The organism is Sinorhizobium sp. B11, assembly GCA_039725955.1.
Lineage (GTDB): Bacteria > Pseudomonadota > Alphaproteobacteria > Rhizobiales > Rhizobiaceae > Rhizobium.
In genome coordinates this window covers 2426837-2864555 of sequence record CP091034.1, presented here as the reverse complement: position 1 = coordinate 2864555, position 437719 = coordinate 2426837, and the positions used below count along the sequence as shown (strand labels likewise).

Annotated in this window: 464 protein-coding genes, 11 pseudogenes and 1 riboswitch (2 of these 476 cut by a window edge); of the genes and pseudogenes, 222 read left to right on the top strand and 253 right to left on the bottom strand. The window is 61.9% G+C overall.

Features of this window, described 5'->3' with window-relative positions; translation table 11 throughout:
* The 4 genes from gndA to pyrE form a co-directional block, all read left to right on the top strand.
* On the top strand, positions 1-1393 hold the 3' portion of the coding sequence (gene gndA, locus LVY75_24280) for an NADP-dependent phosphogluconate dehydrogenase (protein ID XAZ21926.1). 38 nt of this gene lie to the left of the window's left edge; 1393 of the gene's 1431 nt are visible here — the last part of the coding sequence; the start codon falls outside the window, past its left edge; its stop codon occupies positions 1391-1393.
* Between the two features lie 94 nt (positions 1394-1487).
* Positions 1488-1886, top strand: coding sequence for a VOC family protein (locus LVY75_24275; GenBank protein ID XAZ21925.1), 399 nt, complete (start codon positions 1488-1490; stop codon positions 1884-1886).
* A 171-nt stretch (positions 1887-2057) separates the two neighbouring features.
* The gene (locus LVY75_24270; protein ID XAZ21924.1) at positions 2058-2759 is read left to right on the top strand and encodes a hypothetical protein; all 702 of its coding nucleotides are present in this window, start codon (positions 2058-2060) and stop codon (positions 2757-2759) included.
* Between the two features lie 116 nt (positions 2760-2875).
* Positions 2876-3415, top strand: a complete 540-nt coding sequence (pyrE, locus tag LVY75_24265) for an orotate phosphoribosyltransferase (protein ID XAZ21923.1) — start codon at positions 2876-2878, stop codon at positions 3413-3415.
* 98 nt (positions 3416-3513) lie between these two features.
* Here pyrE and LVY75_24260 read toward each other — a convergent pair whose 3' ends face one another.
* Positions 3514-4554, bottom strand: a complete 1041-nt coding sequence (locus LVY75_24260) for a LacI family transcriptional regulator (protein ID XAZ21922.1) — start codon at positions 4552-4554, stop codon at positions 3514-3516.
* 454 nt (positions 4555-5008) lie between these two features.
* Here LVY75_24260 and LVY75_24255 point away from each other — a divergent pair, with 454 nt between their 5' ends.
* The 11 genes from LVY75_24255 (at position 5009) to LVY75_24205 (ending at position 18158) form a co-directional block, all read left to right on the top strand.
* Positions 5009-6244, top strand: a complete 1236-nt coding sequence (locus LVY75_24255) for an ABC transporter substrate-binding protein (GenBank protein ID XAZ21921.1) — start codon at positions 5009-5011, stop codon at positions 6242-6244.
* 210 nt (positions 6245-6454) lie between these two features.
* On the top strand, positions 6455-7360 hold the full coding sequence (locus tag LVY75_24250) for a sugar ABC transporter permease (protein XAZ21920.1): 906 nt from the start codon (positions 6455-6457) through the stop codon (positions 7358-7360).
* A 4-nt stretch (positions 7361-7364) separates the two neighbouring features.
* On the top strand, positions 7365-8297 hold the full coding sequence (locus LVY75_24245) for a carbohydrate ABC transporter permease (GenBank protein XAZ25817.1): 933 nt from the start codon (positions 7365-7367) through the stop codon (positions 8295-8297).
* 4 nt (positions 8298-8301) lie between these two features.
* Positions 8302-9393 carry an ABC transporter ATP-binding protein gene (locus LVY75_24240; GenBank protein ID XAZ21919.1) on the top strand — a complete coding sequence of 364 codons (1092 nt, stop codon included), beginning with the start codon at positions 8302-8304 and terminating at the stop codon, positions 9391-9393.
* A gap of 125 nt (positions 9394-9518) precedes the next feature.
* Positions 9519-11984 (top strand): glycoside hydrolase family 2 protein, encoded by a 2466-nt coding sequence (locus LVY75_24235; GenBank protein XAZ21918.1) that lies wholly within the window; start codon positions 9519-9521, stop codon positions 11982-11984.
* A gap of 39 nt (positions 11985-12023) precedes the next feature.
* A complete protein-coding gene (locus LVY75_24230) occupies positions 12024-12788 on the top strand; it encodes a sugar phosphate isomerase/epimerase (GenBank protein XAZ21917.1) in 765 nt (254 codons plus the stop codon).
* 8 nt (positions 12789-12796) lie between these two features.
* Positions 12797-13930 carry a Gfo/Idh/MocA family oxidoreductase gene (locus LVY75_24225; GenBank protein XAZ21916.1) on the top strand — a complete coding sequence of 378 codons (1134 nt, stop codon included), beginning with the start codon at positions 12797-12799 and terminating at the stop codon, positions 13928-13930.
* Positions 13931-14205: 275 nt separating this feature from the next.
* Positions 14206-15237 carry an L-glyceraldehyde 3-phosphate reductase gene (mgrA, locus tag LVY75_24220; protein XAZ21915.1) on the top strand — a complete coding sequence of 344 codons (1032 nt, stop codon included), beginning with the start codon at positions 14206-14208 and terminating at the stop codon, positions 15235-15237.
* An 89-nt stretch (positions 15238-15326) separates the two neighbouring features.
* Positions 15327-16940 carry a glycoside hydrolase family 43 protein gene (locus LVY75_24215; protein XAZ21914.1) on the top strand — a complete coding sequence of 538 codons (1614 nt, stop codon included), beginning with the start codon at positions 15327-15329 and terminating at the stop codon, positions 16938-16940.
* A gap of 6 nt (positions 16941-16946) precedes the next feature.
* A complete protein-coding gene (locus LVY75_24210; GenBank protein ID XAZ21913.1) occupies positions 16947-17447 on the top strand; it encodes a GNAT family N-acetyltransferase in 501 nt (166 codons plus the stop codon).
* Between the two features lie 378 nt (positions 17448-17825).
* Positions 17826-18158: an RcnB family protein gene (locus tag LVY75_24205; GenBank protein ID XAZ21912.1), complete on the top strand. Its 333-nt coding sequence runs from the start codon at positions 17826-17828 to the stop codon at positions 18156-18158.
* Positions 18159-18235: 77 nt separating this feature from the next.
* On the opposite strand, the gene LVY75_24200 is transcribed toward LVY75_24205, so the two are convergent.
* On the bottom strand, positions 18236-18907 hold the full coding sequence (locus LVY75_24200) for a 5-formyltetrahydrofolate cyclo-ligase (protein ID XAZ21911.1): 672 nt from the start codon (positions 18905-18907) through the stop codon (positions 18236-18238).
* 117 nt (positions 18908-19024) lie between these two features.
* On the opposite strand from LVY75_24200, the gene LVY75_24195 reads away from it, so the two are divergent.
* Both LVY75_24195 and LVY75_24190 read left to right on the top strand, forming a co-directional pair.
* A complete protein-coding gene (locus LVY75_24195) occupies positions 19025-19921 on the top strand; it encodes a LysR family transcriptional regulator (GenBank protein XAZ21910.1) in 897 nt (298 codons plus the stop codon).
* Between the two features lie 45 nt (positions 19922-19966).
* Entirely contained in the window at positions 19967-21088 is a 1122-nt protein-coding gene (locus LVY75_24190; protein ID XAZ21909.1) for an HPP family protein, read from the top strand.
* A 27-nt stretch (positions 21089-21115) separates the two neighbouring features.
* Here LVY75_24190 and LVY75_24185 read toward each other — a convergent pair whose 3' ends face one another.
* The 4 genes from LVY75_24185 to LVY75_24170 form a co-directional block, all read right to left on the bottom strand.
* A complete protein-coding gene (locus LVY75_24185) occupies positions 21116-21415 on the bottom strand; it encodes a hypothetical protein (protein ID XAZ21908.1) in 300 nt (99 codons plus the stop codon).
* 248 nt (positions 21416-21663) lie between these two features.
* Positions 21664-21843: a hypothetical protein gene (locus LVY75_24180; protein ID XAZ21907.1), complete on the bottom strand. Its 180-nt coding sequence runs from the start codon at positions 21841-21843 to the stop codon at positions 21664-21666.
* Entirely contained in the window at positions 21840-23045 is a 1206-nt protein-coding gene (gene zigA / locus LVY75_24175; GenBank protein XAZ21906.1) for a zinc metallochaperone GTPase ZigA, read from the bottom strand. Before zigA ends, LVY75_24180 begins: the two co-directional genes overlap by 4 nt.
* Before the next feature lie 177 nt (positions 23046-23222).
* Entirely contained in the window at positions 23223-24227 is a 1005-nt protein-coding gene (locus tag LVY75_24170; GenBank protein XAZ25816.1) for a zinc ABC transporter substrate-binding protein, read from the bottom strand.
* 114 nt (positions 24228-24341) lie between these two features.
* Here LVY75_24170 and LVY75_24165 point away from each other — a divergent pair, with 114 nt between their 5' ends.
* The 3 genes from LVY75_24165 to LVY75_24155 are packed head-to-tail and all read left to right on the top strand — an operon-like array spanning position 24342 to position 26522.
* Positions 24342-25319, top strand: a complete 978-nt coding sequence (locus LVY75_24165) for a metal ABC transporter ATP-binding protein (GenBank protein XAZ21905.1) — start codon at positions 24342-24344, stop codon at positions 25317-25319.
* Complete coding sequence (gene znuB / locus LVY75_24160) at positions 25312-26127, top strand: zinc ABC transporter permease subunit ZnuB (protein ID XAZ21904.1); 816 nt, start codon at positions 25312-25314, stop codon at positions 26125-26127. Before LVY75_24165 ends, znuB begins: the two co-directional genes overlap by 8 nt.
* Positions 26124-26522, top strand: coding sequence for a transcriptional repressor (locus LVY75_24155; GenBank protein XAZ21903.1), 399 nt, complete (start codon positions 26124-26126; stop codon positions 26520-26522). Before znuB ends, LVY75_24155 begins: the two co-directional genes overlap by 4 nt.
* A gap of 33 nt (positions 26523-26555) precedes the next feature.
* Here the strand turns inward: LVY75_24155 and LVY75_24150 are convergent, their stop codons facing one another.
* Both LVY75_24150 and LVY75_24145 read right to left on the bottom strand, forming a co-directional pair.
* Positions 26556-26822 (bottom strand): hypothetical protein, encoded by a 267-nt coding sequence (locus tag LVY75_24150; protein ID XAZ21902.1) that lies wholly within the window; start codon positions 26820-26822, stop codon positions 26556-26558.
* A gap of 355 nt (positions 26823-27177) precedes the next feature.
* Positions 27178-27924, bottom strand: coding sequence for an aminoglycoside phosphotransferase family protein (locus LVY75_24145; protein XAZ21901.1), 747 nt, complete (start codon positions 27922-27924; stop codon positions 27178-27180).
* Positions 27925-28128: 204 nt separating this feature from the next.
* Here LVY75_24145 and LVY75_24140 point away from each other — a divergent pair, with 204 nt between their 5' ends.
* Positions 28129-28869 (top strand): gamma-glutamylcyclotransferase, encoded by a 741-nt coding sequence (locus LVY75_24140; GenBank protein ID XAZ21900.1) that lies wholly within the window; start codon positions 28129-28131, stop codon positions 28867-28869.
* Positions 28870-29020: 151 nt separating this feature from the next.
* Here the strand turns inward: LVY75_24140 and LVY75_24135 are convergent, their stop codons facing one another.
* Positions 29021-30052: an aldo/keto reductase gene (locus tag LVY75_24135; GenBank protein XAZ21899.1), complete on the bottom strand. Its 1032-nt coding sequence runs from the start codon at positions 30050-30052 to the stop codon at positions 29021-29023.
* Positions 30053-30220: 168 nt separating this feature from the next.
* On the opposite strand from LVY75_24135, the gene LVY75_24130 reads away from it, so the two are divergent.
* On the top strand, positions 30221-30841 hold the full coding sequence (locus LVY75_24130; protein XAZ21898.1) for a TetR/AcrR family transcriptional regulator: 621 nt from the start codon (positions 30221-30223) through the stop codon (positions 30839-30841).
* Between the two features lie 25 nt (positions 30842-30866).
* Here LVY75_24130 and LVY75_24125 read toward each other — a convergent pair whose 3' ends face one another.
* The 5 genes from LVY75_24125 to LVY75_24105 all read right to left on the bottom strand — a co-directional run bounded on the left by LVY75_24125 (position 30867) and on the right by LVY75_24105 (position 35274).
* The gene (locus tag LVY75_24125; protein ID XAZ21897.1) at positions 30867-31832 is read right to left on the bottom strand and encodes a DMT family transporter; all 966 of its coding nucleotides are present in this window, start codon (positions 31830-31832) and stop codon (positions 30867-30869) included.
* Positions 31833-31906: 74 nt separating this feature from the next.
* Positions 31907-32407 carry a DUF4405 domain-containing protein gene (locus LVY75_24120; protein ID XAZ21896.1) on the bottom strand — a complete coding sequence of 167 codons (501 nt, stop codon included), beginning with the start codon at positions 32405-32407 and terminating at the stop codon, positions 31907-31909.
* 667 nt (positions 32408-33074) lie between these two features.
* A complete protein-coding gene (locus LVY75_24115) occupies positions 33075-33305 on the bottom strand; it encodes a hypothetical protein (GenBank protein ID XAZ21895.1) in 231 nt (76 codons plus the stop codon).
* A gap of 145 nt (positions 33306-33450) precedes the next feature.
* Positions 33451-34176: a hypothetical protein gene (locus tag LVY75_24110; GenBank protein ID XAZ21894.1), complete on the bottom strand. Its 726-nt coding sequence runs from the start codon at positions 34174-34176 to the stop codon at positions 33451-33453.
* 189 nt (positions 34177-34365) lie between these two features.
* Entirely contained in the window at positions 34366-35274 is a 909-nt protein-coding gene (locus tag LVY75_24105; GenBank protein ID XAZ21893.1) for a LysR family transcriptional regulator, read from the bottom strand.
* Positions 35275-35403: 129 nt separating this feature from the next.
* Here LVY75_24105 and LVY75_24100 point away from each other — a divergent pair, with 129 nt between their 5' ends.
* The 3 genes from LVY75_24100 to LVY75_24090 all read left to right on the top strand — a co-directional run bounded on the left by LVY75_24100 (position 35404) and on the right by LVY75_24090 (position 38410).
* Complete coding sequence (locus LVY75_24100; protein ID XAZ25815.1) at positions 35404-36117, top strand: SDR family oxidoreductase; 714 nt, start codon at positions 35404-35406, stop codon at positions 36115-36117.
* Positions 36118-36121: 4 nt separating this feature from the next.
* Entirely contained in the window at positions 36122-36502 is a 381-nt protein-coding gene (locus tag LVY75_24095) for a glyoxalase (protein ID XAZ21892.1), read from the top strand.
* Positions 36503-36676: 174 nt separating this feature from the next.
* Complete coding sequence (locus LVY75_24090; GenBank protein XAZ21891.1) at positions 36677-38410, top strand: PAS domain-containing methyl-accepting chemotaxis protein; 1734 nt, start codon at positions 36677-36679, stop codon at positions 38408-38410.
* A gap of 100 nt (positions 38411-38510) precedes the next feature.
* Here LVY75_24090 and LVY75_24085 read toward each other — a convergent pair whose 3' ends face one another.
* On the bottom strand, positions 38511-39161 hold the full coding sequence (locus LVY75_24085; GenBank protein ID XAZ21890.1) for a dihydrofolate reductase family protein: 651 nt from the start codon (positions 39159-39161) through the stop codon (positions 38511-38513).
* A gap of 146 nt (positions 39162-39307) precedes the next feature.
* Between LVY75_24085 and LVY75_24080 the strand changes: the two are divergent.
* Positions 39308-40074, top strand: a pseudogene (locus LVY75_24080) (prolyl oligopeptidase family serine peptidase).
* Positions 40075-40095: 21 nt separating this feature from the next.
* On the opposite strand, the gene LVY75_24075 reads toward LVY75_24080, so the two are convergent.
* On the bottom strand, positions 40096-40722 hold the full coding sequence (locus LVY75_24075; protein XAZ21889.1) for a TetR family transcriptional regulator: 627 nt from the start codon (positions 40720-40722) through the stop codon (positions 40096-40098).
* Positions 40723-40813: 91 nt separating this feature from the next.
* Between LVY75_24075 and LVY75_24070 the strand changes: the two genes are divergently transcribed.
* Together LVY75_24070 and LVY75_24065 are read left to right on the top strand one after the other, a co-directional pair.
* A complete protein-coding gene (locus LVY75_24070) occupies positions 40814-41470 on the top strand; it encodes an O-methyltransferase (protein XAZ21888.1) in 657 nt (218 codons plus the stop codon).
* Between the two features lie 77 nt (positions 41471-41547).
* Complete coding sequence (locus LVY75_24065) at positions 41548-42414, top strand: SDR family oxidoreductase (protein ID XAZ21887.1); 867 nt, start codon at positions 41548-41550, stop codon at positions 42412-42414.
* A 117-nt stretch (positions 42415-42531) separates the two neighbouring features.
* On the opposite strand, the gene LVY75_24060 is transcribed toward LVY75_24065, so the two are convergent.
* From LVY75_24060 to LVY75_24045, 4 genes are all read right to left on the bottom strand, one after another.
* Positions 42532-44016, bottom strand: coding sequence for a DHA2 family efflux MFS transporter permease subunit (locus LVY75_24060; GenBank protein XAZ21886.1), 1485 nt, complete (start codon positions 44014-44016; stop codon positions 42532-42534).
* Positions 44017-44244: 228 nt separating this feature from the next.
* Entirely contained in the window at positions 44245-45381 is a 1137-nt protein-coding gene (locus tag LVY75_24055; protein XAZ21885.1) for a hypothetical protein, read from the bottom strand.
* Positions 45382-45489: 108 nt separating this feature from the next.
* Positions 45490-45753 (bottom strand): DUF982 domain-containing protein, encoded by a 264-nt coding sequence (locus tag LVY75_24050; GenBank protein ID XAZ21884.1) that lies wholly within the window; start codon positions 45751-45753, stop codon positions 45490-45492.
* 668 nt (positions 45754-46421) lie between these two features.
* The gene (locus LVY75_24045; protein ID XAZ21883.1) at positions 46422-46622 is read right to left on the bottom strand and encodes a hypothetical protein; all 201 of its coding nucleotides are present in this window, start codon (positions 46620-46622) and stop codon (positions 46422-46424) included.
* Between the two features lie 218 nt (positions 46623-46840).
* Here LVY75_24045 and LVY75_24040 point away from each other — a divergent pair, with 218 nt between their 5' ends.
* Both LVY75_24040 and LVY75_24035 read left to right on the top strand, forming a co-directional pair.
* A complete protein-coding gene (locus tag LVY75_24040; GenBank protein XAZ21882.1) occupies positions 46841-47014 on the top strand; it encodes a hypothetical protein in 174 nt (57 codons plus the stop codon).
* Positions 47015-47148: 134 nt separating this feature from the next.
* Positions 47149-47379: a hypothetical protein gene (locus LVY75_24035; GenBank protein ID XAZ21881.1), complete on the top strand. Its 231-nt coding sequence runs from the start codon at positions 47149-47151 to the stop codon at positions 47377-47379.
* 222 nt (positions 47380-47601) lie between these two features.
* On the opposite strand, the gene LVY75_24030 is transcribed toward LVY75_24035, so the two are convergent.
* The 6 genes from LVY75_24030 to LVY75_24005 form a co-directional block, all read right to left on the bottom strand.
* Positions 47602-48237 carry a DUF1109 domain-containing protein gene (locus tag LVY75_24030; protein XAZ21880.1) on the bottom strand — a complete coding sequence of 212 codons (636 nt, stop codon included), beginning with the start codon at positions 48235-48237 and terminating at the stop codon, positions 47602-47604.
* On the bottom strand, positions 48224-48790 hold the full coding sequence (locus LVY75_24025) for a sigma-70 family RNA polymerase sigma factor (protein XAZ21879.1): 567 nt from the start codon (positions 48788-48790) through the stop codon (positions 48224-48226). Before LVY75_24025 ends, LVY75_24030 begins: the two co-directional genes overlap by 14 nt.
* 211 nt (positions 48791-49001) lie before the next feature.
* On the bottom strand, positions 49002-49529 hold the full coding sequence (locus tag LVY75_24020; protein ID XAZ21878.1) for a DoxX family protein: 528 nt from the start codon (positions 49527-49529) through the stop codon (positions 49002-49004).
* The gene (locus LVY75_24015) at positions 49522-50325 is read right to left on the bottom strand and encodes a DNA-binding domain-containing protein (protein ID XAZ21877.1); all 804 of its coding nucleotides are present in this window, start codon (positions 50323-50325) and stop codon (positions 49522-49524) included. Before LVY75_24015 ends, LVY75_24020 begins: the two co-directional genes overlap by 8 nt.
* Positions 50312-51238, bottom strand: coding sequence for a DUF692 domain-containing protein (locus LVY75_24010; protein ID XAZ21876.1), 927 nt, complete (start codon positions 51236-51238; stop codon positions 50312-50314). Before LVY75_24010 ends, LVY75_24015 begins: the two co-directional genes overlap by 14 nt.
* 43 nt (positions 51239-51281) lie before the next feature.
* Positions 51282-51596 (bottom strand): DUF2282 domain-containing protein, encoded by a 315-nt coding sequence (locus LVY75_24005; protein ID XAZ21875.1) that lies wholly within the window; start codon positions 51594-51596, stop codon positions 51282-51284.
* A 224-nt stretch (positions 51597-51820) separates the two neighbouring features.
* On the opposite strand from LVY75_24005, the gene LVY75_24000 reads away from it, so the two are divergent.
* On the top strand, positions 51821-52153 hold the full coding sequence (locus LVY75_24000; GenBank protein XAZ21874.1) for a low molecular weight protein tyrosine phosphatase family protein: 333 nt from the start codon (positions 51821-51823) through the stop codon (positions 52151-52153).
* 41 nt (positions 52154-52194) lie between these two features.
* Here LVY75_24000 and LVY75_23995 read toward each other — a convergent pair whose 3' ends face one another.
* Positions 52195-52935 carry a carbon-nitrogen hydrolase family protein gene (locus LVY75_23995; protein ID XAZ21873.1) on the bottom strand — a complete coding sequence of 247 codons (741 nt, stop codon included), beginning with the start codon at positions 52933-52935 and terminating at the stop codon, positions 52195-52197.
* 212 nt (positions 52936-53147) lie between these two features.
* On the opposite strand from LVY75_23995, the gene LVY75_23990 reads away from it, so the two are divergent.
* Positions 53148-54053: a LysR family transcriptional regulator gene (locus tag LVY75_23990; GenBank protein XAZ25814.1), complete on the top strand. Its 906-nt coding sequence runs from the start codon at positions 53148-53150 to the stop codon at positions 54051-54053.
* Here the strand turns inward: LVY75_23990 and LVY75_23985 are convergent.
* Entirely contained in the window at positions 54042-54986 is a 945-nt protein-coding gene (locus tag LVY75_23985) for an alpha/beta hydrolase (GenBank protein XAZ21872.1), read from the bottom strand. The genes LVY75_23990 and LVY75_23985 overlap by 12 nt on opposite strands.
* A gap of 263 nt (positions 54987-55249) precedes the next feature.
* Between LVY75_23985 and LVY75_23980 the strand changes: the two genes are divergently transcribed.
* The 3 genes from LVY75_23980 (at position 55250) to LVY75_23970 (ending at position 57947) form a co-directional block, all read left to right on the top strand.
* Positions 55250-55690 carry a VOC family protein gene (locus LVY75_23980; protein ID XAZ21871.1) on the top strand — a complete coding sequence of 147 codons (441 nt, stop codon included), beginning with the start codon at positions 55250-55252 and terminating at the stop codon, positions 55688-55690.
* A gap of 83 nt (positions 55691-55773) precedes the next feature.
* The gene (locus LVY75_23975) at positions 55774-57087 is read left to right on the top strand and encodes an epoxide hydrolase (GenBank protein XAZ21870.1); all 1314 of its coding nucleotides are present in this window, start codon (positions 55774-55776) and stop codon (positions 57085-57087) included.
* Between the two features lie 83 nt (positions 57088-57170).
* Positions 57171-57947: a hypothetical protein gene (locus LVY75_23970; protein XAZ21869.1), complete on the top strand. Its 777-nt coding sequence runs from the start codon at positions 57171-57173 to the stop codon at positions 57945-57947.
* 56 nt (positions 57948-58003) lie between these two features.
* Here the strand turns inward: LVY75_23970 and LVY75_23965 are convergent, their stop codons facing one another.
* The 3 genes from LVY75_23965 to LVY75_23955 are packed head-to-tail and all read right to left on the bottom strand — an operon-like array spanning position 58004 to position 60962.
* Positions 58004-58756, bottom strand: a complete 753-nt coding sequence (locus LVY75_23965) for an ABC transporter ATP-binding protein (GenBank protein ID XAZ21868.1) — start codon at positions 58754-58756, stop codon at positions 58004-58006.
* A complete protein-coding gene (locus tag LVY75_23960) occupies positions 58750-59820 on the bottom strand; it encodes an iron ABC transporter permease (GenBank protein ID XAZ21867.1) in 1071 nt (356 codons plus the stop codon). Before LVY75_23960 ends, LVY75_23965 begins: the two co-directional genes overlap by 7 nt.
* Before the next feature lie 5 nt (positions 59821-59825).
* Entirely contained in the window at positions 59826-60962 is a 1137-nt protein-coding gene (locus tag LVY75_23955) for an ABC transporter substrate-binding protein (protein XAZ21866.1), read from the bottom strand.
* Between the two features lie 114 nt (positions 60963-61076).
* Here LVY75_23955 and LVY75_23950 point away from each other — a divergent pair, with 114 nt between their 5' ends.
* The 4 genes from LVY75_23950 to LVY75_23935 all read left to right on the top strand — a co-directional run bounded on the left by LVY75_23950 (position 61077) and on the right by LVY75_23935 (position 63983).
* Entirely contained in the window at positions 61077-61865 is a 789-nt protein-coding gene (locus tag LVY75_23950; protein ID XAZ21865.1) for a class I SAM-dependent methyltransferase, read from the top strand.
* A complete protein-coding gene (locus LVY75_23945; GenBank protein ID XAZ21864.1) occupies positions 61804-62172 on the top strand; it encodes a hypothetical protein in 369 nt (122 codons plus the stop codon). Before LVY75_23950 ends, LVY75_23945 begins: the two co-directional genes overlap by 62 nt.
* Before the next feature lie 241 nt (positions 62173-62413).
* Entirely contained in the window at positions 62414-62803 is a 390-nt protein-coding gene (locus LVY75_23940; protein XAZ21863.1) for a response regulator, read from the top strand.
* 256 nt (positions 62804-63059) lie between these two features.
* Positions 63060-63983, top strand: a complete 924-nt coding sequence (locus LVY75_23935; protein ID XAZ21862.1) for a hypothetical protein — start codon at positions 63060-63062, stop codon at positions 63981-63983.
* Positions 63984-64030: 47 nt separating this feature from the next.
* On the opposite strand, the gene LVY75_23930 is transcribed toward LVY75_23935, so the two are convergent.
* The 4 genes from LVY75_23930 to LVY75_23915 all read right to left on the bottom strand — a co-directional run bounded on the left by LVY75_23930 (position 64031) and on the right by LVY75_23915 (position 67437).
* Entirely contained in the window at positions 64031-65899 is a 1869-nt protein-coding gene (locus tag LVY75_23930) for an ABC transporter ATP-binding protein/permease (GenBank protein ID XAZ21861.1), read from the bottom strand.
* A 134-nt stretch (positions 65900-66033) separates the two neighbouring features.
* Positions 66034-66453: a GFA family protein gene (locus tag LVY75_23925; protein XAZ21860.1), complete on the bottom strand. Its 420-nt coding sequence runs from the start codon at positions 66451-66453 to the stop codon at positions 66034-66036.
* Between the two features lie 208 nt (positions 66454-66661).
* Positions 66662-67135 (bottom strand): VOC family protein, encoded by a 474-nt coding sequence (locus tag LVY75_23920; GenBank protein ID XAZ21859.1) that lies wholly within the window; start codon positions 67133-67135, stop codon positions 66662-66664.
* Between the two features lie 92 nt (positions 67136-67227).
* Positions 67228-67437, bottom strand: a complete 210-nt coding sequence (locus tag LVY75_23915) for a DUF1127 domain-containing protein (protein XAZ21858.1) — start codon at positions 67435-67437, stop codon at positions 67228-67230.
* A gap of 100 nt (positions 67438-67537) precedes the next feature.
* On the opposite strand from LVY75_23915, the gene LVY75_23910 reads away from it, so the two are divergent.
* Complete coding sequence (locus LVY75_23910; protein XAZ21857.1) at positions 67538-68410, top strand: LysR family transcriptional regulator; 873 nt, start codon at positions 67538-67540, stop codon at positions 68408-68410.
* Between the two features lie 170 nt (positions 68411-68580).
* Here the strand turns inward: LVY75_23910 and LVY75_23905 are convergent, their stop codons facing one another.
* A complete protein-coding gene (locus LVY75_23905; GenBank protein ID XAZ21856.1) occupies positions 68581-69570 on the bottom strand; it encodes an SDR family oxidoreductase in 990 nt (329 codons plus the stop codon).
* Positions 69571-69853: 283 nt separating this feature from the next.
* Here LVY75_23905 and LVY75_23900 point away from each other — a divergent pair, with 283 nt between their 5' ends.
* Entirely contained in the window at positions 69854-70231 is a 378-nt protein-coding gene (locus LVY75_23900; protein XAZ21855.1) for a VOC family protein, read from the top strand.
* 64 nt (positions 70232-70295) lie between these two features.
* On the opposite strand, the gene LVY75_23895 is transcribed toward LVY75_23900, so the two are convergent.
* Positions 70296-72344 (bottom strand): PAS domain-containing protein, encoded by a 2049-nt coding sequence (locus tag LVY75_23895; GenBank protein XAZ25813.1) that lies wholly within the window; start codon positions 72342-72344, stop codon positions 70296-70298.
* Positions 72337-73845, bottom strand: a complete 1509-nt coding sequence (locus LVY75_23890; protein XAZ21854.1) for an AAA family ATPase — start codon at positions 73843-73845, stop codon at positions 72337-72339. Before LVY75_23890 ends, LVY75_23895 begins: the two co-directional genes overlap by 8 nt.
* A gap of 165 nt (positions 73846-74010) precedes the next feature.
* Here LVY75_23890 and LVY75_23885 point away from each other — a divergent pair, with 165 nt between their 5' ends.
* On the top strand, positions 74011-74712 hold the full coding sequence (locus LVY75_23885) for a class I SAM-dependent methyltransferase (GenBank protein ID XAZ21853.1): 702 nt from the start codon (positions 74011-74013) through the stop codon (positions 74710-74712).
* On the opposite strand, the gene LVY75_23880 is transcribed toward LVY75_23885, so the two are convergent.
* The 7 genes from LVY75_23880 to LVY75_23850 form a co-directional block, all read right to left on the bottom strand.
* Positions 74684-75481 carry an ABC transporter ATP-binding protein gene (locus LVY75_23880; protein XAZ21852.1) on the bottom strand — a complete coding sequence of 266 codons (798 nt, stop codon included), beginning with the start codon at positions 75479-75481 and terminating at the stop codon, positions 74684-74686. The two genes, LVY75_23885 and LVY75_23880, sit on opposite strands and share 29 nt — an antisense overlap.
* Positions 75482-75489: 8 nt before the next feature.
* Positions 75490-76524 carry an iron ABC transporter permease gene (locus tag LVY75_23875; protein XAZ21851.1) on the bottom strand — a complete coding sequence of 345 codons (1035 nt, stop codon included), beginning with the start codon at positions 76522-76524 and terminating at the stop codon, positions 75490-75492.
* Positions 76521-77525, bottom strand: a complete 1005-nt coding sequence (locus LVY75_23870) for an iron ABC transporter permease (protein ID XAZ25812.1) — start codon at positions 77523-77525, stop codon at positions 76521-76523. Before LVY75_23870 ends, LVY75_23875 begins: the two co-directional genes overlap by 4 nt.
* Positions 77526-77544: 19 nt before the next feature.
* Positions 77545-78513 (bottom strand): ABC transporter substrate-binding protein, encoded by a 969-nt coding sequence (locus LVY75_23865; GenBank protein XAZ21850.1) that lies wholly within the window; start codon positions 78511-78513, stop codon positions 77545-77547.
* Between the two features lie 84 nt (positions 78514-78597).
* A complete protein-coding gene (locus LVY75_23860; GenBank protein ID XAZ21849.1) occupies positions 78598-79767 on the bottom strand; it encodes a M20 family metallopeptidase in 1170 nt (389 codons plus the stop codon).
* The gene (locus LVY75_23855; protein XAZ21848.1) at positions 79764-81002 is read right to left on the bottom strand and encodes a Zn-dependent hydrolase; all 1239 of its coding nucleotides are present in this window, start codon (positions 81000-81002) and stop codon (positions 79764-79766) included. Before LVY75_23855 ends, LVY75_23860 begins: the two co-directional genes overlap by 4 nt.
* Positions 80999-82198, bottom strand: coding sequence for a diaminopropionate ammonia-lyase (locus tag LVY75_23850; GenBank protein XAZ21847.1), 1200 nt, complete (start codon positions 82196-82198; stop codon positions 80999-81001). Before LVY75_23850 ends, LVY75_23855 begins: the two co-directional genes overlap by 4 nt.
* Positions 82199-82301: 103 nt before the next feature.
* On the opposite strand from LVY75_23850, the gene LVY75_23845 reads away from it, so the two are divergent.
* Positions 82302-82778, top strand: coding sequence for an Lrp/AsnC family transcriptional regulator (locus tag LVY75_23845; protein XAZ21846.1), 477 nt, complete (start codon positions 82302-82304; stop codon positions 82776-82778).
* Positions 82779-82814: 36 nt separating this feature from the next.
* Here the strand turns inward: LVY75_23845 and LVY75_23840 are convergent, their stop codons facing one another.
* Entirely contained in the window at positions 82815-83651 is an 837-nt protein-coding gene (locus LVY75_23840; protein ID XAZ21845.1) for a hypothetical protein, read from the bottom strand.
* Positions 83652-83936: 285 nt separating this feature from the next.
* On the opposite strand from LVY75_23840, the gene LVY75_23835 reads away from it, so the two are divergent.
* The 3 genes from LVY75_23835 to LVY75_23825 all read left to right on the top strand — a co-directional run bounded on the left by LVY75_23835 (position 83937) and on the right by LVY75_23825 (position 85999).
* On the top strand, positions 83937-84503 hold the full coding sequence (locus LVY75_23835; protein XAZ21844.1) for a helix-turn-helix transcriptional regulator: 567 nt from the start codon (positions 83937-83939) through the stop codon (positions 84501-84503).
* A gap of 68 nt (positions 84504-84571) precedes the next feature.
* Positions 84572-85087, top strand: a complete 516-nt coding sequence (locus LVY75_23830) for an AAA family ATPase (protein ID XAZ21843.1) — start codon at positions 84572-84574, stop codon at positions 85085-85087.
* 102 nt (positions 85088-85189) lie between these two features.
* Positions 85190-85999 (top strand): pirin family protein, encoded by an 810-nt coding sequence (locus tag LVY75_23825; GenBank protein XAZ21842.1) that lies wholly within the window; start codon positions 85190-85192, stop codon positions 85997-85999.
* A gap of 15 nt (positions 86000-86014) precedes the next feature.
* Here LVY75_23825 and LVY75_23820 read toward each other — a convergent pair whose 3' ends face one another.
* Positions 86015-86776: a sulfite exporter TauE/SafE family protein gene (locus LVY75_23820; GenBank protein XAZ21841.1), complete on the bottom strand. Its 762-nt coding sequence runs from the start codon at positions 86774-86776 to the stop codon at positions 86015-86017.
* 248 nt (positions 86777-87024) lie between these two features.
* Between LVY75_23820 and LVY75_23815 the strand changes: the two genes are divergently transcribed.
* From LVY75_23815 to LVY75_23805, 3 genes are all read left to right on the top strand, one after another.
* Positions 87025-87762: a carbonic anhydrase gene (locus LVY75_23815; protein ID XAZ21840.1), complete on the top strand. Its 738-nt coding sequence runs from the start codon at positions 87025-87027 to the stop codon at positions 87760-87762.
* Positions 87763-87817: 55 nt separating this feature from the next.
* On the top strand, positions 87818-88624 hold the full coding sequence (locus tag LVY75_23810) for a class I SAM-dependent methyltransferase (GenBank protein XAZ21839.1): 807 nt from the start codon (positions 87818-87820) through the stop codon (positions 88622-88624).
* 302 nt (positions 88625-88926) lie between these two features.
* Positions 88927-89817 (top strand): class I SAM-dependent methyltransferase, encoded by an 891-nt coding sequence (locus LVY75_23805; protein ID XAZ21838.1) that lies wholly within the window; start codon positions 88927-88929, stop codon positions 89815-89817.
* 51 nt (positions 89818-89868) lie between these two features.
* On the opposite strand, the gene LVY75_23800 is transcribed toward LVY75_23805, so the two are convergent.
* On the bottom strand, positions 89869-91212 hold the full coding sequence (locus LVY75_23800; protein XAZ21837.1) for an FAD-binding oxidoreductase: 1344 nt from the start codon (positions 91210-91212) through the stop codon (positions 89869-89871).
* Between the two features lie 253 nt (positions 91213-91465).
* On the opposite strand from LVY75_23800, the gene LVY75_23795 reads away from it, so the two are divergent.
* The 6 genes and pseudogenes from LVY75_23795 (at position 91466) to LVY75_23770 (ending at position 96867) form a co-directional block, all read left to right on the top strand.
* On the top strand, positions 91466-92200 hold the full coding sequence (locus LVY75_23795) for a glycosyltransferase family 25 protein (GenBank protein XAZ21836.1): 735 nt from the start codon (positions 91466-91468) through the stop codon (positions 92198-92200).
* A gap of 315 nt (positions 92201-92515) precedes the next feature.
* Complete coding sequence (locus LVY75_23790) at positions 92516-93658, top strand: glycosyltransferase family 4 protein (protein XAZ21835.1); 1143 nt, start codon at positions 92516-92518, stop codon at positions 93656-93658.
* Positions 93636-94568: a glycosyl hydrolase family 43 gene (locus tag LVY75_23785; protein XAZ21834.1), complete on the top strand. Its 933-nt coding sequence runs from the start codon at positions 93636-93638 to the stop codon at positions 94566-94568. The genes LVY75_23790 and LVY75_23785 overlap by 23 nt, the downstream gene beginning before the upstream one ends.
* 117 nt (positions 94569-94685) lie before the next feature.
* A complete protein-coding gene (locus LVY75_23780) occupies positions 94686-95450 on the top strand; it encodes a sugar phosphate isomerase/epimerase (GenBank protein XAZ21833.1) in 765 nt (254 codons plus the stop codon).
* 170 nt (positions 95451-95620) lie between these two features.
* Positions 95621-96568 (top strand): glycosyltransferase, encoded by a 948-nt coding sequence (locus tag LVY75_23775; protein XAZ21832.1) that lies wholly within the window; start codon positions 95621-95623, stop codon positions 96566-96568.
* A gap of 2 nt (positions 96569-96570) precedes the next feature.
* Positions 96571-96867, top strand: a pseudogene (locus LVY75_23770) (glycosyltransferase).
* Between the two features lie 13 nt (positions 96868-96880).
* On the opposite strand, the gene LVY75_23765 reads toward LVY75_23770, so the two are convergent.
* Positions 96881-97147 carry a hypothetical protein gene (locus LVY75_23765; protein ID XAZ21831.1) on the bottom strand — a complete coding sequence of 89 codons (267 nt, stop codon included), beginning with the start codon at positions 97145-97147 and terminating at the stop codon, positions 96881-96883.
* The gene (locus LVY75_23760) at positions 97144-97383 is read right to left on the bottom strand and encodes a hypothetical protein (GenBank protein ID XAZ21830.1); all 240 of its coding nucleotides are present in this window, start codon (positions 97381-97383) and stop codon (positions 97144-97146) included. The genes LVY75_23765 and LVY75_23760 overlap by 4 nt, the downstream gene beginning before the upstream one ends.
* A 203-nt stretch (positions 97384-97586) precedes the next feature.
* Between LVY75_23760 and LVY75_23755 the strand changes: the two genes are divergently transcribed.
* Positions 97587-97988, top strand: a complete 402-nt coding sequence (locus LVY75_23755; GenBank protein XAZ21829.1) for a GFA family protein — start codon at positions 97587-97589, stop codon at positions 97986-97988.
* 432 nt (positions 97989-98420) lie between these two features.
* Here the strand turns inward: LVY75_23755 and LVY75_23750 are convergent, their stop codons facing one another.
* A complete protein-coding gene (locus LVY75_23750; protein ID XAZ21828.1) occupies positions 98421-99572 on the bottom strand; it encodes a hypothetical protein in 1152 nt (383 codons plus the stop codon).
* Positions 99573-100273: 701 nt separating this feature from the next.
* Here LVY75_23750 and LVY75_23745 point away from each other — a divergent pair.
* The 3 genes from LVY75_23745 to LVY75_23735 all read left to right on the top strand — a co-directional run bounded on the left by LVY75_23745 (position 100274) and on the right by LVY75_23735 (position 102790).
* Positions 100274-100450 carry a hypothetical protein gene (locus LVY75_23745; protein XAZ21827.1) on the top strand — a complete coding sequence of 59 codons (177 nt, stop codon included), beginning with the start codon at positions 100274-100276 and terminating at the stop codon, positions 100448-100450.
* Positions 100451-100779: 329 nt separating this feature from the next.
* Positions 100780-101082: a UBP-type zinc finger domain-containing protein gene (locus LVY75_23740; GenBank protein ID XAZ21826.1), complete on the top strand. Its 303-nt coding sequence runs from the start codon at positions 100780-100782 to the stop codon at positions 101080-101082.
* A gap of 10 nt (positions 101083-101092) precedes the next feature.
* A complete protein-coding gene (locus LVY75_23735) occupies positions 101093-102790 on the top strand; it encodes an FAD-dependent oxidoreductase (protein XAZ21825.1) in 1698 nt (565 codons plus the stop codon).
* A 7-nt stretch (positions 102791-102797) separates the two neighbouring features.
* Here LVY75_23735 and LVY75_23730 read toward each other — a convergent pair whose 3' ends face one another.
* Positions 102798-103730 (bottom strand): LysR family transcriptional regulator, encoded by a 933-nt coding sequence (locus tag LVY75_23730; GenBank protein ID XAZ21824.1) that lies wholly within the window; start codon positions 103728-103730, stop codon positions 102798-102800.
* A 178-nt stretch (positions 103731-103908) separates the two neighbouring features.
* Here LVY75_23730 and LVY75_23725 point away from each other — a divergent pair, with 178 nt between their 5' ends.
* Positions 103909-105072, top strand: coding sequence for a mandelate racemase/muconate lactonizing enzyme family protein (locus LVY75_23725; protein ID XAZ21823.1), 1164 nt, complete (start codon positions 103909-103911; stop codon positions 105070-105072).
* 17 nt (positions 105073-105089) lie between these two features.
* On the opposite strand, the gene LVY75_23720 is transcribed toward LVY75_23725, so the two are convergent.
* A complete protein-coding gene (locus LVY75_23720; GenBank protein XAZ21822.1) occupies positions 105090-105668 on the bottom strand; it encodes a TetR/AcrR family transcriptional regulator in 579 nt (192 codons plus the stop codon).
* A gap of 137 nt (positions 105669-105805) precedes the next feature.
* Here LVY75_23720 and LVY75_23715 point away from each other — a divergent pair, with 137 nt between their 5' ends.
* From LVY75_23715 to LVY75_23705, 3 genes are all read left to right on the top strand, one after another.
* Positions 105806-106537 (top strand): SDR family NAD(P)-dependent oxidoreductase, encoded by a 732-nt coding sequence (locus tag LVY75_23715; GenBank protein XAZ21821.1) that lies wholly within the window; start codon positions 105806-105808, stop codon positions 106535-106537.
* Positions 106538-106717: 180 nt separating this feature from the next.
* Positions 106718-107263 (top strand): ATP-binding protein, encoded by a 546-nt coding sequence (locus LVY75_23710; protein ID XAZ21820.1) that lies wholly within the window; start codon positions 106718-106720, stop codon positions 107261-107263.
* A 431-nt stretch (positions 107264-107694) separates the two neighbouring features.
* Positions 107695-109449 carry an acetolactate synthase 3 large subunit gene (locus tag LVY75_23705; protein XAZ25811.1) on the top strand — a complete coding sequence of 585 codons (1755 nt, stop codon included), beginning with the start codon at positions 107695-107697 and terminating at the stop codon, positions 109447-109449.
* 58 nt (positions 109450-109507) lie between these two features.
* Here LVY75_23705 and LVY75_23700 read toward each other — a convergent pair whose 3' ends face one another.
* Both LVY75_23700 and LVY75_23695 read right to left on the bottom strand, forming a co-directional pair.
* Positions 109508-110377, bottom strand: a complete 870-nt coding sequence (locus LVY75_23700; protein ID XAZ21819.1) for a Na+-dependent transporter — start codon at positions 110375-110377, stop codon at positions 109508-109510.
* Positions 110378-110577: 200 nt separating this feature from the next.
* On the bottom strand, positions 110578-111219 hold the full coding sequence (locus tag LVY75_23695) for a dihydrofolate reductase family protein (GenBank protein XAZ21818.1): 642 nt from the start codon (positions 111217-111219) through the stop codon (positions 110578-110580).
* Between the two features lie 89 nt (positions 111220-111308).
* Between LVY75_23695 and LVY75_23690 the strand changes: the two genes are divergently transcribed.
* The gene (locus tag LVY75_23690; protein ID XAZ21817.1) at positions 111309-111830 is read left to right on the top strand and encodes a helix-turn-helix transcriptional regulator; all 522 of its coding nucleotides are present in this window, start codon (positions 111309-111311) and stop codon (positions 111828-111830) included.
* Positions 111831-111872: 42 nt separating this feature from the next.
* Positions 111873-112208: a hypothetical protein gene (locus LVY75_23685; GenBank protein XAZ21816.1), complete on the top strand. Its 336-nt coding sequence runs from the start codon at positions 111873-111875 to the stop codon at positions 112206-112208.
* Between the two features lie 71 nt (positions 112209-112279).
* Here the strand turns inward: LVY75_23685 and LVY75_23680 are convergent, their stop codons facing one another.
* Positions 112280-112885: a TetR/AcrR family transcriptional regulator gene (locus LVY75_23680; GenBank protein XAZ21815.1), complete on the bottom strand. Its 606-nt coding sequence runs from the start codon at positions 112883-112885 to the stop codon at positions 112280-112282.
* Between the two features lie 158 nt (positions 112886-113043).
* Here LVY75_23680 and LVY75_23675 point away from each other — a divergent pair, with 158 nt between their 5' ends.
* The gene (locus LVY75_23675; GenBank protein ID XAZ21814.1) at positions 113044-113802 is read left to right on the top strand and encodes an SDR family oxidoreductase; all 759 of its coding nucleotides are present in this window, start codon (positions 113044-113046) and stop codon (positions 113800-113802) included.
* A gap of 57 nt (positions 113803-113859) precedes the next feature.
* Here the strand turns inward: LVY75_23675 and LVY75_23670 are convergent, their stop codons facing one another.
* Complete coding sequence (locus LVY75_23670; protein ID XAZ21813.1) at positions 113860-114759, bottom strand: SDR family oxidoreductase; 900 nt, start codon at positions 114757-114759, stop codon at positions 113860-113862.
* A 97-nt stretch (positions 114760-114856) separates the two neighbouring features.
* Here LVY75_23670 and LVY75_23665 point away from each other — a divergent pair, with 97 nt between their 5' ends.
* Positions 114857-115690: a helix-turn-helix transcriptional regulator gene (locus tag LVY75_23665; protein XAZ21812.1), complete on the top strand. Its 834-nt coding sequence runs from the start codon at positions 114857-114859 to the stop codon at positions 115688-115690.
* On the opposite strand, the gene LVY75_23660 is transcribed toward LVY75_23665, so the two are convergent.
* Both LVY75_23660 and gcvA read right to left on the bottom strand, forming a co-directional pair.
* Positions 115687-116805 carry a metallophosphoesterase gene (locus LVY75_23660; protein ID XAZ21811.1) on the bottom strand — a complete coding sequence of 373 codons (1119 nt, stop codon included), beginning with the start codon at positions 116803-116805 and terminating at the stop codon, positions 115687-115689. The genes LVY75_23665 and LVY75_23660 overlap by 4 nt on opposite strands.
* 131 nt (positions 116806-116936) lie before the next feature.
* On the bottom strand, positions 116937-117830 hold the full coding sequence (gene gcvA / locus LVY75_23655; GenBank protein XAZ21810.1) for a transcriptional regulator GcvA: 894 nt from the start codon (positions 117828-117830) through the stop codon (positions 116937-116939).
* 117 nt (positions 117831-117947) lie between these two features.
* Here gcvA and LVY75_23650 point away from each other — a divergent pair, with 117 nt between their 5' ends.
* The gene (locus LVY75_23650) at positions 117948-118652 is read left to right on the top strand and encodes an SDR family oxidoreductase (GenBank protein XAZ21809.1); all 705 of its coding nucleotides are present in this window, start codon (positions 117948-117950) and stop codon (positions 118650-118652) included.
* Positions 118653-118775: 123 nt separating this feature from the next.
* The gene (locus LVY75_23645; protein ID XAZ21808.1) at positions 118776-118991 is read left to right on the top strand and encodes a hypothetical protein; all 216 of its coding nucleotides are present in this window, start codon (positions 118776-118778) and stop codon (positions 118989-118991) included.
* 46 nt (positions 118992-119037) lie between these two features.
* Here LVY75_23645 and LVY75_23640 read toward each other — a convergent pair whose 3' ends face one another.
* From LVY75_23640 to aztD, 6 genes are all read right to left on the bottom strand, one after another.
* The gene (locus tag LVY75_23640; protein ID XAZ21807.1) at positions 119038-120171 is read right to left on the bottom strand and encodes a transporter substrate-binding domain-containing protein; all 1134 of its coding nucleotides are present in this window, start codon (positions 120169-120171) and stop codon (positions 119038-119040) included.
* A 192-nt stretch (positions 120172-120363) separates the two neighbouring features.
* Positions 120364-121137 carry a methyltransferase domain-containing protein gene (locus tag LVY75_23635; GenBank protein XAZ21806.1) on the bottom strand — a complete coding sequence of 258 codons (774 nt, stop codon included), beginning with the start codon at positions 121135-121137 and terminating at the stop codon, positions 120364-120366.
* Positions 121138-121140: 3 nt separating this feature from the next.
* Positions 121141-121905, bottom strand: a complete 765-nt coding sequence (locus LVY75_23630) for an ABC transporter ATP-binding protein (protein ID XAZ21805.1) — start codon at positions 121903-121905, stop codon at positions 121141-121143.
* The gene (locus LVY75_23625; GenBank protein XAZ21804.1) at positions 121902-122942 is read right to left on the bottom strand and encodes an iron ABC transporter permease; all 1041 of its coding nucleotides are present in this window, start codon (positions 122940-122942) and stop codon (positions 121902-121904) included. The genes LVY75_23630 and LVY75_23625 overlap by 4 nt, the downstream gene beginning before the upstream one ends.
* Positions 122939-123955, bottom strand: a complete 1017-nt coding sequence (locus LVY75_23620) for an ABC transporter substrate-binding protein (protein XAZ21803.1) — start codon at positions 123953-123955, stop codon at positions 122939-122941. The genes LVY75_23625 and LVY75_23620 overlap by 4 nt, the downstream gene beginning before the upstream one ends.
* A gap of 170 nt (positions 123956-124125) precedes the next feature.
* Positions 124126-124376: riboswitch (cobalamin riboswitch) on the bottom strand.
* Positions 124377-124433: 57 nt separating this feature from the next.
* Positions 124434-125666 (bottom strand): metallochaperone AztD, encoded by a 1233-nt coding sequence (aztD, locus tag LVY75_23615; protein ID XAZ21802.1) that lies wholly within the window; start codon positions 125664-125666, stop codon positions 124434-124436.
* 304 nt (positions 125667-125970) lie between these two features.
* On the opposite strand from aztD, the gene LVY75_23610 reads away from it, so the two are divergent.
* Positions 125971-127029 (top strand): NAD(P)-dependent alcohol dehydrogenase, encoded by a 1059-nt coding sequence (locus LVY75_23610; GenBank protein XAZ21801.1) that lies wholly within the window; start codon positions 125971-125973, stop codon positions 127027-127029.
* Positions 127030-127035: 6 nt separating this feature from the next.
* Here LVY75_23610 and LVY75_23605 read toward each other — a convergent pair whose 3' ends face one another.
* Entirely contained in the window at positions 127036-127935 is a 900-nt protein-coding gene (locus LVY75_23605; protein XAZ21800.1) for a LysR family transcriptional regulator, read from the bottom strand.
* Positions 127936-128110: 175 nt separating this feature from the next.
* On the opposite strand from LVY75_23605, the gene LVY75_23600 reads away from it, so the two are divergent.
* Positions 128111-128455 (top strand): YidB family protein, encoded by a 345-nt coding sequence (locus LVY75_23600; protein XAZ21799.1) that lies wholly within the window; start codon positions 128111-128113, stop codon positions 128453-128455.
* Positions 128456-128534: 79 nt separating this feature from the next.
* Positions 128535-128993 (top strand): hypothetical protein, encoded by a 459-nt coding sequence (locus tag LVY75_23595; GenBank protein ID XAZ21798.1) that lies wholly within the window; start codon positions 128535-128537, stop codon positions 128991-128993.
* Between the two features lie 280 nt (positions 128994-129273).
* Here the strand turns inward: LVY75_23595 and LVY75_23590 are convergent, their stop codons facing one another.
* From LVY75_23590 to LVY75_23565, 6 genes are all read right to left on the bottom strand, one after another.
* The gene (locus LVY75_23590) at positions 129274-129993 is read right to left on the bottom strand and encodes a hypothetical protein (GenBank protein ID XAZ21797.1); all 720 of its coding nucleotides are present in this window, start codon (positions 129991-129993) and stop codon (positions 129274-129276) included.
* A 27-nt stretch (positions 129994-130020) separates the two neighbouring features.
* Positions 130021-130641: an ATP-dependent Clp protease proteolytic subunit gene (locus tag LVY75_23585; GenBank protein ID XAZ21796.1), complete on the bottom strand. Its 621-nt coding sequence runs from the start codon at positions 130639-130641 to the stop codon at positions 130021-130023.
* A 47-nt stretch (positions 130642-130688) separates the two neighbouring features.
* On the bottom strand, positions 130689-131060 hold the full coding sequence (locus tag LVY75_23580) for an SRPBCC domain-containing protein (protein XAZ21795.1): 372 nt from the start codon (positions 131058-131060) through the stop codon (positions 130689-130691).
* Positions 131057-131371, bottom strand: a complete 315-nt coding sequence (locus LVY75_23575) for a metalloregulator ArsR/SmtB family transcription factor (protein ID XAZ21794.1) — start codon at positions 131369-131371, stop codon at positions 131057-131059. Before LVY75_23575 ends, LVY75_23580 begins: the two co-directional genes overlap by 4 nt.
* Before the next feature lie 54 nt (positions 131372-131425).
* Positions 131426-131716 carry a hypothetical protein gene (locus tag LVY75_23570; protein ID XAZ21793.1) on the bottom strand — a complete coding sequence of 97 codons (291 nt, stop codon included), beginning with the start codon at positions 131714-131716 and terminating at the stop codon, positions 131426-131428.
* 152 nt (positions 131717-131868) lie between these two features.
* Positions 131869-132768, bottom strand: coding sequence for an AraC family transcriptional regulator (locus LVY75_23565; protein XAZ21792.1), 900 nt, complete (start codon positions 132766-132768; stop codon positions 131869-131871).
* 169 nt (positions 132769-132937) lie between these two features.
* Here LVY75_23565 and LVY75_23560 point away from each other — a divergent pair, with 169 nt between their 5' ends.
* The 11 genes from LVY75_23560 (at position 132938) to LVY75_23510 (ending at position 141991) form a co-directional block, all read left to right on the top strand.
* Entirely contained in the window at positions 132938-133891 is a 954-nt protein-coding gene (locus LVY75_23560) for an aldo/keto reductase (GenBank protein ID XAZ21791.1), read from the top strand.
* A gap of 274 nt (positions 133892-134165) precedes the next feature.
* Positions 134166-134342 carry a hypothetical protein gene (locus LVY75_23555; GenBank protein XAZ21790.1) on the top strand — a complete coding sequence of 59 codons (177 nt, stop codon included), beginning with the start codon at positions 134166-134168 and terminating at the stop codon, positions 134340-134342.
* Positions 134343-134512: 170 nt separating this feature from the next.
* On the top strand, positions 134513-134788 hold the full coding sequence (locus tag LVY75_23550) for a hypothetical protein (GenBank protein XAZ21789.1): 276 nt from the start codon (positions 134513-134515) through the stop codon (positions 134786-134788).
* A gap of 102 nt (positions 134789-134890) precedes the next feature.
* Positions 134891-135298, top strand: coding sequence for a hypothetical protein (locus LVY75_23545; GenBank protein ID XAZ21788.1), 408 nt, complete (start codon positions 134891-134893; stop codon positions 135296-135298).
* Between the two features lie 88 nt (positions 135299-135386).
* On the top strand, positions 135387-136757 hold the full coding sequence (locus LVY75_23540; protein ID XAZ21787.1) for a PepSY domain-containing protein: 1371 nt from the start codon (positions 135387-135389) through the stop codon (positions 136755-136757).
* A 7-nt stretch (positions 136758-136764) separates the two neighbouring features.
* On the top strand, positions 136765-137685 hold the full coding sequence (locus tag LVY75_23535) for a copper uptake system-associated protein (protein ID XAZ21786.1): 921 nt from the start codon (positions 136765-136767) through the stop codon (positions 137683-137685).
* Positions 137682-138281, top strand: a complete 600-nt coding sequence (locus LVY75_23530) for an SCO family protein (GenBank protein XAZ21785.1) — start codon at positions 137682-137684, stop codon at positions 138279-138281. Before LVY75_23535 ends, LVY75_23530 begins: the two co-directional genes overlap by 4 nt.
* Before the next feature lie 164 nt (positions 138282-138445).
* Entirely contained in the window at positions 138446-138811 is a 366-nt protein-coding gene (gene copC, locus LVY75_23525) for a copper homeostasis periplasmic binding protein CopC (GenBank protein ID XAZ21784.1), read from the top strand.
* Complete coding sequence (gene copD, locus LVY75_23520; protein ID XAZ21783.1) at positions 138811-139698, top strand: copper homeostasis membrane protein CopD; 888 nt, start codon at positions 138811-138813, stop codon at positions 139696-139698. Before copC ends, copD begins: the two co-directional genes overlap by 1 nt.
* An 81-nt stretch (positions 139699-139779) precedes the next feature.
* Positions 139780-140604 (top strand): arginase family protein, encoded by an 825-nt coding sequence (locus tag LVY75_23515; GenBank protein XAZ21782.1) that lies wholly within the window; start codon positions 139780-139782, stop codon positions 140602-140604.
* A 469-nt stretch (positions 140605-141073) separates the two neighbouring features.
* Positions 141074-141991 (top strand): MBL fold metallo-hydrolase, encoded by a 918-nt coding sequence (locus LVY75_23510; GenBank protein XAZ21781.1) that lies wholly within the window; start codon positions 141074-141076, stop codon positions 141989-141991.
* A gap of 91 nt (positions 141992-142082) precedes the next feature.
* On the opposite strand, the gene LVY75_23505 is transcribed toward LVY75_23510, so the two are convergent.
* From LVY75_23505 to LVY75_23495, 3 genes are all read right to left on the bottom strand, one after another.
* On the bottom strand, positions 142083-142508 hold the full coding sequence (locus LVY75_23505) for a GFA family protein (protein ID XAZ21780.1): 426 nt from the start codon (positions 142506-142508) through the stop codon (positions 142083-142085).
* On the bottom strand, positions 142505-143179 hold the full coding sequence (locus LVY75_23500; protein ID XAZ21779.1) for an acetyltransferase: 675 nt from the start codon (positions 143177-143179) through the stop codon (positions 142505-142507). The genes LVY75_23505 and LVY75_23500 overlap by 4 nt, the downstream gene beginning before the upstream one ends.
* A 174-nt stretch (positions 143180-143353) precedes the next feature.
* On the bottom strand, positions 143354-143845 hold the full coding sequence (locus tag LVY75_23495) for a hypothetical protein (GenBank protein XAZ21778.1): 492 nt from the start codon (positions 143843-143845) through the stop codon (positions 143354-143356).
* 295 nt (positions 143846-144140) lie between these two features.
* On the opposite strand from LVY75_23495, the gene LVY75_23490 reads away from it, so the two are divergent.
* Positions 144141-145943 (top strand): tetratricopeptide repeat protein, encoded by a 1803-nt coding sequence (locus LVY75_23490; GenBank protein ID XAZ21777.1) that lies wholly within the window; start codon positions 144141-144143, stop codon positions 145941-145943.
* Between the two features lie 68 nt (positions 145944-146011).
* On the opposite strand, the gene LVY75_23485 is transcribed toward LVY75_23490, so the two are convergent.
* The 3 genes from LVY75_23485 to LVY75_23475 all read right to left on the bottom strand — a co-directional run bounded on the left by LVY75_23485 (position 146012) and on the right by LVY75_23475 (position 148660).
* The gene (locus LVY75_23485; protein ID XAZ21776.1) at positions 146012-146422 is read right to left on the bottom strand and encodes a hypothetical protein; all 411 of its coding nucleotides are present in this window, start codon (positions 146420-146422) and stop codon (positions 146012-146014) included.
* A gap of 130 nt (positions 146423-146552) precedes the next feature.
* Entirely contained in the window at positions 146553-147749 is a 1197-nt protein-coding gene (locus LVY75_23480) for a TCR/Tet family MFS transporter (GenBank protein XAZ21775.1), read from the bottom strand.
* A gap of 8 nt (positions 147750-147757) precedes the next feature.
* Entirely contained in the window at positions 147758-148660 is a 903-nt protein-coding gene (locus LVY75_23475) for an NADP-dependent oxidoreductase (GenBank protein XAZ21774.1), read from the bottom strand.
* Positions 148661-148842: 182 nt separating this feature from the next.
* On the opposite strand from LVY75_23475, the gene LVY75_23470 reads away from it, so the two are divergent.
* Positions 148843-149496, top strand: coding sequence for a TetR/AcrR family transcriptional regulator (locus LVY75_23470; GenBank protein XAZ21773.1), 654 nt, complete (start codon positions 148843-148845; stop codon positions 149494-149496).
* Positions 149497-149802: 306 nt separating this feature from the next.
* On the opposite strand, the gene LVY75_23465 is transcribed toward LVY75_23470, so the two are convergent.
* Both LVY75_23465 and LVY75_23460 read right to left on the bottom strand, forming a co-directional pair.
* Entirely contained in the window at positions 149803-150447 is a 645-nt protein-coding gene (locus LVY75_23465) for a pyridoxal 5'-phosphate synthase (GenBank protein XAZ21772.1), read from the bottom strand.
* A 46-nt stretch (positions 150448-150493) separates the two neighbouring features.
* Entirely contained in the window at positions 150494-150790 is a 297-nt protein-coding gene (locus tag LVY75_23460) for a hypothetical protein (protein ID XAZ21771.1), read from the bottom strand.
* 81 nt (positions 150791-150871) lie between these two features.
* On the opposite strand from LVY75_23460, the gene LVY75_23455 reads away from it, so the two are divergent.
* Positions 150872-152416, top strand: a complete 1545-nt coding sequence (locus tag LVY75_23455) for a DHA2 family efflux MFS transporter permease subunit (GenBank protein ID XAZ21770.1) — start codon at positions 150872-150874, stop codon at positions 152414-152416.
* 146 nt (positions 152417-152562) lie between these two features.
* Here the strand turns inward: LVY75_23455 and LVY75_23450 are convergent, their stop codons facing one another.
* The 4 genes from LVY75_23450 to LVY75_23435 form a co-directional block, all read right to left on the bottom strand.
* A complete protein-coding gene (locus tag LVY75_23450; GenBank protein ID XAZ25810.1) occupies positions 152563-153333 on the bottom strand; it encodes a glucose 1-dehydrogenase in 771 nt (256 codons plus the stop codon).
* A gap of 307 nt (positions 153334-153640) precedes the next feature.
* Positions 153641-153913, bottom strand: a complete 273-nt coding sequence (locus LVY75_23445; GenBank protein XAZ21769.1) for a hypothetical protein — start codon at positions 153911-153913, stop codon at positions 153641-153643.
* Positions 153914-154024: 111 nt separating this feature from the next.
* Complete coding sequence (locus LVY75_23440; GenBank protein XAZ21768.1) at positions 154025-154801, bottom strand: molybdopterin-binding protein; 777 nt, start codon at positions 154799-154801, stop codon at positions 154025-154027.
* On the bottom strand, positions 154798-155652 hold the full coding sequence (locus LVY75_23435) for a cytochrome b/b6 domain-containing protein (GenBank protein ID XAZ21767.1): 855 nt from the start codon (positions 155650-155652) through the stop codon (positions 154798-154800). Before LVY75_23435 ends, LVY75_23440 begins: the two co-directional genes overlap by 4 nt.
* A 224-nt stretch (positions 155653-155876) precedes the next feature.
* On the opposite strand from LVY75_23435, the gene LVY75_23430 reads away from it, so the two are divergent.
* Positions 155877-156575 (top strand): DUF1223 domain-containing protein, encoded by a 699-nt coding sequence (locus LVY75_23430; protein XAZ21766.1) that lies wholly within the window; start codon positions 155877-155879, stop codon positions 156573-156575.
* 37 nt (positions 156576-156612) lie between these two features.
* Here LVY75_23430 and LVY75_23425 read toward each other — a convergent pair.
* Positions 156613-156720: pseudogene (locus LVY75_23425) on the bottom strand (gamma carbonic anhydrase family protein).
* A 289-nt stretch (positions 156721-157009) separates the two neighbouring features.
* On the opposite strand from LVY75_23425, the gene LVY75_23420 reads away from it, so the two are divergent.
* Entirely contained in the window at positions 157010-157861 is an 852-nt protein-coding gene (locus LVY75_23420; protein XAZ21765.1) for a hypothetical protein, read from the top strand.
* 1 nt (position 157862) lies between these two features.
* Positions 157863-158789, top strand: coding sequence for a pentapeptide repeat-containing protein (locus LVY75_23415; GenBank protein XAZ21764.1), 927 nt, complete (start codon positions 157863-157865; stop codon positions 158787-158789).
* Positions 158790-158873: 84 nt separating this feature from the next.
* On the opposite strand, the gene LVY75_23410 is transcribed toward LVY75_23415, so the two are convergent.
* The 4 genes from LVY75_23410 to LVY75_23395 form a co-directional block, all read right to left on the bottom strand.
* Positions 158874-159404: a gamma carbonic anhydrase family protein gene (locus tag LVY75_23410; protein ID XAZ21763.1), complete on the bottom strand. Its 531-nt coding sequence runs from the start codon at positions 159402-159404 to the stop codon at positions 158874-158876.
* Positions 159405-159414: 10 nt separating this feature from the next.
* Complete coding sequence (locus LVY75_23405) at positions 159415-160107, bottom strand: fumarylacetoacetate hydrolase family protein (GenBank protein ID XAZ21762.1); 693 nt, start codon at positions 160105-160107, stop codon at positions 159415-159417.
* A gap of 223 nt (positions 160108-160330) precedes the next feature.
* Positions 160331-162355 (bottom strand): adenylate/guanylate cyclase domain-containing protein, encoded by a 2025-nt coding sequence (locus LVY75_23400; protein XAZ21761.1) that lies wholly within the window; start codon positions 162353-162355, stop codon positions 160331-160333.
* Positions 162355-166110, bottom strand: coding sequence for a FecR domain-containing protein (locus LVY75_23395; GenBank protein XAZ21760.1), 3756 nt, complete (start codon positions 166108-166110; stop codon positions 162355-162357). The genes LVY75_23400 and LVY75_23395 overlap by 1 nt, the downstream gene beginning before the upstream one ends.
* 130 nt (positions 166111-166240) lie before the next feature.
* Between LVY75_23395 and LVY75_23390 the strand changes: the two genes are divergently transcribed.
* Positions 166241-166780: a DUF5706 domain-containing protein gene (locus LVY75_23390; GenBank protein XAZ21759.1), complete on the top strand. Its 540-nt coding sequence runs from the start codon at positions 166241-166243 to the stop codon at positions 166778-166780.
* 38 nt (positions 166781-166818) lie between these two features.
* On the opposite strand, the gene LVY75_23385 is transcribed toward LVY75_23390, so the two are convergent.
* The 4 genes from LVY75_23385 to dusA form a co-directional block, all read right to left on the bottom strand.
* Positions 166819-167658, bottom strand: coding sequence for an SDR family NAD(P)-dependent oxidoreductase (locus tag LVY75_23385; protein ID XAZ21758.1), 840 nt, complete (start codon positions 167656-167658; stop codon positions 166819-166821).
* A 27-nt stretch (positions 167659-167685) separates the two neighbouring features.
* Positions 167686-168189, bottom strand: coding sequence for a GNAT family N-acetyltransferase (locus tag LVY75_23380; GenBank protein ID XAZ21757.1), 504 nt, complete (start codon positions 168187-168189; stop codon positions 167686-167688).
* Between the two features lie 164 nt (positions 168190-168353).
* Positions 168354-168872, bottom strand: coding sequence for a DUF992 domain-containing protein (locus tag LVY75_23375; protein XAZ21756.1), 519 nt, complete (start codon positions 168870-168872; stop codon positions 168354-168356).
* A gap of 136 nt (positions 168873-169008) precedes the next feature.
* Positions 169009-170046: a tRNA dihydrouridine(20/20a) synthase DusA gene (gene dusA, locus LVY75_23370; protein ID XAZ21755.1), complete on the bottom strand. Its 1038-nt coding sequence runs from the start codon at positions 170044-170046 to the stop codon at positions 169009-169011.
* Between the two features lie 290 nt (positions 170047-170336).
* Here dusA and LVY75_23365 point away from each other — a divergent pair, with 290 nt between their 5' ends.
* The 3 genes from LVY75_23365 to LVY75_23355 all read left to right on the top strand — a co-directional run bounded on the left by LVY75_23365 (position 170337) and on the right by LVY75_23355 (position 172633).
* The gene (locus tag LVY75_23365; GenBank protein XAZ21754.1) at positions 170337-170540 is read left to right on the top strand and encodes a hypothetical protein; all 204 of its coding nucleotides are present in this window, start codon (positions 170337-170339) and stop codon (positions 170538-170540) included.
* Between the two features lie 347 nt (positions 170541-170887).
* A complete protein-coding gene (locus LVY75_23360) occupies positions 170888-171082 on the top strand; it encodes a hypothetical protein (GenBank protein ID XAZ21753.1) in 195 nt (64 codons plus the stop codon).
* 207 nt (positions 171083-171289) lie between these two features.
* Complete coding sequence (locus LVY75_23355) at positions 171290-172633, top strand: hypothetical protein (protein XAZ21752.1); 1344 nt, start codon at positions 171290-171292, stop codon at positions 172631-172633.
* Between the two features lie 70 nt (positions 172634-172703).
* Here the strand turns inward: LVY75_23355 and LVY75_23350 are convergent, their stop codons facing one another.
* The 8 genes from LVY75_23350 to LVY75_23315 all read right to left on the bottom strand — a co-directional run bounded on the left by LVY75_23350 (position 172704) and on the right by LVY75_23315 (position 178450).
* Positions 172704-173042, bottom strand: a complete 339-nt coding sequence (locus LVY75_23350) for a hypothetical protein (GenBank protein XAZ21751.1) — start codon at positions 173040-173042, stop codon at positions 172704-172706.
* A gap of 70 nt (positions 173043-173112) precedes the next feature.
* Positions 173113-173454: a hypothetical protein gene (locus LVY75_23345; GenBank protein ID XAZ21750.1), complete on the bottom strand. Its 342-nt coding sequence runs from the start codon at positions 173452-173454 to the stop codon at positions 173113-173115.
* Between the two features lie 260 nt (positions 173455-173714).
* Positions 173715-174506, bottom strand: coding sequence for a hypothetical protein (locus LVY75_23340; protein ID XAZ21749.1), 792 nt, complete (start codon positions 174504-174506; stop codon positions 173715-173717).
* 404 nt (positions 174507-174910) lie between these two features.
* Complete coding sequence (locus LVY75_23335) at positions 174911-176986, bottom strand: DUF5906 domain-containing protein (protein ID XAZ21748.1); 2076 nt, start codon at positions 176984-176986, stop codon at positions 174911-174913.
* Between the two features lie 21 nt (positions 176987-177007).
* The gene (locus tag LVY75_23330; protein XAZ21747.1) at positions 177008-177448 is read right to left on the bottom strand and encodes a CHC2 zinc finger domain-containing protein; all 441 of its coding nucleotides are present in this window, start codon (positions 177446-177448) and stop codon (positions 177008-177010) included.
* A gap of 105 nt (positions 177449-177553) precedes the next feature.
* Positions 177554-177955, bottom strand: coding sequence for a helix-turn-helix domain-containing protein (locus LVY75_23325; GenBank protein XAZ21746.1), 402 nt, complete (start codon positions 177953-177955; stop codon positions 177554-177556).
* A 62-nt stretch (positions 177956-178017) separates the two neighbouring features.
* Positions 178018-178230 carry a hypothetical protein gene (locus tag LVY75_23320; protein XAZ21745.1) on the bottom strand — a complete coding sequence of 71 codons (213 nt, stop codon included), beginning with the start codon at positions 178228-178230 and terminating at the stop codon, positions 178018-178020.
* Positions 178223-178450 carry a hypothetical protein gene (locus LVY75_23315; protein ID XAZ21744.1) on the bottom strand — a complete coding sequence of 76 codons (228 nt, stop codon included), beginning with the start codon at positions 178448-178450 and terminating at the stop codon, positions 178223-178225. Before LVY75_23315 ends, LVY75_23320 begins: the two co-directional genes overlap by 8 nt.
* 270 nt (positions 178451-178720) lie before the next feature.
* On the opposite strand from LVY75_23315, the gene LVY75_23310 reads away from it, so the two are divergent.
* The 3 genes from LVY75_23310 (at position 178721) to LVY75_23300 (ending at position 183477) form a co-directional block, all read left to right on the top strand.
* Positions 178721-179341: a helix-turn-helix domain-containing protein gene (locus LVY75_23310; protein XAZ21743.1), complete on the top strand. Its 621-nt coding sequence runs from the start codon at positions 178721-178723 to the stop codon at positions 179339-179341.
* 484 nt (positions 179342-179825) lie between these two features.
* Positions 179826-181565 carry a PAS domain S-box protein gene (locus tag LVY75_23305; protein ID XAZ21742.1) on the top strand — a complete coding sequence of 580 codons (1740 nt, stop codon included), beginning with the start codon at positions 179826-179828 and terminating at the stop codon, positions 181563-181565.
* Between the two features lie 424 nt (positions 181566-181989).
* Positions 181990-183477, top strand: coding sequence for a SulP family inorganic anion transporter (locus LVY75_23300; protein ID XAZ21741.1), 1488 nt, complete (start codon positions 181990-181992; stop codon positions 183475-183477).
* Between the two features lie 164 nt (positions 183478-183641).
* Here LVY75_23300 and LVY75_23295 read toward each other — a convergent pair whose 3' ends face one another.
* Both LVY75_23295 and LVY75_23290 read right to left on the bottom strand, forming a co-directional pair.
* Positions 183642-184175, bottom strand: coding sequence for a DUF1269 domain-containing protein (locus tag LVY75_23295; GenBank protein ID XAZ21740.1), 534 nt, complete (start codon positions 184173-184175; stop codon positions 183642-183644).
* Positions 184176-184306: 131 nt separating this feature from the next.
* The gene (locus LVY75_23290) at positions 184307-184645 is read right to left on the bottom strand and encodes a YciI family protein (GenBank protein XAZ21739.1); all 339 of its coding nucleotides are present in this window, start codon (positions 184643-184645) and stop codon (positions 184307-184309) included.
* A gap of 194 nt (positions 184646-184839) precedes the next feature.
* Between LVY75_23290 and LVY75_23285 the strand changes: the two genes are divergently transcribed.
* The 4 genes from LVY75_23285 to LVY75_23270 all read left to right on the top strand — a co-directional run bounded on the left by LVY75_23285 (position 184840) and on the right by LVY75_23270 (position 189160).
* Positions 184840-185472 carry a CatB-related O-acetyltransferase gene (locus LVY75_23285; protein ID XAZ21738.1) on the top strand — a complete coding sequence of 211 codons (633 nt, stop codon included), beginning with the start codon at positions 184840-184842 and terminating at the stop codon, positions 185470-185472.
* Between the two features lie 363 nt (positions 185473-185835).
* A complete protein-coding gene (locus tag LVY75_23280; GenBank protein ID XAZ21737.1) occupies positions 185836-188550 on the top strand; it encodes a PAS domain-containing sensor histidine kinase in 2715 nt (904 codons plus the stop codon).
* A 168-nt stretch (positions 188551-188718) separates the two neighbouring features.
* Positions 188719-188961, top strand: coding sequence for a DUF1902 domain-containing protein (locus LVY75_23275; GenBank protein XAZ21736.1), 243 nt, complete (start codon positions 188719-188721; stop codon positions 188959-188961).
* A gap of 4 nt (positions 188962-188965) precedes the next feature.
* On the top strand, positions 188966-189160 hold the full coding sequence (locus LVY75_23270) for a type II toxin-antitoxin system HicA family toxin (protein ID XAZ21735.1): 195 nt from the start codon (positions 188966-188968) through the stop codon (positions 189158-189160).
* Between the two features lie 46 nt (positions 189161-189206).
* Here LVY75_23270 and LVY75_23265 read toward each other — a convergent pair whose 3' ends face one another.
* The 6 genes from LVY75_23265 to LVY75_23240 all read right to left on the bottom strand — a co-directional run bounded on the left by LVY75_23265 (position 189207) and on the right by LVY75_23240 (position 192139).
* Positions 189207-190016: a transglutaminase family protein gene (locus LVY75_23265; GenBank protein ID XAZ21734.1), complete on the bottom strand. Its 810-nt coding sequence runs from the start codon at positions 190014-190016 to the stop codon at positions 189207-189209.
* A 68-nt stretch (positions 190017-190084) separates the two neighbouring features.
* Complete coding sequence (locus tag LVY75_23260; protein XAZ21733.1) at positions 190085-190984, bottom strand: transglutaminase family protein; 900 nt, start codon at positions 190982-190984, stop codon at positions 190085-190087.
* 63 nt (positions 190985-191047) lie between these two features.
* Positions 191048-191293, bottom strand: coding sequence for a hypothetical protein (locus tag LVY75_23255; protein ID XAZ21732.1), 246 nt, complete (start codon positions 191291-191293; stop codon positions 191048-191050).
* A gap of 81 nt (positions 191294-191374) precedes the next feature.
* Positions 191375-191557, bottom strand: a complete 183-nt coding sequence (locus tag LVY75_23250; GenBank protein ID XAZ21731.1) for a hypothetical protein — start codon at positions 191555-191557, stop codon at positions 191375-191377.
* A gap of 65 nt (positions 191558-191622) precedes the next feature.
* A complete protein-coding gene (locus tag LVY75_23245) occupies positions 191623-191835 on the bottom strand; it encodes a hypothetical protein (protein XAZ25886.1) in 213 nt (70 codons plus the stop codon).
* Between the two features lie 7 nt (positions 191836-191842).
* Positions 191843-192139 carry a hypothetical protein gene (locus LVY75_23240; protein ID XAZ21730.1) on the bottom strand — a complete coding sequence of 99 codons (297 nt, stop codon included), beginning with the start codon at positions 192137-192139 and terminating at the stop codon, positions 191843-191845.
* 221 nt (positions 192140-192360) lie between these two features.
* On the opposite strand from LVY75_23240, the gene LVY75_23235 reads away from it, so the two are divergent.
* Positions 192361-192984 (top strand): LysE family translocator, encoded by a 624-nt coding sequence (locus tag LVY75_23235; protein ID XAZ21729.1) that lies wholly within the window; start codon positions 192361-192363, stop codon positions 192982-192984.
* A gap of 103 nt (positions 192985-193087) precedes the next feature.
* Positions 193088-193645 carry a hypothetical protein gene (locus tag LVY75_23230; GenBank protein ID XAZ21728.1) on the top strand — a complete coding sequence of 186 codons (558 nt, stop codon included), beginning with the start codon at positions 193088-193090 and terminating at the stop codon, positions 193643-193645.
* A 78-nt stretch (positions 193646-193723) separates the two neighbouring features.
* Here the strand turns inward: LVY75_23230 and LVY75_23225 are convergent, their stop codons facing one another.
* Positions 193724-194323 (bottom strand): NAD(P)-binding domain-containing protein, encoded by a 600-nt coding sequence (locus tag LVY75_23225; GenBank protein XAZ21727.1) that lies wholly within the window; start codon positions 194321-194323, stop codon positions 193724-193726.
* 131 nt (positions 194324-194454) lie between these two features.
* Here LVY75_23225 and LVY75_23220 point away from each other — a divergent pair, with 131 nt between their 5' ends.
* The gene (locus LVY75_23220; protein ID XAZ21726.1) at positions 194455-195384 is read left to right on the top strand and encodes a LysR substrate-binding domain-containing protein; all 930 of its coding nucleotides are present in this window, start codon (positions 194455-194457) and stop codon (positions 195382-195384) included.
* Here LVY75_23220 and LVY75_23215 read toward each other — a convergent pair.
* The 17 genes from LVY75_23215 to LVY75_23135 form a co-directional block, all read right to left on the bottom strand.
* Positions 195345-195659 (bottom strand): hypothetical protein, encoded by a 315-nt coding sequence (locus tag LVY75_23215; protein XAZ21725.1) that lies wholly within the window; start codon positions 195657-195659, stop codon positions 195345-195347. The genes LVY75_23220 and LVY75_23215 overlap by 40 nt on opposite strands.
* 160 nt (positions 195660-195819) lie before the next feature.
* Positions 195820-197046, bottom strand: a complete 1227-nt coding sequence (locus LVY75_23210) for a biotin/lipoyl-binding protein (GenBank protein XAZ21724.1) — start codon at positions 197044-197046, stop codon at positions 195820-195822.
* A gap of 2 nt (positions 197047-197048) precedes the next feature.
* Positions 197049-197795: a hypothetical protein gene (locus LVY75_23205; GenBank protein XAZ21723.1), complete on the bottom strand. Its 747-nt coding sequence runs from the start codon at positions 197793-197795 to the stop codon at positions 197049-197051.
* A 221-nt stretch (positions 197796-198016) separates the two neighbouring features.
* A complete protein-coding gene (locus LVY75_23200) occupies positions 198017-198955 on the bottom strand; it encodes an AraC family transcriptional regulator (protein ID XAZ25809.1) in 939 nt (312 codons plus the stop codon).
* Positions 198956-199040: 85 nt separating this feature from the next.
* A complete protein-coding gene (locus LVY75_23195; protein ID XAZ21722.1) occupies positions 199041-199868 on the bottom strand; it encodes an oxidoreductase in 828 nt (275 codons plus the stop codon).
* A 436-nt stretch (positions 199869-200304) separates the two neighbouring features.
* A complete protein-coding gene (locus tag LVY75_23190; GenBank protein XAZ21721.1) occupies positions 200305-201339 on the bottom strand; it encodes an aliphatic sulfonate ABC transporter substrate-binding protein in 1035 nt (344 codons plus the stop codon).
* A gap of 29 nt (positions 201340-201368) precedes the next feature.
* Entirely contained in the window at positions 201369-202226 is an 858-nt protein-coding gene (locus LVY75_23185) for an ABC transporter permease (protein ID XAZ21720.1), read from the bottom strand.
* 16 nt (positions 202227-202242) lie between these two features.
* The gene (locus tag LVY75_23180; protein XAZ21719.1) at positions 202243-203079 is read right to left on the bottom strand and encodes an ABC transporter ATP-binding protein; all 837 of its coding nucleotides are present in this window, start codon (positions 203077-203079) and stop codon (positions 202243-202245) included.
* A 13-nt stretch (positions 203080-203092) separates the two neighbouring features.
* On the bottom strand, positions 203093-203419 hold the full coding sequence (locus tag LVY75_23175) for a ferredoxin family protein (GenBank protein XAZ21718.1): 327 nt from the start codon (positions 203417-203419) through the stop codon (positions 203093-203095).
* A complete protein-coding gene (locus LVY75_23170; protein ID XAZ21717.1) occupies positions 203416-205047 on the bottom strand; it encodes an FAD-binding protein in 1632 nt (543 codons plus the stop codon). Before LVY75_23170 ends, LVY75_23175 begins: the two co-directional genes overlap by 4 nt.
* A 62-nt stretch (positions 205048-205109) precedes the next feature.
* Positions 205110-205697, bottom strand: coding sequence for a thioredoxin family protein (locus LVY75_23165; protein ID XAZ21716.1), 588 nt, complete (start codon positions 205695-205697; stop codon positions 205110-205112).
* A 207-nt stretch (positions 205698-205904) separates the two neighbouring features.
* Positions 205905-206711, bottom strand: a complete 807-nt coding sequence (locus LVY75_23160; GenBank protein XAZ21715.1) for a hypothetical protein — start codon at positions 206709-206711, stop codon at positions 205905-205907.
* A 209-nt stretch (positions 206712-206920) separates the two neighbouring features.
* Positions 206921-207316 carry a hypothetical protein gene (locus tag LVY75_23155; GenBank protein XAZ21714.1) on the bottom strand — a complete coding sequence of 132 codons (396 nt, stop codon included), beginning with the start codon at positions 207314-207316 and terminating at the stop codon, positions 206921-206923.
* Positions 207313-207516, bottom strand: coding sequence for a hypothetical protein (locus LVY75_23150; GenBank protein ID XAZ21713.1), 204 nt, complete (start codon positions 207514-207516; stop codon positions 207313-207315). Before LVY75_23150 ends, LVY75_23155 begins: the two co-directional genes overlap by 4 nt.
* Positions 207517-207664: 148 nt before the next feature.
* The gene (locus LVY75_23145; protein ID XAZ21712.1) at positions 207665-207916 is read right to left on the bottom strand and encodes a hypothetical protein; all 252 of its coding nucleotides are present in this window, start codon (positions 207914-207916) and stop codon (positions 207665-207667) included.
* A gap of 55 nt (positions 207917-207971) precedes the next feature.
* Positions 207972-211811, bottom strand: a complete 3840-nt coding sequence (locus LVY75_23140) for a hypothetical protein (GenBank protein XAZ21711.1) — start codon at positions 211809-211811, stop codon at positions 207972-207974.
* 32 nt (positions 211812-211843) lie between these two features.
* A complete protein-coding gene (locus LVY75_23135) occupies positions 211844-214156 on the bottom strand; it encodes a hypothetical protein (protein ID XAZ21710.1) in 2313 nt (770 codons plus the stop codon).
* A 77-nt stretch (positions 214157-214233) separates the two neighbouring features.
* Here LVY75_23135 and LVY75_23130 point away from each other — a divergent pair, with 77 nt between their 5' ends.
* The 3 genes from LVY75_23130 (at position 214234) to LVY75_23120 (ending at position 215943) form a co-directional block, all read left to right on the top strand.
* Positions 214234-214575 carry a hypothetical protein gene (locus tag LVY75_23130; protein ID XAZ21709.1) on the top strand — a complete coding sequence of 114 codons (342 nt, stop codon included), beginning with the start codon at positions 214234-214236 and terminating at the stop codon, positions 214573-214575.
* 115 nt (positions 214576-214690) lie between these two features.
* A complete protein-coding gene (locus tag LVY75_23125; protein ID XAZ21708.1) occupies positions 214691-215404 on the top strand; it encodes a hypothetical protein in 714 nt (237 codons plus the stop codon).
* A 14-nt stretch (positions 215405-215418) separates the two neighbouring features.
* On the top strand, positions 215419-215943 hold the full coding sequence (locus LVY75_23120; GenBank protein XAZ21707.1) for a hypothetical protein: 525 nt from the start codon (positions 215419-215421) through the stop codon (positions 215941-215943).
* A gap of 58 nt (positions 215944-216001) precedes the next feature.
* Here the strand turns inward: LVY75_23120 and LVY75_23115 are convergent.
* Together LVY75_23115 and LVY75_23110 are read right to left on the bottom strand one after the other, a co-directional pair.
* A pseudogene (locus LVY75_23115) lies at positions 216002-216995 on the bottom strand (carbon-nitrogen hydrolase family protein).
* Between the two features lie 259 nt (positions 216996-217254).
* Positions 217255-218133 carry an aldo/keto reductase family oxidoreductase gene (locus tag LVY75_23110; protein XAZ21706.1) on the bottom strand — a complete coding sequence of 293 codons (879 nt, stop codon included), beginning with the start codon at positions 218131-218133 and terminating at the stop codon, positions 217255-217257.
* A gap of 118 nt (positions 218134-218251) precedes the next feature.
* On the opposite strand from LVY75_23110, the gene LVY75_23105 reads away from it, so the two are divergent.
* Entirely contained in the window at positions 218252-219169 is a 918-nt protein-coding gene (locus tag LVY75_23105; protein XAZ25808.1) for a LysR family transcriptional regulator, read from the top strand.
* A gap of 105 nt (positions 219170-219274) precedes the next feature.
* On the top strand, positions 219275-219946 hold the full coding sequence (locus LVY75_23100; GenBank protein ID XAZ21705.1) for a VOC family protein: 672 nt from the start codon (positions 219275-219277) through the stop codon (positions 219944-219946).
* A gap of 76 nt (positions 219947-220022) precedes the next feature.
* On the opposite strand, the gene LVY75_23095 is transcribed toward LVY75_23100, so the two are convergent.
* Both LVY75_23095 and LVY75_23090 read right to left on the bottom strand, forming a co-directional pair.
* Complete coding sequence (locus LVY75_23095) at positions 220023-220439, bottom strand: hypothetical protein (GenBank protein XAZ21704.1); 417 nt, start codon at positions 220437-220439, stop codon at positions 220023-220025.
* Positions 220436-222049 (bottom strand): hypothetical protein, encoded by a 1614-nt coding sequence (locus LVY75_23090; GenBank protein ID XAZ21703.1) that lies wholly within the window; start codon positions 222047-222049, stop codon positions 220436-220438. Before LVY75_23090 ends, LVY75_23095 begins: the two co-directional genes overlap by 4 nt.
* A 193-nt stretch (positions 222050-222242) precedes the next feature.
* Between LVY75_23090 and LVY75_23085 the strand changes: the two genes are divergently transcribed.
* Positions 222243-223898, top strand: coding sequence for an alpha/beta-hydrolase family protein (locus tag LVY75_23085; protein XAZ21702.1), 1656 nt, complete (start codon positions 222243-222245; stop codon positions 223896-223898).
* 58 nt (positions 223899-223956) lie between these two features.
* On the opposite strand, the gene LVY75_23080 is transcribed toward LVY75_23085, so the two are convergent.
* Genes LVY75_23080 through LVY75_23060 form a run of 5 tightly spaced genes read right to left on the bottom strand, consistent with a single transcriptional unit; the run spans position 223957 to position 230194 of the window.
* Entirely contained in the window at positions 223957-226497 is a 2541-nt protein-coding gene (locus LVY75_23080; GenBank protein ID XAZ21701.1) for a hypothetical protein, read from the bottom strand.
* Positions 226498-226504: 7 nt separating this feature from the next.
* Positions 226505-227017 carry a hypothetical protein gene (locus LVY75_23075; protein ID XAZ21700.1) on the bottom strand — a complete coding sequence of 171 codons (513 nt, stop codon included), beginning with the start codon at positions 227015-227017 and terminating at the stop codon, positions 226505-226507.
* Positions 227010-227486 (bottom strand): hypothetical protein, encoded by a 477-nt coding sequence (locus LVY75_23070; GenBank protein ID XAZ21699.1) that lies wholly within the window; start codon positions 227484-227486, stop codon positions 227010-227012. The genes LVY75_23075 and LVY75_23070 overlap by 8 nt, the downstream gene beginning before the upstream one ends.
* Positions 227467-229566: a hypothetical protein gene (locus tag LVY75_23065; GenBank protein ID XAZ21698.1), complete on the bottom strand. Its 2100-nt coding sequence runs from the start codon at positions 229564-229566 to the stop codon at positions 227467-227469. Before LVY75_23065 ends, LVY75_23070 begins: the two co-directional genes overlap by 20 nt.
* Complete coding sequence (locus tag LVY75_23060; protein XAZ21697.1) at positions 229559-230194, bottom strand: hypothetical protein; 636 nt, start codon at positions 230192-230194, stop codon at positions 229559-229561. The genes LVY75_23065 and LVY75_23060 overlap by 8 nt, the downstream gene beginning before the upstream one ends.
* Positions 230195-230590: 396 nt before the next feature.
* Between LVY75_23060 and LVY75_23055 the strand changes: the two genes are divergently transcribed.
* Both LVY75_23055 and LVY75_23050 read left to right on the top strand, forming a co-directional pair.
* Entirely contained in the window at positions 230591-231478 is an 888-nt protein-coding gene (locus LVY75_23055; protein XAZ21696.1) for a LysR family transcriptional regulator, read from the top strand.
* A 137-nt stretch (positions 231479-231615) separates the two neighbouring features.
* Positions 231616-232353: an SDR family oxidoreductase gene (locus LVY75_23050; protein ID XAZ21695.1), complete on the top strand. Its 738-nt coding sequence runs from the start codon at positions 231616-231618 to the stop codon at positions 232351-232353.
* Positions 232354-232468: 115 nt separating this feature from the next.
* On the opposite strand, the gene LVY75_23045 is transcribed toward LVY75_23050, so the two are convergent.
* The 3 genes from LVY75_23045 to LVY75_23035 all read right to left on the bottom strand — a co-directional run bounded on the left by LVY75_23045 (position 232469) and on the right by LVY75_23035 (position 234551).
* Positions 232469-232945: a hypothetical protein gene (locus tag LVY75_23045; GenBank protein XAZ21694.1), complete on the bottom strand. Its 477-nt coding sequence runs from the start codon at positions 232943-232945 to the stop codon at positions 232469-232471.
* Positions 232946-233125: 180 nt separating this feature from the next.
* On the bottom strand, positions 233126-233923 hold the full coding sequence (locus LVY75_23040; protein ID XAZ21693.1) for a class I SAM-dependent methyltransferase: 798 nt from the start codon (positions 233921-233923) through the stop codon (positions 233126-233128).
* Between the two features lie 442 nt (positions 233924-234365).
* Entirely contained in the window at positions 234366-234551 is a 186-nt protein-coding gene (locus LVY75_23035) for a hypothetical protein (GenBank protein ID XAZ21692.1), read from the bottom strand.
* Between the two features lie 380 nt (positions 234552-234931).
* Here LVY75_23035 and LVY75_23030 point away from each other — a divergent pair, with 380 nt between their 5' ends.
* Positions 234932-236965 (top strand): response regulator, encoded by a 2034-nt coding sequence (locus tag LVY75_23030; protein XAZ25807.1) that lies wholly within the window; start codon positions 234932-234934, stop codon positions 236963-236965.
* Between the two features lie 162 nt (positions 236966-237127).
* Here the strand turns inward: LVY75_23030 and LVY75_23025 are convergent, their stop codons facing one another.
* Positions 237128-238072, bottom strand: coding sequence for an AEC family transporter (locus LVY75_23025; GenBank protein ID XAZ21691.1), 945 nt, complete (start codon positions 238070-238072; stop codon positions 237128-237130).
* 107 nt (positions 238073-238179) lie between these two features.
* On the opposite strand from LVY75_23025, the gene LVY75_23020 reads away from it, so the two are divergent.
* Entirely contained in the window at positions 238180-239076 is an 897-nt protein-coding gene (locus LVY75_23020) for a LysR family transcriptional regulator (GenBank protein XAZ21690.1), read from the top strand.
* A gap of 32 nt (positions 239077-239108) precedes the next feature.
* On the opposite strand, the gene LVY75_23015 is transcribed toward LVY75_23020, so the two are convergent.
* The 4 genes and pseudogenes from LVY75_23015 to LVY75_23000 all read right to left on the bottom strand — a co-directional run bounded on the left by LVY75_23015 (position 239109) and on the right by LVY75_23000 (position 243879).
* Positions 239109-239930, bottom strand: a complete 822-nt coding sequence (locus LVY75_23015; protein XAZ21689.1) for a M15 family metallopeptidase — start codon at positions 239928-239930, stop codon at positions 239109-239111.
* 52 nt (positions 239931-239982) lie between these two features.
* A complete protein-coding gene (locus LVY75_23010) occupies positions 239983-240927 on the bottom strand; it encodes a DUF3616 domain-containing protein (protein XAZ21688.1) in 945 nt (314 codons plus the stop codon).
* A gap of 387 nt (positions 240928-241314) precedes the next feature.
* A pseudogene (locus tag LVY75_23005) lies at positions 241315-241443 on the bottom strand (helix-turn-helix transcriptional regulator).
* A 2268-nt stretch (positions 241444-243711) separates the two neighbouring features.
* Positions 243712-243879 (bottom strand): annotated as a pseudogene (locus tag LVY75_23000) (ATP-binding protein).
* Positions 243880-244034: 155 nt separating this feature from the next.
* Here LVY75_23000 and LVY75_22995 point away from each other — a divergent pair.
* Both LVY75_22995 and crcB read left to right on the top strand, forming a co-directional pair.
* The gene (locus LVY75_22995) at positions 244035-244322 is read left to right on the top strand and encodes a DUF4242 domain-containing protein (protein XAZ21687.1); all 288 of its coding nucleotides are present in this window, start codon (positions 244035-244037) and stop codon (positions 244320-244322) included.
* A 503-nt stretch (positions 244323-244825) separates the two neighbouring features.
* Positions 244826-245257, top strand: coding sequence for a fluoride efflux transporter CrcB (gene crcB / locus LVY75_22990; protein XAZ21686.1), 432 nt, complete (start codon positions 244826-244828; stop codon positions 245255-245257).
* 31 nt (positions 245258-245288) lie between these two features.
* On the opposite strand, the gene LVY75_22985 is transcribed toward crcB, so the two are convergent.
* The gene (locus LVY75_22985) at positions 245289-246371 is read right to left on the bottom strand and encodes a MerR family transcriptional regulator (GenBank protein XAZ21685.1); all 1083 of its coding nucleotides are present in this window, start codon (positions 246369-246371) and stop codon (positions 245289-245291) included.
* A gap of 261 nt (positions 246372-246632) precedes the next feature.
* Between LVY75_22985 and LVY75_22980 the strand changes: the two genes are divergently transcribed.
* Complete coding sequence (locus LVY75_22980; protein ID XAZ21684.1) at positions 246633-247058, top strand: GNAT family N-acetyltransferase; 426 nt, start codon at positions 246633-246635, stop codon at positions 247056-247058.
* A gap of 186 nt (positions 247059-247244) precedes the next feature.
* On the opposite strand, the gene LVY75_22975 is transcribed toward LVY75_22980, so the two are convergent.
* On the bottom strand, positions 247245-247949 hold the full coding sequence (locus tag LVY75_22975) for a hypothetical protein (GenBank protein ID XAZ21683.1): 705 nt from the start codon (positions 247947-247949) through the stop codon (positions 247245-247247).
* A 264-nt stretch (positions 247950-248213) separates the two neighbouring features.
* Here LVY75_22975 and LVY75_22970 point away from each other — a divergent pair, with 264 nt between their 5' ends.
* Both LVY75_22970 and LVY75_22965 read left to right on the top strand, forming a co-directional pair.
* Positions 248214-248972 carry an SDR family oxidoreductase gene (locus LVY75_22970; GenBank protein XAZ21682.1) on the top strand — a complete coding sequence of 253 codons (759 nt, stop codon included), beginning with the start codon at positions 248214-248216 and terminating at the stop codon, positions 248970-248972.
* Between the two features lie 140 nt (positions 248973-249112).
* Positions 249113-249439, top strand: coding sequence for a hypothetical protein (locus tag LVY75_22965; protein XAZ21681.1), 327 nt, complete (start codon positions 249113-249115; stop codon positions 249437-249439).
* A 37-nt stretch (positions 249440-249476) separates the two neighbouring features.
* On the opposite strand, the gene LVY75_22960 is transcribed toward LVY75_22965, so the two are convergent.
* Both LVY75_22960 and LVY75_22955 read right to left on the bottom strand, forming a co-directional pair.
* Positions 249477-250115, bottom strand: a complete 639-nt coding sequence (locus LVY75_22960; protein XAZ21680.1) for a glutathione binding-like protein — start codon at positions 250113-250115, stop codon at positions 249477-249479.
* 209 nt (positions 250116-250324) lie between these two features.
* Entirely contained in the window at positions 250325-251569 is a 1245-nt protein-coding gene (locus tag LVY75_22955) for an MFS transporter (GenBank protein ID XAZ21679.1), read from the bottom strand.
* 69 nt (positions 251570-251638) lie between these two features.
* Between LVY75_22955 and LVY75_22950 the strand changes: the two genes are divergently transcribed.
* Both LVY75_22950 and LVY75_22945 read left to right on the top strand, forming a co-directional pair.
* Positions 251639-252052: a helix-turn-helix domain-containing protein gene (locus LVY75_22950; protein XAZ21678.1), complete on the top strand. Its 414-nt coding sequence runs from the start codon at positions 251639-251641 to the stop codon at positions 252050-252052.
* Between the two features lie 165 nt (positions 252053-252217).
* The gene (locus LVY75_22945; protein ID XAZ21677.1) at positions 252218-253591 is read left to right on the top strand and encodes a TIGR02594 family protein; all 1374 of its coding nucleotides are present in this window, start codon (positions 252218-252220) and stop codon (positions 253589-253591) included.
* A 61-nt stretch (positions 253592-253652) separates the two neighbouring features.
* Here the strand turns inward: LVY75_22945 and LVY75_22940 are convergent, their stop codons facing one another.
* A complete protein-coding gene (locus tag LVY75_22940; GenBank protein ID XAZ21676.1) occupies positions 253653-253985 on the bottom strand; it encodes an HNH endonuclease in 333 nt (110 codons plus the stop codon).
* A 301-nt stretch (positions 253986-254286) separates the two neighbouring features.
* Between LVY75_22940 and LVY75_22935 the strand changes: the two genes are divergently transcribed.
* On the top strand, positions 254287-254835 hold the full coding sequence (locus tag LVY75_22935) for a phosphatase PAP2 family protein (protein ID XAZ25806.1): 549 nt from the start codon (positions 254287-254289) through the stop codon (positions 254833-254835).
* A 265-nt stretch (positions 254836-255100) separates the two neighbouring features.
* Here LVY75_22935 and LVY75_22930 read toward each other — a convergent pair whose 3' ends face one another.
* From LVY75_22930 to LVY75_22910, 5 genes are all read right to left on the bottom strand, one after another.
* Complete coding sequence (locus tag LVY75_22930; GenBank protein ID XAZ21675.1) at positions 255101-256306, bottom strand: DUF2961 domain-containing protein; 1206 nt, start codon at positions 256304-256306, stop codon at positions 255101-255103.
* A gap of 18 nt (positions 256307-256324) precedes the next feature.
* On the bottom strand, positions 256325-257173 hold the full coding sequence (locus tag LVY75_22925) for a carbohydrate ABC transporter permease (protein XAZ21674.1): 849 nt from the start codon (positions 257171-257173) through the stop codon (positions 256325-256327).
* Positions 257166-258134: a sugar ABC transporter permease gene (locus tag LVY75_22920; protein XAZ21673.1), complete on the bottom strand. Its 969-nt coding sequence runs from the start codon at positions 258132-258134 to the stop codon at positions 257166-257168. Before LVY75_22920 ends, LVY75_22925 begins: the two co-directional genes overlap by 8 nt.
* A 53-nt stretch (positions 258135-258187) precedes the next feature.
* On the bottom strand, positions 258188-259549 hold the full coding sequence (locus tag LVY75_22915; protein XAZ21672.1) for a sugar ABC transporter substrate-binding protein: 1362 nt from the start codon (positions 259547-259549) through the stop codon (positions 258188-258190).
* Between the two features lie 62 nt (positions 259550-259611).
* Positions 259612-260616 carry a LacI family transcriptional regulator gene (locus LVY75_22910; GenBank protein XAZ21671.1) on the bottom strand — a complete coding sequence of 335 codons (1005 nt, stop codon included), beginning with the start codon at positions 260614-260616 and terminating at the stop codon, positions 259612-259614.
* 198 nt (positions 260617-260814) lie between these two features.
* On the opposite strand from LVY75_22910, the gene LVY75_22905 reads away from it, so the two are divergent.
* Positions 260815-261258: an SRPBCC family protein gene (locus LVY75_22905; GenBank protein XAZ21670.1), complete on the top strand. Its 444-nt coding sequence runs from the start codon at positions 260815-260817 to the stop codon at positions 261256-261258.
* Positions 261259-261341: 83 nt separating this feature from the next.
* Here the strand turns inward: LVY75_22905 and LVY75_22900 are convergent, their stop codons facing one another.
* On the bottom strand, positions 261342-262667 hold the full coding sequence (locus tag LVY75_22900) for a DUF2254 domain-containing protein (protein XAZ21669.1): 1326 nt from the start codon (positions 262665-262667) through the stop codon (positions 261342-261344).
* A gap of 253 nt (positions 262668-262920) precedes the next feature.
* Here LVY75_22900 and LVY75_22895 point away from each other — a divergent pair, with 253 nt between their 5' ends.
* The 3 genes from LVY75_22895 to LVY75_22885 all read left to right on the top strand — a co-directional run bounded on the left by LVY75_22895 (position 262921) and on the right by LVY75_22885 (position 264795).
* Positions 262921-263595: a VIT1/CCC1 transporter family protein gene (locus tag LVY75_22895; protein ID XAZ21668.1), complete on the top strand. Its 675-nt coding sequence runs from the start codon at positions 262921-262923 to the stop codon at positions 263593-263595.
* 158 nt (positions 263596-263753) lie between these two features.
* A complete protein-coding gene (locus LVY75_22890; protein XAZ21667.1) occupies positions 263754-264272 on the top strand; it encodes a cytochrome P460 family protein in 519 nt (172 codons plus the stop codon).
* A gap of 76 nt (positions 264273-264348) precedes the next feature.
* Positions 264349-264795: a DUF4952 domain-containing protein gene (locus tag LVY75_22885; GenBank protein XAZ21666.1), complete on the top strand. Its 447-nt coding sequence runs from the start codon at positions 264349-264351 to the stop codon at positions 264793-264795.
* A gap of 40 nt (positions 264796-264835) precedes the next feature.
* Here LVY75_22885 and LVY75_22880 read toward each other — a convergent pair whose 3' ends face one another.
* Complete coding sequence (locus tag LVY75_22880) at positions 264836-265342, bottom strand: hypothetical protein (protein XAZ21665.1); 507 nt, start codon at positions 265340-265342, stop codon at positions 264836-264838.
* Positions 265343-265581: 239 nt separating this feature from the next.
* On the opposite strand from LVY75_22880, the gene LVY75_22875 reads away from it, so the two are divergent.
* Complete coding sequence (locus LVY75_22875) at positions 265582-266988, top strand: adenylate/guanylate cyclase domain-containing protein (GenBank protein ID XAZ21664.1); 1407 nt, start codon at positions 265582-265584, stop codon at positions 266986-266988.
* Positions 266989-267118: 130 nt separating this feature from the next.
* On the opposite strand, the pseudogene LVY75_22870 reads toward LVY75_22875, so the two are convergent.
* A pseudogene (locus tag LVY75_22870) lies at positions 267119-269034 on the bottom strand (adenylate/guanylate cyclase domain-containing protein).
* A gap of 1224 nt (positions 269035-270258) precedes the next feature.
* Here LVY75_22870 and LVY75_22865 point away from each other — a divergent pair.
* The 6 genes from LVY75_22865 (at position 270259) to LVY75_22840 (ending at position 273615) form a co-directional block, all read left to right on the top strand.
* Positions 270259-270543 carry a GlsB/YeaQ/YmgE family stress response membrane protein gene (locus tag LVY75_22865; GenBank protein XAZ21663.1) on the top strand — a complete coding sequence of 95 codons (285 nt, stop codon included), beginning with the start codon at positions 270259-270261 and terminating at the stop codon, positions 270541-270543.
* Between the two features lie 5 nt (positions 270544-270548).
* Positions 270549-270815 carry a DUF982 domain-containing protein gene (locus tag LVY75_22860; protein ID XAZ21662.1) on the top strand — a complete coding sequence of 89 codons (267 nt, stop codon included), beginning with the start codon at positions 270549-270551 and terminating at the stop codon, positions 270813-270815.
* 33 nt (positions 270816-270848) lie between these two features.
* Positions 270849-271094, top strand: a complete 246-nt coding sequence (locus tag LVY75_22855; GenBank protein XAZ21661.1) for a DUF3302 domain-containing protein — start codon at positions 270849-270851, stop codon at positions 271092-271094.
* Positions 271091-272032 carry an efflux RND transporter periplasmic adaptor subunit gene (locus LVY75_22850; protein ID XAZ21660.1) on the top strand — a complete coding sequence of 314 codons (942 nt, stop codon included), beginning with the start codon at positions 271091-271093 and terminating at the stop codon, positions 272030-272032. Before LVY75_22855 ends, LVY75_22850 begins: the two co-directional genes overlap by 4 nt.
* 154 nt (positions 272033-272186) lie before the next feature.
* Positions 272187-272522, top strand: a complete 336-nt coding sequence (locus tag LVY75_22845) for a hypothetical protein (protein ID XAZ21659.1) — start codon at positions 272187-272189, stop codon at positions 272520-272522.
* Between the two features lie 154 nt (positions 272523-272676).
* The gene (locus LVY75_22840) at positions 272677-273615 is read left to right on the top strand and encodes a hypothetical protein (protein XAZ21658.1); all 939 of its coding nucleotides are present in this window, start codon (positions 272677-272679) and stop codon (positions 273613-273615) included.
* 345 nt (positions 273616-273960) lie between these two features.
* Here the strand turns inward: LVY75_22840 and LVY75_22835 are convergent, their stop codons facing one another.
* The 8 genes from LVY75_22835 to LVY75_22800 form a co-directional block, all read right to left on the bottom strand.
* A complete protein-coding gene (locus LVY75_22835) occupies positions 273961-274845 on the bottom strand; it encodes a tetratricopeptide repeat protein (GenBank protein XAZ21657.1) in 885 nt (294 codons plus the stop codon).
* A gap of 258 nt (positions 274846-275103) precedes the next feature.
* Complete coding sequence (locus LVY75_22830; protein XAZ21656.1) at positions 275104-275931, bottom strand: shikimate dehydrogenase; 828 nt, start codon at positions 275929-275931, stop codon at positions 275104-275106.
* Positions 275924-276979: a Gfo/Idh/MocA family oxidoreductase gene (locus LVY75_22825; GenBank protein XAZ21655.1), complete on the bottom strand. Its 1056-nt coding sequence runs from the start codon at positions 276977-276979 to the stop codon at positions 275924-275926. The genes LVY75_22830 and LVY75_22825 overlap by 8 nt, the downstream gene beginning before the upstream one ends.
* A gap of 27 nt (positions 276980-277006) precedes the next feature.
* Positions 277007-277735, bottom strand: coding sequence for an amino acid ABC transporter ATP-binding protein (locus LVY75_22820; GenBank protein XAZ25805.1), 729 nt, complete (start codon positions 277733-277735; stop codon positions 277007-277009).
* 82 nt (positions 277736-277817) lie between these two features.
* Positions 277818-278462 carry an amino acid ABC transporter permease gene (locus tag LVY75_22815; GenBank protein XAZ21654.1) on the bottom strand — a complete coding sequence of 215 codons (645 nt, stop codon included), beginning with the start codon at positions 278460-278462 and terminating at the stop codon, positions 277818-277820.
* 7 nt (positions 278463-278469) lie between these two features.
* The gene (locus LVY75_22810; protein XAZ21653.1) at positions 278470-279138 is read right to left on the bottom strand and encodes an amino acid ABC transporter permease; all 669 of its coding nucleotides are present in this window, start codon (positions 279136-279138) and stop codon (positions 278470-278472) included.
* On the bottom strand, positions 279135-279587 hold the full coding sequence (gene aroQ / locus LVY75_22805; protein XAZ21652.1) for a type II 3-dehydroquinate dehydratase: 453 nt from the start codon (positions 279585-279587) through the stop codon (positions 279135-279137). The genes LVY75_22810 and aroQ overlap by 4 nt, the downstream gene beginning before the upstream one ends.
* 110 nt (positions 279588-279697) lie before the next feature.
* Positions 279698-280528, bottom strand: coding sequence for a transporter substrate-binding domain-containing protein (locus LVY75_22800; GenBank protein ID XAZ21651.1), 831 nt, complete (start codon positions 280526-280528; stop codon positions 279698-279700).
* Between the two features lie 242 nt (positions 280529-280770).
* Here LVY75_22800 and LVY75_22795 point away from each other — a divergent pair, with 242 nt between their 5' ends.
* Positions 280771-282660: a sugar phosphate isomerase/epimerase and 4-hydroxyphenylpyruvate domain-containing protein gene (locus LVY75_22795; GenBank protein ID XAZ21650.1), complete on the top strand. Its 1890-nt coding sequence runs from the start codon at positions 280771-280773 to the stop codon at positions 282658-282660.
* 280 nt (positions 282661-282940) lie between these two features.
* Here the strand turns inward: LVY75_22795 and LVY75_22790 are convergent, their stop codons facing one another.
* Positions 282941-283633, bottom strand: a complete 693-nt coding sequence (locus LVY75_22790; GenBank protein XAZ21649.1) for a GntR family transcriptional regulator — start codon at positions 283631-283633, stop codon at positions 282941-282943.
* Positions 283634-283640: 7 nt separating this feature from the next.
* Positions 283641-284333: a GntR family transcriptional regulator gene (locus tag LVY75_22785; protein ID XAZ21648.1), complete on the bottom strand. Its 693-nt coding sequence runs from the start codon at positions 284331-284333 to the stop codon at positions 283641-283643.
* Positions 284334-284584: 251 nt separating this feature from the next.
* Here LVY75_22785 and LVY75_22780 point away from each other — a divergent pair, with 251 nt between their 5' ends.
* From LVY75_22780 to LVY75_22770, 3 genes are all read left to right on the top strand, one after another.
* Entirely contained in the window at positions 284585-284848 is a 264-nt protein-coding gene (locus LVY75_22780; GenBank protein ID XAZ21647.1) for a KTSC domain-containing protein, read from the top strand.
* 110 nt (positions 284849-284958) lie between these two features.
* A complete protein-coding gene (locus LVY75_22775; protein XAZ21646.1) occupies positions 284959-285465 on the top strand; it encodes a hypothetical protein in 507 nt (168 codons plus the stop codon).
* A 58-nt stretch (positions 285466-285523) separates the two neighbouring features.
* On the top strand, positions 285524-286045 hold the full coding sequence (locus LVY75_22770; GenBank protein XAZ21645.1) for a hypothetical protein: 522 nt from the start codon (positions 285524-285526) through the stop codon (positions 286043-286045).
* 56 nt (positions 286046-286101) lie between these two features.
* Here the strand turns inward: LVY75_22770 and LVY75_22765 are convergent, their stop codons facing one another.
* On the bottom strand, positions 286102-286305 hold the full coding sequence (locus LVY75_22765; GenBank protein XAZ21644.1) for a hypothetical protein: 204 nt from the start codon (positions 286303-286305) through the stop codon (positions 286102-286104).
* A gap of 321 nt (positions 286306-286626) precedes the next feature.
* Between LVY75_22765 and LVY75_22760 the strand changes: the two genes are divergently transcribed.
* From LVY75_22760 to LVY75_22730, 7 genes are all read left to right on the top strand, one after another.
* Entirely contained in the window at positions 286627-286977 is a 351-nt protein-coding gene (locus LVY75_22760) for a hypothetical protein (protein ID XAZ21643.1), read from the top strand.
* A 235-nt stretch (positions 286978-287212) separates the two neighbouring features.
* Positions 287213-287935: a GDSL-type esterase/lipase family protein gene (locus tag LVY75_22755; GenBank protein ID XAZ21642.1), complete on the top strand. Its 723-nt coding sequence runs from the start codon at positions 287213-287215 to the stop codon at positions 287933-287935.
* Positions 287936-288402: 467 nt separating this feature from the next.
* Positions 288403-289869: a calcium-binding protein gene (locus LVY75_22750; GenBank protein ID XAZ21641.1), complete on the top strand. Its 1467-nt coding sequence runs from the start codon at positions 288403-288405 to the stop codon at positions 289867-289869.
* Positions 289870-290066: 197 nt separating this feature from the next.
* A complete protein-coding gene (locus tag LVY75_22745; protein XAZ21640.1) occupies positions 290067-291710 on the top strand; it encodes a calcium-binding protein in 1644 nt (547 codons plus the stop codon).
* Between the two features lie 155 nt (positions 291711-291865).
* Positions 291866-292129: a DUF982 domain-containing protein gene (locus LVY75_22740; protein ID XAZ21639.1), complete on the top strand. Its 264-nt coding sequence runs from the start codon at positions 291866-291868 to the stop codon at positions 292127-292129.
* 207 nt (positions 292130-292336) lie between these two features.
* On the top strand, positions 292337-292558 hold the full coding sequence (locus LVY75_22735; protein XAZ21638.1) for a hypothetical protein: 222 nt from the start codon (positions 292337-292339) through the stop codon (positions 292556-292558).
* A 548-nt stretch (positions 292559-293106) separates the two neighbouring features.
* Positions 293107-293457 (top strand): hypothetical protein, encoded by a 351-nt coding sequence (locus LVY75_22730; GenBank protein ID XAZ21637.1) that lies wholly within the window; start codon positions 293107-293109, stop codon positions 293455-293457.
* 510 nt (positions 293458-293967) lie between these two features.
* Here LVY75_22730 and LVY75_22725 read toward each other — a convergent pair.
* From LVY75_22725 to LVY75_22690, 8 genes are all read right to left on the bottom strand, one after another.
* Positions 293968-295614, bottom strand: coding sequence for an SGNH/GDSL hydrolase family protein (locus tag LVY75_22725; GenBank protein XAZ21636.1), 1647 nt, complete (start codon positions 295612-295614; stop codon positions 293968-293970).
* A 173-nt stretch (positions 295615-295787) separates the two neighbouring features.
* Positions 295788-296093, bottom strand: coding sequence for a hypothetical protein (locus LVY75_22720; GenBank protein ID XAZ21635.1), 306 nt, complete (start codon positions 296091-296093; stop codon positions 295788-295790).
* On the bottom strand, positions 296086-296496 hold the full coding sequence (locus LVY75_22715) for a hypothetical protein (GenBank protein XAZ21634.1): 411 nt from the start codon (positions 296494-296496) through the stop codon (positions 296086-296088). The genes LVY75_22720 and LVY75_22715 overlap by 8 nt, the downstream gene beginning before the upstream one ends.
* 61 nt (positions 296497-296557) lie before the next feature.
* Positions 296558-297592: a hypothetical protein gene (locus LVY75_22710; protein ID XAZ21633.1), complete on the bottom strand. Its 1035-nt coding sequence runs from the start codon at positions 297590-297592 to the stop codon at positions 296558-296560.
* On the bottom strand, positions 297555-298265 hold the full coding sequence (locus LVY75_22705) for a hypothetical protein (GenBank protein XAZ21632.1): 711 nt from the start codon (positions 298263-298265) through the stop codon (positions 297555-297557). The genes LVY75_22710 and LVY75_22705 overlap by 38 nt, the downstream gene beginning before the upstream one ends.
* Positions 298266-298281: 16 nt before the next feature.
* Complete coding sequence (locus LVY75_22700) at positions 298282-298635, bottom strand: hypothetical protein (GenBank protein ID XAZ21631.1); 354 nt, start codon at positions 298633-298635, stop codon at positions 298282-298284.
* Positions 298635-300320, bottom strand: a complete 1686-nt coding sequence (locus LVY75_22695) for a portal protein (protein ID XAZ21630.1) — start codon at positions 300318-300320, stop codon at positions 298635-298637. Before LVY75_22695 ends, LVY75_22700 begins: the two co-directional genes overlap by 1 nt.
* Positions 300321-300333: 13 nt before the next feature.
* Positions 300334-300573 carry a hypothetical protein gene (locus LVY75_22690; GenBank protein ID XAZ21629.1) on the bottom strand — a complete coding sequence of 80 codons (240 nt, stop codon included), beginning with the start codon at positions 300571-300573 and terminating at the stop codon, positions 300334-300336.
* A gap of 766 nt (positions 300574-301339) precedes the next feature.
* Here LVY75_22690 and LVY75_22685 point away from each other — a divergent pair.
* The 4 genes and pseudogenes from LVY75_22685 to LVY75_22670 all read left to right on the top strand — a co-directional run bounded on the left by LVY75_22685 (position 301340) and on the right by LVY75_22670 (position 304295).
* A pseudogene (locus tag LVY75_22685) lies at positions 301340-301715 on the top strand (DNA adenine methylase).
* A gap of 253 nt (positions 301716-301968) precedes the next feature.
* Entirely contained in the window at positions 301969-302976 is a 1008-nt protein-coding gene (locus LVY75_22680; protein ID XAZ21628.1) for a hypothetical protein, read from the top strand.
* 93 nt (positions 302977-303069) lie between these two features.
* On the top strand, positions 303070-303357 hold the full coding sequence (locus LVY75_22675; GenBank protein XAZ21627.1) for a hypothetical protein: 288 nt from the start codon (positions 303070-303072) through the stop codon (positions 303355-303357).
* Positions 303354-304295, top strand: a complete 942-nt coding sequence (locus tag LVY75_22670; protein XAZ21626.1) for a hypothetical protein — start codon at positions 303354-303356, stop codon at positions 304293-304295. Before LVY75_22675 ends, LVY75_22670 begins: the two co-directional genes overlap by 4 nt.
* A gap of 309 nt (positions 304296-304604) precedes the next feature.
* Here LVY75_22670 and LVY75_22665 read toward each other — a convergent pair whose 3' ends face one another.
* Positions 304605-304925 (bottom strand): cupredoxin family copper-binding protein, encoded by a 321-nt coding sequence (locus tag LVY75_22665; protein ID XAZ25804.1) that lies wholly within the window; start codon positions 304923-304925, stop codon positions 304605-304607.
* Positions 304926-304939: 14 nt separating this feature from the next.
* On the bottom strand, positions 304940-305461 hold the full coding sequence (locus LVY75_22660) for a DUF4142 domain-containing protein (GenBank protein ID XAZ21625.1): 522 nt from the start codon (positions 305459-305461) through the stop codon (positions 304940-304942).
* 148 nt (positions 305462-305609) lie between these two features.
* On the opposite strand from LVY75_22660, the gene LVY75_22655 reads away from it, so the two are divergent.
* Both LVY75_22655 and LVY75_22650 read left to right on the top strand, forming a co-directional pair.
* Positions 305610-306290: an RNA polymerase sigma factor gene (locus LVY75_22655; GenBank protein XAZ21624.1), complete on the top strand. Its 681-nt coding sequence runs from the start codon at positions 305610-305612 to the stop codon at positions 306288-306290.
* Between the two features lie 349 nt (positions 306291-306639).
* The gene (locus LVY75_22650) at positions 306640-307059 is read left to right on the top strand and encodes a nuclear transport factor 2 family protein (GenBank protein ID XAZ21623.1); all 420 of its coding nucleotides are present in this window, start codon (positions 306640-306642) and stop codon (positions 307057-307059) included.
* Positions 307060-307096: 37 nt separating this feature from the next.
* Here LVY75_22650 and LVY75_22645 read toward each other — a convergent pair whose 3' ends face one another.
* The 3 genes from LVY75_22645 to LVY75_22635 are packed head-to-tail and all read right to left on the bottom strand — an operon-like array spanning position 307097 to position 309636.
* Positions 307097-308065, bottom strand: a complete 969-nt coding sequence (locus tag LVY75_22645) for a quinone oxidoreductase (protein XAZ21622.1) — start codon at positions 308063-308065, stop codon at positions 307097-307099.
* A 12-nt stretch (positions 308066-308077) separates the two neighbouring features.
* The gene (locus LVY75_22640) at positions 308078-309169 is read right to left on the bottom strand and encodes a Gfo/Idh/MocA family oxidoreductase (GenBank protein ID XAZ21621.1); all 1092 of its coding nucleotides are present in this window, start codon (positions 309167-309169) and stop codon (positions 308078-308080) included.
* Complete coding sequence (locus LVY75_22635) at positions 309166-309636, bottom strand: nuclear transport factor 2 family protein (GenBank protein ID XAZ21620.1); 471 nt, start codon at positions 309634-309636, stop codon at positions 309166-309168. Before LVY75_22635 ends, LVY75_22640 begins: the two co-directional genes overlap by 4 nt.
* Positions 309637-309739: 103 nt before the next feature.
* Between LVY75_22635 and LVY75_22630 the strand changes: the two genes are divergently transcribed.
* Together LVY75_22630 and LVY75_22625 are read left to right on the top strand one after the other, a co-directional pair.
* Complete coding sequence (locus LVY75_22630; protein XAZ21619.1) at positions 309740-310699, top strand: AraC family transcriptional regulator; 960 nt, start codon at positions 309740-309742, stop codon at positions 310697-310699.
* A gap of 31 nt (positions 310700-310730) precedes the next feature.
* Entirely contained in the window at positions 310731-310934 is a 204-nt protein-coding gene (locus LVY75_22625) for a flagellar biosynthesis protein FlhA (protein ID XAZ21618.1), read from the top strand.
* A 6-nt stretch (positions 310935-310940) separates the two neighbouring features.
* On the opposite strand, the gene LVY75_22620 is transcribed toward LVY75_22625, so the two are convergent.
* Both LVY75_22620 and LVY75_22615 read right to left on the bottom strand, forming a co-directional pair.
* Positions 310941-311807 carry a LysR family transcriptional regulator gene (locus LVY75_22620; protein ID XAZ21617.1) on the bottom strand — a complete coding sequence of 289 codons (867 nt, stop codon included), beginning with the start codon at positions 311805-311807 and terminating at the stop codon, positions 310941-310943.
* Between the two features lie 256 nt (positions 311808-312063).
* Positions 312064-312984, bottom strand: a complete 921-nt coding sequence (locus LVY75_22615) for a LysR family transcriptional regulator (GenBank protein ID XAZ21616.1) — start codon at positions 312982-312984, stop codon at positions 312064-312066.
* Positions 312985-313069: 85 nt separating this feature from the next.
* On the opposite strand from LVY75_22615, the gene LVY75_22610 reads away from it, so the two are divergent.
* Complete coding sequence (locus LVY75_22610) at positions 313070-313870, top strand: SDR family NAD(P)-dependent oxidoreductase (protein XAZ21615.1); 801 nt, start codon at positions 313070-313072, stop codon at positions 313868-313870.
* A gap of 43 nt (positions 313871-313913) precedes the next feature.
* Here LVY75_22610 and LVY75_22605 read toward each other — a convergent pair whose 3' ends face one another.
* The 4 genes from LVY75_22605 to LVY75_22590 form a co-directional block, all read right to left on the bottom strand.
* Positions 313914-314801: an alpha/beta hydrolase gene (locus tag LVY75_22605; GenBank protein XAZ21614.1), complete on the bottom strand. Its 888-nt coding sequence runs from the start codon at positions 314799-314801 to the stop codon at positions 313914-313916.
* A gap of 75 nt (positions 314802-314876) precedes the next feature.
* The gene (locus LVY75_22600) at positions 314877-316226 is read right to left on the bottom strand and encodes a chloride channel protein (protein XAZ21613.1); all 1350 of its coding nucleotides are present in this window, start codon (positions 316224-316226) and stop codon (positions 314877-314879) included.
* Positions 316227-316354: 128 nt separating this feature from the next.
* Complete coding sequence (gene mscL / locus LVY75_22595; GenBank protein ID XAZ21612.1) at positions 316355-316795, bottom strand: large conductance mechanosensitive channel protein MscL; 441 nt, start codon at positions 316793-316795, stop codon at positions 316355-316357.
* Positions 316796-316890: 95 nt separating this feature from the next.
* Entirely contained in the window at positions 316891-317682 is a 792-nt protein-coding gene (locus LVY75_22590; protein ID XAZ21611.1) for a potassium channel family protein, read from the bottom strand.
* A 294-nt stretch (positions 317683-317976) separates the two neighbouring features.
* Between LVY75_22590 and LVY75_22585 the strand changes: the two genes are divergently transcribed.
* Positions 317977-318177 (top strand): hypothetical protein, encoded by a 201-nt coding sequence (locus LVY75_22585; protein XAZ21610.1) that lies wholly within the window; start codon positions 317977-317979, stop codon positions 318175-318177.
* Positions 318178-318335: 158 nt separating this feature from the next.
* Positions 318336-318560: a hypothetical protein gene (locus LVY75_22580; protein XAZ21609.1), complete on the top strand. Its 225-nt coding sequence runs from the start codon at positions 318336-318338 to the stop codon at positions 318558-318560.
* 224 nt (positions 318561-318784) lie between these two features.
* Here LVY75_22580 and LVY75_22575 read toward each other — a convergent pair whose 3' ends face one another.
* On the bottom strand, positions 318785-319144 hold the full coding sequence (locus tag LVY75_22575) for a DUF3140 domain-containing protein (protein XAZ21608.1): 360 nt from the start codon (positions 319142-319144) through the stop codon (positions 318785-318787).
* The gene (locus LVY75_22570) at positions 319131-319346 is read right to left on the bottom strand and encodes a hypothetical protein (protein XAZ21607.1); all 216 of its coding nucleotides are present in this window, start codon (positions 319344-319346) and stop codon (positions 319131-319133) included. Before LVY75_22570 ends, LVY75_22575 begins: the two co-directional genes overlap by 14 nt.
* A 369-nt stretch (positions 319347-319715) precedes the next feature.
* Between LVY75_22570 and LVY75_22565 the strand changes: the two genes are divergently transcribed.
* A complete protein-coding gene (locus LVY75_22565; protein XAZ21606.1) occupies positions 319716-320660 on the top strand; it encodes a hypothetical protein in 945 nt (314 codons plus the stop codon).
* Positions 320661-320884: 224 nt separating this feature from the next.
* Positions 320885-321283, top strand: a complete 399-nt coding sequence (locus LVY75_22560; protein XAZ21605.1) for a hypothetical protein — start codon at positions 320885-320887, stop codon at positions 321281-321283.
* A 21-nt stretch (positions 321284-321304) separates the two neighbouring features.
* Here the strand turns inward: LVY75_22560 and LVY75_22555 are convergent, their stop codons facing one another.
* The 5 genes from LVY75_22555 to LVY75_22535 form a co-directional block, all read right to left on the bottom strand.
* A complete protein-coding gene (locus LVY75_22555; protein ID XAZ21604.1) occupies positions 321305-322654 on the bottom strand; it encodes a carbohydrate porin in 1350 nt (449 codons plus the stop codon).
* Positions 322655-322818: 164 nt separating this feature from the next.
* A complete protein-coding gene (locus tag LVY75_22550; GenBank protein XAZ21603.1) occupies positions 322819-323454 on the bottom strand; it encodes a hypothetical protein in 636 nt (211 codons plus the stop codon).
* Positions 323455-323997: 543 nt separating this feature from the next.
* Positions 323998-324390 (bottom strand): hypothetical protein, encoded by a 393-nt coding sequence (locus tag LVY75_22545; protein ID XAZ21602.1) that lies wholly within the window; start codon positions 324388-324390, stop codon positions 323998-324000.
* Between the two features lie 92 nt (positions 324391-324482).
* Entirely contained in the window at positions 324483-325001 is a 519-nt protein-coding gene (locus LVY75_22540; GenBank protein XAZ21601.1) for a hypothetical protein, read from the bottom strand.
* A gap of 335 nt (positions 325002-325336) precedes the next feature.
* Positions 325337-326314 carry a nucleoside recognition domain-containing protein gene (locus LVY75_22535; GenBank protein XAZ21600.1) on the bottom strand — a complete coding sequence of 326 codons (978 nt, stop codon included), beginning with the start codon at positions 326312-326314 and terminating at the stop codon, positions 325337-325339.
* A 119-nt stretch (positions 326315-326433) separates the two neighbouring features.
* On the opposite strand from LVY75_22535, the gene LVY75_22530 reads away from it, so the two are divergent.
* From LVY75_22530 to LVY75_22515, 4 genes are all read left to right on the top strand, one after another.
* Complete coding sequence (locus LVY75_22530; protein XAZ21599.1) at positions 326434-326886, top strand: Lrp/AsnC family transcriptional regulator; 453 nt, start codon at positions 326434-326436, stop codon at positions 326884-326886.
* Positions 326887-327016: 130 nt separating this feature from the next.
* Complete coding sequence (locus LVY75_22525) at positions 327017-327727, top strand: phosphatase PAP2 family protein (GenBank protein XAZ21598.1); 711 nt, start codon at positions 327017-327019, stop codon at positions 327725-327727.
* A 115-nt stretch (positions 327728-327842) separates the two neighbouring features.
* Positions 327843-328910: a cyclic nucleotide-binding domain-containing protein gene (locus LVY75_22520; GenBank protein XAZ21597.1), complete on the top strand. Its 1068-nt coding sequence runs from the start codon at positions 327843-327845 to the stop codon at positions 328908-328910.
* Positions 328911-329511: 601 nt separating this feature from the next.
* Entirely contained in the window at positions 329512-331194 is a 1683-nt protein-coding gene (locus tag LVY75_22515; GenBank protein ID XAZ21596.1) for an arylsulfatase, read from the top strand.
* 286 nt (positions 331195-331480) lie between these two features.
* Here the strand turns inward: LVY75_22515 and LVY75_22510 are convergent, their stop codons facing one another.
* A complete protein-coding gene (locus LVY75_22510) occupies positions 331481-332863 on the bottom strand; it encodes a HAMP domain-containing histidine kinase (protein ID XAZ21595.1) in 1383 nt (460 codons plus the stop codon).
* Between the two features lie 72 nt (positions 332864-332935).
* Entirely contained in the window at positions 332936-333613 is a 678-nt protein-coding gene (locus LVY75_22505) for a response regulator transcription factor (GenBank protein ID XAZ21594.1), read from the bottom strand.
* Between the two features lie 279 nt (positions 333614-333892).
* On the opposite strand from LVY75_22505, the gene LVY75_22500 reads away from it, so the two are divergent.
* The 4 genes from LVY75_22500 to LVY75_22485 all read left to right on the top strand — a co-directional run bounded on the left by LVY75_22500 (position 333893) and on the right by LVY75_22485 (position 336270).
* Positions 333893-334162, top strand: a complete 270-nt coding sequence (locus LVY75_22500) for a hypothetical protein (protein XAZ21593.1) — start codon at positions 333893-333895, stop codon at positions 334160-334162.
* Between the two features lie 74 nt (positions 334163-334236).
* Positions 334237-335010, top strand: coding sequence for a hypothetical protein (locus tag LVY75_22495; protein ID XAZ25803.1), 774 nt, complete (start codon positions 334237-334239; stop codon positions 335008-335010).
* A 292-nt stretch (positions 335011-335302) separates the two neighbouring features.
* Entirely contained in the window at positions 335303-336055 is a 753-nt protein-coding gene (locus LVY75_22490; protein ID XAZ21592.1) for a TMEM165/GDT1 family protein, read from the top strand.
* Positions 336052-336270, top strand: a complete 219-nt coding sequence (locus LVY75_22485) for a hypothetical protein (GenBank protein ID XAZ21591.1) — start codon at positions 336052-336054, stop codon at positions 336268-336270. Before LVY75_22490 ends, LVY75_22485 begins: the two co-directional genes overlap by 4 nt.
* 245 nt (positions 336271-336515) lie before the next feature.
* Here LVY75_22485 and LVY75_22480 read toward each other — a convergent pair whose 3' ends face one another.
* Both LVY75_22480 and LVY75_22475 read right to left on the bottom strand, forming a co-directional pair.
* Positions 336516-337034: a hypothetical protein gene (locus LVY75_22480; protein ID XAZ21590.1), complete on the bottom strand. Its 519-nt coding sequence runs from the start codon at positions 337032-337034 to the stop codon at positions 336516-336518.
* 134 nt (positions 337035-337168) lie between these two features.
* Entirely contained in the window at positions 337169-337432 is a 264-nt protein-coding gene (locus LVY75_22475) for a hypothetical protein (GenBank protein ID XAZ21589.1), read from the bottom strand.
* 63 nt (positions 337433-337495) lie between these two features.
* Between LVY75_22475 and LVY75_22470 the strand changes: the two genes are divergently transcribed.
* Positions 337496-338296 (top strand): hypothetical protein, encoded by an 801-nt coding sequence (locus LVY75_22470; GenBank protein XAZ21588.1) that lies wholly within the window; start codon positions 337496-337498, stop codon positions 338294-338296.
* A gap of 149 nt (positions 338297-338445) precedes the next feature.
* A complete protein-coding gene (locus tag LVY75_22465; GenBank protein XAZ21587.1) occupies positions 338446-338742 on the top strand; it encodes a YkgJ family cysteine cluster protein in 297 nt (98 codons plus the stop codon).
* A 66-nt stretch (positions 338743-338808) separates the two neighbouring features.
* On the opposite strand, the gene LVY75_22460 is transcribed toward LVY75_22465, so the two are convergent.
* From LVY75_22460 to LVY75_22440, 5 genes are all read right to left on the bottom strand, one after another.
* Positions 338809-339099 (bottom strand): type II toxin-antitoxin system RelE/ParE family toxin, encoded by a 291-nt coding sequence (locus LVY75_22460; GenBank protein ID XAZ21586.1) that lies wholly within the window; start codon positions 339097-339099, stop codon positions 338809-338811.
* Complete coding sequence (locus LVY75_22455) at positions 339087-339365, bottom strand: CopG family ribbon-helix-helix protein (protein ID XAZ21585.1); 279 nt, start codon at positions 339363-339365, stop codon at positions 339087-339089. Before LVY75_22455 ends, LVY75_22460 begins: the two co-directional genes overlap by 13 nt.
* Before the next feature lie 200 nt (positions 339366-339565).
* Positions 339566-340039: a DUF3597 domain-containing protein gene (locus LVY75_22450; protein ID XAZ21584.1), complete on the bottom strand. Its 474-nt coding sequence runs from the start codon at positions 340037-340039 to the stop codon at positions 339566-339568.
* Positions 340040-340145: 106 nt separating this feature from the next.
* A complete protein-coding gene (locus LVY75_22445; protein XAZ21583.1) occupies positions 340146-341495 on the bottom strand; it encodes a prolyl oligopeptidase family serine peptidase in 1350 nt (449 codons plus the stop codon).
* Between the two features lie 550 nt (positions 341496-342045).
* Positions 342046-342633, bottom strand: coding sequence for a transglutaminase-like cysteine peptidase (locus LVY75_22440; protein XAZ21582.1), 588 nt, complete (start codon positions 342631-342633; stop codon positions 342046-342048).
* A gap of 190 nt (positions 342634-342823) precedes the next feature.
* Between LVY75_22440 and LVY75_22435 the strand changes: the two genes are divergently transcribed.
* Together LVY75_22435 and LVY75_22430 are read left to right on the top strand one after the other, a co-directional pair.
* Positions 342824-344683, top strand: a complete 1860-nt coding sequence (locus tag LVY75_22435; protein XAZ21581.1) for a hypothetical protein — start codon at positions 342824-342826, stop codon at positions 344681-344683.
* 712 nt (positions 344684-345395) lie between these two features.
* Positions 345396-345632: a hypothetical protein gene (locus tag LVY75_22430; GenBank protein ID XAZ21580.1), complete on the top strand. Its 237-nt coding sequence runs from the start codon at positions 345396-345398 to the stop codon at positions 345630-345632.
* Between the two features lie 213 nt (positions 345633-345845).
* On the opposite strand, the gene LVY75_22425 is transcribed toward LVY75_22430, so the two are convergent.
* The 4 genes from LVY75_22425 to LVY75_22410 all read right to left on the bottom strand — a co-directional run bounded on the left by LVY75_22425 (position 345846) and on the right by LVY75_22410 (position 348689).
* A complete protein-coding gene (locus tag LVY75_22425; protein ID XAZ21579.1) occupies positions 345846-346217 on the bottom strand; it encodes a DUF1330 domain-containing protein in 372 nt (123 codons plus the stop codon).
* A 54-nt stretch (positions 346218-346271) separates the two neighbouring features.
* Entirely contained in the window at positions 346272-346988 is a 717-nt protein-coding gene (locus LVY75_22420) for a YafY family transcriptional regulator (GenBank protein ID XAZ21578.1), read from the bottom strand.
* A gap of 277 nt (positions 346989-347265) precedes the next feature.
* Positions 347266-347703, bottom strand: coding sequence for a hypothetical protein (locus LVY75_22415; protein ID XAZ21577.1), 438 nt, complete (start codon positions 347701-347703; stop codon positions 347266-347268).
* A gap of 332 nt (positions 347704-348035) precedes the next feature.
* Positions 348036-348689 (bottom strand): hydrolase, encoded by a 654-nt coding sequence (locus LVY75_22410; GenBank protein ID XAZ21576.1) that lies wholly within the window; start codon positions 348687-348689, stop codon positions 348036-348038.
* Between the two features lie 172 nt (positions 348690-348861).
* Here LVY75_22410 and LVY75_22405 point away from each other — a divergent pair, with 172 nt between their 5' ends.
* Both LVY75_22405 and LVY75_22400 read left to right on the top strand, forming a co-directional pair.
* Positions 348862-349761, top strand: a complete 900-nt coding sequence (locus tag LVY75_22405) for a LysR family transcriptional regulator (protein ID XAZ21575.1) — start codon at positions 348862-348864, stop codon at positions 349759-349761.
* 118 nt (positions 349762-349879) lie between these two features.
* Positions 349880-350161, top strand: a complete 282-nt coding sequence (locus LVY75_22400; GenBank protein XAZ21574.1) for a GlsB/YeaQ/YmgE family stress response membrane protein — start codon at positions 349880-349882, stop codon at positions 350159-350161.
* Positions 350162-350208: 47 nt separating this feature from the next.
* Here the strand turns inward: LVY75_22400 and LVY75_22395 are convergent, their stop codons facing one another.
* Together LVY75_22395 and LVY75_22390 are read right to left on the bottom strand one after the other, a co-directional pair.
* Entirely contained in the window at positions 350209-350781 is a 573-nt protein-coding gene (locus tag LVY75_22395; protein ID XAZ21573.1) for a hypothetical protein, read from the bottom strand.
* A 430-nt stretch (positions 350782-351211) separates the two neighbouring features.
* A complete protein-coding gene (locus LVY75_22390; protein ID XAZ21572.1) occupies positions 351212-352087 on the bottom strand; it encodes an NmrA/HSCARG family protein in 876 nt (291 codons plus the stop codon).
* 89 nt (positions 352088-352176) lie between these two features.
* Here LVY75_22390 and LVY75_22385 point away from each other — a divergent pair, with 89 nt between their 5' ends.
* Positions 352177-352590 carry a helix-turn-helix transcriptional regulator gene (locus LVY75_22385; GenBank protein ID XAZ21571.1) on the top strand — a complete coding sequence of 138 codons (414 nt, stop codon included), beginning with the start codon at positions 352177-352179 and terminating at the stop codon, positions 352588-352590.
* A gap of 47 nt (positions 352591-352637) precedes the next feature.
* Here the strand turns inward: LVY75_22385 and LVY75_22380 are convergent, their stop codons facing one another.
* The gene (locus LVY75_22380; GenBank protein XAZ21570.1) at positions 352638-354137 is read right to left on the bottom strand and encodes a terminase; all 1500 of its coding nucleotides are present in this window, start codon (positions 354135-354137) and stop codon (positions 352638-352640) included.
* A gap of 1 nt (position 354138) precedes the next feature.
* On the bottom strand, positions 354139-354696 hold the full coding sequence (locus LVY75_22375; protein XAZ21569.1) for a terminase small subunit: 558 nt from the start codon (positions 354694-354696) through the stop codon (positions 354139-354141).
* Positions 354697-355014: 318 nt separating this feature from the next.
* Here LVY75_22375 and LVY75_22370 point away from each other — a divergent pair, with 318 nt between their 5' ends.
* From LVY75_22370 to LVY75_22360, 3 genes are all read left to right on the top strand, one after another.
* The gene (locus tag LVY75_22370) at positions 355015-355272 is read left to right on the top strand and encodes a KTSC domain-containing protein (protein XAZ21568.1); all 258 of its coding nucleotides are present in this window, start codon (positions 355015-355017) and stop codon (positions 355270-355272) included.
* The gene (locus tag LVY75_22365; GenBank protein XAZ21567.1) at positions 355269-355685 is read left to right on the top strand and encodes a KTSC domain-containing protein; all 417 of its coding nucleotides are present in this window, start codon (positions 355269-355271) and stop codon (positions 355683-355685) included. Before LVY75_22370 ends, LVY75_22365 begins: the two co-directional genes overlap by 4 nt.
* A 742-nt stretch (positions 355686-356427) precedes the next feature.
* Positions 356428-359979: a hypothetical protein gene (locus LVY75_22360; protein XAZ21566.1), complete on the top strand. Its 3552-nt coding sequence runs from the start codon at positions 356428-356430 to the stop codon at positions 359977-359979.
* 26 nt (positions 359980-360005) lie between these two features.
* On the opposite strand, the gene LVY75_22355 is transcribed toward LVY75_22360, so the two are convergent.
* Positions 360006-360599, bottom strand: coding sequence for a hypothetical protein (locus LVY75_22355; GenBank protein XAZ21565.1), 594 nt, complete (start codon positions 360597-360599; stop codon positions 360006-360008).
* A 260-nt stretch (positions 360600-360859) separates the two neighbouring features.
* Here LVY75_22355 and LVY75_22350 point away from each other — a divergent pair, with 260 nt between their 5' ends.
* From LVY75_22350 to LVY75_22335, 4 genes are all read left to right on the top strand, one after another.
* Entirely contained in the window at positions 360860-361462 is a 603-nt protein-coding gene (locus tag LVY75_22350; GenBank protein ID XAZ21564.1) for a dienelactone hydrolase family protein, read from the top strand.
* 14 nt (positions 361463-361476) lie between these two features.
* A complete protein-coding gene (locus LVY75_22345) occupies positions 361477-362073 on the top strand; it encodes a hypothetical protein (protein ID XAZ21563.1) in 597 nt (198 codons plus the stop codon).
* Positions 362074-362155: 82 nt separating this feature from the next.
* Positions 362156-362674: a hypothetical protein gene (locus LVY75_22340; GenBank protein XAZ21562.1), complete on the top strand. Its 519-nt coding sequence runs from the start codon at positions 362156-362158 to the stop codon at positions 362672-362674.
* Between the two features lie 331 nt (positions 362675-363005).
* The gene (locus LVY75_22335) at positions 363006-363236 is read left to right on the top strand and encodes a hypothetical protein (GenBank protein XAZ21561.1); all 231 of its coding nucleotides are present in this window, start codon (positions 363006-363008) and stop codon (positions 363234-363236) included.
* Positions 363237-363289: 53 nt separating this feature from the next.
* Here LVY75_22335 and LVY75_22330 read toward each other — a convergent pair whose 3' ends face one another.
* Positions 363290-365041 (bottom strand): hypothetical protein, encoded by a 1752-nt coding sequence (locus tag LVY75_22330; protein XAZ21560.1) that lies wholly within the window; start codon positions 365039-365041, stop codon positions 363290-363292.
* A 330-nt stretch (positions 365042-365371) separates the two neighbouring features.
* Here LVY75_22330 and LVY75_22325 point away from each other — a divergent pair, with 330 nt between their 5' ends.
* The 7 genes from LVY75_22325 (at position 365372) to LVY75_22295 (ending at position 378436) form a co-directional block, all read left to right on the top strand.
* Complete coding sequence (locus LVY75_22325) at positions 365372-365902, top strand: dihydrofolate reductase family protein (protein ID XAZ21559.1); 531 nt, start codon at positions 365372-365374, stop codon at positions 365900-365902.
* Between the two features lie 236 nt (positions 365903-366138).
* Complete coding sequence (locus LVY75_22320; GenBank protein XAZ21558.1) at positions 366139-367275, top strand: acyltransferase; 1137 nt, start codon at positions 366139-366141, stop codon at positions 367273-367275.
* A gap of 504 nt (positions 367276-367779) precedes the next feature.
* A complete protein-coding gene (locus LVY75_22315) occupies positions 367780-373089 on the top strand; it encodes a DUF4082 domain-containing protein (protein XAZ21557.1) in 5310 nt (1769 codons plus the stop codon).
* Between the two features lie 120 nt (positions 373090-373209).
* Positions 373210-374442, top strand: coding sequence for a GTP-binding protein (locus LVY75_22310; GenBank protein ID XAZ21556.1), 1233 nt, complete (start codon positions 373210-373212; stop codon positions 374440-374442).
* 49 nt (positions 374443-374491) lie between these two features.
* Positions 374492-374803, top strand: a complete 312-nt coding sequence (locus tag LVY75_22305; GenBank protein ID XAZ21555.1) for a hypothetical protein — start codon at positions 374492-374494, stop codon at positions 374801-374803.
* Positions 374804-374843: 40 nt separating this feature from the next.
* Positions 374844-376988 (top strand): peptidase domain-containing ABC transporter, encoded by a 2145-nt coding sequence (locus LVY75_22300; GenBank protein XAZ21554.1) that lies wholly within the window; start codon positions 374844-374846, stop codon positions 376986-376988.
* Entirely contained in the window at positions 376985-378436 is a 1452-nt protein-coding gene (locus tag LVY75_22295; GenBank protein XAZ21553.1) for an HlyD family type I secretion periplasmic adaptor subunit, read from the top strand. The genes LVY75_22300 and LVY75_22295 overlap by 4 nt, the downstream gene beginning before the upstream one ends.
* 442 nt (positions 378437-378878) lie before the next feature.
* Here LVY75_22295 and LVY75_22290 read toward each other — a convergent pair whose 3' ends face one another.
* Both LVY75_22290 and LVY75_22285 read right to left on the bottom strand, forming a co-directional pair.
* Positions 378879-379988 carry a sulfite oxidase gene (locus LVY75_22290; protein XAZ21552.1) on the bottom strand — a complete coding sequence of 370 codons (1110 nt, stop codon included), beginning with the start codon at positions 379986-379988 and terminating at the stop codon, positions 378879-378881.
* Positions 379989-380315: 327 nt separating this feature from the next.
* Complete coding sequence (locus LVY75_22285; GenBank protein ID XAZ21551.1) at positions 380316-381212, bottom strand: LysR family transcriptional regulator; 897 nt, start codon at positions 381210-381212, stop codon at positions 380316-380318.
* Between the two features lie 140 nt (positions 381213-381352).
* Between LVY75_22285 and LVY75_22280 the strand changes: the two genes are divergently transcribed.
* The 3 genes from LVY75_22280 (at position 381353) to LVY75_22270 (ending at position 383623) form a co-directional block, all read left to right on the top strand.
* Positions 381353-382051 (top strand): SDR family oxidoreductase, encoded by a 699-nt coding sequence (locus LVY75_22280; GenBank protein ID XAZ21550.1) that lies wholly within the window; start codon positions 381353-381355, stop codon positions 382049-382051.
* 225 nt (positions 382052-382276) lie between these two features.
* Positions 382277-382975, top strand: coding sequence for an HAD family phosphatase (locus tag LVY75_22275; protein ID XAZ21549.1), 699 nt, complete (start codon positions 382277-382279; stop codon positions 382973-382975).
* Positions 382976-383128: 153 nt separating this feature from the next.
* Entirely contained in the window at positions 383129-383623 is a 495-nt protein-coding gene (locus LVY75_22270; protein ID XAZ21548.1) for a hypothetical protein, read from the top strand.
* Positions 383624-383977: 354 nt separating this feature from the next.
* Here LVY75_22270 and LVY75_22265 read toward each other — a convergent pair whose 3' ends face one another.
* Positions 383978-385189, bottom strand: a complete 1212-nt coding sequence (locus LVY75_22265; protein XAZ21547.1) for a beta-lactamase family protein — start codon at positions 385187-385189, stop codon at positions 383978-383980.
* 671 nt (positions 385190-385860) lie between these two features.
* Between LVY75_22265 and LVY75_22260 the strand changes: the two genes are divergently transcribed.
* A complete protein-coding gene (locus tag LVY75_22260; protein ID XAZ21546.1) occupies positions 385861-386190 on the top strand; it encodes a glycerol-3-phosphate acyltransferase in 330 nt (109 codons plus the stop codon).
* 165 nt (positions 386191-386355) lie between these two features.
* Here the strand turns inward: LVY75_22260 and LVY75_22255 are convergent.
* A pseudogene (locus LVY75_22255) lies at positions 386356-387298 on the bottom strand (NmrA family NAD(P)-binding protein).
* A gap of 74 nt (positions 387299-387372) precedes the next feature.
* Here LVY75_22255 and LVY75_22250 point away from each other — a divergent pair.
* Complete coding sequence (locus LVY75_22250; protein XAZ21545.1) at positions 387373-388173, top strand: helix-turn-helix transcriptional regulator; 801 nt, start codon at positions 387373-387375, stop codon at positions 388171-388173.
* 186 nt (positions 388174-388359) lie between these two features.
* Here LVY75_22250 and LVY75_22245 read toward each other — a convergent pair whose 3' ends face one another.
* The 9 genes and pseudogenes from LVY75_22245 to LVY75_22205 all read right to left on the bottom strand — a co-directional run bounded on the left by LVY75_22245 (position 388360) and on the right by LVY75_22205 (position 396814).
* Positions 388360-388806 (bottom strand): DUF2721 domain-containing protein, encoded by a 447-nt coding sequence (locus tag LVY75_22245; protein XAZ21544.1) that lies wholly within the window; start codon positions 388804-388806, stop codon positions 388360-388362.
* Positions 388807-388978: 172 nt separating this feature from the next.
* Positions 388979-390814, bottom strand: coding sequence for a PAS domain S-box protein (locus LVY75_22240; protein ID XAZ21543.1), 1836 nt, complete (start codon positions 390812-390814; stop codon positions 388979-388981).
* A gap of 185 nt (positions 390815-390999) precedes the next feature.
* Positions 391000-391242, bottom strand: a complete 243-nt coding sequence (locus LVY75_22235) for a hypothetical protein (protein ID XAZ21542.1) — start codon at positions 391240-391242, stop codon at positions 391000-391002.
* 228 nt (positions 391243-391470) lie between these two features.
* Positions 391471-391625: pseudogene (locus LVY75_22230) on the bottom strand (IS5/IS1182 family transposase).
* 72 nt (positions 391626-391697) lie between these two features.
* Entirely contained in the window at positions 391698-392123 is a 426-nt protein-coding gene (locus tag LVY75_22225) for a hypothetical protein (protein ID XAZ21541.1), read from the bottom strand.
* Between the two features lie 80 nt (positions 392124-392203).
* Positions 392204-392512, bottom strand: coding sequence for a hypothetical protein (locus tag LVY75_22220; GenBank protein ID XAZ21540.1), 309 nt, complete (start codon positions 392510-392512; stop codon positions 392204-392206).
* A gap of 155 nt (positions 392513-392667) precedes the next feature.
* On the bottom strand, positions 392668-394374 hold the full coding sequence (locus LVY75_22215) for an adenylate/guanylate cyclase domain-containing protein (protein ID XAZ21539.1): 1707 nt from the start codon (positions 394372-394374) through the stop codon (positions 392668-392670).
* Positions 394375-394578: 204 nt separating this feature from the next.
* Positions 394579-396252, bottom strand: coding sequence for a dihydroxy-acid dehydratase (gene ilvD, locus LVY75_22210; GenBank protein XAZ21538.1), 1674 nt, complete (start codon positions 396250-396252; stop codon positions 394579-394581).
* Between the two features lie 124 nt (positions 396253-396376).
* Positions 396377-396814 (bottom strand): VOC family protein, encoded by a 438-nt coding sequence (locus LVY75_22205; GenBank protein ID XAZ21537.1) that lies wholly within the window; start codon positions 396812-396814, stop codon positions 396377-396379.
* Between the two features lie 208 nt (positions 396815-397022).
* Here LVY75_22205 and LVY75_22200 point away from each other — a divergent pair, with 208 nt between their 5' ends.
* Positions 397023-397289: a DUF2277 domain-containing protein gene (locus LVY75_22200; protein XAZ21536.1), complete on the top strand. Its 267-nt coding sequence runs from the start codon at positions 397023-397025 to the stop codon at positions 397287-397289.
* Between the two features lie 21 nt (positions 397290-397310).
* On the opposite strand, the gene LVY75_22195 is transcribed toward LVY75_22200, so the two are convergent.
* Complete coding sequence (locus tag LVY75_22195; protein XAZ21535.1) at positions 397311-398273, bottom strand: hypothetical protein; 963 nt, start codon at positions 398271-398273, stop codon at positions 397311-397313.
* A 379-nt stretch (positions 398274-398652) separates the two neighbouring features.
* Between LVY75_22195 and LVY75_22190 the strand changes: the two genes are divergently transcribed.
* Positions 398653-399561 (top strand): DUF1003 domain-containing protein, encoded by a 909-nt coding sequence (locus tag LVY75_22190; protein ID XAZ21534.1) that lies wholly within the window; start codon positions 398653-398655, stop codon positions 399559-399561.
* Positions 399562-399816: 255 nt separating this feature from the next.
* Complete coding sequence (locus tag LVY75_22185) at positions 399817-400839, top strand: hypothetical protein (GenBank protein XAZ21533.1); 1023 nt, start codon at positions 399817-399819, stop codon at positions 400837-400839.
* A 94-nt stretch (positions 400840-400933) separates the two neighbouring features.
* Here LVY75_22185 and LVY75_22180 read toward each other — a convergent pair whose 3' ends face one another.
* Positions 400934-401296, bottom strand: a complete 363-nt coding sequence (locus LVY75_22180) for an oxidoreductase (GenBank protein XAZ21532.1) — start codon at positions 401294-401296, stop codon at positions 400934-400936.
* A gap of 184 nt (positions 401297-401480) precedes the next feature.
* Between LVY75_22180 and LVY75_22175 the strand changes: the two genes are divergently transcribed.
* On the top strand, positions 401481-401705 hold the full coding sequence (locus LVY75_22175; GenBank protein XAZ21531.1) for a hypothetical protein: 225 nt from the start codon (positions 401481-401483) through the stop codon (positions 401703-401705).
* 37 nt (positions 401706-401742) lie between these two features.
* On the opposite strand, the gene LVY75_22170 is transcribed toward LVY75_22175, so the two are convergent.
* The 3 genes from LVY75_22170 to LVY75_22160 form a co-directional block, all read right to left on the bottom strand.
* Entirely contained in the window at positions 401743-402117 is a 375-nt protein-coding gene (locus tag LVY75_22170; protein ID XAZ21530.1) for a hypothetical protein, read from the bottom strand.
* A 205-nt stretch (positions 402118-402322) separates the two neighbouring features.
* Complete coding sequence (locus LVY75_22165; GenBank protein XAZ21529.1) at positions 402323-402643, bottom strand: DoxX family protein; 321 nt, start codon at positions 402641-402643, stop codon at positions 402323-402325.
* Between the two features lies 1 nt (position 402644).
* Positions 402645-403025, bottom strand: coding sequence for a DUF4267 domain-containing protein (locus LVY75_22160; protein ID XAZ21528.1), 381 nt, complete (start codon positions 403023-403025; stop codon positions 402645-402647).
* Positions 403026-403144: 119 nt separating this feature from the next.
* Here LVY75_22160 and LVY75_22155 point away from each other — a divergent pair, with 119 nt between their 5' ends.
* Both LVY75_22155 and LVY75_22150 read left to right on the top strand, forming a co-directional pair.
* Positions 403145-403738, top strand: a complete 594-nt coding sequence (locus LVY75_22155; protein XAZ21527.1) for a TetR/AcrR family transcriptional regulator — start codon at positions 403145-403147, stop codon at positions 403736-403738.
* A gap of 247 nt (positions 403739-403985) precedes the next feature.
* Positions 403986-404411, top strand: a complete 426-nt coding sequence (locus LVY75_22150; GenBank protein ID XAZ21526.1) for a pyridoxamine 5'-phosphate oxidase family protein — start codon at positions 403986-403988, stop codon at positions 404409-404411.
* Positions 404412-404536: 125 nt separating this feature from the next.
* Here the strand turns inward: LVY75_22150 and LVY75_22145 are convergent, their stop codons facing one another.
* The gene (locus LVY75_22145) at positions 404537-406144 is read right to left on the bottom strand and encodes a GMC oxidoreductase (protein ID XAZ21525.1); all 1608 of its coding nucleotides are present in this window, start codon (positions 406142-406144) and stop codon (positions 404537-404539) included.
* 170 nt (positions 406145-406314) lie between these two features.
* A complete protein-coding gene (locus LVY75_22140) occupies positions 406315-407085 on the bottom strand; it encodes an alpha/beta hydrolase (protein XAZ21524.1) in 771 nt (256 codons plus the stop codon).
* Between the two features lie 201 nt (positions 407086-407286).
* On the opposite strand from LVY75_22140, the gene LVY75_22135 reads away from it, so the two are divergent.
* Positions 407287-408282 carry an AraC family transcriptional regulator gene (locus LVY75_22135; GenBank protein XAZ21523.1) on the top strand — a complete coding sequence of 332 codons (996 nt, stop codon included), beginning with the start codon at positions 407287-407289 and terminating at the stop codon, positions 408280-408282.
* Positions 408283-408431: 149 nt separating this feature from the next.
* Positions 408432-408980, top strand: coding sequence for an isochorismatase family protein (locus LVY75_22130; protein XAZ21522.1), 549 nt, complete (start codon positions 408432-408434; stop codon positions 408978-408980).
* 17 nt (positions 408981-408997) lie between these two features.
* On the opposite strand, the gene LVY75_22125 is transcribed toward LVY75_22130, so the two are convergent.
* A complete protein-coding gene (locus tag LVY75_22125; GenBank protein XAZ25802.1) occupies positions 408998-409774 on the bottom strand; it encodes a phosphodiester glycosidase family protein in 777 nt (258 codons plus the stop codon).
* Positions 409775-410281: 507 nt separating this feature from the next.
* On the opposite strand from LVY75_22125, the gene LVY75_22120 reads away from it, so the two are divergent.
* Positions 410282-410821 (top strand): GrpB family protein, encoded by a 540-nt coding sequence (locus tag LVY75_22120; GenBank protein XAZ21521.1) that lies wholly within the window; start codon positions 410282-410284, stop codon positions 410819-410821.
* Positions 410822-410845: 24 nt separating this feature from the next.
* Here the strand turns inward: LVY75_22120 and LVY75_22115 are convergent, their stop codons facing one another.
* Both LVY75_22115 and LVY75_22110 read right to left on the bottom strand, forming a co-directional pair.
* On the bottom strand, positions 410846-411220 hold the full coding sequence (locus tag LVY75_22115) for a hypothetical protein (GenBank protein ID XAZ21520.1): 375 nt from the start codon (positions 411218-411220) through the stop codon (positions 410846-410848).
* Between the two features lie 223 nt (positions 411221-411443).
* Positions 411444-411956 (bottom strand): GNAT family N-acetyltransferase, encoded by a 513-nt coding sequence (locus LVY75_22110; GenBank protein ID XAZ21519.1) that lies wholly within the window; start codon positions 411954-411956, stop codon positions 411444-411446.
* Between the two features lie 512 nt (positions 411957-412468).
* Here LVY75_22110 and LVY75_22105 point away from each other — a divergent pair.
* From LVY75_22105 to LVY75_22090, 4 genes are all read left to right on the top strand, one after another.
* On the top strand, positions 412469-412678 hold the full coding sequence (locus LVY75_22105) for a cold-shock protein (protein ID XAZ21518.1): 210 nt from the start codon (positions 412469-412471) through the stop codon (positions 412676-412678).
* Positions 412679-412826: 148 nt separating this feature from the next.
* A complete protein-coding gene (locus LVY75_22100; protein ID XAZ21517.1) occupies positions 412827-413117 on the top strand; it encodes a cold-shock protein in 291 nt (96 codons plus the stop codon).
* Between the two features lie 28 nt (positions 413118-413145).
* Positions 413146-413388, top strand: coding sequence for a 30S ribosomal protein S21 (rpsU, locus tag LVY75_22095; GenBank protein XAZ21516.1), 243 nt, complete (start codon positions 413146-413148; stop codon positions 413386-413388).
* A gap of 39 nt (positions 413389-413427) precedes the next feature.
* Positions 413428-413634, top strand: a complete 207-nt coding sequence (locus LVY75_22090) for a hypothetical protein (GenBank protein XAZ21515.1) — start codon at positions 413428-413430, stop codon at positions 413632-413634.
* Between the two features lie 190 nt (positions 413635-413824).
* Here LVY75_22090 and LVY75_22085 read toward each other — a convergent pair whose 3' ends face one another.
* The 3 genes from LVY75_22085 to LVY75_22075 form a co-directional block, all read right to left on the bottom strand.
* Positions 413825-414028: a hypothetical protein gene (locus LVY75_22085; GenBank protein ID XAZ21514.1), complete on the bottom strand. Its 204-nt coding sequence runs from the start codon at positions 414026-414028 to the stop codon at positions 413825-413827.
* Positions 414029-414148: 120 nt separating this feature from the next.
* Entirely contained in the window at positions 414149-414442 is a 294-nt protein-coding gene (locus LVY75_22080; protein XAZ21513.1) for a hypothetical protein, read from the bottom strand.
* Positions 414443-414576: 134 nt separating this feature from the next.
* Positions 414577-415638, bottom strand: a complete 1062-nt coding sequence (locus LVY75_22075; protein ID XAZ25801.1) for a class I SAM-dependent methyltransferase — start codon at positions 415636-415638, stop codon at positions 414577-414579.
* A gap of 335 nt (positions 415639-415973) precedes the next feature.
* Between LVY75_22075 and LVY75_22070 the strand changes: the two genes are divergently transcribed.
* The gene (locus LVY75_22070; protein ID XAZ21512.1) at positions 415974-416510 is read left to right on the top strand and encodes a BA14K family protein; all 537 of its coding nucleotides are present in this window, start codon (positions 415974-415976) and stop codon (positions 416508-416510) included.
* Positions 416511-416543: 33 nt separating this feature from the next.
* Here the strand turns inward: LVY75_22070 and LVY75_22065 are convergent, their stop codons facing one another.
* The 3 genes from LVY75_22065 to LVY75_22055 all read right to left on the bottom strand — a co-directional run bounded on the left by LVY75_22065 (position 416544) and on the right by LVY75_22055 (position 418273).
* The gene (locus tag LVY75_22065) at positions 416544-416735 is read right to left on the bottom strand and encodes a DUF6494 family protein (GenBank protein XAZ21511.1); all 192 of its coding nucleotides are present in this window, start codon (positions 416733-416735) and stop codon (positions 416544-416546) included.
* Between the two features lie 184 nt (positions 416736-416919).
* Positions 416920-417804 carry an AraC family transcriptional regulator gene (locus tag LVY75_22060; GenBank protein XAZ25800.1) on the bottom strand — a complete coding sequence of 295 codons (885 nt, stop codon included), beginning with the start codon at positions 417802-417804 and terminating at the stop codon, positions 416920-416922.
* Between the two features lie 100 nt (positions 417805-417904).
* Positions 417905-418273, bottom strand: a complete 369-nt coding sequence (locus LVY75_22055) for a helix-turn-helix transcriptional regulator (protein ID XAZ21510.1) — start codon at positions 418271-418273, stop codon at positions 417905-417907.
* 124 nt (positions 418274-418397) lie between these two features.
* Here LVY75_22055 and LVY75_22050 point away from each other — a divergent pair, with 124 nt between their 5' ends.
* Positions 418398-418982 (top strand): glutathione binding-like protein, encoded by a 585-nt coding sequence (locus tag LVY75_22050; GenBank protein ID XAZ21509.1) that lies wholly within the window; start codon positions 418398-418400, stop codon positions 418980-418982.
* Between the two features lie 65 nt (positions 418983-419047).
* On the opposite strand, the gene LVY75_22045 is transcribed toward LVY75_22050, so the two are convergent.
* Positions 419048-419470 (bottom strand): RidA family protein, encoded by a 423-nt coding sequence (locus LVY75_22045; protein ID XAZ21508.1) that lies wholly within the window; start codon positions 419468-419470, stop codon positions 419048-419050.
* A 93-nt stretch (positions 419471-419563) separates the two neighbouring features.
* Here LVY75_22045 and LVY75_22040 point away from each other — a divergent pair, with 93 nt between their 5' ends.
* Together LVY75_22040 and LVY75_22035 are read left to right on the top strand one after the other, a co-directional pair.
* On the top strand, positions 419564-420283 hold the full coding sequence (locus tag LVY75_22040) for a WYL domain-containing protein (GenBank protein XAZ21507.1): 720 nt from the start codon (positions 419564-419566) through the stop codon (positions 420281-420283).
* 200 nt (positions 420284-420483) lie between these two features.
* Positions 420484-420888, top strand: a complete 405-nt coding sequence (locus LVY75_22035; GenBank protein ID XAZ21506.1) for a PAS domain-containing protein — start codon at positions 420484-420486, stop codon at positions 420886-420888.
* Between the two features lie 45 nt (positions 420889-420933).
* On the opposite strand, the gene LVY75_22030 is transcribed toward LVY75_22035, so the two are convergent.
* A complete protein-coding gene (locus tag LVY75_22030) occupies positions 420934-421380 on the bottom strand; it encodes a MarR family transcriptional regulator (GenBank protein XAZ21505.1) in 447 nt (148 codons plus the stop codon).
* Between the two features lie 68 nt (positions 421381-421448).
* On the opposite strand from LVY75_22030, the gene LVY75_22025 reads away from it, so the two are divergent.
* The 5 genes from LVY75_22025 (at position 421449) to LVY75_22005 (ending at position 424032) form a co-directional block, all read left to right on the top strand.
* On the top strand, positions 421449-421823 hold the full coding sequence (locus LVY75_22025; protein ID XAZ21504.1) for a VOC family protein: 375 nt from the start codon (positions 421449-421451) through the stop codon (positions 421821-421823).
* A 137-nt stretch (positions 421824-421960) separates the two neighbouring features.
* Positions 421961-422194 carry a hypothetical protein gene (locus LVY75_22020; GenBank protein XAZ25799.1) on the top strand — a complete coding sequence of 78 codons (234 nt, stop codon included), beginning with the start codon at positions 421961-421963 and terminating at the stop codon, positions 422192-422194.
* A gap of 132 nt (positions 422195-422326) precedes the next feature.
* The gene (locus LVY75_22015; GenBank protein XAZ21503.1) at positions 422327-422527 is read left to right on the top strand and encodes a DUF3237 domain-containing protein; all 201 of its coding nucleotides are present in this window, start codon (positions 422327-422329) and stop codon (positions 422525-422527) included.
* 109 nt (positions 422528-422636) lie between these two features.
* Complete coding sequence (locus LVY75_22010; GenBank protein XAZ21502.1) at positions 422637-423431, top strand: transglutaminase domain-containing protein; 795 nt, start codon at positions 422637-422639, stop codon at positions 423429-423431.
* Between the two features lie 100 nt (positions 423432-423531).
* Entirely contained in the window at positions 423532-424032 is a 501-nt protein-coding gene (locus tag LVY75_22005; GenBank protein XAZ21501.1) for a GFA family protein, read from the top strand.
* Positions 424033-424047: 15 nt separating this feature from the next.
* Here LVY75_22005 and LVY75_22000 read toward each other — a convergent pair whose 3' ends face one another.
* Positions 424048-424785: a hypothetical protein gene (locus tag LVY75_22000; GenBank protein XAZ21500.1), complete on the bottom strand. Its 738-nt coding sequence runs from the start codon at positions 424783-424785 to the stop codon at positions 424048-424050.
* 111 nt (positions 424786-424896) lie between these two features.
* Here LVY75_22000 and LVY75_21995 point away from each other — a divergent pair, with 111 nt between their 5' ends.
* Positions 424897-425349: a helix-turn-helix transcriptional regulator gene (locus tag LVY75_21995; protein XAZ21499.1), complete on the top strand. Its 453-nt coding sequence runs from the start codon at positions 424897-424899 to the stop codon at positions 425347-425349.
* Positions 425350-425358: 9 nt separating this feature from the next.
* On the opposite strand, the gene LVY75_21990 is transcribed toward LVY75_21995, so the two are convergent.
* From LVY75_21990 to LVY75_21975, 4 genes are all read right to left on the bottom strand, one after another.
* The gene (locus LVY75_21990) at positions 425359-425808 is read right to left on the bottom strand and encodes a thioesterase family protein (GenBank protein ID XAZ21498.1); all 450 of its coding nucleotides are present in this window, start codon (positions 425806-425808) and stop codon (positions 425359-425361) included.
* Positions 425805-426572 (bottom strand): class I SAM-dependent methyltransferase, encoded by a 768-nt coding sequence (locus LVY75_21985; protein ID XAZ21497.1) that lies wholly within the window; start codon positions 426570-426572, stop codon positions 425805-425807. Before LVY75_21985 ends, LVY75_21990 begins: the two co-directional genes overlap by 4 nt.
* The gene (locus LVY75_21980) at positions 426565-427044 is read right to left on the bottom strand and encodes a MarR family transcriptional regulator (protein XAZ21496.1); all 480 of its coding nucleotides are present in this window, start codon (positions 427042-427044) and stop codon (positions 426565-426567) included. Before LVY75_21980 ends, LVY75_21985 begins: the two co-directional genes overlap by 8 nt.
* Positions 427045-427188: 144 nt before the next feature.
* Positions 427189-427530 (bottom strand): helix-turn-helix transcriptional regulator, encoded by a 342-nt coding sequence (locus tag LVY75_21975; protein ID XAZ21495.1) that lies wholly within the window; start codon positions 427528-427530, stop codon positions 427189-427191.
* Between the two features lie 128 nt (positions 427531-427658).
* Here LVY75_21975 and LVY75_21970 point away from each other — a divergent pair, with 128 nt between their 5' ends.
* A complete protein-coding gene (locus LVY75_21970; GenBank protein XAZ21494.1) occupies positions 427659-428387 on the top strand; it encodes an SDR family oxidoreductase in 729 nt (242 codons plus the stop codon).
* Between the two features lie 120 nt (positions 428388-428507).
* Here LVY75_21970 and gltS read toward each other — a convergent pair whose 3' ends face one another.
* Positions 428508-429713, bottom strand: coding sequence for a sodium/glutamate symporter (gltS, locus tag LVY75_21965; protein ID XAZ21493.1), 1206 nt, complete (start codon positions 429711-429713; stop codon positions 428508-428510).
* A 137-nt stretch (positions 429714-429850) separates the two neighbouring features.
* Positions 429851-430555: an LssY C-terminal domain-containing protein gene (locus tag LVY75_21960; protein XAZ21492.1), complete on the bottom strand. Its 705-nt coding sequence runs from the start codon at positions 430553-430555 to the stop codon at positions 429851-429853.
* 212 nt (positions 430556-430767) lie between these two features.
* Here LVY75_21960 and LVY75_21955 point away from each other — a divergent pair, with 212 nt between their 5' ends.
* From LVY75_21955 to LVY75_21940, 4 genes are all read left to right on the top strand, one after another.
* Positions 430768-431448: a GntR family transcriptional regulator gene (locus LVY75_21955; protein ID XAZ21491.1), complete on the top strand. Its 681-nt coding sequence runs from the start codon at positions 430768-430770 to the stop codon at positions 431446-431448.
* An 82-nt stretch (positions 431449-431530) separates the two neighbouring features.
* Positions 431531-432055 carry a flavin reductase family protein gene (locus tag LVY75_21950; GenBank protein XAZ21490.1) on the top strand — a complete coding sequence of 175 codons (525 nt, stop codon included), beginning with the start codon at positions 431531-431533 and terminating at the stop codon, positions 432053-432055.
* A gap of 11 nt (positions 432056-432066) precedes the next feature.
* The gene (locus LVY75_21945; GenBank protein ID XAZ21489.1) at positions 432067-433548 is read left to right on the top strand and encodes a 4-hydroxyphenylacetate 3-monooxygenase; all 1482 of its coding nucleotides are present in this window, start codon (positions 432067-432069) and stop codon (positions 433546-433548) included.
* Entirely contained in the window at positions 433545-433931 is a 387-nt protein-coding gene (locus LVY75_21940) for a cupin domain-containing protein (protein XAZ21488.1), read from the top strand. The genes LVY75_21945 and LVY75_21940 overlap by 4 nt, the downstream gene beginning before the upstream one ends.
* Positions 433932-433981: 50 nt before the next feature.
* On the opposite strand, the gene LVY75_21935 is transcribed toward LVY75_21940, so the two are convergent.
* Both LVY75_21935 and LVY75_21930 read right to left on the bottom strand, forming a co-directional pair.
* Positions 433982-434638 carry a glutathione S-transferase family protein gene (locus LVY75_21935; GenBank protein ID XAZ21487.1) on the bottom strand — a complete coding sequence of 219 codons (657 nt, stop codon included), beginning with the start codon at positions 434636-434638 and terminating at the stop codon, positions 433982-433984.
* A 222-nt stretch (positions 434639-434860) separates the two neighbouring features.
* Positions 434861-435322, bottom strand: coding sequence for a DUF805 domain-containing protein (locus LVY75_21930; protein ID XAZ21486.1), 462 nt, complete (start codon positions 435320-435322; stop codon positions 434861-434863).
* A gap of 239 nt (positions 435323-435561) precedes the next feature.
* On the opposite strand from LVY75_21930, the gene napE reads away from it, so the two are divergent.
* The 4 genes and pseudogenes from napE to napA form a co-directional block, all read left to right on the top strand.
* On the top strand, positions 435562-435771 hold the full coding sequence (gene napE, locus LVY75_21925; protein ID XAZ21485.1) for a periplasmic nitrate reductase, NapE protein: 210 nt from the start codon (positions 435562-435564) through the stop codon (positions 435769-435771).
* A gap of 9 nt (positions 435772-435780) precedes the next feature.
* Positions 435781-436299 carry a ferredoxin-type protein NapF gene (gene napF, locus LVY75_21920; GenBank protein XAZ21484.1) on the top strand — a complete coding sequence of 173 codons (519 nt, stop codon included), beginning with the start codon at positions 435781-435783 and terminating at the stop codon, positions 436297-436299.
* Entirely contained in the window at positions 436292-436573 is a 282-nt protein-coding gene (locus tag LVY75_21915; GenBank protein XAZ21483.1) for a chaperone NapD, read from the top strand. The genes napF and LVY75_21915 overlap by 8 nt, the downstream gene beginning before the upstream one ends.
* Positions 436548-437719: pseudogene (gene napA, locus LVY75_21910) on the top strand (periplasmic nitrate reductase subunit alpha) (it continues 1334 nt past the right edge of the window). Before LVY75_21915 ends, napA begins: the two are co-directional and overlap by 26 nt.

The following is a 437719-nucleotide window of genomic DNA, read 5'->3' as shown; positions in this document are numbered from 1 at the left end:
CATGGGGTCCAACCTGGCTCTCAACATTGCGGAAAAGGGCAACAAGATCGCGGTTTTCAACCGCACGCCTGAAAAAACGGATGAATTCTACGAGAGTGCCGGTGATCTGAAGAAGCAGATCATTCCCTGCAAGACGATCGAGGAGTTCGTCGAGGCGATCCGCCCGCCGCGTCCGATCATCATCATGATCAAGGCCGGCGAGCCTGTCGATCAGCAGATGGAGGCGCTGCGCCCGCATCTGGAAAAGAACGACATCATGATCGATGCCGGCAACGCCAATTTCCGCGATACGGTTGCCCGCTTCGACCGCCTGAAAGATACCGGCCTGACCTTCATCGGTATGGGCGTTTCGGGCGGTGAGGAAGGTGCCCGCCACGGTCCGTCGATCATGGTCGGCGGCAAGGAAGAGTCCTGGAAGCGTGTCGAGAAGGTTCTGACCTCTATTGCCGCCAAGTATGATGGCGATCCGTGCGTTGCCTGGCTCGGCAATGACGGCGCCGGCCATTTCGTCAAGACGATCCATAACGGCATCGAATATGCCGACATGCAGATGATCGCCGAAATCTACGGCATCCTGCGCGACGGCCTCGGCAAGAGCGCATCGGAAATCTCCAGCATCTTCGGCGAATGGAACAAGGGCCGCCTGAACTCCTACCTGATCGAAATCTCCGAGAAGGTTCTGGCCGCCACCGACCCGATCTCCAAGACGCCGATGGTCGACATGATCCTCGACAAGGCCGGCCAGAAGGGCACCGGCAAGTGGTCTGCGATCGAAGCGCAGAACATGGGCATTCCGGCAACCGGCATCGAAGCCGCCGTTGCCGCCCGCAGCCTGTCCTCGATGAAGGAGCAGCGCGAGGCCGCTCAGAAGATCTTCGGTGATCTGGGTGCTGCCTTCCCGGTCGCCTACGGCCCCGAGTTCAACAAGGATCTGGAACTGGCGCTGTTTGCCGGCAAGATCGGCGCCTATGCGCAGGGCTTTGCGGTGATGGCGGAAGCTTCCAAGGAGTTCAACTGGTCGCTGCCGATGCCTGTCATCGCCCGTATCTGGCGCGCAGGCTGCATCATCCGTTCGCAGTTCCTCGACGAGATCACCAAGGCCTTCACCGATGCGCCTGACGCGGCAAACCTCATCGTCACGCCGGCCTTCTCGGCCATGGTCAAGGAATCGATCCCGGCGCTTCGTCGCGTCGTGACCGCAGCATTGGCCGCCGGCCTGCCGGTTCCGGCGCTGGTCTCGGCGCTCAGCTATTTCGACGCCTACCGCCAGGGTCGAGGCACTGCCAACCTGATCCAGGCCCAGCGCGACTTCTTCGGCGCCCACGGCTTCGACCGCCTCGACGGCAAGGACTTCCACCACGGCCCCTGGGGCAGCGGTGCATCGACCTTCTGAGGTTTGTGAAAACAGAGTTGAAAGCCCGGCCATTGTGCCGGGCTTTTTGTTAGCCTGCCGCGAAGCGGCTGATTGCAATCGGGAGGTCCATAATATGCTCCACCATGCATCTTTCGGGGTGGCCGATATCGAACGAGCCGCGCGGTTCTATGATGCTGCCCTCGGCGCGCTTGGCTATGTCAGGGTCTGGGAGGATCTGCGCCCCGGCGAGGCCGGACAGGCCGTCGGCTATGGTGTGCCCGGCGGCGGCGACAAGCTGGCGATCAAATCGGTCGAGGCGGGGCAGGGTGCGCCGGGTGCGGGCTTCCATCTGGCCTTTGCCGCGCCGGATCAGCGGTCGGTCATTGATTTCCATGCTGCAGCGCTTTCCCAGGGTGGCGTCGATAATGGTGCGCCGGGGCTCAGGCAGCATTACGGGCCGAATTACTTTGCTGCATTTGTCATCGATCCCGATGGATATCGTATCGAGGCGGTTTTCAATCAGGTGAGGTGAGGCTGGCGCGCGCTGATTGGAACAGAGCTGCGGACGTATATCCGGCATGCCTCGGTTCACGTTGTGATGTGGACTACCCCCTCCAGACGTTAGAACGAGCCTGCACAACACTCGCACAAGCTCGCCGCCGCATTTAGGTTGAGGCCGACCCGCCGGACAGAGGGGACCATCATGCGACCGATTTCCACCTTTCTCATTACCTTCTGCCTCGGCCTCCTCTTCACCGCATCAGCAGAAGCCGCGGGCTTCAATTGCGCCAAGGCAGCCAGCGCCGACGAAAAGATCGTCTGCGGCGATACTCAGCTTTCCCACCTCGACGATGTCTTCAATGCCCGCTATGGCGCGGCACGCAAGACAGCTCCCGATGAGGATGATGTCGTCCACTCGGCCCGTAATTTCCTGGCCGACCGGCGTGATTGCGGTAACGACCGGGCCTGTATCCTCAGCACCTATCTCGCCATTCTCTGGGAGATATCACCGGACAAGAGCAGCTTCATGCAGGGCATCTCCGCGAAGTCGCTGACGGGCGGCAAGCAGCCCGGGACTTCGGACATCCCGACAAAGCCCGGGCAATGCGCTGCAACCACGATCCTGGCGGTGCATCCGCGCGTCGAGAGTGGCGACGCACCCGTGACCGATGAGGATTTTGGCAATGGCACGGGCATCGATTATGCCAATGACGGCTACCAGGTCTCGTATAACCGCGAGCAGATGCTGATCCGCTCCAAGCCCGGCGATCCGGTCACCCAATGCCTGGTAGAGATCGATCGCGACTGCGAGCCGGATGAGGATGGCCGGCTTTTCCTCGTCACCAATGGCAGGACGAAAGAAAGCTGGATACTGCCCGATGCGCAGCACAAGTGCGGGGGCTGAACGGCTTTCCGTATCTCGTCTCTTGCCGCGCGCTGCCTATTCTGAAAGGGCAGGGCCGGGATCTTATGGCTTAAGGCGAGCAAGCGCCGTCCGGACTTATTTTGGCAGGGGATAAAATGATCAAGGAATCCATCGACCACGCGGCTCTCGCCCGGCAGATCGCCGACATCGCCACGCTGGAGGGCGAATTCGTGCTCCGCTCCGGCCAGGTATCGCACCGCTATTTCGACAAATACCGTTTCGAAGGCACGCCGGCTCTCCTGAAGCCGCTGGCGCAGGCAATGGCAGCCCTTCTGCCCGCCGATACCGAAATCATCGCCGGGCTGGAACTCGGCGGCGTGCCGCTCGCGACCGCGATCTCGCTGGAAACCGGCCTGCCCGCCGCCTTCATCCGCAAGGAAGCCAAGACCTATGGCACCTGCCGGGCGATCGAGGGGCAGGACGTGGCTGGCCGGCGCGTGACCTTCATCGAGGATGTGATCAGCACTGGCGGTGCCGTGAAGGATGCCTACCAGCTGGCGATCGGGGAGAAGGCAGAGGTGCTTGGTGTCGTCTGCGCGATCTGGCGCGGCGAGGGCGCCGCGCGCATCGATGGCGTGCCCGAGCTTGGGGTATTTCCGGTGTTTACGCGGGCGGATCTGGAGAACGCGCGGTAGGCAAGTACGGCTCCGGGTTCCGGCATGGGACGGCCCGGGCAGCCGGTCGCCTTACGCCGGCCTGGAAAAACCTTAGCCGCGACAAGTGACCAGCCGTTCTACCGCCCGTCCGGCCATTCCGGCTTGCTGATGCTCTGCAGCAGTTCGGCATCCACGCCATCGATGCGCGCAATCACCTGCTTGGCCATCTCGCGCCCGGCGTGGCGGACGTCTTCGTGAGCGGTGATGATCTCGGGTCGGATCCAGTTGAGGATAGACGCGGATTGCTTGGAGACGAGGTCGACGTCGTGGCCGAGGCGTTTGCCGGCGGCTTCGATGCCGGCGTTGACGGCGATGGTGGCGCTGCCGGCCGACGAGACAATCCCATCGGGGGCGCCGGGGGAGCGCATCAGCTGCTCCACGGCGTTGCGGATTTCGGCGAGCGGGGCGTCAATGTTGACACGCAGCGGCACTTCCTCGGCGCCGTAATCGTGCAGGCCGGTCTGAAAGCCTATGCGGGTATGCGTGTAGTAGGTGAGCTTGCTCGGCGGCTGCAGGAGGGCGATGCGCTTGCGGCCGCGCTTGACCAGCTTCTCGACGGCCTGATGAGCATAAGCCTCGTTGTCGAAGTCGTGATAGGGGTGGACGAGGCCGGCATCGGTGCGGCCATGGGTGGTAAAGGGCATGCCGCTTTCGGCGAGCAGGCGCACGCGCGGATCGTCAGGCTCGACGCGCGAGATGATGACGCCGTCTGCGGAGCCGGTGTCGAGGATATAGCGCACCGGCAGCATGGGATCCTTGCTGTGCGAATGCGGGGTGACGACGATATGGTAGGGCGTGCCGGTCAGGACCTCGGAAATGCCGAAGACCATCTGGCTGGAAAAGCCCATGATCTCCTCGTCGATGCTGAGCACGAGGGCGATGACATTGGTCTTGCCGGTTCTCAGGCGCACGCCGGCCCGGTTCGGCTGGTAGCCGAGCTGACGGGCGACCATGCGCACGCGTTCCTTGGTTTCCGCGCCAATATCCGGTGCATCTTTCAGTGCCCGCGATACGGTGGTCACGCCAAGGCCCGTCATGAAGGCGATCGTCTTCAATGTCGGGCGCTCGCGCGGAACGGAACCGGATGCCGCTCCGCCGAAATTTCCGTTGTTTTCCATCCCTCTAGGCCTGCCTCGCGCGATTTGCTTCGCCTTATAGAGGCTTTTCGCCGCGCTGTAAGTACGCCGCTGCGGAAAAGCTCTCCTCCCTGAGCCAGACAATCTGTAACGATACAGTAGAAATGTCGAGCGCTTTTTCTGACCAGCGTTGCATAGGGATCCTCTCTGGTTGAATCGCCTGTCCCGCACGCGATTTTTTGCACCTGCGAAGCCAGGAAAGGTTGAAATTATCAGATTAATCAAAAATTAGTAAGTAAAATCAAATGTATAATACAATGCCGCAATTGCGAAATTGCTTGCTTACGCTTTTCTTGTGAAGCAAAGGTAGAGCCGTTGATTGCCCTCATAGGATGTAATGGTGACTTTCACAGAAAATTTTACGAGCGGGCGGTTGCGCGGATAAATCGATTGCTCTAAGTTTTTCCGGCAACGTTTCAGTGAGGGAGGAGAACTCATGAAAATCCGTATTATGGCGGCTGTGCTTGCCGCTTCCGTAGCTATTCCTTTTGGCGCCGCAAAGGCTACCGATCTCGAAGTCACCCATTGGTGGACCTCTGGCGGCGAAGCTGCCGCCGTGGCTGAGCTGGCAAAGGCATTCGACGCCACCGGCAACCACTGGGTTGACGGCGCAATTGCCGGTTCCGGCAGCACCGCACGCCCGATCATGATCAGCCGCATCACTGGCGGTGACCCGATGGGCGCGACCCAGTTCAACCACGGCCGCCAGGCCGAGGAACTCGTCCAGGCTGGCCTGATGAAGGACCTGACCGATGTGGCGACCGCAGGCAAATGGAAGGACATCATCCGTCCGTCGACCCTGCTCGATTCCTGCACGATCGACGGCAAGATCTATTGCGCACCGGTCAACATCCACTCCTGGCAGTGGCTGTGGCTGTCGAATGCAGCCTTCCAGAAGGCTGGCGTTGCGGTTCCGAAGAACTGGGATGAATTCGTCGCTGCCGCTCCGGCCCTGGAAAAGGCCGGCATCGTTCCTCTCGCTGTCGGCGGTCAGGGCTGGCAGGCAAGCGGCGCCTTCAACGTTCTGATGATCGCCATCGGCGGCAAGGACAACTACCTGAAGGTCTTCAAGGACAAGGATGCCAAAGTGGCGGCCGGCCCCGAGATCGCCAAGGTGTTCAAGGCTGCCGACGATGCGCGCCGCATGTCCAAGGGCAGCAACGTGCAGGACTGGAACCAGGCCACCAATCTCGTCATCACCGGCAAGGCCGGCGGCCAGATCATGGGTGACTGGGCGCAGGGCGAATTCCAGGTCGCCAAGCAGGTTGCCGGCAAGGACTATACCTGCCTTCCGGGCCTCGGCGTGAACGAGATCATCTCGACCAGCGGTGACGCCTTCTACTTCCCGCTCCAGAAGGATGCCGAGAAGGCGAAGGCCCAGGACGTGCTTGCCGCCACGCTTCTCGACCCGAAGACGCAGGTTGCCTTCAACCTGAAGAAGGGCTCGCTGCCGGTTCGCGGTGACGTCGATATCTCGGCCGCCAACGACTGCATGAAGAAGGGTCTCGAAATCCTCGCCAAGGGCAATATCGTCACCAGCTCGGATCAGCTCGCTTCGCCGGATACGACAAAGCAGATCGAAGACCTCTTCGCCGAGTTCTTCGCCAATACCACGATGACGCCCGACGCAGCGCAGAAGCGCTTCGCCGACATCATCGCCGCCGCCGACTGATCCTCGGTCCTCAAGCCCATCAGGTCCGGTCCTGCGCATTGCAGGACCGGATCGCGCCGCCCTGATCTCCGGTCCTTCCGGCGACGTCACGTCACACCCGGGTGCGATCGCGCCAGGACCGCGTTGCGGTCGAGACGGGGGGCGGGAAGGGTGGCCGTCTTCGGATGGAGCCCCGATCACCGAAGCGACCGTGCTTCAGGAGGAAACTCAATGACAGGTCAAGCGAAAGCCGGCCGACCGTTTAAACTATTCCGCAATCTGAATTCTAAGATTGCCTCCATTCCCATGATCCTCACCGCCATGGTCATCTTTCTCGGTGGCACGGTCTGGACGGTGGTTTATTCCTTCACCAATTCCAAGCTCCTGCCGCGATTGAACTTCGTCGGTATCGAGCAATATCAGCGTCTCTGGGCCGCCCCGCGCTGGGTCGTGTCCATCGAGAATCTGGCGATCTACGGCATTCTGTCGCTGATCTTCAGCCTGGTCATCGGTTTCATGCTGGCGGCTCTCATGGATCAGAAGATCCGTTTCGAGAACACGTTCCGCACGATCTTCCTCTATCCTTTCGCGCTGTCCTTCATCGTCACCGGTCTCGTGTGGCAGTGGATCCTCAATCCGGAATTCGGGGTTCAGGCGGTCGTGCGGTCGCTGGGATGGACGAGTTTCAGTTTCGATCCGCTCTATACGTCCGAAATCGTCATCTACGGGGTATTGATCGCCGCCCTCTGGCAGGGCACCGGCCTCGTGATGTGCCTGATGCTCGCCGGGCTTCGCGGCATCGACGAGGATATCTGGAAGGCTTCCCGCGTCGACGGCATTCCGATGTGGCGGACCTATCTCTTCGTCGTCATTCCGATGATGCGCCCGGTGTTCATCACCACGCTCGTCATCATCGCCAGCGGCATCGTCAAGGTCTACGACCTCGTGGTCGCCCAGACCAGCGGCGGTCCGGGCATCTCGTCGGAAGTGCCGGCAAAATACGTCTACGACTACATGTTCCAGGCGCAGAATCTCGGTCAGGGCTTCGCGGCTTCGACCATGATGCTGGTGACAGTAGCGATCATCATCGTTCCCTGGGCATATCTGGAATTTGGCGGAGGGCGCAAACGTGGCTGACAATATCGCTCTCAAGGCCGTTAACGACGGCGATACTTCCCTCCAGAAGGGGGCGGTTTCCGGTCCGGCCGGACCAAAGCCGCGGCCGGTGGTTTCGGCCCGCAACATCATCGTCTACGGCACGCTTTTCGTGGCCGCCGTCTACTATCTGATCCCGCTCTACGTGATGGTCGTCACGTCGCTCAAGGGGATGCCGGAGATCCGGCTCGGCAACATTTTCGCACCGCCGATGGAAATCACCTTCGAACCCTGGGTCAAGGCCTGGGCGACGGCCTGCACCGGCCTGAACTGCGATGGTCTTTCGCGCGGTTTCTGGAACTCGGTCCGCATCACCGTTCCTTCGGTCATCGTTTCCATCGCGATCGCCTCGGTCAATGGTTATGCGCTGGCGAACTGGCGCTTCAAGGGATCGGAATTCTTCTTCTCGGTCCTCATCATCGGCGCCTTCATTCCCTATCAGGTCATGATCTATCCGATCGTCATCATCCTGCGCGAGATCGGCATCTACGGGTCGCTCACCGGTCTCATCATCGTGCATTCGATCTTCGGCATGCCGATCCTGACGCTGCTGTTCCGCAACTACTTCGTGTCTCTGCCGGAGGAACTGTTCAAGGCGGCGCGTGTCGACGGGGCGGGCTTCTGGCAGATCTTCCTGCAGATCATGCTGCCGATGTCGCTGCCGATCTTCGTCGTCGCGATGATCCTGCAGGTCACCGGCATCTGGAACGACTTCCTGTTCGGCGTGGTCTTCACCCGGCCGGATACCTATCCGATGACCGTACAGCTCAACAACATCGTCAATTCCGTCCAGGGCGTGAAGGAATACAACGTCAACATGGCCGCAACGATCCTGACAGGACTCGTGCCGCTCGTCGTCTATTTCGTGTCGGGGCGACTTTTCGTCCGTGGCATCGCCGCTGGCGCAGTGAAGGGTTGATCCAATGAACATGAATGCAAGTGTCTCCATCAAGGACCTGTCGCTGAACTTCGGCGCGGTCAGCGTGCTCAAGGATCTGAACCTCGACATCAACGACGGCGAATTCCTGGTGCTTCTCGGCTCCTCGGGATGCGGCAAGTCGACCCTGCTGAACTGCATTGCCGGGCTGCTCGACGCCTCGGAAGGGCAGATCTTCATCAAGGGCAAGAACGTCACCTGGGAAGAGCCCAAGGACCGCGGCATCGGCATGGTGTTCCAGTCCTACGCGCTTTATCCGCAGATGACTGTCGAAAAGAACCTCTCCTTCGGTCTTCGCGTCGCCAAGGTGCCGCAGTCCGAGATCGACAAGCGCGTGGCGCGTGCCTCCGAGATCCTGCAGATCCAGCCGCTCCTGAAGCGCAAGCCGGCCGAGCTTTCCGGCGGCCAGCGCCAGCGTGTGGCGATCGGCCGTGCCCTGGTGCGCGATGTCGACGTCTTCCTCTTCGACGAGCCGCTGTCGAACCTCGACGCCAAGCTGCGCTCGGAACTGCGCGTCGAAATCAAGCGTCTGCACCAGTCGCTGAAGAACACGATGATCTACGTCACGCATGACCAGATCGAGGCGCTGACGCTCGCCGACCGTATCGCCATCATGAAGAGCGGCATCATCCAGCAGCTCGACGATCCGACGACGATCTACAACAGGCCGCGCAATCTCTTCGTCGCCGGCTTCATCGGCTCGCCGTCCATGAATTTCCTGCAGGGCGAACTGGTGAAATCAGGCGATGGCATTGCTTTTGCCGCCAACGGCGTGAATTTCTCGCTCGCCGCCTATGACGGCGTGGAGAAGCTGCAGCCCGGCCGCAAGGTGGTGCTCGGCGTTCGCCCCGAGCATATCAAGGTCAACGAGAATGCCGGCGGCGAAGAACACGACGCCACCGTCGACATCGAAGAACCGATGGGTGCGGACAATCTTCTCTGGCTGAAACATGCCGGTCACACGATGTCGGTACGCATCAATGGTGCGCGCCGCTTCAATGTCGGCAGCAAGGTGAAGCTCAGCTTCGACATGGCGCTCGCCTCGGTCTTCGATGCCGAAAGCGAGCTGCGCCTCTAGAAAGTTCTGCGGGCGGCGCCGGAAACGGCGTCGCCCGATCCTCCAATTGGCCGTCTGGCCAGCCAATTTCGGCCGCAGTCCGGCTTGCCCGGCACTCCCAGGAGCGGCGCGATCAGGATAAGACTATGACATCCTTGCCGAAGAACGGTTTCAACATCGAACTTTCGGGTTCGTGGCAGCTTGCTTCCGCCGATGGCGAGATCCGCAGCGTCATCACGCTGCCGGGCGACGTGCACACGGCGCTGCACCGCGCGGGACTGATCCCGGATCCCTATTTCGGCCGAAACGAGGAAAAGGTGCAGTGGGTCGCCGAGCGCGAATGGACGGTGGAGCGCAGCTTCACGCTTCCTGACGCCGAGGGCGACTGGTATCTCGACATCGATTATCTCGACACGGTCGCCAGCGTCCACGTCAACGGCTTCCTGGCGCTCGAAGCCGATAACAGCTTCCGCCGCTACCGGCCGGATGTTTCGAGCATGCTGAAGAAGGGCGAGAACACGATCCGCATCGTGTTTGCTTCCAACGTCGCAGCCGGTGCCGCGCGGCAAAAGCAGCAGCCCTTCTATATTCCCTACAGCACTGGCAACTCGCCGATCCCTGACGGCAACATGCTGCGCAAGGCGCAGTGCCATTTCGGCTGGGACTGGAATATTGCCATTGCCCCGCTCGGGCTTTACGGCACGATTGCGCTGAAGAAGCTGGAGACTGCGCGCATCGAGCATGTGCTGACGCGCCAGACGCACAATTCCGACGGTTCGGTGGAACTGCAGGTTACGGCGACGCTTTTTGCCAAGGATCCCGGCATCGCGCAGCTTTATTTCGATCTCGACGGCGAGCGCGTAAGGCTCGATGTCGGCGTCAGTGCCGGCGAGACCAATGTCAATCATGTCTTCCAGATCGACAATCCGCGCCTCTGGTGGCCCTCGGGCAGCGGCGAGCAGGCGCTCTATACGCTGACCGTCGAACTGCCGTCCGACAGCGTGACGAAGCAGATCGGGTTGCGTACCATCGAGCTCATCACCACGCCGGATGCTGCCGGCAGCCGCTTCGCCTTCAAGGTCAACGGCCACGAAATCTTCTGCCGCGGCGCCAACTGGATTCCGGCGGACGCGCTCTTCTCGCTGTCATCAGAGGAAAAGACAGAGGATCTCTTACAGTCGGCCAAGGCCGCCAACATGAACATGATCCGTGTGTGGGGCGGTGGCTTCTACGAACACGACTGGTTCTACGATATCTGCGACCGGCTCGGGCTCATGGTCTGGCAGGACTTCATGTTCGCCTGCAACCTCTATCCCTCGACCGAGGATTTCCTGGAGAATGTTGCAGTCGAAGTGGATTATCAGGTTCGCCGGCTCTCTTCGCATGCCTCGATTGCGCTCTGGTGCGGCGATAACGAGCTCGTCGGCGCGCTCACCTGGTTCGAGGAGTCCCGCAAGGATCGTGACCGCTATCTCGTCTCCTACGATCGCCTGAATCGCACCATCGAAGTGGCGGTGAAGAAGGCTTTGCCCGGCGCCCTCTGGTGGCCGTCGAGCCCGGCCTCCGGCTATCTCGATTATGGCGATGCGTGGCATGCCGATGGTTCCGGCGACATGCACTACTGGTCGGTCTGGCACGAGAACAAGTCGTTCGACAATTACCGCTCGGTGCGCCCGCGCTTCTGCTCGGAGTTCGGCTTCCAGTCCTACACGTCGCTGCCCGTCATCAAGACCTATGCCGACGCCAAGGACATGAACGTGGCATCGCCCGTCATGGAACTGCACCAGAAGAATGCCGGCGGCAACGAGCGCATTGCCGGCACGATGTTCCGCTACTTCCGCTTCCCGAAGGATTTCCCGAATTTCGTCTATCTCAGCCAGATCCAGCAGGGTCTCGCGATCAAGACGGCGGTGGAATACTGGCGTTCGCTGAAGCCGCATTGCATGGGCACGATCTACTGGCAGCTCAACGATACCTGGCCGGTCGCGTCCTGGTCGAGCCTCGATTACGGCGGGCGCTGGAAGGCGATGCACTATCTCGTCAAGCGCTTCTTCCAGCCGGTGGCGGTGGCCGCGATCCCCTCGGAGGACGGCAAGTCGATCCGCTTCTCGCTGGTCAATGACACGCTTGAAGATGTCAGCGTCGATCTTTCGATCTCGATCCTGACGATGAAGGGCGAGCGCAAGCATCTGAAGAATTTGCAGGCCATGTGCGCGCCGGATGCGGCCTGCACTGCCACCACGCTCGACGTGTCGGAGATTCCGGAGGGCACACTGCTTGCCTGGCACTTCACCGCTTCGAACGGCATGGGCGGCGAGGGGCATTTCGTCAATGGCACCTACAAGGCGCTGGAACTGGAGCCGGCGGGTCTTTCCGTTGTCCGCGAATTCGTCGAGGAGAACGGCTCGATCGACCTCGACGTCACCGCCAAGGGCCTGGCGCTCTTCGTGATGATCGAGACGGATGTTGACGGCAAATATTCCGACAATGCCTTCGACCTGGCTGCCGGCGAAAGCCGCCGCATCACCTTCACCCCGGCAAAGCCTCTCGAAAAGGGCAAGCTGCCGGAATTCCGCTTCTATGACCTGCATTCCTGCCAGTCGGCAGATTGATCTTACGTGAGAACGGGCACGAGGCCCGAGGAGGATGACATGACCAAGCTCAGCTATCAGCTCTATAGCGCCCGCAATTTCCCGCCGCTTTCGACGATCTTCGAAAAGCTCGGCAAGGCGGGTTACGCCGAAGTCGAAGGTTTCGGCGGCATCTATGCGGAACTCGATGAGGCTGGCCTCAAGAGCCTGCGCGCCGATCTCGACAAGAACGGCCTCGTGATGGCGACCGGCCATTTCAGCCCCGATTTCCTCGACGGCAATGTCGAGAAGTCGCTGCAGATCGCCAAGATCCTCGGCATGGATTCGATCTATGCGCCGCACCTGATGCCCGACCAGCGCCCGACGGATGCAGCCGGCTGGCTCGCCTTCGGCAAGCGCCTGCAGGAAATGAGCAAGCCCTACAAGGATGCGGGCTATGAATTCGGCTGGCACAATCACGACTTCGAATTCGTGAAGCTTTCGGACGGTTCGCTGCCGATCGAGCGCATCTTCGAAGGTGCGCCCGGCATCACCTGGGAAGCGGATATCGCCTGGGTCGTTCGCGGCGGTGCCGATCCCTATGCTTGGGTCGAAAAGCTCGGTGACCGTATCAGCGCGGTCCATGTCAAGGATATCGCACCGGCTGGTGAAGCCACGGACGAGGGCGGCTGGGCCGATGTCGGCCATGGCACGATCGGCTGGGCGAAGCTGCTTCCGGTCGTCAAGGCAAAGACCAAGGCCAAGCATTTCGTCGTCGAGCACGACAATCCCAATGATATCGACCGCAACATCACGCGCTCGATCGCTTCCTTCAAGACCTACTGAGGCAGATCATGACCAAGGAACTTGGCGTCGGCATCATCGGATGCGGCAACATCTCCACCACCTACTTTTCGCTGTCACCGCTCTTCAAGGGGCTGAAGGTGCTGGCCTGCGCCGATATCAACGCGCAGGCTGCAAAGCAGCGCGCCGAAGAATATGGCGTTGTCGCGCAGACGATCGAAGAGCTTCTCGCCAATGACGAGATCGACGTCGTCGTCAACCTGACGATCCCGGATGCGCATTATCCGGTGTCGAAGGCGGCGCTCGAGGCCGGCAAGCACGTCTACTCGGAAAAGCCGCTCGTGCTGACGCTCGAGCAGGGCGAAGAGCTTCGCCGCATCGCCAAGGAAAAGGGCCTCGCCGTCGGCTGCGCGCCCGATACATTCCTCGGCGGCGCGCACCAGCTTGCGCGCAAATTTATCGACGACGGCGGTATTGGCCGCATCACGTCGGGCGCCTGCTACGTCATGGGCCCGGGCATGGAAATGTGGCACCCGAACCCGGACTTCTTCTTCCTGCCGGGCGGCGGCCCGATCCTAGACATGGGGCCGTATTACATCGCCAACCTGATCAACCTGGTCGGTCCGGTGAAGCGCGTTGCCGGCCTGACTTCGATGGCGTCGGAAACCCGCACGATCACCAGCCAGCCGCGCAATGGCGAGATCATCCCAGTCAAGACGCCGACGACGATCCAGGCGCTCCTGGAATTCGTTTCCGGCGCCACCATCACGCTGACGGCAAGCTGGGATGTCTGGTCGCACCGCCATGCCAATATGGAGCTCTACGGCACGGATGGTTCGCTCTACGTGCCGGACCCGAACTTCTTCGGCGGCGTCGTAGAGGCCAGCGGCCGCGACAAGGACATCAAGGCGCTGGAAGCCTGGGACCACCCGTTCGGCAAGTTCAACCAGGAAAGCCCGAACGGCCCGCGCGCCAACTACCGCACGGCCGGCCTTGCCGACATGGCCATGGCGCTGATCGAGGGCCGCGATGCACGCTGCTCGCTCGACCGCACGCTGCACGGCGTCGACATCATGACTTCGATCCTGAAGTCAGGTGCAGAAGGCCGGTTCGTGGATCTCACCACGACCTGCACGCAGCCGGCGGCGCTGGGTATCGAAGAGGCGCAGGCGCTCTTGAAGTAAGGTAAGCGGTGCGTCGTACGCTTGTCGTGCGGCGCACCCCTCCGTCATCCTGGGGACAAGCCCGAGGGTGACGACAGGCGGGGAGGGCCGGCCCCAAAGCTGGCTCCGTTGAAGTTGTCGAGAACACGCGCCACGCGCTTGCCGTATCGGTGTGCTTGATCCAATAGTGCCGTCGCGCCCGGCCCCATACGAGGGGCAGCGACGTTTTCAGCTTTCGACTGCCGCCTGATGCGGTCGCGAAAGAGAAGCACTTTTACAGGTTGAGGAGACCTCAGATGAGCTGGCAACCGGCCGAAGACCGTTATTCGAAGATGAAATATAACCGCACGGGCCGTTCCGGCCTGAAGCTGCCGGCCGTTTCCCTCGGCCTGTGGCACAATTTCGGCGGCGACACCCCGCATGACCGCAAGGTCGACATGTGCCGCACGGCTTTCGATCTCGGCATTACCCATTTCGATCTCGCCAACAATTACGGCCCGCCTCCCGGCAGCGCCGAGACGGCGTTCGGCGAGATCCTGCGCACCGATTTCGCCGGCCTGCGCGACGAGCTGATCATCTCTTCCAAGGCCGGCTACGACATGTGGCCGGGTCCTTACGGCGAGTGGGGCAGCCGCAAGTATCTCGTCGCCTCCTGCGACCAGAGCCTTGAGCGCATGGGCCTCGATTATGTCGACATCTTCTATTCGCACCGTTTCGACCCGGAAACGCCGCTGGAAGAAACCTGCGGTGCGCTCGACTATATCGTGCGCTCCGGCCGCGCGCTCTATGTCGGCATTTCCTCCTATAATTCGCAGCGCACCCGCGAGGCCGCCGCGATCCTGAAGGATCTCGGCACGCCGTGCCTCATCCACCAGCCGAGCTATTCCATGCTCAACCGCTGGGTCGAGGACGACAAGCTGCTCGATACGCTCGATGAGGTCGGCATGGGATCGATCGTGTTCTCGCCGCTCGCGCAGGGCATGCTGACGACGAAATATCTCGGCGGCATTCCCGCCGACAGCCGCGCGGCGCAGAACCACTTCCTCAAGAAGGACTTCATCCGTCCCTCGATCATCGACAATATCAAGAAGCTCAACGAGATCGCCGAAAAGCGCGGCCAGACGCTGGCGCAGATGGCGATCGCCTGGGTGCTGCGCGGCGGACGCGTGACCTCGGCGCTCATCGGCGCCAGCCGTTCCTCGCAGATCGTCGATTGCGTTGCCGCACTCGGCAATCTCGAGTTCTCGGCAGAGGAGCTGAAGCAGATCGATGTCTATGCCAAGGAGGCCGACATCAACCTCTGGGCCAAGTCCGCAGAGCTGGAATAGTTTTGATCGCCCGGGGCAAAACCCCGGGCGTTTTTCTGGTATAGTTTGACGTACGTATAGCAAGAGCCTTGCTCAACGGAGGAGCCGCCATGATCCGCAATCCCATCCTGCCCGGGTTCAATCCCGACCCGTCCATCTGCCGCGTCGGTGACGATTATTACATCGCGACCTCGACCTTCGAATGGTATCCGGGTGTGCAGATCCATCACTCGCGCGATCTGGTGAACTGGAAGCTGGTGCGGCGGCCGCTGGAGCGGGCTTCGCAGCTCGACATGCGCGGCAATCCCGATAGCTGTGGCGTTTGGGCGCCGTGCCTTTCCTATGCAGACGGACAGTTCTGGCTGGTCTATACCGACGTCAAGCGCTTCGACGGCAACTTCAAGGACGCGCATAATTACATCGTGACCTCGCCCACGATCGAGGGCGAATGGTCCGAACCCGTCTACGTCAATTCCTCGGGCTTCGACCCGTCGCTCTTCCATGACGAGGACGGGCGTAAGTGGTTCGTCAACATGCAGTGGAACCATCGCACCGAGAGCTATGGCGGCTCGCCGAAGTCTCCAGCCTTTGACGGTATCCTGCTGCAGGAATGGGATCCGCAGACGAAGGCGCTGAAGGGCCCGATCAAGAACATTTTCGCCGGCAGCCCGCTCGGCCTGGTCGAGGGGCCGCATCTCTTCCGCAAGAACGGCTGGTACTACCTGACGACGGCCGAAGGCGGCACCGGTTACGACCATGCGGTGACGATGGCGCGTTCGCGCAATATCGACGGCCCCTATGAGCTGCATCCGAACCGGCACTTGATCACCTCGAAGGACAATCCGGAAGCGGCGCTGCAAAGGGCAGGGCACGGGCAATACGTCGAGACACCAGATGGCCAGGTCTATCACACGCATCTTTGCGGCCGGCCGCTGCCGCCGAAGCGTCGGTGCACGCTGGGGCGCGAGACGGCTCTGCAGAAATGTGTCTGGCGCGAGGATGGCTGGCTCTATCTGGAAAACGGCACTGTTGTTCCCGATGTCGAGGTGCCGGGTCTTGGCGATGCAAAGCGCGCTGAAAAACCTGTTCGCAGCGAGTATAGCTTCGATGGCGGCAAGTTGCCGGGTGATTTCCAGTGGCTGCGCACGCCGCAGCCGGAGCGCATCTTCAACCTGACGGAGCGCCCCGGCCATCTGCGCCTGATCGGCCGCGAGAGCATCGGTTCCTGGTTCGAGCAGGCGCTCGTCGCCCGCCGACAGGAGCATCACAGTTTTCGCGCGGAAACGGTGGTGGAGTTTGCGCCGGATACCTATCAGCAGGTCGCCGGCCTGATACACTATTATAACCGCCACAAGTTCCATGCCGTCGTCGTAACCCTGCATGAAAAGCTCGGCCGCTGTGTCACGATTTTCTCCTGCGACGGCGATTATCCGCATGGGCGCATGAGCTTCCCGGCGGAAGCCGGCGTCGCGATCCCGGCTGAAGGGCGCGTGCAGCTCTCCATGGAGATCCGCGAAAACGACCTGCAATTCTTCTGGCAGACGGAAGGCAAGGGCGCCTGGCAGCCGATCGGCCCGGTTCTCGATGCCGGCGTCATCTCGGACGAGGGCGGGCGCGGCGAGCATGGCTCCTTTACCGGCGCCTTTGCCGGTGTTTTCGCCTTCGATACGTCGGGTCGGGCAAAGACGGCCGATTTCGACTGGTTCAATTACGACGAGCTTTGAGGGCTTATGGCTGGCAATACCGACATCGAGCGGCTGAACGAAACGCATGTCGAGGGCTTTCACCGGGCTCTCGACATTGTGGCGCGCGAGCGGAAATTTCTGAGCCTGCTTGAAGCCCCGCCGATGGAGGAGACGCGCAGGTTTGCGCTGTCTTCCATTGCCAGCGGCAACGTGCACTTCGTCGCCCTCGATGGCGGCGAGGTGATCGGCTGGTGCGACATCCGCCGGCATCACTTTCCCTCGCACGCCCATCGCGGCACGCTCGGCATGGGCCTGCTTCCCGCCTACCGCGGACAGGGGCTCGGCCGCCGGCTGATCGAGGCTTCGATTAAGGGCGCGCGGCAGGTGGGCATGCTTCGTATCGAACTTGGCGTGCATGCCGACAATGCAAGGGCGATCCGGCTTTACGAGGGGATCGGCTTCGTACGCGAAGGGGTGAGCCGCGATGCGTTTTGCGTCGATGGGGCTTATAAGGACGTGATCGAAATGGCGTTGATTGCGCGATAGGTTTCGAGCGGCGGCTGCCGGGTTTTCGCTTCCCCATCGGAGAGACCGTGCCGGCAGGGGCTGTGGAAGCAATGGGCGTGGCCTGCTCATTCGACGCTTTACGCCACCGACCAGGGTCGAGCCACGGGTCTCGACCCGTCCTTCGAACCCCCGCTGGAGAGAGGGGAAAACCGCCCGTTCAAACACCGTGTCATCACGCCCGATTACGCAGACGTGATATCCTGCAACATGATCTCGCCACCTTCCGTTATCCTGAAATTAGGATATTAGGAATTGCGCATAAGTGCCCGATTCCATTACAGATCTTTAATTTTATTTTCAGATTCCGTTCATTTTCAGGGACGTAATTTCGGGGCGTGTTCAACACGAGGAAACCCCATGAAAAAGATCTTCGCAGCACTTCTTTCTACTTCTTTCCTGCTCTCGCCGATCGTCGCATCGCAAGCCAGCGCCGCCGATCATCGCCGTCCGCCGGTCGTCGTTCACGAGAAGGTCATCGTCCACAAAAAGGTCATCCGTCCGCATTACTGGGCTAGGGGTTACCGCATGTCGGCTGCCGAGCGCGGCCGCTACGGCGAAGTTCGCGACTATCGCCGCTATCGCCTGGCACCGCCGCCGCGCGGCTATCACTGGGTGAGGGCCGATAACGACTACCTTCTCGTCGGTATCGCCAGCGGCGTGATCTCCAGCATCATCGCCGCCAATCGCTGAGTTCACGCGCAATCCCGAAAAAAGGGCGGCTTCGGCCGCCCTTTTTTGTTCGCCGCGCGAATCGCGGTCCTTGGCCGTCAGGCCAATGCACCGCCGGGGCGCATGATCACGCCATCCTCCGTGACGATTGCATCCATTGGAATATCGTGCGGCTGCGGCTTGATCGTTCGGATTTGCTGTTGCGAGTATCCGATGCCGATTGCGAGCGGTTTGGGGGAGAGGGCGGCCAATGTCCGGTCGAAATAACCGCCGCCGACACCAAGGCGATAACAGCCGCGGTCGTAGCCGACCACAGGTGCAATGACGATATCGGGCCGCTGCTCCTCGCCGCCGGTGGGAATGAGAATGCCGAGCACGCCGCGCTCCAGCTTGGCTCCCGGCGTCCAGGCGCGGAATGTCAGCGGACCCGCTTTTTCTGCCACGACAGGCAGAAGGCAGGCCGCGCGCCCGGCGATTTTCGTCATCCAGCCGCGCAGATCCGGCTCTCCCTGAAAGGGCCAGTAGACGCTGACGGATTTTCCCGCGACGACAGGACCCAGAAGCCGGTCGAGCTGCGCCGATATCAGCGCCGTCTTCTGCTCCCGATCGGTTGATCCTATCGATTTGCGGGCGTCGATCAGGCGCCTGCGCTCGCCACGGCGCCATTCCCGCACCACCTCCCACGGCTCTTCGAGACCCATATAGGCGGGATCGACTTCGTGCATCAGGCATGCGGGCGAGGCATAGGCCTCTGGTTCGTCTTTCTGCATCTGGCGGTCCGATCGGAAGAAGTTTTCAGTTCATGTGACGATTTTGGGCCGTGGGACGATTGCGATCATTCTCTGATTTGGAATAATAGACAAGTTCGTTCATCAAGCGAGATCGATGTGGATCTGTCTTCCCTGGAAATTTTCCTTGCCGTCGCCGAAGAGGGCAGCGTGACCCGCGCAGCCAGGAGGCTCTCGCGCGCGCCGTCCAACGTCACGACCCGTATCCAGGCCCTGGAAGGGCAGATGGATGCGGTGCTGTTCAGCCGCGATGGCAAACGCATGACGCTGACGCCGGAGGGCCAGACCTTCCTTTCCTATGCGAAACGGCTGACGGCCCTGGCCGGGGAGGCGCAGCTTGCGCTCAAGGGTATCCGTCCGCAGCCGGTGCTGCGTCTCGGTACAATGGAAAGCACGGCCGCAAGCCGGCTTCCGCCTGTACTTGCCCGTTTCAACGAGCAGAACCCGGATATTGCCCTGAAGCTCACGCTTGGCGCCACGCGGGAGCTGACAAAGGCGGTTTTATCCGGCGATCTCGATTGCGCGCTGATTGCCACACCACAGGGCGAACCCGGCTGGCTGTCATCCGCAGGTCCGGATGCCGGCGATCTCCATTCTGCGCGCGTCTACGAGGAGGACCTTCTGCTGGTGCTGCCGCCGCATCATGCCTCGGTCGAAGTACCTCAGGATATCCGCCTTCCGGCGCTCGCCGCGCTTGAGCCGGGCTGTACCTACCGGCAGATTGCCGAGCGATGGATGCGCGCCGGCGCCAATCTGCCGACGGTGGAGATGACGTCCTATCATGCAATCCTTGCCCAGGTCATCGCCGGCAATGCCGTCGGCGTCATGCCGCGCTCGGTGCTCGACATGCTGCCCTGGAACAAAGAGGTTACCATCCACCGGCTCGGCCTGGTCGATACGCTCTTGATTTCCAGGCGGCAGCAGCGATCCGATCCGTTGCAGGCCTTCGAGCAGGTCATGCTCATGTCGGCCAATCCGCCCGCCATGCTGCAATAGCAGCGCCTTTCAATTTCGTTCGCAGTCGTCTTCAAAGAGTTTCTCATGCGCTTACCAAATCCCGACGAGCCCCGCCGGTCCTCCATTTCGCGGCTCTTCCACCCCATTCTTGCCGGTGCGACGCTGCGCGACCGGCTGCTGGCCTGTCTCGGCGCGCTTGTCTCCATTGCGCTGACGGGCCTGCTCTGCGGCGCGCTTTTCGGCGAAGGTTCTCATCTGCCGCTGATCGTGGCGCCCATGGGGGCGTCTGCCGTTCTGCTCTTTGCGGTGCCGGCGAGCCCGCTCGCGCAACCCTGGTCGATCATCGGCGGCAATACGATCTCGGCGATCATGGGGGTGGTGGCGGCGAGCCTGATCCATGATCCGATCATTGCAACCGGGGTCGGCGTGTCGCTGGCGATCGCCGCCATGTCCTTCACCCGCTGCCTGCATCCTCCCGGCGGGGCGGCGGCACTGACGGCCGTGCTCGGCGGTCCGGTTGTCGCCAGCTGGGGCATGCTCTTTCCCTTCGTGCCGGTCGCGCTGAATTCCTGCCTGCTGGTGGTGCTCGGCCTCGTTTTTCACAAGCTGTCGCGGCACAATTACCCGCATGTGGTGGCAGTACCCGTCAACACGCACCTGACGGCGGACCGGCCGGCAGCTGAACGCACCGGCTTTCAGGAGGAGGATATCGATGCGGCACTCGCCAAGCTGAACGAGACCTTCGATATCGATCGCGCCGATCTCGGCCGGCTGTTGCGCCAGGTGGAGTTTGAGGCGGTTGCCCGTTCGAATGCCGAGATCCGATGTGCCGATATCATGTCGCGCGATGTGATCGCGATCGATGCCGATGCAACGGTCGAGCAGGCGCGCTGGCTGCTGCTGAACCACAATATCAGGACATTGCCGGTGCGCGACGAGGCCGGAAAGCTGATCGGCACCGTCGGCCTGCGGGAGCTCGCAGTCGCCGCCGGTTCGGTCGAGCGGCTGGTCTCGCCGGCCACGACTGCGCGTGCCGATGACGTGGCGATGGGCCTGCTGCCGGATCTGACGGACGGGCGCACCCATGCCGTCATTATCGTCGATGGGGAGAGGCGTATTCTCGGATTGATTTCGCAGACGGATCTGCTGAGCGCTGTTGCACGGGCTTTACCGAAGGGTGGCAAGCGGCCGGAAGTCGCGGCCTAAAGCAAATCCGGCGAGCGCGACGCGCAATCAGCGCAGGCCGAGATAGACGAGAAGGCATGCTGCCGCAACGGTGACGGCAAGTTTCGGCCACCTGTCGTCAAAGACGAAGGCGAGCAAGGCTCCGCCGGTGAGCGTTACGCTGGCGCTCCAGAAACTCTTGTCGGCGCAAGTGAGCGCGAGAGCGGCGAGGAATACCGCGCTTGCCACCATCGTTACCGGTGCCGACGCCCGGACGATGTCATCCTCCACCACATAGGGGAGAATGAAGCGCCGCAGGCTGAGGGCGAGGGCGGCTCCGAGCAGGAGGTCGGTAAAGACAGGCGGCATGGCACATCCGATTGTTTCGAGTGAAACCGTTGCAAGCGGTGTGCCAGTCGCGGGAATTTCGGCCGAGCCCCGCAGCTGTGGGAGATCGGCTCGGGGAGCGCCTGCAATTTTGGGGTTCGTGCCCATTTATTGATTTTGGGATGATGAAAAAAAGATCATAAGGTCGATCTGCGCAAAATTTCATCCGAGGGGCAGCCTGCCAGGGCGGGTCTCGACCCGGCAGGCGCAGGTGCGACCCTGTTCAATGCCTAGTCCCGCCGGCGCGAAGGCATGACCAGTTCGGCGATGGTTCTTAGGACAGGCTTCGGTTTGCTTGCTTCATTCCCGGTTCCATCTCCGTAAGTGAGCGGATGCAGCCCCTCGATCGGCGGCAGCGGTTCGCATTCGATGCACAGGCAACGATGGGGCCTGATCGCCGTCGCCTTCATGCTGCCTGCCGGCTCCAGCTGGCGAAGGGGTCGGGCAGATTGCGCCAGCGCTCCGGCGTGAAGCTGACGCTCTCCACCAGGCAGGCGTCGAGCTCCCGCCTGATCCAGGACTCATCCATCGGATCGGCGCCGATGAAGACGATTTCCTGGCGGCGATCGCCCCAGACGGGGTCGAGATAGTGGCCGATGGCGCTGAGGAAGGCGGTTTCCTGCGGCCATTGTTCACGCGGGACGGCCGCCCACCAGAGGCCCATCTTGCCGGTGCGCACGATCGCGCCGGCCTGGCTCATTTCGCCGACATAATGCGGGCGCGTGGCGAGCCAGAAGAAACCTTTGGCGCGCACCACGCCCGGCCAGGATTTATCGAGGAAGGCCTGCAATCTGGCTGGGTGAAAGGGGCGTCTTTCGCGATAGACGAAGGAGCGGATGCCGTATTCCTCGGTTTCCGGCACATGATCCTTGAAGCCGTGCAGTTCCTTGTACCAGAGAGGGTGGGTCTCGGCCCTGTCGATATCGAAGCGGCCGGTGCCAAGCACATCCTTCAGCCCGACCTTGCCGAAATCCGTCTCGATGATGCGGGCATCGGGGTTGAGGCCGGTGATAATCTTTCTTGCCGCATCGCTTTGCTCCTCGCTTGCCGTGCCGATCTTGTTCAGAACGACGATATCGGCGAATTCGATCTGCTCGACGAGGAGATCGACGATCGTCCTGTTGTCGCCGTCACCGGCGGTTTCGCCGCGGTCGCCGAGGAAATCGGCCGAGGCGTAGTCGGCAAGCAGGTTGGCGGCATCGACGACGGTCACCATCGTATCGAGACGGGCAATATCGGAGAGGCTCAGCCCATTCTCGTCACGGAATTCGAAGGTGGTGGCGACGGGCAGGGGCTCGGCAATGCCTGTCGATTCGATCAGCAGGTAGTCGAAGCGGCCCTGTTCGGCGAGCTGGCGGACTTCCTTCAGAAGATCGTCGCGCAGCGTGCAGCAGATGCAGCCATTGGTCATTTCCACCAGCTGTTCCTCGGTGCGGGAGAGATTGGCGCCGCCATCGCGCACAAGGGCGGCATCGATATTCACCTCGCTCATGTCATTGACGATGACGGCGACGCGCATGCCTTCGCGATTCCCGAGCACATGATTGAGCAGCGTCGTTTTCCCGGCGCCGAGGAAGCCGGAGAGCACAGTAACCGGAAGTCTCTTGTCCATGATATCATCCTATTATGTTATAACATTACATATGAGCCGACAAAAAAAGGCGGAACGGGGGTGTCGCCGCCTTCTTTCGCCGCAGCGCTCGCGGGGGCGGGCTGCAAGTTCGACAGGGTGCCTCTTGGGCGTTCCTTACTTGTAGAATGCGCTCATCGCTGCCGACCCTCGTTCGGACTATGCGCTGGCAAGGCAGTTCCGCATGCTGTCGGCGATGCCGCGCATGAGGGAGAAGTAGAGATCGGGGCCGGCAGGCAGGGTGGCGGCTTCGGGGTCGAGCACACCCGACTTCGCTTTGGTGCCTTCGATGACCACGTTGACGAGACGCGGCTCGAATTGCGGCTCGGCGAAGACGCAGGTTGCGCCGAGATCGCCGACTTTCTTGTGGATCTCCGAGATGCGCTCCGCACCCGGGATGGTTTCCGGGCTGACGGTGATCGAGCCGGCGACGCGGATATGGTAGCGGTGCTCGAAATACTGATAGGCATCGTGGAAGACCACGAAAGGCTTGTCTTTTACCGGCGCAACGGTCGCGGCGACTTCCTTGTCCAATGCATCCAGCTTGTCGTCCAGCGCCTTTGCATTGGCCTCATAGGTCAGAGCGTTGGCGGGGTCGGCGGCAACCAGCGTGGTGGTGATCTCGGCTGCCATGGCTTTCGCATTCATGGGATCGAGCCAGAGATGGGTATCGAAGCCGTGGTGGCCGTCCTCATCGTGAGCGTGGGCGTCAGCTGCGTGGTCATGGCCGGCTTCGCCGTGCTCGTGAGCGGAAGCACTATCGTGCTCCGCGGAAGCACCATCGTGGTCCGCGTCGTCGTCGTGAGCCTCGAACGCGCCGCCTTCGCGGAAGGGCAGCTTCACCAGGCCCGGCGCATCGTCCAGGCGCGCGACGATGGCGTCGGAACCCAACGATTCCAGCGGCTTTTCGAGGAAGGCTTCGAGGCCGGGGCCGACCCAGAATATCACCTTGGCTTCCTGCAGGGCGCGGGCGTTGGAAGGCTTCAGATTATAGGTGTGCGGGGAGGCGGCGCCATCGACGATCAGCTCAGGCTTGCCGACGCCATCCATGATGGCGGATACCAGCGAATGGATCGGCTTGATCGAGGTGACGACGACAGGTGCATCGGCCGCCTGAAGAGCCCCGGCGATGAGGAAGGCCGGGATCGCGAGGGTAATGCCCATCGCCAGTTTCATCAGCATGCTCCGCTTGAATTGCAATTGTTATGTTATTACATCAATTGCGTTATGCTATAACGTGTGCAATAGCAGGACGCAACAGCACTTTCGGAAAATTTGATGCTCTCTCCCGCAAATACCCCTGCTGGTATGAAGGCCGAACCGCTGGTTTCGCTTGAGAATGTCGGCATTCGCCGCGGCGGCCGGTGGCTGGTGCGCGGTGTGGATTTCTCCGTTTCTCGCGGCGAGATCGTCACGCTGATCGGCCCGAACGGCTCCGGCAAATCGACGAGCGCGAAGGCGGCGATCGGCGTCCTGAAGGCGGATGAGGGCAGGGTGACGCGCATTGCCGGCCTCAAGGTCGGCTATGTGCCGCAGAAGCTTGCCGTCGACTGGACGCTGCCGCTTTCGGTGCGGCGACTGATGTCGCTGACTGGGCCGCTGCCCGAGGCCGATATCATGGCCGCGCTTGAAGCCTCCGGCATGGCGCATATGCTGGATGCGCAGGTGCAGCACCTCTCCGGCGGCGAATTCCAGCGCGCGTTGATGGCGCGCGCCATTGCCCGCAAACCCGATCTTCTGGTGCTCGACGAGCCGGTGCAGGGCGTCGATTTCGCCGGCGAGATCGCGCTTTACGAGCTCATCAAGTCGATCCGCAATACGACCGGCTGCGGCATCCTGCTGATCTCGCACGATCTCCATGTCGTCATGGCGGAAACGGATACCGTGATCTGCCTCAACGGCCATGTCTGCTGCCGCGGCACGCCGCAGGCCGTCAGCCAGAGCCCGGAATATGTGCGCCTCTTCGGCAGCCGGGCTGCGCCGACGCTCGCGGTCTACAGCCACCATCACGACCATACGCATCTGCCCGACGGGCGCGTGCTGCATGAAGACGGCTCGGTGACCGATCATTGCCATCCCGACGATGGGCATCATCATGATCACGGGCACGCGCATTCGCACGCTCATGCTCATGCGCAGGCTGATGGCGATCATCACCACGGGCATGCGCATGGGGAGGCTCACGCCCATACGCACACGCATTCTCAGAGTGGCGCGCAGAGCACGGCCAGCAGCGGGGAGGACCGTCATGCTTGACGATTTCTTCGTGCGCGCCATTCTTGCCGGCGTCGGTCTGGCACTGACGACCGGGCCGCTCGGCTGCTTCATCATCTGGCGGCGAATGGCCTATTTCGGCGATACGATCGCCCATTCGGCGCTGCTCGGCGTGGCGCTCTCTCTGCTTTTCGAACTCAACCTGACGCTTGCCGTCTTCGTGGTGGCCGCTGTCGTCTCGATCCTGCTTCTCTTCCTGCAGAAGCGTCAGGCGCTGTCGGCCGATGCGCTGCTCGGCATTCTCTCGCATGCGACGCTTGCGATCGGCCTCGTCATGGTCGCCTTCATGACCTGGGTGCGTATCGATCTCATCGCCTTCCTGTTTGGCGATATTCTGGCGGTTTCCACCACGGATATCGCGCTGATCTGGGGCGGCGGCGTCTTCGTGCTGGCGGCGATCGCCTGGCTGTGGCGGCCGCTGCTTGCGGCCACCGTCAATCCGGAACTGGCTGAGGCCGAAGGCCTTCGACCGGAGCGCGCGCGGCTGTTCTTCATGCTGTTGATGGCGGTCGTCATTGCCATTGCCATGAAGATCGTCGGCATCATGCTGATCACCTCGCTCTTGATCATTCCGGCGGCAACCGCGCGGCGCTTTTCCTCGACACCGGAACTGATGGCCGTGCTTGCCTCGCTGATCGGCGCTGTCGCCGTCGTCGGCGGGCTCTTCGGCTCGCTGAGCTATGACACGCCATCAGGCCCGTCGATCGTGGTGGCCGCCCTCATTCTCTTCATTCTGAGCCTGCTTCCCGCCTGGCGCGGGCGCAGGGACCTGCAAGGACAAGGCTCATGACTGCACCGCAAATGACCCGCAACCAGGCGCTCGTTTTCGACGTGCTCGAAAAGGCCGAGGGACCGCTCAGCGCCTATACGATCCTCGACAAGCTGCGCGACCAGGGTTTTCGAGCACCGCTGCAGGTCTACCGGGCGCTGGAAAAGCTGCTCGAATATGGCGTCGTGCATCGCCTCGAAAGCATCAATTCCTTCGTCGCCTGCGCCCATCCGGGCGAGGATTGCCACAGCCACGGCATCGTCGCCTTCGCGATCTGCGAAAGCTGCGGCCAGGTGATCGAATTCCACGACCATGAGGTTGACCATCGGCTGATGGGATGGGTGCGCAGCCAGAAGTTCAAGCCGGCGAAAACGACGATCGAAATCCGCGGCACCTGCGAGGCTTGTGCGGCCTGAACCGGAAACGGGGCCCGGTTACAGGGCCGATGCTCAGTGGACCGTCGATTCATCAGGGCGGATAAAATCGGCCTGTCCGACCATCTTTATCGCTTCAGCGATCCGGTTTGCGACCTCATCTGCGTCGCCTGAAATGGACTCGTAGTTCTGCAGCAGGTCGGCAATGTTCTCCATTGCCTTTGACAGGCTATTGCTTTCGTCGAGGGCGGTCGAAGAGGCGTGGAGCATGTTGCTGAGCTTCAGCAGCAGCCGCTCGATCTCTTCCCTCGTCATTTCGTCGATACCCTTGGTCTGAGCCACGACCGCCCCCAACGATCAATCCGGAATCTGCTTGAAATGCGATTGCTAATCACTTGCATTAGCAAAACATAATTGCGAACTATTCGCAACAGAAAACGAAGGAATCTGCTGCCCTGTCGAACCGAAGGTGTAATCGGGAAGGGGCATTGAGAGGGCCGTCACGTCTTTTATGATCAAGCACTGGCGCTGGGGCGGGCGGAGACCGCCGCGTACCACCGGCTGAGCTGCGTGGCGCTCTTGACCGCCTGTGCCGAAAACGTCCTTCCCTGGTCCGTCACGAGCCACCCGCTGAAAGGCGAACCGCCGACGATCGATGCAGACGGCGAAAGGCGATGCGAGTTAGGAGGTGGCGTGGCTATCCGTCGACAGGGGCGAGCGCTGCAAGATGCAAGAGATCTTCGTTCTCCTCGGGCACTTCCTCTGCCAGGCGGGCTGCGGCGATAACCGGCAGCCAGGTGAAGATCTCGTCCGCGGGTAATTCGGCCGCCTTCGCATAGGTGACGACATAGGCCTCGGCGATTGCCGGGAGCACGCGGCGCATCAGGAGGTAGGTGCGGCAGACATCGGCGGCCGGGTTGCCGCTGCAGGCATCGAGCCAGTCGACGATCATCGCGTCACTGCCGGAGCCCAGGATATTCCAGGGATGGAAGTCACCGTGGCAGACCCTGTCGCTATCGGGCAGGGCGGCAAGTGTGAGAAGCAGCCGGTCGCGCAGGTCTTGTGTCAGGGATTCGGCGCTTTCGATATTGGCCGACAGTCTCGATTTCAGCGAGGGGAGGCCGGTGCCGGGTTCGCGGTGCAGGCGCAGGTGGAGCGCGGCCATTTCCTTGATGGCTGAGAGTGGCGGCTCGGGCGCCATCTCATCGGCAAGGCTTGCCCCGGTCACGCGATCCATCAGAAGGCCCCAACGGCCGTGATAATCGCCGACGACGTGAACTCTGGGCGCTGGCAGCGACAGTTTCTCGGCGATCGCCAGACTGGCGGCTTCGCGAAAGGCGGGGGCTTTCGGCCGGCCGGGCTTATAGAGCTTCAGCGCCAGCGTGCCATGTTCAAAGACTTCCGCTTCCTTGCCGGCGCCGAGCAGACGGCCGATTTCGCTCATGTCGGGCTCCCGTTCATTGAGTCTCTTCGAGAAACATGTGGTGCTGATCTTTGCGGCGGGAAGAGGGAGGCGCCCATGCGTCGATTGTTGCGGCTGCGGAGACACTGTGTCTGTGCCGACGGGCTTTATCCGGCGCGCGAGGCGTGGATGATGGCGACGAAATAAGGCCGTTGACGATGTCCGCGGCCGGTATTTGGGGGTGTCATGACCATCAAGAATAAAAACTCGGAAACGGTCGCCTGCTGCGGCGAGGAAATCCTGTCGCGCGAACTGCTGCTGAGCGGCGTTTTCGCAGACCTGATTGCCGGGGCGGCGCCGACGCTGCGGCTTCTGAGCGACGAGGAGCGGCAGGCGTCGCTCGCATCGATCCTTGCCGAACGGCCGGAAGGCCCTGTCTGGATTTTCGCCTATGGCTCGCTGATCTGGAATCCGATCATTCTGAGTGTTGAAAGCCGGAAAGCCCGTATCGAGGGCTGGCGCCGGTCCTTTTGCCTTGCCACCGCATCCGGACGCGGCTCGCCGGAAAATCCGGGCCTCGTGCTCGGGCTGGATGCGGGCGGCAACTGCGACGGCGTGGCCTTGCGCCTGGAGGAAGACGATCTCCTGCACGAGCTCGAACTGCTGTGGCGGCGGGAGATGGTGGCCGAGGCCTATATTCCGCGCTGGGTCGACCTGCTTGACGAAGACGGCGCGCGTTTTGGAAGCGGCATCGCTTTCACCATGAACCCGCTGGCAAATACCTATGCCGGCGGCCTTTCCAGGGAAGCGACCGTACAGCGGCTTGCCACGGCGGCAGGCAGTATCGGCAGTTCCGCCGATTATCTGTTTCGTACACGTGAAGGCCTGCGCGCGCTCGATATGTGGGACGAGCTTCTGGAAGGGCTTGCGATCGAGGTGGAAGAGGCGCAGCGCCGGCTGCAGCAATTGCCTGCCGCAGACCTTTGATCAGCCCGATTTTCGAGACCGCTTCGGCAAGCATGCGCCGAGCCTGGTTCCGGCGAACTGGCCCCGGTCAATCATGGCCTTGTTCCCGACCATATTGCCGATGTGCTGAAGGCCCCGCCGGAATGGCGGAGCCTTCGACCTGTGTTGCCGATCAGCCGGCGGCGCGTTCGGCGGGCGGACGGCGGCGCAAGCTCGCGGTCTTGATCGCCGGGGGCTGGTAATTGGCCTCCAGCGGGCCGGTTTCGGTGCCTGGAGGTACGATGGCGTCGATGGCGTCGAGCAGTTCGTCGCTCAGGCGCACTTGCGCGCCCGCCAGGAGATCGTCGAGCTGTGCCATGGTGCGCGGCCCAAGGATCGCCGACGTAACGCCCGGATGGGCGATGACGAAGGCAAGCGCCATGTGGGTGAGCGAGATGCCGGCGCCTTCCGCGAGCGGAATGAGCTGCTCGACCGCATCGAGGCTGTTCTCGTTCGACATCTGCTTCGGGAAATAGGCAACGCGGGTGCTGTCCGGCTGGGCCGCACCCCTGCGGTAGCGGCCGGTCAGCATGCCCATGGCGAGAGGGCTCCAGACCAGCGCGCCCATGCCGTAGCGTTCGAGGGCGGGGAGGACTTCGCGCTCGATGCCTCGATGCAGGATGGAATAGGGCGGCTGCTCTGTGCGGAAGCGGGCGAGCCCCCGCTTTTCGGCCACCCATTGCGCCTCGATGATCTCGGAGACGGGGAAGGTGGAGGAGCCGATGGCGCGGATCTTGCCTGCGCGCATCAGGTCGGTGAGGGCCGAGAGCGTTTCCTCGATATCGGTGTCCGGCGCCGGGCGGTGCATCTGGAAGAGGTCGATATAATCAGTCTGCAGGCGGCGCAGAGAATCTTCGACGGCGCGATAGATCCAGCGGCGCGAGCTGCCCTGCTGGTTCGGATCCTGGCCCATCGGGATGAAGCATTTGGTGGCGAGAACCACATTGTCGCGCCGGCCTTTCAGCGCCTTGCCGACGATCTCCTCGGATTCGCCGTGGCTGTACATGTCGGCGGTGTCGATGAAGTTGATGCCGGCGTCGAGGGCCTTGTGGATGATGCGGATGGAGTCATCGTGATCGGCATTGCCGATGGCGCCGAACATCATGGCGCCAAGGCAATAGGGGCTGACCTTGATGCCGGTGCGGCCAAGGGGACGATATTGCATCTTCGTTTCCTTCGAATCTTGGACTGCTCGCGGGAGCAGGTGAATCTTGAACTGTCCGTCAGGCAGGCTTTGCGGCTGGCAAAGTCCTGGCAAACGAGGTATAAGGGCGCATCCGGAACGCGGTTCCGTTTATACGGAACAATGTTCCGTTTTGCAAGAGGTGTTGATGTGACTGACCGGACGGACCGCCCGGGCGAGGCGCGTGAGGCTGATGGCGGCCATGAAAGGCCTGTAAGGGCGGATGCGCGGCGCAACCTGGATTTGCTGCTGAAAGCCGCCTTGGATGTATTTGCCACTTCCGGCATGGATGCGCCGGTGCGCGAGATCGCCGACAAGGCAGGAGTGGGCGTCGGCACGCTCTACCGCCATTTTCCGCAGCGCTCGGATCTCATCAAGGCGGTCGTGCGCAACGAGATGGATGCCTGCGCCGATGCCGCCGTGACGCTTGCCGCCGAACACGAGCCGGGAGAGGCGTTGTCGCGCTGGATGCTGCGCTTTACGGATTTCATCATGGCCAAGCGCGGCCTTGCCGCAGCACTCCATTCCGGCGACCCGGCCTATCAGGCGCTGCCCGTCTATTTCGAGCAGCGCATGATCCCGGCGTTGCAGGGCCTGCTGGACAGGGCCGTTGCCGCCGGAGCCGCACGCGGCGATATCGAGGCGAGCGAACTCCTGCGTGCCGGCGCACAGCTTTCCAATCTCGGGCAGGGGGATGACCCGGCGACGACGCGGCGGATGCTTGCCTTGCTGGTGGACGGGCTGCGCTATGGGGCGGGCGTGAAGGGCTGAGGGTCCTGATCCTCGCCGCCTGTCTTCAGGCCGCCGCTGTCTTTTCCTTCGGTTTCAGCAAAATGATCAGCAGCAACCCGGCGATGATGAGGGCCGCACCTTCGAGGTGATAGGTCTGCAGCTTTTCACCGAGGATCAGATAGGCGAGCACGGCGATGAAGATCGTCTGTATGTAGAGGAGCACGCCGGCGCGGGCGGCACCCAGTGCCTCGATGCTTCGGTTGAAGAGATAGTACATGAGCGCGCCGCCGGGGATTGCCACATAGGCGAGCGCGATGAGACCGCTCGTATTCAGCGTCGTGCGTTCGTCGGCAGTAAGCTCGTAGAGGTAGAAGGGCAGTGCGGTCAGCGCCGCGGCACCGAGCAGCAGGACGAGCAGGGCAAGGCGGTTCAGGTCGAATTTCGCGCGCCGCAGCAGCACCGTATAGAGGCTGAAGCAGAAGGCGCCGGCGACGATCCAGAGTTCGCCGGGATTGAAGTCGAGGCGCAGCAGCGCATCGGGGCTGCCTTTGACGATGATGAGGAGGATGCCGAGGAAGGCAAGGATGGAGCCGACCACCTGCCAGCTTCCCATCGGCTCTGACAGCATGACGCGGGCAAGGATCATGGTGATGATCGGGATCAGTGCGATGATAATGCCGGCGGTGGTGGCATCGGCATGTTCGAGGCCGACGAAGATCATGCCCTGGCAGATGGCAAGCCCCATGCCGCCGATGAAAAGCAATTCCAGGCCGCGTGCCCGCACCAGCACGAGCATCTCTGAAAAATGGCGTTGGACGATCGGCAGCAGGATCGCGAAGGCGATCAGCACGCGCCAGAAGCAGAGCGCCCAGGGCGGCATTTCGGTGGAGACCCATTTGGCGGCGATATAGACGCCGGCTGAGAGGAGCCAGCAGAGAACGCCCACGGAATAGGCGCCTGCAAGCGAGCCGCCTGCCGCCCGTTCCGTCCCGACACTATCACCATGGACTGCCAAGACATGTATCGCCATCGCCCAGTTATGCCACAAATTCCTGGCGCCGCACAGGTGAAGGCGCTGTCGGCAATAAGCGGTAGGACGCAGGCTTATCCTTCCACGCCGAAGATGATCGCAAGAGCGCGGTTCTCATCGATGCCGTGCAGGCGGGCGAGATCTCCGACGGATTGATCCGCCTCCGCCTCTATGCCCTGCTGCCTGAGCCTGGCCAGGAGATCGGCCTGTGACTGGCCGGTGACATCGGCAAGGGCCGAGAGAGGGGCGTAGACAAGCGCCTGTTCGATCGGGCGTTCCAGCTGCGGCCCGGTGATCTGCCCCCAGCTGAAGACGGAAGCGGCAAGCACAATCGCGAAAACCGCAATGCTGTAGCGGCCCCAGCGCGCCTTCAGATGCGACTGGAAGGGCTTGATGTTGGCGACTATGTGGCCGATGGCGCCAATAACGAAAAACCAGGAGAACCATTGGTGGACGACGGTCATCAGGCCTCGTTCCCACTCGAAGAACATCATGACGCCGGTGCCTGCCATCAGCAGGAAGGAGCCAATCGTCAGGGGTGTCGCCCAGCTGCGTGTTGTGATCCTAGCGGCCATCGGAGCTGCTCCCGATGATTGCCGCGCGCGGTTCTGCTGCGCCGGCGCCGCACTTGCGTGCGCCGGTTGAGATTTGCTGTGCCATATCCACTCCATTATGTGTATAATGCACATATATCAGGGGTGGAGCATGCCGTCAATGAATATGTGTAAAATGCACATATCTTCATCCGCCGACGATTGTCGGCAGGGACGACGAGAGGATTGGCAGAAGCAGCTGGCGATGAAGGGGCGGGGCTGGCATAGCCCCGTCCGAGTTACGATTGATGCGCGGCTTGCGGTCGTCGCTGAAATCGCCGTCAAGGTTTCCGCATCGCGGCCGTAGATGTCGTCGAAATAGTGGAATGACGCCATCATCCGTCGGCCATGCAGGTGAAATAGGAGACGTAGACCGGAACCTTGTTCCGGAACCGGCCATGTCCTTCTTGGCGCCATCGGCGATCTGCTGGGTCGACGAACTCGACCGGAGGTCTTGAGGACGGCGGCGGCCATCGCCTTCGGGTTTTCCAGTCGCACGCAGCCATGGTCTGAACATGCGGTCCTGCGAGGCGAATTTACCGCGGGCAGGGGTGTCGTGCATGTAGATGTCGTGCGAGTTCGGGAAAAGGATCTTCAGCTGGCCGAGCGCATTATCGGGACCGGGCGGCCTGGGACGACACCGATATTCTCAAGTGGCTGCGACCAGTCGACCTTGGCCGATGGCATGGTCTTGCCCTTGACCGAGACCACATAGCCTTCCTTGTCGAGATAAGCGGGGGTCGCGCTTCAGATGCGGCAGCATCTCGTTGCGGATTGATTCGATTGCGGCACGCCCCAGTCGGGGTTGAATTCGAACCGTCTTGATCGAGGCGTCGAAGAAGTTGGTCTGGTGGTCCTGCTGTCCGATCACCGCCTTCATCGAGAGTGGTCAGCGTGCCGTTTTCGTAATAATTAGGCCATGTAGGCCGGCTGGTTGATGAAGACGTAGCGCTCCGGGAATTCCTGCGGCAGCCAGCGCATTTCCTCCATCGCCACGATCACCTTGTTGATGTTGGCGGCAGTTGTCACCGCCCTGGCCCCGAGGTGCGCAGGTAATGCAACTCGGCGGCAAGCTGGGCGAATTTCGGATTGCTCGGCAGAAGGCGGTCGAAGACCACCATGAGGTCGGGCTGTGGCCTGAGAGTTGGGCGATCGTCGCCCTCAGATCGACCGGCTTGCGGCTTGAAAGTCATAATAGTTGGACAGCTTGTTGGGATCGATGCGGCCGCGGAAATTATCCTGCAGGATACATCAGCATCTTGGCCGAGAGGGAGGCTTCGAACTCGGCCAGTGCTCTCGCGCGGTCCGATCCTTGAGGAGGAGCAACGGCCATAGTCGCCGGCATTCAATCCCCAGTCCTCAGCCTGCTTCAGGAGGCTGAGCGCCTGTGCTGCCTTGGGGGTCGGTCCCTTGCCATCGACCCAGATGAGCTTTGCCTTCGGCTGGGCGTAATAGGCCTCGACCGCCTCGGCGATGTCGTTGTTCATCAAGACTTGGAGGCCGTCCATCTCGTTCAGCACCTTGGCCTGATTGCCGCTGGCTGAATCAAAGAGGGCCGACAGCGACGCGCCCGTATCCTGCCGGAGGATATGGACGGGGCGGCGGGCTGGAACCGTATAGTTGGGCCTCGGGCTCGCCTGGGTGACGGGCGATGCCGGCAGCGGCTCGGCGCGCACGGCAATTGCACTCCCCGAGAGCACCAGAAGACCGGCGAGCGGTGCGATCCAGCGGGAAGATGTTTTCAGCGACATTCTGACGTCCTTGAAAGCTGATTGAAACACTGTCTCGGCGCGCAGTCTTGGGCCCAGCGCGCGCGGGCAGTCTGAGTGGGGGCATTGGCTGACTAAAGCGCCACAATCGGGCAGAAGATGGGCATTGCATGCGTCTGGCAAGTCCACATAAGCCAGAAGTCTTTGGAACGAAATCACTTTTTCGACAAATCAGCTGTGATCCGTCGACACTTCCGCCGGCGATGCCTTGCGCAGTCTCTGCGACAGGAAATCGATGCAGAGGCGGACCTTGGCGGCGGCAAGCCTACTGTGAGGGAAGACGGCATGGATCGGGGCGGCGGCGAGCCTTGCCTCCGGCAGGACGATCTCCAGCGCACCGCTGTCGATGTCGTCCTTGACGTCCCAGATCGACTTCAGCACGAGCCCGGCCCCTAGACGCGCCCAGCGATGGGCGAGCTCGCCATTGTTGGTGGTGAGCCTGGCGGTGACATTGGCGCTGCGCCCATCAGCAAAGGTCCAGTGCGTGTTGGGCGGCTCGCCGAAAGCGATAACGTCGTGCGCGGGCAGATCGTCGATCGTCTCGGGACGGCCGCGGCGGTCGAGATAGGCAGGGGAGGCGCAGATGACACGACGGTTCGGCGCGATCTGCCGGGCGATCAGGCTGGAGTCGGACAGCGCGCCGAAACGAATTGCGAGATCGTAGCCCGCCTCGACGATGTTCACCAGGCCGTCCTCGGTATCGAGGTGGATGGTGAGATCGGGATGGGCCTCCCGGAATTCATGCAGGAGCGGTGCCAGCCAGCGGCGGCCGAAGGCATAGGTGGCGGTGACTTTCAGAAGGCCGCTTGCCGTATCCCTGCCGCTTGTCGCCTCGGTTTCGGCATCGTCGATCTCGGTCAAGATCTTCGAGCAGCGTTCGTAGAAGCGCGCGCCTTCCTCGGTGAGGGAGAGGGAGCGTGTCGTCCTGTTGACGAGGCGCACACCGAGCCTTTCCTCCAGACGCGACAGCTTGCGGCTGACGACGGTCAGCGAGAAGTTCAGATCACGGGCCGCACCGGAGAGGCTGCCGGCTTGAACCACTCGTACGAAGACCAGCATGTCGAGGAAGTTGTCGCTCATATTCTTGCTGATATCGCAAGAGACAGTCTACGACAATATCCATTCCGGCAAGAGCTCTGTCGCGCTAACTTCCAGCCATCGAAACAGGGCGGGATCGCCGCAAACCGGAGAGAAAAGATGACTTCGACCATGAAATCCTTGGCCAAACAACGCGTTCTCGTCGTCGGCGGGAGCTCCGGCATCGGCCTTGCGGTCGCGCAACAGGCGGCAGCTGCCGGTGCTGAGGTGACGATCGCTTCGCGATCGGCAGACAAGCTTGCCGAGGCTGCAAAGTCGATCGAAGGCAAGGTCGAGACGGCAGTGCTCGATACCGGCGATAACAGCAGTGTCGAAGCTTTCTTCGCTTCGCACGAGGCATGGGATCATGTTGTCATCTCCGCCGCCCAGACGCCGAGCGGGCCGGTGCGCAAGCTTTCACTCGATGATGCTGCGCGGGCCATGGACAGCAAGTTCTGGGGCGCTTACCGGGTTGCGCGGGCGGCACGGTTTGCCGAGCGCGGCACGCTGACCTTTATTTCCGGCTTCCTCAGTGAACGTCCGTCTGCGTCTTCCGTCTTGCAGGGCGCCATCAATGCCGCACTGGAATCCCTGGCCCGTGGCCTGGCACTGGAATTGTCACCAGTCAGGGTCAACGCGGTTTCGCCCGGTCTGATCGACACGCCGCTCTGGTCGAAAATGGATGAGGGCAACCGCAACGCCATGTTCGAGCGCGTCGCAGGCTCGCTCCCGGCAAAGACGGTCGGGCAGGCCTCCGATATAGCCAATGCGGTGCTCTTCCTCGTGACAACGCCCTTTGCCACCGGCTCCACGGTGCGCGTCGATGGCGGCGGAGTGATCGGGTGATGCCATGCAACTCGATCATGTGACTTTGCGCACGGCGGATCTGGAAGGGACGCGACAGTTCCTCCAGGACCTGCTGGGCCTGACGGTCGGCTACCGTCCGAATTTCGGCTTTGCCGGCTATTGGCTCTACAATGACGGGGAACCCGTCGTGCATCTCATTCCGGGCGGCGGCAGGGCCATCGGCCGGGATGTTGAGGCGATCGACCATATCGGCTTCCGGCTGGAAGGTTATGATGCCTTCCGGGCTCGGCTCGACGGTGACGGGATTGTCTATTCCACCATGGATCTTGTCGAGCTTGGCGAACGGCGCCTCTTCGTGCGCACGCCGGGCGGCATCCTGCTGGAACTCGTTTTTCGCGAGGGCGGGATGTCAGCGGCAAGGTAAGCCTAGCGCGCGCTCCAGGCGAATTCGACGCGGCAGGACGGCTTTCGATGCGCGACCAGGCGGCATTTTCAGATATGCTTAATGGCTAATTAAGGGTGTCCGACTAATGTCTTGAGAAAGTGCTGCGGCTACCCGAAGTGGTCCGGTTCTTCCCACCTCTGAGGGTCCAAAGGCATGTCTCGCTTTCCCATACCCGGCCTCGACGCATCGGCCGTGCTTGATGCCCTGAGCCGGTCGCAGGCCATCATCGAGTTCGACCTTACCGGCACTATCCTGACGGCGAACGAGAATTTCTGCAGAGCGGTCGGTTATCGGCGCGAGGAAATCGTCGGACGCCATCACAGCCTGTTCGTGCTGCCGGAGGAGGCGGCCTCCAGGGAGTACAAGGCCTTCTGGGCGAAGCTGGCGCGCGGCGAGTATGACCAGTGCCAGTATCGCCGTCGGGCCAAGAATGGCCAGGAAATCTGGATCGAGGCCTCCTACAATCCGGTCTTCCGCTTCGGCAAGCCATACAAGGTGGTGAAGATCGCTACCGACATTACGGCAATCAAGCGCAAGAGTGCCGAAGACGAAGGCAAGCTTGCGGCGCTGTCTCGGGCGCAGGCCGTTATCGAATTCACGCCCGACGGCAAGATCCTCGGTGCCAACGAGAATTTCCTCGCCGCACTCGGCTACAGCGCGGAAGAGATCATCGGCAAGCACCACTCGATGTTCTGCGAGCCCGACTATGCCCGCTCCGCCGAGTATCGCAGCTTCTGGGATGAGCTGCGCGCCGGCAAATTTGCGACCGGCCAGTTCATGCGGCTCGGCAAGGATGGCAAGCGCGTCTTCATCCAGGCATCTTACAATCCGATCATCGATCACCGAGGTCAGGTCTTCAAGGTCGTCAAATTCGCGATCGACGTGACCGACCGGATGGATGCGGTCGAGGAACTGGGAGCGGCACTCGAGCGGCTTTCCGAGTGCAATATCCGCATTACGCTGGACAAACCCTTCGTCGGCGAGTTCGAGCGGCTGCGGCGCGATTTCAACAAGTCGATCGGCGAATTCCAGAAGACGCTGGTCAATGTGCTCGGCCAGACCGGCGACCTTTCGAAAAGCAGCCAGGAAGTGCGTGAAGCTTCCGAACATCTCGCCGAACGCTCCCGCGAGCAGGCCACGGCGCTGGAAGAGACAACGGCGGCACTGGACGAGATCACCGCCACCGTGCGCTCATCGAGCGAGAACACGAAGGAAACGCGCCAACTCGTGCAGAGCGCCCGCGCCTCGACGGCGTCCTCGACCGAGGTGGTGCGCCAGACCGTCAATGCCATGCAGCGCATTGAGACGGCGTCGGGCGAAATCAGCAAGATCATCGGCGTGATCGACGAAATCGCCTTCCAGACCAATCTTCTGGCGTTGAATGCCGGCGTGGAAGCCGCGCGTGCGGGCGAGGCCGGCAAGGGTTTTGCCGTCGTCGCGCAGGAAGTGCGCGAACTCGCGCAGCGCTCGGCCAACGCCGCCAAGGAGATCAAGGCGCTCATCAACAATTCCGGTGCGGAAGTTCTCGAAGGCGTGCGCCTTGTCGGCGAGACCGGCGAGGCGCTGAAGCAGATCGATGTGCTCGTGCGCCAGATCGACGGCAATGTGGACAGGATCGCCAGGGCCGCAGACGAGCAGACGACAGGTCTTGGCGAGATCAGCAAGGCCGTTTTGCGGCTCGATCGCCTGACGCAGGACAATGCCGCCATGAGCGCACGCACGACCGTCATCAGCGCCACGCTTGCCGTCGGTGCCGATGCGCTCGCCCAGCTCGTCAGCCTCTTCAAGCTCAACCGCCGCGCCGTCCAGCGCGAGGACGGATCGTCCGTCAAGTCGAACTGGACCGGCAATCGCGGCGGGCAGGAGCAGGGACGCAACGCAGCCTGAGGCGAAGGTGGCTTTTCACAGGCGTCGTGAAAAGCCACGTTTCGCGGCAGCATGAAGGCCTCTTTTTCGGGGCAGGCAGGATACCGCGAAACGAATGCGACTACTTCCAGATCCGCCGGCGTTCCAGCTCGGCCTCGGACGGATTGTCGTCGGCAAACGAGCCGGTCGGGACTTCGCCGCTCCGCTCATAGGTGGCGATGATGACGCCCTTGCTTGAGATCGACGAGCGGTTAAGCTTGAGGGCGCCAGGCGTGGCGCCGCCCTCGAACAGGCGCTTGCCCTTGCCGAGGAGGAGCGGGAAGGTCATCACCGTCATTTCGTCGATCAGGTCGTTGGCAAGCAGGGTCTGGATGAGATTGCCGGAGCCCTGGATGAGCAGGTCGGGTCCATCCTCCTGTTTGATCTTCTTCAGGCTGGCGACGATATCGGAGCCGAGGGCCTTGCTGTTTTCCCATGTGAGCGTATCAGGCCGGTGCGTCGCCACGTATTTGGTCGCGGGGTTGAAGACCGCGGAGATCGAGTCATCCTGATAAGGCCAATGGGCGGCGAAGATATCGTAGGTCTTGCGGCCTAGCAGCAGGGCGAAGGGCTTTGCGAAAAGCTCGTCGATCACCTTGCCGGATTCCTCGTCCCAGTAGTGGAATACCCAGCCGCCGAAATTGAAGCCGTTGACGGGATCTTCCTGCGGGCCGCCCGGAGCCTGCATGACGCCGTCCAGGCTGACGAAGGTAGAGGCTATGATCTTTCTCATTATGGTCTCCTCGTGGTGATGATATTTCAGATGATCTCGGCCACAGGACGAATTGGGCGAGGGCTAGCCGACAAATACTGCGAAAATTTATGGAGACCGCGCCGTCTGCGCATGGCAGTTTCGGCGGATCGAAGGGCGGGGTGGCGATGCCGGATGTGACGCGACATCTGATCGATAGGGGCGACGGGGCGACGGGGCGAGGGTCGAGCTTTTTCAGGCGCAGCCTGAAAGCACCACGCCTGCCGGCGCAATCCTGTTTGTCCACGGCAACCAGGGTGGCCGCCTGATCGGCGCGCAGGAGGCGGTCGATAGCGGCACGCTGCTTCGGTTCTGCTCCGGTTTGAATATCACCGCGGCGGCGGTCTCGCAGCCGGGCTTCGGAGCTTCTGACGGACCAGCGGATTTCTGCGGTCCAAGCACCCAGCGAGCAATCATGGCCGCACTCTCCTTCCTGCGGGAGCAGCCCTCTGTCGATGCCGGCCGGATCGTTCTTTACGGCAACAGCCGGGGGGCGGTTGCCTCGGCCATGGTCGCGGCCCAGGTTCCCGATCTCAGGGCCGTCATTCTGCGCAGTGGGGTCTACGATCTCAAGGCTGCCTATGAGGCGAGTTCGAAAGGTTTGCGGTGGACGATCGAGCAGGAGGCCGGCCTTTCGAGCGAAGCCTTCCTGGTCCGCTCGGCCCTGCATCACGTATCAAAAATCCGGGCGGAAGCCCTGTTGCTGCACGGGAGGCTCGACGAGCGGGCTCCCGTTGCCCAGGCCGAACGGTTCTCGGATGCGCTGACCGACGCCGAGGTGCCGGTGACGCTCCATGTCTTCGAGTGCGGGCACGACATTCCCCGGGAATATGCGCAGGCCGCGCAGCGCTCCTTCCTGCAAAGGATGTTCAATCCCGTCGTGACCTATCATTGAGCCGGCAGCCAGCCGCGCTGGTCAGTTGAGGCTGCGGAGGTAGGCGCAGAACATGTCCGACATCGCGTCCGCGTAGGCTGAGATCTCGTTCTCGGCATGCGCTGCTTCGGAAAAATCCTTTCCGACCGTGCTCATCGTCGCCATGATCAGGTCTCCGGCCATGGTCCGGATTGCGTCCGAGGCATCGGGCAGCGCTTCCCGCATGAACTGCTCGATAATGTCATCGGCAGCGCCCCGTGCCTCCTGCGCTTCGGGAGCGTCGCGATAGAGGGGTGCGGCATCGTTCAGCGCGACGCGGACGGCGGCTTCCTCGCATTCGGAGCGGATGAAGGCGTGGACCAGAGAGCGCAGCCGGTCGAGCGGCGGACGGGCCTCGTCACCAAGGACGTCGCCCAGCAGATTCGAGGTCTGCCGCCATTCGTCGCTCTGCAGCCGGAAGAGGATGGCCGCCTTGTTGGGGAAATATTGATAGAGCGAGCCGACGCTGACGCCGGCTCTTTCGGCTACGCGAGCGGTCGTAAAACGCTGCGCGCCTTCCTGCTCCAAAACCTGAACAGCGGCTTGCAGAATGGCGTTTACGAGCTCGTTCGAGCGCGCTTGTCGCGGCGATTTTCTTGAGGAGATTCCGTGGCTTGGACGTTCTGCCATATTGACGTTCCGCAAATGCGATTAGCGAATGCGACGGATTATTCGTATTTTCATTTCGAAAGCAAGCCATCCGAAATGAGGGATTTTCCTGATGAACACCATGACAAGCGCACCGCTCGCGCCGCTTCTCGATCAGCTGTTTGCCGAGGCCGACAGAGCCACCAGCCCGGCCATGGCCGGGCTCTCGCACGACGAGCGGGAGCGGCTGATACACAGCAAGACCGAATATCTCGATTTCTACGGTCGCCTGAAGGATCTGTGGCTGCCCGTCTCGCGCCAGACCGGAGAGCTGCTCTACATGCTGGCGCGCAGCACCAACGCGAAGACCGTCGTCGAGTTCGGTACGTCCTTCGGCATCTCGACGCTCTATCTTGCCGCTGCCCTTCGCGACAATGGCGGCGGGCGGTTGATCAGCAGCGAATTCGAGGTCTCGAAGGTTGCGCGGGCTCGCCGTAACATTGCCGAAGGCGGCCTTGCCGATCTCGTCGAAATCCGCGCAGGCGATGCGCTCGAGACATTGAGCGCCGATCTTCCTGACAGTATCGACCTGCTTCTGCTTGACGGGGCGAAGTCGCTCTATCCCGAGGTGCTGGCGCTGGTCGAAAGCCGGCTTCGGCCTGGGGCGCTCGTCATTGCCGACGATGCTGATTATTGCCCGCAATATCTCGACCACGTCCGTTCGCCCACGAGCGGATACATGTCCACGCCCTTTGCCGACGACATCGAGCTGTCGATGCGCGTGGCCTGACTTCGACTAGTCTTCGCACAACGAAATAACCTCAACACCGGCTGCCTGACGGCAGTCCGGCAATGGAGATCTCAGCAATGCACATATTCGTAACGGGTGCGACCGGCTGGGTCGGCACCGCCATCGTCGAGGAACTGGTCCGCGCCGGCCACAAGGTCAGCGGGCTGGTTCGCTCGATCGCAAAAGCGAAGGCGATTGCGGTCATCGGGGCAAAGCTCGTTCCAGGATCGCTCGATGACCTCGACCTTCTCGCCGAGACCGCGTTGAAGGCCGATGCGGTGATCCACACCGCCTTCAATCATGACTTCTCGAAATTTTTCGACAATGCGGCGCAGGACGAGCGCGCGATCCATGCGCTCGGGAATGCGCTTGCCGGGTCGAATCGCCCGCTCATCGTTACATCGGGCCTGCTGGGCTTTCCGCGGGGCGCCACGGAAGCGGACCTGCCGAACCCGGCGTCGCCGCGCAAATCGGAAGCCGCCGCCCGTGCGCTTGCCGGGCAGGGGATCCGTGCGGCGACGATGCGGCTTGCCCCGAGCGTGCATGGCATCGGCGATTACGGCTTCATCCCGATCCTCGTGCGCATCGCCCGCGAGACCGGCGTATCCGCCTATCCTGACGATGGGACGAATTGCTGGTCGGGCGTGCATCGGCTGGACGCGGCCCGCCTCTATCGCCTGGCGCTCGAAAGCGGCGTGACCGAAGCGGCCTATCATGCTGTTGCCGACGAGGCAGTGCCGTTCCGAGAGATCGCCGAGGTGATCGGACGCCAGCTCGGCCTGCCGGTGGAGTCTCGCCCCCGCGAACATTTCGGCTGGTTCGCCACCATGGCAGCAACGAACATGGCAGCCTCCAGCGCCCATACGCGCTGGCTGCTCGGCTGGCAGCCGACCTGCCGGGGCCTCATCGACGATCTCGATCAGCCTGGCTATTACGCGCGTTAGAACATTTCCGTTTTTCTTCGAAACACGGAAATGTTCTAACTCTTTGTTTTGACGCAATTCCGGACACAAAACCGCTGCGCACTTTTGTTGGAATTGCTCTAGGCTCGTCGGAAGCGTTCAATGCCCGCCCATCGGCTGGCCGTCAGGCTGGTTGGGCGGGCGTCTCACGTAAAGGGATGCCACGACCGCTGCCAGCGAAATCAGCGCGCCGACGAAGAAGGCGGACTGCATGCCGCCGACGGTTGCCGTTGCGGCATCTGCCTCACCTTGAGTCAACACGCCGGCACGCCAGGTCATGATGGCGACATAGAGCGTGGTGCCGGCGGCACCGGCGACCTGCTGGGTGGTGCCGATGATGGCGCTGCCGTGAGAATAGAGGTTCGGCGGCAGCGAGCCGAGGCTGACGGTGAAGAGCGGCGTGAACATCAGGGCAAGGCCGATGCTGAGCACGATATGGATGGCGAGCACGACCCAGACCGGAGTCGTCGTGGAGATGAAGGTCAGGCTCCACATCACGCCGCTGAAGAGAATGGCGCCGGGGATGACGAGGCGGGCAGGGCCGTAGCGGTCGAAAAGCCTGCCGACGAAGGGGGCGCAAAGGCCCATGATCAGGCCGCCCGGCAGAAGCAGGAGGCCTGTCGTCAGCGTTGTCTGGCCGAGGACTGACAGAAGATAGATCGGCAGCAGGATGAAGACGCCGAACATCGACATCATCAGGATCGCCATCATGCCTGCGGCGATCGTGAAGGTCTTCGTCTGAAGAGTGCGCAGGTCGAGAAGCGCCCTTTCGTGCTTCTGGAGATAAAGCTGCCGCCAGATGAAGATGGCGATGACGGCAGCACCGGCAACAAGCATGACGCGGGGATCGAGCGGCGTCGAACCGCCCTCGGGCGCACCGAGCTCGCTGATGCCGAAGACGAAACTGCCGAAGCCGATAGCCGAGAGTATGACCGAGAGAATATCAAGCGGTGCCTTCGACGGCACGGTGACGTTCTCGATTTTCGCAGCACCCAGTGCCAGAGCCGCAAGCGCGATCGGCAGCACCAGCAGGAAGAGCCAGCGCCAGTCGAGCGAGGAGAGGATGAGGCCCGAAATCGTGGGGCCGATGGCCGGCGCGACGGATATGACGATCGAGATATTGCCCATCGTCTTGCCGCGCGAATGCGGCGGCACGAGGTTCATGATCGTGGTCATCAAGAGCGGCATCATGATCGCCGTGCCCGAGGCCTGGACGATGCGGCCGACGACCAGCATGGGGAAGCCGGGGGCAAGCGCGGAGACCAGCGTGCCGGCGGAAAAGAGCGCCATGGCGAGGATGAAGACCGGCCGCGTGTTCAGTCGCTGCAGGAGATAGCCTGTCACGGGAATGACGGTGGCCATGGTCAGCATGAAGGCCGAGGTCAGCCATTGGGCGGAGCTCGCGGGGATCTTGAGATCGGCCATCAGGTGCGGGATCGCCACACCCATGATGGTCTCGTTGAGGATGACCACGAAGGCGGAGACGAGCAGCAGGCCGATCACCAGCCTGTTGCGGGCGCTATGGTCCTCGACCGGCAATTCGGCCTGTTCTTCGATCGCTGAAAGCAAAGGTTCACTGGTCATGGCGTTCCTATATCCATATCTGAAAGAAGGAGTTCTGCCTTAAGACGAAAGTGCCGGGCTGATTGCGACACGGGGTATGCGTATTTCCTATGTCTTTATGCTGTCGCTGGGATGCAAGGCGTTTTCTAGCGGAATCTGACCAAGTCTCTTTTCGATAGGTATGCCATAGGGGCTCCGGGCATGACTGCCAACAGTGTCCACGGCACAGTGCAAGCTCACGCAACTGCATCACCGCAGCGCCGGCAGGCCCCATTCGTCCAGCGAAAAGGCCGCGGCCGGCAAGCGCATTTCGGAGAGATCGACCGGGCGGCGGCGGAATGATGTGGCGGTGTAGGGGAAGGCCAAATTCATGCCGCTGGCATCCAGCTTGAGCGGCAGGCCGTCAGGTGTGAGGCACTGCCTGTTTCCCGCGTCCTGAACTCCCGGCATCAGATCGAACCATTCGCAGGTCTCGCCGAGGATTGTTTCGCTTCTGTCGAGCGAAGTCCTTCCGGTTGCCTCATCGACTATCAACGACGATGAGCCGTCGTCTGCCGGATGTGCAGCCGTGAGCCGGCGATAGCCGTCTGCCTGCTGATAGGAGATGCCCTGATCTTCGCGCTTGTTCCAGATCTTGATGCTGACGGAGCCATCACCATGCCGCTGTTCCCGGTAGTGCCAGGGATAATGCCGCAACAAGCGGATCGTCGCGCCGCCGGTGCTCTCCAGCGTGATGTCGAAATCGGGCTGTGAGGGATCGGCATTACTGCTCCGGCTCGGTCTGAGCCAGTATTCCGGGGTGAGGATTTCCAGTGGCGGAAGGACCTCGGCGGGGGCGACGTCACGGCGGTCAAGGCTGACGAGACGGGTGTGGTAGATCGGCACGTCGTTCGGGGTCAGCAGCCTTGTTTCGATGACGATGCCGTCCTTGGTGGCGCAATTCTGCTCGCGCGAAATGAACGTCCCTGGTGACGGCGGCCTGCTTACCGTTTCGCTCCATGTGCAGCCTTCGCCGGCAATGGACGAGACCGCCGCGAGTGGCTGCGGCGCATCCGCTTTCGCAATTTCAGGTTTGCGGGCGCGAAGAAGAAGCTCGAGATATGTAATTTCACCATCCGCCTGCCTGCTCCAGCGCAGAACGGGCCTGGCCTCATCCGGTCCGAAGCCGATGCTGGTCCGGCCGCCGCGCAGCGTCTCGCTCAGAAACATGCCGTCGTGATGGATGATGGTGACAGTCGGATCGACCGGCTTGCCATCCTTGTCGAGCGCTTGCATCACGGCGACGTAGTCCGGCTGGAGCGGGGATGCATCGAGCGTCGATTGTGCAACCGCGGCCTGCGTAAAGGCCATGCAGGCGATTGCCCCTGTTATTGCTGCTGTCTTCATTGCCTCTCGGGTCTTCGAACCTGCGCGCGTCATGGCGCCACCGAAGCAGATGACGGTTCTAGCGAGAAAATCAATGCAGTCTATGTCTTTTGCCCCAAAAGGCGTCCTTCAATGGACAATCGTCAGCGCCGCGATACCCGCCTCGTCGGCGGCGCGCAGAAATGCTTCCCGGAACTGTTCCGGAGCCACTTCTCCACAGATGGCGTCGATGCAGGCTTTGACGGCGATCATGTATTCCTCGCCATCATCGAAAGGCCAATCCCGGATCAGCAGATATGCGGCATCGCCGAGGGTACGCACGACAGTGTGCGTCTCCCGACCGCGCAAAACCAGCCCGACCGGCGCGAATACCGATGACGTATTCCAGCTCATTGTCCTCGACCCCTCAAGGCACGGAGATTGAGACCCTCAAACACACTATACGCGTGAATTATGAAATTCGGAATTGCGGAATGCGTGAATGTTGAGTGCGTGACTTATTTGCCGCGGCCAAAAGAAAGGGCGCTCCACGACCTGATGTCGGAGCGCCCTGTGGCTGCATCGGCGTCAGTTGCGGCGGAGGCCGATGGCAGGCGAGATCAGAAGACCGCATTTGGAACGAAATGGCAACGCTCGGCGCCCGGCGACGCCTGCAAGCGGTCTGCAGTCCACAAGATTTCCACAGGTTATCCACAGGCACGGCCCGATCTCGACCAACGCTTTCAACAACATATGCCAGATCACGACCGGCGTGCTCCAGATGGGTGATGTGACTCTCGGACGACACCGGGAATATCTTCCGGGCAAACTGCCCTAAAGGCCACAATGCCGGGCTATGGTGTCCCTCCCTCCTTGAGCGCTGGGCGGCGGACGCTCGGAGGCGGGAGGCGGCAGGCATACATGAGGGCCTGCCGCCTTCATCATCTGCCATCTGGGCCGGATCCGCGGATTTCAATGGAATTTTCGAGGTTTGCGTCTTCGCAAATAAAAAGGACCCGCTCACCAGGGAGCGGGCCTCAGGGGTGCCCGGAGTCGGACGGGCATCGCGGAAAAACGGTCGGTCAGATATAGGCCGCGGCATCGAAGGTCCAGGTTTCCGGCATCTTGGATGTCGGGAAGCTGCCATCGCCTGCGGGACGGGCGTGCTGACGGGCTGCAGCGTCGAGCAGGGCTGCAAAGGTTGCCAGACTGATCTTGTCAGCGCGAAGCATCTGGCGGATCAGTGGATCTCTCAGCATTTCCGATGGTGTCATCTCGTGCATGGTTATCTCCAGTGACTGGTTTCCGACGCTTGCGGCATCCTAGATCCGTATTGCTATCAATGCATGTCGCAGCGATGGCGAAAAGACGGCATTTGAGGTTCATTCGGGCTAGCTCCAATGTGCGATTGGTCTGCCATTTTATCGGATGCTACCGTAGCGCCTGAGAAGAAACCGTAGGGGAGGACGGTCATATGGAAGGCAGGCATGGGGGAGCAAGAATGTTCGACGAGATCATCATGCGGGTGGCCCCGCGAGAGACTGACAGCAGCACGACCAACGGCAAACCCCTGCCTCTCATGGACTTGATGTATGCGCCGGCCGTATTGAAGGCCCGGCCCGCAAAGGTGCGCAAGCGCATCGGCAAGAGGAGAATGGCAAAGCTGGACCTATGACATCAGGCATTGGCAACGCAATTTTGACCATGAACGTATTTTCTGACGTTCACTCACATTTCGCCGATTGCATGTCTGCGGGAAAGCCGCTTTCTTGTCATCCTCATCCCTCTTTCAGAGACCTCACGACCGCAATGAACCGTTACGACATCGAGCGCCGGAATGACGACGACTGGACTGTGATCGACCGGCTGACGGGCGCACCCGTGCCGCATCTGCCGGAAAAACTCGGAAGCAGGCTTGAGGCCCAGGCGCTCGCCGATTTTCGCAACCGGCTGGCCATCCCGCAGCAGGAGCGCATACGCTCCCGCCTCGATACGCTGCGGCTCGCCTGGCAGGCGCTGACAGGCAAGCGCATACGCTAGAGCGTTCTAGCCGCCGGGCATAAAAAGGCCCGCCGAAGCGGGCCAACAATTGGGAAACAACAGGCTGGATCGCACGACGCCCCGTGTGGTGCATGCTTTTATCAAAGAAAAGGACGCCGTACGGTCCGGGTATCAGACTGGGAGCGGCGCCAAAAAGTTCCCGGTGGTTGGCGATATTTTGCCACGTCCGCGCGGCATCGATCGATGCAGACCTCGCGCGCCTCACCAGCGAAGAATTTTCCGGCCAAGCAGGAACCCGGCTGCCGTCGCGACCAGGATGCCGATCGAGTACCATGTCGCCAGAAACAGCGGGCTGTCATCGGGGCAATGCCAGGCATAGATGGCGGCCGCAATGCCGCCTGCGGCAAGACCCGCCACCGCGCCCGCCGTGCCCGGATTTTCCGGCGCCCCCTGACGGACCGAATAGAGGATGGCGGCAAGCGGCGCGATCGAAAGCGTCGGCACGAAGAACAGGCAGAAGGCGGAAAAATGCCCCTCCATCCTCGCCGCCCAGTCCGCCTGCGGCACGACGAAGAGCTCGGTCGCAATACCGGCGATCAATACCACCAGCGGCAGGATGAGTGTCAGGGCCGCGGAGCGCAAGGACAGGCCGGGTTTGCCGATCCGGAAGGCAAGGCGGGTGGCCGTCACGGCGATCAGCAGGGTGGTGCCCAGCTTGAAGAGGACGCGCGGCGTCTCGATCATCTCGGCCATATTTCTGCGGATGCCGATGGTGGAGATGAGAAGTGCGGCTGAAATCACCACGCTGATGGCAAGCGCGATCATGAAGACGCGACCGAAGCGGATGCGGACGCGCGCATCCTTTGCCAGCATGTTGATCAGGTCATCCGTTTTCACGCGTATTGCTCCGATAGAGGGCCGCCAATCCCTTGAGCGCCCTGTGCAGCGCCACTCGCACGGCGCCTTCCGTCATCTGTAGCCGCTCGGCCGTTTCGCGGATGCCGGCGCCGCCGAGCGAAATGGATCGCACGATTTCGCGCTGCGGGTCGCGCAGGCCTTCCAGCATGCGGTCGACATCGATGCGGTCGGCGCCATCCTCCTGGTGGTCGGCTTCGAGCGTCTCCATCACATCCTCGATCGGGACCGAGACATGGCGGCCGCGCCGGCGCAGGCTGTCGATCAGCTTGTTGCGCACGATCGTCGAGAGCCAGGGACCGATGGGGCGGGAAATATCCCAGGTCCCGCGCTTCAGGTGCACTGCCAGCAGAACTTCCTGCACCACGTCTTCCACCTCGCTCGGCGGGGCACCGAACTGGTCGCAGCGCCTGCGCGCAATCGAACGCAGATAAGGTGTCACGGCCTTCAGGAAACGGTCATAGGCCGTTGCGTCGCCGGCGATCGCCGCGCGCATCCAGGCCGCCCATTCCTCTTCGCGGGCCGAATATTTCATCCGCTACTCACCTCTACGCACGGAGCCACGTGTTTGTTACCGTCATCCTGAAAAATTTGATGACGCGGCGCGTGAGGCAGAGCCGGCGTCGGCGCCTATTGAGCGCATCGGCGGGCAAACGGCAAGAGTGGTGCGGCAACAAAGCGCAAAAGCCGCCCGGCGCGATGAGGAGCCGGGCGGTTGATCATGTCGATGGCTGACGTCGAGTGTTCTAGCTTTTGGCAGTGCCTGACATCCGCACGATCAGATAGTCGAGCGACAGGCGGCCGGGCCCGTAGCGCATGATGGCAAGGGCCATTGCCGCCCAGGTGATATGGATCGGCCAGCCATCGGGCACTGTCAGTTCGACGATCAGGGTCATGAACAGCAGGCCGAGACCGGCAAAGCGGGTAGCAAGACCGAAGACGAGCAGCGTCGGAAAGGTGATCTCGCCGCAGCCGGAAAGGAAGGCCATGACCGCGGGCATCGGGAAGGGATAGGGGCCACCCGGCAGGTGCAGCATGAATTCCTGGGTGAAGAGATCGATTGCCGTATCGTTCAGCTGCAGGAAGCCATCCCATTTCAGGATGCCGGAACGCCAGAAGGGAACGGCAAGCGCCACGCGGATGACGGCCTGGACGATATCGGGCTGGGCGACGGCCCGGACAAGTCCGTCGGCCGTCGCCACCAGCCTCGCCAGCGGGGAGAGAGCGCCGTTGCGAGGCTTGTTGTGGGCATTGGAGTCAAGCATATCAGACATTGGAATTCTCCAGTTCGATCGCGGAAAAAGCGCCGGCTGCGATCGTCTCGCCGATGGCGGCGGACAGATCGAAGGCAGGCCAGGCGTCGAGGCCGGCTGCCACGGCTGCGGCAAGGCATTCGCGCGAGAGCAGCGCATTGAAGAAGGCGGCTCCGCCCGGCGGCAGGAGGCGTACTGTGACTTCGTCATCGATACGGGTGATCAACCCGTCCTCGGGGTGATTTTCGACGCGGGTAACGGGATCCGTGCCGCGATTCATGGCAAAGATGGTGACGGCCGGATAGGCGGATGAAACCAGCCGCGTTGCCGGATGCGGACGAAATGTTACGCCGCCCAGTTCTTCCTGCGGCACGGCGGCGAGTGTTTCGGCCGTCAATGCAGCCGCATCGGCGGCGTGATAGGCATCCAGCCAGGCGCGCTCGATGCGCGCCACGTCCGAAAGCCAGGGCATTTCCTGCGCATATTCGTAGCGGTCGATGAAGTCGGGAAAGTCACGTCCGTATTCGAACAGCAGCCGCGAGGAGGGCGGCGTCTCGCGCACATGAAAGCGGGCCATGGCGCGGAAGAAATCCGGCCCGGTGATACGCTCGACCGCCGGGAAGATCGACGACAATGCGGCAATCAGGCTGACGGTGACATTGTTGCGATAGACATTGTATCGCTTCTCCGCCCGTTTGCCGCGCGGGCCGGTGACCAGAGCGGGCGCCGGGGCATCCGGATTGAGCAGCGTGGCGGAGAACTGCCCGGCGAAATCTGGCAGCATTGGCCGGATCGGCACGATTTCAGCCGATCGCATGGGCAGTTCCCCTGTTATTGGCATGGCGATCCAGAATGGCTTGCGCAGCCAGGGCCTCGGCGCGCAACACCGGCCAGTCGGGGATCTTGCTGTCCCATTCGATCAGGGTCGAGATCGGCCCGCATCTGGCAATGACGATCTCGTAAAGCTGCCAGACGGCATCGGCGACCGGGCCGTCATGGCTGTCGATCAAGAGCAGCTCGCCCTCGTCATCCTCCTGTTCGGCGTGGCCGGCGAGGTGGATCTCGCCGACCTGAGACAGCGGGAAGTCACGCAGATATTCCAGCGCCGAAAAGCCGTGATTGGTGGCGGACACGAAGACATTGTTGATGTCGAGCAGCAGGCCGCAGCCGGTGCGCCGCGCGATCTCGCGAATGAAATCCGTCTCGCTCATCGAGGATTCCGCAAAGAGCACGTAGGTAGATGGGTTTTCCAGCAGGATCTGCCGGCCGATCGCGTTCTGCATCTCGTCGACGTGGTCGCAGACATGGGCGAGTGTCGCACCGGTATAGGGCAGCGGCAGCAGGTCGTTCAGATAGGTATCGACATGCGTCGACCAGGCGAGATGCTCTGAAATCAGCGCCGGCTCATAGCGGTCGACGAGGTCCTTGAAACGCCTGAGGTGTAGCTTGTCGAGCGGCTGCGGGTCGCCGAGCGACATGCAGACGCCGTGCAATGAAATCGGGTGGTCGCGGCGCACTCTTTCGAGTGCGCGATGCGGCGGGCCGCCGGCGCCCATGTAATTCTCGGCATGGATCTCGAAGAAGCCTTGGGGGCCGGATATGGCCGAGATCGCCGCAAGATGCTCCGGCTTGAAGCTGGTGCCGGCCACGCCGGCAAGCTGATATGTCGGAAAGCGGAGGGTGCTCTCCGTCTCCATGGGAAGGTTGGACGCCTTGTCGACGTTTTTCATCTTCGCCTCCGCTTTCCTTTATCCTGGTCTGATTGCGGGCGGCTTAGATGTCGCGCGTCAGCGGCTTCAGCGAACCGTGACGGCCACCTGGAATATCGAGCGAGGCGCAGGTTCCGCCCTGGACGAATTTCCACGAATTGCCCTGGAAGTCTTTCACCGAAGTTCCCTGGCAGGTCGTGCCCGGGCCGGCGGCGCAATCGTTCTGACCCTTGAGCGCAACGCCGTAGCACTTCTCCTTGTGGGCGGCGGTTGCAGCAGCAGCTTCAGCCTTGGTCAGCGGGGCGGCACTGGCCATCGTGGCAAGAGCTGACGTGATCGCGCCGGCAAGAAGGGCGGTGCTGATGGAAGTCTTCAACATTGGTAGTCTCCGTTGCTTGAAACGCCCCTGTTTCAGCGGGGCACGTCGATGTATTCGCAACGGGAAAGCGGGTTGTTACAGGCGTGGCGGTAACGAAGGCGTGATGTTGTTTTGGGGTGCTGGAAGGGTGCTTCGCCGCAACGGAATCGTTTTGCGGGGCGCAAGGATGATGCTTATGCTGGTGCAATCATCAGTTCGATCCCAGTTTGCGGTCAGGCTCCTATATGTCGGTCAAACCTCGAAACGTGCTGTTTGTCTGCAGCCAGAACAAGCTCAGAAGCCCCACTGCCGAACAGGTGTTTTCTACGCGCGAGGACATCGAGGTATCGTCGGCAGGAACAAACAACGACGCCTGCAATCCGCTCGATGCCGAACAGGTGGAGTGGGCCGACATCATCTTTGTGATGGAGAAGGCGCATCGTGGCAAAATCACCCGCAAATTCCGCAAGTCGCTGAACGGCAAGCGCATTATCTGTCTCGACATTCCCGATGACTACGAATTCATGGATCCGATGCTGGTCAGCCTATTGGAGCGCAAGGTTCCCAGATATCTGTGAACCGACTGATCTGGTCGGACATCCAGCAGTGCTGCTGCGCTCTACATATCTCCGGCGATATCGAACACGAGCAGACCGGGGGCTTCGAGTGGGAGCTGTGCGACAACGTCTCCCGCAGGGTTCAACACAGCCGTCGGTCCCCAGGAAATGCGTCCCTCGCGTTCGCCCGTCACGTCGGCGGAGATGAGCCACAGGCCGGTTTCCCGGCAGCGCTCGCCTCTGGCGGCGTTGTGCACGTCCCGGAATTTTTCGGCATTGGCGCGCGGCATCATGTTGTTGGCGCAGCAGACGAGGAGGGATGCGCCTGTGAGTGCGACCTTGCGGGCAGCCTTGGGGAAGCCGGTATCGTAGCAGATATTGATGCCGAAGCGCAGGCCATCGACCGTGAAGACGGGTGTCTCGGCGCCCGGCTGGAAGAAGCTTTCTCCCTTGAGCAGGTGCGCCTTGCGATATCGGCCGATCAGCGTGCCTTTTTCGATGACGACGGCGGTGTTGAACAGCGCTTCGCCTTCAGCCTCGATCATGCCCATGACGATCATGGGGCCGGCATCGGCGAGCCGGCTCATGACGGCGGCGAATGCCGGGGATCCGAGATCCATGGCGGCTCGTCGTGCCGTTTCGGGCTCAGTCAGATAGCCCTGCAGAAAACCTTCGGGAAAGATGAGGAGGCGGGCGCCTTCCGCTTCGGCCTGACGGATCATATCGAGAGCGCATGTCAGGGCGGCCTCGACATTTTCGCGATATTCCAAGGTCTGGGCGGCGGCGATGCGGACGGTTTTCATTCCGGGTTCCGGTTGTTCTCGCAATTATCCGTATCCGAGCAGGCGAGCATCCGTCCACCATGATCGCCACTTCCCATGCCGAGGCCGAAGAGATCGTTTCCGCGCTGTCGGGCGGAGCGGATGAGTTGACCGCGATCGGCAGCCACCCATCTATCGGTCGGAGTTTCGAAGGTTTAAGATTTCCACGGGGAAGGCGGGATAAGGCTGCGGGGATGGATCGGCTTGATGCCATGCGCGTGTTGCTTGCCGTTGTCGATGCCGGCAGCCTGTCGGCGGGCAGCAAGCGGCTGAATGCGCCGCTGCCGAGCGTCAGCCGCAAGGTGGCCGAGCTGGAGCGGTCGCTCGGCGCCAGTCTCGTCATCCGCACCAGCCGGAAACTGCAGCTCACCGATGCCGGGCGCGACTATGTGGAGGCGGCGCGCAAGATCATTGCCGATATGGAGGAGGCGGAGCGCCGGGCTTCCGGCGAATATCAGCGGCCGCGGGGAACGCTGACGATCACCATGCCGGTGGAATTCGGCAATCGTTATGTGCTGCCGATCGCGCTGGATTTCATGGCCGAGCATCCGGAGGTTTCGCTGAACCTGCTCTCGCTCGATCGCACCGTTCATCTCGTCAGCGAACAGGTGGATGTCGCCATCCGGCTGGGGGCGCTGGCGGATAGTTCGCTCTATGCCGTCAAGGTTGCCGAGTTTCGGGTTCTGACCTGCGCGAGCCCGGATTATCTCAGGCGTTGCGGGTGTCCGCAGCATCCGGGCGATCTGCCCGATCATGACGGGATCATCTTCAACAGCAGGACATTCTTCTGGACCTTCGATATCGATGGCCGGCCGGTGGAGGTGGTGCCGCGCCATCGCATAGAGGTCAATACGGCGGCAAACTGCGTTGCCGCCGCCGTCGGCGGAGCCGGTATCGCCAGGCTTTTCGATTACCAGATCCCCGGCGAACTTGCCTCCGGTTCGCTCGTGCCTGTACTTGATGGTTACACTGGCGGGCCGCAGCCGATCCATATCGTCTATTCGCGCCAGGGCTTCCTGGCGCTCAAGGTGCGCTCCTTCATCGACTGGACCCTGCCACGGCTGCGCGAAGCCTGCCGGAGCTATGGTTCAATCCAGTAAGGCACGGATTTCGGCGACAACGCGTTCTGGCGCCTGCAGATGCGGATAGTGGCCGATGCCGGGCAGGACGTCGAACGGCGCGCCGGTCCTTTCGGCAAATTCTGCGCCCATGCGGCTGTCGATATAGATGTCCTTTTCGCCCCAGATCACCTTTACCGGCGTCCGGAGCCTGCCGAGGTTTGCTTCCAGAAGATCCTGGTCGCGGGTGAAGGCCGCGTAATAGTGGTAGAAGGCATCGGCGGAAGTGAGGGCGCCGTTGCTCCAGCCGCGGACCATGTCTTCCTTCACGCCGGCAGCGAGATCGAACTGCTCGTCCTCTGCCAGACCGCGCCTGTAGACGTTTTGAAGGATCTCGTCGCTCGTCTGGTTCATGACGGCGCGGGTAAGGGACGCCGCCGGCTCGCTCTTCAGGTTCTGCAGTCGCTCATGCATATAGGCCGGCCGGTTGAAGGGGGCGAAGTCGCCGACGATAATGCGCCGTGCGATATCGGGCTCGTCGAGTGCCAGGAGCAGGGTGGGCAGGGCGGCGATATCGGCGGCATAGATGGTCAGCTTCGAGCGGTCGATGCCTGACTTGTCGATATAGGCCTTCAGCACATCGGCATAATCACGCGGCGAATAGGAGAAGTTTTCGGGCCGCGACGACAGGCCGTATCCCGGCCAGTCGAAGGCGTGCACTTCGAATTCGTCGCCAAGCGCGGCTGCAATGTCGCCCCAGACGGCAGCGGTTTCGGGAAAGCCATGCAGGAAGAGCACGATACCTTTCGCGGCCGGATTATGCACGACGAACCGCCTGAGGGTGATATCGCCGCTGATGGCAATGGTGCCAGCTTCGGGCTTTGCGGCTGCAATCGCGCCGGCGCTTGCGGGTGTCAGTGTCGCGCCTGTGATTGCGGCTGCGGCGAGCAATGCTCCAACTGACGATGTCATCATGTCCGTTGTCCTTCTCTCCGGCGGCCGTGCTGGCTGTTGTTGAGCCTCGTGGTCGCGACCGGGTGAATTCTCGATGACAAGGATCGTGCATCGCGCCTGGCGCCGGTAGAGCGCATCGGTGAGAGCCTGCCTCTCACTTTCCCGCAGTACCGGATGATCCGTCCACGCCGTAAATCGTCTCCATCCGCGGCGCCGGGGAATGGCCCGCGTCCAACGCAGGCAGCAGGCAGAGGCCGTGCTGTCGCATGAAAGGATGATGAGACATGAACGACATGACCGTAAATCTGAAAACTGCCGAGCCTCAAAGAGTGCGCGGCCTGCCGGGTCACTCGACCGTCGGCACCAATAATCTCGAGGCTGCGGCCGAATTCTACGACAGGCTGATGGCCGTCTTCGGCATTGGCCGGTTTCTGGTCCAGCCCGGCAGGGCCGTCTATTACGGCGAGCGCACGCTGGAATTCGGCGTGATAAAGCCCTTCGACGGCCGGCCGGCCAATGTCGGCAATGGCGGCATGGTGGCTTTCGAGGCACGCTCCCGCGCTCAGGTGCGCGAAGTCCATGCAACCGCGCTGCAGGCAGGCGGTTCGGACGAGGGCGCGCCGGGGCCGCGCGGGGAGAACGGCGAGGGGCCTTACTGCGCCTATTTCCGCGACCCCGAGGGCAACAAGTTCCTGGTTTACCGGGCCGGGCCTGACGAAGCCTGAGATCGCTTCCGGTCCATTTCAGGCGCATGATGTCAGGCGTCTGAAATGTGGCCGCGAACCTTCCGATGGAATGGAGGCATGTCATGAAATCAGGGCAATCAATCGAGACATTGAAGATGTCACGGCGTTCGCTGCTATTTGCAGGCGCGGCGGCCGGGGTTGCGGCGACGTTTGCTTCGGTTGCGGCTGCGGCCGATCCCGTCGCGGCGGAAGCGCCGGCCGGCGAAATCCGGGCGTTCCGGGCCAATATCCCCGAGGCGGCACTTGCCGATCTCAGGCGCCGGCTTGCCGCCACCCGCTGGCCTGACGGGGAAACCGTGCGTGACCGTTCGCAGGGTGTGCAGCCGGAGCGGCTGAAGGCACTCGTGGACGAGTGGCAGTCTTCCTACGACTGGCGCAAGGCGGAGCAGAGGCTGAATACCTTTCCGCAATTCATGACAGGCATAGACGGGGTGGATATCCACTTCATCCATGTGCGTTCCCGCCATGAGAACGCCCTGCCGCTGATCATGACGCATGGCTGGCCGGGATCGGTGTTCGAGCTGATCGACGTGATCGGCCCGCTGACCGACCCGACCGCGCATGGCGGTACGGCCGGCGATGCCTTCCATCTGGTGATCCCGTCGATCCCCGGCTTCGGCTTCTCCGGCAAGGCCTCGGAAAAGGGCTGGAACCCGCAACGCATCGCGGCCGCCTGGGACACGCTGATGAAACGGCTCGGCTATACGAGCTATGTCTCGCAGGGCGGCGACTGGGGCGCGATCATCAGCGATGCGCTGGGGCGGCAAGCGCCGGAGGGACTGCTCGGCATTCACGTCAACAGGGTCGAGCGCGCCACAACCTTTCCCCCTGACGCCGCTCAGGCGCTGATGAGCGGTGCGCCGGCGCCCGACAGCCTGTCACCGGAGGAGAAGGTGATCTTCGCAGAAGCCCGGGATTTCCTCGCCAATGGCTTCGGTTATGCCGCAATCATGGGAACGCGGCCGGAAACGATCGGCTACGGGCTTGCGGATTCTCCCGTCGGGCTTGCGGCCTGGCTCTATGACAAGATTGCCGACTGGGTGTTTACCCGCGGAGATCCCGAACTGGCGCTCGGCCGGCAGGCCATTCTCGACAATATCACGCTCTATTGGCTGACCAATACCGGGCCTTCGAGCGGGCGCATTTACTGGGAGAATGTCGCAGGGGGAGCGAAGCTGGAACCGGTCAAGGTTCCGGTCGCCGTCACGGTCTTTCCCGGCGAGGTCTACCGCCCGCCGCGGCACTGGCTCGCCAGGGCCTACCCGCAGCTGATCTATTACAATGCGGCTGAAAAGGGCGGGCATTTCGCCGCCTGGGAGGAGCCGGAACTCTTCGCCGGGGAGGTCCGGGCCGCGTTCAGGACATTGCGCTCCTAGAAGATCGCATTTCTCCACATGGATGGGGAACATCGGGCTTTTTCGTCCGTTTGCGGAGAGGAAAACCTGGAGGAGGAATCCCGATGAGCAATCTCCGCAATGACAGCGCTCCCGCATTCTCAGGCGGCGGGGGCCACAGTACGCTCAGTGCCTTCTTCGACAGCCGTGACGACGCCGAGCGTGCGATCGACCGGCTGAAGAACCTCGACATCAGCAATGTCCGAATGATGCCGGGATATGAAGCCGACGGCGACAAGGCCGGCGTTGCCGGGGACGACCGTGGCGGCTTCTGGTCGAAGCTGGAGGACTGGCTTTTCCCTGACGAGGACCGGTCGGTCTATGCCGAGGGCCTGCGCCGTGGCGGCTTTCTTATCTCGGTCGAGGTCGACGACGCGACCTACGGCATCGCCCACGATATCCTCGATGACGAAGGCTCAATCGACATGGATGAACGTGCCGACCTCTGGCGCGCCGAGGGCTGGAACACGAGCAAGTCGAACGAGGCTTTCGCAACATCGCAATATGATGCAAGCAGGGCTCGCGAGGCGGATGAGGCCGAGCGGGCGCGGCAGGCGCGTGCCGCACAGGACGACGTCTTTGCCGCCGATGCCGCAGGCGTTGCCGACCCGGCGATGCCTGCCGGACACTACACCCGCCGGCTCGATCCCAACTCCCCGCGCGTCCGCGCCTATGATCTCGACGACGAGGCGCCGCTCGATCAGGATCTGCGCGACGACATCGCGCCGACAGGACATCACCGCACGGTGGAAGAGTCCCAGGAGCGCGCGGAACGCGAGCTTCGCCAGGCTCAGGATATCGACGGGATGCGGCAGGACCAGACGCTGCCGCGGGGCCGATAGCGATTATAAATCAGTGATGCATTGACATAAGGGCGCGCCGTTTCAGCGGTGCGCCTTTAATGCGCCGTGCCGTCCACGATGACGTGGTCGTGATCCCTGGAGCATTTCTCGATGCGGGCGTGGATCTTGTAAACCTCGCGCAGCATATCGACGGTCACGACGTCGCGCGGTTCACCGCAGGCACGCATGCGACCGTTCTGGATGATCAGAACCTTGTCGGCGAAGCGCAGCGCCTGGTTCAGATCATGGATGGCGATCAGCACGATCATGCCGCGCTTGCGGGCCTGTCGCTGCATGAAATCCAAGACTTCCACCTGGCGGTGAAGATCGAGCGCGCTGGTCGGCTCGTCCATCAGCATGATTTCGGGCTCACGCACCAGCGCCTGGGCGATGGAGACGAGCTGGCGCTGGCCGCCGGAGAGTGCGCCGAGATCGCGAAAGGCGATCGCCTCGATGTTGAGCGCCTTCATGATGTCGTCGATCAGCCGCAGTTCCTGATCGCTGACGCCCCAGGAGTGACCCTGCTTGCGAGCAAGCAGGATGGATTCATAGACCGTCAGCACGGCATTGGCCGACGTATCCTGCGGCATGTAGCTGATGGCGTTTTTCGTCCTGGCGCCCTCGACCAGCACGTTTCCCGGGCCCTTCAGCAGGCCGGTGATGCGCTTGAAGAGGGTCGATTTGCCGGCGGCGTTCGGGCCGATGACGGCGATGAGTTCGCCGGCATTCATCTTCGGCGTGGTCACGTCTTCGACGAAGAGCTTGCGGCCGTGATAGGCGCCGACCGACTGCAGCTGAAGCGCTACCATGAGCGGCTCCTGTTCGAGAGGATGAGCGAGAAGAAGAAGGGTACGCCGACGAGTGCGGTGATGATGCCGATCGGGAAGACGACGCCCGGAATGATCGACTTGGAGACGATCGAGGTGACCGACAGCAACAGCGCGCCCGAAAGGATCGAGCCCGGCAGGAAGAAGCGCTGATCCTCGCCGAGGATCATGCGGGCAATATGCGGGCCGACGAGGCCGACGAAGCCGATCGTGCCGACGAAACTGACGGGCACGGCCGCCAGCAGCGAGATGATCAGCATCGTCTCCAACCGGATGCGGCGGACATTGACGCCGAAGCTTGCCGCCTTGTCCTCGCCGAGGCGGATCGCCGTCAGCGCCCAGGCATGGCGGGCAAAGAGCGGGAGCGCAAAGAGCAGTACGGCAAGGGTGATCCAGATCTTCGGCCAGGTGGCCTTGGTGAGGCTGCCCATGGTCCAGAAGACGACGGCCGAGAGCGCCTGTTCGGAGGCGAGATATTGCAGGAAGGCGAGAGCCGCATTGAAGGTGAAGACAAGCGCGATGCCGAGCAGCACCACCGTCTGCACCGAGACGCCGCGCGCCTGCGAGATGAAATGGATGAAGAGGGTTGCGACCAGCGCCATGATGAAGGCATTGACCGGCACGAGCAGGCCGGCGGCAACGGGCAGGATCGGCACGCTGGTGACGATCGCGAGTGCTGCGCCGAAGCTTGCGGCGGCGGAAATGCCGAGCGTGAACGGACTTGCCAGCGGATTGGCAAGGATCGTCTGCATCTGCGCCCCCGCGACCGAGAGCGAGGCACCGACGACGATCGCCATGACGGCGACCGGCATGCGGATATCCCAGACGACGGCGCGGACCTGCGCCGAGACGGCGTCGGGATCGAAGAGGGCCGTCACGACCTCGTCGAGACCGTAGCGGGCCGGCCCCCAGGCGAGATCGACGGCGAAGGACAGGCAGAGCGCTGCCGTCATGGCGACGAGGATCAAAAGCTTGCGGCGGGCGAGAGCGCGGTAACGCGCCCTGCCTTCCTCGGCTTCGATCGGCATAGCGGCGATCTCTGCCATTGGCCTTACTTTCCGGCCTTGGCGTCGACCCAGTAACCCGGCTGATACGCGACGGGCAGGAACTTCTCGTGGAATTCCTTGAAGGTCGCATCCGGATCGAGATCGGCGAAGAGGTCCGGATGGAACCACTTGGCCATCTGCTGTACGGCGACGAACTGGTAGGGGCTCGTGTAGAACTGGTGCCAGATCGCGTGAACATTGCCATCGGCAACGGCCTTGGAGCCGGTGAAGGCCGGGTTCTGCACGAGTGCATCGAGCGCCTTGCGGCTGTCGTCGATGGTGGCGGCAGCGGCCGGGCCGACATTGACGTAGTCCTTGGCGTCCTTGGTCTGGCTCCAGTTCGAGCCGGTGACGACGACGACGTCAGGATTGGATGCGACGACCTGTTCGGCATTGATCGAGCCGGTATAGCCGGGCAGGAAATCGGAGCCGAGATTGTGGCCGCCGGCCCAATCGACCATCAGGCCGAAATTGTCGGGACCGAACGTGCCGCAGCACTCGACGAGGCCGGCGGCGCGATACATGAAGACGTTGGGCTTCTTGGGATTGGCTTGCTTCAGCTTGTCGGTGACGCGCGCCATCTGCTCTTTCCAGTAGGCGGCGACGGCTTCGGCCCGGTCTTCATGGCCGAAGAGCTTGCCGAGGATTTCCAGGCTCGGCTCGGTATTGGCGAGGATGTGTTCGCGGAAATCGATATAGACGATCTTCACGCCGATCTTGTTCAGCATGTCCTCGAGCTTCACCTCGTCGGCCGCCTTCTTGTTGCCGATCGGCAGCAGCATGACGTCGGGGTGAAGGGCGACGACGGTCTCGGTCTGCAGCGTGCCGTCCGTCAGGTTGCCGAGGAAGGGCAGGTCCTTACCCCTAGGGAATTTCTCGACATAGGCGTTGAAGCCATCCTTGTCGGTGGTCCAGAGATCGTTGCGCCAGCCGACGATCTTGGCGAAGGGATCATCCTTCTCGATCGGGGCGACGGCATAGAGCATGCGGCCTTCGCCGAGGATCACACGCTCGACCGGCTTGTCGAAGGTGACCTCGCGGCCAGCCACATCCTTGATGGTGAAGGGCTCGGCCATAGCCTGGAGTGGCAGAATGGTTGCAACTGCAACTGCGGATAGTCTAAGCAAACTCAAAATATTCAACTGGAAACTCCCCCGGTCCTTGGTAATGTCCCGAGGCATAGAAAAACTGACTTTCGGAATCAAGTTTTATGTTTTAGAGCATTTCCAAAGTAGTACGGCGCCTGGGTGCAGATAATGAACACGATGAACACAAATTACTCTATTCGCGATGAAATCCGGGACTTCTGGTCTGAACGCGCAGCGACATTCGACGAGAGTGTAGGCCATGAAATCTTTTCCGAAGCCGAGCGCGCCGGCTGGCAGCGGTTGATCCGCAAGCATCTCGGCGAGGGGCAGGGGCGGGCAGCGCTCGATCTTGCCTGCGGCACGGCTGTCATTTCGCATCTCATGCATGGGGCGGGTTTCAAGGTGACGGGGCTCGACTGGTCGGATGCGATGCTGGCGCAGGCGCGCGCCAAGGCCAACAAGCGCGGCACCGATATCCGCTTCGTCTCGGGGGACGCGGAAAACACAATGGAGCCGAAGGATAGCTACGACGTGATCACCAACCGGCACCTTGTCTGGACGCTGGTCGATCCGGCCTCGGCCTTCCGGGAATGGTTCTCCGTGCTGAAGCCCGGCGGCAAGGTACTGATCGTCGACGGCAACATGGGCAAGGAGACCTGGGTCAAGAGCCTGCAGAAAGTCTGGACGAAGCTGACGGGCAAGGCGCCGGCAAGCCACATGAAGCCCGAGATGATGGCCCGTCACCAGGCGATCCGCTCGCGTGTCCATTTTTCCGACAAGATGCCGGCCGAAGCGATCGTCGAACTGCTGCGCCAGGCGGGATTCGACAATATCGTCGTGGACCGCAAGCTTTCGGACATCCATTGGGCGCAGGCGCGCAAGATGCCCTTCCTGCGTGGGCTCGAGCGCATGGTACAGGACCGTTTTGCGATCTGCGCGACGAAGCCGCTGGCCTAGGTTTTGGCGGGGGGCGGTCGCGATCAGCATCGCGACCCAGACGCTGGAATCGGCCGCCTCGCCGGAGGCGTTTTACGCAGCCCTCGTCGGCCGGCTTAAAGCCATGTCGCGGACCTACGGCCTGCTTTCACGCGAGAATTGGAAAGAGGCGTCGGTGCAAGAGCTGATTAGCCAGGAACTGACGCCATTCGGCACCGATAGGGTCACGCTCGACGGCCCGGAATACAAGCTCATTCCGCCACGCGGGCTTGCGCTTGGAATGGTCATCCATGAGCTTGCGACCAATGCTGCCAAATACGGGCCTTGAGTAATGGCGAGGGGCACATAGATATCCGCTGGCAGCTCGGGAATCACTCCTAAATCCTCGACTGGAGCGAATGCGGCGGTCCGGCAGTCAGGGAACCGCAGGCGGACGGTTTTGGCATGTCGCTGATGCAGCGGGAGATCGGCTACCGGCTTGGCGGACAGGTTGAAACTAATTTCGCTCCCGGTGGTTTAGCCGTCAGTCTCTCGTTCCCGCTCAGCTAGCGGCCAGGTGGAGTGAGCCATTGAAATCCAGCTTTCCCAGGAGTTCCCTCTTTGCAGGAAAGCGGGTGCTTGTCGTCGAGGACGAATTTCTGCTCGCAGAGGAAACCCGCAGGGAGCTTGTCAAGCTCGGTGCGGTCGTGATCGGTCCGACGCCACGCGTCGACGATGCGCTTTTCTTGATCGAAGAGGAGCAGATCGATGCCGCAATCCTTGATGTTTTTCTGTCCGACGCGCGGGTCTTTCCCGTGGCAGAACGGCTCGAAGAGCTCGGCATACCTTTCGTTTTCGCCACCGCGTATGACCCATCCATCATTTCGGAGCGGTTTGGTGGCTATATTCTCTGCGACAAACCGATAGAGCTGGAGAATATCGCTCAGGGCCTTTTCGGATCGCCGGTATCGGATGCGTGATGATTGCGGACCGGTGCGGCATTTTGATCGGTCTTGCGCCAAAACCGGTCCCGGCGGGATGGATGGCTGCAGTTTGCAATTCTATTTTAAGGGACATAGTGCAGCAGGTGATGGCCGACTGCCGGCGAAGCTTCGCGTTCAAGAAAGTGCGCGCACGGGAGCTTGGGGCGGGCAAGGGCATACCAACGCCGCGAAGGCCAGCTGCAGGTCGCTCAGGCCGTAGTTTGTCCAATTCGAACTTGCCTGGAGAGATCCGTTGACGTCGATACCAGCCGCAATGCGCTCCGCCACTGATGCGGCGGAGGTTCTGACCGTCGAAGCCATTGTGGAAAATCGCCTTTACGCGCTCGCCCTGAAGGATGCGGCGCTGAAACTCATCGCCATGCACGACGCCGCGCCCCGTATCGTGCGCTATACCGCCGACATGAAACGATGGTTGCTGACCCAGTCAATTCTGGCCTTTCATTTTCGGCGTGTCACGTCGCCATCCCACCCAGGCCTGACGGCTGCCAACCTGAAGGCCCTCATCGCCGAGAGTGACATTGCCTCCAAGAACACGGTATTCGCGCATCTGGCCGAGATGCGCAATTACGGCCTCCTGGTCGATGTTCATGAACGCGCGGACAAGCGCGCTCGCCCGCTCAGAATTTCCGAAACTGCCGAAACCCTGATTCGGGAATGGTTCGACGAACATCTGAAATCGCTCGACATGCTCGATCGGGGCACCCGGTTCCAGCGATCATCGGCCGATCGGCGCTTGCTGTGGTATGCGCAGCCGAGAATGTCGGAGAGCCTCTTTCACGACCCGAACTGGGCCAGCCCTCCGCAAAGCGTGGATACTTTCGTTCGAACCGCTTCCGGCAGCAACATCCTGCACGACCTGATGTCTCGATTGCCGACGGAAAAGGAGCTGGAAACGCGCATGTCCATCGGGCCTTTGCGCGTCGGAGAATTCTCCAAGCGCTACGCCATCTCCCGAACCCACGCGCGGCGCCTTTTCGAGCGTGCTCAGGTGCTCGAAATTGCCGGATGGGACGCTTCCGGCGACCGCGGCGATTTCTGGATCTCGGCAGAGCTGGTCCGCGATTATCGGTATTGGCAGGCGGTCAAGTTTGCGGCCATCGACGAAGCGTTCGAATGGGCGCGTTGTCATGTGCCCGAGCAGGCTGGCGAGCAATAGGGGTTCAAGCTCTCCGGCGTCGGCGCAATTACTGCCCGCCGCTGCCGCTAACCCGACGCACCCTCTTCAATCTCTTCCGGAATGAAACCACCCGTCTGGCGCCGCCACAGGCGCGCGAACAGCCCGTCGCCTTCGATCAGCTCTTCCGGCCTGCCTTCCTCGACGATGCGGCCGTGGTCGAGCACGATGATGCGGTCCATGCTCGATATGGTCGACAGGCGGTGGGCGATGGCGATGACCGTCTTGCCTTCCATCACCATGTTCAGACGCTCCTGGATGGCGGCTTCGGATTCGCTGTCTAGAGCCGAGGTGGCCTCGTCGAGCACCAGGATCGGGGCATTCTTGAGGAGTACGCGGGCGATCGCCACGCGCTGGCGCTGGCCGCCCGAGAGTTTTATGCCGCGGTCGCCGACATAGGCTTCGTAGCCCGTGCGGCCTTCGCTGTCGGCGAGATCGGCGATGAAGAGATCGGCGCTTGCCATCTTCGCCACATCCTCGATCTCTTCCTGCGTGGCCTCCGGCCGGCCGTAGCGGATATTGTCGCCGACCGAGCGGTGCAGCAGCGCGACATCCTGGGCGATGACGCCGATGGCGCGGCGCAGGCTCGACTGGGTGACCGAGCGGATATCCTGCCCATCGATCCGGATCACGCCGTCCTTGATGTCGTAGAAGCGCAGGAGCAGGTTGGCGAGCGTCGTCTTGCCGGCGCCTGAGAGGCCGACAAGGCCGACTTTCTCGCCGGGACGGACAGTCAATGACAGGTTGTCGATGACGGGCTTGCCGGATTTGTAGGCGAAACCAACGTCGTCGAAGCGGATTTCGCCGTTCGGGACGACAAGGTCCTGCGCATCCGGCCGGTCGGTGATGGTGGGCGGTGTCGTCATGACCGGCATGGCGTCCTTGATCGTGCCGATCGCCTGGAAAATCTGCTGGCCCATCTGCAGGAATGTAAATGTGTGACCGGACAGCCGGTTGAGAACATAAACGGCGGCGGTGAATTCACCGATCGTGACGAAGCCGTCAACGAGCCCGGTAAAGCCGATCGACAGGATGGCCAGCCAGTGCGTCACGTTGAGGACGACGACGATGACCTCCGCTGTCCGATAGATACGCTGTTCGCTTTGCTGGGCCTTGATCGCCTTGCCGATGATGCCTCGGATAGTGCCCGCCTCGCTGTCTTCGGCGGCGAATTGTTTCACCATCTGCATATTGGCGTAGAGATCGGTAATGGCGCCGGAAATCAGGCTGCGGCGCTTGGCGGAGCGGCGTGCCCGTTCGGTGAAGACAGGCGCCAGCCTGACGGCGAGCACTACGTTGAGCGTGATCCACACGATGGTCGGCAGCGCAAGCTGCCAGGACAGTGCGCTCAGAAGGATGACGGAGCCGACCATCTGCATGATGAAGCGCGGGATGGACTGGAAGGCCGATATAACCTGCTGCTGGACGGCGGAGGCCACCTGCTGGAGGCGCGAGGCGACCTGGCCGGCATAGAGATCGTGGAAGAAGGCGAGATCCTGTCGCTCCACCGCCCGGTGGCCCTGCCACTGAATGGCAGCCGGCATGCCGATGCCGAGCGTATGCGAATTCAGCGTGTTGACGAGGAAGGAGGCAATAGGGATGGCAGGGAAGAGCATCAGGCCGAGCAAGATCAGCAGCGGCCGGTCATTGCGCAGGAAAGCCGAGGCACCCTGCTGCGTGACGCCATCGACGATCACCGACAGGCCCCAGACGATCGTCAGATTCATGGCCTCGATCGCCATGGTGCAGAGAGCGAGCGCGATCAGGATGCCGCGAAACATCGAGATGAAGTGCAGCAGCACTGTCACCGGCCCTTTCGACGGCAGCGGACGGTAGGGGATATCGAGCGGCCGGATCAGCGTTTCGAAGGGACGGTAGATCGCATCTGAAATCGACATGATCGACTTGAGCCTCTCGGGTGCGGCATCGGGAAGAGGGCGGGCGTATCAGGCGACGCGGGTGGCATGGAATCATCTTCCGGCTGCAATCTCAATCAGAAATTTTGGAAATCTCGAGATCGCGGGGCGAAGTATCAACTCGACGTCCGCACGACGCTGCCTTGCCGGAAGTGCTCGCCGGCAGCGTCGATACCCACCCAATGATGTTTCGATTGCTCGAAGATCGATTTGGCAGGTGCCGGGAGCTCGCTCACGTCGGTCAGGGCTCCCAAAGCCACGCCGATCATGGAGGGCAGGTTGTCGGCTGTCCAATAGACCGAGGAGCCGCAGTTCGGGCAGAAGTAGGAATGCACCTTTCCGCCGCTTGCCGCATCGCGCGTGTATTGCTTGCCGAGACCGGTCACAGTGACGGCTTCGGCGGGATAGAAGGCACCGGCGCCGAAAGGGGCGCCTGTCCGTCGCTGGCATTCGATGCAGTGACAGGCAATCACCGCATGTGGTTTATCCGGCAGCGCCAATCTGAGCGCTCCGCAGCTGCATCGGGCATCGGCCATCGGAAACTCCTGTTTTCGGGGGGATTGAACATCGCGATTTCGGGGAAGGTGCCGGGTGTGGCGCTTGCGAGCGGCGGCGGCACTTTCGAATGTGCCACGAGCGGAGGATCAGCTCAATATGCCCATGACAGGCCATGCTGGAAGCGATCCCCGCCTGGAAAGACGATGCCTGGAGAACAGGCGCCGTTTGCGAGCCTGCGATTGCGCCTCAGCCGCGGCGGGCTGCTTCTATTGCCGCGACGTCAATCTTGCGCATGGTCATCATCGCGTCGAAAGCACGCTTGGCCTCGGCTCCGCCAGCCTGCATCGCTTCCATCAGAACGCGCGGGGTGATCTGCCAGGAGACGCCCCATTTGTCCTTGCACCAGCCGCATTCGCTTTCCTGACCGCCATTGCCGACGATTGCGTTCCAGTAGCGGTCGGTTTCTTCCTGATTTTCGGTCGAGATTTGAAAGGAGAAGGCTTCGCTGTGCTTGATCGAGGGACCGCCGTTGAGCCCGATGCAGGGGATTCCGGCAACCGTGAATTCCACCACCAGCACGTCTCCCTGCTGGCCGGCGGGATAATCGCCGGGGGCACGATGGACGGCGCCGACCTTGCTGTCCGGAAAGACCCCGGCATAGAAGCGGGCGGCCTCTTCGGCGTGTTTATCATACCAGACGCAGATCGTGTTCTTGTGCATTGCGCGTTCCTCCGTCGCTTTCTCCCTGATGGCAGAGACATAAGGGGGAAAGCGTTTTTCTCCAGTCCGGCCGCGCGACAAAACCGCGACCGCTACCCCCAGAACCAGGATTTGCTGACCTCGTTCCTCGCCTCGGAAGGGCTGACGCCGATATCGCGAAGCTGATCATCGGACAGATGGGAAAGGACCTGTCGCTCACGGCGCTTGCTGAAATAGAGGGTAAGGCGCGTCAGGCAGCGCCTGGCGATGCCGCCGCTCGGGGCGCGATCCATTGTTATCGGCAGTTCTACGTCAGTCGCCATCGGGCATCTCCAGCATTCATCTCGGGCGCCTTGAAAATGGACTGGCGAACGCCTGTAAGGAAGCTTATGGTTTTTATGCAATCCATAAGGAATTCTTCTGATGTTGAATCTCGACCAGCTTGCTGCCTTCGTCAGCGTCGTCGATCTCGGGAGTTTCACCGCTGCGGCCGAAAGGGCAGGGCTGACGCAGCCGGCAGTCAGCCTGCAGGTCAAGCTTCTGGAACAGCGGATGGGGGTTCGGCTGATCGAGCGCGTCGGGCGCCGGGCGCAGCCCTCGGCGGCGGGCGTCGAACTGCTTGCCCACGCACGCCGGATCGTCGGCGAATGTGCGGCGGCCGAGGAGGCGATGGCGCCCTACAGGCAGGGGGCGGTGGGGCGCGTGCGGATCGGCAGTGGCGGCACGGCCTCGATCCACCTGCTGCCGCGGGCGATTGCCGCCGCCAAGAAGCGCATGCCGGGTCTGGAGATCGTGGTGCGTGTCGGCAATACCGACGAGATGGTGCGCGATCTCGAAACCAATGCGCTCGATATCGCCGTCGTCACGCTGCCGGCTTCCGGCCGCTCCATCGAGATCGAGCCCTTTTGCGCGGATGAGCTCGTCGCCGTGGCGCCGAAGGGCAGCGCGATGCCGCAGGACGGGCCGACGCCCGACTTCTTCAAGGACAAGACCATGATGCTCTACGACGGCGGCAATACGCGTCGCATGACCGACGACTGGTTCGCTGCTGCCGGCCTCAGGAGCGAACCTGCGATGGAGTTCGGCAGCGTCGAGGCGATCAAGGAGCTGATTGCCGCGGGGCTCGGATGGTCGGTACTCCCCGGCCTTGCCCTGAAGCGCGACCGGGGCCGGTTCGTCACGTCCCCCGTCCAGCCGCCGCTCGTGCGCCAGCTGGGCATCGTGATCCGGCGCGACAAACATCTGACGCGGGGGCTGCGCGAGGTCATGAAATGCTTGCGCGCAGTCGAGACGTAACAGATATGCCCCTAAGCGGCGACCTCGCCGATGAGGTTGCAAGGACCGTGCTGTTCCCTGCTTCCAGCGATGCGAATTACGTGACGGGTGCGGAGCTGACTGTCGATGGCGGCTCGACGCAGATATGCGAGGGCACCCGGCGCTTGTTGACGGGCGCCGGGTCCAGAGAGTTACGCCTGGCCGAGAGCGCTCTGTTCGGTGCAGATCCTGTCGATCAGGGCGTCGAAATCGCCTTTCGGCGGACGGCCCTTCGCGAAGCGCTGCTTGAGGTGCATGATCGGCTCGGCGAGGATCTCGTCCAGGCTTTGGGCGCAGGTGAAGTCGCCGGCAACACTCTTAACCTTGGAATTATCGAAAATCGCAGTCCAGGCCTTGTCGCCGGTCAGCGGGCCGATCCATTCCGGATTATATTTGACGAGCGTGTCTGTCGGCACATGCACGATCTTCGCCTCGACGCCCAGCAATCTGGCGATCGCCTTTTGGATGTGATCCCAGATATGCGCGTGGTCGTTGGTGATGTGGAAGATATCCTGCAGCGCCTTCTGCTTGCCGAACAAGCCGACGAAGGGCACGGCGAAATCGACCGAGCGGGTCAGCGTCCAGGGCGTGTGGCCGTCGCCGGCAACGATGGTCGGCTCGCCGTCCAGCATGCGCCGCGCCATGACATCGCTGTCGCCCATCATGATGGGCAGGCCGGTGCGGACAGTGTGGCTGGGGCGCACGATCGTCCAGGGGAGATTGTTCGCCTTCTTCAGCAGTTCCTCGCAGGCGATCTTGGCCTGGCTGTAGGGCCAGTAGGGGTTGATCGCCGGCGTCTTCTCCTCGGTGATGATGTAGTGGCGGGCCGGCTTTTCGTAGACCGAGGCCGACGAGATGAAGATGTACTGGCCGCAATGGCCGGAGAAGATCTCGATATCGCGGGCGATCTGATCCGGCGTGAAGGCGATGAACTGGGTGACGACGTCGTAATTGGCCTTTGCGAGATCGGCATAGGCCGATGATCCCAGTTCGCCGACGATGGAGGTGACGCCGGAGGGCAGCGGATCGCCCCTGAGGCCGCGGTTGAAGACGCTGACCTGATGGCCCTCAGCGACCGCGCGCTCGACGCAGGGATAGGAAATCTGGCCGGTGCCGCCGATGAAAAGGATCTTCAAAGCCATAAGGGATCTCCGTGTCGGATGGGGCGGGATTATCGATAATCTTCATAGCGCGAAAGAGATGGGACGTCTTCTGCAAAATGGCCGGCATGGTGACGCAGCAGGCGTTCTGCACGGTTTCGCGCTGCGGCGAGGCAAGAGATGGGCCCTGCCTCTTCTCAGGCAAGCGGTTTCGCGCTAGATCTTTCCTGTTGGCACCGTCCATCTCATTCCAACATCGAAGCGCCTCATATCGATCCAGCACCGTCTGAACTGTGAGCGTGGCTTCGCAAGCAGAGGTTATGCGATGAATGAAATCGCTGATCACGGTGTCCGTTTCGGTCGGATTGCCGCTATGATTCCCGTCAAGGACATGGAAAAAGCCTATGGCTTCTACGCCAATGTTCTCGGCTTTCACAAAGTCTTCGAAAATGGAAATCCCGTCGGTTTCATGATCCTGAAGCGGGATGGCGGCGAGCTGCATCTGACCTTGCAGAAAACTCACAAGGCTGCGGACTTCAACGTTGCCCACTTGCTGGTGGACGATGTCGATGCGTTGCATGCGGTTTGCAAGCAGCATGGCGCAAGGATCATCAAAAACCTGCAGAACAAGGATTATGGCCTGCGTGCTTTCGTCTTTGAAGACATCGACGGGAACCGTATCGACGTCGGACAGGTAATCTAAACCCGACATCGGATTCGGGTGGCTATTGAGCCATCCGGATTCGGTGCGCAAGATGCGCGTCGGCTCAGTGGGCGACCATCAGCTTGCCGATCTCCTGCGCAAGTTGATCCTGGGTGTAGGGCTTTCCGAGCTTGGCGACGTCGAGGTCCAGTCCGGGCGGGAGTTCGGCATAGCCGGATGCGATGAGGATCGGCAGGCCGGGGGCGATCGTGCGGGCGGCTTTGGCGAGGTCTCCGCCGGTCATGCCGGGCATGGAGTAATCGGTGATCATCAGATCGAAGTCCGCGCCGCTGCCCAGGCACTCGAGAGCTTCCTTGCCCGAGTGGGCCTCGACCACCTCATGGCCGAGATCGGTGAGCATATCGGCCGAACTCATGGCGATCAGGACATCGTCGTCGACGAGCAATATGCGCTTCGGGCCTGACAGCATGTCCGCGTCTGCGGGCATTGCCTCATCCGGCTCGGCGTGTACGCTGGCCGATGTGGAAACGGGCATCCAGAGTTCGGCCGTCGTGCCCTTGCCGGGCGCGCTTTCCAGTTTCAGGTCGCCCTTCAATTGCAGGGCGAGGCCATGGATCATCGAGAGGCCGAGCCCTGTTCCCTTTCCGAGTTCCTTTGTCGAAAAGAACGGTTCGATCGCCTTCTGCAGCGTTTCCTTGTCCATGCCATAGCCCTGGTCGGCGACGGTCAGGACGACGTAGCTGCCGGCGGCAAGTTCATCGGTCGGCGCAATCTGCTCCGCCTGCTTCAGCGCAATGCGGATCGTGCCCCCGTCCGGCATTGCGTCGCGGGCGTTGACGGCGAGATTGAGAAGGGCCAGTTCGATCTGGTTGGCATCGGCGGACACGAGAGGAAGATTTTCGGGAACCGTGGTTTCGATCACGATGGTGGAGCCGACGGAGCGCTTCAGCAGGTCCGTCATGCCGAGCACGAGGGTGCGCATGTCGACGGGGTCGATATGCAGGTCCTGCCGCCGGGCGAAGGCAAGCAGTCTCTGGGTGAGGGAGGCGCCACGTTTTGCCCCCTGCAGGGCGCCGTCGATCAGGCGGGCGGCCCTGATATCGTTTCCGACATATTTGCGCAGCAGTTCGAGATTGCCGAGCACGGCCATCAGCAGATTGTTGAAGTCGTGCGCAACGCCGCCCGTCAACTGGCCGATCGCCTCCATCTTCTGGGCCTGGCGAAGCTGTTCTTCGGCGCGTTCGCGCTGGCTGACTTCCGCCATGACCACGGCATGGGCCTGTTCCAGCTCACGCGTGCGCTCGGCGACCCTTTCCTCCAGTATTTCATTGATCTGGCGCTGATGTTCCTCCGCCTTCAGGCGCGCGGTGATATCGGCCGACACGCCCACAAGCTTGATGCCCTTGCCGGAGCGGTCCCGGTAGAGCTGTGCCCGGATTTCGGCCCAGTGGACGGAGCCATCCCTCCAGACCGTGCGATATTCGATCGAATAGTCCGCGCCGGTTTCAACGGTCCTGCTCACGGCCGCCTGCATGCGCTCCCTGTCGTCAGAGTGAATGGAACGCTGCAAATCCTCATAGGTGAAGGGTTCTTCGGGACGACGGCCGAAGATGGCCTTGCAGGTCGTCGATGTCGTCAGCACGCCTGAGGCAAGGTCGAGTTCCCATGCGCCCAGCCGTCCGGCTTCCAGCGCGGTCTGCAGCCGGCGCTCGCCTTCATCGAGGGCTTCCATGCGGGAGCGGGCCTCGAACTGTCGTCGCCGTCCGCGCATGGCGGAGCGGGCAACGCTGATGAAGGTGGTTGCGTGGAACGGGCGCTCGATGAAGCTGACATTGCCAAGGACTTCGGAAAGCCTGGCGGCTGCGGGATTGCGTTCCGGACCGCCGCCTCTGTTGGTCAGAATGATGAACGGCAGGTCGGACCAGCTCGGCTGCTCCTCGATCCAGGCGGAGATGGCGCGAAGGTCGGCTGATCGCAACGCCTCCTCGGTGGCAATGGCAAAGGCGACATTGTCATCGAGGCTTTCGACGAAGGAGGGAAGATCCGGCGCCGCTTTTGATTTAATACCCGCTTCCTGCAGAAGCGAAGCGGCAATCTGCGCATCACGCCCGATGGGGGCATGGATCAGGCCGATGGCTTCCCTGTTAGGAATTGTCCCCGTCCTCTTCTGACATTTCGAGAAGCGGCTGTCTTTCGCCGACAAATGTCGGAACGCCGCGAAGCACGCCCTGGAAGCCGGAAAGCGGCTCACCCAGAGTCAATCCGGCACCTGTGATCCGGAATTCCCTGATGGTCTCCTCATGTCTGCCGGTTCGTTTCTTGACGACGGAAATCGCCCGGCGCACCTTGCCCAGCGCCTCGAAATATCGCAGCAGCACCACGCTGTCAGCGAGATAGGTGACATCGACGGGCGACTTCATGTCGCCGACAAGGCCATGCTGGGCGACGGTGAGGAAGGTATTGGCACCCTGCCGGTTCAGATACTGAAGAAGCTCGTGCATGTGGAGGATGAGGGCGTTTTCCTCCGGCATCGACGCCTGATAGCCATTGACGCTGTCGATCACGACGGTCTTGGCATTGTAGCTTGCAACCCGGTCCCGGACACGCTGGGCAAATTCTCCGGGGGAAAGTTCGGCCGCATCCAGTTGCTCGATGTGGATCAACCCTTCGTCGCTCATCTTCTCAAGGTCGATGCCCATCGATTTTGTCCGCGTGAAGAGCAGTCCAAGCTCCTCATCAAAGATGAAAATCGCGGCCTTTTCGCCGCGTTTGACCGCCGCATCGACGAATTGCAGGGTAAACAGGCTTTTGCCGGTGCCGGCCGGGCCGATCAGCAGCGTGCTCGAGCCGCGCTCGATGCCGCCGCCCAGGAGGTCATCGAACTCCGGGATGCCGCTTGAGAGTGTCGTCCTCTCAAAGTCCGTCTTGTGCTCGATTGCGCGCAGACGCGGAAAGACCGCGACGCCGCCGGTCTTGATGATGAAATCGTGGTAACCACCGCGAAAGGACTGGCCGCGATATTTGATCACCCGCAGCCGCCGGCGCTCCGAGCCATAGTCGGGTGCCAGCTGTTCCAGATGAATCACGCCGTGAACGACGCTGTGGACGGTCTTGTCGAGATTGTCCGACGTCATGTCGTCGAGGAGCAGGACCGTGGCGTCCGACCGGGAGAAGAAATGCTTCAGCGCAAGGATCTGACGGCGGTAGCGTAGCGAGCTCTGGGCGAGGAGCCTGATTTCCGAGAGGCTGTCGATAACGACCCTTTGCGGCCTAATCCGCTCGAAGGCCTCGAAGATCAGCTTGGTGGTTTCGCCCAGCTCCAGGTCCGACGAATAGAGAAGGCTCTGCTGCTGGTCGGCATCGAGCAGGCTCTCAGGCGGCACGAGCTCGAAGATTTCGATGCCGTCGCCAAGCTCCATTCCATGCGAGGCGGCGCTGTCGCGCAACTCTTCCTCGGTCTCGGAAAGACTTATGTAGAGACAGCGCTCGTTCAGGATCGCGCCTTCAAGCAAAAATTGCAGCGCAATCGTTGTTTTTCCAGTGCCGGGCGAACCCTCCAGCAGGAATACATGCCGACGTGTAAATCCGCCGACCAGTACATCATCCAGACCTTCTACGCCGGTCTTCGCCTTCTTGCTCAAAACTTGGTCCATACTGTCTCCTAAATCAGTCAGGGAATTAGGGCAGCAGGTGTGAGGAACAAGGCTGCTGATAACGTTGGCGCGAAACGTCATTCGAGCCGGAGTGGGTACCGACCTTTTCACACCGTCTTCGCCGCTTTATGAACCTCGCATCGAATGAAACGCGTCGGAGAAACAATGAGCAATGATGTCCGCAAAACCATAACCACCTGGTATGTCGATCCCGACGCAGAAGATCGGATGGCGGATGGGCATGCGCCGATCTGGCGACACCTCATCGACATCATCACCGAGCGTGACCTTTCGGAAAAAAGCGTTCTCGATTTCGGCTGCAATCAGGGCGGTCTGCTGCGGCACCTCTATGCCATCCGCCCGTTTCGCAAGGCGCTGGGCATCGATATCGCCGAGCAGTCGGTCGCCAAGGCCGAAGCGCTCAAGGGCAACCTTCCTGTACAGCATGCGGTCGGCGGAACACTTGACGGATGGGTGGAGGAATTCGATCTGGCGATCAGCCACGAAGTCATCTACCTCGTCGAGGACATCGATGCGCACGCTGCCGATATCTGGAAGTCGCTCAAGCCGGGTGGCGTCTATTATGCGGTGACCGGGTGCCATACCGACAATCCACTTTGGCCGAAATGGCGTGAGCTTGTCGCCAAGCGGACGAACACGGTGGTGCAGGATCGCTCGATCACCGACTACGGACGCGCATTTGCCAAGGCTGGCTTCCAGGTTTCCGGCAGGAAGCTGGAATATGACGGTTTCATCCCCTTCGTCGAGGATGGCTGGACACCCGATTTTGCCGATGCGCTGGATTACTACACCCAGACCAAGATCGTCTTCCGGCTCGTCAAGCGCCCGGACGGGCGAGCCGCGTAAGTTCGACGTCGAAATGCGGCGGCTTGTCGGGATCGACCTCGACGAACCGCCCTTTGACCCGGAACGTTTTTTCGATCAGGCCGCTTTCTGCGAGCGCTCTCGGCTCACCATCGAAACGCAATTCTCCCCGCTCGAGAAGTGAAATGCGGTCGCTGACGGCGATCGCCTGATTGATGTCGTGGATCGCCATGACGATCGTGACGCCCTTTTCCCGGCTGAGGCGGTGGATGAGATCGAGGATCTCCACCTGATAACCGATGTCGAGGAAGGAGGTTGGCTCATCGAGGAGCAGGATGCCGGCTTCCTGCGCAAGGGCCGCCGATATCCATGCCCGCTGGCGCTCGCCTCCGGACAATTCCCGCAGTGCCCTGTCCGCCAGGCTCGTCAGGCCGGTGCTGTCGAGCGCCCATTCGATGGCCTTTTCGTCCTTGCCGTCATAAGAGCGAAACAGGCCGACATGGGAAAACCGGCCCTGGCGCACGAGCTGCGCAATGGTCATTTCGTCAGGGGCCGAAGGCTGCTGCGGCAGGAAGGCAAGCTTCCGGGCGATGGCGCGCCGTGACATCGAAGCGACCGACAGATCCTCGATCGCGGCAGATCCTTCTGCCGGTTTGATCAATCCGGCGAGCGCTTGCAGCGCGGTGCTCTTGCCTGAGCCATTGGGACCGATCAGCGCGCGGATTTCGCCTTTTTCCATGGAGAGGCGAAATCCGCTGAGCGCCTTACGGCGGCCGTAGAAAACAGATAGTTGCGAACAGCTCAGCGGCATGGGCGATCTCAGGGAACTTTGCGGAGAAGGGCAAGAAGAACGGGCACGCCGAGGATTGCGGTGACCACGCCGATCGGGATTTCTTCGGCGCCCCCGACGAGGCGGCCAACGAGATCGCCGAGCGTGACGAGAACCGCGCCGAGGACGATCGTCAGGGGAATGACCAGCGGGAAATGGCGTCCGGCCAGGAAGCGGGCGAGGTGGGGGACGACAAGCCCGATGAAGATGATGGGGCCGACTGCGCCGACCGCGCTTGCCGCAAGAGCGCAGGACACCAGAAGCACCAGGGAGAATTGCCTGCGGTAGGAAAGGCCGAAGGAAGCGGCGACCGAGGCATCCAGTTGCAGCAGGACCAGTGGGCGATAGATCAAGGGCAGGACGGCAAGGCCTGCTATCGTGAACGGCAGGAGAAAGAGCGCGTGATCCCAGGTGCGGGCATAGAGACTGCCCGAGAGCCATTCGAGAATGATTTCTATCCTCGCCGAACCCCAGCCTGCGATCAATCCAATGGCGAGCGCATGCAGAACCGCTCCGATCGCAATGCCGCAGAGGGTGATCCGGAGGGGGCTGAGATCGAGCCGGAAGGCCAGCAGATAAATGATCCCGCCTGCCGCCAGACCGCCGGCCAGGCCGGCCGCCGGCAGCCATGCGATCGGCAGTTCGGCGAGCGTGTTCGAGCCCGGTTCGAAAATATAGACGGTGAACAGCAGGAATATCGTCACCGTCAGCGTCGCGCCCTGCGAGACACCCATCAGGGAAGGGTCTGCAAGAGGGTTCCGGGTGATGGTTTGCAGCAGGAGGCCCGCGACGGCGAACTGAATGCCCGCCAATATGCCGGTGACGATCCGCGGCAGGCGGATTTCGATGATGATCGAACGGGCTTCCGGGGACCCATGTCCGCTCAGGGCGGCGGCGATATCTGCGGCTGGAATATCCACCACGCCCAGAAAGACCGCGGCGACGAGAGACAGGACGACAAGCGCAAGGCCTGATGGCAGCAGCCAGGCGGCCGATCGGGTCTGTGCCGGGGACGCCATGATCATGCGACATCCCGCTGGAAGTCGAGGCGGCCGCGCTGGATCAGGTAGACGAAGACCGGCCCGCCAAGGAGCGCGGTGATGATGCCGACCGGCAATTCCTTGGGAATGGCGATCGTTCGAGCAACCAGATCCGCGCAGGTCACGATAAATGCTCCAGTTGCCGCCGTGAGCGCGATCTCCCAGATCGTGCCCTGCGGCTTGAGAAGACGAGCGATGTGCGGGGCGGCAAGGCCGACGAAGGCGACCGGGCCGGCCACCGGAGCGACGCCGGCCACGGGACAGATTGCGAGAACAAGCAGGACCGGCTTCCAGACGTCGAGCTGCAGACCCATGGCCGCGGCCGCGTGTTCGCTCAGCGCAAACATGGCGATGACCCGGTGCAGCAATAGGGCTCCGACAACGCCGACGCCGATCCACGGCAGCATATGGATGAGGTGCGACCATGTGCGGCCCTGGAAGCCTCCTGATAACCAGAAGAGAAGGGCGGTCGACTGCGGCCCTGCGAGCAGCAGGACATAGATCGTGATTGCGCCAAGGAAGAGCGAAACGCTGACGCCGCCGAGCGCAAGGTGCAGCGGGCGTCCGTTGCCGCCTCTGGCCACCCAGAAGGTGACGGAAGCAGCAGCCAGTCCGCCGGCGAGGCCAACCAGGGGGTAATAGGCAGACGAGATCCAGGGCAGGAGAACGAAGCACCCGACGATCGGCGCGACAGCGCCCGCAGTGACGCCGGTAATGCCGGGATCGGCGAGCGGATTGCGCGTCAGCGACTGCAGAAGGTAGCCCGACACGGCAAGACCTGTGCCCGCGACGGCGGCTGCAAGGCTGCGCGGCAATCTCAGGGTCCAGACGAGGATCGAGTCGATCTTTGCATCCGGGGCAAAGAGCGCGCGCAGCACAGTATCGAAGGAGAGCATCTTTGCGCCCGGCAGCAAGCCAGCGAGCACAATCAGCAGTGTCGCGGCGACGACGAACCCAATGGCAAAAGAGGATTTGCGAGCGTTCATCGTCGTCGCGATCAATCGGTTATCTCTGTGCTTCGGCCGGAATGATCCTGGCGGCTTCCGCCCGCACGTCGACTGCCGGGAACGTCTCCGGATAGAGGTAGTGAGCCGCCTCGCGCAGCACGACCTCGCGCGCGATCGGGCCGTTCGTTTCGACCCACTGGTCGCCGACATAGAACACCCGCTTGTTCTTCACGGCAGTCAATTCCTGCCAGATCGGGTTGTTTTCATGCGGCCGGTCGGGACCTGAATCGTAGATGAAGAGGACTTCCGGATTCTTCTCCAGCATGGTTTCCAGGCTGAGATCGATGCCGAACTCACCACCCGGCGTCATGTTGCCGGCGATATTGTCGCCTCCAATGGCTGCCAGGATCGAAGCGGAGGTGTTTTCGGTGTGGAACGCGAACGGCGTTTCGCCGCCCCACATGATCGCGAAACGAGGATGGACATCCTTGGGGGCTTTGGCGGTATAGTCCGCGAGATGTTCCCGGAATTGCTTGTTCAACTGAACGCCGCGCTCCGGGTTGCCGAGGATTTTCGAAAGCTCGGCGATCTCGCGATCGCTGCCATCAAGCAGTTCCATATTGTAGGCGACATAGGGGGCGATCTTATCGAGCTGCGGCGCGTTGCCCACCGTGTAGCGGCGGATAGCCACGATCAGGTCGGGCTTTGCTTCGGACAGAAGCTCGAGATTGGGTTTTGCCCGCTGGCCGATCTGCTTCATGCCGGCAGTCATGCCGAGAAGGAAGTCCGGCTCGCGCCCTTTTGTCATGTAGGTGCTGGCCACGGGCTTGATGCCGAGAGCAAGGGCGACGTCATCCGCGAAATAGGAAATTGCCGCGATCCGCTTGGGCTGGACCGGAACCTCGACCTTGACGCCACGGTCGTCGATTACAGAGATGGTCTTACCATCCTCAGCGAATACGGGGGCACTCGCCATCGCGGACAAGAGGCCGATGAGAGTTGCGAATTTCCGGACGTTGGTGGCCATTGCGTATCCTCCACAGACTAGGCGGAGTCGCTTTAGGCGTTAAAGAAGAGTTCTGCAATCCACTTTTAGATCCGACGCCGACAATTATTTCGGGTCAGCATGTGAAAGGCGGCGGCGGACGATGCTCGCGTGCAACCTTGCACCGTGGAGCAGCCCGTCATCATTGAAATCGAAGGTCGGATTGTGCAGCGGTGCGGAATCCTCGCCATTGCCGAGGAAGACGTAGCAGCCGGGTGCCAGGCCAAGGAAACGGGCGAAATCCTCCGAAGCCGTCATCGGTTCCTTCCGGATCTCGATGCTGTCGGGATCGAAGACGTCGCGGGCGGCGGCGAGCGCCTCTTCGGCAAGGGCGGGGTCGTTCAGCAGAGGAACGAACTCCCGTGTGTAGGTGATCTCGGCAGAGAGGTTGTAGGTGAGCGCTGTGCCTTCGGCGATCACACGCATCTGCTTTTCGATTTCGGCGCTGACATCGGGGTGGAAGCTCCTTGCGTCGCCGAAGATGCGGGCAAGGCCGGGCAGGGCATTGCGGGTGCCGTCGGTCAGGAGTTCGGTGACGGAAACGACGCCGATATCGGTGGGGTCGAGGCGGCGAGAGACGATGGTCTGCAGGTTCATGACCAGTGCGCAGGCGGCAACCAGGACTTCGTTCGTGGCGTTCGGGCGGGCGGCATGGCCGCCGGTGCCCTTGAGCACGATTTCGAAATTGTCTTCCGCCGACATGAGGGCGCCCGGGCGCGTCTGGAAATGGCCGACGGGCAGGCCCGGCAGGTTGTGGATGCCGTAGATCTCGTCGAAGGGGAAGCGTTCGAAAATCCCGTCCTCGATCATGGCGAGCGCGCCCTTGCCCCATTCCTCCGCGGGCTGGAAGATGAAGCGCACCGTGCCGTCGAAACCGCCGTCTTCGGCAAGCATTCTGGCCGCACCGAGCAGCATGGCGGTGTGGCCGTCATGGCCGCAGGCATGCATGACGCCGGGATTGCGGGAAGCATGGGGCCGGTCTGCCTGTTCGGGGATGCGGAGCGCATCCATATCGGCTCTGAGCGCAATCGAGCGGTTGCCGCTGCCGCGCTTCAGGGTGCCGACGACGCCGGTGCCGCCGATCCCTTCGGCGACATCGTCGAGGCCGAATTCGCGGAGCTTTTCGGCGACGAAGGCCGAGGTCTGCTTCTCCTCGAAGCCGAATTCCGGATAGGCATGGAGATGGCGTCTCCATGCGCGCATGTCGGCGGCCAGTCGGTCGAGATCCATAGTCATTTCTCCTCCGTCAGGCTGGTGACGACATCGAGCAGGATGTCGGCGCCGGCGACAAGATCATCATTTTCGGTGAATTCCCTGGGATTGTGGCTGATGCCGCCCTTGCTCGGCACGAAGATCATGGCCGATGGCGCGATGCGGGCGATCATCTGGGCATCGTGGCCGGCACCTGAGGTCATGCGCCTGCAGGGGAGAGCACGCGCTCGGGCGGCGGTCTCGATCGCGGCGACGATCCGCTCGTCGAATTTGACCGGCTCGAAGCGGGCAAGCCGCTGCACGGAGATTGCGACCTGCTCTTCGGCCGACAGGCTTTCGAGGAAGCGGGCAAGGGCTGCCTCTTCCTCCCGCAGCCGGTCCTCGTCCGGATCGCGCAGGTCGACCGTGAAAATCGCCTTCGAGGGGATGACGTTGATGGCGTTCGGCTGGAATTCCATGCAGCCGACGGTCGCGACCGTCGGCGTGTTCGATGCCATTGCCCGCTCGCGCAGGAAGGTGATGACGCGGGCGCTCGCATGGCCGGCATCGCGCCGCATGGTCATCGGTGTGGTGCCGGCGTGGTTGGCGTCGCCCTCGATCGTCACGCGCTGCCATGAAATGCCCTGCAGGTTTTCGACTGCGCCGAGGGACAAACCCTCGCGCTCCAGAACCGGACCCTGCTCGATATGGAGTTCGATATAGGCATATGGCGTGAGGAAACCCGGTTTCCTGTCGCCCGCATAGCCGATGCGCTTCAGCTCGTCACCGAGCAGTGACCCGTCCGTTCCCGTGGTCGCCAGCGCTGTCTCCGCATCGAGCCCGCCGGCATAGACGAGCGAGCCCATCATATCGGGCGCATAGCGTACGCCTTCCTCATTGGTGAAGGCGGCAAGGGCGATGGGGCGGGACGGCGCAAAGCCCGATGCCTTCAGCGTTTCGATGACTTCGAGGGCCGAGAGCACGCCGTAACAGCCGTCATAGATGCCGGCGTCGATGACGGTATCTATATGCGAGCCGAGCAGAAGCGGGGCGCGATCCTGCGTGCCATCGGGCACCCAGATACCGAAGATATTGCCGATCCGGTCGATGGCGAGCTCCAGTCCGGCGGCTTCGATCCAGGCGACGAGACGATCGCGGCCAAGTTTGTCCGCGTCGGAGGCGGCAAGGCGCACCAGCCTGCCATCCGCATCGCGGCCGATCGCGCCGAGTTCGGCAAGCCGGCCTAGGAGCCTCGATGCATCAATGGATGTCTTGCTCATTCCGCACCTCGCGACAGGACCGCATCCGGCGAGCGTCCGACGATTTCCTGATATCGGCCGGGATCGGTGGCGCCTTCCGTGTTCACCACGAAGATGCGCGAATCCGGGCCAAGGGAAAGGGCGGATTTCGCCGCAGGGTCGGCGAGCGCTTTCAGGAGACCGGCAAGGCCGACACCACCACTTTCGCCGGCGACGATGGCAGGATCTCCATCCAAGGGCTCGGCAAGCCGGCGCATGACGGAGACCGCGTCTTCCTCTTCGACGGTCATGAAAGCATCGGCGGTGCGTGAGAGGATGCGCCAGGCGACAAGCGAGGGCTCGTAGCATTCCAGCATCGCCATGACCGTCGGTTCGCCATGGGCAATGGTGACGGGATGGCCGGCGCGCGCGGTTTCGAACAGGCAGGCGGCGCGGGCGGGATCGACGACGGTGAAGACCGGACGCTGTGCGTCGAGCGCGATCGCCAGATGGCCGGCGACGGCAGCGGCGATGCCGCCGACGCCGGACTGGATGAAGACATGGGTCGGCGGCTGCGGCATCTGTTTCAGCGCTTCGCGCACCAGGGCGATATAGCCCTGCATGACGAGACCGGGGATACGCTCATAGCCGGGCCAGGACGTGTCGGACACGACGGTCCAGCCGCGTTCTTTTGCGACGCGGGCGGCTTGCCTGACAGAATCGTCATAGCTGCCATCGACCCGGATCATCTCGGCGCCGAAGCGGGCGATTGCGGCGACGCGTTCGTCGCTGACGCCGGCATGGACGAAAATTGCAGCGCGCGCGCCGACAAGGGCTGCGCCCTGGGCGACCGAGCGGCCGTGATTGCCATCGGTAGCGCAGGCGAAGGTCATGGTCTCCGCGAGTTTTCGCAGGTCCGGGGCATGCAGGTCGGCCATCTCGACCTTGCGTCCGAGCTTTGCTTCCGCCGCTTCCAGAACGAGGCGGATGACGGCATAGGCACCGCCGAGCGCCTTGAAACTGCCGAGCCCGAGCCGCTTTCCCTCATCCTTCACATGGATCGCAGCGACGCCTGACGCGGCGGCAAGCGCCGGCAGGGAGACGAGCGGCGTTGGCGCATTGTCGTCGCGATAGCGCAGGTGGTCTTCGACGGCCGCGGCAGCGGCAATGCCCAGTGTCTCCGCGTCCGCCGCTTCAAGCGGATGTCGATAATCGCTTGTCGTGTTGAGAATGAACATGAAGGCCTCGCTTGCTTCCCGCATGGAAACATATTGCAGAGCGAGCGAAAAATGCGCTGATATTGAAGGGCGTTTTTGCAAGTTTGTTTCATGAGGGATGCCCATGCCTGTCTCTTCGATATCAGCGCTCGATGCCTTCGACCGCAAGATCCTCGAGATCCTCCAGCGCGACAATACCACGCCGCAAAGGACGATCGGCGAGGCCGTCAACCTGTCGGCGCCGTCAGTGCAGCGGCGCATCAAGCGGATGACGGAGGAAGGCGTGATCAGGGCCAATATCGCCGTGCTCGATCCCGCCGCCGTCGGGCAGGCCATCACCATTTTCGTCGAGATCGAGGTCATCAGCGAAACGGCCGAGCAGATCGAAGCGGCGAAGCGGGAATTCGCCGCCGCTCCGGAAATCCAGCAGTGTTATTACGTGACCGGCGAGGCCGACTTCGTGCTCGTCATCGTCGTGCCCTCGATGGCCGATTACGAGGCGCTGACGCGGCGCCTGTTCTTCGGCAACAACAATGTGAAGCGGTTTCGCACGTTCGTCGCCATGGACAGGATCAAGGTGGGCCTCAGCGTTCCTGTCTGAGGGCCTCCGGGCTTGAGGCCCGGAGATATTTCGCCGTCACACGGCAAGGGCAGCCGCATTCCGCGTACGCCTCAGCAATTGGCGCAGTGAAAGCGCATGCAGGACGAGAGAGGTGGGCACGGTGAAGGCCGGAATTATGGCGGTGGGGTAGGTCCCGGTCGTCAGGTTGGGATGATCGAGGGCGAGCTGCTGCAGGGGGCCGGGCGTCGTGAGGGCGCCGAGCGTGACTGCGACGACGAGATCGGCCATGCCGAAGAGATTCCAGAACAGAGCCGCCCGGGCGCTGCCTGGCCGGCCGCTTGCAAGCAATACGGCTGTCGGCAAGGCCATCAGGCCGGTGATCACATCACCTGTGCCGGCAGGAAGGGCAAACACGCCCGGCGCCGTGCCGGCCAGCCAGTTGGCGAAGAACACGCCGCCGATCACCCTGTAGGCCTGCAGGCCGATCAGCCAGCTGGCGGGCATGGCGTCGAGCAGCAAACCGATCCGGTCCGAGCGCGACAGGATCGTGATGACGACCGTCGTCGGCACCACGATCATCAGCGGCAGCAACGGGATTGAAATTGCTCCCGGCAGGAGTAGGCCATCGGCGACAATGATCCAGGCCGCGCCGTGCCATAGGGTGAGCGGAACTGCGATCGCCAGCCAGGTCCACGTCCGCTCCGACGTGGTGAGGGCGGTGCGCGACAATGCTGCCCAGGTTCCGCCGAGCACGATGAGATGGACTGCGATGCGCGCGACGAAGATGGACAGGTCCGAGCGCTGAAGCTCCGGTATTGCGACAAGGGCAGCGAACCAGAGGGCTGTTGCCGCCGCGCTGCCGGCAAATGCAAACGTCGGGGTAATGGAGGTTGGGGTTGAGTTCGGCGCCAATGTGAGATCCTCCCGTTTTGGCAAAACCGGTGATGTGTTGCAGCGACCCGGCTCGATCTCGATCGGGCATCGGCCCGCATGGCTGCGGTCAATGGGCGCGTGTCACTCGCCAATGACGTTTATAACTCTTATAATAAGAGTTATTGTGCGGCAAGCGGTTTGCCGGTCCGGTTCGTCGCGGGCGTCGTGGCTGTCGAGCTTTCTTGAAACGGACATTCCGGCAAACTAGTGTGGCTCTCATGATGAGAGGTGCCGGCAATTACGCGGGTGCCGGGAAAGGGTCCGATGCGGTCGAAGGGTTTCGATGGAATGGTGTGCTCGATTGCCGGCGTCATGGCGGCGATCGGCGATCGGTGGGGCTTGCTGATCCTGCGCGATCTCGTCTGCGGTCTCACCCGCTATGAGGATTTTCGCCAGTCGTCGGGCGTGACCAATGCGACGCTCAGTGACCGGCTGAAGCACCTGGAAGCCAATGGCCTCATCGAGCGGCGGCGCTATCAGGTGAACCCGGAACGGTTTGAATACCTCCTGACCCGAAAGGGCTGGCAGATCGCGCCCATCATGCCGGTGCTCGCCCAGATTGGCGACAGCCTGGGTATGTCAGGTGCTTCGGGACCGCCCATGACCTTCGTCAATCGCAAGACGGGCGCTGAGATTCGCTGGGGGTTCATCGATCAGAAAACCGGCGAGGCGGTGAGCCCGGTGGATCTCGAGATCAGGGAAGGCGATGGTGCGGATGACGCCGTTCGCTGGCGATTGTCCCACGCTGCGGACCGTCGCCAGGCCCTGGACGATATTCTTGCTGCCTCGGGTGAGGCAACGAAGGGGCAACCGCAGAAGCCTGCGAGGTAGGCGCGGTTCCCGATTGGGATCGACGATCGAATTCACGCGGTTCATCAGCAAGCGGGAGGTGCCTATTCATGCTGATCATTTTCGGTGGTTTGCCGGGGTCGGGAAAGACGACGATTGCGCGTGCCCTGGCGAGGGAGCTTGGGGCGGTCCATCTGCGTATCGACACGATCGAGCAGGCCATACGGGCATCGGACATGTTGAGATCGGAGGTCGGCCCGGCAGGCTACATGGTCGGATACGGGCTCGCCGAAGACAATCTCACGCTAGGCAAGATTGTCGTGGCGGACTCGGTCAATCCCCTGAAGGTGACCCGGGATGCCTGGCTGTCGGTTGCGGCGAAATCGGGCGTGCCGGCCATCGAGATCGAAATCGTCTGCTCGGACCGGGATGAGCATCGCCGACGGGCGGAGACGCGTGCAAGCGATGTTCCGGGGCTGAGAAAGCCGAGCTGGGAAGAGATCGTCACACGCGACTATGAGGATTGGGGCGCAAGCCCGATCGTGATCGACACTGCGAAGCAGAGTCCGGATCAAGCGGTTGCCGAACTGATATCAAGGCTTGGAGCGGGCCGACATCCGCAATAATGGCGGGACCTGCGCCCGCCAGGAGCCTGCTTCATTGACCTTGAACGGCGTCCGGGCGCTAATGGACCGGTATCGTCACCGCCTGCAGGCAAGGAGGATGCGATGCTGCTCAAGGGCGAACGAACCTTTGTCGTGCGCGACGCGGGAGGGTTTGTGGCGCATGTCAACATGCCCGGATGGATAAAGCCTAAGCCTGGGGACCATGGCCACGGGCCGCTGGCGATGGTGGTCGAGTCCATCCTGCATCCGGGCCGGCGCGTTGCCATGCACGAGCATCGCAACGACGAAATCATCTCCTGGGTGCCTGAAGGCGTCATGCGCCATGAAGACAAGGCGCGGGGCCGGCTGGTATGCGACAGCGGGCACCTGATGGTCATGAATGCCGGCCGTGGCTTCTGGCATTCCGAGGAGACGCTGGCCTCCGATCCGCCGCTGCGCATGCTGCAGATCCTGGTGCGGCCCGATGCAGTCGACCTCGAACCCGGCATCCAGTATGGGGCAGCGCCTGACGGCGCGCCCAATTGCTGGCGGCACCTTGTCGGGCCGGAAGGCGGCGATGCGCCGTTCTTCGTTCGCAACCGGATCGACTTCTTCGATATCCGGCTGGGGGCGGGCATGCGGGTGGAGTTCCCCCATAAGCAGGGGTGCGACCTGTATTTCTACGTGTTCAGCGGCGCGGTTCTCGCCGGCGGGCAGGCCTTTGGCGAAGGCGAGCAGGGGCTGCTGCTGTCGGACGAAGTTTTGAAGGCAGAGGCGGCGAGCGACTGCGTGATGGTGGCCTTCCTGATCGATCCACGAGCGCCTGTCACGCGGCATGGCACGGTGGCCGACACCAGGAAGATCCCGCCGCCCATCGTGATCCGTATCGTGAAACGGTGGAAAGGGTTGAAGCGGTTCTGGCGGCTGGGGTGAGGATCGCGACGGGCCTTAGCTCCAGTATTTGACCGCGTAGACGATCGTCATCGCAGCGCCGGTGACGATGACGAACCAGCGGACCACGATGGCCGGCAGCACGCGCACGAGGGTGCCTCCGAGATAGCCGCCCACCAGGGCGCCAGACAGCATCGTCAAGGTCTCCGGCCAGCGGACGGCGCGCTCGGCGATGAAGATGACGACGGCTGCCATGCTGACCGAGGTCGCAAGCAGGTTTTTCAAGGCTTTCACCCGGCGGATATCGTCCGGGTCGGCAATCGAGAGAACCGCCGTCAGGATGACGCCGAGGCCGGCGCCGAAGAAGCCGCCATAGATCGACGAGAGGCCGAGGACGGAAAGGCCGAGGCCGCGTGAGGGCTCGGCATCCCCGCGCCTTGCTTCCGCCCAGGCGGCGATGCGCGGCGAGAAGAGGAAGAGCAGGGTGGCAATGCCGATCAGGGCCGGAACGGGCAGGACGAAGAGCCGCTCGGGCAAGGCGAGCAGCAGCAGCGCGCCGATGGCGCCGCCGAGGAGACAGACGAGCACGGACGACCAGAGTTTTGCGTCGAGTGGCAGTACCTTGCCGCGGTCGGCGAGGACGGCGAGCAGATGGCCCGGCACGATCGCTACCGCATTCGAGGCATTGGCGGTAATGGGCGGCAGGCCGGCTGCGAGCATGGCGGGGAAGGTGAGCAATGTCGCGCCGCCGGCGAGCGCATTGATCACGCCACCTGCGACGCCCGATAGAAACAGCAGTAAAACGATGCCCGATGTCATTGGCTGCCCCCATCTCCCCGACGTGTCTTTGGATGCATCAGGGGGCATGGAAAGGACAAGCCGCCGATAGGCCGAGGGCGTTCGCGCAGTGAAATATTCCGGAGGGGGCGCCGTGTCATGTGCCGATAACGGCTGATTGTGCCTCACCCGTTTGGGCGACTTGCACAAGCTCGGCGCTCGCGCTGCCATGAGCAAGCGGGCTGCGGGTTTCGGCATGTCAATCGTGGGTTCAACCCGGGGAGGGGAAGATGCATGATCTCAAGCAATATTCCGGCGTGGCTTGCAGCTGCGGCAGCTGTCCCGATCTGCCCGACGATCAGGGGCGGCGGCGTTTCCTGTGCAGTGCGCTGGGAGGTGCGGCGTTGGCGGCGGGGATTGCCGTCGCATCCGCCGGGCCTGTTTCGGCGCAGAGTACGATGATGCCGGACGAAGCGCTGAAGGCGATGATGGAGGGAAACAAGCGGTTCACCGAGGGGCGTCTCCAGTCGCTCAACGAAGACCTTTCGATCCTCAAGGCGAAGACTGCGGAAAAGCAGGAGCCTTTCGCGGCGGTGCTCTCCTGCGCCGATTCACGCGTGCCCGTGGAGTTCGTCTTCGACCAGAGCATCGGCCAGCTCTTCGTCGTGCGCGTTGCCGGAAATATCGCCACGCCCGAGATCATCGCCAGTCTCGAATATGGCGTTGCCGTTCTCGGCGCGCGGCTGCTGATGGTGCTCGGCCACAGCAATTGCGGCGCGGTGAAAGCCACGATCGACGGCAAGGCCGTGCCCGGCCAGATTGGAGCCCTCTATGCGCCGATCTGGCCTGCGGTAAATGCTGCGGGCAATGATCTCGAGGCTGCCGTCGACGCCAACGCCAAGATGCAGGCGACGCTGATCAGCCGGAGCTCGACCGTGATTGCGGGTGCTGCCAAGGAGGGAAAGCTCAAGGTCGTCGCGGCGCGCTACGATATCGCGAGCGGGGTGGTGTCCCTGCTTGGTTCGTGAATGCGCTTTCTTGCGGAATGGGATAGGTCTACGGGCTGTCAGCGCGGAGATCGTCATGTCTGGTGACATCCTTGCCCGTTCGTTCGGCCGGCAAGCTTTTGGACTGAGCCCTGAAAACTATCAGTTGGCCCGGCCACCCTATCCTTCTTCGGTGTGGGAGGTGTTGCGGCAGCGGGCGGGTTTGCGATCCGGTGTTTCGGTACTGGAGATCGGCGCAGGAACCGGGCTTGCTACCGAGCATCTTCTGGATCAGGGGCCGCAGCGGCTTCTGGCGGTCGAGCCGGACAGGCGGCTTGTGGAATTCCTGCGGGCGCGGCTGCATCGCCCCGAACTCGAGGTGATCGAGCAGCCTTTCGAGGAACTGAACGAGGCTCCGGACTCCTTCGATCTCGTCGTCAGCGCAACGGCATTTCATTGGCTCGATGCCGTTCCGGCGTTGCGGCATATCCATGCCTTGCTTCGGCATGGCGGCGCGGTCGCTCTGATCTGGAACGTCTTCGGGGACAATATCAGGCCCGATCCCTTCCATGAGGCGAGTGCGCATCTCTTTGCGGGGCATCGCGCAAGTCCATCGGGCGGGGGAACGACGCAGACGCCTTACGGGCTCGATAGCGAGGCCCGGCTCCGGGATTTCGAGGCGGCCTCATTCCATTGCGATCCGCCTGTCATGTTCGAGTGGACGCTGACGCTCGATCCGCCCGCGGTGCGGCGGCTCTACGCGACCTATTCGAATGTCGTGGCATTGGAGGCGGAGAAGCGGGAAGAGCTGCTGGACGCGCTGGAAGATCTCGCAAGGGGTGATTTCGGCGGTGTCGTCACCAGGAACATGACGACATCGGTTTTCATCGCGAGGCGGAAGTAGAGCGGCAATAGAATAGCAGTAGTCTCAGGCAGGCTCGCTCCGGCGCTACTTCCGATGGGCATTGCCATCCCTCACGACGTTGCCGCATCTAAGCCCTTGGGTGGCACTTGCCCCCCAAAGGTTGGTGGCCGGTCTAGAGAATTTGTCCTTAAGAGCATGTGTGCTGCGTGCCTATTGGCCGGTAGCCTAGTGATGATGGCCTAGGGCGAAGGAGGCCGCGTTGGGCGGCCTTGCGTCCAGTGAGCCGGGCAAACAGTCTGGCGCTTTGAGTGCGCGTGGTTGATAGTTGAGGGTGGGTTCCCATGGTTTCAGTTCAGTATCCCAATTCCGCACGCATCAGCGATACCTATCTCCGGCATCGCTCCGATGAAGATAACAATGCGTCAGAAAGCCATCTGCCGTCGCGCTACGTCGCCCAGGATACGGTCGACTGCCTGCATCACGACCGGATGTATGCGTCGCTCAATCCGCTCCTCAGCCACGCTGCAGGCACGAGCTGGATGACGGTCGGCGATGGACGCTTCGGGACCGATGCCAATTTCCTGCGGCCGCACGTTCAATCGGTTCTTGCAACCAGCATATCCGCATCGACGCTCGAAATTGCCAAGCGGCGAAACTGGATCGACGGCTATTCGGAAGAGAATGCCGAAAAGATATCCTTCGACGACGAGCAATTCGACTATGTGCTGTGCAAGGAAGCCTATCATCACTTCCCGCGGCCATCCGTCGGCCTCTATGAGATGCTCCGCGTTTCCCGCCTGGGCGTCGTGCTCATCGAACCATTGGACGGCCATTCGCCGCTTGGAAACCTCAAGAGAAGCATCAAGCGCTTCCTGCGCGGCGAGCATGCCTATGACCAGTTTGAACCTGTCGGCAATTTCGTCTTCCGCCTGTCGCGATCGGAAACATTCAAGATCATGACGGCGCTCGGATATTACGGGATCGCCTGGCGGCCCATGAACGGCTTCTGGTGGGGGCCGCTCAGCGGCGCAAGCAAATCGAAATCTTCTGCGCGGCTGGCGGGTTACTGGTCAGGCATTTATGCGCAGGATATGGCTTGCAGCCTGCGGCTGCTGTCGCCGGGGCTGGTGACCATGATCTGCCTGAAGAAACCGCCTGCTCCGGAGCTTCTTCGCGACCTGAAGAAGCAGGGCTTCCGGATCGAGGTGTCGCCGAAAAATCCCTATACTTGATCATCCGGTAATCTGTCCTGCCCGGGCAAGGTGGCAGGCATTCGCGTCGGATCAGATCGCCGGCCCCGGCCGGATGCGGCTGCCGTCGGTGAAGCGCGACAGCCGGAAGCGGTTGAGATCGTGGCCGGGGGCGTTGCCCTGGATCAGGTCGGAGACGACGCGGCCGATGCCCGGGCCGATACCGAAGCCGTGGCCGCTCATGCCTGTTGCGACGAAGAGGCCGGCGATGGCCTCGGCGCGGTCGACGATCGGCACGATATCGGGCATGGCGTCGATCATGCCGGCCCAGCTTGCCTTCAGGCGCACGGTTCCGAATTGCGGAAAGAGGCGCTGGAAATCGCGCCTGATCGCTTCGAGGCTGGATTGTTCGGGGGCGGGGTTGAGCAAGCGCATCCGTTCGAACGGGCTCTCTGCATCCGCAGTCCAGTCGCGCGGGGTCGACCAGCTGTCCGGAAAGCCTTCGGGAGCCGCGGGCGAATAGCGTGTGCCGAACGGGTGAGCCATGAGCGCCGGCAGGTATTTTGTCGCGTGGCGGAAGGCATCGGGGCCGAGATAGAGGCGATGGTCTCTCGGCGCCAGCGTGTAGCCGCCATCCTGCCTGCGGCGGAAGGCGACATCGGCGCCGGCGGCCGCACCTGCGTGGATTTCGGCCAAGGGCTCGGTTGCGGCAACGGTGGCGCGGACGGCGAGCTGCGGGATGGAGACGCCGTGTCTTCTCAGGAAGAGCGACGACCAGGCGCCGCCGGCGACGAGCACGGTCGAGGTCTCGATGCGGCCGGCCTCGGTCCAGACGCCGCTCACCTTGCCCGAGGAGATATCAAGGGTTCGCGCCGCGCAGTTCTCGATGATCGTGACACCCAGACGGACGGCGAGCCTGGCAAGAGCGGGCACGGCGAGCCATGGCTCGGCGCGCATGTCCGACGGCGTCGTCATGGCGCCTGCGAATTTGCGGGACATGCCCTGGAAGAGGGAAGCCGTCTGCCCGCCATCGAGCAGGCGGGTGTCGAGATCGTAGGCGCTCGCGAGCTTCATGAAGGTCTCGAAGCCGGCCATCTCCTTGTCCGAGTTGGCGAGATAGGTGACGCCGGTCTTGAAAAGGCCGATATCCTCGCCGCATTCTGCCGCAAGCTCTTCCCAGAGGCGGCAGGCCTCGATGACGATGGGCAGTTCGTCCGCATCACGCCCCTGCTTGCGGATCCAGCCCCAGTTGCGCGAGGACTGCTCGGCGGCAATGCGGCCCTTCTCGATGAGCGTCACGGAAATCTTGCGCTTTGCCAGGAACAGCGCCGTCGAAACACCGATGACGCCGCCGCCGATGATGACGACGTCGGAGGTTTTCGGAAGAGGGCCGTGATGCTGGATGGGGTCGTTTAGCGAGAAGGGGAAGGCGGGCAAGTCATGCGTCCTGAAATGCTGTTCGATGGGGTATGAGTGCTAGAGGCTCCGCTCCCGCAATTCAAGCCGATGTCATCGCGGTCGCGGACTTGCTCCTGGTCGAATAACGAGAAATTCGTCACCAACATCGCTGTCATGCAACGACGACAGGTTGCATAGCCGGCGGGGGAAGTGCTAGGCGAACTTTCATGACGGGACGCCCGGCCTCGGGGAGGCCTGTGGCTGCCCTGGGCTGCAGAACCACGGTTGGGCGATGACGACCTGCATTTATGTGATCAATCTCGACCGCTCCACGGAGCGGTGGAATGCCTTGTCCGGTCAGGCCGAAGCCCTGCAGTTCGATCTCATTCGCGTTGCCGGCGTCGACGGTCGGGAGGTTCCCGCAGATCAGCGCGTGGCCTGTGACGAGCGCGCCTTTCAGCGCAACAATGGCCGCACCATGCTGCCCGGCGAATACGGCTGCTACCGGAGCCATCTGAAGGTGCTCGAAGCCTTTCTGGAGACCGACAAGGCCGCCTGCATCATCGTCGAGGACGATATCATTCTGTCTGCCGATCTCATCGCGCGTGCCGAAGCGGCAATCGCGGCGGTGCCGGGTGCCGATGTGATCAAGCTCTTCAACCACCGCATCGTCGGTTTCAGGCCGGTTGCCGCCTCGGCAGTCGGCGATGAGATCGGGCGCGCAACGCATGGTCCGCAGGGGTCGGCCGCCTGCTATGTCGTAACGCGGATGGGCGCCCTGAAGCTCCTCAAGGCGATCGGCACCATGCGGTTTCCCTGGGATGTCGAACTGGAGCGGGGCTGGGCGTCCCGGGCGCGGATCTACACGACCCGCCAGAATGTAGCCGTCGTAAAAGAGGGCGGTTCGAACATCGGGACACGGTCAGTCTACAGGGCCACCAAATTTCCTTGGTGGAGGCGATTGCCTACCTATGCGATCCGCATCGCCGAGACGGCCCGCAGGATCAACTACGCATTGAAAAAATAAGGCGCCCGGACACGGACCCGCTTTTCAGGGCGCGCAAACGTGCAATTGCCGGCAAGGTCGGTCACACGACTTTTTCTGGCACTTTGGCAGGCTGTTTTATCGGCGTTACAGTCGTGCGGGATACTGCCGCAATTTTTCAAGAATTAGTTCAGCGGGTTACCCAGAAAATGGTTATTCCGTGGCTAAAAGCTTACGATTCTGTATAGTTACGCAGTCTTGTTTGCGTAGGTTCTCCGATGTAAATCATCGTCGAAACCTATCGAGAAGTGTTTCGCCAACAACTCAACTCGGTCGGCTATCGGTCTGAGGTGTATTGTGAGCGCTCGAAAAGATTTCGTGGGTGAGTTGCATCCGCGCGCCTATGAGGCTGTCGATGCGGCAGCGTCTCATAAGTTGAAAATCCTGCATGTCCTGTTCTCCTCCAGGGTCGCTGGATCGGAACGATACTGCGCCGATCTTGCCAACGGGCAGGCTGCCCTTGGCCATGAGGTTCACGTTGCGGGACGATACGGCTCGCCGATTGCCGGCCTGCTCTCGAAAGAGGTGGCTTTTCACGGTTTCGCTTTCCCGTTTCTGAGAGGCCCGAGGCTGCGGCGGCTGATGGATCGGGCGGGAATCGAAATTGCGCATGGGCATCTCAGCCACGGCTGCAAGGCGCTTGCCGCAGCGCGCGACAGTGTCACCAGGGTCGCGACCCTGCATGTCGGCTACAAGACCAGGCAGCATGCCGGCCTCGACGGAGTGATCTGCGTCAACACTGCCCAGTCGGCGCGGCTCGGCACATTTGACGGTCAGTCGACGCTGATTTCCAACTGGCTGCCCGATGTCACATCGACCGAGAGCATGGATCTGCGCGCGCAGCTGAACTTGCCGCGCGGAACACGGCTTGTCGGCAGCGTCGGGCGTCTGCATCCCAGCAAGGGATATGATGTGCTCGTATCGGCCTTCCGGCAGTCGGCACCCGACAATGCCGTTCTCGTCATCGTCGGCGAGGGGCCGCATCGCGCCGCGCTGGAGAAGCTCGCGAAGGGCGACAGCCGCATCCACCTGCTCGGCTATTGCAACAATGTGCCGGGGTTCCTGCGCAACCTGGATCTCTTCGTGTCACCGTCACGAGAAGAGTCTGCAGGGCTCGCCATTCTCGAAGCCATGTACGAGGGGCTGCCGATCGTTGCCACGGCCGCCGAAGGCCCGTCGGAATATCTGCGCGAGCAGCCGGTGACGCTGGTCGCGCCGGGCTCGATCGATCAGCTGGCCGAAGCGCTTGCCGATGTCTTGCGGGAACAGCCCGTTGTCCGCCTGTCGCGCGTAGGCTACGACTTGGCTCCTTTCTCCCGTCCGGCAGGTATTGCGAATGTTCTCGATTTCTATTCCCGGCTTGCCCGCGCAGCCGCAGTGCCGGCCGCGCCCGACATCGATCCGCCGCGGTTGATCTATGCGTCTGAAGCCCAAGAGTGATTTCTGGCAGGTGGGCATCGTCCCGGCGCCCGCCGATACGCTGCTCGATGCCAAAGCCTTGGCGAGTTCTTCCGATCGCATCACATGGTTGCCCGATCCCGGGCCGTGGCGATATCTTGCCGATCCCTTCGCCGTGAGGAAGGGCGATAGCCTGCACGTTTTCGTGGAGGCCTATGATTACCATACCAAGCACGGTTTCATCGAGCGCCACGAACTGGTGGGGCCGGACCTCAAATGGCGCGGCAAGGCGGTGGCGCTCACCAGGCCTTTTCATCTCTCCTATCCCTTCCTGATCGAACAGGAAGGCGAGGTGCTGATGATGCCGGAAAGCCATAAGGCGGGGGAGGTCGCTCTTTACCGTGCCCGCTCGTTCCCGGATGACTGGGTGCGGGAAACGGTGCTGCTGACCGGTATGCCCGTTGCCGAGGCCTGCCTCATCGAGCATCAGGGCAAGTGGTGGATGTTCTACACGCTCGTCGGTGCAGGCGCGCGCGACCAGCGCGAGCTGCATATCGCCTTTGCCGATCGGCTGACCGGCCCGTGGAAGACCCATCCGCAAAATCCGGTGCTTGTGGATCGCTCCGGCGCCCGGCCTGGCGGCACGCCCTTTATCGGCGCCGATGGGCAGGTCATCCTGCCGGTCCAGGACTGCAGCGTCAGCTATGGCGGCGGCCTGCGCTTCCTGCGCTTCAGCCTGCTCAGCGAAACGCATGTGACCTGCGCGCATCTGCCGGCGCAGTTGACGGGCGATCTCGCCACTGCCGACTATCCCGACGGCCTTCACACGTTTTCCGCCTGCGGGAACCTGACGCTGATCGATGTGAAACGCATCGACAGATCCTTCGGCCGCCATATCGTCAACCTGAAGCGCAAGCTGTCGCCAAAGACCGCCTTGCCGGCATTGGGGTGATCTCGGCGTTTTACCCTCGCAATCTGTCTCGACACAGGCGAAACTGTGCCCGGATTCGATAAAGGGAACGGTCAAGATGCCTTGCCGGCGAGGGCGACAGTGGTCTGGGGATGAGCGATGACGAAGCCGTTGCTTTCGCTGCAGCTCTATTCGATGCGCGGTCTCGGAGATCTCGGCACGCAGCTTGAAAAGGCGGCGAGCGCCGGTTACGGCGCCGTGGAGCCGCTCGAGGGGCATCTGCGCGATGCCGATAATCTGCAGGCCGCGCTTGTGAGGAACGGGCTTTCGGCGCCATCCGCCCATGTCGGGCTGGAAGCGTTGCGCAGCGAGCGGCAGCGCTTTGTCGATGCCTGCCAGCAATGCGGCATCGGGCAGCTTTTCGTTCCGCATCCGGCGCCCGCGACGGCGAAGGAAACGAAAGCCGCATGGCAGCGGATCGGCCACGAGCTCGGGTCGCTTTCGGAGCAGATGAAGGCGGAAGGCATCGTGCTCGGCTATCACAACAAGATGGCGGGCTTCGAGCGCACCATTGGCGGGCGCTACGGTTTCGAGCTGATGTTCGAGGCAGCCAGGGGCAGCCCGCTTACCTGGCAGGCGGATATTGCCTGGCTGGCGCGCGCCCAGCCCAATGCCATCGAATGGATCAGGCATTATGCGTCGGTGCTGGTCTCCGTGCATGTCAAGGATCAGGCACCCGACGATATGGACCCGGACGAGGACGGCTGGGCGAATGTCGGCTCCGGCGTGCTGCTCTGGCCGTCGCTCTGGCGGGCAGCGGTTGCAAGCGGGGCGCGGCTCTTCGTCGTCGAGCACGACAATCCGCGGCTGCCCTTCGAATTTGCGGCGCGTAGCTATGCCTATCTCAGCCGGTTCCTGACGTAGACCTGCCGGCCCTTCGCTGCCGCTCATCGATGGAAATGTCGGGAAATTATGCAGCCGGGAAAAATCATCGTCCCTGCCATGCCTTTAGATATGGCGCAGGGGGGACTTGCGGCAAGACCCCGGTCGAGGCGTAGAACGCTTATCCTGATCAACAGCATCGGGAGAAGAGCATGCGTGTATTGCTTTCCACATACGGGTCGCGCGGAGATGTACAGCCATTGGCGGCGCTGGCGGTTGCCTTGCAGAGACTTGGCGCAGAGGCGGTGGTCTGCGCGCCGCCGGATGCGGAGTTTGCCGGGCTGCTCGAGCGGCTCGGCGTTCCGCTCGCGCCAGCAAACACGCCCGTGCGCCAATGGGTGAGCGAGGTGATGAAGAGCGCCGAGAGCAATACGCGGGAGCGTTCGGCCGATGGCATTTCCGAACGCGCAGCCGGGATATTGGCGGGCCAGTTCGAGGCGCTTTCGGCAGCTGCGGAAGGATGCGATCTCATCGTCGCGGCGGGGCTGTTTCCGGCGATGGCGGCGGCACAGCTGGTGGCAGAGCGGGCCGGCATCGGCTATTTCGGGGCGACATTCTGCCCGATCTTCCTGCCGTCGCATCATCACAAGCCGCATGAATTCAAGGGCCGAGCGCATCCACCCGGCGTGACCGACAACCGGGTCCTCTGGGACTATGATATTGAAACGAAGAATGTGATCTTCGGCGGGGCCTATAATCGGCTGCGCGCGTCGATGGGCATGGCGACGGTGGACAATGTGCGCGATCCGGTCCTGACACGCCGGCCGTTGCTTGCGGCCGATCCTGTGGTCGGGCCGCTGCTTGCGACGGATCTGATCGACGCGGTGCAGACGGGCGCCTGGATGCTCGATGACGACCGGCCGCTGCCGGCGGCTCTGGAAGATTTTCTCGATAATGGAACAGCGCCCGTCTATGTCGGCTTCGGCAGCATGCCGATGCATGCGCTGAAGGATGCCTCGGGCGTCATCCTCGCTGCGATCCGCGCTGCGGGGCGGCGTGCGGTGCTGTCGCGCGGCTGGGCCGGGCTGGTGACTGATGATGGCGCGCGCGCGACTGCTTCGTCATCGAGGAGGCCAATCATCAGGCGCTCTTTCCGCTGACTGCGGCGATCGTCCATCACGGAGGGGCCGGCACGACGGCGGCCGCTGCCCGTGCCGGCGTGCCGCAGGTGGTCGTGGCGCAGATAGCCGATCAGCCCTATTGGGCGGGTCGTGTTGCCGCACTCGGCATCGGCGTCGCGCATGAGGGGACGATACCGACGCTGGAGACCTTCTCCGCCGCGCTTTCGGCGGCATTGCAGCCCGACATGCGCCAGCGCGCCGGGGCTGTTGCCCCCACGATCCGAACCGACGGGGCGATGGTGGCGGCAAGGCTGCTGCTTGCCTCGGCCGGCAGATAAGCGGGGATTGCGGTCAATCGCGTGGCAGCCTGCCAAGCAGCAGCTGGTTTCCCGTGCGGTTGCCGCAACCGCTGCATTTCAGGCGAAGGCTGATCCTCGCCAGCGATATGTCCTTGCCGTAGCGGTAGGCGAGCACGCGCCGGTCGATCCTCGTCTCGCGCTGACAAGCCGGGCATTGGGCTTGGATGACATACCATTGCGGCAGGGTGGCGAGCGTCTCCCTGTCGGTTGCGACCTCCTCATGGCTGGCGACGAGATCGATGCTGCGGCGGTGTTTCATGTCCGGTCAAGGGAGGAGCGCTCGAAGGAAGGCCGCCAGCCGCGGGTCATGCCCCGGCTGAGGGCGCCTTCGGCAAGCGCAAGCTGCTGGCGCAGGTGGCGACAGTCCTGCAGAAGCGTGGCGATAGCTGCCTTGGCATCCTCGTCGTGCCAGGAGAGCACTGCCTCGACCTCCCAGCTCAGGTCTTCGTTTGCGATCACATCACCATCGGGTTTGGGGGCCAATTGCGGACGCATGTTCTCATTCTCCTTGCCGAGCATTTCAGTTCCAGATTGTCGGGATGGCGGCCGCAGCGCCAAGGATGTTCTTATTATGTTCTCATTTCGGGAGGAGTCAAGGCATGATCTGACTTGCAGGCTGCAGGGGCGGAATTTGCAGGTGGCGCCCGATTGAGGCAGGATGGATCCTTCCAAACAGGCAGGGATGAAACGGTGCGCTGATGCTGGTCGGCTCATGTCATTGCGGCAAGGCGGGCTGGACGCTGGAAGGCGATCCGGGCTCGATCACGGCGTGCAACTGCACGCTCTGCCGGCGCTATGGAGCGCTCTGGGCCTATGATTACGAAGGCGAGCGGATCACCGTCAGCGGCGAGACCGGCTCCTATACGCGGACCGGCCGGGAGACGGCGTCGCTGGAAATATTGTTCTGCCCGACCTGCGCCTGCGTGCTCAGCTGGCGCGGCCTGAGGCTCAACAGGGATGGCCGCCGGCGGATGGCGGTCAACCTGCGGCTGGCGCCGCCGGATCTCGTTTCCGATCTGCCGATCGATCACTTCGACGGGCTGGAGACATTTGACGACCTGCCCTCCAAGGGGCGGTGCGTGCGCGATCTCTGGTTCTGACGGTTCGGGGTTCTGACGGTTCGGGATGATTGCAGGCTGCCGATGTCCCGATCTTCCTCAAATCGGGAAATGCCGCTGAACGCGTTTGACGGAGTTGCTCTAGACCAGTCCATGGCCTCCGATAAAGAAGATCGCCGCGCACAGGATCAAGATCGCGGCGACCGCATGGACCCGGGAAAAACCATGTCCATGAGTTGGAGCCTCTGCACCATAACCAAGACTACGATGGTCTTCTTCGAAATTTGACAGCAAATCGCGCATTTCATGCCCCCCAGCATCCGGCCTGAATCTTATTTGCCAGGCTCAAGGGTAGCATGCGCTCGTTCGCGCGATTTGGGCAGATCGCTAAAGGTTCAATCACCTTCCGGTGGATGCTCCATACCCTGCGAAAACAGCCGGTAAACCGGCCGTTTTCAGATGCGGGGCGTGCGGTCAGACGAGCAGGGAGCTGTTTGCCAGGACGTCGGTATTGTCGAAGAACGTCTTGTTCACGCCGATGAACGCGATGTCCTGGGCAGCATGGGTCGTGCCGGCGCCGTCGGCGTCGTAGGACAGAATGCCGGTTGCGGAATTGTAGGTCAGCTCGGGGCCGGCCCTGGTTCCGCCGGCACCCAATTTGTTGACGATTTCGAACGAGGCTGCGTCCACCACGCCGTTATTGTCGACATCGAGGCCGGCGAAGGCCGGGCCGAGGCTGATCTTGTCGTCCGAATCGAAGTCCCAGATGAAGTCCTTGCTGGCTGCGCCCATGTCATCGAAATGGAACGTGTCGGCGCCGCCCTTGCCGTAGAGGCTGTCATTGCCGGCACCGCCGGCGATGAGATTGCTGCCGGCATTGCCGGTGATCATGTTGGCAAGGTCGTTGCCTGTCGCATCGATATCCGCCGTAGCGTTCAGCCGCAGGTTTTCGACAGGCCCCTGGTCACGCAGATCCACGCTGACCGTCGTCCAGATCGTGTCTATGCCGCCATCGGGAAGGGTGAGCAGCGGCCCTGAATAAATCGTGACGCGATCGCCCGTATCATCGAATATGTAGGTGTCGTTGCCAGTCGTTTCGAAGAAGGTATCGGCCCCGCCTTTGCCATCCAGCTGGTCGTCACCGGCATTGCCGACCATCCGGTCAGCGAAATTCGAACCGATGACCGAGACATGCTCGACATCAGGTTCGATGAAGAACTGGCCTGCATAACTGCCGTCTGCGTGGGTCAGGGCCAGGATGGATGTGAAGGTGCCCGGCCCGAAATTCGTGAAATCGACGTCGAGAGCTCCCATCGGCTGAAAGTTCAGGTATGCGGAATCCGTTCCTGCGTTGCCGAAGAACGTGACGTCGATCTGGCCGGGAAAGTCATGAGGAGGCGCAAAGATCAGGGTGTCGTTATCCGCTCCCCCGAAAATATCGTTTGATGTTTCCAAGAGATCCGGCAAGTCGAAAGTCGACGTCGCGATGCGAAAGGTGTCGTTGCCTTCATCGCCGAGGTAAACATCACTGTTCTCGAAGATAATTCCTGCCTCTGGGATTATTATAAGAGTAGAGTTCAGCGTGCGAAACACATCATCTCCAGGTGTGCCGTAAAAGGCGCTCATGCGTCTTCCTCCGTTTGCTGTTAAATCCGGATATTGTTGAGTGCCTCCTGCCGGGGCAAGTGAAACTACAATGACATTCACGTACCTATTCTGGCCGTCACCCTAGCATGTGGCGAAGTAAATGGCTACCTTGGGTTGATCTGATTGACGGCCGGAGGCAGTTCGGTGATGGGCAAGATCGTTTAGGTAGCTTTGATCACCATCAGTGTTGTTCAGGGGCACGCCAGTCGATGATGGGGCTTGAGAGGACCGCGCGCTCGCGCCAACGGAGCGGCAAGTATAATTCTTTCGATGCTGCCCGTTTTATCCGGTCGGCCTATTTTTCCACCTTTTTGCTATGTGGGTGATAATAGTAAATCGGCTAACTTTGCGATATCTGTGAAAATAAGGACGTTATTATGTGCCTGGATGCACAGAATAATTCTGACGTTTTGGCTTAGTAAAAGCTGATTCCGAAGGGAAACTATGAGGATCTACTGTTTTATCATTGCGCTTCAGCTCGGCCTGCTAATGTGGGTTGCGGCCTACTATAGCGTTCAGGGGCTTTATCTCTCGCTGAATGCTTCGCACTCCCAGACTGTTACCCTTGCTTCAGCCAATATCGCGGCGCTCCCTGGTGACGCCCGATGACAACGACTCCACACCGGCCGTGACGGCCCTGAAATCCGTGTCAAACCAAGAAACCTGAAAAAGACGCCACCGTGAGACCGCTGAATTCCCTCCTGATCGTCTATCTTGGCCCGCCGCTGATGGCAGCGGCGCTTCTTCTGTTCATGGTGTCATGGTTCGGCGACACGCCGTCCGACGCGCGGCAGGACACGGTGAGCAGCGTGCGAAAAGGCGGCAGGATCGGCAGTCACGTCGAAATGTTCCGGTAAACGGACGCATCACGCCATCATCGACAAGGGAAAAACGAGAAGGGCCACCAAGTGGGGCCCAGCGACCCTTCTCCAGCTGGTAGGTGCAGCATCCAGCGGCGGCAAAATACAAGCAGTAGCTGTTTCCGATAGTGACCGCGGTCACAGCGCTGCAATATTTTCTAGCGGAAGATGAACTAACCGGTCTCGCCTGCATGGCGGGCGCGGCCCTCTCGCTGCATATTGGCCGGCGAGGGGAACGGTTCTGCGCCTGGTTATGCTAGAGAAAATCGTCTTTTGATCTATCTTCCTCCGGCAGGCGCGAACTTCAAGAGAAAGAGGAGATGCAGATGTCGGTGTGCAAACATGTCGCAGCCGTTCGACCCGTCGAGCCGAGGACGCTCGGCTGCGAGGAATGCCTGGAGGAGGGACAGGAATGGGTCCATCTCCGGCTTTGCCGGGAATGCGGCCATGTCGGGTGCTGCGACCAGTCGATCGGGAAACATGCGACGGCGCATTTCCATGCCACGGGACATCCCATCATCGAAGGCTACGACCCGCCGGAAGGCTGGGGCTGGTGCTATCTCGACGAGACGATGGTGGAACTGCCGGATCAGACGCCGCAGCGCGGCCCGATCCCGATCTATTATTGAGCGTGCCGAGATGAGCTCCGACAGTCTCGAAACCCGCCGTCACCAGATGTTTCCGGTGCTGAGCGCCGCGCAGGTCCAGATGGCCGGGCGTTTTGCCAGCAGTGGCCCGCATTCCTTTACTCCCGGCGAGATCGTCTCGCAGATCGGCGACAGGCATTCGCCGGCATGGCTGATCCTTTCCGGCCGGCTCGACGTCTTCAGGCATGACGGCTTGTCGATGCCGGAAGCCCTGATCACGAGCCATGATGCAGGGCAGTTTTCGGGAGAGGTCAGCCAGCTTTCCGGGCGGCCGGTGCTTGCGGGCGGGCGTGCCGGGCCGGAAGGATGTGTGGCGCTGGCATTCGATGCTGCGCATCTGAAGGCTCTCATCATCGGATCGGCCGAGATCGGCGAGATCATCATGCGCGCCTATATCCTGCGGCGTGTGGAACTGATCAATTTCGGCGGCGCCGGCTCCGTTCTGATCGGCCATCCCGGAGAGCCCAATCTGGTTCGCCTGCAGGGCTTTCTGACCCGAGGCGGTTATCCACATGTCGTCCTCGATGCGGCCTCGGACCATGAAGGCCGGGGCCTGGTAGAGAGGCTTGGGATCCTGGCGAGCGAATTGCCGCTCATGGTCTGCCCCAGCGGCACGGTGCTCAAACATCCGACAGATGCCGAAGCAGCCTGCTGCCTCGGCATAACGCCGGAACTCGATCCGGAAACCGTCTATGATGTGGCGATCGTCGGGGCCGGCCCGTCGGGCCTGGCTGCTGCGGTCTACGCGGCATCGGAGGGGCTCAGCGTCATCGTCATCGATAACCGTTCGATCGGCGGGCAGGCCGGCAGTTCCTCCCGCATCGAAAACTATCTCGGCTTTCCGACCGGAATTTCAGGCCAGGCGCTCGCCGGCCGCGCCTTCAATCAGGCGCTCAAGTTCGGAGCGGAGATCGCCTTGCCGCTTGATGTGAACGAGCTCATTCCGGCCCCGGCCGGCAAACGCAGGACCGACCCTATGGTCTTGCGGATTGACGGGGACAGGGCGGTCAAGGCACGGACCGTCGTCATTGCCTCGGGCGCCAGGTATCGCAGGCCCGATATTCCCGACATAGCGCGCTTCGAGGGCGCCGGCATTTCCTATTGGGCATCCGCGATCGAAGCCAAACTCTGCGAAAACGACGATATCGCGCTCGTCGGCGGCGGCAATTCGGCCGGCCAGGCGATCGCATTCCTCGCGCCGCGGGTGCGGCGTCTCCACCTGGTGATCCGCCGAAGCCTGGCCGAGACCATGTCCACCTATCTCATCGATCGCATCGCTGCGCTGCCGAATGTGGAGATGCATCTCGGATGCGAGCTGACGGCGCTGTCGGAAGACCCGCATGGCCGGCTGGCGGCAACCATCACTGAGCTCAGGGCACAGTCCGAGAAGAACTTCGATCTTCGCCGCGTCTTCATGTTCATCGGCGCCGACCCGAATACCGACTGGATCAAATGCCGCATCAAGACGGATGACAGGGGCTTTATCAGGACCGGTACGACCTTCAGCCCTGAGGTCGAAGAGGAGCTCGGAAGGCGCGCCCTGCAGCTGGAGACCAGTCTTCCGAACGTCTTTGCGATCGGCGATGTCCGGGCCGGTTCGACGAAGCGGGTAGCGGCGGCCGTCGGCGAAGGTGCTGCCGTCGTCAGCGATATTCACGCGGCGCTGAGACAGGCTCCGCTCATGAAATGAGCCGGAGTCATGACGAACCACGATGGGCGGGTTGAATGCCAGCCTTGCCTTGAACGAGGTTCCAGAAGCTCTCGGCAATGTCGGTCATGCGCGCCCTTGGCCTGATCAGCACGATCCTGACCTCGACCACCCAATCATCCGATCCGGCTGAGGTTAGTCTTCCAGCCGGTCCCATCTCATCCGCCGCCAGGCTCTCCGGGATCCAGGCCACACCCTTTCCCTCGATCGCAAGTGCCTTCAGCGCCATTGCCAGATGCGAGGTGAAGACCGTCGAGAATTGCAGCGAAGATGTCCTGGCGGAAAGGGCGGATGACAGGATGCGGCCCATGCCCGACGTTTCCTCGAAGGCAAGATGGGGGATAGGGCGATCCGCGATCTCCGAAATGCTGTGGAGCGGCCGGCCATCCCGGTCCCGCCCGCTGACGGGGATCAGGCGGTCGGTCGCAAGCTCCACCTGCCTGTAGGCGTTCATGTCGAGGCGGATTCTGCTGTTTCGATGGTCGTGGCAGAGCAGGAACTGCGCGCGCCCCTCCATCATGATCCGCTCGCATTCGTTCATATTGTCGGAGAGGAGGCGGATGGGCATCGTCGATGCCTCGTGGCCGAGGCCTTGAATCCAGCCGGGAAAGAAGATGAACGACAGTGCGTGGGTGGCGGCAAAGGTCACCGTCGAGGTCGCCGCCCGCATCTGTTCGATTTCGCTGATGGCGCGCTCCAGACGGGCGGTGACATCATCGGCCGCTGCCAGCATGGCTTCGCCCGCGGGGGTCAGCTTCAGGCGGTGCGTGGACCGATCGACGAGTTCGGCGCCGCACCAGTCCTCCAGCGATTTGATGCGGCGGCCGAAAGCGGGCTGCGTGATATGGCGCTTTTCGGCGGCGCGCGAAAAGTTCAGGGTTTCCGCGAGTGCCTTGAGGTCGGCAAGCCAGGCCGTTTCCACTGATGTCGATCCGTTTTTGGTGATGCTTTGATGGCATCGAACAAATGGCATCCTGTCGATTATTTCAAGCGATTTCGAGATTCTCTATGCCGTATCGGCATTGAAAGAGCCCGGATCGGCATTGGACGACAGGGCGCCTGACTCGTAGAACATCGGCATCTGAAGAATGGAGACTGCCATGCGCATCATCGATGTCCGCGAAGTGACGAAGCCGATCGCTTCGCCGATCCGAAACGCCTATATCGATTTCAGCAAGATGACGACGAGCCTTGTTGCCGTCGTCACGGATGTCGTCAGAGACGGGCGGCGCGTGGTCGGCTACGGCTTCAATTCCAATGGGCGATACGGGCAGGGCGGGCTGATCCGAGAGCGCTTCCGGGACCGTATCCTGGAAGCGGCACCCGACAGTCTCGTCAACGATGCCGGCACCAATCTCGATCCGCAGCGGATCTGGGCAGCGATGATGAAGAACGAGAAGCCGGGCGGCCACGGCGAGCGTTCAGTCGCAGTCGGCACGATCGACATGGCGGTGTGGGATGCCGTTGCCAAGATCGAGGGCAAGCCGCTCTTCCGGTTGCTGGCGGATATGAAGGGCAGGCAAGCCGATCCCAGGGTCTTCGTCTATGCCGCCGGCGGATATTACTATCCCGGCAAGGACAATAGCGCGCTGCGCAAGGAGATGCGCACCTATCTCGACCGCGGCTATACCGTGGTCAAGATGAAGATCGGCGGGGCTTCGATCGACGAGGATCGCGGCCGTATCGAATCCGTGCTCGAGGAAATCGGGCCTGAGGCGCGGCTTGCCGTCGATGCAAACGGGCGTTTCGATCTGGAAACCGGCATCGCCTATGCCAAGATGCTGCGCGACTATCCGCTCTTCTGGTACGAGGAAATCGGCGATCCGCTCGATTATGCGCTGCAGGCGGCGATATCGGAATTCTACGATGCGCCGATGGCGACCGGCGAAAACCTGTTCTCGCATCAGGATGCCCGCAACCTCCTGCGCTACGGCGGCATGCGCGCCGACCGCGACTATCTGCAATTCGACTGCGCGCTGTCCTATGGGCTCGTGGAATATCTGCGTACACTCGATGTGCTGCGCCAGTTCGGCTGGTCGCCCTCACGCTGCATTCCGCATGGTGGCCACCAGATGTCGCTCAACATTGCGGCCGGCCTCGGCCTTGGCGGCAATGAGAGCTATCCGGATCTCTTCCAGCCCTATGGCGGATTCCCGGATGGGGTAGGGGTCATCGACGGCCACATCACCATGCCGGAACTGCCCGGCATCGGCTTCGAAGGCAAGTCGGACCTGATCAAGGTCATGCGGGAACTGGCGGAGTAGGACGCAGGCCGGCGATTTCAGGCCGCAATTCTCGCAGCATCCAGATAGGTGCAGAACATCAGCGTCAGCTGAGTCTGCAAACCGCCGTCGATGAGCAGTTCCGACATGTGACGGTCGAAGACATTGCGGACGGTGCCGCAGAGCACGTTCAGCATCATCACGTTGACGGTGGCGAGATTGTCGAACTCTGCGTCCGAGGCGGTGGCGAACATGGCATGGCTTGCCGCTTCGATGCGCTGCGACATCGCCTCGACGATGCCGGCGACATCGATCTCGGCGGCGGCGCGGTAGAGGGCGATCGTGACGTCGCGGCGCTCGATTTTCACCTCGATATAGGTGCTGACGAGGGCATCAGCCATCTCGGCATAGCGCGCGCCGCGATGGGCAAGGCAGGCGGCTTCCACGCGTTCGGCCAGCATCGTCAGGTACCGCTCGTTGACGGCGTGGAACAGCGCCTGCTTGTTCGGGAAATACTGGTATAGGGAGCCAACGGAGACGCCGGCTCTTTCGGCGACCCGCGTCGTCGTCAGGTCACCCGGGCCGTCCGCTATCAAAACCTGAATCGTCGCTTCGAAAATCGCCTCGACGGTGTTCACCGACCGCGCCTGACGCGGTGATTTGCGGGCATTTGCGGCTGATACCTGCGCGGAAACCATATGCGAATTCAAAACCTGAAGAATCCTTCTTATTTTCAATCTGCGCGCACCGATCGAGATTTTCAAGGAACTTCAGGATGAACGACACTGGACGTATCGCGCTCGTGACAGGCGCAAACAAGGGAATTGGATATGAAATCGCCAGACAGCTCGCCGGATCAGGCGTGTCTGTTTTCCTCGGCGCACGCGATGCCGGGCGCGGCCAGGCCGCGGCGGATGACCTCGCCGGGCAGGGGCTCGACGTAGCGTTCATCCGGATCGACGTCTGCGATGCGGGGAGCATTGCGGCCGCCGCCGCGGAGATCGATGCGCGGCACGGCCGCCTCGATATCCTCGTCAACAATGCCGGCATTGCCGACTATACGGACGGCGCGCCCGGCAAGGCTTCGCTCGATGCCGTGCGCAGCGAACTGGAGACCAATTTCATCGGGGCGCTCGCGGTGACGCAGGCGATGCTGCCGCTTTTGCGCAAGGCCAAGGCCGGGCGCATCGTCAACATGACCAGCAGCCTCGGCTCCCTGACGCTGAACGGCGATCCGAGCTGGCCGTTCTATGGCGTGCGGCTCATCGGCTACAATGCGTCGAAGGCGGCGCTGAACATGCTGACGGTCCAGCTCAATGCGGAGCTCAGCGATACCGGGATCACCGCCGTATCGGCTTGCCCCGGCCTCGTCGCCACCGACCTCAGCGGCCATCGCGGCGATCGCACGCCCTCGGAGGCTGCGGCTTTTCCGGTGCGAATGGCCTTGCTTCAAGGGCACGACCTGAAAGGCATTTGCCAGAGCGAGCAGGGCGCTGTCCCCTGGTGAGGGCCTTCTCGTTCACAGTCCACGGAAAGCGTGTCGGCCGCTGACACATTGTGTGAGCAAGTTCAGAGGGATAGAAATAGGCACATAGGTGGTGGCCGGCTCTTGCCAGTCGAGGCGTGAGGCACGATGTCAAACGCGGAGGTTCGTCGCCGATCAGGATCGCAGGGAGGCGGGTTTCGGATGGTGATGTCCTATCGGCAGGCAGTGGCCGCCGCCGAAGATCTGGTGCGAACCGAGCCGCGGATCGTGTTCATGATGTGCGGTTTGGCAGGTTCCGGCAAGACGACCTTTGCACAGCGGCTGGAGGCGCTCGGATGTGAGCGTTTCTCGATCGACGAAGAGGTCTGGCGGCATGACGGGCGTTTTGGCGTCGATTATCCGGAAGCTGCCTATGCCGATCTGCAGGCCGCCGCCGAAACGCGGCTGCGGCTCCGCCTTGAAGACCAGCTCATGCGCGGCACGAAGGCAGTGATCGATTTTGCCTTCTGGAATGGGGCGGTTCGCGCCCGCTACCGTGGGCTTGTCGAAGCTCGGGATCACCGGTGCTGCATCATTTATCTTCAGGTGGACGAGGCGATTTTGCTCGGCCGTTTGAGAGAACGCTCGGTACGGCGTGATGCAAATGCCGCGTTTCCGATAACGGACGAGCTGCTCGCGAAATATGTCCAAGGCTTCGATATTCCGAGCGGAGAAGAGGCATGGATCGTGCAGGCGACATTCGATTGAGAAAGCCTCCCTGCGAGGGCGCGACGAAAGCCGCGCCCTCAAAATGTCAGGCGTCAATCGCGACCGCCGTGCGATATGCATGAGGTGGACGCAGGTATCGGATGATCTAACCGCCGGCGTTGGCACGACATGCGGGCAGCGACAGCGCAATAGGGCAGGCAGAGATGCGATTGACGGACCGCAAATTTGCGGTTAGCTCTTACGCCCATGAAAATCGCAATGGTTCTCGTCGTGGTGATATCGCGCATGGGCAGGACGGTGTAACCGTCCGGCATCAGCCACCCATGCGCCGAACACAAGGTCCCTGACGGGGCCTTTTTTTGTGCCCCGTCGCAACCCAATCACCCTATCAACGACGGAAAATTGCTATGACCGGCGATAAGGCCAGCTTTACCCAAAATTCCCCCAATCCTTCTTCTTTCGGCCCCCTGATGAACGGCGGCGAGATCGTGCTGCGGGCGCTGCGCGACAATGGCGTCGAGCACATATTCGGCTATCCGGGCGCTGCCGTCCTGCCGATCTATGACGAGATCTTCCAGCAGGACGAGATCAAGCACCTGCTGGTGCGCCACGAGCAGGGCGCGGGACATGCCGCCGAGGGCTATGCGCGTTCGACCGGCAAGGTCGGCGTCATGCTGGTCACATCAGGACCGGGTGTCACCAATGCCGTCACCGCGCTGCAGGATGCGCTGATGGATTCCATTCCGCTCGTCTGCCTGACCGGGCAGGTGCCGACGACGCTGATCGGCACGGATGCCTTTCAGGAATGCGATACGGTCGGCATCACGCGGCCCTGCACCAAGCATAATTTCCTCGTCGATCACATCGACGATCTCGCAAGGACCATCCATCTCGCCTTCAGGATCGCGACGTCAGGCAGGCCGGGGCCGGTTCTGGTCGACATGCCGAAGGATGTGCTGTTTGCGAGCGGGCTTTATGTCGGGCCGCAGGAGGTTTCGATGCCTGCGAACTATAAGCTGCCGAGGTGCGGCGATCAGGAGGCGATCGCTGCCGCGATCAGGCTGATGGCGCAGGCTGAGCGGCCGCTCCTCTATACCGGTGGCGGCGTCATCAATTCCGGACCGGAGGCCTCGCGGCTGCTGCGGGAACTGGTGGAGCTCGCCGGCTTTCCCATCACCTCGACGCTGATGGGGCTCGGCGCCTATCCGGCGAGCGGACCGAACTGGCTGAAGATGCCCGGCATGCACGGTTCCTATGAGGCAAACATGGCGATGCATGATTGCGACCTGATGATTGCCATCGGTGCGCGTTTCGACGATCGCGTCACCTCGCGTGTCGACAGGTTTTCGCCGGGGTCGAGGAAGATCCATATCGATGTCGATCCATCCTCGATCAACAAGAATGTATCCGTCGATATCGGCATAACCGGCGATGCGGCCGATGTGCTGCGGGATCTGATCGAAGCCTGGCGGGCGCTTCCGGCCCGACCGGAACGCGGGCGGCTGGATGCCTGGTGGGGCGAGATCGCGCGATGGCGGGCGCGAAACTCCTTTGCCTATGAGATGCGCCATGATGCGATCATGCCGCAATATGCGCTGGAGCGGCTGCATGCGCTGACGACCGATCTCGACCCTATCGTCACGACCGATGTCGGCCAGCATCAGATGTGGGCGGCACAGCTCTTCGGTATCGAAGGGCCGAACCGCTGGCTCACCTCGGGCGGGCTCGGCACGATGGGTTATGGTCTGCCGGCGGCGATCGGCGCGCAGATCGCCCATCCCGGCCGGCTGGTTCTCGGCATTGTCGGCGATGGTTCGGTGCAGATGACACTGAAGGAGCTTTCGGCGGCCATGCAGCACCAGGCGCCGGTCAAGATCTTCATCCTCAACAATGCGCAGCTCGGCATGATCCGGCAATGGCAGCAGATCCTGCATGGCAACCGGCGGGATAAATCCTACTCCGCCTCGCTGCCTGATTTCGTCAAGCTGGCGGAAGCCTATGGCGCTGTGGGCCTGCGCTGCGAGAGGCCGGAGGAGCTGGATGAGAAGATCCGCGAGATGATCGCCACCGACCGGCCGGTTCTTTTCGACTGCCGGGTCGCGGCGCTGGAAAACGTCTATCCGATGGTCCGCAGCGGCCGGCCGCATAATGACATGCTGTTCGGCGAGGATGTCAGCGCGGCGGAAGCGGAGGGCGAATTCGGCTTCAGCCAGGGGCTGGTCTGAGCCTGCCGCGGCATCGGCCGGTGCCGAGAGCATCGGCCGATGCACCTGCTGGAGGATATTACGTGTCGAGGCTTTCGGCAGGTGCCTCGTTGACGCGGGCGAATTTCAGATAGGGTATCGCGACGAGCGCAGCGATGAAAACATGCAGCAGCACCACTGCTACCGCCGCCTTCTCGTCCGGAAAATTGTAGGCGGCGATCGCCATCGCGACGCCTGGATGGCGCGCGCCCGTCGCCAGTGCCAGAACCACGCGATCGTGGGCATGCGGCCCGCCCATGGCGTGGCCGACCAGCAGCCCGAACGCGGTAAAAAGTGCCAGAGACAGGATGAGCCCGTTGCCGACAAGCGCCCAGGTCGCAGGCAGCGTCACGATGAGGACCGGCAGAGCCGCCAGAATGAGCAGGGCGGTTCCGAGCCGTGCGATCGGTTGCACGAACTGCCGCGCAAGGACGGGGGCAAAGCGCTCGACCACCATCCCGAGCACGAGCGGCAGGATGACAGAGACGAGGACGATCGGCACGACACGGATGGCAGGCATCTGGTAGCGCTCGCCAAGGACGACATCTGCCAGTGCGATGGCGAGCGGAACGAGGACGACGGCGAGAAATGACGCTGTGACGCAGAGGCTGATCGCGTAGGAAGACGTCCCGGCCGCCTTACTCTGCCTTATCGTCAGGATCGGTGGAACGGGCGCCATTGCAAGGCCGATGAGGGCAATCTTGAGCGGCAGGGGCAGCGGAAACAAGAACGCGGCCGCCAGGGCCAAACCCAGCATGACGATGTTCATCGACAGGATGGATTTGAACAGCAGGACCGGGCGGGCGAGCAAGTAGGTGACGTCGCTGAACGTTGCCCGCAGCCCGAGCGCAAAAACGATCAGGAACAGGCTGGCCTTCAGAGTGAGCGTGACAAAATCCGCAAATGTCATTGCTGCTCCCCACCGGATTGATCGTGCGCGGTGTTGACCGTACGGATCGATCGGTAGGGAAAAACAGCGGGCCGCGGAAGTACGTTACGGTAAATGCCTGGTAACGGCGGCTTCGCGCCTGTAATGCCTGTCGCGCTCCTCCAAAAAAACCGGACGCTCGATCGCGCCCGGCGGATGCGCCGGTGGTAGTCTGTTGCGCCCTATTTCGACAGCACGACATGCGCCGCCAGTTCCGTCATCTCGTGGGATCTGACGGAGAAGCCGAGTGCGGGCAGATCGATGCCTTCGAACATGGCTTCACCCTTGCCAAGGACAACCGGAGAGATGGCGAAATGCATCTCGTCGACCAGGCCGGCCTTCAGATATTGCCTGACAGTACTGACGCCGCCGCCGATCTTGATGTCCTTGTCGCCGGCTGCGGCCCTGGCTTTTTCCAGTGCCTCCTCGATGCCGCCGGTGACGAAATGGAAGGTGGTGCCGCCTTCCATGACGATGGGCTCGCGGGCATGGTGGGTGAGGATGAAGGTCGGCGCGTGGTAGGGCGGGTTCGGCCCCCACCAGCCTTTCCACGCGTCGTCCGGCCATTCGCCCCGGATCGGGCCGAACATGTTACGGCCGAGGATGAAGGCGCCGAAGCCGGTATTGCCGGTCGAGGCATATTTCTCGTCGGTGCCGGTGGAGCCGGCATCCTTGCCGATCATGGCGCGGAAGGTGCGGGTGCCGAAGAACCACTGGTGCAGTTCCATGCCGCGCTTGCCGAGGGGATTTTCAAGACTCTGGTCCGGACCGGCGCCGAAACCATCGACCGAAAGGGAAAATGCAGCAACGCGTACACGTGCCATGTCAGCCTCCATCTGATTGCATTTTAAAATCAGTTGTCTTGTCGCATGACTGATCCTATAATGCAACTGGTTTTCTCACGGAGTCGAATATGGATATCGAGATACGGTCGGGCTGCCCGATCAACCTGACGATGGAGGTGCTGGGCGACCGATGGAGCCTTGTCATCATCAGGGATATCATGTTCGGCAATCGCCGGCACTTTCGCGAGCTCCTGACGCAATCGGAGGAGGGCATCGCCTCCAATATCCTTGCGGCGCGTCTCAAACGGCTGATGTCCTGCGGGCTGATCACCAAGCTCGACGATCCCTCCCACAGCCAGAAAGCGATCTACAGCCTGACGGAAGCTTCCATCCAGCTCGTACCCATGTTTGCGATGATCGGCGCCTGGGGGCGGCGGTTCCTGCCTGTGAGCGAGGATCTGAGCATCCGCGCCGAGCTGCTGGAGGAGGGCGGGCAGAAGCTGTGGGACGAGTTCATGGAGGACCTGAGACGGATCCATATCGTGGACCCGATCGGCGGGGCGAATGGATCCGTGAAATCGCCGGTCCTGGCGCGGCTGACGGCGGCCTTTCTGGACGTGCGCGCTAGGATGGATGCGGCGGCGGGATAGGCTGTTGATCAAAAATTAGAGCCAGTGAGGCTGAGCAATCAGATGGCAAATGTCGATGTGATGCCCTGGGCGGAGCGTGAATTCCTGATCTATCTTTCGTCCGTTCCAGATATTCCCGAGCAGATCGGCTTTGGCCGATACTATGAAACTAGCTGCGAAATCGTTCTGGAAGGCGGCGAGATTATCCGTCAAAACTGTGCCGTCCATCGACCGGCCGACATGCGAAGCGTCGTCGGCGAGCGGATCATCGACTGGCTGCTACTTTTGATCAGGACCGACCTTACCTCGACGCAGCTTTCCCGAGCCACATTCAGCATTGGGCAAGACTGCATTGCACTAAATGAAGCTGAAGCGCGGGCACGCTGGAGCAGAGGTTAAAGCGCGGATTATCGGGCGCGTGAAGCATTTATGGAGCGTTTGCTGCAACGTGCTTCTCCCGGCGACTATGATCAATTTTCGGAAAAATTGGCATGACCTGTCGGCCAGGTGGATAGCGCCTGATCGGCAACGGCATTCAGCATCTCGCGGCTGAAGCCGGCCTTGGCCTGTACCGCCATGCCGTGGGTCATGGCCATGATGAATGCCGCAAGGGCTTCCGTATTGGCCGTTTCCGGCAGGTCGCCTTCCGCCTTCGCCCGCTCGAAGCGCTCCTGAAGCTGCGCCTGGCCAGCTGCGCGAAAATCGATCAGCGCCTGCCGTACCGGTTCGGCCTCGTCGGATCCTGCAACCGCGCCATTGATGCCAAGACAGCCCGTATGGTTGGGAAAGCGGGTATTGAGGTCAACCGCATTGTAGAGGATGTGGGCGGCGACCTCGCGTGAGGTCGGCAGTTTCAGCGCCACCGGGAGGTAATCCAGATAGCGCTCGGAATAGCGGTCCAGCGCCTTGCGGAAGAGGGCTTCCTTGTTGCCGAAGGCGGAATAGAGGGCGGGGCGCTCGATGCCGGCGGCCTCCGTCAGGTCAGCATAGGACGTGCCTTCGTAGCCCTTTCGCCAGAAGAGGCACAGGGCGGAATCGAGCACTTTTTCCACGTCAAATTCGCGATGGCGTCCCATCAGGTCAGTCCGGTCAATTTCATAACGACCGTTATTAAACTACTTGACACGCGTTGTCTACATTTCATACCAATCGTTACCGTAACGATCGTTACAGAAAAATGCGCAGCCTGCCGATGACGGCAGGCGGGCGCCTGGACGGGGTAGAAAGGACACTCATGTCTCAGATTTTGAAGGGAAAGGTCGCTCTCGTGACCGGTGGTTCGCGCGGACTTGGAGCGGCGACGGCGGAAGCGCTGGCCGATCAGGGCGCTGATGTTGCGATCAGCTACGTGGCCTCGGCCGGGAAGGCGGAGGCCGTGGTCGAGAGGCTGCGGGCGAAGGGTGTGCGGGCTCTGGCGATCCAGAGCGACCAGGCCGATACGGCCGCTGCCAAACCGCTGATCGACACGGTCATTGCCACTTTCGGCAAGCTCGACATCCTCGTCAACAATGCGGCGATCGCCGTACAGGGCAAGACGGTCGATGATCCCGAACTCGACGTGGTCAATCTCGACCGCCAATGGCAGACCAATGTGCTGGGGCCGGTGTCGGTGACGCGGGCGGCGGCTCCGGTGCTGTCCGATGGCGGCCGGATTCTCTTCATCGGTTCGCTGTTCGGTACACGCGTGCTGGTTCCGGGTGTCGCCGATTATGCCGGTACGAAGGCCGCGCTCATCGGCTATGCGAAGGGTGTGGCGCGCGATCTCGGCAGGCGCAACATCACCGTCAACGTCGTCCAGCCCGGCGTGATGCCGACCGACATGTCCGTCGAAGCGCTGGGAGACACCGTGCCCGACGCACTTCTCGACCTGCATCCCATCAGGCGCATTGCGACGCTTGAGGAGGTCTCCGCGCTCATCTGCCATCTGGCGGGGCCGCATGGCGGTTACATGAGTGGCGGCGTCATCGATGTCGCCGGCGGACTTGGGATCTGACGACTTGGAACGCTCTGCACCTGCGGGACTGAAAGGCCCCGCAGGTGCATTTGCGGCTCAGGCTGCGAGAGCGCCATAATCCATCGCGTCGAGATCGGCGATCAGGCCGGGTCCGACCGGGCTCCAGCCGAGGATGCGGCGGGTCTTTGCGCTGGAGGCCGGGAAGTCGAGGCCGGCGAAAATCGCCATCCAGCCGAAATGCTCGGCCGCCTTTTCCGGCGCGACCGAGATGACCGGCAGCTTCAGGCCGCGGCCGAGGGCTTCGGCGATCTCGCGGGTGGCGATGCCTTCTTCGGCAACGGCATTGTAGCGGGCGCCTGATACGGCTCTTTCGATGGCAAGCCGGTAGAGGAGGGCAACGTCCAGCAGGTGGCCGGCCGGGAAGCGGTTGCGGCCTTCGCCGACATAGCCGACAGCGCCATTCCGCCGGGCGATTTCGATGAGCGGGGAGACGAGGCCCTGCTTGAACGTGTTGTGAACCTGGGGAAGGCGCATGACCGAGACGTTGACGCCCTGGTCGAGAAGCGCATTGCCGGCCCGTTCGGACGCGATGCGCGGGTTGGGATGCTCGTCATTGAAGACGTCCTCGCTCGCGGGTTCGCCGAGATGGGCATTGCCGATGCCGGTGCCCGAGGTGATCAGCAGCGGGCGGTTGGTGCCCTTCAGCGCCTCGCCCATGGCGGCAATGACGCGGCTATCCTTCTGGCAATTCTCGACGAAGCGGGAGAAATCATGGTCGAAGGCCGTATGGATGACGGCATCGGCCTTTTCGACGCCGCGACGGACAGTCTCGGGTTCTTCCAGCACACCCTTGTGAGCTTCGACGCCTGCCTCTTCGAGCGCTTTGGCGCCGGCGTCAGAGCGGGTCATGCCGATGACATGATGGCCTGCCTTCAGGAGTTCGGGGACGATGGCCGAGCCGATGAAGCCAGTGGCGCCGGTGAGGAAAATGCGCATGTCGTGTCTCCTTATTGCGATGAAGCCCACTATTGCGCTATGTTTTATGCTGTTAAAGTAGTGACGTTATCCTATTATAATGGCTAACAGGAATATTATGAGCACTGACGTCAACTCCCTCGGCACCTTCCTTCGCGACCGCCGCTCGCGCCTCGATCCGGCTGTATTCGGTTTTTCCGGGCGACGGCGCACCCCGGGCTTGAGGCGGGAAGAGGTGGCACAGCGCGCCAATATAAGCCCGACCTGGTACACATGGCTGGAGCAGGGGCGGGGCGGAGCGGCATCGGCCGATGTCCTGAACCGGATCGCCAGTGGCCTGATGCTGACCGAGCCGGAGCGCGAGCATCTCTTCATCCTCGGCCTCGGCCGGCCGCCCGAGGTGCGCTACCGTGCAGTGGAGGGCATCAGCCCGCGCCTGCAACGGCTTCTCGATACGCTCGAGGTGAGCCCGGCGCTGGTGCGCACGGCGGCCTGGGATATCGTGGCGTGGAACCGCGCGGCGACCATCGTCATGACCGACTATGGCAAGCTTGCGCCTGATGACAGGAACGTCTTGCGCCTGCTGTTCTCCAATCCCGGCGTCCGTAACGTCCAGCACGACTGGGATGCCATGGCGCGTTTCGTCGTCGGGGCCTTCCGGGCGGATGCGGCGCGGGCGGGGGCGACCTCGGAAATAGCAGATCTGGTGGAGGAACTTTGCCGCACGAGCGCCGAGTTCAAGCGGATCTGGGAGGAGAACGAGGTGATCGCCCATGGCGAGGGAACCAAGCGGCTGAGACATCCCGTTCTCGGCGATATCGAGCTTGAATATTCCGGCTTTGCAATCGACGGCAGGCCGGATCTCAACATGGTCGTCTATAATCCCGTCGATCCGGATCTCGCCGAGCGTATTCGCCTGATGGTGAGAGACGCAAAACCCGAGCGGGATTAGGCGCGTCTGCGCAGCGTGAATACCGTCAGCTCCGAGGGCCGGCCGAGCCTCAGCGCAAAGCCCGGCCAGAGCGCGGTGCCGTTGTTGACATAGAGCTGCATGCCGCCGACGTGGTAGTGGCCGGAGACGAAACCGCCATTGGCGCGGGCGACCAGACGGTCGAGGCCGAACACCATGCCGCCATGGGTATGTCCCGACAGCTGCAGGGCAATGCCTCTCTTGGCGGTCTCGGCTGCCATTCTCGGCTGATGGTCGAGGAGGATGATCGGGGCTTCGGGCGGAGCGCCGTTCAATGCCGCGGCAAGGTCCGGGTTCGGCATGGTTCTGCCGAAAGCCGCAAGATCCGTCACGCCGGCAATGACGATGCGGCTCGCCTCGCGCTCGATGACGGCATGCTCATTCATCAGCATGCGCATGCCGAGACTGGCGTCGTGCTGCATCCACTCGTCGTAGCCGAAATAATATTCGTGATTGCCGGGGATGGCGAAGATGCCATCGGGAGCCTGAAGCTTCGCCAGGGGGGCGACATCCGCCCGCCGTTTTTCAAGGCGGCCGTCGATGAAATCGCCGGTCACGACGATCAGGTCGGTTTTCAGCTCATTGGCCCTCCTCACGAGGGTTTCGGCCCAGGAGGCCGGGAATAGGCGGCTGAGATGCAGGTCGGTCAATTGCAGCAGGCGGTAGCCCTCGAAGGCTTCGGGCAGGTCCCGGATCGAGATCTCGACATTTTTCACCGGCGGAATGCGCACGGCTCCGGCAACGCCGAAAGCGGCCAGACCGAAGGCTGCAAGCCCGATGATATAGCGGACTTCGGGGGGCACGGCCGGAAATCGGCCCTCCATGAGGGCAAGGACAAGCGACACGACATCGAGCGCGATCTGGAAGACGGCGAGCAGGAGCGTGGCGCCGAAGAGGAAATTCAGGACGATAATCAGCGGGCGCGGATATTCGGGCGCGAAGACGGAACCCGAGGATATACGGTTCAGCAGCACCTGCTGCGAGGCGATGAGGAGCAGGCCGGCAAGCAGGGCCTTGGCGGGCCAGATCCATGGCAGGGGGAGAATGAACCTGAGGACGACGACGAGCCAGGGGAGCCCGAGAACGAAATGGAACATCAAATAGGCCTGTGATTATCGATGCTTATCGGAGGCAATGAAGAGATTGAATCTGGTGTCTCCGGCGTTCTGCACAAGGGGTTCATCAGTTGATATGTTCGCCAGCCTGGCCCTGGCCCAGGCGCGAGTGCTCAGCCTGGCGTCTGCGCTTCGGCGAACAACCATCCGATCACGGTTTCCCGCGCGGCAGATTTCCGGTGGCGGGGCCAGACGAGGTAGATATCCGAAGGGCCGCGCAGCCTGGCTTCGAAGACACGCACCAGCCGGCCCCGGGCGAGGTCTTCGGTGACGAAACCGCCATTGGCAAGAACGATGCCCTGTCCGGCAATCGCCGCCTCGATGGCGTGCGCGGTCTGCGAAAAGCTGATGCCTTTGAAGGTGGGGCTGCTGCTGTTGGCGAGATGGCGCTCGACGAATTCCGGCCAGAGATTGTGAGCATCGTGCAGCAGCGGATAGGCCGAAAGCTCCTCGGCCGTGCGCGGCGGGTTGCGGCCGGCAAGCAGCAGCGGGCTGCAGACGGCGATGACCTCTTGTTCGAACAGAAGCTCGGCATTCAGCCCCGGTCCGAAGGGCGGACGGCCATAGCGGACGGCGAGATCGACGCCATCGGCGGCGAAATTCGAGATGCGCTCGGTCGCCAGGATATGCAGGTCGAGATCGGGATGCAGGGCGGTGAAGTCAGGCAGGCGCGGGATCAGCCATTTCGATGCAAAGGTCGGCGTCGTGCTGATGGTGAGCTTGATCGCCTGCGGCTTCAGCTCGTCTGTTGCGCGGGCGATGATCTCGAAGGCGCGCCTGATATCGGCGATGTAGCGTCTGCCCTCGGCCGTCAGCGCCAGCGTGCGGGGAAGCCGTTCGAACAGGGTCATGCCGAGTTGCGCCTCCAGCCCGCGGACCTGCTGGGCGACGGCGCCCTGCGTGACACCGAGCTCTTCGGCGGCGAGCCTGAAGTTGAGGTGTCGCGCGGCGACCTCGAAGGCTCTGAGGCCATTGAGGGAGGGAAGCTTTCCCGGGATATCGCTCATCGAGTAGTTTTTCTACTGGCAAAGAAGAGGAGAACTGTTTCGCGCTCGCGCAGTGAAAATGATACCCTCCGCGCAGACACCAATCAATCGACGATATCGTTTCAGGAGGGCACCGGCATGTCAGTAGAAAAAGTGGCTGTAATCACGGCAGGCGGCAGCGGCATGGGAGCCGAAAGCGCAAGACGCCTTGCGGCCGATGGCTACAAGGTCGCGATCCTGTCTTCATCCGGCAAGGGCGAGGCGCTTGCCAAGGAACTCGGCGGTGTCGGCGTGACCGGCTCCAACCAGTCGAACGACGATCTGAAGCGGCTGGTCGATGCCGCGATGGGCGCCTGGGGGCGCGTCGACGTTCTCGTCAACAGCGCCGGCCACGGGCCGCGCGCAGCGCTCAACGAGATCACCGACGAGCAGTGGCATACGGGCATGGACGTCTATCTGATGAACGTCATCCGCCCGGTGCGGCTGGTCACCCCGATCATGCAGGCGCAGAAGAAGGGCGCAATCGTCAATATCTCGACGGCCTGGGTCTTCGAGCCGTCAACGATGTTCCCGACTTCGGCGGTCTTCCGCGCCGGCCTTGCCGCCTATACCAAGCTCTTTGCCGACACCTATGCGGCCGAAAACATCCGCATGAACAACGTGCTGCCCGGCTGGATCGACAGCCTTCCGGCTACCGAGGCGCGACGCGAGACCGTGCCGATGCAGCGCTATGGCACGAGTGCGGAAGTGGCGGCGACCATCGCGTTTCTGGTGTCCGATGGGGCGGGGTATATTACCGGCCAGAGCCTGAAGGTGGATGGCGGGTTGATGCGGTCGGTTTGAGGGGACCGGATGGCGGACGGCTGGTTGTCGAGGGCAGGGTAGCTTGAACTATTCCGCTCTCAGCCTATTGTCAGGCGGTGGACATTGCGCCCATGCCCGCGACGATCGAGAAGGCCAGATGCCATGAACAAGTTCACCGTAACCATCACGCGAGAGATCGAGGCCGATACCGCCGAGGAGGCTGCGCTTCTCCTGTATCAGGAGCTTGCCAGGGACGCGGCGCCGCTTCGCTATCTGGTTGCCGATGAGACGAAGCGGACGCGGACTGTGACGCTCGATCGGGCAAAGGCGGATGAATTCGCAGCCGTCGATCACACTGCCGATCCGGGCAACTGGTAGGCGGGATGGCAAGTGCCGGGGCGGGGAGGGCCTCTCGCCCGGGCGATCATTTTTTCTCCCCGAGATACTGAAACAACGTCTCCTTCCACGCCTCGTCGTGGATCGCTTCGAGAATGGCGACATCGATAGGCTTGCGGTAGCGGCTGCCGGCGGGCATTGCCATGCCGTAGTTCTGTGGCTCGAAGACGGTGTCCAGTACTTGCACGCTGGTCGGAAACTGCTGTTCGGCCGTCCAGGCAAGCAGCGGCTTGTCATAGACGAAGGCATCGATCGAGCCTGATGTCAGCGCCCGGAAGCCGTCCTGCACATTGGCGAAATCCCGATGCCTGATGCGTTCGCCGTCGAGAAATCCTGTGGTCGCCGATCCCGACACGGCACCGACGCGTGCCCGCGGCAGGTCTTCTGCGCCGTTCACCAGTCCCCTGATCTGACGCGTCGTGAGCGCGGAGGTGACGCTTGCGGTGAAGACGGCGATGGTGATGATCGACATGACCATCCAGAGGATCGCGAGCGTTCGTCCTCCGAGCGTCTTAGGGCCGCGATGACCGGTACTTGCCTGCGTCATGGCTTCAGCCGACCACCAGATGCTCGCGCCGAGCCCCCTGGCGGCGCCGCCGCCGAAATCCTCGTTGTGGCGGTGCTCGAAGAGCCAGATCAAGGCGCCAACGGCCAGCGAGATGCCGATGAGGGCGCCGACCGCCTGCAGGAAACCGAGGGAAGTCATCGTCTGGGTGATCTCGTACCAGACGGAAGCGCTGTGGACGGAGACGGCGATGCCGAGGCCGGTATTGTAGAATGGCTGGGAGAAATCGACATTGCGCTCCCGGTCGGCCGTGATGGTGATGGCGGCGACGGAGAGATCGTAGTCGCCGCGCTTCGTCGCCTCGATCAGGCTCTGTACCGAGGGTTCCTCGACCAGCCGGTATTTGAGCCCGAGTTTTTCCGCGACCTGGCGCCAGAGTTCGATCGAGAGACCTGTCCAGCTGCCATCCGGTCCCTTCATGGCAAAGGGCGGAGCCTCCTTGGTGCCGACCACCAGTTCGCGGACCGGAAATTCGGGCGGGGCGGCAAACGCGTGCCGTGGGAAGGATCCGGCCAGACAAAGGAAAAACGCCAGAATGGCGAACGGCAGAGCGCGGCGCCTGCTTTTGCCGGATGAGGGCGCGGTGGTCTTTGCCATAACACCTTTCCCTTCCTGCATCAGGCGAACTGCCGCTTCGTTCGTGGATCATCCTGAACGGCTGACGGCGTCCGACAAGTACGCAACGGTAAATGCATCGATCATTTACGGTGGCGGGCATTCGGCACAGGCTGGTTTCAGATCTCGGCAAATCGCGACGCATCCAGAATGGACGTGCGGCAAATGCAGGCATCAGGGCCGCCGGCAGGCGAGGATGAAGCGGCGGTAGACGAGGGTTCGGAGCCTATTTCGGAGATTGGCATTCTTGCGCTGCGCCCTCGCGATCGGGGCGTGGGAGTGAAGCGCGATGTCCGTAAAGCCTACCGATCTCAAGAGCGGCAGCAGCATGTCGGGGCGGAGACCCTGGCCGAAGGGCAGGGCTGACATGATGCGGGCGTGGCGGGTGCTGAGCGCGCCGTCATAGTTCTTGTCGGCGCCGATGAGGCGGTCTATCCAGGAGATCAGCAGGCTGGCGATGCGGCCGGTCGGTTTCGGGCTTGCCCAGTCACCATCGAAGAAGAGCAACAGGCCGCCGGGCTTGAGGATGCGGAACCATTCGCGAAAGGTTTCCTGCGGCCGGGTCAGCGTCCAGACGAGGTGGCGGCAGATGATGGCGTCATAGCTCGCGTCCGGCTCCAGGGTGTTTTCGGCGTCTGCCAGGATGAAGCGCAGGCGCTCCTTGCCGGCGTGTTTGGCGCGGGCAACCTTCAGCATCGCTTCGGAGAAATCGAGGGCGGTGACGTCATGGCCTAGATCGTGGATCAGGCGCGTCACTTCGCCGGTGCCGCAGGCAAGTTCCAGCACGCGTTTCGGTTCGGGGCCGAGGGTATCGCGGATCGGCTTCTGCCAGGCGTCTGCCTCCGGGCCGGGGGCGATCCTGTGGCCGAAGGCGAGGTCGAAGGTTTCCGAGCGCTTCGACCAGTAGTCGCGGATTTCTTCCTTAAGATCGAAATTCACTCCATCCATGTCTTACCCCATCCGATACTGGATATGTGCGCGGCCATGCACGGGTGATTTTTCGATATGGGCGCGCACGCCGAAGACGCGGGCGATCAGCGCTTCTGTCAGCACCTCCTCGGGCGTGCCTGCGGCCACGACCTCGCCCTTCTGCAGCACGGCCAGGTGGTCGCAGAACATCGCTGCCAGATTGAGATCGTGCAGCGCGATGATGGAAGTGAGGCCGAGTTTGGCGACCAGCGCCAGGATATCGAGCTGGTGCTGGATATCGAGATGGTTGGTCGGCTCGTCGAGCAAGAGTTCGCTTGGGGTCTGGGCCAGCGCCCGGGCGATATGCACCCGTTGCCGCTCGCCGCCCGACAGTGTCTGCCAGAGCTGGCCGGCGCGTTCGCCCATATCGACGCGAGCGAGTGCTTCTTCGACCGCGGCATCGTCATCGGGTGCCCAGGAGGAGAGGAGGCCGCGATGCGGCGTGCGGCCGAGGCGGACGATATCGCGCACGGTGAGCTGCGTATCCGTCGTCGTCTGCTGCTCGACGAAAGCGATGCGGCGGGCAAGGGCGGCGCGCGAAAGGCCGGAGACATCATCGTCGCCGAGGCGGATGATGCCGGATCTGACTTGCCGCAGCCGGCAGATCAGGCGAAGCAGGCTGGATTTGCCGGAGCCGTTCGGCCCGAGCAGGCCGAGCACCTTGCCCTTTTCGACCGATATGCTGACGCCGTTGACGATGACGGTATTGCCGGCGGCATAGGTGACCTTGTCGACTGATATGCTCATGCGCTTCTCCGCACGCGATAGAGGATGATGGCGAAGGCCGGTGCGCCGAAAAGCGCGGTGACGACGCCGATCGGAAGGATCTGCTGCGGAATGATGATGCGCGAGACGATGTCGGCGCCGACCATGAAGATCGCCCCGCCAAGCGCTGTCGCCGGCAGCAGGCGGCCATGTGCGGGGCCGACGAGAAAGCGGGCGGCATGGGGAATGACGAGGCCGACGAAGCCGATTGAGCCCACCATGCTGACGACGCCTGCGGTCATCGCCGCTGTCACGCCGAGCAGGGTGAACTGTACGCGGCGCACTGCAATGCCGAGGGAGGCTGCGGCATCCGTGCCGAAGGCGAAGGCATCCAGTGCACGCACATGGGCAAGGCAGATCACGAAGCCTGTCAGTGCGACTGGCACGGAGAGATAGACATCCGGCCAGCGCACGCCGCTCAGCGACCCCAAGAGCCAGAAGAGCACGCCGCGGGCCTGTTCGGCATTGGCCGAGGTGGTGACGATGTAAGAGGTCAGCGCATTGAAGAGCTGCGAGCCCGCCACGCCGCAGAGAATGATGCGCTCGCTGGTGCCGCCCACACCGGCCGCCAGAATGCCGACCAGCAGGAAGGCGATGAGAGCGCCCATGAAGGCGCCGGCGGAGAGGCTGAGCACGCCATAGCCGAAGCCAAGGATCATGACGCAGACGGCCCCGGTGGAGGCGCCGGCCGAAATGCCGAGCACATAGGGCTCGGCGAGCGGATTGCGCAGCAGCGCCTGCAGCACCGTGCCGCACAGTGCCAGCGATGCGCCGGCACTGGCCGCCACCAGCGCGCGGCTGAGGCGGTAATCCCAGACGATGCCCTGATGGATGCGGCTGAGCTCGAATGCCGTGCCGAACAGGCGGTTGGAGACGGCTTCTGCCGTGGTGGCGAGCGGGATTGATATCTCGCCGATCGATACGGCGAGACTGATCATGATACCGAGCAGGAGGAGGGCGGCGATGGTGAGCGTGGCAAGCGCCCACCATGTCCTCTGTGGCGAAAGCGCCTGGCTCACTGGGCCAAACCGAAGGACTTGATGCCCTTTGCCAGCGTCTCGATGCCGTCGATGGTTCTGATCGTCGGGTTCATCGACTGCGCGTCCATCATGATGAAGCGTTTGTTCCTGACGGCATCGAGCTCTTTCGTAACCGGATCGTTTTCCAGGAAATCCACCTTCACCTTGGGATCATCGGCGGCATAGCGGCGGCGGTCCATGGTGGCGATGACGATGACGGCGGGATTGGCCTGCGCAATCGTTTCCCAGCCGACGAGGGGCCATTCCTCTTCCGTCGTGACGACGTTCTTCGCCCCGAGCGTCTTCAGGATATAGGCTGGCGCGCTGTTCTTGCCGGCGATGAAGGCATCGCCTTTCACTTCCTTGCTGGAGAACCAGAAGACGACCGGCAGGTTCTTGGCTGCTGCACCGGCAACGGAGGCCACGGCATCGGCCTCGCGCTTTTTCAGATCGGCGATGACAGCGTCGCCGCGGTCTTTCACGTCGAAGATCTCGGAGAGTTCGGCGATTTCCTGATAGATCAGGTGCATCGTGAACAGTTCCTTGCGCACGCCATCGCCGCCATCGGTATTGATCTTGGCGACGCAATCGGCCGGCGCGACATAGGTGTTGATGCCGAGATCCCCAAACTGCTCGCGCTTGCCGACGGAGCCTTGCGTGCCGACATGCCATTCGAATTCGGCAGCCACCAGATCGGGCTCCGCGCCGACGACGGATTCGAAGCTCGGGTCATTGTCGGCCAGCCGTTTGATCCTGCTGTTAACATCGGCATATTGCGGCAGGACCGGGCCGACCCAAACGGCCGTGCCGGCGATCTTGTCGGCAAGGCCGAGCGAGAACAGCACTTCGGTCATGCCCTGGCCGATCGAGACGATCCTGGCTGGCGCCTTTTCGAAGGTGACCTGCTGGCCGCAATTGGTGAGGGTGAGGGGATATTGGGTGGCGGCAAGTGCGGGCGCAGCAAAGCCGGCCAGCCCGAGCGCGAGGGAAAAGCTCTTCAGAAGCTGTCGCATGGAAAACTCTCGATCAAAGGAAAAGGGCTAGCGGATGCCGGCGCGCGAACGATGGCCAGCGAGCTGGAGGCTAGCGGCGGATCGTCCAATCGAGACGGATGGATGGCGGCAGGTGGGGAGGGATCTTGTCAATCATGTCTGCTCCTTGTCCGGGCATCCCCGCCCGGCTTGATTGGATCGTGATCGACGGCAGGTCTCCTGGCTCGCGAATATGTGCCGGTCATCTGCCTTCCCGCGAAATCGCAGTGGCACGGCCCTGAGGCCGAGGGCGTGATCGCTGAAGCGATCAACCCCGAGATCGACAATCCGCTTACAGTTGCGGGGGCAGCCACGGTCTCGGTCCCTCTTGGGTCGTCCTCACCGTGTTCCCTATTATTCCCCTCGGAGTTCTCTTCGGGGAACCGTCGCCTCGATCTATGACGCCGCCATGGGCGACGTCAAGCGCCGGAATGCGAAGTGTGTCGGGTCCAAGGCCGCCTTAGTGACTGGCGCCCGAGCCGCCGGCGGCGACAAGCGCGAAGGGCTGGCCCTCGACGGGGATCGTACGCACCTCCTTCAGCGTCTGCGTGCTGACGAGGCGAATCAAGCTGTGGCGAGGATCGGTGATGGCGATATCATCGCCGGCAACGGCCAGCCGCGGGCGGGCATCGCGCCAATGGCCATCCTTGCTGTAGGGCTCGGTCACGGTTTGCGATCTGACGATCTCGCCCTTGACCGTATCGAGCAGATGCAGCCTGCCGTCTTCGGTGAGGATATAGGCATTCTGGAACTTTTCCGGATCGAGCGCAAAATCGACGCGCCGTGTCGGAAGGTCGATGAGGCGGTAGGGCGCCTCGGTGCTGTCAGGATCGATCAGTACCACCTTATCCTCCCCGTAATTGCCGAGGAAGAACTGCATCGAGCGGCCGCCGAGCAGCGTCGAGACCTTGCCCCGCGGCAGCGATGCGCCATAGGCGAGCATTTCCACGCTCGGGCCTTTCGCGCCGCCGGGGCGGGCGATGAGCACGCCTTCCTCGCAACCGAAGGCGACGAGGCGGGCGGAGGTCGCCTCGCCATGCAGGCCGGTGCAGGGCGCGACATCGCCGATCTGCCGGCCATCCCGGTCGAGCACCCGCAGGCCAAGGCGCGGCGGCAGTTCGCCCTCCTTGACCGGCGCCTGCATGTTCGGCGCCGAGACCAGCAGGTGATTGCCCATCGGCACCGCGACGCCATGATGGGCCGCGATGGTGTTGACAGCCTTCGGCTCCGGCTTTTCCTGCAGCAGGCTGCTTTCCTTCAGGAGATCGAAGCGGTCGGTGCGATCATAGAAGATCGCCACGTCATCGCCATTCGTCACCACATGGCCCGGCTTCTCGCCCTTTATTGTCGTGCCGATCAGCTTGGGTGGCGCCACCTCGAGATCGCGATGCTCTCCATGATCGGAAAGGGCAATGCCGGTATCGATGACGTGAACGACATTCTCTTCGCCCTGGACGGCAAAGACCGTGCGCCCGGTCTCGCTCAGCGACAGGGCGGCATAACCCTTGAGATCGAAGCGACCGATCTGTCTCCCGCTCGCAAGATCGATGGCGTGGACGACCGGCAGGCTGTGATCAGCCACGAAAAGCCGCCAACTCTCATGCTGTTCCTCCTCGGCGCGGGAAGCCGATGGCAAGGTGGCGGATGTGAGCGCAGTGGCGACTGCGAAGATAGCGAAACGGTGCCGGGACATGAAATCTCCTTTAATGTAATAACATTACATCACCGTTGTTATAAAGTTACATTTGCCTTGTCCAGTCGCGATTATCGGATTTTTGAGAAATTGGGGGCGCCGGCCTTGTTCGATGTCTGGCCGGCTTTTCATCATGACCGGATAGCGGTGTATGACGCAGGCCATCGATAAGCGATTGCTGAGCCCGGCTCACAAGCCTTTCCCGCATTCCTCGTCTAATCCGGATAATCCATCGACGCTATATCCCATCCGGCACAGCTTCCGGTGCCCGTCAGCATTCAATAGCCTTGCAGGGGATAAACCATTGAGAACATCAGCATTTGCCGCAACCGATGCGAATACGCCGTTGCAACCTTTCTCCTTCGATCGCCGGGACCTGCGTCCCGAGGACGTGGCGATCGATATTCTCTATTGCGGCGTCTGCCATACGGACCTGCACATGGCCCGCAACGATTGGGGCTTTTCGGCCTATCCGGTCGTGCCGGGCCATGAGATTGTCGGGCGGGTGTCTGCCGTCGGGAGTGCGGTTTCACGCTTCAAGGCGGGCGACAATGTTGCCGTCGGCACGATCGTCGACAGCTGCATGGAGTGCCCCAACTGCCGGCGCAACGAAGAGCAGATGTGCTACAAGGGCGTGACCGTCACCTATAACGGCCAGGACCGGGTGACGGGCGAGACCACCTATGGCGGCTATTCAGACCATATCGTCGTGCGCGAGGAATTCGTTCTCAGCGTGCCCGACGGGCTGGACCTTTCGCGGGTCGGGCCGCTGCTCTGTGCCGGGATTACCACCTATTCGCCACTGCGCACGTGGAATGTCGGCCCTGGCAGCCGGGTGGGCGTGATCGGGCTTGGCGGGCTCGGGCATCTCGCCGTCAAGTTCGCTTCGGCGCTGGGTGCCGAGGTGACTGTTCTGACGCGCTCGGCTGACAAGGCCGCGACGGCGCGCGAACTCGGTGCCGACAAGGTGCTGCTGTCGACCGATGCCAAGGCGATGGAAGCTGCCGCCTTCGCCTTCGACGTGATCATCGATACCGTGCCTTACGAGCATGATCTCGGCCCCTATCTCGACACACTCGATTCCGACGGCACGCTGGTCATTGCCGGCTCGCTGGTTGATACGCCGAAATTCAGCAATCTGCCGCTGATCAGCGGGCGTCGGCGCATTGCCGGCACGCCGAGCGGCGGGATCAGGCAGACGCAGGAAATGCTGGATTTCTGCGGCCGCAAGAACATCCTGCCCGAATGCGAGATGATTGCCATGGGCGATATCGCCAAAGCCTTCGAGCGGCTGGAGCGCGGCGATGTGCGCTACCGTTTCGTTGTCGACATGGCAACGATGCCGGCGGCGCAGGCGGCCTGACGTCGCTCACCGTTTCGGAATGGCGCGCAGCGCTTCCACGAAGACAGAAAGGGCCGGTGGCATCTGTCGCCGGCTCGGATAATAGATGGAATAGCCGGTGAATGGCGGGCAATAGTCTTCCAGCACACGGATCAGCCGGCCGCTTTTGATATGCTCGGCGGTAAAATCCTCGAAGACATAGACGAGGCCGGAGCCTGACAGCGCCGCTTCGATCATCATGTCCGAATCGTTGACCATGAAGCTGCCGGAGACCTTCACTTCGATATCGCGGCCGTCCTCGGTGAATTCCCAGGCATAGGCGCCCCCTACAGAGGTCATGTAATAGGTCACGCAATCGTGGTCGGCGAGGTCGCGCGGGGTTTTCGGTATCGGGTGGCGGGCGAAATAATCGGGCGAGCCGACGATCGCCGCGCGGATATCCGGCCCGATGCGCAGGCCCACCATATCCTTGTCGATGCGTTCGCCGAAGCGAATGCCGGCATCGAAGCGCGAGGCGACGATATCCTCGAACCGGTCGCCGATGATGAGCTCCACGCGGATATCCGGATAGGTGCGGTGAAACGCCGGCAGGATCGGCATGACGAGCGATGTCGCGGCATGTTTGCCCGCGGTGATGCGCACGGTGCCGGAGGGCTTTTCCCTGAGATCGCCGAGTTCCTGCAGGCCGCGATTGATCTCGGCAAAAGCGGGCTGGAGGGTCAGGAGCAGGCGCTCGCCAGCCTCTGTCGTGGCCACGCTACGGGTGGTGCGGGCAAGAAGGCGCATGCCGAGCCGCTCCTCCAGCTGGCGCATCATGTGGCTGAGACCGGAGGAGGAGATGCCGAGCCGGGCGGCGGCCCTGGTGAAGCTGCGCTCCTCGGCAACGATGAGGAAGGCGGCGAGATCATCGAAATCGTGACGCTTCATTGCTGATCTGTCTTCAGGAGTGAAAGGGAATGCGGCGGCTGCCTCACATATTTAGGGCAGGGGCGAGGGTGCCTGCAAGATCGGCGCCGGTGCGACCCTTGGTCCTGCAAATCCGCAATGACAGTAATTTGACTTCGTGCTAATGTAGAATCTACTGATGGTCGGAGGAGCAACCATGAGTATTTTCGATGGCTTAGGCGGCGTTCTCTCTGATGTGCTTGCCGGCAGGCAAGTCGATTACGTCGCAGTTGCAACCAGAATATTCGACAATGCCGGCGGCCTGCAGGGCATTGTCTCCCAACTCAATTCGGCGGGTCTCGGCCAGCAGGTTTCATCCTGGATCGGCACCGGCCACAATCTCCCGGTATCGGCAGAACAGATCGAGGCGGCCTTGTCCTCCGATCAGCTGCGCGACCTTGCCGCCAAGTTCGGCGTCAACACCGACGAGGTCTCCAAGCTACTTGCCGAGCATCTGCCGCAAGCGGTCGATGCGGCAACGCCCAATGGTACCGTTTCGTAAGCCTGGAAGATGCGGGGCCACGGTGATGCGCGGCCCCGATGACGTGCGTGCCTTGACTGCCCCCAACCGAGGATATCCCATGATTGCGAGATTGCTTGTGCCCGCTTCCGCCGGAGCGTTGATTGCCGCCGCCTTCTTCGTCTCCCCGGCCTCCGCGCTGACCATGAAGGAATGCAGCGCCAAATATCAGACGGCCAAGGCCGATGGCTCGGCCAAGGACATGAAGTGGAACGATTTCCGGGCGAAATTCTGCGGCGCGGATGCGGCCGCTGAAGATGCCGCCGATGACAAGGCAGTCGCCGCAACCACGGACAAAGAGCCCGCAAAGGCGACGATGAAGGCGCCCAAGGGCGTGACCATGCCGAAGGCGATCGACAAGAAATATGCAAGCGAAACGCCTGCCAAGGGCCGGCTGCATACCTGCGTCGACAGCTACCATGCCAACAAGGATGCCGGCACGCTCAACGATCTGAAGTGGATCCAGAAGGGCGGCGGGTATTGGAGCCTTTGCAATACGGCGCTGAAGGCTGGGACTTGAGGCTGTCCAGATAGGCCGGTGTGCGCGTTTGCGCGGGATGATTGTCGGCTTTGTCCCGTGTGGCACCCCCCTCTGTCCTGCCGGACATCTCCCCCACAAGGGGGGAGATCGACAAGCGGCGTGACCTTCGCACATCTCTGACGTTGCGCCGATTGCAATGCTTGTTGTTTGGGGAAATTCGAACTCCCAGCCAATCTCCCCCCTTGTGGGGGAGATGCCCGGCAGGGCAGAGGGGGGTGCCCCGGATTGCCGTCCGTCGCTGCACCTCTGCCTTACGCCCCTAGTTCAACGTCATGCGTCTTTTACAATAGCGCTGTCGCTGCGTCTCAAACGACTCCAGTCGGTCGAGGATGAAATCGTCTTCCTGCGGCACGGTTTCGCGAATTTTCAGAGCTGGCTCTCCGTCACGCAAGAGTTGAGCGATAGACAGGGTGCGAAGCCCTCGTTTCAGCTCCGACGATTGCCATCTCTTGAAAGTCGTCGCCGTCGTTCCAGCCTCGACAAGGCGAGTGACGTGATCGAACCTTTCATCGGCGGTCGTAACCGCCCACCCGAGTGCCATGTTTCGCACGAGGAGATCGTAATCGGACATGCACGCTGCAAGGCTGTGCGCAATTCCATCATTGTAGATGAGTGTGTTTCTTACGAAGCTGATGAAGGCCCGTCGTGCCCAGCCGAGCGGGTCGCCTCCCAGTTCTTCGACCGCCGCATTCAGATCGGTATCGTCGGGATAATCGACATCGAAAAGGCAGGATATCCCGTAGGCCTGCGTTGGCGAATGATTGGATTTCAGGAGATCGACGAGATGTTTGACGTCGATACCATTGCTCCACCTCTTCAGAAGGCATTGAAAGATATCGTAGGCGAGGCTTTCATCGTTTCGGAGGCGAAGAAGTTCCTCTGTCTCAAGCAGAGAAAGATCAGGTTTCATTTTGGAAACCGGCTCTGATGCCGTTATGTTGAACGCGCCATCGCTAGCAGGCAAGCCCGGCGCGGGCAAGCCTTCCGCTCGCCCTGCCTTCGGCGGTCATAGCGGCATGGTCTCCGCGGTCTCGTCGCGTTGCTGCAGGATGCGGTCGATCAGGCCCCATTCCAGGGCTTCCTCTGCCGTCATGAAGCGGTCGCGATCCATGGCGTTCTCGAACTCATCATAGGATCGCCCGCAATGCTCGGCGTAGAGGCCGGTCATGCGCAGCTTGATCTTCCGGATTTCCTCGGCATGGATGAAGATATCGGAAGCCTGTCCCTGGAAGCCGCCGAGGGGCTGGTGGATGAGGATGCTGGCATTGGGCAGTGCCGCCCTCTCGCCCGGCTGGCCGGCCATCAGCAGGAAGGAGCCCATCGAGCGCGCCGTTCCCATGCAGAGCGTGTGCACCGGCGCGCGGATGAAGCGCATCGTGTCATACATGGCAAAGCCGCTGGTGACGACGCCGCCCGGCGAGTTGATATAGAGATTGATCGGCTTCTTCGGGTTTTCCGCTTCGAGGAACAGAAGCTGGGCGCAGACGAGGGCGGAGACCGTGTCGTTGATCTCGCCGTTCAGGAAGATGATCCGCTCGCGCAGGAGGCGGGAGTAAATGTCGAAGGATCGCTCCCCTCGGGAGGATTGTTCTACGACCATAGGGACGAGTTGCATCGCTTCGCGCATCGGCGAACTCCAATTTTCCGGTGATTGATGGGGAGAGGCCTGCCGCGTCAGGCGGCGAGCATCATGGTCCGGCTGTTGCCGTTGGCGACCGATTTCCTCAGCTGCTCGACAGTGGCGCCGGTCAGCTCGTGGACGATCCGCAGACTGGTTCCGCCGGCTGCATTCGGCGCGATCGTGAAGGTGACTGTGCTTTCGAGGTAGGGCGGGGCATCGTCGCGCAATCGGTAGCGGATTTCCTTGCCCGGCGTCTCCGAGACGGATTGGGGCTCGGCAAGCGCTTCCTTCGGCAGCCATTTCTCGCGGAATTCCGCAATGCTGATCGCCCGCCAGACCTTTTCCGGCGGCGCATCCAGCTCGTATTTCTGTTCGAACCCGGTTTGCGGCGCCCTGGCCTGTATCTCGGCCTTCATCTCATTCATTGGTCCATATCCTTCAGCAAGAGCTTCAGAGCATCGATACGGGCTGGCCAGTAGGCGCGGTATTTCGCCAGCCATTGGGCGATGAGGGCAAGCCCCTCGGGATCGACCTCGTAATTCACGAAACGGCCCTCCTTCTGTTCGCGCACCAGCCGTGCCGACCGCAGCACCGCGAGATGCTGGGACATGGCCGGCTGGCTGATATCCATGCCCTGGCGAAGGGCGCTGGCATTCATGCTGCCGTTCGCCAGCTTTTCGAAGATCGTGCGGCGGGTAGGGTCGGCGAGCGCGCGAAAGATATCATGTTCCATCATGACAACACATAAGCACACACTTATGCGATTCGCAAGAGGGCCGCATGGACAGGCTCACTCAGCGCGGTGCAGCTTCTGTCTTGCGACATCCAGAATTTCCTCTGCCATCTCTTCGCTGGTCGCGATGCGCGCCAAGGTCAGCGCGCCGACGAGCGTGGCGAAGGCGGCTATTCCCTTGCGGCGGATGGCCCTGGTGCCGGAGGGGCCGGAGCGGGCGAGTTCGCTGCCGAGGGAGGAGATGGGGCAGGAGGGTACGGCCTTGCCGCCGGCGCGGGTGCCTTCGATATAGGCATTGACGGCCTCGTCGAAGCCAGCCTCGCCGATGACGATCGAGGCCTTTGTCACCCAAAACCGCGCGGTTTTCGAGCCGACGGCCTAGGGCCTGCGGTCAATCGGGCCAAGCATCGCTTCCGGCGAGGTAAAGCCGCCGGGAAGTTTGCCGCGGTCGTGCCCAACAAGCCCGGTCGCTCGAGCGGCGCTGGCCGCTGGAGCCGAACTCAAGCGACCACGGCCAGGCCGGGCGAAGCGCGGAGGCGGGCTATGTCGCGCGCCGGTGGCTCGCCAAAGTGGCGGCGATATTCGCGACTGAACTGCGAAGGGCTCTCGTAACCGACGAGGAAGGCCGCAGTCGCGATGTCCATGTCCTGGACCAGCATCAGGCTGCGCGCGTCCTGCAGACGGAGCTGCTTCTGGAATTGCAGCGGCGTCATCGCCGTTACAGCGCGGAAGTGCTCGTGCAGGCTTGATGGACTCATGCCGACTTCCGCGGCAAGCCGCTCGATGCTGAAGCGTTCCCGGAAATTCTGCCCGATCCAGGCGATGGCGCGGCCGACCTGGGCCACACGACCCTGGCTGGAGGTGATGTAGCGCATCCTGGCGCCATCAGGGCCGGCAAGCAGGCGATAGAGAATTTCCTGCTCGGCAAGCGGCCCGAGCACGGGCAGCGCCGCCGGATCGTCGAGCAGGCGCAACAGGCGCAGCGCCGCGTCGAGCAGGCCGGCGCCGGCGTCGGACACGGTCTTGCCGATGGGCTGGAAGGGCGTTCCCGGCGGTGGTGGCACGCGCAAGGCCAACTCCCCCAGCATGACCGGATCGAAATCGATGAACAGGCAGAGATAGGGCTTGTCAGGCGTCGCCTCGACAACCTGGCCCGTCACCGGCAAGTCGTAGGTCACGATCCCGTAGCGGCCCGGTGCGTATCTGAACACGTGGCTGCCCAGCGTGACCTCCTTTTGCCCCTGAGCGACGAGACACAGTTGCGGCCGGTAAACATTCGGCATCGGCATCGTCACCGTGGAGGATCGAGCAAGCGTCACACGTTCGATCGGGGTGGCGTGGAAGCCATCCTTCGAGACGTGCCGGGCAATCAACGCGGAGATTTCGGTCAGTATGTCCATATGGCGACCATTGCATATGCGCGGAAGGGCGGCAATGCGAGCAGCGGCTTCTGGAGGATTGGGCAGTAATCCCGGTGCATCAGGCTAACGGTGCGGTTTCGCTGCGCATCATGATGTCAGCACTGCCCGGGTCACAGCAAACCTGGCGGCAGAACAAGCAGGAGCGAACATGACATCAGATAATCTGGAGATCCCCCCGGTCGCACTGGGGACCTGGGCCTGGGGCGACAGCGGCGCGACCGGCGACGGCTACTTCGGCAGCCCTTTGACCCGGCACGGCCTGGAAGACATTGCCGACAAGGCGCATGCGGCCGGCTTCACCCTGTGGGACACCGCCATGGTATACGGCATGGGCCGTTCGGAGACCGTGCTCGGGGAGGTCCTGAAACGCTACGCCCGCAGCGACTACCAGCTCTCGACGAAGTTCACCCCGCAGGCTGCGGGGACCGGCGATGATCCCGTGGCAGACATGCTGGAGCAGAGCCTGGTGCGCCTCGGCACCGACTACATCGACCTTTACTGGATTCACAATCCGGCAGATGTGGCGCGGTGGACTCCCTACCTGATCCCGTTGCTCAAGAGCGGTAAGGTCAGACATGTCGGCGTCTCGAACCACAACCTCGGCGAAATCGAGTTCGCCAACCGGATCCTCGGAGAGGCCGGGTTCCGGGTCGAGGCCATCCAGAACCACTACAGCCTCCTTTACCGCGGCTCCGAGAACGCCGGCATCCTGGACTACTGCCGCAACCAGGGTATTCCGTTCTTCGCCTATATGGTGCTCGAACAGGGAGCCCTCAGCGGCAAATACAGCCCTGAGAACCCGCTGCCGGAAGGCAGCAACCGGTCGAAGGCCTATAATGGCATGCTGCCCCAGCTAAAGGCGCTGACGGGCAAGCTCGTCTCGATCGGCCAGAGCCGAGGTGCGGCAGCTTCCGATGTCGCGACAGCCTGGGCGATCGCCAAGGGCGCGACGCCGATCATCGGCGTCACCAGGCCCGACTATGTCGATGGTCTGGCCCGAGCCCGCACCATGACGCTCTCCAGCAACGATATTGCGGAACTGGAAGCGCTCGCTGACGCCGCCAACGTGAACACTCGCGGCTGGTGGGAGCAGGAAATGTGAGTTGAAGGGCAGGCTACGACAGGCCCAGGGGCAGCGCGGGACAGACCGCGCTGCCAGCGCTCTGTAGAGCTGCGGCGGCGGATCTTTTTCTGCAGCAGCAAGCTGGTCCTGTAAATCCGCAGGAAGCAGGCTTTCCCTTCGAAATGGCTTTTGAAACTGATGAGGCGGCCGAGGTTCCCGCCGGCCTGGAAGAGATTCCCTCTCTGGAACATTGCAGCTCCAGCCCCGTTGCGTTCGTCATGAAAGCCTGTCACGCGAGTCGGAGGATGAGACCATGACAAGTCCTGTCACAGCCATCAGGATCCTGGCGCCGGAACCTCCGTCGGTCCCCGTTCCGCCACCCGGAAAACCCGCTCCGCCCGTCAAGGAGCCCGCGCCGGACAAGCCTGACAATGACGAACCGTCGCCCGATCCCGGCGAGGGCGGGATACCCGTGGAGGCAGCGCCATGACGCCGGCAGCAAAATATCAGGTCAAGCATATGTCGATCTATATCGGCCTGATCGTGTCGGTGGCTGTCGTCATTACCGTCGGCGCATTCATCGCCGCCGGCTGAGGGGTTTTCTGGAACAAAGCTACGGCGGGGCGGTTCGGCTCGATCATCATCAGTGGGAGCATTGTCATGACCGGACATCCGCAAGGCGCGAATTTCGCGCTTGTGCCGTCAGGCGAGCCGAATATCTTCCACCTGACTGTCGAAGGCCAATATGTCGGAACCATCGCCGGCAGCAGCGAGAGCCTGTCGATGGCAAAACCCTGGGGGTGGCGCCTGCTGATTGCCGATGGGACGCTGGGCGATCTGCCGCTGGCCGGCCGGTCGCACAATATCGACGAAGCGCTGGCCGATGCCAGGCACGCCTACGAGCGGCATCGGGACGAGCTTTCGCATCGCATGTGAACCGTTCTCGCTGCGGCGAACGAATGTCGCATTGAGCTTTCCCTCCGATGCCGCTATCACGGATTCGATGCTGAGGTAGGGGCCTTTCGGCGCAGGGGAACGATGCAACACCGTCTGAACGGGATCGAGCAATGGCTGGTGCGCATTCTGTGCACCATCGCGCTCGTCTTCGTCGGTCTTGCACATCAGATTCCCGCCGCTGCCGAAAATGACCTGAGCCCTGCGGCGCTTGCCCAATATGTGCTGCCCGACGGTACGCTGCCCACGCTTTGCGTCACCGTCACCGACGACAGTGGCAAGGAACACGGCAAGATCGCGCATCTCAATCCGTGCGAAGCCTGCCGTATCAGTGCCTCCGTCGTGCTGCCGCAGCCTGCCGATATCACCGGTGCGCGGATTGGCTTCACGGTCGCCGTCGAACTGCCGCGCCGCGTCGAAGCCTTCCATCGCGAGCTTTTCCCGCCGAATACGGGGCCGCGTGCCCCGCCTGCCAATCCGATCCTTGCCTGAACCCGCATTGCGGCACGGGCCGTGATGCGTCCTGCAATCATGGCCGGGCCGTATTGATGCCGCCGGCCGAGGATCCGGATCTATTTCCATGTCTATCATCACTGCCACTGAGGCAGAAAACGCCGTCTCGGGCGTTTCGCTCTATCGCGCGATCTGGCGCTGGCATTTTTTCGCCGGCCTGCTCGTCATTCCCTTCCTGCTGAATCTTGCCATTACCGGCTCGCTCTATCTCTTCAAGGACGAGATCAACAATTCGGTCTTTGCCTATCGTTACGTCGTGCAGCCTGCAGGCGAGCCGCTTGCGCCGCAAAGGATCGCCGATCTGGCGGCGGCAGCCGTACCGGGCTCGGTTGCGAGTTCCTACAAGGATCCGGCAGGGCCCGACCGGTCGGCGATCGTCACGGTGTCTTCGGAGGCCGGCTCGACGCTGGTCTTCGTCAATCCCTATGACGGCAAGGTGCTGGATACCGTCGGAACGACCGAGGAATTCAATTATGTCGTCAAGCGCATCCATAGCCTCGCGCTCTTCGGGGGCATGCCCAACAAGCTGATCGAGATCACCGGCGGCTTTGCCATGGTACTGGTCGTGACCGGCATCTATCTCTGGTGGCCGCGACGGCAGGCGGGCGGGGTGGTCACCATGCGCGGCACGCCTTCGCGGCGGGTCTTCTGGCGGGATCTGCATGCGGTGACGGGCGCATTTGCCGGTATCCTGATTTTCTTCATGGCGATGACGGGCATGCCCTGGTCCGGCTATTGGGGAGCCAATGTCAATGCCTGGCTGACGAGCCACGATCTCGGCTATCCCGTGCAGCTCTGGGATGCCGTGCCGAAATCGCAGAAGGTGACCGAGGATATCCTGCCCAAGGCTGGCTGGATCGTCGAGAAGGCGCCGGTGCCGCTGTCGGAGATTGCGGCCGCGCAGTCGAAGAAGCCGATCGGGCTCGATCGGGCGGTGGAGATTGCCCGGGGTCTCGGCATGGCGCCGGGCTTCGATCTCGCCATTCCCGGCAGCGAGAGCGGCGTCTATACGGCGGCGATCTATCCTGACGACCTGGCCAACGAGCGCACGCTTCACATCGACCAGTATTCCGGCAAGCCGCTCATCGATCTCTCCTTCGGGCAGTATCCTTTCCTCGGTCGGGCGATCGAATGGGGCGTGAACGTGCATCAGGGGCAGGAATTCGGGCTCCTCAACCAGGTGCTGATGCTGGCGACCTGCCTCGCCATCATTCTCTCCTGCGTGACCGGCATCGTCATGTGGTGGAAGCGGCGGCCGGCCGGCCGGCTCGGCGTGCCACCCATGCCGCCACGGCGCTCGGTCTATTTCGGTCTGTGGACCATCGTGCTCGCCTTCGCAATCGCCTTTCCGATGAGTGGCCTCACGATCCTGCTGATGATCGCCCTCGACCAGACGGTGATCCGCTTCGTGCCGCCGCTGAAGCGCGCCTTTGCCTGAGGAGGGGATGATGAAGACGTTAGTTTCTCTCGTTCTTGGCCTGCTGATTGCGACCGCTGCGGCAGCGCAGGACACTATCCGCATCGATCATGCGGCCTCGCATTCCATGGTGCCGGGCGCCAAGGTCGGCGACGGCTATCTCGTTATCACCAATAGCGGCGGTGAGCCGGATCGGCTTGTTGCCGCAAGCTCGGATCGGGCAAGGACGGTGCAGCTGCACCAGATGACCATGGCGAACGGCATCATGACGATGCGCGAGCTGAAAGGCGGGCTCGCCATTCCGGCCGGGCAGACAATCACGCTCGCGCCAAACTACCACCTGATGTTCCAGGACGTGGCCAAGCCCTTCAGGCAGGGCGAGACGATCCGCGCGGTGCTGCGTTTCCAGAAGGCCGGTGACATCACCGTCGATTTCGCCGTCGGCAAGATCGCCGGGCCGCTCGACGATGTCGGCGGTGCCGGGGGCATGGACCATGGCAGCATGGACCATGGGGCGATGAATATGCCTGGCATGGAAGGCATGGAGATGTCGGGGCCGCCGCCTGAAGAGGCGATCCCCGAGACGCTGAAAACCATGTTCGAACGTCCGGACAAGCCGCTGACAATCCTGCCCGTGGTCGTCAGGAACGACTGGGCGATCGCCGGCTGGCAGCAGGATGGGCGCGGCGGCCGCGCACTGCTGAAGAAAGGTCATCATGGCTGGAGCGTCTTTCTCTGCAGCGGTGACGGCATCCGGGAGGCCGCAGCGCTGGAGAAGGCCGGGCTTTCGGCTGACGATGCCAGGGCGCTGGCGGCGGATCTCGCCGATGCTGAGGCCAGGCTCGACCCCAAGGTGCTGGCGACGTTTGCGAGCTTCGAGGGCACCGTCATGATGGCGGGCGAGGCAGGCGACGCCGGTCAGGGCGGCCATGAGGGCCATGGGCAATGAGACAGAAGAGCCTTGCCATCACGGGCCTTGCCGCAAGTGCGGTCTTCGTCAGCGCGCTCGTCGCGCTGATGGTTTCGCTCTATCTTTCGGAGCCGCGGACGGGGCCTTTCGACCGGCAGTTTTCGCTGGTCGACGACAGGGGCAACGTGGTCGACCAGTCGATCTTCCGGGGCCATCCGGCACTCGTCTATTTCGGCTATACCCATTGCCCGGAGGCCTGCCCGACGACGCTTTACGAGGTTGCCGACTGGCTGGGCACACTCGGTGATCAGGGCAGGGCGCTGAAGGCCTATTTCTTCTCCATCGATCCGGAGCGCGACACGCAGGAGGTGATGCATGATTATGTCACCGCCTTCTCGAGCCGGATCATGGGCATTACCGGCACGCCGGAAGAGATGAGGAAGGTTTCGGACGGCTGGTTCATCCATGCGGCGAAACTGCCGTCCGAGGACGGCAATTATCACATGAGCCATACGGTTTCGCTGCTGATGATCGGTGCCGACGGGCGGCTGAAAGGGTTGATTCCGTATGGAACGGATCGTGACGAGGCGCTGGCGAAGATCCGTGATGCGTTGCTGGGCGGAGGAGGCGCGTGAGATGGCCCGAGCATGGCGACGAGCAAGGGGATCACACCGAGTGAAAAGCGGTTCTCAGCAACAAACTCCGGCATCGAGCGGAATAAATCCGCTCTCCGACTGTCTAACTCAGCGAGGGCCAGACGCGCCATCGCCTGTCCCCATGAACCGAAAGGCATAATCCGATGTCACGACTGACCCGCATTCTCTCCGTTGCCACCGTCGCAAGCATTGCCCTTGCCGGCCAGGCATTCGCCCATGCGCATCTGAAAAGCTCCGTGCCGGCCGACAAGGCAGCCGTTGCATCCCCCAGCGAACTCGATCTCACCTTCACCGAGGAACTGAACCTCAAGTTCAGCGGCGTCACCGTCACCGGCCCCGATAAGGGCGCGGTCAAGCTCGGCGATGTCATGCTCATGGACGGCGACAAGGTGCTGATGGTGCCGGTGTCCGACAGGCTCGCGCCCGGCAGCTATACGGTCGACTGGCATGTGCTTTCGACCGACGGGCACAAGACAGAGGGCAACTTCACCTTCACCGTAAAGCCCTGATGACACCGGATATCGCCAACATCGCCTGCCGTTTCGTCTTTGACGGAGCTGCCCTGTTTCTCTGGGGCAGCGCTGCCTATCTGTGGCTGCTCGTGCCGCAGCGCCTGAGCGGCAGCATCTGGGCCCGGCTTGCGGCCTGGCGGATTGCGGCGGTGGTGCTGATCGTGCTTGCGACGCTGGTGCTGCTGCCGGTGCGCTGTGCCATGATCGGCAATGGCTGGGCAGACGGGCTGGACGGCGATGTGATGATATCGGTGATGACGGCAACGTCCATCGGTACGGCCTGGGCCTGGCAGGCGGCATTTGCCGCTCTTCTCCTTCTGGTGACATTGCTGCCGTTGCGGCGGAAGGTTGCCGCGACGGCGATCGTCTCGGGCCTGCTGCTCTGCGGCCTGTCCCTGACGGGTCATGCGGCGATGAACGACGGATGGCTGCGGGTGCTGCACCGGGCGAACGACATGGTGCATGTGCTCGCGGGCGGCGCCTGGGTGGGCGCGCTGATCCCCGTGGCGCTCGTGCTTTGCCGGCGTGGAGACGGGATGGCGGGAGCGGATGCCCTGATAGCGCTGATCCGCTTCTCGAGGGCGGGGCATGTGGCCGTGGCGCTGGTCATTTTATCGGGCGTGGCAAACAGCCTGCTGATCATCGGCGGGCTGCCGCTCGACTGGAGCGTCGCCTATCAGCGGCTGCTCTCCCTGAAGATCGCGCTTGCCATGCTGATGATGCTGATCGCCGTCTTCAACCGCTACGGGCTGGTGCCGCTGATGGGCCGGTCGCATTCGGCCGGAAAAGCGCTGGCGGCAGGGACCGTAGGGGAGATCATGATCGCCGTCTGTGTTGTCGCGCTCGTTGCCTGGTTCGGGACGCTGGAGCCTTTCCCGGGCTAGGGCAGCACCTGCAGACCGTCTCGCTTTCCGCCCGGAAACCGGCTAAACGGGAGGGAACAACACATTGCAAGGTTGCAGGCGGTGGCTGGAAAAGCTGAATACACCGTGTTCCAGGGGCGCGCAGGAGATCACAACGATCTCGCGATGCCGGGTGCCAAGGCGATCGGCGAGGAATTGCAACGCCGGACCGGCATTTCTCCGACAGTCATCGGCACTCCCGAACCCGCCACGAATGGCGGGTGGCGCGAAGAGCTCGACGCGGCCCTGCCTTCGCTCAAGAAGTTGCAGTCCCGATTTGAGGATGTGCTGGCCGCAGGCGCGGTATCGATTGCCGCCACCAGCCGGTGTGCGGTCTCGCTGGCGACCCTTCCGGCTGTTGCGAAACATCGTCCCGGGGCCTGCATCGTGTGGTTCGATGCGCATGGCGACCTGAACCCGCCGGAGGCCAGCCCCACCGGTTATCTCGGCGGGCTGGCGCTTGCCGGGCCGCTTGGCCTCTGGACGTCCGGTCTCGGTGCAGGTCTCGGCCTGGACCAGGTCGTTCTCGTCGGTCAACGTGACCTCGATCCCTATGAGCTGGATCTGATTGCGAAACACGGCATACCGCATATCAAACCCGGGGCCGATCTTGCGACCGACCTCAGGACCGCGATCGCCGGCCGTCCCGTCTACGTGCATTTTGACTGCGATGTTCTGGAGCCGGGCATCGTGCCGACAGACTATCAATGCGAAGGCGGCCTGTCGCTGGAGGATGTGCGGGCCTGCTGCGAGGTTATCGCCGAACAGGACTTCGTCGGGATAGAAATCGCCGAGTTCCAGAACGCATGGGATGCTGATGGCCCGCCGGTATCACCCGGCGCTCTGCTCGATGCTCTCGAGCCGGTTTTGGCGGCGGGCTCTCGCTAGGCGAATGCTGACCGCCGTTCGTGGGCGGGGCATCGCCATGTTCAGACGACAGACGGGAGCGAGCCCTACGCATCTGGCGCCCAACTCTGCTCGATAGCTCCTTGATAGTGGGAATGCACACGAGCCTGGCTTTGATGGCAAGGGCCTGATTTCGTTTCCTGTTTGAACCGGATGCCGATGCCTTTGAAACCGCGATCCAAAGGCCGCATCCCGTCGGCCGTTGCTTCTTAAACGTAAGTTTGGATTACGGGCGCCCGAGGGCGGCTGTACTTGTTGGGGGCAGCCACAGAAGAAGCGCTCGAAAAAGGAAGCGTCTGGAACGTGAGATTCGAGTGCCGGATCCATGCCGATATGCCACGTCTGCGTATCGGCGAATGGAGAGTGACGGGCTGATGTCCACACAACACAGGAGTGCGTGATGTCGCAGTTAGAAACAAAAGCCCGGAGCGCCGGGCCGCAGCAGACACATATGTCCTCGCAAAACGCTTCGCCCTCCGTTGGAGCGAAGATCGGCGAACTGGTTCCGTCGCGCTATGCGCTTAATATCGGCGAGATCGAGGTGATGGTGGTCAGCGACGGGGTGCTGCCGCTGCCGACCAAGATGCTCGGCCACAATGCCGACCCGGCCGTGCGGGCCGGCTGGCTGGGCGGCATGTTCCTGCCGCCGGATGCTTTCGACTGGTCGCTGAACGTGGTCGTGGTGCGCAGCGGCGACCAGACCATCCTCGTCGATGCCGGCCTTGGGATCGACCCGGACCTGAACCTGCCGCGGGCAGGGCAGCTGATCAAGCGATTGGAGGCTGCTGGCATCGATCTTGGATCGGTGACCGACGTCGTGCTGACCCATATGCATATGGACCATGTCGGCGGGCTGCTGGTCAAAGGGGTCAAGGAAAGGCTGCGCAAGGACCTGCGGATCCATGTCGCTGCCGCAGAGGTCAAATTCTGGGAAGCGCCGGATTTCTCGCACGTTTCCATGCCGCCGGGCTTTCCGGATGCGCTTCGGGCGGCTGCCAAGCGCTTCAGCACGGAATACCAGAGCCAGCTGCGGCTGTTCGACGAGGAATACGAGGTGGCGCCGGGCGTGGTCGTCTCCCGCACCGGCGGTCATACGCCCGGCCATAGCGTCGTCCGGGTGGCCTCCGGCGGCGACAAGCTGATGTTTGCCGGCGATGCCGTGTTCGCGGTCGGGTTCGAACATCCCGACTGGTTCAACGGTTTCGAGCACGACCCCGAGGAGGCGGTCCGCGTCCGCGTCCGGCTTCTGCGCGAGCTGGCAGCGACCGGCGAACTGCTGGTGGCGACCCACCTGCCGTTCCCGTCCATCGGCCATGTGGCTGTCGACGGCGACGCCTTTCGCTGGGTGCCGATCTTCTGGGACTACTGACGGGCACGGCCACGTATCCGCAATCAGCGAGGCCCGGCGAATGCCCGGGCCTCGTCTCACGCCAGCAGTGCAAAAGCCGGCGTGGCGACGCTCACTTTGCCTGTTCGAAGCGGATAATCCCGGCGACCCTTGCGGCGGAGCCGGAATCCGAGGGATGGGAGACACCGTCCATGACCTGTACCTCCGGAAAATCGAAGGGGCTGAAGCCTTCGATGCAGGCGACATTGATGCCGAACTGGTTTGGATTGGAGCGGCGCTGGTGATGGGTGTAGATGCCGCAGGTCCTGCAGAAATAATGCTTCGCCGTCCGGGTGTTGAATTGATAGAGCGTCAGGTTATCTTCGCCCTCCACGAACTCGATATCCTTGAGATCGGCAGAGACGGCGATGGCGCCGCGCATGCGGCAGTAGGAGCACGTGCAGCGGCGGATCGTGTTGAACTTATCCGCCAGCCGGACCCGGAATTTCACGCGGCCGCAATGGCAGGCCGCACTATGCTGATGTCTTTCATCGCTCATGAACGGCGATCCTCACTCTCTTGCGCAAGATGGGCAGGCTCGGACCAGCGCTCGCAGAAAGCCTCGATATTACTGGATTGAAATTCGGCGAGACGCTCCATGATGGTCTCGAACGGCCAGTCCCACCAGGCGATGACGGCAAGTTTTTCGGCTGTCGTTCGCGAGAAGCGCTCGCGGATGAATTTGGCGGGAACGCCGCCGACGACCGTATAGGGCGCGACGTCCTTGGTGACGACGGCGCCCGCCGCAAGCACGGCGCCGTCTCCGACCGTCACGCCCGGAAGCACGATGACGCCGTGGCCGATCCAGACGTCATTGCCGATGATGGCGCGGTCCGCCTTTCTGTCGGCGAAGAAAGAATGATCGCGCACGGCATCGGCGGAGTAATATTCCGGGCAATAGGTGAAACGGTGCATGGACGGGCGGTCCATGGGGTGGTTGGGCGCGCCGATCCTGACCTCTGCGGCGATGGCGCAGAATTTCCCGATCGAGGCATCGCCGACGATGCAGCGCTGGCCGAGATAGGAATAATCGCCGAGGTCGACCGTGTGCAGGGAGGTCTGCTCCAGGATCTCGCAGCATTTGCCGATGCTGGAATCCCTGAGGCTTGCCGTCGGGTGGATGACGGTTTCGGCGATCTTCGGGCGGTTTGGCTGGGTGGTCGTGTCCATGGTCAGTCTCCGGATTTCGGCCTGCCTAGCCGGGGACGATGAAGGATATGTGACGCGGCAACGTCTGGTGATCAGGGCATGTGTTCAATGCGCCGCGGCTGCCCATCCGGCGATAGTGTCGAAGTTCTCTGCGCAGAAGACGTGACCGTGGCCAATTGTCTTCGGGCAATTCTCTCACAGTCCGAAAATGATCTGGCAGGTCGAAGTATTCGACGGAAAGAACCCGTCTTCGCCAACCGGAACGACCCTGTCGCTTAGCGGTTTCACCCGCGTGATCATTCCCGATTTTGCGGTGACGGCAACGGTGCAGGATACTTCCTGATCATGTTCCGGTGAGAAGATCCGCTTGGTCAGGACCATGTTGCCGACATACTCCGTCCGGTCATAGGTTCTTGCGGGTATCCGCACCACGCGCGATCGCTGCCAGGTCAGCACAGGCGTTCCGCCTGCAGCGCTGCGGTCCGTCGGCTCCCCGAACTTGCTTTCGAATGTCGCGATCGGTTTGCCACGCCACTGGCTGTCGACCTTGGTATAGGGGGCGGTCAGGGCGGTCCCGAGGTCATCTGTAAGCTTGGCAGCCCCAGCCTGAAGAGACTTGGCCGCGCCGCAGCCGCAAAGCAGCATCGGCAAGGCGGTGATGACCATAAACTCTTTCAAAAGGCGCATTTCAAAATTCCGATTTCACAATGACTTAGTAGAGGGATTTTGGCACAGGCATTTGCGATAACGACCGATTACCAGCCGGCTCTTAACAGGCGCCAAAAACTATCGGTAAAATTGAATATCGAAAATATCCATAACTTGTAGCGGTGCAAATCCCGCTGACCAAGTCGTGTGTGCCGCTGCGACGACAACCATGCCGAAGGCGGTCACTCATCCATTCGTGTAAAACCCTATGAATTTGGTGAAATCCGCGCATATTCATCCCAGGGTACGATACTCCGCAGGAGCAACCACCACCGTGGATCGAAAGCTCGCAGCCATCCTTTCCGCCGATGTTGCCGGTTTCAGCCGCCTTACGGCGCTGGATGAGGAGGGCACGATTCATGCCCTCAACCTGTGCCTCAGCCTGATAGCCGAGATCGTGCGCGAGCATGAGGGCCGCATCTTCGGCACAGCAGGTGACGGGTTTGTCGCCGAATTCGCAAGCGCTGTTCAGGCTGTCAGGTGCGCGGTCGAAATCCAGCGGCGCCTTGCCGGCAATCCGCAGGACATGCCCGCGGAACGCCGTCTTGAATTCCGCATCGGCGTCAATCTGGGCGATGTCATCGTGTCGGGCGACGATCTGCTCGGCGACGGCGTCAATATTGCCGCGCGCCTGCAGGAGATGGCGCCGCCGTCGGGCATCTGCATTTCCGGGTCCGTGCGCGAGCATCTCTATGGCAAGGTTCCGTTCGTGCTGACGAGCCTCGGCGAACGCGCCATGAAGAACATACCCCGGCCGATATCCGTCTTTCGGGTCGACTGGCTGCTGGAGGCGCCTGAAGGCGGGGATGCCGGACCAGCGCGCGGGGCGGGGCCAGCGCAGGGGACAGGGCCAGCAACGCCATCACCTGCTCAGCGCTTCGGCAGGGACCAGCCGTCGATCGTCGTCATGCCCTTCGACAATCTCAGCGGCCAGGGCGATGAGTATTTCGTCGATGGCGTCGTGGAGGAAATCACCGCGGCGCTTTCGCGCGTTCGCGAGTTCTTCGTCATCGCGCGCCAATCCGCCTTCACCTACAAGGGCCGCTTCGTCGACGTGCATGACCTTGAGAGCGAACTCGGCGTCAATTACGTGGTCCAGGGCACCGTGCGGCGCGGCGGAGACCGCCTGCGGATCTCGGTGCAACTGGTCGACACCGAGACGCGCACGCAGTTCTGGTCCGAACGTTACGAGGGGGCGACCGAGGATATTTTCGAGCTTCAGGACAGGATCGCCGCGCAGGTCGCCGGCGCCATCCATCCGGCCATCCGCAGCGCTGAAACCGAGCTTTCGAAGCGCAAGCCGCCAAACAGCCTGCGGGCCTACGATCTCGTTATGCGCGCCTATCCCTACCTTTGGGGGCAGAGCAAGGCGACGAACGAGCGAGCGATACCATTGCTGCAGGATGCGATCGCGATCGACCCCGCTTACGGCCGCGCTCACGCCTTTCTGTCATGGTGCTACGCACAGCATCTCGGCTACATCTGGACCGACGAACCCGCGCGGGACCTCGAACGCTCCTTGAAGGCGGTCGAGGCCGCAGTGGGCTCCATCGATGATGATCCGACGGCGCTGACGGCGGTCGGCGGGGCTCTCAGCCATTGCGGCGATCAGGAGCGTGCGGCCGCCTATCTCGAAAGGGCCCTTGCGCTCGATCCGAACAATGCCTGGGCATGGGCGCGTTATGGCTGGGTTGCAAGCTACAAGGGCGAGCCCGGTGCTGCGGGACGGTTCGAACGGGCTCTGACGCTGAGCCCGGCAGACCCGCTGACATTCAACATGCGGATGGGCATGGCCCTTTCGCTCGCCATGGCAGGTTCCCTTTCCGAGGCAGTCGCCATCGCCCGCGAGGTCGTCAACAAACATCCTGATGTCACCTGGTGTTACCGGATGATGGCGGCCTGGGCGGCGATGAGCGGCGACCTGACGACGGCCAGGTGGGCCGCTGGTAAGCTGCTGCAGATCGAGCCTCACTTTACAATCGAGCGATATCTGTCGAGGCCCGTGTTTCGGGGCGTGCCGCAATGGGCAGACCGGACGGCCGAGGGCTTGCGGGAGGCGGGGCTGCCCGAGCGCTAACAGCGGCTTTGGACATGCAAGGCGAGCCCGGGCGCTAGCCACGACCACCTATTGCTTATCGACGTGACCTATCTCAATTCGTAGCATTTTGAGGAGACATGGAGTGTCGCTCCCCAATCCTGCTGAGCCATGGTGGCAAAGTTGCCGTAGTGTAGTTCGTCGCCGTAGTTCCAAATGCAAAGCACTATGGTTTCACTACTATTGAAAGCTAGTCCGACCGCAATATTGTTGCCGTCCAGAACCTCGTTCACCGTCACGATCTCGCAGCCTAAGATCGCATCGTCGAAGTGGTCTGTAAGCTGCTGAACTTCAATCTTCCCAAGCTCTGCCATATCGGCAGGACCTTCGAGAGGTTGATCATCCACGGTTATGCTCTCTCCATCACTGGAACCGCGTATTCTGATTGCAGAATTATTGGAAAGCTCGACGCGGATGGCGACGGGATTTGCCCGATCAACATTTCCATCGAAGCTAAACAAGTCTGCGCAAATCGACCGTATCTTCATTTGACTATGATATGCATACTTCATGTGATGCGGACAAGAATGGCGTCTCGCGGCAGGCAGGACTGCCCGAAAGCTGCCAGCGGCTTTGGGTCACGCAAAGTCCTCAAGCATTTACGGCCTCTCCAATGGCACGGGTTCTCGTGCTCATCAGCACCAACGGCACTGCGACTGCATAAAGCGCGATCACCGAGAGCCAGATGCCGCCCGGCCATTTCTCCCGCGTGAGAAAATAGAGGGCTGAGAAACCGAGCGGCGCGATGATCGAGGCGAGGCTGATCGTGGAGGCGAGCAGGCCCTGCAGCTCGCCCTGCCGGTCGGGAGCGACCTTGCTTGTGGCAAGCGCCTGGAAGGCGGGGTTGCCGATGCCGACGAGGGTGAAGACAGGCATGATGGCGAAGATCATCCAGCCCTGGTTCGCGAAGGCCATGACAACAAGGGCGAGGCAGGCAGCGGCGATGCCTGTGAGCACCGACCAGCGCTCGCCGAGCAGGCGGGTGGCGGGGCCGGGGAGGAAGGCCTGGCAGACGGTCTGGCAGATGCCGAAGGCGCCGAGCGACAGGCCGATCGAGACGCCGTTCCAGCCGAAGGCATCGAAACCCCAGAGCGCCCAGCAGGTGCCGTAGGATTCGCCGGCCGCGCTGAAGACGAAATAGACCAGCACGATCGGCAGCAGTGCCTTCATCGAGACGAGCCGTTTGAAGGGCGCAAGCGGATTGAGGGCTGCGATATTTATCGTCCGGCGGGAGGGCGCCCGGGATTCCGGAAGGACGAAGAGGGCAAGCAGCAGGTTTGCGGCGTTGAGCACGGCGGCGGCGATGAAGGGCAGGCGCAGCCAGTAATCGCCGAGCAGGCCGCCGAGGACCGGTCCAATGATGAAACCGGCGCCGAACATGGCATTGAACAGGCCGAAGCGACGGGCGCGCTGATCGGCGGGCGAAATGTCGGTGATATAGGCGGATGCGACCGACATGTTGGCGCTGGTGAGGCCAGCGATGGCGCGGCCGGCAAAGAGCAGGGAGAGCGAGGGCGCAAAGGCCATGATGACGTAATTGACGGCAGCGCCCGCAAGCGAAATCAGGAGCACCGGACGGCGGCCGATACTGTCGCTGAGTGCGCCGAGCACGGGGGCGAAGACGAATTGCATGGCGGCATAGAGCGCGGTCATGATGCCGATATAGAAGGCGATATCGGCTGAATGCGTCACCTCCTGAAGCAGGCGGGGGAGGATCGGGAAGATCAGGCCAATGCCGACGGCATCGAGGCAGATGGCGGTGAAGATGACGATGAGGGGTCTGTTCATGGTCTGACTCATGGGGAAATGATGAGTTTGCCGGTGACGCGGCCGGCGGCGCTGACGGTCTGGGCAGCGGCCGTCAGTTCGAGCGGAAAGCTTCGCTCGATGTGCAGCCGGAACTGGCCCCTGGAATAGAGCCGTGCCACATCGGCGAGCACTCGTTCGGGCTCCTTCGGCGGGCCGTGCGAGAATTTCGCGCCATATTCCTCCGCCGAGAAATCGGCGACGGACAGCACACGGGCGGGATCGCCGGTCAGTGCGATCAGCTCGGGGATGATGCCGGAGCCGGCGATATCGAGCGCCGCATCGATCCCCTCGGGCGCGAGCTGGCGCACGCGATCGGCGAGGCCCGGCCCGTAGGTCGTCGGGATGGCGCCAAGGCTCTTCAGGTAATCGTGTTTCTGCGGGCTTGCCGTGCCGATTACGGTAATGCCCCGGATGCGCGCCAACTGGATTACGGCCGAGCCGATGCCGCCGGCGGCGCCGCTGACGAGCAGCGTCTCACCGGCTTCGATGCCAAGCTCATCGAGGCCGCGCCAGGCGGTCTCCGATATCACGGGCAGGCCGCCGGCGATCTCGAAGGGCAGGTCGTCGGGCTTGTGAACCCAGTGGGTGAGGATGGCATATTCGGCCATCGTGGCCCGGCCATAGCCGAAGACGGCATCGCCGACCAAAGTGCTCGCGACGCCGGCGCCGACTTCATCGACGATGCCGGAGGCCTCGACGCCGACGCGGGAGGGAAAACGGACGTCCTCGAAAGCGCGATATTGTCCCTCGCGCCGCTTCCAGTCCGAGGGATTGACGCCGGCTGCACGCACCCTGATGCGCAGCTCTCCGGGGCCGGGATGCGGTGGATCGATCTCGACGATATCGAGGACTTCGGCGCCGCCATAGCGGCTGAACTGAATGGCTTTCATTGGGGATTCTCCTTTCGGCGGATGCAGACAAGGCTCGACCGATCGCGGTCCCGGGCACGGATCCACGTCCATCTGCTATCGATGTACCGCATATTAATTTGTACTGAGTACAGTAATAGGCTGCGAAACACTGCCTGTCAACATAGGTGTACTCAGTACATGAATCCTGTTATGGAAGCCGCATGACGACGCCATCAGACGAAGCACCCTCGGATCGCAGATCCCGCAAGCGCCTTGCGACCCGGCGCGCCATCTCGCTTGCCGCCGACCGGCTGTTTTTCGAGCGAGGCTTCGAGAATGTAACGGTCGATGAGATTGCGGCGGCCGCCGATGTCGGGCGAATGACAGTCTTCAACCATTTCCCGCGCAAGGAAGACATGTTTTTCGATCGCGACGAGGAGGCGCGCGAGACACTTCGCGAGGCCTTGCGGCAGCGCGATGGCGGGGTGCCGCCGATCGAGGCATTGCGGCTGCTGGCGCATCAGCTTGTGCGACAGCAGACGCCTTATCTGCTGTTTTCGGCGGCGAGCCAGACTTTCATCGAGACGGTGGAAAACAGCGAAACGCTGAAGGCGAGGGCGCGGGCAATCCGGGACGAGATTGCGGGGGAACTGGCAGTGGCACTTGCCGAAACTGCGGGGCGACCGGCTGACGATCCCGCGGCAAGGCTTGCGAGCGCAATGCTGCTTGCCACCTGGAGCGTCGCCTTCATCGAGGCGCACCGAAGCTTCCGGCAGCACGGCGATACGGGGAAGGCGAAGGCCCTGTTTCTGGAACTCACCGACCAGGGCAGTCTTGGCGTGAAGGCGTCGCTCGAGGGTACGCCTTACGCCTGAGGCGGAGGCCACGAGCCGGAATCAAAAGGGCGCTCGACCCTTGCGGGGAGCGCCCTTGTCCTGTGAAGCTCGAACGCGGCTCGACCGACGTCGATACCAAGCGCAAGTTCGTTTTCAGGTGAAGCCGGGATATGATGCTCGTCACGACCGATTGCAAGAGGCAGGTTCCGGAAATCTTGATTATTTTGTCCTGGCGTTGCTCTCATCGGTCCGGCAGCCGTTTGCCCCGGTACTTGCGGTAAGGTGCGCCTCGGGCCGCCGACGCTGGTAAAGGCCGCGGTAATCGCCTGCCTGACCAGGAAAGGCCTAGGGCCAGAGGCTTTCGCGCCGCCAGCCGGCCTTTTCCCGCCGATAGAGCAGGCGGTGATGCAGCCGGTCCTCTGCACCCTGCCAGAACTCCACCTCATGCGGCATGGCGATGAAGAGCTGCCAGTTCGGCGCCACGAGATCCGGCTCGGCGTGGATGCGCCGGACCTGTTCGTCGATGGCGGCGTGGAGTTCGCTGCGGGAGGACAGCGGCTCGCTCTGCCGGCCGGCAAGGGCTGCGGCCCGTGCACTTGCCGAGCGGCTGCGGAAATCGGCCATGCGCTCCGGCTCGCCGGCTTCGAAAGCCGTGCCGCGCAGCCGCACCTGGCGGCCGAGCGCCGGCCAGTAGAAGGTCAACGCAACGTAAGGGTTGAGGGCGATCTGGCGGCCCTTGGGGCCGTTGCCTGACGTTGCGAAATGCCAGCCCCTGGCGTCGAGGTTTTTAAGGATGAGAAGGCGGGCATCGGGCGCGCCGTTCCCGTCCACCGTCGAGAGCACCATGGCATGCGGTTCGCGGATGCCTGCCGCTATCGCATCGCGCAGCCAGTCGGAGAAGAGAACGCGCGGGTCGTCGGGCACGGCATCGGCATCGAATGGCGGGAAGGGGCCGGCAAGCGAAGCCAGCGCGCGCAGTTCATCCTTCATGGCATTTCCTCTTGCGGTCGTGCGGGCGTGGTCGTGCCGGAGCCGTTCACGGCAGCGCTGTTGTTCCCGAATGGATCAGATCGTTTGTGCGGGGGGCATGAAACATGCTTTGCGGCAATGTGAAAACCGATATGATCGAACACATGATGTTCGCAAAACGCACATGGTGCGGCTTGTCACCCATGCATGGCTGCCGCGAACGGAAGCGCCGTTTTTCGATGGCCGGGCACGGCCTGCTCAAGACCCATGCGCCCGTCGTGACGCGGCTGATAATGGGGTTCCGCAGCGCGTCATCGGCGCGGCGAAGCGGCTCCTGCCATTGTGTTTTGGCATGCCGCGCCATGCCCTGCTATTGTCGCCTGCCATGCGTTGATTCCGGCCATCCAGGCCGCGCCTGAGAACGACGCTTTTGCAGGATCATTGCATGCCCGACCGGTCTCAAACCGTTTTATCAGCAGTTCCCCACAGCCTCCGGTGGATCGGCTTCATGGCGATGTGCCTCGGCATGTTCATGGCCATCCTCGACGTTCAGGTCGTCGCGACCTCGCTGCCGACCATCCAGTCGGCACTCGGTATCCATCCGGATCAGATGAGCTGGGTGCAGACTGCCTATCTCATCGCCGAAGTGGTGGCGATACCGCTGACGGGTTTTCTCACGCGCCTGTTGACGATGCGCTGGCTCTTCGTCGTGTCGCTGTCGCTCTTCGTGATCGCCTCGGCGGGCTGTGCGGCGAGCGACAGTTTTGGCGGGCTCGTCGCGTGGCGGGTCATCCAGGGATTTTCCGGCGGCACGCTCATTCCCTCGGTGTTTTCGGCCGTCTTCATCCTGTTTCCGGACGAACGGCAGGCGCTGGCGACGACGATCGCCGGCGTTCTGGCAGTGCTTGCGCCGACCATCGGGCCGATCGTCGGCGGCTGGCTGACCGAGACCTATTCCTGGCACTGGCTGTTCCTGATCAATATCATCCCCGGCATTGTCGCGGCACTCGTTGCCATGCGCGCGCTTCCGCGCGACGGCGTCAATCTCTCCGAGCTGTGGCATCTCGATATCGTCTCGCTGCTCCTGATGGCGGCGAGCCTTGCGGCACTGGAACTCGGCCTGAAGGAAGCGCCGACGAGCGGCTGGACCTCGCTTTACGTCGCCGGCCTCATCTGCCTGTCGGTGGTTGCGGGAGCTGTCTTCGCGTGGCGGTCGCTGCATCGCGCCTTACCCGTGGTCGAACTCGGGAATTTCGGGGACAGGAATTTTCTGGCGGGTTCGGCCATGAGCTTCATTCTCGGCATCGGCCTCTTCGGCTCGGTCTATCTCATGCCGGTCTTTCTCGCCTTCGTGCGCGGGCACAACGCGCTCGAAATCGGCATGACGATGCTGGTGACGGGCATCGCCCAGCTCATCACCGCGCCGATCGCGGTGGCGCTCGAAAAGCGGATGGATGCGCGGTTGCTGTCTGCGGCCGGTTTCACGCTTTTTGCCATCGGCATCGGCATGAGCGCCTTTCAGGACCCGCAGACCGATTTCGACGCGATGTTCTGGCCGCAGGTCATCCGCGGCACCGCCATCATGTTCTGCCTGCTGCCGCCGACGCGCCTCGCGCTCGGCACGCTGCCGCCGGAGCGCATTCCAGACGCCAGCGGCCTGTTCAACCTGATGCGCAACCTTGGTGGGGCAATCGGCATCGCACTGATCGACACTATCGTCTATACGCGCTCGGGACCGCTCGGCGACAGCCTCTGGGAGCGGCTGAAGGCGGGGGACACGGGCATTGCCGCCTTTGTCGGCGCACCGCTGCAGGCGGTCGCGGGCCACCACGGCGAGTTCGACGCGGAAACGACGGCGATGCTCGATCCGCTGGTGCAGACGGCGGCGAGTGTTCAGGCGATCAACGAGGCATGGATGGTGGTTGCGGTGCTGACGGCCTGTGCGCTGCTGTGGGTGCCGTTTGCGAGGAAGGTAAAGGTGGCCGGGTGAGGGGCCGCGTGACGGACTGAAAAATTGCCAGTGCGATGGTCGAAATGCCAGATCGCCATCGCCTTTGCAGATGACGTCAGGCGGTCATTGTCACCGAACGTCGCTTCCGCTTGCCTAAGACTTGTGCTGCGAGGCCCCGCTCGGTCTCAGGCGACGGACCATCCGCCGTCCACCAGCAGGTTCGCGCCGGTGATCAGGCTTGCAGCCGGCGATGCAAGGAAGACTACGGCACCCACCACATCATCGGTTTCACCGATCCGGCCGAGCGGAATATGACCGAGGGTCGCTTTGTGATTGTCGGCATCGGATAGAAAAGGTGCTGTACCGTCGGTATGAATGAAAGTCGGCGATACGGTATTCACGGTGATATCGTAGCGTGCCCATTCGGCCGCGAGGCAGCGCGTGAGGTGATTGATTGCCGCCTTGCTCATGCAATAGACGGCCTCGCCACGCAGGGCCACGGTACCGGCCTGCGAGCTGATATTGATGATCCGGCCCCCATTGCGCTTGATCATGTGACGGCCAACCGCCTGGGTCATCAGAAAGGTGCCCTTGATATTGACGTCGAGGATCTCGTCAAGGTCCTTCTCCTCGACGAGTTCCGCGAGATTGCCCGGAGCTACGCCGACATTGTTGACGAGGATGTCGATCCGACCGAACGTGGCCAGCGCCGCGGCGACGGCCTGTGCGATATGGGCCTTGTTGGGAATATCCAGTTCAACCGGGAGAATTTTTCGGCCCGTGCCCTCGAGTTCGGCAACCAGGCCCGCTGAGGCGGCGACATCACGGACCCCCAGGACAATATCGGAGCCTGCTGCGGCACAGGCAAGTGCGCAAGCCCGGCCGATGCCACGGCTCGCTCCCGTCACCAAAGTCACCTTGCCCGCAAGGCTGAAGTCCGGCGCGTTCTTCTGCATCATGATGCCTCCCTCGATGAAGCTCATTTATGCCAGCGTCGGTGTGCGGATGCCAGATGTTCCGCGCATAGCAATGCGCTTGCCCGGCGCTCGGGCAGCACGAGCGTTGCGCGCCCGACGGATTGCGCCGACTCCTCCAGCGTAAGGGATGGCATGGCCGGGTGAGCCGGCGATCAGGCCGTTGTCTGGGAATTCCGTTAGTTCAGCGGCGAACACATTGGCGCCGGTGGGGCGGTTGCCGCCGATCGCGCAGCGGCGTTCATGCCGCGGGCAGCCCCCAGGGCCGCCCGCATCTGTCCGGCAGGCTTCACATGTTGCTCATGCTTTTCATGGCTTTTTCCATGTGCGTCTTGCATTCTTCCATCTTGTTGGCCTTCATGGAATCCTTGGCCATCATCATTTCCTTGGACGCCATTTCCTTCTTTTCCTTCATGGCAGGATCCGTCATGGCATCCATGTCGGCCTGCATTTTCATCATCGAAGCCTCGTCGCATTTCGCCGACATCATCGCGTCCTGTGCAAAGGCAGGCAGGGCGAAAGCTGCTGTCAGGACGATTGCTGCTGCTGTACATTTCAACATGATCTTCTCCTCCTCCTTGCGGGCGCCATTGCCCTTTGCAAGTCTGTCGCGCGGCAAGTCTGTCCCGGGGCAAGACTGTCCCGCAGTAAGACTGTTCGGGGGCACGAGTGCCTAGATTCCGGCGTACCATTCGTAGCCCCGGTCTTCCCAGAAGCCGCCCTTGCCGCCCCACAGGCCGGCGAAGCTGTCCTTCATCTCGATCCGCATCAGGTATTTGGCATGCTTGTAGCCAAGCTGGCGCTCGACGCGCAGGCGAAGCGGGGCGCCGTGGGCGACCTCCAGATCCTTGCCGTTCATCTGGTAGGCGAGGATGGTCTGCGGGTGGAAGGCGTCGATGAGATCGATGCTTTCGTAATAGGTTCCGCTACCGTCCAGCGTCTGCTCGAGCTGGTCTGCGCAGTAGAAGACGGCATAGCGGGCTTGCGGTTTCAGCCCCACGCTCTGCAGGAGCGGTCCGAGCTGCGCGCCCGTCCACTTGCCGATCGCGCTCCAGCCCTCGACGCAGTCGTGGCGGGTGATCTGGGTGCGCGAGGGCAGCTTCTTCAGATCTGCGAGCGAAAGCTCGACGGGACGCTCTACCAACCCGTCAATCTTCAGTCGCCAGTTGGCGAAGCCGGTTGCCATCATCTGCGCATAGGCTTCGCTGTCTGGCTGGCTGGTGCCGTTCGGCCGGAATGTCGGCGAGATATCGGCTTCGGTATATTCGGGCGCCAGCTTGTCCTTGGGAACGAGCAGCCGCTGGCTTTTCATCGTCAGCGTCTCGGCCATGTCGAGAACGGACTGGACGTTGGGGTTCTGGACGACATCGTCGCAGCCGGTCAGGCCGAATGCACCGAGTCCGGCAGCCGATCCGATCAGCAGGCCGCGGCGTGTAATGGAGAAGGTCATCGATCGTCCCTTTCGGTTTCGATCACGTAGCGGCCCGTTATCATCGAGCGCATGTTGTTCCAGAGGCCGGACAGGATCACCATGGCGATATGCACGAAAACGAAGAGGACGATCGACCAGGCGCAGATGAAGTGGATCGACCGGGCCGTTTGTCTGCCGCCGAACAGCTCGAGCAGGAAGGGATAGCCGGCATCCATGGCGGGTGACATGGTCAAGCCCGTTGCAAACATCAGCGGCAGCAGGATGAAGATGACGATCAGGTAGGCGAGTTTCTGCAGCACATTGTAACGCCTTGCTTTTTCACCCTTCGGGAAGCGCAGGCGCGCGTGGTCGGCGATCTCCTGGCCCAGATGGTGCGGCGAGATCTCTTCGCCGCTCGGCGCCAGATCGCGGCGGAAATGGCCCGACAGGAAACCGATGAGCGCATAGATCGATCCGTTGATGACGAAGAGCCAGGCAAAGAACAGATGCCAGCGGCGGCCGGTTGCTAGATCCTGGTAGCTCGGAATGGTGATCCAGGAAGGGAAGCCACGCTCGGTCGCATCATCGCCCGTTCCCGAAACGCCGAGAACGCCTGTCGTGGTGATCTGCAGATTGCCGATGCGAAGCACGCCGCGCGTGCCGCCATCGACGGCGCCGATCGACAGCCAGGAGGGGTCTGCATCCGCACCGTACTGGCCCCAGTAAAGCGCCGGGTGGGCATTGAAAATCTGCAGCCCGCTCATCAAAAGCAGGCTGAGACAGAGAACGTTGATCCAGTGTGTAATGCGGGTTGCCAGCGAGTGCCGGCGGATGACTGTTATCGTCGGGCCTGCTGGAGTGGCCTGGCTGTGATCGTCGAGTGTTGCCATGATCGTTTTCGATGTCCGATACCGTCACGCCCCTACTGCATGTACGTAGGCGAAGCGGGATTTGTTACAGGCGTCCCGAAGTTTTTTCGCTGCCGCCGGAGGCCTTTGGCCGGGAAAGGCTGGCGGCGCGGCTTTCCGGACACCGTCACAAGTGCGTGAGGCTGTAACGAATGGCGTTCCGCCCGCGAAGGAGAACGAGATGCAGATCATCAGGGAGCACCGCCATGACATATTCAGCCCCGTTCAATCTTGCGATCATCGCCGCAATCTTCGGCCTTGGTTCCACCTCTCAGGCCTCCGCCGGGCAATCGCCTGCGGTCGTGGAATTGTTCACCAGCCAGGGCTGTTCCTCATGCCCTCCGGCCAATGCCAATCTCGTCAGGCTCAGCAACGATCCTGATGTGCTCGCCCTGAGCTTCTCGGTGACTTATTGGGACTATCTCGGATGGAAGGACATTTTCGGGAAGAAGGAATTCACCGACCGGCAGGTGACCTACGAGCCCGCACTCGGCCAATCCGGCCCTTTCACGCCGCAGATGGTGGTCAACGGCCACCAGTCGACCGTCGGCTATGATCTCAACCAGATCCGGCGCGTGATCGCGTCCGAGCCCGCACTGTCAGGCCCCGGGATCGCGCTGGCCCCGAACGTGGCTGTCATCGACGCTGCGAAGGGCCGCGCTGCCGCGGCCAACGTCTGGCTCGTCCGCTACGCTCCGGGCACCGTGCAGGTTCCGGTCGCCAGAGGCGAGAATGCCGGCGAGACATTGCCGCACGCTCATGTCGTGCACGAGTTGACGCGTCTCGGCACCTGGGACGGCAAGATGCTGAAGCTGCCGATCCCGGCTACGGCCGGCGACCTCAAGAGCGCCGTCATCGTCCAGGAGCCGAGGGGCGGCAGGATTCTCGCGGCAACGACCGACTGAAAACGGCCGCGCTGTCAGATCTTCCCGCGGTCGACTATCAATCGATCCGCTCGAGATCCCGCGCAAAGCGCTGCCAGTTGCCGACATACTTCTTCGCGGACTGGGTGATCCTGGCGATCGCCTCGTTATCCAAGGTGCAGATCGCCTGATAGACACAAAATCTTTGCTGACCACAGAACGTTTTGAGAGAAAATCCAAATAGTGTCGATGGTCTATCTGGTTTCTCCAAGTGTATGACGAAGTTCTGTATTTATATATGCGCGACTAAAGTGTGGAATTTTATACAGAAATCTAAATGTAGTTTCAGGCGTACAGAAAATATGGGGAGGAGACGACTCAGATGGAGCGGTTTTCGATATTTAATACAACATACCTCGCTCGATCCGAGAAAAAATAGTAAATTACGGATAGCTGCGGAAGCGCGAGGGCGGGAAATGTTCTGGAAGAAGACGGAATATGGAGAGATCAGCAGAGAAGCTCTGGCAGAGACCGATGTTGTATTTCCCGATTTTTCGGCTGCTCAGCGTACTGCAGAGGGGTTTATCCTTGTCGGGACCGTGCACTTCAATCCAGGCTCAATAGATTTCGATGAAGGTCGCGCCGAGTTTGCCCTTACTCGCGGGCGCATTAGCGCGCACGGACTGGGTTGCGTATGTGAACCCGAGAGCATTGCATATGTCGTTCGCTCGGATGAAACACAGGATTTGAAGGTCAAGGTAACGAAAACAGTCGATAGCGAGAAGGGTGGGGAGGCGCAAGTCGCGGCGCAGGCCGAAGTCGGTTTATGGAAGGGGTTCTCGGCTGAGGGAAGGACCGATGGTAAGTTGCGGCAGGCGTTCGGCAAACACGAGGTGCATGAGCTAACCCAGGAAACGGAAGGTAAGAGAAGCCTTATTTCCGCATTCTTGAAGAAGCGCTCGGACGGTAAGGTGGGGCAGGTTGATTGGCTCATTGAGCCAGATCCTCTGACCCCATATGAGACCTCCAGCGGCAATGTTTTTGTGCTTATCGGCGAGCGAATGCGGTCTGCAAGCGAAGGCGCGGGCTTGGCTCGGATTTTGATGATTGAGCCCGATGGCTGTATCGAGATGCGGTTGGAAGTTCGTGCACGCGATTTCCACTGGACCGAAATCGAGTTCAATGAACTTAGCCCTATACATCAGCATGGAAAGCGATTGGTCGATGGGCGAGAAAAACGCGACATCGTCGGGCGCTTGGCGCTTGGCAAGATCCTCGCAGGCACGGTGATGCTGCAAAGGCTGCCGCTGCAATCGGGAGGAAACTGACATGCCAAGATTAGAGGCGGCGGTAGAGAGGCTATATGAGAATTGTTCGGACACGGACAGTCTTGTGCGGCTGGCTGAGTTGGCAGGGCTTGCGCCCGATGTGGATTTCGAAGGCGCGGATTTGCGAGAGTTGAAAGTCGCTGGAGAGGATTTGACAGCGTTCAGCTTCCGGGACGCGGACCTTCGCGGCAGTGATATGAGGGGCGCGCGGTTGAGCCGGACCGCGCTCGAAGGCACATTGTTGGAAGGTGCTCTACTAGACGAAATCGTCTGGGTGGGGGGCGCCGAGTTAGACCGCCGACTGTTGGGCGGGAGCGGTAAAAACTGGTCCGAGATATCAGCGAAAACTTTGGAGGATTGGATCGCCCGAGTTGCGCCAGTGGATGGCAAATACCGTATGAGCCTAGAGACGACCCGAGGCTTTCAGCGAGGACTGCCGTTTTACGAAAATACGAAGATGTTCGCATTTACCGACGAGAGCTGGGGAAATAGAGACCTTATAATCTACTATCTTCAGGATGAAGGAGACGTATTTCGTCTTAATGGAACTAGCCCGCCAATTCATAAGGTGAACGCTAAGGCGCCGATTCACCTCAGTGAAGATAACATATTGGATTACGTTCGTTTTTTCTGCTCGATGGTGCATGGGGAAGAGGGGCCGTTTTGCGTCTTAGAAGCGGGCGACGACCCATTTTTGCCAGAGGAGATGGACGACAAAACACGTCATATAATTGCGGGTTCAGCGCGTCCCGCAACTTATGACGGGATGACCGAGAGCGGAAATTATCTGGTGGCGGCGACCATCTTTTATTCAAATGCTCTCTTCGTCGCGAATTTCGTGGTGGAGCCCACAGGTATGATTAGGATGAATGACGACGAGCCGGTGGCGGCTGGCTTGCCTGTGCGCATTAAAATGCCACTGGCGTGACTCCGGCCATGACCGCATTTCTTAGGAAAGAGAGTTCAAAAAACGTCAAGAGCGGCAATAATTGAGCTGAACCAATCGTAGACGCTAATCGATCCGCTCGAGATCCCGCGCAAAGCGCTGCCAGTTGCCGACATATTTCTTTGCCGACTGGGTGATCCTGGCGATCGCGTCGTCGTCCAGCGTGCGGATCGCCTTGGCGGGTGAGCCGACGATGAGGGAATTGTCGGGGAATTCCTTGCCTTCGGTGATGAGCGCATTTGCGCCGACGAGGCAGTTGTTTCCGATCCTGGCGCCGTTCAGGATGGTGGCGCCCATGCCGATGAGGGTGTTGTTGCCGATCGTGCAGCCGTGGATGATGGCGTGGTGGCCGATGGTGCAGTGATCGCCGATCGTGGTGGGGAAGCCGGGGTCGGTGTGGACCATGACGCCTTCCTGCAGGTTGGTGGCCTTGCCGATGACGATGGGTTCGTTGTCACCGCGCAGGACGGCACCGAACCAGATGCCGACTTCTTCGGCGAGTTCCACATGGCCGATCACATGCGCTTCGGGGGCGATCCAGAAGGTGCCGTGCGGCGGCAGTTTCGGGTGCTGGCCTCCGAGCGCATAGATTGCCATGTCTTCCTCCTCAGACCACGTTCAGCGAGAGCGTCGCGATACTGTCGACGCCGCAGGAAATGCTGTCGCCCTTGTTGATGGCGGCAACACCGGCGGGGGTGCCGGTCATGATGATATCGCCGGGCGCCAGAACGAAGAGTTTCGAAAGCTCTGCAATGATTTCCGGGACTTTCCAGATCATCTGGTTTAAGTCGCCATCCTGTTTGCGGTCGCCGTTGACATCAAGCCAGACGCGGCCATTTACGGGATGTCCGAGGCGGCTCGCGGGGACGAGTGGCGAGACCGGGGCAGAATGTTCGAAGGCCTTGGCAAGCTCCCACGGGCGGCCGAGTTTCTTGGCTTCGGCCTGCAGGTCGCGGCGGGTGAAATCGATCCCGACGCCGTAGCCATAGATACAGTCGAGCGCTTTTTCCGAGGGTATATCGGCGCCGCCGGCCTTCAGCGCCAGCACGCATTCGACCTCGAAATGCACGTCATTCGACAGCGGCGGATAGGGGAAATCCTTGCCGGAGAAGAGGTTGTCAGCGTTCTTCTGGAAGAAGAAGGGCGGTTCGCGGTTGGGGTCATGGCCCATTTCAATGGCGTGATCGGCATAGTTGCGGCCGACGCAATAGACGCGGCGGACCGGAAAGGCCTCGGCGCTGCCTTCGACGGGCAGGAGAACAGGCTGCGGGAGTGGAATGACGGTGGCGGGAAGGGACATGATGGGACTTCTTGGCTGATTGATCTGGGCGAGTCTGAAGATATCGTAAAGCATGTCGCGCAAAACTGCGCGGCGGTTTTGCGATAACGACATGCGCAAGACGAAGAACTAGAGCGCGGCAGGCGGATATGAAAGATCGCAACGCGCTTCCAAGTGCAAAAGGCGCGGAAGGAACCACCTTTGTTCTGACCGGAAACCGCTGCGCTCTTTGGCTTTAATCGCTCTAGGGGGCCGCGATGTCCTGTGCGAGGCTGCCGCGCACCAATGCGTAATAGGCCGAAAGCTCAGGAATGGCCTTCGGCAGGCTGTCGAAGGCGGGGTCGGAGATGCTGAGCGTGCCCGCGTATTTTGCATCGAGGAAGGCGTTATGCTCCGGGAGCGCCGCGCGGTGCGAGCCGTAGAGCACGGTGAAGACGGGCGAGGGCACGGTGCGGCCCTTGACGATGATGCGGTCGAGCTCGACCACAGCGTAATGTTCGGCCACGAGGCGGGCGGTTTCCTCGCCGAGCAGCAGGGCGACGCCATAATTCTTCGAGGCGCCTTCCAGGCGTGAGGCGAGATTGACGCTGTCGCCGAGGCAGGAATAGTCGAAGCGCCGGGTCGAGCCCATATTGCCGACGATGCATTCGCCGGTATTGATGCCGACGCCCATTTTCAGGATATGCAGCGGCCGGCCGGTGGCGGCCACTTCCCGCTCCAGCTCGCGGTTCAGCGTGCCGATCGCATCCTGCATGGCGATCGAGGCCTTGACCGCATGCAGGGCATGGTCGGGGTCGTCGAGCGGCGCATTCCAGAAGGCCATGATGCAATCGCCCATATATTTGTCGATCGTGCCGCCATGGTCCATGACGACATCCGAGAGCGGCGTCAGCAGGCGGTTGATCAGCGTCGTCAGCTGCTCGGGATCGTCCTTCATGGTTTCGGCAATGGTGGTGAAGCCGCGTACGTCGGAAAACAGGACGGTCAGGGTTCGCCGCTCGCCGCCGAGCTTCAGCTGCGAGGGATCGTTGGAGAGGCGCCTGACGAGATCGGGCGAGATATATTGGGCAAAGGCGAGCGTGATCTGGCGCTTCTGGTGGCGCTCCTGCGCATAGTCGAAGGCTGCCTGGCCGAAGGCGACGGCGATGAAGGCGACGGTCGGCCCGAGCGGCGAGACGAAGACATGGGTGAAGCGGATGCCGGCATAGCTTGCCGCGGCGAAGGCAAGGACGGCGGCGGCGGTCGCGACTAGCGTGCGCCAGCTCGTGGCCTTCCAGACCGTTGCGGCGGCGAGCACGACGGCAACGAGGATGCAGATCGCAACGACCGGCAGGCCGGCTTCATTGATGGCGAGGCCATGGACGATATTGTCGTAGATGGTGGCCTGCACCTCGACGCCGGAGATCAGCTTGCCGGTGTGGACGGTGTAGGGCGTGGCATAGGCATCGACGCCGCCCTGGTCGATCTCGGGCGCATTCTGCAGGCTGAGGCCGACCAGCACGACGCGATCCTTGAAGATATCGGGCGGCAGGAAATTCTTCGGGTCGAGCGCCTGATAATAGGAAACGGTGGGATAGGAGCGGGCCGGGCCGAGGGACTGGACGAGCGCGCCTGCCGGCAGATGCGGCGCCTTCATGCCCGCGGCCTTTGCAAGCTCCATGGCAAAGCCATCCTCATAGGATGGAATGTTGCGGAAGATGCCATCGCCACTCAGCGCGATCGAGGCGATGCCGGTGCGCGCGCCGGCTTCCGTCATCTGCGGCAGCGGCGTGGTGCGTACCAGCTGATCGGCCTGCGGCGCCTCGATCAACGTTTCGTCGCCGGCAAGCACGATGTCCGGGCCAACGGCGGAGGTTATCGCCTGATCGTTTTCAGCCGTCGAAGGCTCGGCCATGATGATATCGAGCGCGATGGCCTTTGCGCCGGCGGCGCGCAACTGCTTGACGAGCTCGGCATGCAGGCTGCGCGGCCAGGGCCACTGGGCGTTGATATCGGCAAGCGCCGGCTCGTCGATCGCCACGATGATCGGGCCGCCGGCCGGCGGCGAGGGATCGTCGATCGTGGAGAGATAGTCGAAGGTGCGCAATTCCGTCAGCGCCCAGGCGGGCAGGCGGGAGATCAGCGAAATCGTGACCAGCGTGACCAGGGCCAGCACGAGAAGGCGGATGCCGCGGCTGGAGAAGGGCCAGCCGGGCGGGCGCTGCTGCCGGCCTGTGTCGATGGCGCGCTCTGCCTGAAGCCGTTGTAGGGCGGTCGAGCGCGCCATCATCAGAATCGGATCTTCAGGCTGCCCTTGAAGGCGCGGCCCCAGCCGGGTACACCGGGAGTGATCTCGAAGTCCTCGTCGAGAAGATTGTAGGCCGCGGCTTCGAGCGCGATGCGCTTGTCGAAGGGCTCCCAGATCAGATGGGCGTCGAGGCTCCAGTAGTCGTCGAGCTTGGTGCCGATATCGTCGCCGTGTCGCTCGCCGATATAGTTGGCGGCGACGGTGGCCTTGACCTTGGCTTCATTGACCCAGGTTAGCGCGATCTGGCCGGAGTTTTGCGGGATATATGGCAGGTTGCCACCGAAATTCAGCGTTCCCGGATCCTTGTTTTCGGAATCCATGTAGGCGTAGGTGGCCGAGAGGCCAAAACCTGCGCCGAGCGCAACGTTGGCGGTGACGGCGGCGCGATCGATCGAGCCGCGCGAGAGCGGCAGGCTCTCGATCGCCGGAAGGGCGATCAACGGCAGGTCGATCGAGAAATCATGCAGCTCCTGGTGCTGGTATTCGACCGAGGTAAAGAATTTGTCGGTCCACTCTGCGTCCCACTGGAAGGCTGCCGTGTCCGCATAACCTTCGGCACTGACCGAAAACTGATTTGCCTGCAGACCAAGAATGCCGATCGGGGCAAGGGTGGGAACGCCGAGATCGAGGCTCTGGCGCATGAAGGCGGCGCGCAGCCAATGGTTCTGGACCGGTGCCCAGGCAAGGCCGAAGCGCGGTTCCAGCCGGCTTATATCGACGCCGTCGCCTTCCATGCGGGTTCCAAAGAGAGCGTATTCGCCTTTGAGATCGGGGGTAATGTCGTGCAGAACGTCGATATAGGCGCGACCGATATTGACGGTGTTGCTGACGGTGTTCGGGCCGTCGGTGGTTGCCGGGAGAACCGGAAATCTGGGAAAGAGTTCATGCAGACGAGAGGACGTGGTCGTACTGCCATCGATCCAGCCGCCTTCAATGCCGTATCGCCACGTCAGGGGACCGTTGCCGATGGAATGGCTCAGGGCTCCGATATAGGTCTTCGAGGATGTTTCCTCCGTGCCGTCCAGGAAGGGGATGACGTCCGGATCGGGCAGGCCGAAGAGCGGTGCATCATCCACGCTCAGGAAGTTTTCTGTCTTCGACTTGGTTTCCGAATAGAGGATGGCGCCGTTCAGGATGTTTTCGTAGCCGAACGTATGGCTCCAGCCGATACCGGCATTGGTTATCTCGGCATCCACGAGCCGAGTGGAATATTGCGAGGTCACGATATCCGGAAGGCCGGCGCCAAAAAGATTGAGGAAATCCGTCAGCGCCGTGCCCTGTGACAGCGCATTCAGCGTTCCGTCGTTCTTGGCATGGTTGACATAAGCCACCACACGATCGTCGGGCGTCACGGTCGCCGTTATATAGCCGTTGCCACCGAGCAGCTTGTTCTCGGTCGCATAGCCACCGAAGCTGGAATAGGTGCCGTCGAGCGCGAGCTCCTCCCAGGTCAGGTTGCCGTAGAAGCTGATCGGAATCGTGCTGTTCGAATAGCCCTGGATATCGGCTTCGCCGGTACGGCGCGTATGGCCATCGACGCTGTTGATGCCGCCGCCGACCGAGCCTTCGATGAAGGGCACGTCGAACAGCGTTGCTGCGCGTGAACGGCCGGACAGCACGTGGGGAGAGAGCAGCAGCCCCTGGATGAAGGACGAGTAGCTCGATGCATTGCCGCGGTTCTGGATGATATTGTCATCGCTGAAGCTCGTCGCGTTGACGAAGGGGAAGATGCTGCCCTTGATCGACTGGTCGATATAGCTGCTGCCCTTGAAGGGATCGAAGACGGCATCGCCGTAGTAGCGGCCCCAGGCATCCAGACCCTGCAGGCGGAAGGCGTTGTTCAGCGTCGAGCCGGCGCTGGCATTGGCGCCGAGGCCGCTGAAATCGCCGCCGCGGGCGCGCGAGCGGCGCAGGAATTCCTGCGCGTTGGCGATCGCACCATCGGCATTGTAATCGTCGATATCGACGGCGGTGCGGAAGGCGGAGATGACAGGATCGTTGTCATCCAGACGGTTGGCATTGTCGAGCGCCTGTTCGGAGGGGAGGCGATCGCCCTTTTCGTAATGGGCGGCGGCAAGCATCAGCTGCGATTGCGAGTGACCGGGATTGGCGGTGCTGGCAGCGAGCAGATCTTCCAACGCCTTGTCGCGCTCGCCGGTCTGCAGATAGTAGCGGCCGCGGGCGAGTAGAGCGATATCGAAGGACGGATCGAGGGCGATTGCGGTGTCGATCTCGCGCTTGGCCTCCTTCATGCGGGCCTGGTCGAGATAGAGGATCGCAAGGTTTGCATGCAGCAGCGGGTCCTGCGGGTCGAGCTCGATCGCCTTCTTGAAGGCTTCCTCCGCCTCGCCGTTGGCATCACGCGAACTCTGCAGCAGGCCGAGCGAATTGAGCGTGCCCGAGGCGCCGGGCGCAAGTTCGATCGCGCGGTTCAGGTCCGCGAGCGCGCCGTTGATATCGCTCTCATAGGCCGCCCTGTAACCGGCACGGGCGGCAAGGGCCATCGGATGATCGGGATCGAGCGACAGCGAGCGGTCGGCTGCTTCCTTCATCTGGGCGCGGTCGTCGATGAGTTGCGCCAGCTGGGCGCGGATTGCCGGCAGGGTCGGATCGTCGGGATAGCGCTGTTCCGCTTTCCGGATGATCTCGATCGCGGCGCGCGGGTTTTCCAGGAAGCCTGTCGTATAGGCCTGCATGATGGCGCCATAGGGACCGGTCGTGTTTGCCGGCGGCGGTTCGAAATGAGAGGGGTCGGCCAGCGAGCGGGCGAAATAGCCGCCATATTGCGCCATGTTGCGGCGTGTCGGGTCGAGATGCGGCAGCGCCCTGGCGAAAAGCTTTGCGGCGTCGCCATAGCGCTTTTCGGAACCGGCGATGGTGGCATCGAGCAGGTCGACGCGCGCCTGCTGGGCCACCGACAGTTTGCGGCCGCGGATGTTCTGCAATGTTGCAGCTGCGGCTTGACGCCCGTCGAAGGCGCTCTGCACCTCGGCAAGCTCCAGCCAGTCTTCCGTTGTGCGGCGCCCTGGCGGCAGGGCAAGCAGGCGGCGCCGTTCCGTCGCCATGCGGTCGGCGCGCAGCGGTGAAGTGGGCATCAGGCCGAACCCGTCGCGCAGGTCGAGATAGAAGAGCATCTGCTCGCGGTCGTCAGGATTGACGCTGATGAGCTTGTGCGGCGCCTGGCCGATGGTGGCCACAGCCCCTTCGCCCTCGTTGACGTCGACGCTGCCCTGCGGGTTGGTCAGCGAGACGCGGCCTTCGAGCACGATCATCGAGGTCCTGGCGCCTTCGACGGTCATCGTCCAGTCTGTGCCGCGGATAGCGGCGGCGGCGGCCGGGGTTTCGACCGTCAGGCCCTGGCCGCCACGCTGGGCGCGGGCCCAGATGGTGCCGGATTGCAGGTTGAGGATCGTGTCGCCGGTCGCCGACATCTTCTTGACCTGCAGCGCGGAATTACGGCCAAGGCGGATCTGCGTGTGGTCGGAAAAGAGGATGGCGAGCTGGCCGGTGGCGTTGGTGCGCAGTACGTCGCCATCGAGCAGGTCCTGGTTGAGATCGACGACGCGCCAATTGGTGACATCGACGAAACGCACTTCCTCGCCGGTCTTGCGGGCGATGACGGAGCCTGCAACCGGCGTCGAGCGCTGAACCGGTTCGGCCGCAACCGGAAATGAAAGTAACGTTGACATGAGCGCAAGAGACGTACTTGCGCACAGAACAGACCTCAGCCCCGACATTTCAGATACCCCCGCATCTTTTCCCCGTTTGGCCAAGTGCGGTGTAAAAGTCAAGTCGGGTGCACACGTGTTCTTGCTTTCGCGGTCAAGTGTATTATTAGGGAAACACTATTGCGGGGTGGGGTTTCCTTTGAGCGAGTTTGAAAATTTTGCGGAGCTGCCTTCCAGCTCTCCGTCTACGGACGATGTCGACTCGGAATATTTCGACCATATCAAGAAAATCAACGATATATTCTACGATCAGATCAAGATATCGGACCAGAAGGCTGCGTATATCTTTACTTTCATGCTCGCCTTTCTTGTGAGCTCCGTCGAAGTGAGGGCGGTCTTCACCTGGGCGCGCTATGCGCAGGGCACGCCGCAGGCCATTCTCTTCTCCGGGCTCCTGGCTGCGGCCTCGGTCTTTTCGATTCTGGCGGCGATCCTCGTCGTGCTGCCGCGGCGGCTCGACAAGTCCACCTCGATGTTCTGGGGCGCGTGGCCCAGGCATCGCGACGCCTTCTACGACGCGGCGAACCGGCGCGACGAGCGCTATCTCTTCGATCAGTATGTGGAAAATGCCGATATTCTCTCGCATATCGCGCGCAGCAAATACCGCTTCGTAACGATCGCGTTTCGCGGCCTGATGGTGACGGTCGTGGCCTATGTGCTGCTCTTGGTGGCAGCCTGAAGCCACGCTCCGGCTTGCCGTCGCTCCCGGCAATGACTTCAGCTTTTGGCAAAGTCGGCTGCTGTGAGGGGAACAGGTCTATAGCCGTTGACGTCGGCTATATCATATTCCTGGCCGAGTTCGGCCGCGACCAGGACATGACCGGATTTCGACATCAGCGCCTGGTCTCGCCAAAGGCCAGATATGACGTGGCCGATGAATTGCGGTGACTCGGAATTGGACAGGTCGAAATATTCGGCGTTCTGCATGACTGCTTCGGTGCGGACCAGCCCGGGATAGAGGGCGACAGCGGCGACATTGTGCGGGCGCAGATCATGGGCGAAGTCTGCGGCCATCTTGTCGGCAGCGGCCTTGGCCATGCCGTAGATCGCGTTGCCATCGTAGAATTGCGCTGCCCAGAAGGAAATATTGACGATCAGGCCGCGCTGCGCCTGGATCATGACGGGTGCCAGAGCACGCGACATCAGGAAGGCCGCCCGCAATGCGGTGCCCATCATCGCGTCCCACCGCCAGAGGGGCTGCTCCCAGAAGGCGCGGGGCCAGGTAAAATCGCCGTCCTCGACCATGTTTTCATAGCCGGGCCACGCATTGTTCACGAGAATGTCCAGCCTGCTGCCGGCTTTGATTTCTTCGGCCACGCGCTCGGTCTCGGCGTCATTGCCGTGGTCGCAATGATGAAGGATCAGGCGTCCGGGCAGGTTCTCGGCCTCGACCGCGAGGCCCTCCAGCGAGCCTGCGCGTTTGCCAGCGCTTGCCTCCGCCTCCGAACGTGTCCTGCCGGTCACGTGGACCGTGGCGCCCTCGGCGAGCAAGGCAAGCGCAATCCCGCGGCCGACACCGCGGCTTGCGCCTGTTATCAACGCGACGACATCTCTCATGCTGGCTGGCCTCCCATATGTCGAGTATCAGAATGGCAGAACCATGCCAATGCGGCGGAGCGGATCGAGGCCCTTTTCGGCTTCAGCATCGAGGATGGCCCGAAGGCGCGGGGGGCATTCTTGCTTTTCGAGGAGCCGAAAGCCAAGCGATGCATAGAAAGGCGCGTTGAAGGGGGCGAGGCGGTCTGTCGTCAGCGTTGCCGCGGCAAGCTTTCGCAAACGGCCTTCTGCAAGAAGCGTTTCCATGAGCCTGCGGCCGAGGCCTTTTCTCTGGAAATCCGGATGAACGTCCATTTCGCCGATATGCAGGCATCCCTCCGCGACATAGGCGCCGGCATAGCCGACGGGGATGTCATCCTGATCGCATGCGGCATAGAGGAGGGCGTGGTCGAGATAGTGCTGCAGTTCGGCGTCGCTGCTTGCTTCCGGCTCTCCGCCGACGGCGCCTGTGGCGCGCAGCGTTTCGAAAGAGGCCAACTCTATCGATCGCAAGATGTCGAAATCGTCCCGAGTTGCCTGTCTGGTCCGCATGTCCGTTCCTGCCTGAGATCGGGCACCGGATTACGACAATTCCCGGGAAACGCCAATGGCATTGGGCAGGACGGCTTGCGCCGGATGAAACGCGCGGCTGGCATTGTCCGGTCGGGTAGTCGCGGAAAATACCGGCGGCGACCGGTGGCCGCCGCCGGCAGGACTTAGCGCGTTGCCTTCAGCTGGAGGCGAGAGACGCCTGCGGCCACGTTGACGCCGGTTCCGGTTTCGCCGCTGAGCGGCTGCAATGCGAAATTCTTCGAACTGCCGCCCACAAGCGCGTTTGCTCCGAGACCGACGCCGACGGAAGCGCCGGCAGAGGCGCCGACATAGGTGCCGGCAAGAGCGCCGTCGCCGACGCGGGTGGGGGCGGTGTTGACGACGATCCAGCTGAGATAGGATTTGCCGGTGACCCCGACATCGAGACCGAGCTTGCCGATCGTGCCGGAATAGTGCTCGACCTTGCCGGTGTTCTGCTTGAAGCTGCAATCGATCGCCTTGCTGGAGCCGATGATCATGCCGGCCCCGCCGGCAACGACGCAGGAGAGGGTGCCGAGACGTTGCTGCGGCTCATTTGCGACCTGCTGGGCGGCATGTTTCGGCTGCTTATGCTGGCTCGCGGCCTCAGCCACGGGGACAAAGCCGAGGGAAGCGGCGGCGACTGTTATCATGAGGGTTTTCATGAGCGGTTCCTTTCACCTTCCTTCGTGGGGGATCGTTATAAACGCGTTCAGCCGAACTTCGTTCAAACATGGAAGGGAAACGGACCGGTCTGTCCGCGCATGATTGCCTATGGCCGCAGCATGGTCCTGACCAGCCTCAGGCGCTGACGGCTTCCGTCGCACCCGAGAAATCGACAGCGGCGAAGGCTGCGGCGATCACTTCCGGGCCGGCGTTCGGCTTTGCCGCATCTGTCGAGAGGATCTGGCGGTAGCGGCGGGCGCCGGGCAGGCCGGTAAAGAGGCCGACCATGTGGCGGGCGACATGCTGCAGGCGGCCGCCCGAGGCGATATGGCCGGCAGCATAGGCCATCATGCGGTCGCGCAGCGCATTCCAGTCGGGCTCGGATGCCGGGGCGCCGTAGAAGCGCTGGTCGACATCGGCGAGAATAGCGGCATTCTGATAGGCGGCGCGGCCGAGCATGACGCCATCGACATGGGCGAGGTGAGCTTCTGCCTCATCCAGCGTGTGGATGCCGCCGTTGATGCCGATGAAGACATCGGGGAAGCGCTGCTTCATGCGATAGACGATATCGTAATCGAGCGGCGGGATCTCGCGGTTTTCCTTGGGGCTCAGGCCCTTCAGCCAGGCCTTGCGGGCATGGATCCAGATGGCATCGGCGCCGGCATCGAGCACGCGGGTCATCAGCGCGGGCAGGGCCGCTTCCGGCTCCTGCTCATCGACGCCGATGCGGCATTTGACGGTGACCGGGACGTTTGCGACCTTCTTCATGGCGGCGACGCATTCGGCAACCGTTTCCGGCGTCAGCATCAGGCAGGCGCCGAACGTGCCGGACTGGACGCGATCCGAGGGGCAGCCGACATTGAGGTTGATCTCGTCATAACCATAGGGCTCGGCAATGCGCACGGCTTCTGCAAGCTTGGCCGGATCGGAGCCGCCGAGCTGCAGGGCTGCGGGATGTTCGGCCGCATCGAAGGAGAGCAGGCGCTCCCGCGGGCCATGGATGATGGCGTCGGCGACGACCATTTCCGTATAGAGCAGGGCATTGCGGCTGATCTGGCGGTGGAAATAGCGGCAGTGGCGATCCGTCCAGTCGATCATGGGCGCAACCGCGAAAACCGGCGCCTTGAAATAGCGCTGGATGCCTTCGGATGCAGCCGTCTTTGCCGTGGTCATGATCTCAAGTCTTCTTTCGTCAGGTCGCGGGCCCCGTGGCCTTATCTCGTAGCGGAGGCCTTATCCTGCAAGCCCTTGCCGGTGATGGGCCGGAACCGGGCTTGGCAACGGGACGAGGGCTTATACATGAGAGATGGAGATAAAGCGAGATCGCGCATTCGAGGGTGTCTGCCGTCATTTGCCCGCAGGGGCTTCCGCCCTTGACGCAGGTGCCGTTTTCCCGGAAGGCAGCGAAGGAAGGTCCCGATATTCCCGATATAGGGATCACGCAAAGGAGTAAATTCAGCGTCATGACCGACGATAGCGCAGGGATCAAGGCATTGCTGGCGATGCCGAGGCGAGACAACAGCGCCTATCTGGAAACGCTCCGGCTGGTGAAGGAGGCGTTTGCCGAGGCCGAGGCGGAATTTGCCGGCAAGGTGATCGCGACGACAGACAGCGCCCGGGACGAAGCCGGCAACATCGTCATCATGACCGTGATCAGGCCGGCATAGGCAGGCAGCGCCCCGGTCATGGCGGCAAATCACCTTAAATGGAGGGCAATTGAACCAAAATCCTCCTGCCGCGTTTCTGCCACAAATAGGAGGATTTCGATGGACAACCTGCTTCTGATCGCCACGCTTTGCGGCCTGATGTCTTTCGCCATGGTGTGGCTGCAGACCAAAGAATAGTTTTTCGCGTCAAAGACTTGGCGCGTTCCCATCTATTTGCCGGCACCGCTCTTCCCGCGCCGGAACCCTACCTTTTGTATTGCCCTGAAACGATCGTCTTGACTTCTCTGAAAATGAGAACAAAATGAGAACAAATAAACGTTCTCATCTATGTTCTGATGGAGAGTTCGATGGCAGCAAGCCCGAGTTATTCAGGAGCAGCAGACAAGGCCATGGCCTTTGCCGCGCAGCTGCGCGCAGACCGCGAGCGTCACGAAGCGCGCAGGCGGGAAGAGCAACGCCGCATCGAGGCGATGCGGCCGATCAACAAACATGTGCTGAAGGTGTTTGGCGGGCAGCAGCTGGCGCTGAAGCTGAATAGCTGAGGTGGACTATCCTTGTGAGTGCCCGAACGGGCGGCCGGAATCTGCCGTTCGATATCATCTGTGGGGGCTGACGCTGCGGGATGTGCAAGCCGCCGCCGCCGAGGCATCGCGCGCATTCCCCTGATATTTTTACCATTTTCCGAGTGGGCCGTGGACGGCCTGGAATTTCACACATAAAAGAATTGCAACTATTTGGGGTGGGGTTTCATGAAGAGATTATTGTCGCTGGTGGCTGCGATGGCGTTGCTTGGTTCGGGCGCAATCGCGCAAGGTGCCAAGGAAGATCCTGTGGATATGGTGATCCGATTGACCGGACGGACAGATCCTTATCTACAGGCCATTTATCGGGATCACAGGGATATCGTACTGGAAGTCTACGCTGAGCTGAGCCGTCAGCTATGGGTTGAACAAAAGAAAACCCTTGCGACGGTCATCGACAGGTATGGCACTCCGGCCCTCTCGCGCGCAGGCGACAGTGCCGTGATTGCAGTCATGGACAAGACGGCCGCGCTTACCGATATCGTGGCCGCCAAATATCCCGAAGGCTGCGAGTATTTCTTCACCGGCAATATGCCTGACTGGTATTCCGTTGTGGAAGTCAGAAACGGTCGGATGGATGATCGGCGAGCGAAAACCTATGCTTATGAGGATGGGAAATTCCGCGCTCCGGTTGCCTTGATGTCCGGCGAGGAGCAGTACTGGATCATGACGCGGTACCTGGGAATGACCGGGAGCGAGATAGACAAGGCGCTGAAAGCTCCTGCCGGGGTCAGCGACCAAGACATGTGCTCAATCGCAAAGAAACTCTATAACGTACGCGCTTTGCCGAAAGAGCTGCAGGGCGATTGGGGCAGGGCGTTGCTCTCGCTCGGTCCGTCCCCGGAGAAGCAAAAGCCTGCCGCAGATGCGAAGCCCGCATCCGACTCGGCTGCGCAGGAAAAGAAGGCTGGCTCCTTCGAAAAGGAGATGAAGGTCCTCGCCGGTATCAATCCTTTCGTTCACGCGGTCTTCATGGATCACGAAGCTGAAACGCGGCAGCTGTTTGCCAAGGTCGAAGCCTCGGGGGGCAAGATCGATCCGCGAGCGCAAGTAGCTGCCATGGTGGCGAAATACGGCAATCCTGCGCTGTCGCGGGCAAGCGATGCCATTGCTATCGATGTCTTGAAGAAGACAGCTGCGCTCAACGAGGCTCTCGCGCGATATTATCCGCAGGGCTGCAAGGATCTCATGAGTCTGCGGGTGTCTCAGTCCGCACAGGCTGTTCCCCAGATCAAGGAGAGCTATTGGCAAGTTATGGAAGCCAAGCGCCTGGCCTATGAGGACGGAAAGATGCGGGAGCCTGCGGCCGTTACGCTGACCGCTGAGGAGATCGTGCAGATGATCACGCAGCGCCTGGGCGTGACCACGGACGAATTGAACAAGCTGGCGAAACTCGCCGAACTCAGCGACGAAGAGGTTTGCTCGATAACGATGAGGCTCAACAGGATCGATCCCGTTCCGGAGGCGCAGCGCGGCAACTGGGCGAGGACTGCCATGTCGTGGAGCGGCTGAGTCTTGCCGCCCTGCGCCCGCCCTTCCGTTCGCAAGGGCGGGCGCATTGCGACATTTGACGCTTTCCGCCTTAGCGGTCCTGGAAGATCTTGATGACTCTCGGCGTCATGCGGTTGTTCGTGATGTCGACCGCATCCTGATAGGTTGCCCGGCCGGAGACCAGAGCTTTTTGCATGCGCGCGCAGCCGACCCGAGGCGCATCCTTATCCGAGACGTTCATGAGAACGGCGCCGTCGTGAAGTGTGCTCTTGTCGAGCCTGCTCAGACGCTGGACGCAATTGTTAAGCGCCTCCGTCCTCAACCGAGGACTGCCTTGCAGCGCCGTGACAGTGGCTTGATATTCCTGCTGCGTCGGCGCGCAGCCTGCGAGCAGTCCGGCAATCAATGTTATTGCAATAGTGGCACGCATGATTATTCCTCAATTATGCTGCGGACAGTGTTTTTTGCTGTGATTGGCGAGGCATCTCGAAGCGTCTGCCTCAACCGCCCCGGAAGATCTTGATCAGCTTCGGGGTGTAGCGGTGATTTTTGATGTCGAGCATATCCTGGTAGGTTATGTCGCCGGAAACGATCGCATTTGTGTATCGGCCACAGGCAATCTTCGGAGCGTCCTTTTCTGCCACGTTCAGGAAGAGTGCGGCGTTATGGCGGGACTTCGTGTCGGATAAGCCGAGCTGCCTGATGCAATCGTTCAAAAGCCCGTTTCTCTGACTCTCGCTGCCCCGCGCCACTCTGACAGCTGCATCATATTGTTTCTCGGTCGGCACACAGCCGGTGAGCAATCCGGTGGCGATCAATGTCAATGCAATATAGGCGCGCATGATTATCCCTCAATTATGCTGCGCACAGCCTCTTGTGCTGTGATTGGCGGGGTATCTTTATTTTGATTCTCGTGCTGCGGGAATTATGTTCTTCGAGATTTCTTTTTTCTTCTAGATATGGTTGAAAACATCATGAGTGGACGACGTGTGTGTAGTCGCGAGCGACAGCCCCTTTCTCGGAAGCACCTTGGGGGATAAGGGATGTATGCGCCGCTCAGCGAGCCGGTGACGTTCACATCCGAGGGGACCAGCTTCCGTCGCTACCGCCCGGCCGCCCGGTATGCCTCTGCGCGTTGCTTTTCTCTTGCGGCCTTCACGACCAGCATACCCGCCACGACCAGTCCAAGAACCATCACCACGCCAAGCACGAGCAAATTCGGCTCGGCTGGCAGCGCCGCGCCCGTGCCAGCGCCGCCCGATGCCGACACGGCGATTGCGGCGCCCGCCTTCTGCAGCGTACCCGCCGACTTCTCCGCCTTGTCCGCCTCGTCCGCCAGCACGGCCTTGGCATCCACACCCGGCTGTCCACGGAGATACATCGCCACGGCTTTCGCCTCGATCTTCGCCACGCGTGCGCTCCAGCCCTTGCCGTAGGTTTTCCAGATGGCCAGGCTCTGCATGAAGCCCAGCCTTCTCGCGCAGAGCGACTTGATTTCCTTCACGCCGGCAGTGGCTGCGTGCAGGCGGGTGATGGGGCCGGTTTTGCCGTCGGCGGGGGCGCCGATCACGGTCTGGGCGTCGCGGAGGGCCCGGGCGGGGCCGGAATTGACGGCGTAGTCGAAGGTGGCGAGGTCGAAGCCGGGGGGCAGGGTGTCGCCGCCGACTTCGTCCCAGTATTTCGCCTTGTAGATGGGTCTGACGTCGTCGAGGGTGAGGTTGCGGATGTCGAGATTTGGGAAGGCGGCGGCCGAGATACCGTATTTGGTGCCTTTCAGCGTGCCCTTGCCGATCCTGCCGCCGGTCCAGTTGCCGGGGTCGGTACGCTCGGTGGAGAGGCCGCCTTCGGATGCAAGTGTGATGGAGAGGCATTCGGGAAAATTTGCCGCGGTCATGTCACGTTCCTTTGTCGGTCGGATCGCGACAACCTTCCGACGGCAACAGTTGCAGCCGTGGCATGGTGACCGCAGGCGGAGCGGCCGGCAAATCAGGTGTTGAAGCGGCAATGCGGCGGCTCTTGCCGATGTGAGGAAGCGGGGCCGGATGCAGGGCCTGGCCGGCATCTTCGATGGCCGTTCGGGACGCGAGGATCGCGGCGCGCCTGCGATGTGGCTGAAGGGAAAAGAGTGGCCGCCGCCTCCGCTACAGGAAGGCGGAGTGGGGCGCGGCGGCCGGCCACTGAGGGGCCGACAAAACAACCCGAATTCCGGGCGGATCGTTCCTAATCATATTGGGCTAGGGAGGCGTTCGCCTTCTGCGGCAGAGCGGAAGGCGGGAGTTTCACACCACACGGCAGGGCTCAGAACACGTCGGCATAATTGTTGGCAGCGGCAAGTGCGGCTTCCTTCAGGATCACCCCTTGGGCCACCATGCCGTTTGCAAACCGTACCAGGCGCACGTCGGGCATGGATTTCAGGCGCTGGGAGAAGGTGTTGACGGGCGGCAGGAAGTTTTCGCGGTAGCCCTGGTCGATCGCCCATTTGCGGAAATCCTCGAAGAGTTTGGCCGTGCGCAGCCAGCCGCCCGATGGCTCAGTTTCCGCGGGCTCGATGCGGATATCGAACCATTCATTGAGCGGGTCGAGCAGCAGCCAGGCGTTCAGCGCCTCCTTCGAGCTTGCGGGAATGGTGTAGTGGCCGTTGCGCTTCAGCCGCTGGGCGCCCGATACGGCAAGGCCGAGCAGCAGTTCCAGCTCTTCGCTTGCGATGCGCTCGGCAATATCGGGAATGACCTCATGCTCGGGAATGCTGCGATTGAACTGGATGACGACGAGGCGGCGGCGCAGGCCTCGATCTATGCCGCCATTGAAGCGGGGCAGGGTATTGGTCGTGAAGCAATGCAGCGCCCGGGGGATGAAACTCTCGACATCCTTGTAGAGGCTGCGGCCCTCAATCGGGTTGCCGGTGACGGCTGCCTTGAACTCTTCGCCCGCGATGGCCGCAGCACTCAGCTCGTCTGCGACGTTCGCCGCCTTGCCGGCGAGATTGATGATGCGCTTTTCATCATTGAAGAAGGCGGGCGAAATGGAGGAGACGGCTCCTTCCGGCAGCAGCGCGCGAAAGAGCGAGGCGATGGTGGATTTGCCATTGCTGGCGGTTTCGCCGAGCAGGATGAAGGCTTTCGGCTGGCGGATGCGGGTGGCAAGGCCGAAGGCGGCCGCTCCCAGCATTTCGGCCACGAGGTCGATCTTGCCGGCGGCATCGGGATCGCCCTGAAAGGCGCCGTGGAGCAGCTTGTGCAGGAGCGAGCCCTCGGGCGGATGGCTTTCGGTATGCAGGTTGTAATCCGCTGCGATCGTGAAGCGGAAGCGGTCATCAGGGTCGTGCGCGCGGCAGGTCACCTTGCCAGCCTCATCGAGAGTGATGGTGCAGTTCAGCGCATTGACGCCGATGGCCGAATTGCCGAAGAAGCCGGCCTCGGTGGTGCGCGTGCCGAATTCGTTGACGATGCCGTCGATCATGTGCCGGCCGAGCTTCAGCGGCTTTTCCTTCGGGCCGATACCGATGGCATCGAAGGCATGCATGGCAAGGCGGATCTTCTGTTCGGAGATCGAGCGCCAGGCGGAGGGGCCATAGGCCCAGAACCTGCCGTCGGCGCGCACGATCCGCCCGCCGCAGGCTTTCGCCAGATGTTCGTTGAAGATGCGCGCCAGCCAGACTTCGGAGCCGAAAGGCTGGCTCGGAAACCATTCCGGCATGCTGTCTATGCCATCGGCGCCCGCGGGCGGGGCATTCGGTGCGCTCTGCTCCGGTTCTTCTGTCGCCGGCGGCGGCTCGACCGGCGCGGCCAGGTGGCGGCGGATCGTGGCGCGCATGAAGGCATCGAGATCGAGGCGCGTCCAGCCGGCATCGACGGCATCGGCGCTGTCCCAGCCGCGGCAGGGAAGACGGCCGGCCTGCCAGTCGGCATAGCTGAAATGGCCGAGATCGGAGGCTGCTCCGGCATCGGTAAGACCCGTCAGCCGGACGCGCGCGCCGAGGCTCAAGAGGATGGCGGCGATCTCGTCTGCCGTCGAAAGGCCGGGCGCATCGAAATCCGGCCAGATCACCACGTCGCGGCCCGATAACGGCGACCAGTCCGTATGTTTGACGCCCTGCGTGCCGCCGGCCCAGGAAAGAACGATGCGGCCGGATTTCTTCGCCAGCCGGTCGCGGCATTTCTCGCCCTCGACGACGATCACCTGCTTTGTCTTGCCGAGCGTTTCGAGGCCGTAGAGCGGGCGCGGCCTGGGAAAAGGGTAACGGCACCAGGTCTCCTTGCCGTCCGGCAGGCGGACGAACATGACCATCGGCGTTTCCTTGCCCTCGTCGGGCAGGTCATGGCGCAGCACATAGCCGATCAGGGCGCCATCGGCCTGCCGATAGGGAAAGACCATGGAGGGAGCGAAAGCGCCCCATTAGGAGCGGTCGCCCTTGCGCTTGGGGTTGTAGAGGCGGATGCGGACGCCGGGTATGACCGGCTCGGAGGGAGGCGGAAGCGGCGTGATGCCTTCATAGGGATCGCGCACCTGCTGCGCGCGCGGGGTTATGTTCGGCCTGATATGCCCGGCGCCATCGGAGCGGCTGCCGCCGTCGAGAAGGCGGATGGCTTCCGCCAGATCGACGCCCTTGATCTGCCGCACGAAATCGAGCACGTCGCCGCCGGCGCCGCAACCGAAACAATGGAAGCGCTCGATGCCGTCCTGCCCCCTGAAGATGGTGAAGGAGGGCGTTTCCTCGGCATGGAAGGGGCAGCAGGCGATATGCTCATGCCCGTTCCTCTGCAGCCTGCAGCCATAGCGCGCCGCCGTCTCAGACAGCGACACATCGCGGCGAAGCCGTTCGAGATCTGCAGGCATGTTGCGGCTCTTGCAAGGAATGTTGTCGTTATCGCAACATGGCCGGCGCAGTGCGGGCGGCGGCCATGGTCATTTCGCGCTTTCGGGGATTGTCGAGTGGGCGGCTTATCGCGAGGAGGAATTGGGAAACTTGCCTTCCAGCACCAGCCGGTAGCCGCGGCGATAGCCGACATTGGCAATGCCGATGCCGGAGCCTTCCAGCTTCTGGCGCAGGTGGCAAAGGGCGACCTTGAAGGCGAGATACATCTTGTCCGGCGAAGGGCCGCCATCGGGATCGTCGATATACATGGCGGTGAAGATGCGCTCGGTGATGACGGGCATGCCCTTGCCCTTCCAGACCGCATGGAAGATGCGGCCTTCCATCGGCGTCAGGCCGAAGTGATCGATGACGATCTCCGGCTGCGGCGCGGTGACCGGCTGCTTGCAACAGGGGCAGAGCAGGGGCCTGACGATGGTGAGTGGGGCGGGGGTTGCCGATGGGGTCGGGCGTGTGGTGATCGTCTGCATATGGAGCCTCACTGGATCTGGAATTCTTGTGACAATGCGAATTGGTGCCGGTGCGGCAGCGCCTAGGAAGAGGCCATCACCATCGCCCGGATACGGTCTTCGAAGAGGGCAAGGCGGCGCAGCCGGCTGGCGAGATGCACGAGGTCGTCGACATCTTTGCGATCGATGGAAAGCAGCGTTTCTGCGGCGACCGCCCCGCCGCGCATGACGCAGCGCCCGACGAGCGCATCGATCAGCTCCGACTGCGCCAGCATGGAGAGCGGTTCCTTACGCATCCTCTTCCTCCGGCATGAGGTCGGCGAGGGTGAGCGAAACGCCAAGGCGCCTTGCCGCCTGCAGAAGCATCAGCTGGTCGCGACCATTGATGAGGCCGCGCTCATCCCTCAGCGCCCGCGAAATCTTGGAGCGATGGCGCTTGAGCTCGGCTGCAAGCCCGCTCGGCGTCAGCGCCAGTTTGGCGGCAACCTTCTGCCAGGGCGTCCGGGCCTTTGCCATGCTGATCTTCCTCCTGCCGTGCGGCTCTTGTTGTTGTGGTTGAGATTATGTTGTCGAAATCGCAACGTCAATCCGAAATAGGAAAAAATACCTATCTTTTATTTTTTGACGCCTGTAACGCCGTTTCTCACCGAAATTGCGGGCGATCCTGCAACTTGAACAGATCAACCATGTCAAAGGTTGACGCTAAAAAGCCCGGTGCGGTTGCTTGCGCCTTGTTGCGTTTTTTGCAACAAATGAGCAACGCTGCATATTGCATGGGGACGCTGAATGGCTGAGATCGATGGCAGCTGGTTTCACAGCCAGCTTGATGACAGGGGGCAATCGCTGCGCTCGCTCGCCCGCCATCTCGGCAAGGATGCGTCTGCCGTTTCCCGCACTTTCTCGGGCAAGCGCCGCATGACGATGGAGGAGGCGGCCGAGATCGCCGGCTTCCTTGGCGTAGCCGTGACCGAGGTCATGCACCACGCAGGAATTACACGCGAAGGCGAGGGGCTGGGGCCGAAGATCCTGCTCTCGGCCGTGATCGGCGAGGATGGCGAAGTCCGTTCGCTCGCCGAGCCGCAGCCCTTGCCGCAGGCCGTGCTCGACAAGGCGCAGCTTTCGATCGGCGCCAGCCGCAACCGGCGGATCATCGCCGCTGAGGTGCGGGCCTCCTCCGGTCCGCTGTCGATCTGGGACGATGCGGTGCTGCTCTTTGCGCCGGCCGACGGCATCGAGCCCGGCGCGATCGGCGCGCTTTCGATCTGCGGCCTTGCCGGCGGCAGGCAGATCCTCGCCAGGCTCGACCGCGCCCGCAAGACCGGCGAGGCGAGGGTGGTTTTTCCTGATGGCGGGATCGGGGAGGCGGTGCTCACGACGGCGACGCCGGTGCTGGCGGTGGTGCCCTAGGGGGCGGTGGCGGAGGCATAGATGTGTGGAAAGAGAAAAGCACGGGTACACCGCGACGCACCCCCCTCTGTCCTGCCGGACATCTCCCCCACAAGGGGGAGATCGACAAGCGGCCTGACCTTCACGCATCTCTGACGTTGTGCAGTTGTTAACGCCGATTGTTTGGGGAAACCGGTGCGCCCAGTCAATCTCCACCCTTGTGGGGGAGATGTCCGGCAGGACAGAGGGGGTATCCCACGGCACGCCGTTCGACGGGCTAAAAAGCGACACGGATCTTTCGCGTGGCGCGACACGCCCCAAAAACCTCCCTTGGAAATAATCCGCCCAGCGCTAATTCCTGCTTGAGGAATGGCCGTTCATCAGCCCGGGCGATCAGCTGTCGATGCATCTGCATCCAGCCATGTGCCTGTGGCGGGTGCAGACAGGAGCGGCCTCGAAGGCGGGTTGGATAGGTACCGGGTCAAATGGCTCCGGTCGGGCGGGAATGGCAGAGAACGAAAGCGAACATCACTACCGGGTTCTCTTCGATTCCATCGATGATGGTTTCTGCACAATCAAGCTGTTGTTCGACGAAGAGGGGCGGGCGCGGGACTATCGCTTCCTGCTCATCAACCCGGCCTTCGAGCGGCAGACGGGGCTGACGGGCGCGGCCGGGCGGACGATGCGGGAGCTTGCGCCCGACCACGAGGAATTTTGGTTCGATGTTTACGGCAAGGTTGCGCTGACGGGCGAGCCCGTCCGCTTCGAGCATCAGGCCGATGCGCTCGGCGGGCGCTGGTTCGAGGTCTATGCCTTCCGCATCGGTGCTGCCGAAGAGCGGCAGGTCGCCATCATCTTCCGTGACATCAAGGAGAAGAAGCAGGCGGAAGAAGCATTGCGCGAAAGCGAGGTGCAATACCGGGCGCTGTTTGATTCCATCGACGAGGGCGCCTGCATCATCGAGCGGCTGCCTGTCGGCGCCGATGGTCTGCGCGATTATCGCTATATCGTCATGAACAAGGCGATGCAGACAATGTTCGGCATCGCCGATCTCAGCGGCCGCACGATCCGCGAATTCTTCCCCGACGAGGTGGAGGACTGGTACGACGATTACGACCGGGTGCTAGAGACGGGCGAGCCCATCCGCTTCGAGCGGGAGTCCGAGCCGCAGGAGATGGTGCTGGAAATGTTCGTCTCGCGCCTCAGCCAGAAACCGCCGCGGCTCTTGACCGTGATGCAGGACATCACCCAGCGGCGGCGGGCGGAGGAAGCGATGCGCCGCAGCGAGGAGCGCACCCGCGCGCTGATCAATGCTACCTCCGATGCCGTCTACCGCATGAGCCCGGACTGGCAGGAAATGCGCCAGCTCGACGGCCGCGGCTCCGATGTCGAGGGGCCGACGGTGCGCTGGATCGAAGACTATCTCTTTCCCGAGGACCGGTCGCGGCTCCGCTTAGCGGTTGCCCATGCCATCCGCGAAAGGCGGCCCTTCGAGCTTGAACATCGCGTGCGCCGTGCCGATGGCGAGGAGGGCTGGACCTTCTCGCGCGCCATCCCGATCTTCGACGACAAGGGCGAGATCGCCGAATGGTTCGGCATGGCCGCCGACGTGACCGAGCGGGTGAACGCCCGCCAGCGCCAGCAGATGCTGAACCACGAGCTCGGCCACCGGCTGAAGAACGTGCTGAGCCTCGTGCAATCAATCGCCAACCAGACTTTTCGCCAGGCCGACAATCTCACTGAGGCGGCCGAGACCTACAGCGCGCGGCTCGTCTCGCTCGGGCGCGCGACCGATATCCTGACGGAGACGGCTTGGGCGGATGCGAGCCTGCGCAGCCTCGTCCAGGCATCCCTGATCTCGGTCGGCGATTTCAGCGAGCGCATCCGCATCTCCGGCCCCGATCTCGACCTTGCGCCGCAGCAGGCGCTGATGCTGACGCTGACACTGCACGAGCTTGCGACGAACAGTTTGAAATATGGGTCGCTGAGCAGTGAGGCGGGGGTGGTGGATCTCGTGTGGGGCGTCAGGAGGGATGAGGCGGGTGAAGGGCAGTTCACGCTGGAATGGCGAGAGAGCGGCGGGCCTGAGATCAGCGCGCCGGCGCGGGACGGGTTCGGGACGCGGATGATCGGACGCTTGCTGCCGGCTTCGTTTCAGGGGAAGGCGGAGCTGAGTTATGCGGCGGCGGGGTTTGAGTTTCGGCTGGAGGCGCCGTTGGGAGAGGTGATCAAGGTTAGGGGGTGAGGGAGACGTCGGGAGGATTCAGTGCGAAGTTGTCATGACACATGCTCACGGGAGAGGTGGAAAGCTCCTAGTCCGTCCTTCTCCCCGTCATGCTGCTTGGCTGTAAATACGGCGGGAGCAATGGCAACCTTTCTAGTCGAAACGTTTATCAACCAGGTTGAACAGGCTAAATCGGACAGAGTTTGAATACCGCGACATAGGCGCCTTTTCCGCCGCGAGTTGCAAGGTCCGCCCAACGACAATACTACTCCATCAACCATTGCGTCCCCACCCAATCTCCGCTACCAACGCCCCATCCACAAGGACCCGGTGAAACTCCGGGTGGCTCTTCTGGCCGCCGATCCGCCAGACAACACGTGAACGCAACCTTACCTCCCAGGACCGGTCCCTCCGGTCGTTGCCTTCAACTGTGAAAAATTCTCAGATGCGATCTCTTTCAAACTACCGGCTGGAGTGGTTCTCCAACATTCGTGCCGATATTCTCTCAGGTATTGTCGTGGCGCTTGCGCTGATACCGGAGGCCGTCGGTTTTTCTGTCATTGCCGGGGTCGATCCCAAAGTCGGGCTGTTTGCCTCCGTCGCCATTGCCTGTGTGACGGCGATTTGCGGCGGGCGACCTGCGATGATTTCGGCGGCGACAGCTTCTACTGCGGTGCTTATGGGGCCGCTGGTGCGCGAGCATGGCATCCAGTATCTGTTTGCGGCGACCATTCTGATGGGCGTCTTGCAGATCATTGCCGGCATGCTGAAGCTCGGGCGGCTGATGCGATTCGTGTCGCGCTCCGTCATGACCGGCTTCGTCAATTCGCTGGCAATCCTGATCTTCGTGGCGCAGCTGCCGCAGCTGATCGGCGTGCCTGAGGTGACCTATCTGTTGATCGCCATTGCGCTTGGCGTGATCTATCTCTTTCCTTACGTGACCAAGGCCATTCCTTCGCCGCTGGTGGCGATCGTCGTCGTGACCTGCATCGCGCTCGGCTTCGGTATTCATGTGCATACGGTGGCCGATCTCGGCGAGATGCCGACGGCGTTGCCGCCGTTTGCCTTGCCCGCCGTGCCGCTGACATGGGAAACGTTTCGGATCATCTTTCCCTATTCGGTGGCGCTTGCTGCCGTCGGTCTGCTGGAGTCGCTTTTGACGGCGCAGATCGTCGACGATCTCACGGATACGCCGAGCAACAAGAGCCAGGAATGCATGGGGCAGGGTGCGGGCAATATCGTCTCGGCGCTCTTCGGCGGCATGGGTGGCTGCGCGATGATCGGCCAGTCGGTCATCAACGTGACCTCGGGCGGTCGCGGGCGTCTCTCTACCTTCGTGGCCGGCGCCTTCCTGCTGGTGCTGCTTTTGGTGCTCGACGATATACTTCGTATCGTGCCGGTCGCGGCTCTCGTTGCCGTCATGATCATGGTGTCGATCGGCACCTTCTCGTGGAAATCGATCGTCGATCTGAAACGGCATCCCGGCACATCCTCCATCGTCATGCTGGCGACGGTCGCGACCGTGCTTGCGACGCAGGATCTTTCCAAGGGCGTGGTGGTGGGCGTGCTCTTGTCCGGCATCTTCTTTGCCAGCAAGGTGGCACGGCTCTTCAGCGTTGCGAGGCGGGAGGACAGTCAGACCGGTATCGTGACCTATAGCGTCGAAGGGCAGGTCTTCTTCGCCTCGGCGGAAAGCTTCATCGGCGCTTTCGACTTTGGCGATGCCGGCAGCAAGGTCGTCATCGATGTCAGCGGTGCGCATCTCTGGGACATCACCGCCGTCGGTGCGCTCGACAAGGTGGTCCTCAAGTTCCGCAAGGCGGGTGCCGATGTGCAGGTGCTTGGCTTCAACAAGGCGAGCGCCGACATGGTCGATCGTTTCGCGCTGCATGACAAGGATGAGCGGGCGGCAGCCAGCGCCTCGTTGCATTGATGCAGGAGTTTACAGGCCGGGACAGTTTGCACCCGGCCTGTCATTCTCAGAGGTCGTACAGGCCTTGGCTCAGCGCTGCGGTAGGGTACCCAGGCTGAGGCCCACATTTCGCGATAGCAGAAGCCGGGGTCAGACATCCGCCCGGCGCACCGCTTGTCTGATGTTCAGGCGGCAGGCGTTGCGACAGCAGGCTCCGTCGCCATCGCCTTGCGCAGCTGCTCTTCCTGCTCCGGCGAGAGCGAGGAGCGCAGGATGGTGGCGTGTTCGCCCTTGAATTCGGCCAGCACCTTTTCGGGCTGCACCTTCCGCAAAAGCAGGAAGAGGGCGGAGCTGTTGACGGGGATGGTGTCGGCGAGTTTCTTGATGAGGTCGTCGTCGATGCCGTAATCGGTCATCGAGCCCGCAAGCGCGCCGGAGCCTGCGCCGAAGGCGCCGCCGAGGACCATGCCGGCGAGTGGATTGAGGAAGAGCAGGCCGACGAGCGAGCCCCAAAGCGCGCCGGAGAGGCCGCCGCGTGCAGCACCCGTGGCGGTAAGATTGACGCTCTGCTTGAGGCGCACCTTGCCGGCGGGATCGCGAACGGCGACGACGGCGTCTTCGAGATCGACGAGATATTCCTTCTCAAGCTGGACGAGCCTGTTGAGCACGGCATCCGCCTTGTCGGCGGTATCGAAACCAAGCACCACGAGTTCTGACATGGCTTTCCCTCCTGTTGAATTTACACATGCGGCAGATAGGCGTCGGCGGCGCTCTGTCCAGAAGGCGGCCGCCATTTGCTTTCGCTAGCACTCGCATGTGAGACGGCGATGAAGGGGATCGCCTGTGGGCGTCAATTAAACGCGCGCACCTCGACCGGCGCGCGGCAGGCGATGGCGGCCTTGCGGCCCCAGGCGAGGGCCTGTTCCATGTCCGCGCATTCCAGCACCCAGAAGCCGCCGATATGCTCCTTGGTTTCGAGATAGGGACCGTCGGTGACGAGCAGCTTGCCGTCGGGCGCGGTGCGCACCGACATTGCCTTGCTGACCGCTTGCAGGCCGCCGACGAAGGTCCTGATGCCGGCGGCCACCATCTCCTCGTTCAGCACGTCGATATCGCGGCGCAGCGAATCGTCTTCCGCGCAGGGGGCGTAATCGTCGGGGAGGTGGATGGCGACCAGATATTGCGGCATCTTGTTTCTCCTGTGGTGGTGACAGCCGGGCGGCGTGCTGCTTTCATCTTACAGACGAATGCGCGGCATGGAATTCGACAGGTCGTTTCAGAGATTTTGGTTCCTGCCGATGGATCGGCTATAGGAATCCTGCTTCCGGATTCTGGCCGGCGGCGGCGCCCGCTGCCGTAAAACCCTCGCGCAAAGGTCTTTTCATGCCGCTTCTCGATGCGAATTCAGCCTTTCCCGTCACCCATCCCGATGGCAGGGTTTCGAAGACGACGATGTATCTGAAGAATGTGATCGATCATCCGCGCATCGAGGTCGGCGATTACAGCTACTTCACGCATTACGGGAAGCTGGAGGAGACGGCCGAGATCCTGGCACCCTATCTGGGGCCGGGCTGTCGGGAGCGGCTGGTGATCGGCAAGTTCGTGCAGATTGCCCGCGGCAGCTATTTCATCACCAGTTCGGCCAATCACCCGATGGGCGGCATCACCACCTATCCGTTCCGCATCTTCAAGCCGGAGACCTTCGGCTACAAGGACCTGCCGGTGAAGGATACCGTGGTCGAGCACGATGTCTGGATCGGCCATGACGCCGTCATCATGCCGGGTGTCAGGATCGGCGCCGGGGCGATCGTCGCGGCTTCCTCGGTCGTCACCCGCGATGTACCGCCCTATGCGGTCGTCGGCGGAAATCCGGCGAGCATCATCCGCATGCGCTATCCCGTCGAGATCATCAGCGAGATCCTCCAACTTGCCTGGTGGGACTGGCCGATCGACAAGATCGAGGCCAATCTGCCGGCGCTGGAAAGCGGCGATCTCGCGGCGCTGAAACGGGCCTGATCACAGGCGCTTCCTGCGACTGCCGGAGCCCTTCCAATTGCTTCGGGTGGCGCTATCCTCGGCAAGGACTGGATATTGCAATCGGACATGATGGGAACAGATCGAGCCATGCCTCCATGCGACCGGACGCCAAGGGCGAAAACCGGTGCCAATCGCTTTCAGCCTGTGCCCGATAGCGGGGTGAGCGCATGCTGATGCCGGATGTTTCTCGCCGGCGACTGGGCTTTGCCGTCATCGCCTGCCTTGTCGGCGTTGCCGTATCCTGGGCGACATCGTCGCCGCTCGGGCTGATCGGTCCCGTCGCTGCCGTTTTTTCTCTGTGTGCGGGGCGGTGCTGCGAAGTTCCTCTATGCGGTTCTGGCCGTGGCCGTTCTCGGCGCGCTGCTGGCAGCACTGTTCGATGCGGAGCTGCGCGAACCGGCTTTCACATGGGCGGCTTTCCTTGCGCTATCGCTGTCTCTCGGCCCGGTCGTTTCGGAAAACACGCCTGCAAAACCCGATGCCGATGCGGTGCGGGCGGCCAAATCGGTCGAGCGGCTTACCGGCGTTGCCTGGGCCACCGATGCCGACGGTATTTTCCTCTATGTGACGCCGAGCGTGCTTGCCTTTCTCGGTCTCGGGCTCGACGATTTCAATGCCAATGATGACGGCAAGGGTTTTGGGTGGAGGCGGGCCATCCACCCTGATGATTACGAGGTTTCTGCAGCGCTGTGGCGGCGCTGCCTGCAGACGGGCGAGCATTACAGCGTCGACAACCGCATGCTGCGGCCGACCGGCGGCTATGGCTGGACACGCAGCACGGGTCAGCCGATGCGCGACGGCAATGGTGTCATCACCGGATGGTACGGCACCGTCATCGATGCCGAGAGCGCGCCCCTTGCCGGCGGCATTGCGGCCGATGCGCCCGATGGTTCTCCCGACGATATGACTGCGTTTCCGCCGATGGCCGACGTTCATCCGCATGACCGGGCAACGGTGGAGCAGGCGCGGGCGCGGGCTTTCTTCCACGGCATTCCCCAGGTCAGCAGCTACCGGACGCTTCAGGCCGACGGCAGCTACCAGTGGGTGGAATTCCGGGTGGAGCCGAAATACGGCACCAGCGTCGAGGTCGATCCGGCGGTCGCACGGCAGGACGAGCGCTGGACGACGGCGAGCTCTCTCGGCGAGACCGGCGAGGCGGTGCGCGCCGCACTCGCCATCGAAAACCTCTATGGCGGCGCCTGGGCGATGGATGCTTCAGGCCAGTTCACCTATGCGACGCCGACCGCGCAGACCTCGATCGCCATGGCGCTCGAAGACCTGAACCTGCTTCTGGACGGCAAGCCTTTCATCGAGGGTGGACGGCAGGGCTGGCAGCGCGGCGTGCATCCCGATGACAGCGAGGAGGCGGGCGAGACGCTGCGCCATGCGCTGAGGACCGGCGAGCACTGGAATTTCGAATACCGGGTTCTGCGCGCCAATGGCGCCTATGTGTGGCACCGGGCGGCGGCGCGGCCAACACGGGACGGGCAGGGGCGCATTACCGGATGGTATGGCGTGACTGTCGATATCGACGCCTACAAGCGCACGGAGGCAGCACTGCGCGAACGCGAGCGGCAGCTGCAATTGCTTGTCGATACCGTGCCGGCGCTGATGTGGACCACTTCGGCCGAAGGACTGCCGACCTATGTCAACAAGCCCTTTACCGAGGTGACGGGCGCCACGCTTGAAGACATCACTGCGCAGGATGGATCGCCGTCGCTCAGCGTCATCCATCCCGATGACCGGGAGGCGGCGCGTCAGGCGGTACGCCACTCCTTCGCCACCGGTGAACCCTATGTCCAGCGATACCGCCAGGCCCGCGCCGACGGCAGCTACCGTTGGACCGAGACGCGGGCGGAACCGCTGCGCGACGCCTCCGGCGCCATCCTGCAATGGTATGGCGTCAGCACCGATATCCATGATCTGCTTGTCACCCAGGAGGCCCTTCGCGAGCAGGAGCGCTTCCTGCGCCAGCTGGTGGAAACCCTGCCGGCGATGATCGATTGCGCCACGCCCGACGGCGAACCGATCTTCCGTAGCCAGAGACTGCGGGATTTCCTCGGATACGATCTCGATGTGCTCGACGGGACGGGCAAATCCCGGCTGGCCGGCACGCTGGACGCCGGCGTGCATCCTGACGAACTCGCCGCCGTGAAGGAGAAATATGCCCATTCGCTGGCAACGGGCGAACCCTATGCCCGCAGGCATCGCCTCAGACGTTTCGATGGCGAATATCGCTGGGTGGAGACGCGCGCAGCACCCATGCGTGATGCCGAGGGGGCGATCGTGCAGTGGAATGTCGTCTGCCTCGATATAGACGGCGAGGTGCGGGCGCAGGAGAAGCTGCTTTCGGCGCAGGAGAGCCTGGCGCGGGCCAGCCAGGCCGCCAGCCTTGCGGAGCTGTCGGCCTCTATCGCCCATGAGGTCAACCAGCCGCTCTCGGCGGTGATGAGTTCTTCCGATGCCTGCCGGCGCTGGCTGATGATGGATCCGCCGAATATCGAGCGGGCGCAGAAAACGCTGGAGCGCATCATCGTCAGCGCGCATTCGGCAAGCGACGTCGTCACGCGCGTGCGCGCCCTGTTCAAGCCCGCCGAGGACAAGCGGGATTGCGTGACACTCGGCCGTGTCATCACCGAGGTCGGCGATCTTCTCGCCGAGGAGGCGATGCGGCGCGGCGTTCGCATCGATATCGAAGGCGCGGATACCGTGCTCGGTGCGGCCTTCGACCGGGTGCAGATCCAGCAGGTCGTCATCAACCTCATGCGCAACGGCATGGATGCGATGGAGGCCGTTGCCGGTGACAGGGTACTCGATGTGCGCCTGCGCAAGGCGGACGGGATGATGCGCATCGAGGTCAGCGACCGGGGCGCGGGCATCGAATTTCCCGACAAGATATTCGAGCCGTTCTTTTCCACGAAAGAGCAGGGCATGGGCATGGGACTTGCGATCTGCCGCTCGATCGTCGAGGCGCATGGCGGGCAGCTGTGGGCGGAAGGCAACGAGCCGCACGGAACGCGGTTCGTGTTTACCTTGCCGGATGAGGGGGAGGTGTGAGGGTGGCGCTTCGAGCGTTCCGAACGAAGCACGAAACCGCTAGATCGCGCTCTACTAAAAAATTCACTTTCTTTCCGCTATATATGTGCACTATGACACCGTAGCGAGCCATACTGTTGGTGCGTGAACGTGTTGGACAAACTATGTCCGATTTGGAGAAGTCATCGTATGAAGCACGTATCGATCGTTGTGCGGGCGGAGTGGGATGAAGAGGCTTCCGTTTGGGTCGCCAGCAGCAGCGACATCGATGGACTGGCTGTTGAGGCTGATACTCTGGAAGCTCTCGAGCCCAAGGTCATCGCTGCCATAACGGATCTTTTCGAGCTGAACGGATTTACGTCTGACCTGCCGGAAATCCCTGTTCATATCATGGCAGAGCAGCTCGTTCGCATCCCCAATCCCAGCTATTGACTGCATGGCCGGCTATCTCAAGGAACTCAAAGAGTTATTGTCGAAAGCCGGCTGCACATATGTTCGGCCAGGAAAGGGCGATCATGAAATCTGGTTCAGTCCGATTTCAAATCACCATTTCACCGTCGATCATGGGGTCAAATCCCGCCATACAGCCAATGAGACGCTGAAACAGGCAGGTCTTCCAAAAGCGTTCTGAAGCAGCCCTTTCATGGCTGCGGATGTGTGACCAAGCCTCAACCACATCAACCTGGCATCTCCTCCGTGATCACCTCGAAGCGCTTGAGCACCGCGGGGCCGAAGGCCGTCGACATGGCGACGTCGGTGGCGTCGCGGCCTGTCGCCATCAGGATGCGGCCGATGCGGGGCGTGTTGTGGCGGGCGTCGGCCGTGTACCAGCGGCCGCTGAGATAGACTTCGAACCAGGCGCTGAAATCCATAGGGTTCGGATCCCTGGGCACGCCGATATCGCCGAGATAGCCGGTGCAGTAGCGCGCCGGGATGTTCATGCAGCGGCAGAGCGTGATGGCGAGATGGGCGAAGTCGCGGCAGACACCTGTGCGGTCGGTATAGCCGCCGAAGGCGGTGCGCAGCGGATCGGCCTTCCGGTAGTCGAAGGCAATGCGCTTGTGGGTGAAATCGAGGATCGCCCGGATGCGCGGCCAGCCGGGTGCTGTCTTGAAAAAGGTCTTCCAGGCGAAATCGGCGAGGCGATCCGTGTCGCAGTAGCGGCTGCCGAGCAGGTAGACGAGCACATCGTCAGGCAGATCGTCGATCGCGTGCTGAAGGGCGTCTTCGGGCACGGGATCGGGCAGACCGTTGTCATAGATTTCGAATTCGGTGGAGATGGTCGTCAGGCCCGGCGGCGCCGTGATGCGGCTGCAGGAATTGCCGAAGCCATCCACATAGGACCAGGCCTCGATCGGCCGGTCGAAGATCAGGGCCTGTTCCGTCATGAGATCCACACGGCGGGAAGGGTGGATGTTGAGGACCAGCAGCATGGGCGTTTCGTGTTTGCAGTGATAGCCGATATGAAAGCCTGCGCGGATCTTCATGGGGGCGTGGTCCCTTCGGTCGGATGAAATGTCCTGCAGGCGAATGCACGAGCGGGGAAGGCGTTCCGTCACCTGCCGCTTGCCGCATCGAATTCCTGTTCCGTCGTGACGTTGACCTGTACGCGCATGCTGTCGAAATCCTGCGATCCGCCGTCATAGCTGCCTGAAAGCGGCACCGCCTGGCGCGGGTCGCGGGCCACACCGACGCGGATCAGGTCGCGGTTTCCGACAATGCCGTTGGTGGGGTCGAACTCCACCCAGCCGGCACCCGGCAGATAGACCTGGCACCAGGCATGGGTCGCGCCGCCGCCGAGCGTGATGGAGCCATCGCGATCGGGCACATAGACATAGCCGGTGACGAAACGGGCGGCGAAGCCGAGGGAGCGGGTCGCCTCCATCATCAGCAACGCGAAATCGCGGCAGGTGCCGCTGCGCAGGAGCAATGTCTCGCCGGGCGTCTGGGTGCCGTGCTCGAAGCGCCTGACATAGCTGAAGCTCTCATGGATTGCATAACAGAGCGTCATCAGGATGTGGCCGGTGCGCGGCTGATGAACAAGCGGCACGAATTGGCGCGCCCATTTACCGACCTCGTCTCCGGCATCGGGATAGTGCCTGGCGATGGTCCGTTCGAGATCGATCGCCTCGTCCTCGTCATAGGCGAAGGGAAAGCGCAGCGCCTTGCGATCGATCTCCAGATCGAGCGGAACCTGCGCCGTATGGTCGAGGCGGATGACGGTTTCGAAGCGCAGCTCGGCGGCGGCCGACGCGATATCGACGAGTGCGATGCAATTGCCGAAGACATCGTGGATCCAGCGCACGGAAGCAGGCCGCGGAGAGACATCGAGGCTGCAGCCCAAAAGCGTCTGGTCGAAGCTGTCGCGCGGGCGAAACATCAGCCGGTGCTGGCCGAAATGCACCGGCTTTTTGTAATGGTAGGATGTGATGTGGCGGACGGAGAAGATCGTCATCCTGCCTCCCTGATTATACGAGGCGGCACGCGAATGATCGCGGCGACATAACCGCTGTGCCCGTTACTTCTCTCTGCGCAAGAGCGGATAGGCGGGCGCTTCGTAGAGCATGCGGATCTGCCTTTCATCGAAGCGGGCTTCGTTCACTTCCAGCACGCAGCCGCGCAATTGCGAGCCGGGCATGTCTTCCATGGCAAAACGCACCGCTTCGGCGGCGGTTTCGAAGCGTTTGTAGCGCGGGGCACGCGTGCCGCGCAGGGTCTTGCCGCTGTAGAGGCCGGCTTGCATCGTATAGTCGAATTCTGCCACGTGGATGGTCCTTGCTCGTTCCTGGCATGGACAAGCCATTCCAGGGTCTTCCAGCTTTTCAGATTTTCGGAGGCCGCGGTTTCAGGATGAAGCGGCGGGCAGGCCCGCTCGCGTCTTCTGGCGCTGACGGCGCTCGTCCTGCCTGGTTTCGCGTTGTCTCAGGCGCAGTCGCCTGCGGACATCCTGAAGCTTTTCGGCATCGGAAGCCTTGTCTGGCTGCGGCGGGCGGAAGAGATGTTCCGCTGCGCGCTTGTCGGTGGTCATCTTGATATCCTTTGGGGACGATGGGCGGGGCGACCGAAGGGCCGCCGCGCCGGAGCGGGCGGGCGTTATTTCTTCTTGTCGCCGCCCGCGTTGCTGCTCGCCATCTTGACCTGCGTGCCGGGTGCGGCGGCAGGGGAGGCTGAGGCAGATCGGTCTTTCTTCGGCTTGCGGGTTTCCTTGTTGCTGCGCACTTGGCCCTTGGCCATGGTTTCCTCCTGGTGTGGTGATGCGGGGCAGTTCAGATATTGCAGGCCGCTGCCCGCCGGCAGCGCGGTCACCGCAGTATCAAAGGGGCCGGGGGCCGGGGCCGGAACGTTCGTCGAGAAAGGCCGCCAGTGTGGAAAGAGGCAATTGTCCTGCGGCGTAAACGCGCCGCCTATGTGTTTCCAGGCGGGTCTGCGCTTCGCCGCTGAAATCGGGAAAGGCCGCGAAACTTCCGATCGCTTCCGAACGATTACCCGGGTTCCTGGCGGTGTCCGTGGCGCGATCGAGAATCCCGAGCGCCACGTTCTCACGATAGGCGAATGCGCCGGTTCGGATGAGATTGCGCGACAGGCTTGATGGATAAAAGTCGGAAGACATGACGTCCCCCTTTCGTTGGGGCCAGGGCTTGCACCCCGAACCGGCAGGGCCCTTGAAGTGGCTGCCAGCGTTCGAATGCTGCGCCTATTCCGTGCTTTACGCAAGGGCGTTCTCGCGAGACGAGGGCTATGGCACCTGCCGCAGCGTAAACTTTTCGAATATTGCACCGACAGCCGAAGTCGTTAGTCTGACGGTCGCTATTTCAGATATGGAAATCGAAGATGAGTATCGCTGTTTTGACGACCTATGTTCTCGTCGTGCTCGGGCTGATGGTGATTCCGGGGCCTGCGACGCTGCTGGTTCTCGCCCGGTCGGTGAGCGGCGGCAGGCGGGCCGGCATTGCAACGGGGCTCGGCATCGGGGTCGGCGATCTCATCCATTCCACCATGGCGACTTTCGGCCTTTCGGCCTTGTTTGCGACTTCGGCACTCGCCTTCGAGGTGGTGAAATATATCGGCGTGGCCTATCTCATCTATCTCGGATACCGGGCCTTCATCGAAAAGTCGGGCAATCTCGATATGGCGGCGGCGCCTGAGATCAGCCCCGGCAAGGCTTTCCGTCAGGGGATCTTCACGGAGATCCTGAACCCGAAGACGGCGCTCTTCTTCCTCGCCTTCCTGCCGCAATTTATCCATCCCGAAAGCGGATCGGTGATCGGGCAATTCGCGCTGCTCGGCATCATCTTCGTGGTGCTCAGCATCTGCGTGACTTCAGCGCTCGCGATCAGTGCCGGTTCGGTACGCGGCTGGCTCAACAGGAACCGGACGATCGGCCGCTGGCAGGGCAAGGTGATCGGCTCGATCTACATGGCGCTCGGCGTGCGGCTGGCGTTCCAACAGCAGTAAACGGACTGATGCTCGTTCATATTGGCGGAGGGCACAACCACTGGTATCGTGACTGGGGAGCCCGTATCGGGGGATTCGGCGCGAGGGTGCGAACGGGGGCACCATGGACAGCCTGACTGCCAGCAAAAACGGCGAGGAAGCATATAAGCTGCTTGAGGCGGGGAATTATGAGCAGTCCCTGGCGATCTATCTTGAGCTGCTGGCTGAAGGATATGGTCCGTGCTCCTCGCACATTGCCTATGCCTACGACAACATGCAGCCGCGAGACGTGCAAAAAGCCAAACACTATTATGGGCTTGCGGTGGAGGAAGGCGATGCCTTCGGCATGTATGGGCTTGCCGGGTTACTGGCGGAAGAAGGCAATTTCGCCGATGCGGCTCCTCTGTATGATCGGGCGGCCAAGAGTGGCGAGACGGATTGCTACTACCCTCTTTACATGGCCCTCAAGAGGCTGGGTGCGATTTCGGATGCGAACGCGGCTCTCGATGCCGCGGCGGCACACGGAAGCCCCTTTGCCATCCGAAACCAGAGTTTCCGTAGGCTCTCCGGCAGAGACGGGTTCCGGAACATTTTTCGGGGCGCCGCCCAATATGTCCGAAATCTTCCTGCTCTGATTCGGGCGGCGAACGAGCTCTACGTACGCCGCCACAGGGGCGGATGATTGAAGGCGGCTACCGCTTGATCGCAGCCAGTTGCCGAAAGATCCTTGCGACCTCCATCGGTGTCATATCAACTTCCTTCAGCCGAACTTGACGAGGTTGAGGGCCGGCAGTGGGCCGCCGGGGAATTGCGTCAGGCTGGCGCCGATCTTGAGCGGGCCGAGGTCGACGCCGGCAAAGCCGAGGCGCGTGATGATTTCGGCGACTTCCGCCTTCGCCTTGATATCATCGCCCGAGTAGAAGAGCACGCGGCTGCCGCCTTCGGCGTGCGGGTCGGCCGAGACGAGATTGGCGAAGAGGTGGTTGAAGGCTTTGACGAGACGGGCGCCGGGCACGAGGCCGGCGACGATCTCGCTCGACAGCCGGCCGCCGAGCTCGGCCGGCTTGAAGAGAGGCGCTTCGATCGGGTTATTGGCATCGATGACGATGCGGCCGGCCCAATCCGGCAGGCCGGACAGCGCTGCCGGCAGCTTCGACCAGGGCACGGCGATGAGGACGATATCGGCCTTGGCTGCCTCCTCGATCGTGCCCGCTGTGATATGCGGAGCGAGCTCGGCGGTGAGGTCCCCGAGCGTTTCAGGGCCGCGGCTATTGGCGATGGTGGCGGAGATGCCACTGCGGGCGAGGGCGCGGGCGAAGGCTGCACCGATATTGCCGGCGCCGATGATGCCGATGGACATGGCAAGTTTCCTTTCTGCGTGTCGTGTTCGTTTCGATGAAGGCAATATCGCGATCTCATTCCTGTTTGATTAGAGGGGAGTGGGTGGTATCAGTTTCAAGTTTTCCTTGAAGGTGATGAGGGGCTTGCGGGATGGAGAGTTTGGCAAATCTGGAATCCTTCGTGCGCAGCGCCGAACTTGGCGGCTTTTCGGCGGCCGCACGTCGTCTCGGCCTCACGCCGGCCGCCGTCAGCCGCAATGTGGCGGCGCTCGAGGCCAATCTGAAACTCCGGCTCTTCCATCGCAGCACGCGCAGCCTGACGCTGACGGAGGCGGGCGAGCGCTTTCTCCTTTCCGTACGCGATCATCTGGAGGGGTTGCAGGGGGCGATTGCCGGGATATCCAACGAGCATGCGGAGCCGGCGGGCGTGCTGAAGGTCAGCCTGCCGCCGGGTTTCGGCACGGGCTATATCCTGCCGATGCTCCCCGGTTTCATGAAACGTTATCCGCTGGTGCAGCCGGAATGGATGTTCGAGAACCGGCCGGTCGATCTCATCGCCGAAGGTTACGATGCGGCCGTCGGCGGCGGCTTCGAGCTCGCTTCGGGCGTGGTGGCACGCACGCTGGCGCCGGCCCATCTCGTGGCGGTGGCGTCACCGGCCTATATGGCCGGCCGCCGGCCGCCGGTCGATCCGGCCGGGCTCTCAGCATTTGACGGTATCGTCATGAAATCATTGAGCACCGGGCGCCTGACGCAACGGCAGATGCGCAATGCCGCCGGCGAGGAGCAGTCCGCCGATCTGCCGGCCAGGATCGTCGTCAACGATCCGACGGCGATGTGTGCCGCCGCCCTTCTCGGGCTTGGGGTGACTGTCATCGCCAAGCCCGATGCGCTGCCTTATCTCGACAGCGGCGAGCTGATCCGCCTCTTGCCTTCCTGGTATGTGGATGCTGGACCGATCTCGATCTATTACGCCAGCCGGACGCTGCTGCCGCTGAAGACGCGGGCCTTCGTCGATTTTGTCACCGAAGGTTTTCAGCGTCAGAGGCTTGCCGAACGCTTTGCCGGCAGTATCGGTTGATCCTGCCTGTCCGGCCGATAGCCGAGCACGAAGGCGATGACCTTCGCGGAGGACATTTCACAGGGCTTCAGCGTGCTGCCGCTCTCCGCCAGGAGATAGAAATTGAAGCTGACGATATCGGTTCCAGCGAGATCCTCGGCATAGAGCCAGATGCGTTTGCCGTCGGGCGAGCGCTTCACGGTGGCGCCCCAGCGGCGGTTGTCGAAGGCACCTTCGCTATAGCCTTCGGGGATGAGGGCAAGGGCGTGGGTGAAGCTGTCGTCTGCTGGATACACAGTGGCTTGTCCGGAGCGGGGTTTTCTCCATAGGTGGCGGAGCTGGCGGCGGTTAGCAAGGCCGGAGCGTCCGGCTTTATGCTTGATATCGCCCACCGCAGATGCTCGGGACAGGCCCGAGCATGAGGGAGGACTTACGGGCTGCAAGTGTGAAGCTACCTCAATGCCCCGTCAGCACCAGGGTCTGTACCGGCAGCAGCATGGCCTGCATGCGCAGGATCATGGCATGCACGACGCCGACCGTATCGATGACATGCAGGCCGATCGATTTGAGGGTGCCGATATTGGGGTCGGCCAGCGCATCGTGGTTGTTGGTATAGGCATTGGCGATGCAGCTGCCGCCGGGCGGCACGCCGTCGAGGCCGCCGGGGAAGAGCGGCTGCAGGAAGACGGTCAGCGTGCCGGGCTGTGTCAGTTGCGCAACGTCGAGGAGCTGGTCGGTCGGGCGCAGCTGGCCGGCGGCGATCACGTCCTGCACCTCGGTGACGACGAGCGGGATGATGGTGAAGGGTTTGCCGACGCAGGTGGCTTCGGCCACCATGCCGGGCTTCATGACCTGCGCCTCGATCTGGCCGAAGCCGGCAACCAGCGTGCCTCGGCCGGCCGTTTCAGGCACAAGGATGCCGGCCGGGCGCAACATGGTGTTCAGCACATCACCCTTGCGCAGCGTGAACTGCTGGACGGTGCCGGCGACACCGGCCTTGACGACCGTCTTGTCGAGCTCCACCTGAGCCTGGTTGAGCGCTGCATCGGCGCTCGCCTTCTGTGCCGGCAGGAGCACCTTGAGCTTGGTCTGCAGCGTCTCCTTGTTGGCATAGGCGGCGCTGACCATGCCGCGCTGGCTTTCCACGGTATTGGTGAGCCGGTCTACTTCGCGGCGGGCAACGGCATCGTTCTTCAGGAGCTGGGTCTTCATCTGCAGCTCGTCGATCGATACCTGCAGGGCGCCTTCCGCCTGCCGGATCACGCCGTCGGCACTGGCAAGCTCGCTCTCGGCGACCTTTGTCTCAGCCTCGACCTCGGCGATCTGCTTGTGCGCCACATCGAGTGCGGCCTTCTGGGCGGAATCGTCGAGCCGGAAGAGCGGCGCGCCGGCCTCCACCTTCTGGTTGAGGCCAACATAGACTTCGTCGACCCGGCCAATGGTTTCCGGCAGGATGGTTACGGTACGGAAGACGGCGGTGACGCTCTTCGTCGCCGGGTGGAAATAGAAGATCATGGTGATCAGCGATATGGTGAGCAGCAGGCAGGCGGTAATGCCCCAGCGCAGCTCGTACCACATGCTGTAGAGGGTGATCTCGCGGCCGATGCGCTTGTCCTGGACATAACGGCGGAAGAGATAGTCGGGGAGGATGGTCAGCATCGAGCAAAGCATCAGTTCGAGCATGGTCAGATACCCCTTTCGTGCGGGCCGGTCCTTATCGCATTTTCGGCAGGTTGCTGTGCGTTCGTCTGGCCGGATGGCTGCGGATGGGAAGCAACCGGCACTGGGGCAATCGGGGCGCCCGCGGTCGGGGTTTTGGCGCTTGGGGCTGCAGCGATCGGGGCTGCGGTGGCCGGTGCAGGGTTGACTGGCGCGGAGTGGACTGGTGCAGGGTTGACTGGTGCGGGGGCGGGCGGCTCGTGGGCCGTCGGCGAATGGGCGACTGGCGCCGCCGCGCTGTCGATCTCAGCGGGATCGCGGTTGGCGAGCCGCGCCATCGACCGCGCGATCGAATAGATCGGCGTCGAGAAATCCGGAATGCGGATGAACGCAAGCAGCAGGCCGATGATCCAGTAGATGTGGTTGTGCGTGAAGAGCGATATCAGCGCCAGTACCGCGACGATCTCCATCTGCACCTTGTTCGTCTTGTGCGCGATGCGCTCGGGAACGGCATGGAGCTGGAAATACAGGTTGCCGATGACGAGAACGACCGCCAGCAGAAACACGATGACGATAATGAAGAGAATGTCGGTCTGCCCAGGCGCGGTGATGAAACCGGGCACATGGTTGGTGAGAGCGTCATGATAGGGTTGCGGTGCTGCCGCATCCTCGGCCGCTGCATTTTGAGCGGCCAGAAGCGCCGTTATGGCCGCCGTGCCAACGGCGGTCCTGCGGCTGCTGCACCGCCTTGTGGTATTGCCTTGAAGCCCCATGCCAATATCCCCCTCGGACGGCATTTTAGTCTTGTCTCAATTTTAAGCCCTTTGTGCGCGGCGCGAAAGTACGTAACGGTACTATCGGCGTAAATTCGGGGGCGCCGGGCGGCGTCTGCGCGGGCAGGCAAGCGGAGACGGGAGCTATCGGCGTCGGGCAGCCGAGAACCGGGATTTCTGTCGTGCCGAAACCGACCGAGGGGTGGCGCCCGATCAACCTTTCAGTGAAGGTCTCGCCACGCTGCCGGCGTAAGTCCTTCCCATGCACGGAAGGCCCGATAGAACGAGCTCGTATCCTGAAAGCCGAGCAGAAAGGCGATCTCGTCGATGCCGCTCTGTCCGTCGGACAGCAGCTGGCGGCCGAGTTCGCGCCGCGCCTCGTCCAGCAGGCCGCGATAGCTCGTGCCCTGTTCGGTGATGCGGCGCTGCAGGGTGCGCTCGCTCATGCCCATTTCGCGGGCCACATCGGCAATATCGGGCTTGCCGCTGGCGATGCGGCGCTTGATCAGGATCTTCACCTGATCGGTCAGCGAGGATTGCGCTTCGATCTCGCCAAGCGATGCGGCAAGGGACGGGTCGAGGATCGCAAGCAGTTCGGGGTTATATCCTGCGAAAGGCAGGTCGAGGTCGGCGCGATCCAGCACCAGCGCATTCTGCGCGCAGCCAGTACGAACAGGGGCATCGAAATAGGATCGGTGCACCTCGGTCACGGGCTCGGTTCTGGTCATCTCGACCCGGATCGGCGTGAGGTGCCGCCCCGTTCCCCGCCGTCCGAGCTCGAGGATTGCCGCAAAGGTGACGTCGGCTGCCGCATCCGGTTCGGCCTCATCGGTATGAAGCCAGCGCACCGCGACCCGGCATTCGCTCCCGCTCTCGGCTGCGGTCAGTTCCTCCGGGGTGCAGAGCCGCTTGAACCGCGCCAGCCGGTGCAGCCCATCCCGGTAATCGCGCGCGAAGAAGGCCGACATCGTGGAGGGCGGGTGCAGCGAGGTATCGGTCTCGGCGGTCATCCTGAGGCCGATCGCGGGATCTTGCGAGAGCGTTTCGACCGCACGCCACAGCGCAAAATACTGTGCGGTGGACAGCCACGTCTCGGGCGCAATGTGCAGTGTCGCCGGCAGCCTGGCCTGCCGCAGCAGGACCGGGGCGGGCAGGCCCATGCGCTCTGCCGCCCGCCAGAAGGCCTGCGGCAGCCGGCACCTGTCGCCCGTGTCCCTGGTCATCGCTGCATCCTCCGCCTGGCCGTCACATCTGGCTCTTGATCAGCCGGTCGAAGACGCGGTCGCCCAGCCACTTGCGCACCCAGATCATCATCCTTGCGTATTTGCCCGCTGCGTAGCGGGTTTTGGGCCGGGCCGACAGGAGGGCTTTGCTGACGACATCGGCGATGACCTTCGGGTCGGTGCCTTGGCCGCGGCCATAGCTCCTGTCGATGGAGGCTGCCACGCGCTGCGCGAGCTTGCCGTAGGGACCGGTGCCGGACCGTTCGAGGATGCCTCTGGACGCTGCATCGCCAAAGCCCGTCTCGATAAGCCCCGGCTCGATCACGATGACGCGGATGCCGAAGGGTTCGAGCTCCAGCCGCAGACTGTCCGACCAGCCCTCCAGCGCATGTTTGGTGGCGTGATACCAGGCGCCCAGCACCGTATAGATCTTGCCGCCCATCGAGGTGATGTTGACGATGGTGCCTGCGCCGCGCGCCCGCATCGCCGGGAGCAGAAGCTGGGTCAGGCGCGCGGGGCCGAAGACATTGACCTCGAACTGGTAGCGCGCCTCATCGAGCGGGATCTCCTCGACAGGGCCGTAGAGACCGAAGCCGGCATTGTTGACCAGGACATCGACACCACCAGATTTCTCGGTGATGGTGCGCACCGCGGCCACGATGTCGTCTTCCTTGGAAATATCCATCCGCAGCGGGATTGCGCCAAGCGCTGCCAGGTCGGCCATCTTCTCGACGCTGCGGGCGGCGACATAGACTAGATAGCCGTCAGCGATCAGGCGTCCGGCGATGGTTTTTCCCATGCCGGATGACGCGCCGGTGACGAGGGCCGTGGGTTGGGATTTGCTGTTCATGAATGCACCTTTTGCTCTTGCATGGAACGCAAGGTAACAGGCGCATCATGCCAGATCAGTTGCGCACGACGCCAGAGATATTGCGAAAGGCGCCAATTCTCCGATATTCACAGCGACATCGCGGCTGACGGCGGCACTCGACGCCGACGATCTCGTCGCGGCATCAAAAATCGTCCGTGCAGGGGCGAACCCCGAGCTTCATCAGACGTTTGCGGTCACCTATCGGCAGGTGATCGTGAAGCTGGCGGGGTAGGCTTCCTTGTTGCCGACTGCCGGAAGAGCAGAGCGCCGGCTTTGGCGCGGGTTCAATCTGTCGGCAAGGCCTTTGCCGCCAACTCAATGTCATCCTCGGCCTTGCGCCTGATATCGAACGGCAGCAGATATCAGGGACAGGCCGAGCATGACGGCGGAGAGGTTGGCGGCGCTGCCCCGTTGGTCAGTTCGACTTCTTGGCGTCGACTTCCTTGTAGGCTGCGTCGAGGAAGCTGGTATCGATCCACTTGTCGTAGTCGACGGAGCCCTTGAGCAGTTTGGCATCGGCCATGAACTGTTCCTCGCTCTTCAGCGAGGCGAGCGCTTCCGGGGTGATCTTCGGATCCTGGTAGAAGACGTTGTCCTTGTAGGTTTCGCGGACGGACTTTTCCGAGGACTTGGTTTCATCGACGAAGATCCTGATCGTGTCTTCCGGGTGGGCATCGGCCCAGCGGGCGGTTTCAATGTCGACCTTCAGGAGGCGTTTGACGAGATCGGGGTATTTTCTAGCGAATTCGCCGTTGGCGGAGATGACGAAGGGGGCGGACCATTCCGGATGCGAGGAAGCGTCGAGGATGACGCGGGCCTGGCCGGTTTCGACGAGCTTGGCGGCGACATCGCCGCTTTCGACGACGGCATCGACATCGCCGCGTACCAGCGCCGGGCCCGAGGCATCGAAGGCGAGGTTGAGGGATTCCACATCGGTGAGAGACAGGCCAACGGACTTCAGCGCCTTGGCGAAAGTGGAGTGGCGCACGGTGCCGGCGAGATAGGCGACCTTCTTGCCCTTGAGATCGGCGAGCGACTTGATCGGCGAATCCGCCTTGACGATGATCGCCGAGCCGTTGGCTTTTACATAGCTCGAAAGGCCGATGGCCTTCACGTCCGCGCCGGCAGCGGCGACGCGCAGCGCCGGGTTATTGCCGGTGTAGATGAATTCGACGGCGCCGGTGGCAAGCGCGGTCGTGGCTTCCGAGCCGCCATTGGTGAAGGCGATGAACTCGACCTTGATGCCGTCCTTTTCGAACTCCTTGGCGAGCGAGCCGCTATGGCGTTCGAGGATGAATTTCAGGTGGCCGGGGGCCGTGCTGCCGATGCGGATGATTTCGGGCTTGTCTTCGGCGAGAGCCGGGCCGGTGAGGGCGGCGCTGCCGAGGGCGAGGGCCGCGAGGCCTGATAGCAGCGTGCGGCGCAGGATCGATGGGTTGAAGTTTGTCATGTGATGTCCCCTTCAGAAACGGTATTCATTCAGTTGTGAGAGATTTCGTAGCTGCCCTTCCAGGCAGTCGCCCAGCGCTCGAACCAGACGAGCAGGTAGTTCACGAGCAGGCCGATCGCGGTCATGGTGATGATGCCGGCATACATGTCGGCTGTTTCCATCATCAGCTGCGACTGCTGGATCAGGAATCCGAGGCCGGATTTGGCGGCGAGCATTTCCGCGCCGATGACGGCGAAGATCGAGGATTTGACGGCAAGGCGCATGCCCGAAACGATCGAGGGAATGCTGGCCGGCAGGATGACCTTGCGGAACATGTCGAGATCGGACGTGCCCATGGAGCGGGCGGCTTTCAGGAGCAGCGGGTCGACTGACTTGACGCCCGAGATCGTGTTGATCAGCAGGAAAAAGACCGACGAATAGAAGCAGATGGCGATCTTCGATGCCTCGCCGATCCCGAGCAGCAGGATGAAAACAGGCAGAAGGGCGAATTGCGAGGTGTTGCGCAGCGTCTGGACGAGCAGGTCGGAGACCTTTTCGAAGAGCGTGTAACGCCCCATGAGGAAGCCGAGCGGCACGGCGACTACAACGGCAAGCAGAAAGCCGATGGCGGCGCGCTCAAGGCTGATGCCGATATTGGCCGAGAGCGTGCCGTCGAGCAGCATCGCATACCAGGCTTCCAGCACTTCGCTGAGCGGCGGGAAGAAGATGCGGTTCAGCCAGCCGAGACGCGGCGCGATCTCCCAAAGGCCGAAGAAGACGATCATCAGCGGCAGGCCATAGGTGGCGGCGCCGAATTCGATGCGGCGTTTGGCGCGCGGGGCGGCACGCTTTTGCCGGGCGGGAAAAGGCTCGGCGCCGAGGACGGTCTTGTCGGTAACATAGGCCATATCAGTTCTCCCGGTTTCAGTGGGCGTAAGCCGGTGAAAGCGCCCAATCTTTCTGCGCCTTGTTCACTTCGTCCCTAAGGGCTTCCCAGACGCGACCGCGATGGGCGTTGAACTCCGCACTTGCTCTGATGTCGCCATCGCGCGGGCGCGGCAGGTCGATATCGATGATTTCCTTCACCGTGCCGGGGCGCGCCGTCATGACGACGATGCGGTCGGCGAGGTAGATCGCCTCGTCGATCGAGTGGGTGACGAAGACGACGGTCGTGTTGATCTTCTCCCAGATGCGCAGAAGCTCGGTCTGCAGGATCTCGCGGGTCTGGGCGTCGAGTGCTGCAAAGGGCTCGTCCATCAGCAGCACTTCCGGATCGGTCGCGAGCGCGCGGGCAATCGCCACGCGCTGCTGCATGCCGCCGGAGAGCTGGTTGGGGAAACGATCCTCGAATCCGGAGAGCCCGAAGAGCGAGAGGAAATAGCGGGCCTTTTCGGTGCGCTCGCGCTTGGGAACGCCGTGGACCTCAAGCGCATATTCGATATTGGCAAGGGCCGTGCGCCAGGGAAAGAGCGCATATTGCTGGAAGACATAGCCGGTCTTCGGGTCCGGCTTGACGATGTGCTTGCCATCGATCCGAACAACGCCGTCGGAGGCTTCGGTCAGGCCGCCGATAATGTCGAGAAGCACGGATTTTCCGCTGCCGCTCGGGCCGACGAGGGTGATGAACTCCCCCTTGCGGATGGTGAGATCGATGCCGTTCAAGACCGTGACGCGGTCGGAGGGGCGGCCGTCGATCTGTACCGTCTGGCCGGGCTTTAGCTGGAAGGTCTTGCGGACATCGGTGACGGTGATGCGGTCCATGGGCTTCTCCAATTCAGACTTGCGCGACGCGGATGCGGTGGGTGGGGTCGAGTTGCGATCCGCCCGGTTTGCCGCGCTTCCAGCCAAGCGCGCGGGAATAGCTGCCGAAGAGGTTGCGTTCCTCGACCTCTTCTTCAGTGATCGACAACGGACCGTCGGCGCGCTCGGCGACATAGAGCGCGTCGGTCGGACAGTAGATTTCGCAGAGGAAGCAGGTCTGGCAGTCATCCTGGCGGGCGATGACGGGCACGCCATCGGTGGCGTCAAAGACATTGGCGGGGCAGACCTTCACGCAGATATCGCATTCCACGCAGCGGCTTTCGGAGACGACTTCGATCATGATGCGATCTCCCGGCGGCTTTCTGCCTGTGCGCTGACCACAATGTCATCGACGCCGCGCACGGTGATGGAGTGGGCGAAGGCCGGGTCGTTACCCCTAAAATCCGAGCGGCGGTGCATGCCGCGGCTTTCCTTGCGGGCAAGGGCCGAGGCGAGCGACCAGCGGCCGTGGGCAGCGATGGCGGCAGCCTCGCGCGCCTTCAGCCTGTCGAGGCCGGTGCCGGAGAGATGGTTTCTGACATCCGACCAGAGCGTGTCGAGCTTGTCCTGGCTCGCCTGCAGGCGGCTGCCCTCGCGGAAATAATTCTTCTCCAGAGGCGTGACTTCGGCGCGCACGCTGTCGATGACATCCTTTGCCGTCAGCGTGTCCTTCACCGTGCCGCCGGGGCGCAGGCCCGCCTGGCCGAGCGGGCTGGAACTGGCGCGGAAGGCCTTGTCACCGCGGCGTTTGGCATGGCCGGCCGCACCCTGGCCGGACCACCAGCCGCTGGCGATGGCCCAGGAGGAATTGGGGCCGCCGCCGCCAGACATGGCGCCCGCGAGCGCTTCGCGGCTTGCGGCATCGCCGGCGACATAGAGGCCCTGCACATCGGTGCCGCAATCGGATGTCGCGATGCGGATGCCGCCGGTGCCGCGCACGGTCCCTTCGGCGCGGAAGGTGACGCGGAACATCTGGCTGAATGGATCGACCGGGGTGCGGTCATAGGGCACGAAACAGTTTGGCTGGCCACGGCGCAGCCAGTCCTGCAGGGCGGGTTCGGCCTGATCGAGCACGGCATAGACGGGGGCTTCGATCATGGCCCGCGCGATTTCCTTCTCGCGCTCGCCGATGCCGTTCTGCAGGTGATTGCCGTCGCTATCGAGGATCGGCGTGCCATCCTCGCGGTAAAAGGAGGCCCAGCGGAAGGGCAGGCCCTTGTTGAGCGAGGAGCCGTAGGGGGCGAGCGTATATTTGCCGGTGAATTCCATGCCCGAGAGGCTGGCGCCGGCTTCCGCCGCCATCAGGTGGCCGTCGCCGGTCAACGCTGCGGCACCGAGGATGCGCTCATGGAAGGCGCAGCCGCCGGTCGCCAGCACGACGGCGCCGGCATCCACCCGCCAGTCGCGGTCGCTCTGGCGGTCGATGCCCGCGGCACCCGTGACGGCTTCGCCATCGAAATAGAGCTCAAGGGCAGGGTGGTGATCGAGAACGGTGATGCCGGCCTTGAGTACGCGGCGGCGCATGAACGCCATGTAGTCAGGCCCGCGCAGATTGGCGATATAGAGTTTGCCATCCTCATCATCGGGGAAGGGGTAGCCCCATTCGGCAAGCTTCAGCAGGTTTTCATAGGCCTGGTCGACGGTGCGCAGCATCCAGCGCTGGTCGGCGAGATTGGCGGTGCGCTGCCAGCGGCGCTCGATGATCTGGGCGCGGTTTTCGCCGGGCGGCACCAGCCATGTGCCGGTATTCGACGGGGCCGTCGCGCCGCTGGTGCCGAGGTAACCCTTGTCGGCGAGGATGACGCGGGCGCCGTTCTGCGCCGCCGAAAGGGCAGCCCAGGCACCGGCCGGCCCGCCGCCGATGACGAGCACGTCCGTCTGCAGATGCAACGGGCCGCTGCCCGCCAAGTCGTTACGCTTCAGCGACATCAGAAAATCTCTAGGTGATGATAAAAGAGCGCGGCAGCCACAGAGCTGCCGCGTTGGACCTATCAGGCAGCGTTGGAGAACCAGGAGGGTTCGTTGCCCGCAGTCCATTTGATGTTGCAGCCGATCGACGCTGTCTGTTCCTGCGCGGGCCGTGCGCCGGCGAGAACGGCGTCTGCCGCAGCGCGCAGATCCTTGCCGGTGACGGGCTTGCCATTGCCCGGGCGGGCATCGTCGTACTGGCCGTGATAGGCAAGCTTGCGGGCGCCATCGAAGAGGAAAAGATCCGGCGTGCAGGCTGCGCCATAAGCCTTGGCAACCGCCTGCGCCTCGTCCTTCAAATAGGGGAAGGTGTAGCCGATCGCTTCGGCCTCACGGCCGACGGCGGCGAGGCTTTCTTCCGGATGCGCCTCGGTATCGTTGCTGTTGATGGCGATGACCCGCAGGCCCCTGGCCTCATAGTCCCGGGCGAAGGCTGCGAGATCACTGCGGATCAGCTGCACGAAGGGGCAGCGATTGGAAATGAAGGCGACGAGCAGCGCCGGCGTGCCATCGAAATCCGAGAGCTTGTGGAGCACGCCCCTCGCATCCGGAAGAATGAAGTCCGCGGCGCGGGTGCCGAGCTCGATGGGATTGGATGCAGTCTTCGGCATGGATATCCTCCTGATTGATTCAAAAAAGATATAATCTATAAATTTGATGAAGTTTAAACCCGAATACTTTCGCTTCGATGGCGCTTTAGCGAAATAGCTTTCTGCTATGCAGGATGATCGTGGAAAGTTTTTGGGGGAGGCTGGGAACGCGATGTGGTGGTGTGGGGAGGAGTCGGTTCGGAGATATGCCTGACGGTCAGTCCGGCATCAGCGCCAGGAATCCTCCAGCCTATGCCGCATCCAGATATTTGGTTCGTCATAGAGGCCGGTGCCGCTTTCGCAATCGGCGATCAGCGGCGCGAGACCGCCCTCCACATGATACGGCCCCGAGACGGGAAAGCGCAGGCCGCTCCACTCCGTCCATTGCGATAATGGCGCTGCGACGCGCATGGAGCGCGGGGCGATTTTCGCGATCCGCGCGCCGAGCTGCCAGTGTTTGCGCACCCAAGGGTCGAACGGGGCGCCGTCGGCGGTCGTCCAGCCCATGTAATCGGCGAAGGACGTCAGCGGATAGGCCGGCTTCTTCGTCGGGCGAACGGGGGCGACGAGCGCATCGAGGCCGTTTTTCCGGGCGCTTGTCTTCATGTTGGCGATCAGGCGTTCGGCGAGATCCGAGCCGCGCATGGCGGGCGAGACGACGATGGCGAGTGCGGAGAGGGCATTGGGTTTCTGCCCGGACCTGATGGCTTCGACGCCATCAGCAAGGACGGCGTCCCATCCCGCGTCGGGAAGGGAGGCGTCGTCATCGGGATTGGGCCAGCGGAAGGGAATGCTGTTCGATGTCGCCAGAACCTGTTCGTGTCCGTGACTGTCAATGCCGAGGGCGAGAAACTGATGGCGGCGGAGGGCTTCTGAAAAGAGGCTGCCCCAGTATTTGACGACGGCTGCGTCGCCACCGATGAATTTCGGCCAGACGGCGGAACCGAGCTCGTCGAAAGCCGGGATCAGGTCCGGCCGCTCTTCGGCGGAGACCAGGGTGACCTGGCCATGGGCTTCTTCTGGAGTTGCGGACATGTTCAACGTCTTCGATCTCGCGTGACGCCGAATTGCGGCGTGGAGATCCTATACGCGAGCAAGGACGCTTCTCGGAAGGGGGAGGCATCAAGAGAGCGCCTGGCTCCGGCCGAAGGCGTTTCGCAAGGTCACCGGAGGAATTCGGCCCCCAACCCAACGCTCTCTTGATGGGATGATAATGGCAGGCAATGGTTGAGGCGCTGTCCCGCCTATCTGTTCAGCCGCCGTGCCAGCAGCGCGCTGGCGTCGCCGATGACGATCGCAGGGATCAGCACCAGCGCCATGTCATTGATGCGCGGCGGCACGTCGATGACGACCAGGGAAAGGCCGAACCAGGGATTGAGGATCTGCACCATGTAGATCGCCGCCCACCAGAGCCCGAAGGGGATGACGATGAGCAGGCGGCCGATGCGGGTGGCGCTCCAGCGGTCGGCGGCCTCGGTGACCGCAATATCGCGGGCGGACTCGATGCCCTTGATCACTTCCGCTGCGGCAAGCCGCTGCTGGTCGGTTTCGGCCGCGAGTTTGGCCTGATAGGCAGCGAGCAGCGGGCCGGTGAATTTCTCGATGATGCCGCCGAAGAGCAGGTCGGTCAGCCACTTCATTTCGCCCATCCAAACTTGTGAGCGAGGAAATACCAGCCCTCCGCCACGGCGGCTATGAGCGCGCCCGAGGCGACCTGAAGGGCCATGGCGACATCGGGATCGCGCGAGATCATCTCGCCGAGATCGGGTGCAAGGAGGCCACGAGTGACGAGGATAGCGGCGAGGTAACGCAGGAGAATGCGGATGAAGACGAGGGTCATATGTGCTGCCCGGTTGAAGAGGGCGGCAGGATGGGGTGGAAAGGGTTGTCAGACTGAACTCAGGGATTGAATCAGGTAAGTGCTCTATCTCTTTGTTTTGATGCAATTCCGGACGCAGAACCGCTCAAGCACTTTTACTGGAATTGCTCTAGAGAAAGCGGGCGAGCGTGCCGGACGCAATTGCTTTGATCAGTAGGCCTGCGAGCGGTGTCAGCACGATCGCGACGACTGCCCAGAGCGCTTTGCCGATGCGGTTTGCGAGCTTTTCGACGCTGCCCTCGATGCGCAGCAGGGCGGCATTGATATGTGGTTGCTGCGCTTCCAGCGAGACGACGCGCTCCTTCAGATCGTTGATCCTGCCATGCAGCTTTTCAAGCTCGTTGCGGGTGGTCTCATCCATGATGCCATTCCTTGTTTGGCATCATGGATAGGGGGCGAACGGTTGAGATCGAAAATCACGACCGACCGATCTGCTTGAGGCCGGCATAGACCTTGCGGGCAATTTCATCGGTTGGTGACCCCGCCACAAGGCCGGTGGCCTCGAGGATCTCGGTCACATGCTGGCGGTCGATGCCGAAGTTGCCGAATGGCGGATGGATGGCATTTGAAAGTGCCCTCGCGTCGCTCTCATTGCCGGCCGGCGGGTTTTGCGCATCGCGGATCAAGGGCAGGGCGGCCATGACGGAATAGCCGGTGTGCTGGGCCAGGAAGGCCTGCCATGCAGGGTCATGATCATGCCCGCCGAGGGCGGTGGTGAAGACCATATCCGTCATGGCGAGCGCGGTCAGATCCATGGCGAGTGCGATGCCCCGCCGGGCGGCGGCTGCCGCATCCTGATCGGCGGCTTCGGCGCCGGCTTTGAACTTTGCGCCGAGATGGGCGCCGAGAGTCTTGAAGAGCCGCAGGGTTTCGCCACCGTCGGGATGGGCCGGGAACGGGTCCAATATCGCCTGCTGCATGCAGGCGTCGGCATGGGCGATGGCCTTTGCTTCATCGCTGCCGAATTGCTTGAGACCCTTGTGATAATGGGCAAGCCAGGCCGGTCTCTCGATGAGATGGAATCGCAGTGTTTCCGCAAGCCAGCCGGCCATCGTTTCCCATGCTGTTTTGCCTTCCGAAAAAGAGCTACGGCCGAGCATGATGTGCGAGCGGCTGGTGACCTCGGCGATGATATCGGGACCGAAGGCATTTTGAAGCGCGGCTGCGAAATCGTCCCTGCCTGTCGCGCCGATGATGTCGTCCAGCCGGTAGCGTCGCGAAAGCGAGGTCGCGAAATCATTCGCAAGGCTTGTCGCGGTGGCGTTCTTTCTCATCAGGCGGGCCATGCGGCCGATGCTGTCTGCGGCGCGCAGCTCGCCGGTGCCAGTTTCGCTGAGCCAGGCCTGCAGGGCCTCCAGGTCGAGCGAACGACCGCCTTCCTCGAAGGCAGTCTTAAGACTGACATCGTCAAGCAGACGCTTTGCATTCGAGAGCGGCTCGCTGAATTCAAGGTCGTGGAGCAGGCGATTGACGTGCCGGTGCAGGACAGCGATGTCGAGATCGAGCGGCCGGGCGGTGAGGTCGACGCGGGACCGGCCATGACCGGCCTCGGTTTGCGACCTGGCGAAGCGGCCCGATAGCAGGGATTGCGCCAGATCCGGGGCGGTATCAACGCCATCATAAGCCAGCGGATAATAGCCGCCTTTCAGCGCCTTGCCGGCGATGGTGACGGAGATGGGCTGCACCCATTGAGGCTCGATGCCGGTCACGCGTTTCTCGCGGGCAGTGATATCGGGCTCAAATTCAGCGAGATAATCCCAGACGGATTGCACGAAGCCGGCATCGCGCGGATCGAGCGAGGCGAGCACGGCGGCCAGCCCGGCTTCGTCCAGGGCGCCTTCGATGCGGCTATCCGTCAAGCGCCGGCGGCTGGCCTCGTTGCCGGTATTCAGCGCAATGGCGATGACCTCCCATTTCGACAGGGACTGGCCGAGGGCCGGGAGATAGCGGGGGCTTGCCATCTGGCGTCGCTCCTCGCCGGAATAGACATCGTAGAGCGCTTTGAGATCGGCAGCAGCCTGCTGTTTGCGCTGTGCAAGGCGGCCTGCGGCGGCTTCGAGCGGCGCCTTGATGGCCTGATGGGCCGGGCCGGCAGGGGTGGCGTCGAGCTCAAGCAACAGGGCATCCGCCGTGCGGGCCGGATCGAGGGGAGAAGGCTCGCGCTTGTCCAGGCCTGCTGGTCGCGGCCTTTTCAGGGCGCCGGCAAGGCTCGCAACGGTCTGCTCGAGATCGGCTTCGTGACCGGCATCGACCAGCCTGCCGGCGCGTCGCGCCGCATGTTCCAGATTCTTCAGCGCCGCGGCGACGGCGCGGAACCACTCCAGCGTGATCTCCTTGTAGGACTGGCGGCCGGAGCCGATCAGCACACTATCGGGAATGGCAAGCTCGTTTTCCCGGCCTGCCGCCTTCATGGCGAGAATATAATCTCTGAGGGCGATGCGCGGATCACCCTGTCCACCCGGTTGACCTCCGGTCTGACGATCCGCCCGTCCTCCGAGACCGTAGCGGTCGAGCAGGGCGTCGATCGCGCCGACATAATCGATACGGCCGTTGTCTCGAAAGACGGCCGCGGCGAGCCTTTCGCGCGCGGGGCCGCTTACGAGGCTTTGCGCTTCGGCCTCGAATTTTTCCACCTCGCCGATAATGTCGAGGCTTTCTGCATAGATCGCGTGATTGAGAAGCTGGCGGCGTTTGGCGGTGATCAGCCTAGCGATACGATCGTCCTGTCCGTGAGGGGCGGCGTCTGCATCGCCGGCAGCTTTGCGGCTTGCCCTCTCGCGCCAGGCCTCATCCTGCGCCAGTTCGTCACCCAGCCTGATAGCCTCGATCGCGGTGCGCCGGCCGGCCGCGAGAAAGCGCGCGCCGTCCATGGCATCGGCCACCTCCATGCCCGCGGTTGCCGAGAGCGCATAGGCCCTGGCTTCACTCGCCGTCAGCCCATCGCCCGAGCCTGCAACCTCGATGAGGGCCGCAAGCTCGGCCGCCAGCCATTCGGCCCGCCTGTCATTGTGCACGGCCGCGATTGCCCGCTCCTCGGCGGAACCATCGATCAGCATGTCGCCGTGACGTTGCAGCATCACGCGGTCGACCTCGAAAGCGATCGCATCCGCGCGAGGCGGGGCCAGCGTCATGGCCGCCACCAGCTCATCGCCGGAGCCGAGGTCGAAGAGATCGGCGACGATATCCGGATCGAGCCCGCCGTCATCGGTATAGAGCGGGTGCTTGCCCTGCGGCAGAGCTTCGAGGATGGCGGCGCCATAGCGCGCCACGAGAGTGGCCTTGTCGAAACGGATGTCACCTGATGGTGGCAGCGTTTGAGCATCCAGCCATCGGCGGTTCGCCATCCATTCAATGGCGCGGTAGAGGCCGGTGGCGTCGCTCTCTTTTTCGACCTCGCGCTGTACGGCAGCTTTTTCCGCCTTGTAGGCCTGCTGTTCTTCGCGCCGGACTGGCTCCATCATCTGCCGCAGAAGGCGGGCTTTTGCTTCCTGTGAGGCCAGCGCGCGCAGTTTTAGCAGCCGATCGTAGTGCGGCTGTGTCAGGCCGGCATCGTGCGCATTGGCAAAGACGGGTTCATCGCCGCCGACATTCTGTTCCGCCATCTCGATTGCGGTGTCGCTGGCGAGCATCCGAAAGAAGATGGCGGCGATGTCGGGGGCGAGGGAGATATCGAGGGCGACGAGGCGGCGATAGATCGACAGCAACCAGTCGCGGAATTGTTCGAAGACGCCGCGTATCTCGGGTGACGGCGCCTGGGCTTCGATCAGATAGGTTTCGGCGGCGCGGGCGAAATGGGACTGCATGCCGGCGTCGATGGCGGCGTCTTTATGAAGACTGCCGGTAGTGCCGTGGTCGAGGGCGGCGAGTATGTCTTTTGTGGTGACTTTGATGCCGGATGCCGCGCGAGCGGCATCGGCGGCCACGGCGCGGGCGTTTGCGCGCCACCAGTTTTCGACATGGGCGAAATCTTCGGTCACGATGGGGATATCGTGTGCCGCCATGTCCCGCATGGTTTGAAGGAAATAAGCGCCTGCTCCGGACAGTAGGGTGGAGAGATCAGGCTTGCGGAAGATATCTAGGGTCGCCAAGCCGTCGGTGCTGTTCAGAACGTGGGGCGCGACATCGAAATTGCGGTCTTGATCGCTAGAGACGAAGTTGGCTACCCGGGGAATATGTGCTCCTGCCGTTTGGCTCTCGGGCAAAGTCTTGGCGGACAGTACTTCGCTACCGGCGGAATTGTTGGTCAGATTGTTCAAAACGGGAATCCTCTCGGGAACTCGGCAGGCGTTCAGGGCTGTGGGCGGGTGCTGGTGATGCTCAGCCCGCTGGGGTTGCGCTTCGTGTTTCCTGAATTTCCGACGCGCCCCATCTTCTTCGCGGTGGGATCGGCATTGGGAGAATGCGAAACCGCGTAATCATCGACCTTTTGGTTGCCCACGTATCCAGTGGCGATGTAGGGGCCGTTCTGCTTAACTCTCGGATTGAGACCGGGCGCAGGCACGCCGATATGCGAAGCAAGGGCTTCGGAATGGTTGAGGGCGTCGGCGCCGAATCGCATACTGTCCCTGAAGTCCGCGTCCGCTTTGGAAGGAGTGGATTTGGCCAGGTAGTCGGTAGTTGGGATCTTCAGATCGCTGCCGGTATCTTTTGCCACCTGCATGGCGGGAGTGTCGTTCAGACCGAACGGATCCGCGCCTGTCGCCTTTCCATAGTTGTCCACACTCTCGGGCGACGTGTAGAAGTGCTCGACTTTGGTGTCTTTCAGCACTTCGGCGGTGTGCTCTCGATGCCCTTCAGGGTCGCGCTGGCGAAATTGAGACGACTCTGCTGTCGTCGCCAGTTCTTCAAATTGCTGGCGGTCCTGAATCGCCGCTTCGGGGCGGGAGGCAGAAATATGCGCAGAACCGCGACCGCGCGTGAGGGCCTTGATACCTATTTCGCCGAGGTCCACTAAAATTTCTTTTCCCACGCCGGCAAGGCCGCCTGCGATGAACGTCTCCTTGAACTTTTCGAATATCTCCTGCTTGGGGTCGATCAGGTAGTGCTTGATGGTGTTCTGGGCGAGAAGTTGACTTGCCTGTGCTGCGCCTTCCTTGAAGATTGTCTTGGCCAAATGTCGCACGACTGTGTTCAAGGGAAGGTGCTTCAGTACAAACGAGGCAGCTTCTCCGAATGGGATGCGATCAACGAGCGCGGTCGGCGCGTAGGACATTGCCGCCATGGTTTGCTGGTCCTCTGGCCGGTTCGCTTCTCTCGCAGCAGCAGCTCCGTCTCCTGCTGCTCGCGCCGATTCTACAACAAGGCCGGCTGCTGGACCGAAAACAACGGTCGCCCCGGCTCCGAGCAGCGCCTGACCCAGGGTTTCCCCGCTCACTCGGCCGACGCTGTTTTCATACCCCGGTGCCGCTGGCAGCATGGTCTTGCCGTAGTCGGCGAGGTGTTGTCCTCCGGATTGCAAGGCTTCAGACACCCCTTGCAGCAAAGGGGCAAACCGCTGCTCGACATCCTCAGGTACCGTGTCCCCCGCCAACACCTCAGACATAACCCTCTGCGCAAGATCCCGCGGAAGGATGTTTTGCTGATCGATTTTCAAACGTAATAGATCGACCTCATGAGGTGATAGCGACGCGGCTCTGGCGATCTTGACCATGAGTGCCTTTTGCGCTTCCGACTGGCTGCTATTGATAAGTTGACCGGGGCCTTCCATTATGCGACCGGCGCCGACAACGACACCTGTGGCAGTGCCCTTCCCCAGCTCCTTGAAATTCTGGACACCGCTCTCGGTTGTTACCTTGCTGTGCCGAGATTGCAGCTGCGCATAAATGTCATTGATGTCATCCGCCGTAGCCCTTCCTTCATAGACGGCCTCTAAATAGAGATTGGCGGTAGTTGCATCGAACCACGACTGTGTCCGGACTCTTTCCTTGAGTGCTTCATATTCTTCAGTAGACAAGCCCCCCGCATTGCGGATCTCGGCAATGAGTTCCTCTTTTTTTTGCTCGTCATCGCTGAGTGCCTCATTGGCTACTGAGGTCGCAGTGCCCGTGGTTGGCGCGGTCGCTGGTACGTCGCTGACTACGGTCTCCATCATCGCGGTACCGCCGGCTGGAGTGACGGATTGCGCTATTGGGGCGACGCGCCCCCGAGATTGGGCAACGGGGCTTGCAGATGGCGCGGCAGTTCGGCTGGCTTGAGCGACGGGTTCTGCGGCCGGAGTACTCGTTTGAGGGATGGCCTTCGGCGTCTCTCCGAACCTTTGCGCTGCGTGTTCGAGTGAGCCTAGGTTGTGGATATCATCCTTCGCCAACACCGCTGCGGTGGGGTTTTCGCTGAGCCAGGTTGCCGTCCGCGGTGACAAAGACAGAATAAGTCTGTTGCGTTCGGCCTCAATAATTCCCTGAAGAAACTCGCGATTCCCCGGCATCATCTGGCGAGGTGGGGGTGGGTTTCCGGTAACGCGCACATACGTGACCGCGAGATCCCTATCTTCTGCAACTTGATCTGGATTTTCATCCGATGATTGAATAATGCTGCTTGCAGTGGCGGCGGCCTGCCGAGCTTGCTTCCGCGACAAGGCGTTATTGTTCTGCACACTGTCCATGACTGTCCCCCGTTCGGCCGAGAGACAGGGGTAGATGCGGAAGGGTTATTTTATAAATCGGGGGAGGAGTGCCGGTGGTGAATGGGACTGATATGCGTGGGGCTTCGGCTGGTGGCAAAGGTGGTATGGGATCGGGAATTGCGATCCTGGCGGCGGCCGCGCTGGTCTGCATTGTGGTGCGCCGTATCGTTGCGGCGACGGCCTATCCGGCGTCGGCAGGGCCGCGACTTATCGGCGAGATCATCGGCGGCTCGCTGCCGTCGTTTGTCGTCGGCCTGATCGTTCTCTTCATCGTTCGCTTCGTCAGGCGCAAAAGCGGCGATCGCTTTGCCGGCGTGCTGTCCGGCCTGATCGCCGTGCTCGTGCTTTCGGGCCTCGGCTATCTCGGTGACCTCAATCATCTGAACGATTTTCGGTAGAGACATGATGCGTCATGGCGGCAAGACGGCTTGAAGGGGAGAGATGGATAACGCGCGAGGCCGAGGTGACGGAAGCGTCTGCGGGCGCCAGGGGTGGTCTGTGAGGGGCATGTTTTTGAGGAGCTTCGCTCGTCGGCTGGGGGCTGCGGGCGTTGGCCTGTTTCTGTTTTTCCTGCCATCGGCTTCCCCTGCGGCGGAGCCTGAAAATGGCGGGCCTGCGGAGTTCATATTCGGCGTGCGGATAGGGGATGCCTATGAGAGCATCCTGTTGCAGCAGGGCTGGTATGCCTGCGATGTCGGAGAGCGGAAAAGCGTGTGTTTCGATGAAGTTGAGGTCGGCGATCAGATCGGCACGTTCCGGATCGGCATGCTGGATGGCCGCGCACTTTACGGAGAGTTCACGCCCAATCGCGCCGACAGCTTCTGGGAGATCGTCGGTTCATCAGGCTTTTCCCATCAAAACGAGGATGTGCCTGTCCATCTTGTGACCAGGAATGTTACGATCGACATCATCAAAGCTGTCCATGATCTGGGCGAGGAGGAGGCCAAGAGGCGGTTTTCCGGTTATCTGGCCAAGGACAATCAGAGCCTGCAGGCAATCAGCTTCGTTGCTTCCCGAGCGACGAAGCTGCCGCGGCCTGGTGCTGCCTTCCCCAATGGCGATGCCTACCTCAACAGCCTGCCGGCCGGAATGTTTCTTGTCTCAGTCAGCAGGGCGGGGAATGTCACCACCGTCATGATCTACCCCACACTGGCAAGCGCGAGCGCGGCCTTCCCGCAATATTGCCGTGACGGCTGCAAGAGCTGGTCGCCGCCCGACCAGCGCTAGGGGGCCGAGCGCGCATGACTTCCAATCTGGGCTTTGCCTCCACCCTCGTGCCCACCTTCATGGCGGCTTGGTTTGGGGCGAGATATTGGGCGCGGCTATTGCCGAAGGGGCAGCTCTATTCGCTGCTGGCCTTTTTCTGCGTGCTGACCGGCGCGATCCTTGTCTATGTAACGTGCATCATATGCCTCTGGCAGGTGGATCTGGCTTCTCACTCAATAAGCGATGAACGGACCGATTATCTGGGGCGGGGGCTTGGGTGGTCCGGTCTCATCATGATGGTGGTCATCGTTTCGACAAACCGGTTTCGGCTAAAATTCCACCCTCCTGAAGAGATCAGGCCTTCTGATGGCGTGGATGAGAAACCAATCGACAAGTGGCATTTTTTGGTAACCGGTCTCGTGGGATGCATAGTCTCAGGATTTGTGGAACTACCATCCGGCTGGGAATATGCATTTCCAACCGCTTGCGTGTATGCAGCTATGGTGCTGATCTACGGGGTTGGCGCGGGGCTTGCCGTGACCGGTCTTTTCCTGAAGTGATCAGCATGCAATTCCAGCACAATCGCTGCACGGTTCTGCCGGAATTGCCCCTGCCGCTTCAGAAAGCCTCGCGGCTGTCGCTCCTCGGATCTCCCTCGATCTGGTGCGGCCGGTAGAGATCGCCGCGGGCGGTGCGCCGCCAGGGGCGGGCGAGATTGGCCGGGTCGGTGGTGATTTCGGCGATTGCGATGCCGGGTTTGCCATCATCAGGGCAACGAGCTGCCCACTGGCCCTTGGGGCCGGCGATGCCGCAGGGGGCGATGACGCTTTGCGGCGCATGGGCAGCGTAGCTCACCCAGAATGTGTTGCTGGCCGCAACTCCCAGGACTTCAGCAGCGAAGGGAGGAGCGGCGGAGGGGACTTCGCCCGAAGTGGAGAAGAGCACGCAATCGACGTCGAGCCGCTCATATTCGGTGAAGATCTCGTGATAATGCGACTCTATGCCGGCAGCGCAGCCGAAGCGCATGCCGTCCACCTCGAAGGTGACGGGGATTCTGCCCGGCGAATACATGAAGGAAATCTTGGTGTGGGAAAGCAGGCGCTCGTCATAACGCGTCACCAGCTCGCCCCGGTCTGAAATGACATAGAGGCTGTTATGCGGCCGGTGCGGCGGGGTCAGCCTGTGCGGCGCGCCGAAGACCGTCCAGAGCTTCAATTCCCTTGCGTGATTTCTCGTCTCCTCCAGCTCCTCGCGCAGGACCTCCCATTGGTAACGGCTCCAGTCGGCAGCGCCGATCTCCCTTGGGCCGATTTCGGAAAGGAGGCGCTTGCTCGGAAAGCAGAGCGTTCCCTCCGGGAAGTGGATCAGGCGGACGCCGGCCTTGCTCGCTTCACCCATGAGGCGACGCATCTCGGCGGCCGTTGGCGCGGAATGCCGAGGCATCGCATGGATCGAAGCAAACAGAAGTCTGGGCCACGGCTAGCCGCAGGGATTTCCCGGCGGGCTCATCCGGATTTGGTTTGCGGAGACTGGCGAGGGCTGAGGTGTAGGATTCGCCGGTTTTTGCAGCGCGGGCGCGAACCCTGCGTTTGAGATTTCCGTTCTGGGTCATTGTCTGGCCTTTCCGTCACGGACGCATGTTCCCCGGCAACCACGCCCGAGCGATCGGACCTAGGTTTTCGAACCCGAGACGGAAGTCCCTTTGCCTCCGTTTTGAAGACCCTGCCGGGGAGGATCGCTGGAGGTTGGGCGCAGGCCACGCCTGAGCGAAAGATGTCGTTGCCGGCGCGATTCGTCAATCTGGGGAGGGGCCGTAATGTGGGCTTCGAAACGCGGCAGGTGATCCGCCGCGTTCCGTACCTTCCGTTGAGTCAGGCGCCTTTCGCTGCGGCAATGCCGTCGAGTTGCGTCATGACCTCGGGCGACAGTTCGATATCGGCCACCGCGAGATTTTCCCTGAGATGGCCGCGCGAAGACGTGCCGGGGATCAGCAGGATGTTCGGCGCGCGTTTCAGGAGCCAGGCGAGTGCCACCTGCAGCGGCGTGGCATTGAGGCGGGTGGCGACCTCGGAGAGCGTCGAGGACTGCAAGGGCGAGAAGCCGCCGAGCGGGAAGAAGGGCACGTAGGCGGTGCCTTCCGAGACGAGCTTGTCGATCAGCGCGTCATCGCCGCGGTTGGCGAGGTTGTACTGGTTCTGAACGCAGACGATCTCGGTGATCCTGCGGCCGTCATCCACCTGTTTTGCCGTGGCATTCGACAGGCCGATATGTTTGATCAGGCCCTGCTGCTGCAGCTCGGCCAGAACCGTCAGCGGCGCCTCGAGCGAGCCTTCGGCCGGGCCGTGCACATCGAACATGGCGCGCAGGTTGACCACCTCGATCACGTCGAGGCCGAGGTTTTTCAGGTTGCTGTGGATCGCCGCGGTCAGCTCTTCCTTCGAAAAGGCCGGGTTCCAGGAGGCGTCGGATCCGCGCAGCGCGCCGACCTTGGTGACGATGACGAGATCATCTCCATAGGGATGCAGCGCTTCCCTGATAATCTCATTGGTGACGTAGGGGCCGTAGAAATCGCTGGTATCGATGTGGTTGACGCCGCTTTCGACGGCTTCGCGCAGCACGGCGATGGCTTCATCGCGATCCCGTGGCGGGCCGAAGACGCCCTTGCCGGCGAGCTGCATGGCCCCATAGCCGAGGCGCTTTACCACGCGATCGCCGAGCTTGAAGCTTCCGGAATTTTCGACAGTAGACATGAAATCTCATCTCCGATTGAAGGCAGGAAAGCAGATAGGCCTGTATCACTTCCCGGACAATCGGCTATAATCCGGACGGGCTGTCCAGCTTGCAGGACAATCAATGGGAACTCAGACTATGAAACAGGGTGTGCCTGAGATCAGCGATGTCAGCGCCTTTCTCGTCGTCGCAAGGGCCGGCGGTTTTCGCGAGGCAGCGCGGGTGAGCCATATGAGCTCCTCGGCGCTCAGCGATGCGGTGCGCCGGCTGGAGGCGGAGCTTGGGGTGCGGCTCTTCAACCGCACGACACGCAGCGTGGTGCCGACGGAGGCCGGTCGCGGCCTGATGGAGCGGCTCGGCCCGGCCTTCGGCGAGATCGATGCCGCGCTCGACTTCGTGAAGGATTTTCGCGACCGGCCGGCGGGTTCGCTAAAGCTCAATGTGCCCGTGAGCGCAGCGCGGCTGGTGCTGCCACGCATCGTGCCGGCATTTCTGAGAGCTTATCCGGATATTCGCCTCGAAGTCGTTACCGAGGAGAATTTCGTCGATATCATCGCCGCCGGCTGCGATGCCGGCATCCGCTATGACGAGCGGCTGGAACAGGACATGATCGCCGTGCCGATCGGCCCGCGTCTCCAGCGTTATGCCGGTGCGGCTTCAGCCGCCTACCTGGAAGAGCACGGCCGGCCGCAGCATCCGCGCGACCTGCTTCACCATGCCTGCATTCGCGGCCGCTTTGCCGGCCGCGCCATCCCGGTCTGGGAGTTCGAGCGCGACGGCGAGATCGTCAGGGTTGATCCGCCGAGCCCGCTGATCGTCCAGAATGGTGGCGGCACGGATCTCGCCGTTGACGCGGCGATTGCCGGCACCGGTATCGTCTTCACTTTCGAGGATTGGCTGAAGCCCTATTTTGAAGGTGGCGTGCTGGAGCCTGTGCTGGAGCCCTGGTGGCAGAGTTTCTCCGGTCCCTTTCTCTATTATCCCGGCCGGCGCCTGGTGCCGGCGCCGCTGCGCGCCTTCATCGATTTCATCAAGGCGATGCCGCGGGAGCCGTGAAGAGAGATCATCGACCCGCAACGTGGTAGAGTGGAGCGGGCGATGCATCTGCCGCATCGCCGTCATCATCAACACCATCGTCGTGACGATGGGAGGGGGAAGATCATGAGCGATGCAAGCAACAGGGCCGGCAACGGCACGAGCGAGATGAAGCTGGAGATCATTGTCGTGCCCGTTTCGGATGTCGATCGCGCCAAGGCCTTCTATGGCGGGCTCGGCTGGCGCCTCGATGCAGACTATTCCTCAGGTGAAGACTACAGGGTGATCCAGTTCACCCCGCCGGGCTCGAACGCATCCGTCATCTTCGGGAAGAACGTTACGCCGGCGGCACCTGGCTCCGCACAGGGGCTCTATCTCATCGTCTCCGATATCGAGGCGACCAGAAAGGAGCTGCGGGAGCGCGGGGTAGAGGTCAGCGAGGCCTTTCATCCCGAGGGAGAGGTCTATGGCGGGCCTGACGTGCCCTATCTCTTCGGCCGGCGCCGGGTCAATGGCCCCGATCCCGACCGCAGCAGCTACCGCTCCTTCGCGGCCTTCAACGACCCTGACGGCAATGGCTGGCTCTTCCAGGAAATCACCGCCCGGCTGCCGGGGCGAATTACCTCCGACCTTGCCGCTTTCGGTACCGCGAAAGACCTCGCCGCGGGGCTGCGCCGGGCGGCCGAAGCCCATGGCGAGCATGAGAAGCGCAATGGCGGCAAACATGACGAGAACTGGCCGGACTGGTATGCGGAATACATGATGGCCGAACAGACCGGCAAGCCGCTGCCGCAATGAGGTGGTTGTGAAGTGATTGGCGAGCGGGGCAAGCCGGATTGGCCGGTCCCCGCCGACTGTTTTTCGACAGCTCAGATCATAAAGGCTCGATGCAAGCCGCCCATCTCCAGAGATCGTCCATCTGGTTCGGCGGAATGCCCATGGCCACCGCGAGCAGATCGATGCGGGGATCTTCTCGCGAATATTGCTGGGCGTCCTCGACCATGATGCGCACCGTTTCCTTGTCTTTGAACGACATGTCGGGCATGTCGTTGATGGTCGCCAGAATATCGGCCTTGGCAATCGGCGGTTCGAGTTCGAGTGCGGCGATCCAGAGTTGCCATTTCTTGAGGGGCGGGAAGCGCTCTTCAAGGCCGAGTGGGTCCCGGAGGTATTTGGCGATCGGGGGCTCCTGGTCGTCGTGGGGAATCAGATCAGGCATTCCCGGCTGAGAGGCCCCCAGAATTTCGAGGATTTTTCCGTCATTATCCCGTCGTACATAAACTGTTGTCATGCCCAAAGCCTCTTACATTGCCAGTCATCCCAACCTGCCAAATATGCTGCCACACTTGCTGTGCCGGTTATGTCCACCTCGCGCATTACCTGAGCCGACGCATTCGTTCTAACCGGAGTTAAGGCGCCGAGTTCGGTTCCGCCACCTCCCGCGTTGCCTGTGGCGCGGCTGCGAGCGATCATTAAGCCGGTAAAGAGAGGGGATATTGGGCCTATAGCCGAGATTGCGTCACCGTTTGTTCCTGTGCTTACATCGATAAATACCAAGGCATCTACCGAGATGCCCATCGGACAACTGGAAAGATTGAGGAGTGTCCATGTCGCATTGCCCGCTGTGTTGGAATAGAGCAAGTTATTCCCGACAAGTACCCGGTTGCCAGACTGCTGGAACGTGACGATGTTCCCGAAACTGTTCGTCAAGATAATGCCTAGCCGGCTGCCAGAGAGTAGTTCCCAGCCCAAGGGCACCGCGACCCCGCTTTCGATGGCCGACAACGAGGCGACGAACTTGGTCGTCCCCTCTGTGAGACTTTTTACGGCGTACACGAAGTAGGTCCTGCCGGCCTGCATCGAGCCGGTATCGAGACAACCTTGCCCAGTGCCGAAGATAGTAGCGAGACTACATGTGACGTCCCCAGCCGTGGTATGCTTCTTGCCTCCGAAAAGCCCAAAGCCGCCTCCTACGGTAAAGGTTGTAGCAGTGGAATAGACAGGCACGAAGCCGACCATGAAGTCCAGCTTGACCGCTGACACCACATATTTGACGATACTACCCGCGAGAACCTTCTTCAGTCCCCAGCCTGCCGCGCTGTCGGCGATGGCGAATTCGTCGCTATCGACGATGTCGGTCTTTGCGGCTGCGCCGTGCAACCAGCCGGCCAGGGTATTGGCGATGTCGTTGTATATCGCCAGCGTCTTTCGGTACCAGTGAAAGGCGGAAAACAGCCCGCCTGAACCGGGAACCGACACATCTTCCGGATTTGCTGCATAGGCGGCTGCGAGCCCAGCGCTGGCATTTGCGGCTGTCGCCGATTGGGCGGCTTCCGCTGCCTTTTGCTGGGTGGTCTCAGTGAGGCCGGCAACATCGGGAATGTCACCGGCTATATCAGCCACAGTTTCCAGATATTGCGAGACGGCGGCAACGGCCTCCAGCGCATCGCCTTTGTCACTGAGGGTCAGGACGTCTGCGATGAGCTTGTCTATCGTTGCCGAATCGAATGACGGCGGAATGGTGACGGCGCGGGCCGCTCTTTCCTTAAGCTGCTGGAGCCTCATCACGACGAGGTCGAGAGCCTGCTCCACCGTCTCGGCATAATAGGCACCCTGGTTTTCCAGGTCGGTTTCCTGGGTGAAGGGCACATCGAGCAGCAGGGTGACCCTGCTGCCGGCTGCCGGGGCAGGGGTGATGACCGCGCTGCCGCCGCCATCATTGCCGACCCCGGTCACGGTGTAGTCTGCATCCAGCACCAGGATCGTATCCGTGCCGGACGCGTCCGTGCGGATCACCTGCAGATGCCGGGGTTCGAGGATCTTGAATTTATAGTCGAAAGCCGTAGTGGCGCCGTCCCCGCTATAGGGGCCGGACCGGTTTATCTCGCTTGAAATGGTCATGGATCACGCCTCTGGTTTTGCCGACCATAGGCGTGGGAAGGTTGTCGGCGTGACAGGGCTGGGAGATCGCCGCAATCAGCCGCACTTTCCCCTATGCGGCGGCCCGTGACGTCAATGGCATAACGCTTCTGGATTGTATGCAGGACCTGTCATAAGACAGGGGGTGCAGCGTTTGCGAGCTGGGAGGATGTTTATGCGGCATTCCATGACAAGTTTCGTCAGGCCTCTTTCCTGGCCGGCGCTGTTTTTCGCGCTGCTCGGCTTTTGCCTATCGCTGACGCCGAGCCTCATGCCGCGCGCCTGGTTCGTGCAGGGCGCGCTTTCGGGCACCTGTGCGGCTGCCGGCTATGGCTGCGGCGCCTTCCTGCAATGGCTTTGGACGTATCTTGAAATCCCCCGTCTGCTGCCCGCTGCCGGACGCATCGTCCGGTCCGTGGCACTGTTGGGCGGCGCCGCGGTCGCCACGGTATTCGTCTGGCAATCGTCCTCGTGGCAGAATTCTGTCCGCGCGCTGATGCAGCTTGCCCCGGTGACCACGGCAGAACCATTGCTGCTGGTGCTGATGGCCGCAATCGTCTTCATCCTGTTTATTGCCCTCGGTCGGCTGTTCAGGCTGATGGCGCTTGCCTTTTATAACAAAAGCAGCCGGTTCATTCCGCGCCGGCTCGCAGCCGTTGCCGGAATCTTGCTGGCGATCCTGGTCTTTTCGGCTGTCGCCAATGGACTGCTGTTCCATCTGGCGCTGCGTATGGTCGACTCCTCGTTCCGTGAGGCCGATGCGTTGATCGATGACGACACGCCTGTTCCCACCGACCCGGCCAGAACGGGAAGCGCCGCATCGCTGGTCAACTGGGATGAGCTTGGCCGGCAAGGCCGCCATTTCGTCACGTCAGGCCCGACGGCGGAAGAGATCGGCGCTTTCCTGCAGTCGTCCGCACCGTCGCCGATCCGGGTCTATGTCGGCCTGAACAGTGCCGATGACGCCGAGGCACGCGCCAGCCTGGCGCTTGCCGAACTCAAGCGTCAGGGCGCCTTCGAGCGCTCCAACCTCGTCGTCATCGTGCCGACGGGCACCGGCTGGATCGATCCGGAAGCGATGGATACACTCGAATACCTGCTGCATGGCGATGTGGCCGAAGTCGCGGTGCAATATTCCTATCTCAGCAGCTGGCTGTCGCTGATGGTCGAGCCGGAATACGGGGCCGATACTGCGCGCGCCTTGTTCAGGGAAATCTATGCCTATTGGCGCACGCTGCCGCGCGATCATCGCCCGAAGCTCTATCTGCATGGGCTCAGTCTCGGGGCGCTGAATTCGCAGCTCTCCTTCAATCTCTACGATGTCTTCGCCGATCCCTTCCAGGGGGCGCTGTGGAGCGGGCCGCCCTTTGCCAGCGCCACATGGGCCCACGTGACCGCAAACCGTAATCCCGGATCGCCGGCCTGGCTGCCGCAATTCCGCGATGGCAGCATGATCCGCTTTGCCAACCAGCAGACATCTGCCGATCAGCTGGACAAGCCCTGGAGCGCCGTCCGTATTGTCTTCCTGCAATATGCCAGCGACCCCGTCACCTTCTTCGACTGGCGCGCCCTCTACCGCGAGCCGGACTGGATGAAAGGGCAAAGAGGCCCCGATGTCTCGCCGGCCTTCCGCTGGTATCCCGTCGTCACTGCCTTGCAGCTCGGCTTCGACGCGATGATCGCCACGACCTCGCCGATGGGCTACGGCCATGTCTATGCGCCGCAACACTATATCGATGCGTGGCTTGCGGTGACGGACCCGTCGGGGTGGCCGGCTGGAGAGGTGGAGCGCCTGAAGGCTCGGTTCGAGAAAAGTTCGACAGGGAAGTGAGGTGTCGGCCAAGCGTTCCCGCGATGCCGGGCCGCCTGGTTTTTCCTAACGCGCTTTGTCAGCGATTGAGCATGAAGAGTTCGTATTCATTCGCGATTTCATCCTGCGACGGCTTCTTGCTGTTTTTCTTTGTCAGATCGGCCTCGATTGCCAGCCTGAGATCGCGTGGAATATCCTCATATTGCACGTCGATATCGTAGCTCTGATCGTCGGTGAGTGAGTTGGCCTGATAGAGGTAGCCGTGGGTCTTTGCGGGAGTCCCCATGCTGACGAAAGAGCTCGGCGTGCTGATGACGATCGGGAACAGCAGGCGGTTGATCATTTTCTGGATGTCGCTCTGGGTCGGGTTCTGGCCGTCGTTCTTGTCCTTGAACTCATCCATCTGATCGAGGAGTGCTGACCGGAACTGGGCGACGCGGCGCGGGACACTATAGGAGGTTGCGTAGCCGCCGTCCTGGGTGAGGAGGCCCAGCGCTTCGAGTTGGGGTTTGGCGAGTTCGAAAGCTGTGTTGATATCGAGGCTCTCGAGCCGGGCCTTGCGCTGGTCGGTCGCGGCCATTTGCTGCCAGCCGGTGACTTTTTCCCAATCCTTGTCTGAGAGCTTGGAGCGGTATTCGAGGAGATCGATCTGCGAGAAGGCGGCAGGATCCCTGGCGAATTCGGTCTGCAGGTCGTAGAGCGTCTGCGTATCCGTCAGCGGCTGGCCGTAGGCGCGGACCTTTTCCTTGTAGTCGCGCAGCGTGAGCAAGCCGGAGGGGCCGATCGCCTGCTGGATGTCGAGGGGCAGTTTCGTCGGGTCGAAGGTCGGGTCGGCGATGACCTGGTTATTGGCCCATTCCTGCACCTGGATGCGTCGAGCGTCGAGTGCCTTTTTCTGGGAGACCATGTAGCCGCTGAGTTGCGCTTCGGTGGCGGCGCGCAGCGCCGGGTCGGCGATGTTGTTCAGGCTCTCTTCGATCCGGCGCAAGCTCTCGGGATTGTAGTTCGGCAGGGTCGTGGTCTTCTCATCGACGGTGCCGGATGTGCGGAAGCTGACGACCTCTTTTGCTGGGTGGGCGGTGAGCGCGGTATCGCCGGCACGTCTCGGATCGGGGCCGAGCACGAGGATATTGCCGTCCGCATCGTAACCGCGGAAGAAGCCGATGCGGCCCTTGTCGTTGCTGCTGTTGCTTCCGGCGCCTTTCTTCTGCTGCGGGCCGAGGACGACGATGTCGCCGGGGCGAGGTGTCTGCGTCGGCAGGCCGAAATGGCGGAATCTTGTGGCATCGACGGCAGCGCTTCCAACGAGATTGGCAGGCGCCCCGGCGATACCGAGGAGGGCGCCTGTGACATCGCTCAGCCACTCCCTAAGTGAAGGATCGACCGTGCTGCCGGCAGCATTTTTAACGAAGCCTGCCAGTGCCGGATCGTCCTTCGCCTTGCCAGGGAAGGCGATCGTGGCGGCAACGGTGCGGAAATCCTCGGGGCCACTCGGCTGGCGGGGTGGAGTGCGAGGGGCGGCCGACACCTGCGGGCCGGCGGTTTGGGGGACTGCGCTTCGATTGCCGGCGGGTTGCAGGGCTGCGGCCTTGCCCGCCGAAGGCTGTGCGCCAAGCGTGCGTGGTGCCCCGGTTCTGCTTCCGGCGCCATCCATTTCGAGGCCATTGCCTCTTGCGCCCGCTACGGTCGTCTGGCCGGTCTTCACGGTCTGCTGCGGGCCTGCACCCACATCGGCGTTTCCAGCCGACGCTACTGGCGAGGCGGCGCCATTGGCATCCGGCGCGCCGGTATAGGTCGGCGGCAGGCCGGCGATGATGTCGGTGGTGTTCTGCCGCGCCTTCTCGTCGGTCACGGCGGTTCGCAGCGATTTAAGGATGGCGGTGCTGTCGGCCGGCAGCATCCTGTCGCCGGCGGCTTTGATATATTGCTCGGCCTTGATGGCACTGTCGTCGGCTATGCGCAGCGCAACGTTCTTCATCGTGTCGGAGACGTATCGGGTGCGTTCCCGGTCGAGCTTTTCCTCGCTCCAGCCGTGCATGCGGCCCTGATGCTCGATCTCGACAACGCCCTTGTTGATCTCGGCATCGACTTTAGCAGGATCGCTGTAGACGGCCACCGCATTCTCGCCCGAGGATTTGATGCTCTTCTGAGAGGTCTCGGAAAACCATGCCTTGCGCTGGTCGAATGTGTGGCGGATCGTGGTGTCCAGCAGGGTCTTCATGCTGGCGCGGCTGGTCTCTTCGTAGGTACGGGCAGCACCCGGCGTCAGGCCCTTGCCGAATTCGGCGCGCTTCTGCTCGGCCTGCTTTTCGAAGGCGGCGCGGCCTTCCACGGCGGCGCGGCCGGTCAGCGTCAGGAAGCCGCTCTTGCCGTAAAGCGCGTCACGATCCCAGTCGTTGAGCTTCGTCTGCGCATCCTTGGCGGCATTGTCATTGTCGAGCTTTTCCACCTCCACCACGGCCTCGCCGAGCGTGCCCATGCCGGTTGCAAGGCCCTGCATGCCCTTGCCGATGGCGGAGCCGAATGCCTCGGCATCGGCCTTTACCGTGAAGCCCTCGGTATATTCCGGGCGCAGTGCTACGTGCTGTTGCGTATCCTGATAAGTCGGAACAGTCGGCATCAAACCCTCACTTGAAGTAACCGAGGGCCTTGCCCTGCGTATAAACCTTGCCTGTGCCGCCGAGGATCGTGCCGACGGCGTCGAGATAACCGCCTTTCACAGCGGCATCAGCGCGCATGCGGTCCAGCTTGGCGCTTGCCAGCTGGTTGGTGCCCTGCACCTTGTAGCCATAGGCTTCGCGATAGGTATTGGTGCGCACATTGAGCGCATCGATTTCGCCCATCTTGGCGGTATCGACGATCGTATCCAGCGGCGAGCCGAAGGAGAGGTCGATACCGTTTGCGGCGATCGCGGCTTTCTGGCGTCCTTCCAGCTGCGCCGTCTGCAGGCGCTTCTGCTGCTCTTCCTGCTTTCCGCGCTCGATCGCGTCTTTCGCCTGCTTGTCGGCAATCTCGGCATTCATTTCGGCGACCTGGGCGTTGTATTTGTTTGCCTCCGCCGTCGCCTTCGCCTGCTGCACCTGGCCGGCAGCACCCAGCAGCGTCGAGCCCAAAGTCAGCGCCAGACCAAGATCACACATCCGTGTCTCCCATTTCGAACAGGTGGAATGGATGGCCGTTGATCTCGACAGGGTCTGACAGCCGGAAGCCCAGCCATTCGAGCCAGCGGATGGAGATCGTGTTGCGCGCATCCACGAGGTTTCTGAGCAAGCGATAGCGGCCAAACAGTTGAGACGGCCAATGTCTCGAAATCCGCAGGAAGCCGTGGACGTTCTTGTCCACCGCATCGGTGCCGAGCAGCCAGGGCGCGCCGATGCCGGTAAGGATGTTGAGATCGCCGACACCCCACATCACTTCCGGACGCCCATCGAAGAGAGCGGTCCAGACGTGAGAAGAGTGGCGGTAGGAGAAGGAGAGTGCCGAGAGTGGCGAGCGCCCGGAGGCGGCGAATATCTCCGCGCGGTCGGCCGCGCGCATCCGTTCGGCAATCTCCCGGATGTGCCCCGGCCGCGCCGTGACAATGCAGATTTCAGCGGCCAAGGGTGACATCCGGCATGATGGAAAGGATGGTCATCGGCAGCGGATCGAACTGTTTCACCCACATGCTGCCGCTGGTGCTCCAGTCCCAATAGGGCGTGACGGTCAGATCGCCGGTATAGAGGCTGATCGCCTCGTTCCAGTTTTCGTTGCGGCGCTGCTTGTATTCCACCAGCGTGCCGCCATCCCGCTCGCCATCCTCCGGCCCCGTGAAGATGCCGCGCGTATTCTCCACCCGGAAGGTCACTTCGGAGACGGATTTCGAGCGCCCCTGCACGGTGCCGAGGCCCTGCACCTGGCCGACATCGAGATCGAGCGTCTCAATCGCCGCCGTCACCGGCAGGCCGATATGGATTTTCGATGCCGCATTCTGCAGCCGCACCGCGCCGCCGGTGACGACAAGATTGCGTACGACATTGCCGTCGGCGAGCGCCACGAGTGTTTGTCCCTCGAGATGGCCAAGGCCGGAAATGGTCGTGGCCGGCGGTCCGGAATAGGTCAGCCCGCAATCGACGAAGAAGGCATCCTGCACATCCTCGAAGGCGCGGCTGTGCAGCCGCTCGATGTAGCGCTTGCGCGTGCCGTTGACGGTACGGCGCACGATGAAATAGGGCACGTCCTCGCCATCTTCCTCGATCACGGTGACATCCTCGAAGAAGGCATCATTGCCGGGGCCGCTCTCATGGCGGGTCCAGGCCCAGACATCCTGCTCCTTCATGTAGGTGAGCGAGACGAGCGCCCCGTCATCAAGCACCACCCAGACCACGGAATCCGGCGCCTGGGCATAATCCCAGGCCGATATCTCGCGGCCCTTGAAGAGATGGCGGGCAAGGATGGTCAGGTCCTTCCCGACATAGCTGTCCTGCGTATAGTCATAGGAGAAGTCGCGCACGACGCCGCCAAGGCGCTGGGCAAAAAGCACGGTATTGCCGACGACGATCGGCTGCACCTTGGCCGCACCGCGATAGCCCTGGTTATCGAGCTTGATGGCGGAGGGCGAAATCGCATCCGAGGTCGAGCCGCCGGTGACGATCCATTCTGAACCTGACGTCAGGAGCAGAAGGCCACGCACGGAGATCATCGAGCGGATCTCGTTCACCTGCCGGGCGCGGATACGGAAGGTTACGGCGTCGCTTGCCTTGGCGGGCGAGGAGACGCCGAAATTCTCGTAATTGGCGGATTGGCTGAGCCACACGGCCTGCGGATCGTTCTGTGTGGAGGCAAAGGCCAGCCGCTGCTCGATGAAGGTCACGCAGCGCGGATAATTACCCGCGGCATTGAAAGGGTTGCGGCCGGCCTGCGGCGTGTCGGAGAGATCGGGAGTGATATTCTCATCATCGAAGGTGAGGCCCGTCGTGCCCCCGACATAGCCGAAAATGCCGTTATCGTCGCGGTAGACGATGTAGCGCGCCGCACCCGTGACGGCAGTCCAGGTTACGCGGTTGATGCCGCCCTGGATGGCGAGATCGTTGACCACGGAGCCGGCGTTGGAGGGTAGACTTTCCTCGCCGCTATCGGCAACGGCAGAGACGCGGTAGCGATAGGTCGTCGCCACATAGCCGGTCTTGCCTGATGTATCGCCGGGCTTGGTGACGACAGGCGTTCCCGCCGGTGGATTGATCAGCGGCTTGAACAGGACTGTCGTAAGCGTCCAGTTATTGTCGGCCAGCCGCCCCAGCTTGCGCACGGGATGATCGACATGGCAGAGATAAAGCACATCGGCTTCCTGCACGAAGACGAGGTTCTGCACCTGAGCGGCCGTATAGGCGCTGGCCACCTCGTAAGGGGCCGCCCCTGAGAGCACCAGCCCGCCATCGCGGAAGATGCGGATATAGAGATCGCCGAATTCGAGAATATAGGTCTGCTCGGTATTGAACTGGAAGCGGATCAGCCGCGCCCGCTTGGCGCTGTCCTTCACCTCGCTGACGAATTGCAGTCCGGCCCTGTTGGAGACGCCGCCATGCGGATGCACGAAGACATTCAGCGCTGTGCGCAGGCCGCTCTGGTATTTGGCGAGATCGACGCGGGCGCCGAGGGCGGGTGAAAGCTCGCCGCCGGTAAAAGAAGGCTGGTAGGCGCGAAAATCAGCCATGGGCGCGCACCGCGATCAGTTCGCTGACAAAATCCGCGCTCGTATGCCTGATCTGATTGGCCTCGGCCTGCTCGGCGGCGGCCTGCGTGCTTTGGGCCAACGCCATTGCATCGGCGCGGATCTTCGGATCGCGCGTCAGCGGCATGGCAAGGCGCACGGCAAGGTGCCAGGAGAGCGTCTCGAGGAAGAGCGGCGAATATTTCGTCGGGTCGGTAAGGCGGCTGGTATAGCGCAAGAGCGCCGGCGAAAGATCGCAATAGAGACGGTCGCCTTCGAGGGCGTAGGGATACTGCATCTCGCGCCCGGCCTCATCGAGATCGGGCGTCGGCGTCTCGATCGGCGCGGACGCATCGGCCGGATAGCCCGACCTGATCCAGCGGATCTGCAGGCAATCGGCCGGGCGCGCATAGGAATGACGCCAGACGCCCGGCTTGTCATTATCGAGAGCGCCGAGCGCCACCGTCTTGCCAGCCATGGCCCAGGGGAAGGATTGCAGCAGCACGTCGCGCGTCTGCGCATAGAACTGATTGCAGGCGCGCGCCTCCGCGCTCTTTTCGGTGAGGTCGTTGATATTCTCCTTGCCGATATTGGAAAGGGCGAGATTGCAGATAGAGACGACGGTAGCCATGAACCAACCTCCTGGGTTTGAGCTCATGGGTAGGGTGGGGATGGTTGTGGGGGTGAAACGCCTCTTTCCTGATCTCTATGCCCTCGTGCGAGCCCCGGGGGCCACAGAGTCGAGGGAGGTATTTGTTCGAGTCCGGAGCCCCCTCATCCAACCCTTCGGACCACCTTCTCCCCAGTGGGGAGAAGGTGATGAGCAGCTCTGTCTCCGCATATTGCGAGGCGTCGTATGCCACGTCCCCTCTACCCAGCGGGGAGAGGGTTAGGGTGAGGGGGCTCCGGTGTACAGCATTCCTTTCTATCCAAATGAAAGCCACCATTTCCATTCCCTCAGAGAATACCCACACCCGCCCTGACATGCTAAAACCCACCCACACCCATCTGCGCACGGAGCGCCGCATTGGACAGACTCGCAGCCATGGAAACCTTCGTTCGCGTGGTCGAAACCGGCTCCTTCTCGGAGGCAGCGCGGCAGATGCATGTGGGGCAGCCCGCCATCTCCAAGACCATCGCGCAACTGGAGCAACGGCTCGGCATCCAGCTGCTGCTGCGCTCCACGCGCGGCCTTACACCCACCGAAGCCGGAGAGAGCTATTACGAGCGGGCCAAGCGTACCATCGAGGAGGCTGATGAGGCCGAGCATGCAGCGCGCGGCGCCGGTGCCAGCCTTTCCGGCCGGCTGCGCGTCAGTGCAGCGCCGGCCTTCGCCAGCCTGCACATCATCCCGCATCTCGGTGAATTCCTGGGCATGCATCCCGGCCTCGACATGGAAGTCGTGCTTGATGACGAGCGCATCGACCTGATCGAGGAGGGCATCGACATAGCCCTCAGAATGGGCGATCTGCCGGATTCTGCGCTCACCGTGCGCAAGATCGGCCAGTCGCCGCGCATCGTCGTGGCAGCACCCGCCTATATCGACGGGCATGGCGAACCAAGCCATCCCGCCGAACTCGGCCAGCACCAGAGCGTGGTCTATGCCAAGGGTTTTGGCCGCGATGCCTGGCTCTTCCGCCAGGATGGAGCGGAAGTGCCTGTCACCATACGGGGACGCCTGCGCGTCTCGGCCGCAGAGGGCGTGCGTTCGGCGGTACTGTCGGGCATTGGCCTTGCTGTCGCCTCGGAATGGATGTTTGCGCCCGAACTCGCCGATGGCCGCGTCAAGCTGCTGCTGACGGACTGGAGCCTTGCGCCGCTCGATCTCTGGGCCGCGTTTCCGGCAGGCCGTGGTGTGAGCGCCAAGGCGCGCGCCTTCCTGGCCTTTGTCGAGGAAAAGCTCAGCGCGGCCTGAAACGTTCCTTCCATTCCTGACGGGAATAAGTCCTAGTCGCGCCGGCTTTCTACTTCGCCCGCACCAAAGCCCATAATTTCTGCCTCGTGTTCAACGGGCGACGGCAAGAGCCGGCGCTGTGCAGAAGGAATGAGAACATGAGCAGGAAGCTGGAAAACAAGGTCGCCGTCATCACCGGCGGCAGCGCGGGCATCGGTCTCGGCGCGGCAAAACGCTTCGTCGAAGAGGGTGCCAAGGTATTCATCACCGGCCGGCGACAGAGCGAACTCGACAAGGCCGTGGCCGAGATCGGCGGCGATGTCACCGCCATCCGGGCCGATGCCGCAAGGCTTGCGGATATCGACCGTGTCTACGAGATCGTCGGGCAGAAGGCCGGCCGCATCGACGTACTCTTTGCCAATGCCGGCATTTATGAATTCGGCCCGCTCGGCGAAATCACCGAGGAGCATTTCGACAAGACCTTCAATACCAATGCGCGCGGCGTGCTCTTTGCCGTGCAGAAGGCGCTGCCGCTTCTGTCCAGGGGATCGTCTGTCATCCTCACCGGCTCGATCGCCTCGATCAAGGGCTTCCCGGCCTTCTCGGTCTATGATGCGACGAAGGCGGCGATCCGCTCGTTCGCGCGCGGATGGATCATCGATCTCAAGGGCCGCGACATCCGCATCAATGTGCTAAGCCCCGGCCATACGGAAACGCCCGGCCTCTCGACACTCGCCGACCAGAATGTGCGCGACATGATGAAGGCCAATGTGCCGCTGGGGCGTATGGGTACTTCAGATGATCTTGCAAAGGCTGCGGTTTTCCTCGCGTCCGAGGACAGCAGCTATATCACTGGGATCGAGCTGTTCGTGGATGGTGGTGTGGCGCAGTTTTGAACCGTGGGATTGGGAGAGGTGAGGCGGGACGACCGCCGAACCTCCCGCATTCCCTCGTAGTGCAGGCACGAGGGATGGTTCAGGAATGACGAAAAGCGGGGGCGCGTGCAGCCTATCAGCCGTAACCAATCATGCTGCAGGTATATTTGCTGTAAGTGCCATAGTCCGTGATCCAGCCATCGTCCTCGAATTCCGGCTTGCGCCCGGCTTCGGTGATGACCTTCAGATCCTTGCCGGTGCGCTGCAGGATATTGTCGTGCACCGTCTTTGCTTTTTCCGGGAAAGTGAAACTGTAATAGAAATCCGACATGCAGCCACCACCGGCGTTGAGAGCGTAGATCGGCAGAGTGAACTGGCTGAAGCGGCTTCCGAAATATTCTCCAACCGTATTGACCACCACGGGTGGTCCTTCCTTCGAGGTGCAGGTTGCCGAAATCCTGCTTTCCATGGCCTTCAGGCTTTGCGTCGTCTCGACGGGCAGGGCGAGGTTGTTGATCAGCATTTCCTTGTTGTCGGCGTTATAGGAAAGCCCGCCTTCGCCAAAGGCACAATCAACAGGATCGGGGAAGAGCTTTTCCGCCCATTTGTCCACGGCAATTCTTGACGTAGGAAGAAGAGCGGCAGTCGAGAAAAGCATTGCAACCGACATGCCCTGTAAACTGAAAAGAAATGAAAGCATTTATATTTACCCCAAACCCCAGATGCAGGTTGCACGGCGGGAGCGAATTTTCAACACGAAATTTCTCTCGGAATCTTGGGAGAAGAGTTGCGGTTAGCCCGCCTTGCGGCTGAGAAACAATCCCGTCTCCTTGCCCACCTCCAGCACGCCGCCGCCGGCCCGGAACGCCTCCGATATCGCTGCCCGAAACGCCGCAAGCTCGGCTTCGCTCGCCCTGTCGCCGGGCGGATAGGAGGTCAGCGCCAGGAACACGTCTTCCGGCTCCGTTATCCGCATATGGGCCGGGTGTTCCGCCATCGTCACGTTGCCGAACTGCGCCTGCATCAGTCGTTCGGCCGTCTCATAGCCGAAAGCTGCACCGGCGGGGTCGCAGGGCGGGCTGCCGAAGGCCGTCGTCAGTTCGTACATGCCGCGCATGTTGTTCGCACCATTGGTCGTCACCGCAAGGTGACCGCCCGGTTTCAGCACGCGGTGCATTTCGGCAAGCGCCTTGGCCTGATCGGCCACGTGGTAGAGCATGTGCATGGCGATGATGGTGTCGAAAGAACCGTCTTCGAAGGGTAGGGCGGCGACGTCGGCCTGCTGGCCGGTCACGCGGACAAAGGAGAGCGGGTGGCAGCGTTCGAGCGCTTCCTGCAGCATGCCGGGGGAGAGATCGGCGAGCGTGAGGTCGAGATTGTCGGGCAGGTCGGCGGCGACCGAAGCCCAGAACCAGCCGGGGCCGCAGCCGATATCCAGCAGGCGATCGCCGGCTTTAAGGGGAAGCTGCTGCGCCACCCAGGGAAACCAGCCGGTTTCGGCAATTGTATATTCCCGGTTCAGGCGCCCGCGCGCGGCAAGTTTCTTGCTGTCGCTATATTGCTCGGCATTGCCCGTGGTGATGGATGGCATGATCGGCCCCTGCTCCCCTCAGCGTCGCATGGCATGAATGCGGCGGCCTATTCTGCAACTTTGCGGCGTAGCAGACAATTGCCATATCTGGTGCCATATCTGGCCTCGACCGCGACCGCACGGTTGCCGCTCTCAATCGCAACTGCTACCCCACGCGCACGGCCATCGCCGGCCTTGAAGGAGATATTGTGAAGAGCCCCATTTTTCTCGTCATCGCGAGCGTCGTCATTCTGGTGGCGATCGCCGGCCTTGCGATCAGCTCCGCCCGACTGATCGGATTGTTCTAGATCCCTGACAGGCCGGCAGGCGCCCAGTCGCTGGTGATCCGGTGACCAAGGAGGCAAAGGCCGCAAAGCTTCAGCCCCCGTCCTGTCGGAGCGGATCTTTCAGTGTAATCACGTTGTATTGGCGATCTTTTTTTCGCAGAGGGCGCGGCTGTCGGCTAGCGGAACTTCGGCTCGCGGCGGGCGTTGTGCAGGAGTTCGCTGGCGGTCGCGAAGCAGCCGAAGAGTTGCAGCAGCCGCTTTTCCTCCTGGCTATCCAGCCGGTGCCGGCTGCAGAATTCGGTCACTGACCAGACTTTGGTAAGGGCATCGGCATCGACATGGGTTGGCTCTACGCGTTCCATTGCTGAGTCCTCCTAGGGTCCAAGATACCGATGCCATGGCAAATGGCGACTAACGAAAAAGGATTAGTCATAAACATGCTGCAGCGCAGCGCGCCTTCAAGGCCCGGAGTGGTGGTAAAATGCGCGAGAGCCGTGCTGCATGCCGAAATCATAAATCTTCGCCCGTCGACCCATTGCAGTCATGCGGCCCTGAACTAGTTTCCCCGCCTGTCGTCGCCTAGGCGGATCATACCGGTCACAAAGGTCTATTCTTGAATCAGGATATTTCATCGCCCTCCGGGGAGGGACTGGGAGAGGAAGCGCAGCGCCTGAAAGCGCAGGTGCCTGCAGGGGCGAATGAAGCCGATGGTGCGCTTCGGGACGCCGGCGATGACGCGCAGATGCGAAGCGAAGCGCGCTATCGCGCCCTGTTCGAAGCGATCGACGACGGTTTCTGTATCATCGAATTCATCGACGGCCCCGAGGGGCCGCTCAGCGACTATGTGCATATCGAGGCAAATTCCGGCTATGAGCGTCATACCGGCATTTCCGATGTCGTCGGCAAGCGGCTGCGTGAGATCGAGCCCCATAATGCCGAGCAATGGCTGAAGCTCTACGGCGGAGTGCTGGCCAGCGGGCGGTCGATCCGCTTCGAGCAGCATTTTGTGGCGGCGGGCCGCTATATCGAGGTTTCATCCTCCCGCGTCGAGCCTGCCGGCCTGCGCCAGGTCTCGGTCCTGTTTCGCGACGTCACTGCGCGCAAGCTCGCCGAGGCGGCGCTGCGCGCCAGCGAAGAGATTTCGCGCGAGAATGTGCAGCGCGTAAACCTGGCACTCGCGGCCGGGGCGATTATCGGCACATGGCTCTGGGACGTTCAGACAAACCGGTTCACGGTGGATGAGGCTTTCGCTCTGGCCTTCGGCCTCGATCCGGCTCTCGGCAGCCACGGCCTCAGCCTGGAACAGGTGATCGACACGGTTCACCCTGATGACAAGGCCGGGCTTGTAACCGCGATGAACGAGGCGCTTGGTCGCGGCGGAGCCTATGCCCACCAGTATCGCACGCGCCGCGCCGATGGCCATTACTACTGGCTGGAAGCCAACGGCCGCGTCGAGCTTGCTGCCGATGGAACGCCGCTGAGCTTTCCGGGCGTGCTGCTCGATATCGAGGAACGCCGCGCCGTCGAAGCCGAGCGCGACCGGGCCGCTGCCGCGCTTCGCGGCCTGAACGATACGCTGGAACAGCGTGTGGCCGAGCGCACGGCCGAGCTGATGCGCGCCGAAGAACAGCTGCGCCACTCGCAGAAGATGGAGGCGGTCGGCCAGCTGACCGGCGGGCTCGCACATGATTTCAACAATCTCTTGGCCGGCATATCCGGCTCGCTGGAGCTGATGCAGACGCGACTGGCGCAGGGTCGCATCGGCGATCTCGACCGTTATCTGACCGCCGCGCAGGGTGCAGCCAAGCGGGCGGCGGGCCTGACGCAGCGCCTGCTTGCCTTCTCGCGCCGCCAGACACTCGATCCGAAACCGGCTGTTATCAATCGGCTGGTTTCTGGCATGCAGGATCTGATCGCCCGTAGCGTCGGTCCGACGATCGCGGTCGAGACAGCCCTTGCCGGTGGCCTCTGGGCCACTTTCGTCGATACCGGGCAGCTGGAAAACGCGCTCCTCAATCTCTGCCTCAACGCCCGCGACGCCATGCCGGAAGGCGGCAAGCTCACCGTCGAAACGGCCAATCGCTGGTTCGACGAGCGGGCAGCGCGCCAGCGGGGGCTCGCTCCCGGCCAGTATGTCTCGCTCTGCGTCAGCGATACCGGCTCCGGAATGGCGCCCGATATCATCGAGCGCGCCTTCGATCCGTTTTTCACCACCAAGCCGATCGGGCAGGGGACGGGTCTCGGCCTTTCCATGGTGCATGGCTTTGCGGGCCAGTCTGGCGGCACGGCGCGCATCTATTCCGAACTCGGCAAGGGCACGATGATCTGCATCTATCTGCCCCGCCATCTCGGCGAGGACAGGCACGAGGATGAGGTGGCCGACACCGTGACGGAGCCGCTTTCCGCCGGTTCCGAATCCATTCTCGTCGTCGATGACGATCCGCTCGTGCGCATGGTGGCTGTCGAAATCCTCCAGGAACTCGGCTACCGGGTGCTGGAAGCCGGAGATGGATCTTCGGCGATGCGTATCATCAATACCGGCCAGCCGATCGATCTCCTGATTACGGATGTCGGTTTGCCCGGCGGCATGAACGGCCGCCAGCTGGCCGATGCCGTGCGCTTCAGCCGCCCGGATCTGCGCGTGCTGTTCATCACGGGCTATGCGGAGAATGCTGTGCTGAACCACGGCCATCTGGACCATGGCATGCAGGTGATGACGAAGCCGTTCCTGAGCGACGCGTTCGGGCGGCGGGTGAAGGATCTGCTGGGGAAGTAGGGCAGCGATCTTGCCGTCGGAATGAGGAAGGTTGGGTTGGCGCCCGAATGAGGGGGGCACGGGCACTGCGTGCACCTTCGACTATTCCTGTAACAAGCACACGGGGATGACGGGAGCGGAGGTCGGCCGCCTGCCCAAGGCAGGTCGCAGATCAAAATCGCGTTACACCCGTCCCGCCAGCGCCAGATAGGCTGAAATCGTCAGCACCGAAAGCACGGTCGAGGCGAGCACGACGCGGCCTGTCAGGCTTGCCTCGCGGCCGTAGAATTCCGCCAGCATGAAGGGGCCGGTACCGGTCGGCAGGGCCGCGAGCAGCACGGCGGTATGGGTGGCGGTCGGCGGCAGGTTGAGGAGGGGCGCGGCGATGACCCAGGTGACGGCGGGCTGGGCAATCAGCTTCAGGCCGACGATTATGCTTGTCGTCGTTGCGCGGGCGCTGGTTTCACCGGCCCTGGTGCCGGCCAGAAACAGGCCGAGGGCGATCAGCGCGCAGGGCGAGGCGGCGCCGCCGAGCAGCTTCAGAAAGGCATGAACGGGAGCGGGGAGCGTCACACCCGAAAACATTACCAGCGCGCCGAGGGCGGGTGCGACAAGCAGCGGGTTTTTCGCAAGCGAGCGGGCCGTCTTGATGGCGATGTCGCGCCGCCGGGTCTCCGATTGCAGCCCGCCTTCGATGAGGATGATGGCGACGGCAAAGAGCACGCAGACGGTGAGGATGGTGGAGATCAGCACCGGCGCCATGCCGGTGTCGCCGATCAGTGACAGGACGAGCGGAAAGCCGATGAAACCGGTATTGGCATAGCTGGCATTCAGCCCGTCGATCGCCGCATCGGCGAGATGCCGGCCTTTGGCGATGCGCCAGAAGAGCGTGGCGCAGAAGATGACGGCGCAGCCTGCGGTAAATGCCGTCATGAAGCCCGGCTGCCAGATCTCGGCGGGTTTGGCATTGGCCATGATATCGAAGAGCAGCGCGGGCAAGGCGAGATAGACGACCAGCCGGTTGACCTCGCGCGTGGCATTTTCACTGAGCGCCCCGGTCTTGCGGGCGATCCAGCCGGCGAGGATGAGGGCAAAGATCGGCAGGACAATCGAAAGGTTCGTCAGCATCAGGTGTAACTCGGGGCAGGTCGCTTGAGGGCGATCCTTGCCTAGCGTGCGGGATCAAGATAATCCAATGTCATCTTGAGCATTGATTGATACTTTTGAGGTATCGAATGGACACGCGTCATATGCGCTATTTCGTGGCGCTCGCCGAAACCCTGCATTTCGGCAATGCGGCCCAGCGCATGAACATGAGCCAGCCGCCCTTCAGCCGGCAGATATCGGCCATCGAAAAGACGCTTGGCGTGCAGCTCTTCGAGCGCAATTCGCGCAATGTCGCGCTCACACCAGCCGGCCAGCATTTCCTCGCCGATTGCCGCGCCGTTCTCGAAGGCTTCGATGCCGCCTGCCGCGATGTGCAGCTGGTTGCCAGCGGCATGAAGGGCGAGCTGAAGCTCGGCTTCATGATGCATGCCGCTCATAGCGTCATTCCAGCTCTCGTGCGGCTCTATTCGCAGGCGCGGCCGGATGTGCGCCTCATCCTGGAAGAGCGCATTCCGACCGATATCGAGGAGATGCTGGCAGAGGGAACGCTTGATGCCGCCGTCACTTTCGGCGGGGGTCCCGCGCCGCATCTGCGCACGCTGCTGCTTGCCCGCGATCGGCTGTGCCTGATCGTGCCCCGGGGCCATCGGCTGGCCGGGGCCGAAACCATCGGACCGCAGTCGCTTGCGGGCGAAAGGCTGATCGCAGCACCCGCGACCGTCGCGCCGACGCTGCGCACGGCAATCGTCCATTATTGCGCGGCTGGCGGCGTCGTGCCGAACTTTGCCTTCGAGCCGCGCCTGCAGCACACGATCATCCGGCTGGTACAGGAGGGGCTGGGCGTGGCGCTGATCCCGCAATCGCTGTGCGATGATCTGGCCGAGGGCGTGGTGTCGAGGACGCTCGACGACGCCCCGGAATTCGATGTCGTGCTCTGCGCGCCGCGCGCCGCCAGGAACCCGGCCGTGCCGCAGTTGTTCGAGGTGGCGGGCCACACGGGCAGCACCGAGAACAAGGCCGGCTGACGCCGCCGGCCGAGGACATCTGAAAGAAAAGCTCAGAGGCTTTCGGCGGCGACTTCGAAATGCATGCCGTCTTTCGTGGTGAAATAGCCGCCCCAGTAAAATCCATTGGCATTGGCAATCGCGACCATCTCGCGCACGCAGCCGCGGTCTCCCATCAAAGCGGGTATGGTTCCCCGCGCGTTCCACGTCGCGTTGATGTCGAAGGCGGTTCCCCATGCGTGATTGGATAAATTCTCCGGAGCAGCTTTCGTCTTGCCCCGCTTCAGGCGGGCATTGAAACTGCCGTCGAAGGTCTGGATCCGGTTTGCCAGCCCGGCCGCGGCCCATTCAGAGAAAAGCTTGGCGAGCCGCGTCGTGTGGTTCTTGTGGAAACGGATGCGTCCGTCGGTTTTCGTGACGCCCGAATCCAAGGGAATGACGCAATCTTTCAGCTCCGGAATGTTCACGGTCGTTATATTGCTCGCCTCGAAACCGTTGGTGATCGTGATGTGCTCCGGATTGCCGGAAACCGGGCTATGATTGAACTTTATGACACCGCATTTTGACTGCATGTCCGCGGCGCTTGGCGATGACAGGCCCGGCTTCTTCTTTGGCCAGTCGATACCCTTTTTTGCCGGATCCGGATCGAAATCGGGTTTGATATCGGCGTGCGCTTCGGAAATCGCGAAACATTGGTCGTCAAATGTCGGACTTTCCGGAAGCCCGAACTTCCTCCGGAAGCGGATAACCTCTTCCTTGGTTTTCCCGCCGTAGGAGCCGTCCGTGCCCAAGGACGCCGATAGCTCCTGATTGAGATATTCCTGAAGACGGCGGACGTCGTTACCGAACGCGCCGACGGACAAAATGTAAGCCATGCCTTTCCCCTCCCGATGGCACTTGCCTTGCCGGATCAAACACTGGCGAAACTCAGAATTTCACGTCGATGGCCGGAAAGAACGCGTCCTTGGGTGGATCCTTGTCGGCGCAGGCCACTCCCTTGATCATCGCGCCGCCGCTGTCACTGAGGATTTCGCCCTCGTGATCGTTCCAGACCATGATCGCTTCCGGCGTCATTCCGGAGAAATCCGCATCGGGACCCGGTGTCACGCGGCCATCGGCATTTCCGTCCCACCAGAAAAGCTTGGGCGGAGGATTGCCGCCATCGGGTTCGGAGCCGGCAAGCACGAGATAGCGGTTGCCGACACGCTCAATGTCACGCACGCCGCGGCCTGTCGTTGCCGGGCCGTCGGAAAGGTCCATCGTGACGACCTGGGTAATTATGGGAGAGCCCACGTCGCCGGGACCCAGCTTGACCAGCGGCATCGGATTGGCGAGCTCGAGCACGATGGCGCGATTATCGGGCACGGGTCCGCGCAGGCCGATCAGGAGATGCCCTTCCGGTGTCGCCGCCAGGCCCTCGATGTTGACGTGGGTCTTTAAATCATCCTCGCTGAGCTTGAGCGCTGCGGCCATGTCCGCACGAAGATTGCGATAGACCTCGCCGGAACCGGACAATGTCCCGTCGGCCGATACGGTCGTTGCAAACAGTTCCTTGCGCTTTTTCTTGTCTTCGCCGCTGCTGTTCAGCGAATGGGACGTCAGCCAGAATATGGTGTCGCCGATACGCGCGGCGCCTTCGATGTCAGTCACATCGTCGACCGGGAATTTCGCCACCGGCTCAGGCTTCTCCCGCTCATAGATCATGATCGCGGAGAAATCATCGCTCGCGACCGCCATATGCGACTTGTCGACCATGGCTGCGGCCGAGGCCTCGCAAATGCCTTGATATGGATGGTTCGCCGCATTGGCCGCCAATGGGCCAAGGAAGGATGAAAATGCGGCCAAGAGGATCACGCGGCTCTTATTGCTCATGCGACAAGCCCCCGTTTCAATGTCCACCCTCTCGGTGGGGTGGCATTTTGTAATTAAACTATCGCGGAAGGTGCGCGTCAAGATAATTTTTAATAATTAATCTTGCTATACTATAGCTGTGCGGTCGGAAAACTTTAGGTCAATCTATAGATTTGTGAATAGCTCGGCAGGCGCAAATAAAAATCCTCCATTCGAGCTTGTTTGCAATATGTCCGGATTAGAAAATCTTATCGGCATTGCGCAAGGCGCTGCATCGGCAATGGCCGTTGCTGGCCGCATTGCGGAGTGATCCTGATGGACGGCGCGGTCCGGGCAGGGGCGTCCTTTCTACTGCAATAGCCGCAGCCTGCGCCCCTCGGCCGCCGCTTGGCCCCTCGATTTCGCATTCAGCTTGGCGAGGATCGAGGAGATGTGGTGATCGACGGTTTTGGCCGAAACGAACAGGCGCGCGCCGATCTCGGCATTGGAGCGGCCCTCGTCGATCAGCCGCAGCACGTCCATTTCCCGCGTGGTGAGGCCGGCGGCGTTGGCCTGGGTGCTGGCGCGGGGGCCGCGCGTCGCAAGCCGGCCGCCGCGCTTGCGGATCAGTTCCTTCACGTGGGTGACGACGGGAGTGGCGCCGAGGGCCTCCAGCGTCGCCAGGGCCCGGTAGAGCGCGTCATTGTCGCCGTCGAGCAAGGCGAGGGCGGTGAGATAGGGCGCGCGGCGGTCCGTCCAGATATCGGCAGCCTCCTGCCATCGGCCTCTCAGCATGGCGATCACGGCTGCGTCGCCATCGTCGCCGTCAGGCGCAAGGCCGGTTTCTTCGAGAATATGCGCCCAGAAGCCGATCATCGAGCCGGCGGCATCGTCGCTGCAGAGGGAAGCGGCCTGCCGCAGACCGGCGAGCGCCTCCTCCCGGTCGCAGAGGCCGAGCCAGGCGCGCTCGGCCACCAGCGCGGCATGGGCGGACAGGCGCTGGAACTCGAAGGTGTTTTCGAGGAATTTCGCCATTTCCTGCAGGAGCTCGTCCGCTGGTTCGCCGCGCCGCGTTTTCAGCGTCGCCAGCGCCACGAGCGAGGGGTAGCGGCATAGCGCCGGGGCGTTCTGGTTGTCGACCACGGCTTGCGCCGCGGCCGTCGCTTCGTCCCAGCGGCCGAGGACGGTCAGCAGTTCCGCAAGCTCGCCGCGCATGTAGTCGCGCCATGTATCGAGGTCATGCTCGATGCAATAGGCGATGCCCCGCGTCAGCACATCCTCGGCGGCATCAAATGCGTGGAGCCGGATTTCCACCCAGGCGCGGTTGGTGAAGGCACGGGCAGCATGCTCCTGGAAGCCGTGGTCGAGAGCGATCGCCAGCGCCTGATCGAGCGTTTGGCGGGCGCGGTCCGGCTCGCGCCAGCAGATGGCGGTGCCGACATTGTTCAGCGCATGGCAGAGGACCTCGGGCCTGGCGATATCGTCCGATGTCACCAGCGCGATGGCGCGCTCGCCGTAGAGTGTGGCGGTTTCGGCGTCACCGGCCAGCATGCCGAGCTGCGACAGGTTGGAATAGCCCATGGCGAGTTCGGCGGGGCTTGCGGCCTGCTCCAGCACGTCAACCGCCTCGCGGCCGAAGGCATCGGCGCCCTTGCGGTCTCCGGCAAGATAGCTCAGCCGCGACAGCCAGCGCAGGTTGTCGCCGACATGCCTGATGTCGCTGAGCGCGCGGTAGAGCGCAAGCGCGCTGGTTTGGGCGGCAATGGCCCGTTCCATCTGGCCGGTCAGGTGGCATTCGAAGGCATAGCCCTCGTAGAGGCAGGCGCGGGTGGCATCGCTCAGGTCGCCGGCATGGGCGAGCGCCAGCTCGTAATGGCGCATCGCCTGCCGGTGGGCGCCGAGCCTGCCGGCATCGGCCGCAGCCTTCGGGGCAAGTTCCGAGATCGCGCTCATGTCCTGCGCCTCGTTGGCATGGTGGACCATGCGCGCGACCGAGGCCTCCGGCCGGTCGCGGAAATAGGCGAGCGCCTTTTCATGCAGCGCCCGGCGGCGCAGCGGCGGCAGCGATTGCTCGATGGCCTGCCTGGCGATCTCATGGCGGAACATGAGGAGGTTGCTGCCCTTGCCACCGGCTGGCACCAGAAGCCCGCAGGCGGTGCAGGCCTCGAGCGAGGCGCGGGCGGTGCTGCCGCAGATCGCCTCGATCAGTTCGGGCGCAAAGGCATCGGGCGAGGTTGAGGCGGCCCAGAGCGCTTCCCTGTCATGCTCGTCAAGGATATCGGCCCGCGCCAGCACGGCATCGCGGATGGTTGCCGGCAGCTGGTCGCGGTTGAATGGAGGCAGGCTGTCGCTGCCGGCGCAGTCCACGAGCTCGCTGACGAAATAGGCATTGCCGCCGGTGGCGCTGAAGATCGCTTCGCCATCGAGGCCCTTGCTGTCGGCAAGCTCCAGCACGGCCGCCTTCGATAGCGGCGGGACGGTGATGCGCAGCCAGTGGGCGGGCGGAATATCGGCCAGCAGCCGCCTGAGTCGCGTCTGGCCCGGCGTATCGTCATTCCGCGCTGTTGCGACCAGCAGCAGGCAGGTGTGGCGGATGCGCCGGCCGATATAGCGGATGAGGTTCAGCGTGGCGTCATCGGCCCAGTGAATATCCTCGATGACGAGCAATGTCGGCCGGCCACCATCTGTCAGGAGATCGAGCACTTCGGAGAAAAGGGCGATCCAGTTGCCGCCGGTGACCCTTGTCAGCGACCAGCGGGCTTGCCGGGCAATATCGCGCCAGGGGCCGAGCGGCTCGGCCGTGCCGAAATTCTCGCAGGCGCCGGAGAGAACGCGGGTATCCTCGGGCACGGCGCCGGCGAAGGCTGCGGCGAGGGAGGATTTTCCCGCACCCGCTTCCCCTTCCAGAAGCACGACCCTGCCACTGCCGTCGGCGGCTTCGCGCAACAACGACTGAAGATGATCGAGATTGGGGGCGCGCTCGATTAGCCGCATGGCGGATTATTGCCAGCATCGTCGGCGGCTGGGAATAGGGGAGCGTGTCAAAATAGGGCGGCGAGCGCCAGAAAATGGGGAGATATCCCGATGCGCCGACCCCGGCATAGGCCTAGCGTCCGTCTCGTCAACATGGATGCGAACAGGAGGTCGCCATGCCCAGATATCTTATCGAACGCAATATTCCCGGCGCAAGCAAGCTCACCTCGGAAGACCTGTGCAACATTTCCGCCAAGTCGAACCAGGTCGTCGAGGGCCTCGACCGGCCCTATACCTGGATCACCAGCTATGTCGCCGGCGACAAGATCTACTGCGTGCATGAGGCCGATAGCGCTGAAACCGTCTACCGCCACGCCCGCGAAGGCGGCTTCCCGGCCGATCTCGTGAGCGAGATCGCCTCGGAGTTCGGTCCCCAGACGGCCCGGCAGACCATGCGCGCATGAGTTACCCCGCCGGCTGCAACGCGAGGGGCGGCGGCCGGCGCTTACCTCGTTCCCTCCTCGGGCAAGACCGGGGAGGGAATGGGGGGATGAAAGTGCAACAGAAGGAGCTGCATTCGACACCGCCACCCTGTTTCCTCGTGCTGGCACGAGAGATCTCAAAGCGACCAGCCTGCCCAAGTCCTTGGCCAGGAAAGATTTTTTTCCACTCCCATGGTAGATGAGTCTCTCGCCGCGCTGGTGCGCCGCTGCCCGATCTCTTTGACAGCTCTCGTGCCCGCATGAGGAAACAGGAATGGGGAGGGTTCGAGCCTGCACTGTCACGCAGTCCACCCCTTGCCACTTCATGGCAGCTCGCGTTATAGATCGCACCGATGGGGATGGAGTGCCCCCGAAACCGCCCACAAGGCTGATGACTCCTACCGTGTTTAACCGCGGTGGGAATCTGTCCGGAGCCCGCCGCAAGGCGGGTTTTTTATTGCCCGCCCTGATATTTTGGAGCGAGCATGTCCTTCTATACCTGCCTTATCGTCATGGCCGGCGGTGCCCTCGGCACCTTTGCGCGTTACGCCGTATCCGTCCTCGCCATGCCCGTCAGCCGCGATCTGCCCTGGGGCACCGTTATCATCAATGTCACGGGCTCGCTGATCATCGGCCTGTTCAGCACGCTGACGCTCGCCAATGGCCGTTTTCCGGTCTCCGACAATATGCGCCTCTTCGTGATGATCGGCCTCTGCGGCGGCTACACCACCTTCTCCTCCTTCAGCCTGCAGACGCTCGACCTGCTGCGCTCGGGCGCCACGGTGCGGGCCTGCATCAATGTCGCGGCCTCCGTCGTGCTCTGCATCGGGGCGGTGGCGGTCGGACATCTGATCGCCACACGGATCAATGGCGGGGCGGCTCAAGTGGCGCAGGCGGCGATCGAGGAGCAGGCTTGAGGCGGGGCAGGGACGTCTGCCCCGTGACTGATCACAGCGAGGGGCGAATGAAGATGCCTCCGAATCTTCCGTCTGCCGCCAGCGCGAAACCCCATTCGAGATGGCCGTTGTCGAAGGTCACGTCGTAGACATCCCAGCCTTCTGCGGTCACGCCCTTGAAGGATATGTCCCTGAGCGGCCCCATGCGATCGAGATCGGCCTTGATCATGGCAGCTTGTTCGCGTGCGAGGGCGGCGAGCGGCGGGCTCATCCGCTCATAGTCGGGTTCGCCGCGCTGGTGCTGTTCGATGACCTGTTCCAGCAGCGCCTTGCTGTTTTCCACCGGCTGCTTGTCGCGGATGCGCGTGGCAATCGCCTCTTCCAGATCGGTCGCGGCGCGTTCGTCGATGCGGGATGCTGCCTGTTCATAGCCGTGCTGGTGCAGCACGAGGCCGGTGACAGCGCCGCTTTCGTTGCGGGTAAAGGTGATCTGTGCCTGAACCGCCTTGTAGAAGAAGCGGTCGGCATCCTCGGCGAAGATTTCCAGCTCCGGCTGACCGGTCAAGCGCGTGAAGAGCCGCCCGTCGCGCAGGCTTACCACATAGGCCGACGTATCCAGATGATAGTGTCCGGCATAATCGGCATAGAGCGCAGGGTCGATCTTCTGTTCGGTGCGCGGTCGCGCCTGCTCATAACGACGCCAGGCTATGGCATCGGCTGAGGTATCGGTCATGTTCGTGTCCTTTGCGAGCTTCAGCAGTTCATCGATCGAGAGAATGTCGCCTGCAGCCATCTTCGCCCGCAGCGCGTCTGTCACGGCGAGGCTGTGCTGCGTGCGGGTCAGTTGCTCCTGCAGGGCGTGGTTCTGCATGGCGAGCATGCGGTCGAGATCGGTCGCGTGGCCGGCGAGCAGCCGGGCGATGTCCTGCAGGCTGAGCCCCAGCCGCTTCAGCGCCAGGATCTCGGTGAGCCGTGCAATTTCCCTTGTTCCGTAAAGCCGCCAGTTCTTTCCCGTACGCGGCGGCCGGATGAGCCCGGTTTCTTCATAGAGCCTCAGCGCGCGCACCGTGATGCCGATCCGCTCGGCGCATTGCGCCGCCGTCAGCCAGTTTTCGTCCCGTCCCTTGGCGTCCATCAGGCCTCCCGCGATCTGTCGGAACCGTTTCTAAGCTATGACGCTGGGTCCGGCTCAAGAGATTTTTTGCGGGTTTTCCGGTTTCGGCTCGATACCGGGCAAGGCTCAGGTGGTCGTGACGAGAAAATATCGGTTCATGGTCTCTGCCCGATGTTGGCCAGAGGCGTCTATTGCAGGACAGGGTGGGATCAGTACGGTACGGCAAATCCACGCGTAGATGACGGTTGCGATCAAAATGACTGAGGCAAGCAGGCGATGAAAATGCAGTTGCTGCAGGTGCAGGACAGAAACCAGTGGCAGGCATATCACGCGATCAGACGTCACGTTCTCTTCGAACTGCGTGGCCAGGCGGGCTATGATGAGGATCATCCGGACGAGCATCGGGAAAATCATCTTCCGCTGCTGTTCATCTACGACGATGTCCCGGTTGGCACTGTCCGGCTGGATATCGGGCTCGTGGGTGGCGACCCTGCAACCGTGCGCCTCGTCGCAATCATTCCGCAATATCAGCGGCAGGGAATTGGCAGAGCCATGATGGAGGCTCTTGAACGGCTCGCCACCGACAGAGGCATCACGCAGCTGGAAGTTCACGCCGCACCGGATGCGGTGGCCTTCTACGAAAAGCTTGGTTGGCTGCTCGTCGATGCGGACAGGGCCGTTCCGCTCCTTGCAAAGCAGATTTCCTGAAGCGGCATCTGCGCCGGCGCCGATCTTTGCAAAGCTAGTCGAAAGAGATTCGAGTCGTGGCGCTCTGGCGCGCGTCGGCGCGGCGAATGGGAATTGCGAGGGGGAAGAAATTATCCTGACCGTGGGAAAACCCATGACAGGTGCAATCGATCCGCCGGGTATGCCGCCCGGCGGATCGAGCGGCCGTTAATTCCCTGCCGAGGTCGGGGCGGAGTCGGACAGGGATTCACGGATCTGGTCAATCTTGCCGTCGGCATCACCGACGCCCAGAATGGCCTTGGCCTCGGCGAGGACCGCCGGGCTCACTTCGCCATGACGCGTGGCGGAAGCGAGCGCATCCTCCAAGGCGTCATCGCCGAGGACGGGATCGTCGACCGAGGGTTCAATGCCGTTGTCGAGTTCGAACTGGGCATAGGCAACCGCGTAGGCAGCAATCGCGGTCATCTTCGGATCGGACGTGTGCAGATAGGCCTTGTAGCTGCGGTTGAGAGAGTTGAGGCCCTTGAACTCGGAGGCGAGGTTCTTGTGCCTGATCTCGGCAGGCGCGTTTTTCGCTGCCAGCGATTTTGTCTTCGCTTCGCCGGATTTGCCCCTGGCCTCGTTTTCGGATTTCGAATTGTCGTGCGATGAGTTGCCCGTCTTCGAATTGCCGGACTGGTGGCCGCGGTTCTCGTGGCTGCCGCTTTGTCCGCCGCCATTGCCGCCACTGTTGCTGCTGCCGTTACCGCCACCGTTGCCGCCGCCATTACCTCCACCATTGCCGCCGCCGTTGCCGCCACCGTTTCCACCGCCCTTTGCCATCGCGGCAACATCGGTGCCGGTGATCGTCAGCGGGCTGGAAGCCATGGCAATCGAAAGCGCGGCTATGGACGCAAGAGTTGCGATACGCATCCGGGTCTCCCTCGCAGGATAATTCATCGAAAATCGTGAGATGGCCGATTCTGGAAAGCGGCCATCAGGATGAGAACGATGTTAGGCGCGAAACGCGGAGCGTGCATCGGACCGAGGTCCGTCATTCGTCGGACCATAGTCCTAGAGAGCGGGAGATGGTTAACGGGTTCCTCGTCGGGTGGCGGGTCGCCGATCCGGAATCGGGTGGCTGCCGCTTCTCATATTTCCTACGCCTCCGTTGCCATGAAAACAGGAGGCTCGGATATGGAACTCGAAGACAAGGTCATCATCATTTCAGGTGCAAGCAGCGGCATCGGGGCGGCTGCCGCCCGGCTGTTTGCGGCGAAGGGCGCACAGCTCGTGCTTGGTGCGCGGCGGGCGCAGACCCTCTCGGAGCTCGTTTCCGAGATCATCGAAATGGGCGGCATGGCAACGTCTCTGGCCGGTGACGTGCGTGATGAAGCCTATGCGCAGGCGCTCGTCGACCGGGCGCTCGATGCCTATGGCCGGCTCGACGGCGCCTTCAACAATGCCGGCATCGTCGGCGAGATGGGGGCGTTTTCGGAGATGAGCGCTGCCAATTGGGAGGCGGTGATGTCCACCAACCTGACGAGCGCCTTCTTCGCGCTGAAGGCGCAGCTGCCGGTGATGAAGGCACAGCGCAGCGGCTCGATCGTCTTCACCTCGTCCTTCGTCGGATACAGCAATGGCGGCCTGCCCGGCATGGGGGCTTACGCAGCCTCCAAGGCAGGCCTGATTGGCCTCGTGCAATCGGTCGCCGCCGATTACGCGGCCGACGGAATCAGGATCAACAGCCTGCTTCCCGGCGGAACGATCACGCCGGCAGGTGGAGAGAACAACCCCGAATTCCTCGATTATATCTCGGGCCTGCATCCGATGAAGCGGATGGCCGCAGCGAAGGAGATCGCACAGGCAGCGCTCTTCCTGCTGTCGGACCAGTCGAGCTTCATGACCGGCAGCCCGATGATCGTCGATGGCGGCATGTCGGTCCGGCTGCTCTAGCCGCATTGGTCTCGGGCGGTGGTCGCGCCGCCCGAGGCGGGAAAGTTCGCGGCCATTCCAGTAGGTCGCCAGCGCTTCACGCCGCGCTCGATTCCTGACATATTCGCCGCGGGACAGCCAACCGGTGTGGATATTGCCTCATGAATTCGCAGACACGTGAAAAAAGCAATTTGCGTGCGCCTACCGGGTCGGTCACGGGGCTCTGCTCCGCATCCGCCACCATGTTTGCGGTCGGAATGGCCTTTCTGGGTTACTGGGGTGTCTATGAACAGGGGAGCTGGCGTGCCGTCGATTATCTCGTGCTGATCGTCGCCGTCCTCGGATTTGCCGCACTTGGTTGCGTGCCCTGGATCGTGACCACGCCTGTGGCGGAGGACGAGCCAGACAAGGTCGCCGTCGCCAGGCGAGCGATGGTACTGGGGACGGGGTTGCTCTGGACCGCCGTCTGCATTGCCGTATTTACCTGAGCTGCCTTGCCAATCTTCGCATGATGCAATTGAAATTCTACTTCCAGAGGGATATTCCTTCCTGCGATATGGCTCGCTGTACTGCCGCGCGGCCCTCCAGGCGGCGAGCATGGGAGGTCCAGGCAGGGTAGGCATTCTGCATATCTATGGCCATGCGATTTCCCCATCTGAAGAATACGAGCAGATAGGGATCAACAATCGAGTAATGCTCTCCGACTGCCCAAACCCGGTCCTTCAATCTGGTTTCTACAAGTGCAAAAGCGGAGGTTAAATGCTCTTTTCCCTTGTCTACCAGGGGCGGGTGCATCGATTCATCCGGTAAGAAAAAGTCGGCACGCCAGATCATGCGGACGGCGACGGCGTGAACCGCGCTCGACAGCCAGTTAAACCATTCGACGGAACGGACGATGTCGATCGGATCCGTTCCCAGGAGCCCGGAATCGGGATTTTCCAGACCGAGGTGCAACAGGATTGCCGGCGCTTCCGTGAGGATGAAATTCTCGGCAGCAAGAACAGGGATTCGCCCTTTCGGGTTCAATCGACGGAATTCCTCAGTCTTGGTTTCTGGATGGCCTGGAGACATTAACGCCAGCGAATAGGGCTTCCCTATTTCCTCCAACAGGATGTGAGGCGCAAAAGCACAGGAGCCGGGCGCCGCATGAAGTGTGTAGTGCATCAATTCCTCCGAAGGCTGTATCGCGCTTCAATGCGTCCTTGTCGTCAGCGTCATATGGTTGCACCTGCAAGAGGTTTTTGGAAGGGTTGGACCTCTCGGACTTCATGACAGACAGCTCGACAATCGTCGATGGCGGCATGTCGGTGCGGCTGCTTTGGTAATGGCAACCCGGACGGTGCGGCGCTCCGCCCGAGACAGGTCGGCAATTGTCATGCTCTGGCCGATCTCCGCTCAAAGGCGCCAGCGAAGACGACTGCGATGGCGCCAATCATCAGCCCGCCGGCGAGCAGGAAGGTCAGCTGCATGCCGGCCGAAATCGCGGCCGGTGCCGCATGAATGAAATCCCCGGTGCCGGCGCCATAGGCAAAGACCGCGCCCATGAGGGATGCGCCCGCCATCAGGCCGATATTGCGTGACAGTCCGAGCAGGCCGGAGGCCATGCCGCGCCGCACCTTCGGCACATCGGCGAGGGCGGCGGTATTGTTGGCGGCCTGGAAAAGCTGATAGCCGGGCGTCAGCACGATGATGGCGGCAATATAGCCCGCGACATCCAGGATCTGCGGGAGGATCGCCAGCAGGAAGGCGCCGGCGGCGAGCAGGGCGAGGCCGATCGAAAGCACGGCGCGCGCGCCCCAGGCATCGACCAGCCGGCCGGAGGGAACACCACTGACGATGGAAATGACGGGGCCGACCGACATGACGAGGCCGACCGAAGCGGCTTTCAGACCGAGTGCCAGGCCGAGATAGAAGGGGCCGACCACCAGCGTCGCCATCATCACGGCCGCCACCACGATATTGACGACGAGATTGGGGAGGAGGCGCCTTTCCATCACGGCAAACATATTCGCCGGGCGTGCCTTGCCCCTGGCCCTGTCAGCCGGCAGCGCCGCGATCGCCAGGGTCAGCGCAAGTGCCGCCAGCGGAACCTGGACCCAGAAGATGCCGCGCCAGCCGGCAAGGGGGATCAGCGCGCCGCCGAGCGAGGGCCCGAGCGCCGTGCCAAGGGCGGAAACGGTGCCGAGCAGGCCCATGGCGCGGCCGATGCGCGCCTCGCTTGCGGTCTCGCGCGTCAGCGCCATCGAGATCGTCATCAGGAAGGCCGCACCGACGCCTTGAACCGCGCGGGCCGCCATCAGCAGCGGCAGATCGGGTGCCATTGCCGAAAGCAGCGAAGCCACGGCAAAGAGAGTAAGGCCCGCAAGCTGCATGCGCTTCAGCCCATAGAGATCGCCGAGCCGGCCGGCGACGACGACCGAAATCGTCAAGGCTGCGAGATAGCTGACGACGACGCCCTGCACCTCCGCAAAGGGTGCCGAAAAGGCCTTTGCCAGATCGGGTAGGGCGATGTTGGCGATGCTGGTGCCGAGCGAGGCGAGCAGCATGGAAAGCGAGAGCGCCAGTGTGGCGCCGCGTCTTTCCCTTCGCTCCGATCCATTCATTTCCGCCTGATCCATATCGATGTCCTCTTGCTTGAAATGTCGTTCAGGAGCAGGCTACGAATTCAAGCCGACTTGAGGTCAAGCATGAAATTTCTGGATATCGGAGAAGTCTGCGCACGCAGCGGAATCAAGCCTTCGGCGCTGCGCTACTATGAGGAGGTCGGGCTCATCACCTCTGTCTTCCGCCACGGGCTGCGCCGCCAGTTCGCGCCAGATGTGCTGTTGCAGTTGAAGCTGATCGCCATGGGCAAGACGGCCGGATTCTCGCTCGAGGAAATATCGGACATGGTCGGCAAGACCGGCGCGCCGGACCTGCCGCGCGCCGCGCTGCACCAGAAGGCCGACGAGATCGACCGCCAGATCCGGGAGCTGACCGCGCTCAGCGATACGCTGCGCCACGTCGCCGAATGCTCCGCACCCTCCCATATGGAATGCCCGACTTTCCGGCGGCTGGTCGAGGTGGCGGGCAAGCGCGCCCGGAAGGGCAAGGGCAGGTAGTGCTGCGTATCCTGTCCTGTTGCGCCAGTATAATTCCAAGATTTCATTTAGGTTCTGGCAAAGAAGTGAAAAGATATTCTGCAATATATATTGCACCTTATAAGTGTATCTGGTAATTCTATTTGGCTTCAGCCAGTTTTTCAAAATCGTTTGGGGGGAATCGACATGCACAAGGTCATCGATAGCCCATGGGAATTGGGCCAATACGCCAACGAACTGAAAGCCGAAGGCGTCGAAACCATCATTCGCTACTATAACCATACCAATTCGAACAAGCTGCCGCAGAAGCGGATCGAAAAGGCCGAATACGACAACATTCTCGATGCGGGCCTGTCGCTGGCCATCGTCTTTCAGCAGCGCGGCGGTGCGGGCGGCAATATTGGCGATCTCGATGCCGAGTCCGGTGCGAGGGACGCAGCCCGTGCCCTCGATCTTGCCGAGAGCTACGGGCAGCCGCGGAATTCGGCGATCTATTTCTCAGTCGATCACGATTATTACAAGGCGCCGGACCTGGCGTCGATCAGGGCCTATTTCCAGGCTGTGTCGCAGGCGCTGCTCGGCCGTCATCGTGTCGGGGTCTATGGTTCGGGTGCAGTCGGTGCCGCCGTTCGCCAGGCGGGCTTTGCGGACTTCGTCTGGCTGGCAGCGGCAACCGGCTGGTCGGGCACGAAGGACATGTTGAAGACCGACCAATGGGCGCTCTACCAGGTGCATCCGCCGCTGGCCTACAAGGGGGTCGGTTACGACGGCAATATCGTCGGCGGAAAATGGAAGGATTTCGGGCAGTTCCGCGCCAGCGCGGTTTCCGAGGCCCCGATGCTCGGCGCTTCGCCGCTGCTTGCGGCTGCGGTCGAGATCCATTCCGAACTGGCCGAAGTCAGCGCCACCGGCGGGCTCAACCTGCGCCGTGGGCCGGGCGAGAGTTTCGCAGTGGAAAAGGTGCTTGCGCTCGGCACGCCGCTGACCATCCTGGAGCGCAACGGCGACTGGGCCAAGGTCGATCTGAACGGCGACGGCGCTGCCGACGGCTACACGCACGCAACCTTCCTCAAGGTGCTGTCGGGCGGGTTCCCGCTTGCATCGACGGTCGGTGCCACGCCCTATGATAAAGCCAGGGAAGAACTGGCGGAGGGTGTCGCCGAAGTTCCCGGCAGCGCCAACAACCCGCGCATCGTCATGTATCACAAGACCACCAATCACTGGTCCGGAACCGACGACAGCGTCGCCTGGTGTTCCTCCTTCGTGAACTACTGCGTCGAACAGGCCGGCATGATCGGCACCGACCGGCAGGATGCGAGAAGCTGGAAGGACTGGGGAGAGGATGCGAGCGACGACCCCAGGGAAGGCGACATCGCCGTCTTCGCCCGCGGTCCGGCAGGCGGAACGAACGGCCATGTGGGGTTCTTCGTCGAGGACCTCGGCGCAAAGCTGAAGATCCTCGGCGGCAATCAGGGGAACAGGGTCTGCTACCAGAACTATCCCAAGAACGGCGATCTCGGCAGCGAGCACTACAAGCTGCTCGGCATCCGCAGAGGCTAGCGACAGGCAGGACCGACGAGATGCCGGCGCGGCGATGAAAGCGCGCGGAGCAACCGCCGCCTTACTCCCGTCGCCGGTTGCTCCGCCGTGTGCCGTCGTAAAAGCCGGGCGGCTTGTTCTTCACCCAGGCGACGAAGGTCTGGATGGCGGGATGGGCGAGCAGGGCCTCGACGGTTGCATAGGAACGCTCCAGTTCCGCTTCGGAAAACTGTGCGTGGATCTGGCGATGGCAGATGCGGTGCAGGACCTGCGTTTCCCGTCCGCCGCGGCTCTTGGGCACGAGATGGTGTTCGTCGCGCTGCTCGGCCGGAACGACCCGGCCGCAGAGCGGGCAGATATCCGGCGCTGGCGCCTCATACCAGGAGGTGACGTCTTGGTTTCTCTTTCGCGGCATGTGGCAAGATTAACGGCAAGCCGGACCGGCGGGCAACCGGGCATCGGCTCGTGACGGGTTCAGGCCGTCCGCCGCCAATGGCCCCGGTCGTGGGAACGTCCCGCGTCCAGGCGCCGCAATGGCCTCCTTCTTTTGCTGGTCTCGGAGAGGTGACAGCGAGATTTCCACATTGTGAGACGGCCAGCGCAGCGGTTCGATGGAGATTTCAGGTGCATGTCAGACAATAGAGCTATGTGCTCCGGCTGAGAGATATTTCGGGATTGGTAGGAATGTCTCACAGAGAAAGCAGGGAAGGCATCACATGTATGAACTCGACGCGACAATCACCGGATGGATCAACGGACTGTCCGGGAGTAGCGCCCTGGATCAAATCATGATCATTGTCTCCGCCTATGGTGTACCAATGCTCGTCGTTGCCGTCGCCGCTCAGTGGTGGATCGGCTCGGAACGGTTGAAGACCCGACATGCCTTAGTCGCCGCCGGCCTGACCTTCTTGATCGGCCTTGGCATCAACCAGATCATATTGCTCTTCGACGACCGCATCCGGCCGTATGATGCGGGAATTACGCGACTTCTGATCGAGCGCAGCGGCGACCCGTCATTTCCTTCCGATCATGCGACGGCGACGTTTGCGATTGCCGCGGCCTTCCTTCTGCACAATCTGCCAAAGCGCGCGCTTCTCTTCTTTCTGGCGGCAATTCTTGTGTCCTTCTCGCGCCTCTACATTGGGATCCACTACTTCAGCGATGTGCTGGGTGGAGCCTTGACGGGCATCCTCGCGGCCCTCATCGTCAAAACCTTCTACAAGCCGGAAACGCGCGTGGACCGCTTTATCACTGGCATTCTCTGAACCCACAAACGGGCTTGCCATCATGCGCTGGGTCGAGGCGATTTCTGCCTTTGTGGGTGCCTATCTTCAAATTGCATATGGGGTTGTCAGCCGTTGCGGGCGCGATCATCGGCGACGGTTTCTCGTTCTGGCTCGGCCGTCATTACCATAGCGAGATCCTCGGACGCTGGCCGTTCCGAAGACGAATCCTCGACGTTTCGAGAGGAACGAGGCGGCGCCCCGGTTTAGCCCCTCCCACCTGTGGGGAGGGGTCTTTCTCCTCGCTCTACATGCCACCCTTCTTCGCTGCCGCTGCGGCGGCATTCCAGTTCTGATAGGGCCGCCGGAAGGTCGGAACGCGCTCTTCCATCGCCGGCAGCGGATCGAACGGCTTGTGCGGTTCGGCCTGGTACCAGAAGGCGACGGAGGAAATGTCGTCGGAGCGCCGGTTGGCGTGGCCGTGTTCGATCGTCACGCGAATGCGCTTCTGGAAGATCGCGGGGTCTTCGAGGTGCCAGCGGTAGAGGGTGACCGGCTCGGTCCAGTTCGGGCCGCCGGCGGAGATGATGCCGTGATAGGGGCCGCTATAGTCCTGCGTCGGGCACCAGGCGGTGTTGAAATAGTCTTCCGTGCCGGTGCCGTGCAGGGTAGGCGGCCAGGCGTCGTTGGCCCCTAGGCTGCTTTCGCCGCGCGGCTCGATGAGGGCTGCTTTCGGGCCGATGCGCGGATCGGGCTTGCGCACCGTATCCGGCACGGAAAGGCCCGGCTCGCCATCGATGAAGATCATGTCGTCGCCTTCGCCGTACCAGTCCCAGACATCGGAGCGGCGGCGCGAATAGACGGAAAAGAGCACGCCGACATAGTGGCCATGGCCCTCGGCCTCCAGGATCGTATAGTTCTCCTTGCCGTCGGTCGTCTCGCCGCCGAAGAGGAACTGTTCGTTGGTGAGACCCGCCTCGCTTTCGCCCTCGGGGCGCGCCTGTCGATACTGCGCGTGGAAGCGGCCGAGCCCATCTTCCAGCCGGTCATGCAGCTCGAGATCGACATAGTAGTAGAAGAGCAGGTCGTGCTCGGCTTCATTGGTGATGGTGAAGCGCATGTAGCTGCCAAAGGGCATCGGGAAATAGCAGTTGAAGGCCTTGCCGTCCTCGGGGCTCGCCTGCATCGGCAGGCTGGCATAATTGCCTGTTTGAGCATGGCCCATGCCGAAGAAATCACCGATCGGCGCTTCGATGCTGGGGCTGTCTTCGCCATCCCAATAGGCGCGCAGCACGATCTTGCGCAGGAAGCTCTCGCTCTCGCAGGCGAGCGTCGCCCAGATGTGGGTGACGATGCCGGCGCCCGCATGTTCGGCGATGACGACCGTCTTGCCGGGCTCGATATGCAGCCTGTCGTCATTGCCGCCGGTGCGGTCGTAGCTGGAGAAGCGGCGCGTCTTCGCCTTTCTCAGTGTCGCAAGCCCGCGCAGCGGCGAAATGCCAGCCTGGGTCATTCAAATCTCCTCTCGATGTTATTTCAGTCCGCTGGTTTTCAGCGAATCCATGATCTGGCGCTGGAAGATGATGAAGAGCACGAGGGTCGGGATGGCGACGATCGTGGAGGCCGCCATCATGTAATTCCACGAGGCGGAATACTGGCTCTTGAAGTTGGCGATGCCGACCTGGACCACCCAGAGGTCGGCCTTGGAGGCGACCGTCAGCGGCCAGAGGAAGGCGTTCCAGTTGGCCAGGAAAAACAGGATGGCGAGCGCTGCCATGATCGGCCGGCTAAGCGGCAGGATGATGCTCCAGTAGATGCGCCAGTAGCCGGCGCCATCGACAATCGCCGCTTCCTCGATCTCGCGCGGCAGCGACAGGTAATATTGCCTGAGAAGGAAAATGCCGAAGGCGTTGAAGATCGCCGGTACGATCAGCCCGGCATAGGTGTTCAGCATGCCCATGGCGCGCACGATGACGAAGAGCGGCACGATGATGACGGGCAGCGACACGAGGAAGGTGGAAAAGATCGCGAGGAAGATCACCTCGCGGCCTGGAAAGCGCAGGCGCGCCAGCGCATAACCCGCCATCGTGTGGAAGAACAGCGCGATAACAGTGACGCTCGCCGACACGAAGAAGCTGTTGGCCATGTAGCGCAGGAAGGGAACGCCGGTCAGCACGTATTTGAAATTGTCGAGGGTGGGATGTTCGGGGATCAGGTTGGCGGAGAAGGATTCGGCCGGCGTCTTGAAGGCGATCGACACCATCCACAGAAGCGGAAAGAGGATCATCAGCGCCAGGATCGCGGTCACGAGCATCCAGAGGACGCGCACGATCGTCACCTGCGAGTTGGACGGATAGGATGAAGCGCGGGCCTCAGTCATAGTTGAAGCGGCCTCCCTTGGTCATGACGAAGAAAATGGCGGTGACCAGCATCAGCACGACGACCAGCACCGAGGACATGGCGGCGGCATAACCGAAGGCGCCGAAGGAAAAGGCCTGCTGGTAGATGTAGACGATCAGCACCGAGGTGGAATTGGCCGGCCCGCCCTTGGTCATCACGTAGATGATGTCGAAGGCCTGGGCGCCGGCGACGGCCGCCACCATCGAGACCATCAGCACGAAGAAGCTCGTGGGTTTCAGGAGCGGCAGGGTGATGTGCCAGAAACAGTGGAAGGGGCTTGCGCCATCGATCTTCGCCGCCTCGTAATATTCTTTGGGAATATCCTGCAGCCCGCCGAGGAAGATCAGCATGTAGAAGCCCATCAGGAACCAGAGGCTGACGAAGACGACGGTGACGAGGGCAAATTGCGGATCGCCGAGGAAGGAAATGCCCGATATGCCGAGAAGCGGCGTCAGCTTGTTGATCACGCCGATCTTGTCGACCACCATGAACTGCCAGACGACGGCGACGACGACGAGGCTGACCATGTGCGGCGCGAAGAACATGGCCCGCATGACCGCGTTGAAACGGTTGGTCTTCTGCACGAGCAGGGCAAGGCCGAGGCCGCAGACATAGAGAAGCGGCACGAGCAGGACGGCATAGAGCGCGGTGACGCGGGCCGCCTGCCAGAAGAGCGGGTCCTTGCCCATGCGCAGGAAATTGGCAAAACCGACAAAGCGATAGCCGCCGAAGCCGTTGACCTCGAAGAGTGCCAGCACCAGCGAAAGAGCCATCGGCAGGCCGAGGAAAATCAGAAGGCCGATCGCATCCGGCAGCACGAAGAGATAACCCGCCACCCATTCGCGATGTTTGGCCGACAGGCCCTTGCGGCGAAGGGGCGTGCCCGGATCGGCCTGGCTTTGATCCGGCTTGTTCTGGTGTGGCCTCATACCCGTATCCATCTGCATCTCCCGAAAGACCGCACGCGAGGGTTCGCGTGCGGCCCGCTTCTCAGCTAGAGGATCGGCGCGCCGCTATAGGAGGCGAGGAACGCGTCGAGCTGCTGGGAAGCTGCGGTCGCCGTCTGTTGCGGATCGGCGCCGCCAAGCTGGGTCTGCTGGATGGCGTCGGAGATGATCTTGTAGACCTCCGGCGGCACCCGCGGTTCAGCCCTTGTCCCGGGGTGAATATCCTTCGCAAAGGTGCCGATATTGCCGGCAGTGAAGGCATCGCCTCCGGCCTTCAGCGCGCTGTTGCGCGGCGGCATGTCGGATTTCGCCTTGGTGCACCAGTCGGCGACGCGCTGCACGGAGCCCTTGTCCATGGAGGCGAGCGCCCAGGCGCAGAATTCGGCCGCCGCATCCGGGCTCTTGCCCTTGGCATTGGCAACGAAGGCCCAGCCGCCGCCGACGGTCACATATTTGCCGTTGGCCGGCGTCGGCAGCCTGAAGACGCCGTAGGGGAAATCCTTGGCATTGCCGGCGAGCTGCGAAATGCCCCAGATGCCGACATTCTGGATGGCGCAATAGCCGGCGGCGAGATTGGCCACCGTGTCGTTGGCGCCGTTGCCGAGCACCTGGCGAGGGGCGGCACCGCTATTGACGGCATCCTGCCAGAATTTCAGTGCCTGTACGGTTGCCGGTGAATCGAAGGCGCTCTTGCCATCCTTCGTCTGGAATTCGCCGCCGCCCTGCCAGAGGAACGGGTACCAGGTGAAATTCTGGTAATAGCCGGGCGTGGTCTCGAAGAGCACGCCGTAGCGGTTCGGCGTCGTCAGCTTCTTGGCGATTTCGAGCAGCTCGTCCCAGGTCTTGGGCACATCGTTTTCGTTAAGACCGGCCTCTTCGAATGCCTTGACCGAGTAATACATGGCCATCGGCTCGACTTCCATCGGCACGCCGTAGATCTTGCCGTCCACCATGCGGTTGGCGATGACGCTTTCGGGGAAATCCGCCTTGGTGGCGTCGTCGATATGCGGTGTCAGGTCCTGCAGCACGCCGCCATTGTAATAGCGCAGGAAATCGCCGGGCGAGATCAGGAAGATATCGGGGCCTTCATTGGAGGCGAAGGAGGTGGCAAGCTTGGGGCCGTTGATATATTCGGCGTTCGGAACGTATTCGAGCTCCACCTTCTGCTCGTGGCTGTCGTTCCAGGCGGTGATCATCTGGGTGAACCAGTCCACCTGGCTGGCGACCTGGCCGCCCGGCGCATAGAACTGCCAGAATTTCAGGGATGCGGATTGAGCGCGCACCGCCATCCGGTTGATATAGGGAAAGCCGGTCAGGCCGGCGGCAAGCCCGGCGCCGGTGAACAGCGCACCCTTGCGGATCAGCTGCCGGCGGGAAATGCTCTTTGCAGGCGTCTTGATATCGGTCATGTCTTCCTCCCGTTGATGGACCTGCAGGCCGGCTCCTCTTCCGGCAAGCAGGCGGTTTTTGTTCATGCGGTATCGAAAGGCTGAAGGCTGCAGGCGATGATTTCCGAGCGCGGCGGCCCGTCATAGCGTCCTGACATGCGCTCGAGCAGCATGGCGGTGGCGCGCTCGGCGAGCGCTGCCGGCGGGCGGCCGACGCGGGTCAGGCGCGGGCGCACATATTCGAGCTGCGTCTGGTCGCCGAAGACGGCAACGGCCATGTCCTGCGGTATCTTGATGCCTCGATCGTAGAATTCGGCAAGCGCGCCCGAGGCCATCAGGAAGTTGGCGAAGAAGACGACCGAGGGCAGGGCGCCCCTGTGGTGTTCAAGCAGCCACTCGACCGAGGCCTGGCCCGAGGGACCGAGATAGCTGCCCTCGAAGCGCAGGGCGGGATCGGGCTCGACGCCGCCATCGCGCAGGCCCTGTTCGAAGCCTGCCGCCCGCGCCATCGCTTCGGCAAAGAAGGAGGGGCCGGTGACATGGGCGATGCGCCTGTGGCCCTTGGACGCCAGATAGTGTCCCATCAGCCGGCCGCCGCCGAAATCGTCGATCTTCAGGCTGTCGACGGCCTGGTTCGGCAGGTCGCCGATGAAGACCGTCGGCAGGTCGATGCCCAAGAGGGCGTCGTGCATGCCGTGCAGGGCGAAATCGCCGACGATCAGGCCGTCGATGCGGCGGTTGCGGATCTGGCGCAGATATTCCCGCCCGTGCTCCTGCGAATGGCCGCCCGGCACGTCGGTATTGAAGATCAGCATGTCGAGGCCGGCCGCCTCCATCTCCGACTGCGCCGTCTTGACGAGCTCGGGATAGAAGGGGTTGCGGATATCGGGGATCAGCATGGCGACCAGATTGGTCTTGCCGGTGCGCAGGCTCTGGGCCTGCGGGTTCGGCACGTAGCCGAGCTCTTCGACCGCCGCGAGCACTTTTTCCCTGAGCGCCTGGGAGACGCGATCGGCATGATTGAGCACATGCGAGACTGTCGTCCGCGATACTCCTGCCCGTTCTGCGACCTTGCCTATCGTGCTCATGAATGCATCAAAACACACAAAAAATCGATTTGCAAATCGATTTGCAAAAATCAAAACAGCTTTTTGCCGTCGAGTTTTTGAACGGTTGCCCTATGATCAGCGAAGGGGCGGAAACAAAAAAACAGTCGCAATGTCGGATCGGGAAGACCAGGCCCGTCCTAGAGGCATTGCCAAAGTTCAATCCAAAGGAGGATCATCATGCCGAGCACAATCAAACTTCACCGCGTCCTTGCGACCACGCCAGACAAGGTCTATCGCGCCTTCCTGGAAGCCGATGCCGTGGCCAAATGGCTTCCGCCAAACGGTTTCACCTGCACTGTTCACCATCTGGAGCCCGTCGTCGGCGGAACGCACAGGATGTCCTTCCGCAACTTCACGACCGGCCACAGCCATTCCTTCGGCGGCGAATATCTGGAGCTCGTTCCCGGCCAGCGGATCCGCTACACCGACAAGTTCGACGATGCCAACCTGCCCGGTGAAATGGACGTGACCGTGACCCTGACGAAGGTTTCAGTCGGTACCGAACTCAACGTGGTGCAGGCCGGCATTCCGGACCTCATCCCGCCGGAAGCCTGCTATCTCGGCTGGCAGGAATCGTTGCGCAATCTCGCACGCCTGGTCGAGCCCGATATCCAGCAGTAAGCGCGAAAACCCGAGGGAAGGCCGGACCGGCGGAAATCCCGAACCCGCCGTCCGGATCGGCACAGTCGCAACAGCGTCGATCGCTATTGACGAAAAGGGGTGACGGAGCCGGTTGCGGGCTGCGCTTTCGGGGGAAGGGATTTCGAACCGCCGAGGCCCTGCGTGTCCGGCATTTTGGCAAGTTCCAGATCCTCCGGAAAGTCGTAGATCTGGGCGAGCCGCCGATCGAGCAGAGCCATCTCCGTTTCGAGAGCAGGCCGGCGGAATTCGGGCAGGACCTGCAGCCCATATTCCAGCACGGCACGCAGGCGGCGGGCGATCTGAAAGTTCTCGGCGCCGTAAAGCCTGATCTCGCTGAAGGTGAGCTTCACGAAATCCTCCCAGTCCGGGGTCCTGCAGATGACCCGCAATTCGCCGGCCGGGTTGAAGATCTCCTCCTTGCCGAGGTCGCGTTTGCCGGCGAAGCAGAGCAGGCGTTGCAGCTGATCGATCGCGAGCACGGCCGTCGTCGGATCGTTGATCGCTTTCGAAAGCGCCTTGATCGCGATGTCGACGACGATGCGGAAGGCGAATGTCGCGTCCTGTTCGAGGGTCCGCTCCGGCCCGAAGGCAATCAACGATTTCAGCTTGTCTTCGTCCGGCGACAGGATGCCATAGAGCCGGAAGAGGGGCTCGCCGGAGGCGACGAAATCGCCGATGCGCGGAACCAGCTCGATGACGGAGCGTGTTTTCTCGGCCTGTGCCAGCAGGGCTTTCTTGTTGATGGCGACGATGATGGCGGGCCGCCCCCGGTAGAGGATGATTTTGTCCGGCTCGATGCCGGGGCGCAGGTAAGTGGGGGTGGTGTCGGCCGCGGCCTTCGCCATGGCAGGGTAGACATCCTCGATCACCGCGCGGCCTTGCTCGCTCACGCGCAGGATAATGCTCACCGGCCGCAGCAGCCGTGCTGCATAGTCGATCAGATAGAGGAAGGCGGCGATGGACAGAAAACCGAGAAGGCCGGCGATCTGGACGATGGCCTGCGGGACGGCTGCTTCCAGCCGCACCAGCGCGCCGGTCGCAAAGAGCAGGGTGAATGTGAAAAGCCCGACGGTGAAGCGGATGGCGTTATCGCTCAGCAGGGTCGTCGCGATGATCCTCGGCGTCAGTTGGCCGCCTGCGATCTGGATCGCCACCAGCAGCGAGCCGAAGGTGAAGACCACGAAGGTGAGCGTCATCGTGACGATCGTTTCGAGCAGCCTCTGGGTGCCTTCCATGCCCCATGGCCATGCTTCGATCGAGACGAGCCACGGCTCCAGCAGGGAGGCGCTGCGAATTGCCAGGATATAGAGGAGCAGGGCGATGAACGGCACCAGCCACAGCGACGACTTGATGTAGCTCTTCAGGCTATACAGCCGGTTCCAGCCCATGTTCGGCCCCCTCAGTGCCCGGCCGTCGCCGGATATAGCCGGCGAGATCGACCCTGCAATTATGCACGAACCGGCTCAACAGCTACGTATATTACTGTAGGACACGCGCGCAGGACGCGCGGTCGCCGGCTCCCGACGCAATGCCGAACCTCCACTTGCCAGGCGCTCGTTGTGTCGGTCTTGATTCAACGCAATGAAGAGATCCGCCACTTCGATCATAGTTCCCGGGCTGCGACCTGCCCGGAGCCATTCCATGAAGCCGACGGGGATCTTTTCCATCTTCGAAAATCTCGATCCCGGCGATGCGCTCGGCGAGGTGCTTTTCGGGCTGATCATGGCGCTGACCTGGACGATCGGTTCGAGGCTCGTCCTGCGTGAGGAAGGACTGGTCGTGCGCGACCTCGTCGTTGCGACGATCGGATGCAATCTCGCCTGGGGAATTATAGACGCCATCCTGTTCACGCTCGGAACGACGTTTTTCAGAAGCAGACGTCTGCGCCTGTTCCGGCAGGTCAAGACGGCGAGGGACGAAGGCGCCGCACTCGCGGTACTCGCGAAGGAGTTTCCGATCGAAGGCACGCCGCTCTCCGCAAAGCCTGCCGACGCGGAAGCGCTCTATCGGTCGCTGCTGGCGCTCACAACCCGTGCCGATCCGGTGAAGGTGCCGCTGACGAGAGACGATCTGTCGGCCGCAATTGCGATCTTTATCCTGGTCTCGGCCACCGCCCTTCCTGCGGTCGTCCCGTTCTTTCTGATCGACGATGCCAACCGCGCCCTGAGAGCGAGCAACTTCCTTCTGATCGCACTGCTGTTCGTGACCGGCTATGCGTGGGCACGGTTTTCGGGCGGCCGTCCGTTTTATGCTGGCATCACCATGACCTGCCTCGGATTGTTCCTGGTTGCAATCGCGGTCGCCCTGGGCGGCTGAGGAAACGCGCCGCTTCACCGGCGGAACTGGCGCGGCACTCACGCCTGTCCGCGGGCCCTTAGACTTGCAGCGGGACTGTTCTACCATATCAAGGTATGATTTCGCCGGCGGCAATATCTGCGAATGTTGCTCCGCATTTGATCGCAGGAGAGCATTCAATGAAGCAGATTATCGTGGTGTCACTGGCCGTTGGTCTGGTTACCGGCCTCGTCGGTTACAATGCCGCCGCATCCGGGGCCGATGAGGGACGTGCGCCGGCCCTGTCGGAGCTGCCTGCCGGCTACCGCGACTGGCCGCTGATCACCGTGGCGCATGAGGAAGGCAAGCTCAACGATATCAGGGCCATCCTCGGCAATGATATCGCGATCAAAGCCTTCCGGGAGGGGGCCACCACCTATCCCGACGGCACCATCATCGGGCGCCTGGCTTGGGATTATCACCCGCTGGAAGAGAGCGAGGCAGCCTTTGGCGCCGCCCAGTCATTCGTTGCCGGGTTGCCCAAGAACGGCGTTCAGTTCATGGTCAAGGACGCGAAGAAATATGCTTCGACAGGCGGCTGGGGATATGTCGAGTTTGACGACGGCAAGCCCTCCGCAAAAGCAATGCCCGAAGCATGTTTTACCTGTCACTCGGTCGTCAAGGACCGCGACTTCGTGTTCAGCCGCTACGCATCCTGACCGGCATATCTGTCCCCGAGCCGATTATCCGCTATAAGGCTCGATGCCGGCATCGGGTGTCCGGACGGGGCTGGTCATGAAGTTTGCCGCTTGTCTTCTTGCCATATGGTCGCTCGGCAATATGGCTGCGCCACCGCTGATGGCAGCGTCCGCACCCGCGCCGGTGACGGCGCAGGGTTGCGGCGATTTCCTGGCGCAGATCAGGAGGAAGCCTGCTCATGTCGAATTCGCTGGCTGCAACTATGCCCCGGATCGGCAGGGCAAACCGCTTGAGGCGACATACCGCGTCTCCGGCCGGTTTGCGGCTGCAACCGAGGCCTATCTCATCAAGGCCGTGGGTTTGAACCGGCTCAAGCGCTCCTGCTGCCTGTGGGATTCTCCCGCCAGCCAGTATCGTGATTCAATCGGCCGCGACTTCCTGATCTCCATGGTTTCGGAGGAAACCATGGTGTCCAGCCGCAGCGGGTGGCCGCAGATCGTCGTCTTCGAGATCACGGTCGAGACGTTTACCGAGGATATGTGACGAGGCGGATCTCAATCCGCAGAGCCGAGCCGCCGGGCCTTCATTCGATCTGCTCGTCCAGCTGTTTCGCCACGCTTTCATAGTGGCGGGACGAGGCGGCGTTGCCCTGTCTGGCGTAGAGGCCGGCAACGTCACGGGCGGCCTTTGCGGCTGCGCGGAACGCGTCGAGCCTGACCTGAGGGTCCAGTTCCGCATCGCCCCCGATATCGCCACCCCTAAACTTGCCGACGCGGTAGCCTTCGTCGTCGATCACGCCGATGACGGGCAGGCCGGCCTGCATATCCCCATAAAAGGCAGGCCCGGCGCGATCGCCATCGCGGCGGCGCAGCATCCCGGGTCCTGAAGCCTTGTTATCAGGGCATGCGCCGGTCCAGTATGTCGGACCTGCAGTCAGGGACACGGGGGAGACGAATTCGCAATGGCTGGCCGGATCACTGGACCACGCCAGGCCGCCAGCCGAGTCCTGCGCCTGCAGAGGGGATGTGCACCACAGGGATGCGACGGCCGTCAGGGCGGGTGCAATCTTCAGTGACTTTCGCTGCTGCAACTTTCTTGTCTCCCTTGCCCGATCCGGGCCTGACCTTCTAGCGGGAGATTGTGACGGGCGACAGCCTGATGTCGCGGATTTCCAGAGCCGGACGGCACATGGTTTCGAAAAAATCCGGCATTCGATCGGGTGTTGCGCGGCATCCTGCCATACCGATTTCTATCAGCACGTTCCGTGATATAATTTCAGCCTGATACGGCATCATCAGCCGTGGCGTTGCGTGCACGGAGACCTGTGCGATGAGCGAAGTGGACGTTCTCTTTTCGGCCCTGAGACAGGCGGCCGATCCGCAGGCGGTCGAGTGCATCGAGAATATCGTCCGGCACGGCGCCGATCGCGACCTCAACCGCATGAATGCGCTGGCCTTCGCCAAGGCACACGATCTCGATGAAGAGAGGTCGATCGCGGCCTTTCTGCACGCAGCCCGCATCGGCGCCTTCGAGATGACCTGGAATGTACTCTGCCCGGGATGCGGCGGCGTGCTCGATACCGGCGCCACCCTGAAAGCCGTCGACCGGGAGGCCTATCATTGCGCGCTGTGTGCGGCCGGATACGAGCCGACGCTCGACGAGATGGTCGAGGTCACCTTCACCGTCAGCCCGCGCGTGCGCCGGATTGCCGGCCACGACCCGGACCGGTTGCCGCCCTTCGAATATTACCGGCAGATCTTCTTCTCCTCCGGCGTCGACCTGCCTGACGATCTCGAGGAAAGGTTTGCACGCATCTTGCTTGAAATGATCGAGCTCGATCCCGGCGAGAAGGCCTTCGTCTCGCTGCAGCTGCCGGCGGAATTCATCATCATCTTCGATGCGGTGACGCATTCGGCGCAGTTCATCGATGTGAAGGGCGAGCCGACCAGCGAACGCCAGAACCTCTCGATGGTCCTCAGCCACGGCCATGCACAGCAGGATACGCTCGTCATGCATCCCGGCGTGCTGCGCCTGACGCTGGAAAATCACACCGATCGCCGCGTGCTGCCGAATGTCTGCATCGCGGCAGACGAGATGCACGACATTCTCGGCCGCAGGCGGCCCTTCCTGACGGCCAAGCGCCTGCTGACCAACCAGAGTTTTCGCGACATCTATCGCACCGACACGCTCGATGTGGACCAGCGCCTGAAGATCACCAGCCTGACCTTCCTTTTCACCGACTTGCGTGGCTCGACGGCGCTTTACGAGCGCGTCGGCGATCTCGCCGCTTTCGACCTGGTGCGCACGCATTTCCGGGTCCTGCACGAGATCGTCGCCACGGAAGCCGGGGCGGTGGTCAAGACCATCGGCGATGCCGTGATGGCGACATTCCCGAGCCCGGACCGCGCGGTGGCGGCAGCGCTCAGGATGCGCGAGGCAATGATGCGGCTGAATGCCGAGCGCGGCAGCGAGGACCTGCTCCTGAAGATCGGCATCCACGAGGGACCATGCCTTGCCGTCAGCATGAACGACCGGCAGGACTATTTCGGCCAGACCGTCAACATCGCCTCGCGCGTGCAGGGCCTTGCCGAACCGCAGGTGATCCTGACGACGGAGGCGGTGGTCGGCAACGAGCAGGTCTCGGAAATGCTGCGCGACAGCGGCATCACCTCTGCCTCCCGCATGGAGGAGCTGCAGGGCATCGCGCGCGAGGTGAGGATATTCGCGCTGTCGTGAGGATCGGCCGTCGGCGTCTTCGATGTGGCGGCTTAAAGGCCCGCTCCGCGCCAGAGATCGACGATGCCGAGCGCCCAGTGCGTGTCGGAGCTACGGTTGTCTCAGCCAATTGCTCGCCCACAATACAGCACTAGCCGCCGCTCTCCCCAACAAGCTCCCACAGATCCACCTTCTCAGCGCGGCCCTTCACCTGCACCAGCCCCAGCGGGCGAAAGCCGAACCGGCTTCCGACCGCGTCGTGGATCGCTGCGCTCACCAGGATCGAGGTGCCGAATTCCTTGTTCAGGCCTTCCAGGCGCGAGGCGACGTTGATCGTGTCGCCCATGGCCGTGTATTGCTGGCGCGAGGCGGCGCCGAAGCTGCCGACGACGGCGGGGCCGGTGTGGAGGCCGAAGCGGGTGATGAGTTCGGGGCGGCCGTTTCTGGCGTTCTCGTCGTTCAGGCCATCGATCGCCGCCCGCATGGCGAGCGCGCAGCGGCAGCCGTGTTCGGCATGCGCGGGATCTTCGACAGGCGCATTCCACATGACGAAGATGGAGTCGCCGAGATATTGCACCACCGTGCCGCCATGGCGCTCGGCGATGGTGTTCAGAAGCTCGAAATAGGCCGACAGCGTATCGACCACGTCTTCGGGCGAGTGCTGCTCCGATATGGCGGTGAAATCCCTGATATCGGTGAAGAGCACGGTCACATCCTGGCGCGTGGCCTTGACGACGGCCCGGCCGCCGGGGCTTACGATGCGCCGGACCACCTCGCGCGGCACATAGAGGGCAAACTGGCTGATGGCGTGGCGGCTGGCGGCAAGGGCTGTCGCCAGCGTGTTGATCTCGGTAATCAAGGAGTGCGAGACGGCTTTCTCGCCGACATCGAGATCACCGATCCTGCGGGCCTCGTCGGCCAGCCGATAGAGGGAGCGGCTGACCATGCGCGACAACAGCACCGAAGCTGCGACACCAGCAAGCACCAAGCCCGCGGCGATCAGCAGATTGTGCAGGAGCAGCCGGTTGGCCTCGGCCACCAGATCCTCCATCGGCACGATGATCACCGCCGTGCTGCCCTTGAACAGGCCGGAGACGCTGACGGGGGCGATCTGCACGAGATGGCTTTCGCCGTCGAGCTCGATGCGTGCCAGGCCGCCATTGGCAAAGGCCGGATCGCGCCTCAGCCTCGCCACGGTCTCGATGCTCGTCTCGAAGCCGTTGGCCGTGGCGTCGAGCGTGCCTGCCGTTCGCGACCAGATGGCGATGATCCTGCTCATGATATCGGGGTTGGAATGGGCGATGAGATCATCGCCGGCATCGATGATATAGGCGCGCGCGCGCGCGGCGAGATCCCGCGCGCGTCCAGCAGCCGGCTGATGGTCTCCAGGTGGATGTTGATGCCGACCACCACCTTGGCATCGCCGCGCATGGGCGCTGCGATCGTCAGCGTCGGGACACCCAGTGTTCCCGCAACATAGGGCCCGACGGAGACCGGCATGCCATCCTGGACGACGGATTGATACCAGGGGCGCTGGCGCGGATCGAAGGAGGCGTAGTCCACCTTCCGCTCGCCGATAGGCCTTGTCTCGCCATCGAGAAACTGCAGCGTCGAGACGACGTCGGCGCTTTGCCGCCCGGCGATGGTGCGGATCGCGAAAGCCGTCCCGTCGGGGGCTGCAAGCGTGCGGCGGGTATCCTGCCTTTCGGTATTGATGACCTGCAGGTAGGAGCCGTCAGGATAGCCGGTATAGACGCTGGTCGCATTGGGGACGTTGCGCAGAACCTCCAGAAAGAAGTCCTGCTTTGCCTTGATATCCTGAGGCGGCGGGGAGGCGAGCTGGGGCAGGGTGGAGGCGAGCGCCGCCGCTTCCATGCCGCCCTCCAGCGTATTGCGGTATCCCTCGATCAGCCGCAGGCTCATGCCGCGCATCTGCTGCACGCCGGCGCTGACGGCGGCCTCGCTTCCGCGGCTGAAGGCCAGCCAGATGATCGGCATCGACGTGCAGAGCAGCGATGCGACGACCAGGACGCCGAGATGCAGCCTTAAGGGTTTGGACCAGCCCACGGAACTTCCCTCAAAATGCGGGCCTCAAAATGCGAGGACTCGAAATGCGGGGCCGCCACATGCCGGGCCTCGACATGCGGGCGCACTCGACCATGCGGAATGAGCGTACCCAACTGCCGCAGCTAACCGCTTTTTGACGGGTTACACAAGGCACCGATAGGAGTACTCCTCTTGGTTGCACCCGATCGGGGTGCGGGCTGGCGCTGACGCCTCGCCTTCATGCCATCAGGCGATCCCTCCGGCGATCGTCCAGCAAGAGCAAGAAGGGCGCGCGCGACCTCAGTTACCCGGCGCGCCCGAGGGCTTCCTCTTCCGGTCCTTCGCGGTCGCGGCGGTACAGGATGCGGAGAAGAACAGCCGTCACGGGGAGGCGCTGCAGGCGGTATCGCGCGGCGGGCGCAGGGCGGCGATCGGATGACGGCGCGCGGGGATCAGCGAAAAATGGCGCGTGCCGAATGGGATATTGCCCGGTCGGCCGTGTCACACACTTTTCACGCGACTTCGGCCTTTATTCATGGTTGTTTCGCGCGCTAAACGCGTTTTTGGCGGACTGAGCAGGTATAGAGGCTCGCGAACGTATGGCGTGGCGGGCCCTATAACTGGCTTCAAATTCACAGCAGATTTCAGCCTTTCCCTGTCTCATTTTCTCGCGATACCACGGTCCCGCCCGGCGGCCGCGCGCCTCCGATCATGACCCTCACTTGCGATGCTGGATGGCTGCGCGATACAGGCGGCGGACGGGCCGGAGCATGGCTCAAGGCCTGCCGATACGATAATGGCCGCTTCAGGCGGAAGCGGCCATTGATCATTCGCCCGCGCTCTGCACGGCGCAGGCATCAACAATTGAAGGGCTTCCACTCGATACTCGGCAAGCCCCCCGCATCGGTTTCGGTCCAAGTAATCCTACTACCGCCGCCTAGCTACTTTCGTCGAGGTTCGGACGATTCGCAATTCATCCAAAAGGGTTAGGCCGAAACTGGCCCGCGCATGCCCGCCGGCCGCCCCTCATCATTCCGTTGCAGGGGGTAGATGAAGCGGCTCTTCTGGCTGCGAGCCGGCGCCTTCTGCCCGCCGATTACGGCCCGTAACGACCGTGCCGCCGGCGCCCGCCGGATGTCCGCAATGCTCGATCGCAACGTAAATGAGGCCCCGCATTTACCGTTACGTACTTCCCACGGCATGCGACCGCGCTATCGTCCGGGCGAACGCCGATGGAGAAGACCGATGAACGAAGGACCGGTCGACTGGGGTAGCGCTATCCTGATCGGCGGCATGGCCGGGTGGATGGCAAACAAGTTCATGCATGCGCATGCCCATCTGATTGTCGATGTCGTGGCGGGCGTTGCCGGCGCCGTCCTGCTCAATGCGATGTTCGAGGGGCTCGGCTTTCATTATGGCGGCTGGGTGGAATTCCTGGCGCTCGGTTTCGTCGGGGCGTGCCTGCTGCTGGCGCCGGTGCGGTGGATGCGCGTGCGCCTGCGCAAGCCGCGCCCGCCGAACGACTGGTGAGCGCCATGGCCAAGGATGGTGGAGGCGATGATCTCAGTCCCGGTCCGTGGAACGTATGCGTGCTCGTTCGCAGTGCCGAGCACGACGGCTTCGAGTTCGTGAGTTCGGCAAGGCAGGCGCTGGCCCGCCTGGCAGACAGGTGGCCGGTGCGCGAAGCGGCCTATCGCCATGCCGTCGCCACTTGCGGCGATGTCTTGAAAAGCTGGTCGCCCAGCTACCTGGCGAGGATCGCTTTCGAGGACGCTGTCCGGGAAGCCGGTTTGTCCTGGTAAAAATGCCGTCTGGTATCGTCAACGGAGTGAGGGATGAGTGGCATCGATATCTTCGCCTGGATCGTGCTGATCGTGCTGATCGCCAGCACGGTCTTCGTCGTCGTCTTTCTGGCGATGCTTCCCGGCATGATCGCCAGGCGCCGCGACCATCCCTGGAAGGAGGCGGTCACCGTCGGCGGCTGGGTGACGCTCTTTCTCGGCTTTGCGCTCTGGCCGCTCGTTCTCATCTGGGCCTATGTCGATATTCCCCGCAAGGCGGCGCCGGAGCGGGCGCCATGATCGTCGTCCTGCTCAACACCTATCTCGTGATCCTCTTCCTGCTGGTGAAGCTGAATATCATCAGCTTCAACCTGTTCTGGAAGATCTCGCCCATCCTCGTCTTCCTGTTTCTGCTCGTCGGCCTGTTCATTCCCATGGGCTGGGGCGCGCCGCAGGGCAATGCGCTCGTGGTGCGCAATTCGGTGGCGATCGTGCCCAATGTCGCGGGTGAGGTGACCGATGTGCCGGTCAAGGCGAACGTGGCCCTGAAGGCCGGCGACACCCTGTTCAGGATCGATCCGCAGCCCTATCAGGCCAAGCTCGATGCACTGAAGGCGCAGCTCGGCCTCAACCGGCAGCGGCTGGAAGAAACCACGCGGCTGCAGACGACGGGCGCGGGGCGCGCCTATGATGTCGAGCAGCGGCAGGCGGAGGTGGAGCAGCTGACCGCCGAAATCGCCGGCGCCCAATGGGATCTCGACAAGACGGTGGTGCGCGCGCCGGCCGATGGCTATGTCACCAATCTGGCGCTGCGCTCGGGAGCGCGCGTCTCCAGCCTGCCGCTTGCGCCCGTCATGGCCTTCATCGATACGTCGGATACGCTTATCGGGGTGGAGATCGCCCAGATCAACGCGCGCTATATCGAGCCGGGCCAGGCCGTGGAAATCACCTTCAAGTTCGCGCCCGGCCGCATCTTCACCGGCAAGGTGGAAACGGTCATCCAGGCCGTCGCCAGCGGCCAGACCCAGACATCCGGCAGCGCCATCGCCCCATCGGCGATCCTGACCGCGCCGCTCGTCGTGCGCGTGCGCCTCGACGACCAGGCCTTCGCCGCCAGCCTGCCGGCCGGCGCCACCGGCACGGCGGCAATCTTCACCGACCATGTGAAGGCGACCCACATCATCCGCCGCGTGGTGCTGCGGCAGGTGGCGATCATGAATTACATCAATCCACTTTGAGGGCCTCTCCGAGGGGCGGGTGCACCTGAACGGCAGGGCCGGCGGCCGAAAAGCCGCCGGCGGCACCCGATAATTCTCCTGTGGTTGTTCCTGTCAGTTACTCGCGCCAGGCGGGCGGCAATGCTAGAAATCGGCCGCTAACTGGGGTTATCTAATGAAAAAACTCATTCTCGCCGTGGCTCTTGCCGCGACACTCGCCGCTTGCGCGAAAAGACCTGACGCCATCGTCCAGGCCGACATCCCGATGCAGGCCTATACCAATCTCGGCTGCCCGCAGATCGCCCAGCTCCACACGACGGAAAAGAAGAAGCTCGACGACCTGTCGAAGCAGCAGATCTCGGCGGCCAATGGCGATGCTTTCGGGGTGTTTCTGGTGGGTGTGCCGATCGGGAGTGTGGCCGGCGGGGACAAGGAAGGCGAGGTCGCGGTGTCGAAGGGCAAGGTTTCGGCGATGGAGAGTGCGGCGCTTTCGAAGGGGTGCAAGTTGTAGGCGAGGGTGAGGAGAGGGTCTGACACCCATCCGTTGATAATGGGTGATGGTTCAGGTGAGGCCGAAATCGGACGTCAGCGTGAGGCAAGCTTGAGATTCCAACTTTTATCGGGCAAGCTAAGGTCAAAGCGCATAATGCGCTTCTGAGGGGGCAATGGACGTTTTTCTGTACAACGGCGAAATCAGCCGCCGCGCCGATTTGCGGTTCATCAACATGGTCGCGGAAACAAAGAAGTCCGACGAATGTATGGTGGTGATGGTGACAGGCGGGGGCGACCCAGACGCCGCATATAAAATGGCTCGCTATCTACAGCATAGGTATGACCGATTTTCAGTTTTGATCTCTGGTCTTTGTAAGAGTGCTGGTACGTTGTTTGCGATTGGAGCGCACGACGTGATTTTCGCGCCGTACGGCGAGCTTGGTCCGCTGGACATACAATTGACCAAAACAGACCAGTTGGCAGGAATGGAATCCGGCCTGAACATCAGTGAGGCGTTCTCCGCCCTTGAAACCCGCGCTCGCGATACTTTTATCAGTTCTACGCTTGAGATAATCAGCTCAAGCGGCGGTGTTGTTTCATTCCAGACTGCCTCGCATGCCGCAACGGAAATCGTGGGCGCTTTGTATGGTCCAGTTTTTGCTCGGATCGATCCCGAAGAAGTCGGCTCGCGATCAAGAGCGATGCGTATCGGGGAAGACTACGGAAAACGGCTGAACCTCAAGTGGAACAACATGAGGCCGGACGCGTTGGATCTGCTCTCGCAAACGTATTCAAGTCACGCCTTTGTTATCGATTCGTTAGAGGCTCAATCGCTATTCAATAGGGTAAGAATGGCCGAAGATGCTGAGATGAATCTTGTGAAGGAGCTTGGCGATTTAGCGAGGCACCCGCAAAGGAATTTGACTCTTCGGAAGCTTGAGACTATTGGCGCCGCAACCAACGAAGGTGACACCGATGACGAAACAGCAGAAGAACAGCAGCAAGAAGCAGGATCAGCAGTCGATGGACTCGATCTTGAAGCAGCAGTCGAAGCTGAACGTGCTGCGTCCGGCGGAGACAAAAAGCCGAACGGAGCAGTCGCTTCGAAATAATCGTCGAAAGGCCGCCTCGACAGAGGCTTACGCCGCACAATGACAGAAACCCCGCTTCGGCGGGGTTTTTCTTTGCTAATTTTCACCTAGAGCGTGTCACCACCCCATCACATTTACCGACGACGGCACTGTGGCGAGTGCGGAAGATCTGCTCCTCGCCAAGCATTCTGCATTTCCTATCCCAAGCGACCGAAAGCGATGCAGATGGTGCCCTTGCCGCTCTGCAAAGATAGACATAAGGCGACGTATGCGTGCTAGGTGGAGAGTATGGAGCGAATTTACGGACGTGACCACGTGCTGCGTCAAAAGCTCCGCTACAAGCGTCTTCGTTAATCTGTTGACGGGCTACGGTTTGGAACCTTGAGTAGGTGTAAGTGCCATCGCGGGCACTGTTACCACTGTCGGTAAACTCGCTCCTGAAAAGATTTGATTCCTCGCTTGCGAAACCTGAGATTTTAGCAATTCAGAACCGGCACCAAGTGGAAGGGTCAACGCGATTTGATCCGCACGTTCGAGGTGTTGACGGGCTATATCAAAGGAGTTTGTGCTCGCTTCTGACATGGCCCAATTGATCTCAGTCAGCGCATTAGTCGATGCTTCGGTGAAGTTATCGAAGCCTTTGTACTTGGCGAAAATGTCGAGAGCTTTTTGATACGTGGCCCTTCCGTCGCCGACTCTTCCAGTCAGGAACATCAAATTAGCCAGATTTCGCAACGAACCGACTTCGTCATCCAAGCCGTTTGCGGCTTCCAACGCCTTCGCAAGCAATTTCATCGCAAGGTCGTAATAACGAGAATTTGTTAAAGCTGTTGCTACCGCAAAATAGTCGGTAGGCGAAATGCGATATGCGGGCAATCTGCTTATTGTATCTTCAGCCTGCTTTGATAGCAGATTGTTTTCCTGAGCAATGAAGCCAGACACTAGTCCAAAAGCCAGTGGATCGTCCTTGTATTTCTTAAAGGCCTCCAGATTTTCCTTAGGTAATGCCACAAGGCGCTGGAGCATTCCTCTTAACTCTGTCCTTAGATTCTGAATATCTTGCTCTGTTGTGTGTTTGTATGAAACATAAGTTGTTCCGAATGAAAACAATAATGCCGCAATCGAAATAAAGGTCGGTACGTGTTTATACCAAGTTTGTTCGTTTTTCTGCAGAGATTGATCTAGATTATCTAGTCGTTTCGATAGATCATCAACTTTTGATGAAAGTATCTCTAAATTTTCCGTTTCCATCGTTGCGCCCTCTCACATCGTGCAAAGACGTTATCTTTCGTCCTCTGCAACTTTAACGATGTCAGATATGCGATATCCCGTCTGCTACCCAATTGGGGTGAGTCCGCACCTCACTAGGCTCACCTCTGTGATTTGAACGCGGAACGATCTGTTGAAGCAACGTGCACCGATTCGCAGATGTTGGAGGCATCAAGACCTCCAAGCGGCTTGCAAGTCTGTACCCGTCTAACGCGCGACAGATTTGCTGCGCGTCTCCCCTCACAACCGCGCCACCCGCCGCAAATGCTCCGCGGTCGTCGTCGCAAACCCAAAAAACTCCAGATAGGCCGGTATCTGCTCAAACAGCATATCCGTCCCCACCTGATACCGGCATCCTCGCTCCCGCGCCGCCGCCAGAAACGGCGTAATCTCCTCCTTCATCACCACTTCACCCACGAAAGTCCCGGCCGAGAGCCTGCTCACATCCAGCGGCAGCGGATCATCCTTGCGCATGCCGAGCGGTGTGGCGTTGATGACGATGTCGAATCCTTGGGGGTCGCTGGAGCCTGTCGTGACCCTTGTTGCGGGATACCAGGTGTTGAGGCGGGTCTTCAAGCCTTCCAGCGCCGCCTTGTTGTCGTCGTGGAGGGCGAGGTGGCCGATTTGGGCGGAGGCGAGGGAGGCGGCGATGGCCGAGCCGACGCCGCCGGCGCCGATGAGGAGGGCTTTGGCGCCTGATATCGTCTGGCCCTTGCGCTTGAGGCCCCGCACGAAACCTTCGCCGTCGAACATGTCGCCGATCAGTTTTCCGTCGGGGCCGAGCTTGATGGCGTTGCAGGAGCCGGCGACGCGGGCGTTGGTGGAGATTTCGTCGAGCAGATCCATGGTCGGGATCTTGTGCGGCATGGTGATGAGGGCGCCGTGGATGTTGGAGAGGCGGAAGACGAGTTTCAGGAAGGCGGGGTAGTCTTCCGGCCGGCAGCCCATGGGCACGACGACGGCGTCGATGCCCTGTTCCTCGAAATAGGGATTGTAGATCAGCGGCGCCTTGAAGCTTTCCGTCGGATAGCCGAGATGGGCGATCAGCCGTGTGGTGCCGCTAATCATGGGATTTGCCTTTTAGGAATATAGTCCTTCCGGTGTTGGCGGAGGCCTTGATCGCCTCGATGACCTCGAGCGTGGCGAGGCCTTCCCGGCCGCTGACGAGGGGGGTGGCCGTACCTTCGATGACATCGCAGAAATGCCGGAGCTGCAGGGTGAGCGGGTCGGCCGGGGTGACGGGCAGGCGCTCTTGCGTCAGCTTCTCGCGCCAGTCGGGGCGGCCTTCATTGCTCCAGAGGGTGAGATCGGGGATCGTGAGCGCGCCCTCAGTGCCGCCGATCTGGTAGCAGGACTGGTTTTCCCTGGGGAAGCCGGGGTTTTCGCCCGAGCTCCGCTCCCAGCTCCAGGGCGAGGGCACGGCGTCGGTGGCGCTCAGTGTGGCGAGCGCGCCGTTTGTAAAACGCAGGAGCACGGTTGCGGTATCCTCGACCGCATGGCCGCGCGCGGCATTGCTTTCCATCGCATGCACGCTTTCGACTTCGCCGATGAGATGGCGGAAGAGATCGACATCGTGGATGAGGTTGATGAAGATCGGGCCGGCGCCGGGTTCGCGGCGCCATTTGACCTCGAAATAGTCATCGGGCTTGGCGACCCAGAAGCTGCCGTTGATGGAGCGGATGCGGCCGAGCCGGCCGCTTTCCATCAGGCGCTTGGCTTCCCGGATGATCGGGTTGTGGCGGCGGTGGTGGCCGACGAGGATTGGCACGCCGGCTTCTTCCGCGCGGCCGACAAGGCCGGCTGCAGCCGCCGCATCGTCGGCAACAGGCTTTTCGATGAGGACGGGGATGCCGGCTGCCACCACATCGTCGGCATTTGCCACATGCAGCTGGTTGGGGGTTGCGACAATGACGCCATCGGGGCGGTTTTCAGCGAGCGCCTCGGCAAGGCTTGCAAACCAGGGCAGGCCGTTTGCGCGGGCTTCGTCACGCGCGGCGGGCGAGGGGTCGATGATGGCGGCAAGGGTGGTGCGCGGCTCGGCCAGCACGCCTTCGATATGGCGCTTGCCGATCAGCCCGGCGCCCATGACGGCGATAGCAAGGGGGCGTTTTGACATGGAGCTTCTCCCGGTCTTCGCGCAGAGCTAGTTGCGCAGGATTTCGCCGAGGAATTTGCGGGTGCGCTCGTGGCGCGGATTGGTGAAGAATTCGGCCGGAGGCGCCTCTTCCACGATCGCGCCGCTTGCCATGAAGATCACCCGGTTGGCGACCTGGCGGGCAAAGCCCATTTCATGGGTCACGCAGATCATCGTCATGCCTTCCTCGGCAAGGCTGATCATCGTATCCAGCACTTCCTTGACCATCTCGGGGTCGAGTGCTGAGGTCGGCTCGTCGAAGAGCATCACCTTGGGGCGCATGCAGAGCGCGCGCGCGATCGCCACGCGCTGCTGCTGGCCGCCCGACAGCTGCACCGGATATTTCTCCGCCTGTTCGGAGATTTTGACGCGGGCAAGCAGGGTCCGCGCCCGCTCTTCGGCTTCGGCCCTGGCGACGCCGAGTGCGCGCATCGGCGCCAGCATGCAGTTCTGCAGCACGGTCAGGTGCGGGAAGAGGTTGAACTGCTGGAAGACCATGCCGACCTCGCGCCTGATCGCGTCGATCGCCTTGGCCTGGTTGCCGAGCAGGATGCCGCCGACGCGGATCTCGCCCTTCTCGTAGGTCTCGAGATGGTTGATGCAGCGGATCAGCGTCGATTTTCCGCTTCCCGAGGGGCCGCAGAGCACGATGCGCTCGCCCTTGTGCACATCGATATTGATATCGTGCAGGGCCTGGAAGGCGCCGTACCATTTCTCCACATGGCTCATGGTGATCATGGTTTCGCCAATCGTGACCTGATTGGGAGATGGAGCGGGAGCTGATGTCATGGTCTCTGGTCCAATTCGTGAGGGCGCAGCATCAGCGCGCGTGGGCCGCGTTGAAGCGCCGCTCCAGGCGGGCGCCGAGGATGGTCAGCGGGCAGCACATCAGGAAATAGAGGATGCCGACGATGCCGAAGACGGTGAGCGGCTCGAAGATCTGGTTGGAGATGATGTTGCCGGCCCGCGTCAGCTCCGTGAAGCCGACGATCGAGGCAAGCGACGTGCCCTTGATGAGCTGCACCAGGAAGCCGATCGTGGCCGGAAGCGAAATGCGCAGCGCCTGCGGCAGGATGATATCCTTCATGCGCGAGACATATTTGAGGCTCAGCGCCTTGGCCGCCTCCGTCTGGCCGCGCGGCACGGCCTCGATCGCGCCGCGCCAGATCTCGCCGAGATAGGCGCTGGCATGGAGCGTGAGGCCGATCGCCACCGCCTCCCAGGCATCGAGCTTGAAGCCGATGAGGGCGAGCCCGTAATAGGTGACGAAGAGCTGCATCAACAGCGGCGTGCCCTGGAAGACGGCGATATAGGCCGAAGTCAGCCGCTCGAGCCACGGCATGCCCGAGGTGCGGGCGAGCGCCACGGCAAGGCCGGCGAGGCAGCCGCAGACGAAGCCGACGGCGGAGAGAAGAACGGTCCATTTCAGGCCGATCAGAAGGAAGATGAATTCTTCGCTGCCCATGGTGCCCTCACTTGACCGGATAGGTGAAATAACGGGCCGAGAAGAGCGCGAAGAGGCGCATCATCAGCCAGGAAATCACGAGGTAGAACACGGTGATGGTGAAATAGACCTCGAAGCTGCGGAAACTGTCGGATTCGATGCGCTGCGCCACCGAGGTCAGCTCGTAGGCGGAGATCGCCGAGCAGATGCTGGTGGACAGGGTGAGCAGCACGAACTGGCTGGTCAGCGACGGGTAGATCGCCCTCAGCGCCGGCTTCAGGATGATCAGCCGGAACACCTGCACCTTGTGCAGGCCGAGCGCCAGGCCCGCCTCCATCTGCCCCTTGGGAATGGATTGCACGCCGCCCCTGATGATCTCGATCGCATAGGCGCCGCCATTGATGCCGAGCGCGATGATTGCCGTCGGCGTCGGGGCGAGCCTGATGCCGATCAGCGGCAGGGCGAAGAAGAGAAAGAAGATCTGCACCAGGAAGGGCGTGTTGCGGATGAGCTCGACAAAGCCGATCACCAGCCAGCGCAGCGCCTTGATGTGCGAATCCCGCAGCGCCACGCCGCCGATGCCGATGATGACGGCAAGCACCATGCCGCAGAGCGCCAGCAGGAACGTGCCGAGACAGCCGAGAAGCAGGCTCGGCAGGCCATCGATGACGGGCGTGAAATCCAGTTGATAGTTCATGCTGCTTTCGCCGCTCCCACCATTCCGGCCATCGCCTCGATGGCGAGCTCATAGCCGCGGGCGCCGAAGCCGATCATGATGGCGGTGGCGACACGCGAGATCAGGGATTTATGGTAGATCTCCTCGCGGGCATGGACATTGGAAATATGCAGCTCGATCTTCGGCGCATCGAAGGTTTTGAGCGCATCGAGAAGTGCCACCGAGGTGAAGGTATAGGCGGCGGGATTGATGATGATGCCGCAGGCCTCCTTGCGGGCCTGATGCACGCTTTCCACCAGCTCACCCTCGAAATTGGTCTGGCGGAAATCGATCTCGAAACCGAGGCTTTTCGCCTTCGCCAGGCATTTCTCCCTGATATCGGCAAGGGTGGTGGAGCCGTAGATGGCTGGCTCGCGCTCGCCGAGCAGGTTGAGGTTCGGTCCGTTGAGGACGAAGATGGTTCTGGTCATGTCGCGCACCTCGAACGGGGCAAAGCTGGTTGCTTGGTCTTGGGCATAGGGGTGGCGTGGACGGGCATCGAAATGCCCGCCCTGGTGTTCGGATTGCAGGAAGCTGTGGCTCAGCCGGCCGTGAACGAAATGCCTTCGAGGCTCTTCGGGAATTCCGGAACCGGCACCTTCATCCACTTGTCGTAGATCACCTTCAGCTCGCCATTGGCCTTGATCTTGTCGATGAAGGCATTGATCGAGGCGTTGAGTTCCTTTTCGCCCAGACGGGTGCAGGCGCCGTTATAGAGCTTCTGGAATTCCAGCTTGTTTTCGAATTCGCCGGGGCGGGCCTTTTCCACGCGGTCCATGTAGAAGATGTTGCCGCCGAGCGCATCGACCTGGCCGGAAACAAGCGCCTGGACGCTCGCCGCATCGCCGTCGAAGCGGCGGATGGTGGCGGTCGGCGGCGCATTCTTGGTGACCTGCGTGTCCTGTGCGGCACCCTTGGCGACGGAAATGGTCAGGTTCGCCATATCGTCATTGGTCTTGATCGACTTGTTCTTGGGGCCGATGAGGACGATGGCATTGGCATTGTAAGGCTGGCTGAACTGCACCGCCTTGGCGCGATCCGGCAGCATGGCCATGGTGGCGAAGAGCACGTCGACGCGGCCCGATGTCAGCGCCGGAATGCGGTTGTTGACTTCGAGCGGCACGAACTCGACTTCGACGCCGAGTTCCTTGGCATAGGCTGCAGCCATATCGGCATCAAAGCCATCCTGCTTGCCGGCGCTGGTGACGAAACCCCATGGCGGGTTGTCGCCCTGGATGCCGACGATCAGCTTGCCGCGGGCCTTGATTTCATCGGGGGTGACGGCAGCGGCCGGGTTTGCAAGACCTATGGCGGCCACGAGAGCGGCGGCACCCAGCATGGCGCCACGCCGCGTCAACAACGACTTCAGCATTGGAATCCTCCTCCTTTTTGGCGGCCGCCAGACGATGTCATGGGCGGCCTCACAGTCATCCTCTCCCGACTGTTCGCATCATGTTTGCCAGAGGCGCGCTCATAAATCAACATAGTTTTTGAAAATCATATGAGACTTTTGATTTGATCAATTGAATTGAAATCCTCACGACATTCGCCATAATGCCCTCAGGAGGGTCGATGGCTTTGTCCATCGTGGCCCGAACGAGGAGGATGCTTGGTATGAAGACCTCGATTGCGACGGTGACGCTGTCAGGCGAATTGCCGGAAAAACTCGAAGCGATCGCGCGCGCCGGCTTCGACGGCGTGGAGATTTTCGAAAACGACTTCCTGGCCTTCGACGGCAGCCCTGCCGATGTCGGCCGCATGGCGCGCGATCTCGGCCTCACGATCACGCTTTTCCAGCCCTTCCGCGATTTCGAGGGCATGCCGGAGAGTTTGCGCAGCCGCACCTTCGACCGGGCCGAGCGCAAGTTCGACATCATGCAGGAGCTCGGCACGGACATGGTGCTCGTCTGCTCCAATGTCTCGCAGGCGGCGCTTGGCGGCATCGACCGGGCGGCGGCCGATTTTCGAGAACTCGGGGAGCGGGCGGCAAAGCGCGGGCTGAAAGTGGGATACGAGGCGCTTGCCTGGGGCCGCTTCGTCAACGACCATCGCGATGCCTGGGAGATCGTGCGCCGCGCCGATCATGAGAATGTCGGGCTGATCCTCGACAGTTTCCACTCGCTGTCGCGCAAGATCGACATCAATTCCATCCGCTCGATCCCGAAAGAGAAGATCTTCATCGTCCAGCTTGCCGATGCGCCGCTGATCGACATGGACCTGCTCTACTGGTCGCGGCACTTCCGCAACATGCCGGGCGAGGGCGATCTTCCCGTCACCGAGTTTACCGAGGCCGTGGCCTCGACAGGCTATGACGGTTTCTTCTCGCTGGAGATCTTCAACGACCAGTTCCGCGGCGGCTCGACACGGGCGATCGCCGCCGATGGCCACCGCTCGCTGATCTATCTGGCCGATCAGATCCGCCGCAAGGTAGAGACATCAGTCGGCATCGACATGCCCGCGCGCGCCACCGTCAAGGGCGTCGGCTTCATCGAATTCGCCACCGATGACGAGGAGGCGGTGGAGCTTGTCGGCATTCTCGAAGCGCTCGGCTTCCGCAAGGCGGCGGTGCATCGCTCCAAGAAGGTGACGCTCTTCCAGCAGGGCAATATCCGCATCCTCATCAATGTCGATCCCGAGGGTTTTGCCAATGCCGCCTATGCCGTGCACGGCACATTCGCCTATGCGGTGGCGCTCGTCGTCGAGGATGCGGCGCAAGCCTATGCGCGGGCGCTGGCGCTCGATGCCGAGCCTTTCACCCAGGCCGTCGTGGAAGGCGAATTGCAGCTTCCTGCGATCCGCGGTGTCGGCGGCGGGCTGATCTATCTCATCGACGAGAAAAGCCCGCTCGGACGCTTCTCGGAGATCGATTTCGAGCCGGTGGCGGGTGAGGGCGGGCAGGACGATGCCGGCCTCAGGCAGGTCGATCATATCGCTCAGACCGTCTCCTATGACGAGATGCTGACCTGGCTGCTCTTCTACACGTCGATCTTCGAAACCCGCAAAACTCCTGTCGTCGACATCATCGACCCATCAGGGGTGGTGCGCAGCCAGGTGATCGAGAATGAGGCGGGCACGCTTCGCATCACCATGAACGGCGCCGAAAACCGCCGCACGCTCGCCGGCCATTTCATCGCCGAGAAATTCGGCTCCGGCATCCAGCATCTGGCCTTTTCCACGGACGATATCTTCGCCACTGCCGAGCGCCTGCGCGCGAAAGGCTTCAAGCCGCTGCCGATCTCGCCCAATTATTACGACGATGTGGAAGCCCGCTTCGGGCTCGAGCCGGAGCTGACCGAGCGGCTGAAGGCGGAGAACATTCTCTATGACCGGGATGGGGAGGGCGAGTATTTCCAGCTCTATAGCGGGACTTACGGGGAGGGATTCTTCTTCGAGGTGGTGGAGCGGCGGAGCTATCGCGGCTATGGGGCGCCGAACGCGATTTTCAGGATTGCAGCGCTGAAGAAGCAGATGCGGCCGGAGGGGGTTCCGAGGGATGCGGGGTGAGGGTGCGTCGCGGTAAGTAATGAGGTGAGGTCGTCGCAGATTGGCACCGCCTTTTGTGGAGCGATTTCTTTATTCTGGCCATTTGCGTCAATGGCCCCCTCATCCGCCCTTCGGGCACCTTCTCCCCGATGGGGCGAAGGGGGAAGCCGTGACGTCGCGGGTTCTTCGAGGCATCGCATGGCACGTTCCCTCGCCCCAGCGGGGAGAGGGTTAGGGTGAGGGGGCTCCGGCCGCTGAGCTGGCCGCCATTAGCACCGACAATCCCGCAACCGCGAGCCGCTCACCCAATCCGCCCACTCTTCAGCACATGCGCCACACCACTCTGCACATGCCGCCGAATAACCGCCCTGGCACCCTCGACATCCCGCTTCAGCGCCAGCTCGAACAGCAGCTTGTGATCATCCACCACGGCCTGTCCGCGAAAACTCTGCGCCAGCATGTGATATCTCAGAAACCTGTCGAAGACCGAAGACAGCGTCGCCATCAGCGTCGCCGAATTGCAGGCGGAAACGATCGCCTGATGAAACTCCCAGTCATAACGCACCCAGTCGACGGTCCTCGAGGCATCCCCCGCCAGCAGCTTCCGCTCGGCGGCCGCAAGCTTGTGATGGGCGGCGACGATGCGGCCTTCCCATTCGAGGTTGCCGGCGGCAAAGGAAAGGCCGATCGCGTGGGTTTCGAGCACTGTCCTGAGATCGGCAAGCTCCTCCAGCTCCTTGATCGAGGCCGGGCTCACCTCGAATCCGCGCTGACCCTCGGCAAGCACGAGGTTTTCCATCGCAAGGCGGCTCAGGATTTCGCGCAGCGACGAGACGCTGATCGAATAATGTTCGCGCGCCTGCTCGAGCTTGATCCTGGTGCCCGGCGCCAGCGCGCCGGAGATGATATCCTGCCGGACCTGCCGGAAGACGACATCGCTGATCGTCTCGGAGGCTTCGCTTGCCATTTTCGGCACGGGTTTTTCGCTGCGCATCAGGCCGTCATCCCCTGGCCTGCGCGGGCAGGGCCGACAGCAGCCCCCGGCCGAGCGCATGTTCGACGCCGGCCTGGATATGGCGCTGCAGGATCTCCTTGGCGGTCTTGCTGTCGCGCTTGAGGGCCGTCTCCAGCAGCTGCCGGTGCTCCTCTTCCGCCACGTTGCCGCGATAGGAAAGCGCCACCATCTGATAGCGCAGGTATTTGTCGAAGACGGCCGAATGCGTTTCCATCAGCAGGCGCGAGCCGCAGGCGGCAATCAGCGCCTGGTGAAACTCCCAGTCATAGCGCTTCCAGTCCTCGGCCTGGCTGGTATCGCCCGTCGCCATGACCTTTTCCATGCACGCCAGCTTGTAATGGGCTGACACCAGCTGCGCCTCCCATTCCACATCCCCCTGTTCGAAGGATTGTTCCAGCGCATGTTCCTCGAGCAGCAGCCGGAGTGCGGCGATCTCCCTGAGATCGGCGACGGAAACGCCCGCCACCTCGAAGCCGCGCTGCCCTTCGGCAACAACGAGCCCTTCCGAGGTCAGCCGGTTCAGGATTTCGCGCAGCGTGCTGACGCTGGTGCCATAGGCGCTCTTGAGATTTTCAAGCTTCAGCTTCTGTCCCGGCGCAAGCCGGCCGAAGATGATGTCGGCGCGAATCTGCCGGTAGCCACTCTCGGCGACGGTTTCCTCGATATCTTCCTGCCGCATGCTTGTCTCCGAGATTTTGCATTTCCTCCTATATAGCGGGAGAACTAGGGTGGGCACAACGGAAAACGGATTTTGGCGCAAGCAGCGGGTGAGGCGAAATGCTGCAGGGCGGCAACTGCCTGCGGACCGGCCTTTTAGAGCGGGCTTCACGTTAGGCAAGGTTTGTGAGGTAATGTGTCCTGAAACATTACAAAGGCTTGACTATTATCTTAACCATGGTTCCATTGTGCGACGCAGCATATGGAGCAACGATGGAACTTTCGTCAAAACTCGTGAAATCCGTTGCCTACGACCCGTCGACAGGGGTCCTCGACATCGAGATTCGCCTCAAGGGCCACCGCCGCTATTTCAACGTGCCGCCGGTCGTCTATGAAAACCTGATCACGGCCACGTCGCCCGGCTGGTATTACACGCGCCATATCCGCGATGCCTATGCGCGCTCGGCCGAAGGTGCCGACGGACGCGCAAAACAGATGTTTCGCATGGTCACCGGCAAGCGCGGTCAACTGTCGTGAGCGCGCCCGCAACACATTGACAGGATAGAAGGCCGGATCGTCTGGTCCGGCCCGAAGGCCCCTGGTGTCAGGGGCTTGCGCGGTGCGGCGAATCCGGCGAGCATCCCGTTATGCCGACCCTCAAACAACTCTCCATCGCCCTTGGCCTCCTGACCAGCGACCACGCCCCCATTCCCGATGAGGACGGATGGAAGAACTATGTCTGGCGCGTCCAGGCAGCACAGGAATGCCTTTCCTCCGAGGATGGATATTGCAAGCTCGTCGAGGACAAGTGGGATTGGAAGCGGCCGCAATATTACAGCTTCTCTTTCCGCGCCGACCCGAAGACGAATTCCGTCATGTCGCGAATCACGCTGAAGAACGAAGATCCTGACGATGACGACCAGGTCTGCGTCGTCGCGACCTTCCTCAATGCGGCCGGCGAGGAGATCGGCATCTTCTTCGCCAACTGGCGGGCGCTGCCCGGCCGCTCCTATACGCGCGAGGCGCCGATCTGGCTGACCACCGATGTCCGCGACATCGCCACCGTCGCCGTCGGCACAAAGCAATGCGACGTGAAGGCGATGGCGGATGCCGCGAATTTCTACAGGATCCGGCTCGAACTGAAGCAGCGCTGACGGGCATTTCCGCAGGGCTTGCGATGGCACCGGGCCGATATGCCGAACGGGGGATGGCGTGACCTATCATTTCAGACTTTGTGTTCTTACCGCGCTTCTTGCGATCGCTTCCGCGGGCCTTGTTTCTCCGGGCTCCGCTGCAGCCGAGGACGTGCCGGCCTTCTGGAAGAAATCCATGACGAACGATCCGGCGACGAACCACTATGTCGCCGAGGCGATGAAGCCGCTCGACAATCCGGATGCCCAGACATTGAGGGTGGTGAAGCTCGCCAATTCGCTCGCCACGCTCTGCAGCGGCGCATCGCTCAACAAGAAGGCGCTCTACGCCTATATGACCGAGACACGCTTTGCCGAGATCAAGGGCACGGCCTATAACGAGGCGGCCTTCCTCGCCGACAGTACTTTCCGCTATTTCGATTACCGTGCGCTTGCCCATCTCTGCGCGGGAAGCGCCTATCTCTTCGGCCCGAAGGGGCACCTGGCACCAGGGCTGCTCAAGCCCGGCAAGGGCAAGCCGAAGGCGAGCTACGATCCCGACAATCCCTTCGTAACGCTGCCGCCGCTGGTGCGCAGATCCTGAGAGCCGGCACAAGGCGAGGCCGCGCTGGCAGTGGCGGGCGAGGGGTGGCTACAGTTCTATTGAAAGTCACCGTCCGACGGCGGCGGAAGCACATAGCCGGGATTGCCGATCCTGCCGCCCTTTCGGACGCCGATCGTTCCTGTCGGGCGCGGGTCAGCCTGCTCGCCACGGAATGACGAGACGATCACGACAATCCCGAGCGCAAGCGCAATGAGCGGCGGCGCAATGAAGATGATCAAGAGATAGTGCACTGGCTTCATCGAGTATCGTAGCAGGTGAGGTCTTCACCTGGGCACCGCTTTCCTCTGTCGGTTGCGGTGCGCAAACTCCAGTGGGCTTTCCTGCTGCCCACTCTCGCTTGCCCGCTGCCGATGCTGCAAATCCAGCAGGAGACGAACCCGGATCGTTCCGCCCATCTCCTACCCCGGCTCTCCGTCGAAAGATATAACAACCGTCACATCCCGGCTATAAACGGGGTGTTGGCCTAGCATTGCAGCTAAAGAGGCGGTGGCAAGTAACTATTATGGGCAATTTGTCAAGCTCAGCATCATCAGTAACTATGGGGATCACCTGGCTATCGCATGGCGCAGGTGAGCAATAATCCTTCGCATCGGGAGCAATTCTATTTGGACGCCACAATGACCTGGACTTCCTTTGAATGTCACAAGGTACGGAAGGTGAAGTACAATGAGAGCGACCGGAGCCTCGAGATCCTGTACGCCGATGGCGGCAGCGGCCAGGCAAGCGGTATCACGAAATCCCGCTACGTACAGCTGATGGCCGCTCGACCCGAAGACCGGGACATTTTCTTCCAGAATATCATCGAGCCATATGTCGTCGCCCGCAGGAAGCCTCCGCTCGCTCCAGCCACGATCCTGAAGTTCGCCGCCGCCGCACTGCTGCTGGCCGTGTTCCTGTGGTTTCTTTTCTGAAGCATGTCGCGCAGAAGCGTGTGTAACAAGGACCCAAAGCGCGGCAAGCGGATCACGGAGATCGCGACCGCGCTTTAATTTATCGGCCACATCATAATCGCGGCAAGATCCGCACGTTAAAGTGCGGCGCGCAGACGTGTGCCGCCAGTTTACGGTCACGGCGTGCGGAAAGCAGAAACCTGAAGCGTGGCGGCCCAGTGACTGAGCGCGACACGCTTCGGCAGCGAGGCCCGAAATGACGGATTTCTTGACGCGGTGGCTCCCTTGGGCGATCGCCGGACTAATGCTCTGCGCAGCATCCCAGGCGATTGCCGCTCCTGCCTGCGATCCCGTTCAGGCTCTCGTCGCGCAAACCCCTGTCATCGAACAGTCTCCCGCCCGGGTCATGAAGGCACGCCAGCAGCAGAAAATCTCCGGCGCGCTCGACGTGGCGCTCTTCGGGGATTCGCTGGCGGAGAACTGGGGTCCCAATCTCAAACGGGATTTCGGGGCCGCAAGCGTCGGAAACTTCGGTATCTTCGGCGACCACATCCAGGAGCTCCTCTGGCGCCTGAAGGAAATGCCGCCGGCCATCCAGCCCAAGAATATCGTGCTCATCATCGGAACCAACAACCTGTGGGATGGCTCCTTTGCCCCCTGCGGAGTTTCTCAGGGTGTCGTGGCGGTTGTCGATGCGCTGAGAAGCCGCTGGAGCGACAGCCCGATCTATGTCGTGCCCATCCTTCCGCGCGGATCGGGCTTCACCTTCCGCGCCAAGGATCGTCTGGAGGTGAATGCGGATATCGAACGGGACCTTGCTGGAAAGACCGGCGTGACGCTCGTCAAGATCGACGAGGATGAGCTGACATGCGGCTTCGCCAAGCAGGGCTGCGCGAATTATGCCGTTGATAAACTGCATCTTTCGCCGGATGGGTACACTGTCTTGAGGTCTTCGCTTGAGGAGGCTGGGCTGCGATAGGCAGGGCGGCAGGACCTGCCAAGGGCTTAAGCTGAAACTGCGGTGGTGATAAAAGGAATTTGCGTCTTCCAGACGCAACTTTGCTGTATTTCTGCGCTGCAGGAAGCTGGGCGCCCCTCAATTTTGATGGGCGAGGACGGCCTATAGTATCGATATATTTATATGATCTAAAATATTGCTGCGACGCAACAGTATTGGGTATTTGTTAACCAATACTTTGACTTCTGGTTGTGGTTGTGGAAGAAATCCCGCGTGCGCAGATTTTTTGTGGGGTTTTTATGGGAACGCTTGTCCTTACTTATAGCAATACCAATAACTCGTATCTCGGCCAGTTTATTGATGGCACGACGTTTACTGGCGGATCAACCGATCTAACATACATGTCGATCGGAGCTTTTGACACGTCTCTAGGCGTTGTTCTCGGCTCAGAATCCTCGTCATCTCCATATTTCTCCGGCGATAGCGCGATGTACAGCGCGTATGCTTACGACAACGTTTCTGACTCACCGCTAAATGCCAATGTGGCCGCTCAGACGCTCTTCGTGTACGGAGGTAATGGTGATGATCACGTTGAGGCAATCACTTCGGCGTTCGCCTCCATTGGAACGGGCGCAGGCAACGACTACATTTCCACCGTCGGCTCCTTTGGTTCCGTCTCCATAAATGGCGGCGCCGGCGCCGACATAATGATCGGAGGATCCGAGTACGACACCTATATGGTCGATGATGTTGGCGATCAGGTAATCGACCTCGGCGGCAACTTTGGTTCTCACGATAGCGTTAGCACAACACTCCTGACCTATACTCTCGGGGCGAACATTGAGGACCTCGACCTGTTGGTGGGGGACGCATCGGGTTATGGCAACGAACTCGACAACAACCTCACCGGAAGCGATGGCAATAACATCCTCAACGGCTTCGCAGGCTATAACGTGCTTGAGGGCAGAGGGGGTAACGACCGGTTTCTCGTCACAAGCGACCAATCGCGCAACGCAATCTTCGGTGGCACAGGCGACGATACGCTGGTCTACAAGCAGGGCTTGGGCGGCGGAGAGCTTCCCTGGGCAATCGACCACGGCCAGTCAGCCATTTTCGACGGTGAAGACGGCACCGACAACGCTGCGCTCGACTTCTCGCTTGCGCAGCGTGTTACGGCAACCGTCGATGGGGATAAGGTCGTCTACGATATCCTTGGCGCTGACGGCTACCATTCGACCGTCACGCTGACCTCGGTGGAGCGCGTGAACATCATCGGTTCGACCGCTGCCGACACGTTCTACGGCACGTCGGGCAATGACTGGATCGACGCCGGCGCCGGTGCCGACACGGTCCATGGGTCGGCTGGCGACGACGGCTATGTCTTTGACAATGCCGGCGACCGCGTCGTCGATGAAGCAGCAGGCGGCGGCACGGATACGATCTGGGCCTCGGTCAGCGTCGATCTCAACGACAACGCCTATGTCGAAAACCTCCGCCTTTCCGGCACCGCCATCAACGGCATCGGCAACGGCCTCGCCAACATGATCACCGGCAATGCCGGCAGCAATCTCATCGCCGGCGGCGCTGGCAATGACAGCCTCTATGGCAAGGGCGGCGCCGATACGTTCCATTTCAACGAAATGGGCGCAGCCAACAAGGATTCGATCTGGGACTTCGATGCCGACGACAAGATCTCGCTCGGCTCCGTCTTCACCGGCCTCGACAAGGACAATAACGGCGTTGTCGACGACGACGCCTTCCTCGTGCTCGTCAAGAACGGTCCGAAGGTCAGCGGCGATCATGCGGTGCTCACCTACAATGCCGCCACCGGCGTGCTCTCCTACGATCACGACGGCGCCGGCAAGGACGCCGCCCAAGACATCGCCTTCGTCGGCGTCAACAAGGCGTTTTTCGACCATAGCGACATCCTGATCAACAGCTCGCTGCTGGTCTGAGGAACGCAATTAGCGCACTGGAGACGGCCGGTTTTGACCGGCCGTTTCTGTGGGACGGGCAGGCGGTCAGCCGCGATCTGCCTAGTGCCGAGATGTCTCAAGTCACTCCGCTAAGAATTTCCCACATGGCATTTTGACATGTGGTTGCAAACCGTAAAAGAAATCGCCTTTTCGCACAATTTTCTTGTGAGGATTTAATGGGAACGATCATTCTTACTCAGACTGACGACGAATACTTCGGTCAATTTATCGACGGCACGACATTTACGGGCGGGTCCGCCGATACTTCGCTGGCGATAGGTTCGTTTGATACATCGCTCGGACTTACTCTTGGGACGGGGCCATATTGGCTCTATTTTGACGGCGATAACCTGATGAATGAGGCTTTCTTCGCTGGTCAGCTCTCGGATACGCCGCTGAACGTCCATAACGTTACCGCCGACTTCCTAAGCGTATACGGTGGTAATGGCGACAATTACATCGAAGCGGCGAGTGTAAACTCTGCAAGCATCGTGACGGGTGCCGGCAATGATTACATCAAGGTAGGTGGTGGCTGGACCGCCTTCATCAACGGCGGCGCCGGGGCCGATACGATGATTGGAGGTGACGAGATGGACACCTACGTCGTTGACGATGTCGGCGATCAGGTCATCGAACTTGGCGGCAATTTCAGTTTGAGCGATACCGTTAATACGACGCTTTCGACTTACACTCTTGGGGCCAACCTCGAAAAACTTAATCTTCTTCAGGGCAACGCGTCAGGCTATGGCAACGAACTCGATAACTGGTTGACGGGAAGCGAGGGCAACAACATCCTCGATGGCCGTGCGGGCAGTAACACGCTTGAGGGCAGGGAAGGTAACGATACATTCCTGGTGACAAGTGATGCCTCCAGCACCTTCATCTACGGCGGCACTGGTGACGATGTGCTGGTGTACAAGCTGGGCTTGGGAGGGGAAGCGGATCCCCTAGCATTCCTCCACGGCCAATCCGCATATTTCGTCGGTGAAGACGGCAACGATTCTGCCGGACTGGACTTTTCGCTCGCCCAGCACGTTACCGCGACGTTGGAATCCGGTACGGTCATCTACGATATCCTCGGCGCCAACGGCTACCACTCGACCGTTTCGCTGACCTCGGTGGAGCGCGTGACCATCGTCGGTTCGGCCGCTGCCGACACGTTCTACGGCACGTCGGGCAAGGACTGGATCGATGCCGGCGCCGGTGCGGACACGGTCCATGGTTCGGCTGGCGATGACGGCTATGTCTTCGACAATGCCGGCGACCGCGTCGTCGATGAAGCGGCAGGCGGCGGCACGGATACGATCTGGGCCTCGGTCAGCGTCAATCTGAACGACAGTGCCTATGTCGAAAACCTCCGGCTTTCCGGCACTGCCATCAACGGCATCGGCAATGGCCTCGCCAACATGATCACCGGCAATGCCGGCAGCAATCTCATCGCCGGCGGCGCCGGCAATGACAGCCTCTATGGCAAGGGCGGCGCCGATACGTTCCATTTCAACGAAATGGGTGCTGCCAACAAGGATTCAATCTGGGATTTCGATGCCGACGACAAGATCTCGCTCGGCTCCGTCTTCACCGGTCTCGACAAGGACAATAACGGCGTAGTCGATGACGACGCCTTCCTCGTGCTCGTCAAGAACGGCCCGAAGGTCAGCGGCGATCATGCGGTGCTCACCTACAATTCCGCCACCGGCGTGCTCTCCTACGATCACGACGGCGCCGGCAAGGACGCCGCCCAGGACATCGCCTTCGTCGGCGTCAACAAGGCGTTCTTCGACCATAGCGACATCCTGATCAACAGTTCGCTCCTGGTCTGAGGAACGCAACAGCTACCGCATCTGAAACGGCCGGCTTTCGCCGGCCGTTTTTCGTCATTCAGCCATGCGGCGAATGGCAGTCGCCAAACCACCGCGTGCAGCGGCACGAGTTTTGCAAGGTTACCGATATGTTAGTTGGTCGGGAACCAAGCGTAATGAAATGGGACACTTCTGCATCGTTCGATCCTGTCATCCTTGTCTTCAAGGATGGAAACAGGCGTTTGATTGTCCGAACGGTCGGGGAAGCCGCCAACGCGTTGATGAGAGAATGGCCGTCCGATGACGGGGAGGAGTTCCTGGCGGCCGTAAAGGCCTGCCTGGACGTGATGACCGGCAGGGCTGACCCTGACCAGCTCAGGGGCGCCATCATCCGGGCCGCGGACGAAGCGGGCGTTACGGCCCTTACCGTTCTTCACTGACGGGAGGGAACGCGCCGGCGATTGACTGATAGCGGCGAAGGGGGTAGGGACCCGCCGCCATGCTCAGCCTTATGAGGTGGTATGGGGGAGGCCCGGTCAGCACGAGGGGTCGGGTCTCTGCCTGCCCTACATATTCCGGCGAAACCCGCTTGAAAATCCGCGATCACAAATTATCTCGAATCCCGATTTCCATAATGGAGGGATCGAATGATTGAACGTCACGTAAGCGGGCGCGATCAACCGATGACATCGGAAGACCTCGCCATTTGCCAGCGCGTACTGGATGCCGTGAAGGCGGAATTCCAGCTCGACAAGGATGACGAGGAGACGGTGCGCATCGCCGCGATCACGATCGAACTGTACCGTCAGGGCGTCCATAATTTCGATCAGCTGAAAGCGCTGGTATTTGCTGCCAGAGGCAAGGGCTAACGGGAACTTTCCGGCACCTTTGCAGTCTATAGCGGGTGGATCGCGCGGCCGATGCGCGTCTCCTTGACCCTTCAATCGCTTCGGCCGTGCGGTTCCACCGTTCCTCACAGAGGCTTGCCCGCTTCGGCGAGTTTCTTTTGCCGGACCGCCGGTGCTGATCCTCACCCAAGATGATGGTGGCATTTGGGACTTTAGTCCGATTGAAGATGGCGATCAGCGTATTAATTCTTCTTCCACTGATGCCTCCAGAGTCAGTACGAAAAGGGTGTCTCTCCCTGACCGGAAGCGCCCTTTTCAAATCCTTCTCCTGAGATGCCCGCCAAACACCCCTTGGCGGGCTTCGTTGAGGTGCGGATGGCGCCGCCCGCCGACGACCGGCGGCGGGGATTGACCCCCAGACCGGCAAAAGAGCGTGGGGCGGCAGGTATTTAACCTTACCGGTTGACCTTGATCAGACTTTCTCCCGAGCGCGATGCATTGCGCGATTTACGTGAAATTTGCAGCCTGATACCGCTGCCTCACGGTTGAAGTTTCCGGAGTGAGATGGAATGAGCATCGAGCAGTTATTTGAGGAAGCAGCAGAGCTCGAGCGGCTTTTTGAAGAAGAGCCGCAAGTTCACGACATCGACGAGCTGATACAGGCCGCTGTTGTGACCAAGCGCGAGCTTTCAGAGAGCAGGATCGTCAAGGAAGCAATTTCGCCCGGACGCGCAGACATGCGGGAAGGCGAGGCTGGGTCCATGAAAGAAGAGAGCCAACTGACACCTCGCTCCCGCCCGAAGGCCGGCCCGCAGCCCGTCGTTCGCCGAGCTTCTGCCGCATCCGTTGCCTGGCATGCGGGCGTCGCTTCCATCGCAAGGCTCTTCGGCAGGAAGGCTCTGGCCGGCAGATGTCGGTAGGAGTGCCGGGATTGATCGCCTGACGTTGGTGGAGTGGCGGTCTCGGGGTACTCACTTCATGATTGCTGTGTGATCACAGCTACTACAGATTGAATTTCGTAGACGGACAGCCGCGAGCTTGAATTATTGGAGCCCGCCAGCTTAAGACCCGCTTGTGCTCTCAGGCGTTTCTTTTGCTTTTATCAAAAATGGCATCGCACATCAGACCTTTGTCCGTGTTTTCCTTGGTATCTGCTGTTCTATGTTCACCTACCGAGGGAGAGGAAGGTGATCATGTTCTGGTGGATCTTGTACGCGTACTTGTCTTTGCAGGCCCTCACTGCAGCAGGCATACTGCTCTTGCTCGTGAGAGGCAGGCTGAAAGCTTCCAGGACACCCGTTTCGGAGACATGAGGTCGCGGCGGTCGCGATCCAGGCTGCTGAAACGTGCTCCGGTGCCCTGACCGCCGCCGATCGATGTGCGTTCGTGATCCGGCTAACCGTATGGCCATTTGATAAATGGCGGCCACGTCAGGCCGCCAATTCCCACGCCGTCCTCGGATTGCCAATCTTGCGAATGACCGGCGCCCCGATCTTGGCAACGCCAGTCCCGCCCGTCGTGCAGAGATGTCGCAAGATCAGCAGGTTATCGAGCCTGATGTTCGTCATCGTCAGCCCCGTCGGCAGCCAGAGTTTCGAACCGCAGATTAGGGAACGTCCACGCCCGCCGATGTAGTTGCCCGTCGTCCAGCCGCCGCCGGTGACGGTCACGGTGTTGCCGATCTGGACCGGGCCGCGGATGGAGCTGTCGAGGTAGTCCCAGCCGGCCCAGTCGTTGAGCTCGACCGGGATCTGGATCTCCAGCCAATCTCCGGCGACGAGGCCGAGTGTGGCGAGGCTAAGATTGGCAGGAAGGCCATAGGTCACGGTATGAACGGCAGCCGCGTCATTGACAGGCGTGATCGTAATGACCTGCTTCTCGTTTCCTGTCGCCAGCACTTCCTTGCTGCCGACATAGGTCGAGGTGCCGGTGCCGCGCACCAGGCGCATGCCGGTGGCGACATCGCCGGTGACGTTGGTCTTGGCGCCTGTGGTGCCGGGCGTGCCCTTCGGCGGGAAGATGTTATAGGCGGCGAGTGGGTCGAGCGAGCGCGTTTCGCCGGCCGAGACCATGCCCTGCAGGATCGGCAGGAGAATGTCCGATCGTTTTGCCATCAGGTCGGGCTTGGGGTGAAGGCCGTCGACGAACATGGCCGGCGAGATGCCCGAGGCCGGGCCGTCGAGCGCAAGCGTGTTGCAGAGCATGACGCCTTCGCGGCCCGCCTGCGCTATTATCCACGCGTTGATGCCGTCGAGAATGCCGGGCCAGGCGGGATCGTCGGTGCCGGGCTGATCGTCGAGCGTGCTGGTCCAGCTCAGCGTCTGCAGGATCACGTAAATGCCGGCATCGACGATGCGCTGCACCTGGGTGTCCAAGTCCGCAACGATCTGCGCAAGCGTCCGGTTTCGGACGATATCGTTATAGCCGATGTCGACATAGACGATGTCGGGCTTCTGGCCGAGAGCGTAGGCGGTGCGCGCCAGCGTGCCGGGAAACTGTGCTTCGAGGCCAGGAACGGGGAAGAGGCAGTCGCCCGATTTTCCGCCCATGGCGCCCGAGAAGGCGGCAAAGGAACTCGGCGCGAAGAAGGGGTGGGCGAGTTCGGCGAACATATCGAGGTTGAAGCGGCCGTCGGCTGCCTTGATCCAGGAGAGGACAGTGCGGCCATTCTCGTAGAAGCCGGTATGGCCGTTCGTCGCCGTCTGCCCGGCAGTATAGGTCTGCGCCGCGCCGAGGCCGATGAAGCTGTGGCCGAGGCCCATGACCTTGGCGCCGGCTGCGAGCGGCAGGGCCGGCAGCGGTACGGCGACATTTGCGCCCTTCACGGGAATGACCGGCGCATTGCCGTAGAGGCTGCGCCCATCCGATATCATGACGGCGCCGAGCACGGGCAGGTCGTTATAGATGGTCGCGCCATCGCTGATGATCTCGACACCGAGAACGAGCGTGTTGTCGGCAAAGAGGATGGTATCGCCCACATCGCGGATGCCGATGACAGGGCGGTTGTTGAACATCTGCGCGCCGTCGGCAACGATGACGACGCCCTGGACGCGCTGCATATTGTAGAGTTTCGCCATCGGCACGTCTTCCTCACTGAACAGGAAAAAAGAGCGGCCGAAGCCGCTGCAGCATCGGCCCGAAAACCGGAAGCGATTTTCGGTAGCCTGATGCGTCGAATAGAAAGCTGGAGCCGTGTTTCCTGCGTGAGCGTGAACGCACGGCGCTCCAGAGGTGGCCTGTCGACCGGGTGTCAGTCGCCAGGCTGGGAGGAGTTCCGGATTTCCGGCGGCACCCAGTCCGGGGCAGGCCCGCCAAGCGCTTCCTGCACGCCGTTGCCATCAGGCTCGGGAGGTGTGGTGGGCTTGGCGACCGGCTTTTTGCCCGCTGGTTCGGCTTCCGCCTTGCCGCCGGCCTTGTCGCCGGATCGGGCGAGCCGCACCCATGTCGGGCGGCGTTTTTCGTCCTTCCAGAGCGCGTCCGGCAAGCTGAAACGCTCGCCGGGTTCGCGCCGGATGCTGCCGAAATAGCCGCGCTCGGTGGCGACGACATCAACCATGCGAGGGAACTCCCGCCGTGAAGCCGGCGGTGATCTTGCCCGTCGTCGGTGCCGTGCCGGTCACGGTGTAGAGGAGGCGCAGGAAGAGCTCGTCCGTGCCGCGCGGAATATGGCTCGGCGGGATGATCTTGCCCGCCTTGAGATCGGCGAGGTTGAGGGTCGTTGTGATGACGGCCTTTGGTGACGCGAAGGCCTCGTTGTCGTCGGTCTGGATGGTGACGGCGAGCGAGGTGAGGTTGTTGAAGCTTTCCACCACCTGCATGAGGAAGGGGATCGGCTCGCCCTTGCCGATATCGCGGGTCAGGCCGGCCTTGATCGGGCCGAGATTGATGACATTGGTGCTGGGGCCGGTTGCGGTGATTACCTGCGCGTCCGAAAGCAGCGTCTGCCGGTCGAAAATCATGTTGGATACCCTTTCGAGAGAGGATGCCCGCCGCTCAAGACGGCGGGCCTGAGGGAGACGATCAGGCGAGCGCCGGAACGGCCGCTTCGGTGTTGAGGATGGCGTCCGTCTCGCGGATCGGGATACCGCGATAGAACTTCACTTCCTGGCCTTCGACGAACTGCGTGGTCAGGTGCACGGTGTTCTGCCGGTCGGAGGTCAGCGCTCGGTCTGACGACTGCACGTCGAGCACTTCGAGCACATCCTTGTTCATGTAGATGGCGATGCGGCTTGCCTTGGCGTTCAGGCGGCGCGACTGCAGGCGGTAGTAGCCCTTGCGCAGGAGCGACCAGAGATCGACCGTGCCCGCCATCATGTCGGAAACGTCGATATTGGCGACGCGGGCATTGTAGCGCCAGTCCTTCACGGCAGCGCCGATATGCCAGGTATAGAGCGTTTCCTTGGCATAATAGGGGTCGCCATTGGCGTCGAGCACGCGCTGCTCGCCCTTGTCGTCGATCTTGACGCCCGCCTTGGTGCCCTTGGGGTAGAGAAGGTGGGTGGCATGGTCGCCCCAGGTGACGAACCAGATCGAGGTATTGTCGGCCCCGGTGCCGCCGCCATTGACCACCTGGTTGGCGATGTTCGGCTGGGCGACATTCGGCAGGTTTGGATTATAGGCGGAGTAGCGGGCGGACAGGCCCTTGAACTTCTCCGGCGTCGTCGCCGTGTCATGGTAGAAGAGGCCGGAGGCCATTTCCTGGCTCAGGGACTCGATGAAGGGCATGGTGTCGACGAGACGGGCCTTGGCCTTGTCAGGTGCCAGATCAAGCAGGCGCATGTCGATTTCGGAGCGGGCATGCACGAAGCCGGTCGTGTCATCCACCTGCTGCATCGTCGCTTTGGACTGCTTGATGCCCTGGTAGAGGCGGCCCCAGGAGACCGAGGGCAGGCCGGTGCGCACCATATGGCGGTGCACGGCATCCATGTTGCATTCGACGGCCATCGCGTCGTCGAGGATCGGATTCTGCTGGGAGAGTAGCTCGATGACGGCGCCTTCGGCAGAGCCTTTGAATGCGTCAACGAGGTTGGGGTAGTAGCTGCCAATGGTGGCCATGTCTTATCAGCCCTTCGGTGCGTCTTTGGGAAACATCAGGTGCGCGGTTTCGGCTTTCCTGCCGTTTCCGCCCGCGCCGCCATTCGGTGGGTTGTCCTCCTGGATCATCGATCCGACCTTTGCGAAAATTCTGATCATCTCGGGGTGGTTGCCGCCGCCGCTGGTATTCAGGTACTCGCGCAGGGCGGGCGTACCGAGGCGGGAGAGTGCGCGCTGCGCCGAGCCGACGGTTGCCGGCCCATTTCGCGCCGCCGATCTCGCGGTCCTTGCGGGCTTCGTCGGCCCAGCCCTGAACACGGCCGGCCCAGGCTTCACCCGCCGCCTTGCCGCGCCGGCCCTGGATTTCGATGAAACGATCGGCCAGCTGCTGTGCCTGCCGGTTCGTCAGGCCGAGAGTGTGAAAATCGGGACCGAGCGCGTCGATCAGCTCCTGATCCACCTCGATGCCCTCGGGCATGGTCAGGGCATAGCGGCCATCGTCAGGCACGCGGTCGGCAGCGTCGTCGCCGGTCTGATCGGTGGTGTCGTTCCGGTTTTCGGTCGAACCATCGCCGTCCTTGTCGCTGCCCGGTGACGGCGCATCCTCGGGGAAGAGAACGTTCTCGGGTGCAGCATCTTCGCCACCGCCGCTGCCATTGCCGCCGCTATTTGGGCCTTCGGCACTCATCGCCATTTCCGGCCTGCCGATCCTAAGCATCAACGTCATGTTCTTCGCCTTCCTCGCTTGCGGCGCGGCTTGCCGCCGCTGCCTTGTCGTTTGCCTTGAGATCCGCGATCGCCAGAAGCAGGCGCGGATAGAGCGTTGGGTCGATGCGATCGAGCTCGGCGATCAGCCGGCGACCGACGCCCTGCTTGCCAAGCGTGTAATGCGTGGCGTTGACGAGTTCGCCGGCATAGGCCTCCTGGTAGATCGCGCATTGTTCCAGCATCCAGAAGAGCACACGCTTGCCGGATGCGCTGGCGAAGACATCGCGGAAGGCCGCGGTGATTTCGTCTCGTCCCAGGTTTTGGGGGATGGATGGTTGATCCTTAAACTGCTCCATCAGGCGAGCCCCAGCTGGCGCAGCAGGGCAGCGCCATTCGGGTTGTCATTGGCGTCTGCCAGTACCTGCGCTGCCTTGGCGCCCTGGTTCAGCGCAGGCGCCACCTGCGAGGCCATCTGTGCGGTCTGCGCCGCCTGCATCTGCTGTGCCCGCTGCGCGCGGATCGCCTCCACCTTGTCATCGGCAAGGATCATCGAGGGCGGCGCGCCGATCGCATCGAAATAGAGATCGATCGCCTCATCGACATCGAGCTTGTCGAGCGCTTCCGGTTTGACTGCCGAGACCTGGCCCATGAAGGCGACGCCGCGCTCGATCGCGCCTGTCGCGACCGCCTGCTGCGCCTGCGCGAGTGTCGAGATATATTCGACCTTCAGCTCCGTGCCCTGCAGTTCCGGCGGGGGCGGGGGCAGCTCGTCGCGGGCGGCCAGAATATCGAAGGTGCGGTCGATGGTCGGTCCCAGCTGATCACCGAAGACGTTTTCGAGCACGGGGCCAAGCTGCAGCAGCTGCTCTTCCTTGCGCTGGGTCAGCTCGAACTGGTTGCGCGGCTGCACGCCCTCCATATTGGTGATGGCAAAGAACAGATCGGCAAAGAAGGTTTTTTCGATGCGGTTCTGCACTTCCTGAATGTCTTCGCGCAGCTCCATCAGGCTGAGGTTCACCTCCATCGCGGGCCGGAAGCCCTTGCCGGTGGGGTCATCCACATAGTTCACCGCACCCGGCAGCAGCGAGGCCGGACTGTTCTGCATCGAGGTCGGCGCGTTCATCGGCGGGCGCACCTTCTTGTCGATGCCTTCGAGCTTTCGCATCTGCTCCAGCTGCAGCATCCTGATATCGCCGAGCGCCTTCTGGCCGGGCGAGAGCGCATAGTGATCGTCCTCGGACAATTCCCAGGCCGGCGCGATGATGGGATTGCTGTCGAAGCCGCTTTCCTCCAGCAGTTCCGAACCGATCTCGTCGATCCAGTAATTGGACAGGTACGGCTTGTTGCGCTTGTCGATCAGCCTGGGGTCACGGTCGTAGCGCGGCTCGATGGCGTGGTAGACATCGAAACATTCGCCATATCTGGAGCTGTCATAGAGGCTCTTTACCCGCTCCGGCACATTGTCGTAGCCGAAGCGCTCGATGATGCGCTGCACCGACCAGCGGAAGGTGCGGTAGAGGGTGGTCGCCTTGCCCTTGTGGTCGCGGGCGATCCAGAAGCGGCCATGCACCAGCTGCTGCACGCGGATGACGGTCTCCTCGTCTTCCACGAGGATCGCCACCGACTGGCCGAACTGGCCGAGATCGCCATAGCCGATATGGAAGGCGCGGTAGAGATTGGAGGCGGCAAAGACCTCGCGCATCTTGTCCTGCACGGCGGCGAGATAGACTTTGACGGCGTCGAGCTTCTTCAGATCAGGATCGAAGGTGGTGAGGCGAAACCAGGGGCGGGCGGGCGAGGTCAGGCCCGAATGCATGCCCGATTTCAGCGTCTCATAGGCATGGGTGCCGGTGCTGTCGACGATCTTGTCGCGCGAGCGCGGGCCTTCGCGGCCGGAATGCAGCCTGAGGCGCGTCGGCTCGATATGCTCGGCGAGCGCCCGCCATTCGGCCTCCCAGGGCTGGCGAACCTCCTTCAGCTCATTCAGCCGGCGGCGGTGATAGGCAATCTGTGTCTCGTTGTCGCGACGAGGATTTTCCATTGATCTCTCCGCCTTACTGCCCGAGCAGCGTCTTCTTGAGGCTGTTGCCCGAGAGCAGCGGTGACTGCGTATCGGCAAGCGGCGGCGCGCCCGAAGGCGAGGTGAGAATGGTGGAGGAGGCGCCCTTCACCTTGTCGGAAGCGCGGCGCGCGGCGGCGGACTGGGCCGCCGCATAATCAGGCGTCTTCTGCTGGGCGTATTCGGGCGGCGCCTGCGGCGGCTCGGCTTTCGGCGGCGAGGAGAACATGCACATGGGGTCATCCGATCCTGGTGGCGGTGTGGCCGGAACGGATGATCATCCACCATCCGGCCGATTTGGCTTGATGGCGGGAGGGTGGGGGATGAATGGTTGTGGGGGTGACATGGGGGGAACAGTTTGCTTAGAGCTCGTGACGAAGACCCCGCCCCAAACCCCTCCCCACAAGGGGGAGGGGCGTAAGCTGCCGCACCCGTTCTCCCCATGTCAGGCGTTTTGGAAGTGCCGCCGGTGTTGTCTGACACCGGTATCCGGAATATGTGGGAATCTCTGGGATTATCCGGGATCTTGCGCAAAGGCACCTAAAATCAGGCTCTTAGCTGGCACGCTGCGGAAATCCCGTGAGTTGTCTTTGACAGTTCGAATCGCAAATGGGCAGTTTCACAACGAAAGCTGCCTGAATTGGATGTTTGCCTCAAATGCTTTCGAGAAAAAGTCCAACCCCCTTCAAGTACCCTTCAAGCCCACAAAACAAGGCTTCTAACGTTATTCGCGACGCAATGAGCGACCGCGCTCTTGGCGTATTTTGCCCTTTCGCCAAAAAAAATTTCCACATGTGCGCGGAAATCTTTTCACCTTCTCTAATTAGCAAATAAATCAAGGCGATGGCCTGCGTTCGGCGTCGGGAAGATTTCCACATTGCCGCCGTTTAGCAAGGTCCGCGTTGCGCCACAAAGTCGGCCGTATTCTGCAGAGATAGCTCAAGCCGCACCGAAGCCTCCACTCTTCATCTCGTCATGAGGGTCGCGGCTCTTTGGGGGATGGTGGTGCGCGGTTCAACCTGACGCGGTTGGCACCGCTTCTAGAGGATGTCCACGAGCGCCTTTCGGGCGTCGTCATCGAGAACTTGGACTGGCCGGATTTTATCGATCGGTATGATCGGCCGGGGACGCTGTTCTATCTCGATCCGCCGTATTTCGGCAGCGAGGGCGACTACGAGCCTGTTCGGTCGCGAGCAGTTTGCGATCATGGCAGAGCGTTTACGGCGTCTTAAAGGGAAATTGATCCTGTCGATAAATGACAATCCGGCGATCCGTGAGATCTTTGCTGGATTTGAGCAGCACGAAGCGGAATTGACTTACTCGGTTGCAGGCGGTGAAGGTATGCCAGCAAGGGAGCTGATCATCCGAGGAGCGTAGATGACGCTGGGCTTACTAAACCGACTTAAGACCCTGTGGGTTTCGAGAAGCCGAGAATTGCTTTCGCGTCCTGAGATTAGCAATCTCAAGACGCGGGCTAGGCGCGTTAGGCGACTTGCGAGAGTATAGCCCGTCTTCTTGCTGAAAGTTGACTGCGTTACATCAGCGAGAATCTGCGGCGGGGTGTTAACGATATAATTGCACGCCAAGTTTCGCACGCTATCCTCAGGTCGAATCCTCGGGGGAAATGTCAATGTATCTGAGTGACTTCGACGCGAAGGCGCACGTCAAAGGGCTTTTCGATTTATTGAAAGCCGACACAATGGCAAGTATGCCTCCGAACGTCGATTTTAACTTGCGTTTCATCGGCGAGGATTCGCTCAGGATGGCTGCGTCGATAGTCCCGGCTGCGGCCGGTCAGTGGCGATTTGAAGTCCTCATAACAAACCGACTGTTACATCTGATCACAGCAACCTTCTTTGCTCTCGCCCGATGCATTCCTTCCGTCGTAGGTATCGAGCTTCCTAAGCCGGAAGCGAGTGGCGTTCCTCTGCCATTCATCGCTGGCTTAGAGACCGTGGAGCAAAAACTTAATCAGATCCCGAATGACATTGAGCTCGAAGGTCCTCGAGTTCAGCTCTTCGAGGATTTCTTGAATGAAGTCTGGAGTGTTCTTCTGTACCATGAGTTCGCTCATATTACTGAAGGGCACCTTCTTTTTATGACTGAAAATTCGGCGCTCTTCAAAAAAGACTGGGCCGCCTATGACCCGGCCTACTCGAGGGCTATGGAACTTGAAGCCGACTATAATGCTGGCTACCGGATCAAGAATCGAGTGGCGATTAATCCTGCGGATTGGCTCTGCGGAATCTCGCTCGGCGATAACGTCGCGCGGATCGATCCACTCTTCACCGGGTTAGCAGTTTCAGTGCTTTTTCTCGTTATGCGCGTCCATACCGGTCTCGGAACCGAAGACTACATGCCGTCGGAAATCCGTCATTACATGTTGGTCATCGCCATATTGGAACATGCACCGTGGAGCTCCCAGGAAGAGCGCAATGCAGCAACCATGAAGCTGATGGTTGACGCTCCGCGCCTCCTGGACTTGATATTGGGAATCCCCCAGGAGGACAAAGATATATATATCGCAAATATGAGTTTCGATGACCAAGATACCTGGGTGGCGCAGGTTATGGACGAGTATAGCGCGCTAAACTCGGCCTGGAAGAAGTATCGATTTCACAACGAGCCATTGCTGTAATGTCATTCGCAGCGGGCTCGTCAGGCAACGTCACCTATGGTCTGCAAGTAGTGCCAACCCTTTGGTGGATGATCCCGAACTCGGAGCCTTCGCATGCTGGAAAACGAACGAGAGGCCCTTCGAGCTTCGCTGGAGCATGCTCTACGCGAGGTGGAAAACGGTGAGGAGGCGTTTGATGAACTGTATCCGAACGGCCTCTGGCGTACCGTGCAGCCTGGCCTTGTAAACCAACTCAAATATCATCTGAACCGAATGGCCGCGCGTGACGCTGACTTCCATTCGAGGCTGGCGGAAGCTCAGCACTGGATTGGGATGTATGACTCATTGGTTCCACTGACCGCCGGGGGGAGCCAAACGCGGCCGCTCTCGCTGAGGCAATGATATCGGCTGAGGATGGTTCGCCTTCACGGTTACTTGATGTACTGCAGACGGCGGTGTGGCACGCTCATACACTCGCCTCGCGAGCACTCTCCATCTACGATGAAGAAACTGCGAAGCAGGCCGCAATTGAACATCCGCCTCCAGAAGCTCAGGTGCCGGCGCCTTTTCAATTCGAGATTGACGGAGGCCGGCTACGTGTCCGGGTGCAAGAAGCAGTATTCGACGCGCAGGACGAAAATAATATACGGGCTGCCCGTGACGTGCTGGTTGAACAATGCGAGAGCCTATGCGGCGAGTTGGAAGGCACGAACCATAGACGCCTCCTCAGTGCCCTGAACGCGCTGTATGCGCATTTGAAAAACCAGCAGAACATCATTCAATTGGGAATGATGAATGACTCTCTCCGTGGCGTAATTGTAGAGCTGCGCGACGAACTTCCTGCCGATCTCTATGGTCTCGCGCTTGGCCATAGCCGGGGCATCAGCGGGTACCTGGCTCAGTTCAGCGAGTGGCGCCGGTTCAATGAGAACATAATCGACGCAGGCGTTTCCGGGGATGATCTGAAGTCTCTCGTCGAACTCTGCAATACCTTGAGTGAGCGGTTTGGTCCAACTACGGAAATAGCTGATCCCGGAGTCGCTGCAGCTTTCAAACAGGCAGCAGATTGGGTGGACGTGCCGGCGCCATCGGCTCGGCAGAAATGGTCCCTAGTGACCTCACTCCAAAACCTCGCGCTACTCCTTGCGAAGGGGGCTCGGAGTTTCATTAAAGGGACCGCCAAATCGGTCTTTGGCGTTCTTCAAGCTGCCGCCGCGGTGGCCATAGTCTACGCGATGGTAGCTCACCTTCCGGCTCTGGAAAAAATGCCTGGCGGGGAGTGGATCGTGCCGGCAGTCCTTGTCCTGAATAGATACGTTACCGATCAAACCAAACAATGAGTCAGGTCATGGGTCATCGGCTTGCGGTAGCGCGGTCTAGAAAACCCGCCGCGGCAATCGGCGCGAGGGTTGATCGACAACACCTCCAGATCTACTGCCTCGGCGCCTTGACTTGATTGTCCGATTTTTTTTAAACGGCCTTGAAGCGCCTTAAGAAAATTCCGGAACCTAGTGTCAAAATTCCGGTTTTTCGTGTCCGGCTACAGCCGGGTTAGTCCCTCCCCCTTGTGGGGAGGGGTTGGGGAGGGGTCTTCCTTGCCAACGACCGGGCTGACGGCCAAAAATTCCTGGCAAGGCCCAAGGCTGCCCCTACGGCCCGACCTCGATCCGTCCCTTCATGTTCGGATGATACCGGCAGAGATAGTCGAACGCTCCGTCCTCCTTCACCACTAGGGACCCCGACTTGCCAGCCGGGATCACCACATCGAAATTGCCTTTCGAGGTCGCGGTGTGATCCATCACATCCTTGTTGTGCCAGAGGATCGTATCGCCTGGATGGGCTGTCACCACCGCCGGCTCGAATGCCAGCTTCTCGATGGTCACCTCGATCGTGGCAGCGCTTGCGGCCGTCCCGAGAAGGGAAAGGCCGGCCGCAAGGCAAAGTCCAGGCAGGATCGCCATGGCGGTCATGACACTCATGACCTTCATTTCAGCATCGAGGCGACATGCTCGGCATGCTGCTCATGGCCTTCGAAGAGTTTCAGGCCGGTTTCGAGCAGGCTCTTCAGGTCCGGGTTCTGCGCGGCCGGGATCAGCGTCGTCTTCAGGGCGTTGTTGACCGCCTTGTGATAGGCGACCTCATTGTCGACATAGGCCTTGTCGAAGGCGGCGCCCTTCAGTTTGGAGAGTTTCTCCCGCTCCTTTTTCGCATCGGCACTCAGCGATTTGCTGGTATCATTGTCTTCAGGCGTCACCTTCAGCTTCTTGACGAGATCGAGCGCCTGCTTGTTGACGGCCTCGTGGTCGCGGATCATATCCTTGGCGAAGGCAACGACCTCCTTGTCTTTCGATTTCTCGACCGCCTGCTTGGCCGCCTCGATGTCGATGACGCCGGCCGTATAGGCGATATGGGCGATTTGTGGATCGGTGGGGGCTGGCCCGGCGGCAAGGGCTGCGGGCGCGGAGAGCGCCATGGCGGCGAGGGCGGCGATAAGGTGTTTGTGCATCTGGTCCTCCATCCGGCTGATAGGTGCCGGTCGATGTTTCCTACGCAGGATTGGATGCCGGTATCGGGCTGGCGTTCCCGAAAGATTTTTTCGCGATGCCGGGAACCTTTGGCTTGCCCCGGCATCCAATGCGGAAAAAGGATGAGCCATGACGTTTCAGGCAGAGATATCGCTGGCGGATAGAAGCGACCCCGAGCTGGTGGCGCTGGCGCTGGCGAACGATATCAGGGGTTTCCGCGCCATCATGCGGCGCTATAACCGGCGGCTCTTCCGCGTTGCCCGCGGCATTCTGCGCGAAGATGCGATGGCGGAAGACGCGTTGCAAGATGCCTATCTCAAGGCATTCCGGCACCTGGCCGATTTCCAGGGCGCCAGCGCCTTTTCCACCTGGCTGACGCGCATCGTCATGAACGAGGCGCTCGGCCGCCTTCGCAGGCAACGCCGCATGCCGGAAGTCTCCGTCGATACGGCGGCGATGCAAAGCCGCGTCGTCGATTTTCCCACCGGTTCGCCCATCGACAATCCCGAGATCACCATGGCGCAGCGACAGATCCTGAAACTCGTGGAAGAGGCGACCGACAGCCTGCCGGAAGAATACCGGCTCGTCTTCATCCTCAGGGTGATCGAGGAAATGAGCGTCGAGGAAACCGCCGAGATGCTGTCGCTCAAGCCCGAAACCGTGCGCAGCCGCCTGCATCGCGCCCGCGCCCTGCTGCGCCGCCAACTCGACGCTTTGATCGGGCCGGTGGCAATGGATGCCTTTCCCTTCGCCGGCTGGAAATGCGACCGGCTGACGGAGCGGGTGATGGCGCGGCTGGAGCCCAAGTAAAGGGCGGAAGGTGAGGGCGCTATTTCGGCTCCGGCTGCTGGATGACCGCCGGCGGCTTGTCGCCCTTGGCGCTGCCGCCGCCAAACATCTGCACCGCCAATATGCCGACGACGGATGCGATCATCAGCGCCAGGATTAACATCATCAGCATTCGCATCGGGCGATCCGATCAGGTGATTGTTGCCCGGATAACTTGCCCGAACGGCGTTCGTTCCCGCCTGGCGGCAGGTGCGCGCTATTTCAGCACTTCCTAACTCATGCTATCGATGGCTGCATCGTTCCCGTTCCATCGGGTTCGATCAGTTCTCATCAGGTCATTGTTCATCCCGGCCGCTCAGGGGGAAGTGCCATGAACAAAGAGCATGTCGCGGCACTCTTTTCGCATCTCGAACAAGGCGATGGCGCGGGCTTCTTCGCCCATGTCGCCGACGATGTGGACTGGACGGTCATGGGCACGCATCTGCTTGCCGGCCATTACCGCTCCAAGCAGGCATTCTTCGCCGCCACTTTCGAGAAGCTGCACAAGGTGCTGCCCGAGGGCACCCGGCTCTCCACGCAAAACATCCTCATCGACGGCGACTGGGCGGTCGTCGAGCTCCGCTCGATGGCGACGGCCCGCGACGGCATGCGCTTCGACAACCGCTACTGCTGGCTCTGCCGCTTCCAGGGTGAAACGATCGTCGAAGTGCGCGCCTATCTCGACAGCTGGCTGGTCGGCGAACTCTTCCGACGCAATCCTGTCGGGGCGCGCGGTTCGGCGACGGCGTGACGGGCGCGTCCTTGTCGGTCCACCCGCCACAGGTCCATCACGGTATCAGCAGCAGCTTGCCCTTCGTGGCGCGGCTTTCCATCGCGGCATGCGCGCCTGCCGCTTCGGCCAGCGGGTACGCAGCATCGATATGCACTGTCATCTCACCCCGCGAGATCCACTCGAAGAGCTGTGCCGTATGCCGGCGAAGCAGTTCGGGCGTGTGGATATGGTCGGCGAAGACGGCATAGCCGATCTTGATGCTTTTCGGCAGGCTCATGATGTCGAGCGGGCCGGGGCCGCCGAGAACGGGGCCGAACCAGCAGAAGGTGCCGGAGCGGCGCAGTGACGCGAGCGAGCCGGCGAAGGTTTCCGGTCCCGATCCGTCATAGACGACGTCTACGCCTTCGCCGCCGGTGAGCTTCAGCACTTCGTCGGCGAAGGTGCCGGCAGGATCGACGATGACATGGTCGGCGCCCGCTTGCCTGGCGATGGCAGCCTTTTCCTGGCTGGAGACACGGCCGATCACCCGGCCGCCGCGCGATTTGATAATCTGCGTCAGCAGCAGGCCGAGACCGCCGGCGGCTGCATGGACGAGGGCTGTGTCACCTGACTGGACCGGGTAGAAATCCGTCGCGAAGTGGCTGGCGGTCAGGCCCTGCATCATCACGCCGGCGGCCGTCCTGTCGTCGATATCGTCGGGCACCGGCACCAGCGAGCCCGCGGGAATTGCGATGCGCTCGGCATAGCTTCCCGGCCCATAGACCCAGGCGACGCGCTGGCCCGGCCGAAACTCCGTCACCCCTTCACCCAGGGCCAGCACCCGGCCGGCGCCTTCGACGCCCATGATCTTCGGATTCGGCATCTCCTTCCAGAGGCCGCCGCGGCGCGCACCGATATCCATGAAATTGACGCCGGCTGCGGCAATCTCCACCAGAACCTGGCCGGGGCCGGCGACCGGCTCCGGCTGCTCGGTCAGTTGCAGTACGTCAGGCCCGCCGGGGCCGCTCATGATGACAGCTTTCATCTTCTCTCTCCTTCAAAGCTTGCGCGGCTTGCCGCCGCTGGTCTCGATCGCATCGATCAGCCGGTGCAGCGCCACGGCGTCGTCGAAATCGGGGCTGGTATGCGTGCCGTCGGTGATATCGGCGGCGAGCCTGAGATAGGCGGTCGCCACACTCTGCGACGGTCCTTCGGCGAAGCGGTAGGCGCCGTAGCGGGCAGGGATCTCCAGCTCGTGCAGGGTCTCGTCGCCGGTCGCACCCATCAGCGTGAAGCCGCCGATGCCGACATAACCGACCGGGCTCGTCAGGATCAGGTCGCCCCTGGTGCCGTTGATCTCGATGCGGAAATTCGTGCCGCGCGACAGGCCGCCGCGGAAATGCGCGGCGACGACGACACCGTTTTCCAGCGTGCCGCTGACAACGAGCTGATCGGGAACGGTCATCGGCAGGATCTCGCCGGTTTCCTCGATGCGGGTGGTCTTGCGCCGCGTGGCGAGATTGCCGGTCACCGTTTCGAAGCGGCTTGCGAGCATATCGGTCAGCCCGTCGATCGAATGGGCGAAGACGACATTCTGCATGCCGACGCCCTTGGATGGATCGAGCGTATAGGCGAAGGTCTCGCTCATGCTTTCGCCGAAGGTGATGCCGGAGCCGACCATGGTGGCCGAGAGCACTTCGTCGAGATAACCTTCGGCGATGAGATCCTTGATATAGGCAAAGGCCGGGACGGCGCGCGTCTGCAGGCCGATGCTGGTGGCGACACCTTTGTCGCGGGCGAGATCGCGCATGGCGGTGGCATCGGCAAGGTTCATGCCGAGCGGCCATTCGGAGAACACCGCCTTGCCGGCGGCAACGGCCTTTTCCACCAGTTCGCGGTGATGCGTCACCTTCACGCTGATGACGACGAGATCGACCTCGGGATGGCCGATCAGTTCATCGGCGGAGCCGAGCGCATGGGGAATGCCGTATTTCTCGGCGGCGGCCTTGGCGACCTCAGGCCTGTTGTGGCTGATTGCGGTCAGGCGGAATTCGGGCAGCTGCGCGAGTGCCGGAATATGGGCGATGGTCGCCCAGCCCTTGTCTGGGTGAACGCCGATAATGCCGACGCGGATCGGTGTCTTGCTCATGGCTGTGTTTCCTGGTTGGTGCTGAATTCGAGGATGGTGCGCTTCAGCTCAAGCCGCGCGATGCGCCAGCCCTGCGGCGTCCGCTTCCATGTCTCGTGGTAGTGACCGTAGCCGTGCATGCGCGCCGGCTGGCCGGGGGCGGGGGCGGCGTTGACGACGATGTCTTCCATCGCCCAGATCGCCGATATTTCGCTGTCGGAGATCAGGTCGATCTCCTCATTGTGGATATGATGGCTGGAGCGCGCGCCCTGCAGGAAGGCCGTCGTCACCGCCATGAAGGCATCCCTGTCGTCGAAGGCGGCGATCAGGCCACCATCGGGGTCGAGCATGCGGATGCCGACATCGGGCAGCAACAGGGCGGCGAAATCGTCCCATTGCTTCGTGTCGATGAAGCGGCAATAGCGCGCCTTGGCGCGCCTGACCTCGCCGATCGGATCTGTCTGTTCAGTGGAAACAGGATTTGTCATTGCTCTCCGTCCTTGTTTCCGTCCATATAGGGTGCGGACGTCGGGACGTATGAGCTTCAAACGTCCATGATTATTGCTCGTTCGTCCAAAGTGGAGGATGAAAATGGATCCGCTGACGGAAATTCTGGGGGATTTCAGCATCCGCCAGGCAACCTTCACCCGGCTGGAGGCGAGCGCGCCCTGGGCCTGGGCCTCGTCGGGAGAGCCGGTGGTGAAGTTCGTGCTCGTCGTGCGCGGCTCCGGCATCCTGACGACGGACAGCCATCCGGAGCCGATCGCACTGCGCAGCGGCGATGTCTTCATCATGCTGGATGAGGAGCCCTACCGCATGTACGACCATGAGGATTCCCTGCCGATGCCCTGCGTCGAGGTGGAGAGGCTCCGGGTCGGAAACCGGATCGAGGTCGGCGGCGGCGGGGCCGTCACCACCTTCGTCAGCGGCATGTTCCAGATGGACAGGCTGGAGGCGCGCCCGCTCACGAAAGTCCTGCCGCCGCTTCTGCACCTGAAGCTCGACCAGAACCGCAGCCTGGCCTTCCAGTCGGTGCTGGAGCTTCTGGCGGCCGAGACGGAAGCGCCGGGCCTCGGCTCGGATGCCGTCATCGCCCGGCTGTTCGAGCTGCTCTTCGTCCATGCGGTGCGCGCCTATTCGGCCATGCCTGGCGGGCCGACGCGGAGCTGGCTTGCGGCCATCGGTGACGCCAATCTGGAGCGGGCGATCCACGCCATGCACGGCGAGCCGGAAAAGGACTGGACGGTGGAAACACTCGCCCGCCTCTCTGGCATGTCGCGCTCGGCCTTTGCCGCGCGGTTCAAGGCAGTGGTCGGCCAGAGCCCGCTCGATTATCTCACGGGATGGCGGATCTATCGCGCAAGCCGCCTCATCCAGGATCAGCAGCTGCCGCTTGCCGAAATCGCCCGCGCCGTCGGCTATGAATCGATCGCCGCCTTCAACCGCGTCTTCAAGCGGGAAACGGGGGCGACGCCGGGGGCCTTCCGCCGCGACGGCGGATTGCCGGCGGCAAGCCACATGGCAGAGCGGAGCCCGCCGAACTTTCTTTGATCCGCAGCGTTCCGGATCAAAGGAGTTCACCATGTCCAGACGCAGATTCAGGAAACTCACCCATCGCCTTCTCGGCCGGTTCGACGAGGTTCAAACCCTGCTCGACCAGATCGAGGGCAGCGCGTCGAAGCTGCGGACGGCCTGCGATGACGAGGCCGAAGAGGAGGGCCTCACGCATCCGGCGGTGCAGCCGCCGCAATGGCCGCGGCATGGAGCGCCTCCGGCCGTCTTGTAATGCCGCTCAAGGGCGCCCGCATTGGCCGGCAAACAGACCCGCATGCGCGGCAAACAGCGCACTCAGCCTGTCGATGACGGTTCGCACTTCGGGCCGCTGGCGCTCATCCTCGTGCACGGTGATCCAGATGTCATAGGTCAGGCTGTCGATCACAGGCCCGGCGCGGACGAGACCGGGGTCGGCGTCGCCCATGAAACAGGGCAGCAGGCCGCGGCCGGCGCCGCCGCGGATGAGGTGGGGCAGCATCAACGGCGTGTTCGTCCAGCTGGTGATCCAGTGGTCGGGCTGCTCGAAGGTCCATTTGTCGGCGGGTGTTGTCGCAATCTCGGTTCCCAGTGAAATCCAGTTGTGATTGCCGGCGCTGAAGGTGGCGGCCTGATAGGCTGCGTGGGCGACGGAGAGGGAGCGGCGCGTGGCGAAATTGCCGCGCTCCGGCCTGCCGTGCATCAGGGCGAGATGGGCCTCGCGATAGGTCAGGTCCTGGCCGGTGTCGAGCGCCTTGTAGCACATGCGGAATTCGTCTTTCGGGCTCCAGACTTCGGATAGATGATCGGCGATGAAGCGCAGCGTCCAGGCATCGGCACCGGTCGAAACGATCGGCAGGGTCAGCACGTCGGCGCGCCAGTCCGATATCGCCTCGGCCGCTTCCTGCATGACGAGAACGCGCTCGAACAGCATCTCGCCATCGCTGGCCAGCAGATAGCCGGTCGGGCCGCGCCGGAAGAGCGTGCGTCCGGTCGCCCGCTCCAGCGCCAGCATGCGCCGCCCGATCGTCGGGGCGCTGAGGCCCGTGCGCGCGGCCGCACCCGTCAGGCCGCCCGATGTCGCGACATGGAAGAAGAGCTGCAGGTCATCCCAGCTTGCCTCTTTCACGGATGAAAACCCCCTTTTATCCGCGCGTCTACCTTTGCCGGGCTCCGCGCCTTAGCTCAGTTGCATCTGTCATAGATGGAGGCAGGATGATGCTTCTCAACTGGATCATGCTCACAAACGAGCTTCACAGGCATAGCCGCCGGCAGAGGAAAGACCCGCTCGCCGATCCGCTCGATGCGCCGGAATGGGATGGCCTGCGCTGGGCCTTGCCGCTCCTCAGCCTGGTGGCGCAGAGACCCCACAGTGTCGACCAGGTTCAGCCGCGGCTGCCGCTGTCTGCGCGGATCAGATCGATCAGCGCCCGAAGTGCCGCGGAAGTATTGCGGTTGCGCGGGTAGTAGAGGCAAAGGGGTGAGGAGCCCGTCACCCAGTCTTCCAGCACCGTCACAAGCCTGCCGGTGGCGATCGCCTCGGCGGCGATCGCCCGGGAAATATACGCAAGCCCGATGCCGGCGATGGCGGCCTTCAGCATCAGCGACTGGTCGTCGAGCGTCAGCGCGCCCGGCACATCGATCTCCAGCGTTTCGCCATTCTGTTCGAATTCCCAGCGGTAGATGCCCCCGCCCGATGCCCGCGAGCGGATGCAGCTGTGTGCGGCAAGATCGAGCGGCGTGCGCGGCGCCGGGTGATCGGCGAAGTAGCCGGGCGCGCCCACCACGCAGAAATCGAGACCGAAGGGCAGGGGCACGGCCACCATTTCGGCCGGCACGGATTCGGCGAGCCTGATGCCGGCGTCGCAGCCTTCCAGCATCACATCTACCAGCCGGCTTTCGCTCGACAGCTCCACCTGTACGGCCGGGTGGCGCGCCATGTAGGCCTGTATCAGCGGTGTCAGGATTTCATGGGCGCCGGTGACCGAGCTGTTGATGCGCAATGTGCCGGAGGGACGCGTGCCATGGCTGCCGGCAGCCTGCATGGCCTGTTCGATGGCGGCCAGCGAAGGGGCTACGCTGGCGATGAACTCCTCGCCGGCGGAGGTCAGCGAGACGCTGCGGGTCGTGCGGTTGAAGAGGCGGATGCCGAGCCGGTCCTCCAGCGCGCGCACATTGCTGCTCAGCGCCGTCGGCGACATCGACAGCGCATCGGCGGCGGCGCGGAAGCTCAGATGCTCGGCAACTGCGATCGCCGCCCTGATTTCGGTGAAGCCACCGCCCTCTACTGTGCGGAATATCGGCACGGTTCGTCCCGATTTAAACGGCTAATCGGGATAATCTCTAGCGCCTATTCTTGTCTCATCCAAGATCGTGAAATGGAGAAAGACAATGGATATGCAGCTTTCCGGCAAGCGGGCTCTCGTGACCGGCTCGTCTTCGGGGCTCGGCGAGGCGATGGTGAAGATGTTTGCGGCGGAAGGGGCTGCCGTCGTGGTGCACGGCCGCGACCGAGCGCGCACCGAGGCTGTGGCCGGGGCCATCGTTTCGGCCGGCGGCAGGGCGGATGTGGCGATCGGCGACCTCGCCGATGACGAAGGGGCCGAAGCGGTTATCCGCCAGGCGCTTGCCGGCGGCGATATCGATATTCTCGTCAACAATGCCGGCCATTACCACCATCTCGACTGGCATTCGGCAACACCGGTCAATTGGGTGGAGACCTATCAGATCAACGTCGTCTCGGCCGTCAGGATGATCCGGGGATTGGTGCCGGCAATGGTCGGCCGCAGCTTTGGCCGGGTCATCCAGATCGGTGGCGGCCTGGCCTCGCAGCCGATCCCGATGCAGCCGGATTACGAAGCGTCGCTTGCCGCGCGCCACAATCTCGCGGTCTCGCTGGCGCGGCGGCTGAAGGATACGGGCGTGACATCGAATGTCGTGTCGCCCGGCGCGATCCTCGTGCCGGCCGTGCGGGATCTCCTGGAAAAGATCGCGCCCGCGCATGGCTGGGGCGATCGCTGGGAGGACATCGAAAGCGGCTGCGTCAAGGACATGGTGCCAAACGATATCGGCCGTCTCGGCCGTCCCGATGAGATCGCAGCTGCCGTCATCTATCTCGCAAGCCATCATGCCGGCTATATCAGCGGCGCCACGCTGCGCGTCGATGGCGGCACCATCCGCTCGGCTTTCTGAAGCCGGGACGCTTTCATGGCGGCGGCGCGCACGAAGGTGGCCGTCAGCGCGCCGCGCCGAAGAACCGGGTGAAATGCGCGATGACGGCATCGGGTGCTTCCTCGGGAATGAAATGACCGCAGGGCAGGGCTTCACCCTCCACCTGTTCGGCCCAGGCCCGCCAGGGCTCGAGCCCATCCCTGCCTTTCAGCGTGCCGCGCTCGCCCCAGAGCATCAGGAGCGGCATGTCGAGCTTCCAGCCGCGGTTCTTCTCGTCGAGCTCGCGGTCGATCGTCCAGCCGGCGCGATAGTCCTCGGCCCAGGTATGGACGCTCCGCGGGTCGCGGGCGCAGGCGAGATAGTCGGCGAGATTTTCTTCCGGAAAGATGAAGCCGGGTGCGGATTGATGCGCGAGAATGTAGCGCACGAACCATTCCGGGTCACCGCCGACAAGTTTTTCCGCCAGTCCGTCCGGCTGGGCCAGCATAGACCAGTGCCAGGCCGAAACGGCCTCCTTCGCGCCCATCCGCGCCCACATGTCGGCCGTCGGGATGACGTCGAGGCTTGCAAGGCGCGTGACGGTTTCGGGATGATCGAAAGCAAGGCGGTAGGCGACGCGGGCGCCACGATCATGGGCGCCGACGTCAAAGCGCTCGAAGCCGAGTGCGCGCATGGTGGCGATCTGGTCGCGGGCCATGGCGCACTTGGAATAGGTCTCGTGATCGGCGCTGCCTTCGGGCTTGTCGCTGCGGCCATAGCCGCGCAGGTCGGGAATGACGACGGTGAAATGCGCGGCAAGGGCAGGCGCGACACGCGACCAGCACATGCGCGTCTGTGGCCAGCCGTGCAGCAGCAGCAGCGGCGGGCCGTTTCCGCCGACAAGCGCGTCGATCTCCAGGCCATCGCCCGGGAGGCGACGCTGCTGGAAGCCTTCGATGAGACCTGCGGACATGGTGTTTCTCCCTCGCGTGCAGGGAGAACTCGCAAGGGCCGGGTTTGGTTCAAGGATGGATTGCCGCGCGCGCCCTCAGGCCGCGGCCTCTTCCCGTTCGACTGCCCGCCGTGCCCGCACCGCCGCGGCGATGAAGACGCGGGAGAGGCCGTGATAGAGCGGCTCGCGCGAGAGCAGGCGGGAGGTGAGGTAGCCGAGCATGGCGACGGACATGATGGGGATGACGGCCTGGTGGTCGCCGGTCATTTCCAGGATGATCACGAAGGCCGTCATCGGCGCCTGCACGACGCCGGAGAAATAGCCGGTCATGCCGAGGATGGCTGCCAGCGCGATGCTGGTGCCGAGAGCCAGACCGACCGTGCTGCCGAAGCCGGCGCCGACGGCGAGCGAAGGGGCGAAGATGCCGCCCGGAATGCCCGAGAGCATGGACAGGAAGCTCGCCACCAGCTTGCCGGCGAAGAAGAGGAGCGGCAGCGGGTGGCCTTCGACGGCGCTTCGCGCCTGTTCGTAGCCGGTGCCGAAGGTCGTGCCGCCGAAGGCGATGCCGATGCCGGCGACCGCCAGGCCGCAGAGGCCGGCAAGCGCCACCATGCGCGGCAGGGGCTGCGGCTGCGCCCAGCGGCGGATGCGCTGGCCGAAATGCAGGGCAAGTCCGCTGAAGCCGGCGCCGAGCGCGCCGCCGCCGATGCCGCAGGCGAGCACGAGGCCCCAGTCGCTGAGGCCAGCCGGCGAAACGGAGGCCTCGCCGAAATAGTTGTAGCTGCCGGCAAGCCCGAGCGCTGCGAGACCGGAGAGGATGACGGCGGTCAGAACGACGCCATTGGCGCGCGATTCATAGGTGCGGCTCATCTCCTCGATGGCGAAGACGATGCCGGCAAGCGGCGTGTTGAAGGCGGCGGCGATGCCGGCAGCCGAGCCGGCCAGGATCAGGCCGCGGGCCTGCGCCATGCCGCCGAAACGCGCCACCGCCAGCATGATCGACGCGCCGACCTGCACCGTCGGTCCTTCGCGGCCGATCGAGGCGCCGCAGAAAAGGCCGAGAACGGTAAGTGCGATCTTGCCGGCGGCGATCCTCAGCGAAAGCAGCCGCGAGCGGTCTTCCTCCTCGCGCAGGTGACGGGCGGCAATCGCCTGGGGAATGCCGCTGCCCTGCGAATTGGGAAACAGTCTGATGGCAAGGAAGGCCGAGAGCATGAAGCCGAGCGGGCTGACAATGAGCGGCAGCAGGAACGACCATTCGCCCGATGCCGTCAGGCCGGCAAAGGCCCTTTGCGCGAGATCGGCAAGCCTGGCAAAACCGACGCTGACAAGGCCGATCGCCAGCGCCCCGCACCAGAAAACCAGCCGTGGCCGCCAGAGCGAGAAGGATCCCCAGATGACGCGGGAACGGCGAAGCAGCCGGGAATTGCGATAGGGAAGCGGCATGGCGGACTCGGGAGGCGATTTCGGGGGCAGCCCCGGTATAGACCCAAATCCTGCCCGATATCACCCGCTGATTTAGCGGAATTGCATTTGAGCTGCGGCCGGCAGGGCGGGGCTGCCGGCCTGCCGTCTCACGCCGCCTTCTTCGCCAGCAGGTCGCGGATCTCCGTCAGGAGCTGCACATCGGCCGGCGGCGGGGCGGGCGGGGTCTCTCCGGTCTTTTCCTGGTGCTCCACCTGCGCGCGCAGGAAGTTTACGCCCTTGACCATCAGGAAGATGATCCAGGCGAGGATCAGGAAGTTGATGACGACGGTGATGAAGCTGCCATAGGCGAAGACGGCGCCCTGGGCGCGGGCGGCCGCAAGGGTCGGCGCATTGACCGTGGAAGAGAGCGGGAAAAAATAATTCGAGAAATCGAAGCCGCCGAGGACCGCGCCGACGACGGGCATGATGATGTCATCGGTCAGAGACTTGACGATGCCGCCAAAGGCGCCGCCGATGATGACGCCGACGGCCAGGTCCATGACGTTGCCCTTCGCAATGAATGACTGGAACTCACTGATAACGCTCATTTTCTATCCTTCAGATCTCAGGGGGGCTTTGATCCTAACGATAGGGAAGGCAGGCGGTTCCGTGGGCGCGGCCGTTTTTTTGGGCGGGCAGCAGCTTACGTGCCCTCGTCGGGAATGTTGAGGATCTCGCCGCAGGCCTTGCAATGGACGGCATCGGCATCGTGGCGCTGCAGGCCGCAGCGCGGGCAGGCGAAGGTGACCTTGTGCGGGCGCACCACCGCCTGGGCCAGCCGCACGAAGAGCGAGATGCCGACGATCATCGTCACGACGGAGGTCAGCTTGCCGAGCGTTCCGGGCAGGGTGATGTCGCCGAAGCCCGTCGTGGTCACGGTCGCGACGGTGAAATAGAGCGCGTCGACGAAGCCTTCGCCGCCCGGCTGGTTGTAGAAGAAGGAGGTGTAGACGAAGCCGGTGACGAGGAAGAGGAAGACCAGGAAATTGATCACCGCGCGCACGACATCGAGCGCATAGCCACAGCTCATCCGGCGCAGCGCCTCCTTCAGGAGCGGACTTCGCCCGATCGCCCAGAGCCGCATGACGCGCAGGAAGGCGAAGTTGAAGAGCGCATCGGGAAAGAGCAGCGTCGCCAGAACGATGAAATCGATCCAGGTCATCGGCCGCAGGATCCAGCTGCGCAGCGAGGGGGCCGCAACGGCGCGCGCCGCGATCTCGGCGGCGATCCAGACGGCGATGACGTAATCGATGACGAGATAGGTGGGGGCGGCGCGGAAATAGGGTCCGAGCACGAAGAAGGCGAGGATGGCGATGTCTATGACGGTAAAGATGAATTGCAGCAGCATGGCCTTGCGGCCGTCGCCCCGCTCGATGCGGCGCAATCCCGCGCGCAGGCTCTTGTGATGCGTGTCGTCGTCGAAAAGATGATCCATGACGGCGAAATAGCTCGCGTATGACGGGTATCAATAGGCGAGGCTTTCGCGGGGCGCGGAAGCTTGAGTATGGATCAAGCGGCGCCTTCACTCTGGCTGTTGTCTGACACTTCGTAAAATAACTGGCTTCTATTTTTGAGAGCGAGACTGCGCTGTCGTAAAGGCATTTTCCGGCCTTCGGTTGCAGTTGCCACCAAAGGCCGCAGTCGGTCCGAAGCGGACTTCCGATTGCCCTAAATCCGAAAAGTGATATCCGAACTTACGCAACTTCAATAGCGTTGGACGGAGTAGGAAATGAGTGATTTCAGTTGCTGGTTTTGCAAGCAAACGATCGACGAACACGACGTCAAAGCGGTGGCAATTGAAATTTCAAATCTTTGGTTTTCGGGAGAAAATCAACCCATCCAAACTTTTTGGGCTCATTCAAAGTGCGCACAGCAAAATCTTAGCGGCGGATACAATTTCGACCCTGACGACCTCATCAACCCACAGTAATCATACTTGGATCGAGCGATACCGTAATGACCGCTTCCGGCGCAAACCTGCCAATGACGCAACTTGGTTTGGTGGCAGTTGCTACCGAACTCCGGAATTTTCCGCCTGCGGCCCCGACGTTGAGCGTCTCATGACTTCCGGAGTGTTTAGGGTCTTAAATGGCGACAGAGCGCGACGAGATTGATGCACTCAAGAGAGCGATGCGGAAATCAGGAGGCGACAAGGTCGGCCCTTGGGGTGTCAGGCGCAAGAAAAGAGATCCGCGCACGCCGCCTTGGGAGGTGTCATATGACGAATATCCAAACCATTGGACCTACATTCGGCTGATCAAGGATTTCTTCAAGATCATGAGGGCGCTCTTTTCGCGGAAAAATGGCGCTTGAGGTACATGTTCGGTCGACTGAAGCCTTCGAACTTACGGTCATCCGAAGAATTCGACGCTGGTCGCATCTCACCTGGAGTTTTCCGGGCACTTTCTCGAACGGAATAAAGATAGATTTTCTGACAATGCCGATGGGATCAAGGCGGCGCCTGACTTAGGGATCAAGGCTGCGCCTTGACCTTGGGGTAGTGGGTCGCTGGATCAAACATTGATGCACGGGGTGCATCAGTGTTTGACCAGGGGGTCATGGCCCCAGTTCATCAGCGAGTAGCGCCAGGGGGAATGCTCCTTGTCCTTTTGCGGCCCGCCCTGGGCGAGATGGCGATGCACGTAGCCGACGACTTTGCGCATGTGGGCATAGTCGGCCTCGGTCAGGTCGGCCTTCTTCTTGTGCCTGATCTCGCCGATCCGGCGGCCGGAGTGATGGCCGATCGTTTCGTCGCCGCCTTCCTCCTGCCAGCCGTTCGCCTTGCTCTCGTCGGTCGCCAGCCATTTCTCGAGCGTGGCCGGCGTCATGTTCACCGCCTTGCGGAATTTCCTCCACACCTGCTCGCGGTCGCTTGGTTCATGCTCATGCTTTGCCATGGGCTTTTCTCCGGACCCTGCGCAGTTCGTCCCTGTCGATGAAGTTATCCGTCGCGCCGGCCTCTTCGTCCGGATGGGAGATCTCCACATCCAGCTCTTCGGGCAGGTCGAGCGCCTGCTTGGTGTTCATGATGCCGAGCGGCACGCGGCCTTCCTCTGTTCTGGCGGCGACTTCGACGAGCGGTTTTGTCTTACGGGCCATGAAATATTCCTTTCTACTGAAATGGGAACGCGGGGCGGAGTCGCCTGTTCCATGAAGGTTGAGGATTGCGTCGGCCAATGTGCGGGCCGGTGTTGCGGCCTGCCGCCCGCAGCCTCGTCATCCGGCCCTTCGGGCCGCGTGCGCATCCGCTTACCCGCTTCCGTCTCGAAGGAACCAAACGGGCAAACTTCCACGCACCCACGTCGCTTCCGCCTCGGGAACAAACAGTATTCGGTGGCGTTCGGTTCTCGCGAACACATTCAATTCACGGAGGATTTTCAAATGGGTCGCGGTATTCTTCTCTGGCTTCTGGGTATCCCGTTGCCGATCGTCATCCTGCTCGTGCTCTTCATGCGATAGGAGGCTGCCATGTCTCTTGCTGAAGAAAGAGTCATCGCCGGCAATCGCACGGGTGTGATGCCGGTCGAATCCTCGAAGCCTGCCATTGCCTGGGGCCCGATCGTCGGCGGCGCCGTGGCGGCGACGGGCATTACGCTCATCCTGCTGCTGCTCGGCTCCGGCGTGGGGTTGACGATGGTCTCTCCCTGGTCGGGCGAAAGCAGCTCGGCCGCGACAGTCGGCATCACTGCGGCGATCTGGCTTGTCGTCGTCCAGTGGCTGTCGTCGGCGCTCGGCGGCTATCTGACCGGGCGTCTGAGGACCAAATGGGCGGTCATCCACACCAATGAGGTCTTCTTCCGCGATACCGCGCATGGCTTCCTCAGCTGGGCGCTCGCGACCGTCTTCGTCGCCGGCTTCCTGGCGTCGTCGCTGACCTCGCTTGCGGGTGCCGGCGCAAGTGCGGCCGGCCAGGCTGCAATGGCCGCCGGTGTGGCAGGCGGGTCTGCCGCGGCAGCCTCGGCGTCGGATACGGATACGGCCGGCCCCGGCATGGCCACGGCCTATTTCACGGACGCGCTGCTGCGGCCGCAGAATATTTCCAATCGCGCCAGCGAGGATAATGGCGCGGCCACGGCCGAGATTTCCCGCATCCTGCTGCAGGGTGCTGCGAACGGCTCGGTGCCTGATGGTGACAAGACCTATATTGCCGGCATCGTCTCGGCCCGGACAGGGCTTTCCGAGGCCGATGCCCGCGCCAGGGTCGATACCGTGCTGAAGCAGATCGACGATGCCAAGGTTGCGGCACAGGCTGCCGCCGACAAGGCCCGCAAGGCTGCTGCGACCTCGGCGCTGATCGGCTCGCTCTCGCTGCTCGTCGGCGCCTTCATCGCCGCTGCGGCCGCCGCATTCGGCGGGCACCAGCGCGATGAGGAAGAGGACCTGATTGCGACCGGCCGCGGACCGCTCGTGTAAAAGCCGCTCGCATGAAAGAAAGGCGGCGCCCGGTGAACGGGCGCCGCTTCATCCTGCCGATACTCGGGCCGGAGGCCTTGAGAAGCGTCAATTCCGCGCCGGTGGCATAACGCAGCTCTCGTCGGCTATACTGCCGACAGGTTCTCGGAGTTCACATTGCCGCTCCCCCAAAAGCTTCGAGGCCTTTGAAGCAGCCCAACCATTCAGTCTTACGCGCGAGAAATATGCCCTCTACGTCCATCCTCCACGACATTCCCGGAGGCAAGCCGCTGCTCGAGTGGTTCGGGCGCGTACCTCGCTTCCACGATGCCAATCTGCTTGAGATCACCTTCTCCGGTAACGGAGCCGGGCTGCTGCGCATCCACGCCTGGAACATGACCGACGAAGTGGATGCCAAAGGCTACTTCGTCCTCGACAAACACGCGATCGTCACTTTTGCACTTGAGGGCGTAAGCGCGGTCAATTGTACTGATTTCGATGTGGTACCGGGCATCATCTTCGGAATGGAGATCACCAAGGTGGACGAGCATTTCCGCATTGAGTGGGATTCAAGCTGCGGAGTGGCCGGCTTCGTCACTACCAGGCACATACGGATCGACCTGGTGCCGGGCAAACCCGACTGAGACGCTCTTCGAGACAGGTCCTCAGAAAGACGCGACGGCCCTGAGGCCGAAAATCGCCGCGTTCTGGATCCGTGAATTCGGCTTGTCGGGATCGGCTGCATTGCCGCCGGGACGGATGACATATTGGAAGAATGGCTGCGCCGTCATCCATGGCGTGACGGCCGCCTGATAGGTAGCTTCGATGACGGCTTCGGAACTCGGCACCGGCTGAGATGTCCCGTTGAAGGCATTTTCGGCCTTTACCTGATCGGACATGCCCGAGCTCATGCTGGCATAGGCAAAGCTGATCCCGGCGGTATCGTCGTCGCGGCCCGGCAGAAGCCCCTTATAGGCAAGGCCCATATCGAAATACCAGTTCATGCTGTTGCGCTCCTGCTGCGGCGCCACGGCAATCCGGAAAAATCCGTTGAGCCCGTTGTCCGAACTACCCGGCTCCTGCCAGAGCGTCTGGTCGACGACGGCATAGACCGCGAAATTGCCCGAGAGCCGGCGCGGGCTGCCGCTCGAGAGCGGATCGGCGAGCGAAACGCCGTTCGATGCCGTGGTCAGGCTGTCGAACTCTTCGGAATTGTACCAGGCGCCGATCTTGTAGGTGCCGGGCAGGCCGGTCCCGCCCTTTGCGGGCATATAGGCATAACCTGCCTCGGCGATCGCCAGGACGCCATCGCCCAGCGGAAATCCCAGTCCATTGGCATTGCCGTCTGGGTCGGACCCGGTCGGGCTGCCATTGAAGACGGCGGCCTGCAGCGTCCAGGCATCGTCAGGCTTGACGATGATCTGCGCGCCGGGAACGGCGAAGGGATAGGCCGGTCCGCCTCCGGGAAGATCGGCGGCAAAGATGCCCGGCCATCCGAAGGTGGAGTTGACGAAAAGGCTCGCCGTATTGCTGATCGCGAAATTCTGGTCCGCAAGGATCTGCCCGAGCTTGACCGTCACCTTGTCGTCCATGAGGCTCTGCGAGAGATAGAATTCCCCAAGCCTGAAGCCGGGATCGGCTTCCACCGAGGTGACCGTCAGGAGATTGCCGATATCCTTGCCGGACAGGCCCTGGCCCTGGATCGCATAGCCGGAAATATGGATGGCGCCGCCGGTCCAGCCGACCAGCCGGTCCATGTCGAAATCGCCCTGAAGCTGGAAGACACCGTCATAGGCCGTCCCGCGTTTCAGGCCGCCGGAGACATTGCCGAGCACGTCACTGGTCTGGGACATCGTGAAGGTGACGCCCTGGTCGCGCAGCCAGTTGCGGTAGCCGTGCCAGTCGCCGGTCAGTGTCGTATCCGCGTAGGAGGGCGGTGCCGCATCGTCTGCGCGTGCCCCGGCGCCATGGGCGGCGATCGCAAGTGCAAGAACGGCGCCGGGTAGCTTCTTCATTCGCGTCCCTTTTCCGGAGGCTCTGATTTCGGGGGATGCGCAGGCGCTGATCTGAAGCGTCTGTGCGCGAACATAAGCTCGCTATAGTTGGAACGATTGCGCGGTAGGGCAAGTTCGTAGCACGGCACTCGAGCAAATAGGTAACCAAATCCGGCCAAGCGGCATCAAGCTGCATTGCGACGGGCATAGTTAGCAGCTCGGAGCTTCCCACGATCCCGCTTCGCAACGAAACCAGCCTCGGTCCTTGCACCACGACTGAGCGCCGGGCTGGTGCCCGCCCGCCGTCCCCACACACGGCCCTGTGGTTCTGCATACTCCTGAAGGTGCAGATAATTCACATACAACGGATCCGTACCTTTGATGATGTATTTACAGAGGGTTTTTGCGGTCTCTGGACAAACGGGTTCTACCTTCACATCGTAACGACGTACATTCCGATGCGCTCGCTCGATCCATTTCAGCCGCTTCTTGTCGAAATCAGCTTGCAGGGCGGGAGGAACATGTACGACCCAGTTACAGTGGGCATGGCCGTCCGGATTTTCGTGAGTGTAGACGTACATGGGAGGCAGGGCGAAGCCGTGGAGTTGCTTGGTGCGACGGTTCAGCCAGTCGCGGTATTTATGTCTGACCGCCCGGAAGATGTCGCCCGATTGTTCTGCGCTCTCGCTATCGAAATTGATAACAAGGTAGTTGTTTAGGGGGCAGCCAAGCCAGGCAGCGAAATCAAAAGCATGACAGATATTTTCGGCGGGGTGACGGTTTAGGACGTCAGTGTAAATTCCATATTCGGTTTTGGGCACGTTCCAGCCACCATAACTTAATACGAATCAGCGTCCCCCTCTTGGTTGATGAGAGCTGCTTTGGAACATATTGGCAACATCGGCGCCGCATTTTCGCGGCGAAATTGCACGTGATCCACAAATAAGTGCTATGCCGCGTTCCGGCGAAAATTGGGGGAATGTTTGCGAGCGGGAGAAAGTGTCCTGCTCGAAAAACAGGCGGTCATGCGTCACATTGTGTTGTCGGCGTGGTCTGATCGACCGACTGCACCAATGCCAGCTTCAGCAGATCGAAACTGCGTTTTCGACTACGTCGGAGATTTCCGGTTTTTCACTGAGGATGAGACTAGAGGGGCGGGGCGCACGGCGCGCGACCGCTATGCTCGGGCTTGTAAAGATTCAAAGAACCGTCCCGGCGCATTGACGCCAATAGGATGAGCGCGCCAGCGTCGGGGCGGCAAGAGATTGCCTATGGTGCGGTTTTTGGCGGTACCAATTCCCGCGCACCTTCCGCAAACGTCATGATGGATGTGATCTCTTCAGCGAGTTGTCGGAGAGCCGACCTCAGGGCCGGGCGACATGCCAGACGCCTTCGGCGCCGTCGCCATGGACGTCTCCCGGCTGGGAATCGAAGTGATAGGTATAGAGCGGCGCGCCGTTATAGGCCCACTGGGTGACGCCCGTCGGCCGCGTGATGACGCTCCAGGGGCCGGAAGCCTTGGCGCCGGCCGGTGCTTCGAACGGAGGCCAGGCGAGAGCGCAGAGCAGGGTGCAGTCGGACTTTCCGGGCTGGTCCTTGTCGAAGGTGTAAAGCGACAGGCCATCGGCATCCGTCAGCAGCTTGTGCTGTCCGATCGTTGCGACGGCAGCGGGCGACATGGTCTTTGCCTCTGCGAGCGGTGCCGACATCAGGGCGAGGCCGAGGGAAACGAAGAGGGTTCTGGTCATTGCAGACATTTCGAGGTCCTTTCTGTTGTTGCTCCGTGCCTGAACGGGGGCATGCGGCACGGGCGGTGTAGGGTTGGGGAGGGTTTCAGTCTTGCGGGCAGCTAACCCTTGGCGGCAGGTGCCGGCGGCACCGGCAGAATGATTTCCGAAGCAACCTTCCAGTCCTTTCCGACATGAATCCAGTCGATGATCATCAGGAAGGGCTTGGGCGTCCCGTCCTGGCCGGCATAGGAGACGGTGATGTTCATCGGCGCGTAGGATTCGGCCACATCAGGCGTCAGGCCGACGACCTTGAGTTTCGTGTAGTCCGGCTCGAGCACGACCGGGCCGGATGTGCCGATGTCGTGCAGTTTCTGGTCGATCGCTTCGTTGCCCCAGAAACCTGCCCAGTTTCCTTCGGCGGGAATGGCGCTCTTGGCGACGAGGAGGGCAGAGGGCGATTGCCAGAACATTGCGTGCAGGCCCTTGAAATCGTGCCGGTTGGCGAGATCCATCAGCCTGGAGAACTGCGACCTGATCTGGTTGGCGGCTCGATCATTCAGCGGTTCCTTGCCGGCGGCAAGCGAGGGCACGGCGGAAACGGCAAGCGCTGCGGCGGCGGCCAGCACTGTCTTGTGCATGCGGTTCTTCTCTATGCGGATTTGAGGATGGCGCGGTCGGGAGGGAGGGGATGCCAGGGATTTCGCGGAGCGGGGATGGGGGATCGGCTGCAAGGGCGCGTGGCCGTTCATGCGCTGACAGGGCGTGTCTCGATCCATGGCCAACCATCCGCTATCCAGGAGTGACTGTTCTTCCGTCCCATCAAGATCACCGCGTTGGCCGGGATTTGTAACTATACGAAGGTCGAGAAAGCGGTAGATGAAGAGGTGAGTACAAAGTTCGGTGAACCCGACGTGATCGGCGCGGGACCTGCCCGCGCCGGACTTGCCCGCGCCGGACTTGCCGAGGCCGATCCCTATCGCCGTTCGGCCTCCATGGTCACCGGCCGGAACATCCGGGCGAAGAAAGCCTTGTCGGGCAGGCGGCGAAGCAGGGCGGCGATGGCCGCGCAGGCCGCAACCGCAAAGACGAGCCGGCCGGTCAGGACGCCGTTGAGGTCGGCGCCGAGCGACATCACCACGATCGTGTCCTCGATGACGCTATGGGCAAAACCCATGAACACGCAGGAGAGAAAGATCTGGCGCGGGGAGATCGCCCCCGATTGCGCCTCGCGGATCAGCAGGCCGGCGCCGTAGGAAATGCCGAGGAACAGGCCGATCGCCGTCAGTTGTCCGGCCTCGCCGCGGATGCCGGCAAGGCGAAGCACGGGCGAAAGCGCCTTCATCATCCATTCCATGAGCCCGGTCACCTTGAGGATCTCGAGCATCCATGAGAGGGCAAGCAGGATGACGAGCATCCACATCATGGTCTCGGCAAGACCCCAGAGGTAATCGGCCCAGCCGGGTGTCGCGCCCATCGGCAGCCAGACGGGATCGACCGGCGCCGACAGCCAGCCCGTTGCCGAGAGAACATGGTGCAGCATGAAGGCGTAGAGAAGGCCGCCCGCGATGCGCAGCACCGTGGTCGCGATCATGCCCGGGCCGGCTTTCTGGATGATCTTCTGCTCGATCGGCAGGCCGTGCGCAAAGAGGATCAGGGCCGAGAAGACCGTCACGTCCGCGACGCTGAGCGAGGATGCGGGAACGAGGGTGAAGACGAGCGGGACGGCGCCCCAGATCCCGACCAGCATGCCCGTCAGCCAGGCAAGGCCCAGTTCCGGCGGAAGCCCGATCAGGTTCATGACCGGCGCGAAGGCGGGTGCTGCCGCCTTGACCAGGCCCATCCGCGACAGGATCTCGGTCAGGATTGCGATCGGAACGGTGATGCGGACAAGCACCCAGTAGATGGCGAGTGTCTGGCTGGTATTGCGCTTCACGAAGGATAGGAACGACATCGGAGACCCCTTTTGTGGTGCCCCAATCTGCTAGACCCGTTCGCTTCGAATTTGCGGTCAAAGATTGCAGTGCCTTGCAATTTTATTGCAAATGCCGGTGCGGCCACTATGCTCCGGGAATGGATCGCATCGACCGCAAACTCCTGAACCTCATGCAGCGCGACGCGTCGCGCACGAATATCGACATGGCCGACGAGGTGGGTCTTGCTCCTTCCAGCTGCCTGCGCCGCCTGCAGCGGCTGCGCAAATCGGGTGTCATCGACCGCATCGTCGCGATCCTCAATCCGGCAAAGGCAGGGCGCGGGATCAAGGCGCTGGTGACGGTGGAACTGAAGCTGCATGGCGAGACGCATATGCGCCGCTTTCTCGATATCGCGGTCGCCGAGGAGGCGGTCTCGCAAGCCTATTCCGTGACGGGCGAAACCGATGTCGTGCTGATGCTGCGCCTGCGCGACATGGAGGAATTCGATACGCTGTGCGAACGGCTTTTCCGCGACGAAAACAATGTCGCCCGCTATTTCACCATGATCGTCATCCGCACGGCGAAGGAGGAAACGGCCATCCGGCTCTGATCGGCCTGCCGCTCGCCGGCGAGGGCCGGCCGGAGGCAGCCACCCCTTGCAAAATCAAGCCGCTGCACACAGTTGATGGGTTCCTGCGCCGGAACTTTCCGGGCGTGTAATCTTGTGTGACGGGAGAAGAATGCAGCAGCGTATCAAGACCTGGCTGAACCAGTATGAGCCGATGACGCTCATCACCTTCGCATGCATCGCCGGCGGCCTTTTCCTGCTGCAGCGGCTGACGAGCGAGGTGCTGGAGGGCGAAACGCTGGGCTTCGACCAGACGATCCTCTTGTGGCTGCGCCAGCCGGGCGATCTCAGCCTGCCGATCGGCCCGTCATGGCTCACCCACGCGATGGGCGACATTACCAGCCTCGGCGGCGTGACCGTGCTGACGATCCTGACCGCGCTTGCGACCGTCTATCTGCTGCTCGACCGCAAGACCGGGATTGCCGTCTTCCTGTTTCTCTCGGTCCTGTCGGGCTGGCTCGCCAGCACGGGGCTCAAGATCATCGTCGCCCGCGCCAGGCCCGATATCGTTCCGCATCTCGTCGATGTCAGCGACATGAGCTTCCCGAGCGGCCATGCGATGGTCTCCGCCGTCACCTATCTCACGCTCGGCGCGCTGCTCGCCCGCACGCAGCGCTACCGCGCCACACGCATCTTCGTCATGGCGGCCGGCATCTTCCTCGCCGTCATCATCGGCCTCAGCCGCATCTATCTCGGCGTTCACTACCCGACGGACGTGCTGGCCGGCTGGGTCGCCGGCGCACTCTGGGCGCTCGGCTGCTGGCTGGTCTCGAAGCGTTTCGTTGTGCGGGCGAATGGTGAGGGGCAGGGTGGGGGCGCGTGAGGGTTCTTATGGAGGCCTGGTAGGCTGCTTTTGAACGAGGCGCCACCCCAACCTCCCTTGCGTGTGGGCCGAGGGTATCTATTGTCGACGAATGCCGGGAGGTTGGGAGTATCTAATGTCGGCAGTGCCTTTCTCAAAGATTTCAACGCCGCTCAACACGCTGTTCGCTGCAATCGGTCTCTTGGTCGTTGCCGCGCTGACGACTGAGGGCCTTACTGGACAGGAGAGGCTTGTCTTTGAGCTGCTACTTGCGGCAATTTGGCTGGCCTATGTTCTCCAATTGAGCGGAACATTGCTTTCACGGCGCCACCGCCTGTCGGGCGGGATGCCGGCCCTCGTGATCGATTTGCTCGCGGTTCTGGTTCCTGCCGCTGCATTCTTGTTCGTTGGGTCCCGTGATCGAAACCTCTATTGCGCCATTTGGCTTCTCAAGCCGTTGCGCGACTCGACCTTTTTCAGGCTGCTGGCAAAGGTGGTCGCGAATGAATCGCGCAATCTGCTTGGCGTGACATCGGTGTTCGGCATCGTTCTTTTTGGCGCTGCGTTGGCCGGTTATGTCATCGAGCGAGACGTCCAGCCCGATAGGTTCGGCAGCATTCCGCAGGCGATGTGGTGGGCGGTCGTGACGCTGTCGACGACCGGCTACGGTGACGAGATCCCGCAGAGCCTTGCAGGTCGAGTTCTGGCCGGATTGGTGATGATGAGCGGGATTGGTATTTTTGCACTTTGGGCCGGCATCCTCGCCACCGGCTTCTACGAAGAGGTTCGCCGCCAAGACTTCGTTCGCAACTGGCAATTGGTCGCTGCCGTACCCCTGTTCCAGAAGCTTGGTACCGCTGCACTGATCGAGATCGTTCGGGCGTTGCGACCGCGCATTGTCCCCGCAGGTGCCGCGATCTGCCGCAAGGGCGATGTTGGCGATCAGATGTTCTTCATTGTCGAGGGGCGGGTCACCGTGGCGACACCCGACCATCCAGTGGAACTCGGCGCCGGAAACTTCTTTGGCGAGATGGCGTTGATCAGCGGCGAACCGCGCTCAGCGACGGTCAGCGCAGCAACCGAGGTATCGCTGCTGTCGCTCTACGCCGTGGATTTCCAGATGTTGTCGAGCAGTAGTCCTGACATCGCGGAGACCATCCGCAAGACGGCGCTGGAGCGGCGGGGCGGGCCGGCGAAGGAATAATCCAAGCCGGTGGGGGTTACGCCTTGACCGGCTCATAGCGCAGAATAACTGCGCCGGCCGAATTGACTTGGCGAGCGAGGTTTCTGTCCGAGCGTGTAGCCCCGTCCTTCGTACCCCCGCCGGGGAGAAGGGGATGCCGCACCGTCTCGGCGATCTCAAAGGCATCGTGTGGCAAGTCCCCTCTACCCAGCGGGGAGAGGGTTAGGGTGAGGGGGCCGCAGCATGTGGGCTTGGCATTACGGTGGGTGCCATACACCGGGTCCCTATCACATCGGAGTGTGGCGACGAGATCCTTCAATCTGGCGGCGAGGGCGAAGATGTGCGATTATCCGCCAAGGCGACTGCTGACATCCAGGCAGACGCCGGGGCAAGTATTTCATTGCTGGCCATCGACCCTTCGATAGCGGGTACGCCTGTCGCCACTCTATGGCGAGCAGTCAGCGCGGCATTCAAATAGCCAACATACCCGATCTCCTGCAACGCCATGCCGCGAACTGTCACGACATCAGATCGTCTTCGGCCGAGAGGATGGGCATCCTTCTGCTCTGGGAAGCAGTGCCAACGGGGCCGAGCGACGAGCAAACTCAACGGAGGATACACGATGAGTACCATGAGAAACCTTTGCTTTGGTCTGCTGGCTTCCGCATGCGCAACCGCGCTGGGTGCACCGGCAGTCGCTCAGCAGCAGTCAAAACCCAACATTCTTGTCATCATGGGCGACGATGTTGGTTGGTTCAACATCGGTGCCTACCACCGGGGCATCATGTCCGGGAAGACGCCGAACCTCGACAAGCTGGCGTCCGAGGGCATGATGTTTACCGACTATTATGCCGAGGCGAGCTGCACTGCCGGCCGGGCGAGCTTCATCACCGGTGAAATCCCGTTGCGCACCGGCCTGACGACTGTGGGTCAGGCGGGCGCAGATGTGGGCATGCCGGACAAGGCCGCAACCATCGCCGCCGTCCTCAAAACCGAGGGCTACGCCACGGGCCAGTTCGGCAAGAACCATCTCGGCGATCTGAACAAGTTTCTGCCAACTCTCCATGGCTTCGATGAGTTCTTCGGGTACCTGTACCATCTCGATGCCATGTCGGACCCCTACTGGTATTCGTTCCCGGATGACCAGTCGTATCGTGACAAAGTCGGGCCGCGCAATCTGGTGCACAGCTTTGCTACGGACACTGATGACGCGACCCAGCAGCCGCGCTGGGGCAAGATCGGCAAGCAGAAGATCATCGACGAGGGCCCGCTGGCGCCATACCCAGATATGTCCAACGTGCCGAACATGCATGACGTAACGCCCAAGGCCAAGTACGACATGGGAACGTTTGACGAAGTGCTGGTCAAGGCTTCCTGCGACTTCATGGACAAGGCCAGGACCGAAGGAAAACCGTTCTTCGTCTGGCACAACACGACGCGCATGCATGTCTGGACGTTCCTGTCTCCCAAGTACCAGGCTTTGATGAACAGCCAGACGAATTATGGTCTCGAAGAAGCCGGCATAGCGCAACTGGACGACAGCGTCGGTGCCATCCTGAAATGCGTTGAAGATGCGGACGAGACCGACAACACCATCGTCGTCTTCACGACCGACAATGGCGCAGAAGTCTTTACCTGGCCTGACGGCGGCATGACCCCGTTCAAGGGCACCAAGGGTACTGTGATGGAGGGTGGCTTCCGCGCACCCGCGATCATCCGCTGGCCGGGCAGGGTCAAGCCGGGCACGGTCGAGAACGGTGTTTTCTCCGCCCTGGATTGGTTCCCCACGCTGGTGGCGGCGGCTGGCAATCCCAACATCACCGACCAGTTGCTGAAGGGCGTGAAGCTGGGTGATACGACCTACAAGAACCACCTCGACGGCTACAACCAGATGGACCTGCTGGAGGGCAATTCGCCGTCCGCACGTCATGAATTCTTCTACTTCGCCGGCCCTGCTCTGGGTGCTGTACGCATCGACAATTTCAAGTTTCAGTTCTTTCAACAGCCGCAGGGTTGGCCCGGCGGAAAGGTAACGACTGATATGCCCACCATGGTCAATATCCGTCAGGATCCCTTCGAGAGAACACCGTCGATTGGCGAACAAAGCCTCAATGACCTGGGTGGAGGCTACATGAATGACTTCTTTGCTCGCGAGTTCTGGCGCTTCGTGAGTGTTCAGCAGGAAGTCGCCAAACTCGCCCTCACGGCGGTCGACTACCCGCCAATGCAGGATCCGGCCTCCTTCAACCTGGATGCTGTGAAGAAGCAGATAGACGCGGCGATCAGGAACAAGCCAGGCAACTGATCGAGAACGGGTCAAGACGACGGGTGGCCCGGAAGGGCTACCCGTCTGTTCTTTGGGCGTTTGTAATCGGCGGATGTTTTCTAAAGCGTGTCGCGACCTTTCAGATTCGCTTGCCACGCTTTAGGCTCTTGTTTTCGCATGTCGTCGCAGCAAAACCGCTGCACACTTTTGCGCGACATGCTTTAGAGCGCCGTGCGTCCATTCGGACGCACTAAGGACGCCCTACCTCTTTGAATCTACGCATCAGGCTTTCCGAAAATCGATTCCGATTTTCGGGCAGATGCTGTCAGTTGGAAGGAAAGCGAAGCGTGATGCCGAGGCCGGGATGGCGATCGGCGAGCGTGATGCGGGCGGCGTGCAGGTCGGCGATTGCCTTGACGAGGCTTAAGCCCAGGCCGCTGCCCGATGTCGTGCGGCTCTTGTCGAGGCGGTAGAGGCGGCGGAAGACGAGCTCGCGCTCGGCTTCGGGAATGCCGGGGCCGTCATCGGAAACATCAGCCGCAAAGCCATCATCGCCGGCCTGCAGGGCAAGGGTGATCCTGGTCTTCGGCGGGCAATGGTTGATGGCGTTTTCCACGAGGTTGACGAAGAGCTGGGTCAGCAGTTCCCGGTCGCCATTGACCATGCAGGGGGAGGCGGGCCTGGCGGCGAAGTCGAGCGACTGGCCGTTATCCTCGGCAACGCCGCAGTAGATTTCCGCAACGGAAGCCATGATGTCGCTGATGTCGACCGGGCGGAAGCGCGCCTTGCGGGCGCCGGCCTCGATCTGCGAGATGCGCAGCAGCGCCTCGAAGGTGGCATTGATGCGGTCGCTTTCCTGGCGGGCGTCGATCAGCAGCGGCCGGACATCCTCGCCGCGCCCGCCCTGTTCGATCGCCTGCTCGACGGTCATCTTCAGGCGGTTGAGCGGCGTCTTAAGGTCATGGGCGATATCGGCGCTCACCTGCCGCATGCCCTCGACGAGGGCCGACAGCCGGTCCAGCGCCTGGTTCATGTGGGCGGCGACGACATCGATATCGTCGCCATTGCCTTCAAGGGGAATGCGCCGCGCAAGATCGCCGGCAGAAACATCGCTCATCGCCCGCTCGATACCGTCGAGCCGGCGCTGGGCGCGGGCGGCGAGAAAGGCGCCGCCGCCGCAGGCGAGGAGGACGATACCGCCGGTCGCCCAGCCGAAACTCATCAGCGCGATCCGTTCCAGATCCTCGGTTTCGGCGAAGCTCTCGCCGACGATCAGCCGGTTGCCGCCGACGGTGCCCGCCAGAATGCGGATGCGATCATCGCCCTTCTGGCCGATGTCGCCGGACTCGATGGTCGAAAGGCCGTCTTGCGCCGCAAAGGGCGAGACATTGCCGGCAAGCCGCTTACCCTTGTCGCCCGAGAGCAGGAAAATGCTGTCCTCGGCATTGTTGAGGCGGGCATAGGCTGCGACAGCGGCGACGAGGTCTTCGATATCGGCCGGTGAATAGGTGGAGGCGACGACCGAATAGGTCTCGCGCACGGAATCGTCGAGCGCCTGGGCCAGATCGCGCTTCAGGAGCTGGTAGGTGATGATGCCGGCCACCAGAAAGGCCAGGATGAAGAGCAGGCCGAAGGCGAGCGCCAGCCGGAAGGGCGTGCTGCGCAGCAGCCTGGAGCTTTTCCCGGAAACGGCTTTTTGTTTCAGCATCGGATTGTCCGAAAACCGCTGCACACTTTTCGGTCCGATGCTCTTTTCCTTCAGCATCGGATTTCCCGGAGACTAGCGCGGCGCATGCAGGCTGTAGCCGGTATTGCGCACGGTATGAAGCAGCGGAATGTCGAAAGGCTTGTCGATCTTGGCGCGCAGCCGGCTGACATGGGTTTCGACGACGCTGGTCTTCGGATCGAAATGGAAATCCCAGACGCGTTCGAGCAGCATGGTGCGGGTCAGCACCCGGCCTTCGCCGCGCATCAGCACTTCGAGCAGGGTGAATTCGCGCGGCTGCAGCTCGATGGTCTGGCCCTGCCGCGTCACCTGCCGGCGCACCAGGTCGAGTTCGAGATCGGCCACGCGCAGCACCGTCTTCTGGTCCTGCACGGGCGGGCGGCGCGCCAGCGCATTGACGCGGGCGAGCAGTTCGGAAAAGGCGAAGGGCTTGGTGAGGTAATCGTCGCCGCCGGCCTCCAGCCCTTCGACGCGGTCGTCGACGCCGCTGACGGAGGTGAGGAAAATCGCCGGCGTGCCGATCCTTGCGGCGCGTACCGCCTTGATCAGCGACAGCCCGTCGAGGCCGGGCACCATCCTGTCGACGACAAGCACGTCATATGGCTCCCGTGTCGCCTGGAAAAGTGCGTCGCGCCCGTCGTCGATGACGTCGCAGACGTGGCCCGCCTCGATCATGCCGCGAGCGACAAAATCGGCCGTCCTTTGATCGTCCTCGACGACGAGAATGCGCATGGCCTGTCCAAACCTTTCACGATCGGAAGATTACTCTCACGCCGCACAATTCGCGCAGAATTGTGTCCGCCACCTTATCGAATTCTTACGGATTCGTAAGCAGGCGGGACCGGCCCGATCCCGGCTTTTCCGGCAGCCGACCTTTCTTACGAAACCGTATCTTCCCGGCAAAGGCCGCGTATGGGCCGTCGGCTAGAAGTTCGGACACGGTGGCGGAAAACATGAAGCCACTGTTGTTCAAGCAGGCGGCGCCGGTCGCCGCATTCAAGGAGATATCTCATGAAGACGCCCCCCACGACACGTCTCGATGCCTTCGTCATCGCCGTCGCCGGTCTGATGGCGGTCGCCATGCCCGCCCATGCCGCGACCGTGCCCTGCGAGGACATGCTGAGGGATATGCGGGCGGCCAAGGCGAAGGCCACGCTCAGCGATGCCGACATGGCCAAGGTCAACGATCTCGAAGCGAAAGCGGTCGAGCGCTGCAACGCCGATGACGACACCCGCTCGGACAAGTTCCTGACCGAGGCCATGGCGTTGATCGGCAAGTGACCCGAAGGCAAGCCGCAAGGAGAGATCCAATGGCAGAAAGACGAACGGACAGGCTGGCGGACAGGCTGGCGAACATGCCTGTCGATGACATCAACCGCGTGCCGCGCGTCACAGTCGATTTCTGGCTGATCAAGCTGATGGCGGTGACGATGGGCGAGACCGCCGCCGATTATCTGGCGGTCAATATGGGCCTCGGCCTGACGGTCACTTCCATCATCATGACGGCGATCCTCATCGGCGCCATCGTGCTGCAGTTCGCCCAGCGGCGTTATGTTCCCTCGGTCTACTGGCTGGCGGTGGTGCTGATCAGCGTTGTCGGGACGCTGGTGACGGACAATCTGACCGACAATTTCGGCGTGCCGCTGCTGAGTTCGACCATCTTCTTCTCGATCGCGCTCATGATCACCTTCATCCTCTGGAAGGCGAGGGAGGGAACGCTGTCGATCCACTCGATCTTCACGGCGCGGCGCGAAGCCTTCTACTGGCTGGTGGTGCTCTTCACCTTCGCGCTGGGGACGGCGGTCGGCGACCTGATCTCCGAAGTCTTCGGCTTCGGCTATATCACCACGGGCCTGATCTTCGGCGCCATCATCGCCGCCATCGCGTTTGCCCATTACGCATTCAGGCTCGACGGCATCCTGGCCTTCTGGCTCGCCTATATCTTCACCCGGCCGCTCGGCGCCTCCCTCGGCGACTATCTCTCGCAGCCATCGGACTATGGCGGCCTCGGGCTCGGCACGATCTATACGAGCCTGATGTTCCTCGCGATCATCATCTTCATCGTCATCTACATGAGCTTCAACTACGAACCCGAGATCGAAGGCAGCCCGGGAGAGCCATTGCGTTGAGGGCTGCCCGATGTGCCCGCCTCGCCCTGTCATGCGTCTGGCATGCGGGGCGAGGGGGCGCTTACGGATTTGTAAGATCGCAGAAAAGGGCAGGACAGGTCCCTAACCTAAAGCCCCTGGCCCGACCTGCGCCCGCCACATGCCAGTCCTCCCGGCCCGGCAATCTTCCCGCCCGACAAAGCCGGTGTCTACCGAGCCATAAGTGCGATAGACATGGCTGGATTGCTGCTGGCATTCTCCTTGCCGTGGAACCGGCCAGTCCGGATCGAGACCCAGGAAAACCGAGCAGACGATGACGACGATAACAAGCATAACCTCTACAATGGCAGCCTCCTTCCTCGGCTCCTTCGTGGAAGTCGTGGAAGCCTTCACCATTATCCTTGCGGTCGGCGTCACGCAGAGCTGGCGGCCGGCCTTCATTGGCACGGGACTGGCGCTTTTCGTGCTGGCGGTGCTGGTGCTGGTCTTCGGCCCGCTGCTCGGCCTTGTCCCGATCGACATCCTGCAATTTGCCATCGGCACGCTGCTGATCCTGTTCGGCATGCGGTGGCTGAGAAAGGCGATCCTGCGCGCTTCCGGCTTCATCGCGCTGCATGACGAGGCAAAGGCCTTTGCCGCCGAGACCGATGCACTGGCCCGACAATCTGCCGACCGGCGCGCCGATTTCCTCGCCGGCACGGCCGCCTTCAAGGCCGTGCTGCTCGAAGGCATCGAAGTGGTGTTCATCGTGATCGCCACAGGCGCGCGCCCCGGCATGCTGCCCTATGCGAGCGCCGGCGCGCTGATTGCCTGCATCGCCGTGCTCGTCATCGGCTTCCTCGTGCACAAGCCGCTATCCTCGGTGCCGGAGAACACGCTGAAATTCACGGTGGGGCTGCTGCTGACGGCTTTCGGCATCTTCTGGGTGGGCGAGGGCATCGGTGCCCCATGGCCGGGCGAGGATTTCTCGCTGATCGGCATCTTCGCCCTGCTCGCCACCTTTTCCTTCATCGCCGTGCAGCGGCTGCGCCAATATCACGACACGCATATGGAGCCCGCCCGATGAGCATTCTCAGGATCGCCGTCAAGGAACTCATCGGCATGTTCATCGATGACGGGGCGCTGGCGCTGTTCAGCCTGCTCCTGGTGCTCGCTGTCGGCCTCGCCGTGGAAACGGCGCTCATCGGCCCGGCCGCCGGGGCGGTGCTGCTCATGGTCGGGTGTCTTGTCATCCTTGCGGAAAGCGTGATGCGGGCGGCACGGCGGAAGTTTCGGCGGTGAGGGTGCTGGGATAGGCTTGGGGGGGGCGCCCGCAGCCCCCTCATCCGCCCTTCGGGCACCTTCTCCCCAAGGGGAGAAGGGGAAACCGGCGGCACTGTCTCTGATGCAATGTTGTGACTTGATGGGAGGCGTCGCGGAAGCACCCCCTTCTCCCCGGCGGGGAGAAGGTGCCCGAAGGGCGGATGAGGGGGCTCCGGGCTCAACCTCACCGTCGTCGGGCCAGTGCGGTCAGGGCAGCTCGCCCGCTACCTTCTTCTCTCCCGCGCCGCCGCAATCAGCATCGGTGCCGCCGCGCTCACCAGCGAGCCGAAGGGCAGCTGCTGCAGGGCCTTGCCGACGAGGAAGGCTGCGGCCATGGCGCCCGACAGTTTCAGCCAAGGGTAATCGCCGAGCTGTGCATGGGCGCTGGCATCGGCCCAGCGCAGGTTTTGCTCGACCACGGTGCCCGCCTGATGGCGAACGATATGCAGCCGGGCGCGCAGATTGTTGATCTCGTAACGCACATCCTCGATCTGCCGCTCGAGCTCCTCGCGCGCTGCCGCGCGCTCGATATCGACGATGACTTCCTCGACCGGCGCATCTTCGGCAACCGCATCCAGATAGGCCTTGTATTCGGCCTCGCTCGCAAAACCCTCGGCGTTTGCGTGCTGATCGGTCTTTTCCTGTTCGGAGGTCTTTTCACGTTCGGGGGTTGGCGTCGGCTCGCTCGCGTCCCTGAGCTCGTCCATGCCTTCGATGGCGTCCCTGCCTGTCGTGCTCGCCATTTCGGTCTCCTTCTTGCTGACGGAGTTCAAACGTTCGAGGCGGAAAAAGGATGCATGGGCGGAGGGGATCGATTGCCGACGCGGTGCGCCGACAGAACGGATTGATCCCTGACGGATCGAACCAGGCTGCCTGGTCAGGACTGAACGAGGATCACCAGGGTCTCGGGCAATACGCCGTCATATTCCATCGCCTCCGCCGCCTGCCTGCTCTTCATGAATTCCGCCAGCCGGCCCATGTCGGCGACATCCATGACGAGGCCAACCTTGTTGGACGATTGCGGATCGACGAAGGTGCGAATGTTCGTGCAGCCGATCGGTTCGAAAACTTGCTTGCGACGGGGCGAGGCGAGCCAGTGTTTGACGTCCTTGACGTCGTGATGAGCCAGGATGGTCGGCATTGCGTCCTCCTCTTGCTGCTCCTGATATCAGGGCCGGAGAAACTTTACGCCTCGGACAAGCACGTGGATATCACCCGCATGGGTGGGCGCATTTCTTTTGTGGTCCACTTGAGGGGGCTGGACTATCGGCGGCGGGCATTTATGGTGCGCCGTCATCAAGGGTGGGGGATTGGCATGAAGTGGATTTCGCTGGCCGGGGCATTGCTTTCGGCCTGCCTCGCCGTGGCGCCGGCAAAGGCGAGCGAGCTACTCGATATCATGAACGTTACGTTGAATGCAGCGGCTGAACCACAGGTGATGGAGGATGGCAGGACTGGGGGCTGCAGCTATACGTTTGTCGCGATCACGAGGGATCATGTCTATCGGTCAGGACAGTATCTTCGGGTGACCGGCTCTCTCGATCTGCTCAAAACCCGTTTCTTCGTGAAGACGCCTGGCGTAGCTTCCCTCTGGAGTATTGCGTTGACCCTTATCGTCGATGAGGCCTGGATGGGAGAGGATGGCGAGATCCATTTCACGCCATCGGCGCCTTCGCAGGCCTATCTTATCGGGGCGGGTACGGAGAGCCACCCGGACAAGCGCTCGGAACCATATGGCACCAGGGTGCCCGGGAGCGCGTCGATGCTCCTCGAAACCGACCCGGCGCTGAAAATCCTCATGGAAGCGACCACCTCTTCTCACGCCATCAGCATCGCCTTCAACCAGTTTTACGGGGACAGGATGATCACCGTTCCGATCGAGCTCGACGTGACGGACGTCAAGTCGAACGGGGAACGGGTGCGTTCGAAGGATACGGCCATCGATTTTCAACTGTGCCTGGCCGACCTCAGCAACGATTTTCCGGTGCCGCTGAAAGCGAAGTGAGGCTGCCGGTATTGTTTCCGGTGCCGGCGACGTGACTGCCACCGGCGACGACGCGCGGGTTCTCAGAAGACCAACGTGTTCCTGGTTGCCGGCCCGGCATAACACCGATGCCTTTGCATCCCTGGCCGATACAGTGGTAAGAGGCACCCATGACCCTATCAACAGAGCTAGACTGTCAGGCCTGCGGCGCGTGCTGTTCCTATTCGAGCGAATGGCCGAGGTTCACCACCGAGAGCGACGAGGACCTCGATCTGCTGCCGGCGCATTTCGTTTCGGCAGATCAGACCGGCATGCGCTGTGATGGAGAGCGTTGCTCTGCGCTCTCGGGCACCGTCGGTTCGCAAGTATCATGCGTGATCTACGGCCTCAGGCCGGACGTCTGCCGCACATGCCTTCCCGGCGATGACGCCTGTTCGACGGCGCGTAAGGCCTTCGGGCTGGCGTAGCCGTTTTGGGCGGACCTTGTTTCAGGGGAACCTGATCTCGTCACGGCAAACGCCAGGTCACCCCTATCAGAACATGGCTTCCTTCTGGTGCCGCACCGCGAGGATCGTCACCGTCTTCTCGTCAAGGCGGTAGCGAACCACATATCCGCTGTCTCCGAAATCGATGAGCCATTCGCGGTATTGCTCGGGTAGGTCCTCAATGAGGCGGCCCTTATGCGGATGCTGGCCGAGTGTTCTGACACCTGCAATGATCGTCTCACCCGCCCGCTTCGCGGCCAACGGATTTTTCGATGCCAGGAAATCCCGCAGCCGCTGAAGGTCTCGGATGGCTGCCGGCGAGAAGATTACTTGTGGCATTCGGGTGCGGGCAGCTCGTCGTCAGTTCCCCAGCTGGAAAGCCATTTCTCGACCTCGTCGCCTGTGACGTGAAGCCCGGTTGCCTGAAATTCATCCCAGGCGTCGAGTGTCTGCTGTCGCAAAGCCTCGCGCTTTTCCTCGCGCTCGACATATTGCGCGATGGCTTCCCGCATGATCCAGTGGGAGGAGCGGCGGCGGACTTCGGCCAGATGCTGGACGCGGCTCTTCAGCTCGTCATCGAGCTTCAGCGAGGTCGGCGATGCCACAGGAGCCTCCTTAGTCAAAGGTAATACCTTACGCTAATCTAGGCTCTGCGCGCGCGAAAGTCGATCCCAATATCTGTGCCGCAAGATTTTGGAGACGATTGAACCCGGGTTCAAAACACTCCGGTACCAGGCCCGCGGATTTGAATTTGATGGCGCCGTGCCGGGCCTCGACGCCATCTGCCGTTCGGTCCGGCTCGCACTCAGTCCAGGAGATCGGCCGGCACCTTGCCGCCGTTTTCCGACAGTTTCTTCATCAGCGCCTTGTGGAGGAACGTGTTCATCTTCGCGCTGTCACCGGTATCGCCGGTGTAGCCGAGTTCGCCGGCCAGTTCCTTGCGCTCCGCCATGCTCGCATCCATTCCGAGCGCCTTCATGAGATCGACGATCGAATGGCGCCAGTCGAGCTTCTGGCCGGATTTTTTCACGGCCGCGTTCAGCATCTGCTCGATATCGACAGGCTGTGTCCTTGCCGGGGCAGGCGAGGGATTGGTGGTCGGCGCCGGCGAGGGGGCAGCGGGCGCGGCCGAAGCCGGTGCGCTTGCCGTGGGTGCCGAGCTGGCGGGGGCTGTGGGCGCTGCGCTGGCAGGGGTGGTGGGCGCCTGTGTGGGCGCTGCGGCCTCGGTGGCTTGCGCCTCGCCGAAAATGGCGCGCTTGATGCGGTTGAAAATGCTCATGGGAAACCCTCCTCCGGTGGTGAAGATGGGGAAACGCCGCTGGGTGGCCAGGTGTTCCGCGCGGTGATGTCGTTCTGAGGCTCAATCGTTCGAAAGAACCCGGTTCTCACGCCAGAACCTTGTCCAGCCAGTTGAATACCCGCAGATCCCTCAGCCCGTATCCGCCCGGCTCGCAATGCAGATCGGCCCCGTCGGATACAGCAAAGGCGGCCATCGTCTTCGGCCCCGTCAACATCGTGTAGAGCTTTTGCGATTGCCCCGGCCAGAAGGCCTCGTTGGCGGGCTCGGTAATCAGCATCGGGCAGGTGATCCTGTCAGCCACATCATCCAGCCGGTAAGCCATCGTCGCCTTGAAGGCGTCGAAATAGGAGCTGGTGCCATAGGGTCGCATGCGGAAGGCAAGCGCGTTCTTCGTCGCCGGGTCCAGCATCTTGGCCATGTAGCCGTCGAACTCGTCCTTCCTGCCGGCGTTCAGCAGCGCCAGCATCGGCGGCGGCAGGCTGGCGGTCCAGGAGGCGGAGACGTCAGTCACGCCGGGATCGGCGATCGCAGCGGCGATGCGTTTTTCGAAGGCGACGGCGCGCGGCACCCAATAGCCACCCTGGCTGATGCCCTGGATCGCAATGCGCGCGGGATCGACACCCTGCAGCGTCAGCGCGAAATCGACGACCGGGGTTACCACATGCTCGAAATCCGGGCGGAAGGGCATGCCCTGTTTCCAGAGCGCATAACCCTGGCCCGGCCCGTCGAAGGTCAGGCAGTCATAGCCGCGCGCGGTGCCGCCGGCCGCCCCCATCATCCACATGTCGAGAGCCGAGCCATCGCTGCCATTGACGAGGATCAGCAGCGGGCGCTTCTGCGCAGTGCCCTTGCCGCGGAAATAGAAGCCGCGCAGCGCCGTATTCTCATAGGGAATGCTCACTTCTTCGATCGGCGGATCGAAGAGCGGAAGCGATTTCAGCCAGCAATCGTCCATCTTCTGCCAGGCGGCGGTGATCTTCGTCGGATCGCCGGTGCCATCGGCGAAATATGTGGCGCTGTCATAATAATTCTGCGCCCAGAGCAGTGCCTGCCGGGCGCTTTCCTTGTGGCCGCCGGAGAGCGAATCCTGCGCAATCGTCAGCGCCTCGTCGCCGGCTGATATCATCGCGCTGTAGGCGCTTTCGAAATTGCCGTCCTCGATCTGGCGGGTGAGATAGAGAACCTTGCCGACATTGCCGCCCTGGTGATAGGCGCGCCCGAGGCTGGTCAGGAACACATATTCGAAGGCGGAATTCTTGAAGAAATAGCTCGCCTGATGCGCCGCCATCGGCGTCGTCGGCAGGTTTTCCGCAGGCTTGTTCCCGGCCGGAGGCTTGGCGGCCTGGTCCGGCACTTCGGTTGCCTGAGCAGTCATTCCCGCCCCGAAACCTGCGGCAACCATGCCGATGCCGAACTGTTTTCTTGTCAGTTTCATCCTATCCCCCTCCGGATACTTGGGTCACAGACTATTGCTTGAGGATTTTACTTTAGCATTGTTGCGGAGACGCGTCAGGAAGGGTGCGCGATGGAGAAATACTCGCGTGGCGACTCGGTGTTTGGGTCGATCTCCGGCCGGTGGAAATTCGTGGCGGCGGATCCGGAGGAGCGCCGGGTCTTGTCAAACGACTGACAAGGTCGAGCCGGATCCCCCTCATCCGCCCTTCGGGCACCTTCTCCCCGCCGGGGAGAAGGGGGCAGCCGCAATATCCGGAAAAGTAACGTCTGATGGGAAGGAAGGCCTTGCCGCGGCATCCCTTCTACCCGTTGGGAGAAGATGCCCGAAGGGCGGATGAGGGGGCTCCGGGCGCCAACCGCACCCGCCATCGTCATCCCCGCCGGGGAGAAGGGGGCAGCCGCAATGTCCAGGAAGTAACGTCTGATGGGAAGGAAGGCCTTGCCGCGACACCCCTTCTACCCCGCGGGGAGAAGGTGCCCGAAGGGCGGATGAGGGGGCTTCGGGCGCCAACCGCACCCATCATCGCTCATCACGAAAACTCGCCCGCCCGCGGCCCGGCCAGCGTCACGTGCCAGGTCGTTCGTGCGCGAAAATCCTGCGTCGCCAGAAACGTATAGGGCGTCGCCCGCCAGGGCTTCACGGCATTGTTGAGATTGTCGAGCACGTAATCGCCGTCGTCCAGGCGGGCGACCAGCACGACGTGGTTTTCGTCATGCGGGCCGATCACCACCGAGAGCGCCAGGCGGCTTGCCGGAAATCCGGCGTCGATGAGATCCTTCATCTTCTGCAGGGCGTAATCCTCGCAGTCGCCCCGGCCGTCGACGGGCAGGGTCCAGGCATCGCCGTTTCCTGAGATGGAGCTGTCCTCCGTCGAGCGGACGCGCAGGTTTACCGCGCGGGTGACCTTGCGCAGAAGAGGCATGCCCGCCTGCTCGGCCGGCCCGCGGGCGCGCCGCGCGGCGGATGTCTCATGGCAAAGCCAGCGATAGCTCGCGCAGGCAGAGGCAAAGCCTACCGGCGCGCCGATATTCCTGCCGACCGGCAGAGGCTGTCCGGCAAAGGCCTGAAACTGCGCGGGAAAGAACACAAGTGAAACAAGGCAAAAAATCCATCGCATGAATCACCCCTCTATTGTCGGCGCGGAAGGTAACACAGTTTATACTAAAACTTTAATAAAATTTATTACTTGCGTAATTAACTATAGCTTAAGAACCTGTGCCATTATCCACAGTTTATTCTTGGAATTAACGGCATGCTAATATAAGAATTCCCGCAGTTAACGATTTGTTAACTTTGGGAGAGGGAAGATGATCCGTAAAGCAGCGAAGTATAGCGTCGCCGTTGCTTACCTTTTGGCAAGCAGCAGCCTCACAATGGCCGCGCCAGCAGTCGTCAACTGCGCCACGGCAGCGCCGGGTACCATTGAGGCCAGACTGTGCCTGCCGACGAAATCCATCCGCAAGGACGATGACAGCCGCACGGTCAATGACGACAGCAGCGGCAACAGTTTCGGCGGCCGCTCCGGCAACCGCTCCAACCTTGGCAAGCAGGCATCGAGCCAGGGCTCTTCCGGCAATCAGAACACCGGCAACAATGACGGAAATGGCAATCCAGGCGGCTCCGGCCCCGGCGATGGCCCCGGTGATGGCCCCGGCGATGGTCCCGGTGACGGCCCCGGCGATAACGGCGGTGATCACGGTCACCACGGCGGCAAGGATCATCACCACCACGGCGGCAGGGATCATGACCACCACGGTGGCAAGGATCACGATCACCATGGCGGCAGGGACCATGACCACCATGGCGGCAGGGACCGCGACCATCATGGCGGCAAGGACCGTGACCATCATGGCGGCAAGGACCGCGACCATCACGATGGCAAGGATCGCGACCATCACGATGGCAAGGACCGTGACCATCACGACGGCAGGGATCGCGACCACCACGATGGCAAGGATCGCAACGACAAGGGCGGCAACGACCGCGGCGATAAGGGCGGCAACGACCGTGGCGACAAGGGCGGAAACGACCGCGGCGATAAGGGCGGCAATGGCCGTGGCGACAAGGGCGGAAACGACCGTGGCGACAAGGGTGGCAACGACCGTGGCGACAAGGGTGGCAACGACCGTGGCGACAAGGGCGGCAACGACCGCGGCGACAAGGGTGGCAACGACCGTGGCGACAAGGGTGGCAACGACCGTGGCGACAAGGGCGGAAACGACCGTGGCGACAAGGGCGGCAACGACCGTGGCGACAAGGGCGGAAACGACCGTGGCGACAAGGGCGGCAACGACCGTGGCGACAAGGGCGGAAACGACCGTGGCGACAAGGGCGGCAACGACCGTGGCGACAAGGGCGGCAATGACCGCAACGACAAGGGCGGCAACGACCGCGGCGACAAGGGCGGCAACGACCGTGGCGACAAGGGCGGCAACGGCCGTGGCGACAAGGGCGGCAACGACCGCAACGACAAGGGCGGAAACGACCGCAACGACAAGGGCGGCAACGACCGCAACGACAAGGGCGGCAACGACCGTGGCGACAAGGGCGGAAACGACCGCAACGATAAGAGCGGCAACAGCGGCTCGAGCAACAGCGGTTCCGGCAGCAGCGGCAAAAGCGGCTCGGGCAACGGTGGTTCCGGCAGCAGTGGCAACAGCGGCTCGGGCAACAGTGGCTCCAGCAGCAGCGGTAGCAGTGGCTCGGGCAATAGTGGTTCCGGCAGCAGCGGCAACAGCGGCTCGGGCAACAGTGGTTCCGGCAGCAGCGGCAACAGCGGCTCGGGCAATAGTGGTTCCGGCAGCAGCGGCAACAGCGGCTCGGGCAACAGTGGCTCCGGCAGCAGCGGCAACGGTGGCTCTGGCAACAGTGGTTCCGGCAGCAGCGGCAACAGCGGCTCGGGCAACAGCGGTTCCGGCAGCAGCGGCAACAGCGGCTCGGGCAACAGTGGCTCCGGCAGCAGCGGCAACAGCGGCTCGGGCAACAGTGGTTCCGGCAGCAGCGGCAACAGCGGTTCGGGCAACAGTGGTTCGGGCAACAGCGGCAACGGTGGCTCAGGCAACAATGGCAACAACGGCGGCTCGGGCAACAACGGCAACAATGGCAACAACGGTGGCTCTGGCAGCAGCGGCACCGGTGGCCCCGGCAAGAGCGGCGGCCATAACTGATCCGGCATAGCGAACCGGAGGAGGGGCTTCAGGCAACGAAGCCCTTCTTCAATGGAAATATCCGAGATGCGGCCCGGCGACGGTGTCTTCACTATTTGCCTGGCGCATTCCCTTTCCTCTCTCATTCCTGTGCCCGCGTGCTGGCGCAAAGGATGTCACAGGAATCGCAGCGTCTCTTCTGTGCAGTGATGGTTCAGATGTAGTGCGTAGGAGTTGCTGCACCCGAAAGGGGAGAGTGCTGGATCTCTGTGAGATAACCCGGGCTGGGCCGGGAACACAGAGATGAGGGGGGAGAGGGGTATTTGTGAGGGGCCGGGATCCTGCATCTGGGAGGGGGATTCCGGTTTGGGGGACGAAAAAGGGGTGCCGCAAGGTACCCCTTTTTTGTGACATCATGGAGCAAGTGGTGTGGATATTGGTTCAGGCCCGCTTCCGGCCCAAAGGAGACATCCAAAGCCGTCGGCGACGCCGATCAGCCGCCGCAGGCATCGCAGCACGGAACCGATTCTACGTGATGTTACGGGCCAAGAATTGGTTCGAATGTTATGATGTTGCCGCTTGTGGGAGGCCGGCCATGACCGGTCCTGACGTTCCGCATTATCAAAGCGTTTCTACGCACCGTGGCCTGTTCAATGGCATTGATCAGGCCACAGGTGGGAGTGGGAGCAACCGCAGTGCTTCTCGGTAAGTATCGAAGACATAGGAGGCGAATATGAAACGAATTGCTGCTGCGTCACTTGCCTTTCTAACGATTGGATTTACGGCGCCGCCCATGGATACCGCAAATGCTGTCGTCTATTGTCAATATATCAGTTATCCGGCGGGCTGCGTCGTAAGACCCGGGGTGGTGCTGAGGCCGCGCCCGGTTGCTCGTGCAGCGCGTGGTACGGTGACGCACGGAACTGCTGTAAATAAGGGTGGTCCAGTTAACCGCGTCGGTCGTCGCTAGTTGTCGGTTTCGACGCGCCAACCTCGACCGCTACCAGATCGTCCAAGCTCCGGAGGCAAGACATCAAAGGTCACCGGAATCTTGTGGCACTCGCTCCATGATGCCGCCCTTGTGGCCGCCAACGACCGCTCCGTTGCGAAGCGGTCGTTGCCGGGTCAATACTGCCGCCGTGAAGGCGGCCGGGGGCGGCTGCGCGACTGTCGTTCCCCGCAATCACACCATACCGTCGTCAGGTTTCAGAGGCTGCAGGACGATATCGGAGATCGCCGATACTCCGACCTTGAAGGCAACCTGGTATTCCGGATCCGCAACCATGTCCTTGAAAGCGGACCGGCGCGGATACTGGACCAGCACGACAGCATCCCAACCCTTTTCCTGCCCGGTCGTCAGCACAGGCAGGCCATTTCCGCCAAACAGGATCTTCGCGCCGAAGCGAGCCAGGATCGGCTTCGCCATCCGCAGGTATTCCAGATATCTTTGCTTGCCGCCATCGGGCTCGAACCGGATGAGGTTCAGCATGACGACGGCAGAATCGTCGTCCTCGGCCAGGAAGGCGTCGAACACGGCAGGTGAGAATGAAACCATCTAACTTTCCTTTGACACGGCACCGGGAGTGGGTGTGGGTGCGCCGGTCAATTGTTAGCCTGTCGCCGTGCCAGAAACTGGCAGGAACGAGCGCCAGTCGCGATCCTGTTGCTGCCACTGTTTCATGATCGACTGGCGTCGACCGGGGTAGCGCTCGTCCGAAATCGCCTTCACCTGCAGGCGATCGACGCGGAAGTGGCGGAAGGCCGATCTCTGTTCGCACCAGGCCGCCAGGACACGCACGTCGTCGAAATAGACGATGGCGATCGGCCAGATGATGCGATCCGAGAGCGAGCCGTGAGCGTCTTCATAGCTGATCGCCACTTTGCGCTGCCGATGGATGGCATCGCGCAATGACGCGGCCTGCGGAGGGTCCACACGCTGGGAAACCGAGGCCGCCGCGAGGGCAGGCGGCCCATCCTTCGTCGCCGGGCCGTTCTTTTGGGCGGAAATTATTTTTGCCAGAGCGCTTTCGCTGCCCTGTGCCAGCGCAGGATCGGCGCGCTGCTGCACCCAGGCGAGGCCAAGGATCAACGCGTCCAGCTCATCCGGCGAAAAAGCGAATTCCGGCAGAAAGAAGCCCGGTCCCAAACAGTAGCCAATACCCGCCTGTCCTTCGACGGGCGCTCCCAACGACCGCAGCGTTTCAATGTCCCGGTATATGCTTCGCAGCGAAATGCCCAGCTCACGTGCCAGATCGAGGGCCGTGACGGGCCTCCTGCGTGCTCGCAGCACGCTTATAAGCTCAAACAGACGGTTCGTTCTCGACATATCCAGCTTCTTCCGAGGCCAGTCCCATGCTCTCATTCACGCATCCGATGCAAGGTCTCCAGCAAACCGGGACCTTCTTGCGACCGGAAGCAGCCGACCCGAAGATAGTCGACCTTGAGAATTTACAAGAGACGGGATTTCAACATTCCCAGGCGGCAATGAGGCATGTGGTGGCCTGAGTTTGGCCAGCCCAAAAGAGGCGTACCGGAGCTGCCCAATCGGTGCGGTGATTGAATCAAGCGCCCTAGGTAGGAGCAATATCAGGCCCCGAGCTTCTTCACTTCACGTGCCCGATGACCCGAATTGCCTCTCCGGAGACCTCAAGGGGAAAGCGCTTACCTGTGCTTTCAATAGCGGCCAGGATCGCATCTATATCTTGTGGCACCAGTTTCGCAGGAACATTGTTCGGCCGCTTCCACTCGACAATTCGTCGAAACTCGACCCACTCGATCTCCACTAAGGGATAGACGTTAAGGGGCCAGAGATCGATGTAGGCACGAGGAGGATACAATCCGGGATATACGGGCGACCACTCCTTATCGTCATCAATGAACTTGACCGTCATCCCTTCAACTTTAACCGCAGACTCTTCGATAGCCTCGAACAGCGTCCGCCATTTGCTGTTCGACATCAACGAGGCCGCATAGGTCTCCGACGCAAACTTCTTCGACTCCAAACGACGCGCCATCATATCGACAGGTTGGTTCTTCCACATGCTGCATCTCCGAGAGGCGTCCGATCAAATCGCTCCTCCTCATTCCGTAGCACAGCTAACCAAAGACATGAACACGGTGAGGGCGCGTCCCAATGCAGCGTTGCAACGAGTTTCAACGGTATCGACGCAAAGCTGCCCACGCCGCATGCCTGCCGGTCGATGGCATTGCAAATTCGGCTTCCTGTTGTCGGGAACTCTGACAACCGAGGCCTTGGGCGGTTCAAAGACAGCTCTGCCCGAACGGGCCATGCAGCGGGTGGGATGACGAGCCCGGCAAGCGGCGAAGGCTTGTTCACCGCTTCGGTCAGGGTTCCCGTCATCCCCGGCTCAGATCAGCCTGCCTTGCCGGGCAGCGGCGTGTTGAGCAGCTGCTGCTCCCAGAGATAGGCAATGCCGCTGCCGGCGGCATGCTGCTTGAAGATGTCGGTCAGCTCGTCGGCGTGTTCGGTGCGCGCCCAGTCGCGCTGCCATTCTGCGGCCAGCGCCACCCAGGTCATCATGTTCGCGCCGGCGGCGATCATGCGCTGGATGGCCACCTCGTGAGCCTCGAGCGACGTGCCGCCCGAGGCGTCGGTGATGACTGTGACATCCCAGCCTTCGCCAAGCGCCTGGATGACGGGCATGGCGACGCAGATCTCGGTCCAGAGACCCGCGATGATCAGCTGCTTGCGGCCCGTTGCCTTGACCGCATCCACCACCTTGCTGTCCTCCCAGGTGTTGATGAAGGTCCGGTCGATCACCTCCTGGCCCGGGAACACATCGGTGATCTGCGGGAAGATGAGGCCGCCGCGCCCGGCGACCACGCTGGTCAGGATGGTCGGCACGCCGAAAGCCCTGGCGGCCTTTGCCAGCGCCGTCGAATTGTTGACCACCATCTGCGGATCATGGCTGTTCAGGTTCGCGAGCTGATAGGGCTGGTGGTCGATCAGGACGAGTACGGAATCTTCCGGGCGGAGAAGCGAAGCAAGGCCATTACGAAAGGTCATGAAGGGATCCTCTGCTGCCGTCTTGTATGAGTTCGGTCTGGATGTTTCTCGACATTGAGACAGACATGCGCTGACAGCGGCGCCGCCTGCGAGAGGGACACTGTCATTCCGGATTTCGATACGGTAGCCTCCCATCCTGCCAAGCTGTGTCGCAAGATGGGGAACGCTAACCGTGGATATCGAAGATCTCAGGACATTCGTGGAAGTTGCCGATGCCGGCGGCGTTTCGCCCGCCGCGCGGCGGCTCGGCATTTCCAAGTCCATGGTCAGCCGCCGGCTCATCCGGCTCGAAGCCGAACTCGGCGTCCAGCTTCTGGCGCGAACGACCCGCGGTGCGGCGCTCACCGAAGCGGGGATCACCTTTCGGGATCATGCCGCCAGGGTCGGTTCCGAGATCGACGCTGCCATGGAAACGATCCTGCCTTCCGGCGAGCTACGCGGCCGGCTACGCATTGCCGTGCCGGTTTCCTTCGGCCCCAGCCACTTCGCCCACGTGCTGGCGCAGATGGCGCAACGCCACCCCGAGCTCCACATCCATGCGTATTACAGCGACCGCTTCGTCGACCTCATCGCCGAAGGTTTCGATTGCGCGATCCGGGTCGGCTACCTGCCGGACTCGAACCTGGTCGCAAGACGCATCGGTCCGCTCTACGGAAAGCTGGTCGCGAGCCCGGATTATATCAGAAGGCACGGTTCGCCCGAGACGCCGGAGGAACTCGCCGGCCATGAGGCCCTGATGCAGGCAACGGAGGTCTGGCAGTTCATGGACGGAGAGGAGATCATCACGGTTCATCCGCGCGGACGCTTCAAGGCCGATAACGCGCTCGCTCTCGCCGCCGCCGCCCTGGCCGGCGTCGGCATAGCGTGGATACCCGATGGCGTAACCCACGACCATCTGGCTTCCGGCGCGCTGGTTGCGGTCATGACACGCTACCCGCCACCGCCCGCCGGCATCTACGTCATCCGCCCGTCGGGGCAGCATGCGACGCGGAAGGTGCGGGTGCTGACGGATATGCTGATCGAATGTTTCGAAGAGGCTCCGGCGCCGATGGGAGCCGCCGGCACGGCGTGAACAGCGCGTTGAAGCGCCTTCGACCTGCGCCAGCGCAGTGGATGGCGCGCGTTCTTTCAGTTATTCTTTCCAGCGAATATCGGCTTCCTGTCCCCATTCAAGCGAGGAGATTGCAAGGATGACAGAAGGGGAGATCGGCTGGGTCACTGCCATCATCGTAGGCCTGGTTGCAGGGTGGATGGCGGATAAATTCATGCATACTCACCTGCCGTTCGGATGGGCAGCTGTCGGGATGTCAGGCGCCTTTATCCTGAATGCGATAGCCGAAAAGGCCGGCTATCACTGGGGCGGCTGGCTGACATACTTGCTGCTCGGCTTCTTCGGGGCATGTATGCTTCTGATCCCCCTTCGTCTCTACATAGTCCGCACGCGGCTTCCCAAAACTCCGGATGAGTGGTGAAGACACGGCTTCGGTTAGCGCAAATGCCGCCGTCGGCCTTGCTGATATCAGAAGTATTCGTCTCGCCTGTAAAACTTGCCGTAGATATGCGTCAGCGACGAACCGGGCACTGCCAGTTTGGCCGGATCGCTTTCGCTATAAATCAGAGCGATGAAATGATTGAGATCAGCGCCGGCGATGCCCGTCGAGACGTCGCGTCCTTCGATCACGGTGAAATTTGTGCTGTCCTGTGAAGAGCCCTTGGTGGCTGCCTCGGCTTCGAAACTCGATTTGTTGAAGACGACATACCAAAACCAGGGATCGAACAAGGGCGCGCTGAGGAGCGTCATACTCCAGACGGGAATAACGAGAATGGCAATAAGGCTGCTGGCCGCCTTCCGGAAAGTATGGCGCCACAATGCGATAAATAGGCCGATAGACCAGATGAATAGCGTCACCGCGACCGACAGGAAAAGAAGCGGACCTCCCAACAGATCGAGAATGACGCGCAGCCCATTGGCTGGATCAAGCTGCCAGAAATCAAAGGCGCGAATGTATGCGGCGCAAGTCGCGCCAAGCAAAACGGCGATGGCGATCCGTCTGACGTTCCAGCTATCTGCGGGCCGAACTCGCGCATTCATCTCGTTGTTTTCCGTCGCCGGCTAGTGTCAGCCGATATGGACATATGTTTGGGAACCGGCGTCGCATGGGCCTTCTCGGCCGCGCCGCAACGGCGGGTCTGGCTTGCACGAATACGCGCTAAATCGAATGGCCGCAATTGGCTGCTGGTGTTGAAGAAAGCCGGCCAAGCCGCATTGTGCCAACAGGCCTTAATAGGAGTATGCGACGCGAAGGCATGAGCGGCACTTGCTGAATTCCGCAAGCCTGGCCATGCATCACCCATGCACCTCATAATCCGCCACCGCCTTAACTGCCGGTCTCCGTTCGGTGACTTGCGTGTTTTACCATCGGCGCAGGATGCGAAGCGCGAATTGATGCGGTGAGCCAGCAAATGCCACCAATGCCGCCGTCGGCCCGTTGCGGACATCAAAAGGGGTTGCCTGCCGCATTCTACCCCAGGGCTTCGTCGAACGCCTTTCGGCCGATCCCGGCGAGCCAGGTGCGGAAAGTGAGGATTTCCGGATTGATCTCGCGCATGAGATCCAGATCCACACGTTCTGCCAGTGGACCATCTTCCAGGCTCCTGGCCATGTGCGCGAGGTCGGCATTGGCTGCAAGAACATCGTCGGGAAAGCGCGCATAGGCGATCGTGCGGCCGGCGATTTCGCTCAGGGTGGCCTCGAGTTCGTAGCCGGTCAGCCTGTCGCTTGCGATTTTCAAGGTGACGCCGCCGAACCGGGTCTTGTCGGCGAACATGGCCGCAACGAATTTGCCGATATCGTCCACGGCGGTCAGCTGGATCGAATGCTCCGGCCTGATGAGAGAGAGCAACTGCCCCTTGTCCAGGCCGAATCCGGGCCGCACCAGCATTTCCATGAAGATCATCGGCCTGACGATGGTGGCCGTGACAGGCAGTTTGCGGATATGCGCCTCTATGCGAGGCTTGGCGTCAAAACGTGCCACACCCGTCGGCTTGTCGCCGACGCTGGCGCCCGAGGAATAAACGAGATGCGCGACGCCGCTTTCGACGGCCAGGTCGGCGATCGAAATCCCCCGGCGTTCTTCCTCTTCCGCCGACAGCTTGGCCGGCAGCACGCTGAAAACGCCATATGCGTCTTTCATCGCTGCCCGGACAGTATCCTCGTCCTCGAATGATCCGGGCACGATTTCGACACCGGCGTCCTGCAGGGCGATCGCGGCCGGGGACCCGGTATTCAATACAAGTGCGCGGACAGGTCGCTTCGCTTTCAGTAAGGCTCTGGCGACCGATCCGCCCTGGCGACCGGTGGCGCCGAAAACGAGAATTGGATGTTTGTCATTGGTCATTGGGAACCCTCGCGTTGAACAACGACCGTCCATATATACGAGTAGAAAATCGCTGGAAGACGGCACATTTTTCAGCGTCAGGCACAAGGATGATACGCTTGGACAATGGTATCGGCCCCGGTTCCCTTCAGGGACCAGAGGACAAGCCACAATTCAGGCCGATCCCGTCAAACGGGATTTGCACACGGCTGGGCGACAAGTGGACTGTGCATGTTCTATGGCGGCTGTCTGTCGCCGATGAGCAACGGCTGCGCTTTTCAGCGCTCAGGAAAGAGATCGACGGGATCACCCAGAGAATGCTGACGCTGACGCTGCGCAACCTGGAGCGCGACGGCATGGTCATGCGTCATTACTTTCCCGAAGTACCGCCACGCGTCGAATATGAACTAACCGATATGGGCGCCGGCGTGCTGCACGCTCTTGAGAGCTTCAACCTGTGGGTCCGGGACAATCTGCCCGTCGTCGAAGAGCATCGTCGCTCCTATGACGAAGCCCTGAAGTAATTTCTTGAGCATGTCGCGCAAATGCGCAACCACTGCGCCACGCCGCGCTACCCATAGACATCATAATCCACCACAGCCTTCACCCCGGTCTCCGACCGGTGACGCATCTTCTTCACCACCGGCTGCGTGAATGTCAGCGCCAGCGCATCGCCTTCATTCGGCGATGGCAGTCCGCGATCCTTCATGTCTTCCTTGCTTTCGAGCTGGATCTTGCCGTCCAGCCGCGCCACGGTCTCCGGTCCCACCAGGTCCTGGTAGAGAACCTCATTGCCGGGATCGATGGCGCCGCCGGCCTTCAGCCAGCGTTTCATCTGGCCCCAGATATAGGCGCGCATATTGTAATAGCCGGGGTCGAGCACCTTCGTCGAGCCGAACCAGACGAGCTGCCACGAGCGGCCCATGACGGTACCGGCGCTGGCGATGCCGGTGCCGTAGCCGGCATCCACGAAGACGGCGTCGGCCTCGTATTCATCCTCCAGCCGGGCGATGAGATTGGCGACCTCGATATCGTTGTCGTTGCGGGCAATGGTCGCCAGCCGCTTCGAATAGAGGCCCTGGCGCAGCATGATCACCGTCGGGTCGTCGCCCGTCCAGGCGGGGTCGACGCCCAAAATGACGGGCGCGAAGGCATATTGCTCGGGGCGCAGGTGCGTTGATCTGGCCCGGTCGGCATCGTCGGCGGAGATGAACTGCATGGCGGACTGGCTCGGGAACTGGCCGCGCACGCGCACCTTGACGATATCGCTATCCTCGCCGTGATCGTCCACGAGATGTTGCAGGAACTCTTTGTTGGTGCCGGGCACCGTGCGGCTGTCGATCTGCCGGCCGGTCCAGCGGTGGCGGAAGCGGCGGAAGCATTCGCGGAAGCGGCCACTGTTTCTGGTCGGGTTGCCGAAGACGATCCAGATGATGACCGTATCCTCGTCCGTCAGCGCGCCTTCGGCCACTTCCCAGACCTTGTCGTGGATCTTCGAGGCCTCGTCGAAGAGCAGGAGGATGATGCGGCCCTTGTTGTGCAGGCCGGCGAAGGCTTCCGTATTGTGCTCGCTCCAGGAGACGAAATCCTGCCGCCAGCTTTCGCTGCGCTCGGGATCGCGCGACTTGATGGACATGGCCTGCACATCGAACCAGTGGGCGGTGATCGAAAGCCGGAACCATTTGCCGATTTCGGGCGCCGTCTTGGTGCGCAGCTGGCCCTCGGTATTGGCCGTCGTGACGATCTTGCAATCGGCAAAACAGGACATGGCCCAGTTGGAGAGCATGCCCATTTCCGCCGATTTGCCGATGCCGTGGCCGGAGGCGACCGCGATCTGCAGCGGCTGGTAGCGGGTGGCAGGGTCAGAAAGATGGGCGCCGATCAGCTCGTTGATCTCGTCCTGCCAGGGGCGCGGGCCGTCATAGCCCTTGAGCTCGCCCATGCCCCAGTCCCAGGCGAGCCTGCTCCAGCGCTTCGGGCTTAAGCGGCAGGCGGCGGCAAGCTCGATGATCGCGTCATTGGGATCGCTGATTTCGCCGGATGCGGCGGGCAGGGGCTTTCGGCGCGTCATGCTACTGCGCTTCGCCATCGTTTTGCGTCTCACTGCGCCTTTGCGCCCGCTCCAGCCGCTCGGCAAGCGCGGAGAGGCCCTTGTGCTCGATGATCTCCTTGAAGGCGTTGATGCGGATATGCTTGCCGATCAGCTCCAGCCGGCGCAGCCGCTCGGCAAATTTCACCTTCTTCACATGGCCGATTTCGCGGCGCTCCTTGCCGGTGCCCTCGTAGAGCGCGGAGATTTCGAGATCCGTCACCAGCCCCTGCCGCCAGATCTCGGGCCATTCCCGGATCGGCAGGAGATCGCCTTTCTCGTCATAGAGATCGCCGAGATCGGCTTCGGCCTCGGCGGCAAGCCGCGTCAGCAGCCAGTCCGCATCGATGCGCGTCCGCTCGGAGCGCTCGGCCTTCGCCTCGCCGATGGCTGCGGCAATATGAGGTATCTTCAGCAGCCTGCAGGCAGTCTCCTTCGCGCCGCGCGGCGAATAGCCCGCCCTTATCGCCGCCTGCGCGCCGACAGTATCGACGAGATATTCCTCCACAAAGCGCTGCTGCCGCGCCGTCAGTTCGCTCATGCCATCACATCCCGGTTTGCCGGGGAGATAACAGAGCAACGGTTGGCGCAATGAATGGGGAGGGGAAAAGCAAAAATTGTGAACGGCCGGCGGGAACCTTTTCGGGGAACTGCGCGTTTGGGGCCTCAGCCGCTTTTCGTGCCTGACCTAGCGGGAGGAAAATCGCCCCGGGTGATGGCGGCGCAAGAATAACAGTAAGGAATGCAGCCTTTACGCGTAAATACGGACGTTAACCACCCTATTTAACTGAATTAAACGATAATCGTTGCCGCATGCAATGAATTAATCAAGGATTTATTAGAATAGAGGAGTTCGCTTATGCTTGAAAAACTTAAGAATGCTATCGGTAAATCTGACAGGATGCACCGGGACAGGGAAATCAGCAGGATTGGCTATAGCGAAGAACCTTCCAGGCTGGTCGTCGAATTTTCCGACGGCAGCATGCATACCCATCTCGATGTCATCGAAGGACATATCGTCGGCCTGCGCATCGCCGAGGACAAGCTGGATTTCTACGAATCCCAGATCGAGCCTTCGAACCGCCCGCTGGAATCCGGAAGTGTGGGGCGGGGATGAGCCCAGTCCATAACGGACAAGGGGGCCATAACGGGCAAGGGGACCATAACGGACAGGGCGAACGAGACGAGCATGCAGCAAACCCTGCTGCCGCAACCGGCGAGCAAGGAACACCGTCGTATGATCCCGCCCAGTCCTCCGATGAGCCCCCGGTTGCGGTGACGGTCAAACTCGCATCGCATCTGATCAGCGAGATCACCTATGATCCCGTCACGCGGATCCTCGAGATCGAGCACCGGCTGAAAGGCCACCGCCGATATTTCGACGTGCCTCAGGGCGTCGTCATAAACCTGGTCACCGCGCCATCGCCGGGCTGGTATTACACGCAGCACATCCGCGACGCCTTCCGCCGCGAGGACGCCCACCGGCACTTTTCCTTCCATTGGCTGCGCTCCCGCGACCATCATCATTGAGGCAGGCGGGATCGCCGCAGCGAGGTCCGATGGCGGTCTCATGCTGCCTGCATGGCTAAAAAACAGCTAAGTCCTTGATCCTGAATAAGTGACGCAGGAAAGCGGAAAAACTTTTATATTTTTTTCCGTCGCCGGAGGCTTTCTCCTGATTTGAATTTCTTTACGCGTAAGTTTGGGAGTAAGTGGATCACTTATTCAGGATCAATGACTTAGCCGGAATTTTGGCCGTTTTTGCTGCATTTTCAGAAATTCTTATTCAGGATCAATGAGTTAGTGGCGAATAGCTGAGGGTCTGAGCCGAGAGGCGGCGCTTTCCGGGCTGTGCGAGACGCCAAGTTCGGTCTCCAGCCAAGCCGGGAAATGCAGGCCTGTTATAGTTTCGAACTCGCTAACTCAATGATAGATAGTAGTCCACTCAAGTCAAAATATTGGCTAACAAAACGATAAATCCTTAATTCGTAGCGTCTTTCCTTGGGCCAGACTGCCGCGTTCGGCAGAAACTCTTTCCCTGTTTCTTCAATTATGCTACTATAAAGTGAGTTAGGGAGGGTAACATGCGTATCTTCGTACTACTCATCGCTATCGGCCTCTGCATATCGACCGTCGCTGTCGTTCCGCCCGCTGCGGTGGCGGGCCCGTGCGACCCGAATGTCGGCAACTGCTAGCCAGAAAAATCCGGATACACCGGCGCTGACCGGTTCCGCGTGAGAACCTTTGAGCGCCACTAATTCTGGAGAGGCGGATGGATAATCCATGGCCGGCGGATATCCCGTGGTCGCTCTGGAACTACCAGGGCCTGACCATCAGCGACATGCCGCAACTGCCCATGATGGGCGTTCGGTTCGAGCCCTCTTTCCTTTACGCTTTCGCTTTCGGCTGTTTTTTCGTGGCCTTCTTTTCCTGGCCGCGGTTCAAGGCGAGGGGGCGGAATATCACTGCCACTTCGGAAGCGCTGCGCGATTTCGACCCGACGGACCTCGGTGGCCAGAATTCGCTCCACAGGGCCTATTTCATCTATGCCGGCGCGATGCTGATCCTCTATGTGTCGCTCACCTTTTTCGGCAAGCTGATCTTCCAGGCAACGCAGATGATCCCCGTTGCCGGCATTTCCGTCGATATTGCCGAATTGAAATTCGACAGTCCGCAATGGCCGCTGACCCTCGCCTTCGCGTTTGCGGGGCTTGCGGATCTGCTGCCGCCGGTGCGGATCGCCGAGGAGTGGCTGCGCAACCGCGCCTACCGGGCGGCCGGCATTCCCGTGCGCATCGAACAGACCACCCGCAGCCTCATCGCCACGCTGGAGGAACCGCCGGGGCACAGCGGCGAGCGCCGGGAGCATTTGCGCAACAGGGGCAGGGGCTCGCTTGCCGAAATGCTGGGGCACTTTCGCAAGAACTGGCAGGCCCAGATCGATGGCTATCCACGCGTCAGGTGGCTGCTCGGAAAGCGGACGTCGCGAACCCGGGAGCTGCTCGCGCTACTGTCGCAGCTGGAGCTCCTGATCGTCTGGGCGAAGACGACGCGCGGCAGCTGGCCGGGCGCCGAGGTTTCAGCCCGCGTGCGGGACACTGAAGCCAAGTTCGTCGATAAGGCCGATACCCTGCTGAACAGCTTTCAGCGCCGGCTGCAGGAAACCGGCGATCTTAAGGCCACCAATCCGGCCACTGCCGCCAATCCTGACAATCCCGATCTGGACGCGAGCGAAAGCCGGTTCGACGACTATATCTCGCAGGTCATGAAGGACGCGACGGCGGTCCGTTTCGAACTGGTGACGCTGCTGGCGATCTTCCTCGAGCGCGACCCGGATTTTCGCGGGCCGGCCAGGGCGCCGAAGCCCGGCCTGGCACACCCGATCGATGCGCTTGCCGATCTGCTGCTCGAAACCGACCGGCCGGATGCCGTCGGCAGCGGGCCGGAGGCGGGGCTGCTGCTCTCGCTCATCCCCGTCTTCATCCTGTTTGCCGCCAGCGCCTGGCAGGGCGCACAGGAACTCGTCAGTCAATATGTGGAGACGACGAACCTTGCCGGGGTGCTGCTGACGGCACTGGTCGAAACCCTGAAGATCGCCTCGCTGACCTGGCTGCCGCTTCTGGCGGCCTTTTCGCTGCGTCAATACCGGTGGGACACCAAGGACTGGGTCGGCGCCCAGCAGGATTGGGACTATAGAAATTCCTCGCGCCTGTCGCAGATGATGGGTTGCCTTGCGCTGGCGCTCGCCGCCTCGGTCCTCGGACTGACCGGGGTTGCGATGCTGCGGGCCTTTGCCATCGCCCAGAATGCGAACCATTTCAATTCGCTGCTCTTCGGCGGGTCGGCCCCCTTCATCCTCTATTATCCGACCCTTGCCGTCACCCTTCTCCCGATGGTGCCGATATGCCTGGCGGCGGCCGATGCGCGGGCGCATGGAAGGCCGGTCCGTGGCCATGCGGTGCTCTGCGCCGCTTCAGTACTGGTGCTTTCCATCGCCCATAGCTGGTTCTGGGATCCCGGCTGGCCGGGCGACTGTTTCAGGGCGGAGACAATTGCGACCGCAGCATGCAGCCGGCGGTCGGATACGCTGAGCCGGCTCATCCTGACGGTCCTGGTGTTCCTCGCCAGCTGGAACCTCGGCCAGCCCGGCTTCAGCCGAACGCGGCGACGGATTAACCGAAAGCAGGCGGAGTTTGTCTGCGCGGTCCTCATGGCCGCCACCTTCGTGCTGAGCACGCCCGTTTTCGCTCGCGACGTGCGCGTCGGCTTCCGCGACAATGTCGAGCCGTTCTCCTATCTCGTCGGTGATGGGCACGGCAAGGCGCATCATATCGGCTATCTGGCGGACCTCTGCCACGAGATATTTTCGGTCGGCGAATATACGATCGAGGAAGTGTCGGTCACGACGGCCGAACGCTTCAAGCTGGTGAACGGGGACACGGTCGGCGACAAGAAGCCCGTCGAGGTTCTCTGCGATACAGTGACCATGCGCTTTTCGGGATTGGCGATCAGCGCCAATGGCGATTCAGGCGACGATGCCGATGGCCGGTCCAAACGGGACTGGAACAGCATCTACTCGCCGATCGTCTTTGCCTCCGGCGTCTCCTATCTCGTCCGGTATTCGCGGGAAGCGACGACCTATGCCGGCGATGTCGTGATCGGTTACGTCTCGGCAACGACGGCCGCAGACGTTGCCTTCAAGAGCTGCCAGGTCGACTTCTTCAAGGGGCTGGCACCGCCCCAGCGAAAGGCACTCTACGAGCGCTGCCGTTTCCTCGATGCGGCGGCGGCGGTCAGGCGCAGGATTGCGATGCTGCTGCCCGACAATCCCGGTTCGCGTGCTTCCGCCCCGGCATCGTCTGAAAAGGCGATGCCTGATGATGCCAGCGTATCGCCCGAAATAGAGCTGCCACCTGATTTCAAGACATCGCTTGAAAAGGCGCTCCAAAGCGCGAAGGACCTCGCGCCCCTTTCGATCCTGCCTGATACGACATCCTTTCTACCGCTGCCGTCGCAGCAGATGGCGAACAATCTCATCACCACCGTGGGCAAGATTTGCGGGTCGAGCCCGAATACGTCGGGCGATCAGACCGCGCAATCGATCGTCCTGTGCGACGACGCGCTGAAGCCCGATCCGCTCAAATTGATATCCGCTGCCGTCACCGATCCGCGTTGCAACCCTCTTGAGAAGAAGGAACTCAGCGATGCTGACAAGAAGAAGAGATCCTGGCGTGATTATCATTTCTGCCCGATGAAGGATTACGGGGATCTCATCCAGTGGTTCTGTAGCCCGAATCCGGGCCTGAGGCCGGTCTTCATGGGCGATCGGGAGCTGATCCTCGGCAAGCTCGACAGCTGGAACGCCCGCAATACGCCCTGCGCGGTCGAGCAGTTGATTGGCGCCGAATATCTGACCTACGAACCCTATGCGCTGCTTGTCAGCAGAGACGATCCCGAGCTGGTGCAATTCGTGCAGAGGCGCGTCTACCAGATCTTTTCCCACCGCTCGACGGCAACGGCGCGCTTCGCCTCCTATTTCCCCAAGCGCAGCATGTCTTCCGCGCTCGCCTATCTCTATCTGCTGAATGCCGTCGATCCCGAGCAGGGCTATCTCGTTCCCTGCGGCACGCCCGACAAGGCGCGGAGCGACGGAACAGGCCCAACTTCAGCGGTGTCCCGCCCGGCCGGCGACATCAGGTCCTGTGCAGACGAGACCGAACAGAAGCCCGCGCCTGCCGCGTTGAACGCCTGGCTGGCGGCTGCGGGCGAGCGGGCACGATCGATCCTGTCTTCGGTGCTGCGCACCTCGGGGATTATCGAGTGAACGGGTGTCGGCGCGGCGGCAGCCGGCTAAGGCTGCGAAGTCTTCGACCCCATATAGGCGCGTTCCAATCCCTGCTGCAGGACATAGGGGAATTCGGCCCTGTCGAGCTTGTATTCGCCGGGTTCGGCATCGGCAACGTTTGCCATGATCAGCCTTACCCTGGCATAGGCATAGTTGCAGCTGAGGCTGTCCTCGATCCCCTCGAATTCCAGTTCCGCGAGGCAATTGATCATATCGAAGTCGGGATGATCATGCTCGCCGAGAATGCTCGCGACCGTGCCGGCTATCCCGTTCAGGCTCTTTTCGCGCGCGGACGGTGCAAAGCGGGCCGGCCCTTTTTTCCCTGCGGTCTCCTCGATGATCCTCGAGGCGGTGGCATCATCAATCGTCAGCGGCGGAACGGCATATTTTCCCGCCATCTTGATGAGGAGCGCGGCCCTCCAGCAAACGATCAGCTTCTTACCAACGATCCTGGTGGTGGTCGAACACTGGTAAATCGTGTGGCGTGTCGACGAAAACTTGTCCAGAAACGCATCTGATGGCAGCGGCTCCTCGGCGAGGCCTACGCCGGGAAGGAGGAGGGTGATCGCAAAGAGGAACGGTCGCCAGCGGCTATGCATGAGATCTCCCCATAGTCTGGAGGCGGCATTTCGCCGCCGCTTTATCTGCAGGCCATTAAAAGCCTGAATGATGGATTTGCAATCAGGAGCTGAGGCAATTCAGTTGCAACCTGAAAGGCTGCCGGGCGAATAAGCCTGTACAAGACCTCGTCATTGGGGTCGCCGGGGTTCCTTCCGTACCGCGTCCGCACTTCCCGGCGCGGTGATGAGCCTGTAGAGTGGCCGAACGTGCGCCAGATCACCCCACCCGGAGTTTTACAATGGCCGAGGTCTTGCTGTTCCACCACGCACAGGGGCTGACCGCCGGCGTGCGCGCCTTTGCCGATGACATCAGGGCTGCCGGTCACAAGGTGCATACGCCCGATCTCTTCGAAGGACGCACCTTTCCGAGCATCGCCGAGGGGCTTGCCCATATCGGTGCAACCGGGTTCGACTCCATGCGGGAGCGCGGCGTCCGCCTTGCCGACGAACTGCCTTCGGGGATCGTCTATGCCGGGTTCTCGTTCGGGGTGCTGCCGGCGCAGAAGCTCGCGCAGACGCGGCCGGGCGCTCGCGGAGCTCTGCTTTTCTACTCCTGCCTGCCGATCAGCGGGGAGTGGGCCTTCGGGCCCTGGCCGAACGGCGTTCCGGTGCAGATCCACGGCATGGACAAGGACCCGGTCTTCGTCGGCGAGGGCGATATCGATGCCGCCCGCGAGATCGTGGAGGATGCCGATGACGCCGAGCTTTTTCTCTATCCCGGCGACCAGCACTATTTCGCCGACAGCTCGCTGCCCTCCTATGACGCGGATGCGACCGCGCTGCTGACGATCAGGGTGATCTCCCGGCTTGGGCCGCTTTGCAATTTCAAATTCTCATTTTGAACAATGAGTTAGTTATGACGGATGAAGAGTGCGAGCAGATTTGGGAGTTTTTTCGACTTCTGCCCGACGAGCCCGCAGAGCAGCGGAGCAAGAAAGCGGCATTTCTGAAGGGGTTTCGCGAGGCAAGCGATGGGCGAATTCTCGCAAATACGTTGATGATCGAGGCGCTAGTCTCAAGAGTTCCCGAATATGTGGAACCCGCCCTGCTGGTCGGTCATGTCTACGGTTTTGCCGACGAAAGCGTGGATGTACTTCTCACGCTGCTGCGGCAAGACTGGCACTACAGGCACGAGGACATCGTTCTTGCGCTTGCGGCATTGAAAGCGCCTCGCGCAGTCGAAGATCTGGACTGGGCCGCCCGATGGGTGCCCAGCTATCTGGAATGGGATGATAACCGCGTCCTCGCACGAAAGGCCGCCTATGCGCTCGGGGCGATCGACACGCCCGAAGCGCGGGCGGCGATTTTCGCGCTCAGCAAGGATGCAGATCCCGTCATTGCCAGACATGGGCAAGAGCAGCTGATGCTCAGCGCAACCATTGCGCCGGCCGCAGACAAAAGATCCATTCTTGCCAGGATCTATGAGTGGATTGCGGGCGGCAAGTTCGAATGACGAGGCCGCCTATAATCCCCGGCCTTCACGGCCTTCAGCCCGTCCCGATTGACCTGCCAAGTTGAAGCTGTAGCCTGTCTCCATGCACAATGCGCTGCTCGACTATGCCGATCTCATCTCGCTGCTGACGGCCGTCGGCACCTTCGTCGCGATCGTCGCCGGCGTCGTCGAGCTCATCAAGGCGCGGCGCGAGCATGTGAGGGCGAAGGAGCAGGAGTTCAACAGCTCCTACCTGACGATCAGCGACGCCTATCACCGGCTGCTCGAACTCTCCGTCGAATACCCCCATCTCGGCATCTTCCCCTGGCAGGAAGAACCCGCCGACCTCTCGCCCGACGACCTCGTCAGGCGGGACATTTTCTACGAAATGATGATCTCGATCTTCGAGCGCGCCTATCTGGAACGGCACAAGACGCCCGAGATAGCAGAGCATTTCTGGCCGGGCTGGGAGACATTTCTCAGGCGGCAGATCGAAAAGCCGTCGTTCCGGAAATACTGGGGTATTTTCGATGGGGAGGGGGCGTTCGGAGCGTATGACAAGCGCTTCGAGGCATTTGCGAAGGGGCTGGATGGCGGACTGCGCGGTCCGGATGGAGTGTGAGGCATGTCACCGGAGAGGGAGAGCGAGCGCCTCTGAACAAGAACAGCGTAAGCGAATTCTAAATCTACTATCAGTTGCTGTGCCAGTGTGGGTCAACCAAGTTGCATAGCGGTAAAACTCCCCGGCAGGATCGCCGAAATGATGAGATCCGCAAGATAAAATCTACCTAGACGGATTAGCCCAATTCTTGCAATCCTCGGGGGTGGTGCAGACATTATTGTCGCGATAAGATCAACCCGATACCGCGGTGGGCCGGATCTGTAACCTCGACTTGGAACTTGTTGAAGGCCCAACGTATTGTTTAGGCGTTCTTCTATCGATCGAGGGTAAAATGTCTGCAGAGTCCACGCGTCTCACGTCCGAGGCAATGACACTATCGGCCGCCGCCGTCCTGAATTCACTCATCTCCGTGCTTGGCAACAAGGGCCTGCTTTCTCCCGAGGAAGAGCGTGAGGTCTACCGCGCCGCCGCCGACATGATCGACGAGGCCTCCGGCGACGACGAGGACGGAACCTACGAGCTGGCGCGTGAACTGATCGAACTCAGGCTTGCCGATACCTAGGGCATGTCGCGCAGGAATGTGCAGCAGTTCATTCGGTCGCCGGGTCGCTGACATCAATGCACCAGCCTCGGCGTCAGGCGCCGGGGCGCAAGGGTTGAAGGCCGGGTCTCGGGGAGGAGTTGCATCAACTGGTCGAACAGTGCATGCACGAGGCGGAAGTCGCGGCTCTGCTGCAGCTGGGCATTCTGGAAGGCCGGCACGGAAGACGCGATGACCACCCAGCCATTTCCGAGCCGCCGCGCCACGGCAACGGACTGGGTCGTGATCAGGCCGTTGGCATCCGGCTCCCCCGACGCCAATTCAAAGAGGGAAATCTCGCCAGCATCCTGCGGGAAGATCAGCGGCGTCGGAACGGCTCCGATGGACCGCCCTGCAGAGCCATCCGCCTCGGCGCATCGCACCGGCAGCCAGTTCTCGCCCTGGACGAGCTGAGGTTCTGAAAAGCCGAAATGCTGCGCAAAGGCGCGCTTGTGTTCCCAGTCCTGCGGGTCGGTCAGCATCAGCAGGATATTGCCGTCTTCGATGACCCGCGCGTAGCCCTGGAAAAGAGCGTTGCCCAGCATCTGGTTCACTCTCGGGATCACCAGGATGAGGCGACGGGTGCCGGCCAGGCTCTCCCACGGAGCATCCGCCAGCGGAATGACGTTGCAGCCACGGTCCTCAAGGCAATTGCGCAACTCGGACAGTCCGGTCGCTGTTTCCGATGTCGCGCTGTTGACGTCAGGGGTGCGGGATTCATCAAAGATGACGGTAGCAGGGGCATTGGCATTGCCGAGGTCGGCGAGCACTGTCGCAACCAGCCTGAACAGCATCATGACGGTCTCTGTCGCCAGGACGAGGCCGCCGAAGGCGCAGACGAAAAGCCCGGCGCGGATCGAGCCCATCATGTCAGGGTTCGGAGCGCCCAGGGCCAGCTCGCCTTTCGTCAGGATCAGGCCGAAGATCGATGCAACGACGGCGATGGTTGCCGCCTGCTGCACGGAGCGCGTGTCCGCCGCCACCTCGCGCCTCAGCCGCATGGTCGGGATGGCTTCGTAGATGAAGGTGAAGACCAGGGCTGCAAAGCCGATGATCGTCAGAAGACCGCTGATCGCGGCGGAATAGAAGGTGGTGAGCACCGCCTCGCTCAAAACGACCCCGAACCAGAAGAGGGCGATGATGGCGAGGAAAAGACCGAAACGGACGACGACGGTCCGGTCCTTGACCCAGGCGCGCTCGATGCGGCGGATCTTGAAGCCGCGCAGCAGGGTTTCGGAGGAATAGCGCGTCGCCATCGTGTTCAGCTTCGATATGTCGAAGCTCGTCAGGCCCAGCATGGCGCCGCCATAGATGAAGGCCGTCGCCGGATTGTTACGCAGTCCGTTGGCGGCGAGATAAAATCCGATGCAGCCCGCAACCACAGCCCATGTTCCGAAGACAACTCTGAGGATCCGGAGAAGCCTGCTGTCGCCGCCCGGCAGGAAGACGAGCACGACGAATGGGCAGGACAGGAGAAAAAATCCGGTCGCCGGCCCCAGGATCTCGTAGAGCGCTCCATACTGCGTTTGAACGAGCGGTCCGAGGCGGGCCTCTATGGGCGGCCAGATATACTGCAATATCAGCGCGTAAATTACATGCGTCAGGGCGACGATCGCCCACATGATAAGGGGTATGCCGACAAACTGTCCGAGCCTGGCGCCTTGTTTGGCGTCGAGCAGGCCCGAAATCAGACCGGCAATCAAAATCGCAGGCAACCATCCCCACAAGGCGAAGAAATGTTGCCAGGTTCCAAACCAGTCCGCAATGAAAGATCGAATGTATTCCATTGAATTTCTTGTCGAAACCGAACAAATATATCATGTGTTCTTTATTGTCGTGATTTGTACGTTATTATACCTCGGGTGGAATTTCTATATCTCGAATTAATATTTACGACCGAAGCAACGCAAGGCAAATGACCGCCAGCTCCCGCTATCACAGCTATCCGCCAGCTGCGCGAACACATCTTCCTGCCGATGAGGCGTCGACCAGCAGTCGACGGCCCATCGAGACCCCGGAAACTGATTGCGATGTAAAACCGGTTAAGCTATCCTGCAACTGATTGCATGGCGCAATCAGATCCGCGTTCGCGCGGCGCTCCTGAGGAGGGAGAGGACATGGCCAAGCTTGTTTTCGGAAAGAACGTGTCACTGGACGGATACATCGATCATCAGGCGTTCGCGCCCGGTCCGGTGCTCTTCCGTCACTTCATCGAGAGCGTGCGGAGTGCTGCCGCCATCGTCTACGGCCGCCGCATGTACGAGATCATGCGCTACTGGGACGAGGACCACCCCGAGTGGGACGCGGCGGCACGCGAATTCGCGGCGGCGTGGCGGGGCCGGCAGAAATGGGTCGTGTCGCGCTCGCTGAAGTCGGTCGGCCCCAATGCCACGCTTGTCGGCGAGGGGCTCGAAACGGTCATCGGCGGACTGAAGGACAGGCTTGCCGGGGAGATCGGCATTGGCGGATCGGAGCTGGCGCGAAGCCTGACCGATCTTGGTCTCATCGATGAATACCAGCTCTATTTCCATCCCGTCGTGCTCGGCCACGGCACACCATTCTTCGCCGCGCCGCGGCCACGGCTGCGCCTCGTGGCGAGCGATCGCATGGACGAGGACGTGATCAGGCTGACCTATGTTCCGGCCTGATGGCTGGGGCTGACTAAGGCGGTGCTCGCATCGACATGTCCTTAATGCTGCCACCTGTCCGAAAATGTATCGCAGAAGCTGTGTTTTCTTGCGCGACTTGCTAACTTTTCGTTGAAAAATTCATGCCTAAGATGCATCGATAAATTCGAATCCCTCGCCTTGGTTGTGTCTCGTTCGGCAGGCTGAAAGGCGTGGGTCAGTTTTCCGGAGGGGCAATGAGGAGCTTTGGCGGGGTCTTGGCTGGATATCAGGGCCTCGCTCCTGGTTTCGATTTCCTGCGGCTTGCGCTGGCTTGCACCATCGTTTTCTATCACGCCGTCACCGCCGGCGGTTATTGGGATGCCGGCACCGGCCCTGTCCTGTGGTTCTTCGAATACAGTCTGGTGCCGATGTTCTTCGCCTTGAGCGGCTTTTTGATCACGGCGAGCGCCCAGCGGCTCGATCTCGCAAATTTCCTGCTCAATCGCGTGCTGCGCATCGTTCCGGCTCTCGCGGTCGATATCCTGATCTGCGCCTTCGTGATCGGGCCGGCGGTCACCGCCCTGCCGCTTGGCGATTACTTCACCGATGCGGGTTTCCTCGCCTATCTCCTGAACATCGTCGGCGCGGTGCATACCGATCTTCCGGGCGTTTTTTCCGCCAATCCGACCTCGCAGGTCAATGGGGCGCTCTGGACCATTCCCTGGGAAATCCACTGCTACATCATCGTGTCGATCATGATTGTCACAGGCGTGGTGCGCAAGCCGGCGACGACGTTCCTGGTGCTTGCGGGCTTCGTGGCGACCGGCCTTGTGGTCGAGCATTTCATATCCGACGGGCCACGGGATGAGCAGTTGCTGCATGTGCTGTTCGTCAGCCGCGGCGCGCAGCTGACCACGGCGTTTCTCACTGGCATCCTTGCCTATCAGCTGCGCGGCCGGATACCGATGAGCAGGGCGCTCCTTGCTCTCTCCATCGCCGTCGCGCTGACCGCGATGATCGTGCTCGACACGCGGGCCACCCACAGCGTGGCAAACCGCCTGATCCTGATCCCGGTTCTCACCTACATCACGATCTATGCCGGCCTGTCGCGGCTGCCGTTGCCGAAGATTCTCGGGCGCGGCGATTATTCCTACGGCGTCTATCTCTACCACGTGCCGTTCATCCAGCTTTCGATCTTCCTGGCGCCGTCTCTCTTCGTCGGTACGATCCCCGGCGTCGTCATGCTGACGGCGGTGACAATTGCTGTCGTGCTCTGCGTTGCTGCCGTTTCCTGGCACGTCGTCGAGAAGCCCGTGCTGTCATTGAGGCGCTTTGCGCTGACAGGCAGGGCGACCGGGGAGGGCCGGGCGGTGATGGCGCCGGTGGCGGCCGTGGAAGGGGTGGGGCGGTAGCGGCGGCTAGGGGCGGAGACGTTGGTGGCCGTGGCCCCCTCATCCGGCCCTTCGGGCCACCTTCTCCCCGAGGGGAGAAGAGGGAGCAAGCGGCAGGATCTCATGTAACGACCGAGGCTTTGACAGGAAGCGGCGCGTGGCGACGCTGTCCCTTCTCCCCGGCGGGGAGAAGGTGGCCCGAAGGGTCGGATGAGGGGGCTGCACGGCACCTCGGAAAATGTAGGGGCCGTCTCCTTGGCATCACCGCCATCCCCACCGCCATCCCGTTGCCCCTGCAATACCTTTTCCGAACCCGTCCAGCGCGAGGCAGACCCGCCGCCAAGCCCCGCGAGCATGCGCAAGCATCATCATATGGACGTAGGGAGGCACCACCCGCATACCCCTGATTGCTGTCGTACGGTCCGGCGCGAAAACTGCCAGAATGGGTGTCTTGAAATACTGCTTCGTGGGGCCGGTTGAGGGGCAGGTCCAGGAGGCTGGTGGACGGGAAAGGGGACGCCGCATATGCGGAGAATTCGGGTTAGTAGTCTTGAGTACCTGAGCATATATGGTGGAGCGTTGAGTATCTGTCGTGTACCGTCAGCCTGGAGCGCAGTGCTGGGAACCGCGACTGTCGTATCATCAACGAGTACCGATGGTTCCCTAAGTTTTGCCAATCAGGGCAGCTTTACCGATCCGGGCGGCGCCGTCGTCCCGTCCTCCTTCACAGGCAGTATCACGCAGCCTTCTGCGTCGATCTCCTTGGGCGGCGTGCAGACGGCCTCGATACCGCCGACGGCAATATCAGCGCCTTCAGGCGATGGCGGCGCGCAGGACACGTCGACCAAGACCGCGTCGCTCCTGCCGGCGCTGCAGACGACAACCACGACGACAGAGCGCACCGTGCTCGGCCCGGACCCGTACCAGGAGGCCGCGACGCTGCCGCTGGCGCCCGTGTTGACGGGCATTACCGGCGATGCCGGCGCGTCAGCTCCGACCACGTCTCCGACCGATCCTGCCGCCGGTTCCGGCGCGAGGTCGATACAGCTTCAGACCTCGATAGCCTCCATCTCGGTGCAGCCGAGCGAGAGCGTTTCGGCCGAGACCCCCGTAGGCTCGGCGGCGCTCGCAGCGCCGGCGGCTGCAGCTGCCGCTGCCCCGACGCTCAACAAGATCGCGCTCGAGAACATGAAGCAGGGCAACCCCATCAGCGAATGGGGCATCGAGGGTGACGGCAACGGCACCATCCAGGGCTTTGCCACCGAAATCAGCACCAATATCGGCGGAACGGTCGATTTCAAGATCGCGACGGATTCCACCCATTACCGCATCGATATCTACCGCATGGGCTATTACGGCGGAGCCGGCGCGCGCAAGGTCGACTCGATCGAGCAGCAGCTGACCACGGCGCAGATCCAGCCGCATCCGATCGTCGACATGTCGCTCGGCCTCATCGATTGCGGCAACTGGTCGGTGTCGGCCAGCTGGCAGATCCCTTCCGATTTCGTCTCTGGCGTCTATTTCGCCAAGCTGGTGCGCGAGGACGGCGTCGAGGATGCGAGCATCATTCCCTTCGTCGTGCGCGACGATGCCTCGACCAGCAATATCGTCTTCCAGACTTCGGATACGACATGGCAGGCCTATAATGCCTGGGGCGGCGCCAGCCTCTACTACGGCGAAGTGCCAGTCGATCCCGCCGACATGATCGGCTACCTGCCGCCGAACTGCAGCTGCGGCCTGACCGCGATCGGCCGCGCCTCGGCCGTCAGCTACAACCGCCCGATCATCACCAACACGAGCCCGATCGGCGGCAGCCACGATTACATTTTCGGCGTCGAATCCTCGGCCATCTCATGGCTGGAGCAGAACGGCTATGACGTCTCCTATATCTCCGGCGTCGATGCGACGCGCAACGGCGCGCTGCTGCTGAACCACGATGCCTATCTCTCCGTCGGCCATGACGAATACTGGTCTGCCGAACAGCGCGCCAATGTCGAGGCCGCCCGCGATGCGGGTGTGAACCTCGCCTTCTGGAGCGGCAACGAGTGCTACTGGAAGGTTCGCTGGGAAAGCAGCATCGACGGCAGCGGCCAGGCCTACCGCACCATGGTCTGCTACAAGGAGACCTGGGGCACGAGTTCGGATCCAAGCAATGTCGGCACCGGCACCTGGCGCGATCCGCGCTATGCCGATCCGGGGCAGGAGCCGGAAAACTCGCTGACGGGCACGATGTTCCAGGTGGACAGCTACCGCCAGGATACGATCTCCATCCCGTACGACTATTCGAAGCTGCGCTTCTGGCGCAATACGGATGTCTCCCAGATCAACGAGGGCGATACCTACAATCTGGTGCAGAACCTGCTCGGCTACGAGTGGGATTCCGATGTCGAGAACGGCTTCCGGCCGGATGGCCTCATCAACCTGTCGCTCTCGTCGATCTCGGTGGAAACCTATCTGCGCGATTACGGTGCAACGGTCGGTTCGGCCGTCGCCACCCACAGCCTCACCATGTACCGGGCGGCAAGCGGCGCGCTGGTCTTCGGCGCCGGCACCGTCTTCTGGTCCTGGGGCCTCAGCGACAATCACCAGGGTCCGGCGACCTCGACCGACCGCAACGTGCAGCAGGCGATGGTCAACATGTTTGCCGACATGGGCATCCAGCCGACCACGCTCGATGCGAGCCTGATCCTCGCGACCCAATCGACCGACACGCTGAAGCCGACCTCGACGATCTCGTCGCCGATCGTCGGTGCCTCCTTCCTCGAAGGCCAGCACGTGACGATCACAGGCACGGCGCAGGATTTCGGCGGCGGCATCATTGCCGGCGTGGAAGTCTCCACCGATGGCGGCCAGCACTGGTTCAAGGCGACCGGCCGCGAGAGCTGGAGCTTCAACTGGGTCGTCCAGGCAAGCGGCACCTATACGATCATGTCGCGCGCGGTCGACGACAGCGTCAATCTGGAGGCGCCGTCGGCCGGCAAGCAGGTCACGGTCAAGCTGCCGACCACGCAGGGCCTTTGGACGCTTTCGGAAAAGCCGGCGACCGAAGTCGCAATCGACCGCGATCCGGTCGAGCTCGGCCTGCGCTTCCAGGCGACGTCCGCCGGTTCCGTGCAGGGCATCCGCTTCTACAAGGGCTTCTACAATATCGGCGATCATGTCGTCAGCCTCTGGTCCAGCGACGGGACGCTGCTGGCAACAGGCGTATCGACGAATGAATCGCTCTCCGGCTGGCAGACGGTGATGTTCTCCTCGCCCGTCCAGATCGCGGCGGGCACGACCTATGTCGCCTCCTATCACAGCAACGGCTTCTACTCCGTCACCGACAATTATTTCGGCAGCGGCAGCACCTATGCCAGCGGCTCGCTGAAGGTTGTCGATGGCGGTGGCGTCTATGCCTATAGCGACAATGCCGGCACGTTCCCGGGCCTCAGCCCCGGCGGGTCCAACTACTGGGTGGACGTGGTCTTCGATGCCGGGCCGAACAGCGTGCCGGTTGCCGGCGACGACAGCGGCCTGACGATTTCGCGCAACAGCACGCTGACGATCTCGATCGCCACGCTTCTGGCAAACGATACCGATGCCAATGGCGATGCGCTGACGATCAGCGCCGTCGGCAATGCACTCAACGGCACGGTCACCCTCAACAAGCAGGCCGGCACCATCACCTTCACGCCGGCTGCCAATTATGCCGGCCCGGCAAGCTTCACCTATACGCTGTCGGACGGGCGCGGCGGCACGGACCAGGCCAATGTCAGTCTCACGGTCGACCCGGGCCCGGCCGGCCAGAGCCTGTTTACCGCCAATGAGGGGCCGACCGGCGGCAGCATCCAGGAAAACTCGGCGCTGGAACTCGGCATGAAGTTCTCGGCCTCGGCAAGCGGCACGATCACGGGCATCCGCTTCTACAAGGCATCCGGCGATACCGGGCCGCATACCGGCTCGATCTGGTCGGCGAACGGCACGCTGCTTGCGACGGTGACCTTTGGGGATGGATCGGCCTCCGGCTGGCAGACCGCGACCTTCTCCAGCCCGCTGCAGATCACGGCAGGCACGACCTATGTCGCTTCCTACCACACGACCGGCAGCTATGTGGCGACATCGGGCTATTTCAGCACCGCCCATACGAATGGCGCGCTGACGGGCCTTGCGGGCGCCAACGGCGTCTATTCCTACGGATCGGGCACGACATTCCCGACATCGAGCTACCAGTCCTCGAACTACTGGGTGGATGTCGTCTTCAACCAGTCGACATCAAATTCGGCGCCGGTCGCCGCCAACGACAATGGCTATACGACCTATTCCAACACCGCGCTGTCGATTGCCGCGGCAAGCCTGCTTGCCAACGATACCGACGCCGATGGCGATCCGCTCTCGATCACCGGCGCCAGCGGCGGGGTGAACGGCACGGTCATCTTCAACAGCCAGACGAACAGCGTCACCTTCACGCCAAACTCGGGCTATACCGGCGTCGCAAGCTTCACCTATTCGATCTCGGACGGGCATGGCGGCACGTCTTCCGCCACGGTCAACCTTACGGTCAATTCGCAGCCCGACAGCGGGACGACGAGCCTGTTTACCGGCGCCGATACGTCGGGTGTAACCGCCGCCAACGATCCCAACTCGGTCGAGCTCGGCGTCAAGTTCATCGCCTCGGCCAATGGCCAGATCACAGGGCTCACCTATTACAAGAGCGCCCAGGATACCGGCACGCATGTCGCCTCGCTCTGGACGGCGAGCGGCCAGCTTCTCGCCCAGGCAAGCTTCATCAACGAGACGGCGAGCGGCTGGCAGACGGTTTCCTTCTCGCAGCCGATCAATGTCACGGCCGGCACGACCTATGTGGCGAGCTACCATTCCAACGGCTTCTATTCGGCGACCGCAAACTACTTCACGACGGATCATACGAGCGGGGCGCTGACGGCGCCGGCAAGTTCGATCAGCGGCGGCAACGGCGTCTATGCCTATGGCAGCGGCAGCCTGTTCCCGACCTCGTCCTACAATGCCACCAACTACTGGGTGGACGTGCTCTACAAGCAGGGTGCGCAGAATACGGTGCCGGTTGCCGCCAATGACAGCGGCTTCACCACCAGCACCGGCACGCCCGTCACCATCCAGGCCTCGGCGCTGCTTGCAAACGACAGCGATGCCGATGGCGATGCGCTCACGATCACCGGCGTCAGCGGTGCGGTCAACGGCTCGGTCAGCTGGAATGCCCAGGCCCAGACGGTGACCTTCACGCCGACGGCAGGTTACACGGGGCCGGCAAGCTTCAATTACGCGATATCGGACGGCAAGGGCGGCACGTCCTCGGCGCAGGTGGCGCTTAATGTCAACAACCCGGCCGCAGGACCGGAGCAGAACCTCTTTGCCGCCAATGCGACGCCTGCGGTCGTCTCCGTCAACGACAACCAGCCGGTCAATCTCGGCATGAAATTCCAGGCCGATACCGCTGGCTGGATCACCTCCATCCGCTTCTACAAGGGTGCGGACAATACGGGCTCGCACAATGGCTACCTGTGGACGGCGTCCGGCACTCTGCTCGGCAGCGTCACCTTCAACAACGAGACGGCGAGCGGATGGCAGACCGCGCAGCTCACCCAGCAGATCGCCATCCAGGCGGATACGACCTACGTCGTTTCCTACTCGACCAATGGCAACTATTCGGCGACGGGGAATTACTTCGGCAGCGACGTGACCAATGGCGACCTGAAGGCGCCATCGGGCAATAACGGCGTCTATGCCTATGGCTCGGGCGGGCTGTTCCCGACGAATAGCTACAACAGCACGAACTACTATGTGGATGTGGGATTCAAACCGCAACTCGCGGCGTAAAGCAATTCCAGCAAAAGCGCGCAGCGGTTTTGCTGGAATTGCGTGAATACAATTGGAGCGCGGTGCGCGCTCCAGACGTCGCGAGGATGTCAGACCAAGCCTGTGTAACGAGTAATATCGATGATGCGTACAGACAACAGATTGCCGGTTACCGTCCTCGCCGGGTTTCTCGGCGCCGGCAAGACGACTGTCCTCAATCATGTACTGAGTAATCGTGAGGGTCGTCGCGTTGCTGTCATCGTCAACGATATGAGCGAGGTCAACATCGATGCGGATCTCGTGCGCGAAGGGGGTGCAGACCTTTCGCGCACGGACGAGACGCTTGTGGAGCTCACCAACGGGTGCATCTGTTGCACGCTGCGTGACGATCTCCTGAGCGAGGTGCGGCGACTGGCGAGCGCCGGCCGTTTCGACTACCTGCTGATCGAGGGCACGGGCATTGCCGAGCCGCTGCCGGTCGCAGCCACCTTTTCCTTCCGTGACGAGAGCGGGGCGGCCCTTTGCGACGTGGCCCGGCTCGACACGATGGTCTGCGTCGTCGACGCGGTAAATCTTCTCGCCGATTACCAGAGCGCTGAGTTCCTTGCCGATCGCGGCGAGCGGCGCGACGGCGATGACGAGCGCAAGCTCGTCGAACTCCTGGTCGAGCAGATCGAATTTGCCGATGTCGTCGTCATCAACAAGGCAGGCGACGTGCCCTGCGCCTCGCTTGCGGAGGTTCGCCGGGTGATCGCGGCGCTCAATCCGGATGCGCGCGTCATCGAGGCGGTCTTCGGCCAGCTGCCGCTGTCCGCGATCATGGATACCGGCCTTTTCAGCGAGGCCAAGGCTGCCCGCCATCCGCTCTGGCACAAGGAGCTCTTCGGCTGGGGCAGCCATGTGCCGGAGACCGAGGAATACGGCATTTCGAGCTTCGTCTATCGCAGCCGCAGGCCCTTCGATCCGGCGCGGCTTGCCCGCGTGCTCGAAGCGCCGCTTGCCGGCATCATCAGGGCGAAGGGCCATTTCTGGCTGGCGACGCGGCCGGACGAGATCGGCCTCTTGTCGATTGCCGGCACGCAATGCCGCATCGGGACGAGAGGCTTCTGGTGGGCCTCGGTGCCGCAGGCGCAGTGGCCGCGCCATCCGCAATTCCGCCAGCTGATCGAGAGGCATTGGGACGAGGTCTGGGGCGACCGCCGCCAGGAGCTGGTCTTCATCGGCTCCGGCTTCGACGAGGCGGCGATCCGCGCGGCACTCGACGATTGCCTGACCGGGGAGAAGACGGGTTTCGACCCGGAGAGCGCCATCGGCCTTTGCGATCCGTTTCCGGCCTGGCAGCACGATATGCATGCATCGGGCCGAAAGGTGTGAAGCCGCTTCCGGCCAACAATTTTGACGTCAACCAGAGGGAGAGAGAACAATGAGCAACGAACTTTATGCAGACGGCATCGGCGAAATCACCATCACCGGCACGATCGTGCGCATCGACCTGATGTCGCTGTCGGCGACCGACCGCGATGCCAACAACAATCCGAAGCCGGTCTTCCGCCAGCGTATCATCATGCCGGTCGACGCCTTCGCCAATGCGGTCGATCTCATGCAGAAGGCGCTTGGCGGCCTCGTCGAAGCGGGCGCGGTTCGCCGCATCGGCGACATGTCCGCTGCTGCTGCGGCGGCCGATATCCAGGCGACGCAGGCCGGCGCTTCGAACGCCTCGCCGAACTTCAACTGACAGCGAGTAGAGCCTCGGTCTCTTTTGTTTCGGGTGGGCCATGAGTGGATTTCTGCATACGAACCTGCATTGTCTTGCGCTCGTCGCGCGCCATCACGGCGTCGATCTTGCGCCCGAGCGGCTGCAGCACGATTATGCCGTCGGCAACGATCCCGTCGCCGTGCGGCAGCTGTTGCGCATGGCCAAGGATGCGGGCCTGAGGGCCAGGCATCTCGATCTCACCTGGCGAAGCCTGTTCCAGCTCGGCGAGGCCTTCCCGGTGCTTGCCGAACTCAATAACGGCAATTGGGTGGTCATCGCCGGCGCTGTCGGGGAGGGCGAGGATGAGCGGATCCGGGTTCTCGACCCGCTGGCCTCACGCGCCGAGGTGATGATGCTCAGCGAAGAGCAGTTCGCCAAGGCCTGGCTCGGCTCGGTGATCCTGCTCAAGCGCAACTATCGCATGTCGGATGAGGACCGGCCCTTCGGTTTCCGCTGGTTCGTGCCTGAAATCATCAAGCAGCGCAGCTTCTTCCGCGATGTCGCGCTCGCCGCCTTCGTGCTCTACGGGCTCGGGCTGATGACGCCGATGTTCTTCCAGCTCGTCATCGACAAGGTGCTGGTGCACCAGAGCTATGCGACGCTGACCGTCCTGACCGTCGGTATCGGCATCGCGCTGATCTTCGACGCGACCTTCAGCTTCCTGCGCCGCTACCTGCTGCTCTACGCCACGAACAGGATCGACATCCGCGTCGCCACCCGCACATTCGGCCATCTGCTCAACCTGCCGATCGCGCTTTTCGAGCAGGCCTCGGCCGGCGTTCTCGTCAAGCATATGCAGCAGACGGGGCGCATCCGCGAATTCCTGACCGGCCGCCTGTTCCTGACGCTTCTGGACGGTGTGTCGCTCTTCGTCTTCGTGCCGATCCTGCTTCTCTACAGCGTCAAGCTGACGCTCGTGGTGCTCGGTTTCGCTGCCCTTGTCGGGCTCGTGGTGATGATGCTCGTCGGCCCGTTCCAGCGCCGCCTGAAGGCGCTCTACCAGGCCGAGGGCGACCGGCAGGCATTGCTGGTGGAGACCGTGCATGGCATGCGCACCGTTAAGTCGCTGGCGCTGGAGCCGCGCCAGCGCAAGGTGTGGGACGATTATTCGGCCCAGTCGATCTCCGTGCGCTTCCGCGTCGAGAAGATCTCCACCATTGCCCAGTCGCTGACGGGGCTTCTCGAAAAGCTGATGAGTGTCGCGATCATCGGGCTCGGCGCGCTCGACGTGTTCTCGGGTACGATGACGATCGGTGCGCTGGTCGCCTTCAACATGCTCGCCGGCCGCGTTTCGGGGCCGCTCGTGCAGATCGTCACCATGGTGCATGAATATCAGGAAGTGGCGCTCTCCGTGCGCATGCTTGGCGAGATCATGAACCAGCGGCCGGAGCAGGCGGGTCGCGGCCGAGGTGTCAGGCCGCATCTGCATGGCCGCATCGAATTCGACCGCGTCAGCTTCCGCTATGCGCCGGATACAGCGCCTGCGCTCGACAATGTCTCCTTCGCCATTCCGGCAGGCTGCGTTTTCGGCGTGGTCGGCAAGAGCGGCTCGGGCAAGACGACGATCACAAGGCTCATCCAGGGGCTCTACCAGAGCCAGGAGGGGCTGGTGCGCATGGATGGCTACGACAGCCGCGAGATCGACCTCGTGCACCTGAGAACCAGCATCGGCGTCGTGCTGCAGGATAATTTCCTGTTCCGCGGCTCGGTGCGCGACAATATCGCCGCCGCCAAGCCCGATGCCAGTATCGAGGAGATCATGCAGGTCGCCCGCATCGCCGGTGCGGAAGAGTTCATCGAGCGCCTGCCGCGCGGCTTCGACACGATGCTGGAGGAAAATGCCGCCAACCTCTCCGGTGGCCAGAAGCAGCGGTTGGCAATCGCGCGTGCGCTGATCACCGATCCGAAGCTGCTGATCTTCGATGAGGCGACAAGCGCGCTCGACCCGGACAGCGAGGCGATCATCCGTGACAATCTCAGCCGCATCGCTGCCGGGCGCACGGTCATCATCGTCTCGCACCGGCTTTCGACGCTTGTCGATGCCGACGCCATTCTCGTCATCGATCGCGGCAAGGTCGCCGATATCGGCCGGCACGATCAGCTCGTGTCGCGCTGCATGACCTACCGCCATCTCTGGGCCCAGCAGATGAGGCAGGTCGCATGAACGCCCATGTCAGAAAATCCGACGAAAACATGCCTGTCCCTTCCGAGAAGGGACCACCGGAACAGGGCCGGCCCGGCAAGGGCGGGGCGCTTGTCGCCCGGCCGCCGCTGCCGCCTGTCATTGCGGAGTTCCAGTCCGATGCCGTCGAACTGGAAGAACGCGCGCCGCCGCGCGTTGCCCGCATGACGCTCTATTGCGTCACCGCACTGCTTGCCGCAGCCATTACCTGGGCTTCCGTCTCCTCCATCGACGAGGTGGTGATTGCGCCCGGCAAGCTCGTCACCACGCAGCCGACGATCGTCGTGCAGCCGCTCGAAACCTCGATCATCCGCACGATCGACGTGAAGGCCGGCGAGGTGGTGCATGCCGGCCAGACGCTGGCAACGCTCGACGCCACCTTCAGCCAGGCCGATGTCGGGCAGCTGAAGGCGAAGTTTTCCGCCCTCGACGCCCAGGTGAAGCGGCTGGAGGCGGAGCTGACCAGCGAGGATTATTCAAAGATCGCCGGCAATACGCCGGACGAGCAGCTGCAGGTGCAGCTCTTCGGACAGCGGCGGGCCTTCTACATGGCGCAGCTGCAGAATTTCGACCAGCAGATCGCCGGACAATCGTCAGTGATTGCGGCAAACCGCAATCAGGAGGCCGTGCTGAACGACCGGCGCGATAACCTCGCGCAGATCGAGGCGACGCGAAAGAAGCTCTATGACAAGGAAAGCGGCTCGCTGCTCACCATGCTCGGCTCGCGCGACGCCCGCCTCGATGTCGAGGCCGATATCACCGCCGTGCGCGGCAAGGCCGACGAAGCGGCCCATGCCTATGCGAAACTGCGCGCCGACCGGCAGGCCTTCGTCGAGGATTTCCGCCGCGCCGCGATGGAACAGCTGGTCGACCTGCGCAGCCAGCGCGACATGGCCGGCGAGGAACAGAAGAAGATGGAGCTGCGCCGCAACATGGTGGCGCTGACCGCGCCGGCCGATGCCGTCGTGCTCGATCTGGCGCAACGCTCGGTCGGCTCCGTCGTGCGCGAGGCCGAGCCGGTCGTCACACTCGTGCCGATCAACGTGCCGCTCGAAGCGGAAGTCTCGATCAACACCCGCGACATCGGCCGCATCGCCGTCGGCAAGGAAGCCCGCATCAAGCTCGATGCCTATCCCTTCCAGAAATACGGCACGGCCTCGGGCGAAGTGCGCACGATCAGCCAGGACACGTTCGTGACCGGCCAGCAGCAGGACCCGAACGCCACCACCGCCCAGCCGCCGGCCGCACCCTTCTTCAAGGCGCGCATCCTGCTTGCCGATACCAGGCTGAACGTCTCCGACGTGCCGGTGCGGCTGCTGCCGGGCATGACCGTCTCGACGGAAATCAAGGTCGGGAACCGGACGGTGATGTCCTATTTCCTCTACCCGCTCCTGCGCGGGCTGGATGACGCGATCCGCGAACCAAACTGAGAGGTCCGCCGGCGGTGCAGGCGAGGGGCCTCCTGCACACGCCATGGGATGGGGGCGCGCCGCCGCTCACGGCGCTGCCCCCAAACCTGTTTTTGGGGGGTAAGGGGCAGGTGTCGACCGTCCTTCGGCCCCGCGGAAAAGGCAAAATCTGCCGCGCCGCTTTCCGGATCTCCAACGTTGCAGGAGGGACGAGGCGTTGCCCCACCCTCCCTCATCCCTGTGCTTGTCACAGGGATCCAGCCACCGCGCGTCTGCGCGGTGAATGACTCATAATATGCTTCAAGCAAAAAAGTCTTTCCTGCCCAAAGACTTGGGCAGGCTGGATCCCTGTGACGAGCACAGGGATGAGGGGAATTTGAGGCGGGCGTCGGCGTCCAAAGCGAACTCGAGTGACAACCGGGTCGCAGTTGCGCCAAAAGCCGCCATTCCCCCAAGGCGGTGATCAGATCACGAATTCCTCTTCGTAGGTCTTCGGCTCGGGAACGACCGTAACCTTCACCGGAATGATCCAATTGGCCACGTAGCTCTCGCAGTCGGAACGCTGGACGTCGGGCTGCACGCACCCCGCCGCATCGGTCGCGCGAGATCGCAGTGTATATTGCCCCACGTCTTCAGGGGTCCACATGTACTCCCACAAGCGCCATGCAAAGGGACGTTCTGTTTCGAGGAGCCTTGCCTCGCGCCAGCCCTTGCCATCTCCGGTGCAGACCTGAACCTGCCGGATAGGAGCCTCTCCGCTCCAGGCGGCTCCGAAAATCCGGTGCGGTTGGCCGGCGACGAGATGCGCCCCCTGTACGGGACGCGCGATCTGCGATTTGACCTCCATCTGCGCAAGCGGGACCAGCGTGGGTTCCCCGAGGCCGCGCTCCCAACGGAAATAGTCGCGCGCCTGCCAGTAGCCAAGGAAGGGTCGCTCCACAACCGTGATATGCGTGATCCACTTGACCCAGGCCATGCCGAACCAGCCGCCCACGACCGCGCGCAGCGGATAGCCGTGATCGCGCGTCAGCGGCCGTTCGTTCATCGAATAGGCAAGGATCGTGCTGTCGGCCATGGCCTTCTCAAGCGGCAGACTGCGCGCAAACGCGATGGGGCCGGGAGAAGCCGTTTTCTTGTTCGCGTCGACGACGCCTCTGTCGGCGCCTGTGAGCAGAACCTCACATGCGGTTTGCCTGACGCCCGCCATCTCCAAGATCTCGCGCAGAAGAACACCTGTCCAGGCGGCATTGCCGACGGCTCCGTTCTGCCACTGCAAGCCCTCCCTCGGGGGCTCATAGTAGACGCGCCCGTTGCCTGCGCATTCGACGACGGCGGTCAAACTCGTGCTCCGCATCGCCTTGATGCTTTCGAGGTCAAGTTCGATCGGCCGCTCCACCGCCCCGTCAATGCGCAATCTCCAGTCTCGCGCATCGAGGTCCGGCGACGGGAAATGGTTTCGCACGAAGAACAGTTCGGCTGGGATCAGCCAATCGGAGAGCGACGCAAACGGAAACTCGATGTTTTCAGGTGATTTCTGTCGAACTATCAGACTGGGTTGCTGTGCTGTCGGCATCTTCCTCGTCTTCCCCTTTGAAGAACACAACGTCGGCTCTCGGTCGCGCGAATTCCGGTACGATAACACTGCCCCTCGCAGCACGTCTGTCGCATTTCGGATTCGTGCGGCATCCTAGCACATGCCGCACGTTGCTCGGATCGACTTCGAATGACAGCAAAGGGGCCGACGGCGGTCCTGATCGCCTTGCGCCAGAAGCGGATATATTCGGGTTCTCGATCGTTGGTGACAAGTTCGCCGTCAAAGCGGGAATCGGCCGGCATTCGGAGACGGATTGCCCCATTGCAGTCGAACTGTGAGCGCGCGGAAATCAATCCACGCAAGTCATCAGCGTACGGCGGGATAGGCAGCAAGAAGCTGTTGTTCGAGAAAATCGATGAATGCGATGACCCGTTGGTTGCGCAACTGTCCTGTCGTAACGGCATACAGGTTCGCGTCCCCGACTGAAAATACATCAAGCGCGGTGACAAGCTGGCCGGTACTCAATTCGTTCCGGATACCCAGGGCTCCCCTCCTGATTACGCCGCGTCCCGCGAGTGCCCAATCGCGGAGGGCGCCGCTGTCGTTGGCAACGCGATCTCCCTGAACGCGGACCGATATCGGCTTGCCTTCCACCAGGAAAGGCCAGGCGGCGGAGGCAGCGTCGGGGCGTGCGTGCACAAGGCAGTTATGCTCCGTGAGATCATCCGGCTTGCGAGGCACGCCTCGCGCATTCCAATAGGCCGGCGATGCGCACACGACTCTGCTGCCTCGCAGCAGCAAACGCGCCATCAGGCTCGAGTCATTCAAAGGGCCGAAGCGCAGGGCGACATCGATGTCGTTGCCGACCAACTCGACGACGTCGTCCGCGAAATGCAGTGTGATCTTTACAGCCGGATGTTCGAGAAGAAACCGATCGACCATGAGCGCCAGTCCGAGCTGGCTAAATTCCTGCGGGGCGGTGATCTTGATCGGTCCGCTCAATAGCGCACCACGTGCACCTACGATCGCTGCATCCCAGTCGGCCAGGATGCGTCGCGAGTCCGCAAGGAATTGCCGTCCCTCGTGGGTGAAGGACAAGCGCCGTGTGGAGCGGGTGACGAGGCTCACGCCAGCCCGTTCCTCGAGCTGCTGCAGCGCGACCGTGACCGTAGAGGTAGCCACTGACGCGTGACGAGCCGCTGCGGACAGGCTGCCCGTCTCGGCAATGCCAACGAAAAGGCGCAACGCGTCGATCGTATCCATTTCTCGCGTTTCCCGAAAGGTGCTTTTGGATCGGGATTCCTTATCACGGGCGGCGAAACAAACAATATGTCGGCTTCAACACGGTCCGACCGCATTCCATGCGCAACCGCACCGAGGATATTTTACGGAAAGGCAAGATCATGACCAAAGTTGTTATCGTCACTGGCGCTTCGCAGGGCATTGGCGCTGAAATCGTCAAGGCGTTCCGGAAGCTCGACTACTGCATTGTTGCAATTTCGCGAACGATCGAGCCGTCGGAAGATCCAAACATCGTGACTGTCGCTGGAGATATCGGTGATCCCGCAACCGCCCAGCGCGTCATTTCAGAGGCTGTCGCACGATTTGGCCGCGTCGACACGCTGGTGAACAACGCCGGGATCTTCATCGGCAAGCCATTCACCGAAAACAGCATCGAAGACTACAATGCCGTCATGAATGTGAACATGGCTGGCTTCTTCCACATCACCAAGCTGGCCATCGCCGAAATGGAGAAGCATTCGAACGGCCATGTGTTGAATATCACCGGCAGCATCGACAACGGTATCAGCGGCGGTCACATGGCGCTGGCGGCGCTTACCAAGGGTGGCCTGAATGCTGTCACGCGTGTGCTGGCGATCGAGTATGCCAAGAAGGGCATCCGTGTGAACGCCGTCGCGCCGGGTGTTACCAAGACGCCGATGCATCCTGAAGAACATCACGAAATGCTGGGCACTTTCCACCCCCTGGGCCGCATGGGTGAAGCAAGCGAGGTCGCAAGCGCCGTCGTGTTCCTGGATTCGGCCGAGTTCGTCACCGGTGAAATCCTGCATGTCGACGGTGGCCAGAGCGCCGGTCGCTGAGCGAGGCCAAACGGGGCTGTTCCGGCCGCTGGAAATCACGTCCATCTGGAGATGACCATTTAGGGCCGACAGCGGCCCAACCATGTCGTTCGGAAGGCGAACCGCCGATTGGGCGTTTGACAAAGTGCCCAGGGTACCGCGCTAGACGCATTATTTCCCGCCAGATCGAAAAAGTATGATCCAACCTTCACGGCTTTTGCTTATGACTGCGACGCAGGAAAATACATGCATGGACAAACGATGACGCTGCCTCACATCCCCGCCGCCGTGATCTTCGACATGGACGGGCTGATCTTCGATACGGAAGCTCTCTATCAACAAGCGTTTCTCGCGGCGTCAGGCGCCGCGGGGCTCAATCTGCCGATAACGCTGATCCGGAGCACGATAGGGGTACCCTGGACCAGCAACAGACTTCTGATCCTGGAGCAGATGGGACCGGATTTCCCGGTTGATCAATATGGGGAAGCGGTGATGGCCCATTTCACGGCGCTGGCGGCGAGCGAACTCCAGCTGAAGCCCGGCGTTCTCGAACTCCTCGATGTCCTCGATCAGCTCGAACTGCCGCGAGGCATCGCAACGTCGTCGGCCCACTCTACCGTTCGGAGCCATCTTTCGGCTCATGGTCTGGAAGGCCGTTTCGATGCGGTCATTGCATACGGAGACTACGCGGCAAGCAAACCCATGCCCGATCCGTTCCTGACTGCTGCGAAGAGACTGGGCGTCAATCCCGCCCTGTGCCTCGCGCTGGAAGATTCCTACAATGGCGTTCGCTCGGCCTCGGCGGCCGGAATGATGACCTTCATGGTCCCCGACCTTCTTCACCCAACGCCGGAAATCCAATCCCTCTGCACCGGTATTGTCAGCGACCTCAACGCCGTCTGCGAGCTGATCCTCGCGGCCTCGGCTGACCGTACTGTGGCGTGAAGGGATTGCGGCGGCTTTGGGCGACAGCCGATATTCAGGGTTGGCCGCTTTGCGCCAGAAGCAGCCGTTAATCTGTCCTTAAGCAAATAAACTGGAGCAACCGTTTACAACTCGATGCGATGGTGAGCTACCATACGTTGAGGATGCTTGACCTTGCCAACTGAACTCCCGTTGCAAAACATCGAAAACGGTCGCCGTTCCTCATTCCTATCGGTGGTCCTGCTTTCATGCCTTCTCACATCATGCTCTGATGATCTGGACCGCGAGAATGTGGAGCGACTTGAGGCAGCGGATCTATATGTCTACGGCGAAAATTGCAGAGGACCCTATTGGCGGTTCGAAGATGGCGGACTGTTTTTCCATGAGAATGGAACGGTCCGAGAGATATTAGACAAGCTCGCTTTCATTCCGCGCCCGAATGACGTTTTGGTTGTGCGAGCCCTTTCTTCATCCTCGCTGACGATGGTGCTCACCTTCAGCCCAGACGGTTCAGCCAAATTCACAGATGTCTACTTGGAACCTAAGCCAACCGAAGCACAGTTGACCGAGCTGAACGATAAGTACGGTTTTGCGCAGACCGTTTCATCCATTGTGAAACTCCCCTCAGTCGAACTCTGCACCCGCATGAGATCTGCCGGATCGTTTTAGGCACCGTCACTGACCGCCTTTGCTGCGAAACGTCCGCTTTGGCCGACAGCCGACATTCAGGGTTGGCCGCTTTGCGCCAGAAGCGGTCATACCGGGGCGGTCCGCGAAGGCGGCACGAACAGCAGCCGAGGCGCGGGCGCGTATGTCGTGGGGCTGATCAGCGTGACCGCGCCCAGCGTCGCAAGATCGATTGCCTCCGGGACGGAATCTGTGTTCTCAAGTGAGCATCGACTGCTGAGCGAAGATACCCGCCATCGCGCCTTGCCATGTTGCCGTGGTGACCGAGGGCATGCGATGCACGCGTCGACTGCCCTTCGGGCCAATTCGGCCGTCCAACCTTATCGAGACCATTGTCTATTGTGTCTTGATCGCTGAATGGATTGCTTCGACGGCCTCGGAAAGCTTGTTTGCGTCGTCGTTCGGCTGGCTGTTGGTCTGCACGGTGATCAGAATGCCATCCTTCTCGTACCACACATAAAGAGTGCGATAGCCCAGGGTCATTCCCTGATAGAACCAGGCCGGGCCGCCCGGTATCATGCCCTGCACGAGGCCGAGGGCAAAGCCCTGAGGATGCTCCTCGCCGACCTGCGTGATCGGTTCACCTGTCTTGGTCGAAACCATCGACATCCATTCGGCCTGTTGCTTGGGCGGCACCACACGGCCTTCGAACACGGCGCGCATCCAGCGGGTAACATCGCGCGCGTTGGAGATTGCGCCGCCGGCGGCCTGAGCCCAGGAGGTGCTGTCTTCACGCACGTCGCGACCGATCATCGGCTTGTTCCAACTCTCCTTGCAGTCGGGCGGCTGGTATTCGGCGCAAGCGGTGTTTTCGAAATAGCCGTGCGCCAGCCGGGCGATCACGTCCGGTGGGTAGGCCCCCGGAGAGTAGAAAGTGGAGTGGAGGCCGTGCTGCTGGATCACCAGTTCACGGACAAGCTCCTGATAGGATTTGCCCGTCGCCTTGGCTGCGATCAGGCCGGCGAGAATGTAGTTGGTGTTGGAGTAGTGGTACCCTTCGGTGACCGGCAGGTTGTTGCTGCCGTTGGGATATGCCGCGGCGATCAGTTCTTCCGCGGTCAAGTCGCGTTTCGGCTGCTCTACCCAGCTGCGCGAAATGAATTCGGTCTCGGAATAATTCGGGATACCACTGGTCATATCGAGAAGGCGGCGGATGCTGACGCTGCCCCAGGCGGGATATTGCGGCAACCACTTTCCGACCGTGTCATCGATGGAGAGGAGCCCTTGGGCTTCCAGTTTCAGGATCACTGCGGCGGCGAAAGACTTCGACGTGCTGCCCATGGCGAAGAGGGTATTCTGGTCTACCGGCGGATCGTCATCGGCTCTTCCGGTCTTGCCTGCAAAGGCTTCGATGTTCGGACCTGATGCGCCAAGGCTGACATAGGCGGCGATGCCGGTGACACCCTCGAGTGGTGAGCGTTCCGCGAGCCAGGCGTCCAGCGCTTTCTGTACGCGCTGAGTTTGCGTGGGCGTTTCGCCGGCAAACGCCGCGCCCGTGACAAAAAGGACGATTGCTGCGGCGAGTCCTCGACATCTAGCCAGTTCCATGATCGCGCCGCCCCTCCGGGAAGTTAGCCATTCTTGAAATGAACATGACAGATCGGGAATAAAATACTGGCCTAGCTAGCAAAACGCCATGGGCCGGGATGCTGGCGACCAATAGACACGACAACCGAGGGGCGGTCAATCGGGAGGAATTCTCGACCTCCCGCAGGCAATGACAAATTGAATGTGGCGACGGAGGCCCCGGGTCGATGCGACCATCTATGTCCGCTTGGGGCCGATAGCTGCCATCCATATTCGAGCAACCTTACGCCGATCGCAGACTTGACGTTGGTGCCGAAGGGATGCCCTAACGCTCTTATTAGAGATAGCGGCAGCGGGTAGTCTTATGGTTTGGATTGCGCTCAGTAGCGGATTGCTCATCGCTTATCTTCTCGGATCGATCCCAACGGGATACCTCATGGGAAGGATGCTTCGCGGCATTGACATAAGGGAATACGGGTCGAAATCCACCGGCGCGACAAACGTATTGCGCACCCTGGGTAAAGGGCCAGCTTTCTGTGTGCTTGTCGTAGATGTCCTGAAGGGCGCCGCGGCAATACTCTTCGCCGCCCGCTACTATTCCTGGCTGATCGCGCAGCCATCGTTCACATCATCGCCGGACATTGCCCCCCCAGTATTTAGTGCCTTGGTATACCTGTATTGCTGGCCTAGCGGTGCTGTTTGGCCATGGCCGTTCAATATGGTTGGGGTTCAGGGGCGGAAAGTCTGCTGCAACTGGTCTTGGCGTCTTATTGGCGATCTCTGTTCCTGTGGGGCTTGGCGCAGCGGCTGTATGGATTCTGACGCTCGCGGCCTTCCGTCTCGTTTCATTCAGTTCGATTCTTGCCGCACTAACCGCCATCGTGCTCGTCTTCGGCCTGGAGCACCCGACTCCTTATCGACTGCTCGTAGTTGTTGGCGGGCTTTACGTCGTTGTTCGGCATCAGGCCAACATTCAAAGGCTCGTTGCAGGTACAGAGCCACGGTTGGGACAGGGGAAGTGAATGGGAGGTTGTCCGACCCTACGGCTTGTCCGCTTCGGGCCGACAGCCGACTTTGGGGTTGGCCGCCTTGCGCCAATTGCGGTCATATCGCTACCGCAATAAAATAGTTTGCGGTAGCGTCCGGTAGGGACAGAAAATTGCCGGGACAATTCAAGAGAACCAGCGCTAGTCCCTGGCGGCCCACATGAAAAACGTCTCTCGCTGGTCTCCCGCTCCGACCGCCTCCAGGTAGCGCGGCTTCCAGACGTCACCGATGAACGCCTCCATCGTCGTGGGCAATTTCGGGCGATCCTCGTGCTCGCCATGGAACCTTACGATGCCATTGTTCAACGCGTCGGCACTCAGGGTGTCGTCCTGCCATTTCTCCGGCGTGCCGAACCGCGCCAGAAATTCAGCCTCCACGTCTTTGCGGGTCGTCTCGATGTATCGGTACTCCACCGGCCTGCCGATCTCCCTGCCAATGATCGCGGCCAGTTCGTTCATCGAGACATCTTCCGAGCCGACTTCGAGATAGACGCGGCATCTGCCCCTCGGATTAGTCAGTTCCTTCGCTGCCAGCCAAGCGATGTCATCGGTCGCCACCCAGGGCATCTTCAAGTCGGGTTTGCAGAACCAGGCAATGCGACCGTATCTGGCAACCGGGCCCGTCCATGCCGATACGTCATCCATGAACCAGGCGGCGCGCAGGTGGACGAGATCGATATTGCCGAGTTCGTTGAGCTTTTCGTCCAGATCGTGGAAGCACTCGAAATGGCCCGTTTTCCCCTTCACGTCCGAACCCATGGCCGTCAGGCTGACGGCCAGTTTGACGGAGGAATTTTCGAGCGCATCGACAAAGCGCCGGGCAACGGCGGGGTAGTGTCCCGCGATGTTGTTCCAATCGGTCTTGACCATCAGGAACGCGGCATCCGCACCCTGGAAAAAACCGGTCGAGCTCTCCCGCGCCCGTGTCGAAGCTTCCGAGGAATGGCTCTGCTCCGAGCTCGACCAGTGCGTCAAGCGCCGGGCCGCCTCTCGACAGTGCTCTGACCTGATGCCCTGATCTCAGCAGGGTCCTGGTCAGCTTGGCGCCGACTCGTCCCGTGGCGCCGACGACGGAAATTCGCATGACAGTCTCCTTTCGGTTGTTGATCACCGAGGTGTAGACTATTGCTGCCTGTGCGAATTTGGAGATAATGCCAAATGATCTCGAAATCGGGCCAATCCGCAAAACTGCCTTCCTGCTACGACGATTTCGATCCCGACTGGTCAAATCGCCCGGCCATCGCCGTCCGCCTCGACTTCAGCGACTATGAGGCTGAAGTGCCCCAGCACCAGCACAGGGAAGGGCAGCTCATCCTGGCCCTGCACGGGGCCGTCACATGCAGGACGGAGAATGGCATCTGGATTGTCCCGCCAGATTGCGGAATCTGGATACCCGGCGGCGTGCCCCACAGCAACCAGGTCACGTCCAACGCACGCCTGTCCTATCTGTTCGTTCAGCCCGAAGCGGCCAGGCTGCCGCGGGAGTGCTGCACTCTGTCCGTGTCGCCGATGCTGCGCGAGATGATCCTCCGGCTGGCGGATGTACCGGTCAATTCTGCTCCGGACGATCATGTCGGCCGCATGGTGCGGGTCCTGCTGGATGAACTCGCGCAAATGCCGATACAGGGGCTGGACTTGCCGGCGTCCAGCCATCCCAAGATCGCCGCGATCACTGCTGCCCTGATGGCGGACCCCAGCGACCGTCGCACCCTGGTCGATTGGGCGGCACATGTCGCCATGAGCGAGCGATCCCTGAAGCGGCTGATGGTCCAGGAAACGGGACTGACCTTCGGCCGATGGCGGCGGCAACTGCACCTCGTCATCGCGTTGCGCGAACTGGCCAGCGGCGCGACGGTCCAGAGGGTGTCGAGCGACCTGGGCTATGAATCCGTTACCGCCTTTATCGTCATGTTCAAGAAGGCATTGGGCACAACGCCGACGCGCTACTTCGCGAGCTGATCTGCGGCAGCGGAGCACCTGGCCACCGTCTCCCAAAATGGGAAGCTCACGCAACATATCCCGGACGATGTCCATGTCCCACGGCAGGAACTCCGTGATGCCCAGGCCCACGACATCTGCTTGCTGCGCGACATCCGACAGCAGGCGAACGACTTCCTTGATCGGCATGCGTCCTTGCGGAATGCCTCAGCTACCCCGATTTCGATCCATCCTGATCTGTCGCAGCATGCTGTGGCCCGACAGGATGAGTTCGAACAGAAAGGCTGCCAACGAAGACATCAGGGAAACGATCGCGCCACCAAAGAACCACACCAGATTTTCTGGCCGGAGCCGGATTGCCAGCGCGCCCGAAAGAAGGTTGAGGATTGCGCAACAGGTACAAATGCCGGCGACAACGCCAAGTATGACCGCGGCCTCGAGGATCAAGGTCCGGCTTCGCAGATAGACGAGCTGATGCAACCGGTTCTCTCGTGGGAGGTGAGTGTCCGTTGCCTCGTTCAGCCTGTCTGACACGCGCCCTAGACGGGTGACGTAGATTCCGACAAACGCCGCTGTACCAGCGAGCAGGAATACCGGGGCAAGCGAGGTTTGGATTACCTGAGCGTAGTCGACTATGATCGGCGGGGTGTCCATATGGATTCCGTATCAATTCGATGCTGCAACAGGAAATCCATACGATGGGTGCTTCCACGAAGGCAAATCGAAAAAGCGAACTCTGAGAGGCTCACCTGAGGTCGGCATCGGGCCGACAGCCGAGATTCAGGGTTGGCCGCCTTGCGCCTGTTGCGGTCATCCGCATTGGGGCTCAGAGCCTGCTGACGGCCTCCACGACTTCACGCAGCGCAATCGGTTTTTGCAGGCGCTTGATATTGGCGAGGTCATCGGGGATCACGTCCGGATCGTATCCCGTGAGAAAGATGAACGGTATGCCGCGCTCCAGCAATCGATGCGCGATTTCGAACTTCGGGCCCCCACCGCCGAGATTCAGGTCGAGAACGACCGAGGTCGGGGTCTCATGTTCGAGCACATGTGCTACGTCCTCCGCTGTGGGGGAGGGTCCAAGAACGACCGCGCCCGCGCCGCGCAGAGCAGCGGCAGTGTCCGACGCAACGTAATAGTCGTCTTCCACGACGAGGATCGTCTTGCCGCTCAGGTCAGGTGCTCCGGTCATATCGACAGTTCCTCCATATAGCCGCGTCGGTACGGGCGCATCGGTTTCCAGAATGCTCTCAGCTTCGCGAAGCGGAAACTCGATATGACATCTGGCGCCCTCGGGCTCGATCGTCGTCTTTCCAGTGCCCCGCAGTTCGTAAGGAATCCTGGCCTCGATGAGCTCCGAGCCGAAACCACGGCGGGTCGGCGGGGCACGCGATGGCGCGCCTTCTTCCACCCAGTCGATTGCGATCCAGGTTTTTTCCCGCTTTTCGAAAAGGGTCCAGGTGACAGTCACCTTTCCCCTGCTGACCGAGAGCGCGCCGTATTTCAGGGCGTTGGTCGATAGTTCATGGAAGGCCAGGGTTAGAACTTCCACGGCCTTGGGGGATAGCATGATGTCGGGGCCTGTCAGTTCATACTGATTTTCGGAGTGCGCTTGTGCCCCGATTTCGCTTTCGAGGATGTCACGCATCCATCCGCCCGCATTGGCCTGGCGCGTGAGGAGGGTCTGGACCCGAGCCAGGGCCAGAAGACGTCCAGCAAGGGACGTCTTGTAGTCTTCCACATCCGCAGCCCCATCCGCAGACCTGACGGCCATGGAGCGGATCACCGCCATGATGTTGCGCACCCTATGCTGCAGTTCATGCAGCAGGACGCCCTGGTGCTCCACGGCCATCTTTGTTTCGGTGACATCTTCCGCGATGCCGCCAACGCGCTGCACATTGCCGTTCTCGTCAAAGAGGGGGAAATCCGTGTCCCTGATCCAGCGGAATGAACCGTCGTCTCGCCGAATGCGGAACTCGTGAATCGCAGGGTCACCATGACGGGCCTGCGCTATGTGATGGCCTGCGGTCTCCCGATCCTCGGGCAGGACCATCGCGGCCCAGTATTTGATGTCGCCGAGGAGCGCGTCCGGTTCGATGCCGTAGATCGTCGAGATGGAGGGGCTGACGAACTCCATTCTCAAGGTTTCTGCGTCTCTGATCCAAAGGCCGGATGAGGACGCATTGGCAAACTGCTGAAACCTGTTTTCGCTTTCACGCAGGGCGATCTCGGCGCGTTTGCGTTCGGTGATGTCATAGAAGACGCTGACCAGGCGCCGGCTTCCGGAGCCGCCGACGCGTGCGGTAGAGCTGTGAACCCATCGTCCGGTGGGCTGGTGCCACTTTTCAATCTGCTCGGCTACTCCGGTCTCAACCACCCTGCCGAACATTTCAATCCAGTATGGCTCCGTTCCAGGCATGAATTCACTGGCCAACCTGCCTGCAACATCCTTCAATCCGCTCTGCTGTTCGTACCCGGCATTGGCCTCTACGATCCTCCAATCGACAGGCCTGCCAAACTCGTCATAGATCATGTCGAAGACGCAGCAGGCTTCGATCATGGTTTCAAACGCCGCACGAAACTTCGCCTCGCTCTGCCGCAAGACCTCGATCTCGGCCCTGGCGTCCGAGAGGAGGCGCTCCAGTTCTCGTGCATCGGCCACAGCCAAGCTCCTCGCGCAGGACATCGCTCACGAAGTCGATAGGCCACAACTTATCACACAACTCGATGGTAGCTCGGCTATTTCAAAGCCAACGGCCGGTTTGGGCGAAAGCAGGTTTCAGCCGTTTGTCCGCCGCGGATAATTCCACCGCGTCAGCACGTCGATCTGGCTCTCTGTCGAGGCGATCATGGCAGGCTCAAGTCCAGGCCGAGCATCCCGCCAAGGGCGAAGGCGACGAGCCCCGTGCCCAGTAGCGCCAGCGCAAACATTGCGACCATCGTGCCGCCCGTGCGCAGTAACGCTCGCCTCTCGCCCTTTTCTCCTCGGTCGTAATGCCACTTGATGGCGAAGAACATGGCCGTTCCCAACGCGAGAACCTTGAACATAACGAGGACTACGGGGATCCAATCCATCTTGGAGACTTTCATTTACATCAGCTACGCGTCTTATGATCTCTTCTTGGGCAAACGGATACTTCCGATGATGCAAGGCAGCTATGTAATGGCAGGTGGCAGTTTCCTGGCCGGTGTCGTTGGGTTCGGGAATGACCGCTTAGGGGGCCGAAAGGAGACGGACAGCTTCCGGGATTCAGGCTGCCAGAAGGGGACTTCGGGTCTGAGTAGGCGGCGTTCTAACCTGACCCCAAATATGAGAGGTCGCTGGGGTACGTCCGCCCACTGCGAGCCGGAACCGCCACAGGATTCCGAACCCTGCGATCATCTACACGAGGGACGCCGCGTGGCTTGTTCGCCAGCAGCGGCTGGACGGTGCTTCACTCAAAATCAGCCAAGTCCAACCGGCGACGGGTCACCAGAGGCCTCCAAATCAACGCCTCGGTTAATCTGAAACCTATCTTCTCGGAACCCAACTTCCGAGGAATGGCTTAAATTATCGGCCTTCCTTTGTCCCAGAAACCATGGACCTTAGTCCACCATACGAGAGTTTCCGGCTGCAGCCATGGAAGAAAATCGTCAGGGAGAGTTTTGCGATGCAGATGTCCATTCTGCAAATCTTCGAGGAGACCTACTGTAGCCGCCTCTTTAACATACGGATCGCCCTCGATGTGCCAGCGTTCGACAACATTAAAGACCGCGTCAAATCGATGCGTATTACCGGTTTCCAAATCCCCAATCAGATGTCGGGCAAGCTCTGACAGTGCCAAGTAAAGTGGCAACTCGTCGTCAGATCGATATTCCTCCTGGAACGTCTGCCACTTTCCATGAAACGACGGGTCAGCCCGCAAAAGCGGCTCAAACATATTCGAGCGATCGAACTCGAACGACGGCGCGTTGATGTCGTTCTCGGACATAATGCTCTTCGCTCTTCCGATGCCTGCGTTGCAAGGCTTGATCTGGCAGTTGATTGGGCCGTGAACCCGCTAACGGTCATTCAATAGATCGCGAACAATTTCAAGATATCATTGAACTCTTCGCCGAAGGCGGCGCTCGCCATTGCGTGTCCGTGACGTGACACGACCGTCGATGAGGTTGCCGCGTCGATTGCCTCCGCATGGAAATTCCCGTCGGACCACATTGTAATGCGCGCCAAAAGTTCGCTGTTTTCAATGTCGATTTTGGCGGCGGGATTCGGCGTGGGAGTGCAAACTTCAACATGGATGCTCAAGGTTGAGGGCCGAGTTGCTGCTGCAAGCCTCGCTCCCCATGCGATGAACCCGTCAATCAATGTGGCGTCGGACATCTAGCAGACATAGCCCAAAATCCAGAACTCGCAAACCACGTCAGAAACAGAGAACATGATCTCACAGGGCTTGGCACTGCGATCCAGACCTCCGTACTCGCGCAGCGCTTCCGCTGATCGAGTCCTCGAACGTGTCGGCCTCATCCCACCCCCTGTCACATCTCCGGCAGACCTGCCTTCCTAAAGCCGTCGACAAAGTGGTCTCGTACGGATGCATCGCGCAGCGGCTGGGAGTTGAGCCAATGGGCGATCGTGAAATGAGGGTGGGCGATCAGGAACAATTCTGCTTCTCGCAGCGCCTCGTCATGGTGGCCCAATTGCGCAAGCGTGGCGGCCAGGAATTTGCGTGAGTTGGTGCGATAGGTGTCTTCCCTGCGCAGTGTCGCGGCTGCCGCCTCGTAGTCACGCGCGGCGTATTGCGCCTGGCCAAGATGACAAAGATACCAGCAGGCCGGACGGGGATTGAGCCGCAGGGCTTTTTCGATCTGCGCCAGTCCGTCGGCAATCCTGCCGTCCAGCACGGAAATGTCCGACATGGCGGCCCAGGTGTCGGCGTGGTTGGGGTCCAGCTCCAGGGCCTTGGCGAAGGCGGCTTCCGATTCCTGCCAGCGCCGCTCGTAAGCCAGGATGGTCCCCAGGACGTAACGGCAGCCGGCATCGTTGGGGTCGAGGTCGACCGCCTTCTGCGCCGATGTCGTCGCCATCTCCCGGTTGGGATCTTCGGGCTCGCCGAAATGAGTCCAGGCCAGCCAGCGGTTATACGCGAGCAGGCCGAGCGCCTCGGCATAGGATGGCTCGAGCTTGAGCGCGCGCTGGAGCAGCATATGGGCCTCGCGCTCGGTTTGCGGCGACTCTTCGGTCAGCAGGCGGGCGCGCACACAGAGGTCGTAGGCCTCAAAATTCTTCGGCCGATTGCGCTGCGGCGGGATGGTCAGCCGGCCGACGAGGGCTTCGACGATCTTGGCGTTGACTTCATCCTGCAGCTCGAAAACATCTTCCACCGTCCTGTCGAACCTCTCGGCCCACAAGTGGCCGCCGGCAAGCGTGTCGACCAGCTGGGCATTGATGCGGACACGGCCCATTGCGCGTCTGGCGCTCCCCTCCAGGACGTAGCGGACGCCGAGTTCCTGGGCGACGAGCTTCACGTTGACCGGCTTGCCCTTGTAGCCGTAGACCGAATTGCGCGCGATGACGAACAGGCCGGCCGTGCGGGAAAGGTCGGTGATCAGGTCTTCGGTCAAGCCGTCGACGAAAGGCGCGTCCGTTTCATCGCCACTCATGTTCGTGAACGGCAATACGGCGATCGAGGGATTTTCCGGCAGCGGCAATATGCTCTGCAGCGCATCCGGCCAATGCCACACGTGGACCGGGCGGGTGAGGTTCTTCAGGTAGCGTTCGCCTGCATCGAAGAAGCGGTCGTCGATCTTGCCGAGGATCTCGCCGTGAACGCTGGACGAGATGCAGATGCCTCCCGGGGCGGCCAGTCTCTCGAGGCGCGCCGCGACATTGACCCCGTCGCCGAGGACGTCCGAACCCTCGTCGATGACATCTCCGAGATTGACGCCTATGCGCAAGAGCAGGCGCCGGTCTCCGGAAGCCTCGACGGCAGCGTTGGCCAGCTGCATTTCCAGCGCAGCTGCGACCGCTTCCACCGCGCTGCCGAATTCGATCAGGAAGCCGTCGCCCATGACCTTGAAGATGCGGCCTTTGTGGCGCATCACAGCCGGCTCGATAGTGCCGGAACGGAGTTCCCTGAGGTTCTCCAGCGTTGCGACTTCATCTGCCTCCATCAGGCGCGAATATCCCACCACATCGGCAACGACGATGGCGGCAAGGCGACGCTGAAGAGATTGATCCGTCATGTGAGGACAAGCCTAACGACCGAATTAGCAAGTTATTGTTCAACCGTCGGTGAGTCAACAAGGGGCAGGGGCAAGTCCAGGTGCACTCCACCTTCATCGAGCCGTGGTCCTTATGACCGACGGCGTCGAGATTGCGAGCGAGGATCAGCAAACGCCACCAGTCGGTGGTCGTGCCGGGCGGGTGCCTTACGGTCGAAGCGGGCCTCAGCCCGTCACGGCTCCCTCGTTCGCTGGTCGGACCAGGGCCGCGAACTTGGCGAGGACGCCGCGCCTGTAGCGCGGTTGAGGCTGGACCCAGAGGCTTCGGCGTCGCGCAATCTCTTCATCGGGGACGTCGAGTTGCAGAAGCTGGCGATGGGCGTCGATGGTGATCTGGTCGCCCTCGTGGACAAGTGCGATCGTTCCGCCCTCGAAGGCTTCGGGCGTGACATGCCCGACCACCATGCCCCATGTGCCGCCGGAGAAGCGACCATCGGTGATGAGGCCGACGCTTTCGCCAAGGCCACGCCCGACGATGGCCGATGTCGGGGCAAGCATTTCCGGCATTCCCGGACCGCCCTTCGGCCCGAGGTAACGCAGGACCATGATATCGCCGGCCCTGATCCTGTCCGACAAAATAGCGTCCATTGCGGATTGCTCGTCGTCGAAGACGCGCGCCGGGCCTGTCATGACCGGGCTCTTGAGGCCGCTGATCTTGGCCACCGCGCCACCTTCCGCCAGATTGCCCGTGAGGATGGCGAGATGTCCCTCGCGATAGAGTGGCGCTGCGAGCGACCGGATCACCTCCTGGTCGGCAGACGGCTCGTCGGGCACGGTGGAGAGTTCGTCTGCTATCGTCCTGCCGGTGATCGTCAGACAGTCGCCGTGCAGGAGGCCGGCATTGAGCAGCAGCTTCAGAACCTGGGGAATGCCGCCGGCAGTGTGGAGATCGACAGCCATGTAGCGGCCGGATGGCTTGAGATCGCAGATGACGGGTACCTTGCGGCGTATCCGCTCGAAATCCTCCAGCGTCCATTCCACCTCGGCCGCATGGGCAATGGCGAGATAGTGCAGCACCGCATTCGTCGAACCTCCGGTGGCCATGATCAGCGCCACGGCATTTTCAATCGACTTGCGCGTGACGATGTCACGCGGCCGGATGCCGGCTCTTACGGCGTCCACCAGGACGCGCGCGGACTCGACCGTGCTGTCGATCTTCTCCTGATCGGGATTGGCCATGTTGGAGGAGTAGAGCAGCGACATGCCGAGCGCCTCGAAGGACGAACTCATGGTGTTTGCGGTGTACATGCCGCCGCAGGATCCCGTTGTCGGGCAGGCATTGCGCTCGATACCCTCGAAATCCTCGGCGCTCATCCTCCCGGCGATGTAAGCGCCGACGGCCTCGAAAGCGGAGACGATGGAAAGGCTCTGGTCCTTCCAGCGACCGGGCTTGATGGTGCCGCCATAGACATAGATGGCCGGGACGTTGGCGCGGAGAATGCCGATCATGCCGCCCGGCATGTTCTTGTCGCACCCGCCGATCACGAGAACGCCGTCCATCCACTGGCCCTGCACCGAGGTCTCCACGCAATCGGCGATAACCTCGCGCGAGACGAGGGAATATTTCATGCCCTCCGTTCCCATGGCCATGCCATCCGAGATGGTCGGCGTGCCGAAGGTCTGCGGATTGGCTCCGGCCGCCTTGATGGCGGCGACCGCCGCATCGGCAAGCGGCTGGAGCCCGGCATTGCACGGCGTGATCGTCGAGTGCCCATTGGCGATGCCGATCATCGGCTTGTCGAAATCGGCTTTCGCATAACCCAGCGCATAATACATCGCGCGATTGGGGGAACGGGCAATGCCCTGGGTAATATGCCGTGAACGGTCGTTGTCAGCCATGAGCGCCTCCCGCTAGCCAGCCGCGACTATAGCGTGTCGGAAGGCAAATACGCTGAGAAATATGCACTTGCCTCCGGCGAAGTCGCCGACGGCAGCTCACTATTCTTGCTCCTGGCCGTTCTGCTCACCCGAGTTCCTGGGCAAGCCCGATAAGGATGCCTTCGGGGCCGCGGATGTAGCAGAGCCGGTAGGTGTCCTGATACCGGACGACTTCGCCGACGAGTTCGGCGCCGCGTGCACGCAGCCTTTCGAGCGTCTCGTCAATATCGTCGACGGCGAACATGACGCGGAGGTAGCCCAGCGCGTTGACCGGGGCGTTCCGGTGGTCGGCGACGACCTGCGGTCTCAGGAAGCGGGAGAGTTCGAGCCGGCTGTGGCCGTCAGGCGTGCGCATCATGGCGATCTCGACATGCTGATCGCCGAGGCCCGTGACCCGTCCGGCCCATTCTCCCTCGATCATGGCCCGGCCTTCGAGTTCGAGGCCGAGTTCGCGAAAGAAATCAATCGCTTCTCCGAGGTCTTCGACGACGATTCCCACATTATCCATTCGCTTGAGCGCCATATTCCCGATCTCCAGGCTGCTGTTTCACTCTACAAGGCCTCGCCTCGTGCACCAGAGGACGTTCGAGGCGGCGCAACGCCGACAGCCATCCGGCTAGATTTTTGCTTTCCGCATGATCGCGATATGGTCCGTTGCAATTGGCACGCACAGGACTAACTTTCGGGAACCACGCCCCTTCGTGGCGAAGATATCAAAGGGAAGCAAAGGCATGTGCCGGAACATCAAGCCCCTGTTCAATTTCGATCCGCCGGCGACGGACGCGGAAATCCACGATGCTGCGCTCCAGTTCGTGCGCAAGCTCAGCGGAACCAACAAGCCATCGAAACGCAACGAGGCCGCGTTCGAAAACGCGGTCATGGCGATTGCGAATTGTGCCCGAGAATTGCTCGATTCGATGGAGACGTCGCAACCGCCCCGCGACCGCGAGGAAGTCGCCGCCAAGGCGAAAGCACGATCGGCAGCCCGCTTCGCCTGAAAGCACACTTGCCGATCCTAGTCACTCGCCGTGATAGCGGCTGATAAAGCTCCAGACTTCGGCCGCCGTCTCGATATCGTTGCTGCATCCCCCGAAACGCGGTCCGTCCGGCGGATCGTCCATGCCGGAGCCGGCATCGGGGCGGGCGAGGCGGGGCCAGCAGTGGCCGCCGTTTTCGATGCGATACAGTTGAACGCCCGTATCGGCCTGGCATCCGGTCCATTGCACAAGACTGGCGCGGGTGAGGTCATGCGGATTGAGATGCGGCAGCGGCGTTGACGTCTCCCCGGTGCAGCCGTCGATCCGGCGCCAGTATTCGGTCGTCTCGGGCACGGAAAGCAGCCGTCCGAAGGAGCGGATGTAGCCGTCGTAGCGCTGCACGTCGTCGCTCGTGCCGTTGATCATCATGACCGGCATGGGGTGGCCGGGCTTGCAATCTTCGACCTGCGCTTCGTTGATCGCGCTGGCGACAGGCGCGATTGCCGATATCCTGTCGGGAAGCGCGCAGGCGAGCGTATAGGTCATCAGCGCGCCGAAGGAGAAGCCCGTGGCATAGACCCTTGAGCCGTCGGCAATCTTCCGGCTGACGAGATCGTCGATCATGGTGCGGAAAAAGCCGATGTCGTCGACCGGCTCGCCATTGATGGCAGGCTTTCTGGATTTGATATTCCAGGCGCCATCGATCGCTTCCGGATAGAGGGTTATGAAGTTCTCGCGATCGGCGACGGCATCGAATCCGCTGTTTTTCTGGAAGTTCGCGGCCTTGTCGTCGGACCCGTACATGACGATGACGAGCGGGGCAGGGTGCCCCGCCGCGCCCGCGGGAATATGCAGGATCGCGGTTCGGTCGACGCCCTGCCATCTGTAGGTCAGGAGGTCATCGGCATGAGCGCCCCTCGCGCCGAGGAGAAATGCCGGACCGAGGATCAGGCCGAAGAGAAAAAGGAAGCCGGCAAATGGCAGGCGTGGCAATGCGCAGAACATCAAACGTCCTCGCTTTCTGACGAAAACACAGCGACGAAACATATGCCATTGCCCAGCACCGGCAATGAACCGACGAAGCGACGCAATGGCGCAGGCTGCCGTCTTCATCGGCTGGATCTAACCCGCCGCACTTGCTTGCCACATCTCGTTCGTCACGGAGGCGGCGAGGCAGTGCCACCGGTTCGCCCCTCCCACCTGTGGGGAGGGGTTGGGGAGGGCTCGCCACCATTGCGGACGGGTCTTTGGCGCGCCTTCTTGCCCCCGGCGCTGAGGCGGCTAATTTGCCGCAGATATTGCTCAATTCAGAGACTGTTGCATGTCACAATCCTGTTGGAATTGATGGCTAGACGGGCGAAAAATCGGCAGCGAGGATCGGCAGATGGCAGAAGAGAAGCCCCTGGACCTGACGGGCGAAATCGTCGACTTCGATGCGGGGCACGGAGAGGCGGCCACCGTCGAGATGGACGACTATTCCAAGAGCCTGGCGCAGGCGAAGGCAAAGTCGGTCAAGCTGGTGGATGCGATCACCGGCGCCACGCTGAAGAAGAAGGATGCCTTCCATTTCGACGATCTGCGCCCGGCGCTTGCCGATTTCGTGCGGCAGAAACATCCGGGCCTCCGCTCGGACGATTATATCAGCCGCAAGCTGATCGACGACTATCGCGGCCAGTACATTGCCGAATTGCTGCGCGACGAACGCGGCGAGCTCTCCAACCTGGAAGATGAAGTCGTCGAGAGCCTGAAGAGCCACGACACGCTCGCCGAAAACATCGAAGAAGATTACGAGGAACGCCGTTCGCTCGGCGACCGTGTCGCCGATGTCGTCGCCACCTTCGGCGGAAGCTGGACCTTCATCATCTCCTTCTGCTTCTTTCTCGCCGTCTGGATGGGCATCAACCTGGCGCTGGGCGACAAGGCTGCCTTCGACGTCTATCCCTTCATCCTGCTGAACCTCATCCTTTCGACCATCGCCGCCCTGCAGGCGCCGATCATCATGATGAGCCAGCGCCGCCAGGAAGCGAAAGACCGGCTGAGGGCGCTCAACGATTACAAGGTCAATCTCAAGGCGGAACTCGAAATCCGCCATCTGCATGAAAAGGTCGATCACCTCCTGAACCGGCAGTGGGAACGGCTGACCGAGATCCAGCAGATCCAGATCGAAATGATGCTGGAACAGGCCAAGGCCGCCAATCGCGCGCTGAAGCTCAGCAAGGCGCAGAAATCCAAGACCAATGCGCTGAAGAACCTGTTCAGCACCAAGCCTGCCGGCGAGGAGACCGAGGAATAGGGGAGTGGCCGTGCAGGGGGCACAAAAAATAAAAGAGGCCTCGAAGGGCCTCTTTTGGGTTGTTTAGACTCATTCGCGTCGCATTCTCTGCAGAATGCGCACAGCCCCCCTAAGGGCATCGCAACGGAGTGCATCGAAAGTAAGTGTTCACCCCGGCAATGTCAAGCCCCATGGCACCCATTCAGTTGCAAATTATCTATGCAACCCAAACCATTGGGTGTAACGCTACCGTAAAGCAAACGCGGTTGCAAGTTCATGAAAACTGTCGTCGAAAAGCATGCCGAGGGGCTGCTGGCAGAGTTTGAAATCGAGCTGGAAATCTACGAGAGAGCTCAGTTTACTGCTCTTTGCGCGCAGGCCAATGGCGACTTCCTCACCAGCGCATTGAAGGAACTGCGCGGGGTCGCCAAGAGCGTCGCGAAGGCCAAGGCGCGTGCCGAGGCGGCGGGAACGAAGTGCGAAGCTGCCGCGCTCATCCCGAAAATCATCCGCACCTATTATCGAAAACTCGGCGAGCAATCGAAGCTCTTTCCGGCATTGTCATTGTTCGAAGCGGCCTACCGCACGCATCTGTCGGCATGGATGGAGCATCATTATGGCACGCCCCAATGGTGGGGCGACATCTATGCCCACATCAAGCGCGGCGGCAAATCCTCCGATTTTTCCGATATCAACGGGGTTAGCGTCACGGCCGGTACGCCTCGCGTGATCGAGAACATGCTGAGAGGCATAGACGGACAGGGCCTGCACGGAACGCTGATCCCCACCCTGAGCGATGGCAGGAAGATGCTGGAGAGGAGCAAGCTCTCCGACATCGAAGAGCTGATCCGCGAACAATGGGTGCAGTTCAAGACCTCGATACCAGACAGGCTTCATCACGGCGCGCCCCTGGACCTCGAAGTCTTCATGGGCATGTTCAGAAGGGTGCGCGACGCGCGCAATCTCTGCTCGCATCACCGCGAGGTGAAGGACCGCGCGGGTATTCTCAGCAATATCGAGCAGCTCGTCGATCTCGTGAACGTACACCTCGAAATGGCGTTGGCCGCCGTCCACACGGCCGCCGTCAGGCCATATCCGTTCCAGGTGCTGGCAGTCGAAAAACATTCGATAGGCCTGCCGGAGCGCCAGATCTTCGAGACTGTCTTTACGATCGACACCGTCATCAGGACGTCGGATCTGAAGGCGTTCTCGCTCGGCGAGGCGCTGATCATGGCGCTCGAGCCGCTGTCGGCAGACGACCGACTGAAGCTGACCAGCATCTCGGTCCGGGCGAAGTGATGCTCACCGCGCCATGAATGACCTGGCTCCCGGCGGAGATTTATTCGCCGGGAGCCGGGCCACTTTCAGCCGGGTTATGGCGAGGGGAGGATCATCAGCAGGCGTTCGCCGCATCCGGCTGGACCGAATTCGTCGAAGGGGTCGGCGCCGGGTTGCCTGTGCCGCTGTTGGTCGTGCGCTGGCAGTCGTTCGGGTCGCCGCCCGAAGAGCCGGAATTGGTGGTGTTGCTGGACGGATTGCCGGCGTTGTTGGTCGAGCCGGTCGTATTGTTGTCCGTCGTGCCGCCGTTGGTGCCGCTGCCGTTCATGTTGCTGCCGGTGCCGTTGCTGTTGCCATTGGTGCCGGAGGTGCTGCTGCCGCTGCCGGATGTGCCGCCCGAGGCGCCGGAAGACTGGGCCATGACCGGGGCCGCCAGGGTGAGGGCGAGGGCGGACGTTGCAAGGATTCTCAGAAACATCGGTATTGCCTCTTCAATTGGAGCTTTGTGACAGAGGCTCAACCTGACGAGGCTCTCAATGTTCCGTCTTTTGCTGCCCGGACGGGGAAAGGGTGCGTTGCCGTACCAAGGGCGAGGTTGAGGGAACTTTGGCCGCTCCAGTTCGTTCTATTCCGCTTCCGAACTGCAATCCGAAAAGGCTGATATGTCCAACCGAGACGGCACGCGTGTGCTTTTCGACCGCATCTGGTCTGCCGGCGTCCAGGCGGCGCGGGAGGGGCGGCACAGGGAACTCGACTATCTCGTCCACATGCGCCCCAGCCTCGAGGAGTATCAGGCCGGCCGGGGGCTGCGAATGACGCATATGATCAAGGTCGTGCAGCTCGGCATGTCGAGACTGCGGGCAGCCGGCGACCTGCCGGGAGAGTGACCTGCTGACTGAGGCGAGGACGGGGCCTCGCCGTCGATCACCACGAGTTGAGGCCCATATCGCGCTTTCCGTTCATGACACGCACGGAGTTCGGGCCGATCTTGTTCCAGGTCTCGCAGATTTCCTTTCCGGCGTCCCGACCCTTCCAGGTTCGGCAAAACTTATTGCCGGCAATGTGCCATTTGCCTTCGATCAGGATCACGTCGCCGTTGTCGAGCTTGACCTGACCCTTGGCGGTCCCGTCCTTCGATATGGACAGCATGCCGGCATACCCCTCCTTCGGTCCGCCCAGGGTGAGTTCCTTGCCGTTTGACAACAGGGCCGTCAGTTCCTTGCCCGTCATCGCCGTCGCGGCGATTGCGGGGAATGCGCCGAAGACAAGGACCACTGCCAAAGCTGCGATGCGCTTCATGTTCCGTCCTCCACCTGGATGCCGATGATCTCCTGCTGGTCTTCCCAACCAGCCGGCGAAATGATGCACCAGGGATCGCGATAACAACAATTAGCCATTGCGGATTATCCTGTCAGAGATCATTGGTGCCCGGGAAATGTTCTAACAGATGTTGCGCTACCTCGAGTTGCGCAACCCTGTGAATCCCGCGAGGGTATAGGCCGTTTCAAGACGAGATCGCGGCGAGAGCGATGAGGCTGACGAAGACGCTCAGCGGCGGAAGGTGCTGCATGTCTCGGTGGCGCAGAACAGTCACGATCGCGGCTGCGATGATGACCGTGGCGAGCACCAGGCCGAAGCTTCGACTGGCTGGAAACGCAATCAGGGCGGCCGCCGATATCTCAAGTCCGCCTGTCAGGATGCCCCACCAGCGCGGATAGCCCCAGCGGGCAAAATCGCTTCGTATCCCTGACGTGCCGATGGCGTTGACGAGGCCGGCGCCCGATAATGCGGCGCACAGGAACCAGACTGAGAGAACATGAACCATCTCAGTGCGCACCTGCAATCATGGGAACTGCCGCCAGGATCATGATCGCGGCCGTCAGGCCATGAATGCCGAAGGCGCTTTTCGCGGAGCCTTTCGCAGCGAGAATGACCAGCATGTCGCCGAGAGGGATGATCGCCTCGATCAAGAGCACGATGCCGATCCCGCGCTGGACACCCCAGACCATGAAGGCAAGCACCAGCAATCCGGCGACGATATCGCGAACGCCCTTGAGGCGGAGCCATGCGGGGAAATTCGGGTCATCGCCCGGGAGCGGCAGGCCGAAGCTGCGCACCATGGTCGTCGGGCTCGCAATATAGCCGGTGCCGATCGCGATAATTGCAAGGGCCACAAGCAGCCCGATCCCATTCAGAAGCCAACCCATCACGCCATCCTTCTAGCGGTTTGAAATAATCTAGCAGTGCTAACATTTATGCTAGCGTTGCTAGATATTCAAGCCGTGATATTATCTCTGCATTCACGCGGCAGGGCATGGAGGTTGGAATGGGTATCGCAGAGCGAAAAAGCCGGGAGCGCGCCGATCGCGAAGATCGTATCGTCGTGGCAGCCCGTGGCATCGCCGAGAGCGAGGGATGGGAGGCCGTCACGATCCGCCGCCTGGCCAAGGAGATCGAATACAGCCAGCCGGTTCTCTATTCGCATTTCGAGAACAGGGATGCGATCGTGGCAGCCGTCGCAATCGAGGGCTTCAGGGAGCTCGCGGCCGCTCTTTGCGCCGCGGCGGAAGGGGCGAAGGGCAGGCGGGAGGCCCTGACCGATCTTGCCATAGCCTATTTCGACTTCGCGCAAAGCCGCCCGTCGCTCTACGAGGCCATGTTTGTCCTCCCGACCCAGCTGCGCTTCGCCGAAGCCGAGACGCGGCCGGAGCTTCGGGCCGGTTTCGAGGCATTGGCCGCGGCGGTATCTCCGTTCTGCGCCGATGCGGAGATCGTGACCGAGACATTCTGGGCAGCCCTTCACGGGCTTGTCGCGCTCGAACGGGCAGGGCGCATCAGGCCCGGCATGCGGGACGAGCGCATCGCGCTGGTCGTTCGGGCGATCGTGGATGAGGGAGGTCATTCGCGCAGCCGTGGCTGACATTGCCCGGTCGACGATTGCCCGTTCGATCTCCGGGCAGTTGCCGCCCACCACCATCGAACGAGGACGAGCAATGTGTTAATCGTCCTGGAAGGCACGGGATTAGAACGGACGCATCAATGGCCGGGTCGGGCGGTGAACGCCTATCTCTCAAGCTCGCGGCGCATCCGGCCAAACTCCACTGAGGCCGGCAGGCTGTCAAACGGAACTGCACAAAAATCGAGAATACTCACCGGGGGATGAGCCAATGGACGAAGATCATACGAAACGCATGATCCTTGAATTCCTGAGGAAGCACACCCTGGCGGTCATTGCGACCTGCCATGGTAATGGAACGCCGGAGGCTGCTACGATCGACCTCTCGGTGCGCGACAATCTTGAGATCGTGTTCAGCACTTTCACGCATACGCGAAAGTTCGACAATCTCGCCGAGCGTCCCGGCGTCGCGTTCGTTGTCGGATGGGACGACAATATCACGGTTCAATACGAAGGTGAGGCGACAATAGTTCCTGCCGCGGATATCGAACAATACCAGGACGCTTATCTCAACAGCCTTCCGGCCGCCAGGGAGTTCATCGAGAGAGGGGCCGTGTTGTTCAAAGCGGTGCCGCGGTGGATTCGACATTCCGATTTCAACAAGGAGCCTCCCGAGCTGATCGCGGTTCAATTCTGAGAGGCGGAACGGTTTCGGGGGCGTCGGTTAAATCGTGACCCTTGTGGGGGGCGAAGGACGGGTCGAGACCCGTGGCTCGACCCCTGCAGCCCGGCAAGGCAGAGGGGGTGCCTCAAGGCGCACCATCACGCCCCCGCCGCCCGCAATTCCCCCTTCAGATGATCCGCCAGCCTCAAGGCCAACGCCACTGCCGGCAAGGTCGGGTTGGCCTGTCCTGACACCGGAAAGACCGAGCTGCCGGCGACATAGAGGTTTTCGAGGTCGTGACAGCGGCAGTTGCCGTCCACCACGCTCGAGCGGGGCGAGGCGCCCATGCGGGTCAGGCCGATCTGGTGATAGCCGTCGAGCGCCTGGCGGCGGACGGCGGTTTGCAGGCCATCTTCGGGGTGAAGCCATTCGAAGGTGCCGATCTGCCTTGTGCCGATCCATTCCGCCAGCGCATGGTGGCACCTGATCAGCGAGGCGAGATCCTCCTCGTCGAAGTCGAAACTGACGGCGAGCCGCTTCAGGCCGGTTTCATCGACCTCGGAGCTTAGCCGTACGCGGTTGGACGCGACCGGCCGCTGTTCGCCGTGATAGGCGAGCCAGTAGAGATGCTCGCCGTTCTTGACGAAGAAATTCGGCTGCCGCTCGGATTTGAGCGCTGATGTCGTCAGCTGCAGGGCGGCGTTGAAGCTTTGCACCGGGTTTGCGACGAGATCGGACAGCGAGGTGGTATCGGATACTTTCGACTTGAAGGACATGCGGCGCATCTTGCGCCTGCCGGTGATCGCCTTGAACAGGTTCAGCGTCGCACGCGCGCCCGCCGTCGCATAGACCTCTTCCAGCGGCGGGCTGCGCAGCCAGAAGACGCTGTTCAGGAGGTCGCGCTCGTTCTGCAGGGCGATGCTCGGTATCAGCCGCGCGCGAAACCAGGCGCCGGTGCCGTTGCGGCGGAAGAACATCTTTTCCATGAAGCTGCGATCGGTAAAGCGGATGCGGGCAAGCTCGCCGGCCAGATGCCCCATGTAATAGCGCCCGAGCGGGCCATCGACGCCGCCGAAAAGCCGCGGCGCGATCTCCTGTGCGGCCAGCAGCAGCCTGGCATTTTCGCGCCCGCCGCAGGCCAGTACGAAGATCGTGGCGCCGAGCGAATGCAGCTTGCCGCGATGCCACACCATCAGCCGTTTCGTGCGGGCGCCTTCGCGGTCGAGATCGAGGCCGATCACGGTCGCCTGGGTGACGAGGTGCAGGTTCGGCAGGCTTTCGATCAGCGCTCCGTGCGCTTTTGCCATATCCGGCTCGCGGGCCCAGCTCTCGATCGAGGGTTCGAATTCGCCGTCCATGTCTGGCATATCGACTGCCGGCAGCTCGGCGCCGAGAAAGGCGCGGGCATCGTCGTAATAGGCCCTGAAGGCGCTGTGTTCGATCGGCCAGCGGGCATCGCCGCGCGCCGGCCTGCCATCGAAATCGCTGTCGTCGAACTCGACGCAGCGGCCGCCCCAGGCTTTCGAGGTGCCGCCGACCGCGCGGCGGATCGTCAGGCTCGCTTCGGCATGGTGGTCGGTGCTGATGGAGGCGGCTGCCGCCAGCCGGTTCGTCCTCTCTGAAATGGTCTTGCCGCCGGATTCAAGCAGCGCGACAGACAGACCGGAGCGGGCAAGCGCGATGCCCAGCGCCAGGCCGACGGGCCCCGAGCCGACGACGCAAACGTCGACACGTCCCGCAAGCAGGTTTTGAAGCGACGAAATCATTTCACCATCCCGGCTTATGATGGCGGGATCATAGCCGCATTTTTCGGCGCGTGTAATGTATTTTGTGAGGCTTCAGCCCTTGGTTGTCTTGGGCGATATCTTTGGGGCGCTGTCTGGGGTGGGGCGCGGGGAAAGCTGCTCCCGGCACGGTGGCACCGGGAGCAGGATCGTCACTTCGCGAGCGCGGCCTTTTCAATGACGGCGGCGACCTCGTCCGCGTGGACGACGAGGGAGGCATGGCTGCCGGCCACCTCGGTGGTCTTGGCCTTGATCCTGGCCGCGAACAGTTTCTGGGCCTCCGGCGCGATCACCCTGTCCTTCGTGGTGATCACATAGAAAGTCGGCTTGTCGTGCCAGGCCGCGATATCGACCGGAGCCTCGTAGGCCGTGTGGTTCAGCGGAAGCTGCGAATTTGCGAGGGATTCGGCGACCTTCAGCGGAAGGTCGGCGGCGACCGCCGTCGGAAACACCTTGGGATCGATATAGAGGTTGCCCTTGTCGTCGGGATGAATGGCATTGGTGCCTTCGGTTGCCGGGCCGTGCGCGGCCAGGGACGCCAGGGATTCTCCAACGTCAGGCGCGAAGGCGGAGACGTAGACGAGCGCCGAGACCTCGGGTTCGTCACCGGCTTGCGTGATGACCACGCCGGCCCAGGAGTGACCAACGAGGACGGTCTTGCCATCCTGCTTTGCCAGTGCCTGCTTGGTGGCATCGACATCCGCAGCCAGCGACGTGAGCGGATTTTCGACCAGCGTCACGTTATAGCCCTTCTTCGTGAGAATGTCGGCAACGGGCTTCCAGCTTGACTGGTCGACGAAAGCGCCATGGACGAGCACGATATTGTGCGCCGCGCCCTCGGGTAGTTTGGCCGAATGGGCGGGTGCGGCAAACGCTGCTCCGGCGGCGAGAACGGTGGCGGCTAAGAGTAGTCTATTTCGCATTGCTTGCTCCTGTTGGGATGCCGACAACCCCGCCCCATGGAAAAGGGCAGGCGCTTGGGTACGTGTTGCGGCAGTTTTCCAGATTGCTTGCTGGGTGGCCTGTCGGCTCACGTCGACACGAAATAATACGAAGAGTTCCGGGAGGTTAGGCCCCGATCGTCCGGATATTGTGTCCGACCGTACGGCGGATTAACATCAGACATGGACATCCTCGCCGAAGTGCTCGATCGCGTTCGCCTTAGCGGAACCCTGCTCTTTCACTTCGAGCTCGGTCATCCCTGGAACCTGGCCATGCCGCAGCGGCCCTACGCCCTGTTCCATTATCTCAGTCGCGGCTCAGCCACGCTTGCGCTCGAACACGGGCAAGAACTCTTGATGGCGGAGGGTGATCTCGTCGTCATCACACGCGGCGAGCCCCATCTGATCTACTCGGATAGCGGAACGACGCCTTTCCTGGTGACGGACCTCGACCGACCCGCGCATCTTGGCGTCGTTCATCACGGAGGCAGCACGAAGCCGCTCTCGACGATGATCTGCGGCAATTTCATCCTGTCGTGGCCGGCGCGCGGCAGCGTGATGGAACTGCTTCCGCCCGTCCTTCTCTTGAAGCCGGCGATGGACGGTGACTGGCTCGAGGCTATCCTTCGCCGCATGGTGAGCGAGTCGGCGCTTGCACGTCCCGGCCAACGCGTCGCGCTGTCGCGAATGACGGAGGTGCTCTTCGTCGAGGTGTTGCGAAGCTGGATCAAATCCCTCCGGCCGGGAGAAGGCGGATGGCTTGGGGCGATGGCGGACCCCTATATTGGGCGAGCGCTCGAGCTGATCCACGAGCAACCGGATCGGCCCTGGACACTTCGCGACCTCGCACATCGCGTAGGGCTCGGCCGCTCGGTGTTTTCGGCTCGCTTCACCAAGCTCGTCGGGCAGTCCATGCAGCGCTACCTGATCGCACGGCGGATGTCGGAGGCTGCGTTCCTGCTGGAATCAAGCGATGAGGGGATTGCCCGGATCGCAAGCCGCGTCGGCTACGAAACCGTCGCGGCGTTCTCGAAGTTGTTCCATCGCCACCACGGCCTGTCGCCCGGCCGCTATCGGGCAGCTCGGCGCGTCGAAGCCGGCCCAAGGCCCGGGGAACGTCCTGACCAGACGTCGCTGGCTGATCTCGACGAGGCTGACGTCGAAGCCGCCCTGTCATGATCGCCGGCTGGGCGAGGCATTGAGGCTCCTGTCTGCTGTCGCAGAAGTGATGACCCGTCGAGCCCGTTTTCCTGTTTTGCATGCGACTTGGCCGGCAGCAGATGCTAAACTTTTCCAAAGCCCTCCAAGCGGCAAAGGACCAGGGAACCATGACCAGCGCACTCCTCATCATCGATATGCAGATGGTCATGCAGGAGCGGCTCGATGCCGGGCGCGAGCGCGTGAACGGCGAGGCGGGAGAAAATATCGCAGCCCTTGCCGGCGCCTTTCGTGCCGCCCGAAAGCCTGTCATCCATGTTCGTCACCGCGATAGCGCCGAAGGGTCGGCGCTCAACGAAAAAGCGCCTGGATACCAGCCGATGCCCTGCGCGAAGGCGCGGGAGAACGAGCCCGTCTTCGTCAAGTCCACGTCGTCGGCCTTTGCCTCCACCGAGCTCGAGGGCTATCTGCACGAGGTCGGCATCACGCATCTTGTCGTGACGGGGGCGGTCGCCGGCTTTTGCGTCAACACGACCGTGCGCGCCGGCAGCGACCTCGGCTTCAAGATGAGCGTCGTGAGCGACGCGGTGCTCGGCTTCGACCTGCCGGATGCCGATCTCTCGGCGCGGGAAATCTTCGACGTGACGATGGCGCACCTGAAATCGGATTTCGCCGAGATCGTCGAGACGCGGCAGCTGATGGCCATGCAGCCTGCCTGACGGGGCGGCCTGATGGCCTAATCCGGTTTGCCGCCCACCAGCGCGACGATCGGCCCGTAGCCGCCGTGCCAGGATGTGTCGTTGCGGCCGAGCGCCGGATTGTAGAGGCCGGTGCCGTTGCCGCCGTCGAGGAAGAGCGCATCGGGGCATTTCAGCTCGTCGCGGAAGAACCTCGCGAAATCGTGGAAATTCACGTTGCCCTCGCTGATGACGAAGCGGAGCGTGCCATCGGCTGCAAGGCCGACGCCGTTGCGCCGCGTGCGGTCGGTCGAGCCCGGTATGAAGATCGGGTTGACCTTGCCGGCGACGAGCAGCATCGGGCCGGATTGCGTGGCGAGGCGCGTCTTCGCCTTCTGCTTCAGGAAATCGGCGGTCGGGATGATATGGGCGCCGGTCTCATCGAGATAGAAGATGCCGTTCGGCTGCTTGAAGAAGTTCGGCACCGGGCCGGACACTTTGGGCGGCGCTTCGACATTGGCCGCTACCAGCTCCCTGCCATCCTCGACATAAAGCCCCAGCGGCGTGAAATCCTCGCGGTACATGCCGGCATTCATGGCAAAGAGAAGCCGCTGTCCTTCACCGGCAACCGCATCGGCGACGCCTGAAAACCTGCGATAGGGCTTGCCCCCGGCATCCTTCCAGAAGAGGCGCAGATCCGCCTTTGCGGGATCGACGCTGCAGACGATATAGCTGCCGCCCTCGAAATTCTGGCGCGTGCAAGGGTCTGCCGGCGCCGGCGCGCCGGCCGCATCGGGCGCCTCGGCCTTCGCGGCAAACGCACCGGCAAGGAGCATGGCAAAGGCGATTATGGTGCGAAGCATGGCATCTCCCGACTCGTGGCTGATAATTCGTAGCTGATGACTCGTAGCTGATGACCGGGAAAGAAGGCGAGAGCGGGGAGCAATTTAATCCCTGCCTGCGAAGCTTGCCGCAGGTCCGCCGTGCTGACCTAAGGTAAGGCGATGGCGCCCCGGGCCGCGGGGTTCACGTAAGGTAAATCACCGTTGAATCCGTTCAGTTTTCTCGAAAATCTTCGCGTATCTCACCCGATTGGGGGTGGCGGTTGCCTGGCTAAGGGCTAGAGTGGAAGCCGGCCTTGTGGAGCTGGGCCGACTTGACGCAACCTTGGAGGCCGTCTCTCCCGACGAGCCTCTTTTTTTATGTCGTTCGCTTCCGCTGCGAGCGCCGCCAACCTGGCGGTCGTTGCGCGGAGGCCTAAACCGTCTATCCTGGGCTCATCAGGTGCAGGCGCTCACATTCACGGTCGGGCATCCTTTTCCGCAACAGCCGGGACATCAGCCATGACGATCGAGATTGCCGATTGGTCGCCGCTCTGGTCAGAGAAATTCCAGGCGAAGGCCGTGGATATTCGCCGGGCGCTTGGAAATGTCGCGCTGCGGATCGATCATATCGGCTCCACCGCCATAGCGGGCATGGCCGCCAAGCCTGTCATCGATATGCAGATTTCTGTGGCCGGATTCGAACCCTTCGAGCGGCTGCTGATGCCGCTCAATGCCATCGGCTATGTGTGGCGGCAGGACAATCCGGATCGCGCCAAACGTTATTTTCGTGAAAGTCCCGATCAGGAGCGCATGCATATCCATATCAGGCGTTCCGGCAGCTGGCACGAGCAATGGGCATTGCTGTTTCGCGATTACATGCGCGCCCATGCAGCAGAACACCCTGCCTATATCGCACTCAAGCACGCGCTCGTCGCTGCCCATGGGGACGATCGGAAGGCCTATACGGACGGCAAGGCCGATCATCTCTGGGCAGTGATCCGCCGGGCGGACCGCTGGGCGGCCGAGACGGGTTGGGCTCCGGCACAGTCGGACGCGTAGATGGCGCTGCGCGGGTGATCCAGGCTATTTGGCGTGAATACCCAGCAATTCGAACTCGTCGATCAGGCCGACCACTTTTTCGCCGTCGAACGTCTCGGCGCCGATGATGCTCTTGCCGTCGTATTTCTCGGCCTGCAGGATGATGACGTATTTGTCTTCCTGGCGGAAATAGCCGTATTGCGGGATTTCGATGTCGATCGGCTTTCCGTAGTTCCTGGCATCCTCGCCGGTGGCAAAGATCGCCGTTCCGTTGTCGACATCTTCAGGGGCGGCACTGCGGCCGATCAGGAAGCCCGAGCTCGGCAAGTCCGGCCATTTGGCCGCACCGCTGAAAAGCAGGGCGGCGCAAAGCGCGATCGCAAGCGCTCGGATGGTCTTCAAATCAGTTGCCTTTGCCATGGTCCACTCCTGCCGTGCAAGGAAGGGCGAGGGGAGCGTCATCTAAGGAATCCTCCCTGCAGCCGGAAGTTCCCTAAAACCGTCAACGGAAGGCGAGGGCAAGCCGGGAGAGCAGCACTGCACAATTTTATTCGCAATGGCGCATATAGGCGAGAGGTCCGGATGCCGCAGGAAGGTAGCCGGGTACCGGTGAAGGGGTCGGGACGTGTGGTTTTGGCTCTGGTCAGCCGTCAGCCTCGTCCGCCTCTCGCGTCATCTCGACCATCGTCGGGCGGAAGCCCATGGCGCTAAAGAGGCTGCGGGCGACGTCGTTGCGGTGGGCGGTCGAGAGCACGAAGCGTTCGGCGCCGAGGGATTTCAAGCGGGCCATCGCCGCTTCCAGCAGCATCCGGCCGACACCTTCGCGGCGGCGGCCGGGATCGACGAAGAGATCGTGGATGACGCCCGCCGGTCCGCGAAGCGACATGTAGTCGAAGCCCTCCGATGCGGCATAGGCATATCCGAGGAGGCCGCTGTCGTCTTCGGCGACGATCACGATAACATCGGGCTCTGCGAGCTGGCTTTTGAGGAACTGCCCGTATCTGAGCGGGGTGCTCTTGGCGGCTTCGATGAAGCGCCTTGGGTCCAGTTCGTGATGGAGGGCAACGAGCAGGGCGCCGAAGCCGCCGAGAATATCCATGTCGGCCGATGTGGCGGGGCGGATCCTGACTGCATGTTCAACCGGCTTTTTCGCCATATGGGTTCCAGTGGTCTTGCAAATGGAGGCGCGGGAGCGGCGCCCGGATCCTTCCTACATCGCGGCCGGTTCCAAGGCCATATGCCGCGTGGGCGATGAGCCCGCCGTGTGCGGTCAGCCGCCCTTGCGAACAGTTGATAGCCACCTGGTCACCAACCGTTCGACGAGGACGCCGAGCAAGGTTGAATGGTGTCGGAAAGCCGGAGGCGAATCGCGGCAAGGAGGCTCACGGACAGGGGTGGTGCACCGCAGCACGCCTGCCAACGGTCGCTAAACGAATAATATTCCATAGAAAAATCAGTATATTACAACAGAAACTTGCAGGTGATTCGAAGTTTTTGTGCCTAAATCTGTTGCCAAATTTAAAATTGACCTTATATTGCCGTTATCGACCATTGCTTGTGACGTCGTTGCGGAGCTATTTGCTCTCGTCAGATTTCCTTCCAAATAATCGACCCAAGCCCGCAGGGTATCGCGGGAAGTTTCAACGGTTGCTTTGAAAGGAGATCGTTATGAATACAGGTACAGTCAAGTGGTTCAACGCCACCAAGGGTTTCGGTTTTATCCAGCCGGATAACGGCGGCACCGACGTTTTCGTCCATATTTCTGCAGTTGAACGCGCTGGCCTGCGCTCGCTCGCAGACGGACAGAAGATCAGCTACGAAATCGTGCAGGACCGCCGTTCGGGCAAGAGCTCTGCCGACAACCTCCGCGCTGAATAAGAACTTGTCACGACTTCGCGCGACCACGGATGTACTGGCGCGCGGAGACGTTGACCGAGGCCAGGGCCTGGCCTGAAAAAAGTCAGGATCTGGGAAGGTCGGGAGCAGTCCCGGCCTTTTATTTTTCATTGCATGAGGGTAGAACGGCATGGCATATCGTCGTTACAGTCCGGGTGACACCATCATGCTCAAGCATGGTGTTCTCGGCGGCGCGCAGCCCTCGGGCTCCGGCGACATTCTGTCCATTCTGCCGGCCGCGCAGGGCTTCGTCCACTATCGCGTTCGGTTTCAGAACGAGAATTTCGAGCGCAGCATCCGCCAGGATGACATCGACGTCCAGGCATCACCTTCGTCGCCTTCGCTTCCAGAAGCAGAGGCGGCGCCCGAAAAGCCGAAATCGAGCTGGATCAATTCGAACGTGATCCGCATCAGGAAGTAACAGCAGCTACGCTGATTAAGGAGAAAACTTGCAGGTACTCGTCCGAGACAACAATGTCGATCAGGCCCTCCGCGTGCTCAAGAAGAAGCTGCAGCGCGAAGGTGTGTTCCGCGAAATGAAGGAACGCAGCGCCTATGAAAAGCCGTCGGAAAAGCGCGCCCGCGAAAAGGGTGAAGCGATCCGCCGCGCCCGCAAGCTCGCCCGCAAGCAGGCGCAGCGCGAAGGCCTGCTGCCGGCACCGAAGAAGAAGGTGATTGCTCGCGGCCGCTGACGCCTTCCCGGTCTCCCGTTCCATCGACAAGGAGGAAACATGACCGAGACGAAAGACACTTTCTTCAAGCCCGAAAAGCTTTCGCCGCAGGCGAAGGCCGAGCAGACGACATCTGTCGCCAAGGGCATCCTCGAAAGCGAAGCTGTCGCCCGGCAGAAGAAGACCGAAAAGCTGCGCGCGCTGAGGCTCGCGCAGGAGGCGGTCGAGGCGCCGCCGAAAAAGCCGAGAGCGGGCAAGAAGGCTTAGGGCCTCTGTGCCTCGCCTTGCCATGGCATGATAAAGCGGTGCTCTCTGGAGCGCCGTTTTTTGTGTTTGGTGATGGCGCCGGGCCTCGTGGAGGCCGCCAAATCATTGCAGGCCACATTCCCAGAGCGATCACGAAAAGGCCGGGGTTTTAAAGCCCGGCCTTCTGAATGATGGCGATCGGTTGCGGATTTCAATGCAAGGTGACGGCTCGCTCCGGCACGGCGATTTCTTCCTCTGCGAGGCCGCTGAGTGCGACAATGACCTCGTCGATGGACCAGCCGACGCTCAGAGCATGGTCGATCAGCTGGTGGAAGTCTGTTCCGAGGTATTCCTTGCAATCATCAAGACGATCTGCCGAAATAATGATTGTGCGTGAATTCAGGACCCTGGTCATGGCCTTATCCTTTGCTGCGAATATAACCGGCGCAATCGGTTATAGTTCCCGCTTCACAGCATGTTGTTGAATGAATACTTAAGAGCTTGCGAACTAGTTCCGGTCCCGGGAGCGGGCAACCTACCTGCGCCGGAAGTCCGAACGCACGTGGCTGTAAAGTCGCAGCACGAATCCAATGCTCGGCGCGCACCAGAAGACAGCGATTAGATAGGCGATCACCGTTACGCCCAGGCATTCGCTTTCACCGGTCGCGCAGGTCGGGGCGACCACAATCGAATGAAGGCAGAGCGTGCCTGCGGCCAGTGAAGCAACTGCAACCGCGATCGGCAGCCAGAGGCTTTTCGCGCGCCCGATGGCCAGGGCGGCAATGAAGACCGCCATGAAGGGAAGGGATGCAATCCAGAACAGGGTCATCGGGCTCTCGGGGCAAGATTCGCCGCATGGAGCCTATTCTGATTTGGCAGAACGGCAAATGACCAACATGCGCGAGCCCAGGCTCCGACATGCTCGCTGTCAGAGCCTGCACCCGGCATCTCACTTAAGTCCGTTCAGTTCCTGACCTCGAAGATCATGTTGAACGGCGTCTCGCTGGCGCGGCGGAAGTGGTGGTATCCGGCATCCAGCGCCACCTTGCGCAGCTTCATCTCGCCTGCCTGCGCGCCAAGCCCGAGGCCGACTTCCTGGGCCATGGAGGCGGGCGTGCAGATCATCGTCGAGGCGCCGTAATAGACGCGGCCGACGGGGTTGAGGTTGTCCTTCAGCCCGTCATGGGCGAAGGGCTCGACGATCATCCAGGTGCCGTCCTTTTTCATCGTCTCGCGGATATGGCGGCCGGCCCCGACAGGGTCGCCCATGTCGTGCAGGCAGTCGAACATGGCCACCAGATCATAGTCGCCGGCCGGGAAATCCTTGGCCGATGCCTTGCTGAAGGTCACGCGGTCGGCCACACCGGCGTCCTTTGCGGCGCGCTTTGCCCGCTCGATCGACGGACCGTGATAATCGAAGCCGTGGAAATGCGATTTCGGGAATGCCTGGGCCATCAGGATCGTCGACGCGCCGTGGCCGCAGCCGACATCGGCGACTTCTGCCCCGCTTTCCAGCTTTTCCTTCATGCCCTTCAGCGCCGGGATCCACTCGGTGACGAGATGGCTGTTATAGCCCGGCCGGAAGAAGCGCTCGGTGCCGCGGAAAAGGCAGGTGCTGTGCTCATGCCAGCCGAGGCCCTTGCCGGTGCGGAAGGCATCCTCCACCTTCGGCTCGTCCATCCACATGGACTGCACGATCTCGAAGGCGCCGCCGAAGAAGGCGGGGCTTTCCTCATTGGCGAAGACCAGCGCCTGCTCGGGCGTCATGGCGAATTTGTTCGAGGCCTCGTGATAGGTGATGTAATCGGCAGCCGCCATGGCGGCGAGCCATTCGCGCACATTGCGCTCGGTGAGACTGGTCGTTTCCGCAAGCTCCATAGAGGAGCGCGGCCGCCCGTCCATCATCGCCCGGAACAGCCCGAGATGATCGCCGAGCACGACGAGAACGCCCGATACACTGGCGCCGAGATCGCCCACGAGGCGACCGACGAGTGCATCGACTTTCTGCATGTCAGGTTGCTGCATATCGGTTTTCTGCTTATCGGTTTTCTGCATGGCACCCTCCTCAAGATGCGCCAGCCCCAGTCCGACAGTTCGACCCGCTGATGATTCTAGGCCGGAGCGGCAGGCAGTCAATGCTGCATTCGGGTTAGGGGACCGGGTGAAGATGCTCCACATTGAAACGTCACGTCAGGCTTGCCGGAAGTTGCGGCCGGTCTTCGGACCGATGCTGTCGGGACGGGAGGAATGCCGACTGAAATCAGCCCTCCAGGAGCACCAGTCAGGCCCGGAAATTGAGTGCCACGCCGTCCTTTCCGCGGTATAATGACGCGCGGCGGATGCAGACGGAGGTGAAGCCAATGAAGAGGCTCTCAATCATTGCCCTGTCGCTGGCAACGGCGCTGGCGAGCGCACTGCCGGCCGAGGCGTTTCCCACCATGGCCGCCGCCCCTGATGTCGAGGCACAGCAGGCGCAACTGGTACGCTACCGCGGTTACTATGGCGGCTATCACGGCGGCTACTATGGCGGTCACGGCCGATACTACCACCACCATGGCGGCGATGGCTGGGGCTGGGCGCTCGGCGGCCTGGCCGCAGGCGCGATCATCGGCGGAATGCTGGCGCAGCCCGGATATTACGGCTCCGGATATTATGGCTCCGGCTATTATGATCCCGGCTACTACGGCGGCTATTCCGGTCCGTACTATTACGGCTCGACGCGATATTATGCACGACGCTACTATTATCCCCGGACCTATTATTATCCCCGGGCCTACTATGGCGGCAACGGCCATGTAAGCTGGTGCTTTGCGCGTTACCGGTCCTACAGGGCTTACGACAACACGTTCCAGCCCTATCACGGCCCAAGGCAGGCGTGCGTCTCGCCTCAATATTGATAGCCGCTGACAGCGTGGAGATCGCGACAGGCTTCAGGGAAGTTCGATTTCGCCTGCTACCACGTGGTTGAGGCCGGTGCCCTCCGCCGTCAGCGTCATGCGGACCTTCAGCTTCTTGCCGCCGATCTGCGCGTCGCGCACCGTCTCCTCGATCTTGCGCTGCGAGGTCACGCCGACTTCCTTCAGGAACTTGCGGATGGACATGTTGAAGGCGTCTTCGCTCATGATGAAATCCCCCATGTGATGAAGGGATTGTACGGGAAGGCGGCCGGTCGGGAAAGCTTGACGGGATGTGCGGTGGCGATAATCAGCGCGAGCCGGGAGATCGACTGATCATCGCATCGGGAAGCACAGCCTGAAGCGGCCCGCCCGTCCCTGGTCTCGGAAGGGCAGGCCGTCGCCGGGGCGGCTACTTCAGCGGCAGGAACAATTCCACGACGACCTCATGGACCGGCACATCAGGGAAGAAGGAGAAATGCCGCTGGCAATAGATCGGGAAATCGCGGGCTTCCTCGCCGCTTGCCGGAAGCCAGTCCCGGTAGAGATAGAGGGCTGCAGGCTCCAGGTTGTGGGTGTCGTGAACGACGCGGATGACCGCGCAGCGGCCGGCCGGGATCACGCCCGATTTCATCACCTCGTCGTCGGCATCGATCGGCCGGTCGGTGCCAACACAGATGTCCATGCTGTAATCCGCCGGATTGGCGGGGATCCTCGGGGACCGGAAGATGTTGAAGGTGGGGCTCGTCTCCGGTGACAGGCCGGCGGCCTTGCGCCAGGCGATGAACCGCTCGATGCTGGTGCCGAGATTTGCCCGGTCGCCCCGGTGTTCCAGGATCGCCACCGGGGTTGGCGGCACTTCGCGGATCGTCACGTCGTCTTCTTCATAGGTTATCTGCATGAGCTTGCTCCTTGCGTTTTCGAGGGGCCTGAAGGCGGCAAGCCACGGAGCCCAGTCGGGCGATCTCCGGAACGAGGAAGGCGATTGCCCGAACCGTTGCCGAAAGGCGCGGGCAAAGGCATCCGGTGCACCGTAACCGGCATCCATTGCTATGTCGGTGACACTCTGGTCGCCGTTTGACGCCAGATGGTGCGAAGCGCGCTTCAAGCGGGCGAGCTGGACATAGCGATGCACCGACAGACCAAAGGTTGCCGAGAACTGCCGGTGAAAGTGAAACTTCGAAAAGGCTGCGATAGCGCTCAGCGCGTCCAGGTCCAGATCGTCATCCAGATGCCGGTCTATGTGATCGAGCACCCGCTGCATCCGGGCATGGTAGTTTCGAAGCGCCGCCTTCATCATTCCGTCCTCCGTGGCGGCTCCAACTAAACGCGGGCAGGGGCGATCCGCTCGACCGATCTTGCGGTTCTGGCGAAGGACCGGAAGCAGGCAGGCCGGTTCATGGATGATCGGCGTCGTAGCGCAGGCGGTTGTCCTCGATGCTGCCCCTGTTTTCAGCTGCCCAGTCGGCCAGGTGGCGGACGGTTTCCGACAGGGAATGGCCGAGCGGGGTCAAGGTATATTCGACCTGCGGCGGGGTGCTGGGGTGGACGGTTCTGGCGATCATGCCGTCGCGTTCCAGCGTCTTCAGCGTTCGCGTCAGCATCTGCTGCGAGATGCCGCCGATCTGGCGCTTCAGCCCGTTGAAGCGGAGAGCACCCAGCCGAAGTGCGACGACGACCTGGATCGTCCATTTGTCGCCGACCCGGCTGAGGATCTCGCTGACACCCCTGCAGTCGGCGCCTGCCGGCCTTGCAGTCACATCCATCTGACCAGCTCCCAAAGATATGCTTTTGACGGATAATTTTAGGTCCCATGGATGGCCGTGGTCAACAACTGAGACCTTGTCTCGCGGCGAAGCCGGCGTGGCGGGTCACCACCAGGAGACCACCATGAACCTCTTCTACTATCCCGGCGCCTGCAGCCTTGCCGATCATATCGCGCTCATCGAGGCCGGGCTTGCCTACAGGCTCACCAGCATCCGGCATGACAAGACGACGGAGGACGGGCGCGATTTCCTGTCGATCAACCCCAAGGGCTACATTCCCACGCTCGAACTCGAGGACGGAGCGATCCTGACGGAGAACCAGGTCATCCTGGCCTATATCGCCGAGAAGAGCGGCAAGCTGCTGCCCGGGGACGGCATCATACGCTGGCGCGCGCTCGAGGCGCTCGCCTTCATGTCGTCGGAGATCCACTCACGGTACCAGCCCTTTTTCCGGAATTTCCCGGAGCCGGAGAAGGAGCGCGCCCGCGAAAAGCTCGCGCAGTCCTTCGCCATCCTTGCCGGCCAGATGGGCGACAAGACGTTCCTGGTCAGCGACGAGATGACGATTGCCGATTGCTACCTGTTCTGGGTGCTGACGGTCGCGCCGAGGAGCGGCGTCGAACTGCCGGAGGCGCTCGGCAGGTTCCTCGCCCATATGCGAACGCTGCCTTCGGTGACGCAGGCCCTTGCCGAGGAGGGGCTCGGCTGATCCGGCGGTCCGGCTGGCCGGCGAAGGTACTCAGCCGGCCAGCCATTCTTCACGCGGGCGGCCGCTCAATCCAGGAGGACGACAGCCTCGACCTCGAAGAGCATGGGGTCGATCGCGAGTCTCGGCACCGGAACCAGCGTCTGTGCCGGCAGCCTGTCGCCGAACATGCGCGTGACGGTCTCGGTCAGTATGCCGAGCTTCGACATATCGTGGCCGACCACGTAGACGGTCAGTTTCACGACCTGGTCGGGGCGGGCGCCAAGTGCTGCGATGACGGCGGCGAGGTTCGCATAAGCCTGTTCCACCTGGGCAGCGAAATCCGGCGAAAGAGCGCCGTTCCGGTCGTAAGCGCCCTGGCCCGAGATGAAGGCCAGCCGGCCGGCCGCAGGGGCGATGACCGCCGTGCTGTAGCCGTGCGGTGTCGGGTCGTGAAGATGGGAGGGGTTCACGATAACAGGCGTTGCGGCGAGAGTTTGATGGGATGTCATGGTCTGTCTCCTTGTCGGGTTGCCATGACACGCCTAAGGTAAATCGGTGCCAGATTTTGGCACCGAATATCGGGAAAGCTCCAGGGGGCGCAAATGAACATCCGCCTCAGACACGACGCCATCGTGCGCATCCTCAGGCGCAACGGAAGCTCGACAGTCGATGATTTGGCAGAGGAGGTGGGTGCTTCCAGGCGAACGGTACTGCGCGACATCGGGGCGCTGCGCGAGCAGGGTTTTCTCATCCATTCCGAATCCGGCCGCGGTGGCGGGCTGCAGCTCGACCCGGAATCGGTGCAGACCACGGCCCGGCTCTCGGTCACAGAGGTGTTTGCGCTCCTGATCAGCGTGGCGGCCATGCGCGCGGCACGCTCCCTTCCTTTCTCCGATCTCGCCGATGCCGGGCTTGCGAAGATCGAAAAGGCGCTTTCGGCAGAGAAAGTGCGGGACCTGCGCCGGCTTCTCGACTGCCTCTATGTCGGGCAATTGTCGCCCAGACAGGATATTTCCGACATCGGGTCGATCGATTCCGGGCTGTTGCCGGCCTTCGAGACGGGGTTTCTGCAGCGGCTGCATCTGCGGTTCCGCTACCGTGATGCCAGGGGAATGGAAACGCTGCGCGAGGCCGAACCGCAGGCCATGCTCATCCTGCCGCAACTTTGGTATCTCGTCGGCTGGGATGCCGCGCGCGGGGATTTCCGGCATTTTCGCATGGACCGGATCAGCGCGCCGGAGATCGTGGAGGGCACGCAGTTTCGTCGAAGGCACGTGCCCTTCGAGGACGATGTCTGTCCGTTCAGCGAAATGGCGCGCTGAGCATCGGCGAAGGGCCAGGGCAGAAGCCGAATATCTGAGATGCGGGACGCCGGAAGGCTGGCTCGACGACAACCTGGCCCTTGATGCAGCAACGGCGGCCGGGTGCGTTTCCATGGTGCCCGCATTGCGGTCGGCCCTAGCTTGAAGTTGCCCGTCAAACCTTTAGTTTCGACTAAAATAGTCGCAGGGACATGCAGGCAATGACTGGCAAAGCCGTTCACTCGTTCGAGATCGTCGAAGAAGTGGCCTCGGATGCGGGGATCTATACCTGGGATATCGTCAGGAATCTCGTCTTCGCAGACAGCGCGCTCGCCGAGCTTTTCGGCATGGATGCCGACGCCACGGTGCGAGGCCTGCCGCTGGAAGACTATCTTGAGCGTGTCCATCCCGATGACAAGCCGGATCTCGCAAAGACGATCTCGCAGGCGATCGTCGCCGAAATTGCCCAGCAGAACATCTATCGCGTCCAGGGCAGCGATGGCCGCTACCGGACGGTCGCGGCCTTCGGCCGGGCCTTTCGCGACCAGAGCGGTTCGCCCGTGCTCTATTCCGGCATCGTCGTGCCGGTGACCGACTGCGAGGATGCCAAACCGGTGGCGCATTAGACGGCTGTCGCCGTCGATCCGCGCCGGTCGCTTGCGATGCGGAGGTCACCGCATGGCTTCTGCTATCCGCAGCAAGGCTGCATAGATGACCTCCGGATCGCCGGGCGCAACGGCGTCTCGGGTCAGGGCTTCCGCCTTGGCGACAATCTCGTGGGCCGCGCGCAATGCCGACCGGCCGTCCGGCGTGAGTTCGGTCGTCAGGACCCGGCCATGCACCGGGTGGGCGGTTCGTTTCACGAGGCCGTCCCGTTCGAGTGTGGCGATGATGGACTGCATCGTCTGCGCTGTCACGAAGGCGCGCCGCGCCAGCTCCGCGCTTGACAGGCCCGCGTTGAACTCGAGCCCCGCCAGCACCGAATATTGCGGGGTCGTCAATCCGATGTTTCGAAGTTCATTGTCGAGATGGCCCCGCAGCGCCTGCTGGGCCCGCTTCAGCGCATATCCGAGCGAACGGTAGGTGTCATCCACCGGGGGATCAATCAGGCTGGACATATCAGGGTCCTTATATTATATCAGGCCCCTGACGATACTGCGGCAGGTATAAAAAGGGAAGACAGCTCATGGCTCGCCTCATTGGACCGGATTTCATCGGGATTCAGACAAGGGATCTGGACGCCGCACGGACCTTCTACCAGGATATTGTCGGGCTCACGCCTTCGGCAAAAGCCCCTCCGGGTGCGGTTGTTTTCGAAACGCAGCCCATCCCCTTCGCCGTCCGCACGCCGATCGGGGACTTTGACGATACGGACAAGCTCGGGGTCGGCATCGCGATCTGGTTCGGCTGCGACGATGCCGACGAATTGCACGCGCATCTCTGCGAGCGCGACGTGCCCATAGCCTTCCCGCCGAAGGACGGTCCGTTCGGACGCTATTTCGCCTTCGTCGATCCGTTCGGCTATACGATCACGGCGCATACTGTCCTGGCGAAGCAGTAGAAGCCGTGGCCGGACGGACCGGGATGCAGGCGCAATCTTCCAATCGGTTGCGCCCATCGACATGGACGTTTGTCATTGCGATAGGATCAAGCCGAAAAAGGTGCTAAGCGCGCCAGCCAGACAATGACAGGAGTGCAATTGTGAGCGAACTGACCGTAGCGGATGCAACAAACCGCATCTATGAATCGCTGCATGCCGATAATGCCGACCTCGACACACACATCGCTGCACTCAAGGCGGCATTGGCTCGGGCGGGTTTGAAAGAAGCGGTATTCGATCCGGCCAGGCTCGTGCAGAACAACCGTCAAGGCAGGAAGCTGATGCAGGCATATTTTCGCCAGCGCGGCGTGACGGTGAAATACTCGGCTTGAAGAGGCCGGCTGACCGGCTCACCGGGCATGGCGGCAAAAAGGCTTGCGAGAGGCCACTTTACAGCGGCCTCTCTCGAGTCGTTGGAAACCTGACGGGCGCTTTAAACTGCGGCGGCCTTCCGGATCACGTCGATGACGACGTCGCCGCTGATCGGTTCCGACCTCCTTCTCGGACGCGCGGACGGTATGTTTCAGGAGGATGTGAGGCTCCTGCTTGCCGCTGACGACTGCGGTCTGATCCTGATGACCTGTCGCGGCGTGAGGCGCTCCTCCCAGAGCGCCGATGAGTGTCTCGCTGATGGTGTCGAATACGATGTGTTCGAGATTCTATGAATTCGCTGCGCGACGGCGGCGATGTGGTCGAATGGCCGGTTTCCCGACCTTGCCGGCGGCTCGATGATGGATTTTGCTGGCGCCCATAGCCGTCAATGGGAGCGCCAGCATGACCTGCCTCGACCGATGGACCGCCCACACGCCGATGTCCGACCCCGGCCAACAGGCGCAGGCTATCGCAGCTTTCCCCGACGAGGTCGGGCATCTCGCCGGCATCGTCCAGGGCCTGCTGGTGCATTCCAGCTGGCTTGCGGACTATGGTCTCGACGCCTCGAAGCTCGGGCCGAGCGCGCGCCAGACCCTGCCGATCGCCGAACGGCTTGCCGACATCATGCAGCGCGACGACCGACCCCTTGCCCAGGCGCGGCCGGCCGACAGGCGATCCGTTGGAACATGCCGGGATTTTGCGCTGATGCTTTGTGCATTTCTCCGCAGCAAGGGCGTTCCCGCGCGTGTGCGATGCGGCTTCGCATCCTATTTTTCGGCGGAGTGGGAAGATCACTGGATCTGCGAATATCGGGATGGCGGGACGGGCGAGTGGCGGCTTGCCGACGCACAGATTGACGCGATGCTGAGACGCAGGAAACACATTGAATTCGACGCTGCCGACATGCCCCGCAGCGCTTTCCTCATGGCAGGGGAAGCCTGGCTGACATGCCGCCGCGGAGAGGCCGAGCCCGCAAGCTTCGGCCATGGCGGCACGATCGGTCTCTGGTTCCTGAAGATCAATGTCCTGCGCGACCACCTTGTCCTGAACGATCGGGAGACCTCCGAATGGGATCGCTGGCGCGAGGCACCGGAGGCAAGCCGGCAGGTGCCACCCGATGAGCTGGCATGGCTGGATGATCTCGCCGCCCGCCCGTATCAGTCGCTCGTCGCCCGCAAACCGGACTGGCTGGCCTAGGTTTGGTTACGTGGCTGGAGAGGCCGGCTGTGCTGGACGATCAAAAAGCGAAAACCTAAAAGAGATCGACCCCAAGCCCGCGTTTTGAAGGAGGAGAAAAATGGAGCGTATCGAGAGGGAAGTGAGCGGCGGCTGCCAGTGCGGGGCCGTGCGCTACCACGCAACCGCGATGCACGACAATTCGCATCTCTGCCATTGCCGCATGTGCCAGAAAGCCTCGGGCAACGTCTTTGCCGCGCTTGTCGCCGCGCCCGACGATGCGCTCACCTGGACACGCGGCAGGCCTCAAGTCTGGAAGAGCTCGGAGCTTGTCGAGCGCGGCTTCTGCGCCAATTGCGGCACGCCCTTGTTCTTCCACCACCTCGAAAACGGCCGCACCAATCTGATGATCGGTTCGCTCGACGATCCGCACGCCTTTCCGCCGCATGCCAGCACCTGTACCGAGAACATGGTGGGGTGGTTCGATACGATCACGGGCATTGAAAATACCGGTGCCACCGAAACCAACGGTGCCGACTGGGCTGCGGCGATCAAGGAGAGCAGCAACCAGCACCCTGACCACGATACGAGTTCATGGATGGTCAAGGGGCGTGATGGCTGACTCCTTTTCCGCCTCTCACGAGTGGGCAGGCTGCGGCTCGATGCCGACGTCGAGCAGATCGATCGAGACGGCGACCCGATCGAGGATCGGCCGGTTGTCCGGGCCGGTTGCGTAAACCCTGCGCTTCGTCGGGATTATCAAGCCAGCGAAACTCCTGTGGTCGCTCGCATAGTTGGCGCTCCTGGTGCCGCCCATGATGTCGACGCTGTAGTCATGGCGCCGCAACAGGCCGTCCGCATTGAAATAGAAGGTCTGCACGGTGGAATGGCTGGGGACGGTCGGCGGGAAGGTTACCTTCAGCCGGCGCCAGGTTTCATCCTCTTCCTGCCACGGCTCGATCTCCTCCGTCCTGAAACCGGGAAGCGTGAAGAGAAACGGCGTCGTCAGATAGGTCCACATGGCATAGCCGGTGAAATAGATCAGGTGCTGCCGGTCCCAGGGTGTGGTGATCGTATGTCCTTCAAATAGGGAACGCGGCGCGGCACGATGCTCGATGACGTCGCCGCTGTCAGCAACGATAGATGTTTGCTCCGGTTCCCAGACGCAATGCTGCCCTTTCTCCAGGAAGGGGGTGAATTCGGTGTGCGGACGACGGGTTGAGACCGAGGTGCGGATGTCGGCATAGACATCCGGCCAGCCCTTCACATGCCAGACCGCGCCGCCAACTTTGATATGTGCATGCAATTGCTCGATCTGCTGCCAGCGTTGCAGGCCGCCATGCGCTTCGATTGCGAGATCCAATAGGTCGGTCACTTCTAGAGCCTCCGGTTCGTGATGATCATAAAGGTTTAATTTTGAAACCTATCGACATTTATTCCGATATGGTTTAACTTTGCAACCGTAATTCGGATGAAAGGCGGGAAAATGAAGGGCAAGCGAACTGACATGGGGGATGCCCAGTGCGGGATCGCGCGGTCTCTGCAAGCCGTCGGTGATTGGTGGTCGCTCCTCATCATCAGGGAGGCTTTCAAGGGGCTTCGACGGTTTTCCGAGTTTCAGAAGAGCCTCGGGCTCGCAAAGAACATCCTGTCGGTTCGCCTGCGAAAGCTCGTGGAGGAGGGCATCTTCACGGTGGAGCCGGACCCTGACTCCGCACTCAGCCATCTCTATCTCCTGACGCCGAAAGGCCGCCAGCTGAGCGTGGTCCTCGTCGCTCTCTGGCAATGGGGAGAAGAGCATTGCTTTGCAGAGGGTGAACTGAACTATGCGATCGTGGACAGCCTGAACCGGCAACCCTTGCAGAAGCTTCAGCTTGCGGCCCGAGACGGCCGGCCTCTGGAATCCCGACAGTTTCGCATTGATCCCCGGGATCGTTGAGCCCAGCCCCTAGGGAGCCTTCGTTGCAGGCGCAGGGCGCTTCTCGTCAAGCCTCTTCATGAAGCGCTCCATCTCGATGACGGCGCGCCGATGCGTTCCTTCACCGATAAGACCGGCATCGTCGCGGCATGTTACGTTGAACAGGAGCGACTTTCCGTCGATCTCCGCCAGTTCGATTTCCGCGGTGATGTTCATTCCGACCGGCGTTGCCGCGACGTGACTGACATTGACATGGGTGCCGACGGTGCGCTGTCCCTGACGAAGGAAAGGCCGAAGGCCCTGCACACAGGTCTGCTCGATGAAGGCAATCATGATTGCTGTCGCCAGCACCGGCGGCATGTCACGAAAACCGGGCCAGGAATCGTCGATCTCGGGAACCGTATGGATGGGGGCGACACGCAGCCGTTCCACATGACGCAGCCCGACAAAGAGTGGCGGCAGTTCGGCGGACTGTCTCATATCTTGCCCAATCGCATATTGATCGGCCAGGAAATCGGCAGCTTCCGCGTTGGCTCGCCCCATAGGGACGAGACATCGCGTACGAAGCCCTCCAGAATATCGTCGCGCCCGGCCTCGTTCACGCGCCGGACGGCGGACCAGGTCGACAGGTAACCCAGGAATTCTCCAAGCTCCCAGACACGATCGATCGTCATTTCGGGATAGGGCATCTCTTCGAATGGAAACTCGATGTCGGCATAGCCGGAATCCACAAGCTTGCGCTCCGGCGGCCAGTAGGGACCGATTTCATCGCTGTAGAACCTGTCGAACCGGTGCTGCAGGTCGGAAGGTGCAAGCCGCATCACGCCATAACTGAGCAACGCGATGATCGCGCCGTCGTCGACGACACGGCGGACCTCGGCGTAGAAACGCGGGCGGTCGAACCAGTGGGCCGCCTGCGCTGCGGTGATCAAGCTCGCGCTTGCGTCGGGCAGGGGGAGCTGTTCTGCGGGGGCACGGAGATAGTCGACGTTCGAAGGACCCTGGGCATTGGCGATCTGGTCTTCGCTGGGATCGATGCCAATGACCTTGTGGAAATGCTCCGCGAGTTGTCGCGTCAGTTGCCCGGTGCCGCATCCGACATCGACCGCGCAACCCCTGCCGCCGACGGTCTCAGCCAGAAACTTCGAAAGCCCGGCCGGATATTCCGGTCTGAACAACGCATAGGCCCTGCCGCCCATGTCGAACCAGTTTTTCGCAGTGGTTGTCGAGGTGTTCCTAGTCATCCGTCTTTCCTGCACGTTCCGCATCCGCCAGCCGGTCGGCAAAGCCCTGTCTTTCAAGGGCGGCCGCAAGGCTTCCCAACATCTCGAGCAGCGGGAATCCGATTTCCGTCTCAAGCGCGCCGATGGCGCGGAACGTCGTTTCCCAATGGGGTTCCAGCCTCTTCAGAAGTTCCAGGCCGCGCCTGGTCAGTTTCAGGCCGCTCTTGCGTCCGTCTTCCAGATCGTGCCGAACGACCAGATCGTCCTTCAGCATCAGGCTCACGGTCTGGCTGATCGCCCCTTGCGTGAGGCGGCTGGCGGTCGTGATATCAGTCACCGTGACGGCTCCTGCGCTGAGGGCACGGAGCACGGGCGTATAGCGGGGGCGGTAGTCAATATCCATGGCCCGATACCGCTCGGCTGCGCCCTGGTCCACCAATTCGCCGACATATCGAAGGAGTTCGCCCAGACCGGGCCTGTCTTTGTCGCTCATGGAGAGGAAATTATATTAGCGCTAATGTAATTTCAAGTGCCTGTCTTCATTCACATGGCCGGCGCGGAATTTGCCGTTCAGCCAGCCGATTGATGGGGATGACGAGGCCCGGATAAGCGACGAACGTTTTCGTGGCGCTCTCATCTAGCGGGAACCGTTGGCAGCCTCCAGGCGGTTGCGCTCAATTTCACTCATGTTCGACAGAACCCAGCGCGTCAGCTGCGTCAAAGGCTCGGCAAGCGACCTGCCGAGGGTGGTAAGGCTATATTCCACCTGAGGCGGGATTGTCGGATAGACTTTTCTGGAAACGAGACCGTCGTTTTCAAGCGCACGCAAGGTCCGTGTCAGCATCTGCTGGCTGATGCCCCCGATAAGCCGGCGCAGTTCGTTAAATCTCCTCGGGCCATCCAGCAGCATCGTGATCGTCATGATCGTCCACTTGTCACCAATGCGGCCAAGCATCTGGCTGATTGGACGACAGTCCATGCTCGTTCCCGGTTGCCGGGGCGGGGTAGGTAAATCCATGTGACCAGGCCCTAAAATTATGCGTTCTTGTGCGGACGCAGTCTAGCAAACATATCTAGTCAGTAAAACATACTACCACAGGAGATGTTATGACTGACCGGAAAACAATCGCGATTTTTGGTGCCGGCACAGGGTTGGGTGCTTTCGTCGCAAGGCGCTATGGAAAGGCCGGGTTCCGCGTCGCCCTCGTCGCTCGCAACGCCCAGTCTCTGGACCAAAGGGTGTCCGAGCTGTCGGCGCAGGGCATAGAAGCGGCCGCCTTTCCCGGCGATCTCAATGAGATCGACGCAATCGCGGCTTTGGTGGAAAAGATCGAAGAGAAGTCAGGTCCGATTCACACCGCCGTTTTCGCGCCTGTCGGCAGCTTTCGTATGCTTCCGGCTGTCGATCTGACGGCAGCCTTGCTCAAGGAACTCGTCAATATCCTGACCTTGGCTCCAGTCGAAGTCGTCCGCGCGGTATTGCCGGGTATGCTTGCTCGCGGCAATGGGGCGATCATCGTCGCCGACGGTCTTTCGGCGGTGACGCCAATGCCCGGATTGAGCGGCCCAGGCCCGGCCTTTGCCGCCACACGCAATTACATCCTCGGCCTCCACGAAGAGATCAAGGCGCGCGGCGTGTTCGCCGGGATGCTCCACATCGGTGCCATGATCGACAATTCCACAGGCCTTCGCATTGCGGCCGCAAATGGCCTGCCGCTCGATGATCGGCGCTTCACGACGATCGATCCCGACGTACTTGCCGAGGAAATCTGGTCGATGGCGGCCGACCGGACTCGTGCCGAGTCGATCCTGCCGGCTAATCGCTATGCGCATTGACCGATAGGGCCTTCATGAGGGGCAGCGGCAACACCGCTGCCCCCCGCTCAAGATGGCCCTTGTTCCACGCATCGGCCATTGCGATCTCCTCGCATCACGACACAGAGAGAGCAGGACCAATCACCGGACAAGGAACCCAAGCACTGCTGCGTTTGCAAGATCGATGAAGAAGGCGGAGACGAGCGGCAGGATGATGAACGCGATAGTGGCTGCTCCGTGGATCTTGGTGACCGCCGTCATATTGGCTATTGCCGTGGGGGTCGCTCCGAGCGAAATCCCGCAAAAGCCGGCGGAAATGACCGCCGCATTGTAGTTGCGCCCCATGGCCGGGAACACGACGAGGATGATGTAGACGATGGCCGCAAGCGTCTGAACCGCCAGCACGATCGCGAGCGAAAGGCCTAGTCCGCTCAAGGCCCACAACTGCATGCTCATCAGAGACATCGCCAGGAATACGTTCAGAGAGAGATCGGATATGAGCGCCAGACCGCGGGTGTGGGTCGGCCAGGGCAGGCTCGGCGCCAGGATCGGAATGCTGTTCGTCATCACGATGGCGACCAGCAGACAGACGACGAACAGCGGCAGATTGATCCCGGCTTCGAGGATAATCTCGTGCAGGGCGTAGCCGATGATGATGGCAATATTTGTCACCAGCAATGTGCGCAACAGGCCGATGTAGCTGACATCGTCTTCCTGGCCGGCAGCCGCATCCCGCGACACGCCGATCGTCAGCTCCTCGTCCTTGGGGCCGCTCAGGCCATTCCGGGCGATTAGATACTGCGCGATTGGTCCCCCGATCAGACTGGCGACGACGAGGCCGAGCGTTGCGCTGGCAATGCCGATTTCGAGAGCATTGGTGAGACCGAAACGGCTCGACACGACAGGTGCCCAGGCAATCGCCGTGCCGTGCCCGCCGATCAGTGAGATCGAACCGAGAAGGATTGCCATGCCTTGTGGAAGGCCTAGCACTTCACTCGCCCCCATGGAAAGGAGGTTCTGGATGACAAGAAACGCAAGCGTGAGGGCCAGCAGGATGAGAAACGGCTTGCCCCCGGCAAAGAGATCGGAGACCCGCGCGTTCAGGCCGACGCCGGTGAAAAAGTAAAGCAGCAGCATGTCGCGTGCGGCAAGCTCGAAGCTGATCTCGATATCGAAGAACTCGTAGGCGACGAGCGTCACGAGTGCTGCCAGCAGCCCGCCCGTGACTGCCTCCGGGATGCTCCAGCGGGTGAGGGCAGGGATGAGCCGATTGAGGTTCGCGCCGGCGAAGAACACGAGGATCGCTATGGTGAACGACAGCAGTCCCGGGACTTGTATTGTCGACATGTGCCACCTTCACCGCCAGACGCGCCGTATCGGTTGCAAAACACTGACACACGCGCTTTGACTGAACCAGTGAAAATATTGTTTCGCCCCCTCGCTGCTCCCGGGGACATCGTGCGGCATCCGGCTTCTGCTGCCCGTTACTGGTTTCGAAGCACGCCGACGAGAGCCTTTCCGTCGGTGAAATAGGGATCGCCGCCGCCGTTGCGACCGTCTTTGGTCGGTCCGATGCCATTGATCTCATAGCTCGACAAAAGTTGCCCGGCCTTGAGAAGATCGCTGATGACAAGGTCTCGCTCTGCATCGACATCAGGGCCGATATGATGCGTGATTTGACCGGTGTCGTGGCTGAAGCCGACGCCCCGATCAAAACTTGCCGAGCCCAGCCAGTGCGGGCGGCCATTTGGGCCGGTTTGTTCGGTCAGCCAAAAACGGACATGGTTGCGTTCGTCGGCGCTTTTGCCGACGGGCTTTTCGAAAGCCAGATCCTGTTTTCTGCCCTCAAAAAGCAGGGGGCTCACCGGCGCATCGAGATCAGGCCGATCAAGCACCACACTCAGTCCGATATCGATCGATGTGCGCAGGGTAATCTTGTCGGCAGGATCCCATCCGGCCGCCGCGAACGCCCGGATGACCTCTTCCTTCGAACCGACAAGACCGACATTGATGGGGTCGCCGGGAATACCCTGCTCGGTGGTCGTGACCATGTTGCCAACTTTGGCAACGCGGTCGGCATCGTGAAAAATCCAGATTTCGGGAATGACGAAATAGGCAAGCAGCAAATATGTGAACAGCAGGGCAGCCACTGATCTCGTCGCCATGCGGATTCTCGTGCGATGACGCATTGGAAATCCCCCCAGATTGCCAGGGAGGATCATACGCCGAACATGCGGTGGCGACATTCATAATTTGCAGTTGTCCGCTCGATCTCGATCGAAGCAAAAAGCAAACGCACAGGACGTCGACTGTCTCGCCGACGATAGCGTTCATTAGAAACTGCTTGAATTCTGATACGCATGTTGTATACAAGTTGTTTATCAGCTCGTGGAGCAGGTCCATGTCGCTTTCATTCTCTTCGCAGCCGGATGCCGCCCAGGACATGGTCTATGCCTGGTTGAAGCAGCACGTGCTGACCTTGCCCCGCCATGAGACGACTTTCCTGACGGAGTCGCAGGTCTGCCGGGAGACCGGAGTTTCCCGAACTCCCGTGCGGGAAGCCTTCCTGCGGCTGGAAGCCGACGGCTTGCTCAAGATCATGCCGAAGAAGGGGGCTTACATCGCGGCGATCACCGAGGCCGAGATCGACGATATCATGCAGGCTCGACGCCTCGTCGAAGAGTGGTGCGCGCAGCAGGCAAGCAGTTTCGGCAGCAGCGTCGCCGATGGATTGGACGACATGATCGCGCGGCAGGAACAAGTCCGCAACGATCCCGTCGCCTTCATCGAAAGCGATCGGGAATTCCACCGGACAATCGTGCGGGCAGCGGGCAACGTGGTTCTCGCAACATTCTACGAGAGCCTGCGGGATCGGCAGGTCAGGATGGGCGTGCATGCCATCTCCGTCGGCAGCCGGATCGATGAGGTCCTGGTCGAACATCGCGCAATTGTCGATGCGATCCGGGCCGGCGAGCCGGGACGGGCGGTGGCGGCGGTCGGCGAGCATCTGGCGAGGACGCTGACGGCATTGCGGACACCGTCTTTCGGCGGCCGGGCTGCCGTCTCTCGGGCTGCGGAATAGCCGCTGCACGGACGCGAACTTAAGGCTGACAGGAAAGCAGGAATGGCAATCGGATAATTCAGATCAGCACCGGGGGCCGGACATGGAACCAGTTTTCGACGTGAATGCATTCAGGCAGGCGTTGGGGCAGTTTCCGACCGGTGTGTGCGTGGTCACCAGTGTCGTCGGCACGGAGACGCTCGGTGTGACGATCAGCTCGTTCAATTCTCTCTCGCTCGACCCGCCGCTGGTCCTGTTCAGCATCGATCGCCGTGCGGCCAGCCTGCCGCTTTGGCAGCAGGCGACGGCGTACACGATCAACGTTCTCTCGGAAAACCAGGCGGATCTTTCGGGCCGCTTCTCGCGGTCGCTTAGCGACAAGTGGGAGGGGATCGCCTGCGAGACCCGGGCAGGGCACGGTCCCGTATTGCCGGGTGCTGCGGCGGTGTTTCACTGCGCGCATTGGGCCGTCCATCAGGGCGGCGACCATCTTCTTTTCATAGGCAAAGTCATCTCGTTCCGCACATTCCGGGACCGCCATCCGCTGGTCTTTTCCAAGGGCCGTTACGCCGCCCTGGAAAATGAAAGATTCGCCGATCAATCGTGGCCGTTGGCCTCGCACTATTGAAGGGGGTAGTGATGTTGAAGACAGGTGCACAGCATATCGAAGCCCTGCGCGACGGCAGGCAGGTGTTCATCAACGGCGCTGTTGCGGGCGATGTCACCGCGCATCTGGCCTTTCGCGAAACGGTACGGTCCGTGGCGCGGCTCTATGACTTCCAGAGCGAAGAACGGAACCGGGCGCTCATGACCTGCGAGACGGAGAGCGGGGATCGCGCAAGCCGGATCTGGCAGATGCCGGCGAGCTACGCGGAACTCGTGGAGCGACGCAAGGCGCTGGAGACATGGGCCACGCTGCATTGCGGTTTCCTTGGTCGCGCTCCCGATCATGTCGCCTCCTGCCTGTCCGGCATGATGATGGGGATCGATGTGTTCCGGGATCATGATCCGAAGCGCGCCGATGCGCTGGCCGACTATTATCGCCATGCCCGCGACAGCGACCTCTACCTGACATACGTGATCATCAATCCGCAGGCGGACCGGTCGAAGACGGCAAGCCAGCAACAGGACCGCACGCTGACTGCCGGTGTCGTCGATCAGGATGCGGAGGGCCTGACGATCCGCGGCGCGAAGATGCTGGCGACGGGTGCGATCATGGCGAACGAAGTCCTCGTGACCTGCATCCAGCCTCTCTCGGAAGGAGACGAGCCCTATGCCGTCTCCTTCGCCGTCCCGATGAATGCGCGCGGCATGACAATCATGTCCCGCAAATCCTACGAGGAACATGCGGTGAGCGTGTTCGACAACCCGCTCGCCAGTCGCTTCGACGAGAACGACGCGGTCCTCTATTTCGATGACGTCAAGGTGCCCTGGGACAGGGTATTCATCAACCAGGATATCAAGATGTGCCAGCGGCAGTTTCATGACACGCCGGCGCATGTCCTGCAGAACTATCAGGCACAGATCCGCCTGATGGTGAAGATGCGCTTCCTGTCGGGGCTGGCGCATCGCATTGCCGAAACCAACGGCATCGTCAATTTCCCGCAGGTGCGTGAGATCCTCGGCTCGCTGGCAGCCCAGAATGCGATGGTCGACGCCTTTGTCCACGCCATGGAGGTCAAGGGGCAGATGCGCGGCCGCCATTTCATCCCGGATGCGCACATGCTCTATTCGGCGCAGGTGCTGACCCAGAAACTTTATCCCGCCGTGATTTCGACCCTGCGCGAACTGGCGGGCGGCGGATTGATCATGCTGCCTTCGAGCGTCGCCGATTTCGCCGACCCGCAGCTGAAGGAGCTGATCGAGAGGACGCAGCAATCACCGGCAGCGAGCGCCGAAGGACGGGTGAAGCTGTTCAAACTGGCCTGGGATGCGATCGGCTCTGAATTCGCCTCGCGCCATACACAATACGAAATGTTCTATGCCGGGGCGAATTTCGTCACCACCAACCACAGTTTCCGCACCTTCGACTGGCATTCCGGCACAAGGCTCGTCGACCAGATGCTGGATTCCTATTCGCTCGAAGGCGAGCGTCCGGCCGATGCCGCGGTGGCGGCATGAGCTCTCCGATTTCGGCCTTCCGGGAGCACAAGGAGTTCCACCGCGTCGACATGGATACCGGCTGGCATGGTCCTTCCGGCTATCCGCCCGGCATCGAACAGAAGATACTGGCGGGACGCCTGGACGAGACCGGGGGCAAAGGCAGCCGCACCCGCTTGCTCCGCTTCAGCCCGGGTGCGCGGACCGATCGGCCGTTTGTCCACGATTACTGGGAGGAGGTCTATCTGCTCGAGGGCGACCTGATCGTCGGTGATGGAACAGAACTGGCGACGACCTTCTCCATCCATACCTATGCCTGTCGTCCACCCGGTGTCTTTCACGGACCATTCAGATCGGAGACGGGATGTCTGCTGCTGGAGGTCCACTACTATGACGCACCATAGATTCTGACGCAGGGCGGCCGAAAACCTCGCAGCCCATCGGCCTGATCCGGCTATTGCCCGCCGGCCGATACGCACAGGAACACCGCCTTCTGTGCCTCGAAGGCGCGCTTGAATGCGGGCCGCGCCTGTCCGCGTGCGACATAGGCGCAGAGGTTGGGATATTCGCCCAGCAGCGCCGATCCCTCCAGCCGCAGCAGCACCGAGATCATCTGCAGGTCGCCGGCGCTGAAATCTCCGTCCAGCCAGTCGGCATCGCCGAGCCGGGCGGAGAGTTCGCCGAGCCGCTTGCGGATGCGTCTTTCGACATGGGCCTGCCGCTCCGGGTACCAGCTCTCCTTGCCCTCTTCAAATCTGGCGGTCTCGCGCTCGACGATGACGGGTTCCATCGTGGAGATGGCGGCGAAGATCCAGGTGATGGCGCGCGCCCGGGCGTTGGCATCATCGGGCAGCAGGCCGCCATGATTGAGGGCGATATGCAGGATGATCGCGCCGGATTCGAAGAGCGCGAGATCGCCTTCCTCATAGGTCGGGATCTGCCCGAAGGGCTGAAGCGCAAGATGGGCATGCTCCTTCATCGTCTTGAAGGAGACGAGGCGGACATCATAGGGCTGGCCTGCTTCCTCCAGCGCCCAGCGCACGCGCATGTCGCGCGCAAGGCCCTTGCCGCGATCGGGCGAGCGTTCGAAGGCGGTAATGGTGATCGTCATTTCTGTCCTCCGTGATCTGTCCGTCTGGAAGACGGGCAGGCGGGCCTGAATCCGACAGCGGGATGTTAGTTCTTGGCTATCCGTCATGCCTGCGCGACATCCCCCGCCGGGCCCAATATCACGGGATCACGGCGGAAATCGTCGGAACTTGGTAGCAATGCGGCCGCTTGATCTCCGTAAATTCCGGGCTTGCTCGCGGCGGCCATTATCGGCCGAGCAAACCTAAACAGGCGCTCCGGCGGAGCCGGGCACTTCGCCAAACCGGTTGGCAGTTTTCGAGCCAGGAGTGAGGATGATTGCAAGATGGAGCGCCAGCAGAAAAATGCCGGTGAGAATTGCCCCGATCAGGGAGCCAACCGCCTCGTAATAGCTATAGACCAAATGAAGCAAGAGGACTGAAGGGCTCCACCAGCCGCTCTGATCGAAGTCATGCAGACGCGTCACCATCAAGCAAAGGCTGGCGATGATAGCCAGCACATAGGTCAGGGCGACCAACGCCTCAACCATAGGAATCGTCTGCCGAGTTCCGACCGGCGTCAGTAGGCGAGTGAGCGCGAATATCGCGGCCGCGGCGAAAGCGATGACTGCCATGTTGGACAGGAAATAGCGAAGACGACCAAGCCTACCGTGTAACGAGAATGCTCTGAGCATTGAATCCCCTTGCCGCTGATCGAGAAAAAACACTCTCGCGCTCATAGTTAGACGATTGCTTCGAAGCAGCGCGGTCGGCCGCTCCGTGGATTAAATCTCAGTGGCTGCCCCCTTGATCTCTGTCAAGGACTGCCGGTCGGGCCTGCGATACACCTTCTCATGTACCCGATTCCTGGACGTGCAGCGCCTGCGATGGCGCGACAGGAGATGGTGATTGGCCTGACACGCCTAAAGTGTCATAATGGTTGCGTCGGCAACTCTGGGGAGGCGTTGTGGCTCAAATCACGGATTCTGTCGCAGAGTTCAAGAGGAAGCGCAGGCGGGAGCTTTTGACCTTCGCCGTGCTCGCTTTCGGGATTTGGCCCGTCGTCGCCGTCGGGGTCGTCGGCGGTTACGGCTTCATGGTCTGGATGTACCAGATCGTCTACGGGCCGCCGGGGCCGCATGAGGTCAAGGCTGCACCTCCCGGCTCGGCAGAGTGAGGATCTCCAATGGTTCTCTCGACACGCACGCGACGCGGTTTTCTGACCGGCAGGTCATCGGCAGATCCGGCGACGAATTTTCCTCCCGGGGTGATACTTCCCCCCGGAGCGACTGAAACATCCGTTCGGAGCTGTTCGGGCTGCGGCGCATGCGTCGATGCCTGTCCCACCAAGATCATTTCGATCCGTTCGGGCATTCCCACCGTGGATTTCCGGCTCGGGGAATGCACCTTCTGCGGCCAGTGCGCGGAACGATGTCCCGAGAGCGTTTTTCCGGCAGGTGCCGCCAGCAGCTTTGCCCATCATGCTGTTATCGATGACGGGTGCCTCGCCAACAATTACGTCGACTGTCAGGCCTGCCGCGACAGCTGTCCTGAAGGCGCCATCCGATTCTGGCCGCGGCTCGGCGGGCCGTTCGTTCCCGAGCTCGATGCGCATGCCTGTACGGGATGCGGCGCCTGCATTTCGGTCTGTCCGGCCGATGCAATCGCGATGAAACCCCGCCATCGGGAGACAGCCCATGTCTGACAGCCGCCATCACGTCTCCAGCGCCGTCGTCGTTACCCGCCCGGAACTGACCGGCGATGTCGCGGCGCGTCTGGTTGCGATCGAAGGGGTCGAGGTTCACGCGACGGTGCCCGGCAAGATCGTCGTGGTGATCGAAGGGCCGCATTCCGGCGTGCTCGGGGAAAGGCTGATCGGCATTTCGGCGATGGACGGCGTGCTCGCCGCCCACATGGTTTTTGAACAGGCATTGGAAATGAAGGAGACAATCGATGACGACCGAACTCACGCGGCGTGATCTCCTGAAGGCGCAGGCGGCGGCGATTGCCGCGACGGCCGCCGGCATCGCTGCGCCCGCTTCGGCGCAGTCTGTGCCCGGCGGGGTGGCGGCGCTGGAGATCAAATGGTCGAAGGCGCCATGCCGCTTCTGCGGCACCGGCTGCGGCGTCATGGTCGGCGTGAAGGAAAACCAGGTCGTTGCCACCCATGGCGACATGGAGGCGGAGGTCAATCGCGGCCTCAACTGCGTCAAGGGCTACTTCCTCTCCAAGATCATGTACGGCAAGGACCGGCTGACGAGCCCGCTGCTGCGCAAGCGGGACGGCGTCTATGCCAAGGACGGCGAGTTCGAGCCCGTCACCTGGGAAGAAGCCTTCGACGTGATGGCGGCGCAGGCCAAGCGCGTGCTCAAGGAAAAGGGGCCGACGGCGCTCGGCATGTTCGGCTCCGGCCAGTGGACCATCTTCGAAGGATACGCCGCGACGAAGCTGATGCGGGCGGGCTTCCGCTCCAACAATCTCGATCCCAATGCGCGCCACTGCATGGCGTCCGCGGCGGTCGCCTTCATGCGCACCTTCGGCATGGACGAGCCGATGGGGTGCTACGACGATTTCGAAAACGCCGATGCCTTCGTGCTCTGGGGTTCGAACATGGCCGAGATGCATCCGATCCTCTGGACGCGGGTGGCCGACAGGCGGCTCGGGCACGAGCATGTCAAGGTCGCGGTGCTTTCCACCTTCACGCATCGCAGCATGGACCTTGCCGACATACCGCTGATCTTCAAGCCGGGTTCGGACCTCGCGATCCTGAACTACATCGCCAACCACATCATCCAGACCGGCCGGGTCAACCAGGATTTCGTCGACAAGCATACGAAGTTCATGAAGGGCACGACCGATATCGGCTACGGCCTGCGCCCCGACAACCCGCTGGAATTGAAGGCCAAGGGTGTCGCCGACGCCGCCAAGATGGAGCCGATCGATTTCGAGGCCTTCAAGGCGATGGTCTCCGAATACACGCTCGAAAAGGCGGTCGAGCTTTCGGGCGTCGACAGCGCCTTCCTGGAGCAGCTCGCGGAACTCTATGCCGATCCCAAGACCAAGGTCATGTCGCTCTGGACCATGGGCTTCAACCAGCATGTGCGCGGCGTCTGGGCCAACCAGAT

What these genes read in the sequence shown, in the direction of transcription:
- LVY75_24275 (XAZ21925.1), top strand. Translation starts at nt 1,488, where the DNA reads ATGCTCCACCATGCATCTTTCGGGGTGGCCGATATCGAACGAGCCGCG.
- LVY75_24270 (XAZ21924.1), top strand. Translation starts at nt 2,058, where the DNA reads ATGCGACCGATTTCCACCTTTCTCATTACCTTCTGCCTCGGCCTCCTC.
- pyrE (XAZ21923.1), top strand. Translation starts at nt 2,876, where the DNA reads ATGATCAAGGAATCCATCGACCACGCGGCTCTCGCCCGGCAGATCGCC.
- LVY75_24260 (XAZ21922.1), bottom strand. Translation starts at nt 4,554, where the DNA reads ATGGAAAACAACGGAAATTTCGGCGGAGCGGCATCCGGTTCCGTTCCG.
- LVY75_24255 (XAZ21921.1), top strand. Translation starts at nt 5,009, where the DNA reads ATGAAAATCCGTATTATGGCGGCTGTGCTTGCCGCTTCCGTAGCTATT.
- LVY75_24250 (XAZ21920.1), top strand. Translation starts at nt 6,455, where the DNA reads ATGACAGGTCAAGCGAAAGCCGGCCGACCGTTTAAACTATTCCGCAAT.
- LVY75_24240 (XAZ21919.1), top strand. Translation starts at nt 8,302, where the DNA reads ATGAACATGAATGCAAGTGTCTCCATCAAGGACCTGTCGCTGAACTTC.
- LVY75_24235 (XAZ21918.1), top strand. Translation starts at nt 9,519, where the DNA reads ATGACATCCTTGCCGAAGAACGGTTTCAACATCGAACTTTCGGGTTCG.
- LVY75_24230 (XAZ21917.1), top strand. Translation starts at nt 12,024, where the DNA reads ATGACCAAGCTCAGCTATCAGCTCTATAGCGCCCGCAATTTCCCGCCG.
- LVY75_24225 (XAZ21916.1), top strand. Translation starts at nt 12,797, where the DNA reads ATGACCAAGGAACTTGGCGTCGGCATCATCGGATGCGGCAACATCTCC.
- mgrA (XAZ21915.1), top strand. Translation starts at nt 14,206, where the DNA reads ATGAGCTGGCAACCGGCCGAAGACCGTTATTCGAAGATGAAATATAAC.
- LVY75_24215 (XAZ21914.1), top strand. Translation starts at nt 15,327, where the DNA reads ATGATCCGCAATCCCATCCTGCCCGGGTTCAATCCCGACCCGTCCATC.
- LVY75_24210 (XAZ21913.1), top strand. Translation starts at nt 16,947, where the DNA reads ATGGCTGGCAATACCGACATCGAGCGGCTGAACGAAACGCATGTCGAG.
- LVY75_24205 (XAZ21912.1), top strand. Translation starts at nt 17,826, where the DNA reads ATGAAAAAGATCTTCGCAGCACTTCTTTCTACTTCTTTCCTGCTCTCG.
- LVY75_24200 (XAZ21911.1), bottom strand. Translation starts at nt 18,907, where the DNA reads ATGCAGAAAGACGAACCAGAGGCCTATGCCTCGCCCGCATGCCTGATG.
- LVY75_24190 (XAZ21909.1), top strand. Translation starts at nt 19,967, where the DNA reads ATGCGCTTACCAAATCCCGACGAGCCCCGCCGGTCCTCCATTTCGCGG.
- LVY75_24185 (XAZ21908.1), bottom strand. Translation starts at nt 21,415, where the DNA reads ATGCCGCCTGTCTTTACCGACCTCCTGCTCGGAGCCGCCCTCGCCCTC.
- LVY75_24180 (XAZ21907.1), bottom strand. Translation starts at nt 21,843, where the DNA reads ATGAAGGCGACGGCGATCAGGCCCCATCGTTGCCTGTGCATCGAATGC.
- zigA (XAZ21906.1), bottom strand. Translation starts at nt 23,045, where the DNA reads ATGGACAAGAGACTTCCGGTTACTGTGCTCTCCGGCTTCCTCGGCGCC.
- LVY75_24170 (XAZ25816.1), bottom strand. Translation starts at nt 24,227, where the DNA reads ATGGGCATTACCCTCGCGATCCCGGCCTTCCTCATCGCCGGGGCTCTT.
- LVY75_24165 (XAZ21905.1), top strand. Translation starts at nt 24,342, where the DNA reads ATGCTCTCTCCCGCAAATACCCCTGCTGGTATGAAGGCCGAACCGCTG.
- znuB (XAZ21904.1), top strand. Translation starts at nt 25,312, where the DNA reads ATGCTTGACGATTTCTTCGTGCGCGCCATTCTTGCCGGCGTCGGTCTG.
- LVY75_24155 (XAZ21903.1), top strand. Translation starts at nt 26,124, where the DNA reads ATGACTGCACCGCAAATGACCCGCAACCAGGCGCTCGTTTTCGACGTG.
- LVY75_24145 (XAZ21901.1), bottom strand. Translation starts at nt 27,924, where the DNA reads ATGAGCGAAATCGGCCGTCTGCTCGGCGCCGGCAAGGAAGCGGAAGTC.
- LVY75_24140 (XAZ21900.1), top strand. Translation starts at nt 28,129, where the DNA reads ATGACCATCAAGAATAAAAACTCGGAAACGGTCGCCTGCTGCGGCGAG.
- LVY75_24135 (XAZ21899.1), bottom strand. Translation starts at nt 30,052, where the DNA reads ATGCAATATCGTCCCCTTGGCCGCACCGGCATCAAGGTCAGCCCCTAT.
- LVY75_24125 (XAZ21897.1), bottom strand. Translation starts at nt 31,832, where the DNA reads ATGGCGATACATGTCTTGGCAGTCCATGGTGATAGTGTCGGGACGGAA.
- LVY75_24120 (XAZ21896.1), bottom strand. Translation starts at nt 32,407, where the DNA reads ATGGCCGCTAGGATCACAACACGCAGCTGGGCGACACCCCTGACGATT.
- LVY75_24115 (XAZ21895.1), bottom strand. Translation starts at nt 33,305, where the DNA reads ATGAAGGCGGTGATCGGACAGCAGGACCACCAGACCAACTTCTTCGAC.
- LVY75_24110 (XAZ21894.1), bottom strand. Translation starts at nt 34,176, where the DNA reads ATGTCGCTGAAAACATCTTCCCGCTGGATCGCACCGCTCGCCGGTCTT.
- LVY75_24105 (XAZ21893.1), bottom strand. Translation starts at nt 35,274, where the DNA reads ATGAGCGACAACTTCCTCGACATGCTGGTCTTCGTACGAGTGGTTCAA.
- LVY75_24100 (XAZ25815.1), top strand. Translation starts at nt 35,404, where the DNA reads ATGAAATCCTTGGCCAAACAACGCGTTCTCGTCGTCGGCGGGAGCTCC.
- LVY75_24095 (XAZ21892.1), top strand. Translation starts at nt 36,122, where the DNA reads ATGCAACTCGATCATGTGACTTTGCGCACGGCGGATCTGGAAGGGACG.
- LVY75_24090 (XAZ21891.1), top strand. Translation starts at nt 36,677, where the DNA reads ATGTCTCGCTTTCCCATACCCGGCCTCGACGCATCGGCCGTGCTTGAT.
- LVY75_24085 (XAZ21890.1), bottom strand. Translation starts at nt 39,161, where the DNA reads ATGAGAAAGATCATAGCCTCTACCTTCGTCAGCCTGGACGGCGTCATG.
- LVY75_24075 (XAZ21889.1), bottom strand. Translation starts at nt 40,722, where the DNA reads ATGGCAGAACGTCCAAGCCACGGAATCTCCTCAAGAAAATCGCCGCGA.
- LVY75_24070 (XAZ21888.1), top strand. Translation starts at nt 40,814, where the DNA reads ATGAACACCATGACAAGCGCACCGCTCGCGCCGCTTCTCGATCAGCTG.
- LVY75_24065 (XAZ21887.1), top strand. Translation starts at nt 41,548, where the DNA reads ATGCACATATTCGTAACGGGTGCGACCGGCTGGGTCGGCACCGCCATC.
- LVY75_24060 (XAZ21886.1), bottom strand. Translation starts at nt 44,016, where the DNA reads ATGACCAGTGAACCTTTGCTTTCAGCGATCGAAGAACAGGCCGAATTG.
- LVY75_24055 (XAZ21885.1), bottom strand. Translation starts at nt 45,381, where the DNA reads ATGAAGACAGCAGCAATAACAGGGGCAATCGCCTGCATGGCCTTTACG.
- LVY75_24050 (XAZ21884.1), bottom strand. Translation starts at nt 45,753, where the DNA reads ATGAGCTGGAATACGTCATCGGTATTCGCGCCGGTCGGGCTGGTTTTG.
- LVY75_24045 (XAZ21883.1), bottom strand. Translation starts at nt 46,622, where the DNA reads ATGCACGAGATGACACCATCGGAAATGCTGAGAGATCCACTGATCCGC.
- LVY75_24040 (XAZ21882.1), top strand. Translation starts at nt 46,841, where the DNA reads ATGTTCGACGAGATCATCATGCGGGTGGCCCCGCGAGAGACTGACAGC.
- LVY75_24035 (XAZ21881.1), top strand. Translation starts at nt 47,149, where the DNA reads ATGAACCGTTACGACATCGAGCGCCGGAATGACGACGACTGGACTGTG.
- LVY75_24025 (XAZ21879.1), bottom strand. Translation starts at nt 48,790, where the DNA reads ATGAAATATTCGGCCCGCGAAGAGGAATGGGCGGCCTGGATGCGCGCG.
- LVY75_24020 (XAZ21878.1), bottom strand. Translation starts at nt 49,529, where the DNA reads ATGTCTGATATGCTTGACTCCAATGCCCACAACAAGCCTCGCAACGGC.
- LVY75_24015 (XAZ21877.1), bottom strand. Translation starts at nt 50,325, where the DNA reads ATGCGATCGGCTGAAATCGTGCCGATCCGGCCAATGCTGCCAGATTTC.
- LVY75_24010 (XAZ21876.1), bottom strand. Translation starts at nt 51,238, where the DNA reads ATGAAAAACGTCGACAAGGCGTCCAACCTTCCCATGGAGACGGAGAGC.
- LVY75_24005 (XAZ21875.1), bottom strand. Translation starts at nt 51,596, where the DNA reads ATGTTGAAGACTTCCATCAGCACCGCCCTTCTTGCCGGCGCGATCACG.
- LVY75_24000 (XAZ21874.1), top strand. Translation starts at nt 51,821, where the DNA reads ATGTCGGTCAAACCTCGAAACGTGCTGTTTGTCTGCAGCCAGAACAAG.
- LVY75_23995 (XAZ21873.1), bottom strand. Translation starts at nt 52,935, where the DNA reads ATGAAAACCGTCCGCATCGCCGCCGCCCAGACCTTGGAATATCGCGAA.
- LVY75_23990 (XAZ25814.1), top strand. Translation starts at nt 53,148, where the DNA reads ATGGATCGGCTTGATGCCATGCGCGTGTTGCTTGCCGTTGTCGATGCC.
- LVY75_23985 (XAZ21872.1), bottom strand. Translation starts at nt 54,986, where the DNA reads ATGATGACATCGTCAGTTGGAGCATTGCTCGCCGCAGCCGCAATCACA.
- LVY75_23980 (XAZ21871.1), top strand. Translation starts at nt 55,250, where the DNA reads ATGAACGACATGACCGTAAATCTGAAAACTGCCGAGCCTCAAAGAGTG.
- LVY75_23975 (XAZ21870.1), top strand. Translation starts at nt 55,774, where the DNA reads ATGAAATCAGGGCAATCAATCGAGACATTGAAGATGTCACGGCGTTCG.
- LVY75_23970 (XAZ21869.1), top strand. Translation starts at nt 57,171, where the DNA reads ATGAGCAATCTCCGCAATGACAGCGCTCCCGCATTCTCAGGCGGCGGG.
- LVY75_23965 (XAZ21868.1), bottom strand. Translation starts at nt 58,756, where the DNA reads ATGGTAGCGCTTCAGCTGCAGTCGGTCGGCGCCTATCACGGCCGCAAG.
- LVY75_23960 (XAZ21867.1), bottom strand. Translation starts at nt 59,820, where the DNA reads ATGGCAGAGATCGCCGCTATGCCGATCGAAGCCGAGGAAGGCAGGGCG.
- LVY75_23950 (XAZ21865.1), top strand. Translation starts at nt 61,077, where the DNA reads ATGAACACGATGAACACAAATTACTCTATTCGCGATGAAATCCGGGAC.
- LVY75_23930 (XAZ21861.1), bottom strand. Translation starts at nt 65,899, where the DNA reads ATGTCGATTTCAGATGCGATCTACCGTCCCTTCGAAACGCTGATCCGG.
- LVY75_23925 (XAZ21860.1), bottom strand. Translation starts at nt 66,453, where the DNA reads ATGGCCGATGCCCGATGCAGCTGCGGAGCGCTCAGATTGGCGCTGCCG.
- LVY75_23920 (XAZ21859.1), bottom strand. Translation starts at nt 67,135, where the DNA reads ATGCACAAGAACACGATCTGCGTCTGGTATGATAAACACGCCGAAGAG.
- LVY75_23915 (XAZ21858.1), bottom strand. Translation starts at nt 67,437, where the DNA reads ATGGCGACTGACGTAGAACTGCCGATAACAATGGATCGCGCCCCGAGC.
- LVY75_23910 (XAZ21857.1), top strand. Translation starts at nt 67,538, where the DNA reads ATGTTGAATCTCGACCAGCTTGCTGCCTTCGTCAGCGTCGTCGATCTC.
- LVY75_23905 (XAZ21856.1), bottom strand. Translation starts at nt 69,570, where the DNA reads ATGGCTTTGAAGATCCTTTTCATCGGCGGCACCGGCCAGATTTCCTAT.
- LVY75_23900 (XAZ21855.1), top strand. Translation starts at nt 69,854, where the DNA reads ATGAATGAAATCGCTGATCACGGTGTCCGTTTCGGTCGGATTGCCGCT.
- LVY75_23890 (XAZ21854.1), bottom strand. Translation starts at nt 73,845, where the DNA reads ATGGACCAAGTTTTGAGCAAGAAGGCGAAGACCGGCGTAGAAGGTCTG.
- LVY75_23885 (XAZ21853.1), top strand. Translation starts at nt 74,011, where the DNA reads ATGAGCAATGATGTCCGCAAAACCATAACCACCTGGTATGTCGATCCC.
- LVY75_23880 (XAZ21852.1), bottom strand. Translation starts at nt 75,481, where the DNA reads ATGCCGCTGAGCTGTTCGCAACTATCTGTTTTCTACGGCCGCCGTAAG.
- LVY75_23875 (XAZ21851.1), bottom strand. Translation starts at nt 76,524, where the DNA reads ATGATCATGGCGTCCCCGGCACAGACCCGATCGGCCGCCTGGCTGCTG.
- LVY75_23870 (XAZ25812.1), bottom strand. Translation starts at nt 77,525, where the DNA reads ATGAACGCTCGCAAATCCTCTTTTGCCATTGGGTTCGTCGTCGCCGCG.
- LVY75_23865 (XAZ21850.1), bottom strand. Translation starts at nt 78,513, where the DNA reads ATGGCCACCAACGTCCGGAAATTCGCAACTCTCATCGGCCTCTTGTCC.
- LVY75_23860 (XAZ21849.1), bottom strand. Translation starts at nt 79,767, where the DNA reads ATGACTATGGATCTCGACCGACTGGCCGCCGACATGCGCGCATGGAGA.
- LVY75_23855 (XAZ21848.1), bottom strand. Translation starts at nt 81,002, where the DNA reads ATGAGCAAGACATCCATTGATGCATCGAGGCTCCTAGGCCGGCTTGCC.
- LVY75_23850 (XAZ21847.1), bottom strand. Translation starts at nt 82,198, where the DNA reads ATGTTCATTCTCAACACGACAAGCGATTATCGACATCCGCTTGAAGCG.
- LVY75_23845 (XAZ21846.1), top strand. Translation starts at nt 82,302, where the DNA reads ATGCCTGTCTCTTCGATATCAGCGCTCGATGCCTTCGACCGCAAGATC.
- LVY75_23835 (XAZ21844.1), top strand. Translation starts at nt 83,937, where the DNA reads ATGCGGTCGAAGGGTTTCGATGGAATGGTGTGCTCGATTGCCGGCGTC.
- LVY75_23830 (XAZ21843.1), top strand. Translation starts at nt 84,572, where the DNA reads ATGCTGATCATTTTCGGTGGTTTGCCGGGGTCGGGAAAGACGACGATT.
- LVY75_23825 (XAZ21842.1), top strand. Translation starts at nt 85,190, where the DNA reads ATGCTGCTCAAGGGCGAACGAACCTTTGTCGTGCGCGACGCGGGAGGG.
- LVY75_23820 (XAZ21841.1), bottom strand. Translation starts at nt 86,776, where the DNA reads ATGACATCGGGCATCGTTTTACTGCTGTTTCTATCGGGCGTCGCAGGT.
- LVY75_23815 (XAZ21840.1), top strand. Translation starts at nt 87,025, where the DNA reads ATGCATGATCTCAAGCAATATTCCGGCGTGGCTTGCAGCTGCGGCAGC.
- LVY75_23810 (XAZ21839.1), top strand. Translation starts at nt 87,818, where the DNA reads ATGTCTGGTGACATCCTTGCCCGTTCGTTCGGCCGGCAAGCTTTTGGA.
- LVY75_23805 (XAZ21838.1), top strand. Translation starts at nt 88,927, where the DNA reads ATGGTTTCAGTTCAGTATCCCAATTCCGCACGCATCAGCGATACCTAT.
- LVY75_23795 (XAZ21836.1), top strand. Translation starts at nt 91,466, where the DNA reads ATGACGACCTGCATTTATGTGATCAATCTCGACCGCTCCACGGAGCGG.
- LVY75_23785 (XAZ21834.1), top strand. Translation starts at nt 93,636, where the DNA reads ATGCGTCTGAAGCCCAAGAGTGATTTCTGGCAGGTGGGCATCGTCCCG.
- LVY75_23780 (XAZ21833.1), top strand. Translation starts at nt 94,686, where the DNA reads ATGACGAAGCCGTTGCTTTCGCTGCAGCTCTATTCGATGCGCGGTCTC.
- LVY75_23775 (XAZ21832.1), top strand. Translation starts at nt 95,621, where the DNA reads ATGCGTGTATTGCTTTCCACATACGGGTCGCGCGGAGATGTACAGCCA.
- LVY75_23765 (XAZ21831.1), bottom strand. Translation starts at nt 97,147, where the DNA reads ATGAAACACCGCCGCAGCATCGATCTCGTCGCCAGCCATGAGGAGGTC.
- LVY75_23760 (XAZ21830.1), bottom strand. Translation starts at nt 97,383, where the DNA reads ATGCGTCCGCAATTGGCCCCCAAACCCGATGGTGATGTGATCGCAAAC.
- LVY75_23755 (XAZ21829.1), top strand. Translation starts at nt 97,587, where the DNA reads ATGCTGGTCGGCTCATGTCATTGCGGCAAGGCGGGCTGGACGCTGGAA.
- LVY75_23750 (XAZ21828.1), bottom strand. Translation starts at nt 99,572, where the DNA reads ATGAGCGCCTTTTACGGCACACCTGGAGATGATGTGTTTCGCACGCTG.
- LVY75_23740 (XAZ21826.1), top strand. Translation starts at nt 100,780, where the DNA reads ATGTCGGTGTGCAAACATGTCGCAGCCGTTCGACCCGTCGAGCCGAGG.
- LVY75_23735 (XAZ21825.1), top strand. Translation starts at nt 101,093, where the DNA reads ATGAGCTCCGACAGTCTCGAAACCCGCCGTCACCAGATGTTTCCGGTG.
- LVY75_23725 (XAZ21823.1), top strand. Translation starts at nt 103,909, where the DNA reads ATGCGCATCATCGATGTCCGCGAAGTGACGAAGCCGATCGCTTCGCCG.
- LVY75_23715 (XAZ21821.1), top strand. Translation starts at nt 105,806, where the DNA reads ATGAACGACACTGGACGTATCGCGCTCGTGACAGGCGCAAACAAGGGA.
- LVY75_23710 (XAZ21820.1), top strand. Translation starts at nt 106,718, where the DNA reads ATGGTGATGTCCTATCGGCAGGCAGTGGCCGCCGCCGAAGATCTGGTG.
- LVY75_23705 (XAZ25811.1), top strand. Translation starts at nt 107,695, where the DNA reads ATGAACGGCGGCGAGATCGTGCTGCGGGCGCTGCGCGACAATGGCGTC.
- LVY75_23700 (XAZ21819.1), bottom strand. Translation starts at nt 110,377, where the DNA reads ATGACATTTGCGGATTTTGTCACGCTCACTCTGAAGGCCAGCCTGTTC.
- LVY75_23695 (XAZ21818.1), bottom strand. Translation starts at nt 111,219, where the DNA reads ATGGCACGTGTACGCGTTGCTGCATTTTCCCTTTCGGTCGATGGTTTC.
- LVY75_23690 (XAZ21817.1), top strand. Translation starts at nt 111,309, where the DNA reads ATGGATATCGAGATACGGTCGGGCTGCCCGATCAACCTGACGATGGAG.
- LVY75_23685 (XAZ21816.1), top strand. Translation starts at nt 111,873, where the DNA reads ATGGCAAATGTCGATGTGATGCCCTGGGCGGAGCGTGAATTCCTGATC.
- LVY75_23680 (XAZ21815.1), bottom strand. Translation starts at nt 112,885, where the DNA reads ATGGGACGCCATCGCGAATTTGACGTGGAAAAAGTGCTCGATTCCGCC.
- LVY75_23675 (XAZ21814.1), top strand. Translation starts at nt 113,044, where the DNA reads ATGTCTCAGATTTTGAAGGGAAAGGTCGCTCTCGTGACCGGTGGTTCG.
- LVY75_23670 (XAZ21813.1), bottom strand. Translation starts at nt 114,759, where the DNA reads ATGCGCATTTTCCTCACCGGCGCCACTGGCTTCATCGGCTCGGCCATC.
- LVY75_23665 (XAZ21812.1), top strand. Translation starts at nt 114,857, where the DNA reads ATGAGCACTGACGTCAACTCCCTCGGCACCTTCCTTCGCGACCGCCGC.
- LVY75_23660 (XAZ21811.1), bottom strand. Translation starts at nt 116,805, where the DNA reads ATGTTCCATTTCGTTCTCGGGCTCCCCTGGCTCGTCGTCGTCCTCAGG.
- gcvA (XAZ21810.1), bottom strand. Translation starts at nt 117,830, where the DNA reads ATGAGCGATATCCCGGGAAAGCTTCCCTCCCTCAATGGCCTCAGAGCC.
- LVY75_23650 (XAZ21809.1), top strand. Translation starts at nt 117,948, where the DNA reads ATGTCAGTAGAAAAAGTGGCTGTAATCACGGCAGGCGGCAGCGGCATG.
- LVY75_23645 (XAZ21808.1), top strand. Translation starts at nt 118,776, where the DNA reads ATGAACAAGTTCACCGTAACCATCACGCGAGAGATCGAGGCCGATACC.
- LVY75_23640 (XAZ21807.1), bottom strand. Translation starts at nt 120,171, where the DNA reads ATGGCAAAGACCACCGCGCCCTCATCCGGCAAAAGCAGGCGCCGCGCT.
- LVY75_23635 (XAZ21806.1), bottom strand. Translation starts at nt 121,137, where the DNA reads ATGGATGGAGTGAATTTCGATCTTAAGGAAGAAATCCGCGACTACTGG.
- LVY75_23630 (XAZ21805.1), bottom strand. Translation starts at nt 121,905, where the DNA reads ATGAGCATATCAGTCGACAAGGTCACCTATGCCGCCGGCAATACCGTC.
- LVY75_23620 (XAZ21803.1), bottom strand. Translation starts at nt 123,955, where the DNA reads ATGCGACAGCTTCTGAAGAGCTTTTCCCTCGCGCTCGGGCTGGCCGGC.
- aztD (XAZ21802.1), bottom strand. Translation starts at nt 125,666, where the DNA reads ATGTCCCGGCACCGTTTCGCTATCTTCGCAGTCGCCACTGCGCTCACA.
- LVY75_23605 (XAZ21800.1), bottom strand. Translation starts at nt 127,935, where the DNA reads ATGAAGCGTCACGATTTCGATGATCTCGCCGCCTTCCTCATCGTTGCC.
- LVY75_23600 (XAZ21799.1), top strand. Translation starts at nt 128,111, where the DNA reads ATGAGTATTTTCGATGGCTTAGGCGGCGTTCTCTCTGATGTGCTTGCC.
- LVY75_23595 (XAZ21798.1), top strand. Translation starts at nt 128,535, where the DNA reads ATGATTGCGAGATTGCTTGTGCCCGCTTCCGCCGGAGCGTTGATTGCC.
- LVY75_23585 (XAZ21796.1), bottom strand. Translation starts at nt 130,641, where the DNA reads ATGCGCGAAGCGATGCAACTCGTCCCTATGGTCGTAGAACAATCCTCC.
- LVY75_23580 (XAZ21795.1), bottom strand. Translation starts at nt 131,060, where the DNA reads ATGAATGAGATGAAGGCCGAGATACAGGCCAGGGCGCCGCAAACCGGG.
- LVY75_23575 (XAZ21794.1), bottom strand. Translation starts at nt 131,371, where the DNA reads ATGATGGAACATGATATCTTTCGCGCGCTCGCCGACCCTACCCGCCGC.
- LVY75_23565 (XAZ21792.1), bottom strand. Translation starts at nt 132,768, where the DNA reads ATGGACATACTGACCGAAATCTCCGCGTTGATTGCCCGGCACGTCTCG.
- LVY75_23560 (XAZ21791.1), top strand. Translation starts at nt 132,938, where the DNA reads ATGACATCAGATAATCTGGAGATCCCCCCGGTCGCACTGGGGACCTGG.
- LVY75_23555 (XAZ21790.1), top strand. Translation starts at nt 134,166, where the DNA reads ATGACAAGTCCTGTCACAGCCATCAGGATCCTGGCGCCGGAACCTCCG.
- LVY75_23550 (XAZ21789.1), top strand. Translation starts at nt 134,513, where the DNA reads ATGACCGGACATCCGCAAGGCGCGAATTTCGCGCTTGTGCCGTCAGGC.
- LVY75_23545 (XAZ21788.1), top strand. Translation starts at nt 134,891, where the DNA reads ATGCAACACCGTCTGAACGGGATCGAGCAATGGCTGGTGCGCATTCTG.
- LVY75_23540 (XAZ21787.1), top strand. Translation starts at nt 135,387, where the DNA reads ATGTCTATCATCACTGCCACTGAGGCAGAAAACGCCGTCTCGGGCGTT.
- LVY75_23535 (XAZ21786.1), top strand. Translation starts at nt 136,765, where the DNA reads ATGATGAAGACGTTAGTTTCTCTCGTTCTTGGCCTGCTGATTGCGACC.
- LVY75_23530 (XAZ21785.1), top strand. Translation starts at nt 137,682, where the DNA reads ATGAGACAGAAGAGCCTTGCCATCACGGGCCTTGCCGCAAGTGCGGTC.
- copC (XAZ21784.1), top strand. Translation starts at nt 138,446, where the DNA reads ATGTCACGACTGACCCGCATTCTCTCCGTTGCCACCGTCGCAAGCATT.
- copD (XAZ21783.1), top strand. Translation starts at nt 138,811, where the DNA reads ATGACACCGGATATCGCCAACATCGCCTGCCGTTTCGTCTTTGACGGA.
- LVY75_23510 (XAZ21781.1), top strand. Translation starts at nt 141,074, where the DNA reads ATGTCCTCGCAAAACGCTTCGCCCTCCGTTGGAGCGAAGATCGGCGAA.
- LVY75_23505 (XAZ21780.1), bottom strand. Translation starts at nt 142,508, where the DNA reads ATGAGCGATGAAAGACATCAGCATAGTGCGGCCTGCCATTGCGGCCGC.
- LVY75_23500 (XAZ21779.1), bottom strand. Translation starts at nt 143,179, where the DNA reads ATGGACACGACCACCCAGCCAAACCGCCCGAAGATCGCCGAAACCGTC.
- LVY75_23495 (XAZ21778.1), bottom strand. Translation starts at nt 143,845, where the DNA reads ATGCGCCTTTTGAAAGAGTTTATGGTCATCACCGCCTTGCCGATGCTG.
- LVY75_23480 (XAZ21775.1), bottom strand. Translation starts at nt 147,749, where the DNA reads ATGAACAGACCCCTCATCGTCATCTTCACCGCCATCTGCCTCGATGCC.
- LVY75_23475 (XAZ21774.1), bottom strand. Translation starts at nt 148,660, where the DNA reads ATGAAAGCCATTCAGTTCAGCCGCTATGGCGGCGCCGAAGTCCTCGAT.
- LVY75_23470 (XAZ21773.1), top strand. Translation starts at nt 148,843, where the DNA reads ATGACGACGCCATCAGACGAAGCACCCTCGGATCGCAGATCCCGCAAG.
- LVY75_23465 (XAZ21772.1), bottom strand. Translation starts at nt 150,447, where the DNA reads ATGAAGGATGAACTGCGCGCGCTGGCTTCGCTTGCCGGCCCCTTCCCG.
- LVY75_23460 (XAZ21771.1), bottom strand. Translation starts at nt 150,790, where the DNA reads ATGGCGCGGCATGCCAAAACACAATGGCAGGAGCCGCTTCGCCGCGCC.
- LVY75_23455 (XAZ21770.1), top strand. Translation starts at nt 150,872, where the DNA reads ATGCCCGACCGGTCTCAAACCGTTTTATCAGCAGTTCCCCACAGCCTC.
- LVY75_23450 (XAZ25810.1), bottom strand. Translation starts at nt 153,333, where the DNA reads ATGCAGAAGAACGCGCCGGACTTCAGCCTTGCGGGCAAGGTGACTTTG.
- LVY75_23445 (XAZ21769.1), bottom strand. Translation starts at nt 153,913, where the DNA reads ATGTTGAAATGTACAGCAGCAGCAATCGTCCTGACAGCAGCTTTCGCC.
- LVY75_23440 (XAZ21768.1), bottom strand. Translation starts at nt 154,801, where the DNA reads ATGACCTTCTCCATTACACGCCGCGGCCTGCTGATCGGATCGGCTGCC.
- LVY75_23435 (XAZ21767.1), bottom strand. Translation starts at nt 155,652, where the DNA reads ATGGCAACACTCGACGATCACAGCCAGGCCACTCCAGCAGGCCCGACG.
- LVY75_23430 (XAZ21766.1), top strand. Translation starts at nt 155,877, where the DNA reads ATGACATATTCAGCCCCGTTCAATCTTGCGATCATCGCCGCAATCTTC.
- LVY75_23420 (XAZ21765.1), top strand. Translation starts at nt 157,010, where the DNA reads ATGTTCTGGAAGAAGACGGAATATGGAGAGATCAGCAGAGAAGCTCTG.
- LVY75_23415 (XAZ21764.1), top strand. Translation starts at nt 157,863, where the DNA reads ATGCCAAGATTAGAGGCGGCGGTAGAGAGGCTATATGAGAATTGTTCG.
- LVY75_23410 (XAZ21763.1), bottom strand. Translation starts at nt 159,404, where the DNA reads ATGGCAATCTATGCGCTCGGAGGCCAGCACCCGAAACTGCCGCCGCAC.
- LVY75_23405 (XAZ21762.1), bottom strand. Translation starts at nt 160,107, where the DNA reads ATGTCCCTTCCCGCCACCGTCATTCCACTCCCGCAGCCTGTTCTCCTG.
- LVY75_23400 (XAZ21761.1), bottom strand. Translation starts at nt 162,355, where the DNA reads ATGATGGCGCGCTCGACCGCCCTACAACGGCTTCAGGCAGAGCGCGCC.
- LVY75_23395 (XAZ21760.1), bottom strand. Translation starts at nt 166,110, where the DNA reads ATGTCGGGGCTGAGGTCTGTTCTGTGCGCAAGTACGTCTCTTGCGCTC.
- LVY75_23385 (XAZ21758.1), bottom strand. Translation starts at nt 167,658, where the DNA reads ATGAGAGATGTCGTCGCGTTGATAACAGGCGCAAGCCGCGGTGTCGGC.
- LVY75_23380 (XAZ21757.1), bottom strand. Translation starts at nt 168,189, where the DNA reads ATGCGGACCAGACAGGCAACTCGGGACGATTTCGACATCTTGCGATCG.
- LVY75_23375 (XAZ21756.1), bottom strand. Translation starts at nt 168,872, where the DNA reads ATGAAAACCCTCATGATAACAGTCGCCGCCGCTTCCCTCGGCTTTGTC.
- dusA (XAZ21755.1), bottom strand. Translation starts at nt 170,046, where the DNA reads ATGACCACGGCAAAGACGGCTGCATCCGAAGGCATCCAGCGCTATTTC.
- LVY75_23365 (XAZ21754.1), top strand. Translation starts at nt 170,337, where the DNA reads ATGACCGACGATAGCGCAGGGATCAAGGCATTGCTGGCGATGCCGAGG.
- LVY75_23360 (XAZ21753.1), top strand. Translation starts at nt 170,888, where the DNA reads ATGGCAGCAAGCCCGAGTTATTCAGGAGCAGCAGACAAGGCCATGGCC.
- LVY75_23355 (XAZ21752.1), top strand. Translation starts at nt 171,290, where the DNA reads ATGAAGAGATTATTGTCGCTGGTGGCTGCGATGGCGTTGCTTGGTTCG.
- LVY75_23350 (XAZ21751.1), bottom strand. Translation starts at nt 173,042, where the DNA reads ATGCGTGCCACTATTGCAATAACATTGATTGCCGGACTGCTCGCAGGC.
- LVY75_23345 (XAZ21750.1), bottom strand. Translation starts at nt 173,454, where the DNA reads ATGCGCGCCTATATTGCATTGACATTGATCGCCACCGGATTGCTCACC.
- LVY75_23340 (XAZ21749.1), bottom strand. Translation starts at nt 174,506, where the DNA reads ATGACCGCGGCAAATTTTCCCGAATGCCTCTCCATCACACTTGCATCC.
- LVY75_23335 (XAZ21748.1), bottom strand. Translation starts at nt 176,986, where the DNA reads ATGGTCTTTCCCTATCGGCAGGCCGATGGCGCCCTGATCGGCTATGTG.
- LVY75_23330 (XAZ21747.1), bottom strand. Translation starts at nt 177,448, where the DNA reads ATGCCTGCAGATCTCGAACGGCTTCGCCGCGATGTGTCGCTGTCTGAG.
- LVY75_23325 (XAZ21746.1), bottom strand. Translation starts at nt 177,955, where the DNA reads ATGCAGACGATCACCACACGCCCGACCCCATCGGCAACCCCCGCCCCA.
- LVY75_23320 (XAZ21745.1), bottom strand. Translation starts at nt 178,230, where the DNA reads ATGCGTAAGGAACCGCTCTCCATGCTGGCGCAGTCGGAGCTGATCGAT.
- LVY75_23315 (XAZ21744.1), bottom strand. Translation starts at nt 178,450, where the DNA reads ATGGCAAAGGCCCGGACGCCCTGGCAGAAGGTTGCCGCCAAACTGGCG.
- LVY75_23310 (XAZ21743.1), top strand. Translation starts at nt 178,721, where the DNA reads ATGGCTGAGATCGATGGCAGCTGGTTTCACAGCCAGCTTGATGACAGG.
- LVY75_23305 (XAZ21742.1), top strand. Translation starts at nt 179,826, where the DNA reads ATGGCAGAGAACGAAAGCGAACATCACTACCGGGTTCTCTTCGATTCC.
- LVY75_23300 (XAZ21741.1), top strand. Translation starts at nt 181,990, where the DNA reads ATGCGATCTCTTTCAAACTACCGGCTGGAGTGGTTCTCCAACATTCGT.
- LVY75_23295 (XAZ21740.1), bottom strand. Translation starts at nt 184,175, where the DNA reads ATGTCAGAACTCGTGGTGCTTGGTTTCGATACCGCCGACAAGGCGGAT.
- LVY75_23290 (XAZ21739.1), bottom strand. Translation starts at nt 184,645, where the DNA reads ATGCCGCAATATCTGGTCGCCATCCACCTCCCCGACGATTACGCCCCC.
- LVY75_23285 (XAZ21738.1), top strand. Translation starts at nt 184,840, where the DNA reads ATGCCGCTTCTCGATGCGAATTCAGCCTTTCCCGTCACCCATCCCGAT.
- LVY75_23275 (XAZ21736.1), top strand. Translation starts at nt 188,719, where the DNA reads ATGAAGCACGTATCGATCGTTGTGCGGGCGGAGTGGGATGAAGAGGCT.
- LVY75_23270 (XAZ21735.1), top strand. Translation starts at nt 188,966, where the DNA reads ATGGCCGGCTATCTCAAGGAACTCAAAGAGTTATTGTCGAAAGCCGGC.
- LVY75_23265 (XAZ21734.1), bottom strand. Translation starts at nt 190,016, where the DNA reads ATGAAGATCCGCGCAGGCTTTCATATCGGCTATCACTGCAAACACGAA.
- LVY75_23260 (XAZ21733.1), bottom strand. Translation starts at nt 190,984, where the DNA reads ATGACGATCTTCTCCGTCCGCCACATCACATCCTACCATTACAAAAAG.
- LVY75_23250 (XAZ21731.1), bottom strand. Translation starts at nt 191,557, where the DNA reads ATGACCACCGACAAGCGCGCAGCGGAACATCTCTTCCGCCCGCCGCAG.
- LVY75_23240 (XAZ21730.1), bottom strand. Translation starts at nt 192,139, where the DNA reads ATGTCTTCCGACTTTTATCCATCAAGCCTGTCGCGCAATCTCATCCGA.
- LVY75_23235 (XAZ21729.1), top strand. Translation starts at nt 192,361, where the DNA reads ATGAGTATCGCTGTTTTGACGACCTATGTTCTCGTCGTGCTCGGGCTG.
- LVY75_23230 (XAZ21728.1), top strand. Translation starts at nt 193,088, where the DNA reads ATGGACAGCCTGACTGCCAGCAAAAACGGCGAGGAAGCATATAAGCTG.
- LVY75_23225 (XAZ21727.1), bottom strand. Translation starts at nt 194,323, where the DNA reads ATGTCCATCGGCATCATCGGCGCCGGCAATATCGGTGCAGCCTTCGCC.
- LVY75_23220 (XAZ21726.1), top strand. Translation starts at nt 194,455, where the DNA reads ATGGAGAGTTTGGCAAATCTGGAATCCTTCGTGCGCAGCGCCGAACTT.
- LVY75_23210 (XAZ21724.1), bottom strand. Translation starts at nt 197,046, where the DNA reads ATGCTCGAACTGATGCTTTGCTCGATGCTGACCATCCTCCCCGACTAT.
- LVY75_23205 (XAZ21723.1), bottom strand. Translation starts at nt 197,795, where the DNA reads ATGGGGCTTCAAGGCAATACCACAAGGCGGTGCAGCAGCCGCAGGACC.
- LVY75_23200 (XAZ25809.1), bottom strand. Translation starts at nt 198,955, where the DNA reads ATGGGCCTGCCCGCCCCGGTCCTGCTGCGGCAGGCCAGGCTGCCGGCG.
- LVY75_23195 (XAZ21722.1), bottom strand. Translation starts at nt 199,868, where the DNA reads ATGAACAGCAAATCCCAACCCACGGCCCTCGTCACCGGCGCGTCATCC.
- LVY75_23190 (XAZ21721.1), bottom strand. Translation starts at nt 201,339, where the DNA reads ATGACAAACTTCAACCCATCGATCCTGCGCCGCACGCTGCTATCAGGC.
- LVY75_23185 (XAZ21720.1), bottom strand. Translation starts at nt 202,226, where the DNA reads ATGGCCTATGTTACCGACAAGACCGTCCTCGGCGCCGAGCCTTTTCCC.
- LVY75_23180 (XAZ21719.1), bottom strand. Translation starts at nt 203,079, where the DNA reads ATGGACCGCATCACCGTCACCGATGTCCGCAAGACCTTCCAGCTAAAG.
- LVY75_23175 (XAZ21718.1), bottom strand. Translation starts at nt 203,419, where the DNA reads ATGATCGAAGTCGTCTCCGAAAGCCGCTGCGTGGAATGCGATATCTGC.
- LVY75_23170 (XAZ21717.1), bottom strand. Translation starts at nt 205,047, where the DNA reads ATGTCGCTGAAGCGTAACGACTTGGCGGGCAGCGGCCCGTTGCATCTG.
- LVY75_23165 (XAZ21716.1), bottom strand. Translation starts at nt 205,697, where the DNA reads ATGCCGAAGACTGCATCCAATCCCATCGAGCTCGGCACCCGCGCCGCG.
- LVY75_23160 (XAZ21715.1), bottom strand. Translation starts at nt 206,711, where the DNA reads ATGTCCGCAACTCCAGAAGAAGCCCATGGCCAGGTCACCCTGGTCTCC.
- LVY75_23155 (XAZ21714.1), bottom strand. Translation starts at nt 207,316, where the DNA reads ATGAAGTGGCTGACCGACCTGCTCTTCGGCGGCATCATCGAGAAATTC.
- LVY75_23150 (XAZ21713.1), bottom strand. Translation starts at nt 207,516, where the DNA reads ATGACCCTCGTCTTCATCCGCATTCTCCTGCGTTACCTCGCCGCTATC.
- LVY75_23145 (XAZ21712.1), bottom strand. Translation starts at nt 207,916, where the DNA reads ATGGATGAGACCACCCGCAACGAGCTTGAAAAGCTGCATGGCAGGATC.
- LVY75_23135 (XAZ21710.1), bottom strand. Translation starts at nt 214,156, where the DNA reads ATGGACAGTGTGCAGAACAATAACGCCTTGTCGCGGAAGCAAGCTCGG.
- LVY75_23120 (XAZ21707.1), top strand. Translation starts at nt 215,419, where the DNA reads ATGACTTCCAATCTGGGCTTTGCCTCCACCCTCGTGCCCACCTTCATG.
- LVY75_23110 (XAZ21706.1), bottom strand. Translation starts at nt 218,133, where the DNA reads ATGTCTACTGTCGAAAATTCCGGAAGCTTCAAGCTCGGCGATCGCGTG.
- LVY75_23105 (XAZ25808.1), top strand. Translation starts at nt 218,252, where the DNA reads ATGAAACAGGGTGTGCCTGAGATCAGCGATGTCAGCGCCTTTCTCGTC.
- LVY75_23100 (XAZ21705.1), top strand. Translation starts at nt 219,275, where the DNA reads ATGAGCGATGCAAGCAACAGGGCCGGCAACGGCACGAGCGAGATGAAG.
- LVY75_23095 (XAZ21704.1), bottom strand. Translation starts at nt 220,439, where the DNA reads ATGACAACAGTTTATGTACGACGGGATAATGACGGAAAAATCCTCGAA.
- LVY75_23090 (XAZ21703.1), bottom strand. Translation starts at nt 222,049, where the DNA reads ATGACCATTTCAAGCGAGATAAACCGGTCCGGCCCCTATAGCGGGGAC.
- LVY75_23085 (XAZ21702.1), top strand. Translation starts at nt 222,243, where the DNA reads ATGCGGCATTCCATGACAAGTTTCGTCAGGCCTCTTTCCTGGCCGGCG.
- LVY75_23080 (XAZ21701.1), bottom strand. Translation starts at nt 226,497, where the DNA reads ATGCCGACTGTTCCGACTTATCAGGATACGCAACAGCACGTAGCACTG.
- LVY75_23075 (XAZ21700.1), bottom strand. Translation starts at nt 227,017, where the DNA reads ATGTGTGATCTTGGTCTGGCGCTGACTTTGGGCTCGACGCTGCTGGGT.
- LVY75_23070 (XAZ21699.1), bottom strand. Translation starts at nt 227,486, where the DNA reads ATGTCACCCTTGGCCGCTGAAATCTGCATTGTCACGGCGCGGCCGGGG.
- LVY75_23065 (XAZ21698.1), bottom strand. Translation starts at nt 229,566, where the DNA reads ATGGCTGATTTTCGCGCCTACCAGCCTTCTTTTACCGGCGGCGAGCTT.
- LVY75_23060 (XAZ21697.1), bottom strand. Translation starts at nt 230,194, where the DNA reads ATGGCTACCGTCGTCTCTATCTGCAATCTCGCCCTTTCCAATATCGGC.
- LVY75_23050 (XAZ21695.1), top strand. Translation starts at nt 231,616, where the DNA reads ATGAGCAGGAAGCTGGAAAACAAGGTCGCCGTCATCACCGGCGGCAGC.
- LVY75_23040 (XAZ21693.1), bottom strand. Translation starts at nt 233,923, where the DNA reads ATGCCATCCATCACCACGGGCAATGCCGAGCAATATAGCGACAGCAAG.
- LVY75_23035 (XAZ21692.1), bottom strand. Translation starts at nt 234,551, where the DNA reads ATGGAACGCGTAGAGCCAACCCATGTCGATGCCGATGCCCTTACCAAA.
- LVY75_23030 (XAZ25807.1), top strand. Translation starts at nt 234,932, where the DNA reads ATGCGAAGCGAAGCGCGCTATCGCGCCCTGTTCGAAGCGATCGACGAC.
- LVY75_23025 (XAZ21691.1), bottom strand. Translation starts at nt 238,072, where the DNA reads ATGCTGACGAACCTTTCGATTGTCCTGCCGATCTTTGCCCTCATCCTC.
- LVY75_23020 (XAZ21690.1), top strand. Translation starts at nt 238,180, where the DNA reads ATGGACACGCGTCATATGCGCTATTTCGTGGCGCTCGCCGAAACCCTG.
- LVY75_23015 (XAZ21689.1), bottom strand. Translation starts at nt 239,930, where the DNA reads ATGGCTTACATTTTGTCCGTCGGCGCGTTCGGTAACGACGTCCGCCGT.
- LVY75_23010 (XAZ21688.1), bottom strand. Translation starts at nt 240,927, where the DNA reads ATGAGCAATAAGAGCCGCGTGATCCTCTTGGCCGCATTTTCATCCTTC.
- LVY75_22995 (XAZ21687.1), top strand. Translation starts at nt 244,035, where the DNA reads ATGCCCAGATATCTTATCGAACGCAATATTCCCGGCGCAAGCAAGCTC.
- crcB (XAZ21686.1), top strand. Translation starts at nt 244,826, where the DNA reads ATGTCCTTCTATACCTGCCTTATCGTCATGGCCGGCGGTGCCCTCGGC.
- LVY75_22985 (XAZ21685.1), bottom strand. Translation starts at nt 246,371, where the DNA reads ATGGACGCCAAGGGACGGGACGAAAACTGGCTGACGGCGGCGCAATGC.
- LVY75_22980 (XAZ21684.1), top strand. Translation starts at nt 246,633, where the DNA reads ATGCAGTTGCTGCAGGTGCAGGACAGAAACCAGTGGCAGGCATATCAC.
- LVY75_22975 (XAZ21683.1), bottom strand. Translation starts at nt 247,949, where the DNA reads ATGCGTATCGCAACTCTTGCGTCCATAGCCGCGCTTTCGATTGCCATG.
- LVY75_22970 (XAZ21682.1), top strand. Translation starts at nt 248,214, where the DNA reads ATGGAACTCGAAGACAAGGTCATCATCATTTCAGGTGCAAGCAGCGGC.
- LVY75_22965 (XAZ21681.1), top strand. Translation starts at nt 249,113, where the DNA reads ATGAATTCGCAGACACGTGAAAAAAGCAATTTGCGTGCGCCTACCGGG.
- LVY75_22960 (XAZ21680.1), bottom strand. Translation starts at nt 250,115, where the DNA reads ATGCACTACACACTTCATGCGGCGCCCGGCTCCTGTGCTTTTGCGCCT.
- LVY75_22955 (XAZ21679.1), bottom strand. Translation starts at nt 251,569, where the DNA reads ATGGATCAGGCGGAAATGAATGGATCGGAGCGAAGGGAAAGACGCGGC.
- LVY75_22950 (XAZ21678.1), top strand. Translation starts at nt 251,639, where the DNA reads ATGAAATTTCTGGATATCGGAGAAGTCTGCGCACGCAGCGGAATCAAG.
- LVY75_22945 (XAZ21677.1), top strand. Translation starts at nt 252,218, where the DNA reads ATGCACAAGGTCATCGATAGCCCATGGGAATTGGGCCAATACGCCAAC.
- LVY75_22940 (XAZ21676.1), bottom strand. Translation starts at nt 253,985, where the DNA reads ATGCCGCGAAAGAGAAACCAAGACGTCACCTCCTGGTATGAGGCGCCA.
- LVY75_22935 (XAZ25806.1), top strand. Translation starts at nt 254,287, where the DNA reads ATGTATGAACTCGACGCGACAATCACCGGATGGATCAACGGACTGTCC.
- LVY75_22930 (XAZ21675.1), bottom strand. Translation starts at nt 256,306, where the DNA reads ATGACCCAGGCTGGCATTTCGCCGCTGCGCGGGCTTGCGACACTGAGA.
- LVY75_22925 (XAZ21674.1), bottom strand. Translation starts at nt 257,173, where the DNA reads ATGACTGAGGCCCGCGCTTCATCCTATCCGTCCAACTCGCAGGTGACG.
- LVY75_22920 (XAZ21673.1), bottom strand. Translation starts at nt 258,134, where the DNA reads ATGGATACGGGTATGAGGCCACACCAGAACAAGCCGGATCAAAGCCAG.
- LVY75_22915 (XAZ21672.1), bottom strand. Translation starts at nt 259,549, where the DNA reads ATGACCGATATCAAGACGCCTGCAAAGAGCATTTCCCGCCGGCAGCTG.
- LVY75_22910 (XAZ21671.1), bottom strand. Translation starts at nt 260,616, where the DNA reads ATGAGCACGATAGGCAAGGTCGCAGAACGGGCAGGAGTATCGCGGACG.
- LVY75_22905 (XAZ21670.1), top strand. Translation starts at nt 260,815, where the DNA reads ATGCCGAGCACAATCAAACTTCACCGCGTCCTTGCGACCACGCCAGAC.
- LVY75_22900 (XAZ21669.1), bottom strand. Translation starts at nt 262,667, where the DNA reads ATGGGCTGGAACCGGCTGTATAGCCTGAAGAGCTACATCAAGTCGTCG.
- LVY75_22895 (XAZ21668.1), top strand. Translation starts at nt 262,921, where the DNA reads ATGAAGCCGACGGGGATCTTTTCCATCTTCGAAAATCTCGATCCCGGC.
- LVY75_22890 (XAZ21667.1), top strand. Translation starts at nt 263,754, where the DNA reads ATGAAGCAGATTATCGTGGTGTCACTGGCCGTTGGTCTGGTTACCGGC.
- LVY75_22885 (XAZ21666.1), top strand. Translation starts at nt 264,349, where the DNA reads ATGAAGTTTGCCGCTTGTCTTCTTGCCATATGGTCGCTCGGCAATATG.
- LVY75_22875 (XAZ21664.1), top strand. Translation starts at nt 265,582, where the DNA reads ATGAGCGAAGTGGACGTTCTCTTTTCGGCCCTGAGACAGGCGGCCGAT.
- LVY75_22865 (XAZ21663.1), top strand. Translation starts at nt 270,259, where the DNA reads ATGAACGAAGGACCGGTCGACTGGGGTAGCGCTATCCTGATCGGCGGC.
- LVY75_22860 (XAZ21662.1), top strand. Translation starts at nt 270,549, where the DNA reads ATGGCCAAGGATGGTGGAGGCGATGATCTCAGTCCCGGTCCGTGGAAC.
- LVY75_22855 (XAZ21661.1), top strand. Translation starts at nt 270,849, where the DNA reads ATGAGTGGCATCGATATCTTCGCCTGGATCGTGCTGATCGTGCTGATC.
- LVY75_22850 (XAZ21660.1), top strand. Translation starts at nt 271,091, where the DNA reads ATGATCGTCGTCCTGCTCAACACCTATCTCGTGATCCTCTTCCTGCTG.
- LVY75_22845 (XAZ21659.1), top strand. Translation starts at nt 272,187, where the DNA reads ATGAAAAAACTCATTCTCGCCGTGGCTCTTGCCGCGACACTCGCCGCT.
- LVY75_22840 (XAZ21658.1), top strand. Translation starts at nt 272,677, where the DNA reads ATGGACGTTTTTCTGTACAACGGCGAAATCAGCCGCCGCGCCGATTTG.
- LVY75_22835 (XAZ21657.1), bottom strand. Translation starts at nt 274,845, where the DNA reads ATGGAAACGGAAAATTTAGAGATACTTTCATCAAAAGTTGATGATCTA.
- LVY75_22830 (XAZ21656.1), bottom strand. Translation starts at nt 275,931, where the DNA reads ATGATTAGCGGCACCACACGGCTGATCGCCCATCTCGGCTATCCGACG.
- LVY75_22825 (XAZ21655.1), bottom strand. Translation starts at nt 276,979, where the DNA reads ATGTCAAAACGCCCCCTTGCTATCGCCGTCATGGGCGCCGGGCTGATC.
- LVY75_22820 (XAZ25805.1), bottom strand. Translation starts at nt 277,735, where the DNA reads ATGATCACCATGAGCCATGTGGAGAAATGGTACGGCGCCTTCCAGGCC.
- LVY75_22815 (XAZ21654.1), bottom strand. Translation starts at nt 278,462, where the DNA reads ATGGGCAGCGAAGAATTCATCTTCCTTCTGATCGGCCTGAAATGGACC.
- LVY75_22810 (XAZ21653.1), bottom strand. Translation starts at nt 279,138, where the DNA reads ATGAACTATCAACTGGATTTCACGCCCGTCATCGATGGCCTGCCGAGC.
- aroQ (XAZ21652.1), bottom strand. Translation starts at nt 279,587, where the DNA reads ATGACCAGAACCATCTTCGTCCTCAACGGACCGAACCTCAACCTGCTC.
- LVY75_22800 (XAZ21651.1), bottom strand. Translation starts at nt 280,528, where the DNA reads ATGCTGAAGTCGTTGTTGACGCGGCGTGGCGCCATGCTGGGTGCCGCC.
- LVY75_22795 (XAZ21650.1), top strand. Translation starts at nt 280,771, where the DNA reads ATGAAGACCTCGATTGCGACGGTGACGCTGTCAGGCGAATTGCCGGAA.
- LVY75_22790 (XAZ21649.1), bottom strand. Translation starts at nt 283,633, where the DNA reads ATGCGCAGCGAAAAACCCGTGCCGAAAATGGCAAGCGAAGCCTCCGAG.
- LVY75_22785 (XAZ21648.1), bottom strand. Translation starts at nt 284,333, where the DNA reads ATGCGGCAGGAAGATATCGAGGAAACCGTCGCCGAGAGTGGCTACCGG.
- LVY75_22780 (XAZ21647.1), top strand. Translation starts at nt 284,585, where the DNA reads ATGGAACTTTCGTCAAAACTCGTGAAATCCGTTGCCTACGACCCGTCG.
- LVY75_22775 (XAZ21646.1), top strand. Translation starts at nt 284,959, where the DNA reads ATGCCGACCCTCAAACAACTCTCCATCGCCCTTGGCCTCCTGACCAGC.
- LVY75_22765 (XAZ21644.1), bottom strand. Translation starts at nt 286,305, where the DNA reads ATGAAGCCAGTGCACTATCTCTTGATCATCTTCATTGCGCCGCCGCTC.
- LVY75_22760 (XAZ21643.1), top strand. Translation starts at nt 286,627, where the DNA reads ATGGCGCAGGTGAGCAATAATCCTTCGCATCGGGAGCAATTCTATTTG.
- LVY75_22755 (XAZ21642.1), top strand. Translation starts at nt 287,213, where the DNA reads ATGACGGATTTCTTGACGCGGTGGCTCCCTTGGGCGATCGCCGGACTA.
- LVY75_22750 (XAZ21641.1), top strand. Translation starts at nt 288,403, where the DNA reads ATGTACAGCGCGTATGCTTACGACAACGTTTCTGACTCACCGCTAAAT.
- LVY75_22745 (XAZ21640.1), top strand. Translation starts at nt 290,067, where the DNA reads ATGGGAACGATCATTCTTACTCAGACTGACGACGAATACTTCGGTCAA.
- LVY75_22740 (XAZ21639.1), top strand. Translation starts at nt 291,866, where the DNA reads ATGAAATGGGACACTTCTGCATCGTTCGATCCTGTCATCCTTGTCTTC.
- LVY75_22735 (XAZ21638.1), top strand. Translation starts at nt 292,337, where the DNA reads ATGATTGAACGTCACGTAAGCGGGCGCGATCAACCGATGACATCGGAA.
- LVY75_22730 (XAZ21637.1), top strand. Translation starts at nt 293,107, where the DNA reads ATGAGCATCGAGCAGTTATTTGAGGAAGCAGCAGAGCTCGAGCGGCTT.
- LVY75_22725 (XAZ21636.1), bottom strand. Translation starts at nt 295,614, where the DNA reads ATGGCGAAACTCTACAATATGCAGCGCGTCCAGGGCGTCGTCATCGTT.
- LVY75_22720 (XAZ21635.1), bottom strand. Translation starts at nt 296,093, where the DNA reads ATGGTTGATGTCGTCGCCACCGAGCGCGGCTATTTCGGCAGCATCCGG.
- LVY75_22715 (XAZ21634.1), bottom strand. Translation starts at nt 296,496, where the DNA reads ATGATTTTCGACCGGCAGACGCTGCTTTCGGACGCGCAGGTAATCACC.
- LVY75_22710 (XAZ21633.1), bottom strand. Translation starts at nt 297,592, where the DNA reads ATGGCCACCATTGGCAGCTACTACCCCAACCTCGTTGACGCATTCAAA.
- LVY75_22705 (XAZ21632.1), bottom strand. Translation starts at nt 298,265, where the DNA reads ATGGCGATGAGTGCCGAAGGCCCAAATAGCGGCGGCAATGGCAGCGGC.
- LVY75_22700 (XAZ21631.1), bottom strand. Translation starts at nt 298,635, where the DNA reads ATGGAGCAGTTTAAGGATCAACCATCCATCCCCCAAAACCTGGGACGA.
- LVY75_22695 (XAZ21630.1), bottom strand. Translation starts at nt 300,320, where the DNA reads ATGGAAAATCCTCGTCGCGACAACGAGACACAGATTGCCTATCACCGC.
- LVY75_22690 (XAZ21629.1), bottom strand. Translation starts at nt 300,573, where the DNA reads ATGTGCATGTTCTCCTCGCCGCCGAAAGCCGAGCCGCCGCAGGCGCCG.
- LVY75_22680 (XAZ21628.1), top strand. Translation starts at nt 301,969, where the DNA reads ATGTATCTGAGTGACTTCGACGCGAAGGCGCACGTCAAAGGGCTTTTC.
- LVY75_22675 (XAZ21627.1), top strand. Translation starts at nt 303,070, where the DNA reads ATGCTGGAAAACGAACGAGAGGCCCTTCGAGCTTCGCTGGAGCATGCT.
- LVY75_22670 (XAZ21626.1), top strand. Translation starts at nt 303,354, where the DNA reads ATGATATCGGCTGAGGATGGTTCGCCTTCACGGTTACTTGATGTACTG.
- LVY75_22665 (XAZ25804.1), bottom strand. Translation starts at nt 304,925, where the DNA reads ATGACCGCCATGGCGATCCTGCCTGGACTTTGCCTTGCGGCCGGCCTT.
- LVY75_22660 (XAZ21625.1), bottom strand. Translation starts at nt 305,461, where the DNA reads ATGCACAAACACCTTATCGCCGCCCTCGCCGCCATGGCGCTCTCCGCG.
- LVY75_22655 (XAZ21624.1), top strand. Translation starts at nt 305,610, where the DNA reads ATGACGTTTCAGGCAGAGATATCGCTGGCGGATAGAAGCGACCCCGAG.
- LVY75_22650 (XAZ21623.1), top strand. Translation starts at nt 306,640, where the DNA reads ATGAACAAAGAGCATGTCGCGGCACTCTTTTCGCATCTCGAACAAGGC.
- LVY75_22645 (XAZ21622.1), bottom strand. Translation starts at nt 308,065, where the DNA reads ATGAAAGCTGTCATCATGAGCGGCCCCGGCGGGCCTGACGTACTGCAA.
- LVY75_22640 (XAZ21621.1), bottom strand. Translation starts at nt 309,169, where the DNA reads ATGAGCAAGACACCGATCCGCGTCGGCATTATCGGCGTTCACCCAGAC.
- LVY75_22635 (XAZ21620.1), bottom strand. Translation starts at nt 309,636, where the DNA reads ATGACAAATCCTGTTTCCACTGAACAGACAGATCCGATCGGCGAGGTC.
- LVY75_22630 (XAZ21619.1), top strand. Translation starts at nt 309,740, where the DNA reads ATGGATCCGCTGACGGAAATTCTGGGGGATTTCAGCATCCGCCAGGCA.
- LVY75_22625 (XAZ21618.1), top strand. Translation starts at nt 310,731, where the DNA reads ATGTCCAGACGCAGATTCAGGAAACTCACCCATCGCCTTCTCGGCCGG.
- LVY75_22610 (XAZ21615.1), top strand. Translation starts at nt 313,070, where the DNA reads ATGGATATGCAGCTTTCCGGCAAGCGGGCTCTCGTGACCGGCTCGTCT.
- LVY75_22605 (XAZ21614.1), bottom strand. Translation starts at nt 314,801, where the DNA reads ATGTCCGCAGGTCTCATCGAAGGCTTCCAGCAGCGTCGCCTCCCGGGC.
- LVY75_22600 (XAZ21613.1), bottom strand. Translation starts at nt 316,226, where the DNA reads ATGCCGCTTCCCTATCGCAATTCCCGGCTGCTTCGCCGTTCCCGCGTC.
- mscL (XAZ21612.1), bottom strand. Translation starts at nt 316,795, where the DNA reads ATGAGCGTTATCAGTGAGTTCCAGTCATTCATTGCGAAGGGCAACGTC.
- LVY75_22590 (XAZ21611.1), bottom strand. Translation starts at nt 317,682, where the DNA reads ATGGATCATCTTTTCGACGACGACACGCATCACAAGAGCCTGCGCGCG.
- LVY75_22585 (XAZ21610.1), top strand. Translation starts at nt 317,977, where the DNA reads ATGAGTGATTTCAGTTGCTGGTTTTGCAAGCAAACGATCGACGAACAC.
- LVY75_22580 (XAZ21609.1), top strand. Translation starts at nt 318,336, where the DNA reads ATGGCGACAGAGCGCGACGAGATTGATGCACTCAAGAGAGCGATGCGG.
- LVY75_22575 (XAZ21608.1), bottom strand. Translation starts at nt 319,144, where the DNA reads ATGGCAAAGCATGAGCATGAACCAAGCGACCGCGAGCAGGTGTGGAGG.
- LVY75_22570 (XAZ21607.1), bottom strand. Translation starts at nt 319,346, where the DNA reads ATGGCCCGTAAGACAAAACCGCTCGTCGAAGTCGCCGCCAGAACAGAG.
- LVY75_22565 (XAZ21606.1), top strand. Translation starts at nt 319,716, where the DNA reads ATGTCTCTTGCTGAAGAAAGAGTCATCGCCGGCAATCGCACGGGTGTG.
- LVY75_22560 (XAZ21605.1), top strand. Translation starts at nt 320,885, where the DNA reads ATGCCCTCTACGTCCATCCTCCACGACATTCCCGGAGGCAAGCCGCTG.
- LVY75_22555 (XAZ21604.1), bottom strand. Translation starts at nt 322,654, where the DNA reads ATGAAGAAGCTACCCGGCGCCGTTCTTGCACTTGCGATCGCCGCCCAT.
- LVY75_22545 (XAZ21602.1), bottom strand. Translation starts at nt 324,390, where the DNA reads ATGTCTGCAATGACCAGAACCCTCTTCGTTTCCCTCGGCCTCGCCCTG.
- LVY75_22540 (XAZ21601.1), bottom strand. Translation starts at nt 325,001, where the DNA reads ATGCACAAGACAGTGCTGGCCGCCGCCGCAGCGCTTGCCGTTTCCGCC.
- LVY75_22535 (XAZ21600.1), bottom strand. Translation starts at nt 326,314, where the DNA reads ATGTCGTTCCTATCCTTCGTGAAGCGCAATACCAGCCAGACACTCGCC.
- LVY75_22530 (XAZ21599.1), top strand. Translation starts at nt 326,434, where the DNA reads ATGGATCGCATCGACCGCAAACTCCTGAACCTCATGCAGCGCGACGCG.
- LVY75_22525 (XAZ21598.1), top strand. Translation starts at nt 327,017, where the DNA reads ATGCAGCAGCGTATCAAGACCTGGCTGAACCAGTATGAGCCGATGACG.
- LVY75_22520 (XAZ21597.1), top strand. Translation starts at nt 327,843, where the DNA reads ATGTCGGCAGTGCCTTTCTCAAAGATTTCAACGCCGCTCAACACGCTG.
- LVY75_22515 (XAZ21596.1), top strand. Translation starts at nt 329,512, where the DNA reads ATGAGTACCATGAGAAACCTTTGCTTTGGTCTGCTGGCTTCCGCATGC.
- LVY75_22510 (XAZ21595.1), bottom strand. Translation starts at nt 332,863, where the DNA reads ATGCTGAAACAAAAAGCCGTTTCCGGGAAAAGCTCCAGGCTGCTGCGC.
- LVY75_22505 (XAZ21594.1), bottom strand. Translation starts at nt 333,613, where the DNA reads ATGCGCATTCTCGTCGTCGAGGACGATCAAAGGACGGCCGATTTTGTC.
- LVY75_22500 (XAZ21593.1), top strand. Translation starts at nt 333,893, where the DNA reads ATGAAGACGCCCCCCACGACACGTCTCGATGCCTTCGTCATCGCCGTC.
- LVY75_22495 (XAZ25803.1), top strand. Translation starts at nt 334,237, where the DNA reads ATGCCTGTCGATGACATCAACCGCGTGCCGCGCGTCACAGTCGATTTC.
- LVY75_22490 (XAZ21592.1), top strand. Translation starts at nt 335,303, where the DNA reads ATGACGACGATAACAAGCATAACCTCTACAATGGCAGCCTCCTTCCTC.
- LVY75_22485 (XAZ21591.1), top strand. Translation starts at nt 336,052, where the DNA reads ATGAGCATTCTCAGGATCGCCGTCAAGGAACTCATCGGCATGTTCATC.
- LVY75_22480 (XAZ21590.1), bottom strand. Translation starts at nt 337,034, where the DNA reads ATGGCGAGCACGACAGGCAGGGACGCCATCGAAGGCATGGACGAGCTC.
- LVY75_22475 (XAZ21589.1), bottom strand. Translation starts at nt 337,432, where the DNA reads ATGCCGACCATCCTGGCTCATCACGACGTCAAGGACGTCAAACACTGG.
- LVY75_22465 (XAZ21587.1), top strand. Translation starts at nt 338,446, where the DNA reads ATGACCCTATCAACAGAGCTAGACTGTCAGGCCTGCGGCGCGTGCTGT.
- LVY75_22460 (XAZ21586.1), bottom strand. Translation starts at nt 339,099, where the DNA reads ATGCCACAAGTAATCTTCTCGCCGGCAGCCATCCGAGACCTTCAGCGG.
- LVY75_22450 (XAZ21584.1), bottom strand. Translation starts at nt 340,039, where the DNA reads ATGAGCATTTTCAACCGCATCAAGCGCGCCATTTTCGGCGAGGCGCAA.
- LVY75_22445 (XAZ21583.1), bottom strand. Translation starts at nt 341,495, where the DNA reads ATGAAACTGACAAGAAAACAGTTCGGCATCGGCATGGTTGCCGCAGGT.
- LVY75_22440 (XAZ21582.1), bottom strand. Translation starts at nt 342,633, where the DNA reads ATGCGATGGATTTTTTGCCTTGTTTCACTTGTGTTCTTTCCCGCGCAG.
- LVY75_22435 (XAZ21581.1), top strand. Translation starts at nt 342,824, where the DNA reads ATGATCCGTAAAGCAGCGAAGTATAGCGTCGCCGTTGCTTACCTTTTG.
- LVY75_22430 (XAZ21580.1), top strand. Translation starts at nt 345,396, where the DNA reads ATGAAACGAATTGCTGCTGCGTCACTTGCCTTTCTAACGATTGGATTT.
- LVY75_22425 (XAZ21579.1), bottom strand. Translation starts at nt 346,217, where the DNA reads ATGGTTTCATTCTCACCTGCCGTGTTCGACGCCTTCCTGGCCGAGGAC.
- LVY75_22420 (XAZ21578.1), bottom strand. Translation starts at nt 346,988, where the DNA reads ATGTCGAGAACGAACCGTCTGTTTGAGCTTATAAGCGTGCTGCGAGCA.
- LVY75_22415 (XAZ21577.1), bottom strand. Translation starts at nt 347,703, where the DNA reads ATGTGGAAGAACCAACCTGTCGATATGATGGCGCGTCGTTTGGAGTCG.
- LVY75_22410 (XAZ21576.1), bottom strand. Translation starts at nt 348,689, where the DNA reads ATGACCTTTCGTAATGGCCTTGCTTCGCTTCTCCGCCCGGAAGATTCC.
- LVY75_22400 (XAZ21574.1), top strand. Translation starts at nt 349,880, where the DNA reads ATGACAGAAGGGGAGATCGGCTGGGTCACTGCCATCATCGTAGGCCTG.
- LVY75_22395 (XAZ21573.1), bottom strand. Translation starts at nt 350,781, where the DNA reads ATGAATGCGCGAGTTCGGCCCGCAGATAGCTGGAACGTCAGACGGATC.
- LVY75_22390 (XAZ21572.1), bottom strand. Translation starts at nt 352,087, where the DNA reads ATGACCAATGACAAACATCCAATTCTCGTTTTCGGCGCCACCGGTCGC.
- LVY75_22385 (XAZ21571.1), top strand. Translation starts at nt 352,177, where the DNA reads ATGATACGCTTGGACAATGGTATCGGCCCCGGTTCCCTTCAGGGACCA.
- LVY75_22380 (XAZ21570.1), bottom strand. Translation starts at nt 354,137, where the DNA reads ATGACGCGCCGAAAGCCCCTGCCCGCCGCATCCGGCGAAATCAGCGAT.
- LVY75_22375 (XAZ21569.1), bottom strand. Translation starts at nt 354,696, where the DNA reads ATGAGCGAACTGACGGCGCGGCAGCAGCGCTTTGTGGAGGAATATCTC.
- LVY75_22370 (XAZ21568.1), top strand. Translation starts at nt 355,015, where the DNA reads ATGCTTGAAAAACTTAAGAATGCTATCGGTAAATCTGACAGGATGCAC.
- LVY75_22365 (XAZ21567.1), top strand. Translation starts at nt 355,269, where the DNA reads ATGAGCCCAGTCCATAACGGACAAGGGGGCCATAACGGGCAAGGGGAC.
- LVY75_22360 (XAZ21566.1), top strand. Translation starts at nt 356,428, where the DNA reads ATGGATAATCCATGGCCGGCGGATATCCCGTGGTCGCTCTGGAACTAC.
- LVY75_22355 (XAZ21565.1), bottom strand. Translation starts at nt 360,599, where the DNA reads ATGCATAGCCGCTGGCGACCGTTCCTCTTTGCGATCACCCTCCTCCTT.
- LVY75_22350 (XAZ21564.1), top strand. Translation starts at nt 360,860, where the DNA reads ATGGCCGAGGTCTTGCTGTTCCACCACGCACAGGGGCTGACCGCCGGC.
- LVY75_22345 (XAZ21563.1), top strand. Translation starts at nt 361,477, where the DNA reads ATGACGGATGAAGAGTGCGAGCAGATTTGGGAGTTTTTTCGACTTCTG.
- LVY75_22340 (XAZ21562.1), top strand. Translation starts at nt 362,156, where the DNA reads ATGCACAATGCGCTGCTCGACTATGCCGATCTCATCTCGCTGCTGACG.
- LVY75_22335 (XAZ21561.1), top strand. Translation starts at nt 363,006, where the DNA reads ATGTCTGCAGAGTCCACGCGTCTCACGTCCGAGGCAATGACACTATCG.
- LVY75_22330 (XAZ21560.1), bottom strand. Translation starts at nt 365,041, where the DNA reads ATGGAATACATTCGATCTTTCATTGCGGACTGGTTTGGAACCTGGCAA.
- LVY75_22325 (XAZ21559.1), top strand. Translation starts at nt 365,372, where the DNA reads ATGGCCAAGCTTGTTTTCGGAAAGAACGTGTCACTGGACGGATACATC.
- LVY75_22315 (XAZ21557.1), top strand. Translation starts at nt 367,780, where the DNA reads ATGCGGAGAATTCGGGTTAGTAGTCTTGAGTACCTGAGCATATATGGT.
- LVY75_22310 (XAZ21556.1), top strand. Translation starts at nt 373,210, where the DNA reads ATGATGCGTACAGACAACAGATTGCCGGTTACCGTCCTCGCCGGGTTT.
- LVY75_22305 (XAZ21555.1), top strand. Translation starts at nt 374,492, where the DNA reads ATGAGCAACGAACTTTATGCAGACGGCATCGGCGAAATCACCATCACC.
- LVY75_22300 (XAZ21554.1), top strand. Translation starts at nt 374,844, where the DNA reads ATGAGTGGATTTCTGCATACGAACCTGCATTGTCTTGCGCTCGTCGCG.
- LVY75_22295 (XAZ21553.1), top strand. Translation starts at nt 376,985, where the DNA reads ATGAACGCCCATGTCAGAAAATCCGACGAAAACATGCCTGTCCCTTCC.
- LVY75_22290 (XAZ21552.1), bottom strand. Translation starts at nt 379,988, where the DNA reads ATGCCGACAGCACAGCAACCCAGTCTGATAGTTCGACAGAAATCACCT.
- LVY75_22285 (XAZ21551.1), bottom strand. Translation starts at nt 381,212, where the DNA reads ATGGATACGATCGACGCGTTGCGCCTTTTCGTTGGCATTGCCGAGACG.
- LVY75_22280 (XAZ21550.1), top strand. Translation starts at nt 381,353, where the DNA reads ATGACCAAAGTTGTTATCGTCACTGGCGCTTCGCAGGGCATTGGCGCT.
- LVY75_22275 (XAZ21549.1), top strand. Translation starts at nt 382,277, where the DNA reads ATGCATGGACAAACGATGACGCTGCCTCACATCCCCGCCGCCGTGATC.
- LVY75_22265 (XAZ21547.1), bottom strand. Translation starts at nt 385,189, where the DNA reads ATGGAACTGGCTAGATGTCGAGGACTCGCCGCAGCAATCGTCCTTTTT.
- LVY75_22250 (XAZ21545.1), top strand. Translation starts at nt 387,373, where the DNA reads ATGATCTCGAAATCGGGCCAATCCGCAAAACTGCCTTCCTGCTACGAC.
- LVY75_22245 (XAZ21544.1), bottom strand. Translation starts at nt 388,806, where the DNA reads ATGGACACCCCGCCGATCATAGTCGACTACGCTCAGGTAATCCAAACC.
- LVY75_22235 (XAZ21542.1), bottom strand. Translation starts at nt 391,242, where the DNA reads ATGAAAGTCTCCAAGATGGATTGGATCCCCGTAGTCCTCGTTATGTTC.
- LVY75_22225 (XAZ21541.1), bottom strand. Translation starts at nt 392,123, where the DNA reads ATGTCCGAGAACGACATCAACGCGCCGTCGTTCGAGTTCGATCGCTCG.
- LVY75_22220 (XAZ21540.1), bottom strand. Translation starts at nt 392,512, where the DNA reads ATGTCCGACGCCACATTGATTGACGGGTTCATCGCATGGGGAGCGAGG.
- LVY75_22215 (XAZ21539.1), bottom strand. Translation starts at nt 394,374, where the DNA reads ATGACGGATCAATCTCTTCAGCGTCGCCTTGCCGCCATCGTCGTTGCC.
- ilvD (XAZ21538.1), bottom strand. Translation starts at nt 396,252, where the DNA reads ATGGCTGACAACGACCGTTCACGGCATATTACCCAGGGCATTGCCCGT.
- LVY75_22205 (XAZ21537.1), bottom strand. Translation starts at nt 396,814, where the DNA reads ATGGCGCTCAAGCGAATGGATAATGTGGGAATCGTCGTCGAAGACCTC.
- LVY75_22200 (XAZ21536.1), top strand. Translation starts at nt 397,023, where the DNA reads ATGTGCCGGAACATCAAGCCCCTGTTCAATTTCGATCCGCCGGCGACG.
- LVY75_22195 (XAZ21535.1), bottom strand. Translation starts at nt 398,273, where the DNA reads ATGTTCTGCGCATTGCCACGCCTGCCATTTGCCGGCTTCCTTTTTCTC.
- LVY75_22190 (XAZ21534.1), top strand. Translation starts at nt 398,653, where the DNA reads ATGGCAGAAGAGAAGCCCCTGGACCTGACGGGCGAAATCGTCGACTTC.
- LVY75_22185 (XAZ21533.1), top strand. Translation starts at nt 399,817, where the DNA reads ATGAAAACTGTCGTCGAAAAGCATGCCGAGGGGCTGCTGGCAGAGTTT.
- LVY75_22180 (XAZ21532.1), bottom strand. Translation starts at nt 401,296, where the DNA reads ATGTTTCTGAGAATCCTTGCAACGTCCGCCCTCGCCCTCACCCTGGCG.
- LVY75_22175 (XAZ21531.1), top strand. Translation starts at nt 401,481, where the DNA reads ATGTCCAACCGAGACGGCACGCGTGTGCTTTTCGACCGCATCTGGTCT.
- LVY75_22170 (XAZ21530.1), bottom strand. Translation starts at nt 402,117, where the DNA reads ATGAAGCGCATCGCAGCTTTGGCAGTGGTCCTTGTCTTCGGCGCATTC.
- LVY75_22165 (XAZ21529.1), bottom strand. Translation starts at nt 402,643, where the DNA reads ATGGTTCATGTTCTCTCAGTCTGGTTCCTGTGCGCCGCATTATCGGGC.
- LVY75_22160 (XAZ21528.1), bottom strand. Translation starts at nt 403,025, where the DNA reads ATGGGTTGGCTTCTGAATGGGATCGGGCTGCTTGTGGCCCTTGCAATT.
- LVY75_22155 (XAZ21527.1), top strand. Translation starts at nt 403,145, where the DNA reads ATGGGTATCGCAGAGCGAAAAAGCCGGGAGCGCGCCGATCGCGAAGAT.
- LVY75_22150 (XAZ21526.1), top strand. Translation starts at nt 403,986, where the DNA reads ATGGACGAAGATCATACGAAACGCATGATCCTTGAATTCCTGAGGAAG.
- LVY75_22145 (XAZ21525.1), bottom strand. Translation starts at nt 406,144, where the DNA reads ATGATTTCGTCGCTTCAAAACCTGCTTGCGGGACGTGTCGACGTTTGC.
- LVY75_22140 (XAZ21524.1), bottom strand. Translation starts at nt 407,085, where the DNA reads ATGCGAAATAGACTACTCTTAGCCGCCACCGTTCTCGCCGCCGGAGCA.
- LVY75_22135 (XAZ21523.1), top strand. Translation starts at nt 407,287, where the DNA reads ATGGACATCCTCGCCGAAGTGCTCGATCGCGTTCGCCTTAGCGGAACC.
- LVY75_22130 (XAZ21522.1), top strand. Translation starts at nt 408,432, where the DNA reads ATGACCAGCGCACTCCTCATCATCGATATGCAGATGGTCATGCAGGAG.
- LVY75_22125 (XAZ25802.1), bottom strand. Translation starts at nt 409,774, where the DNA reads ATGCTCCTTGCCGGTGCGTTTGCCGCGAAGGCCGAGGCGCCCGATGCG.
- LVY75_22120 (XAZ21521.1), top strand. Translation starts at nt 410,282, where the DNA reads ATGACGATCGAGATTGCCGATTGGTCGCCGCTCTGGTCAGAGAAATTC.
- LVY75_22115 (XAZ21520.1), bottom strand. Translation starts at nt 411,220, where the DNA reads ATGGCAAAGGCAACTGATTTGAAGACCATCCGAGCGCTTGCGATCGCG.
- LVY75_22110 (XAZ21519.1), bottom strand. Translation starts at nt 411,956, where the DNA reads ATGGCGAAAAAGCCGGTTGAACATGCAGTCAGGATCCGCCCCGCCACA.
- LVY75_22105 (XAZ21518.1), top strand. Translation starts at nt 412,469, where the DNA reads ATGAATACAGGTACAGTCAAGTGGTTCAACGCCACCAAGGGTTTCGGT.
- LVY75_22100 (XAZ21517.1), top strand. Translation starts at nt 412,827, where the DNA reads ATGGCATATCGTCGTTACAGTCCGGGTGACACCATCATGCTCAAGCAT.
- LVY75_22090 (XAZ21515.1), top strand. Translation starts at nt 413,428, where the DNA reads ATGACCGAGACGAAAGACACTTTCTTCAAGCCCGAAAAGCTTTCGCCG.
- LVY75_22085 (XAZ21514.1), bottom strand. Translation starts at nt 414,028, where the DNA reads ATGACCAGGGTCCTGAATTCACGCACAATCATTATTTCGGCAGATCGT.
- LVY75_22080 (XAZ21513.1), bottom strand. Translation starts at nt 414,442, where the DNA reads ATGACCCTGTTCTGGATTGCATCCCTTCCCTTCATGGCGGTCTTCATT.
- LVY75_22075 (XAZ25801.1), bottom strand. Translation starts at nt 415,638, where the DNA reads ATGCAGCAACCTGACATGCAGAAAGTCGATGCACTCGTCGGTCGCCTC.
- LVY75_22070 (XAZ21512.1), top strand. Translation starts at nt 415,974, where the DNA reads ATGAAGAGGCTCTCAATCATTGCCCTGTCGCTGGCAACGGCGCTGGCG.
- LVY75_22065 (XAZ21511.1), bottom strand. Translation starts at nt 416,735, where the DNA reads ATGAGCGAAGACGCCTTCAACATGTCCATCCGCAAGTTCCTGAAGGAA.
- LVY75_22060 (XAZ25800.1), bottom strand. Translation starts at nt 417,804, where the DNA reads ATGAAGGCGGCGCTTCGAAACTACCATGCCCGGATGCAGCGGGTGCTC.
- LVY75_22055 (XAZ21510.1), bottom strand. Translation starts at nt 418,273, where the DNA reads ATGGATGTGACTGCAAGGCCGGCAGGCGCCGACTGCAGGGGTGTCAGC.
- LVY75_22050 (XAZ21509.1), top strand. Translation starts at nt 418,398, where the DNA reads ATGAACCTCTTCTACTATCCCGGCGCCTGCAGCCTTGCCGATCATATC.
- LVY75_22045 (XAZ21508.1), bottom strand. Translation starts at nt 419,470, where the DNA reads ATGACATCCCATCAAACTCTCGCCGCAACGCCTGTTATCGTGAACCCC.
- LVY75_22040 (XAZ21507.1), top strand. Translation starts at nt 419,564, where the DNA reads ATGAACATCCGCCTCAGACACGACGCCATCGTGCGCATCCTCAGGCGC.
- LVY75_22035 (XAZ21506.1), top strand. Translation starts at nt 420,484, where the DNA reads ATGACTGGCAAAGCCGTTCACTCGTTCGAGATCGTCGAAGAAGTGGCC.
- LVY75_22030 (XAZ21505.1), bottom strand. Translation starts at nt 421,380, where the DNA reads ATGTCCAGCCTGATTGATCCCCCGGTGGATGACACCTACCGTTCGCTC.
- LVY75_22025 (XAZ21504.1), top strand. Translation starts at nt 421,449, where the DNA reads ATGGCTCGCCTCATTGGACCGGATTTCATCGGGATTCAGACAAGGGAT.
- LVY75_22015 (XAZ21503.1), top strand. Translation starts at nt 422,327, where the DNA reads ATGACGACGTCGCCGCTGATCGGTTCCGACCTCCTTCTCGGACGCGCG.
- LVY75_22010 (XAZ21502.1), top strand. Translation starts at nt 422,637, where the DNA reads ATGACCTGCCTCGACCGATGGACCGCCCACACGCCGATGTCCGACCCC.
- LVY75_22005 (XAZ21501.1), top strand. Translation starts at nt 423,532, where the DNA reads ATGGAGCGTATCGAGAGGGAAGTGAGCGGCGGCTGCCAGTGCGGGGCC.
- LVY75_21995 (XAZ21499.1), top strand. Translation starts at nt 424,897, where the DNA reads ATGAAGGGCAAGCGAACTGACATGGGGGATGCCCAGTGCGGGATCGCG.
- LVY75_21990 (XAZ21498.1), bottom strand. Translation starts at nt 425,808, where the DNA reads ATGAGACAGTCCGCCGAACTGCCGCCACTCTTTGTCGGGCTGCGTCAT.
- LVY75_21985 (XAZ21497.1), bottom strand. Translation starts at nt 426,572, where the DNA reads ATGACTAGGAACACCTCGACAACCACTGCGAAAAACTGGTTCGACATG.
- LVY75_21980 (XAZ21496.1), bottom strand. Translation starts at nt 427,044, where the DNA reads ATGAGCGACAAAGACAGGCCCGGTCTGGGCGAACTCCTTCGATATGTC.
- LVY75_21975 (XAZ21495.1), bottom strand. Translation starts at nt 427,530, where the DNA reads ATGGACTGTCGTCCAATCAGCCAGATGCTTGGCCGCATTGGTGACAAG.
- LVY75_21970 (XAZ21494.1), top strand. Translation starts at nt 427,659, where the DNA reads ATGACTGACCGGAAAACAATCGCGATTTTTGGTGCCGGCACAGGGTTG.
- gltS (XAZ21493.1), bottom strand. Translation starts at nt 429,713, where the DNA reads ATGTCGACAATACAAGTCCCGGGACTGCTGTCGTTCACCATAGCGATC.
- LVY75_21960 (XAZ21492.1), bottom strand. Translation starts at nt 430,555, where the DNA reads ATGCGTCATCGCACGAGAATCCGCATGGCGACGAGATCAGTGGCTGCC.
- LVY75_21955 (XAZ21491.1), top strand. Translation starts at nt 430,768, where the DNA reads ATGTCGCTTTCATTCTCTTCGCAGCCGGATGCCGCCCAGGACATGGTC.
- LVY75_21950 (XAZ21490.1), top strand. Translation starts at nt 431,531, where the DNA reads ATGGAACCAGTTTTCGACGTGAATGCATTCAGGCAGGCGTTGGGGCAG.
- LVY75_21945 (XAZ21489.1), top strand. Translation starts at nt 432,067, where the DNA reads ATGTTGAAGACAGGTGCACAGCATATCGAAGCCCTGCGCGACGGCAGG.
- LVY75_21940 (XAZ21488.1), top strand. Translation starts at nt 433,545, where the DNA reads ATGAGCTCTCCGATTTCGGCCTTCCGGGAGCACAAGGAGTTCCACCGC.
- LVY75_21935 (XAZ21487.1), bottom strand. Translation starts at nt 434,638, where the DNA reads ATGACGATCACCATTACCGCCTTCGAACGCTCGCCCGATCGCGGCAAG.
- napF (XAZ21484.1), top strand. Translation starts at nt 435,781, where the DNA reads ATGGTTCTCTCGACACGCACGCGACGCGGTTTTCTGACCGGCAGGTCA.
- LVY75_21915 (XAZ21483.1), top strand. Translation starts at nt 436,292, where the DNA reads ATGTCTGACAGCCGCCATCACGTCTCCAGCGCCGTCGTCGTTACCCGC.